The sequence below is a fragment of the Nocardia sp. NPDC006044 genome, from assembly GCF_042871115.1.
In the GTDB taxonomy this organism is placed as follows: domain Bacteria; phylum Actinomycetota; class Actinomycetes; order Mycobacteriales; family Mycobacteriaceae; genus Nocardia.
In genome coordinates this window covers 951,521-1,403,000 of the sequence record NZ_JBIAID010000003.1, presented here as the reverse complement: position 1 = coordinate 1,403,000, position 451,480 = coordinate 951,521, and the positions used below count along the sequence as shown (strand labels likewise).

The following is a 451,480-nucleotide window of genomic DNA, read 5'->3' as shown; positions in this document are numbered from 1 at the left end:
ACCTCCTGCGCCGCAGCTACTTTGTGTCCTCTCGACAACTCGACATCCTTTCGACAAGCTCGGGGCCTCTTTCGACAGCACGGTCTGAGTGACCACCCCACCTTTCTCATATCCCCGCACCGATTCGGCAAACCCCGCGCAGCGGCGGGCGCCGGGCGAGAGCCACTGACTGAAGGCTAACGAATCGCGGCCCGGCCACCCGCAAATCGCAGGTGTGGCGGCGTGCCAGACTCGACCCTGTGACAGCTTCGACAACGTCGGCCGCCCACCCCGCGCGTCTGCTCGTGACCGGTGCGGGCGGTCAGCTCGGGCAGGAATTGCTCCGCCTCGCTCCGCGGGCCCGCGGGTTCGGCCGCCGCGACCTCGATATCACCGACGCGGACGCGGTGGCCGCGGCGATCGAACCGGGCGCGGTGGTGATCAACTGCGCCGCCTTCACCGCGGTCGACCTGGCCGAGTCCGAGGTGGCCGCGGCCTTCGCCGGCAACGAGACCGGACCCGCCGTGCTGGCCGCGGCGTGTGCCCGGGTGGGGGCCAGGCTTATTCATCTGTCCACCGACTATGTGTTCGCGGGCGTGCACGATCGCCCGTACGAGACCGGCGACCCGACCGGTCCGGTCAGCGTCTACGGGCAGTCCAAGCTGGCCGGCGAGCAGGCCGTGCTGAAGCTCGCGCCGCAGTCGCACGTGGTGCGCACCGCATGGGTATATGCCGGGCGCGGAAGCGATTTCGTCGCCACCATGCTGCGGCTGGAGCGGGAACGCGACACCGTGAACGTGGTCGATGACCAGCTCGGCGCCCCCACCTATGCGGCGGACCTCGCGGCCGCCCTGCTCGAACTCGCGGGTCGTCCGGATGCTCCGCGACTGCTGCACGCGACGAACGCCGGACAGGCCACCTGGTTCGAATTCGCGCGCGCGGTATTCGAAGGAGCCGGCGCCGACCCGGAGCGGGTGCGGCCGTGTGACTCGTCCGCATTTCCGAGACCCGCACGGCGACCGGCATATTCGGTGTTGTCGCACCGTGCCTGGGATGACGCGGGGTTGACTCCGCTGCGGCAATGGCAGGTGGCACTGGGGGACGCGCTGGCGCGGTTGTCCGACTAGGCTGTGCGGCCGTGAGCGATTCCGATTCGGCTTCCGCGGGCCTGGCCGTCGTCACGGTGACCTATTCACCGGGCGAGCACCTCGAGCACTTCATCACCACGCTGGCTGACGCCACCACCGAGAAACCGCAGGTGATTCTCGCCGACAACGGGTCGACCGACGGGGTGCCGGAGCTGATCGCCGAGGCGAATTCGCACGTGCGGCTGCTGCGCACCGGCGGCAATATCGGCTACGGCGGCGCGATCAACCGGGCGGTCGCCGAGATCGACCCGGACATCGAGTTCGTGGTGATCGCCAATCCGGACATCCGCTGGGGCACCGATTCCATCGATCGGCTGCTCGAGGCCGCGAAGCGCTGGCCGCGGGCCGGGGCGCTCGGCCCGCTGGTGCTGGAACCGGACGGCAGCGTCTACCCTTCGGCCCGTCGGGTGCCCGGCCTGCTCGACGGCGCGGGTCACGCGATCCTCGGCTCGGTGTGGAAGACGAACCCCTGGACCCGCCGCTACCGCCAGGAGAACGAGCAGATCTCCGAGCGGGTGGTCGGCTGGCTGTCCGGTTCCTGCCTGCTGGTGCGGCGCGCGGCGTTCGACTCGATCGACGGCTTCGATTCGCGCTACTTCATGTACATGGAGGACGTCGACTTCGGCGACCGGATGGGTAAGGCAGGCTGGCACAACGTGTTCGTGCCGTCGTCGGAGGTCACCCACGCCAAGGGGCACGCGGCCGGCCGGCACCCCGAGGTGATGCTGCCCGCGCACCACGCGAGCGCCTACCGATTCCAGGCCGACCGGCATCCGCACTGGTGGCAGCTGCCGTTGCGGCTGGCGCTGCGGGCCGGACTTGCGGTGCGCTCCCGGATTGCGGTTCGATCTGCGCTGCGCCAACAGGCGCAAGAAGCGGGTCATCAGGCACGCGGCTGAGCGACAATGGGCAACGGGCCCGCATTCGGGCCCGGCGGGTACCGGCGCGGGCCGCGTGCCGTTCGGCGCGCGAGCGACAATTCGATCCACTGTGAACAGGGGACCTTGAATGGCAGGAAATGCAGGCACCGACGCCGTGATCCTGGTGGGTGGGCAGGGCACACGACTGCGTCCGCTGACCCTTTCGGCACCCAAGCCGATGCTGCCGACGGCCGGGCTGCCGTTCCTCACGCACCTGCTGGCCCGCATCGCCGACGCCGGGATCACGCACGTCGTGCTGGGCACCTCGTTCAAGGCGGAGGTGTTCGAGGAGCACTTCGGTGACGGGTCCGAGCTGGGCCTGGAACTGGAGTACGTGACCGAGACCGAGCCGCTCGGCACCGGCGGCGGCATCCGCAACGTGCTGCCCAAGCTGCGCGCCGACACCGTGATGGTGTTCAACGGCGACGTGCTCGGCGGCACCGACCTCGGCGCGATCCTCGATACGCACGAGTCGACCAACGCCGACGTGACCTTGCACCTGGTCCGGGTGAGCGATCCGCGCGCCTTCGGCTGCGTGCCGACCGACGAGAACGGCCGGGTCACCGCGTTCCTGGAGAAGACGCAGGATCCGCCGACCGATCAGATCAACGCGGGCTGCTACGTCTTCCGGCGCGAATACATCGAGAAGATCCCGTCCGGGCGTCCGGTCTCGGTGGAACGCGAGGTGTTCCCCACGCTGCTCGCCGAAGGCGCCCGGGTGCAGGGGCACGTCGACTCGTCCTACTGGCGGGACATGGGCACACCCGAGGACTTCGTGCGCGGGTCCGCCGACCTGGTGCGCGGCATCGCGCCCTCCCCGGCGCTGCCCGGACAGCGCGGCGAATCGCTGGTGCATCCCGGTGCGGGTGTCGCGCCGGGTGCGCTGCTGATCGGCGGCACGGTGATCGGCCGCGGCGCCGAGGTCGGCGCGGGCGCCCGGCTGGACGGCGCGGTGATCTTCGACGGTGCGGTGATCGAAGCCGGTGCCACCGTCGAGCGCTCGATCGTCGGGTTCGGCGCGCGGATCGGGCCGCGGGCCCTGGTGCGCGACGGCGTCATCGGTGACGGTGCGCAGGTCGGTGCCCGCTGCGAACTACTACGCGGCGCACGCGTCTGGCCCGGGGTGGAGATCCCGGATGGCGGAATCAGGTTCTCCACCGACGTCTGACGGCCGGAAAACAGTGTCGGCGTAGCGGTCCTTCTGGCAGGGTGCTGCGCAGGGTCCCGGGGCTCTGTCGCGGGATCGCTACGTGTGCTCACTGTTGCCAACTGGAAATGGTCGAGGAGAACCTTTATGCGGAAGTCTTTCCCGCGGGTACTGGTCGCGGCGGTATTCGCCGGAGCGGTCGGCCTCGGTGCGGTCGGTTTCGCGCCGAGCGTCGCGGCCGCGCCGTCGGTCTACGAGCCGAGCATCACCCCGTGCAGCCACCTGTTCAAGGGGCCGTTCGAATTCGGTCGCCCGGACGCGAGCACCTACTGGAGTCCGTTCGGCACCGGCGACATCGTGTGCTACGACGCGGGTTTCGGGGTCAGCTACTACCAGCGTGATCCGTCGGGGCAGTGGCATGCGATGAATCAATTGATTCCGGGCAACTACTTCATCAACATCTTCGGCTACGGCCACCTGCCCGCCTAGCTCGATCGAAAGGTCTTCGCGCAGGCTCGCTTTCGCCCGGTCTGCGCGAAGACTCCGGTCACGCCTTGGTTTTCCAGACGTAGCGGGTCTTGGGGCGGCCCGCGCGGCCGTAATCCGAACGGCGGGTGACCAATCCGTCGTCGGCCAGCTTCTCCAGGTAGCGCCAGGCCGTGATCCGGGAAACACCGATGGTGGTCGCGGTGTCCGCGGCCGTGATGCCTTCCGGTGCGGCCCGGACGGTGCGGGAGATCTCGTCCAGGGTTTGCGGCGCAACGCCTTTGGGGGTGGTGGCGCGCTGGTCGGGGGTGCGCAGCGCGCTGAGCGCGCGATCGATGTCGTGCTGGGAGACCGCCGTTTCGCCTGCGGGCAGGGCGGTGCGGAACTCGCGATAGCGGTCGAGCTTGTCCCGGAACGCGGCGAAGGTGAACGGCTTCAAGAGATAGAGGACAACGCCGTGCGAGACCGCGGTCCGCACCATGGCGAGGTCGCGGGCCGAAGTGATGGCGATGACATCTGGCCGGGGAGCGAGCCCGGTCAGCGCCGCGGCGACATCGAGGCCGCTCGCATCGGGTAGTCCGATATCCATGAGCACCAGGTCGATCGGCGTATTCTCGGCCGCGGCGTCGGCGGCCGCGCGCATTGCCTCGCGACCGGTGTGCGCCACCCCGACGGGCGTGAAGCCCTCGATGCGGTCCACATAGGCGCGGTGTGCCTCGGCGATGAGCGGCTCGTCCTCGACGATCAGCACTCGGATCACTGTGCGTCCTTTCGCGGAATCGTCACGGTTACCGCGCTTTCCGGATCTAGTTCGGTACGAATGGTCCCCCCGTGCCGGGCCACCAGGCGGTGGACCAGTGCCAAGCCGAGGCCGTGATGGTCGGCCTTGGTCGAATAACCGCGCTGCGACGCCCGCGCGAAGGTCTCCTCCGACATGCCGGGACCGCTGTCCGCGACGCGCACGTACAACGCCGAATGGTGTTCCGGCGAACCAGCTTCGGCGGCCTCCCCGGTCACCTGATCGGCGTGCCGCACGGTCACCTCCACCCAGCCCGACGGGCTTTCCGCGGCGGCGTCGATGGCATTGTCGATCAGGTTGCCGACCAGCGTGACCGTCTCCTGCGGAGACAGCGGCTCGATGGAGTCCAGCGCGGTCTCCTCGGTGATGGTCAACTCGATACTGCGTTCGGCCGCCTGATTCACCTTGCCGAGCAGCAGCGCGGCCAGCGCGGGCGACCCGACCGCGTCCAGCAGCCTATCGATAAGGGCCTGGGAGAGTTGGAGTTCGGAGGTGGCGAAGTCCACTGCCGCTTGGTAGCGGCCCAATTCGACCATGGTGACCACGGTGTGCAGCCGGTTGGCCGATTCGTGCGCCTGCGCGTGCAGCGACTCGGCGAAACTGCGCACCGAGTCGAGTTCGCCCATCACCGCGCGCAATTCGGTGTGGTCGCGGATGGTCATGACGGTGCCGATCGGCCGTCCCTCCCAGGTGACGATGTCCTGATTGATCAGCAGGATCCGGTCGCCGGTCACGTGCATCTCGTCGCGGACCACGCCCCAGCTCATCTGCTGCATGGAGGTCGGCAGGTCGCCGCGGCGCACCTCGCCGTCGGGCAGTTCGAGCAGCCTGCGCGCCTCGTCGTTGACCACCTCGGCGCGCTCGCCGGCCATGTTGAACACCACGAGTCCCTCGTGGATCGAGTGCAGCACCGCGTCGTGCTGTTCGTACATGACGCGCAACTCGTCCGGCGCGAGCCCGTGCGTCTGCCTGCGCAGCCGGCGACTCAGCAGGAACGACCCGCTGCCCGAGACCACCAGACCCGCCGCGGCGACACCGAGGATCAACGGCAGCTGAGTCGCGACCTGGTCGCCGATCTTGGCGCGGGTCACCCCGGCGGACACCAGCGCGACCACCCGCCCGCCGTCGTAGACCGGCGTCACCGCGCGGATGGACGGGCCGAGCGTGCCGGTGAAGGTCTCGGTGAACGTCTCCCCGGCCAGCGCGCGGTCGATGTTGCCGCTGAACGGCTTGCCGATCATGTCCGGGTTGGTGTGCGTGTATCGGGTGCGGTCCGGCGCCATGACGACGATGAAGTCCATGCCGGTCGCCTCGCGGATGCGCTCGGTCACCGGTTGCAGCAGGGCCGTGGGATCGGTGGTGTAGACGGCGCTCAGCGTGGAGCGCGCCTCAGCGACGCTCACCGCGACATCTCGCACTTCCCGGGTGGTCGTCACGTCGCTGTGATGGCGCGCGTCGAGCACCGCGAGGACCGCGCCGACAGCGATCATCAGGGTCAACACGATCAGCTGTAGCGCGAAGGCCTGACCGGCCAGGGATAGCCGACCGCGTCTCACTGGCTGCCTTCCTCCGCTGAACGTAATGCACCAAACCGTGACCGGCGTCACCCGGAACGCCATCATTCTGCCTGGAGGGCGTGAGGCACCTCACGTCGGCACCACCTCGGAGGACATCAACTCGCATGAGCGAAGCAACACCCGAAGCACCCGCACGCAAGCGTGACCGCACCCACTGGCTGTATCTGGCGGTGATCGTCGCGGTCATCGCGGGGATTCTGGTGGGCTGGCTCGCGCCGGGGTTCGGGGTATCGGTCGCTCCGCTCGGCACCATCTTCGTCAACCTGATCAAGATGATGATCGCGCCGGTCATCTTCTGCACCATCGTGCTCGGCATCGGTTCGATCCGGTCGGCGGCCACCGTGGGCAAGGTCGGTGGGTTGACCATTGCGTACTTCATGGTGATGTCGACGGTTGCGCTCATCATCGGCCTGGTGGTCGGCAATGTGATCTCGCCAGGCACCGGGTTGAATGTCGGCGCGAATGCCAAGGCAGTCGAGCCGCTCACGAAGGCAGCGCACAATGCGGGCGGCACCTGGGACTTCTTCAACAGCATCGTCCCGACGACCATGCTGTCCTCGTTGACGTCGGGCAGCACGTTGCAGGCGCTGTTCATCGCGCTGCTGGTCGGGTTCGCGGTACAGGCCATGGGCAAATCCGGCGAGCCGATCATTCGTGGCGTCGCGTTGCTGCAAAAGCTCGTGTTCCGCGTGCTGGTGATGATTCTGTGGCTGGCGCCGATCGGTGCGTTCGGCGCGATCGCCAATCTGGTCGGTAAGAGTGGTCTGGACGCCGTGCTGAAACTGGCAACGTTGATGATCGCGTTCTACCTGACTTGCTTGATCTTCGTGTTCGGCGTGCTCGGGGTGATGATGTGGCTCGTTGCTCGGGTGTCGGTGCTGAAACTGGTCCGCTACCTGGCCCGCGAATATCTGCTGATCCTCGCGACCTCGTCGTCCGAGTCGGCGTTGCCTCGGTTGATCGCGAAGATGGAGCACATGGGCGTCGAGCGGACGACCGTAGGTGTGGTTGTGCCGACCGGTTATTCGTTCAATCTGGACGGCACTGCAATTTACCTGACAATGGCGTCTTTGTTCATCGCGGACGCGATGGGCAAACCGCTCAACATCGGCGAGCAGATCGGCCTGCTGCTGTTCATGATCGTGGCGTCCAAGGGCGCGGCCGGGGTCACCGGCGCCGGGCTGGCCACGCTGGCCGGCGGCCTGGAGAGCCATCGCCCCGAATTGCTCGACGGCGTCGGCCTGATCGTCGGTATCGACCGCTTCATGTCCGAGGCCCGCGCGCTCACCAACTTCTCCGGCAATGCCGTCGCCACCGTGCTCATCGGCACCTGGACCAAGACCATCGATACCGACCGCACCCGAGAGGTCCTCGACCGCAAACTCCCCTTCGACGAACAAACCATGGTCGATAACGACCACGGCGCGCCCCCGCAGCAGAACCCCGACACCAAGGACCTGGTCTCGGCCTAACTGCTCGGTGAAACACGAAGGGCCCGCAGGATCTGCGGGCCCTTCGCCATGCCCGGGGTCAGGATGCCCACTTTTCGGGGTTGAGGTGGTGTTGGGTGAGGGCGGTGGCGTGGCCGTGGCCGAGGTTGTGTTCGGTTTTGAGCCATTCGACGAGGGCTTTGTGGGAGGTCAGGCCGGAGTCGCGCATCGCGGACTTCCAGTCATCGATGGGGCGGCCGTATTTGGCCTCGATAGACGGGAAGTAGGACGCGGGGCCGTGGGGCTTGGTCGGCATGGTGGTCTCCTGGGTCGTCGTGCGTTCGATGGTGTTGACGGGGGTGTGGCGGGAAATTCATCGCGGTGTGTTGCGGGTCACGGGATGGCTTCTGGGGGAACGGGTTCGGAAACAGGAATGTCCGGTACCGGCGGGATGCCGGTACCGGACGGGGGATCGGGGATCAGGCGTGGACCGGAGCGGGCTTGGCTGCCACCTGGTGTTCGCGCAGCAGCAGCAGCGCGCCGGTGAGGAAGACCAGGCCGGCGGTGAGGCCGTGGATGCCGAAGGCGGCGGCGGTGGAGCCGCTCCAGCTGAGCACGGTGAGCATGTCGCCGACCGGGACCAGGGCGATGACGAGGGTGGCGATGCCGAGCGCGTAGCGCTGCTTCGCGGCGAGCAGGACTAGGATCAGCACGCCGAAGACGGTGTCGCGCACGCCCTTCAGGTTCATGAACGCGGCGGCGTCACCGTCCGGCCACGCGGGCAGGCCGAAGCCGGGCGCGATGGTGTCGGGGGTGAACAGGTAGCTGATGCCGATGTAGAGGATGAATGCCGCGCCGGCGAGGGAGAGGGCGGTGGCGATGCGTGAGGTGGTCATGATGCTGCTCCTTGGTGCGGTCTTGCCTTGTTTTCTAGCGTCGCTAGGTTCACGAGCAACCATAACGGAGCTTCGATAGCTTGTCTAGCACTGCTAGTATTTCGGTCATGAGCCCCCAGACCCGCAAGGAGCGCGAACGCGCCGAACGCCACCAGCAGATCATCGACACCGCGCGGGAACTGGCGGAGGCGCAGGGCTGGGAGGCGGTCACCGTGCGCAAGCTGGCCGAGCGCATCGAGTACAGCCAGCCGGTGTTGTACAGCCACTTCGAGGGCAAATCGGCCATCGTGACGGCGGTGGCCCTGCAAGGCATCACCGACTTGACCGCCGTGATGCGCCGAGCCCATGCGGAGGCGACCGGTCCGGCCGACGCCCTGTATCGCGTCACCCGCGCCTACCTCGATTTCGCCGCCGCCAACCCGGCCCGCTACGAGGCGATGTTCGTGATGAACGTCGACCTCGTCTTCGGCCTGGACGCGCCGCAGCCGTTGATCGACGCCTTCGCCGAACTGGAGGCTCTGTTCCGCCCGTTCGTCGACGAGGCGGACCTCGGGGCCCGCACCGAGGTGGCCTGGAGCGCCATGCACGGCCTGGCGACCCTCGACCGCGGCGGCCGGCTCCGGCCGGATCTGCGCGAGCGGCGCCTGGAGATCCTCGTCGCCGAATGGCTCGCCGCGGTCGGCGCGGACTCCGCGTAGCGCGGCCGCTGTGATCGGACGCGCATTTCGGTTGCGGCCGAAGCCGGATCGGTAGCGTGGGGACATGCCTGATGTTGTGGTCGTCGGTTCCGGGCCGAATGGTCTGGCCGCCGCGGTGATCCTGGCCAAGGCCGGACTCTCGGTGGAGGTGTACGAGGCCGAGTTCGGTGCGGGAGGTGGGTCGCGCACGGCGGAATTGACGCTGCCCGGATTTCAGCACGACGTGTGTGCCGGCGCGCATCCGATGGCGCTGGCGTCCCCGTTCTTTCGCGCGTTCGATCTGGCGGCGCACGGCGTCGAGCTGCTCACGCCCGAGGCCTCCTACGCGCATCCGATGGACGGCGGCACGGCCGGCGTGGCCTGGCACGATCTGGAGCGAACGGTCGCGGGCCTCGGTCGCGACGGCGCCGCGTGGCGTTCGCTGTTCGGACCGCTGGTGCCGCACTGGGAGGCGGTCGTCGATCTCGCGATGTCGGATCTGCGCCGCCCGCCCAAGGACCTGGTCACCGCGGTGCGGTTCGGGCTGCGGACCCTGGAGCAGGGATCGCCGTTGTGGAACACCAGGTTTCACGGCGATGCCGCGCCCGCGCTGCTGACCGGTGTGGCCACCCACGCGATCACCCCGCCGCGGCGCATCCCGGCCGCGGGTGCGGGCCTGCTGCTCGCCACGTTGGCGCACGCCGGTGGTTGGGTGATTCCCAAGGGCGGCAGTCAGGCGATCCCGAACGCGCTCATCGCCGAACTCGAACGCCTCGGCGGCCGGGTGCACACCGGCCACCGCGTCGATTCACTCGGGCAGTTCGACGACGCCCGCGCGGTCGTGCTCGATCTCGCGCCCGCGGAACTGCTGCGCATCGCCGGCCATCGGCTCCCGGATCGATACGCGGAGCGGCTCAGGGGTTTCCGCTACGGCGGCGCGGCGTGCAAGGTCGACTTCGCGCTGGACGGTCCGGTGCCGTGGCAGGCCGAGGGGCTGGACCGGGCCGGAACCCTGCATCTGATCGGCACCCGTGCCGAGGCGATGACCGCCGAACGCGCGGTCGCCGCGGGGCAGCACGCGCAACGGCCCTATGTGCTGTCCATCCAGCCCGGTGTCGTCGACCCGACCAGGGCGCCCGAGGGCAAGCACACCTTCTACACGTACGCGCACGTGCCGAACGGCTCCACCCGCGATGTCAGCGAGGCGGTCATCACCCAGGTCGAACGGTTCGCACCGGGCTTCCGCGACCTCATCCTGGCCAAGCACGTCTACACCGCGGCCGAAATGCCGTCGCACAATGCCAATTACATCGGCGGCGACATCTCGGCCGGCGCGATGACCCTGCGCCAGTTCGCCTTCCGTCCGACCGCCCGCTGGAACCCTTACGCCACACCGCTTCCCGGCGTGTACCTGTGCTCCTCGTCCACTCCGCCCGGCCCCGGCGTGCACGGCATGTCCGGCCTGCACGCCGCCCGGCACGTGCTGCGCCGGCGCTTCGGCATCGGCACCGACCCGCTGGAGTTGCTCCGGAAGCGCTAGCGGCTGGACGGATCCGGTGCGGTGGCGACCTCGGTCCGGTAGAGATCCGGTTCGAGGTACATGACCCGCGCCGCGGGCACCGCGGCGCGCACGCGCGCCTCCGCGTCGTCGATGGCCGTGGCGAGCTGAGCGACGTCGAGCCCGGGCACCGCGCCGATCTTGGCCGCCACCAAAAGCTCTTCGGGACCGAGGTATTGGGTCTTCAGGTGGATCACCCGATCGATCCGATCGCCGTCGACCAGGTTCTCCCGGATGAGCCGATCCTCGGCCGGGGTCGCGCCCTCGCCGATGAGCAGGCTCTGCATCTCGATGATCAGCACGATGGCGATGATGCCGAGCAGGACGCCGATGGCCATGGTGCCGACACCGTCCCACACCGCGTCGCCGGTGAGCATGGTCAGCCCGACACCGGCGAACGCGAACACCAGGCCGATCAGCGCGCCGGTGTCCTCGAGCAGCACCACCGGCAGTTCCGGGCTGCGCGAGTTACGGATGAACCGCCACCAGCTCGCGTCGCCCTTGAGCGGCGCGGATTCCCGCATGGCGGTCATGAAGCTGTAGGACTCCAGCGCGATCGCGATGAGCAGGATGACGATCGCCACGATCGGCGAACTCAGCTCCTCGGGATGCTGGATCTTGTGCACGCCCTCGTAGAGCGCGTATCCGGAGCCCAGGGTGAACAGCACCAGCGCCACGATGAACGAGTAGAAGTAGCGATTGCGCGCGTAGCCGAACGGGTGCAGCGCGTCGGCCTCCTGCGCCGCGCGGCGCTGGCCGAGCAGCAGCAGCGCCTGGTTGCCGGTGTCGGCGACCGAGTGCACCGCCTCGGCGAGCATCGACCCGGAACCGGTGATCAGCGCACCGGCGAACTTCGCCACGGCGATCCCCGCGTTCGCCGACAACGCGGCGAGAATCGCCTTCTTGCCACCACCAGCCGACATGCCTGGACGTCCTCTCTCCGAATTGCCCGATCTTGGCTAACTTAGCGTGTGCCGGTGTGCGAAGTACCCGATGCCCGGCCGATCATCGCGATCCGCGACCGTGCGCCGGAATCAGACCTTTCCGACGCAGGCGCAGAACAGCTGAGCCGGGCCGTCCAGCGCGCGGGCGCGAATGTCGCTGTCGGCGGCCGAGATCCACGCCGCGGCACCGCGTTCCAGGGTCAGTTCGGACTCGCCCTGCGAGAGCCGCACCGATCCCGACGTGCACAGCACGATGCCTGGACCCGCGGCGGTGAGCGGCACCTGGGCCGAGCCCTCGGTGAGGTCGAAGCGGCGCAGTTCGAATTCCGGTGCGGGGGTGCGGTAGCGGACCGAGCCGTCGCCGGCCGGTTCGGGCAGCACGACGGGCAGGTTGATCGGCTCGAAGTCGAGCACCCGCAGCAGTTCCGGCACGTCGACGTGTTTGGGGGTGAGGCCGCCGCGCAGCACGTTGTCCGAGTTGGCCATGATCTCCACGCCGAGTCCGCGCAGGTAGGCGTGCAGGTTGCCGGCCGCGAGGAACAGGCCCTGGCCCGGTTCCAGGGTCAGCCGGTTCAGCAGCAGCGCGGCGAGCACGCCGGCGTCGCCGGGGTAGGCCTCGGCGAGTTCGAGCGTGGTGCGTGCCTCGGGGGTGAACTCGCGCTTGCCTTTTCCGGACAGGTACCGCACGCAGCCGTCGAGCACCTCCGGCAGCAGCGTGGCGAGCACCGGCTGGGGCAGCGTGATCCAGGTGGTGAACAGGGTGCGCAGGCCGTCGGAATCCGGTTGTGCGGCAAGCAGGTCGGCGAACGACGCGAGCCCGTCCACCTGCAACGCGCGCAGCAGTTCGACGGTGCGGTGCGGGTCGCGGAAGCCGGCCAGCGCCTCGAACCGATCCAGCGCCACCACCAGCTCCGGCTTGTGGTTGTCGTCGCGGTAGTTGCGCATCGGCGAGTCCAGCGGGACCTTGGCGCGGTTCTCCCCGTCGAAGCCGGCCCGCGCCTGCGCGGAACTCGGATGCGCCTGCAGCGACAGCGGCTCCTCGGCGGCCAGGATCTTCAGCAGGAACGGCAGCTTGCCGCCGAATTCCCCGGCGGCCGGGCCCAATTCGCGCTGCGGGTCGTCGGCGACGAAATCGAGCAGCGAGCGCGAGTCGCCGTCGATCAGCACGTGCGCGGGATCGGCGGGATGCGCGCCGAACCACAGTTCGGCCTCCGGATGGGCGGACGGGACGGGCCTGCCGCACAGCTGAGCGAGCGCGGTGCGCGAGCCCCAGGCATACGAACGCAGCGCACCAACGAGTTCGTGCACTAGTAGCTTCCCCCGAACTGCCCTTGGCTGTCGGTCGCGGTGCCGCGGGTTCCGATCAGCCGTAGGTAGGCGGCGGCCATTTCCAGTCGCACCGCGAGCACGGCGAGCTGTTCGAGTTCACCGCCGGAACCGGGAACCGGTTCCTCGGGCTGCGGCGGGGCGGGTACGGACGGATCGATCAGCCCGGTGTGCAGCAGGTCGAGTTCGGCGTTCACCAGGTCGGCGTCGACCAGGCTGGACCCGGTGCCGCCGAACACGGCGATCCGGCGGCGCGCGACCGACTGGTCGGCGTCGGCGCTGAGCACGAACACCCGGATGCGTTCCACCTGCACCGGCCCGTCGAGCTCTTCGTCGTGGAACATCGGATCGAAGCCGGGCGCGGATTCGCCTGCGGCCTCGACCATTCGAGATCTGGCGGCGACCGCCTCGGCGAGATCCACCGCGGTGGCGACCCGCCCGGCCGACTGCAACAGCACCTCGGCGCCGTGCTCGGCCAGCTCGGCCGCGGCGGGGGAGTCGCCGGCCAGCACGACCCCGCGCTGATGCATGCGGGAGGCGAGGGTCTTGGCCGGATTGCGGAAGACCTCGTTGGTCGGACCGGCGCGCAACGCCTCGGCGTCGAGCAGGTCGGCCAGGTCGGTGAGGTCGGGCACCAGGGTGCCGCTGCGGGACGGGTCGATCGCCCGCAGCACGGCGATGCCCGCGGCCAGGAAGCGCAGCAGCCGGTTGTGATCGAGCACCTGAACCCGCGGGGCCAGCACGGCCGCCCGCCCGGCCGCGACGGCGCGCATCGGTCCCTCGATGGGTGCCGCGACGACGACCTCGGCGCCGCGGCGCAGCGCCCGGTCCACCGCGTCGGTCAGGCGCGGATCGCCGGCATCGTCACCGGCGACCAGGACGACGTCGAGCGGGCCGACCCAGGGCGGCAAGGCGGAGACGGGCACGACCGGCAGGCCGGCCCGGTCGCCGAGCGCGGCGACCAGCAGGCTCGCGGCGCGCGCGGCGCGGCCGGAGCCGGAGACGAGTACGAGACTGCGCGGTCGCAGTCCGTTCAGGCGCGCGAGCGCGTCCTCACCGACGGCCGCCGCGGTGGCACGGACCTGAGCGCCGCCCGAGGCGGCCGAGCGCAGGGCGCCGCCGGTATCGGCCGCCTCCAGCGAAGCGGCATCGTCGAGGTCGAGAACCGGTGTTCCAGCGATCATCGGGCGTCCCACCTCCCCTCATCGCGCTGAGTCGTTTCCGCCCTCGCTCGTTCCCGAGTCAGCTGCCATGCCGGGTCCGAGTCGGGCGAATCCAAGGCCTGTGATTCCACTATTCCAGTCAGGAGCGGACGATGCTCAGAATCTCCGCATCGGGCCGAGCCGACTACGTCCTCCCAGCCCTCCGCCGAATCCTGAGCATGTGATTCCATCCCTCGTGATTCCACTATCCCAGTCAGGAGCGGACGATGCTCAGAATCTCTGTTACGAGTGCGTCTACTTCTTCCGGCGATCTGGCTTCGACGTTCAGCCGGAGCAGCGGTTCGGTATTCGAGGCGCGCAGGTTGAACCAGGCGTCGTCGGCCAGCTGGACGGTCACGCCGTCCAGCCTATCCACCGAGATCGTCCGATCCCCGAAGGCCTCCACCACAGCCATCGTCCGCTCCTTCGCGTCCGGCACGGTGGAGTTGATCTCGCCGGAGGCCGCATATGTTTCGTAGGCCGCCATCAGCTCGGACACCGGCCGGTCCTGCTCGCCGAGCGCGGCCAGCACGTGCAGCGCCGCGAGCATGCCGGAGTCGGCGCCCCAGAAGTCGCGGAAGTAATAGTGCGCGGAGTGCTCGCCGCCGAACACCGCGCCGGTGGAGGCCATCTGCTGCTTGATGAACGAGTGGCCGACCCGGGTGCGTACCGGGGTGCCGCCGAGCGCGGTGACCAGCTCGGGCACCGCGTGCGAGGTGATCAGGTTGTGGATGATGACCGCGCCCGGCTCCTTGACCAGTTCCCGCTCGGCGACCAGCGCGGTGATGGTCGACGGGGACACCGGGTCGCCCTTCTCGTCCACCACGAAGCAGCGGTCGGCGTCGCCGTCGAACGCGAGTCCGATATCGGCGCCGGACTTGACCACCAGGTCCTGCAGATCGACCAGGTTCTTCGGGTCGAGCGGGTTGGCCTCGTGGTTCGGGAACGAGCCGTCCAGCTCGAAGTACAGCGGCACGATGGTCACCTGCGGCAACGCGTCGAACACGGCGGGCACGGTGTGCCCGCCCATGCCGTTGCCCGCGTCCACCGCGATGGTCAGCGGGCGGACCCCGGCGATGTCGACCAGGTTGCGCAGGAACGCCGCGTAGTCGGCGAGCAGATCGACGCTGGAGGCGGTGCCGTGCGGCCCGTCGTAGCCGGGGACGCCCTCGACGATCTCGCTTTTGATCGTCGCCAGGCCCGTGTCCTGGCCTACCGGAATGGCTTTGGCGCGGCACATCTTGATGCCGTTGTAGCGGGCCGGGTTGTGGCTCGCGGTGAACATGGCGCCGGGGCAGTCCAGGCTGCCGGAGGCGAAGTACAGCTGATCGGTGGACGCGAGCCCGATGTGCACCACGTCGAGGCCCTGCGCCAGCACGCCGTCGGCGAACGCGGCGGACAGCTCGGGGGAGGACTCGCGCATGTCGTGTCCGATGACGGCCCGCATGGCGCCCTCGGCGCGCATCAGCCGGGCGAACGATGCGCCGATGTCCCTGACGAATTCGGCGTCGAGTTGTTCACCGACCACCCCGCGAACGTCGTAAGCCTTGATCACCGCGTTTACGAATTCGGCAGAGCGGGCGACTGTCATGCCCACCACCCTAATGGTTGCGCGGCAACGGTTTGACCCGGTCCTGGTTTGTTCAGGACGGCGGGTCGGGGAGTACCCGCAGATGTCCCCGGCGCCCGGTGCGGGCGGTGCGCTGCGGCGGCGGCGCGTAGTCGCGGTAGCCGCGTTGATCTTGTTCCGGCGGGCGGCGGCGCAGCCCGGCCTCCCGGACCGCCTCGGCCAGCGCGGTCAGATCGTCGTCATCCGGTGTGCTGGAGGAGAATCCACCCTCGTGGCGAACCATCTCCCAGCCCTTCGGGGCGGTGATGCGCGAGCCGTGCGTTTCACAGAGATCCCAGGAGTGCGGTTCGGCGACGGTCGCGAGGGGTCCGACCACGGCGGTCGAGTCCGAGTACACATAGGTGAGCGTCGCGACGGCCGGATTCTTGCAACCTGGTCGGCAACAACGACGCATGGGGATCACGCCGATGAGAGTAACCCTCCTGGCGTGCCGATGTGGATAGACACGCTCAGGATTCGGGCAAAAACTCCCGCCACGCGGCGACTGTCGCGGGCGAGCGAAGGGGCCTCGGCCAGGCGTTCGGCCGAAGGTCGGGTGAGTGTGCGGTCTGCGGGCCGCGCACTCGGTGTCGGTAATCAGTTATCGCTGCTCGCAACAACATTCGTTACCGAAGTGCGTGTGGCTCGGTGTGATCTCTATTCGGGTTCCGGGTCGATGATGTCCGGATCCACGCCGAGATAGGTGGCGATCTGCTGGACCAGCACCTCGCGCAGCAGGTCGACCAGGTCGTCGGGGTCGCTGGCGCGCAGCTCCAGCGGCTTGCGGAACAGCACCACCCGGGCGCGGGTGGCGGTGCCGTGCCGGTCCACGCCGGCCGGGATCAGCCGGGACAGCGGCACCGGGCCGTCGGCCACCACCTCGTCCGGCCAGGTGACCGAATCGGGATGCAGCGGACGGATTTTCGGCACATCGTCGACCGCGATGTCGAGCTTGGTGAGGCGGTCGTGCCAGCGGGTGTCCAGCGGTGCGAACGCTTCCAGCACCAGCCGGTCGAACTTCTGCCCTCTGGTGCGCCAGGCAGGCACCGTGGGCGGCAACATCGGCCCACGCACTCCGCGACCACGGCGGATCACCGACCGGGCGGTCGGCGGACGACGATTACGGGAACGTGCCATAGGTTAAAACCTAGTCAGCCCCTCCGGTGCCTGCGCACCCAGTGCTGCCCCAGTCGGTCGGCGGACCCGGGACAGGGGGCCGGGCGTACCCCCGGAGCTACCCGTGTGTTCGCGAGAATCGTTGTCGCCGTGGCGACTTCTCGCGGGTGCGGGTAACTCGGGGGTCAACCCAAGTCTGCTAGCCGATGCCGCGCTTGAGCCGGCGGCGCTCTCGTTCGGAGAGGCCACCCCAGATGCCGAAGCGCTCATCGTGGGCGAGTGCGTACTCCAGGCACTCGTCGCGAACCTCGCAGCCCATGCAGATCCGTTTCGCCTCGCGAGTCGAGCCGCCCTTCTCTGGGAAGAACGCCTCCGGATCGGTCTGCGCGCACAGGGCGCGCTCTTGCCACTGCTCTTCGATGGATTCGAACATCTCGTCGAAGCCCGTGACGACCAGGCTGAGCCGGGGCGTCGAGTTCTCGTCACCCGTGCTGAGCCCAGGCGTCAAGACTTCGTCACCCCCCTCGCGTTCTATCCAGCCGTTTTCTGCGCAGACGCCACGTGCTGCGCCTGCTGTGGAATCGGTCGGCGAGACCATCTCGTTGGCCATCGCTCCGCCTCCTCACTGTGTGTTAGCGCAGAATGATTCGATCCGTCGGACCAACACGCTTACCGACGGCCATACCCCGCGACGTTGTCCCGCGGACGTCCCCGAGCTCGTCATCCCGATGCGAACATCTGTTCGAAAAGCCGTTCGCGCCTTGCACTCTCGCGCGAACCCGAAATGACATGACTGTGATTAGACACGCCGGACGTGTCGATGGTCAAGCGGCCGTCGCTATTCCGTTACTATCCGCGAACGCTTTCGAAGATGATCTTGAGTCGGAGTAGGGCAAATGACCAGCAACTATGGCCCGAACATCGCCCGGTCCGGCAGCGCATAGGCTGTGCGGATGTGACTTCCCTTCAAGCGGACACCGAACCCGTCGGCGGGCCACGGATTGCCGTCCTGGTCGGGGGTGTCGGCGGCGCTCGCTTCCTCCAGGGCGTCCGGGAACTGCTGCCCGATGCCGACGTCTCCGCGATCGTGAACGTCGGCGACGACGTCTGGATGCACGGCCTCCGGATCTGTCCTGACCTTGATACCTGCATGTACACCCTGGGTGGCGGCATCGATACCGAGCGCGGCTGGGGCAGGCCCGGCGAGACCTGGCACGCGAAAGACGAGCTGGCGAAGTACGGGGCGCAACCGGACTGGTTCGGGCTCGGCGATCGCGACCTCGCCACGCACTTGATCCGGAGCGAAATGCTACGTGCCGGGTACCCGCTGTCCGCGGTGACCGAGGCGCTCTGCAACCGGTGGCAGCCCGGCGTGAAACTGATCCCGGCAACCGACGATCGGTGTGAAACACATGTCGTTGTGAGCGACCCGGACAACCCTGGCGAACGTCGCGCGATCCATTTTCAGGAGTGGTGGGTTCGCTACCGCGCGAACATCGAGACCCATGGATTCGCCACAATTGGGGCAGAGGACGCCAAACCAGCCCCGAATGTGACCGAGATCATAGAGTCTGCGGATGTGGTCTTGCTCGCTCCTTCGAACCCTGTGGTGAGTATCGGCGCCATCCTGGCTGTGCCTGGAATCCGCGGCGCATTGCGCACCACCGAGGCCAAAGTAATCGGTATATCCGGTGTGATCGACGGTAAACCTCTGCGCGGCATGGCCGACGAATGTCTGTCGGTGATCGGCGTCGAGACGACCGCCGAGGCGATCGGCCGTTACTACGGCGCCCGCTCCGCCACCGGAATCCTGGACGGCTGGCTGATCCACACCACCGACACCGCCGACGTGCCCGGTGTCGAGGTACGCAGCGTCCCGCTGCTCATGACCGATCCGCCGACCACCGCCGAGATGGTGCGGGAGGCCCTGGACCTCGCGGGAGTGAAGCCGTAATGACCATCGATCACGCGGCAGGCGAGCTGCGCATCCTGCCGATCACCGGCCTGCCGGAGTTCCGGCCCGGCGACGACCTCGCCCAGCACATCGCCGCGCAGGCGCCCTGGCTGGCCGACGGCGACGTGCTCGTGGTGACGAGCAAGATCGTGGCCAAGGTCGAGGGCCGCATCGTCGAGGCGCCGCTGGACCCGGAGGAGCGCGACACGATGCGCCGCGCCCTGGTCGAGCAGGAGGCCGTGCGGGTGCTCGCGCGCAAGGGCCGCACCCTGATCACCGAGAACAAGCTGGGCATCGTGCAGGCCGCGTCCGGCATCGACGGCTCCAACGTCGAGCAGGGCGAATTGGTGCTGCTGCCCGCCGATCCGGACGCCAGCGCGAAGGCCCTGCGCTCGGCGCTGGCCGAGCGGCTCGGCGTGCGGGTCGCCGTGGTCGTCACCGACACCATGGGCCGGGCCTGGCGAAACGGCCAGACCGACACCGCGATCGGCGCCTCGGGCCTGCGCGTGCTGCACGACTACGCGGGCGCGATCGACGGGCAGGGCAACGAGCTGCACGTCACCCAGGTGGCGATCGCGGACGAGCTGGCCGCGGCGGCGGATCTGGTGAAGGGCAAGCTCGGCGGCGTACCGGTCGCGGTGGTGCGCGGGCTGCCGATCACCGACGACGGCTCCAGCGCCGTCGATCTGCTGCGCGGCGGCACCGACGACCTGTTCTGGCTCGGCACCGCCGAGGCGATCGAGCAGGGGCGGCGCGAGGCGGTGCTGTTGCGCCGCTCGATCCGCCAGTTCGCGGACGAGCCGGTCGATCCCGAACGGGTGCGGGCCGCGGTCGCGGTGGCCTTGACCGCGCCGGCGCCGCACCACACCCGTCCGGTGCGATTCGTGTGGCTGCGCGAACCGGGCCTGCGCGCGCGACTGCTGGCGGCGATGACCGAGAAGTGGCGCGCCGATCTCACCGCCGACGGACTGCCCGCCGATCGGATCGAACGCCGGATCGCCCGTGGCCGAATCCTTTTCGACGCCCCCGAGGTGATCATCCCGTTCTGCGTGCCGGACGGCGCGCACGACTACCCGGACGAGCGGCGGCGGGCGAACGAGCGCACCATGTTCACCGTCGCGGTCGGCGCGGCGGTGCAGGGCCTGCTGGTCGCGCTGGCGACCGAGGGGCTCGGCAGCTGCTGGATCGGCTCCACCATCTTCGCGCCGGACGTCACCCGCGCCGTGCTCGGCCTCGACGAGGACTGGAACCCGTTGGGCGCCATTGCCGTCGGTCATCCGCTCGAGCAACTCACGCCGCGGCCGACGCCCGCTCCCGGCTTCGGACTGGTCGAACTGTGACCGCTGATTCGCTGCACGCGTCGGCGACGGCGTTGCTCGAATCCTGGTCTCCGGCCGCGGGTTCGGACCAATCGCTGCGCCAGGCCATGCTCGCGTTCCTCGGGTCGGCGCCGCGCGGATGCCTGCGCGAGCATGTGCCGGGGCATATCACCGCCTCGGCAGTGGTGTTCTCGCACGACGGACGTGAGGTGCTGCTGACCCTGCACCCGCGGGTCGGCAGCTGGATCCAGCTCGGCGGCCACTGCGAGGAGAGCGACGACACGGTGGCCGGCGCCGCGCTGCGCGAGGCCACCGAGGAGTCGGGCATCGCCGGGCTGCGGCTGGAGCCGGAACTGTATGGGGCGCAGGCGCATCCGATCACTTGCTCGCTCGGCCTGCCGACCAGGCATCTCGATCTGCTGTTCCGGATCACCGCACCCGCGGACGCGGTTCCGGTGCGCAGCGCGGAGTCCACCGATCTGCGCTGGTGGCCGGTCGGCGCGTTGCCGGCGAACGCGGACGTGCTGCTGCGCTAACACCCCTGAACAGTCCACACCCCGGTCGGCCACCGCGCTGACCGGGGTGTTTCAGTCTGCACGCCCACGTTACTTTACAAATCAGATGATTTGTATAGACAAACGACAAATCGATCTCTATCGTCCATCTCAGAGGTAACGCACGTCACACGTGACGTGCCGCTTTTGGATTGGAGACAACGATGTCGACCGACGCCGACACGTCCGCGAAACCGGTGGCGACCCCGGACTGGCGCGATCGCAAGCGCTACATGTGGCTGTGGGGATTGTTCGCTCCCACCGGTCTTTTCACGATCGGTATCCCACTTATACTGGCGCTCAATGCCATTGGCTGGCATAGATTGGCGCAGGTGCCGTTCTGGCTCGGTCCGATCCTGGTGTATCTGCTGATTCCGTTGGCGGACATATTCTTCGGGCCGGACGGCGACAATCCGCCGGACGAGGTGATGGAGTACCTGGAGCAGGACAGGTACTACCGCTATCTCACCTACCTGTATCTGCCGTTCCAATACGCGTCGCTGGTCATGGCCTGCTATTTGATCACCGCGGATCAGGTGAGCTGGCTCGGTTTCGACAACGGCCTGCACCTGGTGGACAAGATCGGCCTGGCGATCACCGTCGGCATGCTCGGCGGCATCGGTATCAACACCGCACATGAATTGGGGCACAAGAAGGTCCGGCTGGAGCGCTGGCTGTCCCGGATCGCGCTGGCCCAATCGTTCTACGGGCATTTCTATATCGAGCACAATCGCGGCCATCACGTGCGCGTCGCGACCCCCGAGGATCCGGCGAGTTCCCGTGTCGGCGAAAGCTTCTGGGCCTTCTGGCCGCGCACCGTGTGGGGGAGCCTGACGTCGTCGCTGCGCTTGGAGAAGACGCGGCTGGCGCGGTTGGACAAGAAATGGTGGAGCCCGAAGAACGAGGTGCTGAGCGCGTGGTTCATGTCGGCGGTCCTGTACGCGGTGCTGGTCGCGATCTTCGGCATCGCCCTGCTGCCGTATCTGGTGCTGCAAGCGGTGATCGGCTTCAGCCTGCTCGAGGCGGTCAATTATCTGGAGCACTACGGCCTGGTCCGGCAACGCACGGCGTCCGGGCGCTACGAGCGGCCTGCCCCGGTGCACAGCTGGAACAGCGACCACATCGTGACCAACATCTTCCTGTACCACCTGCAGCGGCACAGCGATCACCACGCCTACCCGACCCGGCGCTACCAGACGCTGCGCAGTTGGGACGGCGCGCCGAACCTGCCCAGCGGCTACGCCAGCATGATCCTGCTCGCCTACTTCCCGCCGCTGTGGCGCCGGGTGATGGACAAGCGGGTGCTCGCGCACTATCACGGGGACATCACGCTCGCGAACATCCACCCGGCCAAGCGGGACAAGGTGATTGCCCGCTACCAGGGCGGCGCCGCGACCGGCGAGGTGCGGGCATGAATCGCTATCGCTGCCCCGTCTGCGATTACGTTTACGACGAGGCGAAAGGCGCGCCGCACGAAGGATTTCGCCCGGGAACGCCGTGGGCGACTATTCCGGACGACTGGTGCTGCCCGGACTGCGGCGTGCGGGAAAAGATCGATTTCGAACCGATGGGAGCGGTCAAATGAATGACTACAAACTTTTTCAGTGCATTCAGTGCGGCTTCGAATACGACGAGGCCAAGGGCTGGCCGGAGGACGGGATCGAGCCGGGTACCCGCTGGGACGATATCCCGGAGGACTGGACCTGCCCGGACTGCGGCGCGGCGAAGGCGGACTTCTACATGGTCGAAATCGAACGGTCGTGAGGTTTTGACTGCGGGAACCACCCGTGACAGGGTCGCCGGTATGCCGCGCTCCGGAACCCGCATCCCCTATCAGGAGGCGGCGCGTGAACTCCTGCGCGCCTCCGTCCTCGGGGCGATGCGCGAACTGCTCACCGAACGGGACTGGTCCAAGATCACCCTCGGTGATGTGGCGGCCAGGGCCGGCGTGAGCAGACAGACCCTCTACAACGAGTTCGGTTCCCGCAGTGGCCTGGCGCAGGCGTATTCGCTGCGCCTGGCCGACGATCTGGTCGATCACGTCGACGCGGCCATCACTGGCAATGTCGGTGATGTCCGCGCGGCCTTCCGTGAGGGCATGACGAATTTCTTCGTCGACGCCGCCGCCGACCCGCTGGTGCAATCACTGCTCGCCGGCGAGGTGAAATTGGATCTGCTGCGGCTCATCACCCTCGATGCTGGACCGTTGCTCGACCAAGCGACCCGGCGGTTGTCGCTGGCATTCCAGCACAGCTGGGTCGCGGCGACCGCGGCCGAATCGGATGTCATCGCGCACGCGCTCGTTCGCATCGCGATGAGCTACATCCCGACGCCGCCGGATCCGGCGCGCGATGCGCCGGGTGAGTTGAGTGCGTTGCTGAGTCCGTACGTGGAAGCGATTCTGGCGGCCCGGATCGATCACTGATCGAACCCTGAAGAACCCCAGTCTGTTTGCACCAAGTAAGCTATGGCTTCAAGCGTCTGTGAGCCCGCTTAAAAACCAACTGCCATGGATGTAACCCTCATCACGTTTCGGCCGTCAAGATCTGCGAAACGGCCGTACAGTCTGGAACTATTCTCGTACATCGGAGTTAGGGTTCCTATTTAGCGGGGCAAACGTGCAAACGGTTGGCAAACCGGCGGTATCTTCTGATCCCAAACGACACTTATGGGTTTTCGGCTTGATCGCTCCACTGAGCGCACTCTTGCCCTCGCAACTTGTGTTGCAAACGGGCGCAAAGGTGTTCTGGTGGATCGGTCCGATCATCGTGTTGATCGTCATCCCGGTCCTGGACTGGGTTGTCGGCGAGGACGGCACCAACCCGCGCGATGAGGATTACGAGTTGCTGAGCAACGACCGGTACTACCGGTGGTGCACTTATCTTTTCCTTCCTGTTCAACTGATCGGCCTGTTGATCGCCTGCGCCATGTGGGCGGGTCACGAGCTGAGCATCGTCGACAAGCTTGGCCTGGCAGCCACTCTCGGCTTCGTCAGCGGCATCGGCATCAACGCGGCGCACGAGCTCGGGCATCGGGTCGAGCACGCGGAGCGCTGGCTGGCCAAGGTCGCGCTGGCGCAGTCGTTCTATGGGCATTTCTTCGTAGAGCACAACCGCGGGCATCACGTCCGGGTGGCGACTCCGGAGGACCCGGCCAGCGGGCGGCTCGGTGAGACGCTGTGGGAGTTCCTGCCGCGCAGCGTGTTCGGCAGCTTCCGCTCGGCCATCCAGCTGGAGAAGGTGCGGCTGGAACGCAAGGGCCTGCGCTGGTTCAGCGTGCACAACCACATCCTGCAGGCGTGGTCGATGAGCGTGCTGCTGTTCGGCACGATGATGGCGCTCTTCGGCGTCGGCATCCTGCCGTGGCTGATCCTGCAGGCGGTGATCGGCGCGTCGCTGCTGGAGACGGTGAACTTCATCGAGCACTACGGCCTGCTGCGGGCCAAGCGCCCGAACGGGAACTACGCGCGCTGCTCGCCGCGCGACAGCTGGAACAGCGATCGGTTGGTGACCAACATCTTCCTGTTCCATCTGCAGCGGCACAGTGACCATCACGCCAATCCCGGCCGCAGGTATCAGACCCTGCGCAGCTCGATGCAGGCGCCGCAGCTGCCCGCCGGGTACGCGACGATGATCCTGTTCGCGGCCGTGCCGCCGCTGTGGCGGGCGATCATGGACCACCGGGTGCTCGAGCATTACGACGGCGACGTCACCAAGGCGAACATCCATCCGCGCAAGCGTCGCCGCCTGCTGGAGCAGTACGGCACCGTCGCCACGATCAACGGTGCGGCCCAGGCGAATTCGGCCGAGGGCGGTCCGGCGCAGCCGAACCCGGCGGAGTCCGACGTGCCGGAGTCCGGCGCCGCGTAGCCGACCGGCTACCCCGGCTCAGCGGCGGTAGGCGGGAGGCAGGGGTAATCCCTTCTCCTGCAGCACCTCCCGCATGCGGTCGGGGTAGTCGGTGATCACGCCGTCCACGCCGGTATCGATCTGCGCGGCGATGGTGGCCTTGTCGTTCACCGTCCACGGGATCACCTTCAGGTCGAGTTCGTGCGCGCGCTCGACGTAGGTCTTGTCCGCCACCAGCGCGAAGCCGGATTCACCGGCCTTGCGGCCGTAGGGAACCGAGTAGCCGGGTGAGGCGGCGTTCGCGCCGAGCGCCTTCACCGCGCCGAGCGGATCGTTCGCGAAGTCCTCGTAGCGGATCGGGCCGAGCCACTTCGAGCCGGCGACGAAGGTGGTGTCGTCGTAGAGCGCGACCAGCGGGATCGTCGGACTAGCCTTGCGCACCAGCGGAAGTGAACGCCAGTCGAAACTCTGGATGTCGACATTGCCGGTCTCGCCCGCCGCGGCGACCGTGCTCAGGATGACGTCGACGAACTCCTGCGGCGTGGCGGACTGCTCGGGATGTTCGGCCTCCACTTTTGTTTCGATGTTGTAGCGCAGGTGCGCGCCGCGGTAGGTCTTCACCAGATCGAACAGCGCGGGCAGCGTGGCTATCCGGTTGCCGGGCACCGCCTGCTGGCCCGGGAAGTCGGCGAGCGCCTTGCCGCAGTCCAGGGTCTGGGTCTGCGCGTAGGTCAGGTCGTGCATCAGCTTGCCCACGTAGGGGAACTGCGGATCGTCCGGCGTGACCGGCGCGGTGTCCGCGCACTTGGTGCCGAGCACGGTCGGGTCGTGCCAGATCATCGGCATCTTGTCCTGGGTGAGCACGATGTCCAATTCGAGTGTGCTGACGCCGAGTTCGATCGCCTTGGCGAAACCGGCGAGCGACTCCTCGGCGGTGAGACCGCGGCCGCCGCGGTGGGCTTGCAGCTCCACCGTTCGCGGCGGGGTAGCCGGTGACGAGTCGGATCGGCTGTCGCAGGCGGCGCCGAGGCCGAGCACTAGCGAGCCGGCGACAGCGGTCGTGACGAGGGCGCGGAGGTTCGGCATCGCGCCAAGCTAGCAAGGATGAGTACAGTGTACCCACCCGCCACGCCAGCGACTAACCTTGCGTGTTGGTACCGACCTTTCCAGGAGAGGCAGATAGAGGCTATGACGACCTCAGAACTTCCCGCCCGAACTGAACTCACCGTCGATGTCCGCAATGGCATCGACTTCAAGGTGGCAGATCTGGCGCTGGCCGAATTCGGCCGCAAGGAGATCCGGCTCGCCGAGCACGAGATGCCCGGCTTGATGGCGCTGCGCCGCGAATACGCCGAGGTGCTGCCGCTGCAGGGCGCGCGGATCTCCGGTTCGCTGCACATGACCGTGCAGACCGCGGTGCTGATCGAGACCCTGGTCGCGCTCGGCGCGCAGGTCCGCTGGGCCTCCTGCAACATCTTCTCCACCCAGGACCACGCCGCGGCCGCCATCGTGGTCGGGCCGAACGGCACCGTCGACGAGCCCAAGGGCACCCCGGTCTTCGCCTGGAAGGGCGAGACCCTGGAGGAGTACTGGTGGGCCGCCGAGCAGATGCTCACCTGGCCGGACGAGCCGGCCAACATGATCCTCGACGACGGCGGTGACGCCACCATGCTGGTGCTGCGCGGCGCGCAGTTCGAGAAGGCCGGCGTGGTTCCGCCGGAGGACGAGAGCCACTCGGCCGAGTACAAGGTGTTCCTGAACCTGCTGCGCGAGCGCTTCGAGTCGGACCGGGGCAAGTGGAGCGTCATCGCCGATTCGGTGCAGGGCGTCACCGAGGAGACCACCACCGGCGTGCTGCGGCTGTACCAGTTCGCCGCCGCGGGCGAGCTGGTGTTCCCGGCGATCAACGTCAACGACTCGGTCACCAAGTCGAAGTTCGACAACAAGTACGGCACCCGCCACTCGCTGATCGACGGCATCAACCGCGGCACCGACGTGCTCATCGGCGGCAAGAAGGTGCTGATCTGCGGCTACGGTGACGTCGGCAAGGGATGCGCGGAATCCCTTGGCGGACAGGGCGCCCGGGTGCAGGTCACCGAGATCGACCCGATCAACGCGCTGCAGGCGCTGATGGACGGTTACGACGTGGTCACCGTGGAGAGCGCGATCGCCGACGCCGACATCGTCATCACCTCCACCGGCAACAAGGACATCATCACCCTCGACCACATGAAGGCGATGAAGGATCACGCGATCCTCGGCAACATCGGTCACTTCGACAACGAGATCGACATGGCCGGCCTGGAGCGCTCCGGCGCCACCCGGATCAACATCAAGCCGCAGGTCGACGAGTGGACGTTCAAGGAGTCCGGCAAGTCGATCATCGTGCTGTCCGAGGGCCGGCTGCTGAACCTGGGCAACGCCACCGGTCACCCCTCGTTCGTCATGTCCAACAGCTTCTCCAACCAGGTGATCGCGCAGATCGAACTGTGGACCAAGCCGGACGAATACGACAACGAGGTCTACCGTCTCCCCAAGCATCTCGACGAGAAGGTGGCGAAGATCCACGTCGAGGCGCTCGGCGGCGAACTCACCAAGCTCACCAAGGACCAGGCCGAGTACATCGGCGTCGACGTCGACGGCCCGTACAAGCCCGAGCACTACCGCTACTGATCCCACCCGGCCGAAGACGCCCTTCGGTCGAATTTGCTAGCGACCGAAGGCGCCCTTCATCCCGGGAGACGGGACGGAGGGCGCCTTCGGCCGGTTCGGGGGCGCGGGTAGCCTGCTCGGCATGGGCGTGCTGGTGGTGATCGAGGGGCTGGACGGCGCTGGCAAGCGGACGTTGACCGAGGAGGTCAGCGGTCGATTGCGGGCGGCGGGAAAGCGAATCGAGTCGGTGGCGTTTCCGCGGTACGGACGGTCGGTGCATGCCGATCTGGCGGCGGAGGCGCTGCATGGCGCGCACGGCGATCTCGCGGCATCGGTCAACGCGATGGCGCTGTTGTTCGCGCTGGATCGGGCGGACGCGCGCGACGAACTGACGAAGTCGTTGGCGGACAACGACATTGTGCTGCTCGACCGCTACGTCGCGTCCAACGCCGCCTACAACGCGGCCCGGCTGGAACAGTCCGCGGACGGCAAGATCGTCAGCTGGATAGGCGAATTGGAGTACGGCCGGTTCGACCTGCCCACTCCCGCATTACAGGTATTGCTCGATGTCTCACCGGAACTCGCGGCCGAACGGGCCCGCCGGCGAGGTGAGCTGGACCACACTCGGGCCCTGGATGCCTACGAACGTGACGCGGCGCTGCAGCATCGCACCCTCGCGGTGTACCGTGAGCTCGCTCAACGGAACTGGTATGGGCCGTGGTGGACATTCCGATCAGGTGACGATCCAGCCACGCTGGCTGGGCGATTGGCCGATTTGATTACCCATTAGGGTTAGATGTGCGGCGGGTTCACACCAGTGTTGGCGTGGCAGCCCGATCCTGGCCTGGGAGATGACAACATAGTAATTATGAAGCCGAAGATTCTGGTCGTCGACGACGATATGGCACTCGCGGAGATGCTCACGATCGTCTTGCGCGGGGAAGGGTTCGACCCGCATGTGGTCGGCGACGGCACACAGGCCCTGGCGGCGGTTCGCGAGATCCGCCCCGATCTGGTGTTGCTGGACCTGATGCTGCCCGGCATGAACGGCATCGACGTATGCCGGGTGCTGCGCGCCGATTCCGGGGTACCGATCGTGATGCTCACCGCGAAGACCGACACGGTCGACGTGGTGCTCGGACTCGAGTCCGGTGCCGACGATTACATCGTCAAGCCGTTCAAGCCGAAGGAACTCGTCGCCAGGGTGCGCGCCCGGTTGCGCCGCACCGAGGACGAGCCGGCCGAGCTGTTGTCCATCGCCGACATCGTGATCGATGTGCCCGCGCACAAGGTGACTCGCGGCGGCGCGCAGATCTCGCTGACCCCGCTGGAGTTCGATCTGCTTGTGGCGCTTGCCCGTAAGCCGCGTCAGGTGTTCACCCGCGAGGTGCTGCTCGAACAGGTCTGGGGCTACCGGCACGCCGCCGACACCCGGCTGGTGAACGTGCACGTGCAGCGGCTGCGCGCCAAGGTCGAGAAGGATCCGGAGAATCCGGAGATCGTGCTGACCGTCCGCGGCGTCGGCTACAAGGCCGGACCGCCGTGATCCGTCGCGGTGAGCCAGGCGCGGCCGCGCTCGTGCGGACGGAGGCATCGAGCGCCGACGAGGCTCGGTCGTGACCGATCGCTCCAGAAACCAACTGGAGCGGCGGCTGGCGGCGATGGGTGCCCGGTTCACCGAACTGGGCACACTGCTCGGTCATCTGTGGCAGCGCTCGCTGCAACTGCGCGTGGCCGTCTCGACGATCACCCTGTCGTTGATCGTGATCACGATCCTCGGCGTGGTGCTGACCGATCAGATCACCAACCGGATGTTGGACACCAAGATCAACGCGGCGGTCGAGGAGATGGGCCGCGCCCGCAACGCGGTGCACAGCCAGCTGGTCGGCACGCACGATACGGGTAACCAGCTGACGCCGGCGCGCAACGCGCTGTCCAGCGACGGCGGCCCGCAGACCGGCGTGGCCGGCAGCTACGACGTGGTGCTCGCGATGGTGGGCCCGAACCAGCAGGAGGTCGCGGCCGGCCCGATTCAGGACGTGCCCAACGAGCTGCGCAATTTCGTCCGGCGCGGACAGGTCAGCCGCCAGTTCACCACCGTCTCGGACTCCAGCGGCTATCGCGGTCCGGCGTTGATCATCGGCAGCCCGAGCACCGAAATCCCCACGCTGGAGATCTATCTCATCTTCCCGCTGGCCACCGAGGCCCGCAGCCTGTCGCTGATCCGCGGCACCATGCTGATCGGCGGCATCGTGCTGCTGGTTCTGCTGGCCGCGATCACCGCGCTGGTGACCAGGCAGGTGGTGCTGCCGATCCGGTCGGCGGCGCGGATCGCCGGTCGCTTCGCCGACGGCAGGCTGAAAGAACGCATGCTGGTGCGCGGCGAGGACGACATGGCGCGGCTGGCGCAGGCGTTCAACGAGATGGCCGAGAGCCTGTCCAACCAGATCACCCAGCTGGAGGAATTCGGAAACCTGCAGCGCCGCTTCACCTCTGACGTCAGCCACGAACTGCGCACGCCGTTGACCACGGTGCGGATGGCGGCGGATCTGATCCACGGCAGCAGCGACGATCTGGATCCCGCGCTGGCCCGCAGCGCCGAATTGCTGGTCAACGAGCTGGACCGATTCGAGGGCCTGCTCAACGATCTGCTCGAGATCAGCCGCCACGACGCGGGCGTGGCCGAATTGCAGGTCGAATCGCTGGACGTGCGGATGTGCGCGCGGGCGGCCATCTCCACGGTGCGCCACCTGGCCAAGGATGCCGGGGTCGAGGTGGTCATCGACCTGCCGGAGGAGCCGCTGGTCGCCGAGGTGGATCCGCGCCGGGTCGAGCGGGTGCTGCGCAATCTGCTGGCCAACGCCATCGATCACAGCGAGGGCAAGCCGGTGCTGATCCGGATGCGCGGTGACGTGGACGCGAACGCGGTCTCGGTGGTGGTGCGCGACCAGGGCGTCGGCCTGCGCCCCGGCGAGGAGAAGCTGGTCTTCAACCGGTTCTGGCGCTCGGATCCGTCCCGGATGCGCCGCTCCGGCGGCACCGGGCTCGGGCTGTCGATCAGCGTCGAGGACGCGAACCTGCACGAGGGCAGGCTGGAAGCCTGGGGCGAGGTCGGCGTCGGCGCGAGCTTCCGGCTGACCCTGCCGCTGGTGCGCGGCAAGAAGCTCGGCGCGAGCCCGCTGTCCCTGGAGCCCGTGCGCAAACAGGTCGTGGTGCGGCAGGCCGAACTGGAGCTGGTGCCGAATTCGGTTGAGCCGGAATCGAGTACGACCTCCGTCGACGGCGCCACGGCGCCGTCGGCCGGGAACGGCTCGACCGCCGTCGCGCAGCCGGCGCCGGGCGCGGCGCAGTCATCGGCGGGGGCAGGCACGGTGAACGAATCAGGGGACGTACCGTCATGAGAATGCGAGTCGGTTCTGCGCGGACGCAGCGGCTGTTCGCGTTCGGCGCGGCGGCCCTCGCGGCATTGGTCGTGCTGTCCGGGTGTGCGAGCCTGCCGGAATCCTCGGCGCCGCAGGCGCTCGGCACGATCAACCGCGAGCCCACCTCCGAGGGCCCGCCGCCGCCCACCCAGGGGCGCGACCCCGATCTGCTGCTGCGCGACTTCCTGCTGGCGACCGCCGACCCGGCCAACCGGCACCTGGCGGCCCGCCAGTACATGACCCCGTCGGCCGCGGCGCAGTGGGACGACTCCGCGGGCACCACGATCGTGGAGAAGCCGGATACCTTGCGCGAGTCGCGCACCGGCGACAAGGCGACCTATCGGATCCGGGCGCGCAAGATCGCCGACCTGGACAGCAACGGCGCGTACCGGGCCTCGGCCGATCCGCCGCTGGAAAACAAGATCGAGATGACCAAGGTCAACGACGAGTGGCGCATCGACGAGCTGCCCGACGGTGTCGTCATGGACGCCATCGCGTTCGGCAAGATGTACCGGCGATACGCGCTCTACTTCGTCGACCCGACCAGCAGCGTGGTGGTGCCCGACCTGCGCTGGGCCGCCGTGCCCAAGGCCCAGCTGACCCAGCGGCTGCTGGCGATGCTCGGCGAGGGCACCCAGCCCGCGCTGGCCCCGGTGCTGCGCAACGAGCTGGCCGCGCCGATCACCCTGCGCGGCCCCGTCACCAAGGCCAACGGCGATCCGGACGAGGTCGGCGTCGGGCTCGGCGGGGTGAAGATCGACTTCGCCGGCGCCTCGGCGCTCAATCCGCACGATCGCGAGCTGCTCGCCGCGCAGGTGGTGCTCACCCTGGCCGGCGCGGACATCCTCGGGCCGTATGTGCTGCTGGCGGACGGGAAACCGTTCGACGACCGGTTCACCGGCAGCGGCTGGGCGGTCTCGGATGTGCAGCAGTACAGCCAGCCGACGCTGGGGAACAGCCAGGTCGGGCTGCACGCGCTGCGCGGCGGCGCGCTGGTGCAGGTTCCGGAGAACAACGCGCCGATCACCCCGGCGCCGGGCTACTTCGGCACGGTGAACAACCTGCTGTCCGCGGCGCTGTCGCCGGACAGTCAGCTGGTCGCCGGTGTCGCGGACACCGGGCGGCCCGCGCCGGACCCGGCGCGCACCTTGATGATCGGCACCTACGGCGGTAACGCGATCCCGGTCGCCGCGGGCAACTCCATCACCCGGCCGTCCTGGAACATCGACGGCACCGCCGCGTGGGCGGTGATCGATGGCGAACGGGTGATCCGCGCGGTCAACGACCGGTCCACCAACACCGTCTCGGTGCAGGACGTGGACACCTCGGCGCTCACCTCCGCGGGCTCCGGGGCGGCCTTCCGGGCACCCATCACCGAGCTGCGGATCTCCCGCACGGGGGTGCGGGCTGCCTTGATCGCCGACGGGAAAGTCTATGTCGCGGTAGTCATTCCGAAGCCGGGCGGCGGATTCGCGCTGGCTTCACCGCTGCCCGTCGGGGTCAACTCGAGCGCCGCCGCGGTGTCGTTGTCCTGGTTCGGCAGCGACCGGTTGATCATCTCCAGGGAGGGCAACGTCGACCCGGTCGGCACCGTGTCCATCGACGGTTCGCAGCCGACCCCGCAGACCAGCCGGAACCTGACCGCGCCGGTGCGGCAGGTCAGTGCCAACCCGGAACACCAGTACGCGGCCGATTCGCGTGCGGTGCTGGAGCTGACCAGCAATCCGGACGGTGGCGAGCCGTACTGGCGGGAGGTGCCCGGTCTGGGCGCGAACGCCGTCCCGGTGCTGCCCGGCTGACAGCCGCACCACTTCTGACTTCCCGCACCCCGGCTCGCCGCGCTGACACGCGTGCGTTTGTCAAAAGGCGTGCGGCTGTGGCAGATCGGGGTCGGTTGTCGGTGGGTGGGGGGACACTCGGGCGATGCGGACCCTACTGGATCTGATCCTGCCCGCGTCCTGTGCGGGCTGCCGGATGGCGGGGGTCGGCTGGTGCGCCGACTGTGCGGCGGCGCTCGCCGGCCCACCGATCCGGGTGTGGCCGCGGACCGATCCGGGGGTGCCGTGCTGGGCGCTCGGACCGTACGCGGGGCCGGGGCGGCGGGCGGTGCTGGCCGCCAAGGAGCGGGGCCGGCGGGATCTGGCCGAGCCGCTCGGGCTCGCGCTGGCCCGCGGCCTGGCGCGCTTGCGGGCGGGGGATCGGCCGCTGGTGCTCATTCCCGCCCCGAGCCGCACGGTCGCCGCGCGCCGGCGAGGCGGCGATCCGGTGTTGCGCACAGCGCGGGTAGCCGCGAGTTGGCTGCCCGATAGCCAGATGGTATCCGTGCTCCGAGTGTGGTGGGCTGTGCGGGATTCGGTGGGCTTGACACCCGGTGAGCGGGCTCACAATCTGCACGGCCGGGTCACCACACTACCCGGTCACGCGGCCATACCGCAGATTCCGGCAAACGCCGAGGTAGTGCTGGTCGACGATGTGCTGACCACCGGTGCCACCGCGCGCGAGTCGGTGCGCGCACTGGCTCGGATCGGCCTGCCGACACGCGCGGTACTGGTTACCTGTGCTGCTTGACTCCGGGAAATTTGCGTGAACACTGGCGCACTCCCCGATGTCGTACTAGCGTCGCGAACACACACCCGAACCGGGAGTTTGGAGGTGGCGCCTCGGACATCATGTGCCGAGAGATCGTCTATCGGCACGGCTCATTCCCGCCGCACGAGCGTTGTCTGTGCGGCCATATTCGGGAGGTACGCGTGACGACTTCTTCACGACCTTCAGTGCAAGACGCCGATCCTTCGGTGTTGGATGACAGCACCTTGGACGTGACCGAACAATCCGTTGCGGACCGCACCAGGACGCCCCGCGCGGACGTCGTGGTCAAGGGTCGCAATGTCGAAGTTCCGGATCACTTTCGAATCTATGTCGCGGAGAAACTCTCCCGGCTCGAACGCTTCGATCCGTCCATTTTCATTTTCGACGTCGAGCTGTTCCACGAACGAAATCGTCGGCAGCGCAAGAGTTGTCAGCGGGTGGAGATCACCGCGCGCGGCAAGGGCCCGATCGTGCGGGCCGAGGCCTGCGCCGACAGTTTCTACGCCGCGCTGGAGTCGGTGACGGCGAAGCTGGAAAGCCGCCTGCGCCGCACCAAGGACCGCCGCAAGGTGCACTACGGGGACAAGACCCCGGTCTCCGTCGCCCAGGCGACCGCCGATCTGGTGGACGACTCGCTGTTCGTCCAGCCGAACGGAAACGGCGCTTCCGCCGCGCACGACCACCCCGACGGCGAGTCCCGCCGTCGCACCGACGACCTGCCGGAGAACTCGGACTACGCGGCCGGGCCCGGCCATATCGTTCGCACCAAGGTGCACACCGCGACCCCGATGTCCGTCGACGACGCCCTCTACCAGATGGAACTCGTCGGCCACGACTTCTTCCTCTTCCAAGACCGAGAGACCGACCGACCGTCGGTTGTCTATCGTCGGCACGCCTTCGACTACGGCCTTATCCGGCTCGCATAGTCCAGGGTTCGCACCCTATCCACCACTCCGGGCAGTCAACGCTCGAGTTGGGTGCCCGGAGATCCGCCTCGGTTTGCAGATCCATCCGCCGCCGATGACTCGGCCTCGCCACGATTACCCCAGGCTCGTTGTGGCCTTGCGAGTTTCGCTATTCCAGGCCCGCGCGAGGTCGAGGAGGCGGCGGATGTCGGCGTCGATGTCGTTCGACGGCGCGTCGAACCCATCGGCCTCGCATGGTGCCGCGGCCGGGGCGGCTCCGGTGCGCTTGGCCGTGATGGCCTGTTTCAACTGCCCGGCCTAGCGCTCGTTGCTTGGTGGGCCGCGCCTCGTCCGGTCGGCGGGCAGGTAACGGTGCAGGTGCATCAGGGCGTCGCGGATCTCGACCGTCATACGCAGCAGGCGCGCGTCCGATGTGACCGAATCGCTTGCGGGGAGCACGATTTCGGGTACGGCCAGCGAGCGATTGAGCAGGCGATCGATGGTGGTGCGGTGGAGCAGCGCGAACTGCCCGATCGCCACGGCGACGACGAAGACGATTACCGGTACCGCGAAGATCGCGGGAACGGGTGAGTTCACCGACGGCGGTCGCGGAAGAACGTCCGGTGGAGCAAGGAGTCTCGGCGCGGCGGCCGCATGGCGTGCAGCATGACCATGTCGGCGAAGGTCTCGGCGTCGCGTTCGCGGGTGGTGCCGTAGTCGGTGCGGCCGAGCACATGGGCGATGGATTCGGGCGAGATCGACGGCAGCAGTTCGGCGACGGCGGCCACCGTCGGGGTGGCCTGGCCGGGTTCGCCGTCGGTCGGCTGTTCCGGGCCGTGACCGAGCAGCATGTGGCCGAGCTCGTGCACGATGATGTGCTCGGCGTGCCACTCGGTGGTGTCCGCGCCGTAGACGATGACGTCGCTGTCCTGCTTGGCGATCCACAGTCCGCTGCCGGTGCCGCAGCCGGTGCCCGCGAGCAGCGCGGTATCGATCGGCAGCAGGCTGATGTCCCGGCCGCGGTACCGCGCGACATCATCGAGGTAGCTCGACAGATCCCACGGGTGCGGTATCGGTACGTCCCGGGTCAGGTTCCGGAACTGGGCCTGCATGGCCATGCGATCGAATCTCCTACAGCAAGCTCGGTGCCCCCATGTAGGTAGCGATATTACCGACTCGGCGGTACGGGACCATCCGTGCTCTCGATGATGCGCGCGAGGATCGACTGGTCGACGTTGGAGCCGCGCAGTGCGATGCTGGAAACGTTGGCATCGCGCATGGTCGCGAGCAGTTCGAGTTCGCGGTCGATGGCCGCGGCCGCGGGGCCGGTGGTGGTGAGGTAGTCCGCGGCCACGCCGAAGCTCTGGGCGATTGCCGCCAGCAGGTCGGGTTCGACTGCGGCGGAGGCGGTTTCGCTGTCGAAGTCGCCCCGGCGTAGTCGTTCCAGCCGACTCGCGGGGACGGTCCGGCGCAGGTAGTCGCCGGCCTGCGCCGCGACGGTCGCGTTGCTGCGCTCCGGGGCCGAGCGCGGGTGCACCACCGCGAACAGCCGATTGATCTTGTGGCTCAGCGTGAGCGCTCCGTCGGCCGGCGCGCCGTTCGTCATCTCCGTCACCTCAGTGCCCACCGTTTCGACTCGCGGTCGTGGCCAGGTTGGCAGCCAGCCACCGTGCCCGGAACTGACCTTCTGTCGCAGCATCCACGTCCTCCGATCGTCCGGCCAGCCAGCGCCGGTATCGCCGTTCCTGCAGTTCGGTGCCCTCGCTGGCTTCGGCGGGCACCTCGAGCAGGTGCGCGAAGGCCATTTCGACGAGGGGGTGTAGTACGCGGCCGGGACCGCCGTTGCGTTCCAGCATCGCGGTCGCGTAGCGCGCCGAGAGTTTGGAGACCACGCGGTTGAGTTCGTCGATCGCGGAGGTCAATTGAGGGTCGGTCGCGCGGCCCTGCTCCACCGCGTCGTTGAGCCGGCCCGCGGTGGCGAGCAGGCCGGTGAGGTCGGCGATCTCGAAGCGGATCGAATCGGGTCCGGCGACGACGGACTCGCCGGGGTGGCGGGCGACCGGCCCGAGTTCGTCGGCGACGGCGGGCGTGCCGCCCGCGTAGGTCCGCGCGGCACTGCCCGGCAGCCAGCGCAGCGGCGCGTCGAGTTTGTTCAGCGTGGTGGTGCTGATCGCCGCGTCGCCGTCCTCGATCTTGCGAATCGTCGGTGCCGAAGGACCCCCGAGGTCGCCGATCTGTAACTGCGTGAGTCCGAGCTCGTCCCGGCGTTCCTTGATGATTCGGCCGAATCTCTTCTGGCGCCGCGACAGCTCCGAAGGGCTATGCATAGTGCACTCAAGGGTAGGCGCGACCAGGGCCAAAGGCAAATCGATAGAAAGTGTTTGAAAAATCAGTAGCAATATTGCTACTGTTCTGATGCGCCGAGTCGCTACGACATCGGCCTTGCGGAGCGTTCCGAGACGAGCAGGGGCGTTCGTCGGGACGGGCGCCTCCGGTCTGTTGCGCAACGGCGCGTGGCAGGCCGGAACCAGCGACGGTGGAGGGGATCGCCGCTGCGCACGGAATCACCGTCGGCGAAGGGGGTCGACGGTGAACTTACTATGGAGTAAGTTTGGTGGTCATAGATCTCTCGAAAGGAAATCGCATGGCCACCAAGGCTGCTCGCCGTGCCGTGATCGTGTCCGGTGCGCGCACGCCGTTCGTGCGTGCGTTCACCGGATACACGCGCATGGACTCCATCGCGCTCGCCGATGCCGCCGTCCGCGGCGTGCTCGAGCGGACCGGGCTGCCCGGCGCCCAGGTGCAGGCGATTGTCTGGGGCGGGGTCATCCTGCCCAGCGCGGCGCCGAACATCGCCCGGGAGATCGCCCTCGACCTGCGATTGGACCCGGGTTGCGAGGGTTACACGGTGACCCGCGCCTGCGCGTCCGGCTTGCAGGCGGTGACCTCCGCCGCGGCTGCGATCGAGCGTGGCGAATACGACATCATGATCGCCGGCGGTAGCGATTCGACCTCCAACGCCGAGGTCAAGCTGCCGCAGAAGGTGGTGCACGCGGCCGCGCCGCTGGCCCTGGGCAAGCCGAAGCCGAAAGACTATCTGTCCGCGCTCACCCAGCTCGCGCCGTTCACCGATCTGCTGCCGAGCCGGCCGAAGATCGCCGAACGGACCACCGGCGAGGTGATGGGGGAGTCGGCGGAGAAGATGGCCCGGATCCACGGGGTCAGCCGGGCCGATCAGGACGAGTTCGCCGCGCGGTCACACCATCGCGCCGCGGCGGCCATCGAGTCGGGGCGATTCGACGACGAGGTCTTGCGGGTGCGTACGCCCGAGGGCACCGAGATCGCGCGCGACGGACTGGTGCGCGGGGACACCAGCATCGAAAAACTGTCGAAACTGAAGCCGGTGTTCGCCGAAAACGGCACCGTGACGGCCGGCAATGCCAGCCCGCTCACCGACGGCGCCGCCGCGGTGCTGTTGATGAGCGAGGAGAAGGCCCTCGAACTCGGGTACCGGCCGCTGGCCGCGTTCCGGTCGTGGAGCTATGTCAGCGTCGATCCGACGGATCAGGTACTGATCGGCCCGGCGATCTCCATGCCGCGGGCGCTGGACAAGGCCGGAATGTCGTTGAGCGACATCGATCTCGTCGATATCCACGAGGCATTCGCGGCGCAGACGCTGTCCGTCCTGGCCGCGCTCGGCAGCACCGACTGGGCCAAGACCCGGCTAGATCGGGACACCGCGGTCGGCGAGGTCGACATCGACACACTCAACGTCCACGGCGGCTCGGTGTCCCTGGGCCACCCCTTCGGCGCCACCGGCGCCCGCATGGTCACCACAATGGCCAACGAACTAGCCCGAACCGGCAAGAACGCCGCCCTACTAGGCATCTGCGCAGCCGGCGGCATAGGCGCCTCCGCAGTCCTGGAACGTATCTAACCCTCGCCGCTCGCCCGCCGCGCACGAGTAGACCTGCCGCGCACGGATCGGCCAGCGATTTTGTGCGCGGCGCAACGAAACCTGCGCGGGTCATGGGTCAGCGGCCGCTGCGCATTCGTCGGCTCGCCGCGCATTTGTTGGCTGGCTGCGCCCGAATCGGTTAGCGAACATGTGCGCGGTGGGATGAGTCCTGCGCGGGAGGTGCCGGGTCGGAAGCAGCCGCCGCGCTGCGCATTTGTTGGCTGGCTGCGCCCGAATCGGCTAGTGAACATGTGCGCGGTGGGATGAGTCCTGCGCGGGAGGTGCCGGGTCGGAAGCAGCGGCTGCGCTGCGTATTTGTTGGCGTGCTGCGTACGAATCGGTTAGCGGGCAGGTGAAGACCTGCGCGGCGTGTGTGCGGGTCTGCGGTTAGTGGCTGCGCTGCGCATTCGTTGGCTCGCTGCGCACGAATCTGTTGGCGATTCCGTGCGCGGCGGAATGAAACGTGCGCGGGTGGGTTAGCGGCCGCGCTGTGCGTTGGTCCGCCGCGTTGCGCATTCGTTGGCTTGCCGCGCTCGGATTGGTTAGCGAACGTGCGCGGCGGGATGAGACCTGCGCGGAAGGTGGGCGGGTGGGGAAGCGGCCGCGCTGCGCATTCGTTGGCTCGCTGCGCATTTGTTGGCTGGCCGCGCATGGGTCGGCTAGCGAAGGGCGTGCGCGGGGTGGGGTGGTGGGGCGTGATGGGTGGGGGGAGTCAGCGGCGGCGCTCGGGGGGGATTACCGGGATTGTGCCGTCGGCGGTGGGGCGGATGGCGTAGCCGGTGAGGGGGCGGCGGGTGGGGTGGGGTTTGCGGCCGCCTTCGTCGGCGATGATGCGCAGGCAGGTGTCGTGGTTGGTCTCGCCGGGGCGGGCCTCGCGGCGCAGGCGCAGCATGGCGGACGCGAGGTCGATGCCGAGCTCATTCGACAACCGGACGGCATCGACGTTGGCCATGGCAAAACCTCCTGAAGCTGAAAAACCGAGCGCGCGAGAAGAATCCATTGTCCGAGATGGATTCGTCTGTGGCGTACCCAATCGCCGGGTCTGTGAATCCTCACGTTTCGGCGACGCACCCGGTGATCTCCCGCACAGCGAAAACGCCTGCGGGAGTTCGGGAAGTGTGCGTTACACGCGGTAGGTCTCGTGGTGCACGGCGTCGTGCAGCGGGCGACCGGAGCGCCAGCCGAAGCGCTCCAGGTCGGGGACCGCCTGGAATTCGTGCACCGGCCCGACGCACAGCCAGGCGATCGGCCGGATCCCCTCGGGCAGGCCGACGAGGTCGGTGAGGAATTCGGGGTCGTAGAAGGACACCCAGCCGACGCCGACGCCCTCGGCGGTGGCGGCCAGCCAGAGGTTCTGGATCGCGAGAACAGCGGAATAGACGCCGGTTTCGGGCACGGTGGCGCGGCCGAGCACCTGCGGCCCGCCGCGGCCGTGGTCGTAGCTGACCACGATGCCGGTGCCGCTCTCCAGAATGCCCTCGATCTTGATCGGCTCGAAGGTGGCCGCGCGTTCCGGCGGCAGTCCGGCCCGGAATTCGACCCGTTTGTCCGCCACGTGATCGGCGAACTTGCGCAGTGTCGCCGGGTCTCGCACCACGACGAAGTCCCATGGCTGCGAATTGCCGACACTCGGTGCCCGGTGCGCCGCCTCGAGCAGCCGCCACAGCGTCGCGTCGTCCACCGGTTCCCCGGTGAACTCGGCCCGCACGTCCCGCCGGGTCCGGATTGCCTCGTAAACGCTCAGCTCAGCAGCACACATGCGGCCCAGTCAACCAGCCGGGCGCCGGGCGCGACCCGCGGCCCGGAACACGGCGATGCGGGCGGCATGTGCTGCCGCCCGCATCGGTCAGACGATCAGCGCCGCCACTGCCCGTAGTGCTCGACGACGTTGCCGTTGCCGTCGGGATCGCAGGTACCGCTCAGCAGGCCGGGGGTGTTCACCAGGTCCTTTTCCAGCTGCCTGGCGCAGTCCCAATCGGCGTCCGGGCCGGAATAGACCTGCCCGTCGTAGGCCGACGCCACCCCGGTCGCGCCGAGGCCGATGGTCGCCGCGACGGCACAGGCATAGAAGACTTTGCGAAACATGGTGAATCCCTCCCGATTCCACGGCCCGGTTCTCCCGTATCGCCGGAGCCGTTTCGAAACTATCAGGAAGCCGCGCGGTCGAATCTGTCAAAATCGCGAGAGTTATTCGGCAGTGCCATGTTTCAGCGAAATGTGCGCCCTATTCGAAACGAGTAGGGCGCACATTCCGGAGCGGTTCGGATCGGCGAAACCAGGCCGACTGCCTTATTTCGTCAGTTGCAGTTCGCGTTCGACCGGGGCGGGGCGCCGGCTGAACCGCTTGCGTCCCTCGGCCAAGGCGGTGCGCAGGCCGCGGCGCTTACCGGTCTCCGGGTCGATCACCGGGGTGGTGGCGCCGCCGAACTTGCGCTCCGAGGCGGTTTCGGGGGCGTCGTCGGCGGTGTCGCGCAGGTACTTGTTCGGCAGCGACAGCTTGAGGATGGTGCGCCAGGCCTTGAAGTACTGCACCGGCAGCGAGCCGGTGGTGTAGGGCAGGTCGTACTTCTCGGCGAGTTCGCGGACCCGCACGGCGATCTCGGCGTACCGGTTGCTCGGCAGATCGGGGAACAGGTGGTGCTCGATCTGGTGGCTGAGGTTGCCGGTCATGAAGTGGGTGATCGGGCCGCCGGAGATGTTGGCACTGCCGAGCATCTGCCGCAGGTACCACTCGCCCTTGGTCTCGTTATCGATGTCGGCCTTGGTGAACTTCTCCGCGCCGTCGGGGAAGTGCCCGCAGAAGATGACCGCGTTGGACCACACGTTGCGGATCGCGTTCGCGGCGAGGTTGGCGGTCAGCGTGGAGAAGAAGGCGGGGCCGGTGAGCGCGGGGAAGATCACGTAGTCCTTGACCACCTGCTTGCCCATCTTGGTGAGCGCCTCGGTGCGCTTGCGCTCGAAGTCGGCGCGCTCCGGGGTGCCCGGCTTGAACCGGCCCGCGGCCAGTTTGCCCAGCTCCATGTGCTGGATCGCGACGCCGTACTCGAACAGCAGTTGCAGCACCAGGTTGTACACCGGGTTGCCCAGGTTGAACGGCTTCCACCGCTGGTCCCGGGTGACGCGCAGCAGGCCGTAGCCGATGTCGTCGTCCATGCCGAGCACGTTGGTGTACTTGTGGTGCAGGTAGTTGTGCGTGTGCTTCCAGTGCTTGGCCGCGCCCGCGTTGTCCCATTCCCAGGTGCTGGAGTGGATCTCCGGATCGTTCATCCAGTCCCACTGCCCGTGCATGGCGTTGTGCCCGATCTCCATGTTCTCGATGATCTTGGCGGTGCCGAGCAGGGCGACGCCGGCCAGCCAGGCCGGCGGTAAGAAGCTGGCGAACAGCACGCCGCGGCCGCTGATCTCGAGTGCGCGTTGCAGACGGATCACGTTGCGGATGTATCGCGCGTCGCGCGCACCGCGCGAGGCTTCGATATCCCGCCGGATCGCGTCGAATTCCGCGCCGAGTGCTTCCACGTCGGCCTCGGTGAGATGTGCGTATTCCTTGACATCCGAGATCGCCATGGCGGTTACAGTACCGTAAGTTACGAGACCGTAGGTTGCGTGAACCTGAACGCGGATATGGCAAATCTCCCATTGCGTTCACGATCATTCGATGCTAGGCCGCGCACATCGACGTTACGGCGTAAAGCCTTCTCCCGCACGGTATTCCGGCGTGACGAACCCTGTCCGTGTCCGGGCTCATCTTGCTCCGCCGAGCGGTCGTCCGCAACTCGTAGCGGCCTGTGGTGGAGACCGTCAGGGCCGGTACTCGCAGGAGTACCGGCCTTCGGCTCAGCGCCGGCGGCGGGTGCGGAACGAGGCCCGCTGGCGAATGGCCTTGCGGCGCAACGAGGCCTGCTCGGTGCGGGCCCGCTCCTGCAACGCCACGGTGGCCTCGCGCAGCGCTTCCTTTTCGTGCTCGGCCTTCTCGCGCAGGGCGCGCTTGGCCTCGCGCAGCACTTCCTTCTCCTGCCGCGCCTTCTCCTTGAGCACCACCTTGGCCTCGCGCATCGCCGAGCGCAGCCCGCGCCGCTGCCCGGTCTCCGGGTCGACGCCGAGCCAGCTCGCGGTGTCCGAACTCGGCAGCGAGGGCAGCGTGATGCCGGCGAACTTGCGCTCCGAGGAGGTCTCCGGCGCGTTGTCCGCGGTGGCCTTCAAGAACCGGTCCGGCAGCGCGAGCTTGTGGATGGTGCGGAAGGCGAGCAGGTACTGCTTGCCGAGCGAGCCGGTGGTGTAGGGCAGGTCGTACTTGTCGCACAGCTCGCGCACCCGCACCGCGACCTCGGAGTACCGGTTGCTCGGCAGGTCGGGGAACAGGTGGTGCTCGATCTGGTAGCAGAGGTTGCCGCTCATGAACGCCATGGCCGGCCCGGCCTTGAAATTGGCACTGCCGAGCATCTGCCGCAGGTACCACTCGCCGCTGGTCTCGCCTTCCAGCTGCTCGATGGTGAACTTCTCGGCGCCGTCCGGGAAGTGACCGCAGAAGATCACCGCGTAGGCCCACAGGTTGCGCACCAGGTTGGCGGTGGCGTTCGCCTTCAATGTGGACATGAACGCGGGGCCGGTGAGCGCCGGATAGAACAGGAAGTCCTTAGCCACCTGACGGACGATCTTGCGGCCGAACTCGCGATTCGGCTCGGACATCAGCTCTTTGCGCGGAGTACCGGACAGCTCCTTCTCGATACTCCAGTCGTGGATCGCGATGCCCCACTCGAAGGTCGCCGCGAGCAGCAGGTTCGCCAGCGGCTGGATCAGGTGCAACGGACGCCAGGCCTCGTCGCGGGTCATCCGCAGGATGCCGAACCCGAGATCCTCGTCCTTGCCGAGCACGTTGGTATAGGTGTGGTGGGAGTAATTGTGCGCGCGCCGCCACTGCGACGAGGGTCCGGTCTGATCCCACTCCCAGGTGCTGGAGTGGATCTCCGGATCGTTCATCCAGTCCCACTGCCCATGGCTGATGTTGTGCCCGAGCTCCATGTTCTCGACGATCTTGGCGACCGACAGCATCGCCGTGCCGGTGAGCCAGGCCCACCGGTTGCGGCTGCCGAACAGGACCGCGCGACCGGCCACCTCGAGTGCGCGCTGCGCGGCGATGGTGCGCCGGATGTATTTCGCGTCACGTTCGCCGCGCGACTGCTCCACCGAGCGCCGGATCGAATCGAGTTCCTGCCCCAGTGTTTCGATGTCTGCCGCAGTCAGGTGGGCGAACGCCTGAATATCGGTGATTGCCACCGGGTGTCCTTTCGCTGCTCAATTTGATTTGAGGGTACCCAAAGAACGTCGGCGGCGTTCCGGCCCGAGGCTCGGTGCCGCTCAGACGTCCAGGGTGCAGTCGCCCGCCGCGGCGGAGATACAGGTCTGCACCTTGTCGCCCTCGCGATGCTCGTCGCCGTTGCGCAGATCGCGCACGTGCCCGGAACTCAGGGTCACGACACAGGTCTGGCAGATGCCCATCCGGCAGCCGAACGGCATCTGCACGCCCACCGCCTCGCCCGCCTCGAGCAGGCTGGTCGCGCCGTCGATCTCGGCGGTGCGCCCGGTCTTGCCGAAGGTGACCGTGCCGCCCTCGCCGACCGCGCTCCGCTCGATCTCGAACCGCTCGACGTGCAGTCGGTCAGCGATGCCCGCGTCGCGCCAATGGTGCTCGATCTCGTCCAGCATCGCGGCCGGGCCACAGGCCCAGGTCTGGCGCTCCCGCCAGTCGGGGAACTTCGCGTCCAGCCCGGCCAGCGCGAACTTGCCGTGCTCGCCGGTCAGGTTCAGGTGCGAGGTGAAACTCGGGTGCCGGTCGTGCAGATCGCGCAGCTCGGCGCCGAACATCACGTCCTCGGCGGTGCGCGCGGAATGCAGGTGCTGCACATCGGTGACCATGTCGCGCCGGTCCATCGAGCGCAGCATCGCCAGCACCGGGGTGATGCCGCTGCCCGCGGTCAGGAACAGCACCTTCTCCGGCGGCGGGGAGGGCAGCACGAAACCGCCCTGCGGCGCGGCCAGCCGCACCACCGTGCCGACCGGGACGCCGCTGACCAGGTGACTGGACAGAAAGCCCTCCGGCATCGCCTTCACCGCGATCGAGATGACCCGCTTGCCGCCCGCCTCCGGGTCCGACCAGTTCGGCGGGCAGGTCAGCGAATAGGAGCGCCAGTGCCAGCGGCCGTCGATCAGCACGCCGATGCCGATGTATTGCCCCGGCTCGTATTTGAAGTCGAAACCCCAGCCCGGCTTGATCACCAGGGTGGCCGAGTCCGCGGTCTCCTTGCGCACGTCGACGATGCGGCCGCGCAGCTCGCGGGCCGACCACAGCGGATTGGCCAGGTGCAGATAGTCGTCCGGCAGCAGCGGGGTGGTGACCCGGGCCACGGCCCCGCGCAGCACGTTCAACCGGCCGCCGCGTTCGGCGACCGAGGCGGCCGGCGCCTCCAGCCACTCCCGCACGCCCCGCACGGAGAATCCCCCATTTTTCGAGCTCATCGCTGCCGTTCGTCTTCCTGTTCGTCGGATGCGCTGCCCCACGCAACAGCCAGGTTACGGCATCGTAGGTTAGCTGACGTGTCGTGGCCGTCACCCTTATCATCCCGGGCGGGCGACGGTCCGTCACCACGTCCGGGCGATAAGGGAACGTCAGAGCAGTTCGAGCAGGAACGGCAGTTCCTGCGCGGCATACCAGGCCAGCTGGTGATCCTCGGCGTCGCCGAGCACGAACTCGGCGTCGGTGTCGCCGAGGTCGGCCGCGTCCACCACGTCGACCGCCTTGGCCACCTCGGGCTCGGCCTCGGCCAGGTCGACATGCACGCAGCCGATCTGGTCGTAGGTGATCGGCCCGGTCAGCTTGACCACGGCGTCGTCGAGGTCGGGGCGCAGCTTGGCGCCGGTCACGTCCGCGGCGATCACCGCGCGCCGGTAGACCGGCCGTCCCGTCGCCGTCGGCTCGGCGGCGTCGGCCGAGTCGTCGGCGTCGTCGCGTTCGGCGGCGAGCAGGCGCAGCGAGGCGCGGGCGGCCTCGCCCATCGCCACCTCGGCCAGCTCCTCGTCGTCGCCGGAGGCGTACGCCTCGCGCAGCGCCGGGGTCACCGCGAACGCGGTGCCGCCGATCGGGCCCAGCGCCCGGTTGGTGACGAGCTCGCGCAGCATCGGCACCGTGGCGGGGATGTAGACCCGCATTTTTTCCTGATCAGACGCAGGCACCGAGCATCTCCTCCATGGAATCGCGCACCGACGCGGCCAGCACGCCGATGTCGGCCATCGCGTCGCGGTCGGCATTGAGTCCGTAGAAAACGCGTCCGTCATAGGACGTGATCCCGATACTCGAGGCCTGATTACGCAGCAGCGGCGACACCGGATACATCTCCAGCATCCGCGCGCCGCCGATGAACATCGGGGTCTGCGGACCCGGTGCGTTGGTGATCACCAGATTGAAAGTGTGTTCTGCGAAGGTACTCGCCGCACGCACGCTCATGGCATGCAGGCTCGCCGGAGCGAACCCGGCCAGATGTACCAGCGTGCGCGCGCGGACCCCGCGCCGCTGCCTGCCGTTGGCCTCGGTGGCGTGCGCGATGTGCGAGAGCCGCATCACCGGATTGGGCTCGCCGACCGGCAGATCGATCAGGAACGAGGACACCTCGCCGGCCGGTTTCAGCTGATCCCCGTCCGCCCCTTCGATATACACCGACATCGGCACCACGGCGCGCAGCGTGGTCGATTCGGTCAACCCCTCGCCGCGGGAGAGCAGCCAGTTGCGCAGCGCGCCGGTGACCACCGCGAGGATGACGTCGTTGATCGAGCAGTCGAAGCGCTTGCGGATCCGGCGATAGTCCTCCAGCTCGGTGCGCACCGTGTCGAAGCGGCGGTTGCGCGAGGTGCGCGCGTTAAGGGGACTGTCCGGCGCGCCGGTCGTCGCGGCGCGCACCGCGGCGACCACCGAGTCCATCGCCCGGCCCGCGGCGCCGATCGCCGCGAAGGCTTGCCCGCTCGCCCGCCGTGCTACCTCGATGGCCTCGCGCGGCTGGGCGGCCAGGTGGGTCAGCGCGCCGACGAGCAGCTCGGCCTCGTTGGGTTCGCGGGGCGCGAGCCACGCGTCGTCGGCGAGTTCGCGCGGCGACGGGCCGTTGTCCAGGATGACGTGGCCGATCTCGAGCGCGGTGTCCCCATCGACCAGCGCCGAATGGGTCTTGGTGAAGACCGCGCAGCGGCCGTCGGACAGGCCCTCGATCAGATACATCTCCCACAGCGGCCGGGTCTGATCCAGCGGCCGGGAGGCCAGCCGGGCCACCAGGTCGTGCAGTTGCTCGTCGGTGCCCGGCGTCGGCAGCGCGGAGCGGCGGATGTGATAGGTGACGTCGAACTGGCTGTCCTCCACCCACACCGGGCGGCCGAGGGCGAACGGGATCTCGCGCACCTTGCGCCGATAGCGGGGGACCAGCGAGAGCCGGGCGTCCACCAGGTCGACCAGCCGGTCGTAATCGAGCACCGGGTCGGCGGCGGCGCTGCCCGGCTCGATATTGCGGAGGATCGCGAGGGAGCCGATGTGGATCGGATTGCTGCTCGGCTCGAGTCGATAGAACGACGCGTCCTGCGGCGTCAGTCTCGTGATCACGCTGCCCGGTGCTCCTTTTTCGATGCCGCCTCCCGCCTATTGTGCTGTCGCCACAAGGATTCGGCTGCTCCGCTGTGGCGTATCCGGTGAAATCGGCGTTCCCCTTTACCCGTTCCGGCGGTCGTGGCATGCTGTTCGACTCGAGCACGGGGAACTCGATTCGATCACAGGGGGAGACCGGATGCACAGCCGACGACCATCGCTTTCGCCCGTTCCGCACATCGAGCCGCCGCTGGACGGCGATCGGCCGGGCCGTGCGCGGACGGATGCGTTGTCGCCACGAGCCGCGCTGCCCTGCCGTCGCATGCCAGCACGTAGCGGGCCGGCCGGTCAGGCGGCACAGCGGCGCGCCCGGCACGACGGACGCCCTCCATCGTACGGTACCGATGGTGAAACGGGTTCCGCCGCAACTAGATTCGCCGAAAGTTCGCTGCGCCTCGTACTGGAGGTGCTGGACGGCCGGCGCCCGGTGGTCCAGCTGCGCCGGCTGGTGACGCCCTCGGTGCTGGCCGCCATCGAGACGCTCCGCTGCGCGCCGCCAGGGCACGGCCTCGGCCCGGCCCTGCTGACCAAGCTCGGGGTCGAGCTGACCGGGCCGAACACGGCCGAGGTCTACGGCAGTTATCAGCGCGGGAATCGGGTGTTCGCGCTCGCCGCGTGCGTTGTGCTGCACCGCACGGGCTGGCAGCTGAGCGCGTTCCGCGTACTGTGAGTACCAGGGCGGACGACCCGGCGGGGTACCGCATTACCATGAGCCGTGCAGCGGATTCCGCACTCGGAGCGCGAACCCCGCACGCCGGCCGTACGCCCACCCCTCGGCCCGGCGCCGACGACACGAAATGACACACCGACCAGAGGACTGACGAGACCCGTGCCTGCGCTGACACTGACGAGGTTGCTACGGATTGGTGAGGGTCGCATGGTCAAGCGGCTCGCCAACTTCGCCGATCAGGTTCTCGACCTCGAGTCGGAGTACGAGCTACTCACCGACGACGAGCTGCGCGGCAAGACCGACGAGTTCCGCGAGCGCTACTCGGACATGGTCGAGGACGGTCACGCGGATCCGCTCGGCGCGCTGATGGCCGAGGCCTTCGCGGTCGCGCGCGAGGCGTCCTGGCGAGTGCTGAACCAGAAGCACTACAAGGTGCAGATCATGGGCGGCGCGGCGCTGCACACCGGCAACATCGCCGAGATGAAGACCGGTGAGGGCAAGACGCTCACCTCGGTGCTGCCCGCCTACCTCAACGCGATCAGCGGCGACGGCGTGCACATCGTCACCACCAACGACTACCTGGCCAAGCGCGACTCCGAGTGGATGGGCCGCGTGCACCGCTTCCTCGGGCTCGAGGTCGGCGCGATCCTCGGCGGCATGACGCCCGCGCAGCGGCGGGTGGCCTACGGCGCCGACATCACCTACGGCACGAACAACGAGTTCGGCTTCGACTACCTGCGCGACAACATGACGCACTCGCTCGACGATCTGGTCCAGCGCGGGCACAACTTCGCCGTGGTCGACGAGGTCGACTCCATCCTGATCGACGAGGCGCGGACCCCGCTGATCATCTCCGGCCCGGCCGACGCGTCCAGCAAGTGGTATGCCGAATTCGCGCGCATCGCACCGCTGCTGAAGAAGGACCTGCACTACGAGGTCGACATCAAGAAGCGCACCATCGGCGTGCACGAGGCCGGCGTCGAGTTCATCGAGGATCAGCTCGGCATCGACAACCTCTACGAGGCCGCCAACTCGCCGCTGGTCAGCTACGTGAACAACGCGATCAAGGCCAAGGAGCTGTACTCGCGCGACAAGGACTACATCGTCCGCGACGGCGAGGTCATCATCGTCGACGAGTTCACCGGCCGCATTCTGGTCGGCCGCCGCTACAACGAGGGCATGCACCAGGCGATCGAGGCCAAGGAAGGGGTGGAGATCCAGCCGGAGAACCAGACCCTGGCCACGATCACCCTGCAGAACTACTTCCGCCTCTACGACAAGCTGTCCGGCATGACCGGTACCGCCGAGACCGAGGCGGCCGAGCTGCACCAGATCTACAACCTCGGCGTGGTCCCGATCCCGACGAACCGGCCGATGATCCGCGCGGACCAGTCCGACCTGATCTACAAGACCGAAGAGGCCAAGTTCGCGGCCGTGGTAGACGACGTCACCGAGCGGCACCAGCGCGACCAGCCGGTGCTGATCGGTACCACCAGCGTCGAGCGCTCGGAGTACCTGTCCAAGCAGTTCACCAAGCGCGGCATCGCGCACACCGTGCTGAACGCGAAGTTCCACGAGAAGGAAGCCGAGATCATCGCCGAGGCCGGCCGGCCGGGCGCGGTGACCGTGGCGACCAACATGGCCGGTCGCGGCACCGACGTCGTGCTCGGCGGCAACCCGGACATCATCGCCGACCTCATCCTGCGCCGCGAGGGCCTGGACCCGGTCGAGACGCCGGACGCCTACCAGCAGGCCTGGCTGCCGACGCTGGAGCAGGTCAAGGCGCAGACCTCGGCGGACGCGGAGATCGTGCGCGAGGCGGGCGGGCTCTACGTGCTCGGCACCGAGCGGCACGAGTCGCGGCGCATCGACAACCAGCTGCGTGGTCGTTCCGGCCGTCAGGGTGACCCCGGCGAGTCGCGGTTCTACCTGTCGCTGGGCGACGAGCTGATGCGCCGGTTCAACGGCGCCGCGCTCGAGGCGATCATGACCCGGCTCAACCTGCCCGACGACGTGCCGATCGAGGCCAAGATGGTCTCCAAGGCGATCAAGAGCGCGCAGACCCAGGTCGAGCAGCAGAACTTCGAGATCCGCAAGAACGTGCTCAAGTACGACGAGGTGATGAACCAGCAGCGCACCATCATCTACGGCGAGCGCAACCGGATCCTGCGCGGCGAGGACATGGAGGGCCAGGTCCAGAGCATGATCACCGACGTGGTCACCGCCTACGTCAACGGCGCGACCGCCGAGGGCTACGTCGAGGACTGGGATCTGGACAAGCTGTGGACGGCGCTCAAGACGCTGTACCCGGTGAAGCTCAACTACAAGGAGCTGACCGGTGAGACCTCGGTCGGTGAGGCCGGCGACCTGAGCCGCGACGAACTGCTCGAGGCGCTGCTGGACGACGCGCACGAGGCCTACGAGCGGCGCGAGGCCGAGATCGACGGGCTGGCCGGCGAGGGCAGCATGCGCAATCTCGAACGGCAGGTGCTGCTTTCGGTGCTCGACCGCAAGTGGCGCGAGCACCTCTACGAGATGGACTACCTCAAGGAGGGCATCGGCCTGCGGGCGATGGCGCAGCGCGACCCGCTGGTCGAGTACCAGCGTGAGGGCTTCGACATGTTCTCGGCCATGCTCGAGGGCCTGAAGGAGGAGTCGGTCGGCTTCCTGTTCAACCTCCAGGTCGAGGTGCAGCAGCCGCAGCCCGAGGGCGTCTCGGTCGATCAGGGCCTGCGTTCGCCGGTCGGTGCGATGGCCGCCCCGCGCCCGCTGCCCACCGACGAGGCGCCCCTGCCCAACGGCACCGGCGTCGCCCCGGCGGCGTTGCGCGCCAAGGGAATCGACGACACCGCCCGGCGTGGCCTGAGCTACTCGGGTCCGGACGAGGGCGGGCATCGCGAGGTGCACAGCGACGCCGAGGAGTACGGCGACGGCACCACCCGCCGCGAGCGCCGCGAGGCCGCCCGCGCGCAGGAGAAGCCGAAGCGCGCGCCGAAGCCGCGCCGCCGGCACTGACCGCCGAAGCGCCCAGGGACTCCGCTCCCTGGGCGCTTTCGCGTTCCGGGCGTCTTTGGGCTGGAACTGGCCCGTAGGGGAGCGAACAGGCGTAGTTTGGCCCGTCGTGGACCGCAGCACAGTTGAGGCGTGGGTCGGCGAATACGAACGGGCCTGGCGATCGCCGGGCACCGATAAGTTAGGCGACCTCTTCGCCCCCGAAATCGGATATCAGGTCTCGCCCTGGGCGGAACCGCTCACGGGTCTACCGGCGCTGGCGAAGTTCTGGGAGACCGGACGGGACGGCCCGGACGAGTCGTTCACCGTGGAGCCGGAAGTCGTTGCGGTGGACGGGCTCACCGCCGTGGTCCGGGCCGAGGTCGAATACCCCGACCAACCGGCCCGCTGGCGCGACCTCTGGGTGCTGCGCTTCGACGACGACGGCCGCTGCACCTGGTTCGAGGAATGGCCGTTCGCGCCCGGCCAGCCGGATGGGCAGGAACGGTCCAGCGCGGCGTTACCCGGCTGAGTGATCTTCGTTGGGGAAAGTCCCCAGCTGTGCTCTGCCCGGCTACTCGACCGGTCGCGGGCCGCTGTTGTTCTGCCAGTGCTCGTTGGCGTTCAGCGCGGTGAGCAACAGGCGGATGGCGGCCACCCGGCGTTGCTTGCCCGGCAGTTTGTCCAGCGCGCACTCCGGGTCGGCGGGCGGGCCGAGATGCGTGCAGCCGCGCGGACAGTCCTCGATGGCGGCGGCGAGGTCACTGAACGCGGCCACCACGTCGTCGGGGGTGATGTGCGCCAGACCGAAGGACCGGATGCCCGGCGTATCGATGACCCATCCGCCGCCGGGCAGCGGTAGCGCCACGGATTGGGTGGAGGTGTGTTTGCCCTTGCCGACCCCGGACACCTCGCCGACCGCCCGATAGGCGTCCGGCACAAGACGATTCACCAAGGTCGACTTGCCGACACCGGAATGTCCGATGAACGCGGTGAGCCGCCCGGTGAGCAGGTCGAGGACCGGTTCGAGCGGATCGTCGACGCCGCCGTAGACGATGGTGAGGTCGAGATCCTCGAAGGCGGAAGCGAAGTCGGACTCGGCGTCCAGATCGTGCTTGGTCAGGCACAGCACCGGACGCAGGCCGCCGGCATAGGCGGCGACCATGCAGCGCTCGACGAATCCGGTCCGCGGCGGCGGGTCGGCGAGCGCGACCACCATGAACAGCTGCTCGGCGTTGCCGACCACGATCCGCTCGAACGGATCGGTGTCATCGGCGGTGCGCCGCAACACCGTTCGGCGTTCGGCGACCCGCACGATGCGGGCCAGCGAGTCGGGCCGGCCGGACAGATCGCCGACCACGTCTACCTGATCGCCGACCACGATCGGGGTGCGGCCGAGCTCCCTGGCGCGCATGGCGACGATGTGCCGGTCCGGATCGTCGCCGAGCACGCAACCCCAGCGGCCGCGGTCCACCGACACCACCATGGCGGATTCCGCATCACTGTGCTGCGGACGGGTTTTCGTGCGCGGACGCGAACTCTTGCCCGGGCGGACCCGGACGTCGGATTCGTCGTACTCGCGCTTTCTCAGTGCACCGCCCCTTGATCGGAGAGCGACGGATCGAGCATGTGCTCCCACAGCGCAACGAAATTCGGCAGCGTCTTGGCCGTGGTGCCGATGTCCTCGATCTCGATGTCCGGCACCCGCAGGCCGAGAATCGCTCCGGCCGTTGCCATTCGGTGATCGGCGTAGGAATGCCAACGGCCACCGTGCAATTCGACGGGCTCGATCTCCAGGCCGTCCTCGGTCTCGGTGACCTTGCCGCCGAGCCGGTTGATCTCGGTGGACAGCGCGGCCAGCCGGTCGGTCTCGTGCCCGCGCAGATGCGCGATGCCGCGCAGGTGCGACGGGGAATCGGCGAGCGCGGCCAGGGCCGCGACCGTCGGGGTCAGCTCGCCGACGTCGTGCAGGTCGATATCGATGCCGGCCAGGCGATCGGGGCCGTGCACGGTCAGCACGCCGTCGAAGACGCGCGCCTCGGCGCCCATCCGGACCAGGATCTCCCGGATCACGTCGCCGGGCTGAGTGGTGAGCCGCGGCCAGTGCGGGATCCGGACCTCGCCGCCGGTGACCGCGGCGGCGGCCAGGAACGGCGTCGCGTTGGACAGGTCCGGCTCGACCTCCCAGTCCACCGCACGGATCGGGCCGGGCGCGACCTGCCAGGTCTGCGCCAGCCGGCTGTGCTCGGGCGCCTGCACCTGCACGTCGGCCCGGCGCAGCATCTCCACGGTCATCTCGATGTGCGGCATCGAGGGCAGCGCCTTGCCGTCGTGATGCACGACCAGGCCCTCGTCGAACCGGGCCGCCGAGAGCAGCAGGCCGGACACGAACTGCGACGACCCGGAGGCGTCGATGGTCACCGTGCCGCCGCGCAGCGCGCCCGTGCCGTGCACGGTGAACGGCAGCGCGTCGCCGTCGATGTCGGCGCCGAGGGTGCGCAGCGCGTCCAAGATGGTGCTCAGCGGGCGGACTCGGGCCTGCGCGTCACCGTCGAACGCCACGTCGCCGTCGGCCAGCGCGGCCACCGACGGCAGGAAGCGCATCACGGTGCCCGCGAGCCCGCAGTCGACCGTGCCGCCGCGCAGCGGGGCCGGGGTGACGGTCAGCGTGTCGGCCTCGCCCTCGATACTTGTGCCGAGCGCGCGCAGTGCGGCGATCATCAGATTGGTGTCGCGACTGCGCAACGCGCCGGACAGCGTCGACGGACCGTCGGCCAGTGCGGCCAGAATCAATGCCCGGTTCGTGATCGACTTCGATCCAGGCAGGGTCACGGTCGCGTGCACAGGGACATCGACATGGGGCGCTGGCCAGAAACTCACGAGGCTAGCTTAATTGGCCGCGTGGCCGCGGCGTGGTTCGCGGCCCCTTAGTCTCGCGTCCGAGCGGTCGAGACTCGCGCCTTCGGCGCATGCGCTTCGACCGCTCGGCCGCGAGACGGCCGCGAACGGGTCGCTCGTCGGGCTCGCTCCGTGGTGGTCGATTCGGCGGGGACGCCGAGTTTCCAGCTCGACTACTACGGGCTTCTCGCGCAACCGAATTCCTTACTTGTGCCGTCCGTGGATGAACGGGACCAGTTTGCGCAGCAGCTTCATCGTGGACTGGGTGCGCGAGTAGCTGAGCAGAGCCATGCCGGGAATCGCGAAGCGCTGCACCGCGATCGAGTGCGGGCGAGCGAATTCGCGCAGGCCCGGCTCGCCGTGGATGCGGCCGATGCCGGAATCGCCGACGCCGCCGAACGGCAGGCCGGGAATGGCGGCGAAGGCGAGCACCGAGTTCACCGAGGTGGCCCCGACGTGCAGCCGGCGCGCGATCTCCAGGCCGTTCTTCTTCGAGTACACCGCCGAGGACAGCCCGTACTTGGAACTGTTGGCCAGCTCGACCGCCTCGTCCACGCCGTCGACGGTGCGGATGGTGACGGTCGGGCCGAACGTCTCCTCCTGCACCGCCTCGGACTTCTCGTCCACGTCGACCAGCACGACCGGCTCGATGAACGGCGCCTTCACCGATTCCGGGCCACCGAGCACCGCGGTGCCGCCGTTCTTCAGCGCGGACTCGATGTGCCTGCGCACGATGTCGACCTGGCTGGGCATGGTCATCGGGCCGTAGGCGGCCTCGGCGCCCGAGCCGGGGCCGACCTTCTCCAGGATCTTCTTCACCTCGGCGACGAACTCGTCGCGCACCGACCGGTCGACGTAGACCCGCTCGACGCCCGCACAGGTCTGGCCGCTGTTCGCGGTGGCGCCCCAGGCGACCGCGTCCGCGGCGGCCCGCACGTCCGCGTCACCCGCGACGATCACCGCGTCCTTGCCGCCGCATTCGAGCAGCACCGGGGTGAGGTTCTCGGCGGCGGCGGCCATGATCCGCTTGCCGGTCGCGGTGGAGCCGGTGAACGCGAGCTTGTCGACGCCCGCCTTGACCAGGGCCGCGCCGGTGGCGCCGTAGCCGTTGACGGTGATGAACACGCCCTCGGGCAGGTCCGGGTTGGCCTTGGCGAACGCGTCGGCGAGGAAATTGCCGATGCTGGTGGAGAACTCGCTGGGCTTGAACACGACGGTGTTGCCGGCGGCGAGCGCGTAGCCGATGGAGCCGTTCGGGGTGTAGACCGGATAGTTCCACGGGCCGATCACGCCGACCACGCCGAGCGGGCGCTGTTCGACCCGGGCGGCGAAGTTGGACATGAACGCGCCGGGGGAGACCTTCTTGGGCGCGAGCACCTTCTTGGCGTTCTTGGCCGCCCAGGCGATGTGCTCGAGCGCGAGCATCAGTTCCAGGAAGGCGTCGTCGAGCGGCTTGCCGTTCTCGTCGTGGATCAGCTTGCAGAACTCGTCGGAATCCTTGACCAACTGGCTCGACCAGCGCAGCAGGTGCGTCTTGCGCTCGTCGTAGCTCAACGCGCCCCAGGTTGCGGCGGCCGTGCGGGCCTTGGCCACCGCCGCGCGCACCGCCGCGTCGTCCGCGATCGGATGGGTGCCGATCACCTCGCCCGTGGCGGGATTGACCGACGTGAGCGCCGTGTCGTGGTCGGCAGGTTTGGTGTCGGTGGATGTCACGGTGAGCTTCTCCTCTTGCCGATGGGGTTCGGGACGACGTCGATCCCGGATACTCCTGGCGGTGGCCGGTCGGTGCGCATGCGTCAGCGGACGGGCACGGACCACCCATCCTCTGAGAGAATGGTAGGTCAAAACTCTCAACTGGTCACCAGCTATGGATCAATTGTCCATGAGAATGTCGGTGGCAGGTGGAAGTATCGAGATATGTGCGGACGATATGCGACCACGACGGATCCGGGTCGGCTGGCGGCCGAACTGGATGCGCTCGATGAAACCGAATCAACCCCGGGCTCGGGCACTTTCACCAACTACAACGTCGCCCCGACCACCCAGATCCTGACCGTGGTGGAGCGGCACGAGCACGGCCACAAGGACGACGACCCGAGGCTGCGCCTGCGCCGGATGCGCTGGGGGCTGATCCCGTTGTGGACCAAGGCCGCCGAACCGGGCGTGCCGGTGAAGGGCAAGCCGCTGTTCAACGCGCGCGCCGACAAGGCCGCCACCACCCCGTCGTTTCGCGACGCGGTGGAATACCGGCGCTGCCTGATCCCGATGGACGGCTGGTACGAGTGGGTGGTCGAGCCGGACCCGGACGCCAAGGGCAAGGCGGTCAAGAAGCCGTTCTTCATGTCGCAGGCCGACGGCTCCCGGCTGTACATGGCCGGCCTGTGGTCGGTCTGGCGGGACAAGTCGCTGGAGCACAGCGACCCGCTGCTGTCCTGCACCATCCTGACCACCGACGCGGTCGGCGACCTGACCCGCATCCACGATCGGATGCCGCTGCCGATGCCACAGGAGCACTGGGACGCGTGGCTGGACCCGGACAACCCGGCGCCTGCGGAACTGCTGGAGACGCCGAGCGAGGCGGCGATCGCGGGCATCGTGGCGCGGCCGGTGCCGTCGCTGGTCAACAGCGTGAAGAACAACGGGCCGGAACTGCTCGACCAGGTGTCCGAGGACGAAGAAGCCGGGCAGATCAGTCTGCTCTGACCGCCCGGCTCCGCGGAACTACCTCAGAGCGAGCACTTCACGGCCGGGCTGGCGATGTTCAGCCCGCACTTGACGATGCCGGTGACCAGGTCGATCACCTTGTTGGTGACGGCGCCGCCGAGATTCTCGGCCTTCTTTCCCTTGTCGTCCGCCTTCGGCGCACTCGGCGTGCTCGGGGCGTCGTCGGTGCCGAGGCCGTCGAACGGGAAGTCGACCTGGGTCACGATCGGCGCGGCCACCGCCGTCGGGGCGGCTACCGCGACCGCGCCGAGGGCGACGGCGAAGGTTCCGAGCAGGGCGACGATCACGGTGCGTACACGCTGGTGCGCGGGCATTTCGCATCACATCCTCGAGTCGGACGAATCTGGCCCGTCCATTGACGCACAGATTGTCCCGAATCAAGTGGATTGTCAGGTCCTCACAGTGGCGGTCACCGCCGCGGTCAGCCGGATCAGGTCGGCGGGCGCCAGGTCGATCTCCAGCCCGCGCCGCCCGGCGCTGCACAGCACGCGGTCCCAGTTCAGCGCCGAATCGTCCACCACGGTCGGCAGCAGTTTGCGCTGACCGAGCGGGGAGATGCCGCCGAGCACGTAGCCGGTGGTCCGTTCGGCCTTCGCCTTGTCCGCCATGCTCGCCTTCGGCACGCCGAGCGCGGCCGCCGCGGCCTTGAGCGACAACGTATTCGGCACCGGCAGCACCGCGACGGCCAGCGATCCGTTCGACAGCTCGAGCACCAGCGTCTTGAAGATCTGCGCCGCGGTCAGCCCCAGCTCGGCGGCCAGCGCGTCCACCGCCTCGGCGCCGTAGGAATCGGCGCGCGGATCGTGGGTGTAGGCGTGCACCCGATGGGCCACACCGGCCTGGGTGAGCGTCCGGATCGCCGGTGTCGAGGCTCCTGCCATGCCGACGACCTTAACGACGACACCCACTCGGCCCGCAACGGAATTTGCCCGGCTGGCGTTTCGCCGCGGGAACAGAGGACGTGTCCCGCATGTTGGAAGCGAATACACAGCGCACGGACGGGACGCGATTCCCGGCCGTAGCCACTGATCAGCCCAGTAAATGACGTGAAGGAGATGTCGGTGCCAGTGCTGCTCGACGAACGTCCGATCTGGACGAAGGCGTCACCGACGGATGCCGGATTCTCTTTCGATGTGCCAGTACCGGTAGATTTGGCAGGTACGGCGATCGAAGGGACAGGTGTGACGAGCGACGATCACGTGGTGACCGACGGAGTCGGTGCCGCGGTCGACGAAACCGAGCTGGCCCAGCGGTTCGAGCGCGACGCGCTCCCGCTGCTCGACCAGCTCTACGGTGCGGCGCTGCGGATGACCAGGAACCCGGCCGACGCCGAGGACCTGGTGCAAGAGACCTACGTCAAGGCGTTTCAGGGATTCAAGTCCTTCAAGGAGGGCACCAACCTGCGGGCCTGGCTCTACCGGATCCTGACCAACACCTACATCAACTCCTATCGCAAGAAGCAGCGCCAGCCCGCGCAGTACCCGACCGACGAGATCACCGACTGGCAGCTCGCGGCAACCGCCGAGCACACCTCGCAGGGTCTGCGTTCGGCCGAGGTCGAGGCACTGGATGCACTTCCCGACGACGACATCAAGGCCGCGTTGCAGGAGCTTCCGGAGGAATTCCGGATGGCCGTGTATTACGCCGATGTCGAAGGATTTCCATATAAGGAAATCGCCGACATCATGGGCACCCCCATCGGTACCGTGATGTCCCGGCTGCACCGTGGTCGCAAGCAGCTCAAGGGTTTGCTCGCCGATGTGGCGCGCGAACGTGGATTCAATCGGTCGGGGGAACGCCAGGAGGTCAAGCAGTGAATGCGGAGCGGGACCCCGATATGGACCTCGACTGCACGGCCGTACTCACCGATATCTGGCTGATGCTCGATGGTGAGTGCAATGACGAGACCCGTGCTCGGTTGCAGCACCACATGGATCATTGCTCGCCGTGCATCGAGGCCTACGGCATCGAGGAGAAGATCAAGGGTCTGCTGAGCCGCAAGTGCGGCGGCGACCGCGCGCCGGACGCGCTGCGCGAGCGACTGACCTTCGAGATTCGCCGGACGGTGACCGTGGTGGAGACCAAGGTCGACTCCGCCGACTCCTAGGCCACCTCGCAAACAACTGAGCGGCACGCCTTCCCTGCGGAAGTGCGTGCCGCTCTGCGTTTTTCAGCCGAGCTTTCGCTCAGGAGTTCGGCCGCTTGCCGTGGTTGGCCGCGTTGCCCTTGCGACTACGCTTCTTACGTCCGCGCTTGCCCATGAGTAGTCTCCCTTCTGATTGAAGGCCATTCTTTCACGTGTGGTTGGCTATACCTTCAGCGGATGCGGACCGGCCGGCCCGACCGCTCGGACTCGCCGACTGAGCTGCGGCGTACCAACCGAACGAATGGGGTGTCAGATGGCTGAGGAAGTGCTCGCCGAGCTGGTTTCGGTCGTCTTCCAGGTCGTGGTGAAAGAGGGCGACACGGTCAAGGAGGGTGACACCCTGGTGATCCTCGAGTCGATGAAGATGGAGATCCCGGTGCTCGCCGAGGTCGGCGGCACCGTGACCTCGATCGGCGTCAAAGCGGGCGACGCCATCAAGGCCGGCCATCTCATCGCGGTCATCTCCTAGAAGCGAATAGCGGTAGATCTTCATGGCGACGCTGAGCGAGCTATTAGCCGAACACACCGACCTACCCGGCGTCGCCGTGGACCATCTGCAGCGCGTGGTGGGTGATTGGCAACTGCTGGCCGATCTGTCCTTCGCCGACCTGCAGCTCTGGGTCGGCGCCGGTCCGATCGCCGCGGGGGCGGACATCGTGTGTGTCGCGCAATGCCGTCCGACCACGGCCTCCACCGTGCATCACGAGGACCTGGTCGGCACCCTTGCCTTGCAGGCCGACCATCCGCAGGTGTTCGAGGCGTTGATGTCCGGCAAGATCGTGCGCGCCGATCGCGACGTGGAAACCGCCGGCGTCTATCACCCGACCCCGGTGCACGCGGTGCGCGAGGCCATCCCGGTGCGCTGTGGCGACGACGTGATCGCGGTGCTGAGCCGAGACACCGACGTGCAGCGCTCCCGGGTGCGCAGCACCCTCGAAATCGCTTATGTCGCCTGCGCCGACGATCTGTGCCAGATGATCGCCGACGGCACCTTCCCGACCACCGAGGACCGCGCGGCCACGCACTCCAGCCCGCGCGCCGGTGACGGGTTCATCCGCCTCGACACCCAGGGCATCGTCGTCTACGCCAGCCCGAACGCGCTGTCCGCCTATCACCGGATGGGCTTGCAGGCCGATCTCGCCGGCCAGGATCTCGCGGTGCTGACCCGCTCGCTGATCACCGATCCGTTCGACGCGCAGGAGGTGGTCGGCGACATCCAGGCCGCGCTGGCCGGGCGCACCGGGCGGCGGATGGAGGTGGAGGCGCGCGGCGCGACCGTGCTGCTGCGCACCCTGGTGCTGCGCCCGCACGGTGAATTGGCCGGTGCCGCAGTGCTTGTGCGCGATGTCACCGAGGTCAAACGCCGGGACCGGGCGCTGCTCAGTAAGGACGCCACCATCCGGGAGATCCACCACCGGGTGAAGAACAACCTGCAGACCGTCGCCGCGCTGCTGCGGTTGCAGGCGCGCCGCACCGAGAACGAGGAGGCGCAGGTCGCGCTCACCGAGTCGGTGCGCCGGGTCACCTCGATTGCCTCGGTGCACGAGATGCTGTCGATGTCGGTGGACGAAGAGGTCGACCTGGACGAGGTGGTGGACCGGCTGCTGCCGATCATGGCCGACGTGGCCACCGTGCACACCGCGCGGATCAAGGTCCGCCGGGCCGGTTCGCTCGGCGTCTTCTCCGCCGAACGCGCGACGCCGCTGGTGATGGTGCTCACCGAACTGGTGCAGAACGCGATCGAGCACGCCTTCGATTCCGGCGAGAACGGCACGGTGACAATCCGTTCCGAGCGTTCGGCGCGCTGGCTCGACGTGATCATCAGCGATGACGGCCGCGGCCTGCCCACCGGTTTCAGCCTGGAATCCTCCGACCGCCTCGGCCTGCAAATCGTGCGGACCCTGGTGACCGCCGAACTCGGCGGTTCGATCGGGCTGCATCCGGGCGCCGACATCGGTACCGATGCGGTACTGCGAGTTCCGTTGGGCCGGCGCTCGGGTCGTTGAGTAAGTCGTTTCGTTATATGCGTTGAGGCACAAGAGAGCCCGGCACCTCGGGGGTGCCGGGCTTAAATGCGATTACCGGACCGGGGGCTGAATGGTCCGGTAAATCCGATCGTCTGCTAGACGACGGTGCGGGTGCGCGTGCGTGCGTTGCGACGCTTGAGCGCCCGGCGCTCGTCTTCACTCATACCGCCCCACACGCCGGCATCCTGTCCGGACTTCAGGGCCCAGGACAGGCAGTCAGCGGTAACGGGGCAGCGAGCGCAGACCAGCTTGGCATCGGCAATCTGCGCGAGCGCAGGACCACTGTTACCCACCGGGAAAAACAGTTCGGGGTCCTCGTCGCGACAGATGGCCTTGTGGCGCCAGTCCATTCCTCTGCTCCTTTGCTGGGCGCCGCAAATGGCGCCGACGGTTTGTGGATCGTTCACTTGTGCGACTCGAATGTTTCCGCACGGTTGCTTGTGAATGCTTTCACGAACACCGTAGATGTCAATAGGTATCTGGTGCACCGTGGGGAAGCTCACGCTCTATCGGCCCCCGTCAGGGGAACCTGCCCGGTCCTTTGTACTCGCTCTACCCAGTTTTCGCAGCACTACCACGATGTTTTTCGTGCGTTTCGTGCATCACTCTGGTCGCGGCGCCACGACATCCAGGACGGCGGGCACGGCCGTGAAATCCACCACGTTGCGCTTCCCGATAAAGTCGCCATCGATTTGCAGACCGATGGGTTCCTTCGTCTCGACGCGCACGGAAGGAACGTTGTCTTCGCGAAACAAATTGCGAGACTTGGGGTTTCCTTCGACTGCCAAGAGCTGCCTGGCAAGCAGCAGTGTAGGCAGTACCGCCATGGAACGCACGGCAAACACGCCGAGTCCGTCCTCGAACCTGGTGCCGGGGTTGGTGTGCACCGGGGTGCTGTCCAGGTAGGTCCAGGGGGTCGTGTTCGTTACGAAGGCGTAATGCACGCCGTCGATGGTTTCGTGCCCGGGGACCTCGATCCGGACGCTCGGCTCCTTGCGCTTGGCCCGGAAGAACTGCCGCACGGTCGTGCGCAGGTAGCGGGCCGGGGTCGCGGTCTTGCCGCGGGCGCGGCTCTCGTCGATCGCCTCGCAGACGTCCGCGTCCAGGCCGACGCCGGCGCTGAAGGTGAACCACCGGTCGTCGGCGAGGCCGAGGCCGATCCGGCGGTCCCGGTCCAGGGTCAGCAGGTCGATGAGCTGGTTCGTAGCGGTGACCGGATCCGGGGAGATACCGAGCGCCCGCGCGAAGACGTTCGCCGAGCCGCCGGGGATCACGCCGAGCCGGGGCAGCCAGGCCTGTCCGTCGTTGAGTTCGGGCAGCGGCAGGAAGCCGTTGATGGTCTCGTTGACCGTCCCGTCGCCGCCGTGCACGACGATCAGATCCATCTCGTTGGTGGCCGCCCACTGGGCCAGTTCGGCGGCGTGGCCGCGGTGCTGGGTGTGCGCGACGGTCAGCTGGGTGCGGCTCTCCAACGCGTGCGCCAGCAGGTCCCGAGTCGCCGGAGTGGTCGAGGTGGCATTCGGATTCACGATCAGCAGCGTCCGCACGTCCCGCAGCCTAATCGCCGCCGGTGCCGGTCCGAAAAGCCGCTGAACCGCAACGGTCGCGGCGACGTCGACTACGGCGGGTCGTAGGCTTGGCGGGTGGCTGAGAGCAAGGGTGACGTTTCCGGTGGCGTGCCGAGGACGGTGCGCGGCGCAGGCGGGCTGGTGACGCTGGAGGGCGCGGTCGCGGTGATCGTCGCGCTGGTTCTGATCGTGCGCGGGTTGCTCGGCCACGATCAGTCCAAGACCAGCGGATACGGCACGGCCGCGTGGTTCGGCATCCTCGGCGGGGCGGTGCTGGCCGCGGGCATCGGCCTGCTGCTGGGCAAGCGCTGGGGGCGCGCGATCGCGGTGATCGCGCAGTTGCTGCTGTTGCCGGTCACCTGGTCGTTGCTCACCGATTCGCATCAGCCGGTGTTCGGCACGCTGCTCGGGGCGGTGGTCATCGCGACGCTGGTGCTGCTGTTCGCCCCGGCGTCGACGCGCTGGATGGCCGCGGATTACGCGATCGAGCCGGAGAAATCTTGATCAACGGGACTTGATCGGCTGTCCGGCCCCGTTGACGGCCGACCGGCGAGTGCGGTGCGGCACAGCGAGTCGGCGCGCCTGGTGGTTTCCGGGAGCCGGTAGTTCGGCGTGAGCGCGAGGACCTGGGCGCACGCGGTGTCCAAGTCGATGCGGTGGCCGATCGAGACGAAGACGGGCTTCACCCCGGTTCTGGTGCGCAGGGCCGCGCCGACGACCTCGCCGTCGATGGTGATGTCGGTGCGGGCGCCGCGTTCGGGAGCCGGTTCGAGGTAGTCGCCCCAGCCGGATTTGGCGACGCCGATCGTCGGCAGGCCGGTGAGCACGCCCAGATGGCAGGCGAAGCCGAAGCGCCGGGGATGGGCCAAACCCTGTGCGTCGCAGACCAGTAGGCCGGGTGCGGCGGCGAGTTGCGCCAATACCCGCATGGTCGTGGGTAATTCGCGGAACGCGAGCAGGCCGGGGGAGTAGGGGAACTCCGTAGTGCCGTGTGCGACAGCGGAATCGACGGTTTTCAAGGTGGTCGCGTTCAGCACCACGACGGCCGCGGCGACCGCGCCGGTCTCGGAGTAGGCGCAGTCGATGCCCGCGACGGTGTCGAATCCCGATGTTGTCCCGATGGTTTCGACCTTCGGTCGTAATTCGTCCTGGACCGCCATGGCCGCTTCGGGCGTGGTCGGCCAGGCGTGCTCATCGATCGGGGCGAGCCAGGTCATCGTCGGTGAGTCACTGCGCTTCCTTGGCCAGCTTGCCGAGCGGTTCGCCGGTGAGGCGGTAGCCGACCCACTCGTCCTGCGCTGCGGCGCCCAGGGATTCGTAGAAATCGATGGAGGGTTTGTTCCAGGTCAGCACCGCCCAGTCGAGCCGGCTGTAGCCGTTGTCCACGGCCTCCTTGGCCAGCGTGGCGAGCAACGCCTTGCCGTAGCCCTTGCCACGCGTTTCCGGCTTGACGTAGAGGTCCTCCAGGTAGATGCCGTGCACGCCGTTCCAGGTGGAGAAGTTCAGGAACCAGATCGCGCAGCCGACCAGGTCGCCGTCCTCCTCGACCACGTGCGCGAAGACCTTCGGCTCGGGACCGAACAGCGCGGTGTCCAATTGCGCTGTGGTGACCGTGCATTCGTCGCTGGCCCGCTCGTAGGCGGCGAGGTCGTGCACGAGGCCGACCAGTCCGGGCACGTCGGCGGGGACGGCGCGGCGTAGTTGTGCAGTCACAGTGTCACTCCATTGGCGGTCGGAACCAGGTTGTGCGCCAGGATGGTTCGCACGTCGTGTTCGAAGCCGAGCACGGACAGCGCGCCGGTCGACATGGCGAACCGGCGGCCCTCCCGCAGCTCGAATTCGGCCCAGCGGGCGATCAATGCCCGGGAGAAGTGTCCGTGCCCGACGAGCACTATATCCCGCTCGGGCAGCAGCGGGGCCACCGCGTCGAGCACCCGATCGGCCCTGGCCCGCACCGCGTCCGCGGACTCGCCGCCCGGTACGGCGCCGGTCCAGATGGTCCAGTCCGGCGCGGTCTCGCGGATCTGCGGGGTGGTCAGGCCCTCGTAGTCGCCGTAGTCCCATTCGGCCAGGTCGTCGTCGACGGTGACGTCGGTGAGCCCGGCCAGTTCCGCGGTCTGCGCCGCGCGCCGGCGCGGACTGACGAACACCAGCGGATCACGCAGCTTCAGCGCGGTCAGCAGCGGACCCGCGGCCCTGGCCTGATCCTCCCCGTGCGCGGTGAGCGGCAGGTCGGTGCGACCGGTGTGGCGGCGCTGCGTCGACCAGCTGGTCTCGCCGTGGCGTAGCAGCACTAGTCGGGCGTCATCGAGTACGGACATGGATCCATCATGGTTCACCCGTGCCGGACCGGACCGCCCGGCCGGTCTTACCCCCGGTCGGCGCGGCTGGTCCAGGGTCAACCGAGGGCGTAGAGCTCGGTGCCGCGCTGTTCGAGCACGGTGGTGCCGAGCACCGCGAGGGAGATGGGCGCGCCGGTGTAGCCGGGGCGCTCGACCGGGATGCGGCCGACCTCGGCGCCGGTGGCAGGATCGAGGGCGGCGATCGCGCCCGCGGTCGGCATGAGCAGCCTGCCCGCCATCATGGCGGGCGCGCCGAGCGCGCCCGCGGCGGTCCAGATCGGGTCGAAGGTGCTGCCGTTCAACGCGATCACGCTGTTGCCGGTGAAAACCAGGTAGGCCGAACCGATTCGGGTGGTCGTCGTCTTGTCGCTGAGCGGTGCCGAAAGCTGGTGCACCACAATCGGATTGCCGGTCGCGTCGAAGACGGCCAGGCGCGGCGCCGCGGCCTCCACGCCGGCCGTGGCGGGTGCGCCGGGCAGGTAGAGCACGATCCGGTTGTCCGACACCGCGAGAACCCGCGCGTCAGGAGAGTCCGATCCGGCGCCGGTCAGCACGTGCGAGCCGAATTCCTCGGGCACCGTGTTGTCCTTGGGCGCGGGGTTCAGCATGGTCAACCGGTCGGCGGCGTCCTCGGGGCATCGTTCCAGCACGCCGAGCCGGGACGGGCTGGAACCCGCGGACAGCAGCGTGCAGCCTTTGCGCGGTTGGGTTTTCACGTTCACCGGCGCGTCGACGAACCCGTACTCGATGGTGCGCACCAGATCCGAGCGCCACATCTCCAGTCGCTTCGGGCCTTGCGCCAGCACGTAGGTGCCGTCGACGGACAGCCGCACGGACTCGTCCATGTAGCTGCTGCGCGCGGTGCGCCGGGCGCCGTTCTCGCCGGCCAGCAGCGTGGCCTGGCTGCAACCGCGTTCGTCGCGGTACACCGCGACCACGGTGCTGAACTGGCCTTCGATCCCGCAGAGCGGCATGTCGCGCCGGTAATGCCAGAGGCCCTGGCCGGTGCGCGGATCGTGGCCGGTGACCGTGCCCTCGTCACCGGTGACCGCGACGCCCGCGGAGGTCAGGGCCCGGCCACTGGCCGAGTCCGGCGCGTGCCACAGCTCGCGCAGCGTGGTCGGCAGCTGGTCGGCGGCGACGGGGGTCGGCACGGGCGAGCTGGCGGTCACCGACTCGGTGCCGTGCGCATCGCCACGTACCCACACCACCACCGCCGCGATCACCACGAGTACGGCGATCGCGGCAGCGGAGATGACGTCGGCGCGCGTTCGCCGCTCGGGTGCGAGCACGGTTGCGAGAGTAGCGGATCCGGTGGGTCAGACCGAAGCCGTGGCGGGCTCTACCGCGCTACCACTGTCTTCGTTCGCGTTGTCACCGGCGGGCTTACGCCGCCGGCGCCGTCGGCGCGCGGGCTGATCACCCGACTCCGCGGCACCGTTCTCGGTGTCGTTCGCGGCCTCGGTGGTGGCCTCGGCGCCGTTGTCCGTACCGTTCTCGCCGTCGCCCGCGGGCTTGCGCCGACGGCGGCGGCGACGGGCCGGCTGCTCGCCGTTCTCGTCGGCCGGCGCGTCCTCGGCCGGGTGCGTGCCGCTCGCCGAATTCTCGGCGCCCTCGCTCGCGTTGCCGTTGGTCTCGTCGATCGGCTGACCGCGCACGGTCCGCTTGCGGTTGCGCTTGCGCGGGGCGCGCGCCGGGCGCTCCACCACGACCGCGTCCTCGTCGCGCTCCGGCTTGGCCTTGCGGACCGTGCCGGTGACGCCCTCGGGGATACCGAGTTCGGCGAACAGGTGCGGCGAGCGCGAGTAGGTCTCCACCGGCTCGGCGATGCCGAGGCCGAGCGCCTTGTCGATGGCGGCCCAGCGGCCCAGCTCGTCCCAGTCGATCAGGGTCACCGCGATACCGGTGCGTCCGGCCCGGCCGGTGCGGCCGATCCGGTGGACGTAGGTCTTCTCGTCCTCGGGGCACTGGTAGTTGATCACGTGGGTGATGTCGTCGATGTCGATGCCACGCGCCGCGACGTCGGTCGCGACCAGCACGTCGATGCCGCCCTTGCGGAACTTGTTGAGCGCCTTCTCCCTGGCGATCTGCCCGAGGTCACCGTGCACGGCACCGACCGAGAAGCCGCGCTCGGCCAGGTCGTCGGCCACCTTCTGCGCGGTGCGCTTGGTCCGGGTGAAGATCATCGTCGCGCCGCGGCCCTCGGCCTGCAGGATCTTGGCGACCAGCTCGGCCTTGTCCAGCGCGTGCGCCCGGTAGACGAACTGCGCGGTGCGATCGTGCACGGCCGTCTCGTGCGCTTCCTCGGCCCGGATGTGCGTCGGGCGGCTCAGGAACGTGCGGGCCAGGGTGATGATCGGGCCCGGCATGGTCGCCGAGAACAGCATGGTCTGGCGCTTGTCCGGAACCATGGTCAGGATGCGCTCGATGTCCGGCAGGAAGCCGAGGTCGAGCATCTCGTCGGCCTCGTCCAGCACCAGCACGCCGACCTTGCCGAGGATCAGGTGGTTCTGGTTCGCGAGGTCCAGCAGCCGGCCCGGGGTGCCGACGACCACGTCGACGCCGGTGCGCAGCGCGGCGATCTGCGACTCGTAGGGGCGGCCACCGTAGATCGAGGCGACCTTCAGCGGGCCCTGGTGGTTGGTCAGGTACTTGCTCGCGTTCTCCAGGTCGGAGGTCACCTGGATGCACAGCTCGCGGGTCGGCACGATGACCAGGGCCCGCGGGGTGCCGTCCAGCGGCGTGGTGCCGGTGTCGGCGGTGGCGATGCGGTGCAGCAGCGGCACGCCGAAACCGAAGGTCTTACCCATGCCGGTGCGGGCCTGTCCGATGAGATCTTCACCGGCGAGCGCCAACGGCAGGGTGAGTTCCTGAATGGCGAAAGTACGTTCGATGCCGATCTCGTCGAGCGCGCGGACGATTTCGTCGCGTACGCCCAATTCGGCAAATGTGGGTGCGGTATGTGTTGCGTCCAGTTCGGCGGTCAACAGCGTCTCCGCCACCCCGGGTTCCTGTTCGACAGTGATCTTGCTCAGGTTCGTGCCTTCCTCGTAATCGCGTCCCGCGCGCACGAGGTGGGGCGGACCGGCCGGCCCGCGACGACCACGTCTCCGCCTGTGATACTCACCCGGCCACGCTCGAGATGTCTTCGGGTGCTGCGACTGGGCGGCTACCTCGGGAGACATCGGCGCGGCGCACTGGTGATGCGGAGCTGGTGCGCGCACATTTTCCTGGACGACGAAACCTCTGCCCGTTATGCCGATCGGCCGGTACCGCGGGGCGGTGCACGCACAGATCCGGCAACTCGAGCGAGTGAATCTTTTCGTTGTCCGGTGCGATTGTAGCGTGATATTGTGCGCGGCTCGAATTGCCGTCGGCGCATATTCGGAAATCGAACTCCGCCCTCGTGCCGCCGTTCCCCGACGTACGCTGCGCGACATGGCAATTCATCCCGCGCGGCAAATCTGGACGACTCTCGAACCACTACACGACGTGGTCTATTTCGGGGCCGGTGTCAAGGAGGCAGGAGTCGCGATCGGACTGCGCGGTTACTGGCAAACTTACTTCGCATTTCGGGCCGCGCCGCTCGGCGCGGTGACCCCCGCCACAGTGGAGGCGGTCTTCGCCGGATTTCATCCGGAAATGGTGCGCAAGGCGCTGCCCGGGGCCTGGTCGCGGGCCACGCCGGAGCAGTGTCTCGAGGTCCGGCTGGACCTATCCACGGCACTACTACGCGGGTTCGGGGCCGGTGAGGCGGAATGCGCCCGCGCGGTCTCGTTGCTCGCGCCGGTGCTGGAACAGGCGGATCCGACCGGTAGGCCGCTGTTCGCGGCGAACGCGGCGCTGCCGCTGGCCGCGGACCCGGTGGGCGCCCTGTGGCAGCTGACCACCGCGTTGCGCGAGCATCGCGGTGACGGGCACGTGGCGGCCCTGGTGGCGCACGGCCTGACCGGGCGGCAGGCGATGGTCATGCAGGCGGCGGCGGGCAAGGCGTCGGAATCGGTGCTGCGCGCGGCGCGCGGGGTCGCCGAACGCGAGTGGGCGGACGCGTTCGACGAACTGCGGGCCAGGGGAGTGGTCGAGGGGGAGCCGGTCAGCCCGGCCTTGACCGGCAGCGGCGCCGAGTTGCTCGGCCGGGTCGAGGCGAGCACGGACGACGCGGCCTGGAACGGCGCGCTGGCGGTGCTGTCCGCCGACTCCGTCACCGAGCTGCGTACTTCGCTCGCGCCGCTGGCCGACCGGGTACACGCCGCTATCGTGCCGCGGGCGAATCCGCTCGCGATGGGCAAGCGCTAGCCGCGAAATCGGACTTGCCTGTTACCGCCGGTACCGAGATGTGAGACATTCTCGGGGTGAATATCGCGGACACCGTCACGACCGCCGCCCGCAACGCGTGGGCGTTGACCTTCGGTCCGGGCGTCGAGGCACCTGACCCCACCCCGTCGACGGTGCTGTGGGACGAACCGCACCGGCAGCTGCGTCGCTTCGAGCAGCGCGCCGGTGTCACCGCAACGGCCTCGGCCGCAACGGATTCCGCGGTGCTGCTGGTGCCGCCGCTGGCCGCGCCCGCCAGTTGCTTCGATCTGCGACCCGATCAGAGCCTGGCCGGCTTCCTGCTGGAGACCGGTCGTTCGCCGTACGTGGTCGACTACGGCGAGATCGCCTTCGGCGACCGGCGGATGGGTTTCGAGGACTGGATCGACGAGATCCTGCCCGAGGCGGTGCTGCGCACCTCGGCCGACCGGGACGGCAAGCCGGTCGATCTGGTCGGCTGGTCGATCGGCGGCACGCTCGCCCTGCTCACCGCGGCCGCGCATGCCGAGCTGCCGATCCGCTCCATCACCGCGGTCGGCGCCCCGCTGGACTACGACAAGATGACCGGCATCCCGCAGCTGCGCTCGGTCGCCAAGCTGACCGGCGGGATCGGCACCTCGACCCTCATCCGTGCCGCGGGCGGCGTGCCCGCGCCGCTGACCAGATTCGCGTACCGGGTCACCTCCTGGGATCGCGAGCTGACCCGTCCGTGGTTCGTCGCGAGCAATATCGCGCGCACCGAGACGCTGGCCCGGATGGAAACCATCGACCGCTTCATGGCCGAGATGCCCGGCTACCCCGGCCGCTTCTACAACCAGCTGTGGGGCCGGCTGATCCTGAACAACGACATCGGCCGTGGCGTCGTGCACCTCGGCCGGCGGCGCGTCGAGCTGGCTCAGGTGAGCGCGCCCGTGCTGCTGGTCGGCGGTCCCACCGACGTGATCACCGCGGCCGCCGCCGTCGAGGCGGGCACCCGGACGCTCACCGGTGCCGCCTCGGTCCGCTACGAAACCGCCCCCGGCAGCCACCTCGGCATCCTCACCGGGCCGGACGCCCGGGATACGACATGGTCGTATCTGGACAAGTTCCTCGCGGAGCACGCCTGAATTCCGGACAACTTCCGCTCCTCGGCGGCGCGCCGGTTTTCGAGTACTAGGCTGGGGCCATGGGAGCACAGTCACCTGCCGCGCTGGGTGTTTCGTCGACCGATTCCGTCTCCGCCGACCATCCCGGCGTCATAGATCTGTTCGCGGTGCTCGCCTACGGTGAGATCTCCGCGTTCTACCGGCTGGCCGAGGAAGCCAAGCTGTCGCCCTCGCTGCGCGGCAAGGTTGCGGTGGCCAAGATGGCCTCGGCCGAGATGGGCCACTTCAACGCGCTGGAGGCGGCGCTGGCCGAGCGCGGCGTGGACATCTTCGACGCGATGGCCCCGTTCGTGCGCGCGCTGGACGCCTACCACGCGTCCACCGACCCCTCGACCTGGCTCGAGTCGATGGTGAAGTTCTACGTCGGCGACGGCATCGCCGCGGACTTCTACAACGAGATCGCCGGCGCGCTGCCGCCCGAGGTCGCCGAGGTGGTCCGCGACGTGCTCGCCGAGACCAGCCACTCCGAGTTCGTCGTCGAGGAGGTGCGGCGCGCGGTCGCGACCAGCCGCTCCGAACGCGATCGGCTCACCCTGTGGGGCCGGCGCCTGCTCGGCGAGGCCATCACCCAGGCCCAGTACGTCATGGCGCAGCGCGACGAGCTGACCGAGCTGGTGCTCGGCGCCGCGGGCGACCTCAACGGCATCGCCGCGCTGTTCGAGCGCATGCAGGCCAGCCACGCCGAGCGGATGGCGAAGCTCGGAATCTGAGACTCACTCGTTGACGGCCGTCGGCCGGACCAGTCGCAGGCCGTGGGTCTGCGCCGGGGCCTGGTCGGTGAGCCACACGATGATGCTCTGATCGCGATCGGCCTCGAGCGTCTCGAACGGAACCCGCACCGAGCCGTGCAGCGGATGGTCGATGTGCAGCATCCCGGATACGCGCGCCCCGACATGGTGCGGTTTCCAGCGGGCCGCGAAATCCGGGTGGCGGCGCAGCGCCTCGATCGTTTCCAGCAGTGAGCTGTCGCCCGGCCAGCGCAGCTTGGCGCGCGACAGCGCGGCGGTGAACATGTCCGCCGCCTCGGACCAGTTCCGCAGCGCCTCGCGCGCCGCCGGATCGTGGAACGTGTACCAGGCCAGGTTCGGCTGGCCCTCGGTGTCGAGCAGGCCGAGCGGTGCGACGAAGTCCGCCCAGGCCGCGTTCCAGCCGAGGACGTTGAGCCGGCGGCCGACCACGAAGGCGGGGGTGGGCTGCAACGCGCGCAGGATCGACTCGATCGTGTCGGCGATCTTCTCCTCGGCGGATTCGCTGCCGGGGCACTGTGATTCGTTGCCGGAGGCCAGCGCCAGCATGCTGAAATGGTGGCGCTCGTTGCCGCGCAGCAGCAGCGCGTCGGCCAGGGCGTCGATCACCGCCACCGAGGGATTGTTGTCCCGGCCCTGTTCGAGCCGGGCCAGATAGTCCGCGCTCACCCCCGCGCGGACGGCGACCTCTTCGCGGCGTAATCCTGGGGTCCGGCGCCGCCTGCCTTCGGGCATGCCGACGTCACCGGGGCGCAATTCAGCGCGCCTTGCGATGAGGAATTCCGCGAAACCGTTCCGAGCCATGGGATCCATCGTGCCGTGTCCTAGGAGGCTTAGCCTCGCCCTGTCAGGTCCAGGATAACGGCGGTCTGGTTAACGGACCGTGGTCCGGCAAAGGTGGACGACATGACAACTTCCTCTGAGTCCACCACGACCGCCCAGACGCTCAAGCCCGGCGCCTGGACCCTGGACACCGCGCATTCGTCGGTGGCCTTCACCATTCGCCACCTCGGCATCTCCAAGGTGCGTGGCGGATTCACCAAGTTCGAGACCGAATTCGTGGTCGACGAGTCCGGCGCCGCCACCCTCGGCGCGACCATCCACCTCGAGTCGTTCGACACCGGCAACCCCGACCGGGACGCGCACATCCGCACCGCCGACTTCCTCGACGCCGCGAACCGTCCGACGCTGACCTTCCGCGCCACCGAGCCGGTGCAGATCGCGGAGAGCTTCGAGGTCGAGGGCGAGGCCACGATCGGCGGCATCACCAAGCCGGTCACGCTGGACGTCGAGTGGGGTGGCGTGCAGGAGTTCGGCGCGACCGGCGACCGGCACGCGGGATTCTCCGCCACCGGCACGATCAAGCGCACCGACTTCGGCGTCGGCGGCCCGCTGCCCGGCATGCTGAGCGACAAGGTCAACATCGAACTGGAAATCCAGCTCGTCGAGCCCAAGTAAGACCCACCACGGCCCGCGGCCCCGCACAACGGTGTGCGGGGCGCCGTCATGTCTGCCTGTTCGCTGAGGGCGCAGGCGGGCGTCTGACTGGACGGTGTTGCGCTGCACTAGCCTGGGATCGACAGCACAGGACTCTTACGTTCGGAGGTTGGCCGTGGAGGTCAAGATCGGTATTTCGGATAGCCCGCGCGAGCTTTTGATCAACAGCTCGCAGACCCCGGAAGAGGTCGAGGCGCTGGTGTCCGGTGCGCTGAACGGCAGCGGCGGCGTCGTGTCCTTGACCGACGACAAGGGTCGCAAGTTCCTGATCCAGGCCTCGAAGGTCGCCTACGTCGAGATCGGCACCGTGACCAGCGGCCGGGTCGGCTTCGCCACCGTGTGATTTTCGGCCACGGCCGACAGCAACGAGCCCCTGCAACCGTGGGATGCAGGGGCTCGCTCTTGTTCGAACTCAGTCGATCGGGTGCAGCGGCACGCGGGACAGACCGCCCCAGGCGAGGGAGACGGTCGTATCGATCGCCTCTTCCTTCGGGATGGGCCGGTCGGCCTCCAGCCAGTAGCGCGCGGTGAATTGGCTCGCGCCGACCAGGCCGACCGCGAGGATCCGGGCCCGGTACGGGTCCAGGCCGGAGTCATGGGCCACCACGTCGAAGACCGCGTCCACACAGGCCTCGGTGGCCTGCTCGACCCGGCGCTGCACCTGCGGTTCGCTGGTCAGGTCGGATTCGAAGACGAGCCGGAAGCCCTGCATCTCGTTGTCCACGAAATCGAAGTACGCCTGCACGGCCGCGCGCACGCGCTGCCGGTTGTCGGTGGTCGACCGCAGCGCCTGCCGCACGCTGGACACCAGCATGTCCACGTAGTTCTGCAGCACCGCCAGATACAGCTCCAGCTTGCTGGTGAAGTGCTGGTACAGCACCGGCTTGCTCACGCCGGCGCACTGCGAGATCTCGTCCATGCCGGCCGCGTGATAACCGCGCTGCACGAAGACTTCGCTGGCTGCCGCGAGTAGCTGCAGACGACGCTCGTCACGCGGTAGCCGGGTGCCGCGTTTGGCGGGCTCGGACGACGATCTACGGGACGCCATCCGGTCCACGAGGTCAGTCATTTCGGCTCTCCCAGTTGATTCCCCGGCAAGGGGTAAGCACCGGGTATCCCAAGAACGATACTCGGTTGCCCGCTGCCCGCAGACCGGCCCCGGGGAACTGGTGGAACGCGGTGAGAAATGTCGCACCCGACGCCGGATGTGGCGTGCCCGACGGGGCCGCCCCGGCCCTGTGAGAACCTGGTGTTCGTGACTTTCCGCGCCGACCGACCCGGGCAGCGGCATGCCGATCCGCCGGTTACGTCCGGCGGTGGGCGCGATTCGCGCCGCCGTGCTGGCCCCGGCGCGCCCGGTTCCGTAGGGTCGGAACCCGTGGCAAGGTCAGGCCAGGAAGCAAAGCCGGATTCGACCGCGCCGCGACGTGATCGCAACGGCGTGGAGATCTACGATCCGCTCGGCCTCTACGGGCCGGGGGACCGTTCGCATCAACCATTGCGCGCCAGCTGGGATCCCACCGCCGCGACCGAGGGCCGAACCCGGGACCGTCCGGAGCGCAGCGCCAAAAAACAAAGCGCCCTAGGACGATTCGTCTCCACCTATGGTTGGCGCGCCTACGCCCTGCCGGTGCTCTTCGCGGTCACCGTGCTGGTGATCGTCGACGCGGTTCGCGGCTCCGATCCGGCGACCACGGTGGGCGGTGTGCCCGGCCTCGGGCATCTGAGTCCGCGCGCGGCGAACAACGGCATCATCGGCGGACCGACCGGCGACGGCCACTTTCCCACCGACCTGCCGTCCGGCGCACTCCCGCAGGGCGGCAGCTTCGCCGAAACGGGTACGGGCAGTTGGCATGTGGTGCCCGGCACGACCGCGCAGGTGGGCGCGGGCACCGACTCGGTGTTCAAGTACACCGTGGAGGTCGAAGACGGCGTGGACACCTCGGCGCTCGGCGGCGACGAGTCGGTGGCGAAGCTGATCGAGTCCACCCTCGCCAACCCGAAGAGCTGGACGCACGACCAGAAGTTCGGTTTCCGCCGAGTCGACCAGGGCGACACCGACTTCCGGGTGTCGCTCACCTCGCGCGAATCCAGCCGCAAGGCCTGCGGTTTCGAGATCCCCATCGACTCTTCCTGTTACAACGCCGATCTCGGCCGGGTGGTGCTCTCCGAGGTCCGCTGGGTGCGCGGCGCGATCGCGTTCGAGGGCGACATCGGCTCCTACCGGCAGTACCAGATCAATCACGAGGTCGGGCACGCCATCGGCTACCACCAGCACCAGCCGTGCGAGACCGACGGCGGCCTGGCCCCGGTGATGATGCAGCAGACCTTCGGCACCAAGAACAACGACATCGCCACGCTCGAGCCGGACGGCGTGGTCCCGATGGACGGCAAGCGCTGCCGGTTCAACCCCTGGCCGTACCCCCGCGGTTGACGTGACATCGGGTGCGCGACGATAGGCTGCGGCGTGCGTGTCAGGCCCGGAGGAGGCAGCTTGCGTCACCACGTAGGGCCCACGAACGCCGCTTATCGAACTCGGGAAGAACGGTCTGGTCTCGGGTGTTGCACAACGAGATCGACCCATTCGATGCGAGGAGTCCTGGACGTGTCATCAACTGAGTCCCTGCCGCCGCTGGTCGAGCCGGCCGCGGAGCTGACCAAGGACGAGGTCGCCCGCTACAGCCGCCACCTGATCATTCCCGACCTGGGCGTGGACGGGCAGAAGCGATTGAAGAACGCCAAGGTCCTGGTGATCGGCGCGGGCGGGCTCGGCTCTCCGGCGCTGCTGTACCTGGCCGCCGCGGGCGTCGGCACGCTCGGCATCGTCGAGTTCGACGAGGTGGACGCCTCCAACCTGCAGCGCCAGATCATCCACGGCGAGTCCGATATCGGCCGCCCGAAGGCCGACAGCGCGCGCGACTCCATCCTGGAGATCAACTCCGGCATCGATGTGCGGCTGCACAAGCTCCGGCTGGAGCCGGACAACGCGGTCGAGCTGTTCGCCGAGTACGACCTGATCGTCGACGGCACCGACAACTTCGCCACCCGCTACCTGGTCAACGACGCCGCGGTGCTGGCGCACAAGCCGTACGTGTGGGGCTCGATCTACCGCTTCGAGGGCCAGGTCTCGGTCTTCTGGGAAGACGCGCCGAACGGGCGCGGCCTCAACTACCGCGACCTCTACCCGGAGGCCCCGCCGCCGGGCATGGTGCCCTCCTGCGCCGAGGGCGGCGTGCTCGGCGTGCTCTGCGCGTCCATCGGTTCGGTGATGGTGACCGAGGCGATCAAGCTGATCACCGGCATCGGTGAGCCGCTGCTCGGCCGCCTGATGGTCTACGACGCACTGGACATGAACTACCGCACGATCAAGCTGCGCCGCGACCCGGAGCGTCAGCCGATCACCGAGCTGATCGACTACGAGGCGTTCTGCGGGGTGGTGTCCGAGGAGGGGCAGGCCGCCGCGGCCGACTCGACCGTCACCGCGCGCGAGCTGAAGGATCTGCTGGACGCGGGCAAGGAGATCGAGCTGATCGACGTGCGCGAGCCGGTGGAGTGGGACATCGTGCACATCGAGGGCGCGAAACTCATCCCGAAGGATCGCATCCTGTCCGGCGAGGCGCTGTCCGAGCTGCCGCAGAATCGCCCGATCGTGCTGCACTGCAAGACCGGTGTGCGCTCGGCGGAGGCCTTGGCCGCGCTCAAGCGGGCGGGTTTCTCCGACGCCACCCATCTTCAGGGCGGTGTCATCGCCTGGGCCCGCCAAATCGATCCCACCCTCCCGGTCTACTGATCGACCCGGGGCGCCCCGCACCTGTCGGGCCAACCGAAGCTCACTCGGTCCGCGTGGACTGAAGGTCGCCTCCGCTGTGCGGGGGCGCTCTTCGGTCCGTGGTGGGCGGGGGTTGCGGTTCGGCGCGGCGTGCTGTACTGCGGCGTTGTCGGCGGTACGGTACGGCCGTGACTTCTGTGGAACCTCCCGAGCACGTGCGTGCCACGTTCGGTCTGCGTGAGGTTTCGCCGGTTACCTTGGGCGACTGGGAAGGTGGCTGGCGGTTCGGGGACGTGGTGCTCAGTCCGGTCGCCGATCACGCGCGGGCGGCGTGGTCGGCCAAGGTGCGCGAGACGTTGAAGGTGGACGGGTTGCGGCTGGCCCGGCCGGTGCGCGCGACCGACGGCCGCTATGTGGTCTCCGGCTGGCGGGCCGACACCTATCTGGAAGGGATCCCGGAACCTCGCCACGACGAGGTGGTTTCGGTGTCGCTGCGCCTGCATCAGGCGACGACCCACCTCGAGCGGCCCCGATTCCTGGTGCAGCCGCCGGTGGCGCCGTGGGTCGACGTGGACGTGTTCGTCGCCGCCGACCGCGCCGCCTGGGAGGCGGTGCCGCTGCGCAGCCTGCGCGCGGGCGGCACGCTGCCCTCGGCGGATTCACCCGACGGACAGCGCAGCATGGAACTCATCGGCCAGCTGGCCACCCTGCGCAAGCCGGTGCGGACGCCCGCCCAGCTGGTGCACGGCGACCTCTTCGGCACGGTGCTGTTCGCCGGGACGTTCACCCCCGGTCTCACCGACATCACGCCGTACTGGCGGCCCGCGCCGTGGGCGGCCGGGGTGATCGTGGTGGACGCGCTGGCCTGGGGCGGCGCCGATGACGGACTGCTGGAACGGTGGCGGGATCTGCCGGAGTGGCCGCAGATGTTGTTGCGCGCGGTCATGTTCCGGCTCGCGGTGCATGCGCTGCATCCGCGCTCGACGCCGGAGGCGTTCCCCGGTCTGGCACGCACCGCGGACATGGTCCGCCTCATGCTCTAGCCCGCACCACGGATCGGCCGCCGAAAGTCCTGTGGATCAGCGACTTCCGACGGCCGACGGGCGATATATGTTGTGCCGGTTACACCTTGGCGTAGGCCAGCGACGGCACCCGCTGCACGGCGAACGAGGACCGCAGGTAGAACCACCAGGTCACCCCGCCCATCAGCAGGAACGCCACCGCGTAACCCCAAAAGGCCGGTGCCATCGTGTGATAGTGCGTGTTGGACAGCCGCAGCGCCTGCTGCAGCACCCAGCCGCCCGAGGCGCCCACCGCGCCGATCACGCCGATCGCCGCGCCGGCTTGCCGCCGTGCCGAGGCGGTCGACTCGCTGAGGTCCAGGCCGTGCTCGGCGGCGTACTTCTTGGAGATCGCGCTGAAGATGGTCGGGATCATCCGGTAGGTCGAGCCGTTGCCGATGCCGGTCATCACGAACAGCACCAGGAACGAGATCAGGTACAGCGGAAAGTTTTTCAGCTCCAGCGCGGCCATGATCAGGCACACCGAGAGGGCCATGCCGCCGAACACGCACAGGGTGATCTTCGCCCCGCCGATCTTGTCCGACACCCACCCGCCGAACGGACGGCTGAACGAGCCGACGAACGCGCCGAGGAAGGCGAGGTTACCGATGGTGCTGATCCAGCCGATGCTCGCCAGGCTGGGGAAATTGGCCTTGATCAGCGTCGGGAAGGCGAAGGAGAACCCGATGAACGAGCCGAACGTGCCGACGTACAGCAGCGCCATCACCCAGGTGTGCTGATTGGTCAGCGCCAGCCGGTAGGACTTGCCGTCGGACTTGGCCGTCGCGATGCTGTCCATGTAGCGCAGCGCGCCGAACAGCGCCAGCAGGATGAACGGCACCCACACCAGGACCGAGAGCGTGATGCCGAACCGGTAGCCGGCCGCGTCCTTGGCCGTGAGATGGGTGCCGAGCGTGATCAGCAGCGGCAGCACCAATTGGGTCTGTGCCACACCGAGATTGCCGCCGGCCGCGTTGATGCCGAGCGCCGCGCCCTTCTTGCCCTCGGGGAAGAAGAAGTTGATGTTCGACATCGACGAGGAGAAGTTGCCGCCGCCGACCCCGGCCAGCGCGGCCAGGATCATGAACACCCACATGGGCGTGCCCGGCTGGTTGATGAAGTACACCAGCCCGAGCGTCGGGATCAGCAGCATTGCCGCGCTGAACGCGGTGAACGCCCGCCCGCCGAACTTCGGGATGGCGAAGGTGTACGGAATGCGCAGGGCCGCACCGACCAGGGTCGGGGTCGACGACAGCAGCAGCGCGTTGCTCACCGCGGTCGGGTCGCCCTTGCCGAGGCCGGCCAGGAAGCCGAAACCCGCGGCGCCCATGCTGGTGACCACGGTGCCCCAGATGACCCAGATGCTGAAGCCGAGGTTCTCGGCGAACACCGAGAAGATCAGGTTCTTCTTGGCGGTCCGTGCGCCGCCGGATTCCCAGAACTTCTGGTTGTCCGGCTCCCACTGCTCGAGCCAGCGTCCCCGGGCCTGGTACTGGAAGGCCGGGGTGTCCGATGGAGCGTCAGTCGCGGTGTCCGACTCGGTGCCGGTTGCGGCTGCGATGGCAGTCATCGGCGTCCTCTCGTTCGCACTCGACCGGCCCTCATTGCGGCACTGGCGCCGCCGGCGGAGTCGAGTTGCCTAGCTACGGTCGTTTCACAACGTAGGGGCCGGTTGTTGCGGCACCGTGGCTTCGCGTGACGTTCGAGGCAATTCCGACTCACATACGCGACGGACGCCTGGTGAGAGTCGCTCACCCGGCGTCCGTGCCGGGCGAACGATCAGCGCACGTCCGGGTATTCGGCGATCAGGGTGTTGAGGAAGCAGCGGGCCGCCTCGGCGGCGCGCTGGGGATCGCCATCGATCACGGCGTGCACCAGCTCGGCGTGTTCCTCGGGGAAGGAATCGTCGGATTTCAGCGTCCTGGCCCGGATCACCTGCTCGATGATCGGCAGCAGCGAGTCGTAGAACTCGAGGTAGACGGCGTTGTGGCTGGCCACCACGATGGCGCGGTGCAACTCGACGTCGGACTCGATCGCGGTCGGGTTGTCGTCGTTGTAGGCCTTGTCCCGCTCGCTGAGCAGCTGGAGTAGGTTCGCGATATCGCCGTCGTCGCGGCGCCGCGCGGCCAGCGCGGCGGCCGTGGTGTCGAGCGCGAGGCGTAGTTCGAGGACATCGCGTTCTTCGGCGTCGGCGAAGTACTTGCCGAGCGTGCCGCCGAGATCGGAGGAGGCGATCACATAGGTTCCCGAACCTTGACGTCGCTCCAGCATCCCCGCGTGCACGAGCGCCTGGACGGCCTCGCGCACGGTGTTTCGACCGGTTCCGGTGAGCTCGGTCAGCTCCGGTTCGGTGGGGATGCGGGAGCCGATGGGCCAACGGCTGGAACGGATTTCGGCACGCAGCTGCTCGGTGACCTGGGCTATGAGGCTGGTGCGCCGGACTGGTTGCACTTGCATAGAGTACCGCTCATCACAAATCGTTGCCTCCTATCATCCGGTCATCCTATGATTTCTCGGTGACTGCAACCCTCCAGAAAACCTCGACCGAGCAGGAATCACCGCAGGTCGAGCGGCGTCGGCGCGCGCTGACGGAGGGTCGTCTGCTCGTTCTCGCCGCCATCGTTATGTCCGCGCTCACCCTCCGCGTCGCGGTCACCGCGTTCAGCCCGCTGGCCGAACGGATCGGCGACGACGTGGGCTACGGCACCGCGGTCGTCGGCGTCTTCGGCATGATCCCGACCGCGATGTTCGCGGTGTCCGGCCTGCTCACCCCGGTGCTCGTGCGCCGCCTCGGCCTCGAGCGCACCGCGCTGGTCGCCATGCTGATGGCCGGTCTCGGTCAGCTCGTCCGGGTGCTGCTGTCCGGCACCGGCGAACTCCTCGTCTTCTCCGCCCTGGCCCTGGCCGGCATGGGCATCGGCAACGTGGTGATCCCGCCGCTGGTGAAGCGCTACTTCGCCGATCGGCTCGCGGTTGTCAGCTCGCTCTACATCATGATGGTGCAGCTCGGCACCGTGGTGCCCGCGTTCATCGCGGTGCCGATCGCGGACGCGCACGGCTGGCGGATCTCCCTCGGCCTGTGGTCGGTGCTCGGTTTCGCCGCGGTGCTGCCGTGGCTCGGCGTGCTGCGCGACCGGCGCGGTCGCGACGTCAACGACACCACCGCGCTGCCCACCGACGCGCCGCGGGCCGGCCGGGTCTGGCGTTCGCCCGTGGCCTGGGGCATGGCCGGCATGTTCGGCATGACGTCCTTGATCACCTACGCGATGTTCACCTGGCTGCCGAAGATCCTCAGCGATGCCGGAGCGAGCGCCGGCTTCGGCGGGTCGATGCTGGGTCTGTTCGCGGTGGTCGGCCTGGTCGCGGCGTTGAGTGCGCCTACGGTCGTCACCCGATTCCGTAATCCGTTCCTCGTCGTAGTCGGCTGCGCGGCCTTCTTCGTCGCCTCGTTCGTCGGCCTGCTGGTCGCGCCGATGAGCGCGCCCATCCTCTGGGTCGTGCTGCTCGGCCTCGGCCCCAGCACCTTCCCGATGGCGCTGACCCTGATCAACCTGCGCACCAACACCCCCGGCGGCTCGGCCGCGCTCTCCGGCTTCACCCAGGGCGTCGGCTACGCGGTCGCCTGCGTCGGCCCGCTGCTGTTCGGTGTCCTGCACTCGGCCACCGACGGCTGGCTCGCCCCGTTCATCCTGCTCGGGGTGGCGGTCCTGGTCCTGCTCGCCGGCGCGTGGCAGGCGTGCAAGCCGCGCATGCTCGAAGACACCTGGAACTGACCGACCTCACCGTTCGAGTTGCGCGGCGGTGCGGCGGCGTCCATCATTCCGGTGACGCAGCTCACCGCGTGCGCGCGACACGGCGTCGTGCTCACGTAGGCATTCGCCGACCCGTGAGCAACCGTTGACGCTGCGGTCATCGCGCGCAGCATGGCGGCAATACCTGTTTCCTACCGTGGGGCCAACCGGATCATTGGAGGCCCTTCTTGAGCACCCCGACGAATCAACCAGTCGCACCTGCCTCGCGCAAGACCGCCGTGGTCGTGGGCCACGGCATGGTCGGGCACCGTTTCGTGGAGGCGCTGCGGTCGCGGGACGAGGCGGGGCAGTGGCAGGTGGTGGTGCTGAGCGAGGAGCGACTGCCCGCCTACGACCGCGTCGGCCTGTCTGCGTACGTGGGCGCCTGGGACGCCGCCGCGCTGGCGCTGCCCGGCAACGAGTACGCCGGCGACGCGCTGGTCGAGCTGCGGCTCGGCCAGCGCGCCGAGTCGATCGACCGGGACGCCCGCAAGGTCACCACGTCGGCCGGCGACACCATCGCCTACGACGCGCTGGTGCTCGCCACGGGCTCGTACCCGTTCGTGCCGCCGGTTCCGGGGCATGACCGCCCGGAGTGCTTCGTCTACCGCACCATCGACGATCTGGACGGCATCCGGGCGGCCGCGGCGGCCGCCGGGCCGGGAGCGGTCGGCGTGGTTGTCGGTGGCGGCCTGCTCGGCCTCGAAGCCGCGAACGCGCTCCGGCTGCTCGGTCTCACCCCGCACGTCGTCGAGTACAACCAGCGGCTGATGCCCGCCCAGGTGGACGAGGGCGGCGGCGCGATCCTGGAACGCCTGGTCACCGAGCTCGGCCTGGTCGTGCACACCGGTGTCGGCACCGCCTCGATCGACGCGGCCGGCAACGGCATCCGGGTCAGCCTGTCCGACGACTCGGTGATCGACGCCTCGCTCGTGGTCTTCTCCGCCGGCGTGCGCCCGCGCGACCAGATCGCCCGCGACAGCGGACTCGAGGTCGGCCCGCGCGGCGGCGTCATCACCGATCTCGGCCTGCAGACCTCGGATCCGAGCATCTGGGCCATCGGCGAATGCGCCGCGGTCGAGGGCACCTGCTACGGCCTGGTCGCCCCGGGCTACACCACCGCGGAGATCGTCGCCGACCGATTGCTCGGCGGCGCGGGCGAATTCCCCGGCGCGGACATGTCGACCAAGCTCAAACTGATGGGCGTCGACGTGGCCAGCTTCGGCGACGCGCACGGCGTCACCGAGGGCGCGCTGTCGGTGGTGCTGCACGACGCGGCCAAGGGCACCTACGCGAAACTCGTTGTCTCCGACGACGCGCGGATCCTGCTCGGCGGCATCCTGGTCGGCGACGCCACCGCCTACGCCGCGCTGCGCCCGCTGGTCGGCCGTCCGCTGCCGGCCGAGCCCGCCGCGCTGATCTCGCCCGCGGGCGCGGAACTGGGCGCCGACGCGCTGCCCGACGACGCCCAGATCTGTTCCTGCAACAACGTTTCCAAGGGCGCGATCTGCGGGGCCATCGCCGAGGGAGCGTGCGACGTCCCCGGCCTCAAGAGCTGCACCTCCGCCGGAACATCCTGCGGCGGTTGCGTTCCCATGCTCAAGAAGCTGCTGGAACAGTCCGGCGTGGAGATGTCCAAGGCCCTGTGCGAGCACTTCGGCCAGTCCCGTGCCGAGCTGTTCCAGATCGTCCAGGTCACCGGCATCCGCACCTTCTCCGGCCTGATCACCAAGTACGGCAAGGGAACCGGCTGCGATATCTGCAAGCCGACGGTCGCCTCCATCCTCGCCTCGACCTCGAGTGAGCACATTCTCGACGGCGAACAGGCCGCGCTCCAGGACACCAACGACCACTTCCTGGCCAACCTGCAGAAGAACGGCACCTACTCGGTGGTGCCCCGGATGCCCGGCGGCGAGGTCACCCCCGACCAGCTCATCACCATCGGCCAGATCGCCAAGGAATTCGACCTCTACGTGAAGGTCACCGGCGGCCAGCGGATCGACCTGTTCGGCGCGCGGGTGGAACAGCTGCCGCGGATCTGGCAGCGCCTGGTCGACGTCGGCATGGAATCCGGACACGCTTACGGCAAGTCGCTGCGCACGGTGAAGAGCTGCGTCGGCTCCACCTGGTGCCGCTACGGTCAGCAGGATTCGGTCGGCATGGCGGTGCTGCTCGAAAAGCGTTACCGCGGACTGCGTTCCCCGCACAAGCTGAAGCTGGCCGTGTCCGGCTGTGCCCGTGAATGCGCCGAGGCGCGGGGCAAGGACGTCGGCGTGATCGCCACCGAACACGGCTGGAACCTCTACGTCGGCGGCAACGGCGGCCTCACCCCGAAGCACGCGGTGCTGCTGGCCGGCGACCTCGACGACGAGACGCTGATCAAATACATCGACCGGTACCTGATGTTCTATGTCCGCACCGCCGACCGGTTGCAGCGCACCGCGCCGTGGCAGGAGGCCCTCGAAGGCGGCATCGATTACCTCCGGCAGGTCGTCTGCGAGGACAGCCTCGGCATCGCCGCCGAACTGGAGGCGGCCATGGCCCAGCATGTCGCCGGCTACCGCGACGAATGGGCCGCCGTGCTCGAGGACGAGGAGAAGCTGTCGCGCTTCGTCTCCTTCGTCAACGCCCCCGAGGAGACCGATCCCACCATCGCGTTCGACGACACCGGGGAACGCAAGGTGCCGGTCCTGCTCGGGATGCCGGACCTGCCTGTGGGCGCGGGAACCGGCACCGCCACGCACGGGAAATGACGGCTTAACCGCACAGAAACAGGGCGCCTGTACCAATGAGTAAGGCGTTTGGAGGATGACACCCATGACCGTGATCGATACCCCCGGCATCGCCGCAGTTACCGCCACCGGCTGGACCCAGGCGTGCCGGCTCGACTACCTGATTCCCGGCCGCGGCGTCGCGGTGCTGCTCAGAGGGGGGCGCCAGGCCGCCCTGTTCCTGCTGGCCGACGGCATGCTCTACGCCGTGGGCAATATCGACCCGATCGGCCGCGCCGCGGTCATGTCGCGCGGCATCGTCGGTGACCGCGGCGGCACCCCGGTCGTCGCCTCGCCCCTGCTGAAGCAGGCGTTCTCCCTGGTCGACGGGCGCTGCCTGGACGACGAATCGGCGCTGCTGCCGGTGTACGCGGTCCGCGTAGCCGACGGCATCGTGTCGATCTCCAACGAGCCGGTGAATTCCGGACTCGCCTCCTCGGACGGGTAAACCGCATGACAACCATCGACGCAGGCCCCTGCCTTGCCGGTTTCACCATCGGCCTCACGGCGGCCAGGCGGGCCGACGAGTTCGCCACGCTGCTGCAACGGCGGGGCGCCGACATCGTGTCCGCCCCGGCCATCCGGATCATCCCGCTGGCCGACGACACCGAGCTGGAGCGGGTGACCCGTCAGCTCATCCTCGATCCGCCGCGAATCACGGTGGCCACCACCGGGATCGGCTTCCGCGGCTGGATGGAGGCGGCCGAAGGCTGGGGCGTCGCGGAGGACCTGCGCGCGACACTGGGCGCCACCCGGATGCTGGCGCGTGGACCGAAGGCCAAGGGCGCCATCCGCGCTGCCGAATTGCGCGAGGAATGGTCGCCCGCGTCCGAGTCCTCGGCCGAGGTGCTCGATCACCTGCTCGCCGAGGGTGTGGAGGGCGTGCGGATCGCGGTGCAGCTGCACGGCGCCACCACCGAGTGGGAGCCGGTGCCCGACTTCTGCGAGGTATTGCGTTGTGCCGGTGCGGATGTCGTGCCGGTGCCGGTGTACCGGTGGGTGCCGCCGGAGGATCAGGGTCCGATGGACCAGCTGATCGAGGCCATCGTGACGTCGAACCTGGACTGTGTGACCTTCACCAGCGCGCCCGCCGTGGCGTCGATGCTGATGCGGGCCAAGGAAACCGGGCTGCTCGACGGTGTGCTGCACGCGTTGCGCGGGCGAGTGCTCGCCGCGTGCGTCGGCCCGATCACCGCCGCGCCGCTGGAAGAACTCGGCGTGGCGACGACGATGCCGGCCCGGGCCCGGCTCGGTGCGCTGGCCCGGCATGTGGCCGAGGAACTGCCGCGGCGGGCCAATCGGATCTATGCCGCGGGACACACGCTCAGCGTGCGCGGCGGCTGCGTCGTGGTCGACGGTACGGTGCGTCAGCTCGCACCCGCGCCGATGGCGTTGATGCGGTCGCTGGCGCGTCAGCCCGGCCGGGTCGTCTCCAGGGAGAACCTCCTGGCCGCGTTGCCCGGTGGCGGTGACGACACGCATGCCGTGGAGACGGCGATCGCCCGGCTGCGCGCCGGGCTCGGTGCGCCGAAGGCGATTCAGACCGTGGTCAAGCGCGGCTACCGGCTGGCGCTGGACGCGGCCGAATGCATCGACAACAACCCGCGACCGGAGTTGGCGGCGTCCGGCGCGGTCATGCCGACGCGGTACGTGCAGACCTCGAGGACGCCATGATCGACCCCGCGCTAGTGCTGGTGGCGCACGGCACCAGGAGCAACCGTGGGGTCCAGATGATCGCCGCGCTGGCCGAGGCGGTGGCCAGGGAGCTCGGCGTCGCGGTTTCGGGGCGCGATGCCGAGCTGCCCGGGGCGGGTGCGGCGGTGCGGACCGCGTTCGTCGATGTGCTCGGTCCGTCGCCCGGCGAGGTATTGCGCGATCTGGTCGATGCTTCGGGGGAATCCGTTCCCGCCGTGGTGGTTCCGGCGTTCCTCGCCTCCGGGTATCACGTGTATCAGGACGTTCCGCGAGAAGTGGCGCAGAGCGCGCATCCGGCGGTGGCGGTGACTCCGGCGATGGGCCCGGACCCGGCGTTGGCCCGGATCATGACCATGCGGCTGCGCGCCGCGGGCTGGCGTCCGGGTGATGCGGTCGTGTTCGCGGCGGCCGGCTCCTCGGATCCCCGTGCTCGCCAGGATGTTCGCCGAGCCGCCGGCCTGCTCACCGAGCGGCTCGGTGCGCCGGTGCGTTTGGCCTATATCGCCACCGGTACGCCTCGGGTGCCGGAAGTTGTTGCGGAACTGCGTGATTCCGGTTCCGAACGGGTCTTCGTCGCGTCGTATCTGCTGGCGCACGGTCTGTTTCACCAACGCCTGCACGAGGCGGGTGCCGATGGGGTTGCCGAACCTATCGGTGTGCACCCCGCGGTGGTCCGGCTGATCGCCGACCGTTATCGCGCCGCCGCGCGGGATCTGGTGCGGGCACGCGTCGTCTGACCGGTTCGGCGGCGATCAGCAAGGTCTTCTGTTGCGTCCGTGCGTCCGTGCGTCCGTGCGTCCGTGCGTCCGTGCGTCCGTGCGTCCGTGCGTCCGTGCGTCCGTGCGTCCGTGCGTGTATGCGTCCGTGCGTGTATGCGGCTCGGTGTTCCCTGCGCACTGCAAGGCGGCTGATCAAGGCGCGGTGCATTGAGCCGGCGTGCGGTACGGGACGGCCCGCCGAGCTCACGGCGATCGGGGTAGCGTGGGAGATGCCCGGAGTGGTCTGGGGCGCGTAGCTGAACGGTGCGGAATGACTCCGCCTCCCGCGTATGTGTTGCCGGCAGCCCTGGCACGCGCCGATCGTGCTGGAATTACGGCGCGTTCGAGTGCGGATGCCGTAAGTTTGCCGATGGATGATCAAGCGGTGGCTTCCGAATCCGAGGGAGGCGTGTTGACCGGAGCCGACGACCCGGTGTCGATCGACCGGACGGACGCCTCGGCACAGTCGGTGTACCCACTGTCGACGGCACAGCTGCGCTGGTGGGTGGCCCAGCAATTGCAGCCGGCGGTGCCGATCACGGTCGCGATGTATCTGGATCTGTCCGGTCCGCTCGACGTCGCCCTGATGTCGCGCTGCGCCCGCCGCGCGGCCCGTGAACTCCAATCCCCGAACCTGCGATTCCGCCTGGTCGACGGCTATCCACAGCAGTATGTCGACGCCACCGCCGAGCTGTCGATGCGGGTCGTGGATGTGACCGATCGGACGGACCCGGTCGCCGCGGCGCAGGAGCAGATGGAGCGCGACTACAACGCACCGCTCGATCCGCTCGCCGACGATCTCACCGTGGCGACGGTGTTCCGGACAGCGCCGGATCATCATCTGCTGTACCTGCGCAGCCATCACATCGTGGTCGACGGCGTGGGGGCCGCGGCGGTACTCCGTCGCACGGGTGAGCTGTACCGCGCGGAAATCGTTGCGGGACAAGGGCTCGGCCCGTCGACGCCGGACGGCTCGGATCCCTCGTCCATACGCGTCGCCCGCGAGTCCGGCAGCGGTCGTCGCCGTCCGGCCGCGCGGGTGTTGTGGCGCTCGGCGGACCCCGATTCCGGCACCGCGACATCGGGTTCGACCCAGACCCTGGCCGGCGCGGCCGTGAATACCATTGCGGCAAAGCATGATTCGGTGACGAGGCCGGACGAGCCCCGATCGAAGGCGATCCGGCCCCTGTCCGTGCCGGAGCTGCTGGAAGACGAACGCCGATACCGGGATTCGGATCGCGCCGCGGCCGACCGCGCCTACTGGCACGACCAACTCGAGACCTTGCCCGAACCGCTCGGCCTGGCCGGGCGTCCCGCCGCACCGTGCCCCCAACCGCATCGGGTCACCGCGACGCTGGACGCCGCGACCGCCGAACTGGTAGCCGCCGCCCGCGCCCGCCACGGCGCGACCTTCCCGGAACTGGCCGTCACCGCCTTCGCCTGCTACCTGGCCCGGATGACCGGCCGCCGGGAAGTCACGCTCACCCTGCCGGTCACCGCGCGCCCCACGGCGGCCCTGCGCCGCTCGGCCGGTTCCATGTCGAACGTAGTGCCATTGCGGCTGAACGGCTTCGACACCGGCACCGTCGGCACGGTCATCGCCCAGGTGCGCTCCCGGGTGATCGGCGCGCTGCGCCATCAGCGCTACCGCTACGAGGACATGCAGCACGATCGCGGCCGGCAGCACGTGGTCCGCGGGGGCTTCGGGCCGGTGGTCAACGTCCTCGGTTTCACCGAGCCGTTCGGTCTCGGCGCACTGACCGGCCGGGTGCGCCTGCTGTCCCTCGGCCCGGTCGAGGACCTCCTGATCAACGGCTACCAGGCCGGTCCCGACGAACGCTCGATCAGCATCGACTTCCACGCCAATCCGGCCCGCTACCGGCCCGACCTGCTCGCCTGGCACCACCGCATGTTCCTCGACTACTTCGCCCGCTTCCTCGCCGCCGAATCCGACTGCCCGATACCGGCTTTGGACCTCACCCCACCGGCTCCGGTAGCGGCGGCCCCGGCGGGTCCGATCCGGGTGCTGCCCGATCTGCTCCGCGCGGGCCTGATTCCGGATGGCGTCGCGGTGCAGGACGGCACTCGCACCATGACCTACCGCGAGCTGGACGAAGCGTCCTCGCGCTGGGCCCGCGAACTGATGGCCGGCGGCGCCCGGCCCGGCGAGTTCGTCGTGGTCGCCATCGCGCGCTCGCTCGAATCGGTGCTCGCGCTGTGGGCGGTCGCCAAGTCCGGAGCGTGCTTCGTGCCGGTCGATCCGAACGACCCGGTCGATCGGATCGCCGGGGTGATCGCGGATTCCGGAGCACGACAGGGACTTACGGTCACCGCGGTACGCGACGGCCTGCCGTGTGACACGGCCTTCGTGGCCCAGGAGAGCGAACCGATCCCCGCTGGAGACGGCGCGCAGCGGCCGATTCCGCGGCCCGATGGTGCGGTCGGCGGTCGCAAGGGTTCGGCCAGGCGCGGCATTCATTGGCTGACCCTCGACGATGCCCGGACGCTGGCGGAGGCCGATCGTCGAGCGAGCACCCCGATCGGCGACGCGGAACGGCCGAGGTCGTTGCGGCCGGACCATCCGGTGTACCTGATCTACACATCGGGCACCACCGGGGTGCCGAAGGGTGTGCTGGTCACCCACCGCGGGCTCGGCTCGCTGACCGACTACATCACCGAACATTATGGGGTCGAACGGGATTCGGTCGTACTGCACGCGCATGCCCCGTCCTTCGACGCGCACCTGCTCGAACTCCTCGCGTGCTTCGCGGCGGGCGCCCGCCTGGTGGTCGAGCCGGCGTCGGCGGTCGCGGGGGCCGCGCTGTCCCGGCTGATCGCCGACACCGGCGGCACGCACTTCCTCACCACCCCGGCCGTTCTCGCCACTCTGCAACCCACCGAGCTGCCCAGCCTGCGCGCCGTCGTGGTGGGCGGTGAGGCCTGCCCGGCGGAACTGGTGCGCGCATGGGCGCCGCACGTCCGCCTGTTCAACGGCTACGGGCCGACCGAAACCACCGTCATGGCAACCCAAACCGCGGCGATGGCACCCGAGGAGCCGGTCACGATCGGCGCGGCACTGCCGGGAGTGCTTGCGGTGGTGTTCGATTCGCGGCTCGTGCAGGTTCCGCCCGGTGCGCGGGGAGAGCTGTACCTGGGCGGCGTCGGTGTCGCGGACGGCTACCTTCGTAACCCGGCGGGCACCGCCGTCCGGTTCATCGCCGATCCGTTCGGCATCGGGCAACGGCTCTATCGCACCGGTGATCTGGTCAGCGCGGGCCCGGACGGCGCGTTCGAATTCCTCGGCCGGTCCGACGGGCAGGTCGAAGTGCGCGGACGGCGCATCGAACCGGCGGAGGTCGAGTCGGCCCTGCTCGCGGAGCCGGGGATCGCGCACGCGGTGGTCACCGTCGCCGATGCCGGGCAGCCGGAGGCCCGCCTGGTCGGTTATGTGGTGGCGGCACCGGGGATTCGGTTCGATGCCACCGCCACGATGCACAGGCTGCGGGACACGCTGCCCGCGTCGCTGGTCCCGTCGGCCCTGATCGAACTCGAGCGACTACCGGTGTCCGGCAACGGCAAGCTCGATCGCGCCGCCCTGCCCGCTCCGGTGCTCACGCCGCGGCCCTATCGCGCTCCCGAGACCGCGTTACAGCGGCTGGTCGCCCAGCACATCGGCGCGGCCACCGGACAATCGCGCGTCGGCCTGGACGACGACTTCTTCGAGCTGGGCGGGAATTCCCTACTGGGCGTATCGGTCTCGGCCGAGCTGGCCGCCGCGACGGACCTTCCGGTGACGGTGCGCTGGCTCTACACGACGCCTACGGTCGCGGCACTGGCCGATCGCCTCGCCGGCTACGCGGGCGCGGACGGCGCCGACGACGACGCCCTCGGCGTCCTGCTCACCCTGCGCCGCAACGGATCTCGCCCACCCCTGTTCTGCGTCCACTCGGCCGTACCGCTGTCCTGGTGCTATGCCGGTCTGGCCCAGTACATCACCGACCGCCCGGTGTACGGCCTGCAAGCGCCGGGCCTCACCGGTCCGGCCGGCGCGATCAGCACGATCGACGACCTCGCGGACAGCTACGTGGCGGCGATGACTCGCGTCCAACCCGACGGCCCGTACCACCTGCTCGGCTGGTCCCTCGGCGGTCAGATCGCGCACGCGATCGCGGTCCGGCTGCGCGCCCGCGGCGCCTCGGTCGCCGCGCTGGCCATGCTGGACAGCATCGTCTTCCCCGACGGGGCCGACCCGCCGCCGGTGCCGCGCATGCGAGACCTGTTGACCCACTTGCTCGGTGACGAACCGGTCGACGCCGACACCCGGCCCGAGCTGACCGCCGCCGAGGCCGCCGCCGAATTGGCCCGCGCGGGTGCGTCATTCGGCACCGGACTCGCGGCGGCTCAACTCGAACGCCTGCATCGCGGCTACGTCGACGGTGTCGCCCTCTCGCACAACTACCGCCCCGGCGTCTTCGACGGTGACCTGCTGTACTTTTCGGCCACCCGCGGCATGACCGAGCTCTTCGGCGCGGACCTGTGGCGTCCCTTCGTCACCGGCGACCTCATCGAGCACCGGGTCGCCGCCACGCACGCCCAGCTGACCAACCCGGCCGTCGTCGCCGTGATCGGCCCGCTGCTGGCCAGGCACCTCGAGCTCATCGCAGTCCCGGCCCGGACCGCACCGTGACCTCCTCGGCTGCCCGCGGGCACGTCGGTACCCGCACCGGATTCGAGTGGTGCAACGTCTACGACGATCCTGGGGCGTGGTCGCGGCAGAATCCGCTCGCCGCCAACCTGATTCGTTACGTCGGCGACTACCTGGTCCACCCACATCCGCAGTTGGGCCGCGACGGGCCGGTGTGTCCCTTCGTCCGCCATACGATCACCCACCACAGCCTGTGGGTGTCCGTGGTGCCGGGCGGCGACGACCTGACCGTCGAGTCCATGACCGCCGCGCTGGACGACGCCTTCGAGATCTACCGCGGCCTGCGCACCGACGCCGACGCCCGAATGCTGGCCTCCATCACCGTCTTTCCCGGCCTGACCTGCTACGAACTGATCGACGCCGTGCACCTGGCCCGTAAGACCGCGGTGGTGGAAGAGGGTCTGATGCTCGGCCAGTTCTATCCCGGCTGCGGCGTATCCGGCCTGTGGAACAAGGACTTCCGGCCGCTCGACGCCCCGCTGCCGATGCTGGTGATCCGGAAGATGATGAATACCGACTTCCCGTTCCTGATCGGGCGCACCGAATGGCTGTACGCGTACCTGACGCAGGTCGCGCCCGACCTTCCGCGCCGTCTGCGCTGGTCGATAGCTGAGCGACTGCGCATGACCGACGTCACCGACGATGCCATCACCGACCTGCGCGTTCATTCGTTAGGCGAACACGCCCGCTGAATGCCGGGTGTCCCGGCGCCGCTGATGGATACTCGACGCCATGCGCCGGCTGATGCGATGCCTGGTTCCACTCCTCGCGGTTGCCGCCGCGCTCCTCCCGGCCGCCACGGCCGCCGCCGATCCCGATTCGCGCATCCTGGATGTGCGGCCGCTCGGCGGGCGCGAAATGGAGGTCGTCGTGCACTCGGCGGCCATGAACAAGCCGATCACGCTGTGGATGTCGCATCCCGGCGCCGGCGCGCCCGCGCTGTATCTGCTCAACGCGGTGGACGGCGGCGAGGACGGCGGGCCGTGGACCCGGCGCACCGATGTCGCGGAGTTCTTCGCGGACAAGAACGTCAACGTGATCGTGCCGATGGGCGGCCGCGCCAGCTACTACACCGACTGGCTGCGCGACGATCCGGTGCTCGGCCGCAACCAGTGGACGACCTTCCTGACCAAGGAACTGCCGCCGCTGCTGGCGGCCAGATTCGGCACGACGGGGCGCAATGCCATTGCGGGACTGTCCATGTCGGCCACCTCGGCGTTGAACCTCGCGGCCGGCGCGCCCGGTCTCTATCAGGCGGTCGGCGCCTACAGCGGCTGCCCGCGCACCAGCGATCCGGTGGCGCAGGCCCTGGTCGCGTCCCAGCTGGGCGTGTTCGGCGCGAACCCGGCGAACATGTGGGGCGCGCCGGACAATCCGGCCTGGGCCGCGAACGACCCGATGGTGCAGGCCGAACGGCTGCGCGGGCTGACCCTGTACGTCTCGTCCGGGACCGGCGCGCCGGGCGAGCACGACAACATCGCCGATCAGGGCATCGATGGCAACCCGGCCCGGCTGGCCGACCGGGTGCTGGTCGGCGGGGCGATGGAGACGTTCGTCGGCAGCTGCACCCGGCCGTTCGTGGACCGGCTGCACGAGCTCGGCATCCCGGTCACCGCGAACCTGCGCCCGGCGGGTACGCACGCCTGGACCTACTGGCAGGACGACGTGCATCAGTCCTGGCCGCTGTTCGCCGCCGCGATCGGCGCCTGAGGCCGCTCGCCGCGGAAAATGTCGGTGCCGGGGGCGACAATTCCGTCATGGCGTATGACGAGGAACTGGCCGACCGCATCCGGCTGCACATCAAACCCGGGCCGGAGCTGTCCGAGCGGAAGATGTTCGGCGGGCTCGCCTTCCTGATCGGCGGCAATATGGCCGTGGCCGCCAGCGGACAGGGTGGGCTGCTGGTCCGGGTCGATCCGAAGGACAGCGACGAGCTGCTCGAGTTCGACTTCGTGGAGTCCATGGTGATGGGCGGCCGCGATGTCACCGGTTGGCTGCGGGTCACCCCCGAGGCGGCCGACGACGACGCGGTGCTGCGCGAATGGGTCGACCGCGGCGTCGGCTACGCGCGGTCGCTGCCGCCGAAAAAGAAGAAGTAGCCCGCGCGGGTCAGCCGCGAACCTGCCTGCGGTAGGTGACGCGGTCGAACTCGCGGCCGTACTCGTCCACGGCGGTCACGTCCATTTCGCTGGCGAAGATGCCGGGGCGGACGTCGACGCGCAGGAACGAGTAGTTGCGGAATCGCACCCGCGACCACGGGGCCGCTTCGTCCTGCTTGTGTCCGCCGGTGCCCCAGACGTAGCTGTTGGGCACGGTGGTGTCCGGTAACTCGTTGCCGCGGTAGGACTCCCGCGAACCCGGCTGGAAGTCGTAGCGGGGCCGGCCGCCGCCGCCGACGGTGTAGTAGACCGTGCCGTCGGTCTCCGGATAGACCACCGAATTGTCCCCGGCCACCTTCGTCGCGGCGTTGCCGCGGATCGGGTCGGTGCGTTCGAACACGTGATTGTGCCCTTGGAGCACCAGATCCACCTGATAGCGGTCGAACAGCGCTACCCACGCATCCCGCACGCCGCCGTCGCTCGCGTGCGCGTCGGTCGTCGAATAGGCGCAGTGGTGGAAGAAGCAGACCAGGAAGTCGATGCCGGGGTCGGCCCGGTAGGCGGCCAGCGTGCGCTCCACCCAACTCGTCTGCGCCCCACCGGAATACCCGGTGTTGGCGCGGATCTCGTAGGAGACGTCGTTGGCGTCGAGCGAGAGCACCGCGACATTGCCGTAGGTGAACGAATACGCCGACGGACAGCCGGCCGGGCCGTTGCCGGGGAAATCGAGCCGCGCCGCGTGCCCGCCGTAACCGAGGGCGCCGTAGGTCGCCTCCATGTCGTGGTTGCCGGTGGCGAACATCCACGGCGTCTGCGCGGCGCTCGCCTCGATGGCGCCGAAGTAGACGTCCCACACGTACGGGTTGAACTTGTCGAAGCCCGCCGGGAGCTTCCCGCCGTGCGCGACGAATTGGGCCGGCTTGCCCGCGCCGGACGGATCGGCGTAGGCGATGTCGCCGGCCAGGATGTGGAAATCCGGTCTGGCCGCGGCGATTTGGCGCAGCACGTTGGTCGCGTGCGGTGCGTTCGGGTCGTTGTCCGCCTTGTAGTACTTGTCGTCGTAGTCGCCGGGCGCGACACCCGAAGGCAGCGCCGGAGTTTCGTCGGTGCCCTGATCACCCATCATGGTGAACCGGAACGGCACGATCGCGGCGCGCGCGGTGGGCATCGCGGTGGCGGCCGCGCGGATGTCGCCGGTGAACCCGTCGGCGGTGCGCCAGCGGTAGAAGTGCGGCACCCGGCCGGGCAGCCCGTCCACCGGTGCGTGCGCGTAGAACTGTTCTGCCGCAAGCACTCCGCCGTCGCTGGTCGGCAGCTGGGTCAGCAGGTTGCGCACCTCGGCCTCCACCGTCGCGCCGAGCGCGGGGGTCGGGCCGTGGTCGAGGAACACCTTGGTGCCCGCGGGCTGCCTGGACAGTTGCGCCGCGAAGCGGAGCTGGCTGGTCGAGTCCGGGCCGAAGCCGACGTGGCGGCCGCCGACGGCGAGCTGCGCCTCCTCGGCGTAGGCGCGTTTACCGAACGGCGACGTGCCGACCGCCGCCACGGCCGCGGCCGCCGCCGCACCGCGCAGGATATTGCGGCGCGACACCGAATGCCGGCGTAGATAGTCGCGATGCCATTCGTGCTGCTCGGCCATGGTCATCTCGGCGGAGCGCCCGCCCGGGATTCCGGTTTCCGGAATGTCGCCTGCGGGATTCAGCGGATTCGACGCCATACCGACCGATGCTGCGCCGGTCGCGCCCGCACGGCAACTCGACACTGCGGGCCGCGGACGAACAGTCGGTGAACTCTGCCGTCACGACGGCCCGGCCTGGTGAAGTTCGCCGGTTCCCGTCTCCGCCCCGTCCCGATATGCTCCCGCGATGACGCCATTCACCCGCGGAACCGCCGTCGCGATCATGCTCGGCGCCGCCCTCTGCGTGCGCATCCCCGCCGACGCGACCCCCGGTACGGACATCACCGCCGTCACCCTCGCCCAAGCCCAGATCCCCGCCGGACTCCTCCCGTTCGTCGCGGGCACCGACCTCGTGGTCCGCGAAATCACCATCGCCCCAGGCGGTTCCACCGGCTGGCACTACCACGACGGCCCGGTCTTCGGCATCATCCGCGCCGGCACCCTCACCCACCCCGGCCCCGACTGCGTAGCCCCCGTCTTCCACACCGGCGATTTCATCTACGAACCCGAAGGCGACTGGAACGTCCACATCGGCCGCAACCTAGGCCCCGACCCCCTCGTCCTCGACGTCGTCTACGCCCCACCCACCCCCAAACCCCTCTTCCAAGACGCCCCCGCCCCACCCTGCGCCTAGCCGGTTCCGCACCGATATTGTGACTCGAACGTATTTTCGAATCTCGAGGTATCTTCGGCCGCATGGTCGGTTCCCAGCACGAAGCTTTGCACCGGATCTTTCAGCACGCCCCCGAGATGTTCGCGCGCGCGTTCCACGCGTTGGATGTCCCCTTGGGTGACCCCAGCGAGGTAGCTCTGCTACCCACGGATCTCACAGAGATCAGACCACTGGAGCGCCGAGTGGACACCCTATTACGGTTCACCGTGCCGACGGGCAGATTTCTGCTGCTCGTCGAGGCGCAAGGTGAGTGCGACCCGGACAAGCCGTCGGCGTGGGCCTATTACCTGGCCCACGCCCATGCGAAATACCGCATCCCCGTGGTGCTGCTGGTCGTCTGCCATGACCGCGCGACCGCGGAGTGGGCCTCCCGGATTGTCCAGCTCGGCCCGTCGTTCTGGGCCGGCAGCCTGTCCATGTCCCCGCTCGTCCTCGGTCCGGACAACGTGCCCGTGATCACCGATCCGGCTGAGGCGGCCGCCGACGTCCCACTGGCCGTTCTCTCCGCGATGACGCATGCCAAAGACCCCTGTATTGATGCGATACTGAAGTCGCTGGCCGCCGCATTGCGAGAGATCGATGAAGAGGACGCCCACGTCTTCGCCGAACTCACCGAACTCGGCCTGGGCACCAGCCCGGCCGCCGAAACTTGGAGGCACCTGATGTCGATCGACCTGTCGTTCTTCCGCTCGGAGACCTCGCAGCGCCTGCGCGAGGAGGGCCGGACCGAGGGCTTGGCTGAAGGCCTGGCCGAGGGCGAAACCAAGGCTTTCGCCAAGAGCATTCTCGACATCCTCGATGCGCGATCGATCTCTGTTCCGCCTGACGCCCACCTTCGCATCACGTCGTGCGATGACCAGGACGTGCTGCGTGCATGGCTTCGTCGTTCGGCGACCGCGACCAGCGTCTCCGAGGTCTTCACCGGCGATCAGGTTTAGTTGGACCGTCGGAAAAAAGTTTTGGGAAATTCGGTGAGATAGGTCGAAGTGGGGTGGGTGGGTCCGACCAGGGGGTGACAGCACGTCACACCGTTGGTAAGGAGCACATCATGTCCGTCAATACTTTCTTCTGGTTCGACAACGCGGCCGAGGAAGCGGCCACCCTGTACACGGGGGTGGTGCCCAACTCGCGGGTTACCGATATCTCCCGCAACTCGGACGGGGCGGCGTTCGTTGTTTCGCTCGATCTCGACGGGCACGCGGTCACGCTGATGAATGGTGGGCCGGGGCATGCGCTGACCGACTCGGCCTCGTTGCAGGTCGTGGTCGAGACGCAGGAGGAGATCGATCGGCTGTGGGAGGCCCTGACCGACGGTGGGGGCGCGGGCGGGCCGTGTGGGTGGCTGACCGACCGGTTCGGGCTGGCCTGGCAGATCGTGCCCGCGGCCCTGCCGACACTGATGGGCAGCGACGATCCGGCCAAGACCATTGCGGTCGGCACCGCATTGCGCGGCATGTCCAAGCTGGACATCAAGACCCTCCAGGACGCCTACGACAACGCCTGACCGCGCTAGGGTCGGTCCCATGCAGCAATTCGAAGCGACCATCGAGTCCGGCGCGGGCGGCGGCGCGTACGTCGTCGTGCCGGGCGAGGTGGTCGCGGCGCTGGGCGGCGGCGGCCGCATCCCGGTCGCCGCGGCCTTCGACGGCGTCGAGTACCGCGGCTCCATCGCGGACATGGGGTCCGGTCCCTGCCTCGGCGTGCTGAAAGCGATCCGCACCGAGCTGAATAAGCAGCCGGGCGACCGGGTCGTGGTGACCGTCGCGCGCGACGACGCCGAACGAACCGTCGAGGTCCCCGACGATCTGGCGGTCGCGTTGCGCACCGCCGGCCGGTTAGCCGCCTTCGGCGAACTGTCCTATTCGCGGCGACGCGAACACGTCACGTCGGTCATCGAAGCCAAGCGCGCGGAGACGCGCGCCCGGCGGATCACCAAGGTGGTCGAGTCGCTGAGCTGACCCCTTACAGCGCCGCGGGATCTATATCGGCGAACGTATCGACCCAACGATGCGGTGGCCGTGGCGGATTGGGCTCACCCGGCCGGGCGAGCCCGATGGCCTGCCACCCCGCCGCGACCGCGGCGTCGACCTCGTCCGGATGATCGGACAGGAACAGAATGCGCTCCCCGGCCACCCCGATCGCACTCGCGATCTTCTCGTACGACGACGGCTCCCGCTTGCCGCCCGCCGTGGACAGATCGAAATGCCCGCTGATCAGCGAGGCCAATTCGCCGCCCCGGGCGAACGCGAACCAATCCTGCTGGTTCCGCACCGATCCCGACGAATACACGTACAGCGCAAGCCCATCCGCGTGCCAGGCCCGCAGCGCGGGCGGCACATCGGCGAAGAACTCCCCGTGCAGCGCACCGTTGCGGAAGCCCTCCGCACAGATCAGCCCCTGCGCCGTCTTCAGCGACTCCGCTTTGACATCGGTATCGAGCCACTCGCGCAGGATCTCCGCGACCTCGCCGGTGTCGGCCCCGGGCCGCCCGGCCTGCGCCCGCACCGCGGCGATGATGGGATCCGCCGCGCCCGTGCGGTTTTCGGCCAGCCACGCCGGAAGCCGTTCCCGCGTATAGCCATACAGGTCCTCCCGCACCGAACTGGTCGGGCTAGTGGTCCCTTCGATGTCGAGGACGATCGTGGTGATCACGAGCTGGTGAGCAATTCGTCGAGGGTCGGGAACGCCTCGCTGATCCGGTCACCGCTGAAATCGCCCACCCAGCCGTCCTCTTCCTCGAAGAACCGGATCGCGATAAAGTCGGGCCTGCTGCCCATGTCGAACCAGTGCAGGGTGCCCGCGGGCACCGAGAGCAGATCGCCGCCCTCGCAGACGACGGCCAGCACCTCGTGCCCGAGATGCAGGTAGAAGCAGCCGCGCCCGGCGGCGAAGTAGCGCACCTCATCCTCGGCGTGCCGGTGCTCGTTGAGGAACTTCGCCCGCGCGCCCTCGGCGGTCTTGGGCCACTCCGGGTCGGCGTCGTCGGGATGGATGCGGGCGATATCGATGTGCTTGTAGCGCCCGGACTCGTTCAGCTCGGCCACCTGGTCGCTGTAGTGCGCGAGCAGCTCGTCGGAGGCGACGGCGGCGGCGTTGTCCACCACCGGCCAGCGGCCGAAAGTGATGCCGTGCTTGGCCAATTCGGTGCCGATCACCGCGTCGTCGGTGGTCCGCACGCGCACGTCGGCCGCGTTGTCGGCGGCCATCACCTGAAGCAGGGTCATGTCAGTCCAATCTCGAGGGTCTCGTCGCGCGCGCCGAAGGCGTTCAGCCGCCCGGTGCGGGATACCAGCTCGCACAGGGCCTCCAGGCATTCGGCGCGATCGCGCGCCTGGGAAATATTGTCCCCCCACGCGGTGATCCCGTGCCCGGTGATGAACAGGATCGGCGGCGCGGCAGGGCGTTCGGCCAGGTAGTGCTCGATGTCGGCGCCGATGCGCGGCACGTCCGCCCAATTGGGGAAGACCGGGATATCGATGACCGCGGGATCCGGCCCGCCCAGCCCCTTGATCAGCTCGTAGCCGGTGATGCGCAGGGTGCGCACCGCGTCGGGCGCACCGAATCGGGTCGCCAGCGCGGTCGCGAACGGCGGATGGATGTGCACCACCGCCCGCGCGGTCGTGGTCCGGTACGCCGCGGTGTGAATCGTGGTCTCCGCCGAGGGTTTCCGGCTGCCTGCCGCCGGTGTCGAGTCCGCCACCAGGACGGTCACCATATCGTGTTCGGTCAGTTCACCTTTGGACAGACCACTGCCGGTGATCAGCGCGGTGTCGCCGGTACGGACCGAGATATTGCCGGCGGTGCCCGGCATCCACCCGCGCTGATACAGGCCGCGCGCGATGTCGGCAATCACCTTGCCGGGCAGCGGATCCGGTCGGGCCTCCGCCGAAGCGTGCACCACCCCTAGCTCGGTGACGACCGCGGTCACCAGATCGCCCGGCGTCACGTCGAAGGCCGGGTTGAACACCTCGGTCCCGGCGGGAGCCGTTGCGACACCGCCGAATCCGATCACCTCGGCGGCCGCGCGCTCCTCCACCACGATGTCGCGCCCGGTCGCCATGTGCGGATCGCGGGTCGACTCCGGCGCCACCACGATGAACGGAATGCCGTGCTGGCGCGCCGCCAGCGCCAGCGCGTAGGTGCCGATCTTGTTCGCCACATCGCCGTTCGCGGTCACCCGGTCCGCGCCGACCAGCACGCAGTCGACCTGCCCGGTCGCCATCGCCCAGGCCGCCGCGGAATCGATGGTCAGCCGATGCGGGATGCCCGCCTCGGCCAGCTCCCAGGTGGTCAGCCGCGCGCCTTGCAGCAGCGGCCTGGTCTCGTCGACCAGGACGTTCTCGATCGCGCCCCGCTCGGACAGCACCCGCAACGCGCCGATCGCGGTGCCGAACGCACTCGTCGCGAGCCGTCCGGTGTTGCAGTGGGTGAGCACCCGCAGCGGCCGGTCCGGGCACAGCCGCTGCACCAGATCGGCGGCGTGCGTGGCGGCGGCCCGGTTCACCCGGCCGTCCTCGGCCAGCATGTCCAGGGTCTCGGCGAGCACCGCTTCGGCGCCCTGCGCGACCTTGGCCCGCACCCGCCGCACCGCCCAGGCGAGATTCACCGCGGTCGGCCGGGCCGCGGCGAGACGATCGGCGTCGGCCTGCACCCGAACCTCATCGACCACGCCGTCCACCGTGTGCGCGGTGGTGGCGATGACCACGCCGAACGCCCCCGCGATGCCGATGGCCGGCGCGCCGCGGATGGCCAGCACCCGGATGGCGTCGATGACCTCGTCGACCGTGCCGAGCCGCAGTTCGCGGACCTCGTGCGGCAGCCCGCGCTGGTCGATGGTGACCAGCGCACCGTCGTCCCAGATCAGGGAACTGTCGTCCATCAGGCGCATCCTTTATCGCGTGGAGCCGTGTTGTGCCTGGTCAACGGTATCGGACGGGAGCAGCCCGGAGAAAGTCGGTCGAAGGCCGCGGCTACCCGGCGGCGGACCGGTCGCGCAACTTCGCGGCCCGTACGCGCGGGTCGTAATCGGGCCCGACGCCCTCGATCAGCAGCAGATCGCCGTCGATGTGGTCGGTACGCAGCCGGATGATCGCCTGATAGGCCGGGGAGCGATACCAGGCTCGCGCGGTGTCCAGATCGGGGAATTCGAGCAGCACCATGCTGCCCGGCCAGTCGCCCTCCACGAGCTCGGCGGGCGGACCGTGGATGACGAAGCGGCCGTGGAACGGATCCAGGGTGTCCTGGATGCGCTCCAGGTACTCCAGGATGTCGGCGTGCGGCCTGCGGACGCGCAGGTGGGCGAAGCCATAGGCGGACATGAGCGGTTCCCTCGTTCGGCGGCGTCGCCGATGCGCGACGCCGATCCGAACGTAGGCCGCGGGCCGCGGCCGGACAATTACCTCGGAGGTAAGGGTGTATCCGCCTATTCCGCAACGAATTCCGCCTCCCGCTCCACCGCCTCGATGGTGCCCGCAGGCACCCGGATCGGGCCGGGGGAGTAGGTGATCGCGCGCAACGTGCCGGAGTAGCGGAAGACGCCGCGCCGCTCCCGCAGGTGCCACGAGACCGGCCCGCGAGCGTCGACCCCGACGGAGATGCCGGTCCACGGCGACATGCCGACCAGCTGCACCTGATCGCGGAGTTCGGCGACACGCGCGCCGTCCACCTCGATGCCGAAATCCCAGCGCAGGCGCGGACGTACTGTCGCGATCACCGAGATCCGCCGGACGCCGGGCGCGAGCGGGCCGACGGACACCGAGTCGTATCTGCCGTAGCTGTTCACGCCGAACGTGAGCCAGCCGTCCTCGATGTACAGCAGATAGCCGCCGAGCGGATCACCATGTGCGACAAGGACTCCCTCGTCGCCCGGTAGATAGTTGTGCAGTTCCGCGGTGATGGTGAAGTCCCGGTAGGCGATCAGCCGTTGCGAGCGGTAGCGCTCCAGCGTGGGCGTGCCGGGCAGCAGCCGCAGCGGCTCGCTGAACCGCCGCTCCTCCGGTCGTCTGCGGGCCAGGTCCTGCCGGGTGAGCAGCGGGAAAACGGTATTCGCCCAGGCGGATTCGTCCCAGGCGGCGGCCAGCTCGGCGGCCTTGTCCGGGAACTGCGCCGAAAGGTCGTGCAGTTCGGTCGGATCGGCGCGCACATCGAACAGCTGCCAGTGCGGCGCGTCCACGTCGGCGCCGGCCTCGTGCAGGGACAACAGCTTCCAGCCGTCGCGATAGAAGCCGCGGTGTCCGGTCATCTCGGAATACTGCTCGGTGTGCGCCGTGCGCGCGTGCGGGTCACGCAGCAGCCCGGCGGCCGAGACCCCGTCGAAGTCCTTGGCCGGCAGGCCGTTACGCACACTCGGCCGCTGTAGCCCGGCCAGCTCCAGCAATGTCGGCGCGAGATCGGTGACGTAGGCGTACTCGTGGCGAATGCCGTTGTCATCGCCGTTGCGCGGCAGGCCTTTCGGCCAGGAGACCAGCAACGGCACCCGCACACCGCCGGCGAAGGTCTGTCCCTTGTAGAAGCGGAACGGCGTGTTCGACGCTTGCCCCCACCCGCGCGGGTAGTGCACGCCGAGCTGTGCGGTGCCGATCAACTCCTCGTCGAGCGGGACGTCGCCGACCCAGTCCGGGTCATCGATGTGCGCGAATTCGGCGAAGTAGGTGCGGGTTCCCTCCGGTCCGCCCTCGGCGGTGCCACCGTTGTCGGAGGTGAACACCACGATGGTGTCGTCCAGCTCGCCGAGCTGTTCGAGGGTGTCGAGGATCCGGCCGAGGCTCTGGTCGATGCTGTCGACCATGCCCGCGTACACCTCCATGTACCGGGCGAACCGGCGCTGCTGCGCGTCGGTGAGCGAATCCCATTCCGCCGCCTCGTACCCCGGCTCGGTGTTACGCGGCTTCTGCTCGGTGCCCGGCGGGAACAGGCCCTGCGCGAGCTGCGCGGCGAACCTGTTCTGCCGCAGCTTGTCCCAGCCCTCGGCGTAGCGGCCGCGATACTTCGCCAGGTCGTCCGGCTTGGCCTGCAACGGGCCGTGCATGGCGACGTGCGCGAAGTAGAGGAAGAACGGCTTGGCCGCGTCGTGCGCGCGCAGATCCTTGATGTAGGAGATCGCCTTGTCGGTCAGGTCGTCGGTGAGGTAGTAGCCCTCCGGGTACTCCTCGACGTCCACCACGGAGCTGTCCGACACCAGCTGATTCGGATAGTAGAAGGAGTTGAGGCCCTCCAGCGAGCCGTAGTAGCGGTCGAAACCACGCTGGGTCGGCCACGAATCCCGGTGCGCCGCAGGGTTCATCGTGGCATCCCGGACCAGATGCCACTTGCCGACGGCATAGGTCGCGTAACCGTTGGCGCGCAGGATCTCCGGCAGCGTCAGCACATCGTCGGCGAGTTCCAGGCGCAGACCGGGATATCCGGGGTCGGCGTTGGCGACGAAGCCGAAACCCGCACGGTGGGAGTTGATTCCGGTCAGCAGCGCGGCCCGCGACGGCGAGCACAGCGGGGTGGTGTGATAGTTGGTCAGCCGAACGCCGCGCGCGGCAAGGCGGTCCAGGGTCGGTGTGTCGATCTCGGAGCCGAACGGCCCGATGTCGCTGTATCCCATGTCATCGACCAGCACCACGATGATGTTCGGTGCGCCGGCCGGCGCGGTCGGCGGGTAGGTCCACTCGGGGGTCGAATCGGCGGTGGTGCGGCCGATGGTGCCGGCAAACGACTCGTAACCGCGCGCATGGGAGGGAACAGGCATTGTTTCAGTAAACGCCGGACGTCGCTCGGCTCACCAGCGTTTGGCGCACGGTGCGCGGAACGAGACGCACCGCCCACAACCGCGGCCGCCGGTTCGACTGTGAAACGGCGGCTCGCGGTGCAGATCAGTTAGTTGTGGCCCATCCGGCGCTGATCGGCGTTACGCCGATCGTCGTCCGACTGGCGCTGGTTCGGCATGCGCTGGCCGTCCGAGGGGGCGCCTGGGCGGTTCATGCCCTGGTTCTGGTTTTGATCCTGGCGCTGCTGTTGCTGCTGCCGATCCATCTGCCTCGGCATTTTCTTAGGCGTTTTCTTCGACTTTTCAGCCATCTCCACTCGGTCCTTTCCGGGGATTGATATTCGCCTAACGACACTCACGATAGCGAGCATCGATCAATTCCGGAAGGAAAAGTGAAAAAAGGCTGTCACACCGGCGATCCGAGTTATTTCCGCAGGTAGAACCGATATGGGCCGGTTAAGGCTTGCGTGCTTCGATGAGAAATCTGGTCGAGTGGGCGACGAATGGACCCTGCGCTTCGATCTCGTCATGCATCGCCCGGAGCTTGTCCCGATACCGCTCCACGGTGAAGTCAGGGACCATCCACGGCACCTTCCGCAGGAAGTACACGACCGCGCCGATATCGCCGAACTCGACCCGCAAACGTTCGTATCGCAGATCGACGATTTCGAGTCCGGCGGCTATTGCCGCGGCCCGATCGTCATCCGGATTGCGGCGCTTACGAATTTCCTCCGTTTGCGCGCCGATGAAATACTCGACGAGTTCGAAAACACTTGCATCGCCGACGTGTTGCGCCAGATAGGTGCCGGACGGCCGCAATACCCGGGCGATCTCGGACCACCACACGGTGACCGGGTGCCTGCTGCTCACCAGATCAAAGGCATTGTCCCCGAAGGGTAACGGCGGTTCGTCGGGATCGGCGACCAGCGCCACGCCCAGGGGATGCAGCAGCTGAGTCGCCTTGTCGATGTTCGGCGGCCACGACTCGGTCGCCACCATCAGCGGCGGCAGGTTCCCGGCACCGGCCAGCACCTCGCCGCCGCCGGTCTGAATGTCCAGCGCCGCAGCGACTTTCCCCAGCCGCTCGCCCAGCACGCGCTGATACCCCCAGGAGGGGCGCTGCTCGCTGGCCCGCCCGTCGAGCCAGCCGAAATCCCAACCGGCCACGGAGACCGCGTCGGCCTCGGCCACCAGATCCTCATAGCTGCGTCCCATGCCGCCGATTGTTGCCGAGCGGTAGCCATGGGGCAAATGGGTTTCTACCTGGGCAGCGGCAGGAACTCGACGGACGCGCCGTCGGCGGCCTCGGCGGGGACGATGACCAGCCCGTCTCGGTCGACCAAGCCGCCGAGGTGCGCGGTGCGGATGTTCGGGTCGCCCAGCCAGCCGCCTTGCGGGGCGAAGCGGGCGGGGACGACGCGGGCGACCGGGCCGGAGATCTCGGCGGCGTTGTGCAGCGGGCCGAGCAGCGGGCGGCGGGCGGGTGCGCCGGTGCGGCCCGCGACGAGTGCGGGGGCCAGCGCCAGCAGCGTGGCCACTGCGGCGAACGGGTTGCCGGGCAGGCCGAGAACCGTAGTGCCGGTGGCTAGTTCGGCGACCAGGGTGGAGCCGCCCGGTCGTAGTCGTAGCCGGTGCACCAGGACTCTGGCCTGGGCGCGGCCGACCGCGGCGCGTAGCTGATCGGCCGCGCCACTGCCGGTCGCGCCGACGATCACCAGCAGGTCGCACCCGGGCGCCTCGGCGAGCACTTCGTCGAATCCGTTCGGGGTATCGCGCAGGTGCACCCGGTCGGCGGTGTGAATTCCGCACCAGGACAACAGTTCCGGCATGATCGGCCCGATCGAGTCCCGGGTCTGTCCCGCGTGCAGCGGGCCGTCGCCGCGGATCTCGTCGCCGGTCATCACGATCCTGGCCCGGACCGGACCGCGCACCGGCGCCGCGGTGACCTCGACGCTCGCGGCCGCCGAGATCAGTGCGGCGGTGACCGGAGTCCCTTGCGGCGCAACGAGATCACCGGGCTGCCGGTCCTCGCCGCGGCGGCGGACATCGTCCCGGATCGGGGCGTCCGGCAGTCGATGCAGGCGGTCATCGGCTGCCACCTCGGCGAATTCGTCGCGCAGCACACCGGTGGTGCCGTCCGGCACGTGCGCGCCGGTGGCGATGCGCACGGCCTCGCCGGGCAGCAGCCCGACCGGCCGGTGGCCTCCGGCGAAACCGATATCGCGGCGCAACCGCCACGGTCCCGCCCCCGCCACCGCGTAACCGTCCATCGCGGAAACATCGAAGCGCGGTAGTGGCCCGCCGGCCGTCAACGGCGCCGCGAGCGCCGCGCCGCGCACCGAACGCAGGTCGGCCTCGTAGGCGGTGAGTCGGGAAAGATTGTCCCGCAGCGCTTTCCGTGCCTCGTCGAGCGAGAGCGCTGGTGCCGGTCCCGCGATCGACGCGCGGGCCACGCGCACCTCTTCCTCGGTGTCGCAGTCGGCGATCCCGGGCAGCGCGATGATCGCCGAATCGGCCGGGATGAGCGCCTTCATCGGCTGATTGACCAGCGAATCCAGCCGACCGAGCGCGGCAAGCAGTGCCGTGCGCCGCCACACCCCGATCAGATACTGCGGTCGCCCGGACTCGTCTGCGGCGAACACCGCGTCGGCACCGGATTCGCAGGTGTGCCTGATCAATTCGGTGATCGACCAGGGTGACAGGAATGGCAGATCGGCCGCGAGCACCACCACCAGCGGCGCCGTTGAACCGAGAGTGTCCAGGCCGGCCCCGATCGCCGCCACCGGCCCGGCGCCCGGCGGCACCTCCCGGGTCTGTTTGATCTCCGACGCCAGCTCGGGCCGATGCGGCCCGACCACGACCGTGTGCGCACACGTGGCGACGGCGGCCAGGGCGACGTCGAGCATGGAGCGGCCACCGATGACGATCGCGGGCTTGTCCACGCCGCCCATCCGGCTGGCCCGCCCGCCGGCGAGCACGATCGCGTCGGCAGCGGTCACCGAGCGCGACCTCGAGCTAGGTACACCATGGCGGACATGCTAATTCGTCGCCGCCGCGAACCCGGGAGGCGGCGTCGAGCATTCGCTTTCCCGAACGCCGCGCGCGGCCTGGGCTAGACGGTGGAGCAGTCGCGTACCGGCCGGAGCAGGCAGAACTCGTTGGTCTCCGGATCGGCCAGGGCCAGGCTCGTCGCCGGGTGCACGCCGTCGCGACCGATCGACGTGGCACCGGCCGCGCGCAGCCGGTCCAGCTCGACGGACTGCTCGCCGAACGAGGCCAGATTCAGCCGCAGCAGATTGCGGCCCGATTTCACCTCGGGCGTGCGGACGAACTCCAGCCACGAGCCGAGCCCGGTCGCCGAGCGCAGCCCGGCCACCTGCTCGCCGCCGTGCGTGACCGGCCAGCCGGACGCGGCGGCCCAGAATTCGGCCAGCCGCAGCGGATCTCGGGTGTCCATCACGATGGCCGCGACCGCGCCGGTGTCCACGTATTCCTCCCGCGGCTCCAGCACACAGAACTCGTTGCCCTCGGGATCGGCCAGTACCACCCACGGCACCGCGCCCTGCCCGATGTCGACGCGGCGGGCACCGAGCGACAGCGCGCGGTCCACCTGCACCCGTTGATGGTCGATCGAACGGCTGGCCAGATCGAGGTGAATGCGGTTCTTGCCGTGCTTGGCTCGCACGGCAGGCAGGAACGCGAGGGCGACCTCGGCGCCGTCGGGATCGGGCGCCGCCACGTCTACTTCCTCGGGGCGATCGATGGTCACGCCCCAACCGAGCAGCTCGGCCCAGAAGTCCGCGATGAACCGCGGCCGGTCTGCATCGAACACGACACACGCCAGGCGGGTGGACATGTTTCCACGGTAACCGCCGCGCGGCCGCCGGGTGCTTTGTTTACGGAAACGGAAAACGTGCCGCGCGCAGGTTCACTCGGCCGTCGTCGATCGGCACGCCCTCGGTCGCGAGCAGCCGCAGCTGCCGGTCGGCCAGGTGCGCGGCCGGTTTGCCGCCCGCGCCGATCACCCGGTGCCACGGCAGGTCGGCCGCGTCGGTGCGCATGATCCACCCGACCGTCCGCGGGGTGGACAGTCCGGCGGCCGCGGCGATGTCGCCGTAGGTCGCCACCTTGCCGGGCGGGATCGACGCGACGAGGGCCCGGACCCGCTCGACCTGATCGTCTGTGGTCGGCACCGGGTCAGAGTACCGATCGCAGCAGCGCGGCGGTTTCGGCCGGAAGGGCCTGCGGGATCATGTGATCGCAGTCCCATTCGTGCACGGTGAGGCGCTCGCCGAGGTGCTCGGCGAGCGCGGCCCGGAACGCCGGGGTGACGAACGGCGGCTGCACCTTCATCGCCTGCACGAGCACCGTCGGCAGATCCTGCGGCGGCAGCACGAACGGACGGGCCAGCTGACCCCAGTACGAGGTAATCGCGGCCAGGCTCATCCGCCAGGCGAAGCGGCCCTGCGCGGTCGGCACCAGATGCTCGGCGAGCTCGGCCTCCAGGATCTCCGGCGCCACCTCGGCCCAGGCCGAGCCGAGCTTGTCTTCGCGTGCCCGGGCGACGGATTCGTAGTCCGGCTCGGCCAGCAGCGAATCGGCGACCTCGCCGACCAGATCCGGCTCGAGCCCGAGCGCCGGATCCAGCAGCACCAGCTGCCGGACCAGGTCCGGGCGGCGCCGGGCGAGATACAACGCACACGCGCCGCCGAACGAGTGCCCGGCCACGGTCACCGGTTCGGTGGTCTCGGCGGTGAGCAATTCGATCAGGTCGTCGACGACGGCCTCGAAGGTCCACGGCGGCAAGGTGCTCGACCGTCCGTGTCCGCGCAGGTCAGGTGCGATGATCCGGACATCGGGGAGATGGTTGGCCGCCAGGTCTTCCCAGCGTTTGCCGTGGCCGGTCACGCCGTGCAGGACCAGCACCGCCGGTCCGGTGGCGGGACCGAATCGATAGACATTCAGAGCAGACACCGGTCCATTCTGACCGGTTCGCGCAAGCCGTGCCGGGCGAGTCGCGCGAGGGGGCCGTCGGCGTGTCGGTCGTGTCTGTTGCAATAGCCCGCGTGGTGCGATCGGATAGCGCGGTGCGACTTGTTCGCCGGAACGTGGCGGCGCCCCGGCCGCGCGGCTGGGGCGCCGACGTTCGCGCGCTGTTCGACGCCGCGGCCGCGGCGGGGCCGACGCGCCCGGGCTGGCGGCCCTGGCAGGTGCTCGGCGGACCAGGCACGGGCAAGACGGCCCTGCTCGTCGATCTCGCCGCCGAGCGCATCGCGGCGGGCGACGATCCCGAATCCGTGCTGGTCCTTGCCCATTCGAAGCAGGCGGCCGGCGCCGTCAGAGATGCCATCACCGCCCGGCTCAGCTCACCCACCCCGTCGGCTTCGCCTCCTGCCGTCCCCGGAAGTTCACCCACCCCGTCGGCTTCGCCTCCTGCCGGACCAGACGCCGAGGGCGGCGTGCCCGGCGCGACCAGGGAACCGCTGGTCCGCACCCTGCATTCCTACGCCTTCTCGGTGCTGCGCAGGCACGCGACCGCGCACGGCAACCCGCCGCCGCGTTTGCTGACCGGTGCCGAGCAGGATGCGGTGCTTCGCGAAATGCTGCGCGGCGACCTGACCGACATCGCCGCGGGCGCGGACGCGCTGTGGCCGGAACGCCTGCAACCCGCGCTGGCGCTCGGCGGGTTCGCCGAACAGTTGCGTGATCTGATGCTGCGCGCCACCGAACGCGGGCTCGGACCGGAGGATCTGGTGCACCTCGGTCGCGAGCACGGTAAACCGGAGTGGGTGGCGGCGGGCAAGTTCGCGGTGCGGTACGAGCAGACGATGCTGCTGCGCTGGTCGGTGGGTGTGGAGGCGCCGGAGGCGACCGCGCCCGCGCTCGATGCCGCCGAGTTGATCGGGGCCGCGCTGGACGCGCTGGCCGGTGACGCCGAATTGCTCGCCGCCGAGCGGGCGCGGATTCGGTACCTGCTGGTCGATGACGCGCAGCATCTCGATCCGCAGGCCGCGATCCTGGTCCGGGCGATCGGGCACAGCGCGCACACCACGGTGATCGCCGGCGATCCCGATCAGGGCGTCTTCGCCTTCCGCGGCGCGGACGCCAGGTTCGTCGCCGACCTGCCCGCGCCGGACGGGCAGCGAATCGTGTTGCGGGACAACCACCGGGCTGGCGGACCGGTGCAACTGGCGGTCGCCAGGGTCGCGGCCAAGTTGCCCGGCAGTGCGCCGCAACGCTTTTCGTTGCCCAAGCGGGCCGATCAACCGGTGGACGACGGCACCGAGGTACGGGTGCGGGTGCTGGCCACCCCGGCCAAGGAGGCGGCGCTCATTGCCGACCACTTGCGCCGGGCGCATCTGACCGGGGGCGTGCCGTGGTCGCGGATGGCGGTGATCGTTCGTTCGGTGCCGCTGTCGTTGCCGCCGCTGCGGCGGGCCCTGCTGGCGGCGGGGGTGCCGGTGCAGCAGCCGGCGCTGGATACGCCGCTGGCGCGGCGGCGGGGTGCGGCCTGGATGCTGCTGTCCCTGCGGGCGCTGCTGGCCGGCGAGAAGGGGACGGCATTCGAGCCGGAGGACGCGCTGGACTTGCTCGCGGGACCGCTCGGCGGCGCGGATCAGATCACGCTGCGGCGGTTGCGGCGCGGCGTGCGGCGCAGCGTGCTGGAGTCCGAGCGGAGCCGGGCGCGATCGGGCCGGGAGGTTCCGGAGGGCGAGTATGCCGAGCGGGTCGCGGCGGAGCCCGATCAAGCCGTCGAGAGTTCGGAACGGAGTTCGGGGCTGCCCGAGCCGTCCATCGAAAGTCTCGAGCGGGCGGCCGACGACGCCGATTGGTACGGCGTGGAACCGGAATGGCGGCCGGAGGACTCGGAATGGCGGGGCAGTGCGGCCGAGCAGAGTGGCCAGGATGCCGAGGAGACCGGCGACTCGGCCGATCTCGGCCGCCCGGCGGGGGAGCCCGATGCCGTCGGCGCCGAACCGGGTGCGGCCGATTCCGCGAAGGCCGCTGACGGTTCCGAAGACACGGGTGAGTCCGTAGAACTGCGGCACGGCATCGATCAATCCTCGGCGGAAGTCCTGCGCGATCTGCTGATCGGGGCCGGGGATTCGCGCCTGCTGGATCGGCTGACCGATGTCGAAGCGGCGCCCTTGCGCCGAGTACTCGACGCCTTGGAACGGGCCCGCAAGGCGCGGCGGCGCGGGGCGGGCCTTGAGGACGTGCTCTGGGCGCTGTGGACCGCGTCGCGGCTGGAGCGACGCTGGGTCGGGCAGTCCGAACGCGGCGGCGCGGTCGGCATGCAGGCCGACCGCGACCTGGATGCGGCCGTGGGATTGTTCGATGCCGCCGCGGGGTATGTGGATCGCCTGCCGCGCGCGAGCATCGAAGGCTTCGTGGAATACCTGACCCAGCAGGAGATTCCGAACAGTTCGGCGCCGCGCACCGCGCCCAAGGAGGCCGTCGCGCTGCTCAGCGCGCACGCCGCCGCGGGCCGGGAATGGGATGTCGTCGCGGTCGCCGCTGTGCAGGAAGGGATTTGGCCGAACCCGCGGGCGCGCGGCACGCTGCTGAACACCGAGGACCTGGTGGACTTGACCGCCGGCGTCATCGACGGCGGCGAGCAGGTGAGCCGCGCGGCGCCGATTCTCGCGGAGGAGCGCAGGCTGCTGCTCGTCGCGTGCAGCCGGGCTCGGCGTTCACTGCTGGTCACCGCGGTGGAATCGGTGTCGGGCGAACGGGATCTCGTGCCCTCCCGGTTCCTCGCCGAACTGCTCGGGCACGATGAGGACGGTGAACCCGGTGCGTTGCCGATCGCCGATCCTGGTCGTGCGCTGGTGATGCATTCGCTGGTGGCCGAATTGCGCGGCGCCGTCTGCGATCCCGAGTCCGACCCGGACCGCAGGCAACGCGCCGCGCACCAGCTGGCGCGGCTGGCCAGGGCCGGCGTGCCCGGCACACATCCCGACGACTGGTACGGCACAGCGGAATTGAGCTCGCAACGGACGCTGTGGGAGGAGGACGACAGCGCGGTCGGCCTCTCGCCGTCCACCGTGGAGCTGCTGCGCACCTGCCCGCTGCGCTGGGCGCTGGAACGCCACGGCGGCACCGACGGCGACAACCCGCACGCGGTCAAGGGCAACCTGGTGCACACGCTGGTGCAGGCGCTGGCCGGGCAGGTGCCCGAGGCTCAGGTGCGGGCGGCGCTGGACAAGGCCTGGCAGTCGGTCGATCCAGGGACCGGCTGGCATTCCCGGCAGGAGCTGCGCCGCACCGAGGCCATGCTGGAAACGTTCATGGCCTGGGTGCGCAACACCCGCGGCGAGCTCACCCAGGCCGGGGTCGAGGTGCCGGTCGACTGCGTGCTGCCGCCGCGCACGGAAGACGAACGGGCCGTGCGGATTCGCGGCCGGGTGGACCGGCTGGAGCGGGACGCGCTGGGCCGCTTCGTGATCGTGGATGTGAAGACCGGGAAGTCGCCGGTGACCAAGCAGGCGGCGGTCGATCACGCCCAGCTGGCGACGTATCAGGTGGCGGCGGCGATGGGTGCGCTGGACGCGGCCGCGCCGGGCGACGATCGGCCGGACGCGGACGAGCCGGACGCGGACGACGACGGACCCGAACCGGAAGACGATGGATCGGGCGCGGTTCGATCCGACGGCGGCGAACACTCCTCGGGCCCGGGTGAACTCGGCGAACCCGGCGGCGCTCGCCTGGTGTACGTCGCCAAGCCGAGCGCCAAGGAGGGCGCGACCCAGCGCATGCAACCGCCGCTGGACCCCGAAGCTCTCGACAAGTGGCGCAACACCATTCACGACGCGGCCGCCGCTACCCAGGGCCCCAGCTACCTCGCCATGCGCAACGACGGCTGCCGGCACTGCCCGGTCTCCGGCAGCTGCCCCGTTCAGGACACCGGCAGGCAGGTGACCGACGAGTGAGCGAGCGTCAGCGAGCCGGCCGCGAAGACCGCGTGCCTGAGCCGGGCGTCAGCGAGGCGGTGTCGTGAGCGACAAGCGTTTCCGCGTGCCGTTGCCGATCTGCGGACCCGAATGCCTGTGCTGCGGAGTCATACCCGAGCGGGCGATCGATGGTGCGGTGCATTCGTCGGTGGGTCGGCACCGTGCGAGTCGTGCGCGCCCGAGCCCGCCCGGCGGGCCCGCGTCCGGCATCGACGAGGCACAACCGTGACCGCCGCCCGGGTAACCCCGCATCAGCTGGCCGAGGCGCTCGGCCTGCCGCCGCCAACCGACGAACAGGCGGCGGTGATCGCCGCACCCCCCGGCCCGACGCTGGTCGTCGCGGGTGCGGGTGCGGGCAAGACCGAGACGATGGCCGCCCGCGTGGTGTGGATGGTGGCCAATCGACTCGTGCTGCCCGACGAGGTGCTCGGGCTGACCTTCACCCGAAAAGCCGCGCAGCAGTTGACCGCTCGCATCCGCACCCGGCTGGCCCGGTTGGCCGGCGCGCCGCTGCTGCGCGAACTCGACCCGTCCGGTCAGCTGCGCGCCCAGCTGTCCGGCGCCGAGCCGGAGATCAGCACCTACCACTCGTACGCGGGCAGGCTGCTCACCGAGCACGGCCTGCTGCTGCCCGTGGAACCCTCGGCGACGCTGCTCACCCAGACCCAGCTCTGGCAGCTCGCCCACCAGGTGGTGCGCACCTGGGACGGCGACCTGGACACCGACCGCACCCCGGTCTCGGTCACCGAGGCGATCCTCGCCCTGTCCGGCCAGCTCGCCGAGCATCTGGTCGAGCCCGAACAGCTGGCCGAGGCGCACACCGATCTGGAAAAGCTGGTGCACACCCTGCCGCCCGGCCCGCGCCAGCGCGGCGGGCCGAGTCAAACCCTGCTCGGCATCCTCCAGGTACAGCGCGAACGCATCGCCCTGCTGCCGCTCGTGCAGCAACTGGCCGACGCGTTACGCCGCCGTGGCGCTTTGGATTTCGGCGCGCAGATGTCGCTGGCCGCGCGCCTGGCCGCCGAACATCCCGAGGTCGCCGCCGCCGAACGCGCCCGCTTCCGCCTGGTCCTGCTCGACGAGTATCAGGACACCGGCCACGCGCAACGGGTCCTGCTGGCCGCGTTGTTCGGCGGTGCGCCCGAGGCTGATTCGGTTCCCCGCGCGGGGTCGGTAGAACCTGCGCGGGAGTCGGCGGGCGTTGAATCGTCAGCACAGGGATCGCCCGATGAGCGGGCAGCCGGTGGACGGCCGGCAGCGGCGGTCCCGACGCCGGAGCCGCGGTACGTCAGACCGGCGAACGAGGAATCCGGCCGCCGGCGCTCGGGGAGGAAGCGGACCGCCGAGCACGCGAATGCCGTTGCGGCGGAATCCGAATCGCGCAGCCGCCAGCGATTGGCGGTGACCGCGGTCGGCGATCCGATGCAATCGATCTACGGCTGGCGCGGCGCGTCCGCGGCGAACCTGCCCCGCTTCGCCACCGACTTCCCCGCCGCGCCCGGCGTTCCCGCGCCGACGCTGCCGCTGCTGACCAGCTGGCGCAATCCGCCCGAGGCCCTGGCGCTGGCGAATTCGGTCGCGGACCCGCTGCGCCGCAAGGCCATGGAAGGCGGCGGCGTGACGGTCGACGCCTTGCGCGCGAAGCCGAACGCGGGGCCGGGCGTGGTCGCGCTGGCGCTGACCGAGACCGTCGCCGAGGAGCGCGACTGGCTGGCCGTCCGGATCGCCGAGGAATGGGCGGCCCGCCGCGCCGCGGGCGAGCCGCCGCCGACCTCGGCCGTGCTGGTCCGGCGCAACGCCGATGCCTCGCCGCTCGCGGAAGCCCTGCGCGCGCAAGGGCTGCCGGTCGAAATCGTCGGACTCGGCGGCCTGCTGGCCACGCCCGAGGTCGCCGATATCGTCGCCACCCTGCGGCTGATCGCCGAGCCGGGCTCGGGCAGCGCGGCGATGCGCGTGCTCACCGGCGCCCGCTGGCGCATCGGCGTGGCCGACATCGCGGCGCTAGCCCGGCGCGCCCGCACCCTGTCGATCAGCCGCTTCACCAGCGGTGACGCACCGGAGATCACCGACGGGAGCACGCTCGCCGCGGCGCTGCGCGAGGTGGCGCCGGAGCCCGCCGAACAGGCGGGCCTGGCCGACGCGATCGCCGATCCCGGTCCGCGCGAACTGTATTCGGAGTCGGGCTTCGCCCGAATCGAGGCACTGGGCAGGGAGTTGGCCGCCCTGCGCGAGCGCAGCGGCCAGTTGCTGACCGAACTGGTCGCCGACGTAGAGCGCACCATCGGCGTCGGCGTCGAGACCCAGGCTCGCCGCGCCATGTCGGGCACCGGCGCGGGCCGCGAGCACCTGGACGCCTTCGCCGAGGTGGTGGCCGGCTACGCCGCCGACTCCGGCGCGGCGCTCAGCGGGCTGCTGTCCTTCCTCGCCGCCGCCGAATCGGTCGAAAACGGTTTGGAGCCAGGCGAAGTCGAGGTCGCCAAGGATCGGGTGCAGGTGCTGACCGTGCATGCGGCGAAGGGCTTGGAATGGGAGATCGTCGCGGTGCCGCACGTGGTGCGCGGCGTGTTCCCCTCCGGCACGGCGTCGGGGACCTGGCTCGGGGCCCTCGCCGAACTCCCGACCAAGCTGCGCGGCGACCGGCAACAGGACGACTCCGCCGAGGGCGTCCCCGTGCTCGACCTCACCGACCTGTACGACCGCGCCGACCTGGAACGCGCGATCAAGGCGCACAAGGAGGCCCTGGAGCGTCGCCGCATCGACGAGGAGCGCCGCCTGTTCTACGTCGCCCTCACCAGAACCGAACGCGTGCTGCTGGTTTCGGCACACCACTGGGCGGAAACCGGCACCTCGCCCAAGGGCCCCTCCGACTTCCTGCTCGAACTGAAGCAGGCCGGCGAAGCCGCCGACAGCCCCGCCAACGGCGTGATCGACGTCCCCCGCTGGGACGACCCGCCGGAGCCGGACGCGGTGAATCCGTTCACCGACAACCCCGCCACCGCCGAATGGCCCCGCGACCCCCTCGGCAACCGCCGCGATCCCATCGAACAGGGTGCCGCGCTGGTCCGCGCCGCGCTGGCCGAACTGCGCGCGCAACCCCCCGAACCGCGAGCCGCCAAGGCAGCCCGAGGGAAAGCGCAACCGGACGCCGCGCCTGCCCAGGAACCCGAGGGCCTTTTCGATGCCCCCCTGGCCCTCGAGCCGCCGGACTTCGAACCGCCGGACGACGCCTTCGAGCCGCCGGCCGAATTCGACGATGTGCCACCGGATCCACTGGACGCCGCCCCGCACGATCCGACGCCCGCCACCCTCGCGCACTTCACCGACATCCCGCCCGACCCCCTGCACGAGTTCGTCTCCGACGAAGACATCGCCTTCGCCGCAGCGGAATTCGCCGAGATCGACCCGCTCACCCCGCCCGTCGACCCCGACGACCCGGACGGCTGGGCCGCCGACGTCGACGCCCTACTCGCCGAATTCGAATCCGAACAGGCCGCCGCCGAGGAGGTCGAACTCCCCGGCCAGATCGCCGCGACCGCGCTGGTCGAGATGCGCGCCGATCCGGCGAAACTCGCTGCGCGCCTGCGCCGTCCGCTCCCGTTCCCGCCGAGCCCGCTGGCCCGCCGCGGCACCGCGTTCCACGCCTGGGTGCAGCGCTGGTTCGGTTCGACCCGGCTGCTCGGCCTCGACGAACTCCCCGGCGCGGCCGACACCACCGCCGCCGACGCGAGCGCCGACGACGAACTGACCGCGATGCAGAACGCCTTCCTCAATTCGTCCTGGGCCAACCGCAGCCCGCTCGATGTAGAGGTGCCGTTCGAAACGTCGTTGGCGGGCACCGTGATTCGCGGCCGGATGGACGCGGTGTTCGCCGAGCCGGGCGGCGGCTGGATCGTGGTCGACTGGAAGACCGGCGCCGAGCCGACCCCCGCGGAGGAGCCCGCGGTCGCCATGCAGCTGGCCGTCTATCGGCTGGCCTGGGCCCGGCTGATGGCGTCCAGGGAAGGTAGGCCCGAGCAGGAGATGCTCGAACGCATCGGCGCCGCTTTCCACTACGTGCGCACCGGGCGCACCATCGCGCCCGCCGACCTGGCCGGGCCGGCCGAACTCGCCGAACTCATCCGGAATGCCGCGCCAGCCGGCTCACCTTCAGCGCCTGCCTGATCAGCGGGACCTGCAACGGCAGCCGCAGCACGGTGCCGACCTTGAACACCTGCGACGCCTTCTTGTTGCCCAGCGCGTCGGCGGTCATCTGCACGTTCGCCGGGAGGACCGCGATGAACAGCAGCGCGGCCAGCCGCCCGCCGAGGCTCCGGGTGCGCGGGATCACCAGCGCCGCGGCGACGCCGAGCTCGGCCACGCCCGAGGCGTAGGTGTAGTTGCGCGGTTCACCGGGGAGCGCCTTGGGCACGATCGCGTCGAAGGGTTTCGGCATCACGAAATGCAGCACCCCCATGGGGAACAGCAGGGCGGCCAGGGCCAGGGCCGGCCTGCGCGCGGAGGTGCGATCGGGGGCGAGTGCGTTTTCTGCCATGAGGCACCTTTGCATCCGCCGGGTGTTCGCGTCGAGGCCGGGCGGTAGCGCGGGCAGCGGGTAGGCTCCCTTGCTGTGCCGGAGGGACAAGCAGTGCCGGAGACATCCGACGCGAGGTATAGCAGGGCGGGTGCGTCTCATGTTCGGTGATCGCGCGCGCTCGCTGGGGTTGTCGAATCGCCCGCATTTCGCGCTGGTCGGGGTGCTGCGCATTCCGGAAGTGCAGACCAGCCCGTGGATTTCGCTCGCGCGCCGGGTGCTGTTCGCGATCGGGCTGCTGTTCGCCGCGGCCCTGGTGGTCTACGTCGGCCGGGACGGTTACCACGACAACGCGGGTGACCCGCTCGGCTTCCTGGACGCGTTCTATTACGCGACGGTGTCGCTGTCCACCACCGGTTACGGCGATATCGCTCCGGTGACGGCCGAGGCGCGGCTGGTGAACATCGTCATCATCACCCCGCTGCGCATCCTCTTCCTCATCGTTCTGGTCGGTACCACCCTCGGCGTGCTGACGGAACGGTCCCGGCAGGCGTTCAAGATTCAGCGATGGAGGCACAGCGTGCGCAATCACACCGTGGTCGTCGGTTACGGCACGAAGGGCCGCACGGCGATCGACGCCATGCTCGGCGACAACGTGCAGCCCGCCGACATCGTGGTGGTGGACACCGACATGGTCGCGCTGGAGGCCGCCGCGAACTCGGGCCTGGTGACGGTGCACGGTTCGGCGACCCAGTCCGACGTGCAGCGGCTGGCCGGCGTGCAGAACGCGGCCTCGGTGGTGGTCGCGACCAACCGGGACGACACCGCGGTGCTGGTCACCCTGACCGCCCGCGAGCTGACCAAGAGCGCCAAGATCGTGGTCTCGATCCGCGAGGCGGAGAACACCCACCTGGTCCGCCAGTCCGGCGCCGACTCGGTGGTGGTGTCCTCGGAGACGGCGGGCCGGCTGCTCGGCATCGCGACGACCACGCCGTCGGTGGTCGAGATGATGGAAGATCTGCTCACCCCGGAGGAGGGGTTCGCGATCGCCGAGCGCGAGGTGGAGTCGTCGGAGATCGGCGGCTCGCCGCGGCACCTCGGCGACATCGTGCTCGGTGTGGTGCGCAATGGCGTGCTGGCCCGGGTCGGCGAGCCGGAGGTGGATTCGCTCGAGGCGGGGGACAAGCTGCTCTACATCCGCCGCGCGGCCAAGTAAGCCCGCGTGCGGGGACCCGGACGACCGGCGCGATAGTCTCGACGGGTGCCGGTCTTTCAGCTCAATGGTGTTCCCCTGCTGTCCCGTTCCGTGCTCGATCGCGCCGAGGAGACGCGCGGCGACGCGCAGGCCCTACGGGAGGGGTGGAGCGAGGCCAAGCTGCTCCGGGTGAACGCCCGCGGCCAGGTCAGATTCGAAGAAGGCGCGCTCGTGCTGGACAAGGCGATCGAGTTGTCGCCCGAGCCGAGCCCCGAGGCGGTGTTCCTCGGCATCGACGGCGGCGTGCACCTGTGGGCGGTGCGTGACCGGGACATCCAGGGCGCGCTGACCGACCTGCGCGGCATGTCGAACACGGTCGACGATCTCACCGCCGGCGTGCTCTCCACCGCGGTCGCCCTGCTGAACTGGCACGACAAGGCCGGATTCAACAGCGCGGACGGCACGGCGACCACGTCGAGCAAGGCGGGTTGGTCGCGCACGACCGAGGGCGGTTACGAGGAGTTCCCGCGGATCGATCCCGCGGTCATCTGCCTGATCCACGACGGCGGCGACCGGGTGCTGCTCGCCCGTCAGCACACCTGGCCGGAGACATTGTTCTCGCTGCTCGCCGGGTTCGTCGAGGCGGGCGAGTCGCTGGAGCGCTGTGTCGAGCGCGAGGTGAAGGAGGAGGTCGGCGTCGATGTCCGGGACATCAGTTATCTCGGCAGCCAGCCGTGGCCGTTCCCGCGCTCGCTGATGCTCGGGTTCTCCGCGGTCGGTGATCCGGCGCAGCCGCTGGTCTTCTCCGACGGCGAGATCGCCGAGGCGCACTGGTTCACCCGCGCGGAGGTCCGCGAGGCGTTGTCGGCGGGCGACTGGTCGGCGCAGGGGACCGGCGCGCGGCTGTTGCTGCCGGGATCGATCTCGATCGCCCGCACCATCATGGAATCCTGGGCCGCGCTCGACTGAGCGCACGAGAAATCAGCGCGGGCCGGAGTTGCCCGCGCGGATTCGGTCGGTGATCAGGCCAGGGCGGCGAGGGCCTGCTTGACGGCCACCAAAGTCGGATTGGTCGCGGTGGAGCCGTCGGCGAACTTCACGGTCGGCACCACGTGGTTGCCGCCGTTCACGCTGCCGACGAACTCGGCCGATGCCGGATCTTGTTCGATGTCGATTTCGATATAGCTGATACCGGACTCGTCCAGCTGCTTCTTCAGCCTGCGGCAGTAGCCGCACCAGGTGGTCGAGTACATCGTCAGGTCGGGCGTCGCGTCAGTCACGGATTGTGCAACGTCGAGCAGGCCGTGGGTGTTCCAGTCAAGTCATTTTCGGCACCGCTTGCGCTGCTTTTAGTAAGCGCGCATACTAATTGCATGACGATCATCGCCACCGCGCAGGCCACCTCGACCGCCGCTCCCGCCGTCTTCTTCGCCAAGTGGGCGGACATGGCCACCTGGCCGGAGTGGAACAACGACACCGAATGGGTCCGGCTCGACGGTCCGTTCGTGCAGGGTGCGACCGGGGTCCTGAAGCCGAAGGGCGGACCGAAGGTGCCGTTCGTCGTAGAGCGGCTCGACGACACTCAATTCGTCGATGTGTCCAAGCTCATCGGAGCTCGGCTGACCTTCGATCACCGGATCGCCGCGGCCGACGGCCGCACGACGATCACCGTCACCGTTTCGATCGACGGCCCATTGCGCTGGCTCTGGACCAAGATCATGGGCGGCGACCTCGCCAAGTCGGTGCGTCCCGACCTGGACGCGCTGATCACGGTCGCCGAGGGGGTGCCGGCTTGACCGGGCGCCGACGCCGGGCGGTCGGTTATCGGACCGACGCGAAGCAGACCGCGGGCGACGACCTGCGCGGTGAGCCGATCCGACCAGCTCACCGAACTGGGGAATGGTATTGCGGCGCGGCCTGATAGAACTCACCGCACACGACCATGCGGTGATCGCGCGAGCGATGTCGGGCGAGTGAGGGAGGCCGATGAGCAATGAAGGGCTACACACCGAATTCGAGCAGGCCGACGAGAGTCCCGGGCTGCTGCTCTGGCAGGTGACCAATCGGTGGCAGGCGGCGCAGCGCGCGGCGCTCGCCCCGTTCGATCTGACCCACGTGCAGTTCGTGCTGCTCGCCTCGCTGACCTACCTCACGGTGGCCGGCGACCCGGTGATGCAGCGCGACCTGGCCGCGCAGGCCGCCACCGATCCGATGATGACCTCGCAGGTGGTGCGCGCGCTCGAACAGAAAGGCCTGGTCGAGCGGCGCGATCACCCGAGTGACCGGCGGGCGAAATCGCTGGTGCCCACCGAAGCCGGTGCGGCGCTGGCGAATCGGGCGGTGGTCGCGGTCGAGGCCTGCGATCGCGAGTTCTTCGGACCGCTCGGCGTGCGGGCCGAGCAGTTCGCTACCGACCTGCGCAGCCTGCGGCGGCTATAGCATTTCGTCGATCCCGAGGCCGTGCTGCGGCCACGGCTTCCGGCGCGGCCGAGCGGGACCCGACCCGGCGCCCCACTGGCCTGCGGCGTGCGTCTGGCACAGCAGGGCCCAGACACACAGGGCGACAACGCCGTACACGAGCCCGAGCGCGCCGATGAACGGACCGGCGGCGCCCAGCGCCACCGCGAGCACCGCGCACGGCAACGGCCAGGACAGCAGCCAGCGCCAGCCCGCCGCGCTGCGCGCGCCGCCGAGTCCGGTGATGACGAAATACGCCGCGGCGCCGCCGCCGAGCGCCCAGCCGATGCCGGTGGACACGTGCCCCTCCGCGTGCTCGACGGCCAGGCCGAGGCCCGCCGTGATGGTGGCGATCGCGGCGGTGACCCAGCAGTGCATCGCCATCACGTATTGCCGCGGCAGCGCGCCGTCCGGGTCGTCGCCGGTCATCAGGCGCGGCACGAAGCCGTACATCAGGGTCAACGCCCACAGGCTCGCCAGCACGACGAACGCGCCGAACCCGAGGGCGAGCACCTTCGGATGCCACACCACCCCGCCCACCGCGGTGATCACCGCGATGACCCCCTCGCCGAGCACGATGATCACATACAGCCCGAGCCGCTCCCCGAGATGCGCCGAATCCGCGTGCAGTGCCATGACTTTCGGCGGTTCGACGCCCTTGAACCGGCGCGAGCCCCGGATCCGGCGATTCACCGCCTCCTGCGCGCCGATCATCATCTTGTCGCCGCTCACCGCGAACATCAGCCACAGATCGATGACCAGGCCGAGCGCCCACAGGTAGTACTTCCCCGGCTCGGGCACCCAGAGCGAGACGATCCACGGCAGCACGCCGAGGGACAGCTGGGCGATCGGCCAATCGACCACCAGCCTGCCGCGCCCCCAGACCTGCGCGGCGACCATGCGCACCAGCACATAGACCGCGGCGAAGGTGGTCGCGTGCCGGTCCGGGATCCCGGCCACCGCGGCGGCCATCACGCCGAGGCCGAGCATCGCGCCGAGCATCAAATAGATCCTGGTGTGGTCGCGGGCGATGTTGCCGTACAGCATCATGCACGCCCAGACCGTCCAAAAAGCCAGGTAGAGCAGGATATAGAGGGCGAAGTCGCCGAGCGAGGGGCCGCGGTGCAGCAGGTGGGTGAGCTGGCCGATGCCCGCCACCGCGACGAGGTCGAAGAACAACTCCATCCAGGTCGCGTGCCGGTCGGCGGGTCTAGCGTCGGTTGACGGCGTGTCGTGTGCCACGAGGGGACAGTATTGCGCGCGCGGCGAGAGTTGTCGGCGGGCACTGTCATGATGGGTGCCGTGTCGTCAACCAGTACACACCGACCGGCCGGCCTCGAGCTGGATTCGCTCGACCCCGAGCAGGCCGCCGCCGTGCGCGCGCCACGGGGTCCGGTGTGTGTACTCGCGGGGGCGGGCACCGGCAAGACCAGGACGATCACCCATCGGATCGCGCATCTGGTGTCCACCGGGCACGTGAAGGCCGACCAGGTGCTCGCGGTCACCTTCACCGCGCGGGCCGCGGGGGAGCTGCGCAACCGGTTGCGCGCGCTCGGTCTGGGCGGCGACGCGACCCAGGTGCAGGCGCGCACCTTCCACGCGGCCGCGCTGCGGCAGCTCAAATACTTCTGGCCGCAGGTCGTCGGCGACGTGCCGTGGCGGTTGATCGACGGCAAGTTCCCGATCGTCGCGCAGGCGGCGAACCGGGCCGGGCTCTCCTCTGCCACCGACAGCGTGCGCGACCTGCTCAGCGAAATCGAATGGGCGAAGGCCTCGCTCATCGCCCCCGAGGACTATCCGGCGGCGGTGGCCAAGCAGCATCGCGAGACGCCGTACGACGCGCTGCGGGTGGCCGAGGTGTACGCGGGCTACGAGAAACTCAAGGCCACCCCGGACGGCCTGCTGCTCGACTTCGACGACCTGTTGCTGCACACCGCCGCGGCACTGGAGGACTATCCGGCGGTGGCCGACGAGTTCCGCGGCCGCTACCGCAGCTTCGTGGTCGACGAGTACCAGGACGTCACGCCGTTGCAGCAGCGCGTGCTCGACGCCTGGCTCGGCGAGCGCGACGACCTGACCGTGGTCGGCGACGCCAACCAGACGATCTACTCGTTCACCGGGGCGACCCCCGGCTACCTGCTCGACTTCTCCCGCCGCTTTCCGGACGCCACGGTGATCCGGCTGGAACGCGACTATCGCTCGACCCCGCAGGTGGTCTCGCTGGCCAATCGGGTGATCGGGGTGGCGCGCGGCCGCATCGCGGGCACCCGGTTGCAGCTGATCGGCCAGCGGCCGGACGGGCCGGAGCCGGTGTTCGCCGAATACGACGACGGCCCCGCCGAGGCGGCCGCGGTGGCCAAGTCGATCCAGCGGCTGATCGAGTCGGGCACGCCGGCCGCCGAGATCGCCGTGCTCTATCGGATCAACGCCCAGTCCGAGAGTTACGAGCAGGCACTGACCGAGCGGGGCATTCCCTATCAGGTGCGTGGCGGCGAGGGTTTCTTCGCGCGCGCCGAGGTCAGGCAGGCCGTGTCGGCCTTGCGTCAGGCCGCGTCCCGGGACGACCTGCCCGACGCGGCTCGCAGCGGCGCCGCCCTGGTGACCCTCGTTCGCGCGGTTCTGGCTCCGGTCGGGCTGACCAAGGAGGAACCGGCCGGCGCGCAGGCCAGGGAGAAATGGGCCTCGCTCGTCGCGCTGGTCACGCTGACCGAAGACCTGGTCGCGCACGACGACAAACTCGACCTGCCCGGCCTGCTGCGCGAACTGGCCGCCCGCACCGAGGCGCGGCATCCACCGACCGTGCAGGGCGTCACGCTCGCCTCGCTGCATGCCGCCAAGGGTTTGGAATGGGACGCGGTGTTCCTGGTCGGTGTGGCCGACGGCACGCTGCCGATCCAGCACGTGCTGGCCGACGACGGCTCGGTCGGCGACGAGGCGAAGCTGGAGGAGGAGCGGCGGCTGCTCTACGTCGGCGTGACGCGAGCGCGCGAGCATCTCCAACTGTCCTGGGCGCTGGCCCGGGCCGAGGGCAAGCGCCGCACCCGCCGCCGGTCCCGGTTCCTCAACGGGCTCGTCCCCGACGATTCGCCCGCGTCCAGGATCGCGACGCCGGTCGTCGAGGCGAAAGGCATGCGTCCGACCTGCCGAGTGTGTGCGAAGCCACTGATCGGTACCTATGCGACTATGCTTGGCCGCTGTCGTCGTTGCCCGGCAGAGCTCGATGCCGAACTTCTGGCCGCGTTGCAGGAGTGGCGCGCGGAGAAGGCGGAGGCGCTGCGGGTGCGCGAATTCGTGGTCTTCACCGACACCACGTTGACCGCGATCGCCGAACAACTCCCAGGTGACGACGCCGCGCTGGGGTCCATCGCGGGCATCGGGCAGAAGAAGCTCGAACAGTACGGCGGCGAGGTGCTCGCGATCATCGCTTCGCGGTTGCGCGCAAGACCCCAAAACCGCAGGTAGAAAATAGGTTGTACCACCCGGCGAACTTGCCTATGGTGGGTTTTACGCACCGGGAGGTTATCCCGGCGCGCAGAGTTCAAACACACACACACAACGAGTTAGGAGGGAGGCAGACGTGAACATCAAATTCTTCAATGCGATCGACGTTGCGGTGAATTCACCCATGTCGGCCTCCCGGGGGATCCTCGCCTTGCAGGGGATCGGTCTGTCCGAAATCGGTGTGTACGGCACGCAAGCGCAGCACGCGCCCGCGCATGCCCCGATGTGCACCGTCATTACGGACAAGCCCAGTGCGGGTGGCTGGCACCCGTCTGTCGTCGATACGGCAGACGTCAACGTCGCCGCAGCAGCCGGTTATGAGCCGGCGGACCTGCAGGCAACACGCCTCCGTCCCGCACACCAAGCGATCGTGATCAGGACTCGACAGAGATGTCGAATACCTAGGTAGGGAACTTCCCTCCCAGACCTCCTGGCCACGGATCGCACGACGCGAAACCGTGGCCAGTCTTTTCGGCCCTTCAGCCAGCCGGCCCCGGTTTCGCGGACAACACAACGAACCGCTGCAACGAGCTGAAGGAGAACGACGTGTTCACCGCCCAGGAATGGCCTCAGGCCACTACTGACGTGACATGCGGAACCGTGGCGCCGACCACTCGGACCCGGGAGGGCAACAAGTCCGTGCCTTGTCGAGCCGGAGATCCCGATCTCTGGTTCGCCGAGAGCCCCAACCAGTTGGAGCAGGCCAAGGCGCTGTGCGCCAGCTGCCCCATCCGGAAGGGCTGCTTGACCGCGGCCATGGATCGGCGTGAGCCGTGGGGTGTCTGGGGTGGCGAGATCTTCGATCAGGGGGTCGTCATCGCCCGTAAGCGCCCGCGCGGACGTCCGCGCAAGGTCGCGGTCCCGGCATGAAGCTGGGGCTGACTCACGCCGCAGGTATGACTTCCCTCCCTCCGGTCGATGTGCTCGATTCGGTTGGTCCTGACACGGGCCGAGCCAACGAACGAGAAAGCAGACGAACCGCTCGCCGTCGCCCGGTGAGCGGCTCGTTTGCGTTGTCGTGCAAGAAGTATCAGGTTCGTCGTGGCCCGTGGGGTGCCCGGCGGACCGTCAGCCCGTCGGCAACGGCGAGCAATAGAGTTCTGGTGTCGTCGGCGTGCGCCCACCAGCGGTGGCGCACGCCCGACGGGCAGTAGTAGGAGTCTCCGGTGGACAACGTCACCTGCTCACCGTTGGCGGCGACCGTGATGGTCCCGGAGACCACGTAGATCAATTCATCGTTCTGATGCGTGAATTCGCGCTCGCTCCGCTCGGTTCCACCGGTGAACTCGAGCGCGCGTAGATCCCGCGGTCCGTGGACCAGCGAGCGCACCGAACCATCGCTGTTTCGCTCGGCCTGTTCGAGCACTCCCTCGCCGGCCCGCACGATCACCGAGCCGGGCGTGCTGTCGGCCGCCGCCAGGAGTTCGGTCGCCGTGGTGCTGAGCGCGTCGGCGATGCGTTGCAGGGAGCGCAGGCTGGTGTTGGTCCGCCCGTTTTCCAGTTGGCTCAGAAACGACTGCGACAATTCGGTCTTCGCGGCCAGCTGGGCCAGCGTCAGTCGCGCCGCACGCCTGCGGTCGTGCACGACGTTGCCGAGCCCGGGCCAGCGCGCCTGGTCGTCGCTTCCGTTCTGATGCACCTAACCAATACCTCTCTTGTTGCTTCAGCACCTTCTCAGCCGCGAGGCTCTGAATTCTCGTGTTTACATCACGGTGATCGCAATGCTTCCAGGGCCTTCTAGCGTACTGAATATTCAGTGGAGCTGAATATTCAGGAGGATCGGTGGAGCAGAACACCCTCAAGCGCCGGGGTACCGGGCTGATCGGTATCGACGCGGCGGCGGCGTCGCCCGGATACACGCTGTACGCGCCGTTGGCCGGGCGCGGGCTCGTCGAGTTGGTCGACCTCGCGGGCGAGGTGGTGCACCGCTGGCATCTGCCGTACCGGCCGGGCCGGCACGCGCGGCTGCTCGCCGACGGATCGCTCGCCTACAACGGCGCGACGCTGGCCCGGCCCCCGCTGTTCGCGATGTGGCGCAAATACAGCGGGGGATCGATGGGGCGCTATGACCAGGACGGGGCGCTGCTGTCGGAGCACCGCGACGACTTCCAGCATCACGACGCGCATCATTACGACGACGGGCGCATCCTCTACACCGGCGTCGAGCCGTTGACCGGTGCGGCCGCCGCGCGCATTCAGGGCGGGGTGCCCGGTACCGAGGCCGGCGGGATCGTCTGGTCGGACGTTGTCCGGGAGGTCGCGCCGGACGGCAGCCTGCTCTGGGAGTGGCGTGCCGCCGCGCACCTGGACCCGAAAGACTTTGCGCTGCAACCGCATTACTGGCGCGAACACTGGCCGCTGATCAACAGCGTGCATCCGCTCGACGACGACACCATTGTCGCGAGCCTGCGCAGTGTGTCGGCGGTGATCACCATCGATCGACGGACCGGCGCGGTCACCACCCTCGCCGACCGTTCGACGGTCGCGCAGCAGCACCACGCGACGCCGGTCGGCGACGGCAATATCCTGCTGTTCGACAACGGCACCTTCCGCACCGGCGAATCGGTCACCTACAGCCGGATCGTCGAAATCGACCGGGCCACCGGCGAAATCGCCTGGAGCTACCAGGATTCGCCGCGCGAGGCGTTCTTCACTCCGTTCATGGGCGGCGCGCAGCGGCTGCCCAACGGCAACACGCTGATCACCGAGGCCGCGTTCGGCCGCATCTTCGAAGTGACTCCGGCGCACCGGATCTGCTGGGAGTACGTGGTGCCGTCGTTCACCGAGTATCCGGATTCCGATACCGCGCAGGTCTTTCCAGGCATCTCCAACGCGATCTTCCGTGCCTATCGCTACCAGGACGTTCCGTGGCTGTGATCGATAGCTCGACAGTGCATCCGGTCGACGAGGTCCCGCCGCCCGGTCGCGCCCTCGCCTCGGCGGTGCAACACCTGATCGTGATGGTCGCGACGCCGATCACCTCGGTCTTGCTGATCAGCCGCAGTCTGCACCTGGACGACGCGCAGTCGCGGGCATTGCTCTGCGCCACTCTACTTTTCAGCGGCATCGGGACGATTCTGCAATCCAGCGGGCGGCTCGGGCTCGGCGCCGGTCTGCCGTTCGTCATGCTGCCCGGCGGCGCGGCCGTCGTGCTGTTCATCCAGATCGCGCAGGAATCGGATCCGGCCACCGCGAGCGGGGCCGTGATCATCACCGCGCTGGCCGGGACCGTGCTGGTGCCGCTGGCGCGGCGGCTGGTCACGCGCCTGCCCGCCGTGGTCATCGCCGCCATGATCGTGGTCATCGGGATCAACCTGGTGAAGGTCGCGGGCAATCTGATCACCACGCCCGACGATCCGGCTCCGGTGCGTTCGGTTGCCCTGGCCGCCATCACCATTGCGGCGACGGTGCTCGCCTACCGGGTGCTGCCGACCGGCTGGCGCCGGTTGTCCGTGCTGCTCGGCATGGCGGTCGGCAGCGCGGTCGCGGCGAGCCTGGGGCAGTTCCACCTGCAATCGGGTTCTGCGCTGGGCCAAACGCCCGACCTCTTCCTGTTCGGCACGCCGCATTTCGATCTGCTCGCGGCAATTCCGTTGCTGGTGTTCAGTATCGGTTCGATGGCGGAGGCCACCGGCCAAACCGTGCTCAACGCGAAGATCGTCGGCAAGCGGATCGACACCCCGGTCACCGTGGGCCGCACCATTCGCGGGGACGCCGTAACCTCGCTGCTGTCCGGACTTTTCGGCGGTCCGACGATGGTGACCAGCGGCGAGAACATCGGCCTGATCCGCCTCACCAACATCCGCAGCCGCTATGTCACCGCCCTCACCGGCGCGCTGCTGATCGTCGCCGCGTTCCTCGCCCCGATCGGCCGGCTGGTGAATTCCCTTCCAGGCCCGGTCATCGGCGGCACCGCGGCGATTACCTTCGCCATGATCATCACCGCCGGGCTCGGCATGTTCCGCGAGGCGGACCTCACTTCCGACCCCGTACTGCTCACTGCCACAGCGGCTTTGACCGCAGGCCTGCTGCCGATCCTCATCCCCGGCATCTACCGCGGATTTCCCACGGATCTGCGCCTGCTGCTCGGCAGCGGAGTGACGATGACCGCCGTCGTCGGCGTGGTCGTGCACCTCGTGTTCGCCACCCGCCGGCGTCAGAAGTCGAACACCGACACCGTCGTGGCCCGCAACACGCAAACATTGGAGAAGAAGCCGTGATCGGAGATCGGCTTGCCGCGCCACACGCCGTCGATGGTCGCGATCACCGGATCGAATTCGTCCGAACAGAGCGGCGGCACGGTGAAATCGGCCAGCGCCCGGATATTGCCGTCCGCCGCCACCAGGCTCTTGCAGGCTTCCTCGGCTTTCGGATGCGTCCCGCCGACCGTGGGCGCGCAGATCAGGCTGACGGTCCGCTTGTCCGCCACCTCGACCGATACCCCCGGCCCCACCGATAGCGACACCACCGACTGCCCATCCGCCCCGGCGGTCGCACCGACGGGCGCGGCCATCGATACCCCGAACGCAACCGCCGCACTGATCGAAACACCGACAACCCGACCGGTGCACGACATGGCCATCACCCTTCGTAGACGGAGCGGAGCCGACCTGAGCCGAGGCTAGTCGACCGATCACTGCGCCCTGCGCAATTGGCGGCACGCGGCTCGGTCAGAAAAGGGCGCCGATCAGCTGGCGGTGTGCTCCTCGCGGAAGCCCGGCATCCAGGTGCGGACCAATTCCATGAACGGGAGCTCGGCGTCGAGCTGGGCGAGGATGCCGACGGAGCCGCCGAGCACCCGGAAGATCATCACGTATTCCGCCGGGAGTTGCAGGGCGCGCGCGGTTTTCATCTCCTGGCTGGAGATGTCGGAGGCCTTGCCCGCGACCCGCTGCATCCACCGGCGGGTGAAGTGGAACGAGTCGGACTTGATCGGATCGGTGAACGGACGCAGATAGTCGGCGATCTCCTGGTGTGTGACCGTGCGCCCGGGGATGACCCAGCCGTTGTCGTACATCAACTCGGTGAGTTCCTCGAACCGTTCCTCGACCGCGAGTGCGAGCATCCGGCCGAGTACCACGGGGAAACCGTTCGGCAGGGGCGCGCAGGCGCCGAAGTCGATGACGGCGAGCTTGCCGTCGGGCAGCATCATGAAATTGCCGGGGTGCGGGTCGGCGTGCAGCAGGCCGACGGTCTCGGGGGAGGAGAAGTGGAAGCGGCCCATCAGGCCCGCGACCCGGTTCCGCAGATCGCGGGTGCCCTCGGGGTCTTCGGCGCCGGCCTTGATGATCGAGGACACCGCGGTGCCGTCCAGCCATTCGGTGACGATCACCTTCGGTGCGCTGGCCACCACCTTGGGCACCACGATTTCCTGGTGCCCGTCGAAACCCTTGGCGAAGGCGCGCTGGTTGGCCGCCTCGTTGCGGTAGTCCAGTTCCTCCTCGGTGCGCTCGGTGATCTCGGCGAGGATCGGCTTCACATCGGCGCCCGGGATGACCGACGCGAGCAGCCCGGTCATCCGGTTCAGCGTCTTGAGATCGGCGCGCAACGCCTCGTCCGCGCCGGGATACTGCACCTTCACCGCGACCGTGCGCCCGTCCGACCACACCGCCTTGTGTACCTGGCCGATGCTGGCCGACGCGGCCGGTGTGTCGTCGAACTCCTGGAACCGTTGCCGCCACTGGGTGCCGAGCTGCTGGTCCAGCACCCGATGCACGGTCTCGGCCGGCATCGGCGGCGCGGCGGCCTGCAACTTGGTCAGCGCCTCGCGGTAGTGCTCGCCGAACTCCTCGGGGACCGCGGCCTCCATCACGCTGAGCGCCTGCCCGAACTTCATCGCGCCGCCCTTGAGCTCGCCGAGCACGGTGAACAGCTGCTCAGCGGCCTTTTGATTCAGCTGTGCGTTGATCTCGGACTTGTCGCCGCCGGCCAGCTTCTTCCCGAACCCCACGGCGGCCCGACCGGCGATGCCGAGCGGAATCTTGGCCAACTTGGCGTTACGGGATGAGCGGCGGCGCACAATCTCAGACACATACCCATCATGGCGGAAGAAGCCGGTTCTTAGCCATGGCAATCTTGAATCGCTGCCGTCGGCGGGAGTGACCCCGGTCACGTGTCCCGCGCCGCCGCCGGGGTGCGCGTGTCCGCTCGACATGCGGTGAGTCCAGCGGGAATTCGCCGGCAGCCGCAGTCCGCGTGTCGTGACCACTGCCGTCGGCCGAGCCGGTGCGTCGCCGGATCGAACTCGAGCGTTGTGTCCAAGGTCGCCAGCGACCGGCGGGTGGACAGCGCCAGGATGTCGTCCACCTCGCTGACCGCGAGGGCGGCGATGGCGGCGACCTTCGCCGGCGACGCATGCCCGACCCGGCCCAGCAACTGCGCGGCCATATGCGGCCAGTCCGCGTCGTTGTCCGCGCGCAGCAGATCGGCGCAGCGCAGGCAGCTGGTCGCGCCGGGCAGCACGAGCGGGCCGATCACGCCGCGACCGTCGCGGATCCGCACCGGCAGGTGCGCGACCCGATGCTGCACCAGGTCCTCGATCAGGCGCGGATCGGTGACCATCGTGTCGGCCAGCACCACGAGGTCGGCCTGCCAGCCGGACACCGGCGCGGCGTGCGGCCGGTAGTCGCGCGAACGACTCGGGCGGACACCGAGTTTGCGCAGTCCGGTGGCGATCGTGTCGGACAGCGGGCCGAGTCCGTGCACCCGCACCGACCGGATCCGCCCGCTGCGATCGTCGGGGTGATCGAGCAGTCCGGCCTCGTCGAGCAGGTCGAGCAGCGCCATCGCGTGGTCCGGCTCGATACCGCATTCGCCTGCGCGCCAGACGATCTGGGGCCGGGTCTGGGTGCCGTCCAGCAGGCGCAGGAAGGCGAGCACGGTATCGGCGTCCAGGCCGGCGGCGTCGAGCAGCACCGCGGTCTCGGGATGCCAGCCGAGTTGCACGACGCCGGACGGGCGCACCAGCACGGTGAGCTGCGGGGGCAGCATCGGACCACGGCACAGGGATGTCATGCCCGGCAGTATGCGCAACCCGGAATGGTGAAAAAGCGACGAATCCCGTAGTTATCCACAGGGATTCGTCGCTACCAACAGGACAATCAGGCGGACGTGCCGCTGTCCTTGCCCAGGTCGGGCCCGGACTGCTCGTCGTCCGCCTGGCCGGCTCGCTCGCGCTCGGCCCTTTCCCGCGCCTCGGTCTCCGCCAGCTGCGCCAGCGGATCGTCGAACGCGGTGGCGCCGCCGCCGATCACCGAATCGATGAAGCCGGCGGGGGAGTCCAGGTCGTTGGAGTCCGGCAGCAGGTCCGGGTGCGCCCAGACGCCGTCCCGCTTCTCCATGCCCGCGTCGCCGGTGAGCCTGCGCCACAGCGCCGCTGCCTCGCGCAGCTTGCGCGGTCGCAGCTCCAGCCCGACCAGGGTCGCGAAGGTCTGCTCCGCGGGGCCGCCGGTGGCGCGACGCCGGCGCAGCGTCTCGGCCAGCGCACCCGCGCCGGGCAGCCGATCGCCGACCGCGTCGGTGACCACGACCTCCACCCAGCCCTCGATCAGGGCGAGCAGGGTCTCCAGTCGTTCCAGCGCCTGCTTCTGCTCCGGCGTGGTCTGCGGCTCGAACGCGCCCTGGGACAGGATCTCCTCGAGCTTGCCCGGATCGGTCAGCGCCGACGGATCGATGCCCTGGGCGGCCTCCTCCAGCGCGGAGAAGTCCATCCGGATGCCGCGCGCGTAGTCCTCGACCGCGGCCAGCACCTGCTGGCGCAGCCACGGCACGTGCCCGAACAGCCGCTGATGCGCGGCCTCCCTGGCCGCGAGGAACACCATGATCTCGCTCTCCGGCTGCTCCAGGCCCGCGCTGAAGTCCGCGATCGCCGCGGGCAACAGGGCGGCGGTGCCGGACGGACCGAGCGGCAGGCCGATATCGGTGGAGGTCAGCACCTCCTTGGCCAGCTGGCCGAGCGCCTGACCGAGCTGCGAACCGAAGGCGAGCCCGCCCATCTGGCCGAGCATGCCGACCATCGGCGCCGCGAACTCCTTGGCCTCCTCGGGCAGCGACGCGGTCCACATGCCCGAGATCTGCTGGGCCACCGGGTCACAGAGCCGCTGCCAGGTGGACAGGGTCTCTTCGATCCAGTCGTTGGCGGTCCACGCGACGGTCTTGCTCGCGCCGGCGGGCAACGTGGTCGCGCCGTCGAGCCACAGCTCGGCGAGGTGCGCGGCATCGGTGACCGCGCTCGCGGTCTTCGCCGACACCGGGGTGACGCTCGCACCGAGCTGCTGGCGGGCCAGTCGCTTGGCGACGTCGTAATTCACCGGGCCGGACTGCGCCGAGCCCGGCTGCCCGATGCCGCTGAGCATCTGACCGAGCGAGGTCAGCATCTGGCCGAGCTGGGACGGATCGAAACCGCCGCCGGGGCCACCCACTCCGAACGGGTTGTTCGACTCGGGACCGCCCGGCTCGTCACCGCGCTTGCGGTCGTCGTCGTCGCGGTTCGAAAATCCGAAGGGGACGTCACTCATATGCTTCACGTTACGCGTGCGGTACAGGCAGTTGATGTTCGCGCGGCGCGAAATCGGAGACGCGCGGGAGCGCCGAATGTCCGCCTCCGCCGTCCGCGCACGGCGGCCATCACTACTGTGGTCCAGGTGAATCGTCGGATCCTCACCCTGGTGGCCGCTCTGATCCCGGTGCTCGTGCTCGGCGCGCTCGGCACCGTGCTCACTGTGCCGTTCGTCGCACTCGGCCCCGGCCCCACCTTCAACACGCTCGGCAAGGTCGACGGCAAGGAGGTCGTCGACGTCCGCGGGGCGGAGGTGGATCAGACCACCGGCCACCTGAACATGACCACGGTGTCGGTGCGCGACGGGCTGAGCATCTTCGAGGCATTCGGCTTCTGGGTGAGCGGCAAGCACGGCCTGGTGCCGCGTGCCGAGGTCTACCCGCCCGGGGTGTCGCGGGACGAGATCGACAAGTCCAACCAGCAGGACTTCAAGGATTCCGAGAGCAACGCCGAGGTGGCCTCGCTGCACTACCTGAACATGCCGACCGTGGTGCTGCTGCGCAAGGTGGCAGAGGACGGCCCGGCCAAGGACGCGCTGAAACCCGGCGACGAGATCATCAGCATCAACGGTGCGCCGATCGCCGCGCCGAAGGACGTGGTGACGGCCGTGTCCGCGCAGCCGCCCGGCGCGCAGCTGACCCTGCAGGTGCGCCGGGAGAGCGCCGAGCAGACCGTGCAGGTGACCCTCGGCGCCCGGCCCGACGACAAGGACAAGGGCTACCTCGGCGTGACGCCGGGGGAGGGCGCGCGCCCGCCGTTGCAGGTGGACTTCAACCTCGCCGACATCGGCGGCCCGTCGGCCGGGCTCATGTTCAGCCTCGCGTTGATCGACAAGCTCACCCCCGGCGAGCTGGACGGCGGCAAGTTCGTCGCGGGCACCGGCACCATCGATCAGGACGGCAAGGTCGGGCCGATCGGCGGCATCCAGTACAAGATGATGGCCGCGCGTGAGGCCGGCGCGGAGACCTTCATGGTCCCCGCCGCCAACTGCAACGAGGCCAAGCAGCGCACGCCCGAAGGCCTGCGCCTGGTGAAGGTCGAAAACCTCACCGGCGCCGTGCAATCGCTCAACGACCTCAACGCGGGCAAGGAACCGGTCAGCTGCGGCTGACGCGGGTCAGTCGAGCCCGGACCACTCCAGCGTCGCGTGCAGCGCGTCGATGAGGTTGGGCGCCAGGTTCGGGTAGGTGCGCAGGTCCAGGTCGCCGAAGTCGTCCTCGTCCTCCTCGGGACGCAGTTGCAGCAGGCACAGCGACGCGCCCTCGCGCAGCACCGCGGCGAACAGCCGGGCCTCGCGCCGCTCCGGGTGTGCGTCGGCCGCGGCGCGCGCGGCGGCGTCGGCCGCCTCGTGATCGGCGAGCAGCGGCACCAGCGCCTCGTCCAGGGTGGATTCGGCGTCCGGCGGCAGCACCACGATCTCCTGCACCAGCACGCAGCCCTGCACGGCGGGCGGCCAGCTGGTGGTTGCGAGGAAGTCGTCGAGCGCCACCGAGCCGCCGGTGATGTCGTCCGGAAACAGTTCCTGGGCAACGGGAGTCAGCTCGGCCGCCTCGTCGACCTCGTCGACCAGCTCGGGCTGGGCCGCGATCAGATCGCTGGTGGGCACCAGCGCGAACATCTGCGGCGGTCTGCCCCACCCTTCGGCGTCGACGAATTCGGCGACCTCGCGGACGGAGCGGGCGAGGACGAGTTCGGCGTGCAGATCTGCGGGGGTCACGGTGAACATCCAATCAAACGAACGGCGCGGGCAATCCACAAACCCGCTGCTTCACACTCCGCCGACCATCGCGGGCAAGTTTCGTGAGCGTCGAACAATAGGCAGGGCATGGCATCGGTGTCCGATTCCGTAGAGTGGGGCCGGACGGTCCGAGAGGACCACCCGCAACATCGGACTGCGGCATCTCGGCCGGACGTATCGGCGCGAGTACCGCCGGACCTTGGAGAGTGGCATCGTGGGCATGCGGCCCCCCACCGGCTTACCTTCGCTTTCCCGACGCAGCCGCGTACTGCTGCTGGCGGCGATCGCCCTCGCGGCGTTGCTGCTGCTCGGTCCACGACTGACCGACACCTACACCAATTGGTTGTGGTTCGGCGAGGTCGGTTTCCGCAACGTGTATCTCACGGTGTTGCGGACCCGGATCCTGCTGTTCCTCGGCGTCGCCATTTTCGTCGGTGTGGTGGTGTGGCTGGCGTTGCTGCTCGCCTATCGGTCGCGGCCGGTGTTCGTGCCGGTGGCGGGACCGAACGATCCGATCGCGCGCTACCGCACCACCGTGATGAGTCGGCTTCGGCTGTTCGGCGTCGGTATCCCGGTGCTGCTCGGCCTGCTGTCCGGCCTGGTGGCGCAGTCGAATTGGGTCACCGTCAACCTGTTCCTGAACAGCAGCTCGTTCGGCGAGCAGGACCCGCAGTTCCATCTCGACGTCAGCTTCTACGCGTTCGAGTTGCCGTTCTACCGGATGATCCTGAACTGGTTGTTCGTCGCGGTGGTCATCGCGTTCTTCGCCAGCCTGGTGACGCACTACGTCTTCGGCGGGCTGCGGCTCAGTGGCCGCGAGGGCACGCTGACCCGCGCCGCGCGCATCCAGTTGGCCGTCATCGCCGGGCTTTTCGTGCTGCTCAAGGCGATCGCCTACTGGTTCGACCGCTACGAGTTGCTGATGAGCAGCCGTAAGGAGCCCACCTTCACCGGTGGTTCGTTCACCGATATCAACGCGGTGCTGCCGGCCAAGCTGATCCTGCTGTCCATCGCGGTGATCTGCGCGCTCGCCTTCTTCGCCGGCATCGTGCTGCGCGATCTGCGGGTGCCCGCCATGGCCGCCGCGCTGCTGGTGCTGTCCTCCATCCTGGTCGGCGCGGTGTGGCCGCTGGTGGTCGAGCAGTTCTCCGTGCGCCCGAACGCCGCGGACAAGGAAAGCGAGTACATCCAGCGCAATATCGCCGCCACCAGGCAGGCGTTCGGCATCACCGACGACAAGATCACGTATCAGGACTACAAGGGCGAGAGCAACAAGAGCCCGCTGCAGGTTCCGGTCGACGCGCAGACCATCGGCAACGCCCGGCTGCTCGACCCGAACATCTTGTCGCCCACCTTCACTCAGCTGCGCCAGCTGAAGAACTTCTACGGCTTCCCGGAGTCGCTGGACATCGACCGCTACAACCTCGACGGCGATGTGCAGGACTACATCGTGGCGGCGCGCGAGCTCTCGCCGGCCGCGCTGAGCGGTAACCAGAAGGACTGGATCAACCAGCACACGGTCTACACGCACGGCAACGGTTTCGTCGCCGCGCCCGCGAACCGGGTGAACAAGCCGCAGACCGACGACCCGAACGCGACCGGGGGCAGCAGCGACAGCGGCTACCCGATCTTCATGGTCAGCGACCTGTTCACGCCGCCGGACAAGCAGCGGATCAAGGTCGACCAGCCGCGCATCTACTTCGGCGAGGTGATCTCGCAGGCCAGCCCGGACTACGCGATCGTCGGCGCGAAGGAGGCCCAGCGGCCGCGCGAATACGATTCCGACACCGCGCAGTTCACCTATGACGGCAAGGGCGGCGTGCCGATCGGCAACTGGTTCAACCGGCTCGCCTTCGCCGCCAAGTACGCCGAGCGCAACATCCTGTTCTCCTCGGCCATCGGCGACGACTCCAAGATCATCTTCAACCGCGATCCGCGCGACCGGGTGCAGAAGGTCGCGCCGTGGCTGACCACCGACGGCAACGCCTACCCGGCGGTGGTCAACGGGCGGATCCAGTGGATCGTCGACGCGTACACGACCCTGGACGACTACCCGTACGCGCAGAAGACCTCGCTGGACGGGGTCGAGGACAGCATCGACAAGAAGACCGGCAGGCTGCTGCCGCGCAAGCAGGTCAGCTACATCCGCAACTCGGTCAAGGCCACCGTGGATGCCTACGACGGCACGGTGAAGCTGTACGAGGTGGACTCGAAGGATCCGGTGCTGAAGGCCTGGCGCGGGGTGTTCCCCGGGGCGGTCGAGCCGGAGAGCGCGATCACGCCGGAGCTGCGCGCGCACTTCCGTTACCCGGAAGACCTGTTCAAGGTGCAGCGCGAGATGTTGACCAAGTACCACGTCGACGATCCGCGCGAGTTCTTCACCAACAACGCCTTCTGGTCGGTGGCCGCCGACCCGACGATCGACGGCGGGGCGCCGGCCAACCAGCCGCCGTATTATGTGCTGCTGGGCGATCCGAAGGGCGGGAACAAGCCGGTCTTCAATCTGACCAGCGCGATGGTCGGCTACAACCGGCAGTTCCTGTCGGCCTATATCTCGGTGCGGTCGGATCCGGACGACTACGGCAAATTCACCATCCTGCGCTTGCCGACCGATACTCAGACGCTCGGCCCGCAGCAGACGCAGAACCGCATGACGACCGCGCCGGAGGTCTCGCGGGAGAAGACGCTGCTGTCCAATTCGAACAAGATCAAATACGGCAACCTGCTGACCCTGCCGATCGCCGACGGCGGCATCCTCTACGTGGAGCCGTTCTACAACGAACGCAATACCGGAGCGAACACCGCGACCTTCCCGCAGCTGCTGCGCGTGCTGGTGAGTTATCGGGACGACGCGGGCAGCGTGAAGGTGGGCTACGCCTCGACCCTGGCCGAGGCGCTGAATCAGGTGCTGCCCGGAAGTGGCGCGCTGGCAACGCCTTTCGGTGGTGACTCGGGTACGCGACCGCGGCCGGGTTCGGTTCCGACGCCGCCGGCCGAGACCAGCACCCCGCCGCCGAACACCGGTACTCCGCCGCCGAACCCGGGCACCCCGCCGCCGGCCGGTTCGTCGGCGGCCAAGGATGCCGCGGCCGCGGCGCTGAACCAGAAGATCGAAAACGTGCGTAATGCCATGCGCACGGGCAACTTCCAGGACTTCGGCCGGGCCCTGGACGAGCTGGACGCGGCGGTCAAGGCGTACCAGGACGCCGGGCGCTGACCACCCGATAACCGAACGAATACGCCGCCATCACGAAGATGGCGGCGTATTTCGTTACGGTAAATGGCTTTCCGGCTTCGAATGCGATGCCGATCTATTCACAGCGTATGAAACATTGGTAGCAAAACAAATTCAAACGCGGCTATATCCGGATGGTGCGGAGGCCGGATCGCCATACAGCGGTGTGCATAAACGAATCGGCGCTGCTATCCCCTCGGGGACAGCAGCGCCGATTCGGGCTCGGCCGAGACTCAGCGGCCGGCGATCGACTCGATCAGCGCGCCGTTCTGGTCCAGGATCTGCTGGAACTGCGCGTCCAGGCCGTGCTGCTTGGCCAGATCGCTGCCGAGCGACTTGGCCTGCTCGACCAGGGCCTTGGGGCTGCCGGGGACGGCGGGGAGGGCGGGTGCGGCGGCCTCGGGAGCCGGCTCCGGCTCCTGCACGGCCTGCGGCTCCGGCTCGGAGGTGCCCGGCTTCAGGTACTGGCCGCACACCGGCCAGGCGCCTTGGCCCTGCGTGGCGAGCACGTTCTCCGCGACCCGGATCTGCTCCTCCTTGCTGGCATTGTTGGCAGAGCCGTGGCCGCCGTTGGCCGCCCAGGTGCTCTGCGAGAACTGCAGGCCGCCGTAGTAGCCGTTGCCGGTGGCGATCCCCCAGTTGCCGCCGCTCTCGCACTGCGCGACGCCGTCCCAGTTGTGGGCGGGCGCGGCCGATGCGGTCGCGGTGGAGAGTGCGAACGGGACGGCAACAAGGGCGCCGGTAACAGCGGCAAAGCCGAGGGCGCGAGCGTTGAACTTCCGGTTCTCAGTCATAAGTGCATTTCCCTCCCTGCGCCTACCAACTCGGCGAAAAAGCCGCCGGTCCCTGCCCCCAGGTTGTCGGGGATCCTCGAGCCGCGGGGCAGGGTCGCCGGTATTCGAGCGGTTCGAGTTCGAGCCCTTCACGGATGATCCGGGCCGTGAACGCACGGTAACGAAGAAATCTCGGCAGATCACGTCTTGATAACACTCGCATTCCATGATGCGAATAACCCGAATATGGCCCTTTGCGCAGGTCGCAAATGCCGCCGACACGCATTCTGGACGGTCTGTTATAGCAAGGTTATGTGTTCGAGATCACCACGTTATTGTGACCCGGATCACGTTTAACCGGTTGCCGCGGACGGTGATTGGCCCATGCACATGGCAGATCGCGCTCGCATGGCGCGGTGGGCGTCGCTGCGAGCCGGTGTGACCCGGCTCTCCGCCCTCGATTTTTGCCCGCGCACGCCGGGGCGAGCCTGCCTGCGAGGTCATGAATACGACCGTTGACCAGGCGATTTGGCGTCCGCGTGAACCCGTGTGTAATGTTGTGTTTACCGACGCGGGGTGGAGCAGCTCGGTAGCTCGCTGGGCTCATAACCCAGAGGTCGCAGGTTCAAATCCTGTCCCCGCTACAACGAAGAAGGGCCCGGAACGCACAGTTCCGGGCCCTTCTTCTTTTTCCCGCCGGTCGATTGCTCAGCTTGTCAGTGCGGCGACGACCAAGGCGAGTGGGCAGTCGAGCGGTCGTTCAGAGGCCGTCTGCCGACACTGTGAAGTGGTGAGCGGAAATGTGCAGATGGTGGCGCATGTAGAGGCGGTGTGCGGCGGCCCGGTCGGGGCCGACACCGGAATCCAGATGGACGCCTTCGCAGTTCAGCCGCAGCGCCTCCTGCTTCGCCCACGCCATCAGGAGATCCGCGTAACCGTGACCGCGCGCGGTGGACGCGGTGATCAGGTCGTCCACGTACAGGTGATGTCCCCACGCGCTGTGCCACGCCTCGCGGAAGCCCAGCACCGAGACGGCCGTGTCGCCCCTCCCGGCGAACACGCCGGCGAGCCGGTAGCCGCGCGGCCGGAGGTCGGTGTCGACGAAGTCGACCAGCGCGTCCACCGTGCCCCACCGCGGCCGCAACTCGAGCAGCGTCGCCGCCGCCAACTTGGTCCGATCTGCACTGATTTCACGAATCTCGGGCATGGAACCGACGCTAGCGCCGCCCCACCGCCTCGGCCGAGGTCCACTTCGCCTCAACTCTGCCAGTCCACTGGCCGGCGGGTGAGCGATGCCCAGATCTTGGTTCAGTCGCGCACGGTGCGCCGACTCGGCAGGCATGCGGGGTCGTGAGTGAACGCGCCGCCGGTGGCGAGGTGGCCTCGTCGGCGTCGCGCGTGCGGTGGCTAGGTGTGTTGCTGGGCGGCGTCGCGGGTGCGGATGCCGTCGAGGATGACCTGTAGCTTCCAGGTCTCGCGGGCGGTGCCGCCGACCGTCAGCAGCGGGGCGAGTTCGCGGATCGTGGGGTAGTCGCCGGCGGGTAGGGCCTGGTAGGTGGCATCGAGTCGAGTGGCGGTGTCAGCCAGGGATTCGGCCGGTTTGTCGGTGGCTGCCCGTGCGGCGGCCTCCAGGGCGGCCGAGGCGATGTATTGGAGCAGTAGGTCGACGGCCCAGGCGCAGGCGGCGTCGCGGATCCCACCGACCCGCAGGAGGCGCAGCATCTCTTCGACCAGTCGCAGGATGTGTGGTCCGGTGGGGGCTTCGGTGAACGCGACGGCGGCGAGGTCGCGGTGCGTGGCCAGGGCGGCGACGGTGCGTTCGACGAGAAGTTCCAGGCGGGCGCGCCAGTCACCGTCCGTTTCGGCAGGCAGCTCGACCGCGGCCACGGCCAGGTCGTGGGTCAGCAGCATCAGCTCGCGCCGGTCGTGCACGTAGACATAGAGCGACGCCGAGCCGGTATCGAGAACCTGGGCGACGCGGCGCATGCTCACCGCGGCGCAGCCCAGCTCGTCGACCAGGTCGAGGGACGCGGCCACGATCGCGTCGAGGCTCAGCGGAGCCTTCGCGGGACTGGTGCGGGGATTGGGGCGAGGGGAGCCGGGCATGCGCCGAATCCTAGCTTGACAAACAGTGCTCGGAGCGAGCATCGTTCGCAACGATCAGTGATCGTTACGATCGGTGATCGTCCATCATGTAGAGGAGTTGTCATGAAGGTGATCGTGTTCGGTGCGGCCGGACGGGCGGGTCGAGCAATCGTGACCGAGGCGCTGGCCGCCGGTCACGATGTCACCGCCGCGGTCCGTGACCCGGCCAAGCTCTCAGCGGCCGACCGGCTGACCGTGGCCCGCGCGGACGTTCGTGACCCGGACAGTGTGCGCGCGGTAGTCGCGGGACGCGACGCGGTGATCAGCGCGATCGGCCCAGCCGGCCGCCACGCGCACGGCCTCTACTCCGACGCCGCCCGCGCGATCGTTCCCGCGATGCAATCGACCGGAGTGTCCCGCCTGATCGTCATCACCTCCAGCGGCGTCCGCCGCGACGACCCGAATCACGCACTCTGGTACCGCTGCCTCGCCCGAACCCTGATGAACGAGCTCTACGGCGACATGCGCCTGATGGAATCGATCATCAGTGAATCCGCCGTGGACTGGACCTTCGTCCGCCCCACCCGCCTGACCGACGACCCGCCGACCGCGGCCTACCGGGTCCAAAACGGCGAAACCCCGAGCGGCGGTTGGAAAGTGCCCGTCCTCGACGTCGCTCGATTCATCGTCGAAGAACTGGACGGCCACCGCTGGTCACGCTCCGCGCCGACGCTCGCGCAGTAGCCTCACACCTCGTCCAGCGCACGCCGGCCGGTCACCGGCCCCCACACCCAGACCAGCGTGACCATGGTGAGCAGCGCGACGGTGATCACCGAGAACACCAGCCCCGGCCCGTTCGCCCGGTCGAGCAGCGGCAACAGCAGGAACGGCAGCAGCGCCGTGCTCACCTTGGACAGTGAATAGGTCGCGCCGGACGCAGTGCCGCGCACCGCGGTCGGGAACGACTCCGGCAGATACGCGTGGATGGCGTCGGAGAAGACATTGCTGGCGATGGTGAACAGCCCGCCCGACAACAGGATGAGCGGCACGCTGGTGGCGAACCCGAAGGTCAGGCCGAACAGCGCCATCAGGGTCGCGGTCCCCATGACGAGATACTTGCGTTCGATCCGCTCCATCAACGGGATCGCCAGCAGCGACCCCAGCGGGTACCCGAGATAGGTGATGGCCAGGTAACTCAGCGAGGTGACCACCTCGAATCCCTTGCGGTCCAACACGAGTACCGCCAGGGTGCCGAAACCGTAGTAGCCGAACACCTGCAGGATCATCACCGCGGAGAACAGCGTCGTCCTGGCCCGGTACGGCGGCATGACGATCGCGCTGAACGGCAGACCCTTCGTCTTGTTCGCCTGTCGCGCAAGCCAATGCGGCGATTCGGGCATGTCCCGGCGCGCGACGACCACCACCGCGGCGCCGAGCCCGCCGATCACGAACAACCAGCGCCAGCCGTCGATGCCGAAGGGCTGCAACGGAACCAGCCATTTGGCCAGGAACCCGACGGTCGGCACCGCGCAGAAGCCGATCGTGTACGCCATGGCGATCATCCGCCCACGCACCTGCGGCGGAACCACCTCCGAGAGGTAGGTGTCCGACACCGTCATCTCGGCGCCGATCCCGAGTCCGGCGAGGAATCGCGTCGCCATCAGGAAGGCGACGTTCGGGCTGAACGCGCCGAGCAGGGTGAACCCGGAGTACAACGCGATATTCACCATGAACATGCGCCGCCGCCCGAACACATCCGACAACCGGCCGATCACCAGCGCGCCGAGGAACTGCCCGGCGAACGCCGACGCGAGGATCCCGCTGAGCTGAAACGTGGACAGGTGCATCTGCTGCTTCAGCACCCCGGTGATCGTCCCGGCGAGGAACAATTCGTAGAGATCGAAGAACAATCCGGCACCGACCAGCGCGACCAGCTTGCGATGAATGGGACGAACCGGAAGTTCGTCCAGCCGTAGCCGTTCCCGGCCGACGTCGGATGTTGTGGTCATCCCGCCATACTCCTGATCAAGCCCCCTTCCGGCAACAAATCAGCGTGGTGTGTCCGGTTCGTGTCGCTTGCCCGTCCGTTGCCGGAACGTGCCCGTCCGGAACTCCGATTCCGCCCTGTCCGGCGGGCCCCGGTGGTTGACTTGGCCGCGTGCAGGCCGCGTCCGGCCGCACGTCAGTACACCGAGGTCAGGAGGCCACGGATATGCCTACGCACGATGGAAGCTGGTCGCAGGGAACGCCCTGCTGGGTCGACAGTCAGGTCGACGACACCGCGCGGGCCCGGGAGTTCTACGCGGAGCTGTTCGGCTGGGAAATCCTGGATAGCCCGCCGGACGCGGGCGGCTATCTGATGGCGCTACGTCACGGCAGACCGGCCGCGGGGATCGGGCCCAAGCCCGACGGCATGGCCATGCCCTCGGTGTGGACCACCTACTTCGCCGCGGACAGCGCCGGCGCGATCGCCGAGAAGGTTACGGCGGCAGGCGGTTCGGTGCTGATGGCGCCGTTCGACGTGCTCGACGTCGGTCGCATGTGCGTCGCCGCGGACCCGATCGGCGCGATCTTCGGCGTGTGGGAAGCCAAGGCGCACAACGGTGCGGGCATCCACAACGAGGACGGCGCGTACTGCTGGAACGAACTGCACACCGATCGGTACAAGCAGGCACAGGAGTTCTACTCGGCCGTATTCGGTTGGCATTACACCGAAATCGGTGACGGCCAGAACTTCGTCTACGCCACCTTCGCGCTGACTCAGGACGGGGCTCCGGTCGGCGGCGTCAACGACGCGAGCAAGACGCCCGGCGACGCTCCGTCGTTCTGGCTGACCTGGTTCCAGGTGGACAACACCGACGCCTCCGTCGCCAAGGCCACCGAGTTGGGGGCCACGGTCCTGATGGGGGTGCACGACAGCCCATTCGGCCGGATGAGCGTGCTGCAAGGCCCGCAGGGTGAGGCGTTCGGCGTCATCGATCCGTCGACCGTCGCCGAACCGCAGGCCGGCGCGTAGTCCGGAGCGCGGCGAAAGATCAAGGAAGGGCCGGTGTTTCGACGCCGGCCCGTTCTTATCGCTGCGTGATCGGCGGGACGGCCAGGTCGGTTCGCCGAGTGCTCACCTTGACCGCCTTGTTCTCCGCCGCCGCGGCGGCATTGGCCAGTTCGACATTCTCGGGCGCGGCGGCGGCCTTGTCGGCGGCCCGGACGGCTTGATCGGCCTCGAAGGCCCCGAGGAAGCTGTCGGTGGCGTCCTCGGTGGCGAGCACCGCGGCCAAGGCGGCGCGCGCCGCGTCGGCGGCGGCCTGTGCGGCGGTGGCGGCGGTCGAGGCGGCCTCGGCGGCCTTCGTCGCGCTGTCGATTCCGGTGTGGATGGCCGCGCGCGGGCTGCCTGCCTTCGCCTTCCGATCGGTTTTCGCACCGGGGGCCGTGGCGCGGTCGGCGGCTGCGGCGCGATCCCGGGCGCTCGCGGCCCGCTGCCGTGCCTGCTGGATCAGCGCGTGGGTGACGGGCTTCTCGATCGAACGAGCGCCGGGTGCCCGACCGTTGACGTCCTGAGCATCCGCGCCGCCGGCTCCGGACAAAACCAGAGCCGCACACGCGGCAACCAGGACAACGACTCGGGGGCGATCCCTACGCATAAGCCCTCCATCGATGGAAGAAGACCAGCCAGTCTGGTTAACCGTACGTCCGAACGGCCGGATTCGGTGCGACCTCGGCGTGGCGTGGCGCGTTCCCTCCCGTCCGCGCCGCAGGCCGCTGATCAGCGAGATCCGGGCGGCGTGCGGGCCACCAGGCCGTGCTGGTGGGCGTAGACGACCGCGTGGATGCGGTCACGCACACCCAGTTTGGCGAGGACGCGCGAGACGTGGGTTTTCACCGTTTCCTCCCCGACTCCGAGCTGCGCGGCGATCTCGGCATTGCTGCGCGCGTCGGCGAGCAGCAGCAACACCTCGAGCTCACGCGCGGTGAGCTGCTCGACCTCGGGCGGGGTGTGCGGCGGCGCGAGAGTGGTGGCGAAGCGCGCGGCCAGACGGCGGGTCATCGACGGATCGATGAGCGCGTCGCCGCGCGCCGCGATCCGGATGGCGCCGACGAGTTCTTCCGGCGGCAGGCTCTTCAGCAGGAACCCGCTCGCGCCGGCCCGCAACGCGCGATACAGATTGGCCTCGCTGTCATAGGTGGTGAGCACCAGGACGTGCGTGCCACCCGCCGCGACAATGGCCTCGGTGGCGGCGAGCCCGTCCAGCTTGGGCATGCGCACATCGAGAATCGCGACATCCGGTCGCAGCCTTGCGGTTTCGGCGATGGCCGTACGCCCGTCGCTGACCTCGGCGACGCAGTCCAGATCGGCCTGGCTGTCGAGCACCGCCCGCAGGCCGGAGCGGAACATGCTGTGGTCGTCGGCGATCAGCACCCGGATCGGCATGGTCACGACCCGCCGATCGGCACGGAAACCGTAGTGTGCCAGGATGTTCCGGTCGCATCGGGACCGTAGTCGAGTTCGCCGTCGAAGAGCTCGGTGCGGCGCCGGATCCCGCCGAGTCCGCGCGGCACCGCGGTGTCGCTGACCGCCGGTATCGGCGGAATCGGGTTGGTCGCCCGCAGCACCACCCGGTTCGGCTGATACACCACCGCGAGCCGCGCGTGCTCGCCGTCCCCGTGCCGCAGCGCGTTGGTCAGCATCTCCTGCACGATCCGATACACCGTGACATCCAACGACTCCGGCAGCTCGACCACCGAACCACGCACGGCCACTTCGACATTCAACCCGGCGGCCCGGACATGCTCGACCAGCCCGTCGATATCGGCCAGCCCGGGCTGGCGCTGCCCCTCGTCGTCGCGGCCGTGCAGTAGATCGAGCTGCCGCCGCAGATCCACCATCGCGGCCCGGCTGCTCGACTCCACCGCCGCCAGCGATCGGGTCGCCGCGCCGTTCGCGGTGTCCGCCATGGCCATTCGCGCCGCACCCGCGTGGATGCCGATGGCGCTGACATGATGGGAGATGACATCGTGCAGGTCCCGCGCGATCGCCGCCCGCTCGTCGGTCACCGCCCGCTCCAACGCGACCTGCTGCTCCTGCCTGCGCAGCCGCTCGCGCTGCTCGAGGTCGGCGATGTAGGCGCCACGCGCCGCGGTGTACCGGCCGACCAGCCACGGCACGCAGCCCGCCGCCGTCGTCGAGGCGATCAGCAGCCGCCAGTCGTGCCCGGCGTGATCGCGCGAGAGCAGATGTGCCGCCGCGACTCCGCCGCACAGCACGAGCATGGTCAGCACCGATTTCGGGCCGGCCAGCCACGCGCCGGTCCGGTACCCGGCGACCAGCAGGCCGACACCGGCGAACTGCCCGTCGAAGCCGTGCCGTTGCAGCAGCCCGGTGACCACCAGCCGGATCAGCACCTGCGCCACCGCGACCGCGCCGGCCGTGCGCGGCGGCGCGGCCAAGGCCAGATCGACGACCACGATGCCCGCCAGCACCGCCACCGTCGACCACGGTGCGACGCCGAAGATGCCGCACACGCCGATCGCGACCGCGTCGATCAGCGCCGCCACCGCCGCGACCACCAGCGACTGGCGGGCCAGCGACCTGCTCACATCCAACAGTTCGCCACCGCCTTCGGGTTGTCGGAGCCGTCGCGGGCGATCCTAGCCAGATCGGTTACCGGGCCGCCGACAACTCTGCCCGCCGCCGCGCCCGATCGCGTCCCCCGCGCGGGGGACGCTGAATCCCTCGGCGGCGCGATGTTTACGCAGGCCATCGCCCGTAGCGTCGAAATCCGACGCCGGACGATCCGAGGAGATCACGTGGACCGAGTGGAACTACTGACCTACGCGTTGCCCGCCTTCGCGGTGTTCATGCTGGTGGAGTGGATCGCGTATCGCCGCGATCCGGACCGGCCGGCGAACGGCGGATCGGCGCGCGACACCGCGTCCAACATCGCGACCTTTACCCTCGGCCGGATCGCGAAACCGTTGACCCAGTACCTGATTCCGTTCTCCGCCGTGGTGGCGGCCGCCGCGATCACCCCGCTGCACCTGTCCGCGACGTCGTGGTGGGTGTGGGTGCTCGGCCTGGTGGTCACCGATTTCTGCTACTACTGGGCGCATCGCGCCGACCACCGGGTCCGGCTGCTGTGGACCGCGCACAGCGTGCATCACTCCAGCGAGCACTTCAACCTGTCCACCGCGATCCGCCTGCCCTGGGTGCATCCGGTGGCCAACGTCCTGCGCGGAATCGCTTGGGTGCCTGCGGCTTTGCTGGGCTTCCCGGTGTGGATGATCTTCCTGTTGCAGAGCATCGGCCTGCTCTACCAGTTCCCGATCCATACCCAGCGCGTCGGCACGCTGGGCCGCCCGATCGAGTTCCTGTTCAACACCCCCGCCCACCACCGCATCCATCACGGCTCGAATCAGCCCTACATCGACCGCAACTACGGCGGCATCCTGATCATCTGGGACCGCATGTTCGGCAGCTTCGCCGCGGAGTCCGAACCCATCCGCTACGGCCTCACCAAGAACATCGGCACCGGCAATCCGCTGAGGGTCAACTACCACGAACTCGCCGGGCTCGTCCGCGACGTCCGCGGCGCCGACACCTGGCGCGGCCGCCTCGGCTACGTCTTCGGGCCGCCCGGCTGGACCGAACACCGCGAACTCGCGCCGGAACCCGCACCGCGGACGAAGTCGGTCCAGCTCACCTGAACGCGATCCGGGCGATGCTCGGCATCGCCCGGATTCCCTTGTCCGGCAGTCGCTCAGGCGCTGTCCAGGAAGAAGCGGAGGGTGGAGATGTTCGGCGAGCCCTCGGCGAACTCGACGAACGCGACGCCCCTGGTGTCGCCGAACCGGACCGACGCGGTGACCGTGCGCCCGGCGGCGATCAGCTTGCCCCAGCGCATGTTCCGCGCCCGATTGGTGAACTCCTCCACCGAAACCGGTGTGCCGGCCGGCAATTCGACCACGGCGTAATGGCCGAGCAGTCCGCGCACGCGGACGATGTCCGTGCTGCCCGCGGCGGCGAACAGCCGTGAGGTCACCCGGCGGCCGGTTCGTCCGATGCCGCCGAGCGCGCGCAGCATGCCGAGCGCGCCGTCGAAGCCCTGGTTGCTGATCAGCTGCGGACCGAGGCGCAGCGCGGCGCCGAGCCCGCTGGGCCCGGTGCGCAACAGCTGCACGATCATCGGGCCCAGCTCCCAGTGCGCGGCCAGGTGTGCGATCTTCCAGTCGCCGTTTTGCTCGGTCAGCTGGTAGCGCAGATGCATCGGGACCGAGACCCGCGCGCCGGTCGACATGGTGGTCTCGATGGTCAGATCGCGCACCACGATCGGCGGCGCCACGATGTCCCGCTCGACCCGGAAGACGATGCCGTTGGGGCCGATGAAGGTGTCGTAGAAGGCTTCGATGGCGGTGCGGCCGACGTGCGGGCGGGCGCCCACCGGGTCGTTGACCTCGGCGTCGGCGGTGAACAGGTCGACCCACGCGGATTTGTCGTGCACGGCGACCGCGCGCGGGGACGCCTGCACGGCCGTCAGCAGCTCGGCGGCCGAGGGTTCCAGCGGCATGACAAATCCTCCGATGTCGACGATGACTCGTCCCATGGTAGAACAAGTTTCAATTGCCGGATCGCGGCCGCGGCCGCCCGATCGGCCTAGCCGACGGTGAGTCCGGCGGCGTCCCGGCAGTACAGCCAGAGCCGCCAGGCCTGGTCCGGGGTGTAGTGCGTGCGGCGCAGGTAGTGCTCCGGGCGCGGCTTGCGGTCGGCCCAGAACCGGCCCGAGGGCAGCGTGGCCGAGGTCGCGGCGAGCCAGATCGCGGTGTCGGCGCCCTCTTCGGGCGTGCGTAGCAGCGGCCGCGTGAGTCGATGGAAGCCGGGCAGCGACGAGGTGACGCCGGGTGTGTCGGCCCAGCCGGGATGCATGCTGTGCACCGAGATATGCTGCGGTGCATAGTGTTCGGCGAGCAGCGGGGTCAATGCGACCTGTATGCGTTTGGTACGCGCGTACGCGGTGGTGCCCGAGTACCGGCCCTGCCGGTATTCGGGGTCGTCGACGGCCAGCGGCTGCGCGTACATGCCGCCCGAGGACATCAGGATGACGCGCGATCCGTCGGCGGCGTCGAGCAGCGGGACGAGCCGCTCGGTGAGCAGCAGCGGGCCGAGGACGTGCGTGGCCAGGGTTATCTCGTGTCCCTCGGCGGTCTCGATCCGCCGGGGCGGCAGCACGCCCGCGTTGTGGATCAGCACATCCAGGCTCGGTAGCCGATCGGTGAGTTCGTTCGCGCAGGCCCGCACCGAACTCGGGTCGGACACATCGCAGACCGTCACGGAGACCTCGGCCGCCGGATCGGCTTCCCGAATCTCCCGGCAGGCCTGTTCGCCACGCGCACGGTCGCGCACGGCGAGCACCACCGCGGCGCCGAGCCCGGCCAACCCGGCCGCGATCGCCTTGCCGATACCGGAATTCGAACCGGTCACCAATGCCGTGCGTCCGCGCAGGGCGCCCGGCCGCGGGTCGTCCGCGGGCCAGCCACGGCGGCGCAGGGTGATACCGAGACGGCTGTACCCCGGCACGATCGTCCGGTCGAGCAGGGTGTCGAAAAAGCCGGGCGCGCCGGACGCATCGGTCATGGAGCAATTCTCCTGTCTAGCCGCATCGCGGAGCAATAACGATGCATGAACGTTGCAATGGGCCGGTACCTCGCTAGAGTCGAGGCATGGGCATCGAGTGTTCGAGCGTCGTCGCGGCACCCCGGTCCGAGGTCTTCGAGTGGCACACCCGGCCGGGCGCGTTCGCGCGGCTCGCGCCGCCGTGGCAGCCCGCGTCGGTGCTCGCCGAGGCCGCCTCGCTGGCCGACGGCAAGGCCGTGCTCGGCCTGCCGGGTGGCTTGCGCTGGGTGGCGAAGCACGATCCGAGCGGCTACGACCCGCCGCAACGATTCGTCGACCGGATCGCCGTCGACGGTCTCGCCTCGGCGCCCGCGGGCCTGCTGCTGCGCTGGCGGCACATCCACGACTTCGAGGTCGTCGACGACACGCACACCAGGGTGCTGGACCGGGTCGAGACGCCGGTCCCCGGCTTCGTGCTGCGCCCGATGTTCGACTACCGCTATCGCCAGCTCGCCGACGATCTGGCCGCGCACGCCGACGCGGCCCGAGCGGGCTTCACGGCGAAGACCATCGCGGTGACCGGGGCATCCGGACTGGTCGGCTCGGCCTTGACCGCGTTCCTGACCACCGGCGGGCACACCGTGGTCCCCTTGGTCCGGCACGCACCGAAATCCGGTGAACGGCAATGGAACCCGGACGATCCCGCGCCCAACCTGCTGGACGGGGTGGACGCGGTGGTGCACCTGGCGGGCGCGTCGATCGCCGGCCGCTTCACCGACGAACACAAACAGGCCGTCCGCGACAGCCGTATCGAGCCGACCGAGCGGCTCGCGGCGCTGGCCGCCCGCGCCGGAGTGCCCACCTTCGTCAGCGCGTCCGCCGTCGGCTACTACGGCTACGACCGTGGCGACGAGCGCCTGCTCGAAGACGCCTCGCGCGGTGACGGTTTCCTCGCCGACGTGGTCGACGCGTGGGAGTCCGCCGCCGACGCCGCCACCGGGGTCCGAGTCGTCAAGATCCGCACCGGCATCGTGCAATCGCCGCGCGGCGGCACCCTGCGCCTGCTGCGGCCGCTGTTCGCCACCGGCCTCGGCGGCCGGATCGGGGACGGCGAGCAGTGGCTGTCCTGGATCGGCATCGACGACCTGGTGGACATCTACTATCGCGCGCTGTGGGACGGCGCCCTGTCCGGTCCGGTGAATGCCGTTGCCCCGCAACCCGTGCGCAACAGCGAATACACCCATATCCTGGCCGGCGTGCTGCGCAGGCCCGCGCTGGTCCCGGTGCCCGAGTTCGGGCCGGCGTTGCTGCTCGGTGAACAAGGCGCGCGTGAGCTCGCCGCGGCGAGCCAGCGGGTCGTGCCCGCCGTGCTGGACAAGGCCGGACATCGGTTCCGCACACCGGATCTCACCTCGGCGCTGCGTCATCTGCTCGGTCGCGGTCATCCGCTCGGTCGCGCCGGCCGCTGACCCGGACGGTCAGCGGGTGAGCAGGATCTGGTGTACATCGAGGTAACCGCAGCGGAATCCGGCCTCGGCGTGCGCCAGATACAGCCGCCACATTCGCCGGAAGATCGGATCGAAGCCCAGTTCCGCGACCCGGTCGGCGCGCGCGTTGAACCGCTGCTGCCACAGCCGCAGCGTGTGTGCGTAGTGCTCGCCCATCGACAGTTGTTCGCGGACAACGAGTTCGGTGCGCCGCCCGGCCACGTCGGCGAGCAGCCGGGTGGACGGCAGGAAGCCGCCGGGGAAGATGTACTTCTGCACCCAGGTGTAGGTGTGGCGGGTGGCCAGCATGCGGTGGTGCGGCATGGTGATCGCCTGGATCACCGCGCGCCCGCCGGGCGCCAGCACCCGGTCGATGGTCTCGAAGAACGTCTCCAGGTACTCGTAGCCGACCGCCTCGATCATCTCCACCGAGACCACCGCGTCGAATTCACCGCGCACCTGGCGATAGTCGAGCAGATCGATGCTGACGCGATCGGAAAGCCCAGCGGCCGCAATGCGATTCAGCGCGAGCGCGCGCTGCTCCGTGGACAGCGTCACCGAACGCACCTGCGCGCCGCGGGCGGCCGCGCGCAACGCCAGTTCGCCCCAGCCGGTGCCGATTTCGAGCAACCGGGTGCCCGGGCCCACACCTGCGCGGTCGAGAATCCGATCGATCTTGGCCTGCTGCGCGGCCGCCAGATCCGCCCAGCGCGGCGGCGGCGCGGTGGCCGGGAACAACGCGCTGGAATAGGTCAGCGTCTCGTCCAGGAACAGCTCGAACAGATTGTTCGACAGGTCGTAGTGCCTGGCGATATTGCTCCGGCTGTTCGTCTCGCTGTTGCGCTCGGCCGCCGGGTGCTTCGAGACGTAGAGCCGGCGCAGCGCGCGCAGCGGCGCCGGAACGAGCGTGTCGATGTGCGCGGCGAACACGGTGAGCGTCGCGGCCGGATCCGGCGCCGACCAGTCACCCGCCATGTAGGACTCGCCGAAGCCGATCAGCCCGCCCACCCCGAGCCGGGCGGCGAAGTCGGCCGGACGGTGCAGGATCAGCCGCGGCGCGTCCTGCGCGCCGGCGCCGAGCACCGTTGCGTCCGGATACTCCACCCGCAGCGGCAGCGTGCGGACGGCCCGCCGGAACAGCCGGTCCGCCACCGCCGCGGCGATCGCGGCGCGGGCACCCGCCGGCACCCGCTCGACGTCGGGCCAGTACGCCGAGGGTGATGCTGTGACCTGTGTTTGGATACTCACCGCGAATACTCCTCGAAGTGCTTGGCCGGGCGGGGAACGAGAGGCAGGCCGCGCGCCCAGAGCTGCACGCCGTGCCTGCGAATGAGCGCCGAGACCACAAGTGGGGCAAGGGGTACCGCCACTGTCGCGCGCAGGATGGTACGGACGGTGGCCGAATGGCAACGGCCGGTCATCGAGGCGGCGAAAATCGGCTGGTCATCGATGAGGGTGATGGCGACCCGCAGCCGGTCGGCGGGTTCGGGCAGGCGCATCCGGTATTCGCCGCGGACCTCGTTGAACGGGGAGACATAAAAGCTCTTCGCGGTGGTCGCGACGCCGCGGTCGTCGGTGCGCACCAGGTAGCGGTGCCGGCCGCCATAGGTGTTGTGCACCTCCGCGATGACGCAGACCAGGTCGCCGGTGTCGTCCCGGCACCAGAACAGGGTCAGCGGGTTGAACACGTAACCGAGCACTCGCGCGTTGGCGAGCATCCGGACGCGACCGCCGCGCAGGTCGATGCCCTGGGCGGCCAGGTAGCTGTCGACGTTCTCGCGCAGGGTGCGGTCCGGGTCGCCGAGGTGATCGGCGGCCCGGAACCCGGCGAGCGGGCGCAGCCAGCGCGGCAGCTTCGGCAGGTCGTCCAGATCGACCAACCAGCTGTAGCTGCGGTAGCTGAACTCGTGCCGCAACGGGGCCAGGCGGAGGTGGTGGATCCGCGTGCGGACGATCTGTGCCGTCGTGTTCACGATGTACGCACTGTCGCAGCAGGTTTGGCCGCCCATCTGGCACCGAGTCGTTCGGCGGCGCGCAACCCGGACAGCGCGCCGTCCTCGTGGAAGCCCCAGCCGTGGTAGGCGCCGGCGAAGACCACTCGCGCACAACCGATTTCGCCGAGCCTGCGCTGCGCGGCGACCGAACTCGGGGTGTAGCGCGGATGCTGATAGACCATCCGATCGATGATCAGCCCCGGATCGACTCGATCCCCATCGCCCAACGTGACCAGGTAGCGCGGCTCGTCGCCGAGCCGCTGCAATCGGGTCAGGTCGTAGCTGACCAGCACCCGGTCCGTCCGCGCCGTGCAGGAGGGCAGCCGGTAGTTCCAGGATGCCCGGGCCCTGGCGGCGCGCGGCAGCACCGACGCGTCGGTGTGCAGCACCGTGTGATTGACCGAATACGGCATGGCGGAAAGGATTTCCGCCTCCGCGCCGGTCGGCTCGGCGAGTATCCGCAACGCCTGATCCGGGTGGGTGGCGATGACCACGGCATCGAACACCGACACCTCGTCCGCGTCATCGCGCACCGCGACACCGTCGGGGAGCCGGTGCACCGCCCGCACCGGGGTGCCGGGCCGCACGGTGCCGAGTCGCTCGGCCACCGCGCGGACGTAGGTGGCCGAACCGCCGGTCACGGTGCGCCAGGTGGGGGAGCCGAACACGGTCAGCATGCCGTGATGGTCGAGGAAGGTGAACAGGTACCGCGCCGGGTATTGCAACGCGGTGTCCGGGTCGCACGACCACACCGCCGCGACGAGCGGGGTGAGGAAATGCGTGACGAAGTAGTCGGAGAAGCCGTACGCGAACACGAATTCCGCCAGGGTGCGGCCGGTTTCGGCAGTATGGGTCAGCTCGGCGCGGGCCAGGCGATGGAATCGGGGCACCTCGCTGAGCAGGCGCAGATAGCGGCCACGCGCCAATGATCTTGGCGTGGCGAACAATCCGCCGGCCCCGCGGGCGCCCGCGTATTCGAGGCCGCAACCGTCGCAGCGCACCGACATGCTCATATCCGATTCCTGGGTCGCGATGCCCAGCTCGCCGAACAGCCGCAGCAGCGTCGGATAGGTGCGGTCGTTGTGCACGATGAACCCGGTGTCGACGCCGATCGAGCCGCCGTCGCGGCCGGCGACCTGGTGGGTGTCGGCGTGACCGCCGAGTCGACGGTCCGCCTCGTAGAGCGTGACCTCGGCTGACCCCGATAGCACCCAGGCCGCGGTCAGCCCGGCCACGCCGCTGCCGACCACCGCGACCCGCCGGACCCCGTCCGCGCCCAGCGCACTGTGCTCGCCCATCTGTTCTGTTCCTCCTCGTCGCCGGTCACCCGCAGCTGGGTGGCCGGCGGTTTGCCACCGCGGTCGAGCGACCGGGCCGCGGCGCCGTTCCGACACGCCGTGCGGTTCCGGTAGTGCGTCGATTATGCATCGTTTAATGAAAAGGGCAACGCGCGATCCGTCGGGTAGGCAGCGCCGGCCGGGCTGCCGGACGTCAGGGTGTCGTCGACCTCGGGAAGGATTTCGCCTCGGGGGCAGCGGCGGATTGCTCGCGCCGCAAGAAAGCGGATCGGGCGTGGATCCGCGCGGTCAGCTCAGGTGCTCGACGGCGTCCGACAGGCTCGCGACGCGTTCGGCCGCGTCGGGCAGGATCACCGAATCCCAGCCGGGACCACCGACCAGCACCCGCGACCCGGCGTCGAGGCAGACCCGCACGGCCGAGCTCAGCGCGGTCGATTCCTGCTGGGACCAGAGCATCACCGCGGCGGGCTGATCGTGGCGCCCGAGACTGTCGGTCAACGCGCCGGTGGGTACGTCCGCGCCGAGCATGTGCGCGCCGACCTCGCGCTCGGCCAGCGCCGCGCGCAACACCTCCAGCGGCAGCGCGTGCGTCTCACCGCTGGTGCAGGCCAGCACCACCGGCCGCGGTGCGGGCGCGTCGGGCGGCGGATTGGTGCGATGCAGCACCGAGGTGATGCACCAGGACAGCAGATGCTCCACGTCGATACAGCTCTCGCCCGCGCCTTGTCGCGCGACGATGTCGCCGAACGCGGGGCGGCACAACCGATCCCACGTGTCCACCACGCCGAAGGCACGGAAGTGTGCCTCCAGATAGTCGGAGACCGCGCGCGTCTCGAGCGTGAAAGCCGCGGCGAGCAACGGGAATCGGTCGCCGAGCCGCGGCGCCGGTCCGCGCACCGCGGCCGCCGCGCCCGCCGGGCTCGCGCCGTCCTGGATCAACGTCAGCATCCGTCCGAGCAGTGCGATGTCGGCCTCGGTGTAGAGCCGGTGCTTGCCGGGCCGGTGCTGCGGCGGGCCGATGTTGTAGCGGCGGTTCCAGCTGCGCAGCGTCGCGGTGGGGATGCCCAGGCGCTCGGCAACCGCGCGGACCGTGTAGCCGGCCGCGTCGGAAACAGGGGCGGAACCGGCGGACATCGTCCCATTCTGCCTGTTCCGGTTCGCCCGTTTCACCATGCCCGGCCGATCGCGCGTCGCGCGGGGCGTCCGGCGCCCGGGCGACGGCGATCAGTTCGGCCGGGTGGTGGCCGCGGTCGCGCCGCACAGCAGGCCCCAGCCTGCCGCGACGGCGATCGCCTTGCCGCGCTGTGGTCGCCCGCGCAGTGCGAGGCCGAGCACCGTGGCATCGGACAGATCGGCCATGACCCGGGCGGCGAGGGCCAGCCGCAGCGCGGTCGTGGTCGGCGCCGCCAGCATGGCCAGCCCGGACGCGACATCGCGCAGCGCGACCATCCTGGCGGCCGCGCGCAGGGCCGGATCCTCGTCGGACCAGCCGCACGGTCCGAGCATGACCGCGGGCCTGGCCGCGACCGTGACCCCGTATCCCGCGGTCAGCGCGCCCGCGAGCCGGGGCAGCCAAGGCAGTGTCACCGTTTCCTCCTGGAAATCGAGGGTATGCATCAATCATGCATCGTTATCGTCTACGATGGCCACTATCGTCGATTTCCGAGGAGTTCGCGTGACATCTCGAACGAAGCGGTTTCCCGTTCGCCTGCTGGTTGCCCTGGCCGCATCGGCCGTAGCCGTACTGGCACCGGGCAGCGCGCAGGCAGCACCCACCCCGATCACCGCGCCCGCGCCGGTGTCCTCGCTCGACCTGAACCGGTACCTAGGTACCTGGAATCAGCTCGCGGCGGTGCCGCAATACTTCAACCTCGTCTGCGCCCGCGACACCCAGGCGAATTACACGCTCGACCCGCAGGGCAACGTGTCGGTGCGCAACACCTGCACCACCTGGTCGAACATGAACAACGAAATCACCGGCACCGCAACGGTCAACGACCGGGTGACCGGCGCGCAGCTGCACGTCAGCTTCCCCGGCGTGCCGACGCAGGACCGAATCGACGGACCGACCAACTACATCGTGACCGCCCTCGGCCCGGACTACTCGTGGGCGCTCGTTACCGATCCTTACCGCACCTCCGGCTTCGTGCTCGCCCGCGCGCCGATGCTCGACGCGGCCGAATGGTCGCGGGTACGCGCGGAAATCGTTGCGGCAGGCCAGGATCCGTGCCTATACCTGACCTCGCCGACCACCGGTGGCCGGTCGGATATCGCCCCGCTCTGCACGCTCTGACCCCTGCCCCGGCGTTCGCGAGGGTCGCGTCTACGGTGCCGGGCATTGAGCCGCCCACGTCGCCGTGGCGCCACCCTCATGGACGCCGGCGGTGTCCCCTCACCCCGCGAAGAGGAGCAGATGACCGTCACCATCGCCCTGTTCACCCGTGACCTGCGGGTGCACGACAATCCCGTGCTCACCGCGGCGCATCGCGAAGGCGCCTCGGTGGTACCGCTTTTCGTCGTCGACGAGGCCATCGCGGCCGGTCGTTTCGCCGCGCCGAATCGCGCGCGCTTCCTCGCCGCCGCCCTGGGCGAGCTGGACGACGAGCTACGGGCGATCGGCGGCCGGTTGGTGGTGCGGCGCGGCGACGTGGTCGCCGAGGTCGAGCGGGTGGCGGCCGAGGTGCATGCCGACAGCGTGCACATCGCCGCCGATGTGAGCAGGTACTCCCAGCGGCGCGAGCGGGCACTGCGGGAACGCCTGGAGCAGCGCGGATGCCTGTTGCACGTGCATTCATCCACGATCACGGCGGCCGATCCGGCGGAACTCGTCCCGTCCACCGGGCGCGACCATTTCGCCGTCTTCACCCCGTACTTCCGGCGCTGGGCGGAGACCCACCAACGCAAGACGCTCGGGAAGCCGCGCGAGCTCACCATGCCGCCGGTGAGGAGCGATCCACTGCCGGAGGCCGACGAGCTGTGCGCAGGCCCGACCTCGCCGCAGCTCGCGGTCGGCGGCGAGACCACCGGGCGAAAGGTGCTGCGGGACTGGCTTTCCGGGCCGATCGAGGCGTACGAGGAGCGCAACGACGATCTCGCCGCCGACGCCACCTCGCACCTGTCCGCGTATCTGCACTTCGGCTGCGTCTCGCCGGTGGACCTGGTGCGCCGGGTCGACATGTCGACCCCCGGCGGTCATGCCTTCGCCCGGCAGCTGGCCTGGCGCGACTTCCACCACCAACTGCTGGCGGCCCGGCCGGAGGCCGCATGGGCGGACTATCGGCCCCGGCCGAACCCCTGGCGCGACGATCCCCAAGCCGCCGAGGCCTGGAAAGAAGGGCGCACCGGCTACCCGGTGATCGACGCGGCCATGCGGCAATTGCTCGCCGAAGGCTGGATGCCGGGGCGCGCCCGGCTGATCGCCGCCAGCTTCCTGGCCAAATCGCTGCGGGTGGACTGGCGGATCGGCGCCGAGCACTTCCTGCGCTGGCTGGTCGACGCGGATCTGGCCAACAACCAGCTCAACTGGCAGTGGGCGGCAGGCACCGGCACCGATACCCGGCCGAACCGGGTGCTCAACCCGCTGCGCCAGGCCAAGCGCTACGACCCGGAGGGCGAATACGTGCGCCGCTGGCTGCCCGAACTGGCGCACATTCCCGGCGAAGCGGTGCATACCCCGTGGCGCGAAAACGTCGATCCCGCCGACTATCCCGCGCCGATCATCGAGTGCGTCGGGATGTAGCGCACCGATTTCGCCGCAGATGAAGCGTTGCCCTTCCTAATTCCTGGCGCCGGGTCTTGAATCGATGCATCGGGGCTTGTCGTGCTCCAGGAAAGAGGCCGTGATGATGGGCACCGTCGACTTCGTGATCACCGTCGGTCGGATCTTCGATACACTGCAGAAAGCACTGTTCCTGCTGATCCTGCGCGGCTGACGCCCGTCCCGCGCAGGTATCCGGTCCCGCACTGGTTCGCGGCGCGCTGACGCTCACCTGGTCGGTTCGGCGGCGTGCTGCCAGACTGGGGCGATGGTGACCGTTGTGGCTTTTCATGCGCACCCGGACGACGAGACTCTGCTCACCGGAGGGACATTGGCGGCGGCGGCCGCGGCCGGGCATCGGACGGTGATCGTCGTCGCCACCGACGGGCACATGGCGGCGCTCGACGGCCGAAAAGCCTTGCGGCTGACCGAGTTGGCGGCGAGTGCGGCGGAGTTGGGTGTCGCCAGGGTGGCTCATCTCGGTTACGCCGACAGCGGTCACGGTGCCGTGTTGTTCGCGGATCCGCCCGACCGCGTGCGTTTCCTCCGGGCGGACGTGGACGAGGCGGCCGAACGGCTGGCCGCGATCCTGCGCGAAGAGAACGCGGAGATCTTACTGAGCTACGACCGCAACGGTGGCTACGGGCATCGCGATCACGTGCGGGTGCACGAGGTCGGTACGCGGGCCGCCGAGCTGGCCGGGGTGCCGCGGGTACTCGATGCCACCATGCCGCGCGAAAATGTCGCTCGCATCGTGCGTTTCCTCGCATTGCTGCGGATCCGCGTCGCCCCCGCCGGCCTGGGTTCGCTCTACAGTTCGGGTTCCGAGATCACCCACCGTATCGATGTGCGCAGGTACGCGGCTCAGCGTAAAGCCGCTGTCGCCGCGCACCGCTCGATGGTCGAGGGATCGGGCACCTTCGCCGCGCTCGCCAAGGTCCTGCTCCGGCTGCCGGCGCCGATCCTCGGCCGGGTGATGCACTGGGAGTGGTACATCGAAGAGGATGCCGTGCCGACCGGCGATCCGCTCGGCGACATCTTCGTGCCTGCCGGGCGCTGACCGCAGGACGTGCCGGTGCGGGCGGCCGGGTCACCACTGGGCTCCGTGCGACCGGGATCGGTTGTGCAACAGTCAGATCGCGGTGTCGACGGTCGCCCCGCGGGGCAGCACGACGGTGAAGACGGCCCCTTTGCCCGGTGTGCTCTGCACCGTGACCCGTCCGCCGTGCGCGGCGACCAGCGCGTGCACGATCGACAGACCGAGCCCGCTGCCGCCGCTCGCCCTGGTCCTGGAGGTGTCCGTCCGGTAGAAGCGTTCGAAGACGCGGGCGGCGGCGTCCGGGGGCAGGCCCGGCCCGGAGTCGATCACATCGACGCGAACCTCGTCTCGAAAAGGCTTGAGCCGCACGATGACCGCGGCTTCGGGCGGAGTGTGGGCGACGGCGTTGCCGAGCAGGTTGGTGAGCACCTGACGCAAACGCGGCTCGTCGCCGATCACGTCCATCGTCCCCTCGCCCTGTTCCACCACGACGCCGATGCGGCGTTCGGGTGTGGCGGGCGCCTGCTTGTGCCGGGCGGCCATGGCCTGCGCGCTGTGCACGACGTCCCCGGCCAAGGTCAGCAGATCCACCGGTTTGCGCTCCAGCGGGCGCTTTTCGTCCAGACGCGCCAGCAGCAACAGGTCCTCGACCAGCAAGCCCATCCGTTCGGCCTCGGACTCGATCCGCCCGACCACCATGGCGGCGTCGGTGCTCGCCCCCTGCCGATACAGCTCGGCGAAGCCGCGGATCGTGGTCAGCGGTGTGCGCAGCTCGTGGCTGGCGTCGGCGATGAACCGGCGCATCTTGGCCTCGGAACGGCGGGCCGCCTCCTCCGACGCCTCGGTCGCCGCGACGCCGTATTGGATCTGGGCGAGCATCTCGTTCAACGAGCGGGCGAGATGATCGACCTCGGTGTCCACGCCTCGCACCGGAACTCGTCGATGCAGGTCGCCGCCCGCGATGGCCGCCGCGGTGTTCTCCACCTCGCGCAGCGGCCGCAGGCTGCGCTGGATCACCAGGTAGCCGACCACACCCAGGGCGACCAAAGCGACGGTGCCGGTGGCGATCTCGAAGAAGATCAAGCGCGAGACCGTCTCTTGATTGTCGGTCAGCGGCAATCCGATGGTGGTCGAGCCGAATTGGTTGGAGGTGGTCAATACCCGCCAGTGCAGGGACGAGTCGTCGGCCGACCCGACCGTCGTCGGCGCGTCACCGGACAGTGCGCTGAGATCCGGTATGCCCGAGGCGTTTCCGCCGCCGGGCACCTCGAAGAGCACCTGACCGCCCGAGCTCTTGTGCAGCTCGAAGAAGCGGCGCGGCTGCTCGGCGATCGATCGGGGCTGCGGCGGCGGGCCGGGCAGATCGGCCGGAACCCATTGCAGTGCACCGTCGTTCGTCCGTACCTGCTTCATCTGCCGCGGCTGTGCCCAGCCGCGGGCCGCATCGAGGAGCTGCTCGTCGGTGCGCTGGGTCAACGACTGGCTCAACGCCGAGGTCACCGCCGCGCCGGAGGCAATGAGCGCCGACGCGGTGAGCACGAGCAGCGCGATGACCAGTCCGATGCGCAGCGGAACCGACGCCACTCGGCGCGACAGCCGGGCGCGCGCGTTCATGTCCGGCTCGCTCGCCGCGGGCATGGCAGCCGACCGACACCGATTCCGTTTCGCGCGAGAAATGTGCCGATCATGAGCCCATGATCGCGGCACTACCGCTGGCCGAGCTGCGAGCGAGCTGGGTATCTGCTGTGAGCGTGGGGCCGGCCTGGGGCGCCCGCACCGCGCCGTTGCGCTGCGGACACCCGGGCCAGTTGGCTCGAGCCGGTCGGCACCGATCCGGCGTAGAGAACAAGTACCCATTCGGTGTGCCGGTCACCCAAGAATTTTCGGCGAGTTCGATCGCGCGCGTGAATTCGCCGAAACCCGGCGGACCGTGCCGCTGGCCTGGCTAGCGTGAGCTGCGTTGACCGGCCGATCAGCGGGAGTGGCGATGACGATCATCGATGCGTGGGCGCAGCATCCGACCGTGCGGATGGTGGAGCACGACATGTTCGATTCGCTGCGCCGGTGGGGCGCGCCGTTGCCGGTCGAGCAGCCGCCGGTCGCCGCGACGGTGGCCGCGATGGACGCTGGCGGCGTGGATATCGCGATGATCAGCGCCTGGTATGGGCCCGAGGGGGTGCTGATCTCCAACGACGAGGTCGCCTCGTTCGTCGCGGAATCCGGCGGCCGGTTCGTCGGTGTCGCCTCGGTGGATCTGCGCAAGCCGGTGGCCGCGGTGCGCGAGTTGCGGCGTGCGGTCGACGAATTGGGGATGAGGGCGTTGCGCGTCGTGCCGTGGCTGTGGGGTCTGCCGCCCAACGACCGGCGCTACTATCCGCTCTACGCCGAGTGCGTCGAACTCGGTATTCCGTTCTGCACCCAGGTCGGCCACACCGGGCCGCTGCGAAGCTCGGAGACCGGGCGGCCGATCCCGTACCTCGACGATGTGGCCCTGGACTTTCCCGAACTGGTCATCGTCGGCGGCCACATCGGCTACCCGTGGACCACCGAAATGATCGCGGTCGCAACGAAATACCCGAATGTCTACATCGACACCTCGGCCTACACCGTCCGCCGGTACCCGCCCGAACTGGTGGCCTATCTGCGCAAGCACGGTCGGCAGAAGGTGTTGTTCGGCACCAACTTCCCGATGATCATGCCGGACCGCGCGCTGGCCGGACTCGATGATCTGGCGCTGGACCACGAGGTACGCGAGCTGTTCCTGTCCGGCAACGCACGCCGGGTGTTTCGCCTGGACGAGGTCAGCGCGGGCTGATCGGGGTGGTGCTGCGGTGCCCGGTGTCCGGATCCACCACGGACAGTTGGAGTTTGCCCTGTTCGGCGGGGTCGAACGGTTCGAAGCGGCTGAGGTGGAAGCTGCCCCGGGCATCGGTGTAGGCCTGGCCCCAGCTCCGGGTACTCGGCGCCCGGGTCCAGCCGTCGACGTAGACGTGCACGGTGGCGTCGCGCGCCCAGCCGGTGCCGTCGATGGTGTAGGTGGTGCCGGTGTCGCGGACGGCGGGACGAACGGTGAGTGCGAACCGTTCGGGCCGAAGCTGTTGCGCGGCAGCGGTTGTGGTGCCGACGGACACCGACCCCAAGACGGTCAGGGCGAGCAGCGCCGCGAGTGCGTTCCGGGTCATCGTGGCCCTCCTCAGGCGGTCGTCGGGATGCGTCGCCAGGTCAGCGCTCGGCGCAGCGGGCGTCCGCCTACCTGCACGATCCCGGTCAACGTCAAGGTTTCGCCGGTGAGCGTCATCTCGCGCACCTGTTCGGTGCCCGCCCATTCGGGATTGGTGCACACGGTGATCCCGTGCACCATCCTCCCATCGGCGATCCGCCACGTCCCCGCGTAGCCCTTGTACAGCGGCTCGGCGCCGCCGGTGCGCATCATGCTCACCGACATGTGTCCGTCTACGCCGTAGATGAGCATCCCGCGCGGTGCGTTGCCGAGTGGTCCCTCGCTGACCACATCCTGCTCATCGGTGTCGAGATAGGAGAGCAACTCCCAGGTTCCGATCAGATCTGTCGCGCGCATGGGTCGATCATGCTGTGTACCGCGGTCGAGCGTCGCGGTTCGGCAACCCGGTTAACACCGCTGTCCACGCTCGCGAAAGTCTCACTGACCGGCGTCGCGTCCACGCTGCACTGCACCGACCGCAGAACGCCGACCAGGGAGGATCATCATGTTCAATCGCGCCCGACCACTCGTACTACCGGCCTTCGTCGCGGCCGTCGCCCTCAGCGCGGGCCCCGCCGCCGCGCAGCCCGGCGGCCTCGATGACTGGACCCCGGTCGACTACACCGAATACCTGGCCACCGACGCCGAACACAGCGGCGGCCTCTATTTCCGCACCCCCGACGGCCGCAACTGCGCCTTCCACTGGAACAGCGGCCCCGTAGGCTGCGACGCCGTCTCCCTCGACGCCCCCGCCGGCACCAACCAAATCCGCGCGTCCCTCATCGAACCCGCCCACTTCGTCACCGCCGACCACCCCATTTTCACCCACCCCAACGGCGCCAAAATCCTCCCCGAAGGCCACAAAGTAACCTTCGCCAACACCACCTGCGGCGTCGGCTACCAAGGCACCGTCGACTGCGAAACCGGCGACCACGGCTTCATCCTCTCCGCCGTCTACAGCATCCTCTACTGACCCCTCCCACCCCGGCATCAGTTTCCCCACCTACGCCCGGAGCAGGGTGTACCGCTCGGCGTCGGGCCGGTGGTTCGAGTCGATACGACGCGGCCGGTCGACTTTGCGGGGCTGGCCGCGCGGATCGAGCGTGCGGGGGTGCGACGATCGCACGGCCAGGTGGTATTCGGTTGTGGCGCAGGGTTAGTGGCGGCGGAGGCGGAGGACGTTGTCTCGGCGGACGCCGGGTTGGCCTTCGGGGCCGGTGTGGTCGCGTTCGGCGAGGGCGTCGGTTTCGACGGTCCATTCGGCCGGGGGGAGGGACAGGCCGACGAGGACTTCGGCGGTGGTGGGGAAGTGGACGTCGTGCGGCGGGGTTTCGACCCACGAGGGCCATTCGGCGTGGCCGACGATGAGTAGTTGGCCGCCGGGGGCTACGGCCGCGGCGGCGCGGCGGAGGATCTCTTCGCGTTCGTCGATCTTGGCGACGGGGGAGTGCAGGTATTGGGCCGTCACGAGGTCGTAGGTGCCGGTGGGGAAGGTCTCGTAAAGATTGTGCTGCTGCCAGTCGATGTCGGTGATGCCCTGCTCGGCGGCGCGGGCCCTGGCGCGGCCGAGAGCGGTCTCGGAGACGTCGACCGCGGTGACCTTCCAGCCGCGCTCGGCCAGCCAGATCGCGTCCGCGCCCTCCGCGCATCCCAGATCGAGTGCGGTACCCGCCGGGTCCGACTCCATTTCGCGGACCAGCAGGAAGTTGGGCGAGCCGGACCAGACCTGTTCCCGCTCCTGGTAGAAGTTCTCCCAGAACTCCACCGTATCGCCGCTACCGGCCGGAGTGTGATTGCCGTGGGTATGTGTCTCGGTCATGGAAACCACGATGCCCCGGTCGCAGCCATAACGGCAAACTTCTTTGCCGGTTCGGCAACAACTATTCGGCGCCGGGCTCGGTGCCGGTGTGTTTCTCCAGCGACGGCGTGGTCTCGTCCACCGCAGCCTGCCGCTCCTCGGCGACCGCGCGATCCTCGATCAGCATCGCCGCCCGATGGCCGGACCCCCAGCCGGCGTGCGCCTCGGTTCGCATCCGCTCGACCATGTGCGGGTAGTGCAACTCGAACGCCGGCCGCTCGGACCGGATCCGCGGCAGCTCGTAGAAGTTGTGCCGCGGCGGCGGGCAGGTGGTGGCCCATTCGAGCGAGTTGCCGTAACCCCACGGATCGTCCACGGTGACGACCTCCCCGTAGCGATAACTCTTGAAGACGTTCCAGATGAACGGCAGCATCGACCCGCCGAGAATGAACGCGCCGATGGTGGAGATCGTGTTCAGCGTGGTGAACCCGTCACTCGGCAGGTAGTCCGCATAGCGTCGCGGCATTCCTTCGGCTCCGACCCAGTGCTGCACCAGGAACGTGGTGTGGAAGCCCACGAAGGTCGTCCAGAAGTGCCACTTGCCCAGGCGCTCGTCCATCATCCGCCCGGTCATCTTGGGGAACCAGAAGTAGATCCCGGCGAACGTCGCGAACACGATGGTCCCGAACAACACGTAATGGAAGTGCGCCACAACGAAATACGAGTCGGTGACGTGGAAGTCCAGCGGCGGGCTGGCCAGGATGACGCCCGAGAGACCACCGAACAGGAAGGTGGTCAGGAACCCGAGGGAGAACAGCATCGGCGTCTCGAAGGTCAGCTGCCCGCGCCACATGGTGAAGATCCAGTTGAAGAACTTCACCCCGGTCGGCACCGCGATCAGGAACGTCATCAGCGAAAAGAACGGCAGCAGAACCGCTCCCGTCGCATACATGTGATGCGCCCACACCGCCACCGACAGTGCGCCGATCGAGATGGTCGCGTACACCAGCGCGCTGTACCCGAACAGCGGCTTGCGGGAGAACACCGGGAAGATCTCGGTGACGATGCCGAAGAACGGCAGCGCGACGATGTACACCTCGGGATGCCCGAAGAACCAGAACAGGTGCTGCCACAGCAGCACCCCGCCGTTGGCCGTGTCGTAGATGTGCGCGCCGAGATGCCGGTCGATGGCCAACGCGAACAGCGCCGCGGTCAGGATCGGAAACGCAAGCAGCACAAGGATGCTGGTGATCAGGATGTTCCAGGTGAAGATCGGCATCCGGAACATGATCATGCCGGGCGCGCGCAGGCAGATGACCGTGGTGATCATGTTGACCCCGCCGAGGATGGTGCCGAGCCCGGACAGGATCAGGCCCATGATCCATAGGTCGGCGCCCGCGCCGGGGGCGTGTTCGAAGGTGCTGAGCGGCGTATACCCGGTCCAGCCGAAGTCGGCGGCGCCGCCGGGGGTGATGAAGCCGGCGGTGGCGATGGTCGCGCCGAACAGATACAGCCAGTAACTGAACGCGTTGAGTCGCGGGAACGCGACGTCCGGCGCGCCGATCTGCAAGGGCAGCACGGCATTCGCGAAGCCGAACACGATCGGCGTCGCGTAGAACAGCAGCATCAGCGTGCCGTGCATGGTGAACAACTGATTGAACTGTTCGGTGGACAGGAACTGCATTCCGGGCCTGGCCAGTTCGCCACGCATCAGCAGGGCCATCAGCCCGCCGATGAAGAAGAACGTCATCGCGGTGACCAGGTACATGATCCCGAGCACCTTCGGATCGGTGGTCGTGATCATCTTCCAGATGTAGGAACCCTTCGGCCCCATCCGCCGCGGATATGGTCGTACCGCCTGAAGTTGTTCGGTCTGCGTCACACTCACAGCCGCCGCCACCTTCCGAACCGCCGTCCAGCTGAAGGCCGGCGCCACCCGGCCTGCATCAACCAAACCATGTGACAGCGGTCTCACGCCACCCCTAGATCGACTTTGCCGAAGGTTAGCCCTGACGTGCCGAATATCGTTCGCCAACTGGGCTTCTGCGATCAGAAACCCGCCGCGCCGCCCTGTGCGATTGATACATCCTGCGTATCAGGAACTTCTGCGACCACGGGCCGATGCGCCGCGACCCCTCGATGCGTACCGTGAGGTACCCGAGACCACAGGCGGGGGCCGAAATGAAGAGCTGGATTCGCTGGGCGATATTGCACGCCGTGCCGCGCACCTACCTCAGAACGCGGGCACGCCGCGGTGATCCGTTCGCCGAGATCTTGACCGGCTATCGGGCCGGTGCGAACCCGTACCCGTTCGGCGATCGAATCCGCGAACGGGGCCCGATCGTGCGAACCACGCTCAGCTGGGTGACCGCCGATCACGAGGTCTGCCGAAAAATTCTGCGCGACAAAAACTTCGGCGTATCGCCGCCGGCGACGCTGGATATCCCCGGCCCGATGCGGCGCCTGCTGCGCGCGACCGACCCGAAACTGGCCAGCCCGGTCGAACCGCCGTCGATGCTGATGGTCGACCCGCCGGAACACACCAGATACCGCAAGCTCGTCGCGCAGGAGTTCACCCCGCGCGCGGTCGGCCGGCTGCACGACCGCATCGTCGAGGTCACCGGCGAACTGCTCACCGGCCTGGCCACGCGCCCGGCCGCCGACCTGATCGAGGACTTCGCCAGCCGCCTACCGGTCGCGATCATCTGCGAAATCCTCGGCGTGCCAAGCGAAGATCAGTTCTATATGCTCGAAATGGGCCATGCGGGCGCGCCGCTGCTCGACGTCGGCATCACCTGGCGCGCGTTCCGCCGCGCCACCGCGGCCCTCCGGGCGAGCGAGGACTTCGCCGAGGGTCACATCGCCCGGCTGCGGGCCGACCCCGGCGACAACATCCTCAGCAAGCTCGCCGCCAGCGACAACCTGACCATGCCCGAACTGAAGTCGACCGTCGCACTGGTCGCCGGGGCCGGCTTCGAAACCACCGTCAACCTCATCGGCAACGGCATGATGGCTCTGCATCAACACCCGGACCAGCTCGACCTGCTGCGCGCCGAGCCGGACCGGTGGCCCGGCGCGATCGAGGAGATCCTGCGCTACGACAGCCCCGTGCAGATGACCGCGCGAACGGCGTTGTGCGACACGGAGATCGCCGGTCAGCCGATCGCCAGGGGCGAGATGGTCTCGCTGCTGCTCGGCGCGGCCAACCGCGACCCGGCCGTCTTCGCCGACCCCGGCACCTTCGATGTCACCAGGGCGAACGCCCGCGAGCACCTGTCGTTCAGCAGCGGCGTGCACTCCTGCCTCGGCGCCAGCCTGGCCAGGATGGAGGGCCTGGTCGCGCTGTCCACGTTGTACGAGCGGTTCCCCGACCTGCGCCTCACCGGCCGCCCGGAGCGGCGCGGGCTGGTCAATCTCCGTGGCTATCAACGGATACCGGCCGCGCTCGGCCGGGCCGCGGCTGCCAGCCGGACCGCCTGAACCCGGTCAGAAATCGAGCGGATCGCGGATGAGCATGCCCTCGACCGCCCGCAGCCGATCGCTCATGGTGGACAGCAGGTCGATCGAGTCGTGCGAGAGCCCGACCGCGGTGTACAGCAGCCTGCGCAATCGCGGGCTGTCGATCGAGCGGGCCACGGTCGCGTCGTAGTCGGTCGGTGTGCGGTCGAGAGGTCGAACGAGCTGGTCGAGATCCACGGCGAAGTACTCACAATCGGTCATCTGGCCCCCTGGGACCATTGTGGGCGCGCTGGGACGCGCGCCTGCGCACTCCCTTCGTCGCTGGATCGGCCCGGAACGTTTCGTGTGTAGTTCTGAATACTCGAACGTAAACGGCAGCTACACGGCATTCCCGCGTGCAAGCATGGGTTAGGCCGAACAAATACCGATCTGGTGAGGGGCCCGATATGGGGAATCTCGACGACAGGGTCGCGGTGATCACCGGCGGCGCCCGAGGTCAGGGCCGCGCGCACGCGGTGGCGCTGGCGGCGGCGGGCGCGGACATCGTGATCTGCGATCTCGCCGAGCAGGTGGCGAGCGTGCCGTATCCGATGAGTTCGAAATCCGACCTGGCCGAGACGGCGAAACTGGTCGAGGAGACCGGCCGCCGCTGTGTGCCGCTCGAGGCCGATGTGCGCAGTCAGACGGAGATGAACGCGGTGGCCCAGCGCGCCATCGACGACTTCGGCCGCATCGACATCCTGGTCGCGAACGCGGGCATCGCCTCCAACTCGGTGATCGCCGAGATGGACGACGAGGTGTGGCAGGACATGATCGACATCAATCTCAGCGGCGTCTTCCACAGCTTCCGCGCGGTGGTGCCGCACATGATCGAACGCCGCTGGGGTCGCATCGTCGCCACCTCGTCCATCGTCGCCCGGATGGGCGTGCGCAACGCCGGCCACTACGCGGCGGCGAAGTGGGGCGTGATCGGACTGGTCAAGTCGCTGTCGCTGGAGGTGGCCGAGTACGGCATCTCGGTGAACGCGCTGCTGCCCGGCGGCGTGGACACCCCGATGATCCAGAATCCGGCGATGTATCGAATGATGTTGCCGGACGTGGAGAATCCCACCAGGGAGGACGTGGCGGCGATGTTCGCGGCCGGTCCGCCGAATTCCGATCTGATCGCGCCGGACGAGGTCGCCGACGCGGTGCTGATGCTGGTGTCCGAGCGTGGCCGGCATTTCAACGGCGAGGCCCTGACCCTCTCCGGCGGGATGAGCGCCAACACCATCTGATTCCGCCCGTGCGAATGTGACCCGCGTCGCAGTGGCCGCGACGCCGGAACTTTCCCGGTGCCGTATCCGACCGATCAGCGAGACCTGGTTCAGGTGCAAACTTCGCTCTCGAGGATGGTGGACGGCAACGTGCAGGGGAAACGCTCGACAGTCCACCTGGTTTGGTTGGTCGCGGCGGCGGTTCTGCTTGCCCTCGTCATCGGGTCGGTGATCGAAGCGGGCGATGCCCCGTATCGCGCCGCCGGCACCGCCTATCCCGGTTTCGCCGATGTGCTCGCCTACGTGCTGCTGCGTGTCGCCGCCGCGCTGGCCGGAGCGACCGCGCTCGGTGCGCTGGTCTACTCGGTGTGCTGTACCGCCGTCGCCGGTGGTGGCCGCCTCGACGTCGACGGCTACTCCGGGCTGCGGCTCGCCGAGCGGGCCGGGCTGGTGTGGCTTATGTCGGCGCTCGCGCTCATCCCGATGACCGCGGCGAACGTCGGCGGCCTGACCTTCTCCGGGCTGTTCCGCATCGGCGCGCTCGGTGCGCTGATCGACGCCAGCGAGAAGCCGAAGGCGTGGATCGTGGTGGCCGTGCTGGCCGCCGTGGTGACGCTCGGCGCGCGAATGCTGTTGTCCTGGAACGGGGCAGTGGTTCTGCTGCTGGTGGCCGCCATCGGCGTGCTGCCGCCCGCGATGGTCGGCAACGCCGGGGAGGGGCCGGATCACGACTACGGCACCGGGGCGATGATCCTCTTCCAGCTCGCGATCTCGGTGCTGCCCGGACTGCTGTGGTGCGTCGCGGAACACCTGCGCCGCAACGGGTCACACGCGGAGACCGCGGCCCGTCGGGGCGCGACGATCGCCCTGCTCTGCGTGGCGGGCGCCACCGTCAGCGGGTTCGTGCTGTGGGTGATCCTGCTGCCCTGGTCGGCGGTGTTCACCACCGGCTACGGGTGGCTCGCGCTGGTGGTCGTCGCCGTCGGCGCCGGCCTCGCGCTGACCATGCGCGCGGTGCTGCGGCACCGGGTACCCGGTGCCCGCACACCCTTCCTGATCGCTTGCGGGGGAGCGCTTTCCGCGCTCGCGCTCGCCGCGACCGTGGCCATGGCGGTCCAGCCCGCCCCGGCCTTCGCCGATCGCACGTTCACCGCGCAGGAGGTGTTCCTCGGCTTCGATCTGTTCGATCGACCGAACCTGCTGCGGCTGATCACGGTGTGGCGCTTCGACATCGTGCTCGGCACCGCCGCCCTGGCCGGGATCGTGCTGTACGTGCTCGGCGTGCTGCGGTTGCGGCGGCGGGGCGACGATTGGTCGCGCTGGCGCACCCTGTCGTGGATCGGCGGTTGCCTCGCGCTGCTGATCGCGACCTCGTCCGGCATCGGCACCTATGGGTTCGCGATGTTCAGCATGCACATGATCACGCACATGGCGCTGAACATGTTCGTGCCGGTGCTGCTGGTGCTCGGCGCACCGGTGACCCTGTTGCTGCGCGCCGTTCCGGCGGCGAAGCGCGGCGCGGTGCACGGTGTACGGGAATGGGTGCTGTCCGTTCTGCATTCGCGACCGACCGCGGTGATCGCGCACCCCGCCACGGCGCTGTCGTTGTTCGTGATCTCGCTCTACGGACTGTATTTCACGCCGCTGTTCGAGAGCCTCATCCGATACCACTGGGGGCACGTGCTGATGAACGTGCACTTCCTGATCGTCGGCTACCTGTACTACTGGGGCATCATCGGCATCGACCCCGGCCCGCGCCGGCTGCCGCACCTCGGCAGGCTCGGAGTCCTGTTCGCGGTCATGCCTTTTCACGCCTTCTTCGGTATCGCGGTGATGTCGATGAACACCGTCATCGGCTCGCGGTTCTACACCAACCTGCAACTGCCCTGGAACATCGACCTGCTCGCCGACCAGCGCGTCGGCGGCGGAATCGCCTGGGTCTCCGGCGAAATCCCCATCCTGCTGGTGGTCGGTGCGCTGCTCACCCAGTGGGTGGCCCAAGACCGGCGCACCGCGGTACGCACCGACCGCAAGGACGACGACTACGGCGACTCCGACCTCGCCGCCTACAACGCCATGCTGGAGCAGCTGGCCCGGACGCGCCGCTGAGTCCGGTCAGCGGTCGAAGCGAACTCGCCGCAGCCGCAGGCTGTTCGAGACCACGAAGAACGACGAGAACGCCATTGCCGCGCCGGCGATCAGCGGATTCAGCAAGCCCAGTGCGGCGACCGGAATGGCGACCACGTTGTAGCCGAACGCCCACACCAGGTTGCCCTTGATGGTGCGCAGCGTGGCGTGCGCCAGCTCGATGGCGTCGGCCACCGCGCCCAGGTCCTCCCGCACCAGGATGACGTCGGCGGCGGCGATGGCCACGTCGGTGCCCGCGCCGATCGCCATGCCGAGGTCCGCGGTAGCCAGCGCGGCGCCGTCGTTGATGCCGTCGCCGACCATCACCACGCGCCGTCCCTGCTCCTGCATGCGGGCGATCAGCTCGACCTTGCCCTCCGGCAGCAGTTCGGCGACCACCTCATCGATGCCGATCTCGTCGGCCACCGACTGCGCCGCGTAGGCGTTGTCGCCGGTGAACATCATGACCCGCAGGCCGAGCCGGTGCAGCCGGGCGATCGCGGCGGCCGCGGTCTCCTTGACCGTGTCCGCGACCGCGATCACCGCGACGACCGTGCCGTCGACGGCGACCAGCACGACGGTGCGCCCGGACCGTTCCTGTTGCCGGACCGCACGATTGGTCTCCGGCGGGATGCCGATGCCCTGATCGTCGAACAGCCGCGACCGGCCGACCAGCACCCGGTGGCCGTCCACCACGCCGCGCGCGCCCAATCCCGGTAGGGCTTCGAAGGATTCGACCGCGGGCAGGGTGCCGATCAGGTCGCGTGCGTGCCGGGTGATCGCCGCGGCCACCGCGTGTTCGGAGGCCGCCTCCACCGCACCGGCCAGCCGCAGCACCGCCGCGGTGTCGAACGACTCGTGTTCGATCACCGCGACCACGCTCATCGCGCCGTTGGTGACCGTCCCGGTCTTGTCCAGCACCACGGTGTCCACGTCCCGCGTGGCTTCCAGCGTCTGATGGCCCTTGATGAAGATGCCGAGCTGCGCGCCACGGCCCGAGGCCACCATCAACGCGGTGGGAATCGCCAGGCCCAGCGCACACGGGCACGCCACGACCAGCACCGCCAGCGCGGCGGCGCCCGCCCGGCCCGCACCGGAGCCGGTGATCAACCAGGTCACGAACGTCGCGGCGGTGATCAGGAAGACGAACGGAACGAACACCGCCGACACCCGATCGGCGACCCGCTGCATCCGCGCCTTGCCGGTCTGCGCCTGCTCGACCAGCCGGATCATCCCGGACAGCTTCGTATCCGCCCCTACCGCAGCGGCTTCCACGATCAGCCGCCCGGTGAGCGCGGTGGTGCCGCCGATCACCGACCGGCCCGCGTGCACGTCGACCGGGATGGATTCACCGGTCATCGCGCTGGCGTCGACGCTCGATTCCCCGGACACCACAAGGCCATCGGTCGCGATCGTCTCGCCGGGCCGCACCACGAAGCGCTGCCCCTCCACGAGTTCGCCGATGGGCACCCGCATTTCGCGATCGTCGCGGGTCAGCACGGTGACCTCGCGGGCGCCGAGCGCGGCGAGCGCGCGCAACGCGCTGCCCGCCGACCGCTTCGCCTTCGCCTCGAAATACCTTCCTGCCAAGACGAATGCGGTGACCCCCGCCGCCACCTCGAGGTAGATCGCGTCGCTCGCCCAGATCGCCGCCCAGACCCCGTCGGGCGCGGGCCCGGAACGGTTGGGGTGCAGGAACATCGTGTCCAGCGACCACAGCGTCGCGGTGAGCACGCCGACCGAGACCAGCGTGTCCATGCTCGCCGCGCGGGCCTTCGCATTGGCGAAAGCCTTGCGGTGGAACGGCGCCGCCGACCAGACCACCACGGGCAGCGCGAGCACGGTGAGGACCAGCTGCCAGCCGGTGAACCGGGTGCTGGGGATGGTGGCGAACATGACCGACAGATCGGCCAGCGGGAAGAACGCCATCAGCGCGACGACCAACCGGCGCAGCAGATCGCGGACCGCCGCGTCCTCGGGCGCCGACCCGACCGGCTCGGTCCGGTCGGTCATCGGCGACGCCCCGAACCCGGTGGCGTCGACCTCGGCGCACAGCTGCTCGGCGGTGATCTCCCCGACCGCGTCGATCGTCGCGACCCCGGTGGCATAGTTCACCGACGCGGTCACCCCGTCGATCTTGTTGAGCTTGCGCTCCACCCGCGTCGAACAGGCCGCACAGCTCATCCCGGTGACGGCCAGCGAGATGCGTTTCGGTTCAGTGGATTCGGTTCGAACGATCGATTCGAGCTCGATGGTCATGAAATTCCGTTCAGGCGGCGGGGTCTTGGGTCGAGCGGAGGTGGCGGGTGCGGCGGCCGAGTTGGGCGCCCGGTGGCAGGACCAGGTCGACGGGGACTCGGTCGCCGGTCGGCGGGGAGGTTTCCGGGCGGCGGGTTCGGTTGACGACAACGACCAGGGCCAGGGCGACGACCAGCAGGCCGTGGGAGAGCACCCGGGAGATCGGCACCACGCCGGAGTACAGATCGGATACGACGAACGCGCTCAACGCGGCGACGAGCACACCGAGTACCGGCAGCACCCCGGCCGCCGCGTGCGGCCGCAGCGCGCAGTAGAGGAATCCGACGCCGATCGCCAGGCTCCACGCGGTGCTCTCGTTGAGCAGATGCCGGGTCATCTCGGCGCCGTGGTGATGGCTCATGCCGAAGTCGAGCCCGGCCAACTGGGCCAGCGCCAACCCGCATTGCAGGACGCCGAGCAAGCCGAGCAGGACCCGGGGCAACGCGATGCGTGCGATCGGTCCGGCGGCCCGCAGTCTGGCCGGCGGCGACGGCCGCGGGCGCTCCAGCTCGGCGGCGGCGAAGATCGCGTCGGTCAGGTCCGGCGCGTAGGCCGAGGTGCCGCGCAACTGCTTCGAGGTCTCCACCGCGGCGACGTACCAGGAGCAGCAGTCGCCGCACCGCTCCAGATGCTCGTCCACCCGGGCGGCGGGCACGGTCTCGCGCTCGCCGTCGATCCGGGCCGACAGCGCCGTCCGGCACACTTTGCACTCCACGTCCAGATTGTCGTCCATCCGGACCTCGAAGTTCCCGGCGGTCGCTATTGGTGGCGCCGCTCACTGCGACCCCGTGGTGACCTGCGTTACCTCCGCCGGGGCGGTCCGTCGCACCGGTAGCCGAGGGTTATTGTCGACACCATGCCGACGCCCGCCGAGGATGACGAGACGACCCGCCTGGCTCTGGCGGCGGCGCGGGGCGACCGGCGGGCACTGGAAGGTTTCATCCGGGCCACCCAGAAGGACGTGTGGCGGCTGCTCGCCCATCTGACCGAGGTCGGCCGGGCCGACGACCTGACCCAGGAGACCTACCTGCGGGCGCTCGGCAGCATCAAACGTTTCGAGGGCCGCGCCAGCGCGCGCACCTGGCTGCTGTCCATCGCCCGCCGAGTCGTGGTCGATCAGGTGCGGATGGCGGTGGCGCGGCCGAAGATCGCGCACGGCGTCGACTGGGTGGCGGCCGCCGACCGGCAGGCGCCGCGGCGGGACGGGCTGACCGAAATCGTCGAACTGAACCTGCTGCTGGACGATCTCGCGCCGGAGCGGCGGGAGGCGCTGGTGCTCACCCAGGTGCTGGGGCTGTCCTACGCCGAGGCCGCGGCGGTCTGCGGTTGCCCGGTCGGCACGGTCCGCTCCCGGGTCGCCCGCGGCCGCGAAGACCTGGTTGCCGCAACACGTTTCGGCGTACGGCGCAGCGCCAACGGCTGAGGGCTCACGGCGTGGCGTCCATGCGCTGCGTGCCGATCACCGACAGCAGCTGTAGCGCCTGTTCGGACGGCGAGCCGGGGGCGGCGGTGTAGATCACGACGCGCTGATCCCGGTCGGCGATGTCGAGCACATCGCAGTTGACGGCGATCGGGCCGACCAGCGGATGCTGGAAGATCTTGCACAGCGTCGGCTCGGCCCGGATATCGTGCGCGTCCCACAGCCGCGCGAATTCCACGCTGCCGGTGCGGAGTTCGGCGATCAGCTCGGTCACCTCGGGATCGCCGGGGTAGCGGGCGGCGGTGGCGCGCAGTTCCTGGGCGGCGCTGCGGGCGAACGCGTCCGCGTCGGACACCCCGTACAACCGCCGCCCGTGTGGGCTCGGCCCGAGGAAGGCTCGCCGCACCAGGTTCCGGTCGCGTCGCGACAGCGCGGAGAAGTCCTCCATCAGCGCGGCCGCCAGCTCGTTCCAGGCGATCACCTCGTACGTCGCGGACAGCACGACCGCGGCGGCCAGCGGCAGCCGGGACAGCAGGTCGACGATGCTCTGCCGGACCTCGCGCGACGGACCGGCCGGGAGACCCGGCGGTGTCCCGGCCAGGTGATGCAGGTGGTCGCGTTCGGCGTCGGACATCCGCAGCGCGCGGGCCAGACCGCTCAGCACCTCGCGGGACGGGCGCGGGCCGCGAGCCTGTTCCAGGCGCGTGTAGTACTCGGTCGAGATGAAAGCCAGCTGGGCCACCTCCTCGCGGCGCAGGCCGGGGGTGCGGCGGCGCGGCCCGGTGGGCAGACCCACGTCGGCCGGGGTGATCCGCTCCCGCCTGCTGCGCAGGAAGTCCGCCAGTTCTCGTCTGTCCACCGCCTCAGTGTGCGCGAATGCCGCGGAGCCGAGCCAGGTACCGCCGGTACCTGGCTCGGCTCGGTGTCCGGCCGGAGGCTCGATGCCATGGACAACACACTCACCACCACCGGCCTCCTGGCCGGCAAGGTCGCCTTCGTCACCGGTGCCGGACGGGGTATCGGCGCCGCCGCGGCCCGGCTGTTCGCCAGGGAAGGGGCCAGGGTCGTGCTCGCGGCCCGGACGGAGGCTCAGCTGAAAGCGGTGACCGAAGAGATCAGGGCGGCGGGTGGTATCGCGGACTATGCGGTGTGCGACCTGGCCGACCCGGAGGGCGTGCGCGCCGCCGTCGACCACACCGTCGATCGGTACGGCCGGCTCGACGTCGCCTTCAACAATGGCGCGGCCGGGGTTCCGCCCGGTCCGATGGACCGGGTGCGGGAGGCGGATTTCGACTACGTCTACGCGGTGAACCTCAAGGGCCCGTGGCTGGCCATGGTCGCCGAGATCGCCGCCATCCGGGCGACCGCGGGCACCGGCGCGATCGTCAACACCTCCAGTGTCGGCAGCCTGATGGGCAACCCGGAACTGCCGGCGTACGGCGCGATGAAGCGGGCGGTCAACAGCCTCACCGAATCGGCGGCGGTCACCTACGGTCCGGAAGGCATCCGGGTGAACGCGATCGCGCCCGGCACCACGTTGACCGAGATGATCCAGGACTGGGAAGCGGGCTCGCCCGGGGTCATCGAGCGGCTCAACGCGGTGACGCCGCTGCGCCGTGCGGCGGACCCGGACGAGATCGCCCAGGCGGCCGCATGGTTGCTCAGCGACCGCGCGTCCTACGTGACCGGCACCGTGCTGCGCGTCGACGGCGGCATGCGCGCCTGAGCAGCTCAGATGTCTGCCAAAGGCTTTGCGGCGTAGTGCAATCGGATGACCCCGTCGGCGTGCCGGGTTGCGCCGGCGTGTACGCCGAACACCTTCCGGAGTAGTTCGGGCGTCATCACGTCCAGCACCTCGCCCGCCGCGACCACGCTGCCGTGATCGAGCACGACCAGCCGGTCGCAGCAGCGCACGGCGAGGTCGAGCTCGTGCAGCACCGCGAGTGTGGTGATGCCGGTCGAGCGGATCAGGTCGAGCAGTTCGAAGCGGGCCCGCACGTCGAGGTGGTTGGTCAATTCGTCGAGCACCAGCAGGCGCGGTCGCTGCGCGAGCGCCCGCGCGAGCAGGACGCGTTGGCGTTCACCGCCGGACAGTGAGCCGATGGCGCGGTCGGCATAGCCGGTGACACCGGTGCGGTCCATGGCGTCCGCGACGGCATCGCGATCGGTCGCGGTGTCCCGGCTGAACAGTCCGTGATGCGGATTGCGGCCGAGCCCGACCACCTCGGCGACCGTCAGTTCGGTTGAACCGGAACCGTTCTGCAGAACCGCCGCGGTGGTGCGGGCCGCGGCGCGGATCGACAGCCCGGAGATGTCGGCCCCATCGATCGTGACGATGCCCCCGGTGGGTCGCAGCGATCGATAGATGGTGCGCAGCAGCGTGGTCTTGCCGCTGCCGTTGGGGCCGACGACGCCGACGACCGTGCCCGGCGGTGCGTGCAGGGTCACCTTGTCGAGCACGGGAGCGTCACCGAAGGTGACACTCACTCCGGCGACGGACAATTCGGCGGAACAGCTCATGTGAGGCCCCCGTTGCGGCGCAGCAGCCAGAGGAAGAACGGGGCGCCGAACGCGGCGGTGAAGATGCCAAGCGGCAACTCGTTCGGCGCGTCGATGGTGCGTGAAAGCAGGTCCACCGCAACCAGATACGCCGCGCCGATCAGCGCGGACAGCGGCAGCACCCGCCGGTGATCCGGCCCGAAGGCGAGGCGGACCAGATGCGGAATCATCAAACCGACGAAGCCGATTCCGCCGGCCACCGCGATCAGCGCACCGGTCAGCAGCGAGGCCAGCACCAGCAGGACGATCCGCAGCGTGCGCACGTCGACGCCGAGCGCGGTGGCCTGTTCGTCGCCGGTGCCGAGCACATTGAGCCTGCGGCCGAAGGCGAGCACCACGGCGACGGTCACCAGCACCACCGCGGTGACCGGGCCGAGGCGATCCCAGCTCGCCCCGGCGACGCTGCCCATCGTCCAGAACATCACCGCGCGTAGCTCATTCGGCGTGGCGCGCAGCTGGAGGTAGTTCGTGGCGGCCAGCAGCAGATAGCCGACCGCGACACCGGCCAGGACCAACCGGATCGGCACCACCCGGCCGCGCTGCTGCCCGAGCAGGAACACCACCGCGATCGTCGCGATCGCACCGCAGAAGGCGGCGGCCGACACCCCGATGCCGCCCAGCACGCCGCCCGCCGTGACGACCACGGTCACCGCGCCGAGCGACGCACCGGAGGACAGCCCGAGCACGTACGGGTCGGCCAGCGGATTGTTCACCAGCGCTTGCAGAATCACGCCCGCCACGGCGAGACCGCAGCCGCACAGCGCGGCCAGGACGACCCGGGGCAGCCGGTAGTTCCAGACGATCTGATCCACGGTGAAGCCGACATCGGCGGTCTTGCCGGACAGATGGGCCAGGATCACCCGGCCGGTGTCGGCGGCGGACACGGTGACCGAGCCCACCGCGATCGACAGCAGCATCACCGCGAGCAGCACCGCGGCCGACACGGCGAGCGCGATCGGCAGTGGTGTCGTCGCCAGCGGTGGCCGGGTCTCGGTGCGGGTCATCGGAACCGCTCGGGGTGCACCAGTTTCGCGATGCGCTGCACGGCGAGGTCGTTGCTGGGGCCGAGGTAGATCGAATCCGCCAGCACCGCATAGCTGTTGGTCTTGGTGGCGTTCCACTGCGGGAACTGAGCGAGAATCCGCTTGGCGACCGCGTCGATGTCGGGGCTGCGGTAGTTGATCACGACGAGCCCATCGATCGGGGTCACCGCGAGCTGCTCCTTGCTGATCGTCACGAAGGTGGTGCCGTCGTCGCGATTGAACGGGTTCACCCCGCCGGCCTTGTCGATCACGTCGTTCCAGATGCCGCCCGCCGCGATCGCGGAGAAGTCCGAGTCGCCGCCCATGCCCATGCCGGGGAAGACGAGCAGCACATTCTTCTTCGGCTGCCCGGCGACCCGGGCCGCCGTCTCCGCGACGGCCTTTCGCGCGTCGGCGATGAGGCGCTCGGCCCGGCCCGGCACGTCGAAGATGATGCCGAGGTCGCGCAGCAGTGCGTAACTGTCCTCGATCGTCGGTGTGCCGGTGACGGCGCCGGTCACGCCGCAGTTCGCCCGGGGCACATAGGTATTGGCGCCCGCGGCGGCCAGTTCGTCGCGGGTCGCGAAGCCCTGGTCGGCGGCGAATCCGCCTCCGCCGGTAGAGATCACCAGGTCGGGGTGCTGGTTCAGCATCGCCTCGCGCGGGATGTCCTGGAGGTTGTTCGGGGTGATGCCGCCGGTCGGGAGGGCGTCGATGGCGGCGGCGCGGTCCGGCACGTCGGAGGTGCCGTAGGACTGCGCGTTGGCGATCACGCGGTCGGCGACGCCGAGCGCGATGAGCGAGGAGACCTCGCCGACGGACCCGCCGTTCATCACCACGACTCGCTTCGGGGCCTCGGTGAACGTGTAGGTCTTGCCGCAATTCTCCAGGGAAACCGGGTATGCGGTGACGTTCTCGGTAGCGGATATCGGCTTGTCGCCGGCCGCGTCGGGCACCGAGGTGGTGCAGCCGGTGACGGCTAGGGTGCTTGCCGCGAGTGCCAGGAGCAGCGCGCGTTTCATCAGCATGGGTGCCTTCTCGATCGGTGCGCCATGGCAGGCGGCGCTGGGAGGAAGCGGGTGTCGATCAGGTAGTCGATCCCGGCGGTGAGTGCGATCGCGGAATCCGGTTGGGGGATAACCGAATCGACGAGTGCGCTTCGGCCGTAGCCGACGGCGTCGCCGGCGGGGGCCAGATGGGCGGTGTGGGCGCGGGCGATGGTCAAGGAGTGGTCGTTGTCCGCCGACGCGCGATCCGCCATCGCGGTCAAGCGGGCGTGCCAGATCGGCGCGGGGATGGTGTCGACCGGGTAGCCGCGATCGCGCAGTGCGTCGACGACGAAGGCGAAGGTGAGCGGGTCTCGGCTGGTCAGGTGCAAGGTCCGGGCCGCAGGGCGGTGGCCGGCCAGGTGAGCGATGACGGCGGCGACCCAGTCCACCGGTACCAGGTCGATGGTGCCCGCGGCGTAGATCTCCGCCGGGACGGCCGCGAGCACGACCATCGCGCGGACAAGGCTCCAGAACGCGTCGTCTGGGCCGGAGGCTCCGGTCCGGGAGTCGGCGCCGATGCGGCCGGGGCGGTACACCGTGACCGGGATGCCGCGGTCGGCGGCGGCGTGGACGAGGCCCTCCGCCACCCACTTGCTGGCCACATATCCGTTGTGCGGCAACGACGTCGCGGCCACGCGCCGGTCTTCGGTGAGGATCGGCGGATTGCCGTCGACGGCGAAGGCGGCGTCGATGGAGGAGACGAAGTGGACCGGCTTCGGTGTGCCGGTGACCGCGAGACGCAGGATGCGTTCGGTGCCTTCGACATTCGCCGGGCGCAGCCGGGAGTACGGCTCGAAATGATGGACCCGGGCACCGTTGTGGACGATGGCGTCGACGGTGTCGGCCAGGTGCCGGTAGCGCTCCTGGGTCAGTCCGAACCGGGGGAGGGCGAGGTCGCCGGGGATGGTGGTCACCCGGTGCGCTATCAGTGCGTCGAGACGGTAACGGGCGAACGCGGATTCGATTCGACCCAGGGCCGCGCGATCGTCGTCTGCCCGGATCAGGCAGTACACGTGTACCTCGGTGCGTTCGAGCAGGGCTGCGAGCAGGAAGGCGCCGAGGAACCCGGTGGCGCCGGTGAGCAACACCGTCTTCGGCGTCGCCGGTGCTTCGGCCGTCGCCCGGATGGTGATGTCGAGCTGGGTGTCCGCTTCGAGATCCGCTGCGGTCCACGTCGGTTCGTTGCTGTCCCGGCCTGAGTCGAGGCGTTCGGCCAGTCCGGCGACCGTGGGGGTGTCGAACATCGCGCGCAGGTCCCACCGGACTCCGAAGGCCGCTCGGACGCCGTTCAGCACACGTGCCGCGCGCAGCGAATGCCCACCGCGGGCGAAGAAGTCGTCATCGATGCCGATCGACTCGATCCCTAGAGCCTCGGCGAAGAGCCGGGCCAGCGCGCGTTCGGTGGGAGTGCCGGCGGGTCGTTCGGTGAACTCGACGTCCGGCGGTTCGGGGAGGGCGGCGCGGTCCAGCTTTCCGTTCGCGGTGTGCGGCAGTCGATCCAGCGTGACGTACACCGACGGCACCATGTAGTCCGGTAGCCGTCCGGCCAGGTGTACCCGTAGGGATTGCGCCTCGGGTGCGCCCGCACCGGGGGTCGGGACGACATAGGCGACGAGGACTTCCGCGTGCACGCGCACCGCTGCGGCACTGACCTGTTCGTGTGCGGCAAGCGCCGCCTCCACCTCGCCGACCTCGATCCGGTAGCCGCGCAACGACATCTGGCTGTCGTCGCGGCCCAGGTACTCGAGGTGACCGTCCGCGTGCCACCGCACCAGATCGCCGGTGCGGTAGAGGCGGCATCCCTGCGTGTCGAGCGGATCCGCCACGAACCGTGCCGCGGTCGTCGCCGGTTGGCCGAGATACCCTTGCCCGACCGGTATTCCGCCGACATACAGTTCGCCCACGACCCCCGGCGGCACCGGCCGCAAGGTTCGATCGAGGACATAGCAGCGGCCATTGGTGACCGGAACCCCGATGCACGGCCGGGGATGCGATTCGATGCTCGTCCAGGTCGCGTCGACCGTGCATTCCGTGGGGCCGTACAGGTTATAGACCGAGAGTCCCGGCTCGGCGCGCAGCGCGTTCCACAGCGCCGGATCGGTCGCCTCGCCGCCGAGCGCGATCACCGCCGGACGATGGGCACCGAGGAGCAGGCCCGCGTTCAGCAGCTCCCGCGCGAAAGTCGGTGTGACGTCGAGGAAATCGATGCCCTGGTTCCGGATGTAGCGAACAAGACCCGCCGGGTCGCGCCGCAAGTCGTCGTCGACGAAGTGCAACTCGTGCCCGGCGAGCAGCCAGAGCAACCCCTCCCACGCGGTATCGAACGTCATCGACGCGGTCAGCGCCGCGCGCATCCGCCGCCCGCCGTGTGCCGCCACCGCGGGCTCGATCAGATTCTCGCGATGGTGGTGGTACAGATTCACCACCGCTCGATGTGAAATCACCACGGCCTTGGGGATTCCGGTAGTGCCCGAGGTGTGAATCACCCATGCCGGATGCTCGCGGTGCAACCGGACCGGAGGGTGTGCGCGCACGGGTACGGCGGAGTTCGCTGGATCCTCGGTGTTCGGGGCGGACCGAGCCGCGCTCGTCGGCTCGGGGACGGCGTCGAGCATTGCTTCCGATGTCGTTGTGGTGGACGGCAATTCATCGACCAGAACTGTGCGGTCTCGCAGTGTGTCCGGGATCAGCCCGGTCAGTGCGGTTGTAGTGACTATGGCGCTGAGTTCTGGCACGTCGCCGTTGTCTGCCAGCCCACCGAGGAGCAGCGCCAGGCGCGGCGCCGGTTGTCCGGGATCCAGCGGGACATATGTTGCGCCACAGGCGAGCACAGCGAACAGTGCGGCGATCGCGTCGCCGGTGCGCGGGAGCAGCACCGCTACGGCGTCGCCGCGACGGGTACCTGCCTTCGTCAGCACCGCACTCAGTTCTTTTGTCCGTGCGGCTAGTTCGGCATAGGTGAGCACACGGTGTGCGCCACTGGCATCGGTGGCAACGAGCGCGCTCGCCGTCGAGGTGCGGGCCACCTGCGCGGCAAGCAGATCGGGCACGGTGCGGTCGGATCGAGGGCGCTCGATGCCACGGCTATGCGCGTGCACCCACTCGCGTTCGCCCGGCAGAAACAGGTCGGCCGCGCCGATCGACCGCTCCGGCCGGTTCAGGACGCGGCCGAGAAATGTGGTGAAGCGGCGCAGATGGGCGGCCAACTCGACCGCCGTATACGCGTCCGGGTGCCCGTCGAGGTACAGCGTGGGCCCGGTGCCGTCGAGCCGGTCGTAGAGGTTGAACACCAGGTCGTCGATCATGCCCGCGGTGACGTTGTGCACCGAGCCGGCACACTCGCCGAAGCGCAGGTCGTAGTCGAACAGCATGATGTTGACCGACGGTCCGTACATGCCGCGATCGCTGCCGACCAGGCCGAGATCGCGGCGCACCTGCTCGCTGCGATAGCGCTGATGGCGCCGACTGCGGACCAGGTGCCGGGCGACGTGTCCGGTCAGCTCGAGCAGGGTCGGATCGTCCGCGAAGTCGGCCCACAGCGCCACGCCGTTGAGCGTCATGCAGGGCACCCGCAGCGCGGGCGTGCCGGTGCGCAGCATGACCGGCAGCGCAAGACACACCTGGTCGGCCCCGGTCATCCGGTGCACGTACGCGGCGATCGCGGCGGTGAGCACGTCGGTCCAGTTGGCCCGCGAGGTCTCCGCGACGCCGCGCAGTAGCGCGATCGTCTCGGCATCCAGGGTGGTGAACTCCCGAAGTGTCCGGCCCGCAACCGATGTCGAGCGCGGTGTCGCACCGGACAGGGTCACCGGTGCCGGACGGTCACGCAGGTAGTCGAGCCAGAACCGACGATCGCGATCGATATCCGCCGAATCGGCATAGGCGGCGTCCGCCGCCACGACTGCGTCCCAGGACCCGAAGGCATAGGCGGGCGGCGATGTTCCGGCGATGGCCGCCGAATACAGTTCGGCAACCCGGCGGGCGATCAGCGCCATGCCGTAGCCGTCGAGCAGGATGTGATGCACCCGGTGGTACCAGAGCGTCCGCCGTGCGCCGACCCGAAACACGATGTGCGCGAACAGAAGGTCGCCGGTCAGCGACACCGGCCGCGCGACATCCCGATCCATCAGGTCCAGCGCGGCCCGCAGCGGATCCGGCTCCGCCGAGACGTCCACCACCCGGACCTCCCACGCGGGCGACTCCACAACCTGCAGCGGCCCGTCCTCGAGGAACCGAACCTGCAGCGCCGCGGCCTCATCGACCGCCGCGCGGATGGCCGTCACCAGCACGTCCACCGCGACCGGCCCGGAAATCTCCACGTACTCGGCAATATTGAAGGCCGCGGCGGCCGGGTCGAGCTGCTGCCCGAGCCAGACGCCCAGCTGCGCGGAGGTCAGCGGCCGGGCCGAACTCACGGCGCGGACCGCGGCGCGAGCAGTGCCCACCACGCGGCGAGCGTCGGATTCTCCGCCAGATCCACGAAAGCCGTTGTGGCGCCGCGAGATTTCCAGCGTTCGATCAATCCGATCAACCGCACCGAATCCAACCCCGCGGCGAACAGGTCGTCGGTGTCGTCCAGCTCGTCCGGCTCCAGATACAGCAGATCGGCGATATCCGCCCGGACGGTGTCGTAGGTGAGTGGTTCCATCGCGTTCAGTTGACCTGTCTCTCCCGTTCGGCCCAGAACCGGTCGCGCAGCTGCCAGCGCAGGATCTTGCCGCTCGGATTGCGTGGAATGCGTTCGACGAACTCGAAGCGCACCGGAATCTTGAACCACGCCAGGTGTTCCCGGCAGAACGTCATCAGCTCGCGCACCCGGACCTGCTCGCCCGGCCGGCACGCGACGAACGCGTGCACCGATTCGCCGAGGACGTCATCGGGTATCCCGATCACCGCCGTGTCCGCCACGGCCGGATGCCGGGCGAGGGCGTTCTCGATCTCGGCGGGATAGATGTTCTCGCCGCCGACGATGATCATGTCCTTCAACCGGTCCCGGATATACAGGTAGCCGTCGGCGTCGAGGTATCCGGCGTCTCCGGTGTGAATCCAGCCGTCGACGAGGGTTTCGGCCGTCGCGTCCGGCAGATTCCAATACCCGAGCATGGCGGCCGGCGAGCGCAAGCAGATCTCCCCGACCTCCCCGGGCGGCCGTTGCGCCCCGGACGCGTCGATGACCCGCACGGACACACCGGGATACGGGCGGCCCGCGGCGGCCAGCCGTGGATTCCCCGCCACGTGTTCGGCAGGCGGCAGGCAGATCGCGGTGTTCCCGGTCTCGGTGAGCCCGTAGATCTGCGCGAACTCGGCGCCGAAGAGCTCCAGCGCTTCCCGCAGCAGCGTCGCCGAAATGGGCGATCCGCCATAGACGACCTTGCGCACCGAGCCGAGCGCCTCCGGCGTGACCCGCGGCTCACCGAGGATCAACCGCAGCATCGACGGGACGACGCACATCGTGGTGATCCGGGCCTCCTCGATGATCGCCACCGCGGTGCTGCTGTCGAACCTGGGCATGGCCACGTTGGTCACCCCCGCCGCGAAACCCTGCATGGCCCACCAGATTCCACCGACGTGAAAGCCCGGTATGCCGATGAGGTTGCGATCCCCGTCGCGGAAGCCGAGCCAATCCAGCCCGGCCTCGTCCAGCGCCTCCGCGATGGCGAAGAAGCTGCGCTGGGCCAGCACCACGCCTTTGGGCAGCCCGGTGGTCCCGCTCGTGTACAGCTGGATCACCGCGTCGTCGCGACCCGACGGTCGTTCGCCCGGATCCGGGTCGGCGATCCCGGACAGCCAGGCGGCGAACTCGTCGCCGTCCAGCCGGACCGCGGGCACGTGCGGTGCGGCGGATCGGGCGATCTCGGCGGCATCGGCGTCGACCAGCACCAGCGCGCTGCCCGAATCGCGCACGATGTGCTCGACCTCGGGCGCGGTCAGCCGGAAGTTGATCGGCACCAGCACCGCGCCGAGCCGCGCACAGGCGAAGAACAGGCCGTAGTAGTAGACGGATTCCTGGCCCAGATAGGCCACCCGGCTGCCATGGCCGATGCCGAGGGCCAGCAGCGCGCGGGACAGCCGGATGCTGTCGTCGCGTAGCCGCGCGTAGTCGAGTCCCACACCGGCGCACGCGATGGCGAGCGTGTCCGGCCGGTCGCGCGCGTGCCCGGCCAACATCGAGGTGACGGTGGGTGCGCTCACCGCGCGGCTCCCAGCGGTCGCTCCGCGTGCACGATGGCCAAGCGGACGGTACCCGCGCACTGCCCGCCGTTGTCGTCCCAGCAGCGGAACGACGTGTCCAGCGAAATGAACGGCGCGCCGTCGCTCACTCGCGTGCGTTCCTCGCTGCCGCCGAGGACGAACTCGCCGTAGAACCGCCGCGGATCGATCGGCCGCCGAAACTCGCTGTCCAGCCGGGTGATCAGGATATCGGGCAGCTGACGCCGCCAGTAGTCGTCCATGGACCAACCGCCGAACAGCGGCCCGACGCCGTGCCGCACCAGCACGGCGATGGTCTGATAGAGCATCTGGTTGTAGCAGATGTTCACCTCCACCGAATTGAGGTGCCCGGTCGCGTCGATGTAGCAGGACTCGGGAATCTCGAATGTGCCGGTGGCAGTGGCCTGTTCGCCCTGCGCGCGAACCGTCAGCGCGCGCAGGTACCGGCAGTGCGGTTTGTAGCAGCGCAGCACCTGCGCCAGCAGCAGCGGATCGTTCGGGAACTCCACGCCGGTCATGCCGGGATGCCCTCGTCGTCGTACACGGTGACCCGATGCGACACGGCCGGCTCGCAGGTGGAGTTGTGCAGTGCCCGATGCACCAGGCTGCGGTTGTCCCAGATGAGCAGGTCGCCGCGTTCGAAGGTCTGCAACCGGATCGCCGGATGCTCGAGGGTGTCATCGAGTTGACCTGTGGCAGTGAGTAGTTCGTGCAGCAGATCGGGCCGCTCGGTGCCGTCGGCCGCGGTGATCGATTCGGTCAGGCCCTCGCTGATGTAGACGATCGGCTCGCCCGTGTGCGGGTGCGGGTGCACCGTCGGCAGCGTCACCGGCGGCGTCTTGCGATCGATCTCGGCGATCAGCTCCGAGATCGGCCGATAGACATCGCTCGGCCGGATCTTGAAGTAGCGCCGGACGCTGTGCGTCGCCGTCGTGTCGGCCACCGATTCCCGCAATTCGGGGCTGAGCTGCTGATACGCGCGGGCCAGGTCGATGAAATAGGTGCCCCGGCTGTGCGTCGGCACCACCTTGGTGTGGGTGAAGGTCAGATCGAACGGACGCGCCATGAACTGATAGTCCGAATGCCAGAACTTCCCGGTCTTCGGCACGCCGACCCGTTGCTCACCGGTGTCCACATTCGACGACACGAACACCTCGGGCACATCCGGGTGGTGATAGATCGGCTCGTAGTACCGCACCGGCTCACCGAAACCGCTTGCCAGCGCGACGAATTGGTGCGGATCGAGCTCGATGCCCCGGATCACCGCGATCCGCTCGCGGTACACGGCACGCTTGACCGCGCGGATGTCGTCGAGCGATGTGGGGTCGAAGTCCTCGACCACCACACCGAAGTCTCCCTGCGGGCTGATCCGCATGGCTGTTCGCTGCATAACCACTGAGTCGGCCCACTACGCCCGGTAGTTCCCGGCAATATCGAGTGATTTGTCCGCACCGCCGCGATCGTTGTGACCTGAGTGACACTCGGCGAACAGTGGTTGCACCGCGAACCCGACTGGGGCTAGCGTCCTCTCGCGGTGGCGACCACCGCGTGCCACGGCGACCCGACCAGTCTCGGCTGATTCGCCAATACTGCTTATCTGCAACAACTTTCGTTCACGCCAGTGCGCCGTCCGTGTACTGATGACCACGCGCCCGGATTGTGCCGAGGCGAGAAGATGAGGGATCCCCATGGGCAGAACAACACTCGTGACCCTGGCCGCGTGCACGATCGCCGCTTTGATCGGTTCGGCGAACACGGCGCATGCCGACCCGGAAACGGCTGACATTCATTACACCGCAGGTGTGGTCGGCACGTCGGTGGTGCTGAGCACCGACTCGGGCACGCTGACCGCGGCCGATGGGCAATTCCGGCTCAGCGATCGCACCGGACGCCTCCTCGTTTCGATGCCGCTCAGCTATCAGCGCGACGCCAAGGTGTGGCCGATCACAGCGAAGATCGACGGCAACACCGCCACCCTGACCCCGGGCACCGATCCGGCCGCCGCCCGGCCCGCGCCGCCCGAGCTGCGCGATATCGCCATCGACCCACAGTCCACCGACTTCAACACGGCCGTGATGAATTTCGCCACGGTGACCGGTCTCGGGGTCGCGCTCGGCACGCTGATCGGCACGGCGATCGGCGCCGGTATCGGCTGTGTCGCGGGCGGAGCCCTGGTCGGCGCGGCGGCGGCCGTCCCGACGATCGGCGTGCTGGCGGTTCCCGGATTTCTCGGCGGCTGCCTGGTCACCGGCGCCGCCGCGGCCCCGATCGGCGCGATCATCGGCACCATCGCGCTCGGCGTCCCCGCCGCGGTCATCGGTGGACTGTTGTTCGCGGGCTCGCTGGGCAAACAGGCGACGAGCTGACTGGACTGCTGCCCGACCATGCCGAAGGTCCACACGAACTCGCGGCGGGCCGGGACCGCGAGGGCCAACTCGTCCACGCTGTACAGAGCTGACCGGCCATGCTTCACTAGGGAGACAGGTCTGTCCCGCGTGGTGGCAGGCCGAGGAGTCGGCATATGTCTCTCAACGACGACGACCGGTTCGCTGCCCTACCTCTGAACCCGTCGGTCCTAGAAGTCCCTGACGTTCTTCGGATTTCGGTGTGTTGCCCGAGCCACGACATCGCCGTGATGCTGGTCCACGGCGAGATCGATCTGCGGACCGCGCCGGGCTTCCGTGACCAACTGTGCCGATTGTTCGGCGCCGGACCCGTCATGGTCGTGCTCGACCTGTCCCCGGTCACCTTCCTGGCCGCCGCCGGGCTGCGGGTGCTGGTGGAGGCGCAGACGCAGGCCGAAAAGACCAGGCGCCGAATGGTATTGATCACCGCGGTGCGCTGTGTCGACCGCGCGCTGGAGGTGACCGGCCTGGCGCCCAGCTTCCACAGGGTGCGGTCGCTGGACGCCGCGCTGGCCGGCTACGCCGTCGGATACGAAGAGACGGCGTAGCTTTCGGCTCAGTTCAGCTTCTTCTCCACCCGGTGCCGAGCGGTGTCGGCGAACTTGCCGCCGCGCTTGCGGGCGGTGTCGGCGAGTTCCGGGCCGCGCTCGCGCGCGGTATCCGCCAGTTCGGCGCTGCGCTCCTTGGCGACCTCGGCGAACTCCGCGCCGCGCTCCTTGGCGAGCTCGGCCCATTCGGCGCCGCGGTGCTTGGCCACGTCGGCCAGTTCCGCGCCGCGCTCCCTGGCCAGTTCGGCCAGCTCAGCGCCGCGCTCCTTGGCGAACTCGGCCCACTTCGGTCCCCGTTCGCGCGCCAGTTCGGCCCATTCGGCGCCGCGGTGCTTGGCGACCTCGGCCAGTTCCGCGCCGCGCTCCTTGGCGGTCTCCGCCAGCGGCGCGGCATGCTCCTTCGCGGCAGCGGCCAGCGGCGCGGCGTGTTCCTTTGCGGCCGAAGCCCATTCGGGGCCGTGGTGCTGCACCGTCTCGGCGATCTCAGCGCCCTTGCTCGCCGCGGCGCTGCCGAGACTGCCTGCCGCCGAGGCGACTTCGTGCGCGCGACGCTTCAGCACCGCGCTGGTCGCGCCGTCCGACGAGCCGGTGAACGGCAGGGCGGCGGTGACCGTCGCCGCGGCGTCCCGAGCCGCCCGCTTGCCGCGCCAGCCGAGCGAGGGCTTGCCCTCGGTATCGGCTGCGGCGATCATCAGCCCGCCGAGCAGGCCGAGATCCTTGAGGAACGCGTTGCGCTTGATCGCCTTCTGCGCCGGGTCCGGTTCGTTCCAGAAGTCCTGCTCGGTGACGGTGGCCGGGACGACGGTCGCGGCCAAGACCAGCGCGGCCAGGCGCGGCGCCTTCCCGAGGGCGAGTAGCACACCGCCAGCTACCTGGGCACCCGCATTGATCCGGACCACGGTGCCCGGATCGCTCGGCAACTTCGCGGCGTATTGCTCCGGAAGCTGACGCTGGCCTCGCTGCACCAGCTCGGTCGCCGCCTTCACGCGTGACTCCGGGCGCCGCAGCGTATCGACACCCTCCACAACGAAGACAGTGGCCAACAGCGGGCGGGCAAGTCGGCGTAACAACATGACGGATCCCTTTCCTCGACGGCTCTATTCGACCGGGTTCCCGGAAGGTGTCGCATCAAACCCGGTGGGCGGGGAGTAACGGGCGTATCGGACACAGAATCTACACCCGGTAACGGCAAATATTGGGCGAACGATCACCAGGTGGTGGATCCGAGCCGATCCGCCGGTCCTCGACCGAGATGCCCCGCCGGAAGGTACCGCCGATGAACTCCACCACGGCCGCAACGACTTTCGAATCGATCGTCGCCCCGCTCCCGGCCGCGCCGGGCTGCACCTTCCGCTTCGATACCGTGCCCTGCCGGCATCGCGCCGAATGGTTCATCCGCAAGCGGCCGTGCTGCCACGCCGAGGGGGTCGACTTCATGTGCGATACGTGTCACACCCGGATCCACTGGTTGCTGACCCTCGGCGTCGAATTCGAGTGCGCCGGTTGCGGTGTGCGGTCGGACAGCTTCAGCGAGCTCTACCCGACCGCGGCGCCGCTGTGAGCCGAACGGTCAGGAACCGCCGACGGCCTTCGGGACGGTGGTCCGCCCCGTCGTCGCCAGGAACTCGGTGATGATCGAGGTGACCCGGTCCGGATCCTCCACCATGGGCAGGTGGCCGCAGTCGGGCAGCTCGACCGCGGTCCGGGCGTGCAGGCTCCGCGTGAGCCGGGCGCCCGCGCGGGCCGAGAGAATGCGGTTCTGCTTGCCCCAGATCGTGCAGATCGGCGGAAATTCCGCCGGCGGGTCGAAGCGGTCCAGCGCGGCGTAGGCGGGGAAGTCCTGGACCAGCTCGTGCAGGGCGTGCAGGCGGCCGCGGTCGGACCAGTGCGCGCGCAGGCGCGGGGAGTTCCACAAGCCCAGGCGCTTGCCGCGGGAGCCGAGCTGATTGCCGATGATCAGCGAGACGGCGCGGCCGGGCAGCGCGAGCCTGCGGGCCAGCGGCGCGAGCGGCAGCCGGGCATCCGCCCAGGCCATCGCCGCCGACTGCCCGGAGCTGACGGTGTCCCAGGTCAGCGGGTTGATCAGGACGAGCGCCCGCACCCGGTCCGGCTGCCCCATCGTGTAGCTCAGCGAGGTGGCGCTGCCGAGGCAGTTGCCGACCAGGACCACGTCGCGGAGCCGGTAAGCGTCGAGAAAGGCGCCGAGCATGCGCACGTAGTCGGCGAGGCGATAGCCGTCCGCGGGCTGCTCGGAGTCGCCGTAACCGGGCAGGTCGAGGGCGAACACCTCGTGCTCGCGGCGCAGCGTCGCCACCTGGTCGTCCCAGATGCGGCGCTGGGTGCCCGCGTTGTGCAGCAGAACCACCGGCGCGCCGCTACCGGAGCGATCGAAGGCCACGGCCCTGCCCTGATGCTCGAAAATGTCCACAGTGACTCCTCGCGAGCGGCCGGGCGAGCAGGTCGCCCGATCCACGGCAATTTTACGGTGTTGTCGAGCAGTGAGCTGGGACTTCGGCGGTTCCCGCGCCGGAGTGGCTACACCTCGATGCCGGTGCGTACGACCTTGCCGGTCGCGTTGCGGGTCAGCGCGGTGGTGGTGAGCCGCCAGCGGGCAGGCACCTTGTAGTAGGCCATCCGTTCCGCGGCGAACGCGCGCAACTCCGCTTCGGTTGTCGCCGAGAGGTTTTCGACCACCACCAGTGCGGCGACCTGCTGCCCGAGGTCGGCGTCCGGCACGCCGACGACCGCACATTCGCGGACCGCCGGGTGTTCCTCCAGGCACTGTTCGACCTCGGTGGGGTAGACGTTCTCGCCGCCGCGCAGGATGAGATCCGAACGGCGACCGGACAATCGGAGCCTGCCCTCGGTGAGCACGCCGATATCGCCGGTGCGCAGCCAGCGGTCCGCGGTGATCGCGGCGGCGGTCGCCGCCTCATCGTCCCAGTACCCGAGCATCACGTACTGACTGCGCACGCAGATCTCGCCCTCGGTCCCGTCGGGTACCGGATTGCCCGTGCGGTCGCGCACCTGCACCGCGACCCCGATGACCGGACGTCCCACGGTATCCGGGGACGCGGCGAGTTCGGCGGGACTGGCCAGGGTGGCCGCGGTGCTGCACTCGGTGAGGCCGTAGCTGGTCACCAATGCGGTCTTGGCCACCGGAAGGTGTTCGCGCAGCTGGTGTTGCAGCGCGGCCGAGGACGGCGCGGAGTTGAGCGAGAACGAGGCCAGCGACGACAGGTCGTAGCCGGACAGATCCCGTTCGAGCAGCCGGGTGGCCATGGTCGGCATCGCGCCCCAGTTGGTGATGCGTTCGCGTTCGATCAGCCGCAGCACCCGGTCCGCGTCGAACGAACCCTGATACAGCACCGAGGTGTCGCCGGTCACCAGCCGCGGCACCACCAGATTGTGCAGGCTGGCGATGTGGAACAGCGGAGAGGTGAGCAGGAACCTGCGACCGCTCGGCGGCTCGTCCGCGCCGCTGAACTCGGCGGCCAGCGCGTCGTTGAACCGGTGATATCCGATCACCGCCAGCACGTTTCGGTGCGAGTGCACCGCGCCCTTGGGCCGTCCGCTGGTGCCGCTGGTGTACAGGACGACCGACGGATCGTCCTCGTCCACCTCGGCGAGCGGCGTTGTGCGGCCGTCGTATTCGGCGATCAGCGCGGGCAGGTCGTGCTCCATGGTGAGCACGGGCACGCGAATATCCAGCTCCGCCAGCAGCGCCGCGCGTTTCGCGTCGACGATCAGCACGGCGGGAGCGGTGTGCCCGACGCCGTAGGCGATTTCGCGCGGTGTCCACCATGCGTTGTAGCCCACCGCGATCGCGCCGAGGCACTGCGCCGCCCAGAACGCCACGACCCATTCGGGGGTGTTCGCGGCCAGAATGCCGATCCGGTCACCCTTGTCGATGCCGTATCGCTCACGCAGTGCCGTGGACAGCGCGCCGACCGCGGTCGCATGCTCGGCGAACGAGAGCCGGCTGTCCTCGGTGACGAGGTAGTCGCGCTCGCCCCAGCTCGCCGACGCGGCCACCAGCTCGCCGAGCGACTTGCCGCGGTGACGCAACACCGGCACCGGTGCGCCGAGCACGTCCTCGACCACCATCTCGAACCGCCCACCGGGACCGGTCAGCCGGGCGGCCGCCGCCGCGGCGAACGCCTGCGCGTCGAAAGGCTTCGTCATCCAGCGCACTTCCTTTTCTACGGAACCAATACCGCGCGGCCGGTCACCAGGCCACGCTCCAAACGGTCGAGCGCGTCGCGGCCTGCCGCCAGGTCGTAGCGCTCGACCGCTACCGTGAGCTTGCCCGAGCGGGCCAGCGCGACGGACTCGATCAGGTCGGATTTGGTGCCGCCGTACGACTTTCGCACGGAGGCGCCCCACGGCCAGCCGGGTCCGCCGGCCGGGACGGCGGTGATCTCCGGTGCGCCGCCGCCGAGGCCGATCATCCGGTAGGCGCCGTTGGGCGCCACCGATTCCACCGCGAGGGTGGCGGTCTGGTCGACCCCGACGAAGTCGAACACCGCGTCGGCGCCGCGGCCGCCGGTGCGGTCGAGGATCTCGCGCGCGGTGTCCGGGCCGGCCAGCAGGCCCTCGGCCGCGCCGCAGCGGGCGGCCAGTGCGAGCTTGTCCGCGCCGAGGTCGACGGCGATCACCCGGGTCGCGCTGGTCGCCGCGAGGATCTGCACCGCGACATGGCCGAGACCGCCGATGCCGATCACCACCGCGACCGAGTCAGGTCGCAGATGCTCGCGGGCGCCGCGAATCGCGTGATAACTCGACAGCGCCGCGTCGGCCAGCGGGGCCGCCTGCGCGAAATCGAGGTCGCCGATCGGCACGAAAGAGCTTGCCGGGATGCGGATGCACTCGGCCATGCCGCCGTCCGGGCCGAGCCCGGGGCACGGCGGCATGGCGGTGCGGCCCGCGGCCAGGCAGACATTCTCGTTGCCGCGCACGCATTCTCGGCAGACACCGCACGACCAGCACAGGTAGACGATGCCGCGTTCGCCGGTCACCCGGCCGTCGACCGCGGTGCCGACGGCCTCGATGGTGCCCGCGACCTCGTGCCCGAGGGTGAGTGGCTCGTCGCGCATGCGGAACGGGATATGCAGCACGTGCAGGTCGGAATGGCAGATCCCGGCCGCGCCGACGCGCAGCAGCAGGTCGGTCGGGCCGATCTCGGGGATCGGGACCTCGCGCAGTTCCAGCACGCCCGGCTCGGTGAGTTGCAGCGCTCGCATCAGGAGTTGACTCCCACCGCGGTGTAGACCGCACGCAGGTAGGCGTCGGCGCGGGGCGAGCCGATCAGTCCCGGCGCCATTTTGTTCATGGTGTAGGCGAAGGTGATTCGGCGATCCAGGTCGTTGACCACGATGGCGCCGCCCAGTCCCGCCCACCAGCAGACCTTGCCGTCGGGAACCTCCGGGGCGGTCTGCGGCTGGGGGAGCCCGTAACCGATGCCGAAGCGTAGCGGCAGCAGCAAGGCCAGATCGGCGCCGTCCGACTGCTGTTCGAAGATCGCGTCGATCGTCTTCTCCGACAACACTCTTCGCCCGCCCAGCACGCCGCCATTGGAGACCAGGGACTGGATCCGCGCCACCGAGCGAGCGTTTCCGTGGCCGTTCACCGCGCCGATCTCGGCCTGCCGCCACGCGGCGCTGTTGGCCTCGTGCAGATCGAGCAGGGGACTGGTGAGCGTCTTGATCAGAATGCTCTCCTGATCGAGTGCGGCCAGGTCGAACGTCAACTGCGGCGGCGGGACCAACGCCGCGATCCGGTGATGGTGTTCGGGCCCGGTGCCGATGTGGAAGTCCGCGTCGAGCGGACCGGCGAGTTCCTCGGCGAAGAACCGCCCGAGGCCGCGGCCGGTGATCCGGCGGATCACCTCGCCGACCAGGTGCCCGTAGTTCAGCGCGTGATAACCCGACGCCGTGCCCGGCGCCCACCACGGCGGCTGCGCCGCGAGCCGGGCGGCCGCCGCCTCGGTGTCGTAGATGTCGGCCAGCTCGATCGGCCGCTCCCAGCCGGAGACGCCGGAGGTGTGCCCGAGCAGATGCCGGATCTCGATGTCGCCCTTGCCATTCGCCGCGAACTCCGGCCAGTAGTGGGCGACCCGCTGCCGCAGGTCCAGCTCGCCGCGATCGACCAGCAGCAGGGCGCACAGCGCGGTCATCGTCTTGCTGATCGAGAACACGTTGACCAGGGTGTCCGCGGTCCACGGCACGGTGCGGCCGAGATCGCGGTGCCCGCCCCAGAGGTCGACGACGGGCTCGCCGTCGACGGTTACGCAGATCGCCGCGCCGAGTTCCTCGCCTGCCGCGAGCTGGTTCGCCAATTCCGCACGGACACCGGCGAATTGATCGGTGCACAAGCCCGAGGTGGTCAGCACGCGCGCTCGAGGTTTCCGGCCGGCACCGGCAGCGCGTAACCCGTCGCCGCGGCTCGCTTTGCGCCCCTGGCCATTTCCCGGTTCAGATCGCGCACGTACGGCTCGAACTCGATCTGGATCGTGTGCCGCGGCGAGTCGTAGTAGCGCCCGCTCCGGCGTGCCTCTGCGGTTCGGATCGCCTCGTGCATCTCCGATTCGGACGGCGGCAGGTACTTACCGGTGAGGTAGGCGGCGACCAATTTGCTCTGCTGCTCGGCGAAATTCACCAGCGTCGGCAGCGGCTGCGCCAGGCCCATGAAGAACAGGTTGTGCACGCCCGGCTTCATCATCTGCTTGAACAGCGGGAAGCGGTTCTGCTCATCCGGCACCAGGTTCGGATCGGTGAAGAACGGGAAGCTGATGTGATAGCCGGTGGCGCAGACGATCACGTCCACCTCCTCGGTGCTGCCGTCGGCGAAGCGCACGCGCGGCCCCTCCAGCGCCGTGATGGCCGGCTTGAACGCGATGTCACCACAGCCCGCGCGATGCAGGAATTCCTCGCTGGCCGACGGATGCGCCTCGAACGGCAGGTGATCGGGCTTGGGCAGCCCGTAGAACTCCATCTCGCCGCGGAACTTGCGCACGAAGCGCTGCTTGAGCTTCATGCTCACCTTGCGCGGAATCCACGGCGGCACACTCTGTTTGTCCCCGACCTTGCCGTTCACGTATTTCGGCAACACCCACACACCGCGCCGCGCGGAAACGGTGAGCTTCTCCGCGACGAAGCGCTGCGACAGTTCCGAGGCGATGTCCAGCCCGGAATTGCCCATGCCGACCACCACGACCTTTTTTCCGCGCATGTCCACCGGATCGAACGGATCGTTGTAGGCGTGGCTGTGGATCAGCACGCCGTCGAATTCGCCGGGATAGTCGGGGACGTTCGGATCCCAGTGGTGACCGTTGCAGACGATCAATACGTCGTAGTCGCGGGTGCGGCCGTCGCTCGCGGTGACCAGCCAGCGACCGTCGGTCTGCCGTTCGGCGGCGGTGACTTTCGTGCCGAACCGGATCTTGTCCCGGAAACCGAAATGGTCGACGTAATCCTTGAAGTACTGGAACAGCTGGGAATGGTGCGGAAAATCCGGCCAATCTTCCGGCACCGGATAGTCCTCGAAGGCCAGCCGGAACTTGCTGGTATCGATGTGCAGCGACTGGTAGCAGGCCGACATCCCGTTGGGATTCTTGAAATACCAGTTACCGCCGACCTCGTCGGACGCCTCGAACAGGTCGAACGGAATATCGAAGTCCTGCAGCCGTTTCGCGGTGGTGATCCCGGAGGGGCCCGCGCCGATGAGGCAGACCCTGGGCAGAGTGGGTTGAGTCAATTCACTTGTCCTCGTGCTGGGAGGGCGGTCACCTGCCTGCGGCGGCGCGCCCGGCGCCGAAACCGTCCGTAGCCGTGCGGCTTCCGGAGTGACGTAGGCAACAAGGTAGCACTGGCTAGACGGTGTGTCTAGTGAATGACGTATTGTCTAGTGAAGGCGGCGCGGATCGTCGGCCGTAGTACACTTGCTCACCGAAAGTCGCACGTCAGCAGAACTTTCGACGGACACGAGGTAACCGGTGCGGACGAACCCGAATCCGGCGGGCGGCAGCCTGCGGGACGAGCAGAAGCAGCAGACCAGGACCCGGCTGATGGCCGGCGCCAAGGAGCTGTTCAGCACCCGCGGCTACGCGGCGGTGCGGGTCGACGACATCGCGGCGGCGGTCGGCTGCAGCCGGGCCACCTTCTATCTGCACTTCACCGGCAAGCTCGAGCTGCTGCGCGCGATCGCCGAGCAGAGCACCGCGCCCAGCGCGCTGCATTTCTACGAGGATCTGGATCGGGTGCTGGACACCGGCTCCCGGGACGAGCTGGTCGCCTGGATGGGCCGGGCCATCGAGTGGTTCCACGAATACCGCGAACTGCTGCCCGCCTGGGACGAGGCGACCGCGCTGGAGCCGGAGTTCCGCGAGATCGCCCGCAACGGAATCCTCGCGCTGCCCAACGCGATGACGTCCTATCTGGCTCGCTGGCCCGCCGAGCGCGCCGACGAGGCGCGGCTGCGGGTAGAACTGCTGGTCGCCCAACTCGAGCGGTTTTTCACCCGCTGGGCGGTCCAGGGCACCATCAATGTGTCTGCCGAGCGAGCCGCCGAGGTGCTCGCCGATATTTGGTTCCCCGCGCTGCAGGCGCCCGCCGAACCGGGTTGATCGGCGCCGCGATTCGCGGGTCCACCGGGCGTAGCTCGATATTCGCTGGCCGCGCGGGAATCGTGTTCTGGGACTCGATTTCGTAGCGGCCTGCAAATCTGTCGGTGCGGTGCGGCATCATCTGTGCACGCAGCCATCCACGAATATTGCTCGGAGTCACCATGCCGTCGCCTAAAACCAAGCCCAAGCCATTGTCGGACAGCGAGATTCAGCGGATCGCCACGGATATCGCCGGTGGCCGCCCGCCCATGGTGTGGTTCACCGCCGCCGCGGTGGGCGTGCCGGAAGGACGGTCGGGGAAGGTGATCTCCCTCGGTGATCCGGCCGACGGAGACTTCCTGCAGGTCCGGCCCACCGGATCGAAGGATGTACTGTCCTTTTCTCCGACAGAAGTGACGTTGACCAAGCCGCCCCGCGGGGCGGCGACCGTTTCCACTGCCCAGCCGAAGTCGACAACCAGGAAGGAATCACCCGTGACCCAGCCGTCGACCTTGACGAGCGCTGCGACACCGACCACCCCCAGTTCTGTCCCGCCGCCACCGGTCGTCCCGAAACCCGTTGCGAGCGCCCCGGAATCGGACGAACACGACGGCGGCGCGAGCAAGCCCGCGGCCAAACCGGCGGCGACGCCGGCCAAGGCGGCCAAGGCGCCGGCTCGGCCGAAGGCGAAGACCCCCGAGGTCACCGTCACGCTGACCGGCACCGCCGACGGCGAATGGTCCGTCGACGTGGTCAGCGGAAAGAAGCGCGCCGTGCGCGGGCTCGCGGTGCCGAGTTCCGCGGTGGCGCAGGCCGCCAAGATTCTGCACCCCGAGGTGGCCGATGTGGTGGCGGGCATCCTCGACGCGGCCAGGGAAGCCCAGGAGGCCAAGGTGCAGGCCCTGCAGGCCGAGCTGGAGGCCGCGCGGCGGCTGCTCGACGAGCTGGTCGACTAGGTCAGACCGCGGTGCTGGTGGATCTGGGGCTCGCGCGCCAGATCCGCCGGCCCGACTCGTTCGCGCCGTGCCGCGCCGGGTCGTTCGTCATGTGCCGCACGGAATCGGGCGCGTGCCGCGCGTCGTCGTGGAACGCGTAGCCGAGCGAGTATTCCTTCGCGTGGTACATCGCCGAGTCCGCGTCGCGGATGAGGTCGTAGACGGTCGACTCGGTGCTGCGCGGTGCCCCACAGGCGATCCCGATGCTCGCGGTGATCGGAATCTCGCCCGCGCTCAGTTCGAACGGCCGGACGAACGCGCCCAGCAGCCGCTCCGCCAGCGTCGCGGCCGCTTGACGGTCGAGCGGGGACAGCACCACGAATTCGTCACCGCCGTACCGGGCAACCACGTCATCCCGCAGCACCACCCGCCGAATCCGCGAGGCGGCATTGGCGATCAACTCGTCCCCGACCGCATGCCCATAGCTGTCGTTGACCATCTTGAACCCGTCGAGGTCGATGAACAGCAAACACAACGGCTGCTCCGCCCACCGCTCACTGTTCAGATTCAGCGCCCGCAACAAAGCCGACCGATTCAACAACCCTGTCAGCATGTCATGATCGGCCTGATACTGCGCCCGCCGCTCACTACGCGAACTCCGCACAATAGCCCGCTCACTGCGCACCAGCACCCCGATGAGCAGGAGGGCGAACAGGGACGAGACCACGATCCGGTTCAAGGTGTCGAGCGAGGAGCCGACCACCGGTACCAGTGACGCCACGATCAACAAGACGGCGATGAAGCTGGCCCGCTGCCGGGAGTGGTGTGGATGGATCCGCCGCGGCGAGCCCAGGCTCGTCATCGTGGGGTGCAGCGCCGCGACACCGGCGATCGCGTACGCCGCGAGTAATGGCGCGACCTGTATCTCGCGCATGATGGTCGCGGTGCCCGCGGCGGTCAGGTTGTCCGCGAGATCGCCCAGCAATGCCGCGATGAGCCCGAGATGTACCAGCTCCAGCGAGGTTTCCGAGCGGGTCGAGGTGGCCACCGAATGCGCGACCAGCGTCAGCAACAGCGCGTCGAGCACCGGATAGGTGGCGGCCATCGTCATCTTCAGCGGGGTGTCATGGGACTGCAGGATCGGTGAGATGAGGAAGGTCCACGACGCGAGGAGCGCGCCGAGCCCGATCAGCCCCGAGTCGAGCAGCAGGTCATAGTTGCCGCGCACCTGACGCGGACGCAACCAGATCAGGGCGGCGAGGCCGACGGTCAAGTACCCGAGCAACGTGAACACGTCGTTCAGGCCGTTGTCGGCGTCACGTAACACGGTCCCCGTCGCGGAGAGCACGGCCGAGGCCGACAGCAGATACCAGGGAAGCGGATGGGCGGGGCGGTATGCCCACAGGCCGAAGCCGATCATGGCCAGCGTGCCGGCCACGATGGCCGTCATGGTCAGATAGGACAGCAGCGCGGAATCGGCCGTCAAATGCAGTGCGATGATGACGCCGCTGACCCCCAGAATCACCGCGTACCACCGTGTTCGGAGCAGGTACCGCCGCTCCGACTGCCGCTCTGCGACTGTCATCAGCCCCCCTTGGTCGCTCCATCCCCGGTGAACCAAGCCCCGTAGAAGATGAGTGAATCCTCCACCGAGACCTCGAGGTTCGCTGTGCCGAGCATCGTCAACACGCGATCGGTGAACCAGGGCCGAGTGCTGTTGTACGAGCAGATGTCCCAACCGACCGCAGCCCGGTCGGCAACCAGAACCTGGACAACTGATTCGATCATGGCACGAAATGCGGGTCCTTGTCGCGCACTTGGCGCAACAAGGGTGATTCCGACGTAATAGATCGCATCGCGTGCGGCGTGCTCCGGGAACCGAGCGGTGAGATATTCCGGACTGATCCACGAGATTGTGTCGAGGTGCTTGGTCAGTGTGGTCAACCCGATCGGTTCCCCGGCATCGTTCCAAACCACGTGTTTGTCCACCCTGGGATCGACCATTTCCGCGCGAAATTCGTCGTGCTCCAGCACCTGCTTGACGAGCGTTTTGGTGCGTAGCGGACCGAACGTTGCCTCGTAAAGGCGGTGGAACATGGCTATCTGGTCATCCGGGATCTTGGTTTCGACGGTGAGGTGCAGGTTGTTCATTACGGCAAACTCCAGTGGATCGTGTCGTACGCGGCGAGCCCCGATGCGCAGGTCGGCGTGAGTATCGAAGCGGGGTTTCGATCGTGCGCGGGGCCGGGCCGACGATGTCCGGGTGGCGTGCGCACGGTAGCGGCGCTCACCTCATCGGATCGCCTGTACACCCGGGCCGGTGCCTGCCGGAGAGACGCGCGGCGGAAGGCGACCACGGGGTCCTGCCGGACCGCTGTGCGAGGCGGTGTGCATCATGGTGCTCTTCCAGAAGGCCCGACCTAATTTGCAGGCCGGTGTTACGACAAATTCGACTGTGCCTCACGAACGCGAATCGCGCACCTCCGCCAGCTGAAAGCAGTGTTCCCGTGGCGTGTCTCGTAACGTGTGGCAGGGCCAGTGGACATGACGGATCTGGAGGGCAAGTGCGGACGTGGGTTGCGCCGGGGCGGGTCAACATCATCGGTGAGCACACCGACTACAACGACGGGTTCGTCCTGCCGATCGCGCTGCCGCTGGTGATGGAGTGCCGGGCCGGGGTGCGGGCCGACGCCGAGGTGCGTGTGGTCTCGCGGCAGCGGCCGGACGAGCCGGTGCTGGTCGGGGTGACTGATCTTGCGGCCCAACGGGATCGGGTTCCGGTGTGGTCGCGGTATCCGCTCGGTGTGGTCGCCGAATTCGTGCGGCGCGGGCATGACATCGGTGGGGTCGAGCTCGAGTTGGATGGTGCGGTGCCGATCGGGGCGGGGCTTTCGTCCTCGGCGGCATTGTCCTGTGCGGTGGCGATCGCGCTGCGGGATCTGTTCGCGCCCAGCGTCACCGATCGGGAGTTGATCGAGTTCGCGCGGGCGGCGGAGAACGATTACGTCGGTGCGCCGACCGGTTTGCTGGATCAGTCGGCCTCGATCCTGTGCACGGCGGGGCACGCGCTGTTTCTCGATGTGCGCCGGTTTGCCGAAGGCGGCGTCGGAGCGGATGCGAATACTGTTGCGCACGAACAGATTCCATTCGATCTGGCTCGATTCGGGCTGGAACTGCTGGTGATCGATACCGGCCAGCCGCACGAGCATGTCGACGGCGGGTATGCCGAGCGGCGCACCCAATGTGAGGCTGCCGCCGCAGAACTCGGCGTGCCCGCGCTGCGCGATGTCGGCTCGGTGGACGCGCTCGATCGGATCTCCGACGACGTGTTGCGGCGCCGGGCTCGCCATGTGGTGACCGAGAACGCGCGAGTGGTGACTGTTGCTCAAAAATTGCGAGACGGTGCGGATCCGCGCGCGATCGGGCCGATCCTCACCGCGGGGCACGCCTCGCTGCGCGACGATTTCGAGGTGTCCACGCCCGCGCTGGATGCCGCCGTCGACGCGGCCCTCGCCGCCGGGGCGCACGGCGCGCGGATGGTCGGCGGCGGATTCGGCGGCAGCGTGATCGCGCTCATCGATCGCGCGCAGACCGATGCGGTGGTGGCGGCCGTGCGGAATCGGTTCGCCGACGCGGGCTTTGCCGAGCCACGCACCTTCGTCGTCGGCCCGGCGGCGGGCGCGCACCGCCGTGACTGAGCGACCGTCCAGGTTTTTGTCCCCGATTGTGGCCCGCGAGTGAGGCACAATCACGCAGAGTAGGTGTCGGCCGACACCCATTCGGCCGGCGACGAGTGAGTCGCGCGCCACGCAGTACCACCCGAAGACGCACGATCTCGCACCCCGGAAGATCTCGCTCGACGCCTGTTTCACGCCAGGAGGGACGCTGTGCCGCTTGCCGATTCACCCGTTCTGTCGCTGCTCGCCGCCGAACCGCGGTCGACGGCCTCGACCTATCTAGATGCCTCATCGACGCTGCGGCTGGACGCGGCGCCGGTCGACTTCGCCCTGGTCGCCCTGTACTTCGTGTTCGTACTGGGCATCGGCCTGCTGGCCAGACAGCGCGTCTCGTCCAGCATCGACTTCTTCCTGTCCGGACGGTCGCTGCCCGCCTGGGTGACCGGCCTCGCGTTCATCTCCGCGAACCTCGGCGCGGTCGAGATCATGGGCATGTCGGCCAACGGCGCCCAGTTCGGCTTCCCGACCTTCCACTACTTCTGGATCGGCGCGATCCCGGCCATGCTGTTCCTGGGCGTGGTGATGATGCCGTTCTACTACGGCTCCAAGGTGCGCAGCGTGCCCGAGTTCATGCGCAGGCGCTTCGGCACCGGCGCACACCTGGTGAACGCGCTGAGCTTCGCACTCGCCCAGGTGCTGATCGCCGGCGTCAACCTGTACCTGCTCGGCACCATCCTGAACGTGCTGCTCGGCTGGCCGCTGTGGGTGTCGGTGGTGGTCGCGGCGGTGATCGTGCTGTCCTACATCACCCTGGGCGGACTGTCGGCCGCGATCTACAACGAGGTGCTGCAGTTCTTCGTCATCGTGGCCGCGCTGCTGCCGCTCACCCTGGTCGGCCTGCACAAGGTCGGCGGCTGGGACGGGCTGCGGGACAAGGTGTCCGCGTCGCCGGGCGGCAGTGCGCAGCTGCAGTCGTGGCCCGGTAACGAGCTGAGCGGATTCAGCAACAACATCCTGTCGGTGATCGGCATCGTGTTCGGGCTCGGGTTCGTGCTCTCGTTCGGCTACTGGACCACCAACTTCGTCGAGGTGCAGCGCGCGCTGGCGACGCATTCCATCTCGGCGGCGCGCCGCACCCCGATCCTCGGCGCCTACCCGAAGATGTTCATCCCGCTGATCGTGATCATCCCCGGCATGATCAGCGCGGTGCTGGTGCCGCAGATGAGCGAGTACAAGGCGGCGAAGGTGGCGGATCCGGACTTCACCGGCGACACCACCTACAACCAGGCGCTGCTGTATCTGATGAAGGACGTGCTGCCCAACGGCCTGCTCGGCGTCGGCATCGCCGGCCTGCTCGCCGCGTTCATGGCGGGCATGGCGGCCAATATCTCGGCATTCAACACGGTGTTCAGCTACGACCTGTGGCAGCAGTACGTGCGCAAGGAACGCCCGGACGGGTACTACCTGACCGTCGGCCGGCTGGCCACGGTCGGCGCGACGGTGACGGCGATCTTCACCGCCTTCATCGCGTCGAGCTTCAGCAACATGATGGACTACCTGCAGACCTTGTTCAGCTTCTTCAACGCGCCGCTGTTCGCGACGTTCATCCTCGGCATGTTCTGGAAACGGATGACGCCGACCGCGGGCTGGATGGGTCTGGTCTTCGGAACCGGTTCCGCGGTGGTGATTTTCTTCCTGCATCAGACCGAGGTGTTCCACCTGTCCGGGCAGGGCTCGAGCTTCGTGGCCGCGGGCACCGCGTTCGTGGTCGACATCCTGGTCAGCGTGCTCGTCACCCAGGTGACCACGCCGAAACCCGTCGCCGAACTCGTCGGGCTGGTCTACTCGGAAACCCCGAAGGACGTGCGCACCGATCCGGATCAGGCCTCCCTGCCCTGGTATCAGCGCCCGGTGCTGCTCGCGGGCATCGCGCTGGTGCTGGTCATCGCCCTCAACATCATCGTCGGATAAGGAGCCGCAATGCTTTTCGACATTCGCACCATCGTCGGCGCCCTGCTCGGCTGCTACGGGGTGGTCCTGGTCATTACCGGACTGGTCAGCAATACCGCCGCTGATCAGGCCAAAACCGGCAACGTCAACATCAATCTCTGGGCCGGAGCGGGGATGTGCGTGGTCTCCCTGCTCTTCATCGCCTGGGTCGTTCTGCGCCCGATCGCGCTGCCGGAGCAGACGCCGGCCGCGGAGATCGAGGAAGATCCGTCGACCGAGCACTAGCGTCGTCCTGCACAGCCCCCGCCTGGAGTACCAGGCGGGGGCTTTTCGCTGTCGGGTGATGCGCGGCACAAGTTTCTGACCAGCGGGTATGCCTGGACGAAATCCATTTGTCCGCCGCCTACGCGCCCCGTACCGTCAATACGGTTTGTTCAGCTAACAATCAGGAATGGAGTGCACCGCAATGAAACCAGTGACTGAGCGCGACATCAGGTCGTCGTTCATCAACTGTTCCAAGACCGAGGCGAAAAAGCTGCCGGTGCCGAAGAATCTCGACGACCAGCCCTGGGACGATCTCGACTTTCTCGGCTGGAGCGACCCGTCGCTGCCCGGCCGGGCCTACCTGGTCGTCCCGAACGACAACGATGAACTCATCGGTGTCGCACTGCGCTACGAGACCGGCGGCACGGGTCGAGCCCAGATGTGCTCGATCTGCCTGACCACGCACACCGGTTCCGGCGTATCCCTGCTGACGGCGGCCAAAGCCGGCCCGTCCGGACGCAAGGGCAACACGGTCGGCACCTACATGTGCACCGATCTCGCCTGTTCGCTGTACGCGCGCGGCAAGAAGACACCGGCACTGGGCAATCGGTATCGGGAGAATCTGAATCCGGAGCAGAAGGTCGAGCGGATGCTCGCCAATATGCAGGCGTTCGTCGCCAGGCTCTACAGCTGATCACCCGCTGACCACGTCAGCATCATTCGAAATGGAGGTAGATGCCATGCGCCGACACTTGACACTCCGCTCGCCGAACCCGCACCCCGAGTTCCGCGACAGCGCAAGCACACTCGGGGTGCGCGAGGTTCCGCTCCGGTCGAGACGGCCTGGTTGCCCGCACAGCGCGCCAGTGACCAGACCGCCTCATCCGGAGCGGAACCGCCCGCCGATTTACGCGGTGCGCAGCCTCGCCCTGAGACCCACCAGCACGTCGATGGCGAGGAAGGCGAGCAGGCTCAACCCGACCAGCGGGACGAACCAGCCGACCACCAAGGCCGCGCCCAGCACCGGCACCACCAGCCACGGCGAGATCCGGCGCAGCGCACCCCGCTTCGGCGCCCGGCCCAGTGCGGGGCGTCCGGTCCGGCGGGTCGGCCGCCTGCGCCACCACATCAGGTAGCCGCGCACCAGCACGGTGATCAGCCCGATCATGACGGCGAGCAGCAGCAGCTGGTTGAGCAGACCGAACAGCAAGCCCATGTGGAATTGGATTCCCCAGTTGGTCAGTTTGGCCATCAGCGGCCAGTCGGCGTAGGCCAGCCGGTCGGTGATCGCGCCGGTGGTGCCGTCGACCGCGACCGCGTCGACCGTGTAGGTGCCGGGCATCCGGCGCTCCTTCACCGTGACCGCCTTGTTCAGTTCGGCCGGAATGGTGATCTCGGCGGCCTGGTCCACCCCGTTGGCGCGGGCGGCCGCGTATACCCGGTCGAGCTGGGCGATTCGGATGCTCGGGTCCGCCGATGTGGCAGGTGTCATGACGTGACCGTCGTGTTCGCCGCCCGAAACATGTTCGGGTGCGCCGATTCCCGGCAGCGCCGTGGTGACCGACGGTGTGGTCCAGCTCAATTGCTGTCGCAGCTCGGTGATATTCGCGCCCGCGTAGGTCGACCAGGTCATGCCGGTCGCGGACAGCAGCAGGATGATCGGCAGCACCCATATGCCGACCGAGCCGTGCCAGTTCACCGTGCGGCCGCGGCCGTTCTGCGCGCGGTCCGGTGCGAACAGCCAGCGTGCGGAGTTGCGGTTGCGCCGGGAGCGCACGCGGCGGATCCAGACGATCAGGCCGGCCAGCGCGATGACCCACAGCCAGGAGGCGGCCAGCTCGCTGTAGAGACGGCCGGGTTCGCCCAGGTGCAGGTCGCGATGCAGGCGGTCGATCCAGGTGCGCAAGGGGAGGGCGCCGGAACTGCCGTAGACCACGGAGTCGCCGACCGGCTGGGCGGTGTACGGGTTGACGAAGACGGCGCGGCGTTCGGATTCGCCCAGCGACGGATCGTTGAACAGAACACGGGTGGTGTCCTCGGCGCCCGCGGCGGGCGCGACGGCGGCCAGCGCGAGCTTCGGCTGGGTGGCGACGGCGGCGCTGACCTGCTCGGACAGGGGTTTCGGCGCATCGCCGGCCGGGACGCTGAGCAGGTCGCGCGACACGATCGATTCGAGGGTGGGCGAGATGGCGTAGAGGGCGCCGGTGACGGCGGCGATGAGAATGAACGGGGCGACGAAGATGCCCGCGTAGAAATGCAGGCGCATGGCCAACGCGTACAAACCATTTCGCGCTGTCGGTTTGGTGCGCGCCGGGGTCGGCGCCGGTTCCGGCGCCGGCGGGGGTGATTCGGCGTCGGGGGTGATGATTTCTGTTGTGCTCACGGTCATTTCGTTTCTACGGCTCGGGAAGAGTGTTGTTCCCGAATAAGTGGTCGGGATATGTGCTCGGGCGCGGCGCGCGTCGGCGGCATCGATGGATCGACCACGCGGGTCGGGAATCACCTACGGCGACAACGAAGTCGGCGTAACGGTCGAGTCGGCGAGACGACGAGGGTCGACGCGTCGGCGATGCCGGTGACGCGATGCGTATACCGGAACACGCGCTGCACAGGATGAGCGCTGAGGCGAATTCAGCCGGCGACGGCGAAAGGCGGGCCGCGCGTCCGCAGCGATTCCGCGGCGAAAACACGCAGAATTGCCCGGTCCCGATAGGCGGTCCGCAGCGCCGCCGGATCGGCGCGAATAGGTGCGGGCCGATACGACCGCAATACCCGGAAGAGTGCCGCGGTGCCGGTCCGGTAGGCGGCTTCGGTACCGCGGATGACAAGGGCGGCGACGATGGCCGCGATAATGTGTGCGCCGAGCATCGCCGGCGTCAGCTGCGCGTCCCCGTGATGCAGATGCCCGGAACCGAACCCCATGGTCAGGTGCCCGAGCAGCTGCCCGGCGACGAGCGCGGTGATCAGTCCGACGGAGGTGTCCCGCAGCGGCGCGAGCCCCGCCACCAGCGCACCGACCACGGCGGCGGCGGCCACCAGCAGCGCGAGCGTCGTGCTGTCCAGTGCCATGCCCCCGGACGCCCAGCCGTGTGCCGCAACGGAAACGGCCCCCGAGATCGCCCCGGCCGAACCGCCGCGCACCCGCGCGACAGCGCCGCGGTGCCCCGCGACCGACCGGCCGAACTCGATACTCACGCGCTGATAGTAGCCGACGAATTGCGCGCAATTTCCCCAGTGAAGAACGCCCGGAGAACGGCAGAAATCACAAACGCACGCCTCCTGATCTTCCGCACCGAGAATCGCATGCGATTTCCGGTGCGACGAATCAAGCGGCGTGCGTGTGCGATCAGCTCGCTTCGATCTCCATCTCGATGAGGGGCTTGCGCAGGAGCTTGCCGGTGGCGTTGCGAGGGAGTTCGTCGAGGAAGATCACCTCGCGCGGCACCTTGTAGCGGGCCAGGTTCGCCTTGACGAAGTCCTTGATCTCCTGCGGGTCGCGCTTGGAATCCGGGCCGGGCACGACGAACGCACGCAGCCGCTTGCCGAATTCGCGATCGTCCACGCCGACCACGGCGGCCTCGAAGATGTCCTCGCGCCCGGCGATCAGGTTCTCCACCTCGAGCGGGAAGACGTTCTCGCCGCCGGAGACGATCATGTCGTCGTCGCGGCCGTCGATGAACAGCAGGCCGTCGGCGTCGAAGTGCCCGACGTCGCCGCTGTTCATCATGCCGTCCACGATCTCCTTGGTCCGGCCGTCGGTGTATCCGCTGAACGCGAAGCCGTTGTCCACGAAGATGGTGCCGGTGACGCCCGGCTGGGTGATCGCCTTGCGGTTCTCGTCGAGCAGCACGATCCGGATCCCGACCGGCGCCTTGCCCGCGGTGGTCGGCGCCTTGCGCAGGTCCGCGGGGGTGGCGACGGTCATGACCGCGCACTCGGTGGAGCCGTACAGGTTGTAGAGGCTGTCGCCGAAGTAGTCGAGCGTGCGGGTGACCACGTCCGGCGCGATGGCCGAGCCCGCCGCGAAGATCACCTTGATGGTGCTCGGGTCGTACTTGGCCAGCACCTCTTCGTCCAGGTCGAGGATGCGCTGGAGCATGGTCGGCACGACCACCAGCGAATCGGCCTTGTACTTCACGATATTCGCGAGGGTCTTCTCCGGGTCGAAGCGACGCTGCTGGAAGACAACCCGGTTGCCCAGGGCCACGCCGATGGTGAACTGGGAAAGGCCGGTGCCGTGGAAGATCGGCGCCGCCATCACCATGGTGCCGTTGTGCGGCAGCGGCACCCGGTCGACGAACTGGGCCGAGGCGAACGGGCTCACCTTGTCGCGGGGCGCGCCCTTGGGCGTTCCGGTGGTGCCGCTGGTCAGGATGATCATGCCGCCGGCCTTCGCCGGTGCGGGCAGCGGAGCGGTGGACTGGCCCGCGGACAGCGACTCGATGGTCGCGATCGACGGGTCGACGTCGTCCTTCGCGTCGACCCAGGTGAGCACCCGCGGAATCTCGGCGGGAATGGCGCTCATCAGGTCGATGAACTCGCTGTCGTGCAGCACCGCCTTCACCTTCTCGCGCGCGGCGACGTCGGCGAACTGCGGCTTGGCGAACCCGGTGTTCATCAGCACCGCCCGCACGCCGAGCTTGCCCGCCGCGAGCAGGCTCAGCACCATGCCGCGGTGGTCGCGGGCCAGCACGGCCACCACGTCACCGGGCTTGATGCCGTGTGCCGCGAGGCCACGGGCGAAGGCGTTCGACTGCTCGTTCAGCTGGCCGAAGGTCAGCTCACCGCGTTCGTCGACGATGGCGCCTGCTTCCGGCCTGGTCTGGGCGGCGTGCATGGCGACACCGGCGAACGGGCCGAACTTGACCACGTTGAACGCCGAACGCGCGGCGTGATCGAGACGGAGCGGATTGAACAGCCGCCGCTTGACCATGACGTTCACGCCGAGGGCGAGATCGCCGGCCTTACGGGCAGTGCCACTCAACGCGGGGAAGGAGACAACCATTCGACAACAACCTTCCGGCGGTCCCACCCGGTGCGAGCCTGTGGGTGGTGCGGACCGCAGCTTCGGGATCCAGTGCTATCGCTAACAATAGCAACCATCTGTAACCCGGTGTGTCACGTATCTCAACAGCAGCTACCGATGGGTAACCAGTTGGGGTCGTCTCCCTCGCCGATCAGGCCGGGACGTCGTATTCCACCAGCACCCTGCGCAGCAACTTGCCGGTCGGGTTGCGCGGGAGATCGTCGAGGAAGACCACCTCGCGCGGCACCTTGTAGCGGGCCAGGTTGTTCTTGACGTACGCCTTGATCTCTTCCTCGTCGGGCTTGTGTCCCGGCTCGGGCACGACGAACGCCCGCAGCCGCTTGCCGAACTCGACGTCGTCCACCCCGACGACCGCCGCGTCGAAGATGTCCTCGCGCTCCAGCAGCAGGTTCTCCACCTCCTGCGGGAAGACGTTCTCGCCGCCGGAGACGATCATGTCGTCGTCGCGACCGTCGACCATCAGCAGGCCGTGCTCGTCGAAATGGCCGACATCGCCGCTGGACATGTAGCCGTCGATGATCTGCTTGTGCCTGCCGTCGGTGTAGCCCTCGAACGGCGTGCCGCTGCGGATGAAGATGCGCGCGGTCGTGTTGGCCGCGGTGACCTGCTTGTCGTTGTCGTCGTAGAGCCGCACCTCGCAGGTGATCGGCGCGCGCCCGACGGTGCCGGGGGCCAGCGCGAGCTCCTCCGGGTTGGCGATCGAGGCGACCGAGCACTCGGTGGAGCCGTACAGGTTGTAGAGCACCGGGCCGAACACCTTGGTGGCCTTGATGGTGAGCTCCGGCGACAGCGCGGAGCCGGCCAGCAGGATGACCCGCAGCGAGGAGGTGTCGTACTTGGCGCGGATCTCCGGATCCAGCTCGGTCATCCGGTGCAGCATCGTCGGCACCGCGACCAGCAGCTCCGCCTTGTGATCGGCGATCAGCTTCAGCGTGGCCTCGGCGTCGAATCGCCTGCGCACCACCACCTTGTTGCTCATCGCCATGCCGACCAGCCAGGAACCGAACCCGGTGCTGTGGAAGATCGGCGACACGATCACCTGAGCGCCCTTGAACGGGAACGGAACTCGGTCCAGGAACTGCGCGGTGGCCAGCGGCGACACCTTGACCCGGGTGGCGCCCTTCGGCAGGCCGGTGGTGCCGCTGGTGAGGATGATGAAGCCGCCCGGCTTGCTCGGCTTCGGCAGCTCGGCGGTGGAGTTGTTCGCCGCCAGCTCGTCGAGAGTCGTTGCGCCCTCGGGCAATTCGGTGCCCTCGTCGACCCAGGTGAGGAACCGGGGGAGGTCGGCGGGCAGCGCGTCGAGCAGGCCGAGGAACTCGCTGTCGTGCAGCATCGCCTTGACCTTCTCGCGCTGGCACACCTCGGCGAACTGCGGCTTGGCGAAGCCGGTGTTCATCAGCGCGACCCGCACGCCGAGCTTGCTCGCGGCGACCATCGACAGGATCAGGCCCCGGTGATCGCGAGCCAGCACACCCACGACGGTGCCCTCGGTGATCCCCGCCGCCTGCAAACCCCGGGCGATCGCGGTCGACTGCTTGTCGATCTCGGCGTAGGTCAGCTCGCCGCGCTCGTCGGCCAGGCCGGGGGAGTCGGGGGCGATGCGGGCGTTGTGCCGGATCAGGGTGGCCTGCGGGCCGAATATCTGCGACTCCTTCAGCGTCCGAAGGGTTTCCAGCGGATTCTTCGGATCGGAAACCCCGCGTGACCTGAGCACCCCGAGCGCCTTGAGGTTCTCCAGCGCGTGCGCCACCTTCATATCGAACACCTCCACCAAGTTCGCGTCGGTACTCGACCTAGCGATATCGAACGGCGTAACTGAGGTCACCACCGTAGCAGCGGCGTGTCGGTCATCACATCACAGTGCGCGTCTCGTGCCCCGGTTGTGCCGTGCGTGCAGGTGCGCGGCGTTTCGCGCGGGCCGTACCGGCAGCTATTTGACAGCGCCGCGCTTGGGGCGTTCGATACCGGTAGGGGGTAGTCGAACAGAGAATGGAGCTGAGTCAACGATGATCATCACGCTTGTTCGATCGACTTCGGTACCGGCGGGCTGTCAGTGTGGTCCGTCCTGTCAGTGCGGCTGCCAGTCCGGCGGCTCGTGCAGCTGCGGTGGCGATAGCTGCTGAGCCTGCGGTCAGCGCCGTGCGCTGGCCAGCGCGATGAGTAGTGGCACCACCCGGGCCGCGGGCACCTCGAACCGCCCGCGGCCGGCGGTGTGCAGCCAGCCGACCGCCGCCAGCTGGCGTAGATGGTGATAGACCTGTCCGGAGGTGCCCACTCCCTCCAGTCCCACTAGCTCGGCCGCGGTCCTGCGGCCGCCCATGATCTCCCGCAGCAGCCGCAATCGCACCGGATTGCCGAGTGCGGCAAGGCATTCCGCCGTCTCGGCCCAGTCGTCCTCGATGAGGTCGCCGGTGGTGAAGGTCGCCTGCCAGCCGTAGTGCTCACCGGCCGGTAGCCGGACCGAGCCGGCGAACAGGACGCCGCCGTTCGGCTCGTCGTCCGCGGCGAACTCCTCGTGCAGGCGGACCGCCGCCCACCGGTCGTCGGTGTTCGCCGCCGCGTTGTCGTGCGCGCGCTCATCGGCCCATTCGTCGAGCCGCCGTTCGAGTTCCGCAACCCGCTCTTCCAGACTCACGCCACCGAAACTACGGAATTACGTAATTCCAGACAAGAGGTCGATTCGGGTGATCCGGAGACAGTTCGGGCCCCGTGGCGCGTGCCACGGGGCCCGAGACGTGGATCAGTTGTAGACGGCGCCGAACGACGGCACCGAGATCGTGCCGAGCTGGTACTGGTACCCGTCCGGATTCGCATCGCTCACCGGCACCGACCAGCGGTGCCACAGGCTGCCGTACACCGCGGCCACGATCATGCCGCCGCCGGTGTCGAGCGGCCGGGTGCGGATCGTGGTGTCCACCGGAATGTCGACGTGCTCGTTGAGCACCTCGGTACCGCTGCGTCCATTGGAAAGATTGATCCACAGCACTTCCAGTTTCGCGCCACTCTGATTCGGCGCGATCGTGCCCGGCCCGCCGAAGAATCCGAACCGGAACCCGTCCAGGCCCAGTGCGATACCGGAGCCGTACACGCCCGGCCCGTCACCGCGTCCGATATCCGACTGCGCCGGAATCTGAAACGGCTGCGCGGGCAAAGCCACCCGTCCCGCCTTGATTACCTGCCTGGAGGCCATCAGCCGATCCACCGCCTGCTCGGCCGCCGGATTCCCCGCGGCCGCCGCCCGCAGCTTCTGCGCGGCCCCGGCCAAATCCACGGCGGCCGGTTCCGCACCGGCATTACCCGCGAAAACACTCGCTACCACCGCGGTCGCGGCGAAAACGGTAGCCAGACGACGCGTCACGCTCAGTCGTTCCATATCCAGTTGCTCCTCGAAGGTCTGGTATAGCTCGAAAGAATTTCGCAGGCCATTACGTTGCCAGCGTTTTCCTGCCCGGTCCACTATCCGCCTGAACGTGTCCCGTTCGGGCCAAGGGATCTCGGAGAGTTGCGTGTCTTTGGCAAAAGATTGGCAGTGACGTAACGGCCGACTATCGACCGGCGCGTGAAGGGTCGAAAAGTGAAACAGGGGTGTTCGCGCTAGTTTGCGAATCTGGCCGAAAGTTGTTGGTGGGCCCGGGTATTGTGGTGCCACTTCCTCCCGAGGGGCGATGGACATGGTCCACACATCGCGCCCAGGGAGGAGGTGGTGGGTATGGCGAAACATCGCCGGAAAAAGAGCAAGGCCCCGGTCGATTACGGCATCAGCTTCACAATTGCTGCCGTGATCGCCGGGGCGCTCGTTGCGGTCCGCCGAGTGCGGGCGCATAGGTAATACCCACCAGGTAGGGCCGCTGTTCGAGCAGCGGTCCTACCGCTCGGCATCACTCTCGTGATGGTCCGATCTTACCAAGCCTCCGCGCCTGTGTGCAGGTAGTTCCAGGCGTCCTGTGGTGTGTCTTCCTCGGCGATAACGAACCGTAGCTTCTAGCTGACTAGGATGCTAGCATTCTAGCGTGGGCGACGAGGAGATCAAGCAGTTCAACGTGTACCTGCCGATCGGGCTGATCAAGCAGGTCAAGCACCACTCCATCGAGTCGGGACTCTCGCTGTCGGCGCTGGTCGCCGCGGCGCTGCGCGCCTACCTCGACGACGCCGACGAATAGCGGCACTCGACAGACAAGGAATCCCGATGACGACCAATGGCATTGAGGCCGTGTTCCTGGAGACGCACAACTGGGGCAAGGCGGCCAAGTTCTTCCAGGCGCTGGGCTACGAACTGGAATTCGAGACCGATCACAGTTCTGGTCAGCTCCGAAATGGCGACGGCCCATACATTTTCATCGCCGAGGTCCCCGAGACCAAGGAGCCCGGAATGCAACTCGTGCTGAAGGCGACCGATACGGACGCGCTTGCCGCCGACGTGGCCGTCGAGGTGGTCACGCCGCTGGCGGAAACCCACTATGGGACAAGGGAAATGACCGTCCGCGACCCGGATGGCCGGCTGTGGAGCGTGCAGGCCGGGAAGTGATCGAAAGGAGGACATCTCATGACAGATGAGCGGGTACCGGACAACACCGCGGTACGAGTCGCTCTGTGGCGGGCGATGCATGTCCGGGCCGACCCGCCGCCGCATGTTCTGGTGGACGAAATCGGCGTGCGACTCATCGCCCCCGACGATGACTGGCGCAGCCGTCCGGACATGGACCCCGTTGGCACCAGCAGGTTTCGGGCATCGATGGTCTCGCGCGCCCGTTTCGTCGAGGATCTGGTGGTCGAGCAGGTGGGCCACGGCGTCACCCAATACGTCATCTTGGGAGCGGGTTTGGATACCTTTGCTCAGCGCAGGCCCGAGATTGCCTCGCACCTGACACTTTTCGAGATCGAACAGCCCGCCACCCAAGCCTGGAAGCGGCAGCGCCTGATCGACCTCGGTTACGGAATCCCCGACTGGTTACGTTTGGTACCAGTCGATTTCGAAGCGAACGAACCTTGGTGGGATCAGCTCATCGCGGCCGGTTTCGATCCCACCCGCCCCGCGGTCGTAGCCTCCACCGGCGTAACCATGTACCTCACCAAAGAAACCAACGCGTCCACCCTGCGCCAGCTGGCTCGGCTCGCCCCCGGATCAACAGTGGCGATGACCTTCCTGCTGCCACCCGACCACCTCGCCGAAGCAGACCGCGCCGGCCTCCAAATGTCCGAAAAGGGCGCCCGCGCCGCCGGCACTCCCTTCATCAGCTTCTACACCCCACAGGAAATGCTGGCCGCCGCCCGGGAAGCCGGTTTCTCTGACGCGCAACATGTCTCGGGAACCGACCTGGCCGACCGCTACTTCGCGAACCGAACCGACGGCCTGCACCCGTCGACCGGCGAAGACTTCCTACTCGCCACCACATAGAACCCGCAAACAGAAAATCCGGTGCGAGTCGTGACGCCGACTCGCACCGGATTCCCGTTGTCTACCTTGTTACTTCAGCTCGGCGCTGGTCTTGCCGAGGATCCGGCGGGCCACGATGAGCTGCTGGATCTGCTGGGTGCCTTCGAAGATGTCCAGAATCTTCGAGTCGCGGCCCCACTTCTCCAGCAGGGTGCGCTGGGAGTAGCCGATGGCGCCGGCCAGTTCGACGGCCTTGAGCGAGACGTCGGTGCCGGTGCGGCCGGCCTTGGCCTTGGACATCGAAGCCTCGAGCGAGTTCGGCTTCTTGTTGTCGGCCATCCAGGCGGCGCGCAGCGACAGCAGGTAGGCGGCCTCGTAATCGGCTTCCATGCGCAGGAATTCGGCGGCTGCGGCGTGCTGGTTGTTCGGCGGGGTGTCGTAGGAGATCTCGACACCGGCGTCGGTCAGGATGGCGCGCAACTCCTCGAGCGCGGCGCGGGCCACGCCGACCGCCATCGCGGCCACCAGCGGACGGGTGTTGTCGAAGGTCTGCATGACCCCGGCAAAACCCTTCTCCACGTTGACTTCCGGGCTGCCGAGGATGTTGTCCTTCGGAATCCGGCAGTCCTGCAGCAGCAGCACGGCGGTGTCGGAGGCCTTGATACCGAGCTTGTGCTCGAGCCGGGCCACCGACAGGCCCGGAGCGTCGCGCGGCACGACGAACGATTTGATCGCAGCGCGGCCGAGGCTCTTGTCCACCGACGCCCACACCACGATGTGGGTGGAGCGCTGACCGGCGGTGACGAAGATCTTCTCGCCGTTGAGCACCCACTCGTCGCCGTCCAGCACGGCGGTGGTGGTGACGGCGGCGGAGTCGGAACCGAAGGACGGCTCGGTGATCGCCATCGAGGCCCACACCTTGCCGAACCGCTTCAGCTGCTCGTCGGTGGCGACGGCCGCGATGGCCGCGTTGCCCAGACCCTGGTAGGGGATGGACAGCATCAGGCCGACGTCGCCCCAGGAGGTCTCCAGGGCGTTCAGCAGCGCGGACATGTTGCCGCCGTTGCTGTTTCCGAGCAGTTCGGTGGCGTGCGCGTCCGACTCGCTGTCGTCCTCACGGCCGCCGGCCGCGCCGCCGATCTTCTGGGTGCCGGAGTCGGCGAGGCCTTCCACCATGGCGGCCATGGTGTCCAGCTCGACCGGGTACTCGTGCTCGGCGAGGTCGTACTTGCGCGAGATCGGCCGGAAGATCTCGGTCGCGACCTGGTGGGCTTGATTGGCGCTGGCCCGCAGCTTCTTGGGGAGTTCGAGATTGATCATGGGAGGTCTCCTGTGTGGAATGGCGGTGCTCACTAGCCCTACGTGGTTATGCTGCGCGGCCTTCTCCGGGCCTGACGCTCACACCGCGGGAAGTAAGAAACAGGCCGGTTAGATGAGCACGACACCTTCGGCGACGCCGATGCCCCGCAGGTCGCGGTACCAGCGCTCGACCGGGTGTTCCTTGGTGAAGCCGTGGCCACCGAGCAGCTGCACGCCGTCCAGGCCGATCTGCATTCCCTTGTCCGTGGCCAGCTTCCGGGCCAGCGAGGCCTCCCTGGCGAAGGACAGACCCTGCTCCGCGCGCGAGGCGCCGCGCAGGGTGACCAGCCGCAGGCCGTCGAGCTCGATCGCGATGTTGGCGACCATGAAGGCGACCGCCTGCCGATGCGAGATCGGCTCGCCGAACGCTTCGCGCTCGTTCACGTACGGAATCACGTAGTCCAGCACGGCCTGCCCGGTGCCGACGGCGAGCGAGGCCCAGCCGAGGCGGGCCAGCCGCACGGCGTCGGCGTAGTCCTCGGCGCGCTGCTTGGCGTCACCGTCGCCGAGGATCGCCTCGGCGCCGACCGCGACGTTGTCGAGCAGCAACCGGCCGAGACCGGCGGCGCGCAGACCCATGCTCGGGTCGGCCTCGACCACCAGGCCGGGGGTGTCCGACGGAACGATGAAAAGCGAAGGGCGGCCGTCGAGTTCGGCGGCGATGAGGAACAGCTCGGCATCCGCGGCGGCGGGCACCAGGCTCTTCACGCCGGAGATCCGGTAGCCGCTCGGCGAGCGAACGGCCTTGGTCTGCAACGCGAACGGGTCGAACAGCGCGCGCGGCTCGCTGATCACCACGGAGGCCTGCGGCACGTTCTCGCCGGTGAAGGCGGGCAGGTAGGTCTTCTGCTGGGCGTCGGTGCCCCACTGCGACAGCGCGACCGCGACCCCGCTCGGCGCGAGGATCGGCAGCGCCAGGCCCATATCGCCGTGCGCAAGCGCCTCGGCCACAAGGGAATTGGTGACCGCGCCACGCTCGGAGGCCGCACCCTCGAGCTCCTCGGGGACGTTGATCAGCGTGATGCCGAGCTGGGCGGCGCGCTCGAGCAGGTCGCGCGGGGCCTGCGCGGCGGCGTCGGCGTCGTAGGCGGCCGGGCGCAGGATCTCCTCGGAGAATTCCCGCACCGTCTCGACGATCATCTGCTGCTCGTCGCTCGGGGTGAGGTCGAAGAAGTCCTTCGTCTTCGACTCGTTCGGCGCGAGCCGCTTCGGCTGTCCGTTACCGGTGACCTTGGCGAAGGCCCGGGTCGCGGCGCCGAGCGTGCGGAAACCGGTCTTGGTGCCTTCGTAGGTGACTCGCTCGATCGGCTTGCGCAGGTTGTACTTCTCGGCGAGCTCCGACCCGGTAATGGTCGTCATCACCCGCATGGCCGCGCCCATCCAGTCCCGCTTGGGGTGGCTGAGGCCGACTGCGGACGTGTCTGGACTTCGCTTCGTTGCGCTGTCTCGAGTGCTCATCATCACCTGTTTTCTCGGGTGGGTGGGGTGAGGTCTTGGCCCCGGCTATCTTACTCCTGAGTAAGACTATCTTACTCCAGAGTAAGAACCGCGTCGAGGTGCAGCATACGCCGTGTATCTGTGCCAGGCTGGACGGGTGCCCATTGTCGCGGTGCTCTTTGCCGTTGTCTTGGTCGCATGTGCGCCCCGCTATGGGTATCACCGCGACGAGTTGTACTTTCTGGCGGCCGGTCGCCACCTCGCGTGGGGGTACCCGGATCAGCCCCCGCTAACGCCGCTCATTGCCAAGGCGATGGCGGCGATCGATCCCGATTCGTTATTCCTGCTACGGCTGCCCGCGGTGCTCGCGGCCACCCTGGTGGTGGTGTGCGCCGGGCTGATGGCGCGGGAGTTCGGCGGCGGGCGGGGCGCGCAGGCGCTGGCCGCCGCCGCGATGGCCAGTGCGGCGGTGCTCATGGGGGCCGGGCATTTGTTGAGCACCGCGGTGTTCGATCTGGCCGCGTGGTCGGTGATGTCGCTTGTCGTGGTGAAGCTGATCCGGGCGATCGGGACAGCCGACCAGACAGGAGACCTCGAGGCCGAAAGTCGGTCCGGGCCGCATGGGTTCGATTCTCCGAGACCAAAGGCATTGTGGCTCAACGGTCAACGCTGGTGGCTGGTGATCGGCCTGGTAATTGGCGTGGGCTTGCAGAACAAGCTGTTGCCGATCTTCCCGGCACTCGCGCTGCTCGCGTCGCTGCTGGTATTCGGCCCACGAAAGCTGTTCGCCACCAGATTCTTTGCGATCGCGATCGGCATCGCGGTGCTGCTCTGGTCGCCGTATCTGGTGTGGCAGGCCCGCAACGGGTGGCCGCAGTGGGAGATGAGCCGCGCGATCGCGGGCGGTTCCTCCGGCACCTCGGATTCGCCGATCATGTTCGTGCTCTTGCAGTTCGGGCTGATCGGACCGCTGTTGGCGCCGCTGTGGATGTTCGGCCTGTGGCGGCTGGCCCGCGATACCCGATATCGTGCCTTCGCTGTCGCCTACGGCCTGCTCTTCGTGCTGTTCCTGGGGACCGGCGGGAAGGCCTACTACCTGGGTGGGCTGTATCCGATCCTGCTCGCGGCCGGCGCGGTCCCCCTCGCCGTGTGGCTGGGGCAGCGACGAATACGCTGGGCGGCAGTAAGTTTCGCGGTCGCGGCGAACGTGATCAGTTCGGCGATACTGTTCCTGCCGGTCCTGCCCATCTCGATGCTGAAGGACTCCCCGGTCCTCGGGATCAACTACGACGCGGGCGAAACGATCGGCTGGCCGGAGTTCATCCGCCAGATCGGCCAGGTGCGGGCCGGCCTCGGTCCCGACGCCGCCATCCTCACCGCCAACTACGGTGAGGCCGGCGCCATCGAACGCTTCGGCGCACCCTACGACCTGCCGAAACCCCACTCCGGTCACAACTCCTACTGGTGGTGGGGGCCGCCGAGCGACACCGCCACCGAAGTCCTGACGGTCGGTCTGGATCGCGAGTACCTCACGCGCTTCTTCGCCGACATCCAACCCGCAGGCCACCTCGACAACACCCGTGACATCGACAACGACGAACAGGGCGAACCCCTCTTCATCTGCCGAAACCTCCGCGCCCCCTGGTCCGAACTATGGCCACAGGCCAAGCACCTAGGCTGACCAGGCCCGGCATCGAACGGGACATGGCCGCGCATTCAGTCGACGAATGCCACCGCCATGTCCCGTTCCGGGTCAGAGCTGGTGGCGGGTGAGGAAGTCTTCGATGGTTTTACGCCACTGGTCGGGTTGTTCCAGCATGAGGACGTGCCCGGTGGGGATCTCCGCGTACTCCGCACCGGAGATGGACTCGGCGAGGAACCGCGAGTTCGCCGGGTCGATCAGCAGGTCCTCGCTCGCGTTGACGACCAGCGTCGGCACGGCGATATCCCCCAAATCGGTAGTGGTGTCGACGGTTTCGACCAGCATGGCTTGCTGCCGCGTGCCGCCGGGAATGGATGTCGCACCGGCCCGGACGAGTTCATCGACGAGTTCGGCGGGCAGACTGTTCAGATAGCCGGTACTGAACGCCAGCGAAAGGCCGAGGCGCGCAAAGCCGGCGGTGTCCCCACGGTCGATCAGGGCCTGCCAGTTCTGTACGGCGAGCCGAGCCCTGTTGTCCGGCTTGGCAAATCCCGCGGCCAGCAGCAGACCGCGGACACGCTCCGGATGCCGTACCGCGGCACGTATCGCAACGGCTGAGCCGAGCGAGTAGCCCAGAATGCTGAAGGTCTCGACCCCGGCCTCGACCGCCGCCGCGACCAGCGCGTCGGCCAGACCGTCGAGGGTGAGCGGGTGGTCGTTGTCCGGATAGTCGGAGGCGACCACGGTGTGCGTCGCGGCGAGCGCTGGGATGAGGGCGCCGAAGTTCGTCTCGATGGTGCCGCTCGCGCCGTGGGCCAGGACGAGACCGGGTCCGGTGCCGTGCACCGTGGTCCGCAGGGGAATTGCTGTCATGTCCGCCAAGTTAGGAATTCACATGAGTGTGAAGGCAAGGCGAGGGTGAGGCAGGTCATATGCTGATCGGAGAACTGGCCCGCCGCACATCGGTGAGCACGCGCTTGCTCCGGTACTACGAGGAGCAGGGGCTGCTGCAACCGCAACGTGATTCGCTCGGCTACCGCTCGTATGCCGAGGACGCGCCGGAACGGGTCGGCCGCATCCGCGACATGCTGGCCGCGGGCCTGTCCACCGAAGACATCCGCAGCTTGCTGCCCTGCGCGACCGGCCACGTCGGCAAGTGGATTCAGGCCTGCGACAAGTCCGTGGGCGTGGTCGAGAGCAGGCAAAGCGACCTGGACAACAGGATCGCCGCACTCGAACGCCAGCGAGAACTGCTCGCCGTGCAACGCGCCTCGATCAGAAAGGTGGAGCCCGCCGGGCGGTGACCGGTCCTGCCGGACAATCGTCGGTGCCGGACACCGGAATCCCGCGCCGCAGCGCGGAAATTGTCCGCCCAGGCCGATAACCAGCGCGAGCCGGCCCAGAACTCCGGACCGGCTCGCGTCGACACACCAACACTATTCGCGCACGTAGTACCGCAACGTCCCGTACGCGGTCAGCGCGGCGAACACGATGCCGACGGGCGCGATCACCAACGCGACCATCGCGATATCGTCCCCGGTGATCCGCGGAAAGACCTTGCTGGCGAACAGATCCCCGAGCGCCCGATCGATCACCAACGGCCGCGCGAGCAGCAGCCCGACCACCGCGACCACCGATCCGGCCAACGCGGCGACCACCGCCTCCAACAGGAACGGCAACTGCGTATACCAGCGCGTCGCACCCACCAACCGCATGATGCCGACCTCGGTCCGCCGGGTGAACGCGGCGATCTGCACCATGTTCGCGATCAGCAGGAGCGCCGCCAGCGCCTGCAACACGGCCAAACCGAACGCCGCATTGCGCAACCCGTCGAACAGGCTGACCAATCGGTCCACGATGTCCTTGTCGTTGCGCACCATGCCGACACCGGGCCGCTGATAAAACTTCTCGTAGATCTGCGGATACAGCTCCGCGTTCTTCATCTTCACCCGCAGCGACGCGGGCAGTGGCGTCTCGCTGACGTACTTGGCCAGCTCCGGCTGATCCTTGAACGTCTTCTCCTTGGCCTCGCGAACGGCGTCGTTGCGGCTGAGGTACTGGACCGATTCGACGTCCTTGGTCGCCTTGAGGTCGGTCATCAGCGCCTTGCACGGATCGACGGAACAGTCCGGATCGTTGGCCGAGACGTCCTCGGTGAGGTACAGCCGCACCTCCAGCCGATCCAGGAAGTACTGCTCGGTCTTGTCCGCGATCCGCACCGCGAGCAGGCCGCCGCCGAGCATGGTGAGCGAGACCGCGACAGTCAGGATCATCGCGATGGTCATCGTGATATTACGGCGCAGGCCGGCGAGGACCTCGCTGAACAGAAAACTCGCGCGCATCAGCGATCCACCCCGTAGACACCGGTCGCCTCGTCGCGGACCAGGCGGCCGCGATCGAGTTCGATCACCCGCCTGCGCATCGCGTCGACGATGTGGTTGTCGTGGGTGGCCATCAGCACCGTGGTGCCGATCCGGTTGATCCGCTCCAGCAGCATCATGATGTCGCCGCTGGTATCCGGATCGAGGTTGCCGGTCGGTTCGTCGGCCAGCAGCACCAGCGGCCGGTTCACGAAGGCGCGGGCGATCGCCACACGCTGCTGTTCACCGCCGGAGAGCTCGGACGGCAGTCGATCGGACTTGCCGCTGAGGCCGACCATGTCGAGCACCTCGGGCACGGTGCGTTCGATGAACTGGCGTCGCTTGCCGATCACCTCCAGCGCGAACGCGACGTTGTCGTGCACCGACTTCTGCTGCAGCAACCGGAAATCCTGGAACACACACCCCATCCGCTGACGCAGCTTCGGCACCCTCCGGCCGGGCAGTTTGTCCACCCGGAAGTCCGCGACCTGGATCTGCCCCGCGGTGGGGCTCTCCTCTTTCAGCAGCAGTCGCATGAAGGTGGACTTGCCCGAGCCGGACGGTCCGATGATGAAGACGAACTCGCCCTTGTCGACATCGACGGTGATGTTGTCCAGCGCGGGTCGCGTCGAGGTCTTATACGACTTGGTGACGTTCCGCATGGTGATCACGGGGAGCCAGTGTAACCAGCAACCCGGTATCCGCCGTGTTGCCGATCATCGACGCCCGGCGAGTCCACCGAGCTCAGCGTGGCGCTACTGCCGGATTCACCGCTGCGGGAACGGTGTTCAGGCTCGGCTCGGAGCCCGCCGTATACGGTTGATCCGGCTTGACGAACAGGTAGAGCACGAACGTCGCGAGCCAGGTGGCGATCAGGATCGCGGTGGATCGGCGTGGTCGTGATTCCCTCAGGAGCGCGGTGGGTCGCACCGATTCCTTCAAGAGCGAGATGGTTCTACGTGGTCTCACTGATTCCCTCCCGGCGCAACGCCGCGGCTACTCGCACCCGCAGTTCGCGTCCGACTTCGAATTGCTTGCCCGGCAAGGTGCGGGCAACCATCCGGATGTTCATCTGGTCAACGGTCAGATCCTCGACGCCCATCACGGTGGGCTCGTCGAGTAGCAGTGGTTTGAGTCGAGGATCTTCGTACGCCCTTGTACCGACCTCGTGCAGGATCTCGTTGACCCTGGTGATGTCCGCGCTGGCGGACACCGGTACGTCGATCGCCGCGCGTGCCCAATCCTTCGACAGATTCGTCACTTTCACGATCTGGCCGTTGGGCACGGTGATCACTTCACCGTCGGAATTGCGCAGTGTGGTGATCCGCAACGTGACGTCCTCGACCGTACCCTCCGCCATCTCCGCGGCTCCAGTCACGGCGATGCGAACTACGTCACCGAAGCCGTACTGCCGTTCGGTGATCAGGAAGAATCCGGCCAGGATGTCCTGCACGATGCGCTGCGCGCCGAAACCGAGCGCGGCGCCGAGCACCGCGGCCGGGGCGACCAGCCCGGTGACCGCGAAGCCGAGGCGACGCAGCACCTCCATGCCGATCAGCACGTAGACGATGGTCAGCACCACCCAGGTGACCACCTGCGCCAGCGCGTGCCGGTGCTTGGCCGCCTCGGTGCGCACCAGCGCGTCGCCCCCGCGGAATTCGGCGTCGATCTTGCGGGTGATCCGATCCCGGAGGAACGTGGCGAACCGGCTGAACAGCATCGCGCCGAGGATCAACAGGACGATCTCGAGCCCGTTGGAACGTAGCCAGTTCGTGGTTTCCGAAGTCGTTGCGAGTGACATGGTCAACACCTCGACTGAACTCCCAACTGGACGCACGCCAGACAGATTACCGCCGTACGTCCTACCATTCCGCGCGAGCGGGCCGCGCTAACCGCAGCGTTCAGTTCGGCTGTTCCCGCATCCGCCAGCGAATCCCGGACTCGATGAAACCGTCGATGTCACCGTCGAGCACCGCCGACGGATTGTTCACCTCGTAGTTCGTCCGCAGGTCCTTGACCATCTGGTACGGGTGCAGCACATAGGAGCGCATCTGGTTGCCCCAGGACGCGCCCTCGTTGGTCTTGAGCGCGTCCATCTCGGCGCGCTCCTCCTGCCGCTTGCGTTCCAGCAGCTTGGCCTGCAACACGCGCATGGCCGAAATCTTGTTCTGCAGCTGGGATTTCTCGTTCTGGCAGGTGACCACGATGCCGGTCGGGATGTGCGTCAGCCGCACCGCCGAGTCGGTCGTGTTGACGCTCTGCCCACCGGGGCCCGACGAGCGGTACACGTCGACCCGGATGTCACCCTCCGGGATCTCGATGTGATCGGTGGTCTCCACCACCGGCAGCACCTCGACCTCGGCGAACGAGGTCTGGCGGCGGCCCTGGTTGTCGAACGGGCTGATCCGGACCAGGCGGTGCGTGCCCATCTCCACCGACAGCGTGCCGTAGGCGTAGGGCGACTTCACCGCGAAGGTGGCGCTCTTGATGCCGGCCTCTTCGGCGTAGGAGGTGTCGTAGACCTCGACGCCGTACTTGTGCCGGTCGGCCCAGCGGATGTACATGCGCATCAGCATCTCGGCCCAGTCGGCGGCGTCCACGCCACCGGCGCCGGAGCGGATGTTGACCAGCGCGTCGCGCTTGTCGTATTCGCCGGACAGCAGGGTGCGGACCTCGAGCGCCTCCACGTCGCCGTGCAGTGCGGCACGTTCGGCGTCGGCGTCGGCGAGCGCGGCCTGCTGCGACTCGCCCTCTTCGCCCTCGGCCAGTTCGTACAGCACCGGCAGGTCGTCGAGGCGCTGCCGCAATTCCTCGACCCGGCGCAGCTCGCCCTGCGCGTGCGAGAGCTCGCTGGTCACCTGCTGAGCGTGGTCCTGGTCATTCCACAGATCGGGATCTGCGGCTTGGTGCTCGAGCTCGTCGATGCGTCGGCGCAGCTCCTCGATGTCGAGGACCGATTCGACCGTTTTGAGGGTGGCGTCGAGTTCGGCGAGATCAGCGGAAACGTCAGGATGCACGATGGTCAAGCCTACTGGTATCGCGAAGGTGGGGTGGCGGCAGTGGGGCTCGAAGCGGTCGCGTCCGGCGTTCGGTGATCGAGGGCGCTCGCGTGGGCGGGGTCGGTGGGTGCGGGAATTGCGTCTGCGCAGGGCGAATGTAGCCGGGGACTGCGTGCTGTGAAGGGTGTCTTCAATCGCTTGTCAGGAGAGCTTCACATGCGGCGCGGGAGTTGAGCCCGTGAAGCGGAGTCGGTTTCGGGCGAAGCGGCCCACGGGGTTGGGGCTCGAACTGAGACCACGCGGAGGGCGCCGAGTCGGAGACCGGCCAGCATGTCGAGGGCGGTTCCGGTGCCATCGTCCGCAGGGAGATCGGAGCAGGTCGTCGTGGCATCCGGATACCAGTCGGGAGGGTAAGCGTCGTGTCGGCCGGTGCAACAGGCTCAAGCAGACGGTGCGACGGGCTCGAGCAGATACGCAGGCGCACCTAGAGCGCGCTGGGGTGGGGCCTGCGAGTGTGTGCTTGGCAGTTGCGGGGGCATCCCGCATGCGGGAGATGGACGATCAGGTGCAGGTCGTTGCATCCGGATATATCAGTCCGGGGGGGCTGGCACGGGTAGGCCCGCATGCGACGGGGCGCGAGTAGAGATGTCGGCGGGTCTAGACCGCGCGGAGTGCGCCGGGGCGGACGCCTGCGAGTTTGTCGAGGGCAGTTGCGGTGGCATCGTCGGCGGGGAGGTGGACGATCAGGTGCTGGTCGTCGTCGGCGGAGAGGTCGAGGATCTCGTAGGCCAGGCGCAGTGGGCCCGCGTCGGGGTGGGTGAGGCGGGTGATGCCGGTGGCGGCGGGGAGGCTGGGGACGGTCTCGACCCGGTCGGTGAATTCGGGGCCGACGGTGACGGTGAGTTCGTCGGCGAGTGCCGCGATGTGCGGGTCTTTGCGGAACGGACCGTGTTTGAGGGTGGCGACCGTGTGGTCGGCGAGATGATCCCAGTCCGGATAGGCCGTGCGGGCGCGCGGATCGGTGAAGGCGAAGCGGGCCAGGTTCGGGGGAGTGGTCTCGAAGAGGCCGAACGGCGCCATCAGGTTTCGGTAGGCGTCGGTATAGGCCAGCACCTCGGTGAGGCGGTTCACTACAACGGCGGGCGCGGGTTCCAGGTGGTCGAGGATGGCGCGGACGGCGGGGCGCACCGCGCGCGGCGGCTGTGCGCCGCCCATGCAGTTGAAGCCGGCATCGGCGGACTTGGTCAGGCGATGCAGGTGGACCCGTTCGCTCGCGGAGAGCCGCAACGCGTCGGCGAGCGCGGACAGCACCGGCGGTGACGGGCGGCGATCGCGGCCTTGCTCGAGCCGGGTGATGTACTCGACGCTTACCCCGGCCAACGTGGCCAGTTCCGAGCGGCGCAGGCCGGGGGTGCGGCGACGCGGGCCGGTGGGCAGGCCGACCTGAGCCGGGCTGACCGCCTCGCGCCGGGTGCGGAGGAACAGGCCCAGCTCGTTGTCGCTCACCCTTCGAACCTAACAAGTGATGGCGGCCGGAGGGTGTCCCTGCCACTACCACTCTCACGGCGGTCTTCCTGGTGTTCGCGGCGGCCAGCAGATTAGGAAACGCGGCCGGAGCGGTCGCGGAAATCTGTGGGAGGAACTCGATGTCTGCATTGAAACTCGCGGTGATCATCGGCAGCGTCCGGGAGGGACGCTTCGGGCCGGTGGTGGCCGAATGGTTCACCGAGCACGCCAGGGGACACGGGGCGTTCGAGGTGGACGTCATCGATCTGGCGGAGGCGCACCTGCCGCTGGCGTTGCCCGTCGTTTCACCGGCGATGGACCCGAATCCGGTGCGGCCGGACGGGATGCTCGATCTCACCGAACGGCTCGCGGCGGCGGACGCGTTCGTGATCGTCACACCCGATTACAACCGCAGCATTCCGGCCGCGTTGAAGGCCGCGATCGATTGGCATTTCGTCCAATGGGATGCCAAGGCAATCGGTTTCGTCGGTTATAGCGGCGCGAGCGGTGGTCTGCTGGCCATCGAGCATCTGCGGCAGATCTTCAATGAGCTGAACGCGCACACCGTCCGTAACTACGTTTCGTTTCCGCGCTACTACCTGCTCTTCGACGAGCAGGGGCGGCTGCGGGAACCGGACGAGCCGGCCGCGGCGGCACTGGCGATGCTCGATCAGTTGCAGTGGTGGGCCGACGCTTTGGTCGCGGCGCGCACGGCTTCCGCCGTGGCGTGACGCGGTACTGCGACCTTCCGCCCTGTTCACGAGCTCGAGGGCGGAAGGTCTTGCTGGTCGTGCCGCTCGGATCCGGTGGCGGGGTGACCCGATAGGGTGCGGGCGTGGCTGTGGACTCTTCTGACCTCGAACTCGCGCTGCGCTTGGCCGATGCGGCCGACGGCATTACCCGGGACCGGTTCGGGGCTCTCGATCTGAAGGTGGATGCGAAGCCGGATCTGACGCCGGTGTCGGATGCCGATCTCGCGGTGGAGCAGGCGATTCGGCAGGTGCTTTCGGAGCAGCGGCCGGATGATTCGGTGCTCGGCGAGGAATTCGGCGGGGACGCCGAGTTCACCGGGCGCCAGTGGGTGATCGATCCGATCGACGGGACGAAGAACTTCGTCCGCGGCGTGCCGATCTGGGCCACGTTGATCGCGCTGCTGGACGACGGTGTGCCGGTGGTCGGTGTGGTGAGCGCCCCTGCCCTGGCCCGGCGCTGGTGGGCGGCGGCGGGGTCGGGTGCCTGGGCGAGCTTCGATGCCGAAGCGCCGAAACCGATCTCGGTGTCCGCGGTCGGTGAGCTGAGCTCGGCGAGCCTGGGATTCTCCAGTTTGTCCGGGTGGCGTGATCGTGGTCTGCGGGACAATTTCCTCTCCCTGACCGACGACGTGTGGCGGGTGCGTGGGTACGGCGACTTCTTCACCTACTGCTTGCTCGCGGAGGGCGCGCTCGATATCGCCACCGAACCCGAAGTGTCGCTGTGGGATCTGGCCGCTCTCGACGTCCTGGTGCGTGAGGCAGGAGGGCGGTTCACCTCGCTCGACGGGCAGCCGGGGCCGCACGGTGGCGACGCGGTGGCGACGAACGGTCTGCTGCACGACGAGACGTTGCGGCGTCTGCAGTCCTGAGCGGCCCCGTTCAGATGTGGAGCTCGGGCGGTAATCCGGTCCAGCGCAGGTCCGGCGGCAGGTGGCCGGTGTCGTTGAAAAACAGCACCGAGTCGGGTCTGCCTGGCGCGTAACGGATCACGGTGAGCGCGGCATTGGCCGGACTGAATCCCATCCAGCGCCACTTCGGCGCGTCCAGCGCGGCTCGTACCAGCCAGCCGATGAGGAAGGCGTGCGTGACGACCAGTTCGTGCCGGGGTACATCAGCCTCGACCGGGCCGGTGAACTGCTCGACGGCCGCTTGGGCCAGCTGCGGTCCGTGGTCGCGCTGCTCGGCGGGGAACTGCGCGAGAAAGCCCAGCAGAGCATCCGCGGATTCCGCGGGCAGTTCGTCCTTCCGGGGCAGGTAGGGCAGATAGTCGCCGGCCGGTTCCGCCGCGCGCACGGGCACGCCGTCCAAGCGCTCCGCGATCAGCTGCGCCGTCTCCGTCACCCTGGGCAGCGGGCCGTGGTGGACCTGCGTGAGCGGGCTGTGCCGCAGCCGCTCACCGAGCAGCCAGGCCTGGCTGCGACCGCGTTCGCTCAGCGTGCTCTCGTCCGGTGTGGCCTCGCCGTGCCGGGCGAGATAGAGATACCTGGTGGCCATCGCGGTCATCAGGCCAGCATCTTCTCCATCAGCACCACGTTGGTAGTGCCGTGCGAGTGGAACCGGGGTGGGAGCGGGGCCTCGCGGAGGGAGGTGAAACCCTGTGCGGTGTAGTACTTCCGGAGCACCGAGTTGTTGGTGGCGAAGTCGAGACGCTGCCGGGTGATGCCGTTGGCCAGGGTCTGTTCGGCGCAGAACCGGATGATCCGGTCACCGAGTCCGTGTCCGCGCCATTCGGGGGCGACCATCAGCCCGTGGATGTAACCCGCCTCGGCGTCGTCGACGCCCCAGAATTCCGGGTCGCGCCAGATCAGCCGCACCACGGCGATCAGCGTGCGGGACTCGTCGCGCCAGACGAACCACTCGCCGCGCGCCACCTCCTCGGCGACCGCCGTGGCGGGGTACTCGCCGGGCACCCACTGCACGATGCCGCGATCGACCATCCACTGCGCGAGCCGGTCGCGCAGCTTGGCGATGTCCTCGGCATCGTCCGGTGTGGCCGCGATCATGGGAGCCGATTCCGGCATGCTTGGTTCCTTTCCACAGGTCCCGTCCGAGGCCACGCTCGCGATGTGGACGGGACTCTTCGTTTCTACCGTGCCGGTGTGGCCGGGGTCAGGTCGATGCCCGCCGGCGGACGTAATCGGCGCAGGGTGCCGTCCATCCCGGTGATGTACAACGCCCAGCTGTCCCCGTCGCGGGCGATACGGACCGAGGTGGTCCCGTCCGGCGGGTTGCGCGTCGGGCCCGGTTTGATCAGGCCGGTGATGATCGCGCAGGCGGCGCCGGTCGCGGGGTTCACCTGGTTGATCGAGCCGAACGCGTGGTCGGCGACGTACAGGGTGTCCGCGCGGGTGGCTTCCATGTCGTCCGGTAGCGAGATCAGGTTCGGGATTCCGGTGACGACGACCTGCCGATCCGGCGCATCCAAAGGGATGCGGAAGATCCGCATGGTCAGGTTGTCGGCGTAGACGGACTTTCCGTCGGGGGCCAGGGCGATGCCGTTGGACAGCGGCAGATCGGCCCAGGTGCGCGTGTATTCGCCGGTGGACGGCCGGTAGCGGGCGATCCCGGTCGGCGTTCCCGTGGTGCCGATCGTGGTGAATAGCAGATCGCCCTCGGGTAGGGGCAGCAGGCCGTTGGGGCCGTTCAGACCGGTGAGCAGCGTCGTCACCGCGCCGGTCGCCTTTTCGTACCGTTGCAGCGTGCCGGGAGCTTCGGTCAACCCGTCGCCGGTCAAGAAGTAGACATACGGGCCCGCGACCCGTACACCCGCTGGATGATCCAGTCCGGTCAACAGCTTCTCGAATCGGCCCGAGCTGTCGACGTGCGCGAGAAAACCGTCGATGATGCCGGTGACATAGAACCCGCCGTTGCCGTCGGAGTCGAGGTTCTCCAGATTGCCCACCCCCTCGACCAGCGTGGTCGCCTGCCAGCCGTCTGCGCACATGGCCGGTCCGGGGCCCGCCGTCGCCGCCGGCGCCCCGGCGAGGATCCCCGCCGCGACCGCCGTGGTGAGCAGCGCCGCCCGAACTCGCTTGCTCCTTAACCCGATTGCGCTGCGCGCCATTCGATTTCTCCCCAGCCCTGTGGTCATGCGCGCAAATCTAACAGCAACTCCAGGCGCCGGTCGGCTGGCGAATTCCGGCCGATCGGGATCAATGGCAGGTCAGGAGACTCGGCCCAGTTCGGCGATCCAGGACTTATCCACATGTGGATCACTCGAGATCCGACTTGGGAATTCTGGCGACGTACCGGTAGCGCCGCGAGCGCGCGCTCGTAGGATGGGCCGGGTGACTCCCACCGATGCATTCGCGACCACTGCGACCGACGCCGATCCCGGCGCGGGCGCCGAATCCGGTGCGGCGCAAGAGGTTCTACGTCGGGTCTTCGGTTATGACAGCTTCCGCGGTGATCAGCGCGAGATCGTGAACCACGTGGTCGCCGGTGGTGATGCGCTGGTGCTCATGCCCACCGGCGGCGGTAAGTCACTGTGCTATCAGGTGCCCGCGCTGGTGCGGCCTGGGGTCGGGGTGGTGATCTCGCCGCTGATCGCTCTGATGCAGAACCAGGTGGACGCGCTCAGTGCGCTCGGTGTGCGCGCAGGCTTCCTGAATTCGACGCAGTTCCCGGATGAGCGTCGCACCGTCGAGGCACAGTTCGTCGCGGGGGAGCTGGACCTGTTGTATCTGGCGCCGGAGCGGTTGCGGCTGGAGTCGACGGCGCAATTGTTCGATCGCGGCAAGGTGGGGCTGTTCGCCATCGACGAGGCGCACTGTGTCTCGCAGTGGGGCCACGATTTCCGGCCCGACTACCTCGCGCTGTCCATGCTGCACGAGCGCTGGCCCGACGTGCCGCGCATCGCGTTGACCGCCACCGCGACCGCGAAGACCAGCGACGAGATCGTGCAGCGTCTCGACCTGGGCGCGGCCCGGCGCTTCATCGCCAGCTTCGACCGGCCGAACATCCAGTACCGGATCGAGCCGAAGAACAAGCCCGATCGGCAGCTGCTGGACTTCATCCGCACCGAGCACCCCGGCGACGCGGGCATCGTCTACTGCCTGTCGCGCAACTCGGTGGAGAAGACCGCCGCCTTCCTCACCGAGAACGGCGTCAGCGCGGTGCCGTATCACGCGGGGCTGGACAACCGCACTCGCGCGGAGAACCAGACCAGGTTCCTCCGCGAGGACGGTCTGGTGGTGGTCGCGACCATCGCCTTCGGCATGGGCATCGACAAGCCGGACGTGCGCTTCGTCGCCCACCTCGACCTGCCGAAGTCGGTGGAGGGCTACTACCAGGAGACCGGCCGTGCGGGCCGCGACGGACAACCCTCCACGGCATGGATGGTGTACGGCCTCAACGACGTTGTGCAGCAACGCAAGATGATCGACTCCTCGGAGGGCGACGCCGCCCACCGCAGGCAACTACAGCTGCACCTGGATGCCATGCTCGCGCTGTGCGAGACGGTGTCCTGCCGGCGCGTGCAGCTGCTCAACTACTTCGGCCAGCACGATCAGCAGCCGTGCGGCAACTGCGACACCTGCCTCACCCCGGCCGAATCCTGGGACGGCACCGTGCCCGCGCAGAAGCTGCTGTCCACGGTGCTGCGGCTCAAACGCGAGCGCGGTCAGAGCTTCGGCGCGGGACACATCATCGAGATCCTGCTCGGCAAGAAGAACCCGAAGGTGCTGCAGCACGACCACCATGAGCTGACCGTGTTCGGCATCGGTACCGACCTGCGCGACATCGAATGGCGTGGCGTGGTGCGGCAATTGCTGGCCGGCGGGCTGCTCGCGGTGCACGGCGACTACGGCGTGCTCACCCTCACCGAGGCGAGCAACGAGGTGCTCTTCGAGGGACGTCAGGTGCTGTTGCGCCGGGAACGCGAGCGGCCGACCAAGCCGGCACGCACCGCCAAGTCGGGCAAGGCCGCGGCCGCCGCCGATCTGGCGCCCGCCGATGTTCCGCTGTTCGAGCGGCTGCGCGAGTGGCGGGCCGCGACCGCCAAGGAACAGGGCGTTCCCGCGTACGTCGTTTTCCACGACGCCACCCTGCGGGAGATCGTGGCGCGCAAGCCGACCAGCCTGGCCGAGCTCGGCAAGGTCGGCGGCGTCGGCGAGAACAAGCTGACCAAGTATGGCGAAGGGGTCCTGGAGGTCTTGGCCGCGGAGTGAGATTCTGCACCTTTCGGCGACTTGGCCGAAAAGCCGGTTTTGCCCCTCTCGCCGGGTGAAATTCACTGCGCGGCAACGCTATTGAGTTGCCGCGGGGTAAGTCGACGTATGCGAACATGCGAATGAGAAATCGTCCGGTAATCGCCCGGTTGCCCCCTATGCCCTTTTTGTTCAGAAGACCTCGTAAGGCTCCAGCCAACCGACGTATCTACGAACAATGGAGTTATCGCTCATGTCCCCTGTCTCGTCGCGTTCCATGCCCCGCCGGTTCCGCGCGGGCGCCATCCTGGGCGCCGCCGTTCTCGTCGGGACCCTGGCCGCCTGCGGTTCGTCCGATTCCACGAAGCAGGGCAACGGCGATCTCCTCACCCCGAACGCCAAGGGCACGCTCACCGAGAACGGTGGCGCCCGCCGCATTACCGGCGATCGCACCGACGCGCTGCGCGCCTCGCTCAACGGCAATCAGGCCAAGAACGTCATCCTGCTGATCGGTGACGGCATGGGCGATTCCGAGATCACTGTGGCGCGCAACGTCGCCGAGGGTGCGGGCGGCTACTTCAAGGGCATCGACGCGCTGCCGCTCACCGGTTCCTACACGCACTACTCGCTGGACAAGAACACCGGAAAGCCGGATTACGTCACCGATTCCGCGGCCAGCGGCAGCGCGTGGGCGACCGGCACCAAGACCTACAACGGGGCCATCGGCGTCGACCTCAAGGGTGCCCCGCAGACGAACCTGCTGGAGATCGCCAAGGCGAACGGCAAGGCCACCGGCAACGTGACCACCGCCGAAATCCAGGACGCCACCCCGGCCGTCCTCGGCGCGCATGTCACCGAACGCAAGTGCTACGGCCCGGAGGAGACGGCACTGAAGTGCCCGACCAACGCGTTGGAGAAGGGCGGGCTCGGCTCCATCAGTGAGCAGCTGCTCAACACCCGCGCCGACGTCACCCTCGGCGGCGGTTCGAAGAGCTTCGAGCAGAAGGCGGCCGGCGGCCAGTGGCAGGGCCAGTCCCTGCGTGACCAGGCCAAGGCGCGCGGCTACAACATCGTCGCGGACAAGGCCGGCCTCGACGGCGTCACCAAGGCCGACCAGGATGCGCCGGTCCTCGGCCTGTTCAGCCCCGGCAACATGCCGGTCCGCTGGACCGGCGACAACGCCGTGCAGAACGGCCTGAACCTGCCCGCGCAGACCTGCAAGCCCAACCCGGAGCGCGCCGCCACCCAGCCCGACCTGGCGACCATGACCCGCAAGGCGATCGACCTGCTCAAGCCGCGCAAGGACGGCTTCTTCCTGCAGGTCGAGGGCGCCTCGATCGACAAGCAGGACCACAACGCCAACCCGTGTGGTCAGGTCGGTGAGACCGTCGACCTCGACGAGGCCGTGCAAGCCGCACTCGAATTCGCCAAGAACGACGGCAACACCCTGGTGATCGTCACCGCCGACCATGCACACAGCAGCCAGATCGTCCCGCTCGAGACCAAGTCGCAGTCGCTGACCAGCAAGGTGGTCACCAAGGACGGCGCCGAGATGGGCGTCTCCTACGGCAACGCCGAGGCCGGCGGTTCGCAGGAGCACACCGGCACCCAGCTGCGCGTCGCCGCCTACGGCCCGCACGCGGCCAACGTGGTCGGCCTCACCGACCAGACCGACCTGTTCTTCACCATGTCCGACGCGCTCGGCCTGGACCGGAACAAGAAGCCGGCCGCCGCGGCGAAGTAAGGGTTTCCCCGGTCGATCCGGCTCCCACCCGGCATCGCCAGTACGCGCCCGATGGGCGAAGATGGTCGCCGGGTGGGACACCGGACACTGCAGAGGACATCGCATGCCAGACAACAGCTTTGGTCGCCGGGGCTTCCTGGCCGGCGCGGCGGGCGTCGCGTCGCTGATCGGGCTGTCGCCCGCGCAGGCGGTGCCGGTCGCGCCCGGCGTCACCAAGTTCGGCTTCCCGGCCGGGCGAAATTTGCGGGTGCTGATGACCGGCGACGCCGGCACCGGGACCCGCACCCAATGGGCCGTCGCCAACGCCATGCGCGAATTCCACCGCCGCGAACCGGTCTCGCTCGCCGTCGGCCTCGGCGACAACATTTACGAATCCGGTCCGAACAGCGGCACCGATCCCCAATTCGCCGAGAAGTTCGAAAACCCCAACACCGGACTGGATTTCCCGTGGTTGATGGTGCTCGGCAACCACGACACGAGTTCGGTGCTGCCCGGCGACGGCGGCTGGCTGGTGCGCGGCAACCACGAGGTCGAGTACCACGCGAACTCGCCACGCTGGTGGATGCCGAGCCGGTACTACTCCGTGCGGGTGCCCGAGCAGAACCCGGTTGTCGAGTTCTTCGTCCTCGACCTCAACCCGCTCGCCGCCTACATCCCGCCGATCCTGTCCCCGTACTGGGCGGTCGACGGCCCGTTCATGAACGAGCAGCGCGCCTGGCTCGATCAGGCCATCGCCAGTTCCACCGCCACCTGGAAGATCGCCTGCACGCACCACCCGTACCTCAACAACGGCCCGCACGGCGACGCCGGCCACTACGAGGGCCTGCCCATCGAGCCGATCAACGGCATCCACGTCAAACGATTCGTCGAGGAACACGTCGCGGGCGCCTGTCAGTTCCTGTTCTCCGGGCACGACCATTCGCTTCAGGTGCTCGAACCGACCGTCGAATCCAAGGGCACCCGCCAGATCGTCTCCGGCGCCGCGGCCAAGACCGTCGGCGCCGAACCCGCCGTCACGCCGCGCGCCGGGCACCCCGCGCTGTTCGAGAACTACCACGAGCTCGGTTTCATGGTGTTGGATCTCACCCCGACCGCCGTCGACCTGCGCGTGTTCACGGTCGACGTCGCGACCGCCGCCGCCACCCAGGCCTACGCCCGACGTCTCGCCTGAGTACCAACTCTGTTGCGGCGCGCGGCAATTGCAGCGTGTCGCGGCCGTGCGGGCTACCGTGCTGGCTATGGCAACCGGTGATGGCCCGGACGATGGGGACTCGTCGGGCAGTTCCCCCAGCTCCGAGGTGCCGGACGCGCCGCCGAACACCCGCCGGGGGATCGACCCGACCGTAGAGGGAGTGTGGTTGCGACACCGTCCGCCCCCGCCCCCGGGCAGGCCCCGGTTTTCCACCGTGTTACTCGTCCTTGCCTTCATCGCGCTGCTCACCCTCTGGGTCGTCCTGCACCCTGGCGGGTAGTTCCGCCCGCGCCGCGCTCGACCTGGGAATAATCCGGTTGCCGCGTCACTTAAGGTTGATCGTTATGAAGGAACAGGGGCGCAAGGTCATCGCGACCAACCGCCGGGCGCGGCACAACTACACGATCCTGGACGTCTATGAGGCCGGGATCGCGCTGGTCGGTACCGAGGTCAAGAGCCTGCGTGAGGGCAAGGCCTCGCTCGTGGACGCGTTCGCGACGGTCGACAACGGCGAGGTGTGGCTGCGTGGGCTGCACATCCCGGAGTTCAGCCACGGCACCTGGACCAACCATTCGCCGCGCCGCGTCCGGAAACTGTTGCTGCACAAGCGCGAGATCGACCGCCTGGTCGGCAAGTCGCGCGAGGGCAACCAGACGCTGGTCCCGCTGTCCATGTACTTCTCCGACGGCAAGGTCAAGGTCGAGCTGGCCCTGGCCAAGGGCAAGCAGGACTACGACAAGCGCCAGGATCTGGCCAAGCGCGACGCCGAGCGGGAAGTCACCCGTGAACTAGGTCGGCGCATCAAAGGCATGCGCTGACCGCCGTCCTCTTGGCGCTGATAGCCGCCCTCGGCTACGGCGTGAGCGACTTCTACGGCGGAGTCGCTGCCCGAAAGGTGACCGCGCTACGGGTCGTCATCTACTCGTATCCGTTCTCGGTCCTGCTCGTGCTGCTGCTCCTGCCGTTCGTCGACGGGACCCCGGACGCCGCGTCGATCGGCTGGGGTCTGGCGGCCGGCGTGGCCAGCGGTGTCGCGGTGTGGTGGTTCTATGCCGCACTCGCCAGCGGTCCGATGGCCGTGGTGTCGCCGCTGACCGCGGTGCTGGTCGCGGGTGTGCCCATCCTCGTCGGGCTGGTGATCGGGGAGCGACCCGGGTTGCTCGCCTTCATCGGGATCGCGTTCGCGTTGGTCGCGGTGCTGCTGGTCAGCCGGGAATCGCCGGACGCCGTCACCGAGGAGATCACCGGTGGGCGCGAGCTGCGGTTCACCAAGAAGGTCGCCCTGCTGACCGTTGGATCCGGTCTCGCCTTCGGTTTCATGTTCGTCTTCCTGCACGAGACCGCCGCGTCCTCCGGCCTGTGGCCGTTGCTCGCCCAGCGGTCCGCCGCCACCGGTGTGGTGTGGGTTACCGCATTGTCGGCCAAGCAGTTCAAACGGTTGCGCGGTGAGCCGTTGCGGCTGGCCTGCTACATCGGTGCGCTCGACGTCATCGCCAACATCGCGCTGCTGCACGCCTTCCACGGGTCGCTGTTGTCCCTGGTCAGCGTCATCGGGTCGCTGTACCCCGCCGCCACCGTCCTGCTCGCCATGGTGCTGCTCGGCGAGCGGGTGGGCCGGCAACAACAGGTCGGCATGGTGCTCGCCCTCGTCTCCGTCGCGCTCATCGCCGCAGCGTGAGGACACCCGCCGGATAATGGGAAGAACCGGGCTGGGGCCGGTGTTAACATGAACAGCCCGGCAAGGTGCCGGGACGTACGGGGCTGAACGGTTTCGACTTTGTACGTAGATTCAGGGGAAGCGTGTCGGTGCAGGCAAGAGACCACCGTAAGCGTCATTGCAACCAATTAAGCGCCGATTCCAATCAGCGCGACTTCGCTCTCGCTGCCTAAGTAGCAGAGCAAGTCTGTCAGCCCGGGTTCGTCTCTCGACCCGGATCCTGGCATCAGCTAGAGAGACTTACCGCCCTGGCCGGTCGCGGACCAGGACGGAAAATCAAACAGCGACTGGGATCGTCATCTGAGCTTGTTCGCGAGACCCAGAGATCCAAGTAGAGACACAGCGAACTGCACACGGAGAAGCCCTGGAGACACGGCAGAGGACCCGGGTTCGATTCCCGGCAGCTCCACCGTTGGGCCCTTCACCTGCATGCAGGTGAAGGGCCTTTTTCATGCCCGGTCATGGAATCACGTTGTCCCGTAACGAGGTCGGCTCTACGTCGATCGTTGGCCAGGAAACAGCAGCAATCGCTGACAGAGCATCTGCCTGGAGTTCCGCGTATTCGTCGGAGGTGACTGCCCACCCGTCTGCGCCGATCATCGACCATGTGCCGTCGAAATGCTGAAGATAGCTTGGTCCGACACCGTCCGGTGCCAGCGCTAGCTTCTGGAGGTCTTCGTCGTCATGTTGCGCGGGAAGGTCCATTACCTGCCCCCTTCGATTGCCCGATTGGTGAGCGCCCACCGCCGGGGACATGGGGACACCGTGTCTACGCGGCGGCGGAAGACGACCAATGACCCGGATTGGTTGGTCGCCCGTCGTCGCGTGCTGCACACAGCGTCTCGTTGATCATTGGGACGATGGAACCTCGTACGTTTCCCACTTTGGGACGTCCCGACTGGTGTACAACGTCCTATGTCGAACGAGCGGCTACGCACCGCCATGGCGGCGCGAGGATGGACCCACGCGGATTTGGCCGAGGCAGTGGGTGTGGACCCGAAATCGGTCGAACGATGGGTGAACCTCGGCCGAGTCCCGCGGCGGCGTACCGCAATCCAAGCTGCTGAGTGTTTAGGCGAGGATGTGAATGCGTTGTGGCCCGCCCTACAGCAGGCGCGGACGGCCCGCGCTGTCAGCCCCGAACTCGTTGCCCTGTATGACCAGAGAGCAGATGTCCCGCCGTCGGTGTTCGTCAACTTGTTCACGGCAGCGCGTGACCGCATCGACGTTCTGGTCTACGCGGCCGTTTTCCTTCACGAGGCGTATCCGCGGCTCAATGATCTGTTGATCGAACGGGCCGAAGAAGGCTGCTCGATACGGATAGCCGTGGGTGACGCCGACAGCGCCAACGTCCAACAACGGGGCATGGAGGAGAAATTCGGGCACGGCATCGAATCCCGCTGCCGTCTCGCCCTGATGCACTACCGGGCATTGCAAGCAACGCCAGGTATCGAGCTGCGGACTCACGCCACGACGCTGTATAACAGCATCTTCCGCGCCGACGAGGAGATGTTGGTCAATGCCCACGCGTGGGGTGTGAATGCGTACGGTGCGCCCGTTTGGCATCTGCGCCGTACCCTCGACGGTGGCCTGTTCGACACCTACACCGACAGTTTCGACGCGGTCTGGCAGACGGCCCGACCGGTGGAAGGCTAAGCCGATGGCGCGAACCGAGTTCTACGATGACCCCGCCGCACCAGAGCCGAACAGTCTCGTCGTCGCGGCTTCCGCCGTGGTGTGCGACGACGAAGGCCGAATTCTGCTTCAACGGCGCGCCGACAGTGGGCTATGGGCGCTGCCCGGCGGCGGCATGGAGATGACCGACAGTCTCCCTGGCTGTGCGGTACGAGAGGTCAAGGAAGAGACCGGCCTCGACATCGAAATCGCCGGGCTCGTAGGCACTTACACCGAGCCCCGCCACATAATCGCCTACAGCGACGGCGAAGTCCGTCGCCAGTTCAACGTGTGCTTCCTGGCCCGTGTCATCGGAGGTGACCTGGCCATCTCCGATGAGTCCACTGAGCTGCGGTTTGTGGCACCCGCCGAGCTGGACAACCTCGACATGCACCACACGCAGAGACTCAGGCTGACCCACTACCTCGAGGGTCGATCCACGCCATACCTCGGCTGAAGATCTCGCCGAGGTGGATGGCGGCCTTCGTCTTTGCTCGATCACGTCCATCCGCTGCCGCCGCAACTGGTGCAATCGAAGTCTCCCGAACATTCTGTGCATGACGTCATGCCGTAGCCATAGCAGGTGTAACAGTCCTCTTTTCGGCTACCGCGACATGTCGAGCACGTCCGTTCGTCATTCAGGGGGTCGGTTCCGTACCCATCGCACTCGTCGCACGCCCTGGTTCCGTCTCCTGCGCAATGCTCGCAGGTCTGCTGCCCGGAGAAGCCGCATTCGAAACACGGTTGTTGCCCTTCCCCATTACAAGCCCGGCATTCCTCGGTCATGGCACGAAGTGTGCCAGTGGTCGCTTACTGCCGTGTCTGCATTTCAGCGAAATCGAGCGTGGACCTGGCAACTGATACGGCCATCGTAGATTGTCCCAAAACTAAAGTGCCGCAATGGAAGACGGGGATATTGGCGGGCTGTAGGCTGCTTGCGCCGACATCGACGGTCAGGGGGTTCAATGATCGATCCACGGGGTTTTGCGGTGATCATCCGGCGAAAGGAGGACTGGGTCCTGCAGGACAGGACGCTGGAGGTCGCCAGGTTCGACTCAGAGCCGACTCGGGTCCGGGTGTGGTTCAGCGGGTCGCGGGCCTACTCGTTTGGGCGGGATCGAGTGACGATTCTTCAGGGTTCTGCACCGGTGTCGTTGGGCGCGCACGCGGTGTTGTTCGTGGACGGATCTCCCGCGAACGCCACCGAGGCGTACCTGTTCGCCGGGCCGCCGGACATCGGATCTTGGTGCCATGTGTTGACCAGCAATGGCAGATGGAAGGTCTACGGCGCGGATCGGGTGGCGGTGCTGCCGAACGCCGCCGCCGGCCCCAGCGCCCGAGACGTGCTGAGGTACTGGCACACAGTGGCGGAGAGACTGACCGGTGATTCCGGTGTCCTGCTCCGTAACCACCAGAGCCTGAGTTTCGTTCACCCCGCAAGTGCGTTGTCCCGGATTCTCGATCGGGCGCCGATCGAACCTCGGCCGAACGACGAGATGCCGCTGCCGGTGTACCCGTTTCGCACGAACATCAGCCAGAGTGCGGCGGTACTCAACGCATTGCGGTATCCGATCTCGGTGATCGACGGCCCGCCCGGAACCGGGAAGACACAGACGATCCTCAACATCATCGCTTCGGTGATCTGCCGCCCTGGCGCGACGGTAGGAGTGGTGTCGTTCAGCAACTCTGCTGTCGACAACGTTTTCGAGAAGCTGACCAAGGAAGGTTTCGGGATGGTGGCGGCCAATCTGGGACGCCGCGAGAAGCGAGACGAGTTCTTCGCCGGCCAGCTGAGACGTAACGCCGAGGTCGACGCCCTGCTGCGCGCGGGTACCTCCGCCATCAGGGGAACCGCCGACGAGCTGAGCAAGGTGAATCGCCGCCTGGCCACACTGCTGGAAGAGGATCGTCGGCGCGCTCAGGTACGCCAGCAGTTGCACGCCTTTCAGCTGGAACAACAGCATTTTCAGTCATACTTCGACCGCAACGAGGTACCTGGCGACCTGCCGCTGTTGCGCCGCTACAGTGCGGGCAAACTGCTCGACTTCATCGCCGAAACCGATCCGCAGTGGATCCGCGACACCGGCTGGGGTCGACTGGTCGACACCATGAACCGGTACTTCAAATACCGGGCGCTGCGCGGGGTCGATGCCGGCGATACCGACGTGGTGCTGCGCATTCAGCGCCTGTACTACGAAAAGAGGATTGCTGAACTCGACCGGAGTCTCCAGCAACTGAACAAGACTCTGGAGAACAAGAAGTTCGCCGCGCTGGTTGCCGAGCAGGAGGCGCTTTCGCAGCAGCTGCTCAGAGACGCGCTGTGTACTCGATATGGCTCGTTGCCCCGCACGATGTACACGCAGGAGTACAAGCAGCAGTTCGGGCAGTTCATCCACGACTATCCGTTGATCCTGAGCACCTGTCACTCGCTCCAGAACAGCATCGGACGATCGGTTCTCCTCGATTATCTGATCATCGACGAGGCATCACAGGTGGATCTGGTGACGGTAAGCCCGGTTCTGGCCTGCGCGCGAAACCTCATCGTGGTCGGCGATCTGGAGCAACTCCCGCCAGTCACGACGGACATCGCTGATTGTCCACCTGCACCCGACCCGGTCTTCGACTACCGGCGCAGCGTTCTGTCCTCCATTATCGAGCGGTTCACCGATCAGGCACCCCGGGTAATGCTGCGCGAACACTATCGGTGCGATCCGGACATCATCGAGTTCTGTAACCGGAAGTTCTACGGCGGCAAGCTGATTCCGTATACGCGTAGTACACCGGGATTCGCTCCGATGACGGTGGTGCGGACCGCCCCGGGCAATCACATGCTGCGCGGTTACGGCGACGACGATCCGAGGTCGAAGGGCCGCAGTAATCAGCGCGAGATAGATGTGATCCAGAACGAGGTTCTGCCTTGGGTTTCCGCCGATATCCCGCCGCACGAGGTCGGGGTCACCACTCCCTACCGTCGTCAGGCCGACAGGGTGACCGACGCCCTGATCCAGTCGATCGAATCCGATACCGTGCACAAATTCCAAGGGAGAGAAAAGGAGGCCGTCGTCATGACGACGGTTCTCGACAACACCCCCAGCAGCCAGGCCGCGTTGCAGTTCGCAGACGATCCCAAATTGATCAATGTGGCCGTCTCGCGGGCTATGCGGATGTTCGTCCTGGTTACACATCCATCCGAGTTGCCGAAAAGTCGGCATCTGCGGGATCTGATCGGCTACATCCGGTACCGGGACCCGGATAGCGCGATCGTGGACAGCGATGTGGTATCCATCTTCGACCTGCTGTACACCGAGTATGCGGAGCGGATCCGCACCCACCCGTACGTCGGCTGGGGACGAACCGACTGGCATTCGGAGGACATTGCGCTCACCATGCTGGAGGGGGTGCTCGCCGAACCTCGATATGATCACCTCGCGATTCACCGGCAGGTTCTGCTGCGAAACGTGTTTCCGCGCAGCCTGGATCGTCTCGACGCCCCGCATCGCGCGTTCGCTCAGCGTCGATCATCCTTCGACTTCGTCGTCTACAACCGAATCACCAACGCTAACCTGGGCGCCATCGAAGTGGATGGCTACAGCGCTCATGAAGCGAACCCTGCGCAGCTTGCCCGCGACGCGTTGAAGGACGAGATCTGCCGCCGCTACGATTTCGAGCTGCTGCGCCTGCCGACCAGGGGAAGCGGTGAAGCCGCCACGGTCCGCAGGTTTCTCGACCGGCTGCCCTGAAACACCGGAGTTCATCGGCAAACGGGAGGCATCGTGCCGGTGGACGGCGCGCTGATGAGCGCCGTGTGTGCGACCGGCGACTGCCGATGTGTTGTGATTCGACGTGGGCGACGAGGGAGGCGGTGGAAGGTGGGAATGGGTGTGGTCGGGGGGAAGGTGAGTCGTCGGGTCGTGCTTGGGGCGGCGTTGGTTGCGCCCTGGATGGTTGCGGGGTGTTCTTCGGATGGCGAGTCTGAGGGGGCTGCGGGGGATTCGGCGCATAACGATGTGTTGTTCGTTGGGGCGCATCCGGATGATGAGTCCAGCAATCTGTCTACCTTTGGTCAGTGGCGGGAGAATTTGGGGTGGACTACGGGGGTGGTGACGATTACGCGGGGGGAGGGTGGGGGGAATGCTGTGGGGGTGGAGGAGGGGCCCGCGTTGGGGTTGGTTCGGGAGAGCGAGGAGCGGAAAGCCACTGGGCTCGTGGGGATCGAGAACATCTACTACCTGGATAAGGCGGATTTTTGGTACACGCTTTCCGCGCCGTTGACCGCGCGGGTCTGGGATGAGCGGGACACTCTGGCGAGGCTGGTGCGGTTGGTGCGGCGGACCACGCCGCACACCATGGTGGTGATGGATCCTCGGCCGTTCAATCAGCATGGTGGGCATCAGCTTTCGGCGCGGCTCGGGATCGAGGCGTTTCGGCTGGCCGGCGACCCGAACGCGTTTCCCGAGCAGATCGCTGACGAGGCGCTCGCGCTGTGGCATCCCACTAGGCTGCTCGCGCAGAACTACGGTTTCGACACGCTGCTGGGCCCGGACGCGCCGGGGCAACCGCATACCGACCCTCGTTCGGGGTTGCCGGTTATCGGCGTGTGGTCCGGCACTCCGTCGCGCGAGCACAACACGAGCTGGGCGCAGGTCGAGCGTGACGCGGCTCGGCTATATCTCACACAGGGTTTCGCCGCTAAGCCGGCGCACGAGCCGACGGACCCGCAGCAGCTCGGCTCCGATTGGTTCACCGTTCTGGCGGACGAAGGACGCTTCGTCGAGGTGCCGGTGCAGCGGCAAACCGAACTGAAACCGCTGTACGCGGAGTTCGCCGATTGGGCCGACCGAACCGGAATACCGTGGCTGGCCAACCGAGCTCAGCCGGACTATCCACCGAAGCCGGAAACCGCAATCCCCGCCGTGGCGACAGCGCCGACCCTCAACGGCGTCGAAGGACCAGGTGAGTACCCGGGACCGGAACTGCCGCTTGCTATTTGGCAGGGCGGCGGTACCTGCACGGGAACCGCGAAACTGTCCAGGCACGACGATGACCTGTACGTGTTGGTCACCGTGACCGACGACCGCAAGGGCGCGGAATTGACCGCCGACGACATCAAAAGGCATTGGCGCACAGACTCGGTCGAGATCGCCATCGATCCCCGCGGCGACGCCGACGACACCTCGACAACGTTCAAAACCGGCATCCTGCCGTACACCGCAGGTCAGGGTCCGGCGGCCGAGCGCGACGCCGACAACCATCAGGGCGCGACGCCGCCCGGAATGCAGGTGGCCGCAGTCGTCTCCGAGCCATACCGCGGCTACTCGGTCGAGGTGAAAATCCCGCTCGACGAACTGCCCGCACCGGTCGACCCCGCGGCGTTCGCGATGAACATCCTGGTCTACGACTCCGACACCACCGATAAGACCGGCCAAACCCGCTTGGCCTGGTCACCTTTCGGCAGTCCGCAAGCAGATCCTTATGTATGGGGCACCGCAACTCTGGTCGACTACCACCCCGCTCCGAAACCCGAAATACCTTCCGTCATACCGCAATCCGCCGCCCGTAGCGCCGACTCGCGCGCATCTCTGGATCAGTCCAGGCGCACCCGAGTCCCGATCGCCGGCAACCCCCGCTGATCAGCTCCCTTCCACGACAACCGGCACGGTTGCCGCATCGGCTGGTCAGGAGCTTCGGTCTCATGGTCGCCGTAACGACTGCGTAGCGTTTCCGAACTTTTCGGACTCGGCACAATGCCCCGCAGCGGTCCGAACGTCTCCGGGTGGTTCGACACCTCGACGCATAGGCGTATCGGGTGATAACAGCCGACCCGTGACGCATGCCACAAATTGATCGTTCAATCCTTGACCACCGCCTCCAGCCGGGGCTGATCGGGTGTCCAGTTGGTAAACGCGTGGTCACGTGCCCTTCTGTACAGCATCTATATGTTGCCAAAAGTTAGCTGAATAGGTTTTCCTTATCGGAGGGGAGAACGCCACCTCTGCCTGATTCCGGGCTGGAACTCGACGTGACAAGGATGAATTCGATGGGAAGGGTTGCGTTCAGGCGCGGCGGTGTCGCTGCTTTGCTGTGCACGAGCTCGATAACGGCAGGATTGCTGTACTCCGGGCAGGGAATTGCGTCGGCCGATGCGGTCGCGGACAAGTCGCGGGTGGTCGATACCGATGACGGCTGGACGTTGACGGTCACCAAGACCTCGGAAAACTTGGACCGCTACCCGAACCTGGCCGCGACGATGTTCACCCGCGAGGGGTTCGTGTCGTTGAAGGCGATCGCCGAGGTCACGGGCAAGGGAAAACAACCGGTCAATGCCGCGGTGGTCAGCTTCGGCTACCAAATCGGTTGCCAGATAGACGTTTCCAGCGGTCTGACGACGAGTCTGGGAGCGTCCTTCGGCCCCAACGCCTCATTGAACATCTCCTACCCGCCCAGCGTCAGCCTGGGCGTCAATGCCTCGGTCTCGCCGAATGTTTCGACCACCCTGAAACCCGGCTCGATCGCGACCGTCGAATTCGGCAAGAAGGCCTTGGCATCCGGGCGCGCGTCGATCGCCATGGATCAGGTCGAGGTGAAAGTCGACGCGTGCATGGGCCCGGTCTCGCTGCGCTCGTTCGCCACCGCGACCATGTCGACCCCCACCGCGGACAACACCACCACCGCCTACGGCGACCCCATCTGGCTCTAACCCGCACCAGCGCACTGCGTTAAGGAGTACAACAGTCATGACCAGTGACCGCAACGCCGCCGAACCGAACAATGCCCCACTGGCGCCCATCGCGTTGCTGGCCGGGCTGTTCCTGCTCATCGCCGCGTTCGCCCACCTGGACCGGATGCCGGGCTGGGCCGACGACTACGGCGCGATCCTGGTCTACCTCGCGTTCTTCCTCTACATGTCCATCGCCGGCCGCCTCACCTGGTGGGGCGCCGACACCATCTACGCGCAGGTGAAGGCGCGTCGGAGCAGCCGATGAACCGCCAGACCACTCGGCTCGCGGTGGCCGCGGTCGCCGCCACCGCAGCGGGTATCGGCGTCGGATTCGCCTCCTTCGCAACACCTTCCGCATCCGCGGTACCGTGCGCGGAGTGGCAGCAGATGCACCCCGGCTGGCCCTGCGTCGACACCCCCACACTCCCGCCGACCCCACCGCCGGGCCCGCCCACGACGCCACCGCCATTACCGGAACCGATCCTGCCCGCCCAACCTCCGAGCAGTGACGGCAGCCAGGCCGGAGCACTGACGCCGCCACCGGTACCGCCCGGCAACGGCGCCCCGATCGTCGCGGTACCGGGCGCACAGACGCCCGCGCTACCCGGGAGCCCACCGCAACCGACTCCGGCACCGAGATCTGTCCCCGACGAGTCGTTGCCCCAGGCGGCCGAGACGCCGCAGCCGTCGGCGGTCACGTCGGTGCCTGCCGAACCGCCGCCCGTGTCCTCGGTGCCGCCGTCACCGCGCGTTCCGGTCGGTGAAAGTGATTCCGGCGGAAAAGGTTCCGGTGGGCAGATCCCGCTGCTCCTCCTGACCGGTGCCGCCGCGTTCCTGGCGCCGTTGACTCGTGGGTCGAGGACGGGTCTCGGTTCATTGCTGCCGACCCGGACCTTCGTGCGTGACGGTTTATCGTCCTCGCGGCAGGCCGCCGTGGATTATGCCGAAGCGTACGTAATGAACCCGAACCCTGAATACCCGTTCTACGACTCCGATTCGCAGAGCGACTGCGCGAATTTCGCCTCACAGGTCTTGGCGGCGGGCGGCTTCGCGCAGATCATGTCCCGGGACACCTTCAACGACCCGAACGACAACGACCCGAACGCGTGGTTCTCGGCATACGACGAGAATGTATTCGGCCGCGACTGGGAGGATTCCAGAACCTGGACATATGCGCCCGCGTTATTGCGATTCCTGCTCACCAACGACGGGTCGAAGGGCGGCCCGAAGGGGAAACTGTCGGGCGGCTTCCGCCGGGACAACGTCGACACCGCCCCCGACCCGAACCTTCCTTCGAAGATGGGGCTCCAGCCGGGCGACCTGATCTTCTACGATCACGGGGACGGCGAAACGCCGGATGGGCGCATGGATCACGTCGCCGTCTATGTCGGCAAGGATTGGATCACCATGCCCGACGGAACCCGGGTGTGGGGCGACGTCGTCGACATGCACACAAGCAATCGCCGGCACGAACCATGGTGGTTGCCGAAGTACGATTCGTCGAACGTCCCCATCGACTATCTGTTCGCGCATATGACGTATCCAGGTGAAGGATGAGAGATGACTTCTAGGCGGAGAAAAGTGGTCGCGGTATCGCTGACCGCTGTCGTTCTGGTGGTCTCGGTCATCTTCGGTTATTACTGGTGGTTGTTCGGCAAGCCTGATTGGTATTGGCACGGCCCGTCCACAATCGCGGTGTCCGGCCAACGATTCGAGTTGAAGGGGCCGATTCCGAAGTCGCGGGAGGTGCGGTGCCTGGGGAAGAAATCGATTCCGCTGACCGGCCTCGAGTACTGCCGGGTGGATCCGCCGGAGGCGTCGATGGCGGCACTGTTCTGGTACGACGGCGAGGTCTACACCTTCAATATCCAGGACCCGCTGTAGTCCCGGTGCGCCGGGGCGGGAACCGGGCTGGGACGTAAGGTCGAGGCGACTGCATACTCCGAGCCTTGAAGAGGGTGGCGCCAATGGTGGCTGATGAGGTTGTCGCGAAGTTCAATTCTGTTGATACGACCGCTATCTGTGATGCGGACAAATCGATCCGGGTGTTGGACAGCGGGATCCGGCTGCGGTCGGCGGAGGCGCGGATCGTGGGGCCCGCGTTCACTGTTCAGTGCAGGGGCGACTTTTTCGGGGTGTTGCGGGCGATCGAGTCCGCGTCGGCCGGAGATGTGATCGTTGTGGATGGGGGTGGTCGTGAGATCGCCTTTGCCGGAGAGCTTTTCGCGCGTGGGGCGCTGGCCCGCCGGCTCGGTGGAATCATCATCGATGGGGGGTATCGGGATATTTCGTATGTTCGGGGGTGTGAGTTGCCGATCTATAGCCGGTTCATCACGCCGATGGCAGGGACTACTGCTCAGCTCGGTGAGCTACAGATTCCAGTGACCTGCGGTGGTGTTCCAGTGTCGCCGGGGGACGTGATTCTCGCCGACGAGGAGGGAATCATCGTGGTCGAGCCCGAGCGGGTCGAGGCGTTGCTCGACGCCGCCACGGTCACCAAGGAAGCCGAGGCCAGGGTGGTGGCGAAATTAGCCGCGGGCGAGACGTTGAGCGATGCGGTGAACGTTGCCGCGCACACCGCGGCGTTGCGCCGCGGCGAACGTTCGACGCTGCAGTTCCTGGCTTAGAGTCGCGGCCCGATCTCCCGAATGACCTGGACGAGCAGGTCCGCCTCGGGCTCGGTGATGCGCCAGTTCACGAAGGTGGGACGCAGCGCGGTCACGCCTCGATACGTGGTGGTGCCGACGTAGACGCGGCCGTCTTCGAGGATGGCCGCACCGAGGCGGGCGTTGAGGGTGTCCAGGTCGGAGTCCGGAACGCCGGGCGGGCGGTAGCGGAAACAGGTGACGCACAACTGGACCGGGGCGAGTAGTTCGAAGTCGGGCGCCTCGTCGACGATCCGGCCCAGGTGGGCGGCCACGTCGAGGTGGCGCTCCACCATGTCCCGGTAACCCGCGCGACCATATGCGCGCAGGGTCGCCCAGATGGGGAACGCCCTTGCGCGACGGGAGGATTCGGGACCGTGCATGTTGTAGCTGAGCTGTTCGTCATCGAGGGTGGGCAGATAGGCGGCGCCCCAGCCGCCGAACGTCTTGCCCAGGATCGAGCTGTCCTTGACGAACGAAAACCCGCTCTCCTGTGGAACATTCAGCCATTTGTGCCCGTCCGCGGTGACCGAATCGGCGCGTTCGACGCCGCGGGCGAGGTGCGCGGTCCGCGGTGAGATCGCCGCGAACAAGCCGAACGCGCCGTCGACATGCAGCCAGGCGCGATACTGCTCGGCCAGATCGGCCAGCTCCTGAATCGGGTCGGAATCACCGGTGTTCACCTCGCCGAGGTTGCCGACGAGCACGGCGGGCGCACCGTCGAGTTCGATCAGCGCCCGCTCCAGCGCGTCCAGGTCGATCCGCCCGGCGTCGTCCCGGACGAAGGTGCGCAAGGTATCTCGCCCGCAGCCGAGGATCTGCAACGCCTTACGCGTGCTGGCGTGAACGTATCCGCTGGTCAGCACCGGCATCCGCGGCAGCCCCAGCAGTCCGTGGGCGACCACGTCCACTCCGTGCCGGCCGGCCCACCAGTAGCGCGCCGCCGCCAACCCGGTCAGATTCGCGAAAGTGGCGCTGGGCGTGAGCACTCCGCCGAAATCCTGCGGCAGGGCGAACAGGTCCTTCAACCACCCGAGCACCACGGTCTCGACGCGCGACGCGAGCGGCGAGGTGACCCACAGCCCGGCGTTTTGATCCAGCAGCGCGGTCGCCCAGTCTCCGGCCATCGCCGCGGGCGTCGACCCGCCGACCACGAGATGGAAGAAACGCGGTCCGGAGGAGTGCACGGACGCCTGTGTCCCGACTGCGAGCAACTCCTCGATCGCGGCCTGCGCGCCGCCCCCTTGCTCCGGCAGCGGACCGCCGAGCTCGTCGATGAGCGGCTCGGCTGCGGCGTCGCGCACCGGACGTTCGGGCAGACTCGCCAGGTACGGCCCCGCCGCCTGGTTCACCAATGCCAACGCCTGCGCCGCGAGGTCCTGTTCGTTCAACGGATCACCCATGCCCCACCGAACCGCGCCCGGCCCCCGTTTGTAAATAGCTAGCCGGCCAAGGTGATTGGCCGGCCCCGGACCGCGGCACGCCGAAGCCGCAGGTGATCTGGGAACCTCGGCCGAACCATGCGCGAGCCGAAATCACCTCGCCGAAATTTGAGTGTCAAAGTAACTTCATAGGAGACTTCAAGTAGCTGGCTAAACTGTGGTCCGTGACAGCGGACCTGCCTGAAGCGGACCTGGGTTATCGCCTGCTCGCCGAGCTCCGCACGGTATCCGACCAGCTGGACGCCGCATTGGTGAGCGTCCTGCGCGAACTGGATCTCACCGTGCCCTCCGCGAATGTGCTCTGGCACCTCAACCCGGCGGCCGCGCTGCCGTCGATGTCCGAACTGGCCCGGCGCACCTGCAGCGACCCGTCGACGGTCACCTTCATCATCGACAAGCTGGAGAAACGCGGCACGGTCGAGCGACTACCCGGACCGGACGACAAGCGGGTGAAAGTGGTTGCCCTCACCGCGGCCGGGGCGGCGCACCGTGCGCAACTGGTCGACGCGATGACCCGGCACCTGCCTTTGCGCCGGCTGTCCGCGCGCGAGCAGCGGCAGCTGCATCGTCTGCTGGCGAAGGCTACGTCCATCGCTTGACCACAGGCGAGAGCTATTCGCTATCAATGGGTTTCGCGGCACACTCCGCGGCCATCGCCGATGTCCCGAATGAGAAACTCTCTGGCGCTTGGAGTTACGGAACCCCCGCTAATCTGAACCCATGATCACGCTCAAGAAAGAAGACGGCGCCGCGGATCTCGCCGGCGTCACCAAGCTGAGTGTCGGCGTGAGCTGGGATCCTTCGGCGGGGACCAGCGGCGGGGCACTCGGCTGGGCACGCCGGAAGAAAGGCGTCGACCTCGACCTGATCGCCATCCTCATGCAGGGCGCCGAGCCGGTCCGCTTCGCCGGGCTCGACTCCCTCGACCCGCTGGGCAACGGCTCGGTCCTGCACAGCGGCGACGAGCAGACCGGCGCCGCGGCCGGTGACGACGAGACCGTCCATGTCACCTTCGCCGACGTCCCCGGCGGTATCGACGCCATCATCTTCGTCGCGGCTGCCTTCAAGAAGGGCAGCTCGTTCGACAAGGCGAACAACATCAGCTTCAAGGTCTACGACGCCAGCGGCGGCAGCAGCCAGCAGGTCGCCGACATCTGGCCGTCGCTGCTCGGCGCGGACAACGCCAACGCCGTCGCCCGCGCCTTCCGCTCCGGCACCACCTGGCAACTGGAGGTGCTGAACCGCAAGGGCAAGATCAAGCAGGGCGACAAGCAGGCGCTGCTGCGCTTCGCGATGGCGTAGCGATCAGGTCTGCCCGAGTGGACTGAATCACTCGATGTGCTCGGTCGCGGCGACGGAGACGGGGTTGCCGGCGATGAAGACGTCGAGGAGGAGGTCTTCGTCGTGGTAGCCGGCGAGGGCGGACAGGCCGCGGGTGGTGCGGGCGATGGCGTGCACGTGGTCGCCGGAGAGCGGGTATTCGGGGACCTTGCGCCGCCAGTGCACGCAGAGCAGGGCGCCGCCGGGTTCGAGGTGGCCGACGGCGTGGGTGAGAGCGGTGCGCAAGCTGACCGAGTCGAGGTAGTAGCAGACCTCGCTGAGCACGATCAGGTCGAAGTGTTCGTCGGGCCAGGGCTCGCCGAGCGCCCAGCGGCGGAATTCGACTGCGCCGCGCTCGGATTCGGGCAGCCGGTCGATGCGCCGGCCGGCCGAGTCGAGGGCCTGGGCGGCGATGTCGGTGCAGACCAGGCGATCACAGCGGTCGGTGAGTTCGGCGGAGAGGGTGCCGATCGAACAGCCGGGCTCGAAGGCGTTGTGATAGCGGTCCTTCGGCAGCGCGGCCATGGTGAGCGCGCGTTTGCGACGCTCGTACCAGCGGGTGGTGAAGCCCCACGGATCGGGATCGCGGGCGTACATGTTGTCGAAATAGTCGGTGGCGAGCCCGGTTTCGCTCATACGAAGTACGTTTCCGTGTTGCCGGTGAACCGGTCCAGCACGTGCGGCGGCAAGATCGGCTGGTCGGCGGGATCCTCCGACATCGGCAGGATCTGGCTCTGGAACTGGGAGATGGCCCGCAGCTTGGCGTCGAGCGCGGTGCTGGGCAGGGTCAACGCTCGGGCGCGGCTGCCCGGAACCACCGGATGTTCGGGAGTTGCCCAGTGCCACATCCACACCGGGAACTCCAGTAGCCGGGTCGCGGTGCCCGCGCAGGCCGCGGCGGCGGCCCGGCCGACCGCCTCGTGATCGGGATGACCGTCGCGCCGCCAAGTGGTCGCGCACCACGCGCCCGCGCGGCCGCAGTCGGTGAGGACGCGAGACAACGCTTCGGTCACCGCTGCCTCGTCGGCGGCCACCTTGCCGTCCTCGATGCCGAGCCGAATCGGCGGTTCGACCCCCAGTTCCGCTGCGGCACGCCGGGATTCCGCCACGCGCAGATCCGCGAGTTCGGCGGGCGAGCAGGTGGGGGAGCCCGGGTGCGACGCTTCACCGTCGGTCACCGTGACCACCGTGACCGGCAGCCCGTGCGCGCGGGCGAGCGCGATCAAGCCGCCGACGCCGAGCACCTCGTCGTCGGGATGCGGCGCGACGACGATCAAATGCCGCCAGCCCGTCAGGGATAACTCCGGTCGCCGGTTGCGCCACCGGGTCCAGGTGCGCTCCGGCGTGCCCCGGGCGGCTAGGTCGATCAGCGGTTCGGCAACCATGTGAACTCCTTTTCCGCGTAGTCACGGCCAAGATCGGCCAGATCTCGCTCCGCATGACTCTGGCGGAGATAGACGGTGAGGTCGGCGACGCGGCGCGCGTGCTCGGCGTCCGCGCACAGCGGTCCGGCCCCGAGGGCGCGCCCGACCCGATCGATGGTCGCCGACGCCGCGTCCTCGACCACCGCCCGCACGGTCCTGGCGCGCAGCAGCGCGGCACCGGTCCGGTCGCCCGGGTCGGCGTCGATCTGTCCGGCGGCCTCCGCCAAACACAGTGCGGCGGCGTGCAATCCGCTCATGACCGCGCCGAGATGGGCGAGGGCGTGTTCGTCGGTGGCTCGATCGTGCAGGGTGCGGGCGACGGCGCAGGCACCGCCGTACCAGCAGGCGGCGACGCCGATTGCGCCGTGCCAGAACCCCGGTCGCGCCAGATACGCACCGGGCCCGCCGATGGGTTCGGCGGCCGCATCGGTGAAATCCACCGCACCGGAGTCGGATTCCGCCATGCCCACGGCATGCCAGGTACCGGGCACCGCGCGCACGCAGGACTGGCCGAGATCGACGGCGAACAACCGGCGCTCGTCCCCTGCCCGCGCGGTGACCAGTGCGTGCGTGCAGATCGTCGCTCCGGAACACCACGCCTTGCGCCCGTCCAGCGTCCACCGTCCGGCCTCGAATCGCGCCTGTAGCATCGGCTTCGGCGGTTCGGCGGCCCACACGCCCCAGATCTGACCGCGCTCGACCACCCCGCCGCCGAGCTCCGCCAGAATCGCCGCGGCGTCCGCGTGCGCCTCCACCATCCGCCCGATCACCACATTGCCGAAGGTGAAATCGGCGAGCGAGCGCCAGCGATCGAGCGTGCGACCGGATCCCGGATAGGGCAGTTCCAGGCGACCGGCCTCCGCGAGCCGCCGCAGCGCGCTCGCGGTCGCGGTGGGAGCGGTGCTCAGGATGTCGGTGGGCGGCATCAGGCACTCCTACTCTCGGCGCGATAGCTGTTCTCCAGTCGCCGCAAACGCGCAGCGAACCCCTGTGGCGCGCGGCCGACCCGGCGCGCGGAGGTATGGACGAGGACGTCCCCGGCCCACGCGATCCGCGCACCGCCGGCCGCCATCCGGGACACCAGATCGACATCCTCGCCGGTGCGCAGCGGCCGGAAGCCGCCGATTCGCCAATAGGCGTCGGCCCGGAAGCCGAGGTTCGCGCCGTGGACGTGGCCGTGTCCCTCGCCGGTGCCGTATTCCCGCTCATACCGTCGCCGGGTGGCGGCGGCATGATCGGCCCAGCTGCGCACGCCGACGATTCCGGCGACCACGTCGTTTCCCGCACGCGCGTACTCGAGCTGGCGCTGCAACCACCGCTCGTCGACCTCCGAGTCGGCATCCGTTGTCGCGAACCAGGTCTCGGCCGCGCAGTGCGCGCCCGCGTGCGCGAAACCCAGCGCGCGGGCCGCGCCGACATTGCGCTCGTCGACCTGCATCACCGCCACATTCGAGGGGGCCACTGCCGCGGAACCGTCGGTGCACGCGTCGAGCACGAGCTGGATCCGAACCGGAACCTCGACTCGCCCCGCCGCTCGCGCCAATGCCGACAGGCAGGCGGGCAGCAACCGCTGCTCGTTGCGCACCGGAACGACAACCAGGATTCGCGCGACAGCGCCACAGGAACCGGCGACTTCTCGCCGATCGGCGGGCGGGGTAGGGACTCTGCCGCGGGTACGGGAGTCGGTCATTCCTTCCGGCTACCCGGCGGGCGACCGGGCAAACGGTCAGCGAGTGTCGATGTGGTGAACCTCGCTGCACTGCTTGAGTCGCGCGTCGGCGGGTATCACGGGCGCAGCGCGCCTTTCCGACGGGTGCGAACGGACAGGAGGACATCATGCTGGGACTCGGGATCATCGGGTGGATCATCATCGGCGGCCTTGCCGGGTGGATTGCCAGCAAGATCATGAAGACGGATGCTCAGCAGGGCATTCTGTTGAATATCGTCGTCGGCATTGTCGGCGGTCTGCTCGGCGGCTTCCTGCTGAAGCTGCTCGGCGTGGACGTCGAAGGCGGCGGGCTCTGGTTCAGCTTCTTCACCTGCATCGGCGGTGCCGTGATCCTGTTGTTCCTGGTCGGCCTGGTCACCGGCCGCCGAGTTTCTCGATGACAGCGGCCGCCCAGCAGAACCGACTATGACGCGGAGGAGTCGAGGATGACCACGGTTGCGGAAATGATCGTCACTGCGCTGGCGGACGAGGGCGTCACCCAGGTCTGGGGTGTGGTCGGCGACGCGCTCAACCCGATCACCGACGCGATCCGCCGGGAGGATCGAATCGAATGGATCGGCGTGCGACACGAAGAGGTCGCCGCCTATGCGGCCGGCGCGCAAGCCCAGCTCACCGGCACCATCGGGGTGTGCGCGGGCACCGTCGGCCCCGGCTCGATCCATCTGCTGGGCGGTCTCTACGACGCCAAGAAATCACACGCACCGGTGCTGGCCATCTGCGGCCAGGTGCCGACCTCCGAGATGGGCAGCGAGTACTTCCAGGAGGTCGACAACGACGCGGTCTTCCGGGACGTCTCGGAGTTCACCGCGACGGTCACCAGTGCCGCGCAGATGCCCCGCCTGCTCGAACAGGCCGTGAACGCGGCGGTCTCGCGCCAGGGTGTCTCCGTGCTGACCATTCCGGGCGACATCGGTGGCCTGAAGCTGGACACCGATGTCCGTCCCCGGTTCGTCGCCCGCGACCGCACGATCGTGCCCGGCACGACCGAGATCGTGCAGGCCGCGGAGACGCTGAACAAGGCGGACAAGGTCACCCTGCTGGTCGGCATCGGCGCGCGGGAGGCCCGCGACGAGGTGCTCCGGCTCGCCGAACAGCTCTCCGCGCCGATGGTGCTCACCATCAAGGCGAAAGAGGGCCTCGAACACGACAATCCGTATGCGGTCGGGCAGACCGGCCTGATCGGTAACCCCGCCGCCAATTCGGCGCTCGAGGACTGCGACGTGCTGTTCATGGTCGGCACCGACTTCCCGTATCGCGACTGGTATCCGACCGGCAAGACGGTCATTCAGCTGGACTCGCGGCTCGACCACATCGGTCGCCGCACTCCGGTCGATGTCGCGCTGGTCGGCCACACCGGTCCCACACTGCGCGAACTGCTGCTCAAACTGGACACCAAATCGTCCGACAAGCACCTGAAGAAGGCCCAAACGGAGTATCAGCGCTGGAGCGGGCTCCAGCAGCGCCTGGCCGAACCCAAGCACGACCGCAAGCTCCTCGGCCGGATCCGCCGGCATCTGGATAATCCGGACCAGCTGATCCGCCCGGAAGCGGTGGCCGCCGCGGTCAACACGCACGCCGCCGACGACGCGATCTTCACCTCGGACACCGGCATGTCCACCGTGTGGCTGTCCCGATTCCTCAGCCTGCGTGGCTCGCGCCGCCTGATCGGCTCGTACAACTTCGGGTCGATGGCCAACGCGATGCCGCAGGCGCTCGGCGCGCAGATCCTCGATCGGGACCGCCAGGTCGTCGCGTTCTGCGGCGACGGCGGACTGATGATGCTGCTGGGCGACCTGCGCACCGCGGTCACCTACGACCTGCCGGTCACTTTGGTGGTGTTCAACAACGGACGCCTAGGCATGGTCAAACTCGAGCAGGAGGAGGGCGGCCTGCCCGAGTTCGGCACCGTGCTGGACAACCCGGACCTATCGGCGGTCGCCGCCGCGATGGGCCTGCACTCCCGGCGGGTGACCGATCCGGAGGATCTGGACGAGGCGGTGGCGGCGGCCTTCGCCGAACGCAGGCCCGTGCTCCTCGACGTGGTCACCAATCCCGACGAGATCTCCGTCCCCCCGAAACCGACCTTCGACCAGGCCTGGGGCTTCGCCATCGCCAAGGTCAAGGAGAGCCTGGAGAGTCGGACATAACGGGCGACCGGCCGCGGTGACCTGCGGCCGGTCCGATCATCGGCGGATCCCATGACAACGGGTCTCGGAATGGTTACTGTCCGAGAACATTCCAAGGTGATCGGGGTGGGGCACGGGTCGTGTCTCTGCGTGTCCCGATGATCTGCTCGAAATCGGGAGAACGCGTGAGATTCACAAGAGCTGGTGCGCTGCTCGCGGCGGCGCTCATGTCCACAAGCCTGGGGCTGACCGCATGCTCGTCGGACGACGGGGGCGATGCCGATGTCGTCACGACCAACGCCGGTGAGCCACAGAATCCGTTGGTGCCCACCAATACCAACGAGAACATGGGCGGCCGCGTCGTCGACCGGCTGTACTCGGGGCTGAAGTACTACGACGCCAACGGTGTCGCGCACGACGAGCTTGCGCAGAAGATCGAGACGACCGACCGGAAGAACTACAAGATCACCATCAAGCCGGACTGGAAGTTCTCCGACGGCTCGCCGGTGACCGCGAAGTCCTTCGTGGACGCCTGGAACTACGGCGCCCTCGGCACCAACGCCCAGTTGCAGAGCTACGTCTTCGCGCCGATCGCCGGCTTCGACGAGGTGCAGGCGAAAGACGCCAAGGTGCAGACGATGTCGGGGCTGAAGGTGGTCGACGACCGCACCTTCACCGTGGCGTTGAAGCAGCCTTCCATCGACTTCGAGACCGAGCTCGGCTACGCGCCGTTCTACCCGCTGCCCGAGGCCGCGTTCAAGGACATGAAGGCGTTCGGCGAGAACCCGATCGGCAACGGTCCGTACAAGTTCGCGAAAAACGGTGCGTGGCAGCACAACGTGCAGATCGACCTGGTCGCCAACCCGGACTACAAGGGTGGGCGCCCGGCCAAGAACAAGGGTCTGCGGTTCGTGATGTACCAGACCTTCGAGACCGCCTACGCCGATCTGCTGGCGGGCAATCTGGACACCCTCGACGTGATTCCGGACAGCGCGATGGCCAGTTACAAGAAGGATCTCGGTGATCGCGCGATCACCAAGCCGATCGCGTACAAGGCGGCCATCGGCATCCAGACCAACGCGCCGCACTTCGGCGGCCAGGAAGGCCTGCTGCGCCGCCGGGCGCTGTCCATGGCGATCAACCGAGAGCAGATCAGCCAGAACATCTTCCACGGTCTGCGGCTGCCCGCGCGGGACTTCACCGCCCGCACGCTGCCCGGGTTCAACGAGAACCTGCCCGGCGTGGAGGCCTTGCAGTACAACCCGGAAGAGGCCAAGAAGGTGTGGGCCCAGGCCAACGCCATCTCCCCGTGGTCGGGTACCTACGAGATTGCCTACAACTCCGACGGTGGCCACCAGGGCTGGATCGAGGCCACGGCGAACAGCATCAAGAACACCCTCGGCATCGAGGCCGTCGGCACGCCGTACCCGACGTTCAAGACCATCCGGGACGCGATCAACGCGAAGACCATCGGCAAGGCGTTCCGCTACGGCTGGCAGGGTGACTACCCGACCATGTTGCAGTTCCTGACCTCGCAGTACTACAGCTTCTCCGAGGGGAACAACGTCAACTACGACAACCCGGAGTTCGACGCCCTGCTGAATGCCGCGCTGGCGGCGCCGACGCTGGAGGAGTCCTACAAGATCGTCGGCCAGGCGCAGGCGTTGCTGCTCAGGGACATGGTCGACATCCCGATGTTCGACTACGTGGCCGCCGCCGGTCGCTCGGACAAGGTCAAGAAGGCCGAGCTGGCCTGGAACGGCCTGTTCGATTTCGAGGGCATCGAGAAGTAGAACCGGCCGATCGCGAAAGCCCGCCGACGCGCGTTGCGCCGGCGGGCTTTTCGTCCCGGGTCAGCCCTGGGGTGTTGGCACGACGATCATTTCGGCGATGTTCACCTGTTTCGGCGCCGTGACCGCATACGCGATCGCGTCCGCGATGTCCTCTGCGACAAGGGTTCCGATATCGCTGCGCCAACCGGCGAGGACGGTTTTCTGGTCCTCGTCGAGCATGCCCGCGCCGAGTTCGGTGCTGACGAAACCGGGTTCGATGGTCTTCACCCGAACCCCGCGCGGGCCGAACTCGGTGCGCAGGTTGCGGGTGAGGTGCGCGACCGCGGCCTTGGTCGCGCAGTAGACGCCGTAGTTGGGGAACGGCAGGTGCCCGCCGACCGAGCCGACGTGCACCAGGTCGGCCCGTTCGCCGTTGCTCGCCGCGGCGAGCAGGTCGTCGATGAAAGCCCTTCCGGTGTAGAACAATCCGTTGAGGTTGATGCCGACCATCTGCTCCCACTCGTCGGTCTGCGCCGACTCGAACGGAGCCCCGAGCATGACGCCCGCGTTGGCGACGACGAGATCGACCGGACCGAACGCCGCCCGCACGGTCGCCGCGGCGTCCCGCACCGACTGCTGCACGGCCACGTCGGCGGTCACCGCGAGCACCTCGCCATCGATCCGCGCGGCCAGTTCTTCGAGCCGGTCCTTGCGCCGCCCGAGCAGCGCGACCTTCGCGCCGTCGGCCGCGAGCCGCTGCGCGGTCGCCGCGCCGATCCCACTGGAAGCTCCGGTGACGACCGCGACGCGGCCGATCAGGTTGTTTGTCATGAGCACAACATTCGCGCTGTTCAGCGGGCCGTGCCAGGGGACAGAGTTCCTGGTAGCAAGAGGACCACCCACCCGTTCGGGCCTCGACCTACGCTCGAAGGAGGGGCGCGCGGAGCATCGAGGACATCGACGGTTCGGTCAGCGGTCCGTTTCCTGGCCGGGGTGGGGGCTGGCTGGCCATACTCGGGCGAGGACGTTGCGGCCGAATGGATCTGCGCCGTTCGCTGGGAACGTGGTTCGTGGGGCCGGTGGCCGAGCTAGCCTTGGTGTGCCGGCTGTAGCGCGAATTCAATTGTGGCTGGACCTGATTGGGGCGATGGTGACCGGAGAATCGACTACGGCGACTGAATTGCTGGCGGCGGCACGGGCTTTCGCGCCGGAGCTGGCTACGCGGCGGCAGGAGATCGATGCGGCGCGGCAACTACCGCGGGACATCGTCGAGCGGCTGCGGGGCATGGGGATCTATGGGATGGGGTTCAGTGCTGAGCTCGGGGGGCCCGGACTGACCTCGCTGGAGCAGATGGAGGTGTTCGAGGCGCTGGCCTACGGGGACACCGCCACCGGATGGTGCGCGATGATCGGGGCGGCGACCGGTGTCTACGCCGGGTTCCTCGATAAACAGGCACTCGCCGAGCTGATCCCGACGCGTGATCTGATCACCTCCGGGCTGATCGCCCCGGCGGGGCGGGCGGTGCGGACCGACGGCGGCTACCGGCTGACCGGCCGCTGGAAATTGGGCAGCGCGATCGACCACGCCGATCTCGTGGTGGCCGGCGCGATGATCTTCGACGGCGAGGACCTGGCGATGGCCGGCGGTGCGCCGATCGCGAAGATGTTCTGCATGCGCCGCGATCAGGTCCAGGTGTTCGATACCTGGGACAGCACCGGTCTGCGCGGCAGCGGCAGCAACGATTACGCGACCGACGACCTCTTCATCCCCGAACATCACTGCTTCGACTTCTACGAACCCAAAAGCGGCACCGGCAAACTCGCCGAACCCGAGGCCTTGGCCCGGGTGATGCCCGGCATCCCGCTCGGCGCAACGCGGGCCGCTCTGGACTATGTGCGCGAGCTCGCGCAGGGCAAGGTCATCGCGGGGACCGGGCAGAAGTGGGCGGACAACTATCGGGCGCAATACATTCTGGGCGAGTGCGAGATGGCGTACATCGTCGCGCGCGGCGCGGTGGTCGACAGCCTGCGCACGCTGTGGGATGCGTTGGACGAGAACCGGTTCGCCGATATTCCGGCGGACATCCGGATCCAGACCTTGCTGACCCGCACCCACTCCTACCGCGCCTGCCGCCATATCATCGCTCGCCTGTGCGAGCTGGTCGGCACCGAGTCGGTGTACAAGCCGAGCCCGCTCGACGTCTGGTTGCGCGATATGAGCACCATGACAACGCATCTCATGGCACACGACCAGATGATCCAGACGGCGGGCGCGTTCCTGCTGGGCGGGCAGCCGGAGTTCCCACTCGTGCTCGGTGTGCGTTAGCCGACCTGCTTGACGTACCGGTGACACGGTACGTCGATGGTGCCCGCCGGTCCGTGCGCGACGAGCGTGAACGGTCCTTCGTCGGACCAGCCGTTGTTCGCGTAGAACGCCCGGGCGCGCGCGTTGCCCGGCACGACGGCCAACCACGCTCGCCGGTGGCCGTTGTCGCGTACCCGGGATTCCGCGGCGGCGAGCAGAATCGGGGCGATTCCGGCGCCGCGGTGGTCCGCGGCGACGTAGACCTGATTCACCTCGTCATCGATCACCGTCACGAACCCGGCGATCGCGTCGCCCACCGTCGCGACGGTGGTGTTCGGGATGTATTGCACCGCACGGGTATCGAAGGATTCGCGGGTGCGGGCCACGATCAAGGCATCGGGTACGTTCCCCCGATGCGCGTCGCCCCACCCCGTGTACCAGATCTCGGCGATCGTCGCCGCGTCTTCCGCCCGCGCCGCCCGTAGCACCACCGCCGCAACACCCATTCGCGCACTCTATGAGATGGCACCGACGATGTGCACCCCTTCTTGAATCCGCGCCGCTCAGGGCGCTGAGCGCCGGTGCGGCGGGTCGGCTGCGATCGGTGCGTCTGCTGTCGGCAGACACTGGGGCATTCGCCGGTCGGCGCGCGATAGACCTGACCCATGATCGAAACATCGCACCTGGACTACCGAGGTCAACTAGCCGATCGATTGTTCCGCCATCGGACCATCCAACTGACCGGCGAGGTCGACGACGCGATGGCCGAGCGGGCCTGCACCGAACTGGTGCTGCTGGCCAGCGAGGACAACAAGCGCGACATCGTCATCTACATCAACTCGCCGGGCGGGTCCGTGCTCGCCGGGCTCGCCATCTACGACACGATGAAGCTGATCCCCAACGACGTGGTCACCGTGGCCGTCGGCTTCGCCGCGAGCATGGGGCAGGTACTGCTCGCCTCCGGCACCAAGGGCAAGCGAATCAGCTTGGCGCACAGCCGGATCATGATGCATCAGCCGTCGGCCGGCATCGGCGGCACCGCCATGGACATCGCGATCCAGGCGGAGAACCTGGAGTACATGAAGCTCCAGTCGGAGCAGATTCTCGCCGCGGAGACCGGTCATTCGCTGGAGGAGATCCGCACCGACAGCGACCGCGACCGCTGGTTCACGCCGGAGCAGGCGCGCGAATACGGCATCGTGGACGAGATCGCGGCCGGCTTCGCCCAGATCGCGCCCTTCACCAACGCACACCGAGCGGGGTTGTGACCATGTCCCAGTACACGATTCCCCATGTCATCGAACGCACTCCGAACGGCGAACGCTCCTTCGACGTGTTCAGCCGGCTGCTCAACGACCGAATCATCTTCCTGGGCACCGAGATCGACGACGGCGTCGCGAATGTCGTGATGGCGCAACTGCTGCACCTCGAGTCGGAGTCGCCCGATCGCGAGATCAGCCTCTACATCAACTCGCCGGGCGGCTCGAACACGGCGATGCTGGCCATCTACGACACCATGCAGTTCATGCGGACGCCGGTGGAGACCTACGCCATGGGCCAGGCGGTATCGGCGGCGGCGGTGCTGCTCTCGGCGGGCACGCCCGGGCGGCGGTTTGTGCTGAACCACTCCCGGGTGCTGCTGCATCAGCCGTCGGCGCAGGGGCAGGGCACCATCTCGGATCTGGCGTTGCAGGCGGCGGAGGTGATGCGGATTCGCGCGCAGACCGAGGCCATCCTCAGCAAGCACACCGGCCAGAGCCTCGAACAGCTGCGCAAGGACACCGCGCGGGATCGGGTGTTCACCGCACGGGAGGCGGTGGAGTACGGCCTGGCCGACGAGCTGATCTTCACCCGCGACCGCTGACGGCTAGGCCGCCAGCAGGTGCAGGCGTGCCTCGGCGACCGGGCGGCGGCGCAGTTGCCGCAGGGCACCCAGTCGCCGAGCGCCGCGGAACAGCAGCGACTCGACCGGCAGGTCCAGCGCTCCGCAGATCGAATGCAGCATCTCCGAGGACGCTTCCTTGCGCCCCCGCTCGATCTCGGACAGGTACTGCTTGGACATGCCGACCGCAGCCGCGACCTCGGCCAGCGTGCGGTCCTGGTCTCGGCGTTCGTCGCGCAGGACCTCGCCGTAGACAGAACGCAGCAGCGGGGAGACCGGCGCGACCGGGCGGTGCTCGGGCGCCTCGGCCCGGCTCCGGCGCGGCTCGCTACGCCGGTGCGCATCGAGATCGACTACGACGCGATCCTCTTCTGCTGCCATGCCGACGAGTCTTACATCTCGGGGAGCTGATCAGGCCCATGTTCGCCCACGGCAGACAAATGGCCGCTCGCTGGCTGGTCGAGGTCGAAGTGGACGCCCGTTTATCCGGCGAAGGGGGACGACGTATTAGCTCAGGCGCCGTTGCTGCCGATGTATTCGATGCCGGTGATGATGTCCGGATCGATCACGATCAGCGGATGGTCCGTGGGCTCGGACTGGAGGTGGACCTGGTAGTGCGCGAGTTCCTGCCGGTCGGTGACGGTGTCGGCGATGCCGGTGATGATCACGCACCGGCCGAGGCTGGTGTGGTGATCGATCGTGTCGACCTCGTAGGCGACGACCTGGCGGTGCAGCGTACGGATCATCGCCTGGTCGGCGGCGATCACGATGCGGCCGTTCACGACGGTGTGCCGGACCGGGCGAATCGTGGGTAAAGCATGCCGCGAGAACGCGATACGGCCGAATCGGACGGTGTGCAGCAGGTCCAAGGAATCCTCTACCGACAGCTCACGCGTCTCGCTTGCGCGGTGGGCGGGCATGTCCCCATTGTCCCACCTGCCGCGGATCGGTTTCGGGGCATGGACACCGATGGCGAGAAATGCCCGAGTATCCGTAAAATTAAGCAACGCCGCGGGTCCCGAAGCGTGGCTCTGGGGTGGCGTCGAGTCACGTTTTCGTTGAGGAGGACCACATGCCGTATTCCACTCGGCTCGGCTACACCGGCAGTTCCACCCGGGTCCGCCTCCCGCACCGAGCTGTCGGCCCGTCTCCCGAAACGCCCGATAGCAGTGCGGAATTCGCGGAGGCCAGTGATCGTCTGGTCCGGCACCTGTTCGACGTGGGCCTGCAACTGCACCAGGTGCTCGATGGCCTCGACCCCGTCGCGCAGCCTCAGGTCCGCGAGACCATCACCGCACTGGTCGACGATCTCGACATGCTGATTCGTGACGCCGGGTTGGCCATGCTGGCCCTCGCCAGCCAACGGCAAGGACCACCGGCCGCCGACGGCCAGGTCCCGCGCGCCCGCCTGCGCCGCCGCTGACCACCGCCCGCGTTCGCGCGGCGACCGGTGGGTGGGATGGGTGGTCGACGGGGGTTCGAGGCGCGTGTTACGACGGGCGGTGTGAATCCGATTGGGCCGCTCGGGGCCGCTGACGAAGGCTTTAACCACCAGATTGTCGATACCGTCGCGACGGTCGGCACCAGTGACCTGGCGTGGACCGAGAAGGTATGCGCGATGGCCTGCGCGCCGGACGGGTCGGTGCAGCTGGGATTCGGGTTGGGGCAGTACAAGAATCGCAACGTGCTCGACGGGTACGCGGGGGTCTCGCGGGGCGTCGAGCAGGTGACGGTGCGCGGGAGCCGGACGCTGATGCCCACGCCGGAAGCATTGTCGGTGGGGCCGATTCGGTACGAGATCGTAGAGCCGCTACAGAAGATTCGCTTCAGCCTGGCGGAAAACGACTGCCAGCCGGTGGCTTTCGAGTGGACCTTCGACGCGGCATTGCCTGCGCAGCTCGAGGATCGCACGCACATGCGGCGCGGCTATCGGGTGATGTCGGATCTGGTGCGCTATCACCAAATCGGCACTGCCTCAGGGTGGGTCAGCATAGACGGGGTGCGGACCACGTTCCAGGACTGGGTGTCGACCAGGGATCACTCATGGGGTGTGCGTTACGACGTCGGGGTGCCGCTCGGCGATGTGGAGTCGATGGATCTGCCGCCGGAGGTGTCGTTCCGGATGATCTGGGCGCCGATCCTGATGACGCGCCCGGACGGGTCGCGGTACGGACTGCACCTGCACTACCAAATCGTGCAGATGGACGGGTTTTTCAGCAAGACGGTGATGGGCGGGGTCGAGCACCCGGACGGGCGGTTCGAGAAGTGGAAGGACCTGGTGCCCGAGCTGTCCTTCGACCCGGACAATCGGCGATTGCGCGGGGGCGATATCCACGCGACATCCGAAGACGGCGCCGAGCGAGTACTGAAGGTGGAAGCCCTGTCGGACACCGGCTTTCACCTCGGCGCCGGGCTGTACTTCGGCTTCGAAGGGCGCCACCACGGTTCTTGGCTCGGACCCGGACTGCACGTAGACGGCGAGCGGATCGAGGACTGCTCCACCTACGAATCCGCCCGCCGCTTACATCAGATCCGCGACACCGTGGTCCGGGTCACCGATTCCACCGGTGCGATAGGTATCGGCAACTGTCAGCCGATCATCACCGGCGGTGACGAATCGCTCGGCCTGACCAAGGAGTCATCGTTCATGTGAGTCGAGACGCACGGTCAGGGTGCGGTGTCAGTCCTAGTCACACTCGTCCTCATGGGCAGGGTCATCGCAGTCCACGGGCTCGCTGATCCACTGCAACCCACTGTGTTTCGTATTGAACTGGATGTCGTTCTTGAACGCCACCGTCACGGTGCCCTTTCCGGGCTTGGGGAACTTGGTGCCCTCCTCGTCCGGCATGACGGTGACCGTCCGCCGCTGCTCGCTCCCGTCGCACTTCAGTGCCTTGTCCGCGGCTTCGCCCGGCTCATCGTCGGACGGCGCCTGGCCCATGCCGGAGACTCCAGGGGTTTCCTTGCCGTTCTTGTCTTTTGTGGCCTCGCCTTCGACTACGACGGTCAGCCCTTTGCGCTTAGGCCCTTCGTTGCAGGTGTAAAGGACGTCGACCAGCAGGTTTCCTTTGCCGTCGACAGCTGCGGCGGCGACGGAGAGCGACTCTGGTTCGGCAGCCGAAGCCGTCCCGCCCACGCCGATCTGCATTGCCGCGGCAATCGCCATCGCGCTGCCGACCAGGACCTTCGATGTACGCATAGAAACGCTACCTCCCATTGCTGTTTCGGCGACGCCGGTGGCCGAGCCAGGAGCTACCCGCGCGTCATGGATTCTCGGCAGAAGCTGCCGGTGTGAAATGTTCGAAGCAGGCTCTGGGCAATGCTTAGGAGAACTTTTCCAACAGCGTCCATCGCATTGTCCGGTGCCCGATCGCAGGGCGGAATCGCCGGCTGCACGGGCAGGCGATGCGCGGCGGCCGCATGCCTGAACGTCGGAACCCGATGGATCGCGCAAAGGTTAGCGCACGGCGTTCGGCTCGGCAAAATGCCAGTTCAGGAGCTGTTTACGCAAGTGCGCGCAATGATCGGAAATGACCGGAAATTACACCCATCCAGAACTGTCCTGGCAACGAATAGGTTAGTGAAGCGCGAATTGTTCGCCGACCGATCGCGGTCTGAAATGGTCGCCGCTATTCCATCCGGGGCGGTCCGGCCAGCGCGGCGCGGATCTCGCCGAGGCTCGGATTCACCAGTTCGTGTCCGTTCGCGAGCACCGTTGGCGTGACCTCGTCCCCGCCGGTGATCGCCCGCACCTCGGCCGCCGCCTTCGGGTCGCGAATGTCGACCCGGCGGAACGGAATACGCGCCAGCCGCAGTCGCGCGCCGAGCCGCAGGCAGAACGGGCAGCCCCAACGCCAGTAGACGGTGATCGGCTCGGACGGCGCGGAACTGGTCATCAATCGAGCGTATACCCGCTTTCCCGCCCGAGTCGGCGCCGTGTGTCGGCGCATCCGGTGATCCGCCGTCCATGCCGCGGCGTCGCAGCGGGTCCTGACCTCCCGCACACCGGCTCCGGCGGATCTCAAAGGTGCGTGGCCGCAGCGAAACTCGGTCGACCGGGCCGGCCTGCGGGTCTACGGTCAGCTGTGTGGTCGGGCTGGAACAAGCTACCGAGATCCTCCGCCGGCTGTGGCCGGACGTCGTGGTGCTCGGGGTCCGCCCGCGAACGGGCGGGCAGTTGAGTTCCGTCTATGAGGTGTGCTGCGCGGAACCCGCTCAGTCGGTGATCGTGAAGGTGTACGCCGAGCAATGGCGCTGGAAGCAGGCAAAAGAGGTCTTCGTGTACCGCCGGCTACGCGCCGACGAGGCCGGTCCGGTGCCGGCGATCTTGCTGGTCGAGCCGGATGTCAGCGTGCTCGGTCACGCGTTCACCGTGATGACGATGCTGCCGGGACGGCCGCTTTCACAGATCAGCGCGGAGCTGGACCATGCGCAAGTCGCCCGCATCTACCGGCAGTTGGGCGCTACGCTCGCGATGATCCACCGGATTCGGCAGGACGCTTACGGCTATTTGACAACGCGAGTACTCGATCCGGAGCCGGATAACACCGCGTATATGACGCGGCAGTTCACCAAAAAGCTCGCCGAATTCGACCAACTCGGTGGTGACCCGGCACTGCATGCCGGTGTCGGCGCCTATGTAGCGAAACGGATCGAATTACTCGGTCGCTGTGAATATCCGGTGTTGTGCCACAACGACTTTCACGAAGGAAATGTGCTCGTCGAACGCGTTGCGGGCAACTGGAGGATGACGGGCTTCATCGACGTGGAGAACGCGCTCGCCGGTGACCCACTCCTGGATCTGGCCAAGACCGATTACTACTCCGCGCGCCGCGACCCGGTACAGCGAACCGCCCTCGCGGAAGGATATGGCTGCCTCCCGGCGGACTGGCCCGCGCGATCGACGCTCTATCGCCTCTACCACGCACTCGAACTCTGGGACTGGTTCGCTTCCATCGGTGCGGAGGCGCCACTGCCCGGTATCGCCGACGACATCCGCGACATGATCTGAAACATTCGGCGGTTTGTGTCACGTCGAGCCGTTCGGCGAGTGAGGATGCAAGGTATCTCGCCGGTGCGTGGTGCTCCGGCGCCCAGGACTGAGGACCAATTCATGACGGAGAGAATCATCTGGATGCGAGTCGGGGTTGTCGCGGGAATGGTGGGGGCCGCGGCGGCGTGTGCCATGCCGGGAGCGGGCGCGACGGTGACGCAGGTCGGAATGTCGCCGGGGATCAATTTCGGGTCCGCGACCAATTATGGGACCGGTTGCACCTATCAGGCGAAAGCGAAGCTGACCGATGTGGTGCAGCCGGTGGTGTTCTACGACAACGGGATTCCGTTCGCACTGGTGAAACCGTCCGGCGGCGTCGCGCTGGTGGATTGGGTGCCCGCGACGCAAGGATTGCACACGATCAGCGCGGTGCAGGCACCCGATGACACCGTGGTGGCGAGCGTCGATCTGCGGGTCGGCAACGGTGTGCACCTGGGCTACGGCTGCAACGTCTTCGGCGGCTGAGCGCGGCTACTCGTCCACCAGATGGCGCAGATAGCGGTCCGGTTCAGCGAGGAAATCCCTGGTCAGCCGGACCGGTAGCGCCTGGTCGTAGGTGACCTCGCCGATGTCGCCGTCCTCGGCGATCTCGTAGATGGTCGCGCCGGGCAGCGCGAGCAGGATCGGGGAGTGGGTTGCCACCACGAACTGGCAGCCCTGGGCGGTCAGGTCCGCCAGTAGCGCCAGCACGGTCATGCAGCCGCGTGGTGACAGGGCCGCCTCTGGCTCGTCCAGCAGGTACAGCCCGTTCGGGAAGAATCGCAGCCGCATCAGGTCCATGAACGATTCGCCGTGCGAGCGTGCGTGCGGCGAGACCCCGCCGAACACCGCCAATTGCTCCGGTCCGAGCTCCTCGGTTTCGGTGGCGACGTTGTAGTACGACTCGGCGCGCAGGAAGAATCGGCTGCGCGGCTTGCTGATACCCCACTTGACCACCAGGTGCTTGCCGAGAACGGACTCGGTGGACCTGGTGCTGAAGCGGTAGTTCTGGCTACCGCCCTCCGGATTCATCCCGATGGCGACCGCCAGCGCCTCCACGAGAGTGGACTTCCCGCTGCCGTTCTCGCCGACCAGAAAGGTGACGCCCGGCGACAGCGCGAGGCCGCCGGCACGCGCGAGCTGGGTCACGGCCGGCAGGTTGAACGGATATTCGTCCATGTCAACGGCGTTCGAGTCGAGCCGCAGTTCGCGGAGGAATCCGGGGCGGCCGATGTGGTTGCGCACACCTCATCGTAGGAGCGAACAGGGCAGTCGGAATTGCCTGGTCAGAATTTGTTTCGCCGAGTGGTGGGTGCGGCGGAGCGGGGCTACCATCACCCCATTCAGCGGCCCGTGAGGAGGGGCAGTGAGGTCGGACATTCCGCTCGGGACGGCGTACGCCGCTCTTGGCCGCGGCGCATTCTCGGCAGGGGGACGGTCATGATCAAGGTCGAGCTCGACATCCATTCCGACCAGCCCAATCCGAAGTGGCTACTGGCGCCGGGGGACGAGGCGCAGCTACACGGATTGATCGCCGCGGCACCGCGCGCGAACCCGAGCGAAGCCGAAAACGACAGTGCCTACAAAGGTTTCGTCGCACAGCTGTCGGACGAGGAGACCGTGCGGGTCCAGCGCGGGGTCATCGAGATCGCGCGCGGCGCCGAACGCACGTTCCGCACCGACGGCGATCGCGCGGTCGAGCGGTGGCTGCTGGCGACCGGGCGGTCGACCCTCGCGCCGTGCGATTACCAGACTGTAGTTGCGGCGCTGTGGGATTGACCGCGGGCACTGACGCGCACCTGCCGCTCCGCGGCGCCGGCCGGTAGCCGGCATGACATGTGTCATGCCGGAGTCGTGATGGTTGACAGATCTGCGCGCCCGCCGGTCTCCGTAGCGTCAATTCTCGTAGCGCACCGCAGAATACGCCGACGAGGAGCACCCGATGAGCATCACCGCATCCGATAACAGCAAGGTCGACCTGCCGGTCGAATCGACGGTCAGGCAGTACACCTGGGTGGCGTCGATCGCCCGCGATATCGCCGTCCCGGTCGGCGCGTACTTCGTCCTGCACGCGCTCGGTTACAGCGACTTCGCCGGGCTGCTCGCCGGCACCGTGCTCTCGGCGCTGATGGTGATCGGGCAGGCGATCCGGTCCCGGCGGCTGGAGCTGATGTCGGCGATCATCCTGGGCGGCTTCGTCTTCGGCCTGGTTACGTCGCTGATCAGCGGCGACCCGCGGATGATGATCGCCAAGGATTCCGCGGCGACGGTGCTGATCGGGCTCGCGTTCCTGATCAGCGCCATGATCGGCAAGCCGCTGACCTACCTGGTGGCGCGCAAGGCGGTCAGCGCGGGCGGTCCGGCTCGGGTCGCCGAACTCGAGACCGCCTACCGCACCGATCCGGCGAAGCGCCGCGCCTTCACCGTGCTGACCGTGATGTGGGGCGCGGGCCTGGTGTTCGAGGCCACCATCCGGGTCGTGCTGGCCTACCAACTGCCGATCCACACCATGGCATGGCTGTCGCCGGTGCTGATGATCGCCGTGGTCGGGCCGCTGATCGCGCTGAGCATCGTGGCCCGTAATCGGGGCCGTCGCGCCTGAACAGCGGCGGTGCAGGCCCGGTCCGACGCGGGCCGGGCCTTCCGTCTATGACCTCGGCCACGCGGACCGCGCAGGTAGTGTCGGTTTCGTGGAGTTCGCCACCTAACGGAATGGAGAAAGCTGTGCAGATCCAGATCAATACCGGAAGCGGCATCCACGGCGGCGAGGACCTGATGCGGTGGGCAGAAGCCGAGATCGCCTCGGTGCTCGACCGTTTCAGCGAACAGCTGACGCGGGTCGAGGCCCACCTGACCGACCAGAACGGCGACAAGGGCGGGCCGGAAGACAAACAGTGTGTGCTGGAGGCCCGGCCTGCCGGACAGCATCCGGTAGCGGCCACCCATCGCGGGGCATCGCTGGAAGAGGCGGTGCGCGGTGCGGCCGACAGCATGGCCCATCTGCTCGACAGCAAGTTCGGCCGGCTGCACCATGCCAAGGGCGGCGAGACGATCCGGCACATGGCCGCCCCGGAGTGATCAGGCCCCGGTGGTCGAACCGGGCCGGACGATCATCAGCACGGTGACCACGACCCACAGCACGTTGAAAATGCCTGTGTCCATGCCGAGTCGGCGGATCAGCGTCGGCGTCGCGCCGGGCAGGTCGGCGAGAATCTTGTGCTGGCCGGGCAGGATCAGCAGCGCGAGCACGCCGGCCGCGGCCGCGGTCAGGCCGATCGCGACGACGAGCCAGGTGTCGGTGAGCACGCCGAGGCTGAGTGCGGTGAGCGCGCCGAAGACCGGGACGAGGATCCCGAGGTAGGCGTAGACGCGGCAGATGCGATGCAGGGTGCTCAGCACGGCGGGTTCGCTGCCGGGCTCGGCCAGGGCCCGGCGGGTGGTCGGCGGGAACATGCTCGCCGCGACCGTCACCGGCCCCACGGCGAGGATCACGGCCAGCACATGGACCGACAGCAGAAACTTCGTCACAGCGGCGAGGCTAGCGGCCGATCGACCGGTGAGAAATAGGCGAAACTGCCACACACCGGTCGATTCTGGCCAACCGCTCTGGCCTGGTGACCTGCCTCATATGCGCAGTTCAACGGGCTTGGCTTGAATCCGGCGGCCGCCTATCCTGGCGTCATGCATGTCGTGGCCGTGCTCGCGCTGGACAAGGTCATCCCGTCGGATCTGACCACACCCATCGATGTGTTCGGCGCGGCGCGGCTGCCCGACGGCCGGGCCGCATACCGGGTGCGGGTCTGCGGTGTCTCGCCGACGGTGGATGCCGGGGCGTTCACCTTGCAGCCGCCGTTCGACCTGACCGGGCTGGCCGACGCGGACACGATCATCGTGCCCGGGCGCGCCGATCTGACGCTGCCGGTGCCGGAGGAGGTCTTGGTCGCGCTGCGGCAGGCGGCCGCCCGCGGCACCCGCATCGCGTCGATCTGCGTCGGCGCGTTCGTCCTCGCCGACACCGGCCTGCTGGACGGGCACCGCGCGACCACGCACTGGGCCGCCGCCGGCGAGTTCGCGGCCCGCTATCCGGCCATCGAGGTCGACCCGGACGTGCTCTACGTGGACAACGGCCAACTGCTCACCTCGGCGGGCGCTGCCGCCGGAATCGACCTGTGCCTGCACCTGATTCGCCGCGACCACGGTTCGTCCGTGGCTGCCGACGCCGCCCGGTTGTCCGTCGTGCCACTGGAACGTGAAGGGGGACAGGCGCAATTCATCGTGCACGACCAGCCGCCGACCCCGCGCGGGTCGGTGCTGGAACCCGTAACCCGTTGGCTGCAAGACAATTTCGCGAAGGACCTGACCCTCGACGACATCGCCGCGCAGGCCGGGATGAGCACCCGCACGCTCAACCGCCGCTTTCGCGAACAGACCGGAACCACACCGCTGCAATGGCTGTTGCGCGCGCGGATCCGGCAGGCGCAGTACCTGCTCGAGTCCACCGCGCACCCGGTGGACCGGATCGCCGGACAGGTCGGTTTCGGTTCGCCGACCGCGTTTCGGGACCGGTTCAAGCGGGTGGTCGGCACCAGCCCGCACAGCTACCGCGCGGCCTTCCACGGGTCCGCCGTCGGCGGCTGAATCGGGCCGGAAGCATGTCACGTCAAACCGGAGACACTTACTCCGTTTCTGGATAGACTTCATCCGTCGAATTCCCGATCCACCATCGAGGCGAGGGACAGGTTAGTGATGACTGACAAAGACGGAACACCCGCGATCGACCCGACAAGCATTGATTTCGAACAGGCCTATCAGGGCGGCACGATCGTCGAGGGCCTGGTCATGGACCGGCTGCCGTGGGAGATCGGCAGGCCGCAACCGCTGCTCGTCGAGTTCGAGCAGGCCGGCCGGATCACCGGCGACGTGCTCGACATCGGTTGCGGCCCAGGGGATACCACGATCTATCTGGCCGGCCTCGGTTACCGGGTGACCGGCTTGGACTTCGCGCCGACGGCGATCGAGAAGGCCAGGGCCAAGGCTGCCGACAGCGGCGTCACCGCGTCGTTCGCCGTCGCGGACGCGACCGTGCTGACCGGTTACGACGGCCGGTTCGACACCGTCGTCAGCAGCGCCCTCGCGCATTGCCTCGACCCGGAACAGCGCAAAGCGCACGTGGCCGCGCTGGTCCGGGTGATGCGGCCGGGTGCGCGATTGATCCAATTCTGTTTCTCCGAAGCCGATTTCAGCGACACGTATGCCCCGTACTCGATTGGCGAGGACGAGCTGCGCGCCACGTTCCGCGCGCCGGACTGGAACCTGACCGAGCTGCGCAACGACAAGCTGACCGCGATCAAGCCGTCGCCGGAGTTCAAAGCGGTGATGGATCGCAGCGGGGCGAAGCTCGAATTCGATGCGGAGGGTTCGATGCTGCTGCCGATCTGGGTGGTGGAGGCTGAACGGGTCTGATCCGCGGCACCGATGATTTTCCGGGTACCGCTCCGTCAGATCAGGCAATACCGGCACTACTGATCCAGGAGATGGACGATGAGGAAAATCACCGCAGGCATGTTCGTGGCGCTCGACGGCGTGGTCGCCGACCCGCAGGACTGGCACTTCCCGTACTTCAACGAGGAGATGGGTGCGGCGGTCTCCGCGCAGCTGGGGACCGCCGACACGCTGCTGCTCGGCCGGGTGACCTACGAAGGTTTCGCGGCGGCCTGGCCGGACCGGGAAACCGCGGGCGGCGAGGACGCGGGCATGGCCAAGTCGATGGGCGACGCCCGCAAGATCGTCGTCACGCATCAGGACCTGGACCTGCCCTGGCGCAACTCCGAGGTGCTGAAGGGTGATCTGGTCGAGGCGGTGACCGCGCTGAAGGACGAGCCCGGCGGCGATATCGGCATGAGCGGGTCGGTGTCCGTCGTCCGCCAGCTGCTGCGGGCGGGGCTGCTGGACGAGCTGCATATGCTGGTGCATCCGATCACGGTCGGCAAGGGCCTGCGGTTGTTCGACGAGAGCGACTCGACGCTGCCGTTGCGGCTGCTCTCCTCGGAGACGTTCAGCACCGGCGTGCTGCACCTCGTCTACACCAAGGACGACGCGGCGCCGACCGGCGACTACGAGACGGCGAAAGCCGCACTGGCCAAAGATCAGTAGTCCGACCGCGGGCCGTCCTGGACGGCCCGCGCCGCGGGGGCGAGCAGGTGCGCGAGCCGCTTGACGTACTCGGTGGCGAGGACCGCCTGTCCGGCGGTGGCGAAGTGAATACCGTCCGCGCTCAACAGGTTCGGGCGTTCGTTGAGCGGGTGGTCCCACATGTCGACCACCGCGGCGTCGAAGTCCGCCGCAAGCCGGCGGGTCAGGTCGTTGACCCGGCGGACGCGGTCGCGCCAATCCGGAAAGACCGGCACGACATAGGCTTTGCCGAGGGTGAAGGCGGTCAGCCTGGCGCCCGTGTCCGCCGCCATGCGGTACATGTCGCGCATACCCCGTTCGATTTCACCGAAATCCGGCGTGCGGCGAACGATGTCGTTCGCGCCGGACGGTAGGTGCAGCAGGTCGGGCGCGAACGCCAGCATTCGATCGGATTGGCGCCGAAGGGTTTCCGGGGTCGTGGCACCGACCTCCGCGGTGTTGAGATACGCGAAGCCGGGGTGCACCCGGCGCAGGACGTCGGCCACGCGACCGCTCCAGCCGAGGGTGGCGTAGCCGGGGCTCGGATCGCCGGTGCCGGCGGACAGGCTGTCGCCGATCACGGCGAATCGACGCCAGGGGGCGTCGTAGATCAGTGCCGCGGCCTCGAGCGGCGGCAGGCAGAACGGATCGGTTTCTTCGGTGGTGGGGATTGCCACGGTCATGAAACAAACAATACGTGCGTACGTATGTCTAATTCAAGCACTCAATCCTCGACCATGGCCTGTAGTAGATCGCGCAGGGCTTTCTGCTTTCGGTTCGCGGCGGCCTTCGCCGGTCGCCGAAATCGTTAGGTGGCCAGGGCTTTGGCGACGATGCCGCCGGTGATCGCCTTTGTCAGGTAGTTCGTGGAGTCGTGCGGGCTCGCGCCGTTGTCCAGTGGCTCCTCGGTGATCGGGGCGATGTCCGCACCGGGGAACGGCGGGAAGTACGGGGCGAGGTCGAGGTGGGCGGCGACCAGGTCGTCGCGGTCGACCAGGTTGTGCCAGCCGGCAACGGATTTGGGCACGGTGGACGGTTTCGGGCGGAGCCGGTCGTAGATGACCGTGCGCAGGCCGAGCGGCGAGCCCATGGTCAGCAGGGTCACCTCCTGGTCGACCCGGTGCAGCGCCTCGTAGGCGACCACCGAGCCGAGCGAGTGCGCGACGATGAGCCTGGTCTCCGGGCCGACGTGGGCGAGCACCTGCTGCTGCGCGTACTCGCGGATGGCCGGATCGGTGAAGTAGCGGGTGACCTGGGACAGGGCCCGTACGACGAACTTCTCCGCGAGTCCGATGCCGGTCGGAGCGAACCAGCGCAGCCGGATCAGCGCGTTGAGGGCCGGGCGCAGTGCGGCTTTCGCCCCCTGCGCCTTGGCCTCCGGCGGTGGCACGGCGCTCAGCCGCTGGGCAGTGGCGCGGTCGCGCTGGTCGCTCGCGAACTCGGCCGCGGTCGCCAACCACTGCTCGGCGAGCTGCTCCATGAGTTCGAGTTGCTCCTCGTCCAGGTCGCCGATCGCGGTGCCCTGCGCGCCCTCGGCCAGGAACTGGTTGCCGTAGAACGCCATCCTGGTCGAGATCTCGCCCGGTAAACCGTTGCGCCACAAGCGATCAGCGAGTTCGCCGTCGCCATGGTTGCGCACTCCGCCGGCCAGCGCCGGCAGCCATTGCGCCTCCAGGGTGTCGGCTGCGGCCTGCTCCTGGGCGATTCCGTGCACGAGGACGATGGTTGCCAACGCCCCACCCCTTTCGTTGGCCGGTCGAGTCCGGCGTTTATTCTCGCCGAGCCTGCACCGATTGTCGTGCGCCGATTCAGTCCGTGTGCCATTTGATCGAGCAGCCCATGCTCGGCCGGTGCGGCTCGGGTACCGGCTCGCCGTCCAGGACCGCCGCGATCGCGGCGCGCAAGTCGTTGCCGGTCAACGGTTTTCCGTTGCCCGGAGTCGATTCGTCGAACGCGCCCCGATAGGCGAGGGCGAGGGACGCGTCGTAGAGGAAGAAGTCCGGAGTGCACGCGGCCTGGAAGGCGTGGCCTGCTTCCTGGGACTCGTCGACCAGGTAGGGAAACGTCCAGCCGGCGCGAATGGCTTGGTCGCGCAGCCGGATCGGGGCGTCGTCGGGATAGCTGACGATGTCGTTGGAGCAGATGGCCACCGTCGGAATGGAAAGCGAGTCGACGAGTTCGCCCAGCGCCGCCTCGACATGCTTGACGTACGGGCAGTGATTGGACGCGAAGACCACGAGCAGGCCCGGCCCGCCGGCGAAGTCGGCGCGCGAATGCGACCGGTGATCCAGATCGGGCAGCGTGAAGTCCGGTGCCGGTGTGCCGAGAGGAACCATGCGGGATGCGAGCGCCATGGAAGTGCTTCCGTCGGGATCGAAGACGGATACGAGCGTAACTCCGCTCGATGGCGTTCGCCGGGGATCAGGTGGTGAGATCGGCCGGATCGGTATTCGCGCCGCACACCACGACGCAGACCTTCTCGCCGGGCTCCGGGCGGAAAGCCGGCGGGCCGGCCCCGCCGCGCAATGCGGCAAGCGCTGTGGCGGCACCGTATTCGACGGCGACGCGCCGGTCCTCCCAGAGGGCCCGGCGGGCGGCGACGATGTCGGCGTCGTCGACCAGCACCGAGGTGACGTGGTAGTTCTGTGCGGCGTAGAGCGCCAATTCGGTGGCCCGGCGGGCGCCGAGGGAGTCCGCGGCGACCGAATCGATGTCCACGTCGACCAGCTCACCGGCCTCGATCGACGCGTTGAGCGCCCGGCACCGCGTGGGCTCCACCGCGACCGTCCGGACACCGTAGTGCTGTGCGGCGGTGGCTATTCCGGCGAACAACCCGCCGCCGCCGACGGCGACCACCACGGTGTCCAGGTCGGGCAGTTGCGCTCGGATCTCCGTCATCAGCGTGCCCGCGCCCGCGGCGATCAGCGGATTGTCGTAGGCGTGGGAGAGCAGAGCGCCGGTGGCGGCGGCGAATTCGCGACTGGCCGCGAGCGCGTCGGCATACTGAGTGCCGATCAGCGTGACCTCGGCGCCATAGGAGTGCAGCCGGTCCACCTTCACCTTCGGCGCGGTGGCAGGCAGGAATACCGTGGCCCGCACGCCCTGACTGCGCGCGGCCCAGGCGCAGGCCAGTCCGGCATTGCCGCCGGAGGCGATGGTCACGCCCGCGTCCGGCAGCGTGCCGTTCTCCCGGTGCGTGAGCAGGAAGTTCAGTGCGCCTCGGGCTTTGAAGCTGCCGGTGTGCTGCAGGAACTCCAGCGCGAACCACCGCTGCCCGTCGTCATCGGGTGCGAGGGCGATGGGCCGGACCCGGCCCGCCACCCGTTCGGCGGCGGCCTTGATATCGCTGTGGGTCAGTTCCATCGGCTTCCTCAGTGTTCGCGGCGGTGCGGGGCGAACTCCAGGGTAAGCAGCGCGGCGGCGGCGATGATCACCTCGCGCCAGCGGATCAGCACGAACCGCTGATCGGTCAGCGCGTGGAACTTGCGCAGGAACCGGTACAGCGATTCCAGCCGGATCAGCGGATCACCCAGGTGCACAGCGACATAGATCAGCTTCGCCGTGCGCGACTTCTCCTTGTCGGCGAACAGCTCGGGGAACGGCGCGAAGGCCAGCGAGATCCGGTGGATGTCGTGCTCGCGGGCGTAGTCGACCAGGTCGATGATCATCCGCTCGTCCAGGCCGTTCGGCGCGTCCTTGCGCCGCCACGGCACGTCGAGGCTGAGCTCGCGGCCGCGGTTGGACACGCCGTAGCGCTGGAAGCCGGCCAGCGTTCCGTGCTCGTCCCTGGCCATCACGACCAGCATGTTCGGGTTCCGCCCGTCGAGCAGGTGGTCCAGGATCATGGAGAAGCCGCGGGTCTGCCTGCCGTGGCCCCACGAGTCGACGATGGCGAGCAGTTCGTCGCGCTGCTGGTCGGTGAGCGCGGACTCGTCCACGATCTCGGTGGTGACGCCGAAGTTGCGGGTGCGGCTGACCGCCTGGCGCAGGTTACGGAAGTGCCGGCCGACCATGGTGAACTCGTCCACATCGATCACCACGTCGCGGCCGATCGGGACGGCGTGCAGCCCGCGATGATCGAGCGCGCGGCGCCGCCACAGCTCGGCCAGTTCGGGGCTGGCGCCGAGCACCGCGACCCGCCAGCCCTGGTTGATCGCGAATTCGGAGAACTCCGTGAGCAATTCGGGGAACGCCGCGCGGTCGCCGATCGGATCGCCCGCCACCACGGCGATGCCGAAGCGGGTGCGGTAGCCGATGCCCGCGGTCGAATCGCCATTGAAGAAGTAGGTTTTCGCGGAGTGCAGGGCGAACGGCGCCAGCGGGTCCAGCTCGGTCCGGCCGACCAATTCGGCTACCCGATAGAGCTGTTCGGGCTGCGGCCGGCTCGATTGCGGCAGCACCATGATGAATCCGCTGGAGGCGAGCAGCACGAAACCGATGCCGGGATGCTCGGCGCGGTAGGCGAGGCTGGCGATCGCGAGGACCAGGACGGCGACCGCGAAGTGCGCCAAGGTGATCGGCCGGCGCAGGTGCAGCCCGCGGGCGACGAAGACGCCCGCCACCGCGATCCCCATGAACCACGCGTGGTCGGCGCCGTTCTTCGCCGCGGGGTGAGCCGCGTACACCAGCAGCACGCTGACGACCAGCGCGACGCCGATGAAGACCGGGCGGGTCGACGAGGTGGTCGTGAGCGCGGCCTGGCGGTACCCGGTGAAGGGTGAGTAGCGCTGTGCGGCCGCCGCCGTTCCCCGTTCGTCACTCACGCCGATACTCCGCCCCGTTGTCACGTTCCGCCATCCACAACAGCATCGCCATGTGGTCCTCCCGTGATCGCCTACTCACAACACTATGCGGAACCGGCGGTTCCAGCGGCAACGACCCCCTGGAAACCGTCCGGTCGGTCGCGTGACGGGCGCAAGGCGATCCCGCGGCGGGAGTCGATGCCGACTCCAGCGGAACATCGGATGATAGGGCCTTTATTCCGGCCGGAAGGACCGACCCAGCAGCGCCAGGAGATCGTCCAGGTGGCGCTGATACGCGTCCGGGCGATACGCGGGCAGATCCTGCATGGTGAAACCGTGCGGAGCGTCCGGATAGACGACCGAGGTATGCCGCACGCCCGCCTTGTCCAGCGCCTGCTCGAGCCGGGTGATGTCCTCGGGCGGCATGGATCCGTCGTGGTCGGCGTGCGCGACGAACAGTTCGGCGGTGATGTCGGCCGCGGTGTGGTGCGGGCTGTCCGGGCGGTCGTCGGCCGCGAGGTAGCCGCCGTGGAAACTGGCCGCCGCGGCGATCTGGTCGCCGAAGGTCGCCGCGGTGCGCAGGGCGAGCCGGCCGCCCATGCAGTAGCCGGTCGTCGCCAGCGCGCCGGGTGTTACCAACTCGTTGGCGGAGAGCCACGCCAGATAGCCGTGCGCGTCCTGCATCGCCTTGTCGGGAGTGAGTGCCTCCCGCACCGGGGCGAGGGCGGTGAAGAAGGCGCCCATCGCGTCCGGTTCGCTGAAATCGGGCAGCGGCACCACCGGGGCGCGGCCGGAGCGGTAGAAGAAGTTCGGCGCGAGCACGGCGAATCCGTGCCCGGCAATGGTTTCCACCATCTCGCGCAACCACGGTCGCAGGCCGAGCGCGTCCGGATAGAACAGCAGGCCCGGATGCGCCGCGTCATCGGCGGGATGGGCGAAGTAGGCGTCGGCGGTGCCGTCCGGCAGGGAAATTTCGACCGCGTTGAACGCGACAGGTGAAGTCATCAGACGAGTCTCCGTGGAGTAATGGTGACAACGAACGAGCCAACATTACTCCGGCAAATTACTGAATAAATCGGCGATTTCGGGCGCGTGTAGTCTCCATTCGACTCCGAAGTTGTCATGCTCTGTCTGTCGGCGGCGTGCACGTGGTCATGAGGCGCACCCCGCAGTTCGATCGCTGATCCGTATCAATCGCCTGGTAAGTGGGGCGCGACGAGAGGGTTTGAGCTGTGAAATTGATCTGGCTGGTGGGTCCGGCGCTGGTCGCGGTGGTCGTGTCCGGATGTTCCGACGACAAGTCCGCAAGCAGCGGATCGTCCTCGTCGAGTAATCCGGGGACCTCCAGTTCGGAAGAGACCACGCCCGCCGCGGGCGACGACAGCGAAACCGGCGGCGGCGTGCGGATCGCGCTCGGCGAGACCAAAAAAGTCGCGGTGCCGGCCGATGCGGTGATGGATATCCGGGTGCCCGCGGAGTGGGGAGCGGCGGCAAATGAGCTGCGCTGCACGGTGGTCGACAGTTCCGGCCGGAACGAAGATCTGCGCTCCTCGGATGTGAAAAAGACCGAATCGGTGAATGGCAAGGACTGGATGACGGTGTGGACGTTTTCCGCCGCCCCGGTCGGCGATGTCACGGTCGGTTGCAAAGACCCCGACTCGAAAATCGCGGCCGCGCATCCCGACGCGTTCGTGCGTGTGGTCCCGCGTGGGGTGCTGCCGATGCCGGCCCCGCGCTGAGCTTCCGTGCCGTGCCGTGCCGTGCCGTGCCGTGCCGTGCCGGGTCGGGTCGGTCACGCGGCCGCGGCCGGAGTCGGGCGGTAGAACCGGGCGGCCATGGATTGCAGGACCGACAGGCGGGTCAGCTTGTTGCGTAACCAGATGTGGCTGCCCGCGGCGGGAATCAGCATCGCGCTGCTGGCGCGGACCGAACGCTGACGCTTCAGCACGGTGGGGCGCAACCTGTCCTGGTAGCGGGTGAACGCGACCCGGTGGTCACCGCCGGCCGCGGCCAGCTCACCGGCGAGCAGGTGCGCTCCCTCCAGCGCGAGGGCGGCGCCCGCACCGGACAGCAGCGTCGCGCAGTAGCCCGCGTCGCCGACCAGGGCGACCCGGCCGTTCGACCAGGTCGGCATCCGGACCTGGCTGACCGCGTCGAGATAGAACCCCTCGTCGGCGCTCGCCTGGTCCAGCAGCGCGGGCACCTGCCACGCCGGATTGTCGAAGTAGCCGCGCAGCAACGACTTCTGTGCCTCTTGGTCGCGATGGTCGATGTCCAGCACCCTGGGCTCGCGGAAGGCGAAGAACGCGGTCGCCAGGTCGTGGTTGCCCGAGCGGTAGACGCCGGCGACCTTGCCCGGCGTGTTGTAGAGGACCACCGAACGCGGGCGGCCGAGCGCGGCGTCGACGCGGGCGGTGGCGAAGTAGATGCCGAGATGGTGCAGCGCGTCGGCCTCGGCGCGGACCGCGAGATCGCGGACCCGCGAATGCAATCCGTCGGCGCCGATCACCAGGTCGAACTCGGCCTGCCCGCCGCTGTCGAAGGTGACGTCCACGCCGTCGGGGCGCTCGGTGAGGGTGGCGATCGAATCACCGAACGTGTAGTCGACGTCCTCGGCGGTGGCGTCGTAGAGCACCCGGGCCAGGTCGCCGCGCATGATCTCGATGTCGCCGTCGGCGTTGAACGTGCTGGTCGGCAGACCGGCCACGCGGCGGCCGGCGGCGTCGACGAAGGCCAGGTCGCGGATGTCGGTCGCCCGTTCGCGCAGTGCGGGCAGGATGCCCATTTCGGTAGCGATGCGCACGGAGTCGCCGCGGATGTCGACGCCGTTGCCGCCGTCGCGCAGGGCGGGGGTCCGCTCGACGACCGTGGGCTGAAAGCCGTTGCGGGCCAGCCAGAAGGCGAGGGCGGGACCGGCGATGCCTGCGCCGGAGATGAGTACGCGGGAGTTGTTCGGCACGGTGGCCTCCTCGGGATCGGTACTGACCGATGGTCAGTTCTGAAAGTAGATGACTGACCGACGGTCAGTCAAGCGGTAGGATCGAGCCGTGAGTGACGAAACGGCGTCGAGTACCCAGGCGCGGATCCTCGAGGTGGCGCTGGCCTTGTTCGCCGCGCACGGCTATCACCGCACCTCGGTGCGCGCGATCGCGGAGCAGCTCGGCATCAGCAAGGCCGGCGTGCTGTACCACTATCCGAGCAAGTACGACATCCTCGCCGGGCTGGCGGAACCGCTGCTCACGGCCATGGAGTCGACCGTCGCCGAGGCCGGCCACCCCGATCCGTGCGAGGCGCGGCCCCGGGTGATCCACGGGTTGCTGGAGACGTTCATCGCCTATCGCTACCTGCTTCGACTCAACGTCAACGACCTCGCACTGGCCGCTCCCGGAAGCATTTTCGATCGTTTCCGGGACACGATGATGCGGGCGAATCTGCTGGTCGCCGGGCCGAACGCGACCTTTGCCGAACGGGTGCGGGCGAGCCAGGCGATCGCCGGGCTGAGCGATCCGGTCGTGCTGTATGCCGAGGCGCCGGTCGAGGAATTGCGGGCCGAGGTGCTCGAAGGCGTGCGGCGGCTGCTGTCCGTCGATCCCGCGCCGGCGACCGGGCAGCGCGGGCGTCCCGTCGCCATGACCCCGGAGCTCGTCGCACGGGCGCGTCACCTGCACGAAGTGGAACAGCGCGGCGTCGCGGACATCGCGCAACTGCTCGGTGTTTCCCGGGCTACGGTGTATCGCTATCTCAAATAGACTTATTTTTGAGACACTATTTTTGAGACATTTGCGAATCGATGGACGCGAGATGCCGTCGATGACGAGCCGGCCGTTGGTCGGCCGCAGCGGTTCCCCGGGGGTGCCGGGGCCAGGTCGGTCAACCCCTGGAGAGTGTCGGTGGGTGACGGTAGCGTCGGCATATGGATGAGACCTCGGGCGGTGACGGCTACCGGGAGCGGCCGTCGCGGTTCGAGCGCGCGGTCGTGTGGACGCGGACGGTGGGCGAACGGGACGCCGGAATGCCGGTGTTGCCGGACGGCTGTATTGATCTGCTGTGGGCCGGTGGGCAACTCGTGATCGCCGGGCCGGATACCCGGGCCTTCCGGCCGGCGGCGGCGGTCGGGACGCGGTACGCCGGGATCCGATTCTTTCCCGGGACGGCGCCCGCGCTGCTCGGGGTGCCCGCGGACGCGTTGCGGGATCAGCGGATCGCACTGGCCGACGTGTGGTCGTCGGCAACGGTGCGGCGGCTGAGCGAGGAACTCGGCGAGGCCGGCGATCCGGTGTCGGTCCTGGAGCGGATCGCGATGCGGCGAGCCGCAGAGGTGGCACCGCCCGATCCGGTGCTGCGCCGGGTGGTGACGGCGTTGGACGCGGGCTGGTCGGTGGGCGCGACGGCCGCCGCGGCCGGGCTCAATGCGCGGCTGTTGCATCGGCGTTCGCTGGCCGCGTTCGGGTACGGACCCAAGACCTTGGCGCGGGTGCTGCGCATGCAACGCGCGCTGGCGGCGGCGCGGCGCGGGATGTCGTTCGCCGACACCGCGGCCGCCACCGGTTTCGCGGACCAGGCTCACCTGGCGCGGGAGGTGCGCGACCTCACCGGAATGCCGTTGGGGCAGGTACTGACTCGGTCTCGCGCCGAGGACGTTCGCGAGCCGTCGGGGGCGCGTTGAACGCGCACCTGTGCGGATGGTCGGTTCAGTCGGCGGGCAGCGCCGCGTAGAGGTCGACGCCGTTACCGTCCGGGTCGTGGACCACGGCATAGCGCTGCCCCCAGAACGCATCCCACGGTTTCAACTCACCGTGGTAACCGGCTTCGATGAGTGCCGCGTAGACCGAGTCGACCTCTGCGGGATCGGCACAGCGGAAGGCGAGTCCGATGCGGCCCGCGCCGGCCGGGGGCTGCCAGTCGGCGTGGAACGACCTGATGGTGGCCTCGGTGTCGAGGGCTACCCGGAAACCGCCCGGCAGTGCGGCTTCGGCGTGCGGCTCGGTCTCCGAGCCGGCCGGGAAATCGAGGCCGAGCCGACGATAGAACGCGACCGAGGCGCGCATATCGGAAACCACGATGCCGATGACGTCGAGTTGTGGAGTCATACCCGAACCGTAACGACCCGCGCCCCTGCCGGTCTTGAACGAATCGGACCTTCGCCCACCCGGTTCGCCCTGCGCACCGGCGATGCGGCGGTGTGCGCGGAACGAAGCGGAGGTGCGAAACAGGTCAGCGGGCGAGCGCGGGAACGAGTTCGGCGATGAGGTTTTCCACGAGGATTTGGATGCGGTTGCGGGTGGGGCGGATTACGTCGATGGTTTGGCCGGACGGGTCGGGCAGGACCCAGTCGCGGTAGCTGATGCCGGGGAAGAACGGGCAGGCGTCGCCGCAGCCCATGGTTACCACGACGTCGGAGATGCCCACCGCGTCCATCGTTAGCGGTTTGGGGGTGCGGTCCGAGATGTCGATGCCGACCTCGGCCATGGCCGCGACGACGACCGGATTGAGCGCGTCGGCCGGCGCGCTGCCCGCCGACCGGACCTCGATCCGGTCGCCCGCGAGCGCGCTGAGAAACCCGGCGGCCATCTGCGATCTGCCCGCGTTGTGCACGCAGATGAACAGCACGCTGGGCTTGTGCGGCATAGAAGCGCCTTTCGTGAGCGGAACTGAGGCAAGGGGTTGTCTGTGCTGCCAGATAAGGGTTATCCGGCGTGTTGGGGCCGAAACGCTGTCGAAGCGTACGGGATACGTATACCAGCGCGACGAAGATCGTTACTGCGGACAGGCCCTCGTCCGCCTCGACGCCGCTCGCCGTGCTGGCTCGCCGCACTTGGGTTGCTTCGAAAGTTGTTGTTACGCAGCCTTTTATAGGATAGGCGCGGATGGCGCCGGTGTCGCGTCCGGCGGAATCGATCGGATTCTGTTTGCGAACTGGTCGGTTTGTGTGACGGTCGAAAACGCTTGCCACACAAACAAAGACGGCGCCGCGGCCGATGGTGGGCCGCGGCGCCGTCGAAGCAACCGCTCAGATCGGACGGAAGTCGATCATCCTGCGCAACCGTGCGCGGTCCCGCTCCAGGCGACGGGCCTCGTACGCGATCGGGAAGTACCGCACGCGTTCCGGCAGCAGCGGAACCGCCCGCGCGATCACCCAGCCCAGTGCCCGCAGCTTGCGTTCATCGGACTCGCTCCAGGTCAGTCCGAGCTTCGCCCTGGCGGCCTCGGGGGTGGTGCCGACCGTCACGAAGTACTGCATCCGCCCGACCGGCGCGACCGCCCGACGCCAGATCGGCGCGAACACGCGGGGCAGTTGCTTCGGCGGCGCGACCGACCGGATCACCCGCAGGTAGTCGCGCGCGGTTCCGGTGGCCTCCAGCTGATTCGCCACCATGTCGTTGAAGAAGGTCTCGAATTCGGGGTAGCTGGCCGGAATCTCCTTGGGCGCCACCGAGAAATTGCGCATCAGCTGCACCATCTCCTGGTAGACCGCCTCCTTCTCGGCCGGCGAGAGCGGGTTGCGGGCGAAGTACTTCGCGTTCTCGGCGAAGGCGAAGGTCCCGGTGTGCAGCACCCAGGCCCACGGTCCGGAGGCGAGCGCCTTGTGCCGGATGCCGTGCGCGTCGGTGGTGTTGAGCGAGGCGTGCATGGTGCGCAGCCGATCGGCTTCGGCGAGCGCCTCCTCGCCGCCGTAGATCCACATCATCACCGACGCGATGCTGCGCACTGCGCGACCCATCGGGTCGGTGCGGAAGGTGGAGTGCTCGTCGACTACCGCGGAGATGCTCGGTTCCATGGTCTGTAACAGGAAGGCGGAACCGGCGGTAAGCGAAAAGGTGATCAGGCCGGTTTCGTCCCAGAGCCGGGTGCCCGGTTGGAACGGGCGGCGCGCCGTGGGCGCGCTGGTGGATTCGAGGGCGGACACGGTCATCGTGATCTCCTTTGATCAACACCTAAGCGATGAGAGGATTAGCGTAACATTCTCTCATCCTCTTTCGCAGGGTCAATCGAACCCCGATGACGCGGCCGCGCGCCCTAGGCTCGATGGCATGACGAGCGAGTGGCGCAGCCGCGACGGCCGCATCGGAGTGCTCACCGGGGCGGGCATCTCCACCGATTCCGGCATCCCCGACTTTCGCGGGCCGCGCGGTGTGTGGACGAAAGACCCGATCGCCGAGCTGCTTTCGACCTACGACAACTACCTGGCCGACCCGGAACTGCGGCAACGCGCGTGGCTGGCCCGCAGGGACAACCCCGCCTGGCAGGCGCGGCCGAATGCCGCGCATATCGCGCTGGCCGAGCTGTCGCAGGCCGGGCGCGCGGTCACGATCATCACGCAGAACATCGACCGCCTGCATCAGCAGGCCGGTTCGCCGCCGGATCGGGTGGTGGAAATCCACGGCAACATGTTCGAGGTGGTCTGCGTCGAATGTGATTACCGGACAACGATGGCCGCGACCCTCGACCGGGTCGCGGCGGGCGAGGCGGACCCGCCGTGCCCGCAGTGTGGCGGCGTGCTGAAATCGGCGACCATCATGTTCGGTCAGCAGATGGACCGGCGCACCATGCTGAAGGCCGCACTGGCCGCGCAGACCAGCGCCATCTTCCTGGCGATCGGCAGCTCGCTGCAGGTGGAGCCGGCCGCCTCGATGTGCGCCGTCGCCGTGGAGAACGGCGCGGACCTAGTCATCGTCAACAACGAAGCGACACCGTACGATTCGCTGGCCACCGAGCTGGTCCGCGAACCGATCGGCACCGCCGTCCCGCGTCTGGTCGCCGAAATCCTCGCCTGAGTGGTCAGTCGATCGGGCCGAGGACTCGGTTCAGGTAAGCGTTGCTGAAGCGGCCTTTGGGGTCGAAGCGGCGGCGCACCTCGGCGAAGCGATCCCAGTCGGGGTAGCGCTCGCGCAACGTGTCCGCGGTCTGGAAGTGCCGCTTGCCCCAGTGCGGGCGTCCGTTGTAGTTGTCGAACACCGCTTCGCAGGCGCGGAAGTACGGCTCGTAGGCCATGCCGCGGTACTGGTGCACCGCGATATAGCAGGTGTCGCGTCCGGTGGCGGGGGACAGGAACGCGTCGTCCGGTGCGACCCAGCGGACCTCGATCGGCATCGCCGTATGGAAGTTCGTGGCGACCTGCTTGATGTCGCGGATCGCGGCGGCGGCGTGCTCGCGCGGGATCGCGTACTCCATCTCGGTGAAGCGCAGCAGGCGCGGGGACGCGAAGACCCGATAGGAACGGTCGACCTGACGGCGGTAGCTGCCCGCGTAGGCGGCGCCGCGCTGGATCATCGGCACCAGCCGCGGCTGCCAGCGGGCGAGTTTGCACAGCGCGTCGAAGGTGTAGTTGGAGACCAGGATGTCGGTGAACCAGTCCGCGGCCTTGCTGCGCGGCTGCTCGACCAGCTCGACCGGGTTGTTGCGCTTGGTCATGGCCAGCGGGCTGTGGCCGAACATGTAGAACTCGAAGTGCTCGTTGTTGTCGACGTGGGCATCCAGGTCGGCCAGCAGGTCCGCCACGGGGACCGGCCGCTCGATGCCTTCGAGCACGAACGACGGCACCAGTTGCAGCGTCACCGCGGTGATCACGCCGAGTGCGCCGACGCTGACCCTGGCCGCGCGCCAGCCGTCCGGATCGGTCTCGGCGTTCAGCTCGACCCGGCTGCCGTCGGCGAGCATCAGCTCGATGGAATGCATTGCGGCCGAAAGGTTTTGCAGGGTGGCCCCGGTGCCGTGGGTGGCGGTGGCGGTGGCGCCGGCCACGGTCTGGACGTCGATGTCGCCCAGATTGGGGAAGGCGAGGCCGTGCTCGTGCAGCTGATTGCTCGCGGCGTTGAGCGTGATGCCCGCTTCGACCCGGACGCGTCCGGTGGCGGTGTCCACGTCCAGGATGCGATTGAGCTCGGCCAGGTCGAGCAGGACGCCGTCGGTCAGGACGGTGTCGGTGAACGAATGTCCGGCGCCCGCGACGCGCACGATCTGGCCGGCGTCGCCGGCCCGGCGGAGAATCTCGGCGACCTCATCAGCAGTGCGCGGGGCGGCGATGGTCGCCGGTGCGCACTGTTGATCGCCAGCCCAGTTCACCCACGAGTTGGTCATGTGTCCAACTGTAGGGGATCACTATGTGATCTGGCCTACCTATAACGCAGTTGTTACCTTTTGCGTCCCTGGCACGCGCCCTTCGCCTGTTCCACCTCGGTGTCGTTCAGCGGCGGCACCAGCAGTTGCTGCGGCGGGGTGCGCTCGGAGCGCACGCCGTTGAGCACGATGGCCATATAACGCTGCCAGACGTCCGGATTGACCGGCCGGGCGAACTCGGCGATGCCGTCGACCATGTGGATCAGCGCGAAGAAGTCGGAGGGTTCGATGCCGGGCGCGAGCACGCCGGCCTCGCGGGCCCGGTCGACGATGCCGGTGACGGTCGGCTTGATCCGATCGCGCACGACGACGAACCGGTCGACGTCGTCCTCCAGTTCGAGCATCACCTCGCTGAAGCCACGGTTCTTCGCCATGTGACGGCAGGCGTATTCGAAGAACTCGACGAGTCCGAACCAGGGATCGGCGTGCCGGTAGGCGGACTCGGCCGCCTCGGCGAACTCGGTGATGCTCTGTTCGAAGACCTCGGTGATCAGTTCCTTTTTGTTGGCAAACCGCCGGTAGACGGTGCCGACACCGACGCCGGCGCGTTCGGCGACGTCGTCGAGGGTGATCTCCAGTCCGTGGTCGGCGAAGAGTTCGCGCGCCGCGGCGATGATCCGCTGTTGATTCCGGGCGGCATCGGCACGCAGGCGCCGGGGTGGAGAAAGGGCCGTGGCGTGATTCACACCCACATCCTATCAAGTATCGGGATTAAGCGGAGGCGTTCTCTCCGTTATGGTGGTAGCTTCTAACGGTAACCGGAGGCGTCAACTCCGCATCAATACTCGAGACAAAGGGGACATATGACTACCACGTTCGATCGTGGGGCACCCGCCCCCGCGAAACCGGATCAGGGCCGTCGCGGCTCGCACGCTCTGCGCTGGTGGGTGCTCGCCGTCCTCGGCGTGGCGCAGCTCATGGTCGTGCTGGACGCGACCGTCGTGAACATCGCCCTGCCCGCCGCGCAGCGCGACCTCGGCTTCAGCGACGGCGACCGGCAGTGGGTGGTCACCGGTTACGCGCTCGCGTTCGGCAGCCTGCTGCTGCTCGGCGGCCGGCTCAGTGACCTCTTCGGTCGCCGCAATACCTTCATCATCGGCCTGATCGGCTTTGCCGGCGCCTCCGCGGTCGGCGGCGCAGCCACCAGCTTCGAGATGCTGGTCGCGGCCCGCGTCGGCCAGGGTGTGTTCGGCGCGCTGCTGGCTCCGGCCGCGCTGTCGCTGCTTACCGTCACGTTCACCGAACCGGGTGAGCGAGCCAAGGCGTTCGGCATCTTCGGTGCGGTCGCCGGTGCCGGTGGTGCGATCGGCCTGCTGCTCGGCGGCATGCTCACCGAGTGGGCCAACTGGCGCTGGGTGATGTTCGTCAACCTGGCCTTCGCCGCCGTCGCCCTGGTGGGTGCGGTGCTGCTGCTGGCCAAGCACGTGACCGAGAATCGGCCCAAGCTCGACATCCCGGGCACCGTCGTGGTGACCGCGGCGCTGTTCGGCATCGTGTACGGCTTCTCCCACGCCGAGTCGACCAGCTGGACCAACCCGGTCACGCTGAGCTTCCTCATCGGCGGCGCGGTGCTGATCGCGGTGTTCGCCTTCCTGGAGACCAAGGTCAAGAATCCGCTGCTGCCGCTGCGCATCGTGCTGGACCGGACCCGCGGCGGTTCGTTCCTGACCGTGTTCGTCATGGGCATCGGGATGTTCGCGATCTTCCTGTTCCTCACCTACTACATGCAGCTGAGCATGGGCTACTCGCCGATCAAGACCGGCCTGGCGTTCCTGCCGATGGTCGCGGCCATGGTCGTCTCGTCCACCACGGTGCCCTCGTTCGTGCTGCCGAAGCTCGGCCCGAAGGTCGTCATGTCCGGCGGCTTCCTGATCGCCGCCGGCGGTATGGCCTGGCTGACCCAGATCGGCCTGGAGACCGGGTACGCCTCGCACATCCTGCCCGCGCTGATCCTGCTCGGCCTCGGCCTCGGTGGTGCGATGTCGACCGCGTTCCAGGGTGCGACCTCCGGGGTGCACCACGAGGACGCCGGCGTGGCCTCGGCGATGATCAACACCAGCCAGCAGGTCGGTGGCTCGATCGGCACGGCATTGCTCAGCACCATCGCCGCATCGGCCGCCACCGACTACCTGTCGACCCGCACGCCGGATCCGCTCACCGTCGCGCAGTCCGCGGTCGAGAGCTACACCACCAGCTTCTGGTGGGCGACCGCGATCTTCGTGGCCGGCGCGCTGATCACCGCGATCCTCATGCCGAACACGGTGCCGGTGCCGTCGGAAGGCGAACCGGTACTCGCGCACTGACGTTCCGCTCGAACAACACAGCGCCCGCATTCGAGGTCGAATGCGGGCGCTGTGTTGTGTTCGGACTCAGCAGTTGCTGGGCGCGGGCGCTCCGGCGAAGCGATCGCCGAGGTAGTTGAACGCGTTGATCGCGCCCGGTGCGATCGCGGTGCCGTGGTCGGCGCCGGGGATCAGGTCGAGCTGGACGCGCACGCCCTGGCTGCAGTACCGGCCGACGACGTCCCGTACCAGCTGCGGGGACACCTGGTCGTTGGCGCCGTGCCACTCGTAGATCGGAGTGCGCGGGACGCCGGGGTAGATCTCGATGCTGTTCTCGTGCAGGATCCGGACCACCGTCGGGTCGGCGTCCATCGCCCCGTAGAACACATCGCTGAAGCTCTTGTTCGCGCCCGCGTCGATGATCTGGCTGGTGCAGGCGTTGGCGATCTGGTCGCGCAGGGCGTAGCCGGCCGGGTTCAGGATCCGGTCCATCTGCAACTCGGCCGGGTACTCCCGCTCGAGCCCGATGGCGGCGGCGAAGCCGAGACCGAACAGCGGGCTGCGCTGCAACCCGACATCCTGGGCCAGTTTGCCGATGTTCATCGGGACGCCACCCTGGGCCGCGCCGACGATCGGCAGTTCCGGCGCGTACTCGGGCGCCATCGCCGCGGCGAATCCGGTCGCCATGCCGCCACCGGAGTAGCCCGCCATGCCGACCGGGCTACCACCGAGATCGGCTGGGCCGAAACGCTTTACCGCGCGAATGCCGTCCAGGGTCAGCCGGCCGCCGAGCTTCGCGGCGCCGTAGGCGCTGGTCGGTCCGAGATGATCGGGGACCGCGACCGCCCAGCCCCTGGCCAGCAGCATGTTCAGCGCGGGCCCCTCCTGCATGGTGCCGTTGAAGATGCTGTGCGACGGCGCGCACTGCATGCCGAGCGAGTTGACGAACGGCTGATACGACACCACCGGCCGGTTCATCCCGCCACCCGGCGGTAGCAGCAGCGTGGTCATCGCGGCGATCGGCGCGTCGGCCGAATTGGTCGAGCGGTAGAGCAACTGCCAGGCGGTCGCGCCGGGGAAGCCGGCCGCGGGCACCTGCCTGCTGCGCATCACGTCGCCCGGCTGGAAGTTCGCGACATCCGGTGGCGCGGAATAGAAACCGTCGCCGTCAGGCACCGGATAGATAGGCGCGGCCACCGCGGGAGCCAGGTGTCCGAGTCCTGCGGCCGCCGTCGCGAGGGCCACGATCGAGAGTCGACGCAGAGTACGGCCGACGGCTAGCTGCCGTCTGCCTGATATTTGCTGGGTACCCGGTCGGCAGTATTGCGCCGTGTCCGGGTGCGCATTCGGTTGTGCCCGCTGTGCCACCATCGTTGCTCCGACCTTGTGAGTGAGGGGTGGAGGCAACTTCGGCCAAACCTTCAGGCCATTCGTACGCGGAACTCGGCCCAATGTCAATGAACAACACTGTTCGTAGTGCTGTGACCCGCAGGGTCCGGCTGAACGGACCGTCCGGTACACCCGATAGCATGACTGGGGTGGCGTGCGCGCGGAGGGTCCCCTGGTCGACGCTCGCGGTAAATGTCATGGGATGCTTTGCTATCGGGATTCTGATGGTTCCGAGCACCGAGGTGTGGGTAGCCCACAGACTGCTGCGTCCCGTTCTCGGTATCGGAGTGCTCGGCGGCTTCACCACCTTTCCACACACCGGCTCGAGCTTCGTAGACTGCTCGAATCGGGCGCCGCGGTCCAAGCGCCCGGCTCCCGCGGGGGAGCGGTGGTGGCGTCGTCGGGGTGGACAACTGGATTCACTCGGCAGGCAACGGCACGACGGAAGGGGGCCAGGCAGTGGGAGAAGCAGGACAGTGGCAACCCGCGGCGCGACTGACGGTGCTGCTCGACGAGGACGACAAATGGCGGCACACACCGCTGTACGCGGAGATCGTCCAGCGCGCCCGCGACACCGGCCTGGCCGGCGCGAGCGTGTGGCGCGGCATCGAAGGCTACGGCGCGTCCTCCCGGATCCACACCACGCGCGTCCTGGACCTGGCCGACCATCTGCCGCTGGTGCTGATGCTGGTCGACGAACCGGTCCGGCTGCGCGCGTTCGTCGAACAGAACGCGGAGCTGTTCACCACCTTGAATGTCGCGCTCTCGCCACTGGAACTGTGGCAGGGAGCCGCCCGATGACCTTGCCGCTCGCCGGGTCCGGCGCGGTCGCGCACCGCGTAGACCATGTCGTACCAGCACGTTTCGCTTCTCTGCTGCCACTGGGCGCGCTGACCGTTAGCATTGTCGGTTCGGCGCTGCTCGGTGGATTGATCGGCGCGGGTGCGGGCAACCGGCTGCTGGAAACCAGTGTCGCGGCCGGCCTGATCGCGGTCTTCGTCGCCGCGTCGACGACACAGTGGTTGTGCCCATGATCCTGATGACGAGCAGGGCACAGCCGATACGGAAGGGAGACCCGAGCATGGCCCATGATCGAGCAGGGCGACTCGCGCGTCCCACCGACCTGGAAGACATCGCGCATCTGGTCACGGCGTACTACAGCCGGATTCCGGATCCGGAGGTTCCGGCGCAGCAGGTGGTTTTCGGCACGTCGGGACATCGCGGCTCCAGCTTGGACACGGCGTTCAACGAGGCCCACATCCTCGCGATCACCCAGTCGATCGTGGAATACCGTGCCACGCGCGGGATTACCGGGCCGGTCTACCTGGCCAGGGACACGCACGCGCTGTCCGAGCCGGCCATGGTCACCGCGCTCGAGGTGCTCGCCGCCAACGACGTGACCGCGATGATCGACGCCCGGGACCGGTACACGCCGACGCCGGCGCTGAGTCATGCTGTGCTGCGCCACAATCGGGGCGGCACCCGGAACCAGGCCGACGGCATCGTGATCACCCCGTCGCACAATCCGCCGCGCGACGGTGGCTTCAAATACAATCCGCCGCACGGCGGCCCGGCCGACAACACCGCCACCGACGCCATCGCCGCGCGCGCCAACGAGCTGCTGCGCAACGGCATGTCCGAGATCAAGCGGACCACGCTGCAACACGCGCTGGAAACCAACGTCCAGCGCTACGACTACCTCGACCACTACATCGCCGACCTGCCGAATGTGTTGAACCTGGACGCGATTCGCGGCGCGGGCATCCGGCTCGGCGCCGACCCGATGGGCGGCGCGAGCGTCGACTACTGGGAAGAGATCGGCCAGCGCTACGACCTGGAGCTGGAGGTGGTCAACCCGTTCGTCGACCCGACCTGGCGGTTCATGACGCTGGACAGCGACGGCAAGATCCGGATGGATCCGTCCTCCCGCTACGCGATGGCCTCGCTGATCGCGATCAAGGACGACTACGACCTGTCCACCGGCAACGACGCCGACGCGGACCGGCACGGCATCGTCACCCCCGACGGCGGGCTGATGAACCCGAACCACTTCCTCGCGGTGGCGATCGAGTACCTGGTCGCCAACCGGATGGGCTGGGACGCGCTCACCAAGATCGGCAAGACGGTGGTCACCTCGTCGATGATCGATCGGGTGGTCAGCGTGCTCGGCCGCGACGTGCACGAGGTGCCGGTCGGCTTCAAGTTCTTCGTGCCCGGATTGTTCAGCGGCAGCCTCGCTTTCGGTGGTGAGGAGAGCGCGGGCGCGTCCTTCCTGCGGATGGACGGCACCGTCTGGACCACCGACAAGGACGGCATCCTGCTCGCACTGCTGGCCGCCGAGATCGCCGCGGTCACCGGCCAGAGCCCGTCCGCGCGCTACGTCGAACTCGAACGCCGCTACGGCAGTCCGGCCTACGCGCGGATCGACGCCGCCGCGACGACGGAACAGAAAGCACTCCTGGCGAAGTTGACTCCGGACATGATCACCACCAAGGAGATCGCCGGTGAGCCCATCACATCCGTGCTCACCCGGGCGAAGGGCAACGGCGCGCCGCTGGGCGGGCTCAAGGTGACCACCGAGAACGCCTGGTTCGCCGCCCGGCCGTCCGGCACCGAGGACAAATACAAGATCTACGCGGAGTCGTTCCACGGACCCGAGCACCTCGCGCAGGTGCAGGCGGCCGCGGAGGAAGTGGTGGGACAGGCGCTAGGCGGTGAGTAGATCCCTGGCGCCCCGGTCCAGCGATCGGGCGGAGCCACTGCCCGTCGAGATCTGGGTGCTGGTCGGCGGCGCGTTCGTCATCGCCATCGGGTTCGGGCTGGTCGCGCCGGTGCTGCCGCAGTTCGCCCGCAGCTTCGGCGTCGGGGTCGCGGCTGCCTCGGCGATCGTGAGCGCGTTCGCGCTGATGCGGTTGCTGTTCGCGCCGGTCAGCGGTCGGTTGGTGCAGCGGCTGGGGGAGCGGTCGGTGTATCTCGGCGGCCTGCTGATCGTCGCGGTGTCGACCGGTGCCAGCGCGTTCGCCCAAAGTTACTGGCAGCTGATGGTTTTGCGATCACTCGGCGGCATCGGGTCGACCATGTTCACCGTGTCCTCGCTGGCGCTGGTGATCCGCATGTCGCCGCCCGCCGCGCGCGGGCGGGTGTCCGGGCTGTGGTCGACCGGCTTCCTGATCGGGTCGGTCAGCGGGCCGCTGGTCGGCGGGGCGCTGTCCGGACTCGGCCTGCGGATGCCGTTCGTGATCTACGCGATCGCGTTGCTCGTGGTGACCGTCGCGGTGTATCTGGCCCTGCGCAATTCGCAGCTGGCCGCGCCGGAACCCGTTGGTGGCCTGCGCATGATGTCGTTCCGCGAGGCGTGGGCCCGGTCGGAGTATCGGGCCGTGCTGTGGTCCAACTTCGCCAACGGCGCCGCGATATTCGGAGTGCGCATGGCGTTGGTGCCGCTGCTCGTCGTCGAGGTGCTGCATCAGACGCCGGGCATGGCCGGGGTAGCGCTGACCGTATTCGCGGCGGGCAATATCGCGGTGCTCTTCGCCGCCGGCCGATACTCGGATCGCTGGGGGCGCAAGCCCTTCCTGATCGTCGGATCGCTGGTCTGTGCGCTCGGCACGGCCGGTCTCGGCATCGCCGACACGCTGCCGTGGTTGCTCGCCACCTCGTTCGTGGCCGGTCTCGGGGCGGGCATGTTCACGCCCACCCAGCAGGCCGCGGTCGCCGACATCATCGGGCCGAACGCGCGCGGTGGGCCGGTGCTCGCCGGCTTCCAGATGGCGGCGGACCTCGGGACCGTGCTCGGCCCGGTCGCGGTCGGCGCGTTGGCGCAGCAGGCGTCGTATGGTCTCGCGCTCGCGGTGACCGGCGCGTTGCTCGCCGTCGCGGCGGTGGGGTGGGCATTGGTGCCCGAGCCGTTGCGTAAGCGAGCAGAGCCGGTGCGGAAGGCCGACGGCGAATGCGACCACCTCTGCGGGGCGGACGGGGCCGATCATCAGCTGGCGGGGCAGGATGCTGAGGTCGAGCACGCGGTGAACGACGCGGCCGGTGCGCCCACCGCGGACAGTCCGGTGCCGCCGATCGCCGAGCCCGTCACCGGTGAACACTCGGTGCCCGAGGTCGGGAGTCCGGAGCGGTCCGAGGCGCCTGCCCGCGATTCGATCGCGCGCAAGCCAGTCGCGCACGGGGGCGCGGCGGGCCGGGACCCCGCCGAGGTGGACACCGAACCCACGGCCCGCGACTCGGTCGCGCGGTAACTTCGGCGCCAGACCCCGTCTTCTTCGGTGGACAGCGGCGCACGCGTCGCACCACATTGTTCGCGGAACCGCGCGACACGATTTCGGACGCCGTGACTACCGGCAGCTTCCTACGTCGGTGTCACCGCGTCGCCGTGAACCGCGCCGGTTCGTGGCCGTGTACTGCGCCGGTTCGTGGCCGTGTACTGCGTCAGTTCGTGGCCGTGTACTGCGCCGGTTCGTGGCCGTGTACTGCGTCGGTTCGTGGCCGTGTGCTGCGTCGGTTCACGGCGCGGCCACCTTTGCCTGGCGCGTGCCGAATCGCTGAACGGGTTCGTGCGCGGGAAGCAAATATGTGCGCAGCGGATCGGTGGGCCCCACCGCGTATCGAACCAGCCAACTGTGCGGAATTTCGCAGCTGGCGGGGGTTGGCGGCAGGGTTCCGCACCGGTTGCGGCAGAGTGATGGGGTGAGCGAATCGCGTTCGAACTACACCCCGCGGCCCATGTCCAGCAAGACCACCTACGCGTTGGGCGCCGTCGCCCTGGCGCTGATCGTGGTGATCGTCATCTTGGCGATCCGCAGCGGGCACGACGAGGCGAGCGTACGTAATGACGGGTACGGAGCGGCGCATGATCCCGGCGTGCGCGTGCTGCTGGAACCGGACGGTTCGATTCTGCTCGGCCGGCCCGCCGCCCCCAAGACGATCGATATCTTCGAGGATCCGATCTGCCCCGGTTGCGGGAACATGGAGCGCATCTACGGTCAGGAGATCGCGCAGAAGATCGACGAGGGCAAGCTCGCGGTGCGTTACCGGCTGGTCAATTTCCTCGATCCCCGTTCGCGCAGCAAGGACTATTCGACGCGCGCGGTCGCCGCGAATCAGTGTGTGGCCGAAGGTGGTTCGGGTCCGGTGTATTCGAAGTTCCACACTGAACTGTTCACCGTCAAACGCCCAAGCGAAGGCGGCGCGGACCTGAACAACGACGAACTCGCCGCGGTCGCCCGCGTCGCGGGCGCCCCGGAATCGGTGTTGCAGTGCATTTCCACCGGAGCCAAAGTCGAGGGTGCGCGCGCCAGCGCGACCGCAACGACCGATGCCCTCGGCGCGGCACTGAACGGCTCCGCGGCCACCCCCGCCGTATTCGACGGTAAGACGAAAATCGATGTGAACAAAGAGGACTGGCTGCAGGTTCTCGCTCCGTGATGTCGACTTGACACAGATCGGCCGAATGCGCCGCACGATATCCGCTTGCGTGGATAGGCTTTTGAAAAGCGGTCGAGTGTCCGCGTATCGCGCGTTGGCGTAAGGGATGAACGATGACGAATTCCGAATCGGCCCCAGTCGAGTTCGACGTTTCGAAGCCGAGTATTTCGAGAGTCTACGACGCGCTACTCGGCGGTAAGGACTACTACCCGTCGGACGAGCACGTGCTGGAGCATCTGCGCGAAACCATGCCCGAGGTCGATGAACTGGCCAAATTGAACCGGGCCGTGCTCGGGCGCGGGGTCAAGTACCTGGCCGGCGAGGGTGGGCTGAAGCAGTACCTCGACCTCGGCGCCGGGCTCCCCACCATGGAGAACACCCACCAGGTCGCGCAGGCGCTGCAGCCGGAGGCGAAGGTCGTCTACGTCGACAAGGACCCGATCGTGCTCGCGCACGGGCGCGCGCTGCTCGGTGAGAACGGTCAGACGCGCGTCATCACCGCCGACCTGCGTGACCCAGCGGCCGTGCTGGCCCATCCCGATGTGCAGAGCATGATCGACTTCTCCCAGCCGGTGGCCATCATGCTGGTCGGCATGCTGCATCACCTGCACGACGACGAGGACCCCGAGGGCGTTGTCGACGGCTACCTCGATGCCGTGCCCGTGGGCAGTCACCTGTTCATCACGCACTTTCTCGACACGGGTGACGAGTCGCGCGCGCTGGAGAAGTCGTTCCTCGACTTCCTCGGCACCGGTCGTTTCCGCACCCGCGAGGAGATCATTCGGTTGTTCCGCGGATGCGAACTGGTCGAGCCCGGCCTGGTACCGCTGTCGTACTGGCGGCCGGACGGCATCGTGCGGGACAAGCTGACGCTGGTCGAGGAGATCATCGTCGGCGGGATCGCCGTCAAGTCCTGAGCTCGGGGCCGGACCGGACCCACCACCTGGTCGCGGCCCGGCCCGCCCGGCGCGGGCGATCCGACTCCAGGAGTTCCCCGGGACCGCGGACGCCGAGCATTCGGTTGGTCCGGGGGCCGAGCCGACGAACCCGTCGCAGACTCGGCCCGCTCGGCGCGGTCCCGGCCTCCCCAGTCGGCCGGACAGCCACGCGCCGAGCATTCGGTTGGTCGGGAGGGCCGGGCCGTCGCATCCACCACCCGACGACCCGGCCCGTTCGACGGCGCGATCGGATTTCCCCCTGCATCGCGCGCGTCGGTTCGTGCGGACGAGCCGCCGACTCCACCAGCCGGCGGCTCGGCCCGTTCGACGGCGCGGTCCTGCTTCCCCAGTCGGCCGGGACCGCCGCGCGTCGAGTTTCCAGTTGGTCTGTGCGGTTGGGCTTGTTTCCGCATCTTTCCTGGCCCACCCGTTCCCTAAGCCTGGCTGGCCGCGGGAGTTGTTGCGTCGTCCGGTATTTCGTCCTCCGGTGCGATTCGGCAGAGCTGACGGTGGACCAGCACGTGCCCGCGGAACGGGTAGGCAATGTCGTCCGGAGAATCTCTCGAAGCTGTTGGGGTGCTGGTATTTTGGCCGATCGGAAGATCGATATCGTTATGCGGGAACAGGTATCGGGCACCCTCGCGGGACGTGGTGTGTATCTCGCCGGCCGGCGAGGTCCACTGCAACCTGTCCGGGTCGGCCAGCCACGTGTCCCACGGTACTTTCTTGTTGTCGGCCAACGTTTTCAAGCGTTTGTGACGGGTGCACAACACTGTTGTGCCGGTGCTCGTGACATCCGGTTCGGACTCGGCGGCAGGTATCGTGCACCCCGGGAACCGGCACATCCCGTCCACCGCACGCACCTCCCGATCCAACCGCGGCGCCTCCGGCTCGCTTTCCGAACGTTCCGAAATCACTTGGAAACGAGCATGTTCCGCGAGTATCCGCGCCAACGCGGCATCGATCGGCCCGTACCCCGCTAGAAACGCGGGCGCGTCCCGCATATCCAGCAACGCGTCCGCCGCGATCCCGATCTGGATCAACGGCCGCCGCGGGGCCTCGCCCGTCGCCTCCTTCTTCGGGCATCGCGCGCCCCGCCCGCACGCGCACCGCAACCGCCCCGACCCGTCCGCCAACGCCACCAGCGCGTCCGCCCGCCGCTGCGGCATCGTCCGCGGGTCCGCCGCGCACACCTCCAGGCTCATCTCCCGCAGCCGCATCGCCACCGTCTGAGCGCCGGCCGCGGGCAACAGCCCGTCGAACACCGCCATGCAGTCCTGCATCGCCCGAATCCGGACGTCCCGGTCATCCTGCTGCCGCTCCCGCCGCCGTTGCGCCCCAGCGGGATCCAGCCGCGCGGCCCACCGCCGCGCCGCCTGCCGCAGCCGCACCGGCGTCGTCCGCTCCGCCGTCTCCAGCAACCTCGGTTCCAGCTCGCCGAGCACCTCCCTGGCCACCGCACGCGTGTTGTCGATGATCACCCGCACCTTCGCCAGGTCGATCCGCCCCGCCGCGAACTCCGCCCGCGTGCGCGGCAGCCAATCCTCCAGCGCCAGCCCGACATCGATCATCGCGGCCGTCGACCCCTCGTCGACCCGCAACGCCACCGCCGCCTCCGTCGCCGCGAACTCACCCGCCCGCACCCCACCCGGCCCGGGCTCCGCACTCACCGCCCGATGCCGCCGATACAACTCCCGTACCGCGAACACCTCCGCCGCCTGCGCCGCCGCCGACGCCCCATGCGCAGTCCGAAGAGCATCGATCAGCCCCTCATCGCTCATGGCCTGAAAGTCCAGCACCGAGAGATCGCTTCCTTCGAACATGCGTTCGAGTCTACGACGCTCAACCCCCCGCCGCCACCCCCGATTCAACGCGATTTGGCCGCCGCCACCCCCGTGGTGTAACTTCGTTCAGGCAGTCAGGGAAACCTGAAAGCAACCCACTCGGGGCTATGGCGCAGCTGGTAGCGCACCACACTGGCAGTGTGGGGGTCAGGGGTTCGAGTCCCCTTAGCTCCACTGTTTACCCAAGTCAGGCCCGGCAATCGCCGGGCCTGACTTGTTTGTTTGGAAGATCCCCCATGGTTTCCCCCATTGTTCATCACCCATGGTTCGCCTCAGCGGAGCTTGTCGAGGGCGGCGGTGGAGTCGGGGGCTTGCCGTGGGCGGTCGAGGTAGCGGTCGGTGATGTCGGCACCGGTACTGATCACCGCGTGCCCGCCTTGGCGGCTGGCCTGTTCGGTTCCGTACTCCTCTGCGACCGCGGTCAAATTCGTTCGGCGCATCGTCCGTGCGGTGATCCACGCGTACACCGAGCCGCGAGCGGCGCGCCACGTGCGGGCGGTGTTGTGCGGATCGCGCCACCCGCCTGTCCGGGACGGAAACATCGGAGTCTCGTTGTCCTCGCTCCAGTCGTCGGCCCCCATCTCCTTCAAGGTGTCCACCGCCCAGTCCGGCAGCACGACAACGTGGTAGCCGGCGTCGGTCTTAGTCCAATTCTGGCGGTAGAGACCGTTCTTGCCCTTCTTTCGTTTGATTGTTCCGCACACGACCAGTTTCCACTTGTCGACATCTTTGACCACATCGCACCTGCGGAAGGCGAGACCCTCGTATGGTCGACAGCCCGACGCCAAGAGTATGTCGGCGATACGCAGAATATCGGGGTCCCGCTTCGGGCCATGCGTATAAGCGGGAGTCCCTGGAATCTCTTCCCCGGCAAGCCATTTCTTGAGCTGTGTCTGTAAACCGTCGCGGGTCGCCTTGTCCATCGCCTTCGCTTTGTCGCGTCGCCGTCGGCCGCGTTTCCGGACCACGCTCATCGGATCGATGGGCATCGCGCCCAGTTTGACGCCCAGCTGCACGATTCCGCTGAGAATCAGGTGATGTAGCGCTGCCTTGCGGGTATACCCGGCGGCGCGAATGGATTTGAGGTGCTGATCGAGGCGGACGGCGTCGACCTCCCAGTTGCGCAGCTCCCCCAACATAGGCCTGATCTTGATGGTGTCGCTGATGTAGCGTCTGTCAGGTGTGCCATCCTTCTTCAATCGAGGTTGAGGGCTATTGATTTCAGCGATGTACCCCTCGAATGTGCTGCGGTCGAGTGTCCCTTCCTGAACTTCGAGTTCTCTCTCGTCGATCCATGCGTCGATCAGGCTGGAGAATGTAGACTTCCGTGTTATGGGTCCGCTGCCAGTGCAGATGCTCTTTCCGGCGAGCAGCAGCCGCGCCTGATAATCGTCCTGAAGCTTCTTTCTGGCCTTACCTTCTGATTCGGCTACGAAGTCGAGTGGATAATCCCGGCCCGTGTGGGGATGCCGAAATTTTCCTCGGGCCCGATATTTCCCTTTGTATCTACCAGATGTCTGGAGTTTGCAGCTGACATTACCGAGTCCGCCGAGCGATATCTCGGCCCGTGGCATGGCGCCTCCTTTGCAAGGGGATTGATTGAGGGCGCAGTGAGTAACCTCGGTGTTCGGGGCGGCCGGACTCCCGGAGAAGAGGGGTGGCGGTGCGCCACCGTCCGTTGCCTACCGTGGCTTTGCGGAGCGTTGAGTTGTCCCGGATCCGAGGTATCGGTGAACCACCCACTGAGTTCGCTACGGGGGCCGTGTCCGGCATCTCGGTGCGGAGGGTGCCGCGAGCAGGCTTCGATACTTGGGATGGAAAGCGTGTCGCATGGAGAAGGTTTGGCGAGAGCTGGTGTCGGTCCTTTGCCCAACTCGGCCGCTCCGGGCGGGTCGCTCAGTTCGCGCCGGACTTGGCACGGCACAAGTAACGCACTGCGGGGCCCAGGCGCTCAACGGTTCGGGCCGTGGCCGTCCTGTTTCCTAGTGGGAGGTCGACGACGGTTGCCAGAGCCTGTGTCGTTCGAGCTAGGTGGCTCCGGGTAGCCGACCCTGTCGATTTGCTCTTGCTCCCACAACACCAGATCGTCGAGTCGGTACCGACGATGGCGGCCTATCCGTGCATAGCGGGGACCTCGTTTGGTGGAGGCCCAGACTGCGAGCGTCTTCTTGGGAATCTTGAGACGCGCGGCCACTTCGTCGGTGCTGAGCCACATTTCACTGTTGTTCAATGGAATCGCCTGGGTGATGTGGTGTTTGGCCGATCGGGAAGCTTCGGGTCGGGAGGGTTGCTGAACTCGTGTTCCGCAGGACGTGCTTGATGGGGCAAATGACCGAAAAGATGAGTGATTTGCGGGTTCGAGTGAGGACCAGTGTCATCGTGAGACGCCAAAACGATCCGAGGGTGTGGTTGATTCGTCGTGGCATCCCCGACATCGACTCGGGGTCTAGGTGGGAAGTTCCGGTTCACCGGTTACCTCCTTCTCAGGGCGCGTCAGCGCGGTCGAGTATTGAATAGGCTCCCTGAGAAGGTTTTTCGTTCCTACCACACTGAATCGTGCAGAGCAAGGCGGCTTGCGTGCCGTAAGGGAGCGTCGGACCAGTACGGCCTGCCCGCGCCAGTATCAGTTGGCAGCAATGTGCCAGTTGGAAGCACCGGAAGTGCCGGTGCTGTTCGGCACGCCCACGACGCCGTCAAGCTCGGCAACCGTGTGTTGCCGATCGCACCGATCTGGGCGTTCCACCACGCCGCGACAGCAATCGACCCGGCGAAAGCCATCGCCGCGCTGGACTCCGGTGAGGTAGACGGTCTCCAGATCAAATTCCGGCTCGCGCACGACCTGTTGTTTCTCATCGCCTCCGCCGAACGGCCGCACGACCAACTTCAAGATCAACCCGAAACCCTCTGGCAGCTCCGCGGAATCACCCAGCCCCGCCAGGACCCACGGCCGGTCGATCCGGACACAGGATGACCACGACTGCGCCGCCCTGCGTCCCTCGGCCGCTTGCACCGATCGGGGGAGGCGGTCATGCAGATCATCCAGTTCAACCTGCGGGATTTGGCTTCGGAAGGGAATGATCAGCGTTCATGACTATCAATTTATGGATTACCGAGGTCAGAATCCGTCCTGGTATCGGTCGGCAGGATCGTCGTACGGCACAAGCCATGTTCGACCATTGCCGTTCGCTCGACGTGGGCAAACGACACACATAATCGGCTATGAGCGGATGTTCTACGGCGCAATCGATCTCGCTCGCTAGTCGCACCGTTGACGCGATGCAGCGCTGGCGCGGGGGACGTGCGACGTCGATCCGGACCGCTCACTGGCCGGGTTGATGCGATATGACCGAAAGTTGGACGGCCACCGCGGGTTTGGATACCCTCGTTGGGCGCATCGGCTCGACGAGTACGTGTGGTGACAGCCGGAAGGTTTCCGATGGACGTGACGCTCGAGTTCTGTGACAGCACTGCTAGCGGTGTGTCCGATGATGTTCGTTCGCTTCGCCAATGGTTGCTGTCCGAACCGGATTTGCACGGCCGGGTCACCCTGGTGGCGGCGGCGCCGGACGAGGGCACTCTGGGGTCGACGGTGGAAACGCTGATGGTGGCGTTGGGGCCCGGTGGCGTCGCAACGGCCGTCGCGAGTGTGCTCATCAGCTGGATTCGTCGACGGGTCACCGACATCAACGTCAAGATCACCAGGCCCGATGGGAGTACCTGCGAAGTCTCGGCCAGCAATGTGCACGACAAGCATGCCGAGTCTGTCCGTGAACTAACCGGTTGGCTCACGGAGAGGGAACGCCACCGCGGCGACGGTGTCGAATGAGGTTGAACACGAGTGGTTCTCGTGTTCTGATCGTTGGCACCGGTACCCATGTGGCCGGGTCGCTGCTGCCTGACGTGCCCGCGGTCGCGGCGACGGTCGCGGAAGTGCGCGCCGCGCTGACCGAGCAGTGCGGGCTCGCCGAGACGAGTGTCACCGGGCCGCTGCTGGATCCGACTCAGTCCGATTTCGGTGATGCGCTTTCCGATGTCGCCGGCGAGGCCGAGGGTGTGCTCGTTGTGTACTACGTGGGCCATGGCATCGTGGGCCCGGACGACGAGCTCTACCTGGCTACTCGTGAGACCGACCATTACAGCGAACGGCTGCACCGCGCATTGCGGTACACGGCCGTCGAGCAAGTGCTCGCGGGTAGTAGGGCGCGCACGATCGTGGTGATACTCGATTGCTGTTTCGCGGGCCGCGCACTGGGCCCGATCGGGAATCTAGCAGTCGCCGCGCTCGATGTGGCGAAGCAGGGCGGCACCTACGTGTTGGCGGCTGCGTCGCGCAGTGAGCATGCACTCGCCCGCCCTGGTGCCACCTATACCGAGTTCAGTGGCGCGTTGATCGAGTTTCTGCGCGCAGGCGATGCCACCGAGCCTGCGGAGCTCACCCTCGAGGGTGCGTATCGCTTTTTGCACCGGGTTCTGTCTGCTCGCCAGGTGCCTGGCCCCCGACATCACGTGACAGGGCAGGCGGGCGCATTGATATTGGCGTCCAATCCGGCCTTTGCGCGAACCCAACCGCCGATCGAACCTGATGGATTCGATGACGCCGACCCTGTGGCCGAGCTGCCGTGCCCGTATCGCGGGCTCCACGCCTTCACCGTCGATGACGCCGCACTGTTCTTCGGCCGCGACGATGCGGTGCGAAACCTGTTGGCGGGCTTGCGGACAGCGCTGATTGCAGGCGACCCGGTCGCTGTGGTCGGGCCGACCGGAGCAGGGAAGTCGTCGCTGTTGCAAGCCGGACTGCTGCCTGCTGTGGCGCATGGTCACCTCGGCGTGCCCGGCGCACAGCAGTGGCCGCACGTGGTCATGACACCTGGACCGCACCCGATGCGCGGACTCTCCGCGCTACGACAAACCACCTTGTCCACCCGTATGTTGCTGGTCGTCGACCAACTGGAAGAGGTGTTCACGCTCTGCCGCGCCGAGAGCGAGCGTCGCCGCTTCCTGACTGTTCTGTGTGCTCTGGCTCGTGAGAGTGACTGCTTTGCAGTGGTTTTGGGAATTCGTGCCGATTTTTACGGTCACTGCCTGCACTACCCGGAGTTGGCGTCGGTGCTCGTGTCATCGGCTAGTTAGACACTTGATGGCAGGACCAGATTCCGGCCAGGATTTGGTCCAGGTGCCCGGTAGGAGTGCTCTCTCAGCGGCTGCCCACCATCGTTAATTGGTGTGGCTCACTAATTGGCTTGCCTCCCGCCGGGTGCCGTGCCGGAGTGGCTCGAAAGGGGACTGCCCCACGCTCGAACTAGCAATGCCCTCCCGGCACGGACACCACAGGTTGACAGACCAACGGGAGGCCACGGCGATGACCGTCATCATCGGAATGGATCCACACAAACGCTCTGCCACCATCGAAGCCATCGACCCCGCCGGGCGAGTCCTGGCTACCGGCCGATACGCCACCACCACCCCCGGCTACAGCGAAATGCTGGCCACCGCACAACGATTCACCGACAGGGTCGGGGCGATCGAGGGCTGCAATGGTGTCGGCCGCCATTTGGCCCACCGCCTGGTCCACGACGGGGAAACCGTCCTCGACGTCCCCGCCAAACTCTCCGCACATGTACGGGTCTTCGCCACCGGCAACGGCCGCAAAACCGACCCCGTCGAAGCGCACTCGGTGGCGCTGGCGGCCCTGCATTCACCGAATCTGCGCCGCGTCGACACCGATCCGGAGCTGATCGCGTTGGGCATGCTCGCCGACCGCCGTGACGGGCTCGGTCACGCACGCACCGACACCCTCAACCACCTGCACCGGATACTGCTGGAACTGATTCCCGGCGGCGCCAAGAAATTCCTGTCCTCCCACCAAGCCCGCGAGCTGCTCACCACGATCACCGCGACCGACCCGGTCACCACGATCCAGCAACGATTGGCGCTGGAATTGATCGAAGACCTCGAGGCCATCGACCGCAGGACCAGGGCCGCGGACAAAGAACTGCGCCAACTCGTCACCGACCGCGGCTCGTCATTGATGCAGTTGCACGGCATCGGACCCTCCAGCGCCGCACGGCTTCTGGCCGACACCGCAGACATCCACCGCTTCGGCAACCGCGACCGATTCGCGTCCTGGAACGGAACCGCCCCACTAGACGCGTCCTCCGGCGAGCAGCAACGCCACCGACTTTCCCGCGCCGGCAACCGCAAAATCAACCGAGTCCTGCACATCATGGCCGTCGTTCAACTACGCCACCCAACCGCTGGCCGGGCCTACTACGACACCGCCGAACCGGCGGTAAGACATCAATGGAAGCGTTACGCGCGCTCAAGCGGCGACTGTCCAACGTCGTCTACGCCCGCATGCTCGACGATCAACGCCGTCGTGAATTAGCGGGCCCGGGAGGGCAATCGGGGGCGACTACTGACTCCAGCGCGACCGGTTCCAACCCGCACACCGATCCTTCGGACAAGCCACAACCCGGACCCAACAAACAGGCTAACCCCCAAACCCCTGCGGGGCCTTGACCTAATGGGGGTGCCAATACAGGGCGTTTGGCATGGTCGCCCAAGGCCTGGCATCGCCGACCTGGAACATGTTCACTCGACGGGCTACGGCTTTGGGTGGGTCCGCTGCATCGCAACAGGCGGTCCCACGACGCATGGCGGTTCGGCATTGGTCGCCGGCGGGGTGCGCTGTCGAGATTCACGAACACCAACTTGGGTGGTGTTGAGATTCGCGACCAAAGTGGTGTCGAAGTTCGCGACCAGAACCACCGGGACGGCTCATCTGAGGGTTTCCGCGTGAGTCGGGCGAATTCCGCACGAATCGTGCCAGTACATGGGTACATACAGACTTTGTCGACCGCCAACCTCGGAAGGGCCCGGCCCATGACTCCTCACCCTCCGGCAGCGCAGAACTTCCAATCTCTGGCACGGTGATCGCGCCGGGGACAACGGCACGCCGCGCGCCCGGCCCGTCGCCAGACGAGCTGCTGACCACGGCCGAAGTGGCCCCATCAATACAAGTGCGTCGATAGTCGTCGAGACGATAGACATTGCCGTCTACGCTGTGGTGAGTCCTCGTTTGATCATCACTTCGCGATATCCCGCGGCGAGGTCAGGTGAACCGTCAGTTTTGGGGTTGGCTGCGGCGGCAGCATGAATCTCGTCGGCGACGAGCACGGGCTGGCCGCAGGACCGGCGCTCATCGGCGTGTGCTCGCCATGCCTCGGCCAGTTGAGCTTCGGTCAGGTGCAGGCAGCCTGTCAGCAATGGCACGATAGCGAGTGGATCACGCAGCCGAAATGTCGAGCTAACCCGTTCCACCGATACCGCGATGGCAAAGCCGGCCGGGCATCGCTCTCCCATTTCGGCAGTGAACTCGTCGGGCAATGCGGTGCGAAGCCGATGGCGATGCATCGGGTGAGCTTCGAACCACGCCTTGTCCATCGCGGATGCCTGTTCGACGGTTTCCATCTCGATTTGGCTGCGACCGCGAGCCGCTCCGAAAGCTAAGTGTGTACCTCCAGCGTTTCGTGTCGACCGCTTCAGCCGATTGCGCTTCGCCTTTCCCATGGTCGTGATAAATACAGGTCGTCTGCGACGGTTGCGGTTAGGCGCGCCCGCGCCCTTCACAGGAAGCGCGTGTTCAGTGTCTGCGTGCCTTTTCCTGTGATTGCGTTTGTGGCTGCTCTCGACCGAGTCGGGAGCTGTTGAGCGTTCCCTTGACCGCGGAAAGATCGATCATTGGGTCTCAGCCGACACGCGGCGAAGCCGACCGGCACGCCCTCGGTTCCGATGGGTGCGGGCCGACTATACAATCCGTCGTCGGCCCGCACCGCCCGGCTAGCACTCCGAACTTGCGGCGCCTGCCATCTCAGACCTCCAGGGTCTCGGCGTTTGCGCAACGACCGCTTGCGGACGTATCCGCAGCGCTAGGCCGCAGCGGGTGGGACTGGCGGCGCGGCGATAGTGATCATGGTTATTGCGTCTTGTCCGATCCTTGCGTTGATCCGCCCGATCAATGACTCGCTACGGGTGCGTACGGCGGATGCCCATGGCAGAGAGCCGGTTTGGACGACCAAGGTCGTCTCGTGCATAGACACCGGGATCGGCGCTTCGCGCGGGTTCAGGATCACGTCGTCGGCGAACTCGGTGTCGATGGCATAGATCCAAGCATCCTCGACGGGGTGCCGACGCAGCGGCTCTTGTGTCTCGCCGCAGTCGTTGACTTGTGCGGTTTTCACCAGGTATGGGCGGCAGGTCAGGCACGGTATCGGATTGTGGTCGTTCTTGTGACCCATCCATCCGTTGCGGCATCCGTGTGCGCTCGTGTATTCCACCGGCGGTCACCGCACGCTCATCAGGAGACCGCCTGGTCGGCAGGGTCACCGGGGTCGCGTTGGCGGCGTTCGGTCGCGGCGATGTAGTCGAGCAGCATTTTGGCCTCGCGTTTGGTGAGGTTGGGTGCGAACCGATGCTCGACACTGTCTTTGAGTTTTCCGGCGAGCAGCGCGATTTCATCGGGTACGTCGAGATCGACAGGTCCCATCCTGGTCTGGCTTTGCCATGACTGTTCGCTTCCGAGGCGCATTGGTTTGACACCGCATTCTTCGAGCTTCTCGACGAAGGTGTGGGCATCGCGGCATTTGAGGCTCGGCGCGGTCCCGGGCCGTCCGAGGCGATCAAGGAGTTTAGCGCGCAATTCGCCCCAGGTCGGGGCGTCCGATCGCGGTGATGGCGCGGGGGTCGCGCGGTGCCGAATCCCCCAGGTGAATCGGGGGCTTTCGATCGAGCCGGTCTCCAGCACGATGCTGTCCACGAATGCCGCTGCGTCCGGGTCCGACGCGAGGTCGTGGGCCAGGACATCCTGGTCGAGGGTTTCGTCGACGTCGTTCTCCCACCTGATCACCCATTGATCGCTGCGCGACATGTAGGCCGCGGCCAACTCAATGCCATACCGGCGGGCCGCATGTTCGATGAACCGGCGGACCGCGACCGCACGATTGGCCCGGTGTGCTGCGAACTGCGCGAGCGGAGAGGTGCCTCCAGGCGGTGCGGCCCGCACGGCATCCCAATCCACCAAGGGGATCTGGAGTAGATCCTCGACGTCACCGAGGGAAAACAGCGGCACGGAGACGGTTTTTCGCGTGCCGGCGATGTCCTTCGCTACGTGCTGGGCAGGCGCTATCCACTCGGCGGTAACACAGTGATCGAAGTCCACCCGCCGGATTCGCAGATGCTGAGCCGCCTGGGCTGGCCCCACCAGCCTTGCTCGGCGGATCTCGGTCTGGAGTTCGGTGTCCTCAGCGAGGCATCGATCTCGGCCTTGGCGTATCGGTCATCTGGTCCGGGCCAGATCGCGCGTTCGGTGGTGATCCGAATGAACTCGTCATGGCGCGAGACACCCAGAACGCGGCGCGCGTCGTGTACCTCGTAGCTGGACGTTGCCCACTCGACTCGCGTACTGACAATTAATTCGATGAGGTCGCGCTGGTCGGCACACAGGCTGTCGGCGTCGCGGATGAAATACATCGCGGCACCCTTGTACTCGCCGGCTTCTTCGAGATGGCCGAGGTGAACGAGTTCCCAGACATCCTCACGCACGACGGGCAGCCCCAGAATACCCGCAATCCTCTCGGACAACCTTTGCGCACCCAGCCATGGTTCCCATTCGGTGGTGCGCCGACTTCCTTCGACAACCGGCGGCGGGGAAGCTTTGGGTTGGCGTGCAGATGGTGCCATGAATTCGATTCGGGAGACGATTCCGTCGCCGCAGACGGCTTCGATCTTGGCGATGATCTGTTTCGACAGGAGGCGGAGCTGGGCTGCCCAGGCTGTACTTGAAGTTCGAATGGTCAGGATTCCGTTGTCGCAGGCGACTGGTACCGCGTCGCGGGAAATATCTGCCCCGACGATCTCTGGCCATTTGTCCATGACCAACCGGGAACCAGGCCAGACCCCTGCGCCTCGGCCTGCACGCCGCGAACTGTTGTTTCGCTCCAGTTGCACGACGTTGGCAGTCTCATGCTGCGGGGGTGGATCAGGCACAAGTTCAGGCTGGACCTCGGCCTGGTTCTTTTTGTTTGCAGCGGTCGCGCGTTGCTCCATTCGGGCTTTGCGACGTGCCCGCTTACCCCTCGAAGTATTTGGCATGAAGAGAGGATGGGGGCAATGAGGAATAAACCCGGGAATTCCGTTCGGCGTGTCGCGGACACCATGCAGGAACGTCCGTTTTTGCCTACTTCATCAAACGAACGCCTTGCTAGCTCTATGTATAGCACTGTATCTGATACGGCTCGCGTCAAAACGTTAGAATGCTAGCATTCTTTACTTCTTTCATTCATTACTTCTTTAATGTAGATGCCGAGGGCTGGTGCCTCTCGCGATCGGCAGAATGGCGCACGCCCAAACTCACGAGTTCCTAAGCTGTACAAGACATTCGGTGTTCCGGCGACGCTGAGGCGGCCGATGGAATGCCGCGCGGGTCGACGAGGTCACAACGTCGGAGGCCCGGTAGGCGGGCGTGTCGATGACTCGTGACTGTGGCCGACATGCCACCGAGTATGAGCCATGAGCGTAATCTAGCGAGTCAGTACCGATGGCCGAGATCGACCTCGACCTGGACACCGCCATAGCTGTGGCAAGTGACGATCTTCCGCTGAACGACGCGGTATCAGGATTTCGAGCCGAGCGGCACATGACGCCGGACTAAGCGCCTGGCCACTAGCCGATGCCCGCTCTTCGGCACTACCGCGCGTTTCAGGGGCGGCCCCGATAACCGGACTCACCATCGCGACACCAAAACCTTGAAATGGGGTCGATGCGGCACTATCGCGGCAGCGAAGGCCGCTGCGGAGAAGGCGGCCAGACCCACTCGCCCGAACGGCTGAATCGACGCGCCAGCGATGATCCGGACCGGAGTCCAGACTGATCCGGCACTATTCAGACTTGCTTGTCGCTATTCCGAATGCCCGAGACCTCACCTAGAAATGGGGAACGAGGTATTACGCAAGGCTGCAGCATATTTCGCTCGGGAGAACGTGCTCCCAAAATAGTGTTCGCGGTGGTCGCCGAACTCGCCGCGGCCGGCGTGCCCGCCACGTTCTCGTGTCGGGTGCTGGGCGTGTCGAGCGCCGGGGTACTACGAATGGCGCGGGCGCGGGCTGACATCGAGCTGACCGCGGCGATCACCGCGATCCACATCGCCTCACGCGACACCTACGGCGCGCCGAGAGTGCATGCCCGAACTGCGTATAGGCAGGGGAATCCGGTTGGGCCGCAAGCGTGTTGCCCGATGCGGGCATGGCTATGCGAGCACCCCGGCGTCGAGATCATCGTGCGCGACGGCTCCACCGCCTGTGCCGAGGGCACCCGCCGGGCACTACCCGCCGCGGTGCAGGCCTCGACCGCTGGCACCTGTGGAACGGGCTCGGGCGAGTCGTCGATAAGGCCGTCGTCGCCTACAGTGCCTGCTGGGCCGAACATGGACCCAAACGTCAGCAGTTGACCCGCGAACAATCCACGATCGAGCGCTGGCATGCCATTCACGACCTGCTCGACCACGGCGTCGGACTGCTCGACCGGGCACGCCGGCTGGGACTGGGGCTCAACACCGTCAAGCGTCACGCCCGAGTGCCAGAGCCAGACCGGCTGCGCCGCCCGCCGCAGTATCGCGCTGTCTGGCCGATACCGTGATCACCTGCGCGCCCGCCGCGCGGCCGATCCTGGCGTCGCTGTTGTGCAACCTGTTCGAGGAGTTGAAAGGCTCTCGGCTACACCAGCAGCCTCAACCTGCTCTCCAAATACCTCAACCAGGGCTGTCACGTCAGTGACCGGATCGGGCCCTCACCCCGGCGGCTCACCACCTGGATCATGACTCGCCCGACTGAGTTGCCCGACGAGCGTCGCGCCCACCTGCCCGAGCTTCTGGCCACCTGCCCCCAGATGACCGCTCTGGCACGGCTCGCGCACGAGTCCGCACAACTGATGAGCAACCGGCGCGGCAGCGAACTCGACTACTGGATCAACCAGGTCCGCCAGGCACAACTACCCGAACTCAACCTTTCTTAGTCGGCCTCGACCAAGACCACGACGCCGCGGTTACCGGACTGATCCTTCCCTACAGCAGCGGCCCGATCGAGGGCATCAACACCAAGACCAAACCGATCAAGCGATAAATGTGCGGCCGAGCAGGCTTCCGGCTTCTACGACTCCGAATCCTGTTGACATAGAACACTATTCGGCACCACCGAAAGTCCGACAGAGCCCTTATCTGGACAGACCCGAGGGAATCGGATGACTGACTGTCTGCACGCCCGGGTTTTGGATTATGCGTTGGCCTTGGCGTATGCCTCGGTGATCTCGGCCGAGATTCGCCCTCGTGTCGATACTTTGTGTCCGTTCTTCGTGGCCCAGTCGCGGATGGCGGCCGAGTCCTCGCGGGTGGACACTGGCCGGGGCTTGGCGCCCTTGCCTCGCGGTGCGCGTCCGACCTTGCGGGCGTGGGGAGTCCAGTGTTCGAAAATGCCCCGCAGTGTGCTGGCGTTGAGGACGGACAGATCGATCTCGTAGCTCACTCCGTCGAGTCCGAAGATGACGGTCTCTTCGGCGGAAGACTTGCCGTCGTAGTCATCGATAAGGGTGACAACAACTTGGCGTGCCATAGAAGGTTCCTCCAGAACTGATTGGCGACGGGGTGTCGGGTGGTCATGGTAGCCGAATAAGCAGGAAGCCCAGAGGTCGAACCGCCTGCCTCCTCGGCAAGCTCATAGCATCGCTGCGGCATCCCGTCGGTCGTGTCGAAGCGGATCTGCTCTTGTAGACGCGATGGCAAGGGCTTCAACCACAGGTTGGCGCGATGAGTTCTGAGCGGTCGTGTTGGTGGCAGTGAGTTGATATCTCGGCAGCGGTAGACACCCATCATCTGGTGTTTCCTGTGAGGTTCGTGCGTTGTCATAGTGATGGCTGGGCATCTTGGTCGCCGATCCCGCACATCCGTCAGATGGCAGCGACCTCCATATTCGCAGGAGTGGGAATGCGGAAGCAGTCCGCGATAAGGTGGGCGATTAGGATCGCTACGTGATGTCTGCGGCGCATGTGCTAGCTCTCGGCGGATTGACGTTGGTAGCAGCGATGTCGCCAGGACCGGATTTTGTGATGGTAGTGCGAAGCTCGATACTCTCTGGCCGGACAGCCGGGATGGCTTGCGCGACAGGAATTGCGCTCGGCGTCTTCGTGTGGGCGATAGCAAGTGCGTTGGGGGTTGCGGGCGTCCTCGCGTCGTCGGCGTTGGTATTTTCAGTAGTTAAGGTCATCGGCGCGGCGTATCTCATACTGCTCGGAGTGCGAGCGCTTGCCGTGACTCAGCGAGATAAAAATGAAACTATCGTGAGTGCGGGCACCAGCGGGTCTAGTGTAAAGACAGCCTTGCGGCAAGGATTATTTACGAATCTACTCAATCCGAAGGTGGCTGTATTCTTCATAGCGTTGCTGCCTCAGTTCGTGCCCGCCCGACCTGCCTTAACTGACATTGTTTTGCTGAGTGGAGTTAGCGCGGTTGTTGCGTTCATGTGGTTTCTTCTGCTTGCCAACGTAATCAACGCGCTGCGCAGATTGTTTGCGCGGCGGGCATTTCTTCGGAGTATCAATGCCGTGATGGGTGCCGTATTGTTGGTATTCGGAGTTCGAATTGCCATTCAAAGTTATTAGCTTATGTGACGTCGAGTTGATGTAGCGAGCCTATTCGATCATGTCGTCGAAATGGCCTCGATTCGACGGCAGACCGCCGCCCTGAACTGAACGGTCGCGACGGAGATGGGAATTACCCGGCCAGTAGTCCTTCAGTTTTTTCGTTGCACCGTGTTGGTCTCGGTTCGGCCGGGTTGGAGATGTTCTATGATAGCGACAGGGAGGGCAGTGAATTCGCTGGCGATTGAGCGTCGCACCCGAACGGCCGAAGAGACGTGGGCTTGCTGGATTGCCAGTCATTCCCGGTTGCCGTGTCGGCTTGCCATTTGCGACGCCGATGATCAGCGCGTGTCGAGGATGGATGACATGCGGGCAATCGTCGTTTAAGTGCGCTACCGTTTCGGGGCGCAAACCCTCATGGTGCCAGTCGACCCCGGTCACTCGCGGGGACGCAGCGCCCAGTGTTTCCAACCATGGCATCGCTGTATGTTGGTCATGAGATGTCTGAAGCAATACGGCTTCTTGCGGAAGCAAGCCACAACTTGGTCAACGCGGTTATCCGCGTGACGACGAACATGGCTGAGCACGGGCCTCATAAGCCACTGCGCCAGTCCGTCGATTCGTTCGTCGGCATCGACATCGATTCTGGCGCCAGCGCGGTTCGTTCCTTTGGGCTTGACAGCGTAGAAAGCTTTCCGCTTGTCGACAGGGCCGGACAGGTCATCGGCGTGAAGTTCACTTCGCACGAGGATGATATCGCTGCTTATGAGCACTGGGCCGGTGCCAAGCTTCGAACATCGGACAGCTCCTTGTGCATCGGAATGCCCGATGTCATCCGGCATCCAGACGGGGACAGGATCAGTTGGGCTGAAGTCAGGCCTGCTCCATGGGACGCCGGTGGACAGCCGCCTACTTACCTGTTCGCGCACGGCAATGCCGATGGCACCGTCGATATACGTTCTAAGTCTGGCGACGGAACGCAAACTGACGTTGTGGTGGATGGTACAACGTTCGGTCGCGTTCTCGCCGCCAACAGCTACTACCTGCACGCTCTCGAAGGAAACAGCTTGACGACGGTGTCGGGGATCTGCTACGGAGAATCGTTGGCGGAAGGGATGACCGAGCACCTGTGGGAGGCGGGAATCGAGACCGACGTCTATTCGTTCAAGACAGCGGCCAATATATATTCTCTCGGTACATCGAAAGCACATGCAGAAGTCTCGACACTCGCTGCAGTGGCAGTAGATCCGGCAGACGAGCAACATCTGGCGGATCCGATTACACACCGTGCTCTTCGAAGGCACTCCTAGGAGTGAGATCCATTGTGCCCGTGGGATTCACTGCCTGTCGTTCGGAGTCAGCGTTGTCTGCGAACGAGGTCGTTTGATCCGATCTTGATTTTCACTCGGACATCGTCGGAGTACGTGGTGCCCTCGACCGCGCCTGCGAAGCAATCCACGTGCAGGGGGCCGGTACCTCCGTCTACAACAAGGTTCGTTCCGAGTGCTTTGATGCTGACGGAGATTTCCTCCGGGCAGTCGATGATCAAATCAATTCGAGCACGCTGAGCGAAGTAGCGCAACGTTGACGATGACCCGATGTGCAGGGTATCGCCGTGGACTGCGGCGTTGGCTCCGAGGGTGGCCGTATCACCTTCGGCGCGAACCGCGATGATGTCACGCTTGCTGTAGGAGAGGCGGATGTTGCCCCCCACGATCCTGACGACGATATTTTTGATCTGGCCCGGCTCGGAACGAAACACGTCCACGGTGGTCATGGGATCAATCCTCCAGATCATGCATGCTGGTGCCGCTCGTTGCGTCCGCCACATGCGGCGCGCTGCCCGCACGGTGGGGCACCTGTGCCGTGGACATCAGGGTAGAAGACAGCATCGATGTCGTAGTCCCACAAATGGGCAGCCCAGTACCACGGCGCGCCCGCCCAGGAAATAGCTGATCCGCGACCGGCCGGCGCAGGCACCAGATGAACAACGAACTCAGCGCAAGTTACTTTCTCTGCTGCTGAATAGATTTGTTCGAACGTTAACAAGTAGCGCGACGGAATCGGCGTGGAGTCCACGTGCACGGGAGGGCATCTCAGTGACGTCCAGCGGCGCTCGCTGCGGCTTCGGCGGACGACAACTTTTGCGGCGCCCGCCCGGGGATAGCTGTCGGACACCCGCCGCTGCACTAGCGGTCTCCACGTCTAATCGGCCGGAATCAACCCAAGGTTTGAGACCATGCGCTGAAGCCGCGGACCAGCTCCGTGTAGAACTGCTCACCTGGGACTGCGCCTGGATTCTTTCCGGTGTTGTAAAACGCGACATTGCGGAAGGTACCGGAGGTCGAGGCGTTGAGGTTCTTGTAAAATGCCATTTTCCCGCGGCCGAACCCGATGAAGATCCAGAACACTCCTAGCGTTGCCGAGTTCTGCAGCAACGTTCGTACTGCCGCTTTATCGTCGGGTTCGTCTCCCACCTGGACGATGACCAGTGCGGGATCAACTGCCCCTGACTCCTGATAGTGATTGACCACGCAACGCATCGCCTCATCGACTTGCGACCACCCCCAGTCGACCTGGGTGTGCAATTGCCCGATTCTGCCCCGGTAGTTCTGTAGACTGAGATCCTCGATGAACGGTTCGCGCCGACCTGAGAAAACCACAGGGACAGTGCCGTCGTCGTCGAGGTTTGCCGCCAATGCCAGAATTCGCTCAGCAAACGCTTGAACGGTGAAGGACTCGTAGAGTTCTCGCATGTCGTAGCTGTGGTCGAGAACCAAATACACTGCAGCGCGTCGGCTACTCATTCCCGCGTTCGCCAGAGCATGGTTTGCCTCGGTCGCCACCGGCAGCAACCCGGGCGCGATGTCGGTGACTTTCGCGAGCTGGGTCGGTATCCTCGAATCCGATGGCGCGCTCGCTTGTACATGGCCGGGTGTGTCGTCGCTGTCGATATCGACTCCATAGTCAGTGGCCAAGCCACCCAAGCCTGAGGCGTAGCCCTGGCCCACCGCCCGCACCTTCCACGCATCATTGCGACGGTAGGCCTCGGCGATGACGACGACAGTCTCCCGATTAGTGAAGTCGGGTGCGGTGTATTCGACTGTCGGCCCAGGGTTTTGGGTGACGACCAGCCGTGGGGCGCGACTGAAGACCGTCCCCGGACTCAATGGATCGATGCTCGCGACAACCACCACGGTGGCAACGTCGCGAGGGAGACGTGTGAAGTCGACTTTCACTGTCGTGCCGTCCACTTCGACTCCGTGGCGCGTCGGGTTGTTGTAGAACACTAGGTCGCTGTCGTCGCGCACCTTCCTGTCTGGACCGAGTAGCAGAGCCGAAACATCAATCGGCGTCTGATCCGATGCGAGGGAGAATGAAACGTACCCTCCGTTGAGGGCGATATTTTCGCCCTTGCGCAACGCGGTGCTCGACATTCGCTTCCTAAACTGACGTGAGTGGGACTCGACTCTCTACGGAAGCTACACCGCAGCAGGCGATTTCGGTGCTAAACCGGATGAACTCCGGAACCTGCTCCGAAGCTTGGTGCTCCAGCCGGACTTTCCGATCAGTATGTCGGCGCCGCAAAAGGTGTAACGATCGTTAGTGTAACTATCGTTAGAACTCCGCACAGCCGCGACGCCAGGGGGCGAGAAGCCAGCTCTGCAATCCCTGGTTCAATCGCAAGAAACATCGTTGTCGGCGCCGTCCAATGCGTTCATCACCAGACACACAGACCGATGGTCGATCAGCATGGTGCTGTGCGTCGCCGAGTCCGCCGGACACACTTCCTGCAACAAGAAATTCCGGTGACGGTCATCGGTTCTGGCGAGTAGGGTCGTGTCTGTCGGAGTGATCACATCGTCGGATCGCGAAGCGATTGCCGTGTACCGCACTCCCGGCAACGTCTCGCCGTCGGCATTGAGCGCCGCCAAGAATGGTGAGCCTGGCAGTTGTTGCTGGCCTGGGGCTCCGAATACTCCCTGGGCGATCTATGCGTTGCTCATTCCGGCTGCGGCAAAGTCTGGGTACTCCGCACGCAATCCAGCCCAGGTGGAACCACGGTACGGGGTACCGAGTGTGACAACCGCCGCCGCTGAACTCGCGCCCGTGGCCCGTAGATACTCACGTATCACGGTTCCTCCAATGGAATGTCCGACCAGCGCTACCTGTACCGCGCCGGTGGTCTTTCGCACATTTTCGACCACCTGCGCCAATTCGATGGCCATCACGTCGATGTCGAGCACGCCGTAGACCTGGTGGCCGGCCAGGGCGGCGCCCAAGCTCGGTGCTGCCGAACCCTCGCGCATCGCGTCGATCAGCGTCGGTGCTCGTCCGATATTCGCGGCGAACACACAGTATCCCGCGTTGTGTATGGCCGGGCCCAGTGCGACGAAGGTATTCTGCAGATTTGTGCCAGAACCATGAACCAGCACAACAGGATTCGGGTGTGCAGCGGTTGGTCGACACGAGACATCGTTGACGCCCGAGGGCGCCCCGCCTGCGCTGAACACCGGCGCGGCAGTCGCGGAGACGGCGAAACCGGCCAGCAAGACGGACAATGTGGCGGCAAACGGTATTCTACGTACAGCGGCAGTCATCGACATATCAAATTCCCAAGGGAGCTGAAATCGTCGGCCATGAATTGCGCAGAGATTCTTCCCAGTACCCCCACGAGTGTGTGCCGTTCGACTGGACGTCATATTCGGCTCGAATGCCGAGCGCATCCAGCTTCTCCCGCATATTCCGGGAACTCACCGAAGCGGAAACCGACTGCGTCCTGGAGGCCGTCTTGGCGTACGCCCGGGTACCCGCTCGGGCCCGCCCGGTTCGCTTGGCTGGCGATACTGGCTCTGCAATACGCGCGCTTGGATCTCTGGCAGGTCCCCGATGATCCCCTACAGCTCACGGACCGGCCCGTTGTCCCAACCGCCTACTTCAAACCACCTGACCGAGACCCAGCCACCGCGGCCGTCGAGCGGTGCGCGCTCGCCGTCGAGCGCCCGAGCCTCGCGCCACAACTCGGCATGCACGAGGCCGCGCTGCTCAATCTCGCAGTCGAAACCGCGAAACGGCCGCAGGCGTGGGAAGAGGCCGGAGAGTCCGGGATGACTATTCATGCCACCCTGGCCGGGTTGCTACGTGAACTTTCCCGGGATGTGCAACACTGACCTGCCCTGATGAGATCTCGGATGTCTACACTGGCTTTGAGGAGGTGGCGCTATGCTATTGGCTGATCAAGTGGCATCAGTGATCATCGCCCGGCACGGTGGTCGATGGCTGGACAAGATGCCGCTGCAAAAGCTCCTGTACTACGTGCAGGCGTGGCACTTGGCCATCACGGACAGGCCACTGTTTCCCGAGAAGTTTCATGGCTGGCCGATGGGGCCTGTCATTCCCGAAGTATGGCGCGCTCGTGCTGAGGTACGCACCCGCCAACCGGAAAACCAAAAGCTCGACGGGATCGAACTCTGTGACATTGCGTCAAATCTCGTAGATCTGGTCTTGGTGCAGTACGGCTCGATGAGCGGCTCGGAACTCAGCGCGCTGACTCACACCGAGACGCCATGGAAGGAATCCCGCACCCTGTTGCAGGCCCTTCGGCGTAGTCGACCGATCAAGAACGATTCGATGGCCCGGTTCTACCGCCAGGAACGGATGCTCGGCGGCCGGACCGCAGCAGATTTGGCCGCAGGCGGCGTACACGCGCCGGTCATGGACACCGAACGTGTCGACATCGACGCGCTTCTGGCGAGCCTGCCCGAGGACAAACCCGACGACGATCATTGGGGCGGAGCGAATCTCGCGACCGCGAGCCCCGACGACTACGACGGCATCCCGCTGGTACGAATCCGCAACCGGGAGGCATAGCCCCTTGCAACCTGCCGGTACCGAGGTACAGCGGCATGTCGTGATCTTCGACTGCAACATTTACCTCGACGTAGCGAGCTTGACTGGTCCGCCGTTCACCTGGGCCAAATTCAACTCTGCGGCAGCGCGTCTGGCCTTTGCTCGACCAGACCCAACCACGCGGTCGTATCCAGACTCGCTGCTGGCGGTCGCGGTGTGCCAGTCCGGCAACATGACTCGACGAGAGCCGATCGAGGTTGTTGTGAGCGACCACATACAGGTGATGACCCACAAGAAGGCAGTCGAGATACTCGGCTGGCAACGCCAGGACGCGGACACGCTGCTGACCGGGATGATCGGTGGCCTGGTGGAAATGTCGAATGGCTACACCATTTCCAATTCTTGTCCGGACGGTAACCCACCGCTGGATCACGAGGACGGCCTCGTTTACGGTACGTGTCGATTCGTGGCCAACGAAGACCCCCTCGCCCAGGTGTATTGCGTGACCCGGGACAAGCCGTTTGTGGAGGCATACCGAAGCCATGCACTGCGGCAGCACACCAAGGTCCTTACCCCGACGCAGTTCCGCAGCCTTGTAAGGGCGGCGAGGAATCCCATGGCGCGGGTCATGTCGCAAGAGAATTGATCACAGGCCATAGAGTCGGCTTGACAAGACCTTGTCCCCCCTCGCACTCTTAGGGTGCGGAAGGACTGCCCCCCAGATCGGGGCGCAGTCCTTTTTCGTTGACGCGAGGTATAGCAGCTCGGTGCGCTCATAACGCACAGGTCGCGGTTCGAATCCGCCCTCGCTACGGCCGCAGCGCGTCAACGCCGGGGATTCCATTGGCCCGGCAAAGCACTCCAACGAACCCCCAAGGTTCCGCAATCCCCCGGCCGACCTTCCGCGGGGAGAGTCTGCTGCGCGCTGCCCCCACCTCTTGAGATCCGATGTCCCCGAACGTCAGGGCGAGACATCGCACTCGGCAGCATGCATACCTCAGCGGCCAGCGGCACCGACCCACGAGACGCCGTCGACCTCGCGGTCCGGCTCGCCTGAACCAACGACAGCAGCTGCCACATCGGTGCCGACGGACCGCTGCTCTACAGCACGACGTACTGATTCCCTGGTCGACCGCACCCGACCGATACCGAGGTGTATCGCGCGAGCAAGCTGCACGGATTCGACAGCGCGACAGACGAACCTGTCAACAATGCGGACGCAGCGGATGGCAGATAGACCGCATCATCAACGTTGCGGCCGGCGGAACCGACGACGACACCAACCTGCACGTGCTCTGCGACTCCTGCCACGACGCCAAGACCCAAGCCGAAGCCGCAGCAGGCCGAGCCAAGGTGAGCCGCAACCGTGAGCCCGAGCCACACCCCGGACGGATACCACGACGCAGCACGAAGGGGGTGGGGGGACCCCTCGCCCGGCCCGGCGCACGGCGGTTGGCATAGCACTTCCGGGCATGCGTGCGACTCGCACCTGTTTTTCCTGTGGCTATCTAAGGAAGCCAGGCGAATCGTCCATCAGCGACCATGCCGACAACGATCCCGACGGCCGTGATCAGGATGCCTGCGAGAGCGACGCTCAGGTCGGCGAAAGCTTCGAGCCGACTGCTCTTCCGCAAGTCGGCCACAGCTGCTTCTACCGTCGCTCCGGATTCTCTGGTGAGCGCGTCCATGGCGACTGCATTCTGTCCGACGCGCTGGCGAAGGGCCTGGAGGTCGTTAGCCAGTGATTTGACTTGACCCGCCAGTTGCTCGACCTGAATGGGCAGCGGCTGACTTGAGTCCACTACCGAGTGGACCGTAACCGTTGCTGAGTCAGCTACGGCTATCGCGTCAGCAACAGGCACAACGATGGTGGCATTGCGTCGCAATTGCGGAAGCACGATCGCAAGCGCATGAAGCGTCCTGTTGAAAATGAAGTTCGCCCACTGGGTAACGGCGGTCCGAATTCTTCGATTCGAGTTGCGATTCCAAGCGAACCAGAGGCCGTACATCGTCAGAAGTGTTCCGGCAAGCTCAAGCCACTTTCCAGCAGTCTCCATCGCGACACCTTAGACCCCGGTGGGACCTGCTGCTTCACCCGACGCGCACTCGTTCTGCGCACCCTTTCACCCTGGCCGGCCGCCCTGGAGGCGGCGAGACACTGGAGGTCGCATGGCACCGAAACCCGCTCCACCCAAGGGACTTCGGCCCGGAGGCATCAAGCTCTGGCGGGGTATCGTCGCCGCCTACGATCTGCGCGCCGACGAGTTGCGTGTGCTGCGCGAGGCGGCGCGCGAGGTCGACCTGATCGACACGCTTAAGTTGGCGTTGTCGCGTGACGCGATCATGATTCCCGGGTCGATGCTGAGGTAATCAGCCTGCACTCATAGATCGGCAGCCGATCAGGACGGTCTCCGGAAGTCCTGGATCAAGCGGAGCGGCTCCGCCAACACACGTAGCGGAGCCGCCCCGATAACTCGCTGGGACCTAAAGCTCGAAACTGCCGCCGCCCCGGGGTCCCTTGAACTCGACGCTGGTGCCGTAGATCGTGTCCTGCGCACCGGGGGCTACTGCGCCTACAGCATCGCCTGTGCAGTTATCCGACGAGTAGACGTATGCCGTTCGCCGACTGGTGGTGTTCTCGATGGTGATGTCCATCGGGCCGACCTTGATGCAATGATCCAAATCACCGTGCCGGTCCTCGTACACCAATCCGTTGATGGTTGCGGCCTAATCGGTGGCCGCCGGGCTAGTAGGTGCCAGCAGGGTCAGGGTTGCGGCGATGATCCCGGCTGTGATGGTGAATGACTTCACGGTCGATCTCCTCCAGTTGCGAACGGGGTGGATCACACGCACCATCGAGCAGTGGTGCGCGACAGTCCGGGATTTTTGAGCATCGCAGGTAGCGATGCCACTCCGTACGTTCCCACCCCTGGCAGCACGGGTCAGGATGGCCTTTTGACTGATATCCACTCTGCTACTACGAGATTCACAGTAGATGGAATCGAAGCGGCGAACAGCCCAGGCCTGCCTTCGAATGGACATCCGCCACGTGGGAGAAGCTGACGTGGCAGCTGTTGCGGATAAGTGAAGTACACTGCCGACGCGGTCAACGAGTCCCTCGCGTCGCCGCGTCTATGAAGTCGCGGCTGGCACACTCCATGACCTACGCGCGACGATGGGAACGAGGTACTGACCTGAGCCTCACCGAGCGCCATCTCACTCTCGTACCGAGCCCAGAGCAATGAACCGCGCACTCACCCCCGGCCCCGGCTCCGGCGAGCAGCGGCTCCATGCGGGGCGCCGCAAGATGTCAGTTCAGCGCACAATGTACGAAAGGTTCGGTGTCGCTGTGAGGTTCGGGGTTTCGGTCGCGTCCGTTACTGGGAGCGGGTTCAGCCTGGTCGATATCCGCTACGGAGAGTCGGCGCTGAGCAAACCCGCTCCGGGCTCGAATTCCGGTGCGAGAGGGTGGGGTTCGTTGGTCAGCGCGGACACTGCTGCGGCCACTTCCTCGATTGTGGCCTGGACATAGATCAGGGTGGCGCCGGCTCGGCCTGAGGGTGCGGCGTGGGCACCGAATCGCTGGGCAACGGCGTATCCGAAGTTCCGCTCGACGAAAGTCAAAGTGGTGTAGCGGATCCAGTGCGTGGTGACTCCCTGGATCGCGACCCACGGCAGAAAACGACCGATTCGCTCCCACAGATGGTCGTAGCGGCGATGGGTGATCGGGCGACCGTTCCTATAACGCAACAGCTGGCCGGTGGGATCGGAACCCCGTGCCGTATGAGTGATCATCTGGTTCATCAACGTCGGGGAGACGGGGTGCCAGTGAATCGTTCCACCCTTGCCGTGCAGGCGCAGCAAGCATTGCTCCGGATCGAGATCATCGCCACAGATCCCCAATGCGCTCGAGCGGCGGCACGCGGTTTCGATATGAATGCGAACTATCAGCTGGTCGAGGTCCTCGTCGTTGCCTGTGGTCGCTGCGACGCGGTGAATATCGCCAAGGAGCCTCGTAGCGAGCGCTCGACGGGTGCTCGGCAGGCGCCGGGGGACTTTGAGGTTCGTCGCCGGGTTGTTGAAGGCGGATAGATGACGATCGTCCACTGCGAATTGATACAGGCAGCGAATCGCACTGACCATGTGCTCGGCGGCTGAGCGACCTCCGCGGCTGTTGCGTTTGGTGAGTGCTCCCTGCTGTGTTTGCTGGACGATCTCGTTCAGTTCGGCCGCGGTCGGTTCGTCGAGGGTGCGCTCGTGCCACAGCCCATCAAGGCGCCGCCAATAGGGGCCGTATGTTCGCCGGGCTCCGTCGGACACCGTCACGCTGACCCGCGGTATGAACTCCCCGAAGGTCGGAACTGCCCGGTCGCCGGCGGCGGCCAGAAGCTCTTCAGGCCGAACGCCGAGACGCTCCAGGAGTTGGTGGGCAACTTCGAGGTCGTGGCTGCTCACAGCAGCACCTTGAGGTGAGCCAAGACAGGTGCGAGAGCATCGAACAGGACTGCTGGGGGAACAACCGCGACGACACCGCGGGCGGGGAACGCCATGAGCAGCACGGCCTCCCCGGCCTTGGCGGCGGTGGCTCGCTGGACTGCGGCGGGCAGCCGGATGTGACCGCGTGAGTCGATGGCGAAACGGCTACCTCGAGGTTCGGCCGCACGGATGGCGAGGATCCTGTCGAGCATGACGTGCTCGATCGGAGTCCCGGACGGCCAGCCCATGACGTCGAAAATGCGCTGTGCGGCAATCCGCGCGCGATCATTGAGCACCGACAGCGCAATGCCTGCGCTGCCGAGTTGTCGAAGGTCGGCGGAGCCTGGCGCTGAAACCGCGAGTGGCTGAGTGGGGCTCGTCGGCGTTGCGGACTGTCGCTGAAACGTGTGCATCGGGCATCGGCTCCTCGCCGTGCCGCCTGATTCTCCCTTCTCCATGAAAGCCGATCTTCGGGATCGGCGCCACCATGATGAACCGCGGCACACCAACGCTCCGTTCGGGTAGTCATAGCAACGCAGGATCTGCTGGCTCCGGCGGCTCGGGCGAGCACTCGATGACAGTGCGGAACTCGCTGCCTTTCTTGTGGCGTTAGCAACTACCAGTGAACGCATGACTACGTGTTGGGATGCGCCCTTCTACTGCGGTTGGTGAAAAATGAGGGCGCGTCCGGCGGGGATGCGCATACGGTTACGGCCTGGCGTTTTGTAGGTATGGCGCTCTAAGTGAGACGGTTGTGTTCAGTTAGAGGGTCGGTCCTCTTCCTGGGGTTGGGAAGACTGTCGAAGCGTATGGAGCGACGAGCGCAATACCCTTGAGCCAGGGACGTGTCAGCTGTGATTTGGGCTGTGGTAATCCTGTGGATTCGGCCGACCGGGCCCTTCGTCAAAGCACCCGGGTCGGCTGGATGATCGCGATGGAGTAGCAGACCTGTCGGGGCGTCGTGGCATCGGTTTGTGCATCGCGATCAGGCACCTTGGGTGTCGGCCACTCCACGGACCGGCACCCAAGGTATGCCTGCCAAGTCGTCGGATGTGGCGGCGTTTTGGCCGCGTGGCATCAGGATCAGAACTAACTGCCTGAGCCATGTTTGCAGATCGGGACCTTGAACTGAAGCTGCGGTCAGGATTTCTGAACTTCGGCCATCAAGCTCAGGTGTGTTATGTAGGTCAAGCGTAGGCTGGCGTCAGACGTCAACTGGCAGAGTTGATCTGATTCGTGCTGTCGAAAATTTCTCTCAAGCGCAGTAGTTCATTGAGATGTTCCCGCGTCCACTGGCGGACATGCTCGATAAGGCCAAGGATAGTGCGGCCTAACGATGTCAGCGCGTATTCGACTCCGCAACCATCGACGTCTTCGACTAGATGACGACGTATGAGTCCGTCGCGTTGCATCGTCGACAAGGTCTCCGTGAGAACCTTTGCGCTGATCGGCTGTAGGTGTCGGCGCAGGGTGCCGAATCGCTGTGGACCGGATTCAAGGCACAGCACGATCATGGCAGTCCATTTGCCGCCGATCTGAATGGGAAAAGTACTCATGGGGCAGATCGGATCAAACGGAGGCAAAGGGGTATTGGTCCCGCTCATAGGTCCAGTCTAGGCAGTTACGTTGCGGTTACCAGGTCCCCCTCGCGTACCGTCAGGCCCATGTCTGGCAATGCTCGCAACACCGCCCAACACGTCGCTATCTTCGGTGCCGGCGGACGCGTCGGCCGTGCCGCTACCGCAGCCTTGCTTCAACGGAGTATTCAGGTCACAGCGGTGCTTCGCGATCCTGCCCGGCAGCAGTTGCCGAGCCACCCGAATCTTCGCGTGGCCCAAGGCGACGCTGAGGATCCAAGCAGCTCGGGGGCACTATTGGAGACAGTCGACGCCGTCGTACTCACCGTCACTCCGTTCACCGCACCGCCTGACACGTTCGATGGTTTTGACCTCGACTACTACGCGAAGATCGTCATCGGGATCGACGAAAGCTGGCGACGACAACGTCGACGGTTGGTTGCTGTCGGTCTGACCGCCAGTCTGCTACTTGATTCCGGTGAATTGATCAGAGATGACCCCAGTCTGTTTCCGGCCGAGCTGGCACCATTTGCCACCGCCCACGTACGCGAACTCGCCGCTCTGCGCACAACCAAGAACCTCGACTGGGCGATCTTGACGCCACCCGCAGGCTTCGGAACCGAATCTGCAGGTGGGCTGGAGTACCGATTGATCGCAGAACCCGTCACCAGGTTCGAAGCTACGTCGCAACTTTCACACAGCACCTACGCTCAAGCTTTAACCGACGAAATCACGAACCCAACTACGCACGAGTCCCGTGTCCTTGTCGCTCCCGGATCAATTGAGCGGGCAGAGTAGAGAAAGTCGACCGTTCACTCGCACGGGTCCGATCGCGTATCGGTTGTGACGTGTCTACGGCGCGGCCTGGGACAAATGGATGCCACCGTCGACCCCGAGCCGGGCAATCCCGGCACTCAACACCTGCAATCGATCTGGCCCCGCTGGCCGGAGGCGCTTCATGTATCCGATAACTCGACCCTCAGCGGCGGCCATGAGGGAAGCGTGGTGCCTACGCAATGGGCAGTTCGGTACGCCTACTCCATTCACTCCAGCTACCGGGGTACAGGCGAGCGACCCCCAGGCCTGCGTATTCCATCGCGAGGGCGTTGTGACAGGCGGTCACGCCAGCGCCGCAGTAGTGCACGACGGTCGCCGGGTCCGTCCCTGGTGTGACGCCGACAGTTGCGAAAGAGGTTCGGAGCCTGTCCGGTGTGATGATGCGGTCATCCGAGGACAGATGGCTGCGGCACGGAAGATTGACTGCCCCGGGTATGTGTCCCGCACGCGGGTCGGCCTGAGGAATAACACCGAGCCGCGGATCTACCTCTGGATCCTCACCTCGGTACCGATTTCCCGGGCGAGCATCAAGCAGTGTCCAGCCTTCTGTCTGAATCTGATCGGCACTTGCGAGCCGGTCGCTCGGCCAGGCCCGCGGCTCGAATTTCGCGGATGAAGGTGGTGGGACGACGTCCGTCAGCGGAGCGCGATACGCGGAGATTCCGCCAGAAAGGACCGCTGCCAGCGCTCCGGCGGCACGAAGCATCCACACCAGGCGTGCGGCGATGACCCCTCCGGCGTCGTCGTAGGCCACTGTCGGAGTATCCCGACTGATCCCGACCTTGCTCATCGCAACGGCAAAGGAGCTCGGTGAAGGCAAGGGGTGACGTCCGTCGCGGTCCGATCGGTCGCCGGTCAAATCCTGGTCCAGGTCGACGAAGACTGCCCCACGAATGTGACCCTCCAAGTACGCGTCTCGTCCAGAGCGGTCCCAATACCAACGCGTGTCGACGAGATGGAGTGGCGAGTTCGAGTCGAGAAGCCTCTGACACCATTCCCATGAGACAAAAGGGGGCAGCAAGTTCGCCCCATCGCGACCATCGGAAGGGGCAACCGCATCGGCTTCTGGGCGGATCGCGCTCATGCCACGACTTTACCTGACGTACAGAGAATCTCTTCCCATCATATAGAATCCGATGCCTATTGCGCTGATCTTAAATGGATAATCGAAATGGGCTAGATTGTTTCTTGTGTAGATTCCGACGACAACGGTGCTGGTAGGGCAGAGCTTTCTAGATATCTGCGCTATCTGCTAGGTCGGATTGGTGCTGGCTGATCTTTGCGATAGTGCTTTTCGCGACCCGGCCAGTGTTCCAAGTCTGCCGGGGCGTCCTAGCCGAAGTTCATCGCAGCGGGATTCCCATTGCCGGGAGGCCGGCCTTGTTGGTGGGGTAGCTACGGTGGCCGCGACACGATACGACGATGGATGAGCCACATGACTGAATTGATCGAGCAGATCGAAGAGCTGGCAAGAGAGTTCGCGGCGAGCGGCGCGACAGCGGGAACATTGGAAATACACAACGGCGGTAGGAGTGGTGGTTACGGCATGTCGTGTCGCGACGTGGTCGGCGCGCTCGCGCCGGTATGTCCAGACACTACGGTCATATCAGCGGCGGTACGTGCTGAATCGGGCGTAGACGCGGACGACCCAGTTCGGATGCGGCTGCGGCTGTCCGGCGATAGCTACGAATTCCAGTATTGCTGCAAGTCACAGCACTACTACGTGCGCGAATGGGAGTCCGCCCGACAGGTGGTCCTCGACCCGGCTTACCGCTATCCGGGTCATTCCATTCCGGTCCTGCTCACCGACACCGCCCCCGATGATCGGCCCACCAGTCCGGAGCTGGTCGTGACCAGGCCGACCTGGTTGATGAGTACGTCGAGCTGCGCACTCGGCAAGAGGACCACGCACCGCGGCTGGGTACAGGGAACACAGAAGCGGAGATCACCACCGCCGAGGCGCGGATCGGTTTCCGGCTGCCGGAAGAGCTGCGTGCGCTGTATCGGGTGGCGCTGGCTAGCGTCGCCGCAGGCCACCTCAACGACGAAATCGAGACGGCGGATTTGGAATACGGCCACGGCACTATCGGGGCCTGGAAGGACTCACTGTTCGCCAGCATCGATACTACGGTGTTCGTCCTGGCCCCGCGGCGTGGTGCGTCGAATATCGCGCAGCCCGAAGTGGGTGATTATCGGCACCAGCGACCGCGATGTGACCGCCGTCGATCTCGACCCCGGCCCGATCGGCGTGTTGGGCAGGTGATCAAATTCGAACCCGGCGGGTGGTACGCGGCCTTCCGGCAGGACGATTCCGTTCTCGCAGTGCTGCAGCGGACAGTCGAGTCAATGCGCGCGGGCGAGCCGGTGCTGGACTACTACACTGCCCAAATCGAAGACCATCCGCAGTACGAGGCGTACCTGCGCGGCGTCGGCGAATCCGTCGCGGAGCTTCCCGGTGCGATCGCCGTGCAGAAGCTCACGATCGACGGTCGTGACTCGTTCGCCGCCGCGGAACTAGCGGCGCTGCCCCTGCTGCGGGAGCTGCGAGTGCGCGGTGTCGAATCAGTGCAATTGCCAGTGCCGCACACGATTCCGCTGGAACAGCTGCACCTCACCGCGCCGCGCATAGAACTGGAGTCACTGGTGGGCCACCCGACCCTCTGGGGCTCACCCTCCACGGGGCGACCGAGCCAGTGCACATCGGCCCGTTGGCCACACTGTCGTCGCTGCAACGCCTGGACATCTCGGAGCTCGAGGTCCGCGACCTCGAGACGGTCGCCGCGCTGCTGGCCTTACGGGTGTTGGCGGCCACCACACGGCAGCGGCAGTTGCTGCGCGACCGCGACGCGATGCCCGCCAGACTGGCCGCCGCGGAGCTGGCGGGCGACGCTGCCTTCGATGACGAAATCACCTGGGTCGCCGGTTTCGGCGCCGATCCCATCACCGCTTCGCTGCCGGTCGTGCGCGGCACGCTGACGAATTCGTACACATCTCGTATCAGGTGAGAGGTTGAGTACCCAGCCACCGAATCGGCGGATCGTGCGCATGATGTACGGGGTGATGGTGGCCAGTTCGTCGGGATCGACCGGATGTCCTTCGGCCGCAAGCGTGTTCGCGGAATCGGTGCGGTCCAGGGCGTGGAGTAGATTGCGCAGTTGGCGACCAGTTCGTTGATCTTCACCACACGTTCCTGATGGTCGGGGTCGTCGTGGCCGATCAGCTTCCCACCGAACATCAGCCAGGCGGCGAACCCATGGAATGCCTCCACCCGGTTGGTGATCGCGGTGATCTGCTGGCGCAGTTCGGGTTCAGACAAAACCGCGTCAGTATGATCGTCCTGATGCGCAGGGTTCCGAGTGCACGCTCGGCGGGCACCCGATCCTTGCCGCTCCGGGCCAGCGCGATAGCGATGAGGTCGGTTGCCGTATTGCGGTGGCGGTCGAGCCAGCGCACCGCGCACTCAGTGCGCTTGATACCGGTGTTTGTAGTCCGGTATTGGCAATCTCCCTATCCGAACCAGCTCTCGGGTCAGGTGGCGGCAAAACACGAGATCGAACGAACTACTGGAATCTCTGTTGTTTGTCAGACGTAAATTCGATGGGTTCGCTCGCCGGTGATACCTGACCGGACCTGGATCGGCGGCGGTGTGTCTCGTCAAAGATCCTCGTCGACGGGGAGTCCGTGGTCCCGCAGCCAGGTGCGGAGCTGTTCGCGGTCGCGTCGGGCGTCAGCGGCGAGGAGCCTTGACGGAGTCATGGCGAGATAGCGTTGGAACGTTGCCTGCTGACGATTCTTCCGGGTTGGGTCGGCCCCTGCCCGAAGCAGGTCGAAAATGCTGTCGTAGTCGTCGATCTCGCCGGCCAAATGCAGGGGAGTGTCGCCGATGTTGTCGGCGATGTCAGCATCGGCACCCGCTGCCAGCAGCAGCTGACGCTGTTCTCGGCGACCATGTAGTACCGCGTCCATGAGTGGTGTGTTCCCGGTAAGTGGGTTGACGAGATCGACATCAACATCATTTGTCAGGAGCGCGTGGAGGTACCAAATGTCCTCGGCCATCGCCGCGTAGTGCAACACACTTCTTCCGTCCTGATCGGTATGCCTAGTGGTGGCGCCGTTGTCCAGCAGTGCGGTGAAGGCGTCCTTGCTCAGGTTCGCCAGCGCCCACTGCAGCAGGCTGATGCCGTCGGTGCCTGTCGCGTTCGCGTCGGAGCCGTAAGCGATGAGCCGACGGACCTCCGCGGCGTCATTCCATGCCACGGCCGCTGCAACGCGCGCGGCCGACGGATCTGAAAACACTGTCACCCCATGTCCTTCAGCACGCCGGTGTCCTCACATCGCTAGTTCCTGATGTGAACCTGGGCCGGACGCGGACCATGGCTGGTATCGCTCCAACGCGGCAACCACAGTTTTCATCCGATGAACCGTTATCCGGTGTTCGAGCCGACTACGTAGATTCAGGCGTGACAACGGCGCAGGGTCGGGCAATTCCACAGTATGACCGAGTGCCGGTCTGATGCGGACCATACTTCCTGCTACGACGGCTGCTGACGGGAGTCCAGCCATCGCCGCGCCGAGCATCCTGCCCGCCGCCCGCGCTTGTGCTGTCCCGACCGCATGCCCGACCGACATCCCTAGGACTGCTCCGACCGAAGAGCCGACGGCACCGCCCAGCAGTCCGCCCACCGATGTTCGCGCACCGGTCCGGCTCGCCAAGAATTGGGTCAGTGGATCCCCTGCGACGACGATATTGCGGAAGAGTTCGTCGGCATGAGCGCGGACCGCGTCCACGCTCAGATTCATTCTGGAGATCGTCTGATCCGACAACCCGGCCGCATGAAACGTGACGGCCGGCGCGCCGGACTTGACTGCTGCCAAGGCGGCAAGACCACCTCCCAACGAGTGTCCAGTCACGACGAGATTGTCGTGGAACTGATTCTTCGCAAGCTTACCGATCCGGGCGGCGAGGACGTATTGCTGCGCTTCGAGTCCCACTGCCTGGTAGATATTCGCTTTCCAGCTTTTCCAGCTGGCATCGGTTCCGGCGAACGCGAGCACAGTGTGTCCAGAGTCGTTCCGGTATACGGCGAACCTCAGTCCGGTTTGCGCGTCCCTGACCAAGGGACTCGATATTCCCCACTCCTCGAGTTGGTCCGACCGGAGGCGGACGAATCCGTTGATGTCATGACCAGGTCGAGTCGGTGCGCCGACGTCGTCCGCGAGTGCGGCCAATGTGAGATCGAGCTCCTTCGGTTCGCGCCCGGCGACTGTGCGGGCGAATGCGGCGGGTGGCTTGCGCCTAGTCGGGATAGGTGATTCGGGCGGATGACTGTTGATTAGGTCGTGGTCGGAACCGTGTGGACGTCGAGGCCGCTTCTCCGACACGATGATTGAATGATCCGCGTTCCGCAGTTCTGCTGCCGATTCGCGTACCACATGGCTGGTGGTCCTGATGTGGCGGGTAAGCGTCTCCTTGAGTTTTGTGACCCCTTCGAGGAGGCCACGGGCAATCCGATCAAGAGTGGCATTTACCTCGCGCAATCAGTGCACCGTCGTCTCAGCGGTGATCGCAGCGAATCAAGTTCGGGTACAACATCATCCGGCCGCGCACGTCATCTCCGCCAACGTCTCATCTAGCTCGGGCAAGTGGCACCCATACGTGATCGAAGATGACGACGATCCGCGACGAGTAGTGGCCGGCGGTCCCCAGGCGCGGCGATTACGGCGTCACTGGAGGAAACGAATATCGGGCAGGTCGATCGGCGTGATCTCGTCGACGAACGAAACCGCAGTTGGCGCAACCGAGGCGTCAAATAGTGCTGTATGGACCGGTACCGCCGCGACACCGAGCGCAATAGCGGACGGATCGCATTACAACGTTGTGGCAGGGAGGGCGCAGGGACTTGCCTAAGACCTTCTTCGAGCATGTTCTCGGTGTTGAAGCGATCGCCGTCGCACGAGGTAAAAGACGTGGCACGCGAGATGGCGTTGCTCAACTCTTTCTCGGGCACCGACATCCGAATCTCCTTCTGTCGAGTGAGTTTCGTCCTTGCTTCATGACGGTCTCGTCGCGACATTTCTGACCGCCTTTTGTGGATAATCAGCCATGGGAACATATCGAGGATGGCTAGGTAATCCCGGCAGCGCCCGTGGTTTCGGTTGTCCGAGGGGTGGTGCGATACCGCGGTTGCGCCGATTGGATTGTCTCCCAGGTGATCAGGGCACCAAGCGTCGCGCAGAGGATGATCATTGAGGCCAGGGCGGGTAGCGTTGCGGCGAGCGGCACCAGAGCAAGCAAAACCGCTACGGTGATCACTCGGGCCACGCCGATCGTCCGTGTCGCGTAGTGGTTGGCGCCGATCAAGCCGATCAGAAACAGCACGACGCCGCCGTACAGTGCGAACAAAGGGATTCCGTAGAGTGCGTCCTTCAACGTGTGCTGCGAGGCGCCACTAACGTAGTAGAGAACCTTCTTCAACCCCAATGAGAGACCGATGATTCCGACGATCATCGGGAAATGCCAGAAGGTATACGACCTGGTTGCCAGCTTGATCTGCTCGGCGCCTTCGGCCTGACGTAGTTCGTGTTCCATCGACAGTGCGGCGCCGTCGAAGTACGCCCACCACAGCAGTCCGGTGATCGCCAATCCCAGCATCGAGCCGAGGGCGATCGGCCAGGAGATAGGCAGCCCGGCCACGCCGATGCCGATAGAGACGATCGATTCCCCGAGCGCCACAATGACAATCAGCCCGTACCGCTCGGCGAAATGGGTCACCGAATTCAAGCGCCAGTCCGAACCGGCGAACAGCGTCCAGAGGTAGTCGCCCGCGATCGCCGCGATCCACAGCCCGATCTGCGTCGTGCCCGAGGCCATCGTGGCGATCACCAGCAGTGTGGTGCCGATGGCGAGTGAGCCGACCGCCCAGCGCAGTACTTGACTGCGCAATTGCGGATCTTCGGCGCTGGCCAGCCAGAACATGACAACCTGCACCGACCGCACGATCAGATACGCGATGGCGAAGACCAGTGAGCCGTTCCAGCCGCCCTCGAGATCATGAAAGGCCTCGGGAATGCTGAGCGCGGCCAAGAACGCGCCGCCCATCGCGACGAACATCGCGACCCTGGCGAAGCCCTCGTCGGCGCGGATCACATTGCCGAGCCAGGAGTAGGCGATCCACAACCACCACATCACCGCGAGCACGAGAAACGCGCGCAACATGTTCTTCGCGCTGGTCTCTTCGGCCGCCAGGTCGGTGACCATGGTGAACGCGAAGACGAGCACCAGGTCGAAGAACAGCTCGAGCTGCGTCACCGACCCGCCTTCGGCCACCGGTGTGAGCCGAATTCGTTTGGTACCGATCATGATCACATCGTCGCAGTCCGTGGCGATCAGCACATTCCCACAAGTGGGCGGCCCGCGGTCGGTGAGGTGTCAGCGGATCGGCCGCCGTGGAGCGGTCTTGGCGCTTCCCTTGAGCCGGGACCGAATCTCCGGAAGAGGCAGACGGAGGTCTGTTCGTCTCGTCGATGCGCGCTGACATGACTTTAAAGGACGCGTCCGGACGTATTAGCTGGGTCCAGTTCAAAGATCACCGGATTGACGTGGGCAATGGTCGTGAACTCATGGATCTGGGATGCGACTGGGTGGCAGTAGGTGCAAATCTGGATTGGAGACTGTCCGACGTGTTAGCGCGTAGCCTGGAACAAGTCGATGAGAATCCCCATGTACGGGAAATCATCGAACGCAGGGCAGTGGACCTAGTACTGACCACGGTGGCGAGTCATCTGACCTACTTGGACCAGATGTTGAACGACTTCCAGGCGTGGACTTCCGCCAATTCGGTCTGACAGGTGTCGATCTGGAAGATGCGCGGTGGTCGGATGCGACAACGCAGTGCCCCGAGAACTCGATCGAGGAGATCCGGCGAGACTCTGTCCATCATGATGATGGCGTCTACGACATCAGCTGCGGCACAAGCGCACCTCGGGACAGCTTCGTGTGATCCCGTCGGGTGATGCTCGGATGGACATCGCAGCGAAGGGTGCGGCCCCGGTCTCCAGCGTTCGGCCGGGGCCGCGCTGATGCCAAGGCTTACTCCAGATGATTCGGGACGATGTTGCATCGTTGCATCAGGAGAATCGGCATAAGCGCATTTGCGCCCGTATGGGGTCCCGAAAGTCGTGGCATCTGGCGATTGATTGACCTGGACTTCTGGTTTGTCTCACGCTGTGGCCAGCGGGTTCTTTCTGAGTACGATGGCATTTCTTCGGTTCAGTCCGGTTACCGTGCACCGCGACCTGCTTGGTGGCTGCCGTTGCGGTTTCGATAGCGAATCTGGGCAACGAATGATCGCGAATCCCGACATCGCTCGTTGCGGCGGGTGTTTATGGTCGCGAAATTTGACACCACTGTTGGGGTTGCGGTGATAGATGAGAGGCGACGAGCATGCAGGCGCTCGGTCCCCTGCGAGAGCCTGCTTGTTCCCCATTCCTGTGTGCATCCATTCTTGGGAAGGGCGCGACTGGGCGAGGGGATAGCGTGGGCAGCCGTGACACACGACTGGTCAGATGTGAGAGATCGGATTGCTCGCATGGCCGTAGCTCCGGGTGCGGATGAGGTACATGGCGCCGCAGGATTCGGACATCGATTCTTCCTCGAAGAACCGTTGAGCTCTGCGGAGCTGGGTGAGCTGGAAGACCAGGTGGGGGTAGTGCTGCCTGAGGAGTATCGGTCGTTTCTGCTGACCGTCGGTCGAGGCGGGGCAGGACCTGCTTGGGGTCTGTTTCCTGTCCGTCATGCGGAGAGCCGATGGCAGTGGGAGGGTGACGGCGCGGAAATCACTGCGCTGAACACGTTGGCGCAACCCTTTCCGTACATCACGGCGTTCAACCCCGCAGACGGGCTCCCCGGACCTCCCGAGGACGAAGACTTCGACTCGGCGGAAGCATACGAGGAGGCCGAGGAAGCGTACTGGGACAACTACTATCAGGTCATTGACGCACCCGAGCATTCGGTCGGACTGATCTATCTGTGCCACTTGGGCTGCGCGTATCGTGAGGCGCTTGTCGTCAGTGGGCCGGCAAGGGGGCAGATGTGGGGCGACAACAGAGCTGATGGTGGTGGATTTGCGCCCCTAGTTGATAGTTGCGGGGTCACCCAGAGTTTTGCTGTCTGGTACCGGCGATGGCTCGAAGACACCGAATCCCAGCTCATGATGCAGACGCCTGACCCGCCGTCCTAGTGTCGTCCGATGGCTCGGTACTAGATTCCAGTCTCAAGCCACAACGGCCTCTTCGGTTTATGGGTCCCAGACGACCAGACCGAACTCGCTGGCGAGTTGGAGTATCGCTTCGATCGCTGGCGTGCTCCGCGGTGAGTCGCTCAGGCACATGCGCACGTGGTCTATGCCGACGTCCATCGGCATAGACATCCTTGGGCTGTCCTCGGGATAAGGCGGGTAGTCCGGGAACTGGGTCCGGCGTAGGCGCGGGCGGGGGGCCTATCCGTAGGTGCGTTCGACCCAGGCGAGGGTGGTGTATTTCGTGGCCACAGACCAGGTGCGGATTCAGCGGGAGTGGGCCTGGCGCGGTTGGCGGACTACGGCAGTCGGAAGATGACCTTTCCGCGTTCATCGAGTTCGAAAGAGACCTTCTCCAGTTCCGGGTCGCGAGTGAAAAGAAACCGAGCGGCTTTCTCTGATCCGATCAATCCGCCCTTGCTCGCTATACCGAAGTCGTCGACGAACGCTTCTCCGGTCACGACGAAACCACGCAATGGTGGGATCTGGATAGTGGTCGTGTCCTCGACATAAGGAGTCGCACTGACAGAGGTCGTGATCGGCCCGAACCGATACCCTGTCAGATCTGCGCTCTGTAGCGCTTCGGCCAAGGGCTCGGTGACCGCGTATGCCCCGCCGTAGGACTTGATCATTTCGCTGCCCTCGCGGATCGGGGCAGAGAACTCGAAATTCGCTGTGACGACTCGGGGCGGGTCGAAGCTTTCATCGAGCTCGACATCACCGAAATCCGCGGGTACTTCGGGATTGATGCGATAGAACGGCACGGGACTCCTTTTCGAGAACTTCAGTTCAGGTAGCACGTTCCGGTGACTTCGAGCGTAGGTCCTGCGATGGAGCAGGTGTTCAGCCGCCGCCGGATCCGGGGCCGTGTCTACCGAGGCCCGGTTTGTTCGGAACGGGTTTGCTTTGCCCGGGTGTCTGAGGCTTGTCCGGCTGCGGTTTGCCCGGCTGTCCCGGCACCGGTGCACCGGGTGGAGGTTTTGTACCGGTCCCGGGACTTGTTCCGCTGGTGGACGGGTTCGCCGGAATTGGGTCGCGGGGAGGGAGCTGTTGTGGCGAAACGTGGGGGAGTTTGTTGCGTGGCGTGACACATCGCCAACGGTCGACATGATGTGCCCGTGATCGCGCAGTGCCGTCGCCTCCATGGAACTGCCCGGCGCTTCGAGCATCGTGCAGTGTGCGCACGCGATCGCGGCGGCGTGCGCACCTGCGGGTGAGGACTGTCGATCGAGGCGAGTTCCAGGGTTGTGCCGGCCACGAGGAACCTTCCGGTACGTTCAGCGTGCGGGCGCCTTCATCGCGGCCGGGGTGGGCAGTTGCGCGGACAGGATCGGGTGGGGTTCGCCGGTGAGCACCGACAGTGCGGCGGCGACCTCGGCCAGGTGGGACTTGACGTAGGTGGCGGTGGCGCCCGGGCCTTTGCCTCGGTGTCCGGCGTAAGCGCAGGCGACGGCATAGCTGAAGGTGCGTTCGACCCAGGTCAGCGTGGTGTGGCGTAGCCAGTGGGTCGTGATGCCCTGGGCGGCGACCCACGGCAGGATCTCCCCGACGCGATTCCAGAGGTGGTCGTAGCGGCGCGAGCTGATCGCACGCCCGTTGCGGTAGTGGAGCAGCTGACCCATCAGCGGGCTGTGACGCTGCGCGGCGTGCTCGACCAGAAAACGCATCAGCGTCGGCGAGACTGGCTGCCAGCGATCAACGCCGTCTTTTTCCCGGAGATAGATTAGGCACTGCTCTTGGTCGAGGTCGTGCGGGCGCAGAGCAAGCGCGCCGCTGCGGCGGCAGGCGGTCTCGATGTGCAGGCGCAGGATCAACGCGTCGAGTTCCGGGTCGTCGCCGCTGGTCGCGGCTGCATGGCAGATCTCGGCCAGGCGGGCCGAAGGGATCGCGTAGCGGTGCGAGGGGCGCCGTTTCGGCATGGCCAGGCGGCGGGCAGGGTTGTCGGCGGGGCGGATCCATCCCTTGTCCTCGGCGTAGCGGTAGACACAGCGCGCCGCGCTGATGAAGTGTTCGACCGCACTGGTGCCCCCACGTGAGGCGCGATTGACCCGCGCGCCAGCCTGGACGTCGCGGGCCATCCCCTCGAAATCGGCCTTCGTCGGCTCGTCGAGGCGGCGATCCGACCAGGTGTGTTCCAAGCGCGTCAGCCCGGCGTTGTAGGTGCGCAGGGTGCCCGGAGACAGGGTGGCGCGGACCTGAGGGATCACCTCGGCGAAGGTCGGCACCACCGTGGTGCCGGCGACCAGGTCGGCTGGGGAGATCCCCATTTGGGCGAGCAGCAGCTTCGCCGCGGCGAGTGTCTCCGCGTCGACGCCGGGTGCAGGGGTGTTCACGCGGTCACCGCCGCGAGCATCGGCAGCGCGGTCGTCACCAGTTCGCCGATCGCGACCGGGGGATAGACGAGCAGGCGTGCGGTGCTGCGCCGCCCGATGAGCAGCGCCCGGTCCCCGAGGAACAGGCTCACCCGGCGGCGCTGGCGATACGGCAGCCGGATATGCCCATTACCGGTGACGATCACCGTGCCGCGCGCGCCCGGCCACAGCAGCAGCGCCCCGGATTCGGTGACGGCTACTTCCAGGCGAACGGAGGGGCGGCACCCTAGCGCGGACAGTAGATGCTTGTCAGCGATTCGGCCACCATCGCCCACCGACGACACGCCGACGACGAGATCGCCGTCAGCTACCCGGACAATCCGGTCGGTAGGTACTGGACCATTGATCAACTCTTGAAGCTCACCTTGCGGCGGCACCAGCGCGGGGATCATGCGCACCCCCGCCCAGCAAACCTCCCGCACGACACCGATGACCTTGATAGTGGCAGAGATGGCAGATATCTGCGCAGTTCAGAAGGGGTAATCACTGGTCGTCCTCCGTGTGCTCGAGAGCTCTCGAACACACGGGGCGAACATCCGACACAGATGTCGGAGAAACGTGCGCGAGAGGGGACTTGAACCCCTACGTCCGTGGACACCAGAACCTAAATCTGGCGCGTCTGCCAATTTCGCCACTCGCGCGTGATGGTACGACCGTGCAAACTCTACCGGGCTTGACCGCGTTCGCGAAGCTCCGGGCGGGCGTGGCGTACTGGTGGGTAACCCTACCAGGGATTATAACGATTTGATAACCGTCAACATGAGGGGCGCTCATGTTTCCTACGTGTTAGTAACCCGGTCGACCAGCGTGTTCAAACATGAGGAAGGGTCATGTTTGGCATAGTTCTGGTACGGACGTACACGAATACTGGGCAGTATGCGCTCTGGGCGACGAGCAAACGTGAGGATTTCCTCATGATTCTGGCTATCCTCGCCGTTATCAGGCCCCAACGCTGAGGAACACCTGCGCACCGGAGGGAGCGGCGTGTCTCGGAGGGCATGTCGCCAGGAGAAGGAAGTCGAATCGTCTTGACGATCAACGAGAGCACCGAGACCGGTACCGGACAGAGCGCGAAGGTCGGTGCGGCCCAGGGGGCTGGGACCCGATCGCCACTGCTGGATCGCCTGCTGAACGGGACGCCCTACGCGCTCGCGTTCGGCGGACAGGGCGCCCAGTGGCTCGACGAACTGGAAGAGATCGGCCGCGACAGCGCGCTGGAGCCCGAATTGACCGCTTTGGTCAACGAGGCGGAAGCGCTGCTGGAACCCGTTGCGGCCCAACTGCTTGTGGTCCGTCCGGTCGGCTTCGACCCGATCGGGTGGATGCTGGAGGACGAACTGGTCGACACCGACCAGGGTGAGGTGTCCGCGGCCCCGTCGGCGCAGATTCTGCGTTCGGCCGCGGTGTCGATGCCGGGCGTGCTGCTCTCGCAGATCGCCGCGATGCGCGCGCTGCGGTTGCAAGGTCTGGATCCGGCCGAACACGCGCCGGTGGCGATCGTGGGCCACTCGCAGGGCCGGCTGGCGGCGACCGCGGTGGAGGCCGGCGGGCAGCGCGACGCCGAGATCCTGGCGGTAGCGCAATTGATCGGCGCGGCCGCCGGTTTGGTGGCGCGGCGGCGCGGGCTGATGCCGGTGGGCGAGCGCTCGCCGATGGTCGCGGTGTCGAACGTCGATCCCGAGGAGTTGCGGGCCGTGGTGGCCCAGGTGGCCGAGGGCATCGACCCGGCTTCGGCGGCGGTGGTGTCGATCCGCAACGGGCGCAGGCGCGCGGTGCTGTCCGGCACGCCGGCGCAGTTGGAGCGAGTCCGCCAGCGCTGCGCCCAGATTCACGACGAGCAGTCGCGCGAACGCGAAGCCAAGGTGCGCGGTGGCGCCATCTTCGCGCCGGTCTTCGAGGACGTGCTCGTCGACGTCGCGTTCCACCACCCGGCGCTGGCCGACACGGTGGATCTGGTGAGCTCCTGGGCCAACCAGTGCGGGCTGGACGCGGCGCTGGCCGGCGCGCTCGCGCAGGAGATCCTGGTCGACCCGATCGACTGGGTGGAGATCGTCGACGGCGTGGTTGCCGCTGGCGCGCAATGGATTCTGGACCTGGGCCCCGGCGATCTGCTGTCCCGGGTGACCGGCGGTTCGCTGAAGGGCACCGGCGTCGGCATGGTCGCCGCCGCGACCCGGGCCGGGCAGCGCAGCCTGCTCACCCCGGGCGCCGCGCCGGCGACGGCCGCACCGTGGACGGCGTTCGCGCCCCGCCCGGTTCGGCTGCCGAACGGGCGGATCGTGGTCGAGACCGCGTTCACCAAGCTGACCGGGCGTTCGCCGATTCTGCTGGCGGGCATGACACCGACGACCGTCGACGCGAAAATCGTTGCCGCGGCGGCGAACGCGGGGCATTGGGCCGAGCTGGCCGGCGGCGGACAGGTGACCGAGCAGATCTTCGCCGATCGGGTCGCCGAGCTGAAGACGCTGTTGCAGCCGGGGCGTGCGGTGCAGTTCAACTCACTGTTCCTCGATCCGTACCTGTGGAAGCTGCAGCTCGGCGGCAAGCGACTGGTGCAGAAGGCCCGCACCGCGGGCGCCCCGTTCGACGGTGTGATCGTCACGGCCGGCATCCCGGAACTCGACGAATCCGTCGCGCTGATCAAGGAACTGACCGAGGTCGGCATCTCCCACGTGGCGTTCAAGCCGGGCACGATCGCGCAGATCCGCGCGGTGCTGCGGATCGCCGCGGAGGTGCCGGACTACCCGGTGATCATGCACATCGAGGGCGGCAAGGCCGGCGGGCACCACTCCTGGGAAGACCTGGACGACCTGCTGCTGGAGACCTACGCCGAACTGCGCAACCACGAGAACGTGGTGGTCTGCGTCGGCGGCGGCATCGGAACCCCCGAGCGCGCAACGGAATACCTGACCGGCGAGTGGAGCGCCCAGCACGGCTACCCGGTGATGCCGCTGGACGGCGTGCTGGTCGGCACGGCCGCCATGGCGACGCTGGAGGCGACCACCGCGGCCGAGGTCAAGCAGCTGCTGGTCGACACCCCCGGCACCCCCGACTGGGTCGGCGCGGGCACTGCGTCCGGCGGAATGGCTTCGGGCCGTAGCCAATTGGGCGCCGACATCCACGAGATCGACAATGCCGCCTCGCGCACCGGCCGGCTGCTCGACGAGGTCGCCGGTGACGCCGACGCGGTCGCCGAACGCCGCGAGGAGATCATCGCCGCGCTGAACGCCACGGCCAAGCCGTATTTCGGCGATGTCGCCTCGATGACCTACCTGGACTGGCTGGAGCGCTACATCGAGCTCGCGGTCGGCCTGGACCGGCGCAAGGACTTCGACTGCGGCAGCGACATCGGTGACGCGATCGCCGACGCCACCCGTTCGGTGTGGCTCGACATCACCTGGCGCGATCGGTTCGCGGAAATGATGCGCCGCACCGAATCCCGGCTGCACCCGGCCGATCGCGGTGAGATCCCGACGCTGTTCGCCGACGACACGGCCTTCGAGAACCCGGTCGGCGCGCTGTGCGCGTTGAAGGCGCAGTACCCAATCGCCGAGCAGACCGTGCTGCACCCGGCCGACGTCCCGTTCTTCGTGTCGCTGTGCAAGACCCCGGGCAAGCCGGTCAACTTCGTGCCGGTCGTCGACGGCGACGTGCGCCGTTGGTGGCGGTCGGATTCGCTGTGGCAGGCCCACGATCCGCGCTACTCCGCCGATCAGGTGTGCGTGATCCCCGGCACCGTGTCCGTCGCCGGTATCACCCGGGTCGACGAGCCGGTCGGCGAACTGCTCGACCGGTTCGAGCAGGACACCGCGTACTCGCTGGTTCGCGCCGGTGTGGTGCCGGTCGCGATCGACGCCCGCCGGGTCGCCGGTGTCACCACCGGCCCGATCGACACGGTGCTCGCCGCGCCGGACATCGAATGGTCCGGCCGCACCACGGTCAACCCGGTGTACCGGCTCGGCGACGTGGCCGAGTGGACGGTGGACGGCAAGGGCGCCGTGCACCCGCCCAGCGGTGCCACGCTGACCGAGACCACCGGTCCGGAGGCCGGCAACGCGTATGTCGAGCTGACCGTTCCGCTGTTGGGCAGCAACGTGGTTCGCATCCGCATCACCGTGCCGGTCACCACCTACAACGGCGGCGCCCCGGTGGTCACCGAGGCCGACGCGCACACCGCGATGACCGCCCTGATCGCGGTCGCCGCCGGGCAGTCGCTGCCCGAGGTGAAGGGCAGGATCGCCCACCTCAACATCGCCTGGTCGCCGGATCTGGTCGCCGACCACGCCGGTGTCACCGGCTCGGGTCTGCCGCCGGCGCTCAGCACGCTCGGCCGCACCGTCCCCGACGTGCTGGTCGGCGCCTGCTGGCCCGCCGTGTTCGCGGTGCTGGGCGCGGCGCGCGCGGCGGATGGCGCGAGCGTGATCGAGGGCATGCTGGACCTGGTCCACCTGGACCACCAGATCGAGCTGGCCGGCGAACTGCCCACCAGCGCAAGCGTTCTCGCGGTGCGGGCGGAGGCGGGCGAGACGCTCGACACCGACCTGGGCCGGGTGGTCGAGGTGCGGGTGCGCATCACGGGCATGCTGGACCGGCCGGAAACCGGGATGTCCATGCCGACCGTCGCCACCCTCACCGAGCGGTTCGCCATCCGCGGCCGCAACGGCGCGGGCGAGCTCACCGATCCGCCGCGGGCCGCGGGCACAGTGTCCGACGCTGCCACCGAGACCCCGCGCCGCCGGCGGCGCGACATGACCATCGTCGCGCCGCGCAGCATGCACGCGTTCGCCGCGGTCTCCGGCGACCACAACCCCATCCACACCAGCGATTCCGCGGCCAAGCTGGCCGGTCTCGGCAGCCCGATCGTGCACGGCATGTGGCTTTCGGCCGCCGCGCAGCACGCGGTCTCGGCGATCGACCCGGAAAGCGCGATCCCGGCCCGCACCCTGACCGCGTGGACCACCCGCTTCCTCGGCATGGTCCGTCCCGGCGCGGAAATCGACGTGCGCGTCGAGCGGATCGCGGTCGACGCGGGCGCGGAGATCGTCGAGGTCTCCTGCCGGACCGCGGGCGATCTGGTGATGACCGCGACCGGTCGCACCGCCGCGCCGAAGACGGTCTACGCGTTCCCCGGCCAGGGCATTCAGCGTAAGGGCATGGGCCTGGACGCGCGGACCCGTTCCAAGGCCGCCAAGGCGATCTGGGACCGCGCCGACAAGCACACCCGCGACGCGCTCGGCTTCTCCATTCTCGCTGTGGTGCGCGATAATCCGACCTACCTCAAGGCCCGGGGGGTCGAACACCGGCACCCGGACGGCGTGCTGCACCTGACCCAGTTCACCCAGGTCGCGATGGCGGTCCTCGGTGTCGCCCAGGTCGCCGAGCTGCGCGAGGCCGGCGCCTTCGTCGAGGGCGCCATGCTGGCCGGGCACTCGGTCGGTGAGTACAACGCGCTCGCCGCGGCCGCCGGGGTGCTGCCGCTGGAGGCGGTGCTCGAGGTGGTGTTCCAGCGCGGTTCCGCGATGCACGAGCTGGTGCCGCGGGATGCCCAGGGCCGCAGCGACTATCGGCTCGCGGCGATCCGCCCCTCGCAGATCGGACTGCCCGACGACGAGGTGATCGACTTCGTCAACGGCATCGGCGAGGCGACCGGGGAGTTCCTCGAGGTGGTCAACCTGAACCTGCGTGGCTCGCAGTACGCCATCGCGGGCACGGTCGCCGGGCTCGAGGCGCTGGAGACCGAGATCGACCGCCGCCGTGCCGAATTCGGCGGCAAGCGGGCGTTCATCCTGGTGCCCGGCATCGACGTGCCGTTCCACTCCACCGTGCTGCGCAAGGGTGTGCCGGAGTTCCGGCACAAGCTCGAGCAGCTGCTGCCCGCGGACCTGCACCCGGAGGTCCTGATCGGCCGCTACATCCCGAACCTGGTGCCCAAGACGTTCTCCCTGGAGCGCGAATTCATCCAGGAGATCGCCGATCTGGTGCCGTCCGAGCCGCTCGCCGCGGTCCTCGCCGACTTCGAGGGTTGGTCGGCGCGACCGGTCGAGCTGTGCCGCATCGTGCTGGTCGAACTGCTGGCGTGGCAGTTCGCCAGCCCGGTGCGCTGGATCGAGACCCAGGACCTGCTGTTCACCGACACCGCGCACGGCGGCGTCGGAGTCGAGCGGTTCGTCGAAATCGGTTTGGGCGCAACGCCCACCGTGGCGAACCTGGCCAGTCAGACGCTGAAGCTGCCGGCGTTCAGCGGCGCGACGGTCGAGGTGCTGAACCTCGAGCGCGAGGCCGGGATCGTCTACTCCACCGACACCGATCCCGCCCCGGTCGACGAGCCGATCGACGAAGCCGTCGAAACCGCTTCGGCCGCAACGCCTGCCGCGGCCCCCGTGGCCGCCGCCGCACCGGTCGCGAGCTCGGGCGGACCCCGTCCGGACGACATCGCCTTCACCGCCGCCGACGCCACCCGCGTGCTCATCGCGCTGTGGACCAAGCTGCGGCTGGACCAGATCGGCCCGGTCGACACCATCGAGGGCCTGTGCGACGGCGTCTCCTCGCGCCGCAACCAGCTGCTCGTCGACCTCGGCTCCGAGCTCTCGCTCGGCGCCATCGACGGTGCCGCGGACGCGGACATGGGCGCGCTGTCGGTCACGGTCGAGCGGCTCGCCCGCACCTACAAGCCGTTCGGTTCGGTGCTGTCCGACTCGATCGGTGACCACCTGCGCAAGGTGTTCGGCCCGTCCGGCAAGCGCCCGGCCGCGATCGCCGAACGGGTGAAGAAGGTCTGGGAACTCGGCGACGGCTGGGCCAGCCACGTCACCGCCGAGGTCTCGCTCGGCACCCGCGAGGGCGCCAGCGTCCGCGGCGGCGACCTCGGCGGGCTGGTCTCCGGCGCGCTGGGCGACGGCGCCTCGGTCGACGCGGCCATCGACGCCGCCGTGCAGGCGGTCGCCGCGCGCCGCGGGGTCGCGGTCTCGCTGCCGTCCGCGGGTGGTGGTGGCGGTGGCACCGTCGACGCGGCCGCGCTGGGCGAGTTCACCGAGCAGATCACCGGCCGGGACGGCGTGCTCGCCACCGCGGCCCGCGTGGTGCTCGAGCAGCTCGGCCTGACCGAGCAGGTGTCTGCCCCAGAGGCGACCGACGACTCCCTGGTCGACCTGGTCTCGGCCGAATTGGGTTCGGACTGGCCGCGTTTGGTCGCGCCCGCGTTCGATCCGCGTAAGGCTGTCCTGCTCGACGACCGGTGGGCCACGGCCCGTGAGGATCTGGCCCGGCTGTGGCTCGGCAACGACGCCGAGACCGCCGAGCTGCCGGTGAACGGCTACCTCGGGGCCGGCGAAGCCGTTGCCGCGCAGGCCAACTGGTGGCGCGAGCGGGCCAAGCACGAGGCTCGGTCGGTGCTGGCCGGGGTCTACGAGCGGATCGGCCAGGCGGCGCTGAGCACCGACGACCGCGGCATCTGGTCCGCGGACATCGCGGTGATCACCGGCGCGAGCAAGGGTTCCATCGCGGCGGCGGTCACCGGGCAGCTGCTCGGCGGCGGCGCGACCGTGGTGGTCACCACGTCCAGCCTCAACGACGAACGGCTGAGCTTCTACCGGAAGCTGTACCGGGACAACGCCCGTCACGGCGCCGCCCTCTGGGTGGTGCCCGCGAATATGGCGTCCTACCAGGACATCGACGCGCTCATCGAGTGGGTCGGCACCGAGCAGGTGGACAACGCCGGTGGGGCGAAGGTCAAGACCAAGGACGCGCTGACCCCGACCCTGCTGCTGCCGTTCGCGGCGCCGCGGGTGGCCGGCGACCTGGCCGACGCGGGCGCCCGCGCGGAAATGGAAATGCGCGTGCTGCTCTGGTCGGTGGAGCGGCTGATCGGTGGCCTGTCCACCATCGGCGCCGACCACGACGTGGACGCGAAACTGCATGTGGTGCTGCCGGGTTCGCCCAACCGCGGCCTCTTCGGCGGCGACGGCGCGTACGGCGAGTCCAAGGCGGCGCTCGACGCCGTGGTCGCCAAGTGGCGGGCCGAGAAGTCGTGGTCGACCCGGGTCACCCTGGTGCACGCGATGATCGGCTGGGTGCGCGGCACCGGACTGATGGGTCACAACGACCCGATGGTCGAGGCGGTCGAAGCGGCGGGCGTGACCACCTGGTCCACCGCTGAGATGGCCGACGAGCTGCTCAAGTGGTGCACCTCGCGGGCCCGCCAGGTCACCGTGACCGGCCCGCAGCAGATCGACCTGACCGGCGGATTGGCCAGGGCCAAGCTGGATCTGCCCGCACTGGCCAAGCAGGCGGCCGAACGCGCCGCCGAGGACGAGGCGGAAGCGGAAGCGGCGGCGACGATTTCGGCGCTGCCCGCACCGCCGACCCTGTCCTCGGTGCTGCCGGTGCCCGAATGGGGCACGGTCACCGCCGATCTCGCCGACATGGTGGTGATCGTCGGGGCCGGCGAGCTCGGCCCGTACGGCTCGGCGCGCACCCGGTTCGAGATGGAGGTCGAAGACCGGCTCTCCGCCGCGGGCGTGCTCGAGCTGGCCTGGACCACCGGCCTGGTCACCTGGGAGAACGATCCCAAGCCCGGCTGGTACGACGCCGAATCCGGTGACTACGTCGCCGAATCCGAGCTGGCGGACAAGTACCACGACGCGGTGATCGCGCGCTGTGGCGTGCGCCGCTACGGTGACGACGGCGCGATGATTGACAACAGCGCACCGCTGATGACGTCGGTGTTCCTCGATCAGGACCTGACCTTCACGGTCGGCGGCGAGGCCGAGGCCCGCGCCTTCCACGCGGCCGACCCCGAGCACACGGTCATCGTGCCGGTGGCGGACTCGGCCGACTGGACGGTGACGCGCAAGGCGGGCACCGAGATTCGGGTGCCGCGCCGGGCCAAGCTGTCCCGCACGGTCGGCGGCCAGATCCCGACCGGCTGGGATCCGACCATCTGGGGCATCTCCGCGGAGATGGCGAATTCGGTTGACCGCGTTGCCCTCTGGAACGTGGTCTGCACGGTGGACGCGTTCGTCAGCTCAGGCTTCAGCCCGGCGGAACTGATGAGCTGGGTGCACCCGAGCCTGGTGGCCAACACCCAGGGCACCGGCATGGGCGGCATGTCCTCCATGCGTTCGCTCTACGTCGACAACCTGCTCGGCGAGTCGCGGCCGAACGACATCCTGCAGGAGGCGCTGCCCAATGTGGCGCTCGCTCACGTGGTGCAGTCCTACGTCGGCAGCTACGGCGCGATGGTGCACCCGGTGGCGGCCTGCGCCACCGCCGCGGTATCGGTGGAAGAGGGCGTCGACAAGATCCGCCTCGGCAAGGCCGAGCTGGTCGTGGCCGGCGGCTTCGACGATCTCGGCATCGAGGGCATCGTCGGCTTCGGCGACATGTCGGCGACCGCCGACTCGGCGGCCATGAGCGCCAAGGGCATCAGCGACCGGTACTTCTCCCGCGCCAACGACCGCCGTCGCGGCGGGTTCGTGGAATCGCAGGGCGGCGGCACCGTGCTGCTGGCCCGCGGTGACGTGGCGGTGGAGATGGGCCTGCCGGTGCTCGGCGTGCTCGCCTTCGCGCAGTCCTTCGCCGACGGCGTGCACACCTCCATCCCGGCGCCCGGCCTCGGCGCGCTCGGTGCGGGGCGCGGCGGGCGCGAGTCCCGGTTCGCCGCGGAGCTGCGCAAGCTCGGCGTCGGCCCGGACGACATCGCGGTCGTCTCCAAGCACGACACGTCCACCGCGGCCAACGACCCGAACGAGTCCGAGCTGCACACCCGCCTGGCCACGGCCATCGGCCGCTCCGACGGGGCCCCGCTGTTCGTCGTCTCGCAGAAGAGCCTGACCGGGCACGCCAAGGGCGGCGCGGCCGCGTTCCAGCTGATCGGCCTGTGCCAGGTGCTGGAAAACGGTGTGGTGCCGCCGAACCGGAGCCTGGACTGTGTCGACGAGAAGATGCAGGCGTACCCGCACCTGGTGTGGGCGCGCGAGCCGCTGCGCTTCGGCGAGAAGTTCGCGCTGAAGGCGGGCCTGCTGACCTCGCTCGGCTTCGGGCACGTCAACGGGCTGCTCGCGGTGGTGCATCCGGAGGCGTTCATCCAGGCGATCGACCCGGAGCGCCGCGCGGCCTACCAGGAGCGGGCGCAGCAGCGTCAGCTCGCCGGGCGGCAGCGGTTCACCGAGGCCATGTGCGGCGGAGCCCCGCTGTACGAGCGCCCGGCGGATCGGCGCATGGGTGGCGACGGCACGCCGGCCAAGCAGTCGCGGCAGCTGGAAGCGGATGTGCTGCTCTCGGCCGAGGCTCGCCTCGGTGGGGACGGCGCGTACCGGGCCGACGGCTTCGGTTGCGGCGCAGGCCACATTGCGGACAGTTCGCCCACCGGCCGCCAGAGCAGGTCGTAGGCTCCCGGCATATGACGATCCTCGGTATCGGCCTGGACTTGGTGACCATCTCCGAGTTCGCCGAACAGCTCGAACGCGCCGGAACCACCATGCTCAGAGAGAGTTTCACCGCGGGCGAGCGACGCTACTGTCAGAGCAAGGGAACCGATCCGGCGCGCAGCTACGCGGTGCGCTGGGCGGCGAAGGAAGCGGTGATAAAGGCTTGGGCCTCATCACGTTTCGCTCGCCGCCCGCAGATCGGTGACAATCCGTATCCGCTGATCGAAGTGGTCAACGACGCCTGGGGCAGGCCGAGCATCAAGCTGCACGGCCTCGCCGCCGAATTCCTGCCCAGGGCAAGGGTTCACCTGTCGTTGACCCACGACGGAGACACCGCCGCCGCGATGGTGGTGCTCGAAGATCCCGGTGAGATGGTGGATTTGATCGAAGGGCGCGAAGGGTAAGGCGGACAGTCAGTCTCGGTGCGTGCGCTGTAACCGGCTGCGCTGCAACGCCCACCAGGCTTCCAGGGCGCGGTCGGGTTCGGTGAGATCGATCCCGACCAGCTCCTGGTAGCGGCGTAGCCGGTAACGCACCGTATTGGTGTGCAGGCCCATCGATTTGGCCGTGTGATCGACGCGCAGTCCGTTGCGCAGATAGTGCTGGGCGGTGTCGATCAACGCCGCGGCGGTGTCGTTTTCGCCGAGCGGGGTGAGGTAGCGGCGGACGAGTTCGTCGCCGACCTCGGTGTCGGCCAGGATCGCGGGCAGCAGCCCGAGACCGGCCAGGTCGCGCACGCCGGTGAGTTCGAAGGCGTCCGCGGTCGCCATCGCCCGGGTCGCCCGGCGAAACGACGGCTCCATCCGATCCAGCCGGGCCGGTGGGCCGAGGCCGGCCGCGGTCGCGAGCTCCGCGGTCGGTGGCGTGTCCACGATGCCGGCGATGTCGCCGTCGATGACCGCGAGCAGGCCGCGGGCCGGGTTGCTCGCCGGTGGCTCGAGCAGCCGGATCAGCCGGTCCGCGGGCAGCTCGGCGCTCGGACGGACGCGGATCGCGTGGTATTCGCGGTAGGAATCCAGGCCGTAGCGCTCGACCTGCAGGCGGATCTCGCTCGCGGCGAGCGTGCCGAACAGGATGCCGCGGACCAGGTCGGCGCGGTGTTGCTGATCGTGCAGGGTCACTTGGAATTCGGCGTCGAGATGGCCGCGCGTCACCGCCAGGATCGCCGTGTCGGTCAGGGCGAGAATGTCGTTGGTCAGTTCCAGCAGCTGGCTGTCGGACATGCCGAGGCGGCGGCCCATGACGACGGTCTCATCGATCGCGAACCGCACCGCCACCCGCCAGCCGCGGAACATCTCGGTCACCGGAATCCCCTGGCGGCCACGGTCTTCCCCGAGCGCGGTGAAGACGGCCAACTCGCTGACGGTCAATTCGCGTCCCGCGGCGAGGGTGCGCAGCAACTGCTGCACGGTGCGGATGGCGTCCGGTAGCAGCGAGGCCCGATCCAGCTGCGCGTAGGCGGGGATCTCCGCGCTGAGCCGTTCGATCGCCTCGGTGGTCAGCTCGGTGGCGTGGGAGAACAGCCGGGCCAGCAGGGCACGACGGTCGCCAGGTGGTGGTGGACCAGCCATTGCTGGAGGGTAGCTCTGTTTGCGCTAGGCGACAAAGGGTGCGCTGCCTAGCGCCCGCTGGCCGAGCGGGACTCCTTCTCCGCGACCAGCAGATACGCGACCATCAGGCGCTTGAGCTCCGACACCGCCTCGGCGTTGCTCTGCTCGTCCTGCACGGAGAAGTTCAGCATCGAATAGACGACGTGCACCAGCACCTCGGCCATCATGGTGCGCCGCGGCCGCGGGGTGCGCGGGGTGAGCGGGCGCAGCATCTGCGCGACGACCTCGGCGAACTCCTTCTCGTGGATCGCGCCCGTCGCCCGCGTGGACGGCGTCGACTGCATGGCGAGCCAGACCTCGCGCCGGGACGGGTCGGTCATCCACAGGTTCGCCATGTGGTCGACGAACTGGTTCATGTGCCGCAGCCAGTCCAGCGACGGGATCTCGCCGTGGAAATCCGCGAGCTCCCGGGAAACGGCAACGAGGTCTTGCCGATTCAGTTCGCAGACGATGACGTACTTGTTGGCGAAGAACTGATAGAGCGTGCCGATCGGAACCTCGGCGCGCGCCGCCACTTCCTCACAGGTGAACGACTCGAAACCCACTTCTACGAGTAGTTCCCTTGACGCCTGTAAGAGCGCGTCGAACTTGCGTTTGCTGCGTTCCTGCGTCGGCCGTCGCCGCGGCATGAGCTCCTGTGGGTCGTCCTGCAGCTCCAACGCAGGGTCCAGACGTTGCTTCGACCTGGCCTCCGCGCGTACTTCCACGTATCCAGGCTAACGGTATGGACACGCACACGACACGCGCACGGCTTCTGCGTGTTCATCTTCTGTCCGATTCACTACCCATCCAGATCGAATCTGGCACCGAACACATACCGAGCGCGCGTGGCTCCATCGCGCGAAAGGACCAGGAAGGCGTGACCAGTGGTAGCTCGATCAGTGGTAACACTCGGCGTTTCCACCGAACGTGGCGCCGTGCACGCGGTAGCGTTCGCCGACACCGGCGCCCGGCTACCCGAGCGCGTGCTGCTGCATCGGGTGAAACGAACGGCAGGCGACAGCAAGGCGGACTTGGCCGAAGCGGTCGAGCTGGCGATGGACGAACTCGCCACCGAGCTCGGCCATGACCATGAGATCGCGGGCGCCGCGGTCGTCTACCGGGACGCGGCGGAGCGGCGGGCCATCGTCACCAGGCTGGCGTCCGGGCAGTGGCACACTGCCTCGCTCGTGTCGTCCAAATCGGCGCACCTCAGCGCGGCCGGGATGATGACCTGGCTGGACGAGTTCGAAGACCTGCTGATCTGCGAGGTGGTGCCGGGGCATCAGGCGTTCACCCTGGTCGACGGCGATCGTCGCCGGATTCTCGCCTCGATCGCTCAGGCGGGCGGCGCGACGGCGGAATCCATGGGCGCCGCGGTGACGGCGGCCTGGGATCAGTTCGAGGCGCAGGCGGTCCGGCCGGACGCGGTGGTGCTGATCGGCTCGGCGGCGGGCAAGCCCGCGGTGGTCGCGGCGGTGGACGCCTTCGGCGCGCCGGTGATCCCGTGCAGGACCTCGGCGGCGGCGTCCGCGGCCGGTGCCGCGCTGTACGCGATGGCCGACGTGGACGGCCTCGGCGAGACCGAGGAGCGGGTGCGCCGGGTGCGTGGCGGCGCCGCGGTGTTCGCCGCGGCCAGCGTGCTCGCGGGCGGCCTGGTGGTCGGCGGGGTGTACGCGGCGGGTGGTTCGGCGCGGACGTTGCCGGGCGCGGCGCTCAAGGACGCGCACAGCACCGCCGACGCCAAGATCGTCCGGGGCGATTCGGTCGCGGGCAAGCTGGATCAGGTCCGGCCCGATCCGCGCGGGGTCGAGGGCCCGGTGCTGGACCGGCGGACTCCGGTCGTGGTGCCGGATTCGGAGATATCGGTGGTCACCATCGATCCGGCCGACGTCCGGCCGCAGTACTCCGTCCAGCGGTGGGGGAGCGCCCAGCCGGAGCGGACGGAGCTGCTGCCCGCCGAACCCGCACACGAGACCGAGACGAACGCCGCGGCCTCGTTGTTCTCCGGTTCGGGTATCCCGGCGGCGACCAACAAGGTCGGCGCCCCGAACAACGCGCTGCTCTTCCCCGGTGAGCTGCCGCCCCCGGCGGCCTTCACCGAGGATTCCTACAACTGGTGGGACAACCACTTCCGCATGATGCTGCAATGGGCCGCTCAGCAGATCACGCCCACCTAGAGCCGGAACACCTGCGGTGTAAAGGTCCGGCTCTACCCCTCCGGAGCCGGACCTTTACCTAAGGCGCGTCGGTACCCATGGCGCGTCAGTGTTTTGTCTTGCGCCGGAACAGCACACCCGCGACGAGATAACCCGCCAGCGCGATGCCGCCGCACCAGAGCACCGCCAGCAGCGCGCTGTTGCCGATCGGCGTGCCCATGAGCAGTCCGCGCATGGTCTCGATGACCGGCGTGACCGGCTGGTTCTCGCCGAACCAGTGCAACGCGCTCGGCATCGACTCGGTCGGCACGAACGCGCTGCTCACGTACGGCAGGAACATGAAGAAGAACATGCACGCGTTGGCCGCCTCGGGATTGCTCACCAGCAGCCCGAACGCGGCCGCCAGCCAGGACATCGCGAGGACGAACATCGCGATGATGCCGTAGGCGGCGAGCCAGCGCAGCGGGTCTCCGGCCGGCCGGAAACCGATCGCGACGGCCACCAGGATCACCAAAGTGGTGGTGAGCAGATTGCGCAGCAGGCTCTCCACCACATGCCCGGTCACCACCGACGAACGGGCGATGTCCATGGTGCGGAATCTGTCGACGATGCCGTTGGACAGATCAGTGGCCAAGCTCACCGCCGTGGTCGCCGAACCGAATCCGGCGCACAGCAGGATGATGCCGGGCACCACGTAGTCGAGATACTGGCCGCCCACGTTCATCGCGCCGCCGAACACGTACACGAACATCAACAGGATCAGGATCGGCACCACGATCGACATGATCATCGTGTCCGGACTGCGCACCGTGTGGCGCAGGTTGCGGCTCAGCATGGTGGCCGAATCCCGCACGGCCAGGCGGGAATTGGTGAGGGTAGTGGTCACAGCGCCGCTGCTTTCTGCGTGGTGGGATGCCCGGTGAGCGCGAAGAACACGTCATCCAGGTCAGGGGTGTGGATGGCGAGCCGGTCGATGGTGATCGCCTGATCGTCGAACTGATCCAGCAGCCGTCTGATGGTGCCGACGCTGCCGTCCGACGGGACCAGCAAGGTCAGTTGCTCGACGTCGATCTCCGCGCCCGGCACGGCCAGCGCGGCGGCGTCCAGCCCCTGCTGATCGGCGAATCGCAGCTGAATGTGTCCACCGGGAGCGAGCTGCTTCAGGTCGCCCGGCGTGCCCGCCGCGACGATCTTGCCGTTGTGCAGCACCGCGATTCGGTCGGCGAGCTGGTCGGCCTCCTCCAGGTATTGCGTGGTGAGGAAGATCGTCACGCCGTCCGCGACCAGGTTCCGGATCACCTGCCAGAGTTCGCGGCGGCTGCGCGGATCGAGTCCGGTGGTCGGTTCGTCGAGGAAGATGATCCGCGGGTCACCCATCAGGCTCATGGCCAGATCGAGGCGTCGGCGCATGCCGCCGGAGTAGGTCGCGACGCGGGCGTCGCCGGCCTCGGTGAGTTCGAATTGCGCGAGCAGGCGAGCGGTGCGGCGGGCGCTCTCCGGCTTGTCCAGGTGCAGCAGCCTGCCCATCAGGCGCAGATTTTCCGCACCGGTCAGAATCTCGTCCACCGCCGAGTATTGGCCGGTGACGCCGATGAGGCGGCGCACCGCGCCGGGCTCCCGCGCGAGATCGTGGCCGCCCACCCGGATCTCGCCGCGGTCGGCGTCGGCCAGCGTGGCCAGGATGCGCACCATGGTCGTCTTGCCTGCCCCGTTCGGGCCGAGTAGCGAAAAGACCGTTCCCGCCGCGACTTCCAGGTCGATGCCGGCCAGCACCGTCCGGTCGCCGAAGGCTTTGGTCAACCCGCTGATGCTGACGGCGGGGGTGGATGGGACTGTCATGGGGTTCCTCGGATCGAAACTGTGTATGGGCTAAACTTTGTTTAAACGGTACACAGTTTTCGGCGCGAGGCAAGAGGTGATCGAAGAAGAGAGGTCGACAGTGGTGGACACGCCGGAGGCGGACAGTGGCACATCGGCGGCGGCGAAGTCCTTCGCCCTGATGTGGGGTCTGGACGAACCGGGAACTCGCGGGCCGAAGCGCGGGCTGAGCCTCGATCAGGTGATCGCGGCGGCGATCGAGGTGGCCGACGCCGAGGGGGTCACGGCACTGTCGATGAGCCGGGTGGCCAAGCACCTCGGCTTCACCACGATGTCGCTCTACCGCTATGTCGACAGCAAGGACACGCTGCTCACCCTGGTGTCGGATCGGGCGATCGGGTTACCGCCGGAGCTGCCGGCCCAGGTCGGCTGGCGGGCCGGGATCGAGGCCTGGGCGTGGGGGATCGCCGCGTCGATGCGCAGGCATCCCTGGTTCCTGGATCTGCCGTTGGCCGCGCCGCCGATGGGTCCGTGCAACATGGCCTGGCTGGACGCGGGGCTGGGCATGTTTGCCGAGGCCGCCGTCCCCGAGTCGATCAAACTGCAACTGGTACTGAATGTTTCGTTGTACATGATCGGCCGGATGCGGGTCGCCAAGGAGATGGCCGACGGCGGGGAGACCGACGAGTACCCGGCCTTGTTGAGCCAGGTACTCGATCCGCAGCGGTTCCCCGCACTGACCCGCGCCTTCGCCGCCCAGGCGTTCGAGGACGACGACGTCGAGTGGGACGACGCCGACCTGCGGTTCGGCCTGGACCGGCTGCTCGACGGATACGAGCAGTTCATCCGGTCCTACGAACAGCCCTAGACCGACAGGTCGCGGCGCAGCTTGGCGACGTGGCCGGTGGCCCGCACGTTGTACTGGGCGACCTCGATCTTGCCCGCCTCGTCCACCAGGAAGGTGGAGCGGATGACGCCGGTGACGGTCTTGCCGTACATCGTCTTCTCGCCGAACGCGCCCCACGCGGTGAGCACGGAACGGTCCGGGTCCGACAGCAGCGGGAAGGTCAGCTGCTCGGCATCGCGGAACTTCGCCAGCTTGGCCGGCTTGTCCGGGGAGATGCCGATGACGTCGATGCCCGCGCCGTCCAGGTCGGCGAGGTTGTCGCGGAAGTCGCAGGCCTCTTTGGTGCAGCCGGGGGTGCTCGCGGCGGGGTAGAAGTAGACGATCACCTTGCGGCCGCGGTAGTCGGCGAGCGACACGTCCTTGCCGTCGGCGTCGGGCAGCGTGAAATCGGGGGCGGCATCACCCGGGGAGAGTCGTTGGTTGTCGGTCACGTCCTGCACCGTAACCGACGGCACGGACAGAACGCGGACCTACCGAACGACACTGTGCGGACCGACAGGCCGGCGCCGCGCAGCACCCCGCGGCGCTGTACGGATGGACAGAACGCCGCGCGCTCCCTGGCGACTCCGCGTGGACGGATAGACTCGTCCGGGAGCTGAGGGTGACCCGCGAAGGCCGAACACGCACCGCGATTCGAGCCCTGGCGCGGCACATCAAACACAGGAGGCCTGAACGTGGCGAAGGATACCGAGCGGATCGAGCAGGAGATCGAGGCCGCGCGCACGCGGCTGGCGAGCACGCTCGACGAACTCGCGGTGCGCGCGGATCCACAGCGGATCGCGAGCGACAGCAAGCAGATCGTGCTGCGGAAGCTGAACGAGCCCAAGGTGAAGTACAGCCTGATCGGCGCGGCCGCCCTGGTGGTTGGGCTGGTGCTGCTCAAGATCTTCCGCTGATCGGTCCCCGAACAGCAGAACACCCGGTGCGCCTCGGCACACCGGGTGTTTCTGTTTCGCGAATATCAGACCGTGGGGCAGGCGAACCCGTCACCATCCGGATCCAGGTGCGGGCCGTAGCCCGGCTCTCCGCGAAAGAGCGGAGCCCGTCCGGCCGCGCGGGCGTCATCACAGTTGGCGAAGGCGCCACCCGCCGAACCGGTCTGCGTAAGACCGGCGGAACCGGTTGCGGCGGAGCCGGTATCGACGGCCGACGAGCCGGTCCCGGAGGAGCCCGAGGGGGGCTGGGCCAGCGCGGTCGGCGCCGCAAGGAGGGTCAGTCCCGCGACGGCAGCGCTGAAGGTAAGCCGACGAACGTTCATGTATTCCTCTAGATAGTTGCTGCGGTGGATAGGGCGTCCGACCGGACGCCGCATCCACTGTCGTGACGCGTTGGCCGGTTGTCAACCGGATCGCCGGAGAACTAGGGCATTAGGGGATGCCCGGCTTGCCCTGTTCACTCGCCCAGTCGACGGCCCGCCAAGTGTTCGGCGGGGATGTTTCCCATGCGTCCTGCCTGGTAGTCGTCCATGGCCTGGATGATTTCAGCGCGAGTATTCATTACGAATGGCCCGTACTGGACGACGGGTTCCTGGATCGGCTGTCCGCCGAGCAGCAGCACCTCCAGGTCGCCGCTCCGATTGTGTTGGCGCGCATCGGCACTCACCGTGATCGCGTCGCCGGGGCCGAAAACCGCCAGCTGTCCCTCCTGGACCGGCCTGCGCTCGGCACCGGCTGTGCCGCTGCCGGAGAGGATGTAGGCCATCGCCGTGAAGTGTTGCGGCCAAGGAGTTTCCAGTTGACCGCCGGGGCTGATCGAGGCGTGGGCGTAGGCGATCGGCGTGTAGGTCGAGCCGGGGCCGTCGAAGCCGCCGACCGAGCCGGCGATGAGCCGGACCAGTGCGCCGCCGTCGTGCGAGCTGACCAGGGTCAGTTCGCTGCCGCGCAGATCCTGGTAGCGCGGCGCCGCGAACTTGAGCGCACGCGGCAGATTCACCCACAGCTGGATGCCGTGGAACCAGCCGCCGGTCATGACGAGCTGCTCGGTCGGCAGTTCGTCGTGCAGGATGCCGGAGCCCGCGGTCATCCATTGCGTGTCGCCTTCGCCGATCACCCCGCCGCCGCCGTTGGAGTCGTGGTGCACCATGGCGCCGTCCATGACGTAGGTGACGGTCTCGAAGCCGCGGTGCGGATGCCATGGCGCGCCCTTGGCCTCGTGCGGTTCGTAGGCGACCGGGCCCATCTGGTCGAGCAGGATGAACGGATCGGCGGTGCGCAGGTCGACGCTCGGGAACGGCCTGCGTACCTCGAAGCCCGCGCCCTCGCGCTGTTTCGGCGCGCTGACCACGGTACGCACCGGGCGCTCGCGCATGGTCTCGGTGGGCTGGGGCAGGCGAGGCAGGATCATCAGGTCGGGGACGGTGATGGCGGGCATCTGGACCTCCAGGTCAGGCATTTGGTGTCCATGTCAACCAACGATGGGTAGACTTCATTCCCATGGACTGGCTGAACGACGACGAGCAGGCGACCTGGTCGGCCTACATCCGCCTGCGGCAGCGGCTGGACGCGGCGATCGCCGCCGGCCTGACCAAGGACGGGCTGTCCGCGGCCGATTACGAGCTGATGGTCGCGCTGTCGGCCGCGCCGGGAGACTGCCTGCGGGCCAAGGATCTGGCGGCCGAGGTCTGCTGGGAGAAGAGCAGGTTGTCCAAGCATCTGGCTCGGATGGACGCGCGCGGGCTGGTCGACCGGCAGCCGGTGGCCGAGGACGCACGCGGGGTGCTGGTCCGGTTGACGCCGGCCGGGCGGGGGCTGCTGGAGCGCGCCGCCCCGAATCACGTGCGGCTGGTACGCGAGGTTTTCATCGATTGCATCACCCCCGCGGAGGCACACGCGATGCAAACGTTGTCCGAGAAAGTCGTTGTCGCAGTAGCGGAATCCACCGAGTCCGCCATCGGTGCCTGACTCCCCGCTCTTGCGCTACAAACGCTTTGGGCAGAGCAGGTTTGGTCAGCGGCGGTCCCTGGTTACAGGCGGCATCCGGGAATGCCTGCGAGTGCCCCCGCCCGCCGGTCTCCTCGAGATATGCGCACATTCTGTGGGCAGTTGGGTCGAGTCAAAGGGTCGCTACTTGATCTTCAATTACGACCATTTGACTCGGCTCGATACGAGAACGACCTTTTGACTCGACTCGATGCGGCGGTCGGATGGTGTCAGGTGGCGCGGTGTCTGCGGAAGAAGGGCCATCGCCGGGTGGGTCGTTCGGGGGGCGGGGTGAGGGGGACCGGTGCGGGCTTTGGCTTTCGCTCGGCCTGCCACTGTGTGACGACTGCCTCCGTATCGACCGGCGCGACGTGCACGTATGGGCCATGCGGCAGGCGCAGCCAGTCGACCACCCGCTGGTTGAGCTCGCGCACGGTCTCCCGGACCGCTCGCTCGGAGTTCAGCTCGCGCACGACCTCCGGCAGCCGCTCGATATCCCGGCGCAGCAGCAGCGAGGGCGGCAACAAGGCGTCGCCACTCACCCCTTCTTTCCGGAGATAACCCTTCAGCCACCAGTTCTCGTCGTCGTTGCCGCGCGGAATGGGTTTGCCCGCGCCGGGCAGATTCCGGAATTCACCGCGCTCGGTCGCCTCGCGGATCTGCTTGTCGATCCACGATTCGAAGTCCAGATTCGCTGGTTTGCGCTCGGTCATCACGTCACCTTTGACGGAGGGGGCATCGCCGCCAGTCTACCGAATGCGCCGGTACGAGTCCGAAGTCGTTGTCCGAGAACGGATCACGACCACGGCGTGATCGGCGGCTTCACCCACATCAGCTTCTCGTCGGTGTGCTCGCGCCGCGCCGCCGGATGCTCCGGGTTCCGGGCGGCCCAGTCGTCCTTCTCGGTCAGCAGCTCGGCCACCGTCACCCAGGTCTCCTCGGTGCTCGGCGGGTTGGTGTCGGCCGCCCTGGCGAGCTTGCGCCGGGTCGCCGCGGGCATGGCCAGCAGCTCCGGTCCGGTGATCCCGAGGTGCCAGACATAGCCGGCGAGGCGCCGGGCCTTCTCGGCGCGGCTCTTGGCCGCCGTGTCGCTGTGCGCGTAATCGGTCATCGCGGAAAGTCCAAAGGTCGGTGGTGAACGACCCTAGCCGGACGGCGGGCCGGACGCGACGACGCCTCCCCGCGGGCAGACGGGGAGGCGTCGGTGGGGGCGTGGCTCAGTACGCGCTGTTGACGTTGTCCATCGAGCCGTAGGTGCGTGCGGCGTAGTTGCAGGCGGCGACGATGTTGGCGACCGGGTCGTAGATGTCCCAGGAGGTGCCCTCGACGTGGTACGAGCGGAACGTCGGGTCGATCACCTGGAGCAGGCCCTTGGACGGGATGCCGGCGGCGGCGTTGGAGTCCCACAGATTGATCGCGTGCGGGTTCCCGGTCGACTCGCGCATCACGTTGCGGTGGATGCCGTCGTAGCTGCCGGGGATGTTGTTGGCCTGCATGATGTCGAGGGCCTGGCGGATCCAGCCGTCCAGGTTGTCCGGGTACACGGGGGCCGGGGCGGGCGTGGGCTCGGGCGCGGGAATCGGCAGCGGCAAGGGCAGCGGCGCGGGCATGGGCGCCGGAGCGGCCACCTCGGCGGCGGGCGCGGCGGCCTTCTGCACCTCGGCCACCATCGCGATGCGGGACGGAACGCTGTCGTCGGCCACCGATACCGCCGAGGAGGCGGCAACGGCCACGACGCCTGCGGCGGCGATGGCGAAAGTTACACCCTCGCGAAGCGTCGAGCGGCGGAGAGAAGAAAAGCGTCTGTCAGGCATGACGAAATCGGTTCCTTTGTCGGGGACTGGTTTCGATCCGGGCGCGCAGGCAGCACGGATCCAGGGCGGGCGCGCGGTGGGCGCTCGCCGGTGCGGGCTGATGTGCTCTTGTGGGTTTTTGTTGTGGGGGGACACACACGTCCCCGGAACGCGACGTTCAGTGGTGCGGTGCCGGGGCGCTCAACTGCGAGCCCGGCCGCGATGTCGCGCGGGACTCCGCATCTCGATGCGGAGAAAAAACGGCCTCTCGGCGCGTCCATTCGGCGGAGGTTAGGGTTAGCGGGTCCGTTGCCGGATCCGATCCGCCGACCGCGACGGGCGCGGGGCCTGTCATTGCGGTCGTTTTCCGAATGTGGGTGAAAAACTCCTCGGTGTTACCAAACTCCAGGTCGCTTTATGACCTGATCGCAGAATGGTCACACTAAGTGAACGGACGGTAAACGAATCATGAATGAACGGTGCTCGCGATCTTGGATCGCCTCCCGCGTCGTTGCTGAACCGTTACCTACGCAGGGAGTTTGCTGCTAAACCGAATGTGCGACACGTCACAGAAGTTTTCGGCTAACAAACCGGGTTTCGGTTGTCCAAGTGTCATTTTGGTCCGGATCGGGGCTCGTGAGACACCCGCGGCAGCGGCCCGACCAGGCGGTTTGTGACCGAAACGATCCGGGCGGCGCGCGGGACCGAATACAGGGGAGCAACCAGCCGCCGACCCCGCCCGCGGGGAGACAGGGACCTCCCGTTCATGAACTCGAACAGCCTGGTGTGTCGTACCGGCGTCCTCGCCGCCGGAACCGTGCTGGCGGTGCTCCCGCCATTAGGGGTCGCGGCGCTCACGCTCGGCACCTTGGCTGTGGTGGATATGCCCGACGGCTCCGGCCGGGACATCGCCGCTCGGCAGTACGCCGTCGTCCCCACCGGCGCCGGGACGGACTTCTGTCAGGGCAGGGACGAGGGGTATTACGCCGATCCCGAGGATCGGGCCGGGTTCTATCGGTGCATGAGTTCCCGGACGCAACGTATGGCGACCTATCAATTCCGCTGCGCCGACGAATCCTGGTACGACCCCGAACGTTCGGTCTGTGTCGCGCGAGCTCTCCGATGACGACCGAAAAACGGCTTATGCCAATGTAATTCACCGTGTAGCGAGCACCTCATCCATTGAGCACCCATTCGATGAAATCATCGGCGAGGCCGGGCGGATTGGCGAGCTTCGTCCGCAGCGCGATCTCCTCGTAGTACTCGAGTTCGTGCACGATTATCGGCACTGCCCTGCCGATGGTTCGTTCGATAACGCCGGTCTCGTGCAGGCGCCGGGCCAGCTCGCAGCAGAGCAGGACGAAATGGCCCTCGATCTGCTCGGCGCGCGGCTGGAATCGCATGTCCCACTCGTCGTTGTCATCCGGCACATCCGCCGTCTCGTACCAGTATCCGAGCTCCTTGATCCACTCCTCGCGAGCGCCGGCCCCCACCGGATCGCTGTCGAAGTCGCCGACCGTGACCAGCTCATTCTGCGTCCAGAAGGCGAAATTCCACCGAGCCTCCGCCGGGTTCGAGACCATTTCGGCTCTGTCTTCGTACCGGGTGCCGGTGTCGTAGCCGATCGCCAGGATCGGCTGCCGCGGATCATCGTCCTGGTCGGTCACGTAGAACGAGAGGGCATAGATGTCATCTGCTTCGGACTCGGGGATCGACATGATTGCCCGGCTGCCCAATGCCCAGAGATGATCGGGGAAGGTCACCTGCCACACCATCGGGCATCGGCGAAGGGGCGTCCAGATCGTGGTTTCGACGGCACGGGCGCAGGAGCCCGAGGGCTTCCTCGGAGGGCGAGCCGGCAGGGGTGGTGCAGACGATCCCACGCCCGAATCTCCGCCGGCCGCACCCCGGCTGGGCGCCATACGACCCGGAGCACCTCGTGCCGGAAATCTTCGGTGGTTCCGGGCACGGTTTATTTCAGTAGATCCGGCGCGCCACCCATCCAGTGCTGCCGGGTGGAACGAATAATTTGTCGTGCTGCGGCCCGCTGGTTCGAACGTTTGATCGGTGCGACGCCTGGTGATCGATCGAAGTAGCGGGCCAGAACCACGCAGGTATCGACGTCCGTGACATCGTGAATTGAGAAAGGAACCTTTCAATGTCCCTCGTAGCGCTTCGGAATCGCTGGTGGGCGGCTACCGCAACATCCATTGCAGGCGCATCCATATGTTTGCTGTATGCGGCTCCGAATGCGACTGCGGAGCCATCCGGTTATATCGTCGATCACATCCAGATATGCAAAAGGGATGGATACAATGAGCCATGGCTGGCTGGACGGGTGGTCAGGGTGGATCGGAATATATAACCACGCGATACAGTCACGGTGGACCCAACTTTGTCGAATATGATGTGATGGCCAAAGGGGAATGCATAAAGACCGGCCAGAATGTAAAAGGGAAATACAATGTCACCGACTCCGGCGAAGTCTGGATTCCGGGCGGGGGTCGATACCAGTACTTCTATAAGGCCATGGATCTCGACGGTGAGGATCTGGGATTCTGGGTCCGCGGCGGTGAGTTTCAGTGGTTGAGCAAGTGGTGACGTAGGCAGTGAACCGGTAGCTGCCGGCGGAGCGGCCTGCTCTGGTCGCTCCGCCCTGCTTCCCTTGGCGGCACACGGTGCCGCACCCTTGCTGGTCGGCAGATCAGGGGGCAAGTCGCCACGTCGAAGAGCCGGAGCCGGGGAGGCGTGTGTGCGCCCGTGAGCTCGGCGACGTAGTCGAGTGTGATCGACTGAACCCGGCGCGACTGCGACTGTTCGGCGAGGTGGGGTGATAGCTCGGTGACAGTCGAATGAACAGGGGATGGCATTCGAGGCGGGGGCTGGGACGGCGGTGTCCGGCCGGGCAGACTGCGGGTTGTCAGTTGTCGAGTGGAGGTGTGATGACTTCGCGTGTGCCGGTGTCGCGACGGAGTTTTCTGGGGCTCGGGGCCGGTGTCACGGCCGCATGGGCCGTCGGCGGTCGTGCGATCGCCGAGGGGGGAGGGGAGCCGCGGTTCGAGTTGAGTGCGCCGTCGAGTGAGTTGCTGTGGCGTAAGGCGTTGTATGACGTAACCGTGTTGCAATCTTTCGCTTTCGACAATGTGAACGGTCATATCTACGCCGTCCAGGTGCGGAACGGAGCGGGTTCGGCCGCTGCGGGGGATTTGTGTTTGACGAAGTTGTCCACGTCGGGTGTGGTGCTGGGACATATGTATTTGCTGGGTTTCGGGCATGGGGTGCAGATCGGGGTCGAGCCGGTAGGGGGCTCGGCTTATCTGTGGACCGAGACCGATGCGGTGAGAGCGGAAGGGAGTGCGCGCGGGAGCAGGATCGCTCGATTCGAGTTCACCGACGGGCGGACGTTGACGGCCTCGTCGGGGGAGTTGCGGAAATATACCCTTGTGCCCGGGGCAACGAATACCACGTGTGCGATCGACCCGTCGACCGATCGGCTGGTTATGCGCTACGCGCAGGGCAGCGGATTCCGGTATGCCGTATTCGATCTGAAAGACGTCGAGGCGGGCGGTGCGACGCGGCTGTTCGATATCGCCTCGCCGGACGGACTGGGGACCTTTCAGGGATACACCGCCTTCGGCACTTACCTCTACCTGCTGACCGGAAACGCCTATGGCGACAGCAATCCCGCACCTGGCAATGCGTTCATCACCTGCGTGGATCTACGGACGGGAGCGCAGGTGCAACGAGAGTTGACCCAGGCGGGAAAGTCGCTGGATTATCGCGAGCCGGAGGGAATGGCCATCCAGATCGTCGCGGGGCGGCCCCGGCTGTGCTTCGGCTTCGCCTCTGGCGTCGAAAAAGCGCGCCTGGCAAGCATCTTCTACAAATCCGAACTGGTGTGACCACAGGGCACGGTCCAGGGCGACGCCGGGCCGCGCGGAGGTGACTCGATCAGGAACGACAGCCGTCAGGCTTGCGGGAAGGGCTGTTCCGGCGGGAGTGGGCGAAATCCGATGCCGGGCAATGGATTGCCGTGAATCCCCGACCGGTATTGCCAGGTCAAGGACTGTTTGTTGTGCGGTTTCTGAGGTCCTGCTCCAATCTTGTTGCCGCAGTTCAGGGGCTTGCGACCCTGTTGGCGGAGGCGCGGGCTGAAGTAGATGGTGCCGTGGACCGGCCGGAAGTCGTGTTACGAGCGCGGGTTCGCAAGCTGTCGGATGCGGAGAAGGCTGAGCTGGCGAGGGACTATCAGCGTGGCATGACGGTGTATCAGCTAGCTGAGAAGTACGGGGTGCAGCGGCAGACCGTGAGCAGGCACCTGCGCGGCATCGGCGTAACGATGCGGCAGCAAGGGCTCAGCGAGATCCAAGTCGACCGGGCGGTCGAGCTGTACGTAGAAGAGCGGCTGACGCTCAAGCAGGTTGGAGCGAAGCTGGGGGCGGATGCCGGCACGGTGCGGTTGGCGCTGCTACGGCGCGGGGTGCAGATGCGGGCGGCGGTGGCGAGGAGGATAAACAACGCATCACGGGGTGAGAGTTAGATATCTCCGCCATAGTTGAGACAATACTCAGGCATCGTCTTCTGACGATGTTGAAGTGGCCGCAGATTCACCGCCACGACGTACACCATCTCGATATTCCTCTCGCGTCATCTCGGTGGTGGAAACATTCAATGTGCTCGTAACGCGCGAGATATGACTGGTGTCCAGCCGACAAATTTTATCATCCTCATCAAGGCCGAGTTGGCTTCTGTCCATCCAGTGAACTGTGACGAGTTGAAGATTGTGCCTCGCTAGAAATTCACGCAAGAAGCTGGCGCGAACCAGAAAAGCGTAATTAGAAGAGCCTTCCTGCTGATAGTGTGTGAATATGGGCGACCGATCAGCATCAAGCCAGCTCGGTCCATTTATATCGAACAGAAGGTTCGATGTCTGCTGGAAGAACGTTGATGGGAGTGAAGTCCGTGCAGTTTCACCGATGGAACAGTCGTAGGTACTGCCTTCCCAGCCGTAACTTTCGGTTGTTGGAACAACTCTGAAGTCGAAATTTGCGAACTCGACACCTTCAAGTTCCGCTCGACGGTGTACGCAGGGTATCTCGGCACGACCAACCTCGGCAACGTAACAACAGTTCACATGTGAGTTCGGTCGAATGCCGTCGAGTACGGATCGATATCCGAGTTCTACAGCTGCTCTAGAAAAAGAAGGGCCATCCTGGGTTCGGATCAAAAATGAGTCAATCGCTAAATCTTGCTGCAGACCACGCCAGCCCTCGTGAGCCAGTGGATCGACTTGCTTTATTTCGCATTCAAGAACTATCCATTCTTTATCGGCAGCATCCCGAACGAAGAGGACGTCTTTGGCAGCGGGCTCTGAGTCCACGTCGTCTAAGAAGCTATAGATATCACCCTTGTAGCGACCAAAGTTCAACTGTTTTGCGGGCCAGCCTACAAGTTGTACAGGACACGGACCCCATGCGGTCGCACCCTTACCGCCGTGGTCGTTGAAGATTCGAAAATCAATTGGCGGCAGGCTTGGATCTATTTCGCGATCTCCGACGATCTGGTAAAGACCATCGTAGGTTGCGTTTTTGTCGAATTGTGTCGAGGGCTGATAATTATCTGCCACACGTGCCAAGAGCTCGTGGTATGCCATCCACTGATACTTCTTACCCCAGCGTTCCGCCTTATGGCCTTCGCGACCGCGACCGCGGCTGACTATCCGACGGTCAAATTCCCCGAAAAGCTTTGGTGTCCAACCGAGACTGATGGTGCGGCCCAATACCCAACGCTTGGCCTCATCACCCGGGTACTCGTGGTCTATGCGTGCTGGATATTCGAACGCGGCATCCAGCAGCCGGCGCTGTTCTTCGGTTAACGGGTCCTCTTCCCTGGAGAGAATAAAATTCAAGCCAGTAAGATCATCGTGCAGACGTTTGGGATCGCTGAGCCGATCAGCGAAGCGAGTTACCTGGTCTTCACTAAGCAGTTGTTTGAATTCCGACCAACGGTCCTCCTGAAAAACAGGATCGCGAGGCGGGTCCGGAGGATACTCTTCGCCAATTTTGTGGCAGGAAAAATGTCCTACTCCAGGCTCGACAACGTAGCGTCCAAAATCGCTTAGGCCGGTGAGAGAGAATACGATCTGCGAATAAGACTCGTCATCTGGTTGGCCTTCCTTCCAGCCGTACCTATCTTTAATTTGAGATTCAGTCAGCGCGGTGTCTGGAAGCTTAATCCCGAGCGGACGCTGTAATGCATCTAACGAACTTCCAGGCAACAGCTCCTTCAAGACTGCCCATTTGACAACCCCACGTGCAGCATCGAGCATGAGCTCATCCGCACGAACTGGCGGCGAAAATACCTGCTGATGAATTGATGCCGCTAATTGGGTGGCATGGTCCCTTTGAAGTGTGCTGCTTCGGAGAAGCGAGCCGTAGGCAATCGCCATAACTCGCTGTACAACATAAGGGTCGTCGACCTCCCAGAAACGCTCAATGAGCTTTCGCATCACATCCAGATGGCCTTGAAGCAGCTGCGTGAGTGCCTTCGTGACCCAGTCGCGCATAAACCGATTTGGCGAGGACAGCAGCCAGCAGAGGGGGATCGCGGCAAGTTCGACAACTTCGGCCGAGTAGGTCACGTACGGGCCAGCCGCCGCCCAGCGAGCGAGGCGAGCAACGGGACCAAAAGCATCCATTAGCTCGTCGTAAGTTGCAATTCCAAAGTCACCGTCCCGCTCAGGCATAGGCCGGTCGGTTAGATACTTATGTAATCCGAGCGCATTCAGCCTATTCCCAGGTTGCGGCGCCAAGGTGAATAAAGCGCGATAAAGTTCGGCACGCGTAACACAAAGTTGTGCATCGTTCAGCAAATCTATCGTACGTTGAGTAATTGCGTCAGACTTGCGATATGGCAGTGTTTCCACAAAAGTGCTGTAAAGCCGACGCATCCTCCAATCAATATCGTCATAATCGTCCGCATTGTCGTTATCGGACTCAGTTCTCAGCTCAAGCCCCAAAAGATCCGGCAGCTCAATCCCGTATTCCTCTGGAAAAAAGACGGTGGCAGCTTCTCGGATTCCGTAGCTGCATTCGTTCCCGAGCCATTCTCTAAGGTGCATATCGTGCAACGGGTCTGCAGACAGCGAGACACGGCGCTTCAGTAGCAAGAAGTCGGAAAAGGCTTGGAATACAATTCGAATGCCCTCCTCGAAGCCTCTATCGCTGAAATACATCTGCTCTCGCGTCAGAACCCCTTCTTCTTGAAGCAAGCCAAGGATGCGAATAGGATCATCGCCCGATGTCCGTACGGCTTCGCGAACAGCTGGCTCAATGACAGCAAGGCTCATGGCTTCTCGACCCGCGCGCGACAGCTCATCGAGGATGGCATCAAGCACCTGGATCACCTGTGATTTGGCCGAGCTGAGTTCATATCCTGACGTGGCGGCTGGTCGAAGTCGCCGCGCAACTGTCGAGACTTTAGCCTTGAGGTATCGTTCGAATATCTCAATGCGACCTAGGTGACCGGCAGGCGGTGGGGGCGAGTCAGTCGAAGCAAGGCTTTCGCAGTAGAGGCGTAGGAACAACGGTAGCGTGAATTCAGGCGTCAACAGTGGAATCTTCGGTGCTTCGAGATGGTAATGATCGAAGTACCTCTGCGCTGCTTCTACTTCCCGCTCGGCAAAGCCGGGGTGCTGTTGATTGACATAGCGGGCACTTTCGCTATTATCGCAAACGACTTCCCGGTACGTGTCCCTACAGCTTACGGCTAGGGCCACGTGTGGGTATCGAGTGATCGCGGCTCGCAAGCGAGGTAGAGATGTACGCCAAAAGTCCGGTGGCGTCGTATCGTTCAGCGCGTCGATGAAGACAACAAAGCGCCGACCCGTTGTTGAGGCTGCTTCACCGGCGGCATCCATCGCACTGAGCAATACATCTGATCCATGCGCAGGTAGGCCGAGCTGGTCAGCGATACTGATCCACAGGTCACCTCGACCAAATTGTGCTCCAGCAAGGAACACGGCAGGTCGGTCAGCGTCGAGCGCCCGTCGAGTTGCGTCGAGGAGGAGATGCGTCTTTCCGGCACCAGCCTGCCCGGTCAATAGGTACGTTCGATGGAGGAAGGATTTTCCAACCGAGGATTCGAGCCAATAGTCAAAGTCATCTATCGCGGTACGGAGCTTGTAGGCACCTCTAAGGCTTATCAGCTCCGAGGGTTTTTTGATCTCCGATTTTTCTTCTCCTGGCAGATCGCGCCATTGTTGATCGGCCCGGCGAAGATGCTCATTTAGCCAGATGATATCAGCACGGAATATCTCTATCTCCGAGAGGAGCGGTTCCAAAGTGGCGCCGTCGCCTCCGGCTTGGAGATCAAGTAGCTCGGCGACAGACCTTAAACGTCTGGCAGTGTGGCGCAGCGAGTCCACTATTGACGTCACGGTCTCATCTTCGTGCTTGGACCACAGATCTATGTGCGCTGCGTTGGACGCGATGTCACGTCGCATGCGGTCAAATGTTTCGAGAATGACCTGATCGAATCCGAGCGCTAGGAGGTCATCTTGAATTGGGATGTCGACCTGAAGATCGGGCCGGTACTTCTCGGTGGCAGCGTCTACCTGCTCCCGATACCGCTCTTTTAGCCAATCCGGGCCTAAGACAACTTGGTCCCACCAAAACCAGCGACGGCCCCGGTGTTCTGGCTTCGCCAGTTCGTCTAGGAGGTCGCTCTCCTGCTTGAGGCAGAACTCAATCTTGTCAGCCCCTTTCACTTCCTTCTTCCAAGTATTCACCTTGTCCAGATATTTTTGTCTCTGTGACTTCCGTTCGCCGCCGCTGGTGCCGGTAGATAAATTCCATGAAATTGCGAATGTGAGCTTTCGGAGGTCAGTGCGCTCTTTGGCAACTCGCTTAACGGAATCAGTCATCGCGGTAAGGAGGGCATCAATTCCTGAAACGTGCTTCGCCTGCCAGCCCCACTCGGCACCATCAGGGAGTGTGGCGTACCATTCAACCCCACCGTCCGGGTTTCCAGTTCGGATGGCGTGTGTCCCTACGGGAACCTGGTCCTTCAGTAGCTGGTAGGAGAGTTCTTCAAAAGCCCGGCTCTGTTCGCCGTTCCAGGTTCGCAGGGTATTGAAGCTGAGTTCGGCCACCCTAAGCTCCGAACTTCTGGGCCGAGTTCCGGCCATCCACTAGATTCCGTGCAGACCGTTGGACAAGGTCTGACGTAGACCCATCGACGACAAAACCGCTCACAGCGCGCTCAAGCTCGTTCATGGCGTCCTCCCGGATCTTGCACCTTGTGCAGCGTCTCAAGGCTATCGTCTGACCCGTCATCCATGTTTCAGGCGTCGTGCTGCAGCTTCAACCCGACGTGATCGGCCACCTCATGATGCCAACGTTCGTGACGATCGAGCTGGTTTGTGACGGCAGCACGCTCAGTGGCCTCTTTTCAAGCTGGCCAATAATGTGGTCGAGTTTGTCGTAGATTCCGTTGACTTCAGATTTTTCTGCCTTATTCTCCAGCTCGGCATCGATCTTGCTGAAGCGTCTGTCCATGTAGGCGTAGAGTTTGGCGAATTGTTCATTGAATTGCTCGTCTGTCATATAGATCTATTTTAACTTCGATCGTTTCCAATGCCAACGACACTTTTCATGCCTGACGTCAGGTTCTCGGGTACTCTTTCCTGTCTTTTATCATATCCTCTTTCAGTTCAAGTCTATTTGACCTCATCCAACAGCTCCAGCAAGCCCTCTACTGAGCAGTCGCTTGTGTCCCGATACCTTCTCTGTTCGCCAAGATCGTCATAGACGCCGACTCCCCAGCCGGTTTGGTCGGCGCGCCATACTTCTAGTGGACCGTCCTTGTCCGTGATAAGCACCGTTCTCGTAGTGAGAGGCTTAAAGACAAGAGCCAAGCAGCCGCCACCGGTATCCGTAACGGTAGCGTTGTAGTCGTGCTGATCGAGTAACGCTAGTATGTCGCGGTATTGGTATCCAAAAGATCGCTGTTGATTATGATTGTGCATAAAGTATTCTCCGTTAATTTCTTTCTACTACCTCTGTTCTAACTCTCAATACGGACGTGATCAACAGATTCTGCCGAGAATGAGATGTAGTTATTACCTCGCTGGCACATAGACCGGGTGAACTGGCCGGACGGACAGCAGAAGGATGGGTTCATCTCGATCTGCTGCCCGTCGGCCGTGGCGCTCAGATTCGGAGCGATACTCAGACGTCGGGTTGTTCTGCGTTGGCCTGTTGGCCTCCCCGACGCCCACGGGGACGGCGACCTGATTCGGGCTCCTCCACCGTGGCCTCCGCTTCATCCGCTTGGGCGGGCGGTGGCGGAGGCGTATCCGTGAACAGAATGTCGATTGAGGTTCCCCCGCTTTCTCGGAGGGCTCTGAGCATGGTCCGATAGGACCTGGAGGGAGTCCATTGTGGCAGCACCCAAGGAGTATCCCGACGAGTTGAGGGCGTGGGCGGTCAGGGTGTATCGGGAGTCCGATCCCAAGCCGACGGTTCGGAAGCTGGCTCAGCAACTCGGAGTGTGTCACGAGGCGTTACGGAACTGGATCCAGCAGGCCGAGGCCGAGGCCGGCGAGCGTCATGACCGACCGGGCACTGACGTGGCGGCAGAGAACAAGGAGCTCTGTGAGAAGGTCGCAGAGTTGGAGTGAGTGAACGAGATATTGCGTTCTGCGAGTGCGTATTTCGCCTCGGAGCTCGGCCAGGCCCGGAGGTGATTGTGCGGTTCGTCCAACAGAACAGTCAGCACCCGGTCGAGCTCGTATTGCGGGTGTTGGGGATCGCGTCGTCGACCTATTACGGCTGGCTGGCGCGGTGGCCGTCGCGGCGGCAGGTCGCCGATGAACAGTTGCTGGCCGAGATTGCCGATATTCACACCAGTTCCGGCGGGACCTATGGGTCACCGCGGGTGCATGCGATGCTGGCGCGACGCGGAATCCGGGTGGGCCGCAAACGAGTGGAGCGATTGATGCGTCACGCCGAGTTGCAGGGCGCGTTCCTTCGCCGGAAGTGGCGATTCGGATCGACCCGCCAGGATCGGCGGGCGACGCCGGCGCCGGATCTGGTGGAGCGTGATTTCACCGCCGAGGCTCCGAATCGGTTGCAGGTGGCCGATGCCACCCGCATCCATGTGGTCAGGGTGCGTTTTGGTGGGCGGCGGTGCGCGATGGGTTCTCCAACCGGATCGTGGGATGGACAACCTCCGACCGCTGCGACACCGAGTGGGTGCTCGGTGGGTTGGAATACGCGGTCTGGAGCCGTGATATTGGCGAGGGTGAACTGATCCATCACAGCGACAGGGGCTCGACCTACACGGCGATCAAGTTCGCTAATCGTCTGGCCGACAACGGGATTGCTCAATCCATGGGCTCGGTGGGCGATAGTTACGACAACGCGTTGATGGAGAACTTCTTCTCCACGCTCAAGACCGAGCTGGTCTATCGCACGACCTGGCGCAGCCGCGACCAGGCCGAGAACGCCCTGTTCGCCTACATCGACGGTTGGTACAACAGCCAACGTATCCAGAAGAAGCCCGGCTGGCGATCACCGGACGAGTTCGAATCCAGTTTCCGTCAACAGGTTCCGGTCGGAACCAGATAATTCGCTCTCCGGCCAAGCGGGGGAACCTCAACAGGAAGCAGTTGGGGATCAGCTGAAGGATCTGGACACGAAGGAAACCAACCTGATCGAGCTTGCTGCCGACGGCGAGCTGCCCCAGACGAAGATCCGGACACGACTGACCGAGATCAAGCGAGAGCGCGAGAAGCTGCAGGCGGAACTGGGCAAAGTGCAGCTGGACCTCTCCACGAGTGCCGAGTACCTGACGACGTGCTTGGAACTGCTGCGCGATCCCTACCAGCTGTACAAGGGAGCAAGCGACAAGGTCAGGCGGCGGCTGAACCAGGCGATCTTCAAGCGGTTGTATGTGTTCGAGGGGAAGGTGACGGGTCATGAGTTCCAACCCGTGATCGCGGAACTGCACGCAGTCCAGGCGGGATACACAGCGATGGAGCGAGGCCACGGCGAAGACGCAGGTGCAGGCGTGGCAGAGGCGGTGTTACGGCAACATCTGCCAAAAATGCAACTCGCCACCCGGATGGGTGGCGAGTATGTGAAGCATGTCACAGGCCTGGCTTGCGCCGTTCATTCGGGCCATGTTTCTAGTAACGGTCATATGGTGCGCCATCAGGGACTCGAACCCCGAACCCGCTGATTAAGAGTCAGCTGCTCTGCCAATTGAGCTAATGGCGCTTGCTCCGTGTTCCGGTGCGGGACAAACTTTAACAGGCCGAGGCGGCAGAAGTGAAATCGCGCCCTGACCGGGGGCGATGCGTGGTTCGGGCGGGGTGTTAACGCCGAACCGGGCAGTTCGGATCTATCCCGTGTAACACCCCTGTGTCGACGCGGTATTTGCGTTGGTGCGAGCACCTCGCACTGGCAGAATGGCCGAACGTGGTCTCGACCGCTCCGCAGGCACGGCGGGTTGGGCTGTAGGGACGTGAAACGGGGTTGAGATGAGCGTTGGTCGAGGTCGGCGTCGGTGGATACGACATATCACCGCACCAGTTGTGGTGTTCGCGGTGGCCGGACTGGTGTTGTCGGGGTGCTCGTCGTCGAAGACGTCGGATACGTCCACGGTCGCGATCGACCGTAACCCGTTGCTCGAGCTGATCAAGCCGAAGCTGTTGTCCCCGATCAAGGACGGCGAGATGGGGGTCTCGCCGGGTGTGCCGCTGGCGTTCAAGGTCGAGGACGGCAAGTTCACGAACGTCACCCTGATGAATGCGCAGGGGCAGCCGGTGGGTGGCGGCAAGCTGGCCGCCGACGGCCGGTCGTGGGAGACCACCGAGGTGCTCGGCTACGGGAAGCCGTATCGGCTCAAGGCCGACGCGATCGGGCTCGGCGGCGCCAATTCCACTGTGCTGAGCTTCACTACCAGCTCCCCGGACAGTCAGACCAAGCCGTATCTGCTGCCCGGCGAGGGCGAGGTGGTCGGGATCGGCCAGCCGGTCGCGGTGCAGTTCGACGAGACCATTCCGGACCGTAGAGCCGCCCAGGATGCGATCAAGATCACCACCGAGCCGCCGGTCGAGGGAGCGTTCTATTGGGTGAACAATCGCGAGGTGCGGTGGCGTCCGGAGAATTTCTGGGCTCCTGGGACCAAGGTCACGATCAATGTGAACGTGTATGGCCGTGATCTCGGCAACGGACTCTTCGGCCAGGACAACATCCAGTCGTTCTTCACCGTCGGCGACGCGACGATCTTCACTGCCGACGACAACACCAAGCAGGTGACGGTCGAGCAGAACGGTCAGGTCATCCGGACCATGCCGACCTCGATGGGCAAGAACAGCACGCCGACCGACAACGGCATCTATATCGTCAGCGACCGGCTCGAGAAGATCATCATGGACTCCTCGACCTACGGCGTTCCGGTGAACTCGCCGGACGGCTACAAGACGCCGATCGACTTCGCGACCCGAATCTCCTACAGCGGCATCTTCTTTCACTCCGCGCCGTGGTCGGTCGGGCAGCAGGGCTACAGCAACACCAGCCACGGCTGCCTGAACCTGAGTCCCGCGAACGCGCAGTGGGTCTATCAGAACGCGAAGCGCGGCGACATCACCATCATCAAGAACACCGTCGGCGGAACCCTTTCCGGCGTAGACGGTTTGGGCGACTGGAACATCCCATGGCCGGTGTGGAAGGCGGGTAACGCCGACCCGCGTTGAGCCGCAACGTAAAACGGGCCACCAGTGCGAACTGGTGGCCCGTTTTTCTTGGCTCAGGGGAGCATGTTGCAGCCCAGGTGCGCGTCGCCGATGATGGCCAGCGCGCTGCCGGTGGCGATGCACGCCAGTTTGCTGCCGGATCCGGTGCCGACGAGCCCGCCGGTCGACCCGCTGGACGCCGAACCGGAGTCCGGCATGCCGGGCAGCCCGATGCCCGCGGCCGCGGTCCCGGTAGCTCCGGTGATGAGGGTGGCGCCGAAGAAAGCTGCGATTACCGCGGAACGCATCACGACCTGTGTCTTTCTGGTCAAACCGGGGTGATGCTCCAGCGGCACCGCCCACGCGCCGCAGTCTACGGACGGGGCGCGGGATCCGTCCCGCAATCGGAAGAAGGATGTTTCACATTGTGATGTGGGCGGCGAGGCAACGAAAAAGGCCTGGGCCGGAGATTTCTCTCCGGCCCAGGCCCTCAGGGTGACCGACGGGACTCGAACCCGCGACAGCCAGGATCACAACCTGGTGCTCTACCAACTGAACTACGGTCACCATCACCGGATGAACACCGGCGCCGTCGATATTAGCGTGTCACCCCGTCGTCTCCCTAATCGGTTTCCGGTGAGGCGTTGACCTGGGCCGATTCGGCAGCCGTCGCGGCGCCGCTGATCTCGGCGGCCACCGCGGCGATCTCGGTGGTGGACGGGCCGGGCGCCGCGACGAACGCGGTGCGGCGGTAGTACTCCAGCTCGCGGATGGATTCCTTGATGTCGGCCAGGGCGCGGTGGGCCAGGCCCTTCTCCGGCTGGCCGAAGTAGATGCGCGGGTACCAGCGGCGGCACAGCTCCTTGATCGAGCTGACGTCGATCATCCGGTAGTGCAGGTGGGCGTCCAGCGCGGGCATGTCGCGGGCGATGAAGCCGCGGTCGGTGGCGATCGAGTTACCGGCCAGCGGCACGGTGCCCGGGGTCGGCACGTACTGCTTGATGTAGTCGAGGATCTGCTGCTCGGCCTCGGCCATGGTGACGGTGGAGCGGCGCACTTCCTCGGTCAGCCCGGAACGCGCGTGCATGTCCACGACCACCTGGGGCATGGCGGCCAGCGCCGCGTCGTCGGCGTGGATGACGACGTCCACGCCCTCGCCGAGGATGTTGAGATCGCTGTCGGTGACGAGCGCGGCCACCTCGATCAGCTTGTCGCTGTCCAGGCGCAGGCCCGTCATCTCACAATCCATCCACACCACATATTTATCCGACACGGCAGCAACATTAGCTGTGTTGGATTTGCAGCGCCTTCGGCGCTGCGTGTTCGCGGCCCCGGGGTGTCTCGCGTCCGAGCGGCCGCGACTAGCGACTTCGTCGCATGCGCTGCGGCCACTCGGACGCGAGACGGGCCGCGAACGATCATGCTCGGTCTCGCTTCGCTCGAAACCGGGGGTTGGGGTGGGGCTGTTTGCGTAAGCGTGCAGGTTACGACGCTGTGGTGCGCAGTCAATCGACGAGAAGCCCACTGCCGTACAAGGGAGGCGAGCCCGCTAACGGCACTTGCGGGGATACAGTTTCTCCAGATCGGCACAGGCGTTTTCGGTACGACAGCAAACACTGCGTAAAGCAGTTCGAGTCTGATCAGACGGAGGATCGTGCGATGACCACCCCCCAGGAGAAAGCGGCTGCTGCGCGTAAGGCTGCCGAGGAGGCGGCGAAGGTGGCTGCGGAGGCGGCCGCTGCCGCTGAGGCTGCCGAACGTGAGCTTGCCGAGCAGGAGGCGGGCGACAGCGGGAAGGCGAAGCAGAAGGCCGAGAGCGCGGCCGCCAAGGCGGACGAGACCGCCGCTGCCGCCGCCGAAGCCGCGAGCAAGGCCGAGCAGAAGACGGCCGCGGCCGGCGAGGGCGCGAAGGCGGGCGCCGGGTCGGCGGCCGCACAGGAGATCGCCGCCGGGTACGCGTTCGACGGGGTGGCGCTGGAGCTGGGCACCGTCGTGGTCGACGGCGAGGTGGATACCGCTGCGCGCGTGCGCATTCCGATGCGCACGATGAACCGGCACGGCCTGGTGGCCGGCGCGACCGGCACCGGTAAGACGAAGACGTTGCAGGGCATCGCCGAACAGCTTTCCGCCGCAGGCGTTCCCGTGGTGCTCGCCGACATCAAGGGCGACCTGTCCGGCCTGTCGCAGCCGGGCGCGGCCAACGACAAGCTGAGCGCGCGCGCCGCGGAAACCGGCGCCGAGGACTGGAAGCCGACCGGCTTCCCGACCGAGTTCGTCTCGCTCGGCACCAACGGCATCGGCGTCCCGATCCGCGCGACCATCACCTCGTTCGGCCCGGTGCTGCTCAGTAAGGTGCTGGGGCTCAACGAGACTCAGGAATCCACGCTCGGCCTGATCTTCCACTGGGCGGACAAGAACGGCCTCGCCTTGCTCGACCTCAAGGACCTGCGCGCGGTGATCACGCACCTCACCAGCTCCGAGGGCAAGGAGGACCTGAAGGGCATCGGCGGCGTCTCCGCGGCCACCGCGGGGGTCATCCTGCGGTCGCTGGTGAACCTGGAGGCGGACGGCGGCGACACGTTCTTCGGTGAGCCGGAACTGGATCCGGGCGATCTGGTGCGGGTCGCGGGCGGGCAGGGCGTGATCACGCTGTTCGAGCTGGGCGCGCAGGCGGCGCGGCCGGTGATGTTCTCCACCTTCCTGATGTGGGTGCTCGCGGATTTGTTCCAGACGCTGCCCGAGGTGGGCGACGTGGACAAGCCCAAGCTGGTGTTCATCTTCGACGAGGCGCACCTGTTGTTCGCGGACGCGTCGAAGGCGTTCCTGGACCAGGTGGAGCAGACGGTCAAGCTGATCCGCTCCAAGGGGGTCGGCGTGTTCTTCTGCACCCAGTTGCCCACCGACATCCCGAATCAGGTGCTGTCCCAACTGGGTGCGCGCATCCAGCACGCGCTGCGCGCCTTCACCCCGGACGATCAGAAGGCGCTGTCCAAGACGGTGCGCACCTACCCGAAGACCAGCACCTACGACCTGGAGAAGGCGCTCACCTCGCTCGGCACGGGCGAGGCGGTGGTGACGGTACTTTCGGAGAAGGGCGCGCCGACTCCGGTGGCGTGGACCAGGATTCAGCCGCCGCGGTCGCTGATGGACACGATCGGCGACGACGCGATCAAATCACGGGCGCTGTCGAGTTCGTTGTACAGCAAGTACGGCCAGACCGTCGACCGGGAGTCGGCCTACGAGATCCTGGCGGCGAAAGTCGCTGCGGCAGAACAGGCTCCACAGTCCACCCCGGCCCCGGGCCGCTCGCCGAAGGAGGAGGACTCCACCGCCGAGCGCATCATGAAGAACCCCGCGGTCAAGAGCTTCCTGCGGTCCGCGGCCACCGCCGCGGGCCGCGAGATCAGCCGCAGCATCTTCGGCACGCGGAAGCGCTGACAGCCGCACACCTCTCGATTTCCCGCACAGGGAATGGCATGCGATTCCCTGTGCGGGAGGTCGGGAGGTGTGCGGCGGGGGGTCAGCTCGCGTCGCGGTCGAGCAGGGTGGGCTCGCGGCGGACTAGTTGGGCGAAGTGCCCCTCGCGCACGGCGATGACGCGGGTGCGGGGGGGTCCCGTGCTGGTAGGCGCCGGTGCACGGCACGGCGAGTAGCTCGCCGGGGCGCAGGTCGGCGGGGAGGCGGGCGTCGGTGGCGAGGATGACATCGCCGGCCCGTCCCGCGACGGTCGCGCTCACCAGCGACCCGGTCGCCCGCCGGTTCGCGACCACCGCACCCGCGAAACCCGCTGTCCTGGTGCGGGTCTCACTGTCGATGACCACCGACACATGCCCGCCGTCACTGTGCTTGACCGACAGCACCCGATACAGCGTCACCCCGGCCCGCGCGACGATCCCGCGCCCTGGCTCCAGCGCCACCTTCGGCCGCGGGAAGTGCTGCCGGGCGCACGCCGCGTCCAGTGCGTCCTCGATGATCGCCGACAGCTCAGCGAGATTCATCTCGGCGTCCCCGTTGCGGTAGGCGATGGCGTGCCCGCCGCCGAGATCGAGATCGGTGAGAATCCGGTCGTGGTCGTGCCGGACCTGCGCCAGCTCGGCGACCATCCGCCGGATCGCCTCGCCGTAGTGGTCTGGGTTGTAGATCTGCGACCCGAGGTGGCAGTGGAACCCGATCAGCTCGAGCATCGGCGTGTCCAGCACCTGCGCCACCGCCGCGGTGCTGAGGTCGCCGAGCGGGAACCCGATCGGCTCGGCGGACGAGTCGCAGTCGAGACCGGGGCACACCCGCAACAGCACCCGCTGCGGCCGAGTGACAACCGAGGCGAGCAGCTCGATCTCGTCGAGTGAGCCGACCACGATCCGGCCGACCCGCCGGGCCACCGCCGTCGCCAGCGTCTCGCGCGATACGCCGTTGGCGTGCAGGATGATTCGCCGCGGTTCGACCCCGGCATCGAGCGCCGCGGTCAGCTCGCCGAACGAGCACACCGCGACCGAGAGCCCTTCCCTGGTGACCCAGTCCGCCACCGCACCGACCAGCAACGCCGTTGCCGCGTAAGCGATCTCGGCTTCGGGGAAGGTCTTGCGATAAGCGCGGCAGCGCTGCCTGACCTCGCGCTCGTCGAGCACCCGCGCGGCGGTGCCGTACGTCTCGGCGATATCGGTGAGCGCGACGCCACCGACGACGATCCGGCCCTCGGCGTCATACCTGGCATCGGAGGGCCAGACCGCGGAATCCAGCTGCCCGGCCGTTCCCGGCCGGGTCGGCGAGAAGAAGTCCACAAGCGTCACGGGTGCTCTCCTGATCCGCTCCCCGCTTTCTCTACCTGCGGGGCCTACCAACAACTACGCCTGCCGACAGAGCGCAGACAGGCCGCTTAGCGCAACGTTGACCACCGTCGAGCTGATCTTGACGGATCACTGACACGCCGGGGCCGCGCGGCCCCGGCGTTCAGCTCACCAGCCGATGTCGCGGCACATCAGATCCGCGACGGTCTCCCGGCGCACCAGCTCCCGGCACTGCCCGTGCCGCACGGCCACGATCGGCGGCCGGCCGACGCTGTTGTAGGACGAGGCCAGGCTGTGGTGGTACGCGCCGGTGCACGGCACCGCGAGCACCTCGCCGGGCCGCAGATCGACCGGCAGTTGCACGTCGGTGGCCAGGATGTCGCCGGCCTCGCAGAACCGTCCGGCCACGGTCGCGGTCATGCTGGCGCAGGTCGGGTGCCGGTTCGCCACGACAACGCTGTAGCGCGCGCCGTACAGCGCGACGCGCGGGTTGTCGCTCATCCCGCCGTCCACGGTGACGTAGGTGTGGCCGCCCTCGATGTGCTTGACCGACAGCACCCGGTACAGCGTCACCCCCGCGTGCGCGACGATCGCCCGGCCCGGCTCCAGCGCGATCTGCGGGCGCGGGAAGTGCTGGCGCGCGCACGCCGCGTCGAGGGCGTCCTCGATGATGGCGGCCAGGTCGCCGAGGTTCATCTCGCCGTCGCCGGTGCGGTAGGCGACCGCGTGCCCGCCGCCGAGGTCCAGCTCGGTGAGCACGTGCCCGTGGTCCTGCCGGACCCGCGCCATCTCCGCGACCACCCGGCGCACGGCCTCGCCGTAGTAGTCCGGGTCGCTGATCTGCGAGCCGAGGTGGCAGTGGAAGCCGACCAGGTTCAGCTTCGGCTGGCGCAGTATCCGCGCGACCGCCTCCGCGGCGGTGTCGCCGCCGAGCGGGAAGCCGAACTTCTGATCGGTGACCCCGGTGCGCACCGCGGGATGCCCGTGCACGTCGATGCCGGGGGACAGGCGCAGCAGCACCTTCTGCGAGCCGGTGACCAACGCCGACAGCAGCGTGATCTCGGCCAGCGAGTCGACCACGATCCGGCCGACCCCGGCCTGGATCGCGGCGGTCAGCTCGTCGAACGATTTCCCGTTGCCGTGCATGATGATTCGGTGCGGCGCGACGCCGGCGGCCAGCGCGATGGCCAGTTCGCCGGAGGAGCACACGTCCACCGAAAGCCCCTCCTGGGAAACCCAGTTGGCGACCGCGCGGATCATCAAAGCCTTACCCGCGTAGATGATCTCGGCCTCGGGGAAGGCCTTGCGGTAGGCCCGGCAGCGCTCCCTGACCTCGCGCTCGTCCAGGACATAGGTCGGAGTGCCGTACTGATCCGCGATATCGGCCAGGGCCACCCCGCCGATCGTGATCCGGCCCGCGTCGTCGTAATGCGTGTCCCGCGGCCATACGGCCGAGTCGAGGCGTGGGGGCATCCCCGACTTCAGCGACGGGAAGATTTCCAGCAGCGTCACGGTGTCTCCTGTGTGCGCCCCCGCTATTCCGTAGGCGGGGCCGCTGTCAGGACTACGCCGCTTTCCTCTTGGGCAAACGTCCAGCTTACGACTGCTTGACGACCGGAGGCCCGATCTTGACGGATCCCTGACCCGGCGGTGACGGGCGTCTCTAGCCGCCGAGCTTCTTGTAGAACTTGCCCGCGATCGGCGCGGTGACCGCGCGCGGACCGTACTGGCCCGCGACGCTCATGCCCTTGCTGATCAGGCCGGGAACCACGCGCATCTTGTTGCGGGCCAGCGCGTCGATGGACACCTTCGCGGTGTACTCCGAGGACACCCACATGAAGTCGGGTACCAGCCGGTCGACGATCGACGCGTCGGCCGGATCGGGCACATCGGTGCGCACCGGGCCCGGCGCGAGCAGCGTGACGTTGACGCCCGAGTCCTTCAGTTCGCCGCGCAACGACTCGGAGAAGGTATTGGCGAACGCCTTGCTGGCCGCGTACGTGGCGTTATTGGGGATCGGCATGTTCCCCGCCGCCGACCCGCTGATCAGGATGCCGCCCGCGTGCCTGGCGATCATCCCCGGCAAGACGGCAAGCGTAAGGTCGTGCACCGCAACGGCATTGAGCTCCATCTGCGCGCGCTCATAAGCGAAATCCAGCTCGGCGACCGCCCCGAACGTGGCGATCCCGGCGTTGTTGCACAGAATCGAGATGTCGCGCGCCGACAGCTCCTCGACCAGCGCCGCGCGCTGTGCCCGATCGGACAGATCCACCGCCCGCACCTCCGCGGTGATCCCGTGTGCCAGCGTCAATCGCTGCGCCAGTTCGGTAAGCACCTCACCGCGCCGCGCGACCAGGATCAGCGAATAGCCGCGCGCGGCCAGTTCGGCGGCCAGCGCGGTGCCGATGCCGGAGGAGGCGCCGGTGACGACCGCGCGGTTCTCGGAAGTGGGGGAGGGCAGGCTCACGCCAGGGAGCCTAGCGGGTCAGTCGAGCCGGTCGATGGCGGCGATCTCGGTGGGATCGGGGGAGCGGACGGGAAGCAGGGCGAGCAGGCCGACCGCGAGCACCAGGATGATGCCGATGATGCCGGCGCGGTCGTTGTCGAAGATCCAGACGAACAGGCCGAAGAACGTGGGGGCGAGGAAGGAGACGGCGCGGCCGGTGGTGGTGTAGAGGCCGAAGAGCTGGCCCTCGCGTCCGGGCGGGGCGAGGCGGGCGAGGAAGGAGCGGGCGGCGGATTGGGCGGGGCCGACGAAGACGGTCAGCAACAGGCCGAAGATCCAGAACAGCAGCGGGCCGGAGACCGCGAGCAGGGCGAGGCCGCAGACGATCATCGCGGCCAGCGAGACCACGATGACGATCTTCGGGCCGCCCCGGTCGTCGAACCGGCCGGCGACGATCGCGCCCAGTGCCGCAACCACATTGGCGGCGATGCCGAACAGCAGGACGTCGGAGTCGGCGATGTCGTACACCCGGACCGCAAGCACCGCACCGAAAGTGAACACCCCGGCGAGTCCGTCCCGGAAGACCGCGCTGGCGATCAGGAAGGCGGCGGTGCGCCGGTCGGCCACCCAGAGCTCGCGCAGATCGCGGAACAGCACCCGGTAGGAGGCGAAGAATCCCGCGCTCGCCGCGCCGGGATCGGCGTCGGTGCGCGGCAATTCGGGCACCGCGAACAACACCGGCAGCGCGAACGCGGCGAACCAGACCGCCGCCACGATGGCGACGAGGCGGATGTTGAGCCCGTCGTCGGTCGGGATGCCGAGCAGCCCGCGACTGTCGCCGCTGCCGGAGATGAAACCGAAGTAGCAGATCAGCAGCAAGAAGATGCCGCCGAAATAGCCCATCGCCCAGCCGAATCCGGAGACCCGGCCGACCGTCGCCGGGGTGGACACCTGACGCAGCATCGCGTTGTAGGGCACGCTGGCGAGTTCGAAGAAGGCGGAACCGAACGCGAGCAGCAACAGGCCGAGCCACAGATAGTGGTAGTCGTCGTGCACGAAGAACATCAGCGTCATCGACGCGATGCAGAGCCCGGTCAGAACGGCAAGGGAGCGTTTACGTTTCGCGGACGCGTCGAATCGCTGCCCGCTGACCGGCGCGGTCACCGCGACCACCAGTCCCGCGAGCCCGAGCGCCCAGCCGAGCCAGGCGCTCGGCGAAACCCCGCCCGGTAGGTCGTCGCCGACCTTGTCGGTCAGGTACACCGAGAACACGAAGGTCAGGATCACCGCGTTGAACGCCGACGAGCCCCAGTCCCAGAACCCCCACGCCGCCACTTGCCCGCGCCCGGCGGCCTGACCGACCGTCGCCCGCGCGTCTACCTCGCCCATGCCGCGCAGCCTAGTGTGATTTCCCTCGCGGAACGGGTCCAACACCGACACCGAAACCAGGGTATGCACTCAGTTGCATAGTACTGGGTGTCACGGCTACTCTTGCCGCATGGCCCTCGAGCACGCGTTGCTGGTTTCGCTGACCGAGCGGGCCGGCTCGGGGTATGAGCTGGCCCGCCGCTTCGACAAGTCCATCGGATACTTCTGGAGCGCGACCCACCAGCAGATTTATCGCGTGCTCAAGCGGATGGAGGAGTCCGGCTGGCTGATCAGCGAGTCGGTCACGCAGGAGGGCAGGCCGGACAAGAAGGTGTACGCGGTCAGCGCGGCGGGCCGCGCCGAGCTGGCCCGCTGGATCGCCGAACCGTCCGACACCGGCACCCCGCGCAACGAGCTCGCGGTCAAGATCCGCGCCGCCGCGTACGGCGATATCACCGCGCTGCGCACCGAGGTCGCCCGGCATCGCGACGAACACGCCCAGCGCCTCGAGGTCTATCGACTCATCGAGAAACGAGACTTCCCGGCACCGGATCAGCTCTCCGGTACGGCTCTGCACCAGTACCTCGTCCTGCGCGCGGGTGTCCGCGTGGAGGCGGGGTTCGTCGAGTGGTGCGACGAAGTTCTGCACGCCCTGCACCCGCCCGCGACAGCCCCGCGCGCGGAATGACCAACGGAGAAAGGTGAGACTCGCCGATGAGTTCGTACCCTCATTTATTCGAGCCTCTTGATCTCGGCTTCACCACCCTGCGCAATCGCGTGGTGATGGGGTCGATGCACACCGGCCTGGAAGACCGCGCTTGGGACACCAACAAGCTGGCCGCCTACTTCGCCGAACGGGCCCGCGGCGGTGTGGGTCTCATCATCACCGGCGGTTACGCGCCCAACCGCACCGGCTGGCTGCTGCCCTTCGGCGCCAAACTGACCAACAAGTCCGAGGCCTACCGGCACCGGGCGATCACCAAGGCGGTGCACAAGGAGGGCGGCAAGATCGCCATCCAGATCCTGCACGCCGGCCGCTACTCCTACATGCCCGGCAGCGTGTCCGCGTCCTCGATCAAGGCGCCGATCAATCCGTTCCGCCCGCGCAAGCTCTCGGCCAAGGGTGTCGAGCAGACCATCGACGACTACGCGCGCTGCGCGAAGCTCGCCCAGTTCGCCGGCTACGACGGTTGCGAGATCATGGGCGGTGAAGGCTATTTCATCAACCAGTTCCTCGCGCCGCGCACGAACAAGCGCACCGACAAGTGGGGTGGCTCGCCGGAGAACCGCCGCCGGATCGCGGTGGAGATCGTGCGCCGGACCCGCGCCGCGGTCGGCCCGGACTTCATCATCGTGTTCCGGCTGTCCATGGCCGAGCTGGTGGAGAAGGGGCAGACGTTCGACGAGATCGTCGCGCTGGCACAGGAACTCGAGGCCGCGGGCGCGAACATCCTGAACACCGACATCGGCTGGCACGAGGCGCGCGTCCCGACCATCGTCACCTCGGTGCCGCGGGCGGCGTTCGTCGAGTTCACCGCGAAGATCACCCAGCGGGTCACCATCCCGGTCTGCGCGTCCAACCGGATCAACATGCCGGAGATCGCCGAGGAAATCCTGACTCGCGGTGACGCGCAACTGGTTTCGCTGGCCCGCCCGTTCCTCACCGATCCCGAGTGGGTCAACAAGGCCAAGCAGGATCGGGTCGACGAGATCAACACCTGCATCGCCTGCAACCAGGCCTGCCTGGATCATGCCTTCGTGCACAAGACCGTGTCCTGCCTGCTGAACCCGCGCACCGGACACGAGACTGAGCTGAAGCTGCTGCCCACCCGCCGCACCAAGCGCGTCGCGGTCGTCGGCGCGGGCCCGGCCGGGTTGTCCGCCGCGGTGAACCTGGCTGAGCGCGGCCATCACGTCGACCTGTTCGAGGCCGACGACAAGATCGGCGGCCAGTTCGACATCGCCCGTCGCATCCCGGGCAAGGAAGAGTTCAACGAGTCGATCCGGTACTACCGGCGCAAGCTCGAAATTACCGGCGTCACGGTGCATTTGAACAAGCGGGTGAGCGCCGCCGAACTCATCGCCGGCCGCTACGACGAGGTGGTGCTGGCCACCGGCGTCAAGCCGCGCATCCCGAACATCCCCGGCATCGACCACCCGATGGTGCTGTCCTACGCCGAACTGGTGCGCGAGGAGCGCCCGGTCGGCAAGCGCGTCGCGGTCATCGGCGCGGGCGGCATCGGCTACGACGTGAGCGAATTCCTCACCGTCGAAGGGCATCCCACGCTGAAGCTCGACGAGTGGAAGGAAGAGTGGGGCGTCGACACCGAAGACGAACAGGTGCGCGGCCAGCTGACCAAGCCGAAGCCGTCCCCGGCCGCCCGCGAAGTGGTGCTGCTGCAACGCAAGTCGACCCCGTTCGGTAAGGACCTGGGCAAGACCACCGGCTGGGTGCACCGCGCGGCGCTGAAGGCCAAGGGGGTCGATCACATCGGCGGGGTCAACTATGAGCGCATCGACGACCATGGCCTGCACATCAGCTTCGGCGAGAAACGCCAACGCCCGCAATTGATCCCGGTCGACAACGTGATCATCTGCGCGGGCCAGGAATCGGTCCGCGACCTGGAGGACGAGTTGCGCGCCGCCGGCGTAAACCTTTACCTCATCGGCGGCGCCGAACTCGCCGCCGAGCTGGATGCCAAGCGCGCCATCGATCAGGGCACCCGCCTGGCCGCTCGCCTCTGAAATAGGCTCGGTGTCGTTGCGGGGCAACGACACCGAGTATTCGGGGGGTATCCGCACAGGCGGCTACATCTGGCTGTAGTCCTGGCTGATCCAGCGGTCGGGACGCACGGTGAACAGCACCGACGCGGTGCCGTCCATGCGATCGGCGAAGGCGCGACCCTCCTCGGGTCCGAGGTAGCGCACCGCGATCGCCTCGCGCGCGTCCCGCGGCGAGGGAGTGGCGGCGTCGACGACCGTGCCCTCGACGATGACGTACTGGTACGGCAGCTCTTCGCGCTGAACGGTGATCGTCACCGCGCCGGCCTCCTGCACGAGCCTGGACTTGCGCCGCCCCGCACCGGTATTGATCCTGATGTCGCCGCCGGGCGAGTAGTCGTACCAGATCGGGACCGCCACGGGCGGCCGCCCATCGGTCGCCGCGACCGACAACACCGCAATGTGCTTGCCCGCGAGGAATTCCTGACGTTCGATCTCCGTGAACGGTCTCGGCATGCGCACACCAACACACGGGCCCGGGAGTGTTATTCCCGTCCGGCTCGATGCGATTTCCCGCAGGCAGTAGCTGGTTCCGTGAGAGTGCGGTGAAACTCGGGTGAGACTCCGGCCTTCGACACTCGGTGCGTATTCATCCATCGGTTCGAACCTGGGGGCACCCACATGAGGTCCTTGATCACCACCCTTACCGCCGCGTCGGCCCTGATCGTCTCGGCCGTCGCCACCACCGCGTTCGGCGCGGCACCCGCGCAGGCCGAGTTCGCGTACTGGCTCATGTACAACCGCGGCAACGGTCAGTGCATGACCATCGAGAACGATCCGCACAACGCGATCGGCGGCACCGCTCGATTCGCGCCGTGCAACGCGAACGATCGACGGCAGTGGTGGCTGCGTGCGACCACCGGGCCGGACACGATCGCGTTCAGCACCCACGACCTCACCCGAGGCAAGCATCAGTGCATCGAAAACGCCGCGGGCGGCTGGGGTTTGGCCTTCCTCGGGGACTGCGACGCGGGCAACTACAAGCAGAACTTCACCCTCGAGTACGTCTTCTTCCCGGACGGGAAGGCCAGCACGGTCTACAAGGCGGCGCTGGACACCCGCCGGCTCAGCGTCCCGTCGGCCGCGGGGACGTCCTACGTCACCATTCGCGATGGCTTCGCCAATGAAGACCCGCGGATGCAGTGGGACCAGCTCCCCACGCCGTGACGTCATGCTGAGCACATCCCGCTTGGGATGTGCTCGGCTGTGTCCATGAAGTAACTGGTGGTTATTCATATGAGTGAGCTGGTGTGGAAGTCGGCCCCGGTGTGCAGTCTCGGCATGCTCGCTCGCTCGACCAGTCCGTCAATACCCCTGAATAGTCTAGTTTTTGGGATAGATTGCAGGTCGAAGCAGTGCGTTGAGGGAGAATCAGCCGCAATTTCTCAAAGCTGGTACGGCATGCGCGTCGCTGGAGTTAAGTTAATGACTATTCCTCCGCTGAAGGGCACGATCCGGCGCTACTCGCCGGCTCGGCGCCGACCCGGTGGTGTCTGGCTCAGCGAGGAGTAGCGACATGGACGGATTCAGCAGACGCAACGCGTTGAAGGCCGGCGGAGCATTGGGCGCGTTCGGTGCGCTGGCGATGGCCGCGCCGGTTCGGGCGGAGCCGTGGAGCTGGTCACCGGACGGCTCGGTGGCCGGCGGCGGGTCCGGAGTCGACCCGCTGACCGTGTGGGACGCGGAGGCGGATCCGCTCGTCGCCGGCCTGATCGACCGCGGCGAAGTGCCCAGGGTGAACGACCTGCTCCGCACGTGGACCAGAAACGGCCAGCCGCTGCCGGCCGGATTGCCCACGGAGCTGCGGGATTTCATGGAATACGCCCGTCAGCTCCCGCAGTGGACCGATCAGGGCAAGCTCCGCACCGCCGTCGAGTTCAACAAGAAGCGCGGCCTCTACCTAGGCGTCCTGTATGGCCTGGCCAGCGGCATGATGAGCACCGTCATCCCGAAGGAGGCGCGCGCCGTCTACTACTCCAAGGGCGGCCAGGACCTCAAGGACCGCATCTCCAAGACCGCGAAGCTCGGCTACGACATCGGCACCGCGAACGCCTATGCGCCGGACGGCGAAATGGTGGTGACCTGTGTGAAGACCCGGTTGGTGCACGCTGCCGTGCGCCACCTGCTGCCGCAGTCCCCGCACTGGGTGAACTCCGCCGCCGAGGACATCCCGATCAGCCAGAACGACATCATGGTCACCTGGCACAGCCTGCCCACCACGGTGATGAAGCAGCTGACCGCCTGGCAGGTGCCGATCCCGGTCGCCGAATCCGAGGCCTTCCTGCACTCCTGGCAGGTGTGCGCGCACATGCTCGGCGTCCGCGACGAATACATCCCCAACTCGTGGTCCGAGGCCAACGCCCAGGCCGCTCAGGTCCTCGACCCGATCCTGGCACCGACCCCTGAGGGTGTGGCGCTGGCCGACCGGCTGCTGCGGCTCGGCGTGAACCTCGATCTCGCGGTGCTGAGCAAACCGGTCCTCGGCGCGTTCACCCGTTTCCTGCTCGGCGACAAGATCGCCGACGGACTGGCCATTCCGCGCGAACCGGTCTGGGATCCGCTGCTCCGGGTGAGCTGGGGCCCGTTCATCGCGGTCCGTGAGGGCCTGCTCCCGGTCGTCCCGCTGGCGCCGGACGCGTACTGGCTCTTCGACGAGTTCCTGCGCCAGGCCGCGCTGATCTACCTGGCCGAGCTGCGCCTGCCGATCAGCATCGAGCTCCCGCAGATGAACCGGGACATGAGCCGGCCACCGCGCTGATCGAAAAAGATCGGAGTCGGACCAAACCGGTGATCGTAGCAACGCGAATTTCTCTCCGATGCCAAGTCAGGGCGTCGGCCGCTAGTGCGGCGTGTCCTGGCTGTCATCGGGGATAGTGGCCGACTGCGAGGAGAGGTTCTGGTGACTTTGAGACAACGGCGATCGACACGCACAACAACGCTGAGCTGGGTTCTGGCCGGGGTAGTCGCCGCGGCAGGCCTGATTGCGACGGCGGGCGCCGCGGCCGCGGCGCCCGCCGTTGTTTCGGTACAGGATGTGAACGACCGCCAGCAGGTGGTCACGGTCTTCTCACCCGCGATGAACCGGCCGATCCCGTTACAGATCATTCGCCCCGCCGACCGGGGGACGCCCCGGCCGACGCTGTATCTGCTCAACGGCTCCGGCGGCGGCCCGAACGAGAGCGGCTGGGATGTGCAGACCGACGCCGTGAGCTTCTTGAGCGGAAAAGATGTCAACGTCGTCACCCCGTTCGGTGGCGCCAATTCCTACTACACCGACTGGATCCGGCCCGACGCCGTGCTCGGATTCAACAAGTGGCAGACCTTTCTCAACGACGAGTTGCCACCGGTGATCGAGGAGTTCTTGGGCGCCAACGGAACTCGCGCGCTGGCGGGTGTTTCCATGAGCGGCACCTCGGTGCTGAACCTGGCCATCGCCAAGCCCGGTTTCTGGAGCGGCGTCGCGTCCTACAGCGGTTGCGCGCAGACCTCCGACCCCATCGGACACGAATTCGTCCGGCTCACCGTGGAGAACTGGGGTGGCGGGCAAAGCGTGGAGAACATGTGGGGCCCGGCCAGCAACCCGCTGTGGCGGGCCAACGATCCGCTGGTCAACGCGGAAGGACTGCGTGGGACCGCGGTGTATTTGAGTTCGGGCAGCGGTCTCGCGGGCATACCGCACGACACCCCCTTCGACCGGCGAGTGCTGGAGGGCCGGATTCCGCTGCCGGTGCAGATCGCCTTCGGCGGGCCGATCGAGGCGGCCATCCACTACTGCACGGTGAACCTGACGAATCGGTTGCGCGAGTTGAACATTCCGGTCACCTTCGACGATCGCCCGGTCGGCACCCACTCGTGGGGTTACTGGGAGGACGACCTGCGCACCTCCTGGCCGTTCATTGCGCAGTCGATCGGCATCGGCTGAGGCCGCTCAACCACGCAGTAGCGCGTTGAGCCGGGCGGCCTGCCGGGTCAGATGATCGCGTTCGGGCAGGCTGCTCGCCGCCTTGGCGGCCTCGGCATAGCGCTGAGCCGCGGTCGCCGGGTCGCCCGCACGCTCGTGCAGGTACGCCTCGACGGCGGCATAGCGGGGCAGCGCGGGATCGAGCCCGGCCAGGGCGGCCAGGCCGGCTCGCGCGCCGTCCGCCTCGCCGACCGCGACGGCCCGATTCAGCTGGGCCACCGGGCTTTCGGTGATCCGCACCAGTTCGTCGTACCACTCGACGATCTGCACCCAGTCGGTATCCTCGGCCCGCTGCGCGTCGGCGTGCAGCGCGGCGATGGCGGCCTGCGCCTGGAACTCGCCGAGCCGGTCGCGGGCGAGCGCGGCCTGCAGTATGTCGACGCCCTCGGCGATCAGGCGCGTGTCCCACAGCGTGCGGTCCTGCTCGGCCAGCGGAACCAGGCTGCCGTCGGCGCGGGTCCGGGCCGGGCGCCGGGCGTGGTGCAGCAGCATCAGCGCGAGCAGGCCGGCCACCTCCTCGTGCTTGGTCATGGCCGCGACCTGACGGGTGAGCCGGATCGCCTCGGCGGAGAGGTCGACGTCGCCGGAGTAGCCCTCGTTGAACACCAGGTAGAGCACGCGCAGCACGGTGGCGACATCACCCGCCTGGTCGAACCGGACGCCGGCCACGGTCTTCTTGGCCCGGCTGATCCGCTGCGCCATGGTCGCCTCGGGCACCAGGTAGGCCTGCGCGATCTGTTTCGTGGTGAGCCCACCGACCGCGCGCAGGGTCAGCGCGACCGCTGACGCCGGGGTCAGGGACGGATGCGCGCACAGGAAATAGAGCTGCAACGTGTCGTCGGTGTGCTCGGCCGGACCGGGTGGCGGCTCGGCGTCGATCCGCTGCTCCCGGTCGCGACGCGCCGTGTCGGAGCGGTGCGCGTCGAGGAACTTGCGCCAGGCGACCGTGACCAGCCAGCCCTTCGGGTCGGCCGGCTGCTGGTCCGGCCAGCTCAGCGCGGCCTGGATCAGCGCCTCCTGCACGGCGTCCTCGGCGGTCGCGAAGTCGACTCCGCGACGCACGAGGACGCCGATCACCGCGGGGGTGAGCTCCCGCAGCAGCAGTTCGTCCATCACTCGGTGACCGTCGGCGCCGCCCCGTAGGCCGGGCGCAGCTCCAGCCACTCGTGGATCGGCTTCCCGCCCGCGCCCGGCGCCGCGGACAACTCCGCCGCCAGCTCCAGCGCCCGCTCGTAGGAGTCGACGTCGATCACCATCCAGCCGGCGACCAGATCCTTGGTTTCGGCGAACGGGCCGTCGGTGACCGGCGGGCGCCCCTCGCCGTCGTAGCGGACGAACGTGCCCTCGGCGGAGAGCGCCTGTTCGCCGACGAACTCGCCGGTCTGCTCGAGCCGGGCGGCGAAATCGCGCATGTACTGGATGTGCGCCGTAACCTCTTCCGGCGTCCACTGATCCATCGGTACGTCGTTGACCGAGGCGGGCGCGCCGCGGTAGTGCTTGAGCATCAGGTACTTGGCCATCATGTTCTCCTCGGTGGTGTGTACGGCCCATTCTGGCCGGGTCTACTGCGGGAACGAAGGTTCAGGCGTGCTGTCGCGCCGCGCGCTGCTGGATCAGCTCCTCGACCGCGCTCGGCAGGGTCGATTCGAAGTCGATCAGCTTCGCCCAGGCCGGGGTCACCACGATCCGGACCATGCCGTCATAGAGCGAGCGCACCTCCGCCTCCCAGTGCACCCGCTGCTCGGGCGTCATCTCGTAGGTGGTGTTCATTTCGAGGTACTCGTCCGGGATGCCGTCGACGACGTCCAGCTCGGCCCGGCCGCGGATCAGCAGGATCTTGGGTGGATGCGCCTCGGTGTCGATGGTCAGCGCGACCATCGGGTTTGCCCGCAGGGCAGGCAATTTCGGCGCGTTCGTCGACGTGCACATGACGATCTGCGCTCCGTTCCAGCTGAACGCCATCGGGATGTTGCGGGGCGTGCCGTCCTTGGCGACGTAGGCCAGGCGGGTCAGGTCGCGGGCCAGCATCTCCTGGCTGAGCGGCCGGTTCAGCACCTCGGCGATCTCGTTGCGGTCCATGGCGATCCTCCGTCCTCCACGCGGCCGGTCGTGGCCGCTGATACACCTGGGACGGAGCCGGAATCGGATTCTCGACACACGCGGCGAACTTTTCCGGACGATCGCAATCGCCGGGTGACCTCGGCCGATTTCCGCCAGCTTCGCGGGCCGGAGTTTGCCAGCGTCGAACAGGTGACTCAGGACAACAAAGCCCTCGTGCAGAACGCGTGGAAAGCCTTCGCGACCCACGACTTCGACCAGATCGCGGCATGTTTCAGCGAGGACGCCGAATGGCTCGCGCAACCGCACAACGCCACCGCCGTCTTCCTGGACGGGCCGAGCTACCTGATCGGCCGGGCGACCATTGCCGATTTCATCGCGTACGGCTTCCCGAAGCTGTTCGCCGAGAACGTCGCCCTAACTTTCCGTGGCTTCTACGCCGAAGGCGACCGGGTCATCGTCGAGGAGACGATGAGCGCCACCCTGGTCAACGGCAACCACTACGAAAACGACTACTGCTTCATCTTCGAACTCCGCGACGGACTGATCCACCGTGTCCGTGAGTACATGGACACCGCCCGCGGCCACCGAATGGTCTTCGGTTAGTCGCTGACGAGGCAGCGCCGCCGGCCGCCCTGCCCGCGATCGGCGGTTGCCTCGAACGCGGTTGTCTAGCATCGGGCCTATGGCACTTTCCTATGTGGTGACCGGTGGCGGGCGGGGGATCGGACGCGGAATTGTCGAACGGCTGCTCGGGGTGGACAGTGTCGTGGTGGCGGTCGAGCTCGATCCGGCGGCGTTGACCTGGGCGGGGGAGCGGGTGATTCCGCTGACCGGCGACGCGTCCTCGACCGACATCGCCGAGGCGGCAGCGGATCTCGCGCAGCAAGCGGGAACGCTGACCGGCTGGGTGAACAACGCGGCCGTATTCCGGGATGCCTCAGTGCATTCCGAGTCCGCCGAACGCGTCGTCGACCTGATCACTGCCAACCTCGCGCCCGCCGTCGTCGGCTGCACCACCGCTGTCCGCCGTTTCCTGCGCGCCGGCACCCCGGGTGCGATCGTGAATATCACCTCACACCAGGCACAACGGGCGGTATCCGGCGCGCTGCCCTACAGCACCGCCAAGGCCGCCATCGAAGGACTCACTCGCGCGCTCGCGGTCGAGTACGGCCCCAAGGGAATTCGAGTCAATGCGGTAGCTCCCGGCTCCGTCGCCACCGAGCGCTACACCGAATTCCTCGCCGGCCTGGACGCTTCCGCGGCCGCGCGGGTCGAGCGGCAGATGGCGGATCTACATCCCATCGGCCGAGTGGCCACCACCGGCGAAGTGGCCGCGGCCGTCGCCTACCTGCTCTCCGAAGACGCGAGCTTCGTCAACGGCACGGTATTGCCCGTGGACGGCGGCCGCTCGGTGCTGGCCCTCGATCCCGAGGCCCGCTGAGGATCAGCGTTCCTTGGGCGGCCACCACGCGCCCATGCCCAGCGCGATCAAGCGCATCTGCTGGACGGTGCGGTCGATGATGGCGTCTTGTTCGCGGGGGAGGGCGGAGATGTAGGCGACGATGCCGTCGGTGACGGTCGAGACCAGCAGGTCGGCGGCGATCTCCAGGTCGGCGGGGGACCAGGAGTCCAGCGCGGAGATGCGGGAGAGGTCGGCGACGAGTTCGCGGACGATCAACTGCAATTCCAGCGCGATGGACTTGCGCAGCGCGGCCGAACCGCCGTGGCGTTCGCGAGTGAGGAAGCCGAAGAGTTCGCGTTTCGGCCCGACCTGGGCGAACACGAAGCGCACCGTGTCGGACAGGCTCGCGTCGGGCTTGCGGCGCACCTCGCGCAGGGCCAGACGCAGGGCGGTGATGCCGTCGTCGACCAGCTGCGCGCCGAGGTCGTCCAGCGACGCAAAGTGCCGGTAGAAGGCGGTCGGCACGATGCCGGCGCTGCGCGCGATCTCACGCAGGCTCAGCGCGGCGAACCCACGGTCGGCGGCCAGTGCCAGGGTGCCGTCCAGTAGGGCCTGTCGCGTGCGCTCCTTGCGCTCGCCTCGAGTTGCTGCCTGCTCGCTCATCACGGTGAGCATACATCCGTTCACCATTCCATTAATCCCAAGATGTAGTTCGTGTCACATGTTTTGCCGGTTGACACCGGACCCCGGTCATCGGTCACACTAGTTGAGTGTACATACGTACACTGAAATTGGAACGCAACGTCGCGGCCCTGACAAGTCGACCAGCCCTCGACCAGAGGCACCCGACACGAGGCACGGAGAACGAATGGTGGATCTCATCAATGTGGTGCAGACCCTGACCTCGCCGCACCCGCTGGACCGGTACCTGGAACTCGTGCGCCCCATGCTCACCGCGCGGGAGATGCGCGCCGAGGTCATCCACGTGGATCGCTCGGTCCCCGGTTCGGTGACGCTCACCCTGCGCCCCACCCGGCAATGGAAAGGCCACGCCGCCGGGCAGTACGTCCAGATCGGCGTGGTGATCAACGGTGTCCGGCACACCCGCTGCTATTCGCCGGTGAATCCGGCGTCCGGGCGGAGCAGGCACATCCAGCTCACCGTCAAGGCGCACCCCGACGGTCTGGTCTCGCAGTACCTGGCCCGCAACGCCGCGCCGGGCCTGGTGGTCGATCTGGAACCGGCTGCGGGCGTGTTCACGCTGCCCGACCAGCGCCCGGACCGGGTGCTGCTGATCAGCGGTGGCAGCGGCATCACGCCGGTGCTGTCCATGCTGCGCACGCTGGCCGACGAGGGTTACCCGGGTGAGGTCGTCTTCCTGCACTACGCGAAATCGCCCGAGGTGGTTCCGCACCGAGCGGAACTCGACGCGATCGCCGAGCGGCACAAGAACTTTCGCATCGAACTGCGGCACCCGTGGCGACCCGACACCGCCCGGATCGATGCGAGCGCCCCGTGGGTGGACGTAACGCCCGCGCAGTCCAGTGGGTATTTCGACTACGACGAGCTGGAGCGGGTGGCGCCGTGGTTCGCCGAAGCGCACACCTACGTCTGCGGCCCGCAGCCGCTGATGGACGCGGTGCGCAAGATCTTCGAAGCCGAGCAGCTGGAAGATCGGCTGCACACCGAGGAATTCACCCTCTCGCTCACGCCGGTCGACGCCGACGACGTCTTCGGCACGGTGAACTTCTCGGCCAGCGGCATCGCCGCGGACAACAACGGCGCGCCCCTGCTGGAGCAGGCCGAAGCCGCGGGGCTGAGCCCGGAGTTCGGCTGCCGGATGGGAATCTGCTTCTCCTGCACCGCGGTTCGCCGCACCGGTTGCACCCGCAACCTGCGCACCGGCGAGACCGACAGCGATCCGGATCAGCCCATCCAGCTCTGCATCAACGCCCCCGTGGGCGACGTCGACATCGACATCTGACGAACAAAGGATTCCTCGACATGACAATCCTCACCGAAACCGAAAATGGCCCGCTGGTGCTGAGCCCGGACCAGATCGAAGAACTCGGCAAGGCGCTCGACGAGCTCCGCGCCAGGACCGTCGCCGACCTCGGCGATCGCGACCGCGAATACCTCTACTCGATCATCAAGGCGCAGCGCGGTTTCGAGATCGCCGGCCGCGGCCTGATGTATCTCGGCTTCCTGCCGCCGGTCTGGCTGGCCGCGGTCGCCGCGCTGAGCGTGTCGAAGATCCTGGACAACATGGAGATCGGCCACAACGTCATGCACGGCCAGTACGACTGGATGCGCGAGCCCGGCCTGAATTCCCGTGTCTTCGAATGGGATACGGTCTGCCCGGCGGATCAGTGGAAGCACTCGCACAACTACATCCACCACACCTTCACCAACATCCACAACAAGGACCGCGACATCGGCTACTCCATCCTGCGGATGGACGAGAGCCAGTCCTGGAACGTCTTCCGGCTCGGCCAGCCGCTCTACGCCTTCGCGCTGATGATGCTGTTCGAGTGGGGCGTGATGGCGCACGACCTCGAGGTCGAGAATGTCGTGCGCGGCAAGCGATCCTGGGCCGACATCAAGCGCACCGTGCTCGGTCAGGTGAAGAAGGCAGGCAAGCAGGCGCTCAAGGACTACGTGGTGTTCCCCGCGCTGACCGGCCCGCTGTTCCTCAGCACGCTGGCGGGCAACGCGACGGCGAACCTGGTCCGCAACGTGTGGGCTTACTCGATCATCTTCTGCGGTCATTTCCCCACCGGCGTACAGACGTTCACCGAAGAGGAGACCGAGAACGAGACCCGCGGCGAGTGGTACATCCGGCAGATGCTCGGCTCGGCCAACATCACCGGCGGCAAGCTGTTCCACATCATGTCCGGCAATTTGTCGCACCAGATCGAACATCACCTGTTCCCGGACATCCCGGCCGCGCGTTATCCGGAGATCGCGCCGGAGGTCCGCGCATTGTGTGAAAAGTACGGATTGCCGTACAACACGGGCTCGTTCAGCAAGCAGATCGGCTCGGTGTGGTTGAAGATTTGCAAGCTCGCGCTGCCGCCGAGCTTGGTCAAGAGCGATCCGGCTCCCGGTGTTATCGTGATGCGTCAGCGAAAGGCAAGCGAAGTGGGCGTGTGAATGATCGGGAAATTCGAAAGCAACAAAGACCTCATTCAAGAATTGACATCCTCGGGCGCCAAGCATGTCGGCAATATCGCCGGCATCATCGCGGGCACCGTCGCGGAGGTCACCAAGGAGATCGGTGAGTGGTTCACCGACGCGATCGAGATGAAAGAGGCCGCCGAGGCCGCCCGGCGCGATGCCGAGGCCGGACGCGATCTGGATCTCGATCTCGACGATGATCTCGCGCCGGCCCCGAAGCCGGCGGCCGGCCCCGCGGCGCCGTTCGTCGACGCCGAGGTGGTCGAGCCGGGGGTCGACGAGACCCGCTGATCACCACACCGGCAGCCGGCGCCGGTGCTCGGTGACATCGGTGATCAGATCCCGATAGCCGTCGGTCAGTTCGGCGAGCCTGCACCATTGCAGGTGGGCTTCCCCGTCCACCTGCACCGGGCGCGTTCGCTGCTGCGGTGTCCGGCGCAGAGCTCGTTGTGCCGCAATCCATTTCGCCGCCAGTCGATCGATCACCGCGCCGAGCGTCTCGGTATGCAGCGAGGCGCCGCCGCGGTGTTCGACATGGTCGGCCACCCAGGCGTCGATCCGCCCGACCAGCGCGGCGCGATCGCCGTCGATGTCCTCGACCAGCATGCTGCACGCCGCGACCCGGCCGTCCGGTGCGTCCGGCGCGTGCGCGGCCTCGATCGCCGTACTCCTTCGCTCGTGACATTCGACCAGTTGCCGCGCGGCGGTGAGCACGCTGTGCGGGTCGCGGTTCGGGTCATCGGGTTCGCGGAAGGCGCGCAATAGCTCGGCAGGCGGGGGTAACTCGTCGGTTCCGTTACGGACGCGTGCGTATTCGGTCGGCATGTGCGTACACCCCTGCGATAACGATTCCATTCTGGATGCGCCAGGGCCGAGGGGGATTTCGGGGAGGGGCACCCCTCGGCTCCGGCGCAGACCCGCACTCGGACGCCACCCCCCATAGTCCACCAGCACGGCAAAGTTACCGGGAAATCCGCGACGATGCGATGAGGAAGACGCCCCGAGAAATCGGGACTCTTTCAGGAAAGCGCGGCCACCGAACCGACGCAATAGTATGGTGTACAAATCTGAAAGCCGCTGGTAAATCGTTATGCACCGTTACGGCGAGGTCACGTGCGTGCACCGTGGGCATTACCGCCGAGCCGGTACCGGCGCACCAGCAGCTACCGGATCGGCGCGGCGGCTGCGCGGGCTCGTTCGATCGGCTAGCCTCGGTGTTCGTGCCCGCCTACGTGTCATCGCCCGAACTCACCTTCGGGTTCATGTTCGCGCTGGAAGACCCCGAGCGAATCGGAGAGGTCGTGCGCACGCTCATCGTTCGCAAGACCGTCTCGGTCTTCCGCCTCGCCCGGCTGTCCGACGACGACGGACCACCGGAACGTTATGTGGTGAATTGGGCCGTCATACCGCAGATTTCGATCACCACCGAGGCGCCGGAACCCGATGAACTCCAGGCGCAGGGCATCATGCTGGTCAACGCTTTCCTTAGTGAGGATGGCGAAGTGAGCCTGTATTCGTCGCAGGGGACCGGTCCGGGCTAGGCGTCCCATTCCGGCACGCCGAACAGCGCCATGGTGATCTGGTACAGATGTGCACCGAGCGTCGGCAACGCTTGCGCGCCGGGGCCGTCCAGGCAATCGCGAATTCGGTCGTCGACCGCGCCGATGAGTGCGTCGAAGATGTCGGCCGGAATGTCGACCGGGATATCGCCCTCGCTGCGCCCGATCCGGAAGGCCGCGTGCATCCGGTGCGCCAGCAGCGTCTTCATCCGCCGGCGTTGTTCGGCGACGATCGGCCCGGCGACCAGGCATTCGATGTGCAGCGCCCGGGCGTAGATCCCGTTCTCCGAGAGCACCTGTAGGTAGGTCTCCAGTGTGGTGCGGATGAGCGCGCGCCATTCGGTGCGCGGGGTGGCCCGCACGCTGGTGTCGAGTTCGCCGAGTACCAGTTCGACGGCGGCCTCGAAGGCCTCGGCGAAGCAGTCGTCGCGGCCGCGGAACAGCTGGTAGAAGGTGCGCCGCGAGACGTTCGCGCGGGCCACGATGTCACCGACAGTTGTTTCGCCGTAACCTCTTTCGGCGACCGCCTCCAGGACCCCCAGGAACATCCGCATGCGCTGCGAATGCGCCACCGCCTCCGGCGTCATGCCGTGTGTGCCGCGTGGCAGACGGCCGCGGTCGACGCCGGCTTCTAATCCCATCTCCTGACAATAGTCGCTCGCTCGATGTGATCGCGGTCATACTTGCCCATCGGATGTGGTCCCCGTTACTCTCACATTCAGCATGGGTACGCCAGTGTTTTTAAGTAGGTAGCTAAGGGGTCGAGGTCGATGAGGACAGTTCGCCGCGCGTTGAGTCGGGTCGGGATCCTCGCGATCGCGACCGCCATGACCGCACTCTGGGCGGTGCCGGCCACCGCCGAGTCGCCTCCGGACGGCGGTGACCTGGGCCGGCAGTGGACCGCCGCCTACGATGGCCCGGCGAGATATCCCGGGCCGGTGCACATCGACTTCGACGTGCCGATAACGATGAGCGACGGAACGGTGCTCAAGGCCAACATCTACCGGCCGGTCGACGCCGCGGGACGGATCGTGGACGAGCCGCTGCCCACGATCGTCAACCTGACCCCGTACACGAAGTTCGCCTCGCTGATCGCGGACCTCGCGCTGAATATCCCGGTTTTGTCGGACGCGCTGATCCAGCTGGTCAACCGGTTCGATTTCGGCGGAACGCCGTTCGACTCGATCACCGACCTGACCAAGGCGCTGGCCGGCGGCGCGCCGCGCGCGTTCGGCGCGGATCGCAAACTGGTGCAGCACGGCTACACCTACATCGTGGCCGACGTGCGCGGCACCGGATACTCGCAGGGCGCCTGGCAGTTCTTCCAGAGCCGGGAGAACCAGGACACCCTGGAGCTGATCGACTGGGCGAGCAAGCAGGCGTGGTCGGACGGCAATATCGGTATGTCCGGCATCTCCTACTCCGGCATCAATCAATTCAAGGCGGCCGAGCAGAATCCGCCCGCGCTCAAGGCGATCTTCCCGATCGAAGGCAGCACCGATACGCTCACCGATGTCGCCTTTCCCGGCGGTGGACTCGGATTGTTCGGCCCGCTCTATATCGCCGGGGTCGACCTGATCTCGAATTTCCCGGATCCGGTCGGCATCGCGCTCGGCCATCTGGATTACCAATGGCTGTTGGATCGCGTGGCCACGCCGCTGGAATTCTTCGACTACATCCTGATGGCGTTGTCGCTCAACGTGGACTCGGTGCCGCAGCCGCTGAAGGACCAGCTGCTGCCCGGTAGCTCGCTGCGCTCGGCGTTCACCGACGGTCATCCGGAACGGATCCAGGTGCCGACCTTCGCCTATGGCGGCTGGCAGGACATCTTCGCGTCGTCGAGTGCGCGGTCGTTCTCCGATATTCCGCTGCCGCCGGAGCGCAAGAAGCTCATCATGGGCGACACCTACCACTTCAATCCCGGTTCCGGTCTCGGCGATCCCGGTAAGCCGCCGCGCTTGGACGTGCTCCAGAAGGCCTGGTACGACAAGTGGCTCAAGGGCGTCGACAACGGCATCGACGGGTACGGCCCGGTGGTGCTGTGGCAGCAGGGCGGCGGCTGGACCACCGCGTCGTCGTTCCAGCGCCCGGATCTGCAATACCAGCGGATGTACCTCTCGCCCACGGTCAGCGGCACCGCGACCAGTGTCTACGACGGGTCGCTCAGCGCGCAAACACCTGATGCCGCAGCGCAATTGACGGTGTCGCCGGTCGCCGGGCTCACCTCGCTGTGCTCCCGCGACGCGGCGGTCGAATCCGCGGGCGTCATCAGCCTGCTCAATTTCTGCGGTCGCGACGACCGCATCCACGAGCTCGGCGGCCTCACCTTCACCGGGGCGCCGGTCGCCGAACCCACCGTGCTGTCCGGCCCGATCAACGTGCACCTCAACACGATGTACGACAACATCGAGGGCTACTGGGCCGTCACCGTGAACGATGTTGCGCCGAACGGACAGTCGACCGTGCTGTCCAGCGGGCAGCTCGCCGCCTCGCTACGCGCGGTGGACGAGGACAAGAGCACCAAGGACGCCGACGGCGACTACACCCACACCGTGTACAAGCTGACCCTGGCCGACCGGCAGACCCTGGTGCCGGGGCAACCGACCGTGCTCGACGTCGGGGTCAACCCGGTCGATGCCGTGCTCCAGCCGGGACATCGGTTGCGGGTCAACGTCTTCGCGAGCAACTTCCCGCGCGGCTTCCTGCCGCCGCCGCTGCTGTTCGACGGCGGCATCCCGAACTCGGTTGCGCCGCAGCACCTCCTGCTCGACCCGTCGGCACCGAGCTTCGTCAACGTGCCGCTGAGCCGGCCGCTGGGCTGACCGCGGGCGACGGCCGGGAATAGGCACGGGCCGGGCGCTCCGGAATGCCGCCGGAGCGTCCGCAGCGGATCGTGATGGCACCGGAGCTCTCGGCCACGTCGAATCCGACCGGCCTTTCGGGCGATAACGGCGGAGTTTGGGACACGCCATTCTGGTGCATCCCTATTCGTTGGCGTGTCGGTACCCGATCGTGGCGTTCGCGACCGTCGAATACGCGAGAATCACACATATTCCGCACCTGGTTTGTGGCGTGGATCGAAAGGCACCGGAAAGGAGCGTCGATCATGGAACCCGAAAACCCTGTCAACACCGCGAAACTGGCTGATCCGGTCAATCCCGTTCGTGTCCGAGGTGATCTGGATCCCGCGTTGTCCCGGTGGATGTGGCTGGTCAAGTGGCTGCTGGCCATTCCGCATTACATCGTGCTGATCTTTCTGCACATCGCCTATTTCGTCCTGACGGTGGTCGCGTTCTTCGTGATTCTCTTCACCGGTAAATACCCCCGGGCGATGTTCGACTTCAATGTCGGGGTGATGCGCTGGACCTGGCGGGTCGAGTTCTACGCGCTGTCCGTGCTCGGCACCGACAAATATCCGCCGTTCAGCCTGCAGCCCAACCCGGACTACCCGGCCGATCTCGAGGTCGACTATCCCGAACGGCTGCATCGCGGTCTGGTGCTGATCAAGTGGTGGCTGCTGGTCATCCCGCACGGCCTGATCCTCGGTGCGCTGCTCGGCGGCGGCACGACGGTCGTCATGCGCAGTGACGACGACTGGGCCAGTTGGGGAACGGTGCCGCTGATCTTCTTCCTGCTGCTGGTCGCGCTGATCGCCCTGTTGTTCACCGCGCGCTATCCGCAGGGTCTGTACGACTTCGTCGTCGGCATCAACCGGTGGAGCATCCGGGTGCAGGCCTACGCCACGCTGATGCGCGACGAGTACCCGCCGTTCCGGCTCGACCAGGGCGCCCGCGAGCCCGGAACTCGGTGAGCTACACCGAGTCCGCCCGCTCAGCGGGCGGACTCGTATATCCGGCGCACCACGTCCTCGATCTCCGGCTCCTCGATGGACAGATCGCGCACCTCGGCCCGATCGGAGACCAGCGCCAGCAGCTGTGCGGCCGTGGTCTTTTCCGGATCGAAGGCCAGTCGCTGCCGCATCCCGCCTGCCTCGGCGCTCAGTAGCCGCGCACAGGGCAGGTCGTCGATAGCCGCGGCCGGCTCGGCCAGGTCGACCACCAGCACCCGCCGCGCGCCCACCGTGGCCGCGAGGCCGGTCAGCGACCCGTCGTAGACGAGCCTGCCGTGATCCACCACGAGCACACGGCCGCACAGTCTTTCGATGTCACCCATATCGTGCGTGGTGAGCAGCAGGGTGGTGCCGCGGTCCGCGCGTTCGGCGCGCAGGAACTCCCGCAGCCGTTGCTTGGACAGTACGTCCAGGCCGATGGTCGGTTCGTCCAGGATCACCAGTTCGGGTGAATGCAGCAGCGCCGCAGCCACTTCCGCGCGCATGCGCTGTCCGAGCGAGAGCTGGCGCACCGGGGTGTCCAAGGTGTCGGCCATCTCCAGCTGCTCGATCAGCTCGTGTTTGCGTTTGCGCGCGACATCCGGATCCAGCCGGTGGATGGCCGCGAGAATCGAAAACGATTCGCGCAGCGGCAGATCCCACCACAGCTGGGAGCGCTGCCCGAACACCACGCCGATCCGCGCGGCCAGCTCGCGCCGCTGCCGGACCGGTTCCAGCCCGCAGGTGCGCACGCTGCCCGAGGTCGGCACCAGGATGCCGGTGAGCATCTTGATCGTGGTCGACTTGCCCGCGCCATTCGCGCCGATGTAGCCGACCGCCGCGCCGCGTTCGATCCGGAAGGACATCCGGTCCACCGCGGTCAGCGTCTCGCGGCGGCGCCGCCAGTGCTTGCCGGTCTTGCGGGACAGGGTGAATTGCCTGGTCAGGTTCTCGATGTCGATGATCGCGTCCGCCGAGCCGGATTTCGCCACGTTATCCGCCGCCTCCCTGGTAGTGCCGAGTACCGAATCGCCAGAAACTCAGCGCGAGCAGCCACACCCAGAGCACCGCCAGCGGGGTCAGCCAGGCCAGCCAGGCGGGCAGCAGCGCCGGGCCCGGCAGTCGCAGCAGCGCGATGGTCGGCAGGTACGCGGTGAAGCAGACCGGAATGGCGAAGCCGAACAACACCTTCAGCGGCGCCGGAAACACCGTGGCCGGTTGCACCGCGGCGAACGAGCCGCCGTAGGTGAAGCTGTTGGTGAGTTCCGCGCCGTCGATCAGATAGAACTGCAATCCGGCCGCGCAGACGAAAATGCCGCCGAACAAGACGATCCCGCCGACCAGGGTGAGCAGCACCAGCCCGAAGGCGGCCGCGTTCCACTCGATGTCGTTGCGCAGGAACCCTAGGCCGAGCACGACCAGCGCGACGGCGGCGCGGGCGAAGCGGCGCAGCGAGATGTCGCTGGTGATCAGCTGAAGCAACAGTGGTTGCGGCCGTAGGTGATACGCGTCGAGCTGGCCCATCCGGATCAGGGTCGGCAGCGTGTCCAGATGTCCGAACAGCACCTGCGCCAGGGCGAAGGTCGACTGGCCGAACCCGAACAGCAGCAGCGCGGCGTTCAGATCCAGGCCGCCGAGCACCCGGACGTTGTGGAAGATCACCCACACCTCGGCGAATTCGACCAGCCCGATCAGGAACGCGCTGAAAACCTCACTGGCGAAGGACAATCGGTAGGCCCGCTGGGCGCGGACGCGCGAGCGCAGCACCGCCGCGTACGGGGTGAACCAGGTCCCGGCCCGCGAAATACCAGGCTCAACCACCCTGCACCTCCAGCTTGCGCCGCCCGGCCGCCAGCAGGATCCGGCCGATACCGCCGACCACCAGCACCCAGAACAGCTGCACGGCAACCACGCCCACCGCCGCCGTCCCGGTGATCCGCCCGGACAGCACATCGATCGGCGATTGCAGGATCGAGGGGAACGGCGTCGCCTGGGCGATGGTGCGCAGCCAACCGGGAAACATGTGCACTGGCACAAAGAGTCCGGCGAGGAAGGTGCCGGTGACTTGGTACAGCACCCGCAGACCACGGGTCTCCACCACCCAGAAACCGATCAGCGCGACGGCGAACAGGCACAGGAACGAAATGGCCACCGCGAGCAGCACGCTCACCGCGCCGAGCAAGTAGGGCAGCGGAGTACCGGGCAAGACCAGCCCGAAGGTGCACACGCCGATCAGCACGCTCGGCACCCCGCGCGGCAGGATGGTGCACGCGGCCCGGCCGAGATCGCCGGCGAGGTAGCCGAATTGGACGTCGACCGGGCGCAGGAAATCGATCGCGATGTCGCCGTTCTTCACCCGGTCGGCCAGGTCCAGCGGCGGTCCCATGAATTGCATCGCGCCGAGCAGGCCCTGCGAGAGCCACACGTACGCACCGATGGACCCCTCGTTGTAGCCGCCGAAATCGCCGGTGGCCCGGACCGCGGCGAGCATCACCGCCGCCCGCACGAAGCCGAACACGCAGTTGGTGAACAGGCCGGCGAACATGGCCAGCTTGTACTGTGATTGCCGGCGGAAACCCGCGCGCACGAGGTGGGCGTACACCGGCAACGTGCGCCACGAATACCTGGTCGCGACGAGCCTCCCCTCCCCGTTTGCTCTCCCGCGCACAAAGAGTCAAGCCTAATCCTCGCCGGAGGGCGGGCGGAACCCCTTGCGGCGGTTTTTGGAAAAGTGCCTCATGGCGCGCGCGGCAATGTTAGAAACACAGTCACTTCAGATTGTGTGAGAAGGATCGCCGATGACCGCCGCCGGGATGACCATTTTCGAGGCCCTCGAATCCACTGTGCGCGGCTACTGCCGGTGCTGGCCCGCGGTGTTCGACACCGCGAGCGGCGCCTGGCTGCGCGACGAGCACGGCCGGGAGTACCTGGACTTCTTCGCCGGCGCGGGCGCGCTGAATTACGGCCACAACAATCCGGTGCTGAAACGGGCGCTGCTGGACTACATCGCCGGCGACGGCATCACGCACGGACTGGACATGTCGACGGTGGCCAAGCGCGGGCTGCTGGAAGCGCTGCGCGACATCGTGTTCGGCCCGCGCGAGCTGGACTACAAGGTGCAGTTCCCCGGCCCGACCGGAGCCAACGCGGTGGAGGCCGCGCTCAAGCTCGCGCGCAAGGTGACCGGGCGCGCGCAGATCCTGAACTTCACCAACGCCTTCCACGGAATGTCACTCGGCGCGCTGTCGGTCACCGGCAACGCCGCCAAGCGCGCGGGCGCCGGCGTGCCCCTGCCGCACACCATGCCGATGCCCTACGACGGATATCTCGACGCGCCCGACGAACTGGGCTGGATGCGGCGCGCGCTGGACGACCCGTCCTCCGGTCTGGACCGGCCGGCCGCGGTGATCGTGGAGACGGTGCAGGGTGAGGGCGGCGTCAATGTGGCGCGCGCGCAGTGGCTGCGGCAACTCGCCGAACTCTGCGCGGCGCGCGGCATCCTGTTGATCGTCGACGACGTGCAGATGGGCTGCGGCCGGACCGGTCCGTTCTTCTCCTTCGAGACCGCCGGCATCCGCCCGGACATCGTCACCCTGTCCAAGTCCATCGGCGGCTACGGCTTGCCGATGGCGCTGGTCCTGGTCAAACCCGAGCTCGACCAGTGGACGCCGGGCGAGCACAACGGCACCTTCCGCGGCAACAACGCGGCCTTCGTCACCGCGCGGGTCGCGTTGGAGCACTACTGGTCCGATCAGCGGCTCGAACACGCCACGCGCGCGAAAGGCGCACGGATCGAGCGGGATCTGACCGAGTTGGCCGCGACCGTCCCCGGCGCCAGGGTTCGTGGTCGCGGACTGGTGCACGGCCTGGCCTTCGACGACGCCTCGCTGGCGGGCAAGGTCTGCCAGTCCGCGTTCGACCGCGGCCTGCTGGTGGAAACCTCCGGCGCGGCCGGCGAAGTGGTGAAACTGATGCCGCCGCTGACCATCACCGACGCCGAGATCGGCCATGGCCTTGGCCTGCTGGCCGACGCCGTCACCGAGGTCTGCCACTGACGCTCGTCGCCAGCGCATGACATTGCGCGCGATGATTGCCATACTCAGGCGGAACGGACTCGCGACGATCGGACGCAGGGTGTCCAGGTCGCGCAGTAGGCTTGTCTCGAATCATGTCGCGGTAGCGAAAGACTCGGAACCCGGGAGGGGAACGGTGGACACGCTGAAGCTGGATCCGGCGGCGGTGGCCGCTTACACCGCGATCGCGGACGCGGTCTCCCAACAGTTGGCCTCGGCCGCGGCGGTCGCCTCCGGGGCGGTGGATCAGGACCGGCTGACCGCCGATCTCGGCTTGATCGGCGCGGATTTCGCGGCGCGATTCACCACGGCGGTGTCCGAACACGCCCAAGCGCTGTCCACCGCGGGACAACTCGTCGGCACCTACGGCGAAATCCTGCGCGGCTACAGCACGGACATGCAGGGTATTGATACCGAGACCGCAGGTGTGATCACCAAGACCGGAGAGGCCCTGACATGAGAACCCTTTCCGGACTACGCAGGCGATCGGCGCCCCCGGCCCGCACCGAGACCGCGGCCCCCGCCACGACCTATCTCGATCCGAACGTGGACCCGCCGATCGTCGCCGCCCTGGTGCGCCCGCTGCTGCAACTGCGCTCCACCCTCGGCACCGGCGTCGCCGTGCCGAACCCGACCGCGACCAGCGCGCTGTCCTCCGCGTCCACCCAGGCCGCCGACGTGGAGGGTCCGCACCGGGACGGCCTGCACGCGCTGGAGTCGACCTGGACCTCGCGCGGCGCCGATGCCGCGGTGCCCGCGCTGCGCACCACGCAGACCGAGATCGGCGAAATCTCCGATCGCGGACCGGCTTACCTCAGCGTGCTCGGCGACGCGCACGCCACCAGCGCCCGCGCCGCGCGGACGGTGGACCAGATCATCGCCGACTTCCGCCGCGACGCGCGCGAGATCCTCGGCAACGCCACCGCTGCCCCGGACACCGACGCGGTGATCGCGCGCGCGAGCCAGGCCCTGCGGGACGCCCTCATCACGGTCAACACCGCGCAGACCGAGATGGACGACCACAGCAGGCGATTGGACCAGATGGGACCGCTGACGGTCACCCAGCCGTCCGGCGTCACCGCCGCGCAGCCGAGCACCGGCGGTCAGTTCATCCCGGGCGGCACCACGCAATTCAATCCCGGCGCCACGTCCCCGAGCCAATACGTGCCCGGCACCACGGTCCCCAATGCCGGTGCGAACGGGCAGCCGATCGATCCGGCGCTGGCCGCCCAGCTCCAGTTGCAGCAGCAGCTGATCTCCGCGGGCGTGCAGGTCGGCACCGCCGCCATCAACGCGGGCGTCGACATCGGCACGAACATCATCGACAAGATCGCCGGCGTCGGCACGCACATCATCGACAAGGTGGCCGAGGTCGGCACGCACGCCATCGACACGGTGGCGGCCGGCGCGGACAAGGCGGTGACCGAGGCGATCCGTCCGGGCAGCACCACCGGCGACCAGTCGAACGGCTCGGCCAACTCGGCCAACTCCGGCAACTCGCCGAAGCTGTTCGACTTCGGCGCGGGCGCACGGCCGTCCACGCCGTCGCAGCCGACCGGTCCCGGCACGGTGATCCCGCCGTCGCAGCACGGATCCACCGGCGGGTCCGCCCCGTCGGCTCAGGTCACCGCGCCGCCGCCCGAGTCGAGGCCCGCCCCGGCGCCCGCCGCCGAGGCGCAGGCCCCGGCGGACACCCCGTCGCGTTCGGCCAGCCCGGACCAGCAGTCCCATCCGGGAACCAATGGGGGAGTGGCGATGCCACCGCCGCCGCGCGCCGAGGACCAGGAGCACAAGCCCAAGGACGGTCAGCTCGGTGTCACCGTGCCGACCGCCGCCGTCGCGGTGACCCCAGTGCTCGGCGACTACGACGATGACACCCTCTGATCCGAACTCTCCGAGTCGGCCAGAGGGGCAGCGCAATCCGTTCGACACCGGGCTGCCGATGCTGCGCACGCCCGTCGGCAAGGCGAAGAAGCGGCGACGGTCGTCCGGCCGCCGTGGGCCGGTGCGTCGCCGAGAACCGGAGGTCGCCGTGTCCGACCCGCTCATCCCCGCCGACCCGGATCGACCGCGGCGCACCGGGGACTGGGAAGAATGGCTCGAACCGCAGCGGATGTCCGAACCCCCGCTGGAACCGCAGATCGAGCACGATCGGCGGCGGATGCGGGCCGCGGAATTCGACGCCGAAGGCTACGAGGAGAACGTCGCCCCGGCCCCCGCGATCATCAACCGGTCCGGCATCCACCCCGGTGTCCCGCTGCGTCATCCGACCAAGCGGCGCGATCCGCAGCGCGGCAACAAGGTGCTCGCGGTCCTGATCGTGCTCGGCATCGGGATCGCGGTGGTCTCGATCCTGCTCGCCGCCGTGCACGGTTTCGGCAAGGACAGCTCCTCCACCGCGGCGACCGCGACCGGCCTCACGCCCGCGACCGCCCCGGCGAAGAACTCGGCCGGACCCTCCGCCGCGACAACGACGGTGGCGCCCGCACCGGCGTCGGCGATCGCGACCCAGGGCTGCGAACAGAAACGCACCCCGGACGCGGTCTCCGGCACCGATCCCGGCGGCACCGCCAACGGCCCCGACGCCATCCTCGCCTTCGAATACGCCTACTACGTCGAACGTTCGGGCTATCGGGCGCGCGCGGTGGTCGCCGACAACGCCATCGTCTCGCCCGCCGAGCAGATCCAGCGCGGCATCAACCAGATCCCGGTCGGCACCCGCTACTGCGTGCAGATCACCCGATCGCGCGACGGCGACGACGGACTCGCGCACTGGGAAGTCCAACTCACCCAGCAGTATCCGGGTGAGCAACCCAAGACCTTCACCCAGCTCATCACCACCCGCACCCTGGCGGCGCGCACCCTGATCACCGCGATCGCTTCGGCCTGAGGGTTATTCGCGAGCCGAGCGCCAGGGCAGCAGGACCACCGAAACCAGCATGAGGGCCGCGCCGGCCGCGATCGCGGTGCGCGCGCCGGTCTGACCGGCCAGCACGCCCCAGGCGACGGTGGCCGCGGCGGTGACCAGGCGGGCGGTGATGGTCCAGGCGGTGAGCACCCGCGCGACCTTGTCGTCCTCGGTGTGCAACAGCCGGTAGGTGCTGAACGCCGGGTTGAAAACGCTGATGCAGGTGATCATCCCGATCTCGACCGCCATCACCAGCAGCAGTCCCGTCGCGCCCGGCTGCACGAGGGGCAGTCCGAGCAACCACGGCACCCGCGCGACGCCGAACCCGAGCAGGATCCGGCGCTGTCCGTAGCGGCGCACCAGCGGACGCGCCAGCCGCGCGCCGACGACCCCGCCGAGGCAGGGCACGCCGAAGCCGAGCCCGTACTGCCACGGCGCGAAACCGAGATCGTTCAGCAGCAGAAAGGCCAGCACCGGGGCCGTCGCCATGATCAGCGAATTCACCAGCACGGTGTTGCAGATCAGCCCGCGCAGCACCGGATTCGCGGCGATCGTGCGCCAGCCCTGGGTGATCTCGACCAGCCGGGACGGCGCGGCGGGCCGGACCGGCGGGGCCGGCTCGGGCACCTCGATCGAGCGAACGCACAAGGCGGACAACAGGAAACTGACCGCGTTCAGCACCACCGTGACGACCGGACCCAGGATGCCGATGAGCACTCCGCCCAGCGGCGGCCCCACCGCCGTGGAGACCCAGGTGGCGGTCTCGAAGCGTCCGTTGGCCGCGAGCAGATCGTCTTGAGCGACAAGGCCTTTCAGGTGTGCGCTGCTGGCACCGAGGAAGACGATGTCGGCGACCGCGACCACCATCGCGACCACGAGCAGTTGCGGATAACTCAGCGCGCCGGCGAAGTACGCGACCGGCACGCTCAGCAGGACCAGGAACCGCAGCAGATCGGCGCGAATCATCAACTGCCGCTTGGGCCGGAACTCGATCCAGGCCCCTAGCGGAACCGCCAGCACCGCACCCACCGCGCCACCGGCGGCGGCCATCAACGACACCTGCAACGCGCCGACGTGCAGCACGAGAACCGCGATCAGGGTGAACGCGTCCAGCGCGAGAAAGGTGCCCACCGAGCTGATCGCGAACCCACGCCAGAGCCGCTCGAAGTCGCGCCCGAGGGCAGGGCCGGCCACGGCACGGGCGGACAACCGATTGGTGACCATCGCAGCGATCCAACACCGCGTCCCCGTCCGGGGCAAGCCGCCGGTGCCGGGGGCATCGGCCCGCCCGCGGCGGGTATCGACGCGTTATCGCTGCTTTATGGCATTGATTGACATTTCCGCGGAATGGGTTGTGCGTTCGCACCGCCGACAATCGAGATCTGGTCCAGGGCAATTCGGCACTTGTTTGAACGCCGGAGGTCTGCGATGGTGGTGCGTACCTCGGATAGTTTCGATTTTTATCAGTTCGATGGAGAAGGCGGGTCGGCAGATGATGTCGGTGCTGTGGATCATCCTGCCTTACAGCGCGTTTCTCTCATTCCTCGTGGGTCATGTGTGGCGTTATCGGCACGATCGATTCGGCTGGTATACCGCTGTCCCGGAGACCGATCGGGCGCAGCGGATCGGGGCGAGCGCGTTTCGCATCGGATTGTGCGGCGTATTCGCCGCCCGGTTCACCGACTTCCTCGCCGCCGGCCCGCATTCGCATCCCGAAGGCTGGATCTACGGCACCATCACGGTCGTCGAGATCTGCGCCCTGGCGACCGCGACGATCGGCGCGGTACTGCTGTTCGTGCCGGACATGATCGGCAGTCCGGCCCGTCCCGTGGTGAGCCCGCTGGACCGCATCACCTTCCCGATCCTGGTGGCGGGCCTGCTGACCTGGGTGGCGATCAAGTTCGACCCGAACTCCTCCGGCGACGGGTACCGCACCGCCGAAACGTTGTTCGCCTGGTTCCGCTCGCTGTTCAGCCTGCACCCGAATCCCGAGCCGATCGAGCACGCCCCGATCATCTACCAGGCGCGCGGCCTGGTGCTGATGCTGTTCATCGCGATCTGGCCCTACACCCGGCTGGCGAGCTTCCTCGCCGAGCCGCTCTACCGCCTGATCCAGCGCCGGCAGTCCGCTGCTCCGGCGCGGCGGGAGCGGGAGTTGTCCGTGCCGAGGCAGAGCTGAGCGAGACCCGCTGTCCCGGTTCGCTGCCCCCATTTCCGGTGCCACACAAAGAAGTACAAGACCGACCGGTGTGCGCCATACTGCATGATCGGACACGGTGACAGGTCGGAAGGCGGGACCATGGCGGATGAGCGACTCGACGCGGGCGCTTCGATCGAACGCCGCACCATCGAGGTGATTCCCGACGCGGAGCGCCACGGCACCCCGTTCAGCCAGTTCACCCTGTGGTTCGGCGCGAACATGCAGATCACCGCGGTGGTCGACGGCGCGCTCGCGGTGGTGTTCGGCGCCGACGCGCTGTGGGCGATCGTCGGGCTGCTGGTCGGCAACGTCCTCGGCGGGATCGTGATGGCCCTGCACTCGGCGCAGGGACCGCGCCTGGGGCTGCCCCAGATGATCTCCAGCAGAGCGCAATTCGGCGTCTTCGGGGCGGTGCTGCCGCTGCTGCTGGTGGTGGTGATGTATCTCGGCTTCGCCGCGACCGGCACGGTGCTGGCGGGGCAGGCGGTGAACAAGATCCTGCACATCGACAACGCGACGGTCGGCATGCTGGTGTTCGGCGCGCTCACCGCGGTGGTGGCGGTGACCGGGTACCGGCTGATTCATGTGGTCGGGCGGATCGCGACCGTGGTCGGCCTGCTCGGCTTCACCTACCTGGGCATCCGGCTGTTCACCGAGTACGACGTCAGCGCCTATCTCGGGGTGAAGTCGTTCGACCCGGTGACATTCGTGCTGGCGATCTCGCTCGGCGCGGGCTGGCAGCTCACCTTCGGCCCCTATGTCGCCGACTACTCGCGCTATCTGCCCCGCTCGACCAGCGATCGCACCACCTTCCTGGCGACCTTCGCCGGCAGCGTGCTCGGCTCGCAGTGGTCGATGACCTTCGGCGCGCTGGTGGCCGCCGTGGCGGGAAAGGCGTTCCTGGGCAACCAGGTCGGCTTCATCGGCGAGCTCGCGGGCCCGTCCGCGCTGGCGCTGCTGATCTACCTGGTGATCGTGGTCGGCAAACTGACGGTGAACTGCCTCAACGCCTATGGCGGGTTCATGTCCATCCTGACCTCGGTGACCGCGTTCAACCGGCAGTCGCACACCACGCCGTTCGCGCGCGCCGCCTATATCGTCGGCTTCACCGCGGTGTCGATGCTCGTCGCGATCGGGGCCAGCGCCGACTTCCTCGGCAACTTCAAGAATTTCGTGCTCACCCTGCTGATGGTGTTCACCCCGTGGAGCGCGATCAACTTGATCGACTACTACCTGATCTCCCGCGAACGCATCGATATCCCCGCGCTCTACGACCCGGACGGCCGCTACGGCCGCTGGAACGGCACCGCGCTGGCCTGCTACGTGGCGGGTGTGCTCGCGCAGATCCCGTTCCTGGCCCAGCAGCTCTACACCGGGCCGATCACCGAAAAGCTCGGCGGCGCCGACATTTCCTGGATCGTCGGCATCGTGTTCACCGCCGCGATCTACTACCCGCTGGCCCGGCGCACGAGTAACCCGCCGGATCGAATGATCTATCCGGCGGGCACCGTGGAATCGGCGGATCAGACTCGCGCGCGCACGAACTTGTAGATGACCAGCAGGATCACCGCGCCGACGATGGCGCCGAGGAAGGCGTGATTGACCGGCGGCTGGAGGGTGAACTTGTGCGGTGCGAACACCAGGCTGCCCAGCGTGCCGCCGACGTAGCCGCCGACGATGCCGAGCACGATCGTGCCGATCCAGCCGAAATTCTCCTTGCCGGGGACCAGCAGGCGCGCGATGGCTCCGGCGATGAGGCCGATGATGATCATCGAAATGATGCCCATGGATTCGCTCCTTGAAATTCACAGGGTGTGACGCACGGGAGACGCCGCGATCAGTGTGCGGGATACCCGGGTTTCGCGCGCGGTAATCGTGCGCCGGATACGCATCGAATGGGTGAACTTCGTTTCGCGTCCGCCGGCTGGCCGTATTCGGTGTCGGCTGAACTCTTGCGGCAGTTGGTGTTTCAGCTCAGCCGCAGATCGGAGACGCCGAGCAGGGCGGTTACCTGATCGGCGGGCATCGGGTAGTGGAAGTGCCAGCCCTGCGCGGTGTCGCAGCCGAGATCGCGCAGTTGGTCGGCCTGGTGCCGGGTTTCGACGCATTCGGCGGTGACGGTGAAGCCCAGCGCGTGGGTGAGATCGATGATCGTTTCCAGCAGCAGCAGATCGGTGGGACTCGCGGTGTCCGGGGTGCGGATGCGCTGGATGAACGGGCCGGCCAGCTTGACCACGTGCAGCGGAAGTTGGCCCAGGTAAGCAAGATTGGAGTAGCCGGTGCCGAAATCGTCGATGGCGATGCGGACCCCGGCGTCGGCGAGGGTGTGCAGCGCGCGCAGCGGCCGGCCGGTGGTCTGCATGAACGCGCGCTCGGTCAGTTCCAGTTGCAGCAGGCTCGCGTCCATGCCGGTCTCGGCGATCACCTGCTGCACGTGGTCCAGCCAGGCCGGATCGGCGACCTCGGCGGCGGACACGTTCACGCTCACCGTGGGAGTGTGCGGATAACGGTCGTGCCACTCGCGGCTGGCCCGGCAGGCGGTCTCCAGGACCACCGCGCCGAGCGCGCCGATGTGCCCGTGGTCCTCGGCGATATCGACGAACCGGGCCGGGCTGAGGATGCCGAGATCCGGGTGCCGCCAGCGCACCAGCGCCTCCACCGCCACGGTCTGCCCGTCGGCGAGCGAGACGATCGGCTGATAGTCGAGGTAGAACTCGCCGTGCCGCAGCGCCGACGGCATCGCCGCCGACAGCTCGGCGCTGGTGTGTTCGCGCCGGCCGCGGTCGGCGTCGAAGATGGCGTAGCGCCCGCGCCCCGCGGCCTTCGCCCAGTACATGCTGGTGTCGGCCGCTTGCAGGAACTCGCCGGTGGACAGGCGGTCGGCGCGTTCCTCCATCACGCCGATGCTGGCGGTGACGGTCAGCTGGTGCTCGTGCACGTAAAACGGCTGGGCCAACGCGTGCAGCACGGTCTTGGCCACATTCGCCATTTCCTCGACCCCGGTGGAATGCGGTATCAGCACGACGAATTCGTCGCCGCCCATCCGCGCGACCAGCTGATCGGTCCGGGAGACACAGGCATTCAGCCGCGCCGCGACCTGCGCGAGCAGTTCGTCGCCGACTGCGTGCCCGAACGTGTCGTTGACCGTCTTGAAGTGATCCAGATCGATGTAGCAGACCCCGACCCGGACGCAGTCGGCGAACGCGGCGGTGAGCGCGTCGAAGAAGCGGGAGCGGTTCGGCAGGCCGGTCAGCTGATCGTGATGCGCGCGGTACTGCAACCGTTCTCGCAGCGCGCGGCGTTCGGACACGTCCTCGACCAGCACCAGCGTGTACTGCGGCTGACCGTGCTCGTCGCGGATGAGCGAGACGTTGATGTGCGTCCACACGGTGCCGCCGTCGCGATGCCGGTAGGCCTTCTCCAGTTGCACGTTGTCGTACTTGCCGGCGAGCACCCCGGCGTACTTCTGCCACATGTCCGGGCCGTCGTCGGGGTGGGTCAGATCGGTGACCGACAGCGTGCACATCTCCTCGGGCCGGTACCCGAGCATCGCCGCGAACGCGTTGTTGACCTCGATGATCCGGCCGGTCATGTCCGAGAGCCCGGTGCCGATCCCGGCCTGGGAGAACACCGCGCGCAGCCGGGCCTCGCTGGAGCGCAGCTGCTGCTCGACCACCCGGCGGGCGGCGATGTCGGCGGCCCGGACGCTCTCCTGCTCGGCGAGCAGCCAGGCCCGGAAGGCGCGCAGATAACCGGTGGCAAAGGCGGCCAGCAACTCGGCAGCTCGGTCGGCGGGGACCGCGCAGGGGCCGAGCAGGTGCGCGTTGAGCACGGCCAGGCTGCGCCCGAGGACCTCGTCGCCGACGAAGTGCGCGCGGGCCAGTTCGGCGCCGATTTCGGCGACGCGATCGGCGGAGTCCGTACCGGCGGCGGCGTGGACGAATTCCTGCGCCAGGGTGGCGAGCAAACGACGAGTTTCGGCAGAACTCATGGGCACGACATGATTTCGCGGCCCGCCACCGAGTGCGGCCGCCCATTGCCCGGCCAGTTCCGCGTGCGGCCCGCCAGGATCTGAACCGCTCCCGGCATCCCACGCCATAAGCTCTGATGGTAGTCCGATTTGCGGGCTTCCGCCCAACTGCACGTGCACGCGAACCCCGCTACGATGACCATGCTTTCGTCGCAGGTACGCGACGCCGTGAGAAGGGTTGGCGCCAGATGACCAGACCGAGTTGGGCTCCCGAAGGTATCGATCTGGATCGGCCCAGCGCCTCGCGCGTGTACGACTACTTCGTCGGCGGCATGCACAATTTCGAGATCGATCGGATGCTGGCCCGCCAGATCGAGGAGTTCACCCCCGGCGTCGGCGAAACCATGCGGGCCAACCGGGATTTGCTGCGCCGATGCGTGCGTTTCCTGGTCGACGAGGGCATCACCCAGTTCCTCGATATCGGCTCCGGCATCCCGACCGTCGGCAATGTGCACGAGGTCGCGCAGGCGGTAAATCCCTCGGCCCGTGTGGTTTACGTCGATATCGACCCGGTCGCGGTCGCGCACAGCCGCGCCATCCTGGACGGAAATCCGGCCGCCACTGTCGTGCAGGCCGACATCGGCCGGCCCGAAACCATTCTGTCCGACCCGCGGGTCGCCCAATTGCTCGACTTCGATCAGCCGGTGGCCGTGTTGCTGCTCGGCGTGTTGCATTTCGTGGCCGACGACGCCGATCCCGCGGGCTGCGTCGCCCGCCTGCGCGACGCCATCGCCCCCGGCAGTTACCTCGCCATCACCCACGCCACCGCCGACGGGCAACCCGACGAGGTGCTCGAGGCGCAGAAGCTGTCCGGCCGCACCTCCACCGAGATCGTGCTGCGGGCCAAGCCCCGGATCGCCGAATTCTTCCACGGCTGGACCCTCCTCGAACCAGGCCTCGTACACCTGCCCCTGTGGCGCCCTGACAACCCCGCCGACGTCGGCGAGCACCCCGAACGCTCGGGCGCCTACGGCGGCGTCGCCCGCAAGGACTGACCGCCGCGTCAGGCGATCGCGGTGCGCAGGGCGAACCAGCCGGTCGCCGGATCGGCGAAGCCGTGGTAGGTCAGGCGGATTCGCTGGTCTACCTGGAAGTGGCGGTAGACGGCGAGCATCGCTCGGCGCATCGCCTCCTCCTGGAAGTCCCCGGTGCGGCGGAAGCCGATGGGGCGTTCGGGTAGTAGGGCGAGGCGGGTCATTTCGGCGGGGTCGTCGAGGTCGAGGCCGACCGGGGCGGTGTCGGTGATGTGGCGGTCGTGCAGGATGGTGCGGCTTCGGCCGGGGTCGGGCGGGTCGGCGCGGAATGCGCGGAATTCGGTGTGCACCAACGGACCCGGCAGGCCGGCCGAGTCGGTTTGCACCAGCTCGACCAGGTCCGCGTCCGGGGTCGGTGCGGCGGTGCCCGCGGCGAGTGGCGCTTGTTCGAGCAGGTGCAGGATGCTGCCGCCGGGGATCAGCGGCTCGGGCGCGAGGAACAGGGTGACGGTGGGGCAGTCGCAACCGTGGCCGAGCAGGCAGATTTTGCGGTGTGCTGGATCGGGCATGCCGCCTCCTCCAAGAAACGGGCCGAATCCTCCGGCCCTGGACGGATCGGGACTTCGAGACTTGCCGATCGCTGAGTTGCCGTGGCGCTCCGACGGTCGACCGTGCCGCAGTTACCCAGTGTAGGAGCCAGGCCGACCTGCGTATAGGCGGCAGCGGGTCGGTTTCGGTGGGACCAGGTCAGCGGACGGGGAAGTCGAAGAAGGTCTTCGGGAACGGTTCGTCCTTCAAGGTGAAGTGCCACCATTCCTCGGGCAGATTGGTGAAGCCGTGCTCCGCCATCAGCTCCGCGAGCAGCGTGCGCACGGCGCGCTGGGTGCCGCCGATGGCCGGGTTGGCGGTGTGCGCGGCCGGGTCGAAGCAGTCGTAGCCGGTGCCGAAGTCGAGCATGTTGTCGTGGAAGCGCTGCTCGGCCGGGAGGAAGCACTCGCGCAGCGGATCGCCCGGGCGGTATGGCTCGGGGTCGGCGGCGGGCAGCGCGACGATGGCGAGATCGAGGGTGCTGCCGCGGCTGTGCCCGGACTTCTCGGCGATGTAGCCGTCGCGGAACAGATTCGCCTTGTCGACCGTGGGGTAGAACTCCTGCTTCATCTTCACATCGCCGAGATCCTTTGCCCACGTGACGAATTGGTCGACGGCACGCTGCGGGCGATAGCAGTCGTAGGTCTTCAGCGAGAGGTTCATCGGACGCAATTCCGCCTGCACCTGTGCCAGCGCGGTCGCCGCCTGCTTGGTCAGCAGACAACGGGGCGCCTCATAGCCGGCGATGCGGGTGCCGAGGAAGTTGTGCTCGCCGAAGTACCGCGCGTCGACCATGATCGTCGGATCGACGTCGGTGATCGAGACGAACGCCGACTCATCCGCCACCGGCGTACTCGGCGCGGGCGAACTCGCCGCCGGGGTATCGGAGCCGGAGTCCCCGCATGCCGCGAGGGCGACCACCCCCAGACAAGCCACCGCCAGCACACCGATACGGCGCGACGACCGAACCGAACTCATGCGTTCCTCCTCGCCATTCAGGCTGGGGTGCAACCACTTTCGCCGGCATCGAGTCCGACGGATACGAGCATCGCACACCCGGCCCGGTTCGGGCCCCGATCGGGCCGCCCGGCGCGGACAACCGGGCACCCCGGGTCGTGATCGATCTTTCACGCCCAATTCCCGGGCCGGGTTCCGAAGCGGGACCGTTTCGGCGGATACTGGGGCCATGACGCTGGGCGAAGAGGTCGCACCGGAGGCGGTGAGCGCGATGGAAGAGACCATCGGCATCGACGCGTGCGCCGAGCCCGGATGGTTTCGATTCTGGTTTGCCGACCAGCGGTGGGAATGGTCCGACGAGCTCGCCGCGATGTACGGGTACGAACCGGGTGAGGTAGAACCCACCACCGACCTGCTGCTGTCCCACAAACACCCCGATGACCGGGAACACGTGGCCAGCTGCATCGCCGCCGCGGCGGAAACCGGTCAGCCGTTCTGCGGCAGGCACCGGATCGTCGACGTCCACGGCGAGGTGCGCGAGGTGGTCGTCGTCGGCGACCTGATGACCGACGAGGACGACAAGGTGGTCGGCACCTCCGGCTACTACGTCGACGTGAGCGAGCGGCTCGAGGAACAGCGGCAGGAGGTGCTCGAGGAGATCCTGCCCGAGGTGATCGAGGCGCGCGCCGTGATCGAGCAGGCCAAGGGCGCGCTGATCCTCGCCTACGGGGTGAACGCGGAGCAGGCGTTCCGGGTGTTGCGCTGGCGTTCCCAGGAGACCAATACCAAGCTGCGCGATCTGGCCGCACAGTTCGTCGACGAGCTCAGGATGCTGGACAAGGAGACCGCCGGGTTCCGCACCCGCTTCGATCACCTGCTGCTGACCGTGCACGAGCGCGTCTCCTGAACTACCGGTTCGTCGGCATCCCGCCGGTGGCCAAGGCGAGCAGCAGCGGCAGCGAGACCAGGGTCAGGCAGGTGACCGCATTGGTCCACTTGTACGCGACCACGATCGCGACGAACTCGCGCAGGATCGCGCTCGGCAGATAGTAGAACGCCGTGCGCGCGCCGGTCACCTCCGCGTCCAGCTTCAGCCTGCGGGCCAGGATCGCGGTGCGCAGGATGTGAAAGTTGCTGGTGACCAACACCATTCGCGTCGACTGCCCGCGTTCGCCGAGCAGCCGCTTGATGAAGAGCAGGTTCTCCCGCGTCGTGGTCGAGTGTTCTTCGCGCGCCACGCTGGCCTCCGGGATGCCGCGCGCCTGGAGATAGTCCGCCATCGCGGCGGCCTCCGACACCGCCTCGTCGGAGCCCTTGCCGCCGCTGGTGATGATCACCGGACGGCGTCCCTCCGCCAGTTCCGCCCAGTAGATCTGGGCCGCCCGGTCCAGCCGGCTGGCCAGCAGGGGCGATACCCGCGCGCCGACCAGGCCCGAGCCGTGCACGACGATCGCGTCCATCCCCGGCCGGTACGGCAGCCAGCCGTAGAGCAGCGAGTACAGGACGAAACTGGTGAACACGAAGCCGAAGTAGGTCACCGCCATCACCAGCGACGCGAACAGCACCGAACTCAAGCTGCCGGTCGCGATGGCGACGCCGAGCAGCACATAGGGCACCAGCAGGACGATTCCCGGCCCGATCGAGAGCAGATTCGCGATCCGCGCCCCTTCGCGGCGCAGCATCTGCATGCCGTTGGCGATCAGCAATCCGGCCAAGACGAGCACCACCAGCGGTGACAGCACCACCAGCAACCCGACGAGGGCGAGCGTCAGATCCGCGTTGTCGCCCGAGCCGATCGCCCATACCGCGAGCACCGCGACGGCTAGGAGCAGATAGACGCCGTTGCTCAGCCGTCGCCGGTCCAGATGGAACCGCAGTGCGAAGACACCCAACAGAACCAAGCCGACGGTGAGCAGGATCACCAGCGCACGGTAACGGGCAGTGGGTGTCCGATTGCATCCGGGCCGGGGCTACGCAGCGCTCGACGGCGGATTGTCCGGTACGTACCAACGGTTTTCGGGTCGATCTGGCGGCATAGGCGCTGGTCAGAGGTCAGGGTTGGGCTTGGGTCGGTGCGCGATGTGCAGCAGATAGTCGACCTTGGCGCGGAGTTCGGGGGGAGCGAGGTCCAGCGAGGGGAGCTCGGCGATCAATTGCGCGGCCAGCGCTCGAAGCTTGACGTTGGTCGCCTGCGATCGGCGGCGCAGCATGGTGAACGCCTGCTCGGCGTCGACGCCGTAGGCCAGCATCAGCGCGCCCTTGGCTTGCTCGATCACGGCCCGAGCCGCCAGCAGATCAGGAGCGGCGCGCCCGAGGGATGGTTGGCCGCGTTCCTCGAAAACGTCGCTCATACGTTGGGTACTACCCAGTCCGGCGATTGTTATCGGGCAGGGGCCGAACCTTCATGATCGGGTCTTGGACTGGTCGGTCCGCTACGGGTCGATGCGGTCGAGCAACCAGCCCGGGCCGACGGTCTGCGCGCCGAGTGCTTCGACGCGGTCGCGGAGTCCGCGATCCGCGGTCACCACGGTGATCGGCCGCGCGCGGTCCTGTTCGGCGACCACATCGACGATCGCGTCGTCGCCCGAGCCGTCGGCCAGGACCACGCGCACGCCGTCGACCGCCGGATCCACCGCTTTCGCCTTGCCCTCGAGCACGACGACCACCTCGGCGGGCCGGTCCAGCCGACCGGCCAGCGACGTCAGCCGCTCGAGCAATTTCCGGGCCGCGCCCGCGCGGTCGCGCCACCAGCCGTCGGGCCGCGATCCGACGACATTCGCGGCATCGACCACGATCAGCTGAACCCCGTCATCCGTCACGGCTCCAGTCTGCGCCCTCAGGCGTAGGGGTCGGTGATCTCACGCAGCGCGCCGAGCGCCGCGCGCAGTTCGCGCATCCGCCGCGCGCCGAGGTGCGCGGCCCATTCGGCCTCGATCCGATCGGCGATCGAGTTGGAGAATTCGGCCACCTGTTTGCCGCGGGCGGACAGGCGCACCAGGCGGGCGCGGCCGTCGCTCGGATCGGGGACGCGTTCCACGTAACCCGCGCGTTCCAGCTGGTCCACCAGGAAGCCGGCGGTCTGCTTGGTGATCTGCGCCTGCTCGGCCAGCTCGGTGAGCCGGGTGCCCTCCGCGCCGACGCGCTGGGCGACCCGGCCCTGGGCCACCGTGATGTCGTCGAAGCCGGCGGCGCCGAGTTCGGCGAAGATCCGGTCCTCCATCGACCGGTGCGCGATGTACATCAGCAGGCCCGCGTTCAGCTCGCCGTCGGCCATTCCGCTCCTTGACAGTAGTACGATCCACTGACTATTTTAGTCAGTGATACTGACCAATTGTATCGGAGGTGTCCGATGACGGCGCAACTTCGACAGCCGCTCGACCGCGAAGCCAGCTGGCGGGTCATCGAACAGCAACGCCGCGCCATTGCCGACGTGCTCGCCGAGCTGACGCCGGCCCAATGGGAGTCGCCCTCGTTGTGCGCGCGCTGGCGGATTCGCGACGTCGCCGCGCACATCGCCCTGACGCCGCAGCCGCCGTCGCTCGGCGCGCTGTTCGCCGCCGGGCTGCGCGCGAACGGGAACTACAACCGGCTCATCCACGACCTCACCGTGCGCGCCGCGAATCGTCCGGTCGCCGAGCTGGTCTCGGCGATCCGCACGCACGCGGCGTCGCGAAAACTGCCGGGCCCCACCAACTATCGCAACATCCTGTTCGACACGATGGTGCACGGTCAGGACATCGCCATACCGCTGGGTCGCACCATCGACATCCCGGCCGACGCGGCCGCGACCGGTGCCGCGACCGCGGCCGAAATCGGCTGGCCGGTATGGGATAAGCGACGGCTCGACGGACTTACCCTGCGCGCCACCGATATCGACTGGTCCTACGGTGCGGGCGCCGAGATCCGCGGCCCGATCAAGGCGCTGCTCCTCTTGGTCACCGGGCGGGCGGCCGCGCTCGAAAATGTTACGGGCGAGGGTGTTCCGGCGCTGGCCGCCCGACTGCTCGCCGGTTAGGCGTCGACGGTGGTGATCGCCTGACTCGGCTGCGGGCTCTCCAGCGCGTCGTGCAGGTTCTTGATCACGCCGCGGGCGAGCGCGTAGTTACCCACGCCGCCGACCACCGCGCCGATGCCGGCCGGAATCACCTTGCCGAACGCCAGTGCGCCCCGCTTGACGATGAACTGCACGACGAACCGCTTGACCGGGGTGTCGTTCATCCGCCGGATGACCGGCAGTTTGTTGGCCAGCTTGGTATCCCACTGCTTGGCCGAGCGTCCGGCCGCGCCCAGCGCCGCGGTGCCCCCCTGGCCGAGCACCACCGCCGACACGAGCGGCGGCTGCGGCGCCGCCGCCTTGCTTCCCGAAACCTCGGTCGCGCCAACGGCGTACACCGTCGAGGCCTCCAGGAAAAACAGCGTGTCCGCGCCCGCCGCGGCCAACCCCACCACCGTGCCGACGCCGGGAACCGCCGCGCTCAGCCCGACCACCACGCCGCTCGCGGTCACCGCGAGCGAGTAATGCCTGCCGAGCCGCTCGACGATCTGTTCCGGGGATTCGCTCGGATGCCGATGGCGCACGAATCCCGTGTACTTGGCGACCAGCGGCGCCTGCACCCGCGCCGACCTGTCGATCAACGAGACGACACCTTGGTCGAGGAACTTCCGCAGCATTGCCAACAGCCCTTTCGGTCGGTCACTACCCATACGACAACGCTCGATTGCCGACTACGAAGTCGACCCGCCTGAGCCTACGGTTGTCACGCGCTCCCGCGGGTGATACCCGCCACCGCCGGTCCGAACCGCGCGTCGCGGCAGCTGATCTGAAACGGTCGCGCCCACGCGAGGGCGAAGTTTTAGCTATCGTTACTTCCGCACGGAAGATCGTCGTTTTGCTCCGATCCACTCGCCAACGGTCGAGGAGAGCACGATGAGTTCAGTGGTTGCCGGTCAGATATCCGATCGATGTCTGCCGCTCGCCCCTTTGCAACGCGCCTTTCTCGCCTACGAGGCAACGCATCCGCCGATGTCGTTCGCCATCGGCGGCGTGCTGCTCCTGGAGGGCTCGCCGCCGACCGTGGACGAAGTGCGCGAGCTGTGCCGGCGCAAACTACCGCTGCTGCCACAGCTGGGTTGCCGGCTCAGCGAGGGTTCGCTGGGGCAGGCGGTGTGGGTGCCGCAAGACGAGGTCGACCTCACCGTCCTGGTGACGGAACGGACAACCGGCCCGGGCGGTTTGCGGGGCGCCGTCGATGAATTGATTCGCCGCCCGTTCGAGCATTCCCAGCCGCTGTGGCGGGTGCTGCTCGTGCACGGCTACGCGCCAGGGGAGTTCGCGCTGATCTACGCCGGCCACCATGCGCTGCACGACGGCATGTCCGTGGCCACGACGATCATGTCCACCTTCGCCGACGCCAACGGTCACGACTATCAGCCGCGGATACCGTCGACGTCCGCCAAGCCGGGTGCGCGATCCACCGTGTTGCGAACGGTCGCGCACACCGTCCGTGGCTGTTTCCCGCTCGCTCAGCCACTGCCGCGGTCGAAGGTCTTCGGCGAGCGCACAATTCACTGGGGGCACATCGATCTGAATCAGCTGCGCGAGATCGCCCACCGGCACGACACCACCGCGAACACCGTGTATCTCGCCGCCGTGACGCACGTGCTCCGGGAGTGGCCCGAGTCGCCGTGGCACGCGCTGCGCGGCACCGGTAGCCCCGTCTGGGCGATCGTGCCGCTCAGCATCGGCAGTGACAAGGGCAAACTCAGTCAGCGCGCGGTCGGATTCCGGCTTCCGCTGCCGTGCGACAACCAGGACCCGCTCGCCCGACTGGCCGCACTGGAAGCGAGATTGTCGCGGAAAATCCTGGGGGCGCAACGTAGTACGGCGCAGTCGATGATCGCCGGAATGCCCTACCGGCTGTTCCTGCCGTGGGCCTACCACCACTTCAGTGACCGGTACGCGCACCTGACCGCCACCAATGTCCCCGGCTGCACCGGCGAGGCGAGCGTGCTCGGCCGTCCGATCGTCGGCACCGTGCCGATCGGTTTCCTGCCCGCCCGGCACCGGCTCGGCATCGCGATGACCAGCTATCGGGATCGCGCGGTCGTTTCGTTCCTCACCGACGCGCGATTGCCCGGAGCGGAGGCGCTCCCGGACATGTGGCTCGACGCGATTGCTGAGCTGAGGTAACGGGGGCCGGCTGTCACCGGGTGGTATTTCCCGGTGCTTTCACCTGCACATCCGCGTTGTCCTGACACACGCCGTGCTCGTTCGCCGATGTCGCGGGTCGACTGCCGAGCAGGTCGAGAAAGTTCGCAACGCACTTCCCCTCCATGCGTTGCCCGAAAGCGTTGGGGTGCAATGCCTCATGGATCAGCCCAGGATCGCTCAGCAGATCCGCGGGCACCTGCCGAATCCATTCCAGGTCCGGTGTGGTGCCCGCCGCACACACCTCGTGGCCCTGATACATCGCGGACACGTCGAGCAGATGGACCGGGACCTTGTTCTTCGCCGCCGCGGCGACCGCGTTCTGGATCTTGCCGTTGATGTCCTTGCCGATATTCGCGAATTTCGCGAAGTCCTTGTCGAAGAACGGACATCCACCGTCCTGCAACCGGCTGACCAGATTCGCCTCGAGCGGCCCGCGCAACTCCGAATCGGCGGCAGGCAGCGGATTCGGATAGTTGAGCACCACCAGCTGGGCGTCCGGTGCCAGGGGCGAGATCGCCTCCTTGAACAGCGTCTCGTATACGTGCTCGAGCTTGCCCTCGAGTCCGGACAACGTCGGACTCGCCTCGCACATCACGTTCTTGTCCGCCTCTTTCACCCCCTGCACATAAGCAGGGTACTTCTCGTCCTCGGCGGCACTCACCTGCCGCAGGCCGGCGGACTGCTTCAGCACGAACTTCTTGACGCATTCCTGCGCGACCCCGCTGACCCCGGCGTCGTTCCCGCCGACGGAGAGCACGACATACTTGATCCCCGGATTCTGTGCCAGCCGCTCCTTCAACTGTTCGAGCTGCGGCTTCTCCCCTTTGAACGAATCGGTCAGCACATGCTTGATCTCGGCCCCGCCACAGGCGACATTCACCTTGTTCCTGGCCAGATCCAAAGCCTCGAATGTCTCATACGGATAGATCACCGCCACATCGGACCGATGACATCCCCCCGCGTTCCCGGGCAGAATCGCCGGATAATCCCAAGTCCCCCCATATGTTTGAAATACCCCCCGATCAACCGCCTTCGGCCCGTTCCCTTCCCACCGCCCACCCTCACCCGACGCGTAGGAGTCGCCCAGCAACACCGCGGCAGGCCGATCCGCACGCTGCACCTCGGTCCGAGTCGGCAGATCCGCACCGGCCTGACCCGGAAGCACAACCCCGCCACCGACTACCGCCGACACCGCGACCAGAACCCACCACCGCGACCGCCGTCCAAACCCCACGCGCACTCTCCTTAGTCACTCCAGCAGCGTCCGAGCAGCGCGTCCAGTGGTGTCACCAGCCGACCCATTCGCCGCACTGAAGGAGTATTCGAGGCGATCGTCAGTGCGGATCGGTCCGAATCTCGGGGCCCAGGCCGGTCTCGCGGCCGTGGATATCGCGCAGCAGGCATTCGGGGATGACGGGGCGGCCCGCCGCGCGGATGGCGAACGTCACTGCACCCCGGCGCTGGATTCCACGGATGCGTCTGCCGCGTAACGGTTTCTGATCTGCTGCTTGTAGACCTTGCCGCTGTCGTCGCGAGGCAGCGAGCGCACGATCTCGATGCGGGTGGGCACTTTGTAGTTTGCGAGCTGGCCGGATAGTGCTTCGCGGACCGCGTCCGGGGTGAGGGTCGCGCCGGGCCGGGGGAGGATGTGTGCGGCCACGAGCTCGCCGAGGTCGCCGGGGTCGGGGAGACCGAACACGGCCACATCCTCGACGCCGTCCAGGGTGGCGATGGCGTTCTCGATCTCCGCGGGATAGATGTTCACCCCGCCCCGGATGACGACCTCGGCATCGCGGCCGGTCAGATACAAGAAGCCGTCGGCATCGAGATAGCCGAGATCGCCTACCCACAGCATGCCCTCGACCGGAGAGTGCGGTGCGCCTTGGTTGAGGTATTCGAAGCGCGGCCAGTAGTCGGCGCCGCGCACCCAGACCCGTCCGATCTCGCCGACGAGCAGCGGGTTGCCCTGCTCGTCGCCGATGTGCACGGCGGAGCCGTCCGTGGCGCGACCGACGCTGCCGGGGTGGGCGAGCCATTCCTCGGCGCTGATCCACGTGATCGTGCCTGCCTCGCTGCACCCGTAGAACTCCCAGAGCGCATCCCCGAACAGGTCGATGGCGGCCCGCTTGAGCGCGGGCGGGCACGGTGCGGCGGAATGGATGACATGGGTCAGGCTCGAAAGGTCGTAAGTCTCGCGGATATCGGCGGGCACGCTCAGGATGCGCGAGACCATGGTGGGCACGATCTTGACCTGTTGGATGCGGTGGCGATCGACCAGCTCCAGGAACTTGCGTGCGTCCCACTTGGGCATGATCACGATGTCGGCGCCCATACGCAGCCCGAGCACGGCAACCGCGTTGGGGGAGGTGTGATAGAGCGGCCCGGCGACCAGCATCGGCACACCGGGGGCCAGGCCCATCCGCTGGGCCGTCGCGCCGGCGATGCTGAGCAACTGGTGCGGTGTCAATCGTTCGCGGGCAACGCCTTTGGGCTTGCCCGTGGTGCCGGAGGTGTAGATGACACCCATGGAATGGGCGATCGCGCCTTCGATATGCCCGATCGGATCGGGATGTGCGGCGATCCAGTCCTCCACCGTGTCGTGGCGGCCGGTGGGCTCGGCCAGGCCGAGATCCCATCCGCCTTCGGCGAGAAGCTCAGGGGGCATGACGATTTCGACGATGCGGGCGTCGCTGTCCGCGAGTTCACGAGCGGCTTCGAGCACGGGCACGAATTCGGTGTGCGCGAAGATCAGCCGAACCTGCGCGTCGGTGAGCACGTGGGCGACTTCGTTGGCGGTCCACCTGGTATTGATCGGCAGCGGGTTGCCGCCCGTCGAGGCGATGCCGACCGAGACCTCGAGGAACTCGATGTCGTTGCGCGCCATGATGACGCATTTGTCGCCGCGCTCGATCCCGTTCGCTACGAGGGCCGCCCCGAGCCGCCCTGCGCGAAGCAGAGTTTCGGATTGGGTGCGCGTGCGGGCACCGCAGACGAGAGTGGGGATTTTCGGCGGGGTGTCGCTCATGCCGGAAAGTCTGCCATCTCGGCCCTCAGGTCACCGCCGTCGTGCCGTCAGCTCGCGCCTCGGTGGGGCAGGCATTCCTCGAAGAAGGCCAAGCTGCGGAGGTGGTGGGCGCGGGCGGTCCAGCCGAGGCTGATGTTGTGGCCGGCGTTGGGGTGGTGGTCTACGAGAACCCGCGGGGAGGCGTGGAAAGCGGCGGTCAGGGTGCGCAGGGCAGCCGGGTCGTGGCGCCAGATGGCCTCGTGCTCGGCGAAGGTGAAGCGGACGGGGATGGGGACTTTGGCGGCGATGTCGGCGAATCGAGTTGTCCAGGTGAACACTTCGGCACGTTCGCGCGGGGGCACCGGGCCCAGCATCGCCGCCCCGGAGCGGAATGTGCCGGGTGGATACAGCCGTAGTGGGCCCCAGTGCAGGCGCACGGTGTCCAGGTTCAGGCCGTCGGCGAAGTCCGCGCCCCAGCCGGAGAGGTCGAGGCCGAGCAGCTCGGTGGTGTCCGGCTCGGCGGCGATGGTCATGGCCACGGCGCTGCCGAACGAGTGACCGAGCAGGAAGAGTCCCTGTCCCACCGGATGATTCGCGCGGAACGTGCCCAGGGCGGCCGCGAGCGTGCCGGCCTGTTGCGAGATCGATTGTCCGACAGTCGGATCGGGGGCGGATGCCGGGTATCCGGGCCGGTCGATCGCGAGCATCGTGTAGCCGAGTCGCGCCCCGAGCGTCAGCAGGGACACGTCGGGGTGTGCGCGGCCGTCGAAATAGTGCGCGCTGGTGCCTGCGCCGTGCAGTGCGACGACTACCGCGCGCGGATTCTCGGCCGCGCACAGCAGCGCCGACAGGGTGAGTTCGCCTGCCACCAGGTCGATCCGGCGGACCTCGGGGGTCATTCGACGGCAGCGACACCCGCCCGGTCCTCGGCATAGGCCTTGGCGAGTTCCAGGGTGGCGCTGCTGTTGGTGCTCAGGGCATTTCGGACGTAGTCCCGCGCGTCGGCCGTGGTCGCGCCGTCGCCGAGGATCGCGGCGATGGTGCCGGTGTTCAACACCACCGTGTGCTGTGACGACGCGCGTACGCCGCCGTCGATCGGGGTGAAGGTCCACACCCCGGTATGCAGCGCAAGCAGTTTCGGCAGGGTGACCTGTTTGTAGACGATCCGCTCGCCGGGGAACACCACCCGATACGACATCGTGCGGTGCGTGGATCCGTCCTTGGCCTTGGTGCCCATCTCGAGCGTCTGCACCCCCTGTTCGGTCTGCTCGAACCGGACCGAGGCCACATGCGGGAGCCGTTCGACCCACCGATCCGCCTCGTTCACGAAGTCGTACACGTCGGCCGCGCCGCCGCGAACCACCAAGGAATCCTCGAAGGAGAAGGTGGATTCCGCTGCGGCGACGGCCGATTCGATGTTGCTCCGCAGCGCGGCCAGCTCCGCGCGGGAATTGCGGTCGACCGCGGCCTCGATCCAGGCCAGGCCTTCCGGATCGTCGTCGATCGCCCGATACCCGTGCAGCAACCGCACGCGCGAATGACCGGCCTGATCCGCCTCGATGATCCACTCCCCGGACATCGAGGCCACCGGCGGCGTCGAAACCTCCTGCTGGAAGCGGATCCGGAACCGGTCGGGATCAAGGGTGCGCCGTGACACCCAGCTCTTCGGCTCGCCGTTGGCGGTGGCCCAGATCTGGATGCGTTCGGTCCGCTCGCCGGTGCGCTGCTGTTCGACGTGGATGGTCGGCGGGAAGATGCGCGGCCAGTTCTCGACCTCCGCGATCAACCGGTAGACGACGGCGGCGGGCGCCGCGATGGTGATCTCGTGTTCGCATTCGCGGGTGGACATGATCGCCTCCAAGGGGATTGGTATCAGAAGTTGCCGAGACCGCCGCAGACGTTGAGCGCCTGGGCGGTGATGGAGGCGGCCACATCCGAGGTCAGGTAGCCGACCAGGCCCGCGACCTCGTCCGGGGTGGAATACCGGCCGAGCGGGATCTTCGACTGGAACCGGGCCAGGATCTGGTCCTCGGTGGTGTCGTAGGCCGCGGCGTAACCCTGCCGGACACGTTGTGCCATCGGCGTTTCCACGTAACCGGGGCACACCGCGTTGACCGTGATACCGGTCGGGGCCAGCTCGTTGCCGAGCGCCTTGGTGAAGCCGACCACGCCGTGTTTGGAGGCCGAATAGGGTGCGCCGAGGACCACGCCCTGCTTGCCCGCGGTGGACGCGATATTGATGATCCGCCCCCACGGCTTGTCCCGCAGGCCGGCGTTGAGCACCTCCCTGGTCATCCGGAACACGCTGTGCAGGTTGGTGTCGATGACGTCGAACCACACCTCGTCGGTGACCTCGGCGGTGACCCCGCCGCCGCTGCGGCCCGCATTGTTCACCAGGATGTCGACGCCGCCGAAGCGACCGACCGCCGCGGCGACGAAATCGCGCACCGAGTCGGCCGAGCGGACGTCGAGCTCGGTGCCGTCGACGGTCAGATCCCGCTCCCGCAGATCCTTCACCGTCTGCGCGACGGCCTCCGCCGTGCGCGCTCCGATGAAGACCGGATGCCCTTGACCGGCAAGCTGATTCGCCACCGCGAGGCCGATGCCGCTGGTCGCCCCGGTGATCAGCGCGACCCGGCCGGCCGGGGTGCTCATGCCGCCGTCCCGGTCGAAATGACCTGGTTGACGGCGTCGACGAACGACTGCGGCGTCGTCGACCCGGTCAACACCGAATCATCAAGGGAGATACCGTATTCGCGTTCGATCCGGCCGCCCGCCTCCAGCAGCGCGAGCGAGTCGTAGCCGAGATCCTCGAACTGCTGCTCGGTGTCGGCGACGAAATTGGCGCCGTCGCCGCCGACGGCGGCGAACATGATGTTCTGGAATTCCTCCATGGTGAGGTGCCTGTCGGCCATGGGTAAAGCCTTCCTACTTGCAGGTCGGAGTGTGCTGACTGGTCCGGGTCGCCTCGATCGAGGACGGCCCGGACCGCACCGGGTTGCCGGCCGGATCGGTGACCTGGGTGTCGCCGGAGCTGGAGAACTTGTCCCGGTTCTGCTTGGCGGTGTGCTGCACCGAGACGTAGGCGGCCAGCGTGCCGTCCGGGAGGATCACGTCGTGGGTGAGCTCGAAGGTGAACCGGTTGTGCCCGGCCTCCTGCCAGGTGCCGGTGCCGGAGGCGTCACCGGGGTGGCCGAAGGTCAGGCAGATCTTGCCCGATTCGGTGAACTGGAAGATGGCCTCGTGCGGTGGGTCCTCGCTCACCTTCACCAGACCGGTCCAGGTGCCGATCGGCAGGAACTCGATGGGCGTCGCCTGGGCGGTCTGCGCGGGAACCGTGCTCGCGGCCAGTACTCCGAGAAGCAGCAGAAGCGTTTTGGTCATAGGGCCGATCTTGGGCGCACCTACTCGCGTCGCACTTGAAGTCCTCTGAAGACCGTCTGTGGTCCGGATCCGGCCCCGGCAGGAGGGAGACATCGCGTCAGTCGCGGTCGGCTTCGAGCACCCAGATCGGCAGCAGCATCGCCCCGTCGGCGTCCAGTTCGGGCCGGAAACCGCTCTCCGCGAAGGACTCCAGCATCGGCGGGGACGCCACCGCCGCCAGATTGCCCAGCCGCAGGGTGTTGATCGACCACGGCGCACCGAAAATGGCGCGCAACTCGTCCTCATCGATCGCGTACGGAGCGAAGGCGCTACTGAATTCGCTTCTGGCGAAGGTGAATTGAATGAGTCGGGCGCCGGGCTTGGTCGCGCGCAACAACGCGGCGACATGCGGTCGCCGCTGCTCCGGTTCGAGGCAGTGGAACAGCGCACTGCTGACGACCGTGTCGAACCGGCCCGCGTAGCCGGTCAGATCGGTGGCGTCGGCGACACCGAACGATGCCTCGACCCCTGCGGCCGCCGCCCGCGCGCGGGCCTGCTCGATCACCGTCGGCGAGAAGTCCAGCCCGGTCACCCGATATCCGCGCCCGGCCAGGTAGATGGCGGAATCACCTGGCCCGCAACCGATATCGAGCACCTCGCCGCGCACGCGCCCGGCCTTTTCGAATCCGACCAGCTCGGGCTGCGGCCGATCGATCTCCCAGGGCAGCCGGTCCATCGCCTCGTCGCCCGGCATGAGGGCGTGATCCTGGTAGCTCTGTTCGAAGTCGACCATCGACGAACCGTTCGCCGGAATTGCCTCAGCCATGTCTTCTCCTTGAATGTTGTTGGTAAAAGCAATGTTTCGCTTGCCGGTCAGAACTGAAAACTCGGTTACCGTGCGCTTCTGAGCGATTTCTCCAGGGCCCGCCAGGATTCGCGTTCGGTCGCGGACAGGCGGCGGCCGTTGCGCCGGCGTGCCTCGATGAGGGCACGGCGCCGGTGGCTCACCTCGACCATGGACGCGTCGATGTGATAGCCCCAGCCGATCGCATAGAACCCGGGCGTCAGGTGAATCGCGATCCGGACGAACTTCCGCCAGGCGCGGCGGCACTTCGCCGCCCGCCGCGAACGGGCGCTCATGACGCGAGGTCGCGCAGCCGGGGCGCCGCCGCGTCCTTGGGCGAGCGAAGCAGGCGCAGCGGCCGCCCGTCGCGGCCGGTGGCCGGCCACTCGATGCCGAGATCTGGGTCCAAAGCGTCTATCTCACGGTCGAATTCGGGCGTGTACTCCAGCGAGCACAGGTAGGTGACCGTCGAGCCGTCCGCCAGGGAGAGCAGCGCGTGGCCGAGTCCCTCGGACAGGAAGACCCAGCGCCGGTCCACGTCGTCGATGAGCACGCTGTCCCACGCGCCGAAGGTCGGCGACCCTGGGCGCAGATCCACGACCACGTCCACGAACGCGCCGCTCGTGCAGGTCACGTACTTCGCCTGTCCGGGCGGGTCCTCGGTGTAGTGGATGCCGCGCAGCACGCCCGCGGCCGAGATGGAGGTGTTGATCTGCAACAGCTCGAACGGCCGGCCGACCGCCTTCTCGAACTCCGAGGCCTTGAACATCTCGGCAAAGGCGCCGCGCTCGTCGCCGTGCATGGCCGGGGTGAATTCCCATGCCCCCGGTACCGCCAGCTCTCGAATTCGCATGGTTACCAATCCCGTCCGTGTTCCAGTAGTTCGAGCAGGTAGCGGCCGTAACCGGAGCGGACCAGCGGGGCGGCCAGCCGGCTCAGCTGTTCGTCGTCGATGAAGCCCATTCGCCAGGCCACCTCCTCGGGCACGCTGATCTTGAGGCCCTGGCGCTGCTCGACCGTGCGGACGTAGTTGGCCGCGTCCAGCAGCGAGTCGAAGGTGCCGGTGTCCAGCCACGCGGTGCCGCGGGCGAGCACGTCCACCTGGAGCCGGTGCTGTTCCAGGTAGGTCCGGTTGATGTCGGTGATCTCGTATTCGCCACGGGCGGAGGGCCTTAGGCCACGGGCGATCTCGACCACGTCGTTGTCGTAGAAGTACAGGCCGGGGATGGCGTAGTTGGAGCGCGGCACCTTGGGCTTCTCCTCGATGGAAACCGCTCGGCCGTCGGCGAATTCGACGACGCCGTAGGCGGTCGGGTCCGATACCCGGTAGGCGAACACCGCGGCGCCGTCCAGTCCGTGGAAGCGGCGCAGCCGGGTGCCGAGTTCTGGTCCGTGAAAGATGTTGTCGCCCAGCACCAGTGCGGCCGAGTCGGCACCGATGTGCGCGGCACCCAGCACGAACGCCCTGGCCAGCCCGTCCGGTTTCGGTTGCACCACATAGTCGATGGCCAATCCGAACTGCGAACCGTCGCCCAGCAGCCGCCGGAACGCGCCCGTGTCCTCGGGTGTCGTGATGACCAGGATTTCCCGGATGCCGGCCAGCATCAAGGTCGACAACGGGTAGTAGACCATCGGCTTGTCGTAGACCGGGACCAGCTGCTTGCTCACCCCGCGGGTGATCGGGTGTAACCGCGAACCGGCGCCACCCGCCAGGATTATGCCTTTCACGACCGATCCTTCCCGTCAGCTCGGCTGCCCGGCGGGCACTCGATCGCCGGCCAGTCGTCCGTCCTGTGCCCAGCGTGCGGTGGCGCGCTCGAAGATCGCTCCAGCAGCGGTCGGCGCGGATGCCGGACCGGGCCGGGGCCACCGCGTCTGTGCTCGCCCGAACCTCCAGCGAAGTTCTAGGCCGCGCGACCACGCTCGGTGGTGCACGACTCACCGAACAGGGAGGAAATGGAGGGCGGATGCACATCATCGACCTGTCCTCGCCAGTGGACAGCGAGCAGTACGAACCCGATCCGGTGGAGCACACGGTGCTCACCCCGGCGGCCGGCGCTCGGCACATGAGCGAGGAGATGGCCGAGCACTTCGGGCTCGGCTTCGACGTGGACGACCTGCCCGACGGCGAGTTCCTCTCGCTGGACCGGCTGAGCCTGACCACGCACACCGGCACGCACGTGGACGCGCCGTCGCACTACGGCACCCGGGCGTCCTACCGGGAGGGCGGACCGCGGCACATCGACGAGATGCCGCTGGACTGGTTCCACCGCCCCGGTCTCGTGCTCGACCTGACGGAGGCGCCGACCGGCGCTGTCGGCCGGGACGTGCTGGAGCGGGAGTTCGACCGGATCGGCAGGCTGCCCGAACCGATGGACATCGTGCTGTTGCACACCGGCGCCCAGCGACATCAGGGTTCGCCGAAGTACTTCACCGACTTCGCCGGGCTCGACGGGCCCGCCACGAACTACCTGCTGGACCTCGGGGTGAAGGTGATCGGCACGGACGCGTTCAGCCTCGACGCGCCGTTCACCGACATCATCGCCCGCTACCGCGAGACCGGGGACCGATCGGTGCTGTGGCCCGCCCATTTCGCCGGCCGCGACCGGGAGTACTGCCAGGTGGAGCGGCTGGCGAATCTGGAACTCCTTCCGCCGCACGGGTTCACGGTGGTGTGCTTCCCGATCAAGATCGCGCGGGCGGGGGCAGGCTGGGCCAGAGCCGTTGCGCTGGTGGACAAGCCGTGAGCGAGCGTCAGCGAGCGAACCGAAGGCACAGCGTGCGCATGCGCACGACGGAGCCGAGCGTCAGCGAGGTGGAGTCGTGAGTATCGACGAGCGGCTCACCCCGCGCCGGATCTCCCGGCTGCCGTCGCTGACCGGGTTGCGCTGGATCGCCGCGCTGCTGGTCTTCACCACGCACGCCGCGTACCAACCCGGCCTGCTGCCCCCGGGCGCCGTGGCCGAGGGATTCATGCACGTGGTGAAGATGGGCGGCTATATCGGCGTCGGATTCTTCTTCGTGCTCAGCGGATTCGTGCTCACCTGGTCCGCGCGCGAGCACGACACCCCGGCCCGATTCTGGCGGCGGCGCTTCTTCAAGATCTATCCGAACCACTTCGTCGCGTTCCTGCTCGCGGTCGGGCTGATGCTGCTGACCGGGCGGGAGATCGTCGGCTGGGTGCAGCAGGTGCTGCTGCTGCACGCCTGGTGGCCGGACCTGGACGTGGCCTTCGGCGTCAACGACGTCAGCTGGTCGCTGTCGGTGGAAGCCCTGTTCTACCTGTCCTTCCCGTTACTGATCGTGCTGGTGCGCAAGATCCGCCCGGACCGGCTGTGGTGGTGGGCGATCGGGATCATGGCCGCCGTCGTGCTGATGCCGGTGATAGCGAAACTGTTGCCCGCGCAGCCGCAGGTGTGGTGGGAAGCCACGCCGGAGTACGAGTACTGGTTCGTCTACGTGTTCCCGCCGGTGCGCGCGCTGGACTTCGTGCTCGGTATGGTGATGGCGCGGATCGTCATGGCCGGCGTCTGGCCGCGGGTGCGCGCGCTATGGGCGGGACTGGCGTTCGTCGCCGGATACCTGGCCGCGTCGTTCCTGCCGACCACCTTCGCGATCGTGGCGGCGACCATCGTGCCGCTCGCGTTCCTCATCCCGGCGGCCGCGGTCGCCGACATCGAAGGCAGGCCCTCGTGGCTGGCCGGCCGGCCGATGGTCTGGCTCGGTGACGTCTCGTTCGCGTTCTATCTACTGCACGAATTGGTCCTGTACAACATGTACCGCCTCTACGGCGCCGAATTCCAGCCGACCCTCGCGCAAGCGATCGGGCTGTGGGCGTTGAGTCTCTGCGGGACGGTGTTGCTGGCGTGGGGAATGCACCGGCTGGTGGAGCTTCCGATGCAGCACCGGTTCTCCGGTCCGCGCCATCGAATCACGCCGCGCGAACCGCGCTCGGCGCCCTCCTGATCTACCCAGTGAAACTTTCTATATGCGAACGCCCCCCGTGCTTGGTTACAGTGTCCGAAAGAGCAGCCCAGGAGTACTCCGGGACGTATTCGCTTTCATTTCAAGGACATTGGAGAACTGTGAAGATTCTCGTGACCGGTGCCACCGGTTGGGTCGGCCGCAACTTGGTTGAGTTGCTCCTGACCGGCGGTGCCGAGGTCCGGGCACTGACCCGGCGTCCGGAGAGCGCTGAATTACCCGCCGCGGTCGAGGTCGTCGGCGGTGATCTGGAAAAGCCGGAGAGTCTGTCGGGGGTGTTCGACGGCATCGACCGGCTGTACCTGATCGTGGCCGGTGAGACGACCGCACAGGTGGTCGACGCGGCCAAGCGGGCCGGCGTGCGGCGGGTGGTCACCCACTCCGCGTCGAGCGCGGGCTTCGGCAACGATCCCGGCGGGGAATACCATCGCGCGTTCGAGTCGGTGGTGGAGAATTCCGGGCTGGCCTGGACGCACGTGCGGCCGGGCATGTTCGCGAACAACCTGCTGAGCTGGGCCGAGCCGATCAAGCGCACGGGTATCGTGCGGCTGCCCTACGACAACGCGCGGCAGGCGCCGGTGGACGAGTTGGACGTGGCGGCGGTCGCCGCTGCCGCGTTGCTGGACGACTCGCACGGGGGCCGGGTCTACACCCTGTCCGGCCCGGCGGCGCTGACCAAGACCGAGCAGTTCGCCGTGATCGGCGAGGCGATCGGAAAGGACGTGCGGTTCGAGGAGATCACCCCGGAGCAGTGGCGCGCGGAGGGCAGCGAGCAATTCCCGGGGCATCTGATGGACTGGCTGCTGGAGTACTGGGAGCGCACGCTCGCCGAGCCGGAGCCGGTGTGGCACGACATCGAACAGGTTCTCGGACTGCCGGCGCGCCCGCTGTCCGAGTGGGCCGGTCTGCACTCCGATGACTTCTGCTGACTGCTCGCCGAGGGCGAAACTCGTTGTCCAAGTGGGGACGTGGACGAGGCCGTCCAGCATCCCCACTTGGGTGACGAACCGGGGCAACGGGGCTGTCCGCCTCGGTTCAGCGCAGCCGGGCGGAGGCGCCGGCCAGCATGGCGGGGCGGGTGGTGAGGGTGAGGATGTCGGCGTCGTCGTCGACGCCGAGGATCGCCGCGTGCAGTTCCTGCAGGCTGCGTTCCGGGTCCAGGCCCAGCTCGTTGACCAAGGTGACCCGCAGGCGGTGGAACACCTCCAGGGCCTGTGCCCGCCGTCCGCTCAGGTGCAGCGCGCGCATGTACTGCGCGTGCAGGCGTTCGTTGAGCGGGTGTTCGGCGCACAGCGCGGCGAGGCGGGACAGGACCTCGCGATAGCGACCGAGCCGAAGTTCGCCGTCGAGCATGTACTCGATGGTGACGAGCCTGGACTCGGACAGTTGCAGGGCCTTGGATTCCAGCACGCGGCCCGCGGCGATATCCACCAGTGCAGGCCCCCGCCAGGTGCGCAGGGCGGCGTCGAGGTCGGCGATACCCGCTTCGTCGTTTCCGTTGGCCAGGGCGGCCAATCCGGAATCGACCAGAGTCTCGTAACGGTGCATGTCGAGCGCGTTCGGCTCGACGTGGAGCAGGTACCCGCCGGGGCGGGTGATCAGGATTTCCTTGGCTACCTCCGTTGCGGACATGCCGGTGACCCCGACGAAGTACTTGCGCAGATTGAGGACGTACGTCTGGAGCGTTGTGAGCCCGCTCGCCGGCGGCAGTTCATCCCACAGATCGGTGATCAGAGAGGAAACCGGCACCACCTGGTCCGAGTGGACCAGCAGCATCGCCAATACGGTCCGTAATTTCGGAGCACTTGGGACGTTCGATTTCCCCTGATGCTCTACCGAAAGTGGACCGAGCACGCCAAATTCCATAATTCCCCCTAAACGGCGGCACCCTTTTGGCGGTACCTAGCCTTGAGAACTGGGGATTGGGTGGTCCCCATGGATCTTCGAGTTCCCCGGACCAAACTCCTGGTCGGTACTTTCCGACGCTATACCGATTTGCCCGTATTCGTCAACGGAAGGCGGTCATGTCGAGCGGGCTTGTGTCCCTTGCTATCTGGGGCTTGACTCTCCGTGGAACTCGCATCATCGGGGGGTTGCGCGGCGGCATCGGAGCGGTTGCCGACGGTTGACTGCAATCGAAACAGGTTGCCGTGCAGGAAGATAGGGGCGGGGATGGTACCTGGCAAAGTCGTGTCGCGGACCCCGACACTGTGATTGGTTGCGGCTCAGGTGATTTCGTCATGTCCGGAACAATGTGTCCGGATATGCGACGCAGTGGCGCGCCGGCGATCCGCGATCCGCCCGTGTCCTCGGCCTTCGCACTTTCTATGTGCGCGCGGACGGGTCGCCGGGCTAGCTTGGGGGCATGACGATTCTTGTAACAGGGGCTACCGGAAATATCGGCCGAAAGGTCGTGGAACACCTCGTCAAACTGGGGGCCGATGATATTCGCGCACTGTCCAACCATCCGGAACGAACCGCTTTCCCGCCCGAAGTGGAGGTGGTCAAGGGCTATCTGAAGCGCCCGGACTCGCTGCCCGCGGCCTTCGCCGGCATCGACAGCATGTACCTCGCGCCGTCGCTCGAAACCGTCACCGAGGTCGTCGATCTGGCCCGGCAGGCCGGGATCCGGCACATCGTCGCGCTGTCCGGCGACGAGAACACCAACTGGCATCCCATCTCGCAGGCGGTGGACAAGTCGGGCGTCGATTACACCCACCTGTGGACGGGCGAGTTCATGGAGAACGCCACCGACTGGGCCGAGCAGATTCGCACCACCGGCGAAGTGCGTGAACCGTATCCGACGTCGGGCAACGCGCCCATCGCCATGGACGATATCGCCAGGGTCGCGGCGACCATCCTGGCCGGCAGCGGGCACATCGGGGCGACCTACACCCTCACCGGCCCCGAAACCATCACCAGGGCACAGCGTTTGCAGTACCTGGCCGACGCGCTCGGCCGCGAGCTGACCTTCGTGACGGTGCCGCCGGAGGAGCTCATCGCACAGCTCGAGCCGGCGATGGGCGACTACGCGGGGTATTTCGTCAACGGGCTCGCCACCCGGGTGGACAACCCGCAGATCGCCACCAGCACGGTAGCCGACCTGACCGGGCACGCCACCACGTTCGCCACCTGGGCGGTGGAGAACGCCGACCTGTTCCGCTGAGCCGATCGGTCGGCGCGCGGCACCGCAAGGCGAGGTTCGACGCCTCGCGGGGCGCCGCGCGTCCGGCCGGTCGCGGGATCCCACCGAAGTTCGAGCGTCCTTCGAACCGACCCTCTAGCCGGGTGCGCGAGGGTGGATCCGGGCCACACGACGACTTGGGCCGAGTCGGGTCCCCTCAGAAAGGAAGCGTGAATTCCATGGCAGAACGCGTTGTCTCCACAGCTGATCTCCGTCTGTGGACCGAAGACTTCGGCGACCCCGGCGACCCCCCGCTCCTGCTGCTCGGCGCGCACAGCTCGCGGGGCTGGCCCGACGAGTTCGTCGCCGCACTCGTGGCGAAGGGCCTGCACGTCATCCGGTACGACCATCGCGACACCGGGCGGACGGTCGCGCTGGACCCGGCCCAGAACCCTTACACCTTCTACGAACTCGCCGCCGACGCGATCGCCGTGCTGGACGGCTGGGGCATCGACCGGGTCCACCTGGTCTGCTTCGCGCTGGGCGCGGCGACCGGGCAGCTCATGGCCATCGACTACCCGGACCGGCTGCGCAGCCTGACCATGACCGGCGCGGCCGCGCTGACCGTGGACTTCTTCACCAGCTGCGACTGCGCCTACAGCGGCGAGCCGACGCCGAGCGGGTTGCCCGCGCCGCGCCGCGAGGTGCTCGACCTGATCATGCAGTCGCCGATCCTGGATGACGTGGACGCCGAGCTGGACCGGCGGGTCGCGATGGCCGCGGCGATGTCCGGCTCGGTGCTGCCGTTCGATCCGGCGGAGTTCCGGCGCTGGGAGGAGCGGGAGATCGCGCACTCCGGCATCGCCGGACGTAACACGCCGAATATCGACGAGCGCGCCGACATCACCGACCGCGGACCCGAATTGGCGAACGTGCGGACGCCCACGCTGGTGATCCAGGGCCCGCTGGACCCGGTCCACCAGCCGCCGCACAGCGTGTTCCTCGCCGAGTCGATCCCGGGCGCGCGGCTGCTCGAGATCCCCGGCCTCGGCCACGCCTTCCCGTCCGCCGCCCATCCCGCGCTGGCCGCCGCGATCGCCGAGCACGTCCGGCGCGCGGAATCGGTCGCCGTCGGCTGATCTCCCCGCCAGAGGACCCGCGCCCGGGACCGGGACGCGGGTCCTTTTCGATGGGCCGGGTCCGGCCCGAGGGCTTCTCCAGTGGACTTCGACCGGCGGCCACCAGGTTTAGAGGACAGTCCAGTCGAGAGGCGGTAGGTCGTGAGTGCAGAGGTACGGGAGCAGACATACGCGGAGATCTGTGCGGAGGTGCAGCGGTTCTATGCCCGGCACGTCCAGCTGATGGACGAGGGGCGCGCGGAGGAGACGGCCGCGACCTTCACCGAGGACGGCACCATGGTCTCCCCGCCCAAGATCTCCACGCCGATCGCGGGCCGGGCGGCGCTGGCGGCCGGCCTGCGCGCCAACGCGGATCAGTTGCGCGCCGACGGGATTCGATACCGCCGGTGCTACAGCACGATCGTGGTCGAGGTGCGCGCGGACGGTTCGGTGTTCGCCCGGTCCTACGTGCAGGTGGTCAAGACCGAGCGGGGCAAGGGGACGATCCTGCACGCCATGTGCGTGTGTGAGGACGTGCTCGTCCGGTCCGGCGACGAGTGGTTGGTGGCCGAGCGGGTGGTCACCCGCGACGACGAATCCGTCTGAGCGCCAGCCGATCTCGACCGCGCTGCGAGCGGTCGTACCTAGCTTCGAGGACATGACCTCGAATCAACGACGCGGTGTGATCATCACCGGCGGTGGCACCGGAATCGGCCGGGCGCTGGCGCATGGCTACGCCGAAGAACACGAAGTTCTCGTGGTGGGGCGGACCGAGTCCGCCCTGCGCGAGACGGCCGCCGGGCACGACCACATCCACGTGCTCGCGGCGGATATCGCCGATCACGGGTCGGCCGAACTGGTGATCAAGACGGCACAGCGGGCACTGGGCCGGGTCGACGTGCTGATCAACAACGCGGCGACTGCGGCACCGGCCCCGCTCGCGCACATCGACCGAGCCGCGGTCGAGAGCGAGGTGGCGGTCAATCTGCTGGCCCCGATCTTCCTCACCCGGGCGGCGCTGGACGCGCTGGCCGAGACCCGCGGCACCGTGCTGAACATGAGCAGCTCCGGTGCGTCCGGTGGCCGCGCGTGGCCGGGGTTCTCCGGGTACGGGGCGACGAAGGTCGCGCTGGAATTCCTCACCCGGACCTGGTCTGTCGAACTCGCGCCGAAAGGCATCCGGGTGGTCGCGATCGCGGCCGGTGTGGTGGCCTCCGGCATGGGCGTGCGCATGGGGTCCACGCCCGAGCAGTATCAGGGCTTCCTGACCGATATCGCCACCAGAACCCCGGCGGGAAGGGTCGGTCAGCCTGCTGAAATCGACTGGTGGGCAAGGCAATTGACGGCACCCGAAGCGGAGTTCGCCACGGGTTCGGTAGTCGTCGTAGACGGAGGTTTGAGCCTGTTGTGAGTCCAGATTCGAGCCGGGCACGAGGCGCTCGGCGCACCGTTGGTGGCACATGGAAAACGATCTCAGGAGCAGCACGATGACAGCTTCGGCCCAGCACGCCAAGGACCGCTACGACGCCACCGGCAAGGGGGTGGTGACCTTCGTCAACACCTTCACCGTGAGCAGCGACCCGCTGGAGTTCGAGCGGGTGTTCGCCGACATCTCGGAGTTCATGGCCGCCCAGCCGGGCTTCCTCCAGTTCACCCTGTCCAAGCACGTGGACGCCGCGCGGAGCAACGAGTACGTGAACATCGCGCTGTGGACCGACGTCCAGTCCTGGCGGGACGCGATCGCCGCGCCCGGCTTCGCCGACCATGCCAAGGAGCTGCGAGCCCGGGCGACCAACGTCGCCAATCTTTACGAGCCGCGGCTGGAGTTCGTCAAGGCCTGACGCCGGCCCGCAACCGTAAGGGATGAAGATGAAACGTCGTGTCGTCATGACCGGCATCGGGGTCGTCGCGCCCGGTGGCACCGGTGCCAAGCCGTTCTGGGATCTGCTGTCGTCCGGCCGCACCGCGACGCGGCGGATCACCTCCTTCGACGCCGGGCGGTTCCGCTCCCAGGTGGCCGCCGAGTGTGACTTCGATCCGGTGGCCGAAGGCCTTACCCCGCAACAGATTCGGCGGATGGACCGGGCCGCGCAGCTGGCGGTGGTGAGCGCGCGGGAGTGCCTGGCCGACAGCGGGGTCGACCCGGCCGCGCTCGACCCGGCCCGCACCGGGGTGGTGGTCGGCAGCGCGGTCGGCTGCACCATGGGCCTGGAGCAGGAGTACGTGGTGGTGTCCGACGGCGGGCGGCACTGGAACGTCGACGAGTCCTACGCGGTCGGGCATCTGTACAACCACTTCGTGCCGAGTTCGCTGGCGACCGAGGTGGCCTGGGAACTGGGCGCGGAGGGTCCGGTGGCGACCGTATCCACCGGCTGCACCTCCGGGCTGGACTCGGTGGGGCACGCGATCGAGCTGATCGCCGAGGGCTCGGCCGACGTGGTGGTCGGCGGCGCGACCGACGCGCCGATCTCGCCGATCACGCTGGCCTGCTTCGACGCGATCAAGGCCACCACGCCGCGCAACGACGATCCGGAGCACGCGTCGCGGCCGTTCGATCGCACCCGCAACGGGTTCGTGCTCGGCGAAGGCTCGGCGATGTTCGTCTTCGAGGAGTACGAGCACGCCCGCAGGCGCGGTGCGCGGATCTACGCCGAGGTCGCCGGATACGCCACTCGCTGCAACGCCTATCACATGACCGGTCTGCGTCCCGACGGCGTGGAGATGGCCGAGGCCATCCGATCGGCGATGAGCCAGGCTCGGGTGAACGCCGAGGACGTGGGCTATGTCAACGCGCACGGCTCCGGCACGATGCAGAACGACCGGCACGAGACGGCCGCGTTCAAGCGCAGCCTCGGCGAGCACGCGTACCGGGTGCCGGTCAGTTCGATCAAGTCGATGATCGGGCACTCGCTGGGCGCCATCGGTTCGCTGGAGGTCGCCGCGTGCGCGCTGGCGATCCGTGACGGCTTGGTGCCGCCCACGGCGAACCTGCACGAGCCGGACCCGGAGTGCGACCTGGACTACGTGCCGCTGACCGCCCGCGAGGTTCCGCTGGACACGGTGCTGACCGTCGGCAGCGGGTTCGGGGGCTTCCAGAGCGCGATGATCTTGAAAAAAGTCGCATGAGGACGGTCATCACCGGGATGGGCGTGATCGCCCCGACCGGCCTGTACGCCGCCGAACATTGGGCGAATACCCTTGCGGGACAACGTAAGATCGCGCGGATCACGGCATTCGACCCGTCCGGCTACTCGGCTACGCTGGCCGGGGAGGTCAGCGGATTCACCGCCGCGGATCACCTGCCCGGCCGGTTGCTGCCGCAGACCGACCGGATGACCCAGCTGTCGCTGGTGGCCGCCGATCGGGCGCTGGCCGACTCGGCGGTGGACGGCACCGCGCCGGCCGGATTCGACGTCGGCGTGGTGACCGCGAGTTCGGCGGGCGGCTTCGAATTCGGCCACCGCGAGCTGGACAAGCTCTGGCGCAAGGGGCCCCAGCACGTCAGCGCCTATCAATCGTTCGCCTGGTTCTACGCGGTGAACACCGGCCAGATCTCCATCCGGCACGGCATGCGCGGTCCCGGCGGCGTGCTGGTCACCGAGCAGGCCGGTGGGCTGGACGCGCTGGCGCTGGCGCGGCGGCGGGTGCGCGCGGGGCAACCGGCGATGATGTGCGGGGCCGTGGACGGATCGCTCTCGCCATGGACCTGGGTCGCCCAGCTCACCAGCGGCCGGATCAGTACCTCCGCCGACCCCGCGCGGGCGTATCTGCCGTTCGACGCCGCGGCCTCCGGCCACGTGCCCGGCGACGGCGGGGCGCTGTTCGTGCTGGAGTCCGCGGCGTCCGCGACCGCGCGCGGAGTGCGCTCCTGGTACGGCGAAATAGCCGGATACGCAGCGACTTTCGATCCACCGCCCGGTTCGGAGCGGCCGTCCACGCTGCGCCGCGCCATCGAGGGCGCGCTGGCCGACGCCGGGCTCGAACCGGCCGAGGTGGACGTCGTGTTCGCCGACGCCGCGGGCACGCCGGAACTGGACCAGGTGGAGGCCGAGGCGTTGCGCGCGGTGTTCGGCCCGCACGGGGTTCCGGTCACCGCGCCCAAGACCATGACCGGCCGGCTCAGCAGCGGCGGCGCGGCGCTCGACGTGGCCACCGCGCTGCTGTCGATGCGGCACGACCGCATCCCGGGCACGGCCGGTGTCACCGATCCGGTGCCCGAATACGAACTCGACCTGGTGACCGAGACCAGAGCGCTGCCGTTGTCGGTGGCGCTGGTCGTGGCCCGCGGTCACGGCGGCTTCAACGCCGCGATGGTGCTGACCACCCAGGGCCACAGCGGCATTCGACACACCACCGACAAGGAGGCGGCATGAAGCAGTGGCTGATCGCCCCGATGCCCGAACCGACCACCCCGGCCGCGTCATGACCAGGACCGATACCGATCTGGGCCGGCGGTTGCTCACCGAGCGCGGGATGCATTTCCTGTTCGCGCACGGCGGCGACCCGTATGCCGTGCTGTTGCGCGCCGAGGACGAGGACACCGCGACACTCACCGCCCGGATCAGAGAGCGGGGTCCGGTGTACCGCAGCAGGCCCGGCGCCTGGGTGGTCAGCGATGCGGAACTCGCCGAGCGGGTGCTCACTGATCCGGGCTTCGGGACCGAGCTGCCCGCCGGGCACGTGCTGGCGGAGATCGACCCGTTCCCCGAACCGGATTGGACCGCGCCGCCGCCCGCCGGCGGCGTGCGGTTCGACGGTCTCGGCGCCAGGTTCGACCTCGTGCGCGACGTGCTGCGCCCGGCGGTGGCGGGGCTGGCCGCGGAGGTGCTGACCGTGCCGAGCGCGGACCTGGCCGCGTACACCGGATACGCCGTCGCGGCGGGCCCGGCGGTGGACGCGGTGCTCTGCGCGCCCCGGCTGGCCGACGTCCGAGCGGTCATCGATGCCTTCGCCGGCCTGCGAAAGCTGGTGCCGGACAACGCTCTTCTCCTTTCTGTCCTGGGCGTGGACCTCACGGTGACGCTGGCCGCGACGGCCGCGCATCTGCTGCTCGCCGATCCCGCGCGCTGGCAGGCGTTGTCCGCCAACCCTATTGGCGTCAGCGCCCTGCTGGACGACGTGCTCGCCGAGTACCCGCCACTGCGACTGGACCGCCGGGTGGCCCGCGCGGACCTGCGACTGGGTGCCGAACCGATCGCGGCGGGCGACGAGGTGGTCGTGCACGTCGGCGCGGCCGGGCTCGGCCTGCGCGGTGTGCCCAGGGTCGCTGCGTTCACCCGCGGCGCCGCGGCAACCGTCCTGGCCGCCGCGGCGGTCCGCTTTCCCGGGCTGCGGCTCGGCGGCGCGCCGGTGCGCAGGCTGCGCGCACCGGTGACCGGCGCCCTGGTCCGCCTGCCGGTCGCCGACTCGAATTCCCTGACCACCCCCTGACGAGGAGCCGCCCGCAATGCGTGTACTCATGACGTCCCTCGCGGTAGAAGCGCACTTCAACGGGACGGTGCCGCTGGCCTGGGCGCTGCGCGCCGCCGGGCACGAGGTGCGCTTCGCCAGCCAGCCCGCGCTCACCCGCGCGATCACCCGGGCCGGGCTCACCGCCGTCCCGGTCGGCACCGACCACACCCATCACGAGATCGTGCGTGACCTGGGGGAGGAGTTGACCGGCTTCTACCGCGACATCGATTTCACCGGCGAACGCGGCGGCCCGCGCGCTCGCAAGGCCGCCAATTCCCTGCTCACCGCGACGTTCTACGCCCAAGCCAACAACGACACCATGGTCGACGAGCTGGTCGAGTACGCCCGCTGGTGGCAGCCGGACCTGGTGATCTGGGAGCCGTTCTCCTTCGCCGGCGGGGTCGCCGCCCGCGCCTGCGGCGCCGCCGGTGCCCGGTTGCTCTGGGGCCCAGACCTTTTCGGTCTCTCGCGGGAAGCGTTCCTGGCCGACACCGCCGCGTTGCCGCCGGAGCTGCGTGACGACGCGCTCGAGGAGTGGCTGACCTGGACCCTCGCCCGGCACGGCCTCGACTACGACGAGCGGGTCGTCACCGGTGATTTCAGCATCGACCAGATGCCCGAGGGCGTGCGCCTGCCCAGCCCGAACGAGGCCGTGCCCATGCGGTACGTGCCCTACAACGGTGTGTCCGAGGTGCCCGACTGGCTGCGGGAAACCCCTGCGCGGCAACGGATCTGCCTGACCCTGGGGATCACCTCGCGGGACATGGCCTACCCGAACCTGATCTCCCCGGCCGAACTCTTCGACGCGGTCGCGGACCTGGACATCGAGGTCGTGGCCACGCTGAACGAGGCTCAGGCGGCCGAGGTCGGCCGGATTCCGGCGAACACGCGCGTGGTGGACTTCGTGCCGCTGCACGCCCTGATGCCCACCTGCGCGGCGATCGTCCATCACGGCGGCGCGGGCACCTGGTCCACCGCGGCCGTGTACGGCGTGCCGCAACTGGTGGTCGCGGGCATGTGGGACAACGTCTACCGCGCGCAACGGCTCAGCGATCTCGGTGCGGGCCTTTATCTTCCGCCATCCGAGCTGACCGGGAACCGGCTGCGCACGGGCGTGCTGCGGCTGCTCGACGAGCCCGCGTTCGGCGCGGGCGCGCTGGCCCTGCGCGACCGGATGCTCGCCGAGCCGAGCCCCGGCGAGGTCGTGGACACCCTGGTCGCCGCCGCTGCCCGATACCGCGCCCAGCTGACGCACTGACAAAAGGAGAAATCATGGCTTTGTTTGCCGTACTGGCCACCCAGGCCCCGGCCCCCGGGGAGGCGAAGGAGTTCCGCGAGCGGCTCAGTGAAGGCTTCGCCTACACCCGGGCACTGGTGGAGAAGGGCATCATCCGGCACAGCTGGATCCGGGTCGGTGCGTCCGGCGGGCTCAACATCTACGACGTGGCCTCGCACGAGGAGCTGCTGAGCGTGCTGTACGACAATCCGGTCAGCCCGCACCTGAAGTTCGAGGTGATCCCGCTGGCCACCCCCGGCGCCTTCGACAAGTTGGCGATCTGGAACAAGCCGGCCGAGCAGTCATGAGCGGACTACTGGATCGCCTGCTCCGGGCAGGCACCTCGTCGGACGCCGAAATCGCCTTGCTGGTCAAGGAATCGGGCGTGGACGCGGTGCTCGGCGCGCTGATCGACGAGGTGCTGTTCCGCGCCTCGGTGCCGAACAATCCGGAGCCGGTGGACATCGCGCTGGACATCACGCACGACGCCGAGTCTCGTCGCGTCGTATTCCATTGCGTCGGTGGCGAACCCATCACGCGGTCGGCCGCCGACGCACCGGCCGAGATCTGCCGCGAACTGGGCATGTCGCTGACCCACCTGGTCCGCCGCGTCTACGGCCGGCCGGACCAGCGCCGCACCGGCGACTTCAGTGACGTCTTCCTGCCCAGCCGCCCCGGCGATCTGTCCCGGCTGCCCGGCCTGGTCGTCTCGACCAGCCTGGCCTCCGGCGCGCTGATGACCGGGCTGACCATCCCGCGGCACGAACTGGGCGCGCTGTGCTCGGCGTCGGGTTCGGACAAGTGGGCCAGCTTCCATTGGTACACCGGGCATTACGAGCGCGAGTTCGCCCCGTACCGGGACGAGCCGGTGCGCATCCTGGAGATCGGCATCGGCGGTTTCGACGGCGACCTGGGCGGCGGCTCGCTGCGCATGTGGAAGCGGTACTTCCACCGCGGGCAGGTGTTCGGCCTCGACCTGTTCGACAAGTCGGCGCTGAACCAGCCGCGGCAGACCGCGCTGGTCTGTGACCAGAGCGACCCGGCGGCGCTGACCGCGCTGGCCACGGAGTACGGGCCGTTCGACATCGTCATCGACGACGGCAGCCACGAGAACGCGCACGTGCGAACGTCATTCGACGCGTTGTTCCCGCACGTGCGGCCGGGCGGGCTCTACGTCATCGAGGACATGCAGACCGCCTACATCCCGCGCATGGGCGGCACCGAGGGACCGTCGGCGGGCCCCGACACCTCCATCGGCCTGATCAAGCGTCTGGTCGACGACCTGCACTACCACGAGCACACCCCCGGCGGCATCCCGACCGTGACCCAGCGCGACGTGGTGGGGGTGCGGGCCTACCGCAATATCGCCTTCGTCGAGAAGGGGATCAACGGCGAGGTCGGAATCCCGCCGTGGATGGACGACGCGGCGTGGGCGGCGCTGGGCGCCCTCCCGCCCACCGACTGAATCGGAGAGACCGCAGTGAACACAACCGTCCGAACCGGACCCACGCCCGACCTGTCGGTGGCCGAATTGCTGGCCGACGTCCGCGCCTATGCGGAACCCGACCCACCCGCGCTGAGCCTGCCGCCGCAGATGTTCACCTCGCCGCAGGTGTACGAGCTGGAGCGGACCCAGATCTTCCACCGCTGCTGGATCATGGTGGCGCACACCGATCAACTGGCCGCGCCCGGCGATTACGTGGCGCTGTCCATCGCCGGTGAGCCGGTGGCGATCACCCGCGGCGCGGACGGGCAGCTGCACGGCATGTCGCCGGTGTGCCGGCACCGGGCGATGCCGCTGGTCGAGCCGGGCGAGGGCACGGTGAAGGATTTCACCTGCTCCTACCATCTGTGGCGGTACAACCTTGACGGCTCGCTGCGCGCGGCCACCTACATGCGGGACAACCCCGACTTCGATCCGGCCAGCTGCCGCCTGCCCGGCTTCGCGGTGCGCGAGTGGCACGGCCTGGTGTTCGTCAATCTCGACGCCGAGGCCCGCTCGTTCGAACCGGATCTGGCCATCGTCGAGGCCGAGATGACCAACTACCGGCTCGACGACATGGTCCAGGTGAGCCACTGGACCGAGGAGTGGGCCTGCAACTGGAAGGTCGCGGTCGAGAACGGGTACGAGAATTACCACGCCATCGGCCTGCACCCGGAAACCGTGCGCCCGTTGATGACCGGGGGCATCGACATGACCGTGCACCTGGACTCGCCGTGGGTGGCCCGGCTGCTCAGCGCGGCGGGCACCCCGTTCGAGGCGCCGATCCTGCCGCTCACCGAGGCCGAGCGGTCGGTCATGTACAGCTACCGGATGTTCCCCTGCGGCGCGGTGGCGACCTTCGGCGAGTCCATCGCCTGGATCAGCATCATCCCGCTGTCGCTGGACCGCACCCAGGTTCGCGGCGGCACCCTGGTGCCCCGCCAAGCGCTGGAGCACGTCTCGCCCGAGGTGATGCGCAAGGAGATCGAGTCGATCACCAGCGTGATCAACGCCGAGGACCAGGCGGGCATGGAGGCGGTGCAGCGCACCCTCGATTCCCGCTTCATCCAGCGTGGTCACCTGAGTCCCAAAGAACCCGGCGTGCTCGCGTTCTACCGCCAGCTCGCGCTCGCACTCACCCAGGAGGCCTGACCCATGGGCGGTCCGCACATTTCCCCGAAACTGCGCGCGATGATGGACGATTACGCACAGGCCAGGGTGCGGGAGCCGGTCCGGTTCCACGAACCGACCGGACGCTGGGAGGTGTTGCGCTACACCGACGGACTGCGGGTGATCTCCGATTTCGAGGTCTTCTCCAACGACCTCAGCGAGTTCATTCCGGACCACGAGGAGCTGCGCAACTTCAGCAAGGGCAACTTCCAGGCGATGGACGAGCCGCGGCACAAGGAGTTGCGCGGGCTGGTCACCCAGGGGTTCACGCCGAAATTCGTGCAGAGCCTGGTGCCCAGGGTGGAACAGGTCGCGGCCGAGCTGCTCGACGCGACGCTGGAACGCGGCCAGGACCGGGTCGACATCGTGTCCGAGCTGGCGGCCCCGCTGCCGGTGATCGTGATCGCCGAGGTGATGGGCCTGCCGGTGGCCGACCGGCACCTGTTCCGCAAGTGGGCCGACGCGCTGCTGGTGGACAACGGGGTGGACGCGCTGTTCAGCGAGGAGGGGGTGGCCGCGATGGCGCCGTCCATCCGGGAGATGAACCAGTACCTGCTCAGCCACGTCGACAGCTACCGCCGCTCGGACAAGGACGGGCTGATCCGCGACCTGCTGGACGCGGAGCTGAACGGACGCAAGCTGGACGACTTCGAGATCCTCGGATTCCTCGCGCTGTTGCTCATCGCCGGTCACCTCACCACCAGCACCGTGCTCACCAACGCACTGCTGTGTTTGGACGAAAACCCCGGCCTGGTCAAGCAATTGCGCGCCGAGCCCGCGTTGCTCGGCCCGGCGATCGAAGAGGTCATGCGCTATCGGTCGCCGCTGGTGTGGATCGATCGGCGCGCGCTCACCGACGTCGAGCTGGGCGGACGGCAGATCCCGAAGGGCTCGCTGGTCAGCGCGTCCCTGGTGTCGACCATGCGGGACGAGGCCGAGTTCGCCGATCCGGACGTGTTCGACATCCACCGCAGGCAGGCGCGACATCTGGCCTTCGGCAAGGGAATTCACTTCTGTCTCGGCGCACCGCTGGCCCGGCAGGAGGTCCGGATCGCGCTCACCGCCATGTTCGACCGGTTCGAGGACTTCCGCGTGGCCGAGGACGAGGACATCGTGTTCCACGATCCCAAGGACTTCAACGGCACGAAGAAGCTGCCGATGGACCTGGTGCGATGATCACGGCAGCGCACAGCGATTCCGTCATCACTCCGGCGGATCCGCGCTACGCCGAGGTGACGACGGCCGCGAACGGCCGCTTCCGCTGCACGCCGCGGGTCGTGCACGTGCCCGCCACACCGGAAGACGTGCTGGCGGCGGTGCAGTCGGCGGCCGGCACCGGCGCGCGGGTGGCGATCCGCAGCGGCGGGCACTGCCTGGAGGACTTCGTCGACTCGGCGGAAACCGAAGTGCTGCTGGACCTTTCCCGAATGAACCGGGTGGACTACGACCCCGGGATGCGGGCGTTCGTGATCGAGCCGGGCGCGCTGCTCGGCGAGGTCTATCGCAGTCTGCTAAAGGGCTGGGGTGTCGCGATCCCGGCCGGCCTGGAGTACACGGTCGGGGCCGGAGGGCACATCCTCGGCGGCGGCTACGGTCCGTTGACCCGCACCCACGGGTGCGTCGTCGATCATCTGTACGCGGTCGAGGTCGCCACCGTGGATGCCGCCGGAACGGCGCGCCTCGTCGTCGCCACCCGCGATCCGGACGACCCGCACCACGAGCTCTGGTGGGCGCACACCGGTTGCGGCGGTGGGAATTTCGGCGTGGTGACCAAATACTGGATGCGTGCGCCGGACGCCACGGGCGACGACCCGGGCGGGCTGCTCCCGCACCCGCCGGCCGAGGTGCTGGACGGCCTGACCACGTGGTCCTGGCCGGACTTGACACCGGAGTCCTTCCGCAGACTGCTGGCCAATCACGGCAGCTGGCACGAGCGGCACAGCGCGCCGGGTATGCCGGAGAACGCGCTGTTCTCCATCCTGACCGTGCTGCGCGCGCAGACCAACACCATCGCGCTGCTCACCCAGGTGGACGCGACCGTCGACGGCGCCGAACGCATGCTGTCGGAGTACCTCGACGCGCTCAACGAGGGTGTCGGCGTGCCCTGCCACCATGACGTGCAGCGACGACCGTGGTTGCGCTCGATGCTGTGGCCGCGGATGCGCGGCGACGTCTTTGGCCAGCGGGCCAAGTGCAAGGCGGCGTACCTGCGGCGGCGCTACACGGACGAGCAGATCGACGTCATCCACCGCTATCTGACCGACGACACGTACGACAACCCGACTGCGGGCGTCATTCTCGCCGCGTACGGCGGGCAGGCGTCCGCGGTCGCGCCCGATGCCACCGCCACCGCGCAACGTGATTCGGTCCTGAAGGCGTTCTACCTGAACAACTGGACCGACCCGGCCGGGGAGGAACGGCACATCGCCTGGATCCGGTCGTTCTACCGGGATCTGTACGCGGACAGCGGCGGCGTCCCGGATCTGAACGGCCGGTCGGACGGTTCCTACATCAACTACCCGGACACCGATCTGGCTGATCCGCACTGGAACAAGTCCGAATCTGCCTGGCACGACCTGTATTACAAGGACAACTACCCACGCCTGCAACGGGTCAAGGCCGCCTACGATCCGACCGGCTTCTTCACTCACGCGCTCGGCATCAAGGCGTGAGATCAGGCCCGGCCGCCCCATAAGGGCGACCGGGCCTTTTCGATCAGCCGTAGAAGCTCGCCGCGTCCAGCTCGGTCAGCGGTATCCAGTCCGGATCGGCCTCCTCGGCCACCGCCGTGCTGTCCATCCGCAGTTCGACGGCCAGCCGCGGTCGCTCGTCCACCCGCATCGACAGCGCGTACAGCCCGGCCAGGATGTGCAGGCACGGCCGCTTGCGCGTCCGGCAGTCGCAGGTCGCCGCCTGCTCGGCCAGCGGGACCGCGAAAGTGATTCCCGCGGCGGCGAATTCGCCCTCCAAGCTGTCCGGAAGGTCACCACCGGCCAGGCCGGGATTGGCCGCCAGCGACTTGGCGATCAGCCGCTCGGCGTCCCGCTCGGTCTCCTCGGGCCAGCGCGGCAACTCGATCCGGACGGTGGACTCGGTCCCCGACACGACGACCTTCGCGATGACCAGGCCGACCTCGGTGGTCAACGTCGCCCCGTGGTTGCGCGCGACGCTGCGGGCCTTGGGCAGCAACGGATTCGGGACCGCTGCGGTGGTGGATTCGACGACGCGGGTCCAGGCGCGCCCCCACGGGGTGGCGCCGAATTCGGCGGGCATCACGAGATCGCTCCCAGGTCGAGATCGAGGACGGCATGCAGCTCGTCGTCGGACAGTTTGGCCAGCGCGGCCTCGGTGTCGCCGCCGACGACGACGTCGGCCATGCCGCGCTTGGCGTCGTGCATCTGTGCGATGTGGTCCTCGATCGTGCCGCCGGAGACCAGCGTGTACACGTTGAGCGTGCGCTGCTGGCCGATGCGGTGGGCGCGGTCGGTGGCCTGCTCCTCGACGGCCGGGTTCCACCAGCGGTCGTAGTGCATGACGTGCGCGGCCCTGGTCAGGTTGAGCCCGAACCCGGCCGCGCGCAGGCTCAGTAGCAGCACCGGCGGCGAGTCGTCGTCCTCCTGGAACGCGCGGACCAGCTCATCGCGCTTGTCGCCGGAGAGCCCGCCGTGCAGAAACGGCACCGGCCCGGTGCCCAGCGTCTTGCCCAGCGACGCCGAGAGCAGCTCGCCCATGATCCGGTACTGGGTGAACACCAGGGCGCGGTCGCCGTCGTCGACGATCTCGGACAGCATCTCGGTGGCCCGGTCGAACTTGCCCGACCGCCCCGGGCCCGCGGGCCCGTCCTCGAGGTAGTGCGCCGGGTGATTGCAGATCTGCTTGAGCGCGGTCAGCAGCGCCAGCACCCGGCCGCTGCGGCCGATGCCGCTGCCCAGGCCCTGGTCGAACGCCCGATCCGTGGCCTCCCGGTACAACCGCACCTGTTCGTCGGTGAGCGTGCAGATCATCGAGGTGTACTGCTTGGGCGGCAGTTCCGCGGCGACCAGATCCTTGGTGCGGCGCAGCATGTGCGGTCGCACCAGGGCGTTGAGCGCGGCGGCGGCGGAGGTGGAGCGGCGCTGTTCGATCGGCGCGACGAACCGCTGCCGGAACCGGCCGCGGGTGCCGAGCAGGCCCGGGTTGGTGACGTGGAAGATCGACCACAGCTCGTCGAGCCGGTTCTCCACCGGGGTGCCGGTCATGGCGATGCGCACGGTCGCGGAGAGCCGTGCGGCGGCCCGGCTGGCTTGCGCGTCCGGGTTCTTGATCTGCTGCGCCTCGTCCAGCACGACGATGTCCCAGGTGTTGTCGAGCAGCCGCTTGTCGCTGCGCAGCACGGGATAGCTGGTGATCACCACGGTGCCCGGTTCCCACTGTTCGGGCAGGTCGCGGTTGCTGCCGTGGTAGCGAAGCACCGGGGTGGCGGGGGAGAAGCGGGCGAGTTCGCGCCGCCAGTTGCCGATCAGCGAGGTCGGGCAGACCACCAGGTGCGGGCGTTCGGTGCGGCGGATCGCCAGCAGGCAGATGGCCTGCAAGGTCTTGCCGAGGCCCATCTCGTCGGCGAGCACGCCGCCGGTGCCCAGTTCGGGGCGGGAGTTGAGCCAGGCCACGCCGTGCACCTGGTAGGGGCGCAGTTGCGCGTCTACCGCGGTCTCGGCCAGATTCGCCGTAGTGCTTGCCGCCCTGCGGAATTGGGCCAGCAAAGCGGCCGGCGCGGCCACCGCCGCGCCCTCCGGATTGGTCACGGCGTGCGCGGCGACCGGCATCCGGGCGGCCAAATCGTCGAAGTCGGCGTTCTTGTCTTCGCCGTCGCCGTCCAGCAGCCGGGCAGCGGTCTGCCAGCTCTTGACCGACTTACCCACCTTCGCCCGCCGGTCCAGCGCGATCAGCGCGGGCACCGCCTCGTTCAGGTCGATGAGCCGCACGTCCCGGTCGGCGGCGACGACCGCGCCGCCCTCGGGCGCGGCCAGCGAACAGGTCGCGACCCGTCCGGTCGGCAGGCCGTGTTCGCGCACGGCCTCGTCCAATTCGGCGGGCCCCCACCAGGCGAAGGCGTTCTCGGCGGGGACGAATGTGGCCTGCAGGCGGGGAACTTGCGTTCGTCCAGACAGTCGGACCAACTCCTTGCAACGGGTGCTCGCCGCATGATTGTGTAGCGGTGATATTGTGTGCTGGAATTATTGTGCAGCGTGAAAGTTGTGCGACGCAAGGATACTTCAACGGATCGGGCCGTGTCACATGACTATGGGTCAGCAGGAGAAACCTCAGGTCAACGCGTTGATCGAGCTACTGCCGGACTGGATTCAGCAGTTGATCCGGATCAACAGCCTGGTCGCGACCCAGATGGGCGTGATCATGACCGACTTCCACTGTCTGCACGCGCTCCAGCAGGGCGGGCCGACCACGCCGGGCGCGCTGGCCGCCCGGGTCGGCCTCACCGCGGGATCGGCCACCCGGATGGTCGACCGGCTGGAGGCGGCCGGCTGCGTCACCCGCGCGCACGATCCGAAGGACCGGCGCAAGGTCGTGGTCGTGCCGACCCCGGCGGGGCTCGAGCGAGTCAGTTCCTACTACGCGGGACTGACCGCCCGGACCCATCTCGACCTGGCCGACTTCACCGACGAGGAGTTGCGGGTGTTGCACCGATTCGTCGAACGCAGCCTGGCCAGCGCCGTCGCCGAGGCCGACCGGTTGAACGCGGGTTCGTAGCGTTCCGAGCGCTCAGTGCTGGGTGAACGTCCACGCTCCGGATCCAATCGCGTAGGTCGCGAACCTGTCGTTCCGATTGATCGATCGTGCCTCCTCCGGCGCCTTGATCTCTGCGTCCTCGCGCCAGAGCGGCACCACGACGGTGGCGGTACTGTTCACCGGCACAACGACTTCCAGCGTCACCGCGGTGCCGTCGCGCTGCCAGCGGCTGACGATCTCCCCGCGCACGGTCCGCAGGCTCGCGGTCACGCTCGTGAGTGCGCCGACGAAGGCGGGGGCGATGCGGATCTTGTCGAACGCGACCGCGTCCAGGTCCGGTCGAATACCGGCCAGACCACCGGTGAACCACGAGTTCAATCCGCCGAGGATATTCAGATCCGCGACGCCCTCGTGGCCGTTCCACTCCCAGCTCTCCGGTAGTGCGGTGGCGCCGTGCGCGAGCCAGTATCCGTAACCGGGATAACTGGTTTCGACCGCGACGTCGTAGAGCACGTCATGCCGGCCGGCCTTGGTCAGCACGCGGACGATCGCGACCAGCCCGATCATCCCGGTGTTCAGGTGGTTGCCGGATTCCCGGATCTGCGCGACCAGCGCCGCGAGCACCGATTCCCGCAGATGCCCTGGGGGAGCGCCGATATAGAGGGCGATCGCGGTCGCCGTCTGCGTCCCCGGCGCGTAGGTGGCGGTAGCGGGGTCGAAGAATTTCTCGTGGTATCGCGCGGCGATCGCCTCGGCTTTGTGCCGGTACTCGAGCGACTCGTCCGCGTGGCCCAGGGCCCGCGCGATGCCGGCCATGGCGGTGGCGATCCGCCAATATCCCCAGGCGACAGTCAATTCGGGCGGAGAGAAGTGGGTGTTGTCCGGGTCGAACGGACGTTGCCAGTGCTGACCCGGGTACATCCAGTCGCCGAAGAAGCCCGCCGCGAACTCGCCCGCCGGGTACATGCCGTCTTGCTCGCGCGATCGCAGCAGTTGGAAGTACCGCCGCATCGACGGGTAGTGGCGGCGCAGCGACGCGGTGTCACCGTAGCGGCGGTAGTTCTCGAAGGCCTGCACGATCGGCGCGCCGGTCCAGTTGACGTCGCCGATGTACCAGAAATCGGTGGGATCCGGGACGATGCCGGGCAGCGCGCCGTCCGCGCGTTGCGCGTCGAAGACGTCGCGCAGCATCGCCTGGTTGTAGGCGGCGAAGTCGTAGCGGTGCACCCCGCTGAGCGCGACCCCGCGGTCGGCCTGCCAGCCGGCCTTCTCCCGGTTGGGATCGGTGGGCATGGTCGGCGCGATCATGGCGCTGCGCATGCTGCGGTCGGCGAGGCGGTCGATGTCGTTGAGTAATGTTTCGGAGCAGTCGAATTCGGCGGTGACCTCGACACCGGCGCGCACCGCGATGCCAATGACGCTCGACAACCGC

434 protein-coding genes, 6 tRNA genes, 1 other RNA gene and 6 pseudogenes (1 of these 447 only partly in view) are annotated in these 451,480 nt (G+C 67.5%); 218 read left to right on the top strand and 229 right to left on the bottom strand.

The annotated features are described in order from the left end of the window. Window positions 1–239 precede the first annotated feature (239 nt). The 4 genes from rfbD (at window position 240) to ACFYO1_RS31055 (ending at window position 3,683) form a co-directional block, all read left to right on the top strand. Entirely contained in the window at window positions 240–1,106 is an 867-nt protein-coding gene (rfbD, locus tag ACFYO1_RS31070) for a dTDP-4-dehydrorhamnose reductase (RefSeq protein ID WP_387238435.1), read from the top strand. An 11-nt stretch (window positions 1,107–1,117) separates the two neighbouring features. Continuing rightward, on the top strand, window positions 1,118–2,026 hold the full coding sequence (locus tag ACFYO1_RS31065) for a glycosyltransferase family 2 protein (protein WP_387238432.1): 909 nt from the start codon (window positions 1,118–1,120) through the stop codon (window positions 2,024–2,026). Window positions 2,027–2,135: 109 nt separating this feature from the next. Continuing rightward, complete coding sequence (locus tag ACFYO1_RS31060; RefSeq protein WP_387238429.1) at window positions 2,136–3,215, top strand: sugar phosphate nucleotidyltransferase; 1,080 nt, start codon at window positions 2,136–2,138, stop codon at window positions 3,213–3,215. Between the two features lie 126 nt (window positions 3,216–3,341). Continuing rightward, a complete protein-coding gene (locus ACFYO1_RS31055) occupies window positions 3,342–3,683 on the top strand; it encodes a hypothetical protein (protein ID WP_387238426.1) in 342 nt (113 codons plus the stop codon). A gap of 58 nt (window positions 3,684–3,741) precedes the next feature. Here the strand turns inward: ACFYO1_RS31055 and ACFYO1_RS31050 are convergent, their stop codons facing one another. Further along, on the bottom strand, window positions 3,742–4,440 hold the full coding sequence (locus ACFYO1_RS31050; protein ID WP_150402427.1) for a response regulator: 699 nt from the start codon (window positions 4,438–4,440) through the stop codon (window positions 3,742–3,744). Beyond that, window positions 4,437–5,969: an ATP-binding protein gene (locus tag ACFYO1_RS31045; RefSeq protein ID WP_387238735.1), complete on the bottom strand. Its 1,533-nt coding sequence runs from the start codon at window positions 5,967–5,969 to the stop codon at window positions 4,437–4,439. Before ACFYO1_RS31045 ends, ACFYO1_RS31050 begins: the two co-directional genes overlap by 4 nt. Before the next feature lie 191 nt (window positions 5,970–6,160). Between ACFYO1_RS31045 and ACFYO1_RS31040 the strand changes: the two genes are divergently transcribed. After that, window positions 6,161–7,528 carry a cation:dicarboxylate symporter family transporter gene (locus ACFYO1_RS31040; protein ID WP_387238423.1) on the top strand — a complete coding sequence of 456 codons (1,368 nt, stop codon included), beginning with the start codon at window positions 6,161–6,163 and terminating at the stop codon, window positions 7,526–7,528. A gap of 58 nt (window positions 7,529–7,586) precedes the next feature. Here the strand turns inward: ACFYO1_RS31040 and ACFYO1_RS31035 are convergent, their stop codons facing one another. After that, entirely contained in the window at window positions 7,587–7,802 is a 216-nt protein-coding gene (locus ACFYO1_RS31035) for a DUF4287 domain-containing protein (RefSeq protein WP_387238420.1), read from the bottom strand. A gap of 163 nt (window positions 7,803–7,965) precedes the next feature. Beyond that, window positions 7,966–8,382, bottom strand: a complete 417-nt coding sequence (locus ACFYO1_RS31030) for a DUF4267 domain-containing protein (protein WP_387238417.1) — start codon at window positions 8,380–8,382, stop codon at window positions 7,966–7,968. 107 nt (window positions 8,383–8,489) lie between these two features. Here ACFYO1_RS31030 and ACFYO1_RS31025 point away from each other — a divergent pair, with 107 nt between their 5' ends. Both ACFYO1_RS31025 and ACFYO1_RS31020 read left to right on the top strand, forming a co-directional pair. Then, window positions 8,490–9,080, top strand: coding sequence for a TetR/AcrR family transcriptional regulator (locus ACFYO1_RS31025; RefSeq protein WP_387238414.1), 591 nt, complete (start codon window positions 8,490–8,492; stop codon window positions 9,078–9,080). A 64-nt stretch (window positions 9,081–9,144) separates the two neighbouring features. Next, window positions 9,145–10,599, top strand: a complete 1,455-nt coding sequence (locus ACFYO1_RS31020) for a phytoene desaturase family protein (RefSeq protein WP_387238411.1) — start codon at window positions 9,145–9,147, stop codon at window positions 10,597–10,599. Here the strand turns inward: ACFYO1_RS31020 and ACFYO1_RS31015 are convergent. The 7 genes from ACFYO1_RS31015 to ACFYO1_RS30985 all read right to left on the bottom strand — a co-directional run bounded on the left by ACFYO1_RS31015 (window position 10,596) and on the right by ACFYO1_RS30985 (window position 17,247). Then, window positions 10,596–11,540 (bottom strand): cation diffusion facilitator family transporter, encoded by a 945-nt coding sequence (locus ACFYO1_RS31015; RefSeq protein WP_387238408.1) that lies wholly within the window; start codon window positions 11,538–11,540, stop codon window positions 10,596–10,598. The two genes, ACFYO1_RS31020 and ACFYO1_RS31015, sit on opposite strands and share 4 nt — an antisense overlap. A 111-nt stretch (window positions 11,541–11,651) precedes the next feature. Beyond that, window positions 11,652–12,869 carry a mannose-6-phosphate isomerase, class I gene (gene manA / locus ACFYO1_RS31010; RefSeq protein WP_387238405.1) on the bottom strand — a complete coding sequence of 406 codons (1,218 nt, stop codon included), beginning with the start codon at window positions 12,867–12,869 and terminating at the stop codon, window positions 11,652–11,654. Further along, window positions 12,869–14,071, bottom strand: coding sequence for a tobH protein (locus tag ACFYO1_RS31005; protein WP_387238402.1), 1,203 nt, complete (start codon window positions 14,069–14,071; stop codon window positions 12,869–12,871). Before ACFYO1_RS31005 ends, manA begins: the two co-directional genes overlap by 1 nt. A gap of 232 nt (window positions 14,072–14,303) precedes the next feature. Continuing rightward, entirely contained in the window at window positions 14,304–15,680 is a 1,377-nt protein-coding gene (locus ACFYO1_RS31000) for a phosphomannomutase/phosphoglucomutase (protein WP_387238399.1), read from the bottom strand. 52 nt (window positions 15,681–15,732) lie between these two features. Next, entirely contained in the window at window positions 15,733–16,113 is a 381-nt protein-coding gene (locus ACFYO1_RS30995) for a DUF3499 domain-containing protein (protein ID WP_387238732.1), read from the bottom strand. Window positions 16,114–16,355: 242 nt separating this feature from the next. Beyond that, a complete protein-coding gene (locus ACFYO1_RS30990; protein ID WP_167768837.1) occupies window positions 16,356–16,835 on the bottom strand; it encodes a metallopeptidase family protein in 480 nt (159 codons plus the stop codon). A gap of 178 nt (window positions 16,836–17,013) precedes the next feature. Next, window positions 17,014–17,247: a WhiB family transcriptional regulator gene (locus tag ACFYO1_RS30985; protein WP_029901515.1), complete on the bottom strand. Its 234-nt coding sequence runs from the start codon at window positions 17,245–17,247 to the stop codon at window positions 17,014–17,016. Window positions 17,248–17,769: 522 nt separating this feature from the next. Here ACFYO1_RS30985 and cofD point away from each other — a divergent pair. From cofD to ACFYO1_RS30945, 8 genes are all read left to right on the top strand, one after another. Beyond that, the gene (gene cofD, locus ACFYO1_RS30980; RefSeq protein ID WP_387238395.1) at window positions 17,770–18,768 is read left to right on the top strand and encodes a 2-phospho-L-lactate transferase; all 999 of its coding nucleotides are present in this window, start codon (window positions 17,770–17,772) and stop codon (window positions 18,766–18,768) included. Next, window positions 18,768–20,108, top strand: coding sequence for a coenzyme F420-0:L-glutamate ligase (locus tag ACFYO1_RS30975; RefSeq protein WP_387238392.1), 1,341 nt, complete (start codon window positions 18,768–18,770; stop codon window positions 20,106–20,108). Before cofD ends, ACFYO1_RS30975 begins: the two co-directional genes overlap by 1 nt. Then, a complete protein-coding gene (locus tag ACFYO1_RS30970) occupies window positions 20,105–20,623 on the top strand; it encodes an NUDIX hydrolase (protein ID WP_387238389.1) in 519 nt (172 codons plus the stop codon). Before ACFYO1_RS30975 ends, ACFYO1_RS30970 begins: the two co-directional genes overlap by 4 nt. Before the next feature lie 182 nt (window positions 20,624–20,805). Continuing rightward, window positions 20,806–22,056 carry an alkane 1-monooxygenase gene (locus ACFYO1_RS30965; protein ID WP_387238386.1) on the top strand — a complete coding sequence of 417 codons (1,251 nt, stop codon included), beginning with the start codon at window positions 20,806–20,808 and terminating at the stop codon, window positions 22,054–22,056. Next, the gene (locus ACFYO1_RS30960) at window positions 22,053–22,226 is read left to right on the top strand and encodes a rubredoxin (protein WP_387238383.1); all 174 of its coding nucleotides are present in this window, start codon (window positions 22,053–22,055) and stop codon (window positions 22,224–22,226) included. The genes ACFYO1_RS30965 and ACFYO1_RS30960 overlap by 4 nt, the downstream gene beginning before the upstream one ends. Continuing rightward, a complete protein-coding gene (locus ACFYO1_RS30955) occupies window positions 22,223–22,405 on the top strand; it encodes a rubredoxin (RefSeq protein ID WP_387238380.1) in 183 nt (60 codons plus the stop codon). The genes ACFYO1_RS30960 and ACFYO1_RS30955 overlap by 4 nt, the downstream gene beginning before the upstream one ends. Window positions 22,406–22,445: 40 nt before the next feature. Next, the gene (locus ACFYO1_RS30950; RefSeq protein WP_387238377.1) at window positions 22,446–23,066 is read left to right on the top strand and encodes a TetR/AcrR family transcriptional regulator; all 621 of its coding nucleotides are present in this window, start codon (window positions 22,446–22,448) and stop codon (window positions 23,064–23,066) included. 295 nt (window positions 23,067–23,361) lie between these two features. Continuing rightward, a complete protein-coding gene (locus ACFYO1_RS30945) occupies window positions 23,362–24,510 on the top strand; it encodes an alkane 1-monooxygenase (RefSeq protein WP_387238374.1) in 1,149 nt (382 codons plus the stop codon). Window positions 24,511–24,528: 18 nt separating this feature from the next. Here ACFYO1_RS30945 and ACFYO1_RS30940 read toward each other — a convergent pair whose 3' ends face one another. Next, a complete protein-coding gene (locus ACFYO1_RS30940) occupies window positions 24,529–25,575 on the bottom strand; it encodes a glycerophosphodiester phosphodiesterase family protein (RefSeq protein WP_387238371.1) in 1,047 nt (348 codons plus the stop codon). A gap of 102 nt (window positions 25,576–25,677) precedes the next feature. On the opposite strand from ACFYO1_RS30940, the gene ahcY reads away from it, so the two are divergent. The 7 genes from ahcY to hpf all read left to right on the top strand — a co-directional run bounded on the left by ahcY (window position 25,678) and on the right by hpf (window position 34,078). Further along, complete coding sequence (gene ahcY / locus ACFYO1_RS30935; RefSeq protein ID WP_387238368.1) at window positions 25,678–27,162, top strand: adenosylhomocysteinase; 1,485 nt, start codon at window positions 25,678–25,680, stop codon at window positions 27,160–27,162. 121 nt (window positions 27,163–27,283) lie between these two features. Beyond that, window positions 27,284–27,931, top strand: coding sequence for a dTMP kinase (locus tag ACFYO1_RS30930; RefSeq protein WP_387238365.1), 648 nt, complete (start codon window positions 27,284–27,286; stop codon window positions 27,929–27,931). A 78-nt stretch (window positions 27,932–28,009) separates the two neighbouring features. Further along, window positions 28,010–28,687, top strand: a complete 678-nt coding sequence (gene mtrA / locus ACFYO1_RS30925; RefSeq protein WP_069163595.1) for an MtrAB system response regulator MtrA — start codon at window positions 28,010–28,012, stop codon at window positions 28,685–28,687. 115 nt (window positions 28,688–28,802) lie between these two features. Continuing rightward, a complete protein-coding gene (gene mtrB / locus ACFYO1_RS30920) occupies window positions 28,803–30,542 on the top strand; it encodes an MtrAB system histidine kinase MtrB (RefSeq protein ID WP_387238727.1) in 1,740 nt (579 codons plus the stop codon). Between the two features lie 2 nt (window positions 30,543–30,544). Continuing rightward, window positions 30,545–32,362: an MtrAB system accessory lipoprotein LpqB gene (gene lpqB, locus ACFYO1_RS30915; RefSeq protein ID WP_387238361.1), complete on the top strand. Its 1,818-nt coding sequence runs from the start codon at window positions 30,545–30,547 to the stop codon at window positions 32,360–32,362. 124 nt (window positions 32,363–32,486) lie between these two features. Next, window positions 32,487–33,131, top strand: coding sequence for a ComF family protein (locus ACFYO1_RS30910; RefSeq protein ID WP_387238358.1), 645 nt, complete (start codon window positions 32,487–32,489; stop codon window positions 33,129–33,131). Window positions 33,132–33,313: 182 nt separating this feature from the next. Beyond that, window positions 33,314–34,078: a ribosome hibernation-promoting factor, HPF/YfiA family gene (gene hpf / locus ACFYO1_RS30905; RefSeq protein ID WP_387238355.1), complete on the top strand. Its 765-nt coding sequence runs from the start codon at window positions 33,314–33,316 to the stop codon at window positions 34,076–34,078. A gap of 114 nt (window positions 34,079–34,192) precedes the next feature. Here the strand turns inward: hpf and ACFYO1_RS30900 are convergent. The 4 genes and pseudogenes from ACFYO1_RS30900 to ACFYO1_RS30885 all read right to left on the bottom strand — a co-directional run bounded on the left by ACFYO1_RS30900 (window position 34,193) and on the right by ACFYO1_RS30885 (window position 36,384). After that, window positions 34,193–34,597, bottom strand: a pseudogene (locus tag ACFYO1_RS30900) (DUF6545 domain-containing protein). 53 nt (window positions 34,598–34,650) lie between these two features. Next, window positions 34,651–35,175, bottom strand: a complete 525-nt coding sequence (locus tag ACFYO1_RS30895) for a hypothetical protein (protein ID WP_387238352.1) — start codon at window positions 35,173–35,175, stop codon at window positions 34,651–34,653. Window positions 35,176–35,225: 50 nt separating this feature from the next. Continuing rightward, window positions 35,226–35,663: a hypothetical protein gene (locus tag ACFYO1_RS30890; RefSeq protein WP_387238349.1), complete on the bottom strand. Its 438-nt coding sequence runs from the start codon at window positions 35,661–35,663 to the stop codon at window positions 35,226–35,228. Between the two features lie 10 nt (window positions 35,664–35,673). Next, the gene (locus tag ACFYO1_RS30885; protein WP_387238346.1) at window positions 35,674–36,384 is read right to left on the bottom strand and encodes a helix-turn-helix domain-containing protein; all 711 of its coding nucleotides are present in this window, start codon (window positions 36,382–36,384) and stop codon (window positions 35,674–35,676) included. A gap of 317 nt (window positions 36,385–36,701) precedes the next feature. Between ACFYO1_RS30885 and ACFYO1_RS30880 the strand changes: the two genes are divergently transcribed. Further along, window positions 36,702–37,994: an acetyl-CoA C-acyltransferase gene (locus ACFYO1_RS30880; protein ID WP_387238343.1), complete on the top strand. Its 1,293-nt coding sequence runs from the start codon at window positions 36,702–36,704 to the stop codon at window positions 37,992–37,994. 733 nt (window positions 37,995–38,727) lie between these two features. Here ACFYO1_RS30880 and ACFYO1_RS30875 read toward each other — a convergent pair. The 8 genes from ACFYO1_RS30875 to ACFYO1_RS30840 all read right to left on the bottom strand — a co-directional run bounded on the left by ACFYO1_RS30875 (window position 38,728) and on the right by ACFYO1_RS30840 (window position 46,650). Continuing rightward, window positions 38,728–38,967 (bottom strand): hypothetical protein, encoded by a 240-nt coding sequence (locus ACFYO1_RS30875; protein ID WP_387238340.1) that lies wholly within the window; start codon window positions 38,965–38,967, stop codon window positions 38,728–38,730. A gap of 171 nt (window positions 38,968–39,138) precedes the next feature. Continuing rightward, a complete protein-coding gene (gene bluB / locus ACFYO1_RS30870; RefSeq protein ID WP_387238724.1) occupies window positions 39,139–39,759 on the bottom strand; it encodes a 5,6-dimethylbenzimidazole synthase in 621 nt (206 codons plus the stop codon). Between the two features lie 110 nt (window positions 39,760–39,869). After that, entirely contained in the window at window positions 39,870–40,100 is a 231-nt protein-coding gene (locus ACFYO1_RS30865; RefSeq protein WP_387238337.1) for a hypothetical protein, read from the bottom strand. 204 nt (window positions 40,101–40,304) lie between these two features. After that, window positions 40,305–41,579: a fatty acid desaturase family protein gene (locus ACFYO1_RS30860; RefSeq protein WP_387238334.1), complete on the bottom strand. Its 1,275-nt coding sequence runs from the start codon at window positions 41,577–41,579 to the stop codon at window positions 40,305–40,307. Between the two features lie 270 nt (window positions 41,580–41,849). After that, window positions 41,850–43,289: a fatty acid desaturase gene (locus tag ACFYO1_RS30855; RefSeq protein ID WP_387238331.1), complete on the bottom strand. Its 1,440-nt coding sequence runs from the start codon at window positions 43,287–43,289 to the stop codon at window positions 41,850–41,852. An 81-nt stretch (window positions 43,290–43,370) separates the two neighbouring features. Continuing rightward, window positions 43,371–44,528, bottom strand: coding sequence for a ferredoxin reductase (locus ACFYO1_RS30850; protein ID WP_387238328.1), 1,158 nt, complete (start codon window positions 44,526–44,528; stop codon window positions 43,371–43,373). 150 nt (window positions 44,529–44,678) lie between these two features. Beyond that, window positions 44,679–45,218, bottom strand: coding sequence for a DUF6912 family protein (locus ACFYO1_RS30845; protein ID WP_387238721.1), 540 nt, complete (start codon window positions 45,216–45,218; stop codon window positions 44,679–44,681). Between the two features lie 10 nt (window positions 45,219–45,228). After that, window positions 45,229–46,650, bottom strand: coding sequence for a wax ester/triacylglycerol synthase family O-acyltransferase (locus ACFYO1_RS30840; RefSeq protein ID WP_387238325.1), 1,422 nt, complete (start codon window positions 46,648–46,650; stop codon window positions 45,229–45,231). A gap of 22 nt (window positions 46,651–46,672) precedes the next feature. Here ACFYO1_RS30840 and ACFYO1_RS30835 point away from each other — a divergent pair, with 22 nt between their 5' ends. The 3 genes from ACFYO1_RS30835 (at window position 46,673) to ACFYO1_RS30825 (ending at window position 50,885) form a co-directional block, all read left to right on the top strand. Next, the gene (locus ACFYO1_RS30835) at window positions 46,673–47,362 is read left to right on the top strand and encodes an Rv3235 family protein (protein ID WP_387238718.1); all 690 of its coding nucleotides are present in this window, start codon (window positions 46,673–46,675) and stop codon (window positions 47,360–47,362) included. A gap of 159 nt (window positions 47,363–47,521) precedes the next feature. Beyond that, window positions 47,522–50,377 (top strand): preprotein translocase subunit SecA, encoded by a 2,856-nt coding sequence (gene secA / locus ACFYO1_RS30830; protein ID WP_387238322.1) that lies wholly within the window; start codon window positions 47,522–47,524, stop codon window positions 50,375–50,377. A gap of 106 nt (window positions 50,378–50,483) precedes the next feature. Further along, on the top strand, window positions 50,484–50,885 hold the full coding sequence (locus ACFYO1_RS30825; protein ID WP_387238319.1) for a YybH family protein: 402 nt from the start codon (window positions 50,484–50,486) through the stop codon (window positions 50,883–50,885). A gap of 42 nt (window positions 50,886–50,927) precedes the next feature. Here ACFYO1_RS30825 and rsgA read toward each other — a convergent pair whose 3' ends face one another. The 3 genes from rsgA to ACFYO1_RS30810 form a co-directional block, all read right to left on the bottom strand. Further along, window positions 50,928–51,944 carry a ribosome small subunit-dependent GTPase A gene (rsgA, locus tag ACFYO1_RS30820; protein WP_387238715.1) on the bottom strand — a complete coding sequence of 339 codons (1,017 nt, stop codon included), beginning with the start codon at window positions 51,942–51,944 and terminating at the stop codon, window positions 50,928–50,930. Beyond that, window positions 51,941–53,233, bottom strand: coding sequence for a 3-phosphoshikimate 1-carboxyvinyltransferase (gene aroA, locus ACFYO1_RS30815; RefSeq protein WP_387238316.1), 1,293 nt, complete (start codon window positions 53,231–53,233; stop codon window positions 51,941–51,943). The genes rsgA and aroA overlap by 4 nt, the downstream gene beginning before the upstream one ends. A 222-nt stretch (window positions 53,234–53,455) precedes the next feature. Next, entirely contained in the window at window positions 53,456–54,964 is a 1,509-nt protein-coding gene (locus ACFYO1_RS30810) for an aldehyde dehydrogenase family protein (RefSeq protein ID WP_387238313.1), read from the bottom strand. Between the two features lie 204 nt (window positions 54,965–55,168). Between ACFYO1_RS30810 and ACFYO1_RS30805 the strand changes: the two genes are divergently transcribed. Then, window positions 55,169–55,954 carry an SOS response-associated peptidase gene (locus ACFYO1_RS30805; protein WP_387238310.1) on the top strand — a complete coding sequence of 262 codons (786 nt, stop codon included), beginning with the start codon at window positions 55,169–55,171 and terminating at the stop codon, window positions 55,952–55,954. Between the two features lie 23 nt (window positions 55,955–55,977). Here ACFYO1_RS30805 and ACFYO1_RS30800 read toward each other — a convergent pair whose 3' ends face one another. Together ACFYO1_RS30800 and ybaK are read right to left on the bottom strand one after the other, a co-directional pair. Continuing rightward, the gene (locus ACFYO1_RS30800; protein WP_387238307.1) at window positions 55,978–56,289 is read right to left on the bottom strand and encodes a hypothetical protein; all 312 of its coding nucleotides are present in this window, start codon (window positions 56,287–56,289) and stop codon (window positions 55,978–55,980) included. 75 nt (window positions 56,290–56,364) lie between these two features. Continuing rightward, window positions 56,365–56,856 (bottom strand): Cys-tRNA(Pro) deacylase, encoded by a 492-nt coding sequence (gene ybaK, locus ACFYO1_RS30795; RefSeq protein WP_387238304.1) that lies wholly within the window; start codon window positions 56,854–56,856, stop codon window positions 56,365–56,367. A 300-nt stretch (window positions 56,857–57,156) separates the two neighbouring features. On the opposite strand from ybaK, the gene ACFYO1_RS30790 reads away from it, so the two are divergent. Together ACFYO1_RS30790 and rsrA are read left to right on the top strand one after the other, a co-directional pair. Further along, complete coding sequence (locus ACFYO1_RS30790) at window positions 57,157–57,792, top strand: sigma-70 family RNA polymerase sigma factor (RefSeq protein WP_150402473.1); 636 nt, start codon at window positions 57,157–57,159, stop codon at window positions 57,790–57,792. 20 nt (window positions 57,793–57,812) lie between these two features. Then, window positions 57,813–58,082: a mycothiol system anti-sigma-R factor gene (gene rsrA, locus ACFYO1_RS30785; protein ID WP_387238712.1), complete on the top strand. Its 270-nt coding sequence runs from the start codon at window positions 57,813–57,815 to the stop codon at window positions 58,080–58,082. Window positions 58,083–58,161: 79 nt separating this feature from the next. Here rsrA and ACFYO1_RS30780 read toward each other — a convergent pair whose 3' ends face one another. Further along, complete coding sequence (locus tag ACFYO1_RS30780; protein ID WP_110293457.1) at window positions 58,162–58,236, bottom strand: 50S ribosomal protein bL37; 75 nt, start codon at window positions 58,234–58,236, stop codon at window positions 58,162–58,164. A gap of 138 nt (window positions 58,237–58,374) precedes the next feature. On the opposite strand from ACFYO1_RS30780, the gene ACFYO1_RS30775 reads away from it, so the two are divergent. Both ACFYO1_RS30775 and ACFYO1_RS30770 read left to right on the top strand, forming a co-directional pair. Next, complete coding sequence (locus ACFYO1_RS30775) at window positions 58,375–58,590, top strand: biotin/lipoyl-binding carrier protein (protein WP_387238299.1); 216 nt, start codon at window positions 58,375–58,377, stop codon at window positions 58,588–58,590. Window positions 58,591–58,612: 22 nt separating this feature from the next. Further along, window positions 58,613–60,127, top strand: a complete 1,515-nt coding sequence (locus ACFYO1_RS30770) for a sensor histidine kinase (RefSeq protein WP_387238296.1) — start codon at window positions 58,613–58,615, stop codon at window positions 60,125–60,127. A gap of 116 nt (window positions 60,128–60,243) precedes the next feature. Here the strand turns inward: ACFYO1_RS30770 and ACFYO1_RS30765 are convergent, their stop codons facing one another. Together ACFYO1_RS30765 and ACFYO1_RS30760 are read right to left on the bottom strand one after the other, a co-directional pair. Further along, window positions 60,244–60,498 (bottom strand): WhiB family transcriptional regulator, encoded by a 255-nt coding sequence (locus ACFYO1_RS30765; protein WP_011211115.1) that lies wholly within the window; start codon window positions 60,496–60,498, stop codon window positions 60,244–60,246. A 252-nt stretch (window positions 60,499–60,750) separates the two neighbouring features. Further along, a complete protein-coding gene (locus ACFYO1_RS30760) occupies window positions 60,751–61,695 on the bottom strand; it encodes a diacylglycerol/lipid kinase family protein (RefSeq protein ID WP_387238294.1) in 945 nt (314 codons plus the stop codon). 96 nt (window positions 61,696–61,791) lie between these two features. Between ACFYO1_RS30760 and ACFYO1_RS30755 the strand changes: the two genes are divergently transcribed. Further along, on the top strand, window positions 61,792–62,220 hold the full coding sequence (locus tag ACFYO1_RS30755; RefSeq protein WP_387238291.1) for a hypothetical protein: 429 nt from the start codon (window positions 61,792–61,794) through the stop codon (window positions 62,218–62,220). Here ACFYO1_RS30755 and ACFYO1_RS30750 read toward each other — a convergent pair. The 5 genes from ACFYO1_RS30750 to ACFYO1_RS30730 form a co-directional block, all read right to left on the bottom strand. After that, entirely contained in the window at window positions 62,193–62,933 is a 741-nt protein-coding gene (locus tag ACFYO1_RS30750) for an endonuclease V (protein WP_387238287.1), read from the bottom strand. The two genes, ACFYO1_RS30755 and ACFYO1_RS30750, sit on opposite strands and share 28 nt — an antisense overlap. Window positions 62,934–62,943: 10 nt before the next feature. After that, window positions 62,944–63,429 (bottom strand): GNAT family N-acetyltransferase, encoded by a 486-nt coding sequence (locus tag ACFYO1_RS30745; RefSeq protein ID WP_387238284.1) that lies wholly within the window; start codon window positions 63,427–63,429, stop codon window positions 62,944–62,946. Next, a complete protein-coding gene (locus ACFYO1_RS30740; RefSeq protein WP_387238281.1) occupies window positions 63,426–64,037 on the bottom strand; it encodes an acid phosphatase in 612 nt (203 codons plus the stop codon). Before ACFYO1_RS30740 ends, ACFYO1_RS30745 begins: the two co-directional genes overlap by 4 nt. Window positions 64,038–64,114: 77 nt before the next feature. Continuing rightward, the gene (locus tag ACFYO1_RS30735; protein ID WP_387238278.1) at window positions 64,115–65,350 is read right to left on the bottom strand and encodes a PQQ-binding-like beta-propeller repeat protein; all 1,236 of its coding nucleotides are present in this window, start codon (window positions 65,348–65,350) and stop codon (window positions 64,115–64,117) included. Between the two features lie 27 nt (window positions 65,351–65,377). Beyond that, on the bottom strand, window positions 65,378–67,060 hold the full coding sequence (locus tag ACFYO1_RS30730) for a DEAD/DEAH box helicase (protein WP_387238707.1): 1,683 nt from the start codon (window positions 67,058–67,060) through the stop codon (window positions 65,378–65,380). A gap of 436 nt (window positions 67,061–67,496) precedes the next feature. Here ACFYO1_RS30730 and ACFYO1_RS30725 point away from each other — a divergent pair, with 436 nt between their 5' ends. From ACFYO1_RS30725 to ACFYO1_RS30715, 3 genes are read left to right on the top strand one after another with little or no spacing between them, the layout of a single operon-like run. After that, window positions 67,497–68,354 (top strand): hypothetical protein, encoded by an 858-nt coding sequence (locus ACFYO1_RS30725; protein WP_387238275.1) that lies wholly within the window; start codon window positions 67,497–67,499, stop codon window positions 68,352–68,354. A 56-nt stretch (window positions 68,355–68,410) separates the two neighbouring features. Continuing rightward, entirely contained in the window at window positions 68,411–69,478 is a 1,068-nt protein-coding gene (locus ACFYO1_RS30720) for an alpha/beta fold hydrolase (protein WP_387238272.1), read from the top strand. 59 nt (window positions 69,479–69,537) lie between these two features. Continuing rightward, on the top strand, window positions 69,538–70,227 hold the full coding sequence (locus ACFYO1_RS30715; RefSeq protein WP_387238269.1) for a ferritin-like fold-containing protein: 690 nt from the start codon (window positions 69,538–69,540) through the stop codon (window positions 70,225–70,227). Between the two features lie 3 nt (window positions 70,228–70,230). Here the strand turns inward: ACFYO1_RS30715 and ACFYO1_RS30710 are convergent, their stop codons facing one another. Next, window positions 70,231–71,067: a helix-turn-helix transcriptional regulator gene (locus ACFYO1_RS30710; protein WP_387238266.1), complete on the bottom strand. Its 837-nt coding sequence runs from the start codon at window positions 71,065–71,067 to the stop codon at window positions 70,231–70,233. Between the two features lie 102 nt (window positions 71,068–71,169). Here ACFYO1_RS30710 and ACFYO1_RS30705 point away from each other — a divergent pair, with 102 nt between their 5' ends. Continuing rightward, complete coding sequence (locus tag ACFYO1_RS30705; protein WP_387238263.1) at window positions 71,170–71,721, top strand: YceI family protein; 552 nt, start codon at window positions 71,170–71,172, stop codon at window positions 71,719–71,721. Window positions 71,722–71,875: 154 nt separating this feature from the next. Continuing rightward, window positions 71,876–72,103 (top strand): DUF3107 domain-containing protein, encoded by a 228-nt coding sequence (locus tag ACFYO1_RS30700; protein ID WP_040738278.1) that lies wholly within the window; start codon window positions 71,876–71,878, stop codon window positions 72,101–72,103. Window positions 72,104–72,172: 69 nt separating this feature from the next. On the opposite strand, the gene ACFYO1_RS30695 is transcribed toward ACFYO1_RS30700, so the two are convergent. Then, on the bottom strand, window positions 72,173–72,829 hold the full coding sequence (locus tag ACFYO1_RS30695) for a TetR/AcrR family transcriptional regulator (RefSeq protein WP_150402487.1): 657 nt from the start codon (window positions 72,827–72,829) through the stop codon (window positions 72,173–72,175). 372 nt (window positions 72,830–73,201) lie between these two features. On the opposite strand from ACFYO1_RS30695, the gene ACFYO1_RS30690 reads away from it, so the two are divergent. From ACFYO1_RS30690 to ACFYO1_RS30680, 3 genes are all read left to right on the top strand, one after another. After that, window positions 73,202–74,194, top strand: coding sequence for a DUF3152 domain-containing protein (locus ACFYO1_RS30690; RefSeq protein ID WP_387238703.1), 993 nt, complete (start codon window positions 73,202–73,204; stop codon window positions 74,192–74,194). 189 nt (window positions 74,195–74,383) lie between these two features. Beyond that, entirely contained in the window at window positions 74,384–75,550 is a 1,167-nt protein-coding gene (moeZ, locus tag ACFYO1_RS30685; protein ID WP_387238700.1) for an adenylyltransferase/sulfurtransferase MoeZ, read from the top strand. A 167-nt stretch (window positions 75,551–75,717) separates the two neighbouring features. Further along, on the top strand, window positions 75,718–76,572 hold the full coding sequence (locus tag ACFYO1_RS30680; protein ID WP_387238259.1) for a TIGR02569 family protein: 855 nt from the start codon (window positions 75,718–75,720) through the stop codon (window positions 76,570–76,572). Window positions 76,573–76,651: 79 nt separating this feature from the next. Here ACFYO1_RS30680 and ACFYO1_RS30675 read toward each other — a convergent pair whose 3' ends face one another. Together ACFYO1_RS30675 and ACFYO1_RS30670 are read right to left on the bottom strand one after the other, a co-directional pair. Continuing rightward, window positions 76,652–78,160 carry an MFS transporter gene (locus ACFYO1_RS30675; protein WP_387238256.1) on the bottom strand — a complete coding sequence of 503 codons (1,509 nt, stop codon included), beginning with the start codon at window positions 78,158–78,160 and terminating at the stop codon, window positions 76,652–76,654. A 209-nt stretch (window positions 78,161–78,369) separates the two neighbouring features. After that, complete coding sequence (locus ACFYO1_RS30670) at window positions 78,370–79,041, bottom strand: FadR/GntR family transcriptional regulator (RefSeq protein ID WP_150402492.1); 672 nt, start codon at window positions 79,039–79,041, stop codon at window positions 78,370–78,372. A gap of 65 nt (window positions 79,042–79,106) precedes the next feature. Here ACFYO1_RS30670 and ACFYO1_RS30665 point away from each other — a divergent pair, with 65 nt between their 5' ends. The 9 genes from ACFYO1_RS30665 (at window position 79,107) to ACFYO1_RS30625 (ending at window position 92,409) form a co-directional block, all read left to right on the top strand. Next, a complete protein-coding gene (locus ACFYO1_RS30665) occupies window positions 79,107–80,363 on the top strand; it encodes a CynX/NimT family MFS transporter (protein WP_387238252.1) in 1,257 nt (418 codons plus the stop codon). A 206-nt stretch (window positions 80,364–80,569) separates the two neighbouring features. Next, on the top strand, window positions 80,570–83,134 hold the full coding sequence (gene nirB, locus ACFYO1_RS30660; protein ID WP_387238248.1) for a nitrite reductase large subunit NirB: 2,565 nt from the start codon (window positions 80,570–80,572) through the stop codon (window positions 83,132–83,134). 64 nt (window positions 83,135–83,198) lie between these two features. Beyond that, window positions 83,199–83,600, top strand: coding sequence for a nitrite reductase small subunit NirD (nirD, locus tag ACFYO1_RS30655; protein WP_387238245.1), 402 nt, complete (start codon window positions 83,199–83,201; stop codon window positions 83,598–83,600). Between the two features lie 5 nt (window positions 83,601–83,605). Beyond that, complete coding sequence (locus tag ACFYO1_RS30650) at window positions 83,606–84,826, top strand: uroporphyrinogen-III synthase (RefSeq protein ID WP_387238242.1); 1,221 nt, start codon at window positions 83,606–83,608, stop codon at window positions 84,824–84,826. Then, window positions 84,823–85,584 carry a sirohydrochlorin chelatase gene (locus tag ACFYO1_RS30645; protein ID WP_387238239.1) on the top strand — a complete coding sequence of 254 codons (762 nt, stop codon included), beginning with the start codon at window positions 84,823–84,825 and terminating at the stop codon, window positions 85,582–85,584. Before ACFYO1_RS30650 ends, ACFYO1_RS30645 begins: the two co-directional genes overlap by 4 nt. Window positions 85,585–85,990: 406 nt before the next feature. Beyond that, on the top strand, window positions 85,991–90,292 hold the full coding sequence (locus ACFYO1_RS30640) for an amino acid adenylation domain-containing protein (protein WP_387238236.1): 4,302 nt from the start codon (window positions 85,991–85,993) through the stop codon (window positions 90,290–90,292). Further along, window positions 90,289–91,002: a DUF6875 domain-containing protein gene (locus ACFYO1_RS30635; protein WP_387238233.1), complete on the top strand. Its 714-nt coding sequence runs from the start codon at window positions 90,289–90,291 to the stop codon at window positions 91,000–91,002. Before ACFYO1_RS30640 ends, ACFYO1_RS30635 begins: the two co-directional genes overlap by 4 nt. A gap of 40 nt (window positions 91,003–91,042) precedes the next feature. Then, on the top strand, window positions 91,043–92,020 hold the full coding sequence (locus ACFYO1_RS30630; protein WP_387238230.1) for an alpha/beta hydrolase: 978 nt from the start codon (window positions 91,043–91,045) through the stop codon (window positions 92,018–92,020). A gap of 47 nt (window positions 92,021–92,067) precedes the next feature. Next, window positions 92,068–92,409 carry a TfoX/Sxy family protein gene (locus ACFYO1_RS30625; protein WP_387238227.1) on the top strand — a complete coding sequence of 114 codons (342 nt, stop codon included), beginning with the start codon at window positions 92,068–92,070 and terminating at the stop codon, window positions 92,407–92,409. 10 nt (window positions 92,410–92,419) lie between these two features. Here ACFYO1_RS30625 and ACFYO1_RS30620 read toward each other — a convergent pair whose 3' ends face one another. Continuing rightward, a complete protein-coding gene (locus ACFYO1_RS30620) occupies window positions 92,420–94,123 on the bottom strand; it encodes a metallophosphoesterase (protein WP_387238224.1) in 1,704 nt (567 codons plus the stop codon). Window positions 94,124–94,271: 148 nt separating this feature from the next. On the opposite strand from ACFYO1_RS30620, the gene ACFYO1_RS30615 reads away from it, so the two are divergent. The 4 genes from ACFYO1_RS30615 (at window position 94,272) to ACFYO1_RS30600 (ending at window position 96,715) form a co-directional block, all read left to right on the top strand. Next, window positions 94,272–94,718, top strand: coding sequence for a cupin domain-containing protein (locus tag ACFYO1_RS30615; RefSeq protein WP_387238221.1), 447 nt, complete (start codon window positions 94,272–94,274; stop codon window positions 94,716–94,718). A gap of 62 nt (window positions 94,719–94,780) precedes the next feature. After that, window positions 94,781–95,695 (top strand): hypothetical protein, encoded by a 915-nt coding sequence (locus tag ACFYO1_RS30610; RefSeq protein ID WP_387238219.1) that lies wholly within the window; start codon window positions 94,781–94,783, stop codon window positions 95,693–95,695. A gap of 110 nt (window positions 95,696–95,805) precedes the next feature. Continuing rightward, window positions 95,806–96,261 (top strand): VOC family protein, encoded by a 456-nt coding sequence (locus ACFYO1_RS30605; protein WP_387238216.1) that lies wholly within the window; start codon window positions 95,806–95,808, stop codon window positions 96,259–96,261. 19 nt (window positions 96,262–96,280) lie between these two features. Further along, a complete protein-coding gene (locus ACFYO1_RS30600; protein ID WP_387238213.1) occupies window positions 96,281–96,715 on the top strand; it encodes a YdeI/OmpD-associated family protein in 435 nt (144 codons plus the stop codon). 4 nt (window positions 96,716–96,719) lie between these two features. On the opposite strand, the gene mtnC is transcribed toward ACFYO1_RS30600, so the two are convergent. The 11 genes from mtnC to ACFYO1_RS30545 form a co-directional block, all read right to left on the bottom strand. Continuing rightward, the gene (gene mtnC / locus ACFYO1_RS30595; protein ID WP_387238209.1) at window positions 96,720–97,409 is read right to left on the bottom strand and encodes an acireductone synthase; all 690 of its coding nucleotides are present in this window, start codon (window positions 97,407–97,409) and stop codon (window positions 96,720–96,722) included. After that, window positions 97,406–97,981 (bottom strand): acireductone dioxygenase, encoded by a 576-nt coding sequence (locus ACFYO1_RS30590; protein WP_387238205.1) that lies wholly within the window; start codon window positions 97,979–97,981, stop codon window positions 97,406–97,408. Before ACFYO1_RS30590 ends, mtnC begins: the two co-directional genes overlap by 4 nt. Continuing rightward, window positions 97,978–99,636: an S-methyl-5-thioribose-1-phosphate isomerase gene (gene mtnA / locus ACFYO1_RS30585; protein WP_387238202.1), complete on the bottom strand. Its 1,659-nt coding sequence runs from the start codon at window positions 99,634–99,636 to the stop codon at window positions 97,978–97,980. Before mtnA ends, ACFYO1_RS30590 begins: the two co-directional genes overlap by 4 nt. A gap of 91 nt (window positions 99,637–99,727) precedes the next feature. Beyond that, window positions 99,728–100,075: a DUF1330 domain-containing protein gene (locus ACFYO1_RS30580; RefSeq protein ID WP_387238199.1), complete on the bottom strand. Its 348-nt coding sequence runs from the start codon at window positions 100,073–100,075 to the stop codon at window positions 99,728–99,730. 104 nt (window positions 100,076–100,179) lie between these two features. Further along, on the bottom strand, window positions 100,180–102,492 hold the full coding sequence (locus ACFYO1_RS30575) for an arylsulfatase (protein WP_387238196.1): 2,313 nt from the start codon (window positions 102,490–102,492) through the stop codon (window positions 100,180–100,182). Window positions 102,493–102,620: 128 nt separating this feature from the next. Further along, entirely contained in the window at window positions 102,621–102,821 is a 201-nt protein-coding gene (locus ACFYO1_RS30570) for a hypothetical protein (protein ID WP_378724892.1), read from the bottom strand. Window positions 102,822–102,966: 145 nt separating this feature from the next. Beyond that, a complete protein-coding gene (locus ACFYO1_RS30565) occupies window positions 102,967–103,725 on the bottom strand; it encodes a class I SAM-dependent methyltransferase (RefSeq protein WP_387238192.1) in 759 nt (252 codons plus the stop codon). Between the two features lie 44 nt (window positions 103,726–103,769). Continuing rightward, complete coding sequence (locus ACFYO1_RS30560) at window positions 103,770–105,509, bottom strand: NTP transferase domain-containing protein (RefSeq protein WP_387238189.1); 1,740 nt, start codon at window positions 105,507–105,509, stop codon at window positions 103,770–103,772. Window positions 105,510–105,622: 113 nt separating this feature from the next. Next, window positions 105,623–106,366, bottom strand: coding sequence for a VOC family protein (locus tag ACFYO1_RS30555; protein WP_387238186.1), 744 nt, complete (start codon window positions 106,364–106,366; stop codon window positions 105,623–105,625). Between the two features lie 40 nt (window positions 106,367–106,406). Then, window positions 106,407–106,703, bottom strand: a complete 297-nt coding sequence (locus ACFYO1_RS30550) for an MGMT family protein (protein ID WP_387238183.1) — start codon at window positions 106,701–106,703, stop codon at window positions 106,407–106,409. Window positions 106,704–106,707: 4 nt separating this feature from the next. Further along, entirely contained in the window at window positions 106,708–107,484 is a 777-nt protein-coding gene (locus ACFYO1_RS30545) for an alpha/beta fold hydrolase (RefSeq protein WP_387238180.1), read from the bottom strand. A 113-nt stretch (window positions 107,485–107,597) separates the two neighbouring features. Here ACFYO1_RS30545 and ACFYO1_RS30540 point away from each other — a divergent pair, with 113 nt between their 5' ends. Next, window positions 107,598–111,443 carry an ATP-dependent helicase gene (locus tag ACFYO1_RS30540; RefSeq protein WP_387238178.1) on the top strand — a complete coding sequence of 1,282 codons (3,846 nt, stop codon included), beginning with the start codon at window positions 107,598–107,600 and terminating at the stop codon, window positions 111,441–111,443. A 246-nt stretch (window positions 111,444–111,689) separates the two neighbouring features. Beyond that, window positions 111,690–115,625 carry a UvrD-helicase domain-containing protein gene (locus tag ACFYO1_RS30535; RefSeq protein WP_387238175.1) on the top strand — a complete coding sequence of 1,312 codons (3,936 nt, stop codon included), beginning with the start codon at window positions 111,690–111,692 and terminating at the stop codon, window positions 115,623–115,625. Here the strand turns inward: ACFYO1_RS30535 and ACFYO1_RS30530 are convergent. Beyond that, window positions 115,579–115,995, bottom strand: coding sequence for a hypothetical protein (locus ACFYO1_RS30530; protein ID WP_387238172.1), 417 nt, complete (start codon window positions 115,993–115,995; stop codon window positions 115,579–115,581). The genes ACFYO1_RS30535 and ACFYO1_RS30530 overlap by 47 nt on opposite strands. Before the next feature lie 139 nt (window positions 115,996–116,134). Between ACFYO1_RS30530 and ACFYO1_RS30525 the strand changes: the two genes are divergently transcribed. Both ACFYO1_RS30525 and nudC read left to right on the top strand, forming a co-directional pair. Next, on the top strand, window positions 116,135–117,190 hold the full coding sequence (locus ACFYO1_RS30525; protein ID WP_387238169.1) for a potassium channel family protein: 1,056 nt from the start codon (window positions 116,135–116,137) through the stop codon (window positions 117,188–117,190). Window positions 117,191–117,235: 45 nt separating this feature from the next. Next, on the top strand, window positions 117,236–118,138 hold the full coding sequence (gene nudC / locus ACFYO1_RS30520) for an NAD(+) diphosphatase (RefSeq protein ID WP_387238166.1): 903 nt from the start codon (window positions 117,236–117,238) through the stop codon (window positions 118,136–118,138). A 53-nt stretch (window positions 118,139–118,191) separates the two neighbouring features. On the opposite strand, the gene ACFYO1_RS30515 is transcribed toward nudC, so the two are convergent. Beyond that, on the bottom strand, window positions 118,192–118,422 hold the full coding sequence (locus tag ACFYO1_RS30515; protein ID WP_150402880.1) for a mycoredoxin: 231 nt from the start codon (window positions 118,420–118,422) through the stop codon (window positions 118,192–118,194). A gap of 120 nt (window positions 118,423–118,542) precedes the next feature. Here ACFYO1_RS30515 and ACFYO1_RS30510 point away from each other — a divergent pair, with 120 nt between their 5' ends. Further along, window positions 118,543–118,965: an SRPBCC family protein gene (locus tag ACFYO1_RS30510; protein ID WP_387238163.1), complete on the top strand. Its 423-nt coding sequence runs from the start codon at window positions 118,543–118,545 to the stop codon at window positions 118,963–118,965. 190 nt (window positions 118,966–119,155) lie between these two features. Continuing rightward, window positions 119,156–119,608 carry a MarR family winged helix-turn-helix transcriptional regulator gene (locus ACFYO1_RS30505; RefSeq protein WP_387238160.1) on the top strand — a complete coding sequence of 151 codons (453 nt, stop codon included), beginning with the start codon at window positions 119,156–119,158 and terminating at the stop codon, window positions 119,606–119,608. Here ACFYO1_RS30505 and ACFYO1_RS30500 read toward each other — a convergent pair. Next, window positions 119,603–120,868, bottom strand: coding sequence for a low temperature requirement protein A (locus tag ACFYO1_RS30500; protein ID WP_387238157.1), 1,266 nt, complete (start codon window positions 120,866–120,868; stop codon window positions 119,603–119,605). The genes ACFYO1_RS30505 and ACFYO1_RS30500 overlap by 6 nt on opposite strands. Window positions 120,869–120,916: 48 nt before the next feature. Between ACFYO1_RS30500 and ACFYO1_RS30495 the strand changes: the two genes are divergently transcribed. The 3 genes from ACFYO1_RS30495 (at window position 120,917) to ACFYO1_RS30485 (ending at window position 123,997) form a co-directional block, all read left to right on the top strand. Then, complete coding sequence (locus tag ACFYO1_RS30495; protein WP_387238696.1) at window positions 120,917–123,088, top strand: ATP-dependent DNA helicase UvrD2; 2,172 nt, start codon at window positions 120,917–120,919, stop codon at window positions 123,086–123,088. Window positions 123,089–123,203: 115 nt separating this feature from the next. After that, window positions 123,204–123,536: a hypothetical protein gene (locus tag ACFYO1_RS30490; protein WP_387238154.1), complete on the top strand. Its 333-nt coding sequence runs from the start codon at window positions 123,204–123,206 to the stop codon at window positions 123,534–123,536. A gap of 176 nt (window positions 123,537–123,712) precedes the next feature. Continuing rightward, complete coding sequence (locus ACFYO1_RS30485; protein ID WP_317983923.1) at window positions 123,713–123,997, top strand: WhiB family transcriptional regulator; 285 nt, start codon at window positions 123,713–123,715, stop codon at window positions 123,995–123,997. Between the two features lie 160 nt (window positions 123,998–124,157). On the opposite strand, the gene ACFYO1_RS30480 is transcribed toward ACFYO1_RS30485, so the two are convergent. Then, the gene (locus ACFYO1_RS30480) at window positions 124,158–124,766 is read right to left on the bottom strand and encodes a helix-turn-helix domain-containing protein (protein ID WP_387238150.1); all 609 of its coding nucleotides are present in this window, start codon (window positions 124,764–124,766) and stop codon (window positions 124,158–124,160) included. A gap of 143 nt (window positions 124,767–124,909) precedes the next feature. Here ACFYO1_RS30480 and ACFYO1_RS30475 point away from each other — a divergent pair, with 143 nt between their 5' ends. Together ACFYO1_RS30475 and ACFYO1_RS30470 are read left to right on the top strand one after the other, a co-directional pair. Next, complete coding sequence (locus tag ACFYO1_RS30475; RefSeq protein WP_387238147.1) at window positions 124,910–126,004, top strand: aryl-sulfate sulfotransferase; 1,095 nt, start codon at window positions 124,910–124,912, stop codon at window positions 126,002–126,004. After that, on the top strand, window positions 125,995–127,347 hold the full coding sequence (locus tag ACFYO1_RS30470; protein WP_387238144.1) for a uracil-xanthine permease family protein: 1,353 nt from the start codon (window positions 125,995–125,997) through the stop codon (window positions 127,345–127,347). Before ACFYO1_RS30475 ends, ACFYO1_RS30470 begins: the two co-directional genes overlap by 10 nt. Here ACFYO1_RS30470 and ACFYO1_RS30465 read toward each other — a convergent pair. The 4 genes from ACFYO1_RS30465 to ACFYO1_RS30450 form a co-directional block, all read right to left on the bottom strand. Then, on the bottom strand, window positions 127,284–127,703 hold the full coding sequence (locus ACFYO1_RS30465) for an SSI family serine proteinase inhibitor (RefSeq protein ID WP_387238141.1): 420 nt from the start codon (window positions 127,701–127,703) through the stop codon (window positions 127,284–127,286). The two genes, ACFYO1_RS30470 and ACFYO1_RS30465, sit on opposite strands and share 64 nt — an antisense overlap. A 111-nt stretch (window positions 127,704–127,814) precedes the next feature. Further along, complete coding sequence (locus ACFYO1_RS30460) at window positions 127,815–129,158, bottom strand: ABC1 kinase family protein (RefSeq protein ID WP_387238138.1); 1,344 nt, start codon at window positions 129,156–129,158, stop codon at window positions 127,815–127,817. A gap of 77 nt (window positions 129,159–129,235) precedes the next feature. Beyond that, window positions 129,236–130,141, bottom strand: coding sequence for a TOMM precursor leader peptide-binding protein (locus ACFYO1_RS30455; protein ID WP_387238135.1), 906 nt, complete (start codon window positions 130,139–130,141; stop codon window positions 129,236–129,238). Between the two features lie 86 nt (window positions 130,142–130,227). Beyond that, window positions 130,228–131,643, bottom strand: coding sequence for a zinc-dependent metalloprotease (locus ACFYO1_RS30450; protein ID WP_387238132.1), 1,416 nt, complete (start codon window positions 131,641–131,643; stop codon window positions 130,228–130,230). Window positions 131,644–131,769: 126 nt separating this feature from the next. Between ACFYO1_RS30450 and ACFYO1_RS30445 the strand changes: the two genes are divergently transcribed. Continuing rightward, the gene (locus tag ACFYO1_RS30445; protein WP_387238129.1) at window positions 131,770–132,795 is read left to right on the top strand and encodes a PDZ domain-containing protein; all 1,026 of its coding nucleotides are present in this window, start codon (window positions 131,770–131,772) and stop codon (window positions 132,793–132,795) included. Between the two features lie 6 nt (window positions 132,796–132,801). Here ACFYO1_RS30445 and ACFYO1_RS30440 read toward each other — a convergent pair whose 3' ends face one another. Next, window positions 132,802–133,410 (bottom strand): PPA1309 family protein, encoded by a 609-nt coding sequence (locus tag ACFYO1_RS30440; protein ID WP_387238126.1) that lies wholly within the window; start codon window positions 133,408–133,410, stop codon window positions 132,802–132,804. A 226-nt stretch (window positions 133,411–133,636) separates the two neighbouring features. Here ACFYO1_RS30440 and ACFYO1_RS30435 point away from each other — a divergent pair, with 226 nt between their 5' ends. After that, entirely contained in the window at window positions 133,637–136,639 is a 3,003-nt protein-coding gene (locus ACFYO1_RS30435; RefSeq protein ID WP_387238123.1) for a UPF0182 family protein, read from the top strand. A 251-nt stretch (window positions 136,640–136,890) separates the two neighbouring features. On the opposite strand, the gene ACFYO1_RS30430 is transcribed toward ACFYO1_RS30435, so the two are convergent. Then, the gene (locus ACFYO1_RS30430; RefSeq protein WP_387238120.1) at window positions 136,891–137,451 is read right to left on the bottom strand and encodes a transglycosylase family protein; all 561 of its coding nucleotides are present in this window, start codon (window positions 137,449–137,451) and stop codon (window positions 136,891–136,893) included. A gap of 549 nt (window positions 137,452–138,000) precedes the next feature. Here ACFYO1_RS30430 and ACFYO1_RS30425 point away from each other — a divergent pair. Beyond that, window positions 138,001–138,074: transfer RNA gene (locus ACFYO1_RS30425), tRNA-Met, on the top strand. Between the two features lie 116 nt (window positions 138,075–138,190). On the opposite strand, the gene ACFYO1_RS30420 is transcribed toward ACFYO1_RS30425, so the two are convergent. Together ACFYO1_RS30420 and ACFYO1_RS30415 are read right to left on the bottom strand one after the other, a co-directional pair. After that, window positions 138,191–138,637 (bottom strand): GNAT family N-acetyltransferase, encoded by a 447-nt coding sequence (locus tag ACFYO1_RS30420; RefSeq protein ID WP_387238117.1) that lies wholly within the window; start codon window positions 138,635–138,637, stop codon window positions 138,191–138,193. Window positions 138,638–138,837: 200 nt separating this feature from the next. Further along, the gene (locus ACFYO1_RS30415; RefSeq protein ID WP_387238114.1) at window positions 138,838–139,536 is read right to left on the bottom strand and encodes a TetR/AcrR family transcriptional regulator; all 699 of its coding nucleotides are present in this window, start codon (window positions 139,534–139,536) and stop codon (window positions 138,838–138,840) included. Window positions 139,537–139,638: 102 nt separating this feature from the next. Between ACFYO1_RS30415 and ACFYO1_RS30410 the strand changes: the two genes are divergently transcribed. Continuing rightward, window positions 139,639–140,259 (top strand): NAD(P)-dependent oxidoreductase, encoded by a 621-nt coding sequence (locus tag ACFYO1_RS30410; RefSeq protein ID WP_387238111.1) that lies wholly within the window; start codon window positions 139,639–139,641, stop codon window positions 140,257–140,259. A 2-nt stretch (window positions 140,260–140,261) separates the two neighbouring features. On the opposite strand, the gene ACFYO1_RS30405 is transcribed toward ACFYO1_RS30410, so the two are convergent. Beyond that, entirely contained in the window at window positions 140,262–141,524 is a 1,263-nt protein-coding gene (locus tag ACFYO1_RS30405) for an MFS transporter (RefSeq protein WP_387238108.1), read from the bottom strand. 203 nt (window positions 141,525–141,727) lie between these two features. Between ACFYO1_RS30405 and ACFYO1_RS30400 the strand changes: the two genes are divergently transcribed. Continuing rightward, window positions 141,728–142,531 (top strand): VOC family protein, encoded by an 804-nt coding sequence (locus tag ACFYO1_RS30400; RefSeq protein ID WP_387238105.1) that lies wholly within the window; start codon window positions 141,728–141,730, stop codon window positions 142,529–142,531. A gap of 55 nt (window positions 142,532–142,586) precedes the next feature. On the opposite strand, the gene ACFYO1_RS30395 is transcribed toward ACFYO1_RS30400, so the two are convergent. The 3 genes from ACFYO1_RS30395 to ACFYO1_RS30385 all read right to left on the bottom strand — a co-directional run bounded on the left by ACFYO1_RS30395 (window position 142,587) and on the right by ACFYO1_RS30385 (window position 145,110). Then, the gene (locus ACFYO1_RS30395; RefSeq protein ID WP_387238102.1) at window positions 142,587–143,156 is read right to left on the bottom strand and encodes a hypothetical protein; all 570 of its coding nucleotides are present in this window, start codon (window positions 143,154–143,156) and stop codon (window positions 142,587–142,589) included. Between the two features lie 122 nt (window positions 143,157–143,278). Continuing rightward, window positions 143,279–143,944: a response regulator gene (locus ACFYO1_RS30390; RefSeq protein WP_387238693.1), complete on the bottom strand. Its 666-nt coding sequence runs from the start codon at window positions 143,942–143,944 to the stop codon at window positions 143,279–143,281. A gap of 2 nt (window positions 143,945–143,946) precedes the next feature. Next, the gene (locus tag ACFYO1_RS30385) at window positions 143,947–145,110 is read right to left on the bottom strand and encodes a sensor histidine kinase (protein ID WP_387238690.1); all 1,164 of its coding nucleotides are present in this window, start codon (window positions 145,108–145,110) and stop codon (window positions 143,947–143,949) included. A gap of 219 nt (window positions 145,111–145,329) precedes the next feature. On the opposite strand from ACFYO1_RS30385, the gene ACFYO1_RS30380 reads away from it, so the two are divergent. Then, on the top strand, window positions 145,330–146,217 hold the full coding sequence (locus ACFYO1_RS30380; RefSeq protein ID WP_387238687.1) for a sterol desaturase family protein: 888 nt from the start codon (window positions 145,330–145,332) through the stop codon (window positions 146,215–146,217). 53 nt (window positions 146,218–146,270) lie between these two features. On the opposite strand, the gene ACFYO1_RS30375 is transcribed toward ACFYO1_RS30380, so the two are convergent. Both ACFYO1_RS30375 and ACFYO1_RS30370 read right to left on the bottom strand, forming a co-directional pair. Further along, entirely contained in the window at window positions 146,271–147,077 is an 807-nt protein-coding gene (locus ACFYO1_RS30375; protein WP_387238099.1) for a nuclear transport factor 2 family protein, read from the bottom strand. 86 nt (window positions 147,078–147,163) lie between these two features. Beyond that, window positions 147,164–148,141: an SDR family NAD(P)-dependent oxidoreductase gene (locus ACFYO1_RS30370; protein ID WP_387238095.1), complete on the bottom strand. Its 978-nt coding sequence runs from the start codon at window positions 148,139–148,141 to the stop codon at window positions 147,164–147,166. An 86-nt stretch (window positions 148,142–148,227) separates the two neighbouring features. Between ACFYO1_RS30370 and ACFYO1_RS30365 the strand changes: the two genes are divergently transcribed. Then, window positions 148,228–149,589: a TIGR01777 family oxidoreductase gene (locus tag ACFYO1_RS30365; protein ID WP_387238092.1), complete on the top strand. Its 1,362-nt coding sequence runs from the start codon at window positions 148,228–148,230 to the stop codon at window positions 149,587–149,589. Window positions 149,590–149,598: 9 nt separating this feature from the next. On the opposite strand, the gene ACFYO1_RS30360 is transcribed toward ACFYO1_RS30365, so the two are convergent. The 5 genes from ACFYO1_RS30360 to ACFYO1_RS30340 form a co-directional block, all read right to left on the bottom strand. Next, a complete protein-coding gene (locus tag ACFYO1_RS30360; RefSeq protein ID WP_387238089.1) occupies window positions 149,599–150,855 on the bottom strand; it encodes a class I SAM-dependent methyltransferase in 1,257 nt (418 codons plus the stop codon). Beyond that, on the bottom strand, window positions 150,852–151,580 hold the full coding sequence (locus ACFYO1_RS30355; RefSeq protein WP_387238086.1) for a DUF1365 domain-containing protein: 729 nt from the start codon (window positions 151,578–151,580) through the stop codon (window positions 150,852–150,854). Before ACFYO1_RS30355 ends, ACFYO1_RS30360 begins: the two co-directional genes overlap by 4 nt. Then, window positions 151,577–152,899 (bottom strand): NAD(P)/FAD-dependent oxidoreductase, encoded by a 1,323-nt coding sequence (locus tag ACFYO1_RS30350; protein ID WP_387238083.1) that lies wholly within the window; start codon window positions 152,897–152,899, stop codon window positions 151,577–151,579. Before ACFYO1_RS30350 ends, ACFYO1_RS30355 begins: the two co-directional genes overlap by 4 nt. 288 nt (window positions 152,900–153,187) lie before the next feature. Continuing rightward, window positions 153,188–154,033 (bottom strand): MerR family transcriptional regulator, encoded by an 846-nt coding sequence (locus tag ACFYO1_RS30345; protein ID WP_387238080.1) that lies wholly within the window; start codon window positions 154,031–154,033, stop codon window positions 153,188–153,190. Between the two features lie 90 nt (window positions 154,034–154,123). Further along, window positions 154,124–154,486, bottom strand: coding sequence for a hypothetical protein (locus ACFYO1_RS30340; RefSeq protein WP_387238077.1), 363 nt, complete (start codon window positions 154,484–154,486; stop codon window positions 154,124–154,126). A gap of 88 nt (window positions 154,487–154,574) precedes the next feature. Here ACFYO1_RS30340 and ACFYO1_RS30335 point away from each other — a divergent pair, with 88 nt between their 5' ends. From ACFYO1_RS30335 to ACFYO1_RS30325, 3 genes are all read left to right on the top strand, one after another. Continuing rightward, on the top strand, window positions 154,575–155,192 hold the full coding sequence (locus ACFYO1_RS30335; protein WP_387238075.1) for a lipocalin family protein: 618 nt from the start codon (window positions 154,575–154,577) through the stop codon (window positions 155,190–155,192). A gap of 120 nt (window positions 155,193–155,312) precedes the next feature. After that, the gene (locus tag ACFYO1_RS30330) at window positions 155,313–156,638 is read left to right on the top strand and encodes a cryptochrome/photolyase family protein (protein ID WP_387238684.1); all 1,326 of its coding nucleotides are present in this window, start codon (window positions 155,313–155,315) and stop codon (window positions 156,636–156,638) included. A 286-nt stretch (window positions 156,639–156,924) separates the two neighbouring features. Further along, window positions 156,925–157,716, top strand: coding sequence for a PIG-L family deacetylase (locus ACFYO1_RS30325; protein ID WP_387238072.1), 792 nt, complete (start codon window positions 156,925–156,927; stop codon window positions 157,714–157,716). A gap of 72 nt (window positions 157,717–157,788) precedes the next feature. On the opposite strand, the gene ACFYO1_RS30320 is transcribed toward ACFYO1_RS30325, so the two are convergent. Beyond that, window positions 157,789–159,309, bottom strand: a complete 1,521-nt coding sequence (locus ACFYO1_RS30320; protein WP_387238069.1) for an ATP-binding protein — start codon at window positions 159,307–159,309, stop codon at window positions 157,789–157,791. 373 nt (window positions 159,310–159,682) lie between these two features. Here ACFYO1_RS30320 and ACFYO1_RS30315 point away from each other — a divergent pair, with 373 nt between their 5' ends. Next, entirely contained in the window at window positions 159,683–160,510 is an 828-nt protein-coding gene (locus ACFYO1_RS30315) for an amidohydrolase family protein (protein WP_387238066.1), read from the top strand. Here the strand turns inward: ACFYO1_RS30315 and ACFYO1_RS30310 are convergent. Together ACFYO1_RS30310 and ACFYO1_RS30305 are read right to left on the bottom strand one after the other, a co-directional pair. Further along, window positions 160,497–160,877 (bottom strand): hypothetical protein, encoded by a 381-nt coding sequence (locus tag ACFYO1_RS30310; protein ID WP_387238063.1) that lies wholly within the window; start codon window positions 160,875–160,877, stop codon window positions 160,497–160,499. The two genes, ACFYO1_RS30315 and ACFYO1_RS30310, sit on opposite strands and share 14 nt — an antisense overlap. An 11-nt stretch (window positions 160,878–160,888) precedes the next feature. Then, window positions 160,889–161,272, bottom strand: coding sequence for a lipocalin-like domain-containing protein (locus tag ACFYO1_RS30305; protein WP_387238060.1), 384 nt, complete (start codon window positions 161,270–161,272; stop codon window positions 160,889–160,891). A gap of 148 nt (window positions 161,273–161,420) precedes the next feature. On the opposite strand from ACFYO1_RS30305, the gene ACFYO1_RS30300 reads away from it, so the two are divergent. Then, window positions 161,421–161,888, top strand: a complete 468-nt coding sequence (locus ACFYO1_RS30300) for a hypothetical protein (protein WP_387238057.1) — start codon at window positions 161,421–161,423, stop codon at window positions 161,886–161,888. 183 nt (window positions 161,889–162,071) lie between these two features. On the opposite strand, the gene ACFYO1_RS30295 is transcribed toward ACFYO1_RS30300, so the two are convergent. Both ACFYO1_RS30295 and ctaD read right to left on the bottom strand, forming a co-directional pair. Beyond that, entirely contained in the window at window positions 162,072–162,734 is a 663-nt protein-coding gene (locus ACFYO1_RS30295) for a class I SAM-dependent methyltransferase (protein ID WP_387238054.1), read from the bottom strand. A 61-nt stretch (window positions 162,735–162,795) separates the two neighbouring features. Beyond that, complete coding sequence (gene ctaD, locus ACFYO1_RS30290; RefSeq protein WP_387238681.1) at window positions 162,796–164,547, bottom strand: cytochrome c oxidase subunit I; 1,752 nt, start codon at window positions 164,545–164,547, stop codon at window positions 162,796–162,798. Between the two features lie 347 nt (window positions 164,548–164,894). On the opposite strand from ctaD, the gene ACFYO1_RS30285 reads away from it, so the two are divergent. Next, complete coding sequence (locus ACFYO1_RS30285) at window positions 164,895–166,193, top strand: cytochrome P450 (protein WP_387238051.1); 1,299 nt, start codon at window positions 164,895–164,897, stop codon at window positions 166,191–166,193. A gap of 6 nt (window positions 166,194–166,199) precedes the next feature. Here ACFYO1_RS30285 and ACFYO1_RS30280 read toward each other — a convergent pair whose 3' ends face one another. After that, the gene (locus ACFYO1_RS30280) at window positions 166,200–166,433 is read right to left on the bottom strand and encodes a hypothetical protein (protein ID WP_387238048.1); all 234 of its coding nucleotides are present in this window, start codon (window positions 166,431–166,433) and stop codon (window positions 166,200–166,202) included. 185 nt (window positions 166,434–166,618) lie between these two features. On the opposite strand from ACFYO1_RS30280, the gene ACFYO1_RS30275 reads away from it, so the two are divergent. Together ACFYO1_RS30275 and ACFYO1_RS30270 are read left to right on the top strand one after the other, a co-directional pair. Further along, window positions 166,619–167,449: a mycofactocin-coupled SDR family oxidoreductase gene (locus ACFYO1_RS30275; protein WP_387238045.1), complete on the top strand. Its 831-nt coding sequence runs from the start codon at window positions 166,619–166,621 to the stop codon at window positions 167,447–167,449. A 114-nt stretch (window positions 167,450–167,563) separates the two neighbouring features. After that, entirely contained in the window at window positions 167,564–169,537 is a 1,974-nt protein-coding gene (locus ACFYO1_RS30270) for a cytochrome c oxidase assembly protein (RefSeq protein ID WP_387238043.1), read from the top strand. A gap of 6 nt (window positions 169,538–169,543) precedes the next feature. Here the strand turns inward: ACFYO1_RS30270 and ACFYO1_RS30265 are convergent, their stop codons facing one another. Together ACFYO1_RS30265 and ACFYO1_RS30260 are read right to left on the bottom strand one after the other, a co-directional pair. Continuing rightward, on the bottom strand, window positions 169,544–171,814 hold the full coding sequence (locus ACFYO1_RS30265) for a heavy metal translocating P-type ATPase (RefSeq protein ID WP_387238040.1): 2,271 nt from the start codon (window positions 171,812–171,814) through the stop codon (window positions 169,544–169,546). A gap of 10 nt (window positions 171,815–171,824) precedes the next feature. Further along, the gene (locus ACFYO1_RS30260; RefSeq protein WP_387238037.1) at window positions 171,825–172,586 is read right to left on the bottom strand and encodes a zf-HC2 domain-containing protein; all 762 of its coding nucleotides are present in this window, start codon (window positions 172,584–172,586) and stop codon (window positions 171,825–171,827) included. A gap of 123 nt (window positions 172,587–172,709) precedes the next feature. Here ACFYO1_RS30260 and sigC point away from each other — a divergent pair, with 123 nt between their 5' ends. Next, window positions 172,710–173,276: an RNA polymerase sigma factor SigC gene (sigC, locus tag ACFYO1_RS30255; RefSeq protein WP_387238034.1), complete on the top strand. Its 567-nt coding sequence runs from the start codon at window positions 172,710–172,712 to the stop codon at window positions 173,274–173,276. Between the two features lie 4 nt (window positions 173,277–173,280). Here sigC and ACFYO1_RS30250 read toward each other — a convergent pair whose 3' ends face one another. Then, window positions 173,281–174,132, bottom strand: coding sequence for a helix-turn-helix transcriptional regulator (locus ACFYO1_RS30250; protein ID WP_387238031.1), 852 nt, complete (start codon window positions 174,130–174,132; stop codon window positions 173,281–173,283). Between the two features lie 87 nt (window positions 174,133–174,219). On the opposite strand from ACFYO1_RS30250, the gene ACFYO1_RS30245 reads away from it, so the two are divergent. Continuing rightward, on the top strand, window positions 174,220–174,999 hold the full coding sequence (locus ACFYO1_RS30245; protein ID WP_387238028.1) for an SDR family NAD(P)-dependent oxidoreductase: 780 nt from the start codon (window positions 174,220–174,222) through the stop codon (window positions 174,997–174,999). Between the two features lie 5 nt (window positions 175,000–175,004). Here the strand turns inward: ACFYO1_RS30245 and ACFYO1_RS30240 are convergent, their stop codons facing one another. From ACFYO1_RS30240 to ACFYO1_RS30205, 8 genes are read right to left on the bottom strand one after another with little or no spacing between them, the layout of a single operon-like run. Further along, the gene (locus tag ACFYO1_RS30240; protein WP_387238025.1) at window positions 175,005–175,793 is read right to left on the bottom strand and encodes an ABC transporter ATP-binding protein; all 789 of its coding nucleotides are present in this window, start codon (window positions 175,791–175,793) and stop codon (window positions 175,005–175,007) included. Beyond that, on the bottom strand, window positions 175,790–176,836 hold the full coding sequence (locus ACFYO1_RS30235) for a FecCD family ABC transporter permease (protein WP_387238023.1): 1,047 nt from the start codon (window positions 176,834–176,836) through the stop codon (window positions 175,790–175,792). Before ACFYO1_RS30235 ends, ACFYO1_RS30240 begins: the two co-directional genes overlap by 4 nt. Beyond that, window positions 176,833–177,882, bottom strand: coding sequence for an ABC transporter substrate-binding protein (locus ACFYO1_RS30230; RefSeq protein ID WP_387238020.1), 1,050 nt, complete (start codon window positions 177,880–177,882; stop codon window positions 176,833–176,835). The genes ACFYO1_RS30235 and ACFYO1_RS30230 overlap by 4 nt, the downstream gene beginning before the upstream one ends. Beyond that, window positions 177,876–182,351: an amino acid adenylation domain-containing protein gene (locus ACFYO1_RS30225; protein ID WP_387238017.1), complete on the bottom strand. Its 4,476-nt coding sequence runs from the start codon at window positions 182,349–182,351 to the stop codon at window positions 177,876–177,878. The genes ACFYO1_RS30230 and ACFYO1_RS30225 overlap by 7 nt, the downstream gene beginning before the upstream one ends. Beyond that, the gene (locus ACFYO1_RS30220; RefSeq protein WP_387238014.1) at window positions 182,315–182,551 is read right to left on the bottom strand and encodes a phosphopantetheine-binding protein; all 237 of its coding nucleotides are present in this window, start codon (window positions 182,549–182,551) and stop codon (window positions 182,315–182,317) included. Before ACFYO1_RS30220 ends, ACFYO1_RS30225 begins: the two co-directional genes overlap by 37 nt. Window positions 182,552–182,556: 5 nt before the next feature. Next, window positions 182,557–184,095 carry a long-chain-fatty-acid--CoA ligase gene (locus ACFYO1_RS30215; protein ID WP_387238011.1) on the bottom strand — a complete coding sequence of 513 codons (1,539 nt, stop codon included), beginning with the start codon at window positions 184,093–184,095 and terminating at the stop codon, window positions 182,557–182,559. Further along, complete coding sequence (locus ACFYO1_RS30210; RefSeq protein ID WP_387238008.1) at window positions 184,092–184,631, bottom strand: FcoT family thioesterase; 540 nt, start codon at window positions 184,629–184,631, stop codon at window positions 184,092–184,094. Before ACFYO1_RS30210 ends, ACFYO1_RS30215 begins: the two co-directional genes overlap by 4 nt. Next, window positions 184,628–185,503, bottom strand: a complete 876-nt coding sequence (locus tag ACFYO1_RS30205; RefSeq protein ID WP_387238005.1) for a TauD/TfdA dioxygenase family protein — start codon at window positions 185,501–185,503, stop codon at window positions 184,628–184,630. The genes ACFYO1_RS30210 and ACFYO1_RS30205 overlap by 4 nt, the downstream gene beginning before the upstream one ends. 298 nt (window positions 185,504–185,801) lie before the next feature. On the opposite strand from ACFYO1_RS30205, the gene ACFYO1_RS30200 reads away from it, so the two are divergent. Then, window positions 185,802–186,479, top strand: coding sequence for a hypothetical protein (locus ACFYO1_RS30200; protein ID WP_387238002.1), 678 nt, complete (start codon window positions 185,802–185,804; stop codon window positions 186,477–186,479). Window positions 186,480–186,634: 155 nt separating this feature from the next. Continuing rightward, on the top strand, window positions 186,635–187,066 hold the full coding sequence (locus ACFYO1_RS30195; RefSeq protein ID WP_387237999.1) for an STAS domain-containing protein: 432 nt from the start codon (window positions 186,635–186,637) through the stop codon (window positions 187,064–187,066). 8 nt (window positions 187,067–187,074) lie between these two features. Here the strand turns inward: ACFYO1_RS30195 and ACFYO1_RS30190 are convergent, their stop codons facing one another. Beyond that, complete coding sequence (locus ACFYO1_RS30190) at window positions 187,075–188,139, bottom strand: DoxX family protein (RefSeq protein ID WP_387237996.1); 1,065 nt, start codon at window positions 188,137–188,139, stop codon at window positions 187,075–187,077. A 203-nt stretch (window positions 188,140–188,342) separates the two neighbouring features. Here ACFYO1_RS30190 and ACFYO1_RS30185 point away from each other — a divergent pair, with 203 nt between their 5' ends. After that, complete coding sequence (locus tag ACFYO1_RS30185; protein WP_387237993.1) at window positions 188,343–188,627, top strand: hypothetical protein; 285 nt, start codon at window positions 188,343–188,345, stop codon at window positions 188,625–188,627. A gap of 9 nt (window positions 188,628–188,636) precedes the next feature. Here the strand turns inward: ACFYO1_RS30185 and ACFYO1_RS30180 are convergent, their stop codons facing one another. From ACFYO1_RS30180 to ACFYO1_RS30160, 5 genes are all read right to left on the bottom strand, one after another. Further along, window positions 188,637–189,494 (bottom strand): alpha/beta fold hydrolase, encoded by an 858-nt coding sequence (locus tag ACFYO1_RS30180; protein WP_387237990.1) that lies wholly within the window; start codon window positions 189,492–189,494, stop codon window positions 188,637–188,639. 107 nt (window positions 189,495–189,601) lie between these two features. After that, window positions 189,602–191,251, bottom strand: a complete 1,650-nt coding sequence (locus ACFYO1_RS30175) for a class I adenylate-forming enzyme family protein (RefSeq protein WP_387237987.1) — start codon at window positions 191,249–191,251, stop codon at window positions 189,602–189,604. 17 nt (window positions 191,252–191,268) lie between these two features. After that, on the bottom strand, window positions 191,269–192,309 hold the full coding sequence (locus ACFYO1_RS30170) for an NAD(P)-dependent alcohol dehydrogenase (protein ID WP_387237984.1): 1,041 nt from the start codon (window positions 192,307–192,309) through the stop codon (window positions 191,269–191,271). Beyond that, a complete protein-coding gene (locus ACFYO1_RS30165; protein WP_387237981.1) occupies window positions 192,309–193,457 on the bottom strand; it encodes a serine hydrolase domain-containing protein in 1,149 nt (382 codons plus the stop codon). Before ACFYO1_RS30165 ends, ACFYO1_RS30170 begins: the two co-directional genes overlap by 1 nt. After that, complete coding sequence (locus ACFYO1_RS30160; RefSeq protein ID WP_387237978.1) at window positions 193,451–194,821, bottom strand: flavin-containing monooxygenase; 1,371 nt, start codon at window positions 194,819–194,821, stop codon at window positions 193,451–193,453. The genes ACFYO1_RS30165 and ACFYO1_RS30160 overlap by 7 nt, the downstream gene beginning before the upstream one ends. A 238-nt stretch (window positions 194,822–195,059) precedes the next feature. Between ACFYO1_RS30160 and ACFYO1_RS30155 the strand changes: the two genes are divergently transcribed. Further along, window positions 195,060–195,689: a TetR/AcrR family transcriptional regulator gene (locus ACFYO1_RS30155; RefSeq protein ID WP_387237975.1), complete on the top strand. Its 630-nt coding sequence runs from the start codon at window positions 195,060–195,062 to the stop codon at window positions 195,687–195,689. A 161-nt stretch (window positions 195,690–195,850) separates the two neighbouring features. Then, a complete protein-coding gene (locus tag ACFYO1_RS30150) occupies window positions 195,851–196,624 on the top strand; it encodes a DUF6319 family protein (RefSeq protein WP_387237972.1) in 774 nt (257 codons plus the stop codon). 1 nt (window position 196,625) lies between these two features. Here the strand turns inward: ACFYO1_RS30150 and ACFYO1_RS30145 are convergent, their stop codons facing one another. Then, window positions 196,626–198,188, bottom strand: a complete 1,563-nt coding sequence (locus tag ACFYO1_RS30145) for a diguanylate cyclase domain-containing protein (protein WP_387237969.1) — start codon at window positions 198,186–198,188, stop codon at window positions 196,626–196,628. Further along, window positions 198,188–198,754 (bottom strand): hypothetical protein, encoded by a 567-nt coding sequence (locus ACFYO1_RS30140; protein ID WP_387237965.1) that lies wholly within the window; start codon window positions 198,752–198,754, stop codon window positions 198,188–198,190. Before ACFYO1_RS30140 ends, ACFYO1_RS30145 begins: the two co-directional genes overlap by 1 nt. Before the next feature lie 413 nt (window positions 198,755–199,167). Here ACFYO1_RS30140 and galK point away from each other — a divergent pair, with 413 nt between their 5' ends. From galK to ACFYO1_RS30120, 4 genes are all read left to right on the top strand, one after another. Continuing rightward, window positions 199,168–200,301, top strand: coding sequence for a galactokinase (gene galK, locus ACFYO1_RS30135; protein WP_387237962.1), 1,134 nt, complete (start codon window positions 199,168–199,170; stop codon window positions 200,299–200,301). 219 nt (window positions 200,302–200,520) lie between these two features. Then, a complete protein-coding gene (locus ACFYO1_RS30130) occupies window positions 200,521–202,251 on the top strand; it encodes a sodium:solute symporter family protein (protein WP_387238678.1) in 1,731 nt (576 codons plus the stop codon). 9 nt (window positions 202,252–202,260) lie between these two features. Next, window positions 202,261–202,515 (top strand): hypothetical protein, encoded by a 255-nt coding sequence (locus tag ACFYO1_RS30125; RefSeq protein ID WP_387237959.1) that lies wholly within the window; start codon window positions 202,261–202,263, stop codon window positions 202,513–202,515. A gap of 181 nt (window positions 202,516–202,696) precedes the next feature. After that, window positions 202,697–203,188 (top strand): FBP domain-containing protein, encoded by a 492-nt coding sequence (locus tag ACFYO1_RS30120; protein WP_387237956.1) that lies wholly within the window; start codon window positions 202,697–202,699, stop codon window positions 203,186–203,188. Between the two features lie 213 nt (window positions 203,189–203,401). Here the strand turns inward: ACFYO1_RS30120 and ACFYO1_RS30115 are convergent, their stop codons facing one another. The 6 genes from ACFYO1_RS30115 to ACFYO1_RS30090 form a co-directional block, all read right to left on the bottom strand. Beyond that, the gene (locus ACFYO1_RS30115; RefSeq protein ID WP_387237953.1) at window positions 203,402–204,883 is read right to left on the bottom strand and encodes a PepSY-associated TM helix domain-containing protein; all 1,482 of its coding nucleotides are present in this window, start codon (window positions 204,881–204,883) and stop codon (window positions 203,402–203,404) included. A gap of 242 nt (window positions 204,884–205,125) precedes the next feature. Further along, complete coding sequence (locus ACFYO1_RS30110; RefSeq protein ID WP_387237950.1) at window positions 205,126–205,689, bottom strand: hypothetical protein; 564 nt, start codon at window positions 205,687–205,689, stop codon at window positions 205,126–205,128. Between the two features lie 151 nt (window positions 205,690–205,840). Beyond that, a complete protein-coding gene (locus ACFYO1_RS30105) occupies window positions 205,841–207,499 on the bottom strand; it encodes an acyl-CoA synthetase (RefSeq protein ID WP_387237947.1) in 1,659 nt (552 codons plus the stop codon). A 172-nt stretch (window positions 207,500–207,671) separates the two neighbouring features. After that, a complete protein-coding gene (locus ACFYO1_RS30100) occupies window positions 207,672–209,297 on the bottom strand; it encodes an acyl-CoA synthetase (protein ID WP_387237944.1) in 1,626 nt (541 codons plus the stop codon). 375 nt (window positions 209,298–209,672) lie between these two features. Next, a complete protein-coding gene (locus ACFYO1_RS30095) occupies window positions 209,673–210,176 on the bottom strand; it encodes an ArsR/SmtB family transcription factor (protein WP_387237941.1) in 504 nt (167 codons plus the stop codon). 105 nt (window positions 210,177–210,281) lie between these two features. Continuing rightward, window positions 210,282–211,364, bottom strand: a complete 1,083-nt coding sequence (locus ACFYO1_RS30090; RefSeq protein ID WP_387237938.1) for a hypothetical protein — start codon at window positions 211,362–211,364, stop codon at window positions 210,282–210,284. 187 nt (window positions 211,365–211,551) lie between these two features. On the opposite strand from ACFYO1_RS30090, the gene ACFYO1_RS30085 reads away from it, so the two are divergent. From ACFYO1_RS30085 to ACFYO1_RS30075, 3 genes are read left to right on the top strand one after another with little or no spacing between them, the layout of a single operon-like run. Next, entirely contained in the window at window positions 211,552–211,701 is a 150-nt protein-coding gene (locus ACFYO1_RS30085; RefSeq protein ID WP_387237935.1) for a CopG family transcriptional regulator, read from the top strand. Between the two features lie 26 nt (window positions 211,702–211,727). After that, the gene (locus ACFYO1_RS30080; RefSeq protein ID WP_387237932.1) at window positions 211,728–212,066 is read left to right on the top strand and encodes a VOC family protein; all 339 of its coding nucleotides are present in this window, start codon (window positions 211,728–211,730) and stop codon (window positions 212,064–212,066) included. 18 nt (window positions 212,067–212,084) lie between these two features. Then, window positions 212,085–212,936, top strand: a complete 852-nt coding sequence (locus ACFYO1_RS30075) for a class I SAM-dependent methyltransferase (RefSeq protein ID WP_387237929.1) — start codon at window positions 212,085–212,087, stop codon at window positions 212,934–212,936. A gap of 69 nt (window positions 212,937–213,005) precedes the next feature. Here ACFYO1_RS30075 and ACFYO1_RS30070 read toward each other — a convergent pair whose 3' ends face one another. Together ACFYO1_RS30070 and ACFYO1_RS30065 are read right to left on the bottom strand one after the other, a co-directional pair. After that, window positions 213,006–214,235 carry an acyl-CoA dehydrogenase family protein gene (locus ACFYO1_RS30070; RefSeq protein ID WP_150402596.1) on the bottom strand — a complete coding sequence of 410 codons (1,230 nt, stop codon included), beginning with the start codon at window positions 214,233–214,235 and terminating at the stop codon, window positions 213,006–213,008. 108 nt (window positions 214,236–214,343) lie between these two features. Further along, window positions 214,344–215,738, bottom strand: coding sequence for an acyl-CoA dehydrogenase family protein (locus ACFYO1_RS30065; RefSeq protein WP_387237926.1), 1,395 nt, complete (start codon window positions 215,736–215,738; stop codon window positions 214,344–214,346). 130 nt (window positions 215,739–215,868) lie between these two features. On the opposite strand from ACFYO1_RS30065, the gene ACFYO1_RS30060 reads away from it, so the two are divergent. Beyond that, entirely contained in the window at window positions 215,869–217,392 is a 1,524-nt protein-coding gene (locus tag ACFYO1_RS30060) for a hypothetical protein (protein ID WP_387237923.1), read from the top strand. A gap of 72 nt (window positions 217,393–217,464) precedes the next feature. Here the strand turns inward: ACFYO1_RS30060 and ACFYO1_RS30055 are convergent, their stop codons facing one another. Further along, on the bottom strand, window positions 217,465–218,226 hold the full coding sequence (locus ACFYO1_RS30055) for an alpha/beta fold hydrolase (protein ID WP_387237920.1): 762 nt from the start codon (window positions 218,224–218,226) through the stop codon (window positions 217,465–217,467). Window positions 218,227–218,285: 59 nt separating this feature from the next. On the opposite strand from ACFYO1_RS30055, the gene ACFYO1_RS30050 reads away from it, so the two are divergent. After that, complete coding sequence (locus ACFYO1_RS30050; RefSeq protein WP_387237917.1) at window positions 218,286–218,657, top strand: MerR family transcriptional regulator; 372 nt, start codon at window positions 218,286–218,288, stop codon at window positions 218,655–218,657. A gap of 132 nt (window positions 218,658–218,789) precedes the next feature. On the opposite strand, the gene ftsX is transcribed toward ACFYO1_RS30050, so the two are convergent. The 6 genes from ftsX to ACFYO1_RS30020 form a co-directional block, all read right to left on the bottom strand. After that, complete coding sequence (ftsX, locus tag ACFYO1_RS30045) at window positions 218,790–219,695, bottom strand: permease-like cell division protein FtsX (protein ID WP_387237914.1); 906 nt, start codon at window positions 219,693–219,695, stop codon at window positions 218,790–218,792. Beyond that, window positions 219,695–220,384 (bottom strand): cell division ATP-binding protein FtsE, encoded by a 690-nt coding sequence (ftsE, locus tag ACFYO1_RS30040; protein ID WP_387237911.1) that lies wholly within the window; start codon window positions 220,382–220,384, stop codon window positions 219,695–219,697. Before ftsE ends, ftsX begins: the two co-directional genes overlap by 1 nt. Before the next feature lie 73 nt (window positions 220,385–220,457). Beyond that, window positions 220,458–220,655, bottom strand: a complete 198-nt coding sequence (locus ACFYO1_RS30035; protein WP_387237908.1) for a hypothetical protein — start codon at window positions 220,653–220,655, stop codon at window positions 220,458–220,460. A gap of 13 nt (window positions 220,656–220,668) precedes the next feature. Beyond that, window positions 220,669–221,514: a mechanosensitive ion channel family protein gene (locus tag ACFYO1_RS30030; RefSeq protein ID WP_387237905.1), complete on the bottom strand. Its 846-nt coding sequence runs from the start codon at window positions 221,512–221,514 to the stop codon at window positions 220,669–220,671. A gap of 100 nt (window positions 221,515–221,614) precedes the next feature. Then, window positions 221,615–222,730, bottom strand: a complete 1,116-nt coding sequence (gene prfB, locus ACFYO1_RS30025) for a peptide chain release factor 2 (protein ID WP_387237902.1) — start codon at window positions 222,728–222,730, stop codon at window positions 221,615–221,617. 639 nt (window positions 222,731–223,369) lie between these two features. Continuing rightward, on the bottom strand, window positions 223,370–224,218 hold the full coding sequence (locus tag ACFYO1_RS30020) for a helix-turn-helix transcriptional regulator (protein WP_387237899.1): 849 nt from the start codon (window positions 224,216–224,218) through the stop codon (window positions 223,370–223,372). A 140-nt stretch (window positions 224,219–224,358) separates the two neighbouring features. On the opposite strand from ACFYO1_RS30020, the gene ACFYO1_RS30015 reads away from it, so the two are divergent. Beyond that, a complete protein-coding gene (locus tag ACFYO1_RS30015) occupies window positions 224,359–224,949 on the top strand; it encodes an NADPH-dependent FMN reductase (protein WP_387237896.1) in 591 nt (196 codons plus the stop codon). A gap of 104 nt (window positions 224,950–225,053) precedes the next feature. After that, the gene (gene hisN / locus ACFYO1_RS30010; protein WP_387237892.1) at window positions 225,054–225,839 is read left to right on the top strand and encodes a histidinol-phosphatase; all 786 of its coding nucleotides are present in this window, start codon (window positions 225,054–225,056) and stop codon (window positions 225,837–225,839) included. A gap of 10 nt (window positions 225,840–225,849) precedes the next feature. Here hisN and ACFYO1_RS30005 read toward each other — a convergent pair whose 3' ends face one another. From ACFYO1_RS30005 to ACFYO1_RS29995, 3 genes are all read right to left on the bottom strand, one after another. Beyond that, window positions 225,850–226,473 carry a histidine phosphatase family protein gene (locus ACFYO1_RS30005; protein WP_387237889.1) on the bottom strand — a complete coding sequence of 208 codons (624 nt, stop codon included), beginning with the start codon at window positions 226,471–226,473 and terminating at the stop codon, window positions 225,850–225,852. Continuing rightward, window positions 226,473–226,991 (bottom strand): GNAT family N-acetyltransferase, encoded by a 519-nt coding sequence (locus ACFYO1_RS30000; RefSeq protein WP_387237886.1) that lies wholly within the window; start codon window positions 226,989–226,991, stop codon window positions 226,473–226,475. The genes ACFYO1_RS30005 and ACFYO1_RS30000 overlap by 1 nt, the downstream gene beginning before the upstream one ends. Before the next feature lie 65 nt (window positions 226,992–227,056). Further along, on the bottom strand, window positions 227,057–228,034 hold the full coding sequence (locus tag ACFYO1_RS29995; RefSeq protein ID WP_387237883.1) for an SMP-30/gluconolactonase/LRE family protein: 978 nt from the start codon (window positions 228,032–228,034) through the stop codon (window positions 227,057–227,059). Window positions 228,035–228,257: 223 nt separating this feature from the next. Between ACFYO1_RS29995 and recQ the strand changes: the two genes are divergently transcribed. The 7 genes from recQ to ssrA all read left to right on the top strand — a co-directional run bounded on the left by recQ (window position 228,258) and on the right by ssrA (window position 235,182). Further along, the gene (gene recQ, locus ACFYO1_RS29990; RefSeq protein WP_387237880.1) at window positions 228,258–230,138 is read left to right on the top strand and encodes a DNA helicase RecQ; all 1,881 of its coding nucleotides are present in this window, start codon (window positions 228,258–228,260) and stop codon (window positions 230,136–230,138) included. A 232-nt stretch (window positions 230,139–230,370) separates the two neighbouring features. Beyond that, entirely contained in the window at window positions 230,371–231,861 is a 1,491-nt protein-coding gene (gene phoA / locus ACFYO1_RS29985) for an alkaline phosphatase (protein ID WP_387237877.1), read from the top strand. 103 nt (window positions 231,862–231,964) lie between these two features. After that, window positions 231,965–233,032, top strand: a complete 1,068-nt coding sequence (locus tag ACFYO1_RS29980) for a metallophosphoesterase (RefSeq protein ID WP_387237873.1) — start codon at window positions 231,965–231,967, stop codon at window positions 233,030–233,032. A 67-nt stretch (window positions 233,033–233,099) separates the two neighbouring features. After that, window positions 233,100–233,333: a hypothetical protein gene (locus ACFYO1_RS29975; protein ID WP_387237870.1), complete on the top strand. Its 234-nt coding sequence runs from the start codon at window positions 233,100–233,102 to the stop codon at window positions 233,331–233,333. Window positions 233,334–233,397: 64 nt separating this feature from the next. After that, the gene (gene smpB, locus ACFYO1_RS29970; RefSeq protein WP_150402613.1) at window positions 233,398–233,871 is read left to right on the top strand and encodes an SsrA-binding protein SmpB; all 474 of its coding nucleotides are present in this window, start codon (window positions 233,398–233,400) and stop codon (window positions 233,869–233,871) included. An 11-nt stretch (window positions 233,872–233,882) separates the two neighbouring features. Beyond that, window positions 233,883–234,731 (top strand): EamA family transporter, encoded by an 849-nt coding sequence (locus ACFYO1_RS29965; protein WP_387237867.1) that lies wholly within the window; start codon window positions 233,883–233,885, stop codon window positions 234,729–234,731. Window positions 234,732–234,810: 79 nt separating this feature from the next. Further along, window positions 234,811–235,182: a transfer-messenger RNA gene (ssrA, locus tag ACFYO1_RS29960) on the top strand. Window positions 235,183–235,229: 47 nt separating this feature from the next. Here ssrA and ACFYO1_RS29955 read toward each other — a convergent pair. Continuing rightward, a complete protein-coding gene (locus tag ACFYO1_RS29955) occupies window positions 235,230–235,475 on the bottom strand; it encodes a hypothetical protein (RefSeq protein WP_387237864.1) in 246 nt (81 codons plus the stop codon). A 210-nt stretch (window positions 235,476–235,685) separates the two neighbouring features. Between ACFYO1_RS29955 and ACFYO1_RS29950 the strand changes: the two genes are divergently transcribed. The 9 genes from ACFYO1_RS29950 (at window position 235,686) to ACFYO1_RS29910 (ending at window position 245,789) form a co-directional block, all read left to right on the top strand. After that, a complete protein-coding gene (locus tag ACFYO1_RS29950; protein ID WP_387237861.1) occupies window positions 235,686–236,426 on the top strand; it encodes a helix-turn-helix domain-containing protein in 741 nt (246 codons plus the stop codon). A gap of 4 nt (window positions 236,427–236,430) precedes the next feature. Next, complete coding sequence (locus ACFYO1_RS29945; protein WP_387237858.1) at window positions 236,431–236,901, top strand: NUDIX hydrolase; 471 nt, start codon at window positions 236,431–236,433, stop codon at window positions 236,899–236,901. A gap of 1,039 nt (window positions 236,902–237,940) precedes the next feature. Further along, window positions 237,941–240,184, top strand: a complete 2,244-nt coding sequence (locus tag ACFYO1_RS29940; RefSeq protein WP_387237855.1) for an AAA domain-containing protein — start codon at window positions 237,941–237,943, stop codon at window positions 240,182–240,184. A 135-nt stretch (window positions 240,185–240,319) separates the two neighbouring features. Further along, window positions 240,320–242,074 carry a sugar-binding protein gene (locus ACFYO1_RS29935; RefSeq protein ID WP_387237852.1) on the top strand — a complete coding sequence of 585 codons (1,755 nt, stop codon included), beginning with the start codon at window positions 240,320–240,322 and terminating at the stop codon, window positions 242,072–242,074. A gap of 407 nt (window positions 242,075–242,481) precedes the next feature. Beyond that, a complete protein-coding gene (locus ACFYO1_RS29930; protein ID WP_387237849.1) occupies window positions 242,482–243,141 on the top strand; it encodes an MspA family porin in 660 nt (219 codons plus the stop codon). A gap of 37 nt (window positions 243,142–243,178) precedes the next feature. Further along, the gene (locus ACFYO1_RS29925; protein WP_387237846.1) at window positions 243,179–243,427 is read left to right on the top strand and encodes a hypothetical protein; all 249 of its coding nucleotides are present in this window, start codon (window positions 243,179–243,181) and stop codon (window positions 243,425–243,427) included. Further along, entirely contained in the window at window positions 243,424–244,719 is a 1,296-nt protein-coding gene (locus ACFYO1_RS29920; RefSeq protein ID WP_387237843.1) for an amidase domain-containing protein, read from the top strand. Before ACFYO1_RS29925 ends, ACFYO1_RS29920 begins: the two co-directional genes overlap by 4 nt. A gap of 3 nt (window positions 244,720–244,722) precedes the next feature. Continuing rightward, the gene (locus ACFYO1_RS29915) at window positions 244,723–245,046 is read left to right on the top strand and encodes a hypothetical protein (protein WP_387237840.1); all 324 of its coding nucleotides are present in this window, start codon (window positions 244,723–244,725) and stop codon (window positions 245,044–245,046) included. Between the two features lie 74 nt (window positions 245,047–245,120). Next, window positions 245,121–245,789, top strand: a complete 669-nt coding sequence (locus ACFYO1_RS29910) for an RraA family protein (protein ID WP_387238675.1) — start codon at window positions 245,121–245,123, stop codon at window positions 245,787–245,789. Here the strand turns inward: ACFYO1_RS29910 and ACFYO1_RS29905 are convergent. After that, window positions 245,786–247,210, bottom strand: coding sequence for a pyridoxal phosphate-dependent decarboxylase family protein (locus tag ACFYO1_RS29905; protein ID WP_387237837.1), 1,425 nt, complete (start codon window positions 247,208–247,210; stop codon window positions 245,786–245,788). The genes ACFYO1_RS29910 and ACFYO1_RS29905 overlap by 4 nt on opposite strands. Window positions 247,211–247,413: 203 nt before the next feature. On the opposite strand from ACFYO1_RS29905, the gene ACFYO1_RS29900 reads away from it, so the two are divergent. Next, complete coding sequence (locus tag ACFYO1_RS29900) at window positions 247,414–247,848, top strand: MarR family winged helix-turn-helix transcriptional regulator (protein ID WP_387237834.1); 435 nt, start codon at window positions 247,414–247,416, stop codon at window positions 247,846–247,848. A 121-nt stretch (window positions 247,849–247,969) separates the two neighbouring features. Further along, window positions 247,970–248,551: a TerD family protein gene (locus ACFYO1_RS29895; protein WP_387237831.1), complete on the top strand. Its 582-nt coding sequence runs from the start codon at window positions 247,970–247,972 to the stop codon at window positions 248,549–248,551. A 27-nt stretch (window positions 248,552–248,578) separates the two neighbouring features. On the opposite strand, the gene ACFYO1_RS29890 is transcribed toward ACFYO1_RS29895, so the two are convergent. The 4 genes from ACFYO1_RS29890 to ACFYO1_RS29875 are packed head-to-tail and all read right to left on the bottom strand — an operon-like array spanning window position 248,579 to window position 251,683. Further along, window positions 248,579–249,205: an SAM-dependent methyltransferase gene (locus ACFYO1_RS29890; RefSeq protein ID WP_387237829.1), complete on the bottom strand. Its 627-nt coding sequence runs from the start codon at window positions 249,203–249,205 to the stop codon at window positions 248,579–248,581. Further along, on the bottom strand, window positions 249,202–249,954 hold the full coding sequence (locus tag ACFYO1_RS29885) for a PIG-L deacetylase family protein (RefSeq protein WP_387237826.1): 753 nt from the start codon (window positions 249,952–249,954) through the stop codon (window positions 249,202–249,204). Before ACFYO1_RS29885 ends, ACFYO1_RS29890 begins: the two co-directional genes overlap by 4 nt. Continuing rightward, window positions 249,936–250,919 (bottom strand): acyl-CoA dehydrogenase family protein, encoded by a 984-nt coding sequence (locus ACFYO1_RS29880; protein WP_387237823.1) that lies wholly within the window; start codon window positions 250,917–250,919, stop codon window positions 249,936–249,938. Before ACFYO1_RS29880 ends, ACFYO1_RS29885 begins: the two co-directional genes overlap by 19 nt. Further along, window positions 250,919–251,683: a glycosyltransferase gene (locus ACFYO1_RS29875; protein ID WP_387237820.1), complete on the bottom strand. Its 765-nt coding sequence runs from the start codon at window positions 251,681–251,683 to the stop codon at window positions 250,919–250,921. Before ACFYO1_RS29875 ends, ACFYO1_RS29880 begins: the two co-directional genes overlap by 1 nt. Before the next feature lie 146 nt (window positions 251,684–251,829). Here ACFYO1_RS29875 and ACFYO1_RS29870 point away from each other — a divergent pair, with 146 nt between their 5' ends. From ACFYO1_RS29870 to ACFYO1_RS29860, 3 genes are all read left to right on the top strand, one after another. Next, window positions 251,830–252,102: a GlsB/YeaQ/YmgE family stress response membrane protein gene (locus ACFYO1_RS29870; RefSeq protein WP_150402629.1), complete on the top strand. Its 273-nt coding sequence runs from the start codon at window positions 251,830–251,832 to the stop codon at window positions 252,100–252,102. Between the two features lie 45 nt (window positions 252,103–252,147). Next, entirely contained in the window at window positions 252,148–253,869 is a 1,722-nt protein-coding gene (locus ACFYO1_RS29865) for a thiamine pyrophosphate-dependent enzyme (protein ID WP_387237817.1), read from the top strand. Window positions 253,870–254,075: 206 nt separating this feature from the next. Beyond that, on the top strand, window positions 254,076–255,641 hold the full coding sequence (locus tag ACFYO1_RS29860; protein ID WP_387238672.1) for an ABC transporter substrate-binding protein: 1,566 nt from the start codon (window positions 254,076–254,078) through the stop codon (window positions 255,639–255,641). A 60-nt stretch (window positions 255,642–255,701) separates the two neighbouring features. Here ACFYO1_RS29860 and ACFYO1_RS29855 read toward each other — a convergent pair whose 3' ends face one another. Then, window positions 255,702–256,451 (bottom strand): SDR family oxidoreductase, encoded by a 750-nt coding sequence (locus ACFYO1_RS29855; RefSeq protein WP_387237814.1) that lies wholly within the window; start codon window positions 256,449–256,451, stop codon window positions 255,702–255,704. Between the two features lie 316 nt (window positions 256,452–256,767). On the opposite strand from ACFYO1_RS29855, the gene ACFYO1_RS29850 reads away from it, so the two are divergent. Continuing rightward, complete coding sequence (locus ACFYO1_RS29850; RefSeq protein ID WP_387237811.1) at window positions 256,768–257,946, top strand: acyl-CoA dehydrogenase family protein; 1,179 nt, start codon at window positions 256,768–256,770, stop codon at window positions 257,944–257,946. Here the strand turns inward: ACFYO1_RS29850 and ACFYO1_RS29845 are convergent. Beyond that, the gene (locus tag ACFYO1_RS29845; RefSeq protein ID WP_387237808.1) at window positions 257,943–258,431 is read right to left on the bottom strand and encodes a GNAT family N-acetyltransferase; all 489 of its coding nucleotides are present in this window, start codon (window positions 258,429–258,431) and stop codon (window positions 257,943–257,945) included. The two genes, ACFYO1_RS29850 and ACFYO1_RS29845, sit on opposite strands and share 4 nt — an antisense overlap. Window positions 258,432–258,590: 159 nt before the next feature. Here ACFYO1_RS29845 and ACFYO1_RS29840 point away from each other — a divergent pair, with 159 nt between their 5' ends. Both ACFYO1_RS29840 and ACFYO1_RS29835 read left to right on the top strand, forming a co-directional pair. After that, window positions 258,591–259,193 carry a ClpP family protease gene (locus ACFYO1_RS29840; protein WP_150402634.1) on the top strand — a complete coding sequence of 201 codons (603 nt, stop codon included), beginning with the start codon at window positions 258,591–258,593 and terminating at the stop codon, window positions 259,191–259,193. A gap of 2 nt (window positions 259,194–259,195) precedes the next feature. Next, window positions 259,196–259,789: a ClpP family protease gene (locus tag ACFYO1_RS29835; RefSeq protein WP_387237805.1), complete on the top strand. Its 594-nt coding sequence runs from the start codon at window positions 259,196–259,198 to the stop codon at window positions 259,787–259,789. A 3-nt stretch (window positions 259,790–259,792) separates the two neighbouring features. On the opposite strand, the gene ACFYO1_RS29830 is transcribed toward ACFYO1_RS29835, so the two are convergent. Continuing rightward, entirely contained in the window at window positions 259,793–260,188 is a 396-nt protein-coding gene (locus ACFYO1_RS29830) for a helix-turn-helix domain-containing protein (RefSeq protein ID WP_387237802.1), read from the bottom strand. A gap of 131 nt (window positions 260,189–260,319) precedes the next feature. Continuing rightward, on the bottom strand, window positions 260,320–260,727 hold the full coding sequence (locus ACFYO1_RS29825; protein ID WP_387237799.1) for a pyridoxamine 5'-phosphate oxidase family protein: 408 nt from the start codon (window positions 260,725–260,727) through the stop codon (window positions 260,320–260,322). A 152-nt stretch (window positions 260,728–260,879) separates the two neighbouring features. Between ACFYO1_RS29825 and ACFYO1_RS29820 the strand changes: the two genes are divergently transcribed. Together ACFYO1_RS29820 and ACFYO1_RS29815 are read left to right on the top strand one after the other, a co-directional pair. Then, the gene (locus ACFYO1_RS29820; protein ID WP_387237796.1) at window positions 260,880–261,230 is read left to right on the top strand and encodes a hypothetical protein; all 351 of its coding nucleotides are present in this window, start codon (window positions 260,880–260,882) and stop codon (window positions 261,228–261,230) included. Between the two features lie 81 nt (window positions 261,231–261,311). Next, window positions 261,312–262,460 (top strand): hypothetical protein, encoded by a 1,149-nt coding sequence (locus ACFYO1_RS29815; RefSeq protein ID WP_387237793.1) that lies wholly within the window; start codon window positions 261,312–261,314, stop codon window positions 262,458–262,460. Window positions 262,461–262,493: 33 nt separating this feature from the next. Here the strand turns inward: ACFYO1_RS29815 and ACFYO1_RS29810 are convergent, their stop codons facing one another. Together ACFYO1_RS29810 and ACFYO1_RS29805 are read right to left on the bottom strand one after the other, a co-directional pair. After that, a complete protein-coding gene (locus ACFYO1_RS29810) occupies window positions 262,494–263,006 on the bottom strand; it encodes a hypothetical protein (protein ID WP_387237790.1) in 513 nt (170 codons plus the stop codon). Window positions 263,007–263,436: 430 nt separating this feature from the next. Continuing rightward, window positions 263,437–263,703, bottom strand: a complete 267-nt coding sequence (locus ACFYO1_RS29805; RefSeq protein WP_387237787.1) for a glutaredoxin family protein — start codon at window positions 263,701–263,703, stop codon at window positions 263,437–263,439. 191 nt (window positions 263,704–263,894) lie between these two features. Here ACFYO1_RS29805 and ACFYO1_RS29800 point away from each other — a divergent pair, with 191 nt between their 5' ends. After that, window positions 263,895–264,818 carry a phosphotransferase family protein gene (locus ACFYO1_RS29800; protein WP_387237784.1) on the top strand — a complete coding sequence of 308 codons (924 nt, stop codon included), beginning with the start codon at window positions 263,895–263,897 and terminating at the stop codon, window positions 264,816–264,818. Between the two features lie 102 nt (window positions 264,819–264,920). Next, complete coding sequence (locus tag ACFYO1_RS29795; protein ID WP_387237781.1) at window positions 264,921–265,325, top strand: hypothetical protein; 405 nt, start codon at window positions 264,921–264,923, stop codon at window positions 265,323–265,325. 6 nt (window positions 265,326–265,331) lie between these two features. Here ACFYO1_RS29795 and ACFYO1_RS29790 read toward each other — a convergent pair whose 3' ends face one another. Continuing rightward, entirely contained in the window at window positions 265,332–266,084 is a 753-nt protein-coding gene (locus tag ACFYO1_RS29790) for an AAA family ATPase (RefSeq protein WP_387237779.1), read from the bottom strand. Between the two features lie 195 nt (window positions 266,085–266,279). Between ACFYO1_RS29790 and ACFYO1_RS29785 the strand changes: the two genes are divergently transcribed. The 3 genes from ACFYO1_RS29785 (at window position 266,280) to ACFYO1_RS29775 (ending at window position 267,917) form a co-directional block, all read left to right on the top strand. Continuing rightward, the gene (locus ACFYO1_RS29785) at window positions 266,280–266,618 is read left to right on the top strand and encodes a hypothetical protein (RefSeq protein WP_387237776.1); all 339 of its coding nucleotides are present in this window, start codon (window positions 266,280–266,282) and stop codon (window positions 266,616–266,618) included. 163 nt (window positions 266,619–266,781) lie between these two features. Beyond that, window positions 266,782–267,441 carry a VC0807 family protein gene (locus ACFYO1_RS29780; protein WP_387237773.1) on the top strand — a complete coding sequence of 220 codons (660 nt, stop codon included), beginning with the start codon at window positions 266,782–266,784 and terminating at the stop codon, window positions 267,439–267,441. A 122-nt stretch (window positions 267,442–267,563) separates the two neighbouring features. Continuing rightward, window positions 267,564–267,917: a ribosomal subunit interface protein gene (locus tag ACFYO1_RS29775; protein WP_387237770.1), complete on the top strand. Its 354-nt coding sequence runs from the start codon at window positions 267,564–267,566 to the stop codon at window positions 267,915–267,917. On the opposite strand, the gene ACFYO1_RS29770 is transcribed toward ACFYO1_RS29775, so the two are convergent. Beyond that, window positions 267,918–268,367: a hypothetical protein gene (locus ACFYO1_RS29770; protein ID WP_387237767.1), complete on the bottom strand. Its 450-nt coding sequence runs from the start codon at window positions 268,365–268,367 to the stop codon at window positions 267,918–267,920. It lies immediately after the preceding gene. 153 nt (window positions 268,368–268,520) lie between these two features. On the opposite strand from ACFYO1_RS29770, the gene ACFYO1_RS29765 reads away from it, so the two are divergent. The 3 genes from ACFYO1_RS29765 to ACFYO1_RS29755 all read left to right on the top strand — a co-directional run bounded on the left by ACFYO1_RS29765 (window position 268,521) and on the right by ACFYO1_RS29755 (window position 270,992). Continuing rightward, window positions 268,521–269,477: a GlxA family transcriptional regulator gene (locus ACFYO1_RS29765; RefSeq protein WP_387237764.1), complete on the top strand. Its 957-nt coding sequence runs from the start codon at window positions 268,521–268,523 to the stop codon at window positions 269,475–269,477. A 108-nt stretch (window positions 269,478–269,585) separates the two neighbouring features. Then, a complete protein-coding gene (locus ACFYO1_RS29760) occupies window positions 269,586–270,302 on the top strand; it encodes a class I SAM-dependent methyltransferase (RefSeq protein WP_387237761.1) in 717 nt (238 codons plus the stop codon). A gap of 78 nt (window positions 270,303–270,380) precedes the next feature. Further along, window positions 270,381–270,992: a dihydrofolate reductase family protein gene (locus ACFYO1_RS29755; protein ID WP_387237758.1), complete on the top strand. Its 612-nt coding sequence runs from the start codon at window positions 270,381–270,383 to the stop codon at window positions 270,990–270,992. Here ACFYO1_RS29755 and ACFYO1_RS29750 read toward each other — a convergent pair. The 6 genes from ACFYO1_RS29750 to ACFYO1_RS29725 form a co-directional block, all read right to left on the bottom strand. Next, window positions 270,986–271,693 carry an SGNH/GDSL hydrolase family protein gene (locus ACFYO1_RS29750; RefSeq protein WP_387237755.1) on the bottom strand — a complete coding sequence of 236 codons (708 nt, stop codon included), beginning with the start codon at window positions 271,691–271,693 and terminating at the stop codon, window positions 270,986–270,988. The genes ACFYO1_RS29755 and ACFYO1_RS29750 overlap by 7 nt on opposite strands. 125 nt (window positions 271,694–271,818) lie before the next feature. Then, a complete protein-coding gene (locus ACFYO1_RS29745; RefSeq protein ID WP_387237752.1) occupies window positions 271,819–272,742 on the bottom strand; it encodes a hypothetical protein in 924 nt (307 codons plus the stop codon). A gap of 76 nt (window positions 272,743–272,818) precedes the next feature. Beyond that, window positions 272,819–273,364: a thioredoxin family protein gene (locus ACFYO1_RS29740; protein ID WP_387237749.1), complete on the bottom strand. Its 546-nt coding sequence runs from the start codon at window positions 273,362–273,364 to the stop codon at window positions 272,819–272,821. 67 nt (window positions 273,365–273,431) lie between these two features. Next, window positions 273,432–274,373 carry a threonine/serine dehydratase gene (locus tag ACFYO1_RS29735; RefSeq protein WP_387237746.1) on the bottom strand — a complete coding sequence of 314 codons (942 nt, stop codon included), beginning with the start codon at window positions 274,371–274,373 and terminating at the stop codon, window positions 273,432–273,434. Window positions 274,374–274,381: 8 nt separating this feature from the next. Next, window positions 274,382–275,773 (bottom strand): bifunctional lysylphosphatidylglycerol flippase/synthetase MprF, encoded by a 1,392-nt coding sequence (locus ACFYO1_RS29730; RefSeq protein ID WP_387237743.1) that lies wholly within the window; start codon window positions 275,771–275,773, stop codon window positions 274,382–274,384. A 213-nt stretch (window positions 275,774–275,986) separates the two neighbouring features. Beyond that, window positions 275,987–276,757 carry a dienelactone hydrolase family protein gene (locus ACFYO1_RS29725; protein ID WP_387237740.1) on the bottom strand — a complete coding sequence of 257 codons (771 nt, stop codon included), beginning with the start codon at window positions 276,755–276,757 and terminating at the stop codon, window positions 275,987–275,989. Between the two features lie 227 nt (window positions 276,758–276,984). Between ACFYO1_RS29725 and ACFYO1_RS29720 the strand changes: the two genes are divergently transcribed. Continuing rightward, window positions 276,985–277,491, top strand: a complete 507-nt coding sequence (locus ACFYO1_RS29720; RefSeq protein ID WP_387237737.1) for a hypothetical protein — start codon at window positions 276,985–276,987, stop codon at window positions 277,489–277,491. A 53-nt stretch (window positions 277,492–277,544) separates the two neighbouring features. On the opposite strand, the gene ACFYO1_RS29715 is transcribed toward ACFYO1_RS29720, so the two are convergent. Then, complete coding sequence (locus tag ACFYO1_RS29715; protein WP_387237734.1) at window positions 277,545–278,711, bottom strand: FAD-dependent monooxygenase; 1,167 nt, start codon at window positions 278,709–278,711, stop codon at window positions 277,545–277,547. Window positions 278,712–278,799: 88 nt separating this feature from the next. Here ACFYO1_RS29715 and ACFYO1_RS29710 point away from each other — a divergent pair, with 88 nt between their 5' ends. Beyond that, window positions 278,800–279,501 carry a TetR family transcriptional regulator gene (locus ACFYO1_RS29710; protein ID WP_387237730.1) on the top strand — a complete coding sequence of 234 codons (702 nt, stop codon included), beginning with the start codon at window positions 278,800–278,802 and terminating at the stop codon, window positions 279,499–279,501. 164 nt (window positions 279,502–279,665) lie between these two features. Then, window positions 279,666–280,418 carry a helix-turn-helix domain-containing protein gene (locus ACFYO1_RS29705; protein WP_387237727.1) on the top strand — a complete coding sequence of 251 codons (753 nt, stop codon included), beginning with the start codon at window positions 279,666–279,668 and terminating at the stop codon, window positions 280,416–280,418. Window positions 280,419–280,443: 25 nt separating this feature from the next. Here ACFYO1_RS29705 and ACFYO1_RS29700 read toward each other — a convergent pair whose 3' ends face one another. The 3 genes from ACFYO1_RS29700 to ACFYO1_RS29690 all read right to left on the bottom strand — a co-directional run bounded on the left by ACFYO1_RS29700 (window position 280,444) and on the right by ACFYO1_RS29690 (window position 282,665). Beyond that, the gene (locus tag ACFYO1_RS29700; protein WP_387237720.1) at window positions 280,444–280,842 is read right to left on the bottom strand and encodes a VOC family protein; all 399 of its coding nucleotides are present in this window, start codon (window positions 280,840–280,842) and stop codon (window positions 280,444–280,446) included. A 124-nt stretch (window positions 280,843–280,966) separates the two neighbouring features. Beyond that, window positions 280,967–281,380 carry an arsenate reductase ArsC gene (locus ACFYO1_RS29695; RefSeq protein ID WP_387237717.1) on the bottom strand — a complete coding sequence of 138 codons (414 nt, stop codon included), beginning with the start codon at window positions 281,378–281,380 and terminating at the stop codon, window positions 280,967–280,969. A gap of 382 nt (window positions 281,381–281,762) precedes the next feature. After that, on the bottom strand, window positions 281,763–282,665 hold the full coding sequence (locus ACFYO1_RS29690) for an oxygenase MpaB family protein (protein WP_387237714.1): 903 nt from the start codon (window positions 282,663–282,665) through the stop codon (window positions 281,763–281,765). 118 nt (window positions 282,666–282,783) lie between these two features. Here ACFYO1_RS29690 and ACFYO1_RS29685 point away from each other — a divergent pair, with 118 nt between their 5' ends. After that, entirely contained in the window at window positions 282,784–283,527 is a 744-nt protein-coding gene (locus ACFYO1_RS29685) for an NAD-dependent deacetylase (protein WP_387237711.1), read from the top strand. Between the two features lie 4 nt (window positions 283,528–283,531). Here ACFYO1_RS29685 and ACFYO1_RS29680 read toward each other — a convergent pair whose 3' ends face one another. Both ACFYO1_RS29680 and ACFYO1_RS29675 read right to left on the bottom strand, forming a co-directional pair. Next, on the bottom strand, window positions 283,532–284,830 hold the full coding sequence (locus ACFYO1_RS29680; RefSeq protein WP_387237708.1) for a D-arabinono-1,4-lactone oxidase: 1,299 nt from the start codon (window positions 284,828–284,830) through the stop codon (window positions 283,532–283,534). A 53-nt stretch (window positions 284,831–284,883) separates the two neighbouring features. Further along, window positions 284,884–285,555, bottom strand: a complete 672-nt coding sequence (locus ACFYO1_RS29675) for a TetR/AcrR family transcriptional regulator (protein ID WP_387237705.1) — start codon at window positions 285,553–285,555, stop codon at window positions 284,884–284,886. A 117-nt stretch (window positions 285,556–285,672) separates the two neighbouring features. Here ACFYO1_RS29675 and ACFYO1_RS29670 point away from each other — a divergent pair, with 117 nt between their 5' ends. Further along, window positions 285,673–287,172, top strand: a complete 1,500-nt coding sequence (locus ACFYO1_RS29670) for an MFS transporter (protein WP_387237702.1) — start codon at window positions 285,673–285,675, stop codon at window positions 287,170–287,172. 66 nt (window positions 287,173–287,238) lie between these two features. On the opposite strand, the gene ACFYO1_RS29665 is transcribed toward ACFYO1_RS29670, so the two are convergent. Next, window positions 287,239–288,414: a lipase family protein gene (locus ACFYO1_RS29665; protein ID WP_387238669.1), complete on the bottom strand. Its 1,176-nt coding sequence runs from the start codon at window positions 288,412–288,414 to the stop codon at window positions 287,239–287,241. A gap of 188 nt (window positions 288,415–288,602) precedes the next feature. Here ACFYO1_RS29665 and ACFYO1_RS29660 point away from each other — a divergent pair. From ACFYO1_RS29660 to ACFYO1_RS29630, 7 genes and pseudogenes are all read left to right on the top strand, one after another. Beyond that, window positions 288,603–288,794 (top strand): annotated as a pseudogene (locus ACFYO1_RS29660) (hypothetical protein); the annotation flags it as partial. A 205-nt stretch (window positions 288,795–288,999) separates the two neighbouring features. Next, window positions 289,000–289,341, top strand: a complete 342-nt coding sequence (locus ACFYO1_RS29655) for a DUF190 domain-containing protein (RefSeq protein WP_387237699.1) — start codon at window positions 289,000–289,002, stop codon at window positions 289,339–289,341. Continuing rightward, entirely contained in the window at window positions 289,338–289,574 is a 237-nt protein-coding gene (locus tag ACFYO1_RS29650; protein WP_387238666.1) for a hypothetical protein, read from the top strand. Before ACFYO1_RS29655 ends, ACFYO1_RS29650 begins: the two co-directional genes overlap by 4 nt. Before the next feature lie 47 nt (window positions 289,575–289,621). Further along, complete coding sequence (pgm, locus tag ACFYO1_RS29645; protein ID WP_387237696.1) at window positions 289,622–291,262, top strand: phosphoglucomutase (alpha-D-glucose-1,6-bisphosphate-dependent); 1,641 nt, start codon at window positions 289,622–289,624, stop codon at window positions 291,260–291,262. Then, the gene (locus tag ACFYO1_RS29640) at window positions 291,255–292,787 is read left to right on the top strand and encodes an MFS transporter (protein WP_387237693.1); all 1,533 of its coding nucleotides are present in this window, start codon (window positions 291,255–291,257) and stop codon (window positions 292,785–292,787) included. The genes pgm and ACFYO1_RS29640 overlap by 8 nt, the downstream gene beginning before the upstream one ends. Before the next feature lie 448 nt (window positions 292,788–293,235). Further along, window positions 293,236–293,973, top strand: a complete 738-nt coding sequence (locus ACFYO1_RS29635) for a DsbA family protein (RefSeq protein ID WP_387237690.1) — start codon at window positions 293,236–293,238, stop codon at window positions 293,971–293,973. A 113-nt stretch (window positions 293,974–294,086) separates the two neighbouring features. Then, on the top strand, window positions 294,087–294,890 hold the full coding sequence (locus tag ACFYO1_RS29630) for an SAM-dependent methyltransferase (protein ID WP_387237687.1): 804 nt from the start codon (window positions 294,087–294,089) through the stop codon (window positions 294,888–294,890). Between the two features lie 455 nt (window positions 294,891–295,345). On the opposite strand, the gene ACFYO1_RS29625 is transcribed toward ACFYO1_RS29630, so the two are convergent. Then, window positions 295,346–296,734, bottom strand: coding sequence for a DUF222 domain-containing protein (locus tag ACFYO1_RS29625; protein WP_387237684.1), 1,389 nt, complete (start codon window positions 296,732–296,734; stop codon window positions 295,346–295,348). 122 nt (window positions 296,735–296,856) lie between these two features. Between ACFYO1_RS29625 and ACFYO1_RS29620 the strand changes: the two genes are divergently transcribed. Continuing rightward, window positions 296,857–296,929 (top strand) — tRNA-Ala (locus ACFYO1_RS29620). A 98-nt stretch (window positions 296,930–297,027) separates the two neighbouring features. Here ACFYO1_RS29620 and ACFYO1_RS29615 read toward each other — a convergent pair. The 3 genes from ACFYO1_RS29615 to ACFYO1_RS29605 all read right to left on the bottom strand — a co-directional run bounded on the left by ACFYO1_RS29615 (window position 297,028) and on the right by ACFYO1_RS29605 (window position 299,648). Beyond that, window positions 297,028–298,329 (bottom strand): hypothetical protein, encoded by a 1,302-nt coding sequence (locus tag ACFYO1_RS29615; RefSeq protein ID WP_387237681.1) that lies wholly within the window; start codon window positions 298,327–298,329, stop codon window positions 297,028–297,030. Between the two features lie 377 nt (window positions 298,330–298,706). Continuing rightward, complete coding sequence (locus ACFYO1_RS29610) at window positions 298,707–298,970, bottom strand: helix-turn-helix domain-containing protein (RefSeq protein WP_387238663.1); 264 nt, start codon at window positions 298,968–298,970, stop codon at window positions 298,707–298,709. Window positions 298,971–299,378: 408 nt separating this feature from the next. Further along, window positions 299,379–299,648: a hypothetical protein gene (locus ACFYO1_RS29605; RefSeq protein WP_387237678.1), complete on the bottom strand. Its 270-nt coding sequence runs from the start codon at window positions 299,646–299,648 to the stop codon at window positions 299,379–299,381. A 543-nt stretch (window positions 299,649–300,191) separates the two neighbouring features. On the opposite strand from ACFYO1_RS29605, the gene ACFYO1_RS29600 reads away from it, so the two are divergent. The 3 genes from ACFYO1_RS29600 to ACFYO1_RS29590 all read left to right on the top strand — a co-directional run bounded on the left by ACFYO1_RS29600 (window position 300,192) and on the right by ACFYO1_RS29590 (window position 303,140). Further along, on the top strand, window positions 300,192–300,581 hold the full coding sequence (locus tag ACFYO1_RS29600; RefSeq protein WP_387237675.1) for a hypothetical protein: 390 nt from the start codon (window positions 300,192–300,194) through the stop codon (window positions 300,579–300,581). Next, entirely contained in the window at window positions 300,578–301,885 is a 1,308-nt protein-coding gene (locus ACFYO1_RS29595) for a caspase family protein (protein WP_387237673.1), read from the top strand. The genes ACFYO1_RS29600 and ACFYO1_RS29595 overlap by 4 nt, the downstream gene beginning before the upstream one ends. Before the next feature lie 229 nt (window positions 301,886–302,114). Beyond that, window positions 302,115–303,140, top strand: a complete 1,026-nt coding sequence (locus ACFYO1_RS29590) for an IS110 family transposase (protein WP_387237670.1) — start codon at window positions 302,115–302,117, stop codon at window positions 303,138–303,140. Window positions 303,141–303,811: 671 nt separating this feature from the next. On the opposite strand, the gene ACFYO1_RS29585 is transcribed toward ACFYO1_RS29590, so the two are convergent. From ACFYO1_RS29585 to ACFYO1_RS29570, 4 genes are all read right to left on the bottom strand, one after another. Then, window positions 303,812–304,225 (bottom strand): hypothetical protein, encoded by a 414-nt coding sequence (locus ACFYO1_RS29585; protein ID WP_387237667.1) that lies wholly within the window; start codon window positions 304,223–304,225, stop codon window positions 303,812–303,814. A 458-nt stretch (window positions 304,226–304,683) separates the two neighbouring features. Beyond that, window positions 304,684–305,052, bottom strand: a complete 369-nt coding sequence (locus ACFYO1_RS29580) for a DciA family protein (RefSeq protein ID WP_387237664.1) — start codon at window positions 305,050–305,052, stop codon at window positions 304,684–304,686. Between the two features lie 59 nt (window positions 305,053–305,111). Beyond that, window positions 305,112–305,972, bottom strand: coding sequence for a hypothetical protein (locus ACFYO1_RS29575; RefSeq protein WP_387237661.1), 861 nt, complete (start codon window positions 305,970–305,972; stop codon window positions 305,112–305,114). Further along, window positions 305,936–306,859 (bottom strand): DciA family protein, encoded by a 924-nt coding sequence (locus tag ACFYO1_RS29570; protein ID WP_387237657.1) that lies wholly within the window; start codon window positions 306,857–306,859, stop codon window positions 305,936–305,938. Before ACFYO1_RS29570 ends, ACFYO1_RS29575 begins: the two co-directional genes overlap by 37 nt. A 1,395-nt stretch (window positions 306,860–308,254) precedes the next feature. On the opposite strand from ACFYO1_RS29570, the gene ACFYO1_RS29565 reads away from it, so the two are divergent. Together ACFYO1_RS29565 and ACFYO1_RS29560 are read left to right on the top strand one after the other, a co-directional pair. Then, complete coding sequence (locus ACFYO1_RS29565) at window positions 308,255–308,446, top strand: hypothetical protein (protein WP_387237654.1); 192 nt, start codon at window positions 308,255–308,257, stop codon at window positions 308,444–308,446. Window positions 308,447–308,623: 177 nt separating this feature from the next. Then, on the top strand, window positions 308,624–308,821 hold the full coding sequence (locus ACFYO1_RS29560) for a hypothetical protein (RefSeq protein WP_387237651.1): 198 nt from the start codon (window positions 308,624–308,626) through the stop codon (window positions 308,819–308,821). A 257-nt stretch (window positions 308,822–309,078) separates the two neighbouring features. Here the strand turns inward: ACFYO1_RS29560 and ACFYO1_RS29555 are convergent, their stop codons facing one another. Beyond that, window positions 309,079–309,414, bottom strand: a complete 336-nt coding sequence (locus ACFYO1_RS29555; RefSeq protein WP_387237648.1) for an Lsr2 family protein — start codon at window positions 309,412–309,414, stop codon at window positions 309,079–309,081. 418 nt (window positions 309,415–309,832) lie between these two features. Between ACFYO1_RS29555 and ACFYO1_RS29550 the strand changes: the two genes are divergently transcribed. Together ACFYO1_RS29550 and ACFYO1_RS29545 are read left to right on the top strand one after the other, a co-directional pair. Further along, on the top strand, window positions 309,833–310,459 hold the full coding sequence (locus ACFYO1_RS29550; RefSeq protein ID WP_387238660.1) for a LysE family translocator: 627 nt from the start codon (window positions 309,833–309,835) through the stop codon (window positions 310,457–310,459). 452 nt (window positions 310,460–310,911) lie between these two features. Next, complete coding sequence (locus tag ACFYO1_RS29545) at window positions 310,912–311,748, top strand: hypothetical protein (protein ID WP_387237645.1); 837 nt, start codon at window positions 310,912–310,914, stop codon at window positions 311,746–311,748. A gap of 47 nt (window positions 311,749–311,795) precedes the next feature. Here ACFYO1_RS29545 and ACFYO1_RS29540 read toward each other — a convergent pair whose 3' ends face one another. The 4 genes from ACFYO1_RS29540 to ACFYO1_RS29525 form a co-directional block, all read right to left on the bottom strand. Next, entirely contained in the window at window positions 311,796–312,215 is a 420-nt protein-coding gene (locus ACFYO1_RS29540; protein WP_387237642.1) for a hypothetical protein, read from the bottom strand. A 442-nt stretch (window positions 312,216–312,657) separates the two neighbouring features. Then, window positions 312,658–313,875: a VWA domain-containing protein gene (locus ACFYO1_RS29535; protein ID WP_387237639.1), complete on the bottom strand. Its 1,218-nt coding sequence runs from the start codon at window positions 313,873–313,875 to the stop codon at window positions 312,658–312,660. Between the two features lie 240 nt (window positions 313,876–314,115). Beyond that, window positions 314,116–314,373 (bottom strand): hypothetical protein, encoded by a 258-nt coding sequence (locus tag ACFYO1_RS29530; protein ID WP_387237636.1) that lies wholly within the window; start codon window positions 314,371–314,373, stop codon window positions 314,116–314,118. A 57-nt stretch (window positions 314,374–314,430) separates the two neighbouring features. Next, window positions 314,431–315,039, bottom strand: a complete 609-nt coding sequence (locus ACFYO1_RS29525) for an esterase/lipase family protein (protein ID WP_387237633.1) — start codon at window positions 315,037–315,039, stop codon at window positions 314,431–314,433. A gap of 267 nt (window positions 315,040–315,306) precedes the next feature. Between ACFYO1_RS29525 and ACFYO1_RS29520 the strand changes: the two genes are divergently transcribed. From ACFYO1_RS29520 to ACFYO1_RS29500, 5 genes are all read left to right on the top strand, one after another. Beyond that, entirely contained in the window at window positions 315,307–315,609 is a 303-nt protein-coding gene (locus ACFYO1_RS29520; RefSeq protein WP_387237631.1) for a hypothetical protein, read from the top strand. 52 nt (window positions 315,610–315,661) lie between these two features. Beyond that, a complete protein-coding gene (locus ACFYO1_RS29515) occupies window positions 315,662–316,309 on the top strand; it encodes a Panacea domain-containing protein (protein ID WP_387237628.1) in 648 nt (215 codons plus the stop codon). Window positions 316,310–316,349: 40 nt separating this feature from the next. Continuing rightward, a complete protein-coding gene (locus ACFYO1_RS29510; RefSeq protein ID WP_387237625.1) occupies window positions 316,350–316,934 on the top strand; it encodes a hypothetical protein in 585 nt (194 codons plus the stop codon). A 102-nt stretch (window positions 316,935–317,036) separates the two neighbouring features. Continuing rightward, window positions 317,037–317,100 (top strand) — tRNA-OTHER (locus ACFYO1_RS29505). Window positions 317,101–317,236: 136 nt separating this feature from the next. Next, window positions 317,237–317,749 (top strand): HNH endonuclease, encoded by a 513-nt coding sequence (locus ACFYO1_RS29500; RefSeq protein ID WP_387237621.1) that lies wholly within the window; start codon window positions 317,237–317,239, stop codon window positions 317,747–317,749. A gap of 47 nt (window positions 317,750–317,796) precedes the next feature. Here the strand turns inward: ACFYO1_RS29500 and ACFYO1_RS29495 are convergent, their stop codons facing one another. Then, a complete protein-coding gene (locus ACFYO1_RS29495) occupies window positions 317,797–318,345 on the bottom strand; it encodes a hypothetical protein (protein WP_387237618.1) in 549 nt (182 codons plus the stop codon). 112 nt (window positions 318,346–318,457) lie between these two features. Here ACFYO1_RS29495 and ACFYO1_RS29490 point away from each other — a divergent pair, with 112 nt between their 5' ends. Next, window positions 318,458–318,658 (top strand): hypothetical protein, encoded by a 201-nt coding sequence (locus ACFYO1_RS29490; RefSeq protein ID WP_387237615.1) that lies wholly within the window; start codon window positions 318,458–318,460, stop codon window positions 318,656–318,658. Window positions 318,659–318,772: 114 nt separating this feature from the next. Here ACFYO1_RS29490 and ACFYO1_RS29485 read toward each other — a convergent pair whose 3' ends face one another. From ACFYO1_RS29485 to ACFYO1_RS29470, 4 genes are all read right to left on the bottom strand, one after another. Further along, window positions 318,773–318,943, bottom strand: a complete 171-nt coding sequence (locus ACFYO1_RS29485; protein WP_387237612.1) for a hypothetical protein — start codon at window positions 318,941–318,943, stop codon at window positions 318,773–318,775. A gap of 756 nt (window positions 318,944–319,699) precedes the next feature. Further along, on the bottom strand, window positions 319,700–320,743 hold the full coding sequence (locus ACFYO1_RS29480; RefSeq protein ID WP_387237609.1) for a tyrosine-type recombinase/integrase: 1,044 nt from the start codon (window positions 320,741–320,743) through the stop codon (window positions 319,700–319,702). After that, on the bottom strand, window positions 320,740–321,060 hold the full coding sequence (locus ACFYO1_RS29475; RefSeq protein WP_387237606.1) for a hypothetical protein: 321 nt from the start codon (window positions 321,058–321,060) through the stop codon (window positions 320,740–320,742). Before ACFYO1_RS29475 ends, ACFYO1_RS29480 begins: the two co-directional genes overlap by 4 nt. Window positions 321,061–321,975: 915 nt before the next feature. Next, window positions 321,976–322,368: a winged helix-turn-helix transcriptional regulator gene (locus tag ACFYO1_RS29470; RefSeq protein ID WP_387237603.1), complete on the bottom strand. Its 393-nt coding sequence runs from the start codon at window positions 322,366–322,368 to the stop codon at window positions 321,976–321,978. A gap of 60 nt (window positions 322,369–322,428) precedes the next feature. On the opposite strand from ACFYO1_RS29470, the gene ACFYO1_RS29465 reads away from it, so the two are divergent. Further along, window positions 322,429–323,139 carry an NAD(P)-dependent oxidoreductase gene (locus ACFYO1_RS29465; protein ID WP_387237599.1) on the top strand — a complete coding sequence of 237 codons (711 nt, stop codon included), beginning with the start codon at window positions 322,429–322,431 and terminating at the stop codon, window positions 323,137–323,139. Between the two features lie 211 nt (window positions 323,140–323,350). Here the strand turns inward: ACFYO1_RS29465 and ACFYO1_RS29460 are convergent, their stop codons facing one another. After that, window positions 323,351–324,262 (bottom strand): sulfurtransferase, encoded by a 912-nt coding sequence (locus tag ACFYO1_RS29460; protein WP_387237596.1) that lies wholly within the window; start codon window positions 324,260–324,262, stop codon window positions 323,351–323,353. A 351-nt stretch (window positions 324,263–324,613) separates the two neighbouring features. Between ACFYO1_RS29460 and ACFYO1_RS29455 the strand changes: the two genes are divergently transcribed. Continuing rightward, window positions 324,614–325,441, top strand: coding sequence for a hypothetical protein (locus ACFYO1_RS29455; protein ID WP_387237593.1), 828 nt, complete (start codon window positions 324,614–324,616; stop codon window positions 325,439–325,441). 445 nt (window positions 325,442–325,886) lie between these two features. Next, window positions 325,887–326,183, top strand: a complete 297-nt coding sequence (locus tag ACFYO1_RS29450) for a hypothetical protein (protein WP_387238744.1) — start codon at window positions 325,887–325,889, stop codon at window positions 326,181–326,183. 194 nt (window positions 326,184–326,377) lie between these two features. Here the strand turns inward: ACFYO1_RS29450 and ACFYO1_RS29445 are convergent. The 4 genes and pseudogenes from ACFYO1_RS29445 to ACFYO1_RS29430 form a co-directional block, all read right to left on the bottom strand. Then, window positions 326,378–326,446: pseudogene (locus ACFYO1_RS29445) on the bottom strand (hypothetical protein); the annotation flags it as partial. A gap of 386 nt (window positions 326,447–326,832) precedes the next feature. After that, window positions 326,833–327,480, bottom strand: coding sequence for an ankyrin repeat domain-containing protein (locus tag ACFYO1_RS29440; RefSeq protein WP_387237590.1), 648 nt, complete (start codon window positions 327,478–327,480; stop codon window positions 326,833–326,835). A gap of 27 nt (window positions 327,481–327,507) precedes the next feature. Then, entirely contained in the window at window positions 327,508–328,560 is a 1,053-nt protein-coding gene (locus tag ACFYO1_RS29435) for an Mbeg1-like protein (protein ID WP_387238657.1), read from the bottom strand. Between the two features lie 742 nt (window positions 328,561–329,302). Then, a complete protein-coding gene (locus ACFYO1_RS29430; protein ID WP_387237587.1) occupies window positions 329,303–330,538 on the bottom strand; it encodes a low temperature requirement protein A in 1,236 nt (411 codons plus the stop codon). A gap of 176 nt (window positions 330,539–330,714) precedes the next feature. Here ACFYO1_RS29430 and ACFYO1_RS29425 point away from each other — a divergent pair, with 176 nt between their 5' ends. Together ACFYO1_RS29425 and ACFYO1_RS29420 are read left to right on the top strand one after the other, a co-directional pair. Then, on the top strand, window positions 330,715–331,023 hold the full coding sequence (locus ACFYO1_RS29425) for a hypothetical protein (RefSeq protein WP_387237584.1): 309 nt from the start codon (window positions 330,715–330,717) through the stop codon (window positions 331,021–331,023). Window positions 331,024–331,766: 743 nt separating this feature from the next. Continuing rightward, window positions 331,767–332,417: an SMI1/KNR4 family protein gene (locus tag ACFYO1_RS29420; protein ID WP_387237581.1), complete on the top strand. Its 651-nt coding sequence runs from the start codon at window positions 331,767–331,769 to the stop codon at window positions 332,415–332,417. Between the two features lie 356 nt (window positions 332,418–332,773). On the opposite strand, the gene ACFYO1_RS29415 is transcribed toward ACFYO1_RS29420, so the two are convergent. The 4 genes from ACFYO1_RS29415 to ACFYO1_RS29400 all read right to left on the bottom strand — a co-directional run bounded on the left by ACFYO1_RS29415 (window position 332,774) and on the right by ACFYO1_RS29400 (window position 335,487). After that, window positions 332,774–333,238 (bottom strand): hypothetical protein, encoded by a 465-nt coding sequence (locus ACFYO1_RS29415; RefSeq protein WP_387237578.1) that lies wholly within the window; start codon window positions 333,236–333,238, stop codon window positions 332,774–332,776. Window positions 333,239–333,751: 513 nt separating this feature from the next. Beyond that, entirely contained in the window at window positions 333,752–334,807 is a 1,056-nt protein-coding gene (locus ACFYO1_RS29410) for a tyrosine-type recombinase/integrase (RefSeq protein WP_387237575.1), read from the bottom strand. Continuing rightward, window positions 334,804–335,268 (bottom strand): hypothetical protein, encoded by a 465-nt coding sequence (locus ACFYO1_RS29405; RefSeq protein WP_387237572.1) that lies wholly within the window; start codon window positions 335,266–335,268, stop codon window positions 334,804–334,806. Before ACFYO1_RS29405 ends, ACFYO1_RS29410 begins: the two co-directional genes overlap by 4 nt. Before the next feature lie 137 nt (window positions 335,269–335,405). After that, window positions 335,406–335,487: transfer RNA gene (locus ACFYO1_RS29400), tRNA-Leu, on the bottom strand. Between the two features lie 387 nt (window positions 335,488–335,874). On the opposite strand from ACFYO1_RS29400, the gene ACFYO1_RS29395 reads away from it, so the two are divergent. Beyond that, window positions 335,875–345,234 (top strand): fatty acid synthase subunit beta domain-containing protein, encoded by a 9,360-nt coding sequence (locus ACFYO1_RS29395; RefSeq protein WP_387237569.1) that lies wholly within the window; start codon window positions 335,875–335,877, stop codon window positions 345,232–345,234. Between the two features lie 11 nt (window positions 345,235–345,245). Further along, the gene (locus ACFYO1_RS29390; RefSeq protein WP_150403360.1) at window positions 345,246–345,677 is read left to right on the top strand and encodes a holo-ACP synthase; all 432 of its coding nucleotides are present in this window, start codon (window positions 345,246–345,248) and stop codon (window positions 345,675–345,677) included. A gap of 9 nt (window positions 345,678–345,686) precedes the next feature. On the opposite strand, the gene ACFYO1_RS29385 is transcribed toward ACFYO1_RS29390, so the two are convergent. Beyond that, entirely contained in the window at window positions 345,687–346,844 is a 1,158-nt protein-coding gene (locus ACFYO1_RS29385; protein ID WP_387237566.1) for a PucR family transcriptional regulator, read from the bottom strand. A 47-nt stretch (window positions 346,845–346,891) separates the two neighbouring features. Then, window positions 346,892–347,512, bottom strand: coding sequence for a TetR/AcrR family transcriptional regulator (locus ACFYO1_RS29380; RefSeq protein ID WP_223885232.1), 621 nt, complete (start codon window positions 347,510–347,512; stop codon window positions 346,892–346,894). Between the two features lie 237 nt (window positions 347,513–347,749). Between ACFYO1_RS29380 and ACFYO1_RS29375 the strand changes: the two genes are divergently transcribed. Further along, entirely contained in the window at window positions 347,750–349,042 is a 1,293-nt protein-coding gene (locus ACFYO1_RS29375; protein ID WP_387237563.1) for a hypothetical protein, read from the top strand. A gap of 85 nt (window positions 349,043–349,127) precedes the next feature. On the opposite strand, the gene ACFYO1_RS29370 is transcribed toward ACFYO1_RS29375, so the two are convergent. Both ACFYO1_RS29370 and ACFYO1_RS29365 read right to left on the bottom strand, forming a co-directional pair. Beyond that, window positions 349,128–349,856: an ABC transporter permease gene (locus ACFYO1_RS29370; protein WP_387238653.1), complete on the bottom strand. Its 729-nt coding sequence runs from the start codon at window positions 349,854–349,856 to the stop codon at window positions 349,128–349,130. A gap of 47 nt (window positions 349,857–349,903) precedes the next feature. Further along, window positions 349,904–350,860 (bottom strand): ATP-binding cassette domain-containing protein, encoded by a 957-nt coding sequence (locus ACFYO1_RS29365; protein WP_387237560.1) that lies wholly within the window; start codon window positions 350,858–350,860, stop codon window positions 349,904–349,906. A gap of 103 nt (window positions 350,861–350,963) precedes the next feature. On the opposite strand from ACFYO1_RS29365, the gene ACFYO1_RS29360 reads away from it, so the two are divergent. Next, entirely contained in the window at window positions 350,964–351,707 is a 744-nt protein-coding gene (locus ACFYO1_RS29360) for a TetR/AcrR family transcriptional regulator (protein ID WP_387237557.1), read from the top strand. On the opposite strand, the gene bcp is transcribed toward ACFYO1_RS29360, so the two are convergent. Further along, window positions 351,704–352,177 (bottom strand): thioredoxin-dependent thiol peroxidase, encoded by a 474-nt coding sequence (bcp, locus tag ACFYO1_RS29355; protein WP_378719440.1) that lies wholly within the window; start codon window positions 352,175–352,177, stop codon window positions 351,704–351,706. The genes ACFYO1_RS29360 and bcp overlap by 4 nt on opposite strands. Before the next feature lie 243 nt (window positions 352,178–352,420). Between bcp and ACFYO1_RS29350 the strand changes: the two genes are divergently transcribed. Then, a complete protein-coding gene (locus tag ACFYO1_RS29350; RefSeq protein ID WP_218474887.1) occupies window positions 352,421–352,642 on the top strand; it encodes a DUF3618 domain-containing protein in 222 nt (73 codons plus the stop codon). Window positions 352,643–352,707: 65 nt separating this feature from the next. On the opposite strand, the gene ACFYO1_RS29345 is transcribed toward ACFYO1_RS29350, so the two are convergent. After that, a complete protein-coding gene (locus ACFYO1_RS29345; RefSeq protein ID WP_357391113.1) occupies window positions 352,708–353,004 on the bottom strand; it encodes an excalibur calcium-binding domain-containing protein in 297 nt (98 codons plus the stop codon). Window positions 353,005–353,138: 134 nt separating this feature from the next. Further along, complete coding sequence (locus ACFYO1_RS29340) at window positions 353,139–354,116, bottom strand: pirin family protein (RefSeq protein WP_387238650.1); 978 nt, start codon at window positions 354,114–354,116, stop codon at window positions 353,139–353,141. A 62-nt stretch (window positions 354,117–354,178) separates the two neighbouring features. On the opposite strand from ACFYO1_RS29340, the gene ACFYO1_RS29335 reads away from it, so the two are divergent. Beyond that, a complete protein-coding gene (locus ACFYO1_RS29335) occupies window positions 354,179–354,646 on the top strand; it encodes a MarR family winged helix-turn-helix transcriptional regulator (RefSeq protein ID WP_387237552.1) in 468 nt (155 codons plus the stop codon). A gap of 248 nt (window positions 354,647–354,894) precedes the next feature. On the opposite strand, the gene ACFYO1_RS29330 is transcribed toward ACFYO1_RS29335, so the two are convergent. From ACFYO1_RS29330 to ACFYO1_RS29320, 3 genes are all read right to left on the bottom strand, one after another. Then, on the bottom strand, window positions 354,895–355,377 hold the full coding sequence (locus tag ACFYO1_RS29330; RefSeq protein ID WP_387237549.1) for a DUF1992 domain-containing protein: 483 nt from the start codon (window positions 355,375–355,377) through the stop codon (window positions 354,895–354,897). A gap of 83 nt (window positions 355,378–355,460) precedes the next feature. After that, the gene (locus ACFYO1_RS29325) at window positions 355,461–355,775 is read right to left on the bottom strand and encodes a hypothetical protein (RefSeq protein ID WP_387237546.1); all 315 of its coding nucleotides are present in this window, start codon (window positions 355,773–355,775) and stop codon (window positions 355,461–355,463) included. 106 nt (window positions 355,776–355,881) lie between these two features. Next, window positions 355,882–356,478, bottom strand: coding sequence for a transglycosylase SLT domain-containing protein (locus ACFYO1_RS29320; protein WP_387237543.1), 597 nt, complete (start codon window positions 356,476–356,478; stop codon window positions 355,882–355,884). Window positions 356,479–357,223: 745 nt separating this feature from the next. Between ACFYO1_RS29320 and ACFYO1_RS29315 the strand changes: the two genes are divergently transcribed. Beyond that, window positions 357,224–357,583 carry a chitin binding peritrophin-A domain-containing protein gene (locus ACFYO1_RS29315; protein ID WP_387237540.1) on the top strand — a complete coding sequence of 120 codons (360 nt, stop codon included), beginning with the start codon at window positions 357,224–357,226 and terminating at the stop codon, window positions 357,581–357,583. A gap of 49 nt (window positions 357,584–357,632) precedes the next feature. Here the strand turns inward: ACFYO1_RS29315 and ACFYO1_RS29310 are convergent, their stop codons facing one another. After that, complete coding sequence (locus ACFYO1_RS29310) at window positions 357,633–358,220, bottom strand: hypothetical protein (RefSeq protein ID WP_387237537.1); 588 nt, start codon at window positions 358,218–358,220, stop codon at window positions 357,633–357,635. 559 nt (window positions 358,221–358,779) lie between these two features. Here ACFYO1_RS29310 and ACFYO1_RS29305 point away from each other — a divergent pair. From ACFYO1_RS29305 to ACFYO1_RS29295, 3 genes are all read left to right on the top strand, one after another. Beyond that, the gene (locus ACFYO1_RS29305; protein WP_387237534.1) at window positions 358,780–359,058 is read left to right on the top strand and encodes a hypothetical protein; all 279 of its coding nucleotides are present in this window, start codon (window positions 358,780–358,782) and stop codon (window positions 359,056–359,058) included. A gap of 341 nt (window positions 359,059–359,399) precedes the next feature. Then, on the top strand, window positions 359,400–360,359 hold the full coding sequence (locus ACFYO1_RS29300) for a hypothetical protein (RefSeq protein WP_387237531.1): 960 nt from the start codon (window positions 359,400–359,402) through the stop codon (window positions 360,357–360,359). A gap of 71 nt (window positions 360,360–360,430) precedes the next feature. Further along, the gene (locus ACFYO1_RS29295; RefSeq protein WP_387237528.1) at window positions 360,431–360,997 is read left to right on the top strand and encodes a helix-turn-helix domain-containing protein; all 567 of its coding nucleotides are present in this window, start codon (window positions 360,431–360,433) and stop codon (window positions 360,995–360,997) included. 27 nt (window positions 360,998–361,024) lie between these two features. Here the strand turns inward: ACFYO1_RS29295 and ACFYO1_RS29290 are convergent, their stop codons facing one another. Next, window positions 361,025–365,608, bottom strand: coding sequence for a hypothetical protein (locus ACFYO1_RS29290; RefSeq protein WP_387237525.1), 4,584 nt, complete (start codon window positions 365,606–365,608; stop codon window positions 361,025–361,027). Between the two features lie 211 nt (window positions 365,609–365,819). Beyond that, window positions 365,820–366,062, bottom strand: coding sequence for a hypothetical protein (locus ACFYO1_RS29285; RefSeq protein WP_387237522.1), 243 nt, complete (start codon window positions 366,060–366,062; stop codon window positions 365,820–365,822). Between the two features lie 836 nt (window positions 366,063–366,898). On the opposite strand from ACFYO1_RS29285, the gene ACFYO1_RS29280 reads away from it, so the two are divergent. The 3 genes and pseudogenes from ACFYO1_RS29280 to ACFYO1_RS29270 all read left to right on the top strand — a co-directional run. After that, a complete protein-coding gene (locus ACFYO1_RS29280) occupies window positions 366,899–367,138 on the top strand; it encodes a transposase (protein ID WP_387237519.1) in 240 nt (79 codons plus the stop codon). Continuing rightward, a pseudogene (locus ACFYO1_RS29275) lies at window positions 367,135–367,485 on the top strand (IS3 family transposase); the annotation flags it as partial. The gene ACFYO1_RS29280 and the pseudogene ACFYO1_RS29275, both read left to right, overlap by 4 nt. Window positions 367,486–367,625: 140 nt before the next feature. Continuing rightward, window positions 367,626–368,087, top strand: a pseudogene (locus ACFYO1_RS29270) (transposase); the annotation flags it as partial. A gap of 575 nt (window positions 368,088–368,662) precedes the next feature. Here the strand turns inward: ACFYO1_RS29270 and ACFYO1_RS29265 are convergent. Further along, window positions 368,663–368,738: transfer RNA gene (locus ACFYO1_RS29265), tRNA-Lys, on the bottom strand. A 263-nt stretch (window positions 368,739–369,001) separates the two neighbouring features. Between ACFYO1_RS29265 and ACFYO1_RS29260 the strand changes: the two genes are divergently transcribed. Next, window positions 369,002–370,219, top strand: a complete 1,218-nt coding sequence (locus ACFYO1_RS29260) for an Ig-like domain-containing protein (protein WP_387237516.1) — start codon at window positions 369,002–369,004, stop codon at window positions 370,217–370,219. A gap of 53 nt (window positions 370,220–370,272) precedes the next feature. On the opposite strand, the gene ACFYO1_RS29255 is transcribed toward ACFYO1_RS29260, so the two are convergent. The 3 genes from ACFYO1_RS29255 to orn all read right to left on the bottom strand — a co-directional run bounded on the left by ACFYO1_RS29255 (window position 370,273) and on the right by orn (window position 371,471). Beyond that, window positions 370,273–370,530 (bottom strand): hypothetical protein, encoded by a 258-nt coding sequence (locus ACFYO1_RS29255; RefSeq protein ID WP_387237513.1) that lies wholly within the window; start codon window positions 370,528–370,530, stop codon window positions 370,273–370,275. 162 nt (window positions 370,531–370,692) lie between these two features. Continuing rightward, window positions 370,693–370,765 (bottom strand) — tRNA-His (locus ACFYO1_RS29250). 55 nt (window positions 370,766–370,820) lie between these two features. Further along, complete coding sequence (gene orn, locus ACFYO1_RS29245) at window positions 370,821–371,471, bottom strand: oligoribonuclease (RefSeq protein WP_387237510.1); 651 nt, start codon at window positions 371,469–371,471, stop codon at window positions 370,821–370,823. Window positions 371,472–371,857: 386 nt separating this feature from the next. Here orn and ACFYO1_RS29240 point away from each other — a divergent pair, with 386 nt between their 5' ends. Continuing rightward, entirely contained in the window at window positions 371,858–373,636 is a 1,779-nt protein-coding gene (locus ACFYO1_RS29240) for a helicase HerA-like domain-containing protein (RefSeq protein WP_387237507.1), read from the top strand. Window positions 373,637–373,718: 82 nt separating this feature from the next. On the opposite strand, the pseudogene ACFYO1_RS29235 reads toward ACFYO1_RS29240, so the two are convergent. From ACFYO1_RS29235 to ACFYO1_RS29220, 4 genes and pseudogenes are all read right to left on the bottom strand, one after another. After that, window positions 373,719–374,985: pseudogene (locus tag ACFYO1_RS29235) on the bottom strand (diaminopimelate decarboxylase family protein). Window positions 374,986–375,150: 165 nt separating this feature from the next. After that, a complete protein-coding gene (gene lysA, locus ACFYO1_RS29230) occupies window positions 375,151–376,494 on the bottom strand; it encodes a diaminopimelate decarboxylase (RefSeq protein ID WP_387237504.1) in 1,344 nt (447 codons plus the stop codon). 151 nt (window positions 376,495–376,645) lie between these two features. Further along, a complete protein-coding gene (cmrA, locus tag ACFYO1_RS29225; RefSeq protein WP_387237501.1) occupies window positions 376,646–377,449 on the bottom strand; it encodes a mycolate reductase in 804 nt (267 codons plus the stop codon). 18 nt (window positions 377,450–377,467) lie between these two features. Then, on the bottom strand, window positions 377,468–378,817 hold the full coding sequence (locus ACFYO1_RS29220; protein ID WP_387237498.1) for an MFS transporter: 1,350 nt from the start codon (window positions 378,815–378,817) through the stop codon (window positions 377,468–377,470). Window positions 378,818–378,926: 109 nt separating this feature from the next. On the opposite strand from ACFYO1_RS29220, the gene ACFYO1_RS29215 reads away from it, so the two are divergent. Both ACFYO1_RS29215 and ACFYO1_RS29210 read left to right on the top strand, forming a co-directional pair. Then, on the top strand, window positions 378,927–379,484 hold the full coding sequence (locus tag ACFYO1_RS29215) for a PadR family transcriptional regulator (RefSeq protein WP_387237495.1): 558 nt from the start codon (window positions 378,927–378,929) through the stop codon (window positions 379,482–379,484). A 26-nt stretch (window positions 379,485–379,510) separates the two neighbouring features. After that, the gene (locus ACFYO1_RS29210) at window positions 379,511–381,541 is read left to right on the top strand and encodes an FAD-dependent oxidoreductase (RefSeq protein ID WP_387237491.1); all 2,031 of its coding nucleotides are present in this window, start codon (window positions 379,511–379,513) and stop codon (window positions 381,539–381,541) included. Between the two features lie 63 nt (window positions 381,542–381,604). On the opposite strand, the gene ACFYO1_RS29205 is transcribed toward ACFYO1_RS29210, so the two are convergent. After that, window positions 381,605–382,033: a pyridoxamine 5'-phosphate oxidase family protein gene (locus ACFYO1_RS29205; protein ID WP_387237488.1), complete on the bottom strand. Its 429-nt coding sequence runs from the start codon at window positions 382,031–382,033 to the stop codon at window positions 381,605–381,607. 165 nt (window positions 382,034–382,198) lie between these two features. Between ACFYO1_RS29205 and ACFYO1_RS29200 the strand changes: the two genes are divergently transcribed. From ACFYO1_RS29200 to ACFYO1_RS29190, 3 genes are all read left to right on the top strand, one after another. Then, window positions 382,199–382,744 (top strand): hypothetical protein, encoded by a 546-nt coding sequence (locus tag ACFYO1_RS29200; protein WP_387237485.1) that lies wholly within the window; start codon window positions 382,199–382,201, stop codon window positions 382,742–382,744. Window positions 382,745–383,093: 349 nt separating this feature from the next. After that, window positions 383,094–384,335 carry an oxygenase MpaB family protein gene (locus ACFYO1_RS29195; protein ID WP_387237482.1) on the top strand — a complete coding sequence of 414 codons (1,242 nt, stop codon included), beginning with the start codon at window positions 383,094–383,096 and terminating at the stop codon, window positions 384,333–384,335. Between the two features lie 147 nt (window positions 384,336–384,482). Next, window positions 384,483–385,499, top strand: coding sequence for an alpha/beta hydrolase (locus tag ACFYO1_RS29190; RefSeq protein ID WP_387238647.1), 1,017 nt, complete (start codon window positions 384,483–384,485; stop codon window positions 385,497–385,499). Window positions 385,500–385,505: 6 nt separating this feature from the next. On the opposite strand, the gene ACFYO1_RS29185 is transcribed toward ACFYO1_RS29190, so the two are convergent. The 3 genes from ACFYO1_RS29185 to ACFYO1_RS29175 form a co-directional block, all read right to left on the bottom strand. Beyond that, window positions 385,506–386,651, bottom strand: coding sequence for an RNA polymerase sigma factor (locus ACFYO1_RS29185; protein WP_387238644.1), 1,146 nt, complete (start codon window positions 386,649–386,651; stop codon window positions 385,506–385,508). Next, complete coding sequence (locus ACFYO1_RS29180; protein WP_387237479.1) at window positions 386,651–387,058, bottom strand: YciI family protein; 408 nt, start codon at window positions 387,056–387,058, stop codon at window positions 386,651–386,653. Before ACFYO1_RS29180 ends, ACFYO1_RS29185 begins: the two co-directional genes overlap by 1 nt. A 61-nt stretch (window positions 387,059–387,119) precedes the next feature. Then, on the bottom strand, window positions 387,120–387,617 hold the full coding sequence (locus ACFYO1_RS29175) for a pyridoxamine 5'-phosphate oxidase family protein (RefSeq protein ID WP_387237476.1): 498 nt from the start codon (window positions 387,615–387,617) through the stop codon (window positions 387,120–387,122). 171 nt (window positions 387,618–387,788) lie between these two features. Between ACFYO1_RS29175 and ACFYO1_RS29170 the strand changes: the two genes are divergently transcribed. Next, on the top strand, window positions 387,789–388,202 hold the full coding sequence (locus ACFYO1_RS29170; protein ID WP_387237473.1) for a nuclear transport factor 2 family protein: 414 nt from the start codon (window positions 387,789–387,791) through the stop codon (window positions 388,200–388,202). A 79-nt stretch (window positions 388,203–388,281) separates the two neighbouring features. Next, window positions 388,282–389,040 carry an SDR family NAD(P)-dependent oxidoreductase gene (locus ACFYO1_RS29165; protein WP_387237470.1) on the top strand — a complete coding sequence of 253 codons (759 nt, stop codon included), beginning with the start codon at window positions 388,282–388,284 and terminating at the stop codon, window positions 389,038–389,040. A gap of 3 nt (window positions 389,041–389,043) precedes the next feature. Here ACFYO1_RS29165 and ACFYO1_RS29160 read toward each other — a convergent pair whose 3' ends face one another. After that, window positions 389,044–389,664, bottom strand: coding sequence for a TetR family transcriptional regulator (locus tag ACFYO1_RS29160; RefSeq protein ID WP_387237467.1), 621 nt, complete (start codon window positions 389,662–389,664; stop codon window positions 389,044–389,046). A gap of 205 nt (window positions 389,665–389,869) precedes the next feature. On the opposite strand from ACFYO1_RS29160, the gene ACFYO1_RS29155 reads away from it, so the two are divergent. From ACFYO1_RS29155 to ACFYO1_RS29145, 3 genes are read left to right on the top strand one after another with little or no spacing between them, the layout of a single operon-like run. Beyond that, the gene (locus ACFYO1_RS29155) at window positions 389,870–390,985 is read left to right on the top strand and encodes a ferredoxin reductase (RefSeq protein ID WP_387237464.1); all 1,116 of its coding nucleotides are present in this window, start codon (window positions 389,870–389,872) and stop codon (window positions 390,983–390,985) included. A gap of 20 nt (window positions 390,986–391,005) precedes the next feature. Then, window positions 391,006–392,154, top strand: a complete 1,149-nt coding sequence (locus ACFYO1_RS29150) for a fatty acid desaturase family protein (protein WP_387237461.1) — start codon at window positions 391,006–391,008, stop codon at window positions 392,152–392,154. Next, window positions 392,155–392,469: a hypothetical protein gene (locus ACFYO1_RS29145; protein ID WP_387237458.1), complete on the top strand. Its 315-nt coding sequence runs from the start codon at window positions 392,155–392,157 to the stop codon at window positions 392,467–392,469. It begins immediately after the preceding gene. Here ACFYO1_RS29145 and ACFYO1_RS29140 read toward each other — a convergent pair whose 3' ends face one another. Beyond that, complete coding sequence (locus ACFYO1_RS29140; RefSeq protein WP_387237455.1) at window positions 392,470–393,003, bottom strand: DUF4254 domain-containing protein; 534 nt, start codon at window positions 393,001–393,003, stop codon at window positions 392,470–392,472. It abuts the gene before it with no gap. A 299-nt stretch (window positions 393,004–393,302) separates the two neighbouring features. Here ACFYO1_RS29140 and ACFYO1_RS29135 point away from each other — a divergent pair, with 299 nt between their 5' ends. Continuing rightward, window positions 393,303–393,719: a hypothetical protein gene (locus tag ACFYO1_RS29135; RefSeq protein ID WP_387237451.1), complete on the top strand. Its 417-nt coding sequence runs from the start codon at window positions 393,303–393,305 to the stop codon at window positions 393,717–393,719. Here the strand turns inward: ACFYO1_RS29135 and ACFYO1_RS29130 are convergent. Then, window positions 393,716–394,378, bottom strand: coding sequence for a TetR/AcrR family transcriptional regulator (locus ACFYO1_RS29130; protein WP_378714587.1), 663 nt, complete (start codon window positions 394,376–394,378; stop codon window positions 393,716–393,718). The two genes, ACFYO1_RS29135 and ACFYO1_RS29130, sit on opposite strands and share 4 nt — an antisense overlap. Window positions 394,379–394,507: 129 nt before the next feature. Between ACFYO1_RS29130 and ACFYO1_RS29125 the strand changes: the two genes are divergently transcribed. Beyond that, window positions 394,508–396,559 carry a CocE/NonD family hydrolase gene (locus tag ACFYO1_RS29125; RefSeq protein ID WP_387237447.1) on the top strand — a complete coding sequence of 684 codons (2,052 nt, stop codon included), beginning with the start codon at window positions 394,508–394,510 and terminating at the stop codon, window positions 396,557–396,559. A 284-nt stretch (window positions 396,560–396,843) separates the two neighbouring features. Then, entirely contained in the window at window positions 396,844–397,548 is a 705-nt protein-coding gene (locus ACFYO1_RS29120) for a DUF4389 domain-containing protein (protein ID WP_387237444.1), read from the top strand. Window positions 397,549–397,568: 20 nt separating this feature from the next. Here the strand turns inward: ACFYO1_RS29120 and ACFYO1_RS29115 are convergent, their stop codons facing one another. Genes ACFYO1_RS29115 through ACFYO1_RS29105 form a run of 3 tightly spaced genes read right to left on the bottom strand, consistent with a single transcriptional unit; the run spans window position 397,569 to window position 400,234 of the window. Beyond that, window positions 397,569–398,558, bottom strand: a complete 990-nt coding sequence (locus ACFYO1_RS29115; RefSeq protein ID WP_387237441.1) for an ATP-binding cassette domain-containing protein — start codon at window positions 398,556–398,558, stop codon at window positions 397,569–397,571. Between the two features lies 1 nt (window position 398,559). After that, window positions 398,560–399,387: an ABC transporter permease gene (locus tag ACFYO1_RS29110; RefSeq protein ID WP_387237438.1), complete on the bottom strand. Its 828-nt coding sequence runs from the start codon at window positions 399,385–399,387 to the stop codon at window positions 398,560–398,562. Next, window positions 399,380–400,234: an ABC transporter permease gene (locus ACFYO1_RS29105; RefSeq protein WP_387237435.1), complete on the bottom strand. Its 855-nt coding sequence runs from the start codon at window positions 400,232–400,234 to the stop codon at window positions 399,380–399,382. The genes ACFYO1_RS29110 and ACFYO1_RS29105 overlap by 8 nt, the downstream gene beginning before the upstream one ends. A gap of 130 nt (window positions 400,235–400,364) precedes the next feature. Between ACFYO1_RS29105 and ectB the strand changes: the two genes are divergently transcribed. The 4 genes from ectB to ACFYO1_RS29085 all read left to right on the top strand — a co-directional run bounded on the left by ectB (window position 400,365) and on the right by ACFYO1_RS29085 (window position 404,529). Then, window positions 400,365–401,621, top strand: coding sequence for a diaminobutyrate--2-oxoglutarate transaminase (ectB, locus tag ACFYO1_RS29100; RefSeq protein WP_387237432.1), 1,257 nt, complete (start codon window positions 400,365–400,367; stop codon window positions 401,619–401,621). 154 nt (window positions 401,622–401,775) lie between these two features. Then, a complete protein-coding gene (locus ACFYO1_RS29095) occupies window positions 401,776–402,099 on the top strand; it encodes a hypothetical protein (protein WP_378714576.1) in 324 nt (107 codons plus the stop codon). Continuing rightward, entirely contained in the window at window positions 402,096–403,523 is a 1,428-nt protein-coding gene (locus tag ACFYO1_RS29090) for a hypothetical protein (RefSeq protein ID WP_387237429.1), read from the top strand. Before ACFYO1_RS29095 ends, ACFYO1_RS29090 begins: the two co-directional genes overlap by 4 nt. Beyond that, a complete protein-coding gene (locus tag ACFYO1_RS29085; RefSeq protein ID WP_387237426.1) occupies window positions 403,510–404,529 on the top strand; it encodes a hypothetical protein in 1,020 nt (339 codons plus the stop codon). Before ACFYO1_RS29090 ends, ACFYO1_RS29085 begins: the two co-directional genes overlap by 14 nt. 3 nt (window positions 404,530–404,532) lie before the next feature. Here the strand turns inward: ACFYO1_RS29085 and ACFYO1_RS29080 are convergent, their stop codons facing one another. Continuing rightward, on the bottom strand, window positions 404,533–405,771 hold the full coding sequence (locus tag ACFYO1_RS29080) for an MFS transporter (protein WP_387237423.1): 1,239 nt from the start codon (window positions 405,769–405,771) through the stop codon (window positions 404,533–404,535). A 247-nt stretch (window positions 405,772–406,018) separates the two neighbouring features. Here ACFYO1_RS29080 and ACFYO1_RS29075 point away from each other — a divergent pair, with 247 nt between their 5' ends. Then, window positions 406,019–406,726 (top strand): respiratory nitrate reductase subunit gamma, encoded by a 708-nt coding sequence (locus ACFYO1_RS29075; protein ID WP_387237420.1) that lies wholly within the window; start codon window positions 406,019–406,021, stop codon window positions 406,724–406,726. Between the two features lie 120 nt (window positions 406,727–406,846). Next, the gene (locus ACFYO1_RS29070; protein WP_387237417.1) at window positions 406,847–408,298 is read left to right on the top strand and encodes a purine-cytosine permease family protein; all 1,452 of its coding nucleotides are present in this window, start codon (window positions 406,847–406,849) and stop codon (window positions 408,296–408,298) included. On the opposite strand, the gene ACFYO1_RS29065 is transcribed toward ACFYO1_RS29070, so the two are convergent. After that, window positions 408,271–408,534: a GlsB/YeaQ/YmgE family stress response membrane protein gene (locus tag ACFYO1_RS29065; RefSeq protein ID WP_150403242.1), complete on the bottom strand. Its 264-nt coding sequence runs from the start codon at window positions 408,532–408,534 to the stop codon at window positions 408,271–408,273. The two genes, ACFYO1_RS29070 and ACFYO1_RS29065, sit on opposite strands and share 28 nt — an antisense overlap. Before the next feature lie 182 nt (window positions 408,535–408,716). Beyond that, window positions 408,717–410,738, bottom strand: coding sequence for a putative bifunctional diguanylate cyclase/phosphodiesterase (locus ACFYO1_RS29060; protein WP_387237414.1), 2,022 nt, complete (start codon window positions 410,736–410,738; stop codon window positions 408,717–408,719). A 227-nt stretch (window positions 410,739–410,965) separates the two neighbouring features. Between ACFYO1_RS29060 and ACFYO1_RS29055 the strand changes: the two genes are divergently transcribed. After that, window positions 410,966–411,772: an SAM-dependent methyltransferase gene (locus ACFYO1_RS29055; RefSeq protein ID WP_387237411.1), complete on the top strand. Its 807-nt coding sequence runs from the start codon at window positions 410,966–410,968 to the stop codon at window positions 411,770–411,772. 8 nt (window positions 411,773–411,780) lie between these two features. On the opposite strand, the gene ACFYO1_RS29050 is transcribed toward ACFYO1_RS29055, so the two are convergent. Next, window positions 411,781–412,320, bottom strand: a complete 540-nt coding sequence (locus tag ACFYO1_RS29050; protein WP_387237408.1) for a hypothetical protein — start codon at window positions 412,318–412,320, stop codon at window positions 411,781–411,783. A gap of 178 nt (window positions 412,321–412,498) precedes the next feature. Then, complete coding sequence (locus ACFYO1_RS29045) at window positions 412,499–413,317, bottom strand: M15 family metallopeptidase (protein WP_387237406.1); 819 nt, start codon at window positions 413,315–413,317, stop codon at window positions 412,499–412,501. 208 nt (window positions 413,318–413,525) lie between these two features. On the opposite strand from ACFYO1_RS29045, the gene ACFYO1_RS29040 reads away from it, so the two are divergent. After that, window positions 413,526–414,203 carry a PAS and ANTAR domain-containing protein gene (locus ACFYO1_RS29040; RefSeq protein ID WP_387237403.1) on the top strand — a complete coding sequence of 226 codons (678 nt, stop codon included), beginning with the start codon at window positions 413,526–413,528 and terminating at the stop codon, window positions 414,201–414,203. Between the two features lies 1 nt (window position 414,204). On the opposite strand, the gene ACFYO1_RS29035 is transcribed toward ACFYO1_RS29040, so the two are convergent. From ACFYO1_RS29035 to ACFYO1_RS29020, 4 genes are all read right to left on the bottom strand, one after another. Then, window positions 414,205–415,218, bottom strand: a complete 1,014-nt coding sequence (locus ACFYO1_RS29035) for a YdcF family protein (protein WP_387237400.1) — start codon at window positions 415,216–415,218, stop codon at window positions 414,205–414,207. Window positions 415,219–415,341: 123 nt separating this feature from the next. Further along, complete coding sequence (locus ACFYO1_RS29030; protein WP_387237397.1) at window positions 415,342–415,647, bottom strand: ANTAR domain-containing protein; 306 nt, start codon at window positions 415,645–415,647, stop codon at window positions 415,342–415,344. A gap of 81 nt (window positions 415,648–415,728) precedes the next feature. Beyond that, the gene (locus tag ACFYO1_RS29025) at window positions 415,729–416,115 is read right to left on the bottom strand and encodes a hypothetical protein (protein ID WP_387237394.1); all 387 of its coding nucleotides are present in this window, start codon (window positions 416,113–416,115) and stop codon (window positions 415,729–415,731) included. Window positions 416,116–416,132: 17 nt separating this feature from the next. Then, a complete protein-coding gene (locus tag ACFYO1_RS29020; protein WP_387237391.1) occupies window positions 416,133–416,570 on the bottom strand; it encodes a MarR family winged helix-turn-helix transcriptional regulator in 438 nt (145 codons plus the stop codon). 75 nt (window positions 416,571–416,645) lie between these two features. On the opposite strand from ACFYO1_RS29020, the gene ACFYO1_RS29015 reads away from it, so the two are divergent. Then, a complete protein-coding gene (locus ACFYO1_RS29015) occupies window positions 416,646–417,311 on the top strand; it encodes a maleylpyruvate isomerase family mycothiol-dependent enzyme (RefSeq protein ID WP_387237388.1) in 666 nt (221 codons plus the stop codon). Here ACFYO1_RS29015 and ACFYO1_RS29010 read toward each other — a convergent pair. After that, window positions 417,308–418,000 carry a hypothetical protein gene (locus ACFYO1_RS29010; protein WP_387237385.1) on the bottom strand — a complete coding sequence of 231 codons (693 nt, stop codon included), beginning with the start codon at window positions 417,998–418,000 and terminating at the stop codon, window positions 417,308–417,310. The two genes, ACFYO1_RS29015 and ACFYO1_RS29010, sit on opposite strands and share 4 nt — an antisense overlap. A 223-nt stretch (window positions 418,001–418,223) precedes the next feature. On the opposite strand from ACFYO1_RS29010, the gene ACFYO1_RS29005 reads away from it, so the two are divergent. Further along, a complete protein-coding gene (locus ACFYO1_RS29005; RefSeq protein ID WP_387237382.1) occupies window positions 418,224–419,486 on the top strand; it encodes a wax ester/triacylglycerol synthase domain-containing protein in 1,263 nt (420 codons plus the stop codon). 13 nt (window positions 419,487–419,499) lie between these two features. On the opposite strand, the gene ACFYO1_RS29000 is transcribed toward ACFYO1_RS29005, so the two are convergent. From ACFYO1_RS29000 to rfbA, 11 genes are all read right to left on the bottom strand, one after another. Further along, window positions 419,500–420,438, bottom strand: a complete 939-nt coding sequence (locus tag ACFYO1_RS29000; protein WP_387237379.1) for a GDSL-type esterase/lipase family protein — start codon at window positions 420,436–420,438, stop codon at window positions 419,500–419,502. Window positions 420,439–420,951: 513 nt separating this feature from the next. Continuing rightward, window positions 420,952–422,532, bottom strand: a complete 1,581-nt coding sequence (locus ACFYO1_RS28995; RefSeq protein ID WP_387237376.1) for an AMP-binding protein — start codon at window positions 422,530–422,532, stop codon at window positions 420,952–420,954. Between the two features lie 47 nt (window positions 422,533–422,579). Then, window positions 422,580–423,410, bottom strand: a complete 831-nt coding sequence (locus ACFYO1_RS28990) for an alpha/beta hydrolase (RefSeq protein WP_387237373.1) — start codon at window positions 423,408–423,410, stop codon at window positions 422,580–422,582. Next, a complete protein-coding gene (locus tag ACFYO1_RS28985; RefSeq protein WP_387237371.1) occupies window positions 423,407–424,360 on the bottom strand; it encodes an aromatase/cyclase in 954 nt (317 codons plus the stop codon). The genes ACFYO1_RS28990 and ACFYO1_RS28985 overlap by 4 nt, the downstream gene beginning before the upstream one ends. Window positions 424,361–424,383: 23 nt before the next feature. Further along, on the bottom strand, window positions 424,384–425,166 hold the full coding sequence (gene fabG, locus ACFYO1_RS28980) for a 3-oxoacyl-ACP reductase FabG (protein ID WP_387237368.1): 783 nt from the start codon (window positions 425,164–425,166) through the stop codon (window positions 424,384–424,386). After that, complete coding sequence (locus ACFYO1_RS28975; protein ID WP_387237365.1) at window positions 425,163–425,426, bottom strand: acyl carrier protein; 264 nt, start codon at window positions 425,424–425,426, stop codon at window positions 425,163–425,165. Before ACFYO1_RS28975 ends, fabG begins: the two co-directional genes overlap by 4 nt. Window positions 425,427–425,439: 13 nt before the next feature. Beyond that, window positions 425,440–425,895, bottom strand: a complete 456-nt coding sequence (locus ACFYO1_RS28970) for a hypothetical protein (RefSeq protein ID WP_387237362.1) — start codon at window positions 425,893–425,895, stop codon at window positions 425,440–425,442. Between the two features lie 97 nt (window positions 425,896–425,992). Further along, window positions 425,993–426,700 (bottom strand): class I SAM-dependent methyltransferase, encoded by a 708-nt coding sequence (locus ACFYO1_RS28965; protein WP_387237359.1) that lies wholly within the window; start codon window positions 426,698–426,700, stop codon window positions 425,993–425,995. A gap of 65 nt (window positions 426,701–426,765) precedes the next feature. Next, complete coding sequence (locus tag ACFYO1_RS28960) at window positions 426,766–427,014, bottom strand: hypothetical protein (protein ID WP_387237356.1); 249 nt, start codon at window positions 427,012–427,014, stop codon at window positions 426,766–426,768. Continuing rightward, the gene (locus ACFYO1_RS28955; RefSeq protein WP_387237353.1) at window positions 427,011–427,571 is read right to left on the bottom strand and encodes a dTDP-4-dehydrorhamnose 3,5-epimerase family protein; all 561 of its coding nucleotides are present in this window, start codon (window positions 427,569–427,571) and stop codon (window positions 427,011–427,013) included. Before ACFYO1_RS28955 ends, ACFYO1_RS28960 begins: the two co-directional genes overlap by 4 nt. Before the next feature lie 2 nt (window positions 427,572–427,573). Then, the gene (rfbA, locus tag ACFYO1_RS28950; RefSeq protein ID WP_387237350.1) at window positions 427,574–428,446 is read right to left on the bottom strand and encodes a glucose-1-phosphate thymidylyltransferase RfbA; all 873 of its coding nucleotides are present in this window, start codon (window positions 428,444–428,446) and stop codon (window positions 427,574–427,576) included. 239 nt (window positions 428,447–428,685) lie between these two features. On the opposite strand from rfbA, the gene ACFYO1_RS28945 reads away from it, so the two are divergent. From ACFYO1_RS28945 to ACFYO1_RS28935, 3 genes are all read left to right on the top strand, one after another. Then, entirely contained in the window at window positions 428,686–429,465 is a 780-nt protein-coding gene (locus ACFYO1_RS28945; protein WP_387237347.1) for a cyclase family protein, read from the top strand. Window positions 429,466–429,541: 76 nt separating this feature from the next. Beyond that, window positions 429,542–430,684: an acyltransferase family protein gene (locus ACFYO1_RS28940; protein WP_387237344.1), complete on the top strand. Its 1,143-nt coding sequence runs from the start codon at window positions 429,542–429,544 to the stop codon at window positions 430,682–430,684. A 119-nt stretch (window positions 430,685–430,803) separates the two neighbouring features. After that, window positions 430,804–431,631: an NAD(P)H-binding protein gene (locus ACFYO1_RS28935; RefSeq protein WP_387237341.1), complete on the top strand. Its 828-nt coding sequence runs from the start codon at window positions 430,804–430,806 to the stop codon at window positions 431,629–431,631. A gap of 106 nt (window positions 431,632–431,737) precedes the next feature. On the opposite strand, the gene ACFYO1_RS28930 is transcribed toward ACFYO1_RS28935, so the two are convergent. Further along, a complete protein-coding gene (locus tag ACFYO1_RS28930) occupies window positions 431,738–432,478 on the bottom strand; it encodes a BTAD domain-containing putative transcriptional regulator (RefSeq protein WP_387237339.1) in 741 nt (246 codons plus the stop codon). A 589-nt stretch (window positions 432,479–433,067) separates the two neighbouring features. Here ACFYO1_RS28930 and ACFYO1_RS28925 point away from each other — a divergent pair. The 14 genes from ACFYO1_RS28925 (at window position 433,068) to ACFYO1_RS28860 (ending at window position 446,996) form a co-directional block, all read left to right on the top strand. Next, on the top strand, window positions 433,068–433,868 hold the full coding sequence (locus ACFYO1_RS28925) for an NAD(P)H-binding protein (protein WP_387237336.1): 801 nt from the start codon (window positions 433,068–433,070) through the stop codon (window positions 433,866–433,868). A gap of 197 nt (window positions 433,869–434,065) precedes the next feature. Next, window positions 434,066–434,965: an alpha/beta fold hydrolase gene (locus ACFYO1_RS28920; protein ID WP_387237333.1), complete on the top strand. Its 900-nt coding sequence runs from the start codon at window positions 434,066–434,068 to the stop codon at window positions 434,963–434,965. Between the two features lie 141 nt (window positions 434,966–435,106). After that, the gene (locus ACFYO1_RS28915; RefSeq protein WP_387237330.1) at window positions 435,107–435,550 is read left to right on the top strand and encodes a nuclear transport factor 2 family protein; all 444 of its coding nucleotides are present in this window, start codon (window positions 435,107–435,109) and stop codon (window positions 435,548–435,550) included. A gap of 52 nt (window positions 435,551–435,602) precedes the next feature. Next, complete coding sequence (locus tag ACFYO1_RS28910; RefSeq protein WP_387237327.1) at window positions 435,603–436,355, top strand: SDR family NAD(P)-dependent oxidoreductase; 753 nt, start codon at window positions 435,603–435,605, stop codon at window positions 436,353–436,355. A 76-nt stretch (window positions 436,356–436,431) separates the two neighbouring features. Then, complete coding sequence (locus ACFYO1_RS28905; protein WP_387237324.1) at window positions 436,432–436,785, top strand: antibiotic biosynthesis monooxygenase family protein; 354 nt, start codon at window positions 436,432–436,434, stop codon at window positions 436,783–436,785. 28 nt (window positions 436,786–436,813) lie between these two features. Continuing rightward, a complete protein-coding gene (locus ACFYO1_RS28900) occupies window positions 436,814–438,070 on the top strand; it encodes a beta-ketoacyl-[acyl-carrier-protein] synthase family protein (protein WP_387237321.1) in 1,257 nt (418 codons plus the stop codon). Then, a complete protein-coding gene (locus tag ACFYO1_RS28895; protein ID WP_387237318.1) occupies window positions 438,067–439,317 on the top strand; it encodes a ketosynthase chain-length factor in 1,251 nt (416 codons plus the stop codon). The genes ACFYO1_RS28900 and ACFYO1_RS28895 overlap by 4 nt, the downstream gene beginning before the upstream one ends. 4 nt (window positions 439,318–439,321) lie before the next feature. After that, window positions 439,322–440,374, top strand: coding sequence for a hypothetical protein (locus tag ACFYO1_RS28890; RefSeq protein ID WP_387237316.1), 1,053 nt, complete (start codon window positions 439,322–439,324; stop codon window positions 440,372–440,374). 16 nt (window positions 440,375–440,390) lie between these two features. Then, window positions 440,391–441,653, top strand: a complete 1,263-nt coding sequence (locus ACFYO1_RS28885) for an activator-dependent family glycosyltransferase (RefSeq protein ID WP_387237313.1) — start codon at window positions 440,391–440,393, stop codon at window positions 441,651–441,653. Window positions 441,654–441,667: 14 nt separating this feature from the next. Next, window positions 441,668–441,979, top strand: coding sequence for a muconolactone Delta-isomerase family protein (locus ACFYO1_RS28880; RefSeq protein ID WP_364727693.1), 312 nt, complete (start codon window positions 441,668–441,670; stop codon window positions 441,977–441,979). Further along, window positions 441,976–443,136 (top strand): hypothetical protein, encoded by a 1,161-nt coding sequence (locus ACFYO1_RS28875; RefSeq protein ID WP_387237309.1) that lies wholly within the window; start codon window positions 441,976–441,978, stop codon window positions 443,134–443,136. Before ACFYO1_RS28880 ends, ACFYO1_RS28875 begins: the two co-directional genes overlap by 4 nt. A 15-nt stretch (window positions 443,137–443,151) precedes the next feature. Next, complete coding sequence (locus ACFYO1_RS28870; protein WP_387237306.1) at window positions 443,152–444,306, top strand: aromatic ring-hydroxylating dioxygenase subunit alpha; 1,155 nt, start codon at window positions 443,152–443,154, stop codon at window positions 444,304–444,306. Between the two features lie 3 nt (window positions 444,307–444,309). Further along, entirely contained in the window at window positions 444,310–445,500 is a 1,191-nt protein-coding gene (locus tag ACFYO1_RS28865) for a cytochrome P450 (protein ID WP_387237304.1), read from the top strand. After that, window positions 445,497–446,996, top strand: coding sequence for an FAD-binding oxidoreductase (locus tag ACFYO1_RS28860; RefSeq protein WP_387237301.1), 1,500 nt, complete (start codon window positions 445,497–445,499; stop codon window positions 446,994–446,996). Before ACFYO1_RS28865 ends, ACFYO1_RS28860 begins: the two co-directional genes overlap by 4 nt. 43 nt (window positions 446,997–447,039) lie before the next feature. On the opposite strand, the gene ACFYO1_RS28855 is transcribed toward ACFYO1_RS28860, so the two are convergent. Next, window positions 447,040–447,597 (bottom strand): SWIM zinc finger family protein, encoded by a 558-nt coding sequence (locus tag ACFYO1_RS28855; protein WP_387237298.1) that lies wholly within the window; start codon window positions 447,595–447,597, stop codon window positions 447,040–447,042. Continuing rightward, complete coding sequence (locus ACFYO1_RS28850; RefSeq protein ID WP_387237295.1) at window positions 447,597–449,480, bottom strand: DEAD/DEAH box helicase; 1,884 nt, start codon at window positions 449,478–449,480, stop codon at window positions 447,597–447,599. Before ACFYO1_RS28850 ends, ACFYO1_RS28855 begins: the two co-directional genes overlap by 1 nt. 118 nt (window positions 449,481–449,598) lie before the next feature. Between ACFYO1_RS28850 and ACFYO1_RS28845 the strand changes: the two genes are divergently transcribed. After that, entirely contained in the window at window positions 449,599–450,069 is a 471-nt protein-coding gene (locus tag ACFYO1_RS28845; protein WP_387237292.1) for a MarR family winged helix-turn-helix transcriptional regulator, read from the top strand. Between the two features lie 12 nt (window positions 450,070–450,081). On the opposite strand, the gene ACFYO1_RS28840 is transcribed toward ACFYO1_RS28845, so the two are convergent. Next, window positions 450,082–451,480, bottom strand: partial view of a family 78 glycoside hydrolase catalytic domain gene (locus tag ACFYO1_RS28840; RefSeq protein ID WP_387237289.1) — the 3' portion only. 1,322 nt of this gene lie beyond the right edge of the window; 1,399 of the gene's 2,721 nt are visible here — the last part of the coding sequence; its start codon lies off the right edge, out of view; it ends in the stop codon at window positions 450,082–450,084.

What these genes read in the sequence shown, in the direction of transcription:
- ACFYO1_RS31060 (WP_387238429.1), top strand. Translation starts at nt 2,136, where the DNA reads ATGGCAGGAAATGCAGGCACCGACGCCGTGATCCTGGTGGGTGGGCAG.
- ACFYO1_RS31055 (WP_387238426.1), top strand. Translation starts at nt 3,342, where the DNA reads ATGCGGAAGTCTTTCCCGCGGGTACTGGTCGCGGCGGTATTCGCCGGA.
- ACFYO1_RS31045 (WP_387238735.1), bottom strand. Translation starts at nt 5,969, where the DNA reads ATGATCGCTGTCGGCGCGGTCCTCGCGGTGCTCGACGCGCGCCATCAC.
- ACFYO1_RS31040 (WP_387238423.1), top strand. Translation starts at nt 6,161, where the DNA reads ATGAGCGAAGCAACACCCGAAGCACCCGCACGCAAGCGTGACCGCACC.
- ACFYO1_RS31035 (WP_387238420.1), bottom strand. Translation starts at nt 7,802, where the DNA reads ATGCCGACCAAGCCCCACGGCCCCGCGTCCTACTTCCCGTCTATCGAG.
- ACFYO1_RS31030 (WP_387238417.1), bottom strand. Translation starts at nt 8,382, where the DNA reads ATGACCACCTCACGCATCGCCACCGCCCTCTCCCTCGCCGGCGCGGCA.
- ACFYO1_RS31025 (WP_387238414.1), top strand. Translation starts at nt 8,490, where the DNA reads ATGAGCCCCCAGACCCGCAAGGAGCGCGAACGCGCCGAACGCCACCAG.
- ACFYO1_RS31020 (WP_387238411.1), top strand. Translation starts at nt 9,145, where the DNA reads ATGCCTGATGTTGTGGTCGTCGGTTCCGGGCCGAATGGTCTGGCCGCC.
- ACFYO1_RS31015 (WP_387238408.1), bottom strand. Translation starts at nt 11,540, where the DNA reads ATGTCGGCTGGTGGTGGCAAGAAGGCGATTCTCGCCGCGTTGTCGGCG.
- ACFYO1_RS31005 (WP_387238402.1), bottom strand. Translation starts at nt 14,071, where the DNA reads ATGATCGCTGGAACACCGGTTCTCGACCTCGACGATGCCGCTTCGCTG.
- ACFYO1_RS31000 (WP_387238399.1), bottom strand. Translation starts at nt 15,680, where the DNA reads ATGACAGTCGCCCGCTCTGCCGAATTCGTAAACGCGGTGATCAAGGCT.
- ACFYO1_RS30995 (WP_387238732.1), bottom strand. Translation starts at nt 16,113, where the DNA reads ATGCGTCGTTGTTGCCGACCAGGTTGCAAGAATCCGGCCGTCGCGACG.
- ACFYO1_RS30990 (WP_167768837.1), bottom strand. Translation starts at nt 16,835, where the DNA reads ATGGCACGTTCCCGTAATCGTCGTCCGCCGACCGCCCGGTCGGTGATC.
- ACFYO1_RS30985 (WP_029901515.1), bottom strand. Translation starts at nt 17,247, where the DNA reads ATGTTCGAATCCATCGAAGAGCAGTGGCAAGAGCGCGCCCTGTGCGCG.
- ACFYO1_RS30975 (WP_387238392.1), top strand. Translation starts at nt 18,768, where the DNA reads ATGACCATCGATCACGCGGCAGGCGAGCTGCGCATCCTGCCGATCACC.
- ACFYO1_RS30965 (WP_387238386.1), top strand. Translation starts at nt 20,806, where the DNA reads ATGTCGACCGACGCCGACACGTCCGCGAAACCGGTGGCGACCCCGGAC.
- ACFYO1_RS30960 (WP_387238383.1), top strand. Translation starts at nt 22,053, where the DNA reads ATGAATCGCTATCGCTGCCCCGTCTGCGATTACGTTTACGACGAGGCG.
- ACFYO1_RS30955 (WP_387238380.1), top strand. Translation starts at nt 22,223, where the DNA reads ATGAATGACTACAAACTTTTTCAGTGCATTCAGTGCGGCTTCGAATAC.
- ACFYO1_RS30950 (WP_387238377.1), top strand. Translation starts at nt 22,446, where the DNA reads ATGCCGCGCTCCGGAACCCGCATCCCCTATCAGGAGGCGGCGCGTGAA.
- ACFYO1_RS30940 (WP_387238371.1), bottom strand. Translation starts at nt 25,575, where the DNA reads ATGCCGAACCTCCGCGCCCTCGTCACGACCGCTGTCGCCGGCTCGCTA.
- ahcY (WP_387238368.1), top strand. Translation starts at nt 25,678, where the DNA reads ATGACGACCTCAGAACTTCCCGCCCGAACTGAACTCACCGTCGATGTC.
- ACFYO1_RS30930 (WP_387238365.1), top strand. Translation starts at nt 27,284, where the DNA reads ATGGGCGTGCTGGTGGTGATCGAGGGGCTGGACGGCGCTGGCAAGCGG.
- mtrA (WP_069163595.1), top strand. Translation starts at nt 28,010, where the DNA reads ATGAAGCCGAAGATTCTGGTCGTCGACGACGATATGGCACTCGCGGAG.
- mtrB (WP_387238727.1), top strand. Translation starts at nt 28,803, where the DNA reads ATGGGTGCCCGGTTCACCGAACTGGGCACACTGCTCGGTCATCTGTGG.
- lpqB (WP_387238361.1), top strand. Translation starts at nt 30,545, where the DNA reads ATGCGAGTCGGTTCTGCGCGGACGCAGCGGCTGTTCGCGTTCGGCGCG.
- ACFYO1_RS30910 (WP_387238358.1), top strand. Translation starts at nt 32,487, where the DNA reads ATGCGGACCCTACTGGATCTGATCCTGCCCGCGTCCTGTGCGGGCTGC.
- ACFYO1_RS30895 (WP_387238352.1), bottom strand. Translation starts at nt 35,175, where the DNA reads ATGGCCATGCAGGCCCAGTTCCGGAACCTGACCCGGGACGTACCGATA.
- ACFYO1_RS30890 (WP_387238349.1), bottom strand. Translation starts at nt 35,663, where the DNA reads ATGACGAACGGCGCGCCGGCCGACGGAGCGCTCACGCTGAGCCACAAG.
- ACFYO1_RS30885 (WP_387238346.1), bottom strand. Translation starts at nt 36,384, where the DNA reads ATGCATAGCCCTTCGGAGCTGTCGCGGCGCCAGAAGAGATTCGGCCGA.
- ACFYO1_RS30880 (WP_387238343.1), top strand. Translation starts at nt 36,702, where the DNA reads ATGGCCACCAAGGCTGCTCGCCGTGCCGTGATCGTGTCCGGTGCGCGC.
- ACFYO1_RS30875 (WP_387238340.1), bottom strand. Translation starts at nt 38,967, where the DNA reads ATGGCCAACGTCGATGCCGTCCGGTTGTCGAATGAGCTCGGCATCGAC.
- ACFYO1_RS30865 (WP_387238337.1), bottom strand. Translation starts at nt 40,100, where the DNA reads ATGTTTCGCAAAGTCTTCTATGCCTGTGCCGTCGCGGCGACCATCGGC.
- ACFYO1_RS30860 (WP_387238334.1), bottom strand. Translation starts at nt 41,579, where the DNA reads ATGGCGATCTCGGATGTCAAGGAATACGCACATCTCACCGAGGCCGAC.
- ACFYO1_RS30850 (WP_387238328.1), bottom strand. Translation starts at nt 44,528, where the DNA reads ATGAGCTCGAAAAATGGGGGATTCTCCGTGCGGGGCGTGCGGGAGTGG.
- ACFYO1_RS30845 (WP_387238721.1), bottom strand. Translation starts at nt 45,218, where the DNA reads ATGCGGGTCTACATCCCCGCCACGGTGCCGATGCTGCGCGAGCTCGTC.
- ACFYO1_RS30835 (WP_387238718.1), top strand. Translation starts at nt 46,673, where the DNA reads ATGCCGCCTCCCGCCTATTGTGCTGTCGCCACAAGGATTCGGCTGCTC.
- ACFYO1_RS30805 (WP_387238310.1), top strand. Translation starts at nt 55,169, where the DNA reads ATGTGCGGACGATATGCGACCACGACGGATCCGGGTCGGCTGGCGGCC.
- ACFYO1_RS30800 (WP_387238307.1), bottom strand. Translation starts at nt 56,289, where the DNA reads ATGCCCGCGCACCAGCGTGTACGCACCGTGATCGTCGCCCTGCTCGGA.
- ybaK (WP_387238304.1), bottom strand. Translation starts at nt 56,856, where the DNA reads ATGGCAGGAGCCTCGACACCGGCGATCCGGACGCTCACCCAGGCCGGT.
- rsrA (WP_387238712.1), top strand. Translation starts at nt 57,813, where the DNA reads ATGGACCTCGACTGCACGGCCGTACTCACCGATATCTGGCTGATGCTC.
- ACFYO1_RS30775 (WP_387238299.1), top strand. Translation starts at nt 58,375, where the DNA reads ATGGCTGAGGAAGTGCTCGCCGAGCTGGTTTCGGTCGTCTTCCAGGTC.
- ACFYO1_RS30770 (WP_387238296.1), top strand. Translation starts at nt 58,613, where the DNA reads ATGGCGACGCTGAGCGAGCTATTAGCCGAACACACCGACCTACCCGGC.
- ACFYO1_RS30765 (WP_011211115.1), bottom strand. Translation starts at nt 60,498, where the DNA reads ATGGACTGGCGCCACAAGGCCATCTGTCGCGACGAGGACCCCGAACTG.
- ACFYO1_RS30750 (WP_387238287.1), bottom strand. Translation starts at nt 62,933, where the DNA reads ATGACCTGGCTCGCCCCGATCGATGAGCACGCCTGGCCGACCACGCCC.
- ACFYO1_RS30740 (WP_387238281.1), bottom strand. Translation starts at nt 64,037, where the DNA reads ATGTCCGTACTCGATGACGCCCGACTAGTGCTGCTACGCCACGGCGAG.
- ACFYO1_RS30725 (WP_387238275.1), top strand. Translation starts at nt 67,497, where the DNA reads ATGGCAATTCATCCCGCGCGGCAAATCTGGACGACTCTCGAACCACTA.
- ACFYO1_RS30715 (WP_387238269.1), top strand. Translation starts at nt 69,538, where the DNA reads ATGGGAGCACAGTCACCTGCCGCGCTGGGTGTTTCGTCGACCGATTCC.
- ACFYO1_RS30710 (WP_387238266.1), bottom strand. Translation starts at nt 71,067, where the DNA reads ATGGCTCGGAACGGTTTCGCGGAATTCCTCATCGCAAGGCGCGCTGAA.
- ACFYO1_RS30705 (WP_387238263.1), top strand. Translation starts at nt 71,170, where the DNA reads ATGACAACTTCCTCTGAGTCCACCACGACCGCCCAGACGCTCAAGCCC.
- ACFYO1_RS30695 (WP_150402487.1), bottom strand. Translation starts at nt 72,829, where the DNA reads ATGACTGACCTCGTGGACCGGATGGCGTCCCGTAGATCGTCGTCCGAG.
- ACFYO1_RS30675 (WP_387238256.1), bottom strand. Translation starts at nt 78,160, where the DNA reads ATGACTGCCATCGCAGCCGCAACCGGCACCGAGTCGGACACCGCGACT.
- nirD (WP_387238245.1), top strand. Translation starts at nt 83,199, where the DNA reads ATGACCGTGATCGATACCCCCGGCATCGCCGCAGTTACCGCCACCGGC.
- ACFYO1_RS30650 (WP_387238242.1), top strand. Translation starts at nt 83,606, where the DNA reads ATGACAACCATCGACGCAGGCCCCTGCCTTGCCGGTTTCACCATCGGC.
- ACFYO1_RS30645 (WP_387238239.1), top strand. Translation starts at nt 84,823, where the DNA reads ATGATCGACCCCGCGCTAGTGCTGGTGGCGCACGGCACCAGGAGCAAC.
- ACFYO1_RS30630 (WP_387238230.1), top strand. Translation starts at nt 91,043, where the DNA reads ATGCGCCGGCTGATGCGATGCCTGGTTCCACTCCTCGCGGTTGCCGCC.
- ACFYO1_RS30625 (WP_387238227.1), top strand. Translation starts at nt 92,068, where the DNA reads ATGGCGTATGACGAGGAACTGGCCGACCGCATCCGGCTGCACATCAAA.
- ACFYO1_RS30620 (WP_387238224.1), bottom strand. Translation starts at nt 94,123, where the DNA reads ATGGCGTCGAATCCGCTGAATCCCGCAGGCGACATTCCGGAAACCGGA.
- ACFYO1_RS30615 (WP_387238221.1), top strand. Translation starts at nt 94,272, where the DNA reads ATGACGCCATTCACCCGCGGAACCGCCGTCGCGATCATGCTCGGCGCC.
- ACFYO1_RS30610 (WP_387238219.1), top strand. Translation starts at nt 94,781, where the DNA reads ATGGTCGGTTCCCAGCACGAAGCTTTGCACCGGATCTTTCAGCACGCC.
- ACFYO1_RS30605 (WP_387238216.1), top strand. Translation starts at nt 95,806, where the DNA reads ATGTCCGTCAATACTTTCTTCTGGTTCGACAACGCGGCCGAGGAAGCG.
- ACFYO1_RS30600 (WP_387238213.1), top strand. Translation starts at nt 96,281, where the DNA reads ATGCAGCAATTCGAAGCGACCATCGAGTCCGGCGCGGGCGGCGGCGCG.
- ACFYO1_RS30590 (WP_387238205.1), bottom strand. Translation starts at nt 97,981, where the DNA reads ATGACCCTGCTTCAGGTGATGGCCGCCGACAACGCGGCCGACGTGCGC.
- mtnA (WP_387238202.1), bottom strand. Translation starts at nt 99,636, where the DNA reads ATGGACGACAGTTCCCTGATCTGGGACGACGGTGCGCTGGTCACCATC.
- ACFYO1_RS30580 (WP_387238199.1), bottom strand. Translation starts at nt 100,075, where the DNA reads ATGTCCGCCTATGGCTTCGCCCACCTGCGCGTCCGCAGGCCGCACGCC.
- ACFYO1_RS30575 (WP_387238196.1), bottom strand. Translation starts at nt 102,492, where the DNA reads ATGCCTGTTCCCTCCCATGCGCGCGGTTACGAGTCGTTTGCCGGCACC.
- ACFYO1_RS30570 (WP_378724892.1), bottom strand. Translation starts at nt 102,821, where the DNA reads ATGGCTGAAAAGTCGAAGAAAACGCCTAAGAAAATGCCGAGGCAGATG.
- ACFYO1_RS30565 (WP_387238192.1), bottom strand. Translation starts at nt 103,725, where the DNA reads ATGGGACGCAGCTATGAGGATCTGGTGGCCGAGGCCGACGCGGTCTCC.
- ACFYO1_RS30555 (WP_387238186.1), bottom strand. Translation starts at nt 106,366, where the DNA reads ATGTCCACCCGCCTGGCGTGTGTCGTGTTCGATGCAGACCGGCCGCGG.
- ACFYO1_RS30530 (WP_387238172.1), bottom strand. Translation starts at nt 115,995, where the DNA reads ATGGCAGAAAACGCACTCGCCCCCGATCGCACCTCCGCGCGCAGGCCG.
- ACFYO1_RS30525 (WP_387238169.1), top strand. Translation starts at nt 116,135, where the DNA reads ATGTTCGGTGATCGCGCGCGCTCGCTGGGGTTGTCGAATCGCCCGCAT.
- ACFYO1_RS30515 (WP_150402880.1), bottom strand. Translation starts at nt 118,422, where the DNA reads ATGTACTCGACCACCTGGTGCGGCTACTGCCGCAGGCTGAAGAAGCAG.
- ACFYO1_RS30510 (WP_387238163.1), top strand. Translation starts at nt 118,543, where the DNA reads ATGACGATCATCGCCACCGCGCAGGCCACCTCGACCGCCGCTCCCGCC.
- ACFYO1_RS30505 (WP_387238160.1), top strand. Translation starts at nt 119,156, where the DNA reads ATGAGCAATGAAGGGCTACACACCGAATTCGAGCAGGCCGACGAGAGT.
- ACFYO1_RS30495 (WP_387238696.1), top strand. Translation starts at nt 120,917, where the DNA reads ATGATGGGTGCCGTGTCGTCAACCAGTACACACCGACCGGCCGGCCTC.
- ACFYO1_RS30465 (WP_387238141.1), bottom strand. Translation starts at nt 127,703, where the DNA reads ATGTCGTGCACCGGTCGGGTTGTCGGTGTTTCGATCAGTGCGGCGGTT.
- ACFYO1_RS30455 (WP_387238135.1), bottom strand. Translation starts at nt 130,141, where the DNA reads ATGACATCCCTGTGCCGTGGTCCGATGCTGCCCCCGCAGCTCACCGTG.
- ACFYO1_RS30450 (WP_387238132.1), bottom strand. Translation starts at nt 131,643, where the DNA reads ATGAGTGACGTCCCCTTCGGATTTTCGAACCGCGACGACGACGACCGC.
- ACFYO1_RS30440 (WP_387238126.1), bottom strand. Translation starts at nt 133,410, where the DNA reads ATGTTCACCGTGACCCCCGCAGATCTGCACGCCGAACTCGTCCTCGCC.
- ACFYO1_RS30430 (WP_387238120.1), bottom strand. Translation starts at nt 137,451, where the DNA reads ATGACTGAGAACCGGAAGTTCAACGCTCGCGCCCTCGGCTTTGCCGCT.
- ACFYO1_RS30420 (WP_387238117.1), bottom strand. Translation starts at nt 138,637, where the DNA reads ATGCCCGAGATTCGTGAAATCAGTGCAGATCGGACCAAGTTGGCGGCG.
- ACFYO1_RS30415 (WP_387238114.1), bottom strand. Translation starts at nt 139,536, where the DNA reads ATGCCCGGCTCCCCTCGCCCCAATCCCCGCACCAGTCCCGCGAAGGCT.
- ACFYO1_RS30410 (WP_387238111.1), top strand. Translation starts at nt 139,639, where the DNA reads ATGAAGGTGATCGTGTTCGGTGCGGCCGGACGGGCGGGTCGAGCAATC.
- ACFYO1_RS30405 (WP_387238108.1), bottom strand. Translation starts at nt 141,524, where the DNA reads ATGACCACAACATCCGACGTCGGCCGGGAACGGCTACGGCTGGACGAA.
- ACFYO1_RS30400 (WP_387238105.1), top strand. Translation starts at nt 141,728, where the DNA reads ATGCCTACGCACGATGGAAGCTGGTCGCAGGGAACGCCCTGCTGGGTC.
- ACFYO1_RS30395 (WP_387238102.1), bottom strand. Translation starts at nt 143,156, where the DNA reads ATGCGTAGGGATCGCCCCCGAGTCGTTGTCCTGGTTGCCGCGTGTGCG.
- ACFYO1_RS30390 (WP_387238693.1), bottom strand. Translation starts at nt 143,944, where the DNA reads ATGCCGATCCGGGTGCTGATCGCCGACGACCACAGCATGTTCCGCTCC.
- ACFYO1_RS30375 (WP_387238099.1), bottom strand. Translation starts at nt 147,077, where the DNA reads ATGCCGCTGGAACCCTCGGCCGCCGAGCTGCTGACGGCCGTGCAGGCG.
- ACFYO1_RS30370 (WP_387238095.1), bottom strand. Translation starts at nt 148,141, where the DNA reads ATGACCGATGCGTCCGGCGCGCCCGGCTTTTTCGACACCCTGCTCGAC.
- ACFYO1_RS30365 (WP_387238092.1), top strand. Translation starts at nt 148,228, where the DNA reads ATGGGCATCGAGTGTTCGAGCGTCGTCGCGGCACCCCGGTCCGAGGTC.
- ACFYO1_RS30350 (WP_387238083.1), bottom strand. Translation starts at nt 152,899, where the DNA reads ATGGGCGAGCACAGTGCGCTGGGCGCGGACGGGGTCCGGCGGGTCGCG.
- ACFYO1_RS30345 (WP_387238080.1), bottom strand. Translation starts at nt 154,033, where the DNA reads ATGTCCGCCGGTTCCGCCCCTGTTTCCGACGCGGCCGGCTACACGGTC.
- ACFYO1_RS30330 (WP_387238684.1), top strand. Translation starts at nt 155,313, where the DNA reads ATGACCGTCACCATCGCCCTGTTCACCCGTGACCTGCGGGTGCACGAC.
- ACFYO1_RS30325 (WP_387238072.1), top strand. Translation starts at nt 156,925, where the DNA reads ATGGTGACCGTTGTGGCTTTTCATGCGCACCCGGACGACGAGACTCTG.
- ACFYO1_RS30320 (WP_387238069.1), bottom strand. Translation starts at nt 159,309, where the DNA reads ATGAACGCGCGCGCCCGGCTGTCGCGCCGAGTGGCGTCGGTTCCGCTG.
- ACFYO1_RS30315 (WP_387238066.1), top strand. Translation starts at nt 159,683, where the DNA reads ATGACGATCATCGATGCGTGGGCGCAGCATCCGACCGTGCGGATGGTG.
- ACFYO1_RS30310 (WP_387238063.1), bottom strand. Translation starts at nt 160,877, where the DNA reads ATGACCCGGAACGCACTCGCGGCGCTGCTCGCCCTGACCGTCTTGGGG.
- ACFYO1_RS30305 (WP_387238060.1), bottom strand. Translation starts at nt 161,272, where the DNA reads ATGCGCGCGACAGATCTGATCGGAACCTGGGAGTTGCTCTCCTATCTC.
- ACFYO1_RS30300 (WP_387238057.1), top strand. Translation starts at nt 161,421, where the DNA reads ATGTTCAATCGCGCCCGACCACTCGTACTACCGGCCTTCGTCGCGGCC.
- ACFYO1_RS30295 (WP_387238054.1), bottom strand. Translation starts at nt 162,734, where the DNA reads ATGACCGAGACACATACCCACGGCAATCACACTCCGGCCGGTAGCGGC.
- ctaD (WP_387238681.1), bottom strand. Translation starts at nt 164,547, where the DNA reads ATGGGGCCGAAGGGTTCCTACATCTGGAAGATGATCACGACCACCGAT.
- ACFYO1_RS30285 (WP_387238051.1), top strand. Translation starts at nt 164,895, where the DNA reads ATGAAGAGCTGGATTCGCTGGGCGATATTGCACGCCGTGCCGCGCACC.
- ACFYO1_RS30280 (WP_387238048.1), bottom strand. Translation starts at nt 166,433, where the DNA reads ATGACCGATTGTGAGTACTTCGCCGTGGATCTCGACCAGCTCGTTCGA.
- ACFYO1_RS30275 (WP_387238045.1), top strand. Translation starts at nt 166,619, where the DNA reads ATGGGGAATCTCGACGACAGGGTCGCGGTGATCACCGGCGGCGCCCGA.
- ACFYO1_RS30270 (WP_387238043.1), top strand. Translation starts at nt 167,564, where the DNA reads ATGGTGGACGGCAACGTGCAGGGGAAACGCTCGACAGTCCACCTGGTT.
- ACFYO1_RS30265 (WP_387238040.1), bottom strand. Translation starts at nt 171,814, where the DNA reads ATGACCATCGAGCTCGAATCGATCGTTCGAACCGAATCCACTGAACCG.
- ACFYO1_RS30260 (WP_387238037.1), bottom strand. Translation starts at nt 172,586, where the DNA reads ATGGACGACAATCTGGACGTGGAGTGCAAAGTGTGCCGGACGGCGCTG.
- sigC (WP_387238034.1), top strand. Translation starts at nt 172,710, where the DNA reads ATGCCGACGCCCGCCGAGGATGACGAGACGACCCGCCTGGCTCTGGCG.
- ACFYO1_RS30245 (WP_387238028.1), top strand. Translation starts at nt 174,220, where the DNA reads ATGGACAACACACTCACCACCACCGGCCTCCTGGCCGGCAAGGTCGCC.
- ACFYO1_RS30240 (WP_387238025.1), bottom strand. Translation starts at nt 175,793, where the DNA reads ATGAGCTGTTCCGCCGAATTGTCCGTCGCCGGAGTGAGTGTCACCTTC.
- ACFYO1_RS30235 (WP_387238023.1), bottom strand. Translation starts at nt 176,836, where the DNA reads ATGACCCGCACCGAGACCCGGCCACCGCTGGCGACGACACCACTGCCG.
- ACFYO1_RS30230 (WP_387238020.1), bottom strand. Translation starts at nt 177,882, where the DNA reads ATGCTGATGAAACGCGCGCTGCTCCTGGCACTCGCGGCAAGCACCCTA.
- ACFYO1_RS30220 (WP_387238014.1), bottom strand. Translation starts at nt 182,551, where the DNA reads ATGGAACCACTCACCTACGACACCGTCCGGGCGGATATCGCCGATCTG.
- ACFYO1_RS30210 (WP_387238008.1), bottom strand. Translation starts at nt 184,631, where the DNA reads ATGACCGGCGTGGAGTTCCCGAACGATCCGCTGCTGCTGGCGCAGGTG.
- ACFYO1_RS30205 (WP_387238005.1), bottom strand. Translation starts at nt 185,503, where the DNA reads ATGCAGCGAACAGCCATGCGGATCAGCCCGCAGGGAGACTTCGGTGTG.
- ACFYO1_RS30200 (WP_387238002.1), top strand. Translation starts at nt 185,802, where the DNA reads ATGGGCAGAACAACACTCGTGACCCTGGCCGCGTGCACGATCGCCGCT.
- ACFYO1_RS30195 (WP_387237999.1), top strand. Translation starts at nt 186,635, where the DNA reads ATGTCTCTCAACGACGACGACCGGTTCGCTGCCCTACCTCTGAACCCG.
- ACFYO1_RS30190 (WP_387237996.1), bottom strand. Translation starts at nt 188,139, where the DNA reads ATGTTGTTACGCCGACTTGCCCGCCCGCTGTTGGCCACTGTCTTCGTT.
- ACFYO1_RS30185 (WP_387237993.1), top strand. Translation starts at nt 188,343, where the DNA reads ATGAACTCCACCACGGCCGCAACGACTTTCGAATCGATCGTCGCCCCG.
- ACFYO1_RS30175 (WP_387237987.1), bottom strand. Translation starts at nt 191,251, where the DNA reads ATGACGAAGCCTTTCGACGCGCAGGCGTTCGCCGCGGCGGCGGCCGCC.
- ACFYO1_RS30170 (WP_387237984.1), bottom strand. Translation starts at nt 192,309, where the DNA reads ATGCGAGCGCTGCAACTCACCGAGCCGGGCGTGCTGGAACTGCGCGAG.
- ACFYO1_RS30150 (WP_387237972.1), top strand. Translation starts at nt 195,851, where the DNA reads ATGCCGTCGCCTAAAACCAAGCCCAAGCCATTGTCGGACAGCGAGATT.
- ACFYO1_RS30145 (WP_387237969.1), bottom strand. Translation starts at nt 198,188, where the DNA reads ATGACAGTCGCAGAGCGGCAGTCGGAGCGGCGGTACCTGCTCCGAACA.
- ACFYO1_RS30140 (WP_387237965.1), bottom strand. Translation starts at nt 198,754, where the DNA reads ATGAACAACCTGCACCTCACCGTCGAAACCAAGATCCCGGATGACCAG.
- ACFYO1_RS30125 (WP_387237959.1), top strand. Translation starts at nt 202,261, where the DNA reads ATGCTTTTCGACATTCGCACCATCGTCGGCGCCCTGCTCGGCTGCTAC.
- ACFYO1_RS30120 (WP_387237956.1), top strand. Translation starts at nt 202,697, where the DNA reads ATGAAACCAGTGACTGAGCGCGACATCAGGTCGTCGTTCATCAACTGT.
- ACFYO1_RS30115 (WP_387237953.1), bottom strand. Translation starts at nt 204,883, where the DNA reads ATGACCGTGAGCACAACAGAAATCATCACCCCCGACGCCGAATCACCC.
- ACFYO1_RS30105 (WP_387237947.1), bottom strand. Translation starts at nt 207,499, where the DNA reads ATGGTTGTCTCCTTCCCCGCGTTGAGTGGCACTGCCCGTAAGGCCGGC.
- ACFYO1_RS30100 (WP_387237944.1), bottom strand. Translation starts at nt 209,297, where the DNA reads ATGAAGGTGGCGCACGCGCTGGAGAACCTCAAGGCGCTCGGGGTGCTC.
- ACFYO1_RS30090 (WP_387237938.1), bottom strand. Translation starts at nt 211,364, where the DNA reads ATGCGCCCGCACTCGGCGGACCGCAACGAGCGCCCCGGCGATCACGGC.
- ACFYO1_RS30080 (WP_387237932.1), top strand. Translation starts at nt 211,728, where the DNA reads ATGACGACCAATGGCATTGAGGCCGTGTTCCTGGAGACGCACAACTGG.
- ACFYO1_RS30075 (WP_387237929.1), top strand. Translation starts at nt 212,085, where the DNA reads ATGACAGATGAGCGGGTACCGGACAACACCGCGGTACGAGTCGCTCTG.
- ACFYO1_RS30070 (WP_150402596.1), bottom strand. Translation starts at nt 214,235, where the DNA reads ATGATCAATCTCGAACTCCCCAAGAAGCTGCGGGCCAGCGCCAATCAA.
- ACFYO1_RS30055 (WP_387237920.1), bottom strand. Translation starts at nt 218,226, where the DNA reads ATGACAGCAATTCCCCTGCGGACCACGGTGCACGGCACCGGACCCGGT.
- ACFYO1_RS30050 (WP_387237917.1), top strand. Translation starts at nt 218,286, where the DNA reads ATGCTGATCGGAGAACTGGCCCGCCGCACATCGGTGAGCACGCGCTTG.
- ftsX (WP_387237914.1), bottom strand. Translation starts at nt 219,695, where the DNA reads ATGCGCGCGAGTTTTCTGTTCAGCGAGGTCCTCGCCGGCCTGCGCCGT.
- ACFYO1_RS30030 (WP_387237905.1), bottom strand. Translation starts at nt 221,514, where the DNA reads ATGTCACTCGCAACGACTTCGGAAACCACGAACTGGCTACGTTCCAAC.
- ACFYO1_RS30015 (WP_387237896.1), top strand. Translation starts at nt 224,359, where the DNA reads ATGTCTGCATTGAAACTCGCGGTGATCATCGGCAGCGTCCGGGAGGGA.
- ACFYO1_RS30005 (WP_387237889.1), bottom strand. Translation starts at nt 226,473, where the DNA reads ATGACCGCGATGGCCACCAGGTATCTCTATCTCGCCCGGCACGGCGAG.
- ACFYO1_RS30000 (WP_387237886.1), bottom strand. Translation starts at nt 226,991, where the DNA reads ATGCCGGAATCGGCTCCCATGATCGCGGCCACACCGGACGATGCCGAG.
- ACFYO1_RS29995 (WP_387237883.1), bottom strand. Translation starts at nt 228,034, where the DNA reads ATGGCGCGCAGCGCAATCGGGTTAAGGAGCAAGCGAGTTCGGGCGGCG.
- phoA (WP_387237877.1), top strand. Translation starts at nt 230,371, where the DNA reads ATGTCCCCTGTCTCGTCGCGTTCCATGCCCCGCCGGTTCCGCGCGGGC.
- ACFYO1_RS29980 (WP_387237873.1), top strand. Translation starts at nt 231,965, where the DNA reads ATGCCAGACAACAGCTTTGGTCGCCGGGGCTTCCTGGCCGGCGCGGCG.
- ACFYO1_RS29975 (WP_387237870.1), top strand. Translation starts at nt 233,100, where the DNA reads ATGGCAACCGGTGATGGCCCGGACGATGGGGACTCGTCGGGCAGTTCC.
- smpB (WP_150402613.1), top strand. Translation starts at nt 233,398, where the DNA reads ATGAAGGAACAGGGGCGCAAGGTCATCGCGACCAACCGCCGGGCGCGG.
- ACFYO1_RS29955 (WP_387237864.1), bottom strand. Translation starts at nt 235,475, where the DNA reads ATGGACCTTCCCGCGCAACATGACGACGAAGACCTCCAGAAGCTAGCG.
- ACFYO1_RS29950 (WP_387237861.1), top strand. Translation starts at nt 235,686, where the DNA reads ATGTCGAACGAGCGGCTACGCACCGCCATGGCGGCGCGAGGATGGACC.
- ACFYO1_RS29945 (WP_387237858.1), top strand. Translation starts at nt 236,431, where the DNA reads ATGGCGCGAACCGAGTTCTACGATGACCCCGCCGCACCAGAGCCGAAC.
- ACFYO1_RS29940 (WP_387237855.1), top strand. Translation starts at nt 237,941, where the DNA reads ATGCCGCTGCCGGTGTACCCGTTTCGCACGAACATCAGCCAGAGTGCG.
- ACFYO1_RS29935 (WP_387237852.1), top strand. Translation starts at nt 240,320, where the DNA reads ATGGGTGTGGTCGGGGGGAAGGTGAGTCGTCGGGTCGTGCTTGGGGCG.
- ACFYO1_RS29930 (WP_387237849.1), top strand. Translation starts at nt 242,482, where the DNA reads ATGGGAAGGGTTGCGTTCAGGCGCGGCGGTGTCGCTGCTTTGCTGTGC.
- ACFYO1_RS29925 (WP_387237846.1), top strand. Translation starts at nt 243,179, where the DNA reads ATGACCAGTGACCGCAACGCCGCCGAACCGAACAATGCCCCACTGGCG.
- ACFYO1_RS29920 (WP_387237843.1), top strand. Translation starts at nt 243,424, where the DNA reads ATGAACCGCCAGACCACTCGGCTCGCGGTGGCCGCGGTCGCCGCCACC.
- ACFYO1_RS29915 (WP_387237840.1), top strand. Translation starts at nt 244,723, where the DNA reads ATGACTTCTAGGCGGAGAAAAGTGGTCGCGGTATCGCTGACCGCTGTC.
- ACFYO1_RS29905 (WP_387237837.1), bottom strand. Translation starts at nt 247,210, where the DNA reads ATGGGTGATCCGTTGAACGAACAGGACCTCGCGGCGCAGGCGTTGGCA.
- ACFYO1_RS29895 (WP_387237831.1), top strand. Translation starts at nt 247,970, where the DNA reads ATGATCACGCTCAAGAAAGAAGACGGCGCCGCGGATCTCGCCGGCGTC.
- ACFYO1_RS29890 (WP_387237829.1), bottom strand. Translation starts at nt 249,205, where the DNA reads ATGAGCGAAACCGGGCTCGCCACCGACTATTTCGACAACATGTACGCC.
- ACFYO1_RS29885 (WP_387237826.1), bottom strand. Translation starts at nt 249,954, where the DNA reads ATGGTTGCCGAACCGCTGATCGACCTAGCCGCCCGGGGCACGCCGGAG.
- ACFYO1_RS29880 (WP_387237823.1), bottom strand. Translation starts at nt 250,919, where the DNA reads ATGCCGCCCACCGACATCCTGAGCACCGCTCCCACCGCGACCGCGAGC.
- ACFYO1_RS29875 (WP_387237820.1), bottom strand. Translation starts at nt 251,683, where the DNA reads ATGACCGACTCCCGTACCCGCGGCAGAGTCCCTACCCCGCCCGCCGAT.
- ACFYO1_RS29870 (WP_150402629.1), top strand. Translation starts at nt 251,830, where the DNA reads ATGCTGGGACTCGGGATCATCGGGTGGATCATCATCGGCGGCCTTGCC.
- ACFYO1_RS29865 (WP_387237817.1), top strand. Translation starts at nt 252,148, where the DNA reads ATGACCACGGTTGCGGAAATGATCGTCACTGCGCTGGCGGACGAGGGC.
- ACFYO1_RS29860 (WP_387238672.1), top strand. Translation starts at nt 254,076, where the DNA reads ATGTCCACAAGCCTGGGGCTGACCGCATGCTCGTCGGACGACGGGGGC.
- ACFYO1_RS29855 (WP_387237814.1), bottom strand. Translation starts at nt 256,451, where the DNA reads ATGACAAACAACCTGATCGGCCGCGTCGCGGTCGTCACCGGAGCTTCC.
- ACFYO1_RS29850 (WP_387237811.1), top strand. Translation starts at nt 256,768, where the DNA reads ATGGTGACCGGAGAATCGACTACGGCGACTGAATTGCTGGCGGCGGCA.
- ACFYO1_RS29845 (WP_387237808.1), bottom strand. Translation starts at nt 258,431, where the DNA reads ATGGGTGTTGCGGCGGTGGTGCTACGGGCGGCGCGGGCGGAAGACGCG.
- ACFYO1_RS29840 (WP_150402634.1), top strand. Translation starts at nt 258,591, where the DNA reads ATGATCGAAACATCGCACCTGGACTACCGAGGTCAACTAGCCGATCGA.
- ACFYO1_RS29835 (WP_387237805.1), top strand. Translation starts at nt 259,196, where the DNA reads ATGTCCCAGTACACGATTCCCCATGTCATCGAACGCACTCCGAACGGC.
- ACFYO1_RS29830 (WP_387237802.1), bottom strand. Translation starts at nt 260,188, where the DNA reads ATGGCAGCAGAAGAGGATCGCGTCGTAGTCGATCTCGATGCGCACCGG.
- ACFYO1_RS29825 (WP_387237799.1), bottom strand. Translation starts at nt 260,727, where the DNA reads ATGCCCGCCCACCGCGCAAGCGAGACGCGTGAGCTGTCGGTAGAGGAT.
- ACFYO1_RS29820 (WP_387237796.1), top strand. Translation starts at nt 260,880, where the DNA reads ATGCCGTATTCCACTCGGCTCGGCTACACCGGCAGTTCCACCCGGGTC.
- ACFYO1_RS29810 (WP_387237790.1), bottom strand. Translation starts at nt 263,006, where the DNA reads ATGCGTACATCGAAGGTCCTGGTCGGCAGCGCGATGGCGATTGCCGCG.
- ACFYO1_RS29805 (WP_387237787.1), bottom strand. Translation starts at nt 263,703, where the DNA reads ATGACCAGTTCCGCGCCGTCCGAGCCGATCACCGTCTACTGGCGTTGG.
- ACFYO1_RS29795 (WP_387237781.1), top strand. Translation starts at nt 264,921, where the DNA reads ATGACGGAGAGAATCATCTGGATGCGAGTCGGGGTTGTCGCGGGAATG.
- ACFYO1_RS29785 (WP_387237776.1), top strand. Translation starts at nt 266,280, where the DNA reads ATGATCAAGGTCGAGCTCGACATCCATTCCGACCAGCCCAATCCGAAG.
- ACFYO1_RS29780 (WP_387237773.1), top strand. Translation starts at nt 266,782, where the DNA reads ATGAGCATCACCGCATCCGATAACAGCAAGGTCGACCTGCCGGTCGAA.
- ACFYO1_RS29765 (WP_387237764.1), top strand. Translation starts at nt 268,521, where the DNA reads ATGCATGTCGTGGCCGTGCTCGCGCTGGACAAGGTCATCCCGTCGGAT.
- ACFYO1_RS29760 (WP_387237761.1), top strand. Translation starts at nt 269,586, where the DNA reads ATGACTGACAAAGACGGAACACCCGCGATCGACCCGACAAGCATTGAT.
- ACFYO1_RS29755 (WP_387237758.1), top strand. Translation starts at nt 270,381, where the DNA reads ATGAGGAAAATCACCGCAGGCATGTTCGTGGCGCTCGACGGCGTGGTC.
- ACFYO1_RS29750 (WP_387237755.1), bottom strand. Translation starts at nt 271,693, where the DNA reads ATGACCGTGGCAATCCCCACCACCGAAGAAACCGATCCGTTCTGCCTG.
- ACFYO1_RS29740 (WP_387237749.1), bottom strand. Translation starts at nt 273,364, where the DNA reads ATGGCGCTCGCATCCCGCATGGTTCCTCTCGGCACACCGGCACCGGAC.
- ACFYO1_RS29735 (WP_387237746.1), bottom strand. Translation starts at nt 274,373, where the DNA reads ATGGAACTGACCCACAGCGATATCAAGGCCGCCGCCGAACGGGTGGCG.
- ACFYO1_RS29725 (WP_387237740.1), bottom strand. Translation starts at nt 276,757, where the DNA reads ATGACTTCACCTGTCGCGTTCAACGCGGTCGAAATTTCCCTGCCGGAC.
- ACFYO1_RS29705 (WP_387237727.1), top strand. Translation starts at nt 279,666, where the DNA reads ATGGATGAGACCTCGGGCGGTGACGGCTACCGGGAGCGGCCGTCGCGG.
- ACFYO1_RS29700 (WP_387237720.1), bottom strand. Translation starts at nt 280,842, where the DNA reads ATGACTCCACAACTCGACGTCATCGGCATCGTGGTTTCCGATATGCGC.
- ACFYO1_RS29695 (WP_387237717.1), bottom strand. Translation starts at nt 281,380, where the DNA reads ATGCCGCACAAGCCCAGCGTGCTGTTCATCTGCGTGCACAACGCGGGC.
- ACFYO1_RS29690 (WP_387237714.1), bottom strand. Translation starts at nt 282,665, where the DNA reads ATGACCGTGTCCGCCCTCGAATCCACCAGCGCGCCCACGGCGCGCCGC.
- ACFYO1_RS29685 (WP_387237711.1), top strand. Translation starts at nt 282,784, where the DNA reads ATGACGAGCGAGTGGCGCAGCCGCGACGGCCGCATCGGAGTGCTCACC.
- ACFYO1_RS29680 (WP_387237708.1), bottom strand. Translation starts at nt 284,830, where the DNA reads ATGACCAACTCGTGGGTGAACTGGGCTGGCGATCAACAGTGCGCACCG.
- ACFYO1_RS29670 (WP_387237702.1), top strand. Translation starts at nt 285,673, where the DNA reads ATGACTACCACGTTCGATCGTGGGGCACCCGCCCCCGCGAAACCGGAT.
- ACFYO1_RS29650 (WP_387238666.1), top strand. Translation starts at nt 289,338, where the DNA reads ATGACCTTGCCGCTCGCCGGGTCCGGCGCGGTCGCGCACCGCGTAGAC.
- pgm (WP_387237696.1), top strand. Translation starts at nt 289,622, where the DNA reads ATGGCCCATGATCGAGCAGGGCGACTCGCGCGTCCCACCGACCTGGAA.
- ACFYO1_RS29630 (WP_387237687.1), top strand. Translation starts at nt 294,087, where the DNA reads ATGACGAATTCCGAATCGGCCCCAGTCGAGTTCGACGTTTCGAAGCCG.
- ACFYO1_RS29625 (WP_387237684.1), bottom strand. Translation starts at nt 296,734, where the DNA reads ATGTTCGAAGGAAGCGATCTCTCGGTGCTGGACTTTCAGGCCATGAGC.
- ACFYO1_RS29615 (WP_387237681.1), bottom strand. Translation starts at nt 298,329, where the DNA reads ATGCCACGGGCCGAGATATCGCTCGGCGGACTCGGTAATGTCAGCTGC.
- ACFYO1_RS29610 (WP_387238663.1), bottom strand. Translation starts at nt 298,970, where the DNA reads ATGTGGCTCAGCACCGACGAAGTGGCCGCGCGTCTCAAGATTCCCAAG.
- ACFYO1_RS29600 (WP_387237675.1), top strand. Translation starts at nt 300,192, where the DNA reads ATGGACGTGACGCTCGAGTTCTGTGACAGCACTGCTAGCGGTGTGTCC.
- ACFYO1_RS29595 (WP_387237673.1), top strand. Translation starts at nt 300,578, where the DNA reads ATGAGGTTGAACACGAGTGGTTCTCGTGTTCTGATCGTTGGCACCGGT.
- ACFYO1_RS29590 (WP_387237670.1), top strand. Translation starts at nt 302,115, where the DNA reads ATGACCGTCATCATCGGAATGGATCCACACAAACGCTCTGCCACCATC.
- ACFYO1_RS29585 (WP_387237667.1), bottom strand. Translation starts at nt 304,225, where the DNA reads ATGGAAACCGTCGAACAGGCATCCGCGATGGACAAGGCGTGGTTCGAA.
- ACFYO1_RS29580 (WP_387237664.1), bottom strand. Translation starts at nt 305,052, where the DNA reads ATGGGTCACAAGAACGACCACAATCCGATACCGTGCCTGACCTGCCGC.
- ACFYO1_RS29570 (WP_387237657.1), bottom strand. Translation starts at nt 306,859, where the DNA reads ATGGAGCAACGCGCGACCGCTGCAAACAAAAAGAACCAGGCCGAGGTC.
- ACFYO1_RS29560 (WP_387237651.1), top strand. Translation starts at nt 308,624, where the DNA reads ATGACTCGCCCGACTGAGTTGCCCGACGAGCGTCGCGCCCACCTGCCC.
- ACFYO1_RS29555 (WP_387237648.1), bottom strand. Translation starts at nt 309,414, where the DNA reads ATGGCACGCCAAGTTGTTGTCACCCTTATCGATGACTACGACGGCAAG.
- ACFYO1_RS29550 (WP_387238660.1), top strand. Translation starts at nt 309,833, where the DNA reads ATGTCTGCGGCGCATGTGCTAGCTCTCGGCGGATTGACGTTGGTAGCA.
- ACFYO1_RS29545 (WP_387237645.1), top strand. Translation starts at nt 310,912, where the DNA reads ATGGCATCGCTGTATGTTGGTCATGAGATGTCTGAAGCAATACGGCTT.
- ACFYO1_RS29540 (WP_387237642.1), bottom strand. Translation starts at nt 312,215, where the DNA reads ATGACCACCGTGGACGTGTTTCGTTCCGAGCCGGGCCAGATCAAAAAT.
- ACFYO1_RS29535 (WP_387237639.1), bottom strand. Translation starts at nt 313,875, where the DNA reads ATGTCGAGCACCGCGTTGCGCAAGGGCGAAAATATCGCCCTCAACGGA.
- ACFYO1_RS29525 (WP_387237633.1), bottom strand. Translation starts at nt 315,039, where the DNA reads ATGACTGCCGCTGTACGTAGAATACCGTTTGCCGCCACATTGTCCGTC.
- ACFYO1_RS29515 (WP_387237628.1), top strand. Translation starts at nt 315,662, where the DNA reads ATGCTATTGGCTGATCAAGTGGCATCAGTGATCATCGCCCGGCACGGT.
- ACFYO1_RS29500 (WP_387237621.1), top strand. Translation starts at nt 317,237, where the DNA reads ATGTCCCCGAACGTCAGGGCGAGACATCGCACTCGGCAGCATGCATAC.
- ACFYO1_RS29495 (WP_387237618.1), bottom strand. Translation starts at nt 318,345, where the DNA reads ATGGAGACTGCTGGAAAGTGGCTTGAGCTTGCCGGAACACTTCTGACG.
- ACFYO1_RS29490 (WP_387237615.1), top strand. Translation starts at nt 318,458, where the DNA reads ATGGCACCGAAACCCGCTCCACCCAAGGGACTTCGGCCCGGAGGCATC.
- ACFYO1_RS29485 (WP_387237612.1), bottom strand. Translation starts at nt 318,943, where the DNA reads ATGGACATCACCATCGAGAACACCACCAGTCGGCGAACGGCATACGTC.
- ACFYO1_RS29470 (WP_387237603.1), bottom strand. Translation starts at nt 322,368, where the DNA reads ATGAGCGGGACCAATACCCCTTTGCCTCCGTTTGATCCGATCTGCCCC.
- ACFYO1_RS29465 (WP_387237599.1), top strand. Translation starts at nt 322,429, where the DNA reads ATGTCTGGCAATGCTCGCAACACCGCCCAACACGTCGCTATCTTCGGT.
- ACFYO1_RS29460 (WP_387237596.1), bottom strand. Translation starts at nt 324,262, where the DNA reads ATGAGCGCGATCCGCCCAGAAGCCGATGCGGTTGCCCCTTCCGATGGT.
- ACFYO1_RS29455 (WP_387237593.1), top strand. Translation starts at nt 324,614, where the DNA reads ATGACTGAATTGATCGAGCAGATCGAAGAGCTGGCAAGAGAGTTCGCG.
- ACFYO1_RS29430 (WP_387237587.1), bottom strand. Translation starts at nt 330,538, where the DNA reads ATGATCGGTACCAAACGAATTCGGCTCACACCGGTGGCCGAAGGCGGG.
- ACFYO1_RS29425 (WP_387237584.1), top strand. Translation starts at nt 330,715, where the DNA reads ATGACTTTAAAGGACGCGTCCGGACGTATTAGCTGGGTCCAGTTCAAA.
- ACFYO1_RS29420 (WP_387237581.1), top strand. Translation starts at nt 331,767, where the DNA reads ATGGCCGTAGCTCCGGGTGCGGATGAGGTACATGGCGCCGCAGGATTC.
- ACFYO1_RS29390 (WP_150403360.1), top strand. Translation starts at nt 345,246, where the DNA reads ATGACGATCCTCGGTATCGGCCTGGACTTGGTGACCATCTCCGAGTTC.
- ACFYO1_RS29385 (WP_387237566.1), bottom strand. Translation starts at nt 346,844, where the DNA reads ATGGCTGGTCCACCACCACCTGGCGACCGTCGTGCCCTGCTGGCCCGG.
- ACFYO1_RS29380 (WP_223885232.1), bottom strand. Translation starts at nt 347,512, where the DNA reads ATGCCGCGGCGACGGCCGACGCAGGAACGCAGCAAACGCAAGTTCGAC.
- ACFYO1_RS29370 (WP_387238653.1), bottom strand. Translation starts at nt 349,856, where the DNA reads ATGCTGAGCCGCAACCTGCGCCACACGGTGCGCAGTCCGGACACGATG.
- ACFYO1_RS29365 (WP_387237560.1), bottom strand. Translation starts at nt 350,860, where the DNA reads ATGACAGTCCCATCCACCCCCGCCGTCAGCATCAGCGGGTTGACCAAA.
- ACFYO1_RS29345 (WP_357391113.1), bottom strand. Translation starts at nt 353,004, where the DNA reads ATGAACGTTCGTCGGCTTACCTTCAGCGCTGCCGTCGCGGGACTGACC.
- ACFYO1_RS29340 (WP_387238650.1), bottom strand. Translation starts at nt 354,116, where the DNA reads ATGCCCGCCATCACCGTCCCCGACCTGATGATCCTGCCTCGCCTGCCC.
- ACFYO1_RS29335 (WP_387237552.1), top strand. Translation starts at nt 354,179, where the DNA reads ATGGACTGGCTGAACGACGACGAGCAGGCGACCTGGTCGGCCTACATC.
- ACFYO1_RS29330 (WP_387237549.1), bottom strand. Translation starts at nt 355,377, where the DNA reads ATGACCGAGCGCAAACCAGCGAATCTGGACTTCGAATCGTGGATCGAC.
- ACFYO1_RS29325 (WP_387237546.1), bottom strand. Translation starts at nt 355,775, where the DNA reads ATGACCGATTACGCGCACAGCGACACGGCGGCCAAGAGCCGCGCCGAG.
- ACFYO1_RS29320 (WP_387237543.1), bottom strand. Translation starts at nt 356,478, where the DNA reads ATGCCTGACAGACGCTTTTCTTCTCTCCGCCGCTCGACGCTTCGCGAG.
- ACFYO1_RS29315 (WP_387237540.1), top strand. Translation starts at nt 357,224, where the DNA reads ATGAACTCGAACAGCCTGGTGTGTCGTACCGGCGTCCTCGCCGCCGGA.
- ACFYO1_RS29305 (WP_387237534.1), top strand. Translation starts at nt 358,780, where the DNA reads ATGGCTGGCTGGACGGGTGGTCAGGGTGGATCGGAATATATAACCACG.
- ACFYO1_RS29300 (WP_387237531.1), top strand. Translation starts at nt 359,400, where the DNA reads ATGACTTCGCGTGTGCCGGTGTCGCGACGGAGTTTTCTGGGGCTCGGG.
- ACFYO1_RS29285 (WP_387237522.1), bottom strand. Translation starts at nt 366,062, where the DNA reads ATGACAGACGAGCAATTCAATGAACAATTCGCCAAACTCTACGCCTAC.
- ACFYO1_RS29260 (WP_387237516.1), top strand. Translation starts at nt 369,002, where the DNA reads ATGAGCGTTGGTCGAGGTCGGCGTCGGTGGATACGACATATCACCGCA.
- ACFYO1_RS29240 (WP_387237507.1), top strand. Translation starts at nt 371,858, where the DNA reads ATGACCACCCCCCAGGAGAAAGCGGCTGCTGCGCGTAAGGCTGCCGAG.
- ACFYO1_RS29220 (WP_387237498.1), bottom strand. Translation starts at nt 378,817, where the DNA reads ATGGGCGAGGTAGACGCGCGGGCGACGGTCGGTCAGGCCGCCGGGCGC.
- ACFYO1_RS29215 (WP_387237495.1), top strand. Translation starts at nt 378,927, where the DNA reads ATGGCCCTCGAGCACGCGTTGCTGGTTTCGCTGACCGAGCGGGCCGGC.
- ACFYO1_RS29210 (WP_387237491.1), top strand. Translation starts at nt 379,511, where the DNA reads ATGAGTTCGTACCCTCATTTATTCGAGCCTCTTGATCTCGGCTTCACC.
- ACFYO1_RS29205 (WP_387237488.1), bottom strand. Translation starts at nt 382,033, where the DNA reads ATGCCGAGACCGTTCACGGAGATCGAACGTCAGGAATTCCTCGCGGGC.
- ACFYO1_RS29200 (WP_387237485.1), top strand. Translation starts at nt 382,199, where the DNA reads ATGAGGTCCTTGATCACCACCCTTACCGCCGCGTCGGCCCTGATCGTC.
- ACFYO1_RS29195 (WP_387237482.1), top strand. Translation starts at nt 383,094, where the DNA reads ATGGACGGATTCAGCAGACGCAACGCGTTGAAGGCCGGCGGAGCATTG.
- ACFYO1_RS29185 (WP_387238644.1), bottom strand. Translation starts at nt 386,651, where the DNA reads ATGGACGAACTGCTGCTGCGGGAGCTCACCCCCGCGGTGATCGGCGTC.
- ACFYO1_RS29180 (WP_387237479.1), bottom strand. Translation starts at nt 387,058, where the DNA reads ATGGCCAAGTACCTGATGCTCAAGCACTACCGCGGCGCGCCCGCCTCG.
- ACFYO1_RS29175 (WP_387237476.1), bottom strand. Translation starts at nt 387,617, where the DNA reads ATGGACCGCAACGAGATCGCCGAGGTGCTGAACCGGCCGCTCAGCCAG.
- ACFYO1_RS29165 (WP_387237470.1), top strand. Translation starts at nt 388,282, where the DNA reads ATGGCACTTTCCTATGTGGTGACCGGTGGCGGGCGGGGGATCGGACGC.
- ACFYO1_RS29160 (WP_387237467.1), bottom strand. Translation starts at nt 389,664, where the DNA reads ATGAGCGAGCAGGCAGCAACTCGAGGCGAGCGCAAGGAGCGCACGCGA.
- ACFYO1_RS29155 (WP_387237464.1), top strand. Translation starts at nt 389,870, where the DNA reads ATGGTGGATCTCATCAATGTGGTGCAGACCCTGACCTCGCCGCACCCG.
- ACFYO1_RS29150 (WP_387237461.1), top strand. Translation starts at nt 391,006, where the DNA reads ATGACAATCCTCACCGAAACCGAAAATGGCCCGCTGGTGCTGAGCCCG.
- ACFYO1_RS29145 (WP_387237458.1), top strand. Translation starts at nt 392,155, where the DNA reads ATGATCGGGAAATTCGAAAGCAACAAAGACCTCATTCAAGAATTGACA.
- ACFYO1_RS29140 (WP_387237455.1), bottom strand. Translation starts at nt 393,003, where the DNA reads ATGCCGACCGAATACGCACGCGTCCGTAACGGAACCGACGAGTTACCC.
- ACFYO1_RS29130 (WP_378714587.1), bottom strand. Translation starts at nt 394,378, where the DNA reads ATGGGATTAGAAGCCGGCGTCGACCGCGGCCGTCTGCCACGCGGCACA.
- ACFYO1_RS29125 (WP_387237447.1), top strand. Translation starts at nt 394,508, where the DNA reads ATGAGGACAGTTCGCCGCGCGTTGAGTCGGGTCGGGATCCTCGCGATC.
- ACFYO1_RS29120 (WP_387237444.1), top strand. Translation starts at nt 396,844, where the DNA reads ATGGAACCCGAAAACCCTGTCAACACCGCGAAACTGGCTGATCCGGTC.
- ectB (WP_387237432.1), top strand. Translation starts at nt 400,365, where the DNA reads ATGACCGCCGCCGGGATGACCATTTTCGAGGCCCTCGAATCCACTGTG.
- ACFYO1_RS29090 (WP_387237429.1), top strand. Translation starts at nt 402,096, where the DNA reads ATGAGAACCCTTTCCGGACTACGCAGGCGATCGGCGCCCCCGGCCCGC.
- ACFYO1_RS29085 (WP_387237426.1), top strand. Translation starts at nt 403,510, where the DNA reads ATGACACCCTCTGATCCGAACTCTCCGAGTCGGCCAGAGGGGCAGCGC.
- ACFYO1_RS29080 (WP_387237423.1), bottom strand. Translation starts at nt 405,771, where the DNA reads ATGGTCACCAATCGGTTGTCCGCCCGTGCCGTGGCCGGCCCTGCCCTC.
- ACFYO1_RS29075 (WP_387237420.1), top strand. Translation starts at nt 406,019, where the DNA reads ATGGAGAAGGCGGGTCGGCAGATGATGTCGGTGCTGTGGATCATCCTG.
- ACFYO1_RS29070 (WP_387237417.1), top strand. Translation starts at nt 406,847, where the DNA reads ATGGCGGATGAGCGACTCGACGCGGGCGCTTCGATCGAACGCCGCACC.
- ACFYO1_RS29065 (WP_150403242.1), bottom strand. Translation starts at nt 408,534, where the DNA reads ATGGGCATCATTTCGATGATCATCATCGGCCTCATCGCCGGAGCCATC.
- ACFYO1_RS29060 (WP_387237414.1), bottom strand. Translation starts at nt 410,738, where the DNA reads ATGAGTTCTGCCGAAACTCGTCGTTTGCTCGCCACCCTGGCGCAGGAA.
- ACFYO1_RS29055 (WP_387237411.1), top strand. Translation starts at nt 410,966, where the DNA reads ATGACCAGACCGAGTTGGGCTCCCGAAGGTATCGATCTGGATCGGCCC.
- ACFYO1_RS29050 (WP_387237408.1), bottom strand. Translation starts at nt 412,320, where the DNA reads ATGCCCGATCCAGCACACCGCAAAATCTGCCTGCTCGGCCACGGTTGC.
- ACFYO1_RS29045 (WP_387237406.1), bottom strand. Translation starts at nt 413,317, where the DNA reads ATGAGTTCGGTTCGGTCGTCGCGCCGTATCGGTGTGCTGGCGGTGGCT.
- ACFYO1_RS29040 (WP_387237403.1), top strand. Translation starts at nt 413,526, where the DNA reads ATGACGCTGGGCGAAGAGGTCGCACCGGAGGCGGTGAGCGCGATGGAA.
- ACFYO1_RS29030 (WP_387237397.1), bottom strand. Translation starts at nt 415,647, where the DNA reads ATGAGCGACGTTTTCGAGGAACGCGGCCAACCATCCCTCGGGCGCGCC.
- ACFYO1_RS29020 (WP_387237391.1), bottom strand. Translation starts at nt 416,570, where the DNA reads ATGGCCGACGGCGAGCTGAACGCGGGCCTGCTGATGTACATCGCGCAC.
- ACFYO1_RS29015 (WP_387237388.1), top strand. Translation starts at nt 416,646, where the DNA reads ATGACGGCGCAACTTCGACAGCCGCTCGACCGCGAAGCCAGCTGGCGG.
- ACFYO1_RS29010 (WP_387237385.1), bottom strand. Translation starts at nt 418,000, where the DNA reads ATGGGTAGTGACCGACCGAAAGGGCTGTTGGCAATGCTGCGGAAGTTC.
- ACFYO1_RS29005 (WP_387237382.1), top strand. Translation starts at nt 418,224, where the DNA reads ATGAGTTCAGTGGTTGCCGGTCAGATATCCGATCGATGTCTGCCGCTC.
- ACFYO1_RS28995 (WP_387237376.1), bottom strand. Translation starts at nt 422,532, where the DNA reads ATGAGCGACACCCCGCCGAAAATCCCCACTCTCGTCTGCGGTGCCCGC.
- ACFYO1_RS28990 (WP_387237373.1), bottom strand. Translation starts at nt 423,410, where the DNA reads ATGACCCCCGAGGTCCGCCGGATCGACCTGGTGGCAGGCGAACTCACC.
- ACFYO1_RS28985 (WP_387237371.1), bottom strand. Translation starts at nt 424,360, where the DNA reads ATGTCCACCCGCGAATGCGAACACGAGATCACCATCGCGGCGCCCGCC.
- fabG (WP_387237368.1), bottom strand. Translation starts at nt 425,166, where the DNA reads ATGAGCACCCCGGCCGGCCGGGTCGCGCTGATCACCGGGGCGACCAGC.
- ACFYO1_RS28975 (WP_387237365.1), bottom strand. Translation starts at nt 425,426, where the DNA reads ATGGCCGACAGGCACCTCACCATGGAGGAATTCCAGAACATCATGTTC.
- ACFYO1_RS28970 (WP_387237362.1), bottom strand. Translation starts at nt 425,895, where the DNA reads ATGACCAAAACGCTTCTGCTGCTTCTCGGAGTACTGGCCGCGAGCACG.
- ACFYO1_RS28965 (WP_387237359.1), bottom strand. Translation starts at nt 426,700, where the DNA reads ATGGCTGAGGCAATTCCGGCGAACGGTTCGTCGATGGTCGACTTCGAA.
- ACFYO1_RS28960 (WP_387237356.1), bottom strand. Translation starts at nt 427,014, where the DNA reads ATGAGCGCCCGTTCGCGGCGGGCGGCGAAGTGCCGCCGCGCCTGGCGG.
- ACFYO1_RS28955 (WP_387237353.1), bottom strand. Translation starts at nt 427,571, where the DNA reads ATGCGAATTCGAGAGCTGGCGGTACCGGGGGCATGGGAATTCACCCCG.
- ACFYO1_RS28945 (WP_387237347.1), top strand. Translation starts at nt 428,686, where the DNA reads ATGCACATCATCGACCTGTCCTCGCCAGTGGACAGCGAGCAGTACGAA.
- ACFYO1_RS28930 (WP_387237339.1), bottom strand. Translation starts at nt 432,478, where the DNA reads ATGCTGCTGGTCCACTCGGACCAGGTGGTGCCGGTTTCCTCTCTGATC.
- ACFYO1_RS28925 (WP_387237336.1), top strand. Translation starts at nt 433,068, where the DNA reads ATGACGATTCTTGTAACAGGGGCTACCGGAAATATCGGCCGAAAGGTC.
- ACFYO1_RS28920 (WP_387237333.1), top strand. Translation starts at nt 434,066, where the DNA reads ATGGCAGAACGCGTTGTCTCCACAGCTGATCTCCGTCTGTGGACCGAA.
- ACFYO1_RS28910 (WP_387237327.1), top strand. Translation starts at nt 435,603, where the DNA reads ATGACCTCGAATCAACGACGCGGTGTGATCATCACCGGCGGTGGCACC.
- ACFYO1_RS28905 (WP_387237324.1), top strand. Translation starts at nt 436,432, where the DNA reads ATGACAGCTTCGGCCCAGCACGCCAAGGACCGCTACGACGCCACCGGC.
- ACFYO1_RS28900 (WP_387237321.1), top strand. Translation starts at nt 436,814, where the DNA reads ATGAAACGTCGTGTCGTCATGACCGGCATCGGGGTCGTCGCGCCCGGT.
- ACFYO1_RS28895 (WP_387237318.1), top strand. Translation starts at nt 438,067, where the DNA reads ATGAGGACGGTCATCACCGGGATGGGCGTGATCGCCCCGACCGGCCTG.
- ACFYO1_RS28885 (WP_387237313.1), top strand. Translation starts at nt 440,391, where the DNA reads ATGCGTGTACTCATGACGTCCCTCGCGGTAGAAGCGCACTTCAACGGG.
- ACFYO1_RS28880 (WP_364727693.1), top strand. Translation starts at nt 441,668, where the DNA reads ATGGCTTTGTTTGCCGTACTGGCCACCCAGGCCCCGGCCCCCGGGGAG.
- ACFYO1_RS28875 (WP_387237309.1), top strand. Translation starts at nt 441,976, where the DNA reads ATGAGCGGACTACTGGATCGCCTGCTCCGGGCAGGCACCTCGTCGGAC.
- ACFYO1_RS28865 (WP_387237304.1), top strand. Translation starts at nt 444,310, where the DNA reads ATGGGCGGTCCGCACATTTCCCCGAAACTGCGCGCGATGATGGACGAT.
- ACFYO1_RS28860 (WP_387237301.1), top strand. Translation starts at nt 445,497, where the DNA reads ATGATCACGGCAGCGCACAGCGATTCCGTCATCACTCCGGCGGATCCG.
- ACFYO1_RS28855 (WP_387237298.1), bottom strand. Translation starts at nt 447,597, where the DNA reads ATGCCCGCCGAATTCGGCGCCACCCCGTGGGGGCGCGCCTGGACCCGC.
- ACFYO1_RS28845 (WP_387237292.1), top strand. Translation starts at nt 449,599, where the DNA reads ATGACTATGGGTCAGCAGGAGAAACCTCAGGTCAACGCGTTGATCGAG.